Origin of the sequence: Micromonospora carbonacea, from assembly GCF_014205165.1 — a bacterium.
In the GTDB taxonomy this organism is placed as follows: Bacteria; Actinomycetota; Actinomycetes; order Mycobacteriales; family Micromonosporaceae; genus Micromonospora; species Micromonospora carbonacea.
Genome location: NZ_JACHMZ010000001.1, coordinates 1,834,186 through 2,187,500, shown reverse-complemented (window position 1 = coordinate 2,187,500; position 353,315 = coordinate 1,834,186). Strand labels below are relative to the sequence as shown.

The following is a 353,315-nucleotide window of genomic DNA, read 5'->3' as shown; positions in this document are numbered from 1 at the left end:
ACTGCGCGGTGGTGGAGACCGCCGCGAGCATCGGCGGCGCGCTGTGGCTGGGCGGGCAGGGCCGGGTGGTCGGGGTGTCGAACCAGACGGACTTCCTGCGTGCGGTCCGCGAGGGCGAGCTGACGGCCGTGGGCACTCCGGTGCACCGGGGCCGCAGCCAGCAGCTCTGGCAGGTGGAGATCTCCGACGACGCGGGGCGGCTGGTCTCCCGGGGTCAGGTGCGCCTGCAGAACCTCACGGGCGGCTGACCCCCGCCTCCCGCGCCGCCGCTGCCCGATTCGGGCCTGAGGTGCGGTTCGGGGCCTGAGGCGCGTTACGTCCCGATATCGTCGCGGCGATGGCACCTGTCGACCCGCGCCCGAGGTGAGGAAGCTCCTCGCCGCGACGCTCGGCGTGCTCTCCGCCGTCGGCGGGTTCGTGGACATCGGGGACCTGGTGGCGGCGAGCCAGGCGGGGGCGCGCTTCGGCATGGCGCACGCCTGGGTGCTGCTGCTCGGGGTGGTGGGCATCTGCGCGTACGCCGAGATGGCCGGCCGGGTCGCGGCCGTGAGTGGCCGGGCGGTGTTCGACCTGGTCCGGGAGCGGCTGGGGCCCCGGGTGGCGCTGCTGAACCTGGTGGCGTCCTACCTGGTGACCGTGCTGACCCTCGCCGCCGAGCTGGGTGGCGTCGGGCTGGCCCTGCAACTGGCCTCCGGGCTGAGCTACCTGCTCTGGGTGCCGGTGGCCGCGGCGGCGGTCTGGCTGGTGCTGTGGCGGATGCGCTTCCAGCTGATGGAACGGGTGTTCGGCCTGGCCGGGCTGGCCCTGGTGGGGTTCGCGGCGGCGCTGTTCCGGTTGCCGACCGACTGGGCGGAGCTCGGTCGGTCGGCGGTGCACGGCGGGGCGGCGGGGCAGGGCTGGGGGACGTACTGGTTCGTGGCGGTGGCGCTGTTCGCCTCCACGGTCAGCCCGTACGAGGTGTTCTTCTTCTCCTCCGGCGCGGTGGAGGAGCGGTGGAGCGCCGCCGACCTGGCCGACGCCCGGTCCAGCGTGCTGATCGGGTTCCCCGTCGGCGGGTTCCTCGCCCTGTCGCTGATGGCCACGGCGGCGGTGGTGTACCACCCGGGCGGGGCGTCGCCGGACTCGCTCGCCCAGGTGGCGCAGCCGGCGGTCCTCGCGTTCGGGGCGACGGGGCTGGTGGTGGCGGCGCTGGCGTTCTTCGCCGTGACGTTCGGGGCCGCGCTGGAGACGGGGCTGTCCGCCGCGTACGCCGCCGCGCAGTACTTCGGCTGGCAGTGGGGCAAGCGGGTGAGTCCCCGCGAGGCGGCCCGGTTCCACAGCGTGCTGCTGGTCAGCGTCCTGCTCGGGGTGCTGGTGCTGCTGACGACTGTCGACCCGGTGACGCTGACGGAGCACATGCTGGTGCTCAGCGCGGTGGTGCTGCCGCTGACGTACCTGCCGATCCTGATCGTGGCCAACGACCGGACGTACCTGGGCGACCGGGTCAACGGGCCGCTGGCGAACCTGCTGGGGATGGTGTTCCTGCTGGTCATCGTGGTCGCGGCGGTGGCGGCGGTCCCGCTGGCGGTGGCGACGGGGATGGGCCGGTGAGGATGCAGCTCGGCCGGCGGCTGCTCGACCGGCAGATCGTCGACCGCGACGGCCGGCTGGTCGGCAAGGTCGACGACGTGGAGTTCGCCGTCGACGCGGACGGGGTGCCGTACGTGGCCGCCCTGCTCACCGGGCAGGCGGCGCTCGGGCAGCGGATCGGGGGCCGGGTCGGCCGGCTCCTCGTCGCGGTGGCCGTCCGGTTCACCGAGGACCGGGCGGTGACGCCGCTGCGCATCCCGTACCGGCTGGTGGCGCGGGTGGACAGCGCGGTGCGGCTGCGCGTCTGCCTCGACGACCTGCCGTCCGCGCCGGTGGAGCGGTGGCTGCGCCGGCACCTGATCGACCGGATCCCGGGGGCCGACCGTGCGAGCGGGTGAGCTGCTCGGCCGCACCGCGTACGACCTGCACGGCCGGCGGCTGGGCCGGGTGGTGGACGTGGTGGTGCGCGGGGTGGTTCCCGACGGGCGGCTGCGGCTGACCGACCTGGTCGTCGCCGGGCGCTGGTACGCCCGGGTCAGCGGGCGGCTGATCGGCGCGGAGCGGCACCCGTCGGGGCCGTGGCTGGTCCGCCTGGTCGCGCGGGCGCTGCGCGGCAGCAGCCGCCAGGTGCCGGCCGACGCGGTCCGGTTGGTGCCGCCGGTGCCCGGCTTCCCGTTCGGCGCGGCGCACCCGCGCCGGCCGCCGGGACCCCAGGACCGGCCGCAGCAGCCGCAGGACCGGCCACCGGGACCGCAGGACCAGCCGCCGCAGCAGCAGCACCGGCCGCCGCCGGAGGATCCGCCCGGGCGGCCGGCGGGACCGGCGGGGCCCGGCTGAGGGTCAGCTCCGGGCCGGGTCGAGGGCTGGCTCGGCGTCGGGCTCCGCGTCGGCGTCGGGCTCGGTCGGGGCGGCGACGCGGCGCAGCCGTACGGACGTGATGGCCCGCTGGTCGATGTCGGCGACCTCCAGTGCCCAGCCGTCGATGGTGACGTCCTCCCCCGGCACGGTGGGGATGTGTCCCAGCAGGGTCAGGACCAGGCCGGCGACGGTCGTGTAGTCGCCGGCGGGGCGGCCGGGCAGCTCCACGCCGACGTCGACGAGGTCGTGCACGGGGAAGGTGCCGGGCAGCAGCATCGCGCCGTCGTCCTCGGTGCGCACGGCGCGCACGTCCCGGTCCGTCTCGTCGTAGATCTCGCCGACGATCTCCTCGAGGATGTCCTCCAGCGTGACGATGCCGTCGACGGCGCCGCGCTCGTCGACGACGAGGGCGATGTGCTGACGTTCCGCCTTGAACTGGCGCAACGCGTCGACCACGGGCAGCGAGTCGGGCAACAGCATGAGCGGGCGGGCGCACTCGTCGACGGGCCGGTCGTCGGGCACCCCGACCAGGTCGCGCAGGTGGATCACGCCGACCGCGTCGTCGAGGCCGCCGTGGCGCACCACCGGCGCCCGGGAGTGCCCGGTCGCGGCCAGGACCAGCCGCGCGGCCTCCGCGGTGGTGCCGCTGTCGAGCGTGAAGACCTGCAACCGGGGTACGAGCACCGCGCGCAGCCGCCGGTCGGCGATCTCGACCGCCCCGGCGATGATGGTCCGCTGTTCCTTGGTGAAGCCGTGGTTGCCGGCGACGATGTCGCGTAGCTCGTCGGGGCCGATCTCGTCCGGCTCGTGTCTGGGGTCGAGCCCGACGAGGCGGACCACCAGGTCGCTGGTCGCGCCGAGCGCCCAGACGGCGGGGCGGGTGAAGCTGGCGAGCAGGTCCAGCGGGCGGGCCACCAGCAGCGCCCAGCGCTCGGCGGCCTGCATGGCGATCCGCTTCGGGGCCAACTCGCCGAAGACGAGGGTGACGAACGTCAGCGCCAGGGTGACCGCGACGATGGCGACCGTCTCGGCGGCGGAGCCGAACACGCCGAGCAGCGGCACGAGGGGTTTGGCCAGGGAGACGGCCGCGGCGGCCGAGGCGAGGAAACCGGCGAGGGTGATGCCGATCTGGATGGTGGCGAGGAAGCGGTTCGGGTCCCGGGCGAGGCGGGCCAGCACCCGGCCGGCCCGGCCGCTGCGCTCCAACCGTTGGACCTGGCTGTCGCGCAGCGAGACCAGCGCCATCTCGCTGCCGGCGAAGATCGCGTTGAGGACGACCAGGACTCCGACCAGGGCCAGTTGGCTCCAGTAGCTCTGCACGCCCGGTTCTCTCCCTCGCTCCGACGGCCCCGGCCGCGACGGCCGGCGGCGCCGCCCGGCGGGCCCGGGACGACGTAGGCCCCTCTGTGCCCCGTCGGAGTCTCGGCGAATCCTCCGCCCGCCGACGGCCGGGTCGGTGCCGGCGTGTCGGCCGGTCGCCCGCCCCGTCGGGGCCGGTCAGGCCCGGCCGGCGGTGGGCAGGTCGAGCACGTACGCGTCGTCCTCGGCGCGGAAGCCGAGCCGGTGGTAGTAGGGGGCGACCATGCCCGGCGGGCTGACCACCCGGCGGAATCCCCGGTCGGTGAAGAGGCTGCTGCGCCGGTAGACGAACTCGCCGGGGGTGAAGTCGCGAAACGGCGGGGTGACGTAGTCGAGGTCGACCTGGGCGGTGTCGTCGCCCTCGGCGTGCGAGAGGACCACCCCGACCACCTCGTCGGCGCGGACGACCAGGAACGCGGAGCGGCGGGCGGTGTGCTCGCCCCAGTGGAAGCCGGGGTTGAACCGGGCGATGTCGGTGGCGTGCACGCGTAGGGTGTGTGCCAGGAACTGGTCGTCGACGCCCACCTCGACCACCTGGTACGTCTGCTCGTCGTGCCGGGTGGCGAGCATCCTGCGCAGGTACCACACGTTGATGACGGCGAGCACGACGTTCAGCCCGACCATCGGCCACACGGCGAGGGCGGCGTTGTAGCCGATCAGCACGACGCAGCCGACGAGGTTGAGGGCGCGCAGGCGGAGGATGCGCGCTTGTAGCAGGGACCAGACCAGCAGCGCGGAGCCGGTCCAGCCGATCAAGTCCAGCCAGTTCACCCCGCGAGACTAGTGCCCGCCCAGCTCAGGCCGGCTGTGGGGCGGTGCCGGCGGGTGCCGGCGCTCAGGCGGCCAGCTCGAGGACCCACTCCTCGACGACGGCGCGGCGGCCGTTGGCGTACCCCGAGTCCTCGCCGACCACGACGAAGCCGCACTTGCGCAGCACGGCGAGGGACGCGGCGTTGTCCTTGGCGGCGCGGGCGCGCACCGGGCGGCGCGGCAGCTCGGCCAGCAGGGCGGCGAGGGCCCCGGTGGCGTGGCCGCGGCCCCAGCGGGCCCGGTCGATCCAGTAGCTGACCTCGGTCTGGTCGTCGACGGGGAAGGCGGCCACGTGGCCGACGACCGCGTCGTCGACGGTGACGGTGCGGGTGACGATCGCCGGGTCGGCGCGGATGCGCCGCCAGTGCGTCTCGAACGCCGCCCGGTCGGCCGGGTCGACGGGGCCGAACGCCGCCACCCAGTTGGCCTGCGCGTCCTGCTCGAAGGCGAAGAAGTGGGGCAGGTCGTCGTCGCGCACCGGGCGCAGGCGCACGGCCTCGCCGGTCGCGGCGGGCGGGCGGAGATCCTCGGCGGTCACCCGGGCAGGGTACCGGCGGGCTCCGACAGGCCGGGACCTCCGGCCCGGCGGTGGTCCCATCCGGCCCTGTCGACGGCCCGCGGCGGCCCGCTACGAAGGAGGGGGACGACGTTCCCGCACGCCGGACGGGCCGCGGCGCACCCGGCCGGCGCGCCGTCCGACAGCCGCTGACCCGACAACCGAACGGAGGTCGCGCCATGACCGCGATCCTGAACGCCACCGGACCCGCCCCACTGTCCCCGCCCGCGCGCCCGCCCGCGCCCTCGCCGCAGCAACCGGCGGCGCAGGAACCGGCACCGCAGGCACAGCCGGCGCAGGCTCCGGCGGTGCTGCCGTCCTCGGCGCAGGCGTGCCCGGAGGCCGGGCACCGGTCCGCCGGGCAGGTCGGCCCCGTGCTCGTCCTGCCCGGCGCCGCGCCGGCCGCGGTGGTGCCGGTGGCCCGCGACGGCCGGCCGGTCGGGGCCTTCGTGCTCGCCGGTGGCCGGGTGCGCTACCGCACGCTGGCCGACCCGGACCGGGTGCTCGCCGCGGCGACCGGCGCGCTGGCCGTCGGGCTGGTCACCGCCGCGGTGGCGGTGGTCGCCAGCCGGCGTCGCCCGCCGGCCATCGGCACGGTGCGGATGGGGCCGGGCGGATGGGTGAGCCTGCGCGGCGTCCGCGCCCCGGCCCTGCGCTCGACCGGCCCCCGCCCCTGGTGGGCCCACGTCCTGCGCGCCCACCGCCTCCCCGACTCCCACCGTCGATGAGTTGACCAGGAGGTTTGCGTCAGGTTTCGCCCCGGCCGGGACGCAAACCTCTTGATCACCGGGCTGGATGGGGGTGGGGGGCGAAGGTCCCGGGTGGGGTGGTCCGGGGACTCTGCCTCCGGCGGGGTGGACGGAGCAGATTGAGGGTGGAAGCGACAACGGAGCTGGGAGGCCCCCGATGCGTGCGAGTGTCGTCACCGCGTTCGACCGTCCCTTGGAGATGTTCGACCTGCCCGTGCCGGAGCCGGGCCCGGGCGAGATCCTCGTCCGGATCGAGGCCAGCGGCCTGTGCCACACCGACATCCACGCCGCGCGCGGCGACTGGCCGGTCAAGCCGAACCCGCCGTTCGTCCCCGGGCACGAGGGCGTCGGCATCGTCGAGCGGATCGGCGCGGGGGTGACCGAGCACGCCGTCGGCGACCGGGTGGCCCTGCCCTGGCTCGGCTGGGCGTGCGGGACCTGCGGGTACTGCGTCACCGGGTGGGAGACGCTGTGCGAGGCGCAGCGCAACACCGGGTACACCCTCGACGGCGCGCACGCCGAGTACGCGGTCGCGTCCGCCCGCTACGCCGTCGCCGTCCCCGCCGGGGTGGACCCGGCCGAGGCCGCCCCGCTGACCTGCGCGGGCGTCACCACGTACAAGGCGGTGAAGGTCGCCGGGGTGCGGCCCGGCGACCGGGTGGCGGTCTTCGGCATCGGCGGCCTGGGCCACCTCGCCCAGCAGTACGCGCAGCTGTTCGGCGGCGAGACGGTCGCCGTCGACGTCACCGCCGAGAAGCTGGCCCTCGCCGCCTCGCTCGGCGCGACGCACACCGTCGACGCCACCGACGTCGACCCGGTCGAGGCGATCACCGCGCTCGGCGGGGTGGACGTGGCGATCGTGCTGGCCGCCGACCCGCGCGTCGTCGAGCAGGCGCACCGCTGCCTGCGCCGCGGCGGCCGGCTGGTGCTGGTGTCGCTGCCGAAGGACAACGAGATCACCCTGCCGGTCTTCGAGACCGTGCTCAAGGGCATCACCGTCGTCGGCTCGATCGTGGGCACCCGCGCCGACCTGGCCGAGGTGTTCCGGCTGCACGCCGCCGGCCGCACCCACGTCGCGTACGAGGTGCGCAAGCTCGACGAGATCAACGAGGCGATCGAGGACGTGCTGGCCGGCCGGGTCGCCGCCCGCCTCGTGCTGCGGCCGTGAGCCGCCCGCGGCCGGCCGGTACCCACCTGCCGGCCAGCCCGCGCCGGTCGGCCGGCCGCCGACCAGCCGCGCACCGCCACCCCACCGACCGGAAGGACACGACGATGACCGGCACCGAGCACGTCCGCGACCCGTGGCGGGGCTTCGCCGACGGGGCGTGGCGCACCACGATCGACGTGGCGGACTTCGTGCGCCGCAACCACGAGCCGTACACCGGCGACGCCGGGTTCCTCGCCGGCCCGACCGAGCGGACCCTGGCGGTCTGGGGACGGCTCACCGACATGTTCGGCGAGGAGCGCCGCCGCGGCGTGTACGACGTCGACGCGGCCACCCCGTCCACGATCACCGCCCACGCCCCCGGGTACGTCGACGCCGACCGGGAGCTGATCGTCGGGTTGCAGACCGACGCGCCGCTGCGCCGGGCGATCATGCCGGCCGGCGGGCTGCGGATGGTCGAGACCGCGCTGCGGGCGTACGGCTACGAGCCGGACCCGGCGGTGCACCGGATCTACACCCGCTACCGCAGGACGCACAACGACGCGGTGTTCGACGCGTACCCGGCGGACGTCCTCGCGGCGCGGCGCTCGCACGTCATCACCGGCCTGCCCGACGCGTACGGGCGGGGCCGGATCATCGGCGACTACCGGCGGGTGGCCCTGTACGGGGTGGACCGGCTCGTCGCCGAGCGCCGGGCGCTGAAGGCGGCCCTGGACGACCGGCCGTCGACCGACGACGTGATCCGCGAGCGGGAGGAGCTGGCCGAGCAGATCCGCGCCCTCGGCGAGCTGACCGAGATGGCCGCCGCCTACGGGTACGACGTCTCCGGCCCGGCCACGACCGGCCGTGAGGCGATCCAGTGGCTGTACTTCGCGTACCTGGCCGCCACGAAGGAGCAGAACGGGGCGGCGATGTCGCTCGGGCGGACCGCGAACTTCGTGGACGCCTACCTGCGGCGGGACCTCGCCGAGGGGCGGCTGGACGAGGCCGGCGCGCAGGAGCTGGTCGACGACTTCGTGATCAAGCTGCGGATCGTGCGGTTCCTGCGCACCCCCGAGTACGACCAGCTCTTCTCCGGCGACCCGACGTGGGTCACCGAGTCCCTCGGCGGGATCGGCGCCGACGGCCGGCCGCTGGTGACCCGCACCAGCTTCCGCTACCTGCAGACCCTCTACAACCTCGGGCCGGCGCCGGAGCCGAACCTGACCGTGCTGTGGTCGCCCCGGCTCCCCGAGGGGTTCAAGCGGTTCTGCGCCCAGGTGTCGCTGGACACCAGCGCCATCCAGTACGAGAACGACGAGCTGATCCGGCCCGCGTACGACGACGACACCGCGATCGCCTGCTGCGTGTCGGCGATGCGGGTCGGCAAGGACATGCAGTTCTTCGGGGCGCGGGCGAACCTGGCCAAGGCGCTGCTGTACGCCATCAACGGCGGCCGGGACGAGCTGACCGGCGACCAGGTCGCCCCGCCCGCCCCGCCGGTCGGCGGCGAGACGCTCGACTACGACGAGGTGCTCGCCGCGTACGACCGGACGCTGGACTGGCTGGCCGAGACGTACGTGGACGCGCTCAACGTCATCCACCACATGCACGACCGGTACGCCTACGAACGGCTGGAGATGGCGCTGCACGACCACCCGGTGCACCGGTTCATGGCCACCGGCGTCGCCGGGCTGTCGGTGGCGGTGGACAGCCTCGCCGCCATCCGGTACGGAAAGGTGAAGGTGCTGCGCGACGCCACCGGCCTGGCCGTCGACTACGCCGTGGAGGGCGAGCCGCCCACCTACGGCAACGACGACGACCGGGCCGACGAGATCGCGGTGTGGCTGGTCGAGACGTTCGCGGAGAAGCTGCGCCGGCAGCGCACCTACCGCGACGCGGAGCTGACCATGTCGGTGCTCACCATCACCTCGAACGTGGTGTACGGCAAGCACACCGGCAACACCCCCGACGGGCGGCGGGCCGGCGAGCCGTTCGCCCCGGGCGCGAACCCGATGAACGGGCGGGACACCCACGGCCTCGTCGCGGCGGCGCTGTCGGTGGCGAAGCTGCCGTACGCCGCGGCGCGCGACGGGATCTCGCTGACCGGCACGGTCACCCCCGACGGGCTGGGGCACACCCGCGACGAGCGGATCGCCAACCTGGCCGGGGTGCTCGACGGGTACGCCGACGCGGGCGGGTTCCACCTCAACGTCAACGTGCTGGACCGGGCCACCCTGCTCGACGCGATGGCCCACCCGGAGCGCTACCCGCAGCTCACCGTCCGGGTCTCCGGGTACGCGGTGAACTTCGTCCGGCTCACGCCGGAGCAGCAGCGCGACGTGGTGTCCCGCACCTTCCACGGTTCGCTGTGACCGGGCCGCTGGCGACCGGCCGGGCCGGCGGGGCAGACGCCCCGCCGGCCGGGGCCGCGCCGCTGCCGGCGCGGGTCGGGCGGGGGCCCGCCGCAGCCGGGCGGGAGCTGACCGGGGCCGTGCACTCGTGGGACCTGTCGATCGGGGTGGACGGCCCCGGCACCCGGTTCGTGGCGTTCCTGGCCGGCTGCCCGCTGCGCTGCCGGTTCTGCCACAGCCCGGACACCTGGTACCGGCGCAGCGGCCGGCACCGCACGATCGACGAGCTGATGGCCCAGGTCGAGCGGTACCGGCGGTTCATCTCGGTGGCCGGCGGCGGGGTGACGATCAGCGGCGGCGAGCCGCTGATGCAGCCACGGTTCACCGGCGAGGTGCTGCGCCGCTGTCACGCGCTGGGCCTGCACACGGCCCTGGACACCTCCGGCTTCCTCGGCGCACGCGCCGACGACGCCCTGCTCGACGCCACCGACCTGGTGCTGCTGGACGTCAAGTCGCGCGACCCGGCGACGTACCGGCGGGTGACCCGCACCGGGGAGATCGGGCCGACCCTGCGCTTCGGCCGCCGGCTCGCGGCCCGGGGCACCCCGATCTGGATCCGGTTCGTGCTGGTGCCCGGCCTCACCGACGCGCCCGACAACGTCGCCGGGGTCGCCGACTTCGCCGCCGAACTGCCCAGCCTGCAACGGGTGGAGGTGCTGCCGTTCCACCGGCTCGGCGCGCACAAGTACGCGGAGCTGGGCCTGACGTTCCCCCTCGCCGGCACCGAGCCGCCCACGCCGGAGCTGCTGGAGCGGGTACGCGGCCAGTTCGCCGCCCGGGGCCTGACGGTCACCTGAGCGCCCGGCAGTCCCGGGACGTCGGCCCGCCGGGTCGCGGGATCATGACAGGATCGGGTGCCATGAGGGAATCACGGACGTCTCATCGGGTCCTGGGCCGGCTGGCCCCGGCGCGGGCGACGGGCGCGGCGGCCACCGGCGCCCAGGCGACGGGGGCGCGGGCGGTGGGCGCGCTCTCCGCGGGGGCGATGGCCGTCGGGGCGCTGGCGGTGGGGGCGAGCGCCCTGGCCGTCGTCGCGATCGGGCGGCTGGTGGTCCGCCGGGCGGTGATCCGGGAGCTGCGCATCGGTCGGCTGGAGGTCGACGAGCTGATCGTGCACCGCCGCGTCGACGGCGACGCCGTCCGAGGCGCCACCGAAGCCGGGTGACGTCCGGTCGCGGGGATGGTCGGCCGGGGCCAGGGTCCGCAGCCGGGGCGAGGCCGTGGGACAGGGCCGGCGATGCCGCGAGACGGCGCATAGGGAGCTGAGTCATCCACGTCATCACCCGTGTGTGATGTCGTTTTCGACTCAGCTCCCTATGCGCCGGCAGGAGCCGCCCCCGCCGGACGGCGCGCCCGAGGGGCCAACCGGGCCAGAACCCGGCCCGAGGTCCGGGTCAGCCCGTCGGGGGCAGGGCCGTCGGGTAGCCGTAGAGGTCGAGCAGGCGGATGCGGGCCGACTGGAGCCGGTCCACCACCACGCTCATGAACCGGGTGGTGAGCTGCCGGCCGAACGCGTCGTCGAACTCCATCATCCGCCGCACCCCGGCGGCGGTGAACTCCACGGCCGGGGTGCGGCGCACGGCGACCGCGCCGAACTGCCACCGGTACGGCGGGAACAGCCAGGACCAGCCGAGCACCCCGCCCGGGCCGATCGTGTCGATGCCCACGTCGCCGCGCCCGGGGACCGGGAAGTCCAGGGCCACCTCACCGCCCCGGACCAGCCAGAACCGCTCGGCGGGCTGACCGGCCCGGAACAGCCGGTGCCCGGGGTGCCAGACGACGGGGCGGGCGTACCCGGTGAGCCGGGGCAGCCACTCCTCGGGCACGCCGGTGAGGAACGGGTGTTCGCGGAGCATGTCCAGCGGGGTCATCGGCGGGTCTCCTCGTCGTGGGAGGGGCCCGGCGCGCGGCCGGGCCCCGTGGTCACCTCAGTGGGCGCCGTGTTCGACGGTGATCGGGATCTCCCGGGCGGCCGGCTCCGGCTCGCCGACCGTGGCGGTGATCTCCAGGATCCCGTCGGCGTACGCGGCCCGGAGGGTCTCCTGCTTCAGCCCCGCCGGCAGCGGGACCAGCCGGGAGAAGGAGCCGTAGTGGAACTCGGTGCGGACCTTGTCGGCGTGGCTCTCCCGGCGCACCACGTCCAGCCGCAGGTTCTCCCCGGTCAGGGTGATCCGCACGTCCTTGGCCGGGTCGACGCCCGGCAGCTCGGCGCGCACCACGTACCGGTCGCCGTCGAGGTAGTCCTCGACCCTGATGGTCGGGGCCAGCATCGGCAGCCAGGACAGGTTGGTCCAGTCGAACGGCGCGAGCGTGCCGCCGCCCCTGAACTTCGTGACGGTGGACATCTTCGACCTCCTTGTCGATCGTCCTGCCTCCCATCCGACTCCTGTGCGGCCCGCGGCGTCAGGGCCGTTGGTCCCGGGCCACCTGGGAGAAACGCCTCTGCCGCCGCGCCGGGCGGCGGCGCGACGGTGGAGGGGGACGGCGTGCCCGGTGACGCGCCGCGCGGACAGGGAGGTCAGTGGTGGCAGTACCCGTCGGACGGGAGCGGAGCGGTGCTCGCTGACACCCGGCCCCGCGTGGCCACGCCGGACGTCCCCGCCGCGCCGACGGGCCTGGGGGCCGCCGAGGCCGCCGCGCGGCTGGCCGCCGAGGGACCCAACAGCGTCGCCCGGCCGCGGCGCCGGCACCTGGCGACCCGCGTGCTGCGGCAGCTCGCCGACCCGCTGGTGGCGCTCCTGCTGGCCGCGGCCGTGGTCACCGGCGTGCTCGGCGACTGGCCGGACACCGCCGTCATCGCGCTGGTGGTGCTGGTGAACACCGCGATCGGGGTGGTACAGGAGGTCCGCGCGGACCGCGCGATCGCCGCGCTGGACCAGCTCGCCGCGCCGACCGCCCGGGTCGTCCGCGACGGCGCGGACCTGATCGTGCCGGCCTCCGTCGTGGTCCGTGGCGATCTGGTACGCGTCGAGGCCGGCGACGTCGTCCCGGCCGACCTGCGGCTGGAGCGGGCCAGCCGGCTGCACCTGGACGAGTCGGCGCTGACCGGCGAGTCGGTGCCGGTGAGCCGGGACGTCGGCGAGGAGGTCGCCGCCGGCACGGTGGTGACCGTGGGCCGGGGCACCGGGACGGTGGTCCGCACCGGCCCGGCGAGCGCCCTGGGCCGGATCAGCGCGCTGGTGTCGGCCACCCGCCCCGGCGCCACCCCGATGCAGCGCCGGCTCGCCGGCCTGGGCCGGCTGCTGGGCCTGCTCGCGGTGGGGCTGTCCGCGCTGGTCTTCGGCATCGGCGTGCTCGGCGGCCGGCCCGTGGTGGACATGGCGATCACGGCGGTGAGCCTGGTCGTCGCGGCGGTGCCGGAGTCGCTGCCGGCCGTGGTGACCCTGGCCCTGGCGCTGGGGGCGCGGCGGATGGCCACGGCGCGCGCGATCCCCCGGCGGCTGCACGCGGTGGAGACGCTGGGCTCGGTGACCGTCATCGCGTCCGACAAGACGGGCACGCTCACCGAGGGCCGGATGGCGGTGCAGCGGGCGGTGACCGTCGACGGCGCGGGCTACGAGGTGACCGGCTCTGGCTACGAGCCGCGCGGGACGGTGCGCCGCGCGGGCGGGGCGGTGGGCGTACCCGACGAGCTGCGCCGCCTGGCGCGGGCCGGGCTGCTCTGCAACGACGCCGCGCTGGCCCCGCCCACCGACGAGCGGCCGGGGTGGGCGGCGGTCGGCGACCCGCTGGAGGCGGCGCTGGTGGCCTTCGCCGGCCGGTGCGGGCTGGACCCCGCGCTGACCCGGGCCGCGTGGCCCCGGGTCGCCGAGCACCCGTTCGACCAGGCGAACCGGCGGATGACGACGGTGCACCGGTCCTGCGACGGCCGCTGGCTGGTGGTGTGCAAGGGCGCGCCGGAGAACGTGCTCGCCGCGCCCCTGCTCGACGCGGACGACGGGGAGATCGCGGCGCTGACCGCGCGGGCGCACGAGCTGGCGGGGGCCGGGCTACGGGTGCTCGCGGTCGCGGCGGCGCTGGTGGACACGGTCCCCGACCCGGCCGCGCCGACCGGGCTGCGCCCGGTGGGGCTGGTCGCGGTCGGCGACCCGCTGCGCGCCGGGGCCGCCGAGATCGCGCGCCGGTTCGACGCCGCCGGCGTACGGCTGCTGCTGGTCACCGGCGACCACCCGGCGACGGCCGCCGCGATCGGCGGGCAGCTCGGGCTGTGGCGCGACGGCGACCCGGTGGTGCGGGGCGACGACGGCGACGTGACCGACGCACACCCGGCGGCCCGGGTGTACGCGCGGACCCAGCCGGAGCAGAAGCTCGACATCATCGCCGGGTTGCAGGCGCAGGGGCACGTGGTGGCGATGACCGGCGACGGCGTCAACGACGCGCCCGCGCTGCGCCGCGCGGACATCGGGGTGGCGATGGGCGGCGGCACGGAGGTGGCCCGCCAGGCCGCCGACCTGGTGCTGGTCGACGACGACCTGTCCACGGTCGCCGCCGCGATCGGCGAGGGGCGACGCAGCTACGACAACATCCGCCGGTTCCTGCGCTACGCCCTCTCCGGCGGGGTTGCCGAGATCGCGGTGATGCTGCTCGGCCCGCTGTGCGGGCTGGCCGTGCCGCTGCTGCCGGCGCAGATCCTCTGGATCAACCTGCTCACCCACGGGGTGCCGGGGGTGGCGCTCGGCGCGGAGCCGGCCGAGCCGGGCACCCTGCGCCGCGCGCCCCGCTCGCCGCAGGAGTCGGTGCTGGGCGCGGGCCTGGGACGCGACGTGCTGCTCACCGGGGCGCTGATCGCGGCCGTGGCGCTCGGCGCCGGGGTGCTCGCCGCCCACTGGGACCGGCCCTGGCAGTCGGTGGTCTTCGTGGTCCTGGGGCTGGCCCAGCTCGGGGTGGCGCTGGCGGTACGGTCCCCCCGGCCGGCGCGGCGCGACGCCGGCGCCGAGGCCGGGCGGGCGGGCAACCCGGCGCTGCTGGTCGCGGTGGCCGTCTCGGCGCTGTTGCAGGTGGCCGGCGTGCTGGTCGAGCCGCTGCGGGTGCTGCTCGGCACCGACCCGCTCGGCGCGACGGACCTGCTCGCCTGCGCGGCCGTGGCCGTCCTCCCCGGGCTGGTGCTGCGCCTGCTGCGGCCCCGCAGCGCCTCGGGCGGCCCGCCCGAGGCGACGCCCGACGGGCCGGGACGCCCGGACCGGGACCAACGGCCCGGCGACCGGGTCCGGCGGCCCTGACCGGCGCGGCCGGGTCGGGGCAGGCTGGAAGCGGAAGAAGGAGGACGTGATGACCATCAGATCCGGTGCCCCCGTCGTGGTGGGCGTGGACGGTTCCGACTCCGCGCTGCACGCGGTGCGGGTGGCGACCCGGGAGGCCGAGGCGCGGCACCGCCCGCTGCGGGTGGTGCACGCCTTCATCTGGCCGCTGCTCGGCACGCCGCTCGGGCCGGCCCCCGGCGGCCCGCCCGACGCCGGGCTGCGCAACTACGCGGAGCAGGTCGTCGCCGACGCCGTCGCCGAGGCGAAGAAGGTCTCCACCGAGGTGGACGTGACCGGCGAGCTCGTCGACGGCTCCCCCGTCCCGGTGCTGCTGCGGGAGTCCCGCGACGCGGCCCTGGTGGTGCTGGGCTCGCGGGGTCTGGGCGGCTTCGGCGAGCTGCTGGTCGGCTCGGCGGCGATCGGGGTGTCGGCGCGCGCCGACTGCCCGGTGCTCGTGATACGCGGCGAGGCCCGCGCCGACGGACCCGTGGTGGTGGGCGTCGACGGCTCGGCGCTGTCCGACGAGGCGATCGGGTTCGCCTTCGAGGAGGCGGCGCGCCGCGACACCGACCTGGTGGTCGTGCACGCGTGGCTCTTCCCCACCCCGGCCGCCCCCGGCGCGGTGCTGCCCCTGGCGTACGACCTCGACGCGATCGCCGAGGAGGAGGAACGGGTGCTCGCCGAGTCCGTCGCCGGCTGGTCGCAGCGGTACCCGGAGGTGACGGTGCACCGCCGCCTGGTCCGGGGCACGCCGGCCCGGGTGCTGGTCGAGGCGTCCCGGACGGCGCAGCTCACGGTCGTCGGCGCGCACGGCCGGGGCGCGTGGGGCGGGCTGCTGCTCGGCTCGGTCAGCCACGCCGTGCTGCACCACGCCGCCTCCCCCCTGGCGATCGTCCGCCACCACCGGTGAGGTGCAAGGAAGGGCCCCTTCCTAACGCATTCTGCATAGGAAGGGGCCCTTCCTAACGCCTGCACGCGCGGCGCGGCGCTGCACCCGCGGCGCTGCACCCGCGGCGCTGCACCCGCGGCGCTGCACCCCCGGGCCGCACACGCGGCGCGGCGTGTCCGGGCAAATGCTGGTGCCGGGCGGGGGCCGCGCCGACAATGACCTGTGATCGAGCACCGGGAGCGCTGATGAACCGACCTGTCGTGGTGGGGGTGGACGGATCCCCGTCGAGCCTGGTCGCCGCCGAGCACGCGGCGCAGCAGGCCGCCTGGCGGTCCCGGCCGCTGCTGCTGGTGCACGGCTACCTGCATCCGCTCGGCTACGGCGTGCCGCTCAACCCGTACGACATGGGGTTGCCCGCGCCCACCGAGGAGGCCCGGCGGATGCTGGACCGGACGGCGGAGGAGCTGCGCGGGCGCTGGCCCGGCGTCGCCGTCGAGACGCGGCAGGTGGCCGGGGGTCCGGCCGCGACCCTGGTGGCGGAGTCCCGGCGGGCGGAGCTGGTGGTGGTCGGCAGCCGGGGCCTGGGCGGCTTCGCCGGCCTGCTGCTCGGCTCGGTCGGCGCGCAGGTGGCCGGGCACGGGCACTGCCCGGTGCTCGTGGTGCGGCCCGAGGAGCAGCCGATCCCGGTCGGTGGGCCCGTGGTCGCCGGGGTGGACGGGTCGGAGCCGGGGCGGCTCGCCGCGGTGCTCGCCGCCGACGAGGCGGCCCGCCGGGGCGCCGGCCTGGTGCTGGTGCACGTGGCGACGGCCGACGACGCCGGCCCGGTGCCGGACGAGGTGGCGGAGTCCGGGACGGCGGCACGGGCGGAGTCGGCGGACCTGCTCGACGCCACCGCCGCCGAGGTGACGGCCGCCCACCCGGGCCTGGCCGTCGAGCGGCGGCCGGTGCGGGCGGCCAAGCCCGAGCGCGCCCTGATCGAGCTGAGCGGGGACGCGGCCCTGGTGGTGGTCGGCTCGCGCGGACGTGGCGGCTTCGTCGGCCTCGTGCTCGGCTCGGTCAGCCAGGCGCTCGTACAGCATGCGCACTGTCCGGTGCTGGTCGCCCGCCCGCAGCCGGCCGACGAGGCGTGACCCGGATGGCCGCCCGCCGACGCCGCGCCCCGGCCGGCCGCCGACGCCGCGCCGGCGGTCAGGCGGGGTCGCGGCCGGCGAGCAGCTCGTCGAAGCCGGCGGTGAGCGCGAACGGGTCGGGCGGCGCGGCCGGGGGCCGGCGCGCCACCTGGTCGGCCAGTTCGCCGGCCGCGCGCACGATGCGGGAGCGCAGGGCGCCCTCGGCCGCCGCGGCCGCCCAGTCCTCCGTGGCGGCGAAGACCGCGGTGGGCACGACCACCGCCTTGAGGTACGCGAACATCGGCCGCACGGCGTGCTCCAGGGCGAGGGAGTGCCGGGCGGTGCCGCCGGTGGCGGCGATCAGCACGGGCCGGTCCGCCAGCGTCGTGGCGTCGATCAGGTCGAAGAACGACTTGAACAGGCCGCTGTAGGACGCGTTGAAGATCGGCGTGACCGCCACGACGCCGTCGGCTGCGGCGAGCGTGTCCAGCGCGTCGCGCAGGGCGGGCGGCGGAAAGCCGGTGAGCAGGTGGTTGACCACGTCGTGCGCGTGATCGCGCAGGTCGATCGGGCGCAGCTCCACCTCGACGCCGTGCCGGGCCAGCCCGTCGCGGGTGGCCGCGGCGAGCTGGTCGGCGAGCAGCCGGGTCGACGAGGGCTGGGAGAGCCCGGCGGAGACCACGGCGAGGGTACGGCGGCTCATCGCCCCGCCTCCGCGCCGGCACCGACGGGGTCGGCGTGGTCGTCGGCGGCCGGGTCGGCTGTCCCGTCGGCGGCGGCGTCGGCCACCGCGGCGGCGTCCCGGGCGGCCTTCAGCGACGCGTGCGTCGGGGCGTCGGGCACGTGCGCGGGGCGCAGCGCGGCGAACTCCCGGCGCAGCACGGGGACCACCTCCTCGCCGAGGAGGTCGAGCTGCTCCAGCACGGTCTTCAGCGGCAGGCCGGCGTGGTCGATCAGGAAGAGCTGCCGCTGGTAGTCGCCGACGTAGTCGCGGAAGCCGAGGGTACGGTCGATCACCTGCTGCGGGCTGCCGACGGTCAGCGGGGTCTGCGCCATGAAGTCCTCCAGCGCCGGCCCGTGGCCGTAGACGGGGGCGTTGTCGAAGTACGGGCGGAACTCCCGCACCGCGTCCTGCGAGTTGCGCCGCATGAACACCTGGCCGCCGAGGCCGACGATCGCCTGGTCCGGCGAGCCGTGCCCGTAGTGGGCGAAGCGCTCCCGGTAGAGGCCGACCATCCGCTGGGTGTGCTCCTTGGGCCAGAAGATGTGGTTGGCGAAGAAACCGTCGCCGTAGTAGGCGGCCTGCTCGGCGATCTCGGGGCTGCGGATCGAGCCGTGCCACACGAACGGCGGCACCCCGTCCAGGGGGCGCGGCGTCGAGGTGAACGACTGCAACGGGGTGCGGTACTTGCCCGACCAGTCGACCACGTCCTCGCGCCAGAGCCGGCGCAGCAGGTCGTAGTTCTCGATGGTCAGCGGGATGCCGGCCCGGATGTCCTTGCCGAACCACGGGTAGACCGGGCCGGTGTTGCCCCGGCCGAGCATCAGGTCGACCCGGCCGTCGGCGAGATGCTGGAGCATCGCGTAGTCCTCGGCGATCTTCACCGGGTCGTTGGTGGTGATCAGGGTGGTGGCGGTGGAGAGCAGCAGCCGCTCGGTGCGGGCCGCGATCCAGCCCAGCATGGTGGTGGGCGACGACGGCACGAACGGCGGGTTGTGGTGCTCACCGGTGGCGAAGACGTCGAGGCCGACCTCCTCGACCTTGCGCGCGATGGTCACCATCGCCTTGATCCGCTCGTGCTCCGACGGCTCCCGCCCGGTGGTCGGGTCGACGGTGACGTCTCCGACGGTGAAGACCCCGAACTGCATGACGACTCCTCGTGTGGCTGCCGGACCGTTCCGGCCCCGGACGCAGCGCACAACATATTTGACGAGTCAACTATTCCGCCGGGCGGGGGGTCCCGGTCCCGCTGACCGGGCGCGACGGGGCCGGGCCGGTGGTGGAACCGGGGCGGCCGTGGGGCCTGGCCGACGGCGGACGCCGGGCCGGGCCGGCGGCCGTGGGCGGGGCCAGGTGGGGTAGGAACGGCCAGGTGGGGCGGGAACGTGGGTGTCAGCCCCCGGCCACCGACGGCAGCACCTGCACCTCCGCGCCCGGCGGGACCGGCGCGGCCAGCCCGCCCAGGTGGCGGCAGTCCTCGCCGTCGACGTAGACGTTGACGTGCCGGCGCACCTCGCCGCGCTCGTCGCGCAGCCGCCGGGCCAGCCGGGGCCACCGCTGCGCCAGCTCGTCGAGGACGTCGCGCAGCGTGCCCGCCGCCGTGACGGTGAGCCGCGTCGCGCCCCCGACCTCGCCGCGCAGCGGCCCCGGGACCAGGACGGTGACCACTCAGACCTCCGCGGCGCGGACGCAGAGCACGTCGGGCAGGTGGGCGGCGACCAGGGACCAGGAGTCGCCCTCGTCGCGGCTGGCGTAGACCTCGCCGGAGCGGGTGCCGAAGTAGACGCCGGTGGGGTCGGCGTCGTCGGCGCACATCGCGTCGCGCAGCACCGCCGGGTAGAACGGTCCGGCGGGCAGGCCCGCCGAGAGCGCCTCCCACGTCCCGCCCGCGTCGGTCGAGCGGTAGACCCGGCAGCGCTCGTCGACCGGGAAGCGCCGGGAGTCGGCCGCGAGCGGGAACGACCAGATCACCCCGGGGCGGCGGGGGTGGGCCACCATCGGGAAGCCGAAGTCGCTGGGCAGGCCGGCGGCGATCGACACCCAGGTGTGGCCCCCGTCGTCGGAACGGTAGACGCCGTGGTGGTTCTGCGCGTAGAGCCGCTCCGGGTCGCCGGCGTCCCGGGCGACCTTGTGCACGCACTGGCCGAACTCGGGCCACTCGTCGGGCAGGAAGTAGGCCCGGATGCCCGTGTTGCCCGGCGTCCAGCTCGCGCCCGCGTCGGCGGAGTGGTAGACCCCGCCGGTCGACATGGCCACCGCGAGCCGGGCCGGGTCGTGCGGGTGCGGCAGCACCGTGTGCACCGCCTGGCCGCCGAAGCCCGCGCCCCACTGCTCCCGGTGCGGGTGCTCCCACAGCGCACGGACCAGCTCGAAGGTGCGCCCCGCGTCGGTCGAGCGGAACAGCGCCGACGGCTCGGTGCCGGCCCAGACCACGTCCGGCTCCGCCGGCCCGGCGGGCGTGAGCTGCCAGACCCGGCCGAGGCTCGCCCCGGTGTCGGGCGGGAACGCGACCGGGGCCTGCTCGGGCTCCTGCCAGGACGCGCCCAGGTCGTCGCTGGTGGCCACGCTCGGCCCGAAGTGGGAGCTGGTCACCCCGGCGAGCACCCGGGGCACCTCGCGCCGGGTGTCGACCGCCACCGCGTAGACCCCGGTCATGGGGTGGTGGGGGCCGCTGAGCTCCCAGGTGCGGCGGCCGTCGGTGCTGGTGGCGAGGAAGAGGCCCTTGCCGGTGCCGATCGCGAGCAGGGTCGTCATGGCACGTCCTTCGCGGAGCCGGGAGCCGGATGGCGTGATTATCACCACCGGGTCCGACAGAAACCGGGCGACGCACCGGCAGCACCGGGGTCCAGCCGCAGGTCAGCGGCAGCAGACCGCTCGACCATGTCGATCTCCGCCCGAGCCCGGCCGGGGCGACCCCGAGGGCCGCCCCGGCCGGTGTTTCCGTCAGACGGGGTCGATCGCGAGCGCGGTGACGTGGTCGTCCTCGATGCCGAAAACGAACGCGAAGGACAGCGGCCCCCCGGGGAAGTCACCATCCCCGGAGGCCACCAACCGGTCACCCGCGAACGAGGTCGGCGTGATCACGACCTTGGGGTCGATCAGGTGCGACTGGATCCACGCGCGGATCTCGGCCCCGCCGGCCCAGGTTCTCCCGTCGTCACGCACGGTGGCACCGGCGCCGAAGACCGCGGCCAGCGCGGTCGCGTCGTGCGCGTTGTTGGCCGCGATGAAGTTCTCGACGGCCTTGGGCAGGGTGATGTCGTTCATGTCTGTTCTCCGGTTCTTTCAGGCGCCGGGGTGCGGACACGTCCCGGCGGATCTTTGCCGCGCCTGAGCAGCACGGTGACGATGCGGGCGGCGACCCCGCGGGTGGCAGACGGCAACGTCTGGCGACGGGCTCAGAAGTCCGCGCTGCGGGAGAGCTTCTCGTTCGCGCGCAACTCGGCGAGTGCGTTCTCGTGCATCGCGACGACGACGTCGTAGCCGGAGTTGCCGAGCACGATCCGGTGTGGCGGAACGGCTGCGTCCATCGCGGTGACCACGGCCTGCACCCCGCGTTCAGGGTCGCCCGCCTGCTTGCCGTCCTGGTCCACGAACGCCGCCTTGACGCCCTCGACCATCGGCACGTAGGCGTCGACGGTCTCGTCGACGGGCTCGTTCTGGAAGCCGGCGTAGGCCTTGGTGCGGAACGCTCCCGGCTCCACGACGAGCACGCGCACCCCGAACGGCTCCACTTCCTGGCGCAGCGTCTCCGACAGCCCTTCGAGCGCGAACTTCGCCGCCGAGTAGTAGCCGAAGCCCTGCGCGCCGACGAGGCCCGCCACCGACGACATGTTCACGATCCAGCCGTCGCCGCGCGCCCGCATGCCGGGCAGGACCGCGCGGACCACGTCGACCACGCCGAACAGGTTGAGGTCGAAGGTGCGGCGGATCGTCTCGTCCGGGGATCCCTCGACCGAGCCGAACCAGCCCCGGCCCGCGTTGTTGACGAGCACGTCGATCCCGCCGAACCGCTCCTCGGCCGCGTCGACCGCCGCTCGTACCTGCGCGGGGTCGGTGACGTCGAGCGGGAGAACCTGCACCCGGTCGCCGTGCTTCTCGGCCCATTCCTGCAGTTCAGACGGCCGGCGCGCGGTCACCACGACCTGATCGCCCCGTGCCAGCGCGGCCTCGGCGTAGGCCAGGCCGAACCCTCCGGGCGTCCCGCCCGTGATGAACCAAGTCCTCATGGACTTCCCCTCTCGCTATAGAGAGCACTATAGCGCTATGTAAGCTACTATAGCAACCATGCAGAACGCACGAGATCGACTCCTGCTCGCCGCAGCGGAACTGCTGCAGGGCGGCGGCACGGTGTCCACGCGGGCGGTGTGCGACCGCGCCGGGGTGCAGGCCCCGACGCTGTACCACCACTTCGGCAGCAAGCAGGGCCTGATCGACGCCGTGGCGAACCACGGATTCACCCAGTACACGGCGGTCGAGAGCTCCGGCGACCCGCTGGACGACCTGCGCGAGGGCTGGGACAGGCACGTGCGGTTCGGGCTGGAGCACCCGTCGTTCTACGGGCTGCTCTACGGCCGCGTCGAGCCGGGAAGGCCCTGCGCCATCACCGCTCCCGCACACGCCGCGTTGCGGGAGCGACTCACCGCCGCCGCCGCCCGGGGCATGCTCAGGGTGCCGGCGGACGACGCCGCCGAACAGGTGCTCGCCGCCAACGTCGGCGTCACGCTCACCCTGATCAGCCAGCCGGAGCCGGACTTCGGGCTGTCCGGACGCGTCCGCGAGGCCGCGCTGGCCGGCGTCCTGCACACTCCGTCCGCCGACACCCCCACCACCCGCGCAAGCGCGGCCTTGACGCTGCGCGCGCTGGCCGACGACGACCCGGGCGACCTCACCCCCGGCGAACGCGGACTGCTCGGCGAGCTGCTGGACCGCCTGGCCCGCTGAAGCACGCGAGGCCCCTCCGCGGGGCCACACGCCCTCGGCACCCCTGACGCGCAGCCCCGCCCGGGTGTGCCACCGCGCCACGTGGTCCGCCGGGGCTCGATGCCCGCAAACCAGGTGATCCCACCGTCTGCTTTCCTGGGAGCATGACCTACGCCTGGCTCGGTGCGCCCGCGGCTGCCGTCGCCGAAACGGCACGCACCCTCCTCGGCTGGCTGGCCGTCGCCAACGGCGTCACCATCCGGATCACCGAGACCGAGGCGTATCTGGGTTTGGGGCAGGACCCCGCCAGCCACGCCCACCGCGGCCGCACCACGCGTAACGCCGCCATGTTCGGCGCAGCGGGCCACCTCTATCTCTACCGCATCTACGGGCTGCACACCTGCGCGAACGTGACCTGCGGACCGGCCGGGGAGCCTGCGGCAGTTCTCCTGCGGGCCGGGCAGGTCGTGCACGGCGTCGACCTGGCCCGCTCCCGACGGCCGGCGACCAAGCGCGACGTCGACCTCGCTTCCGGGCCGGCCCGCTTCGTCGCGGCGCTCGACGTGCAGCTGACGGCCTACGGGACGTCGGTCGTCGACGGCACCGGCCCGCTGACCCTGCATCCTCCGGCTGAGCCGGTCCCGGACGAACGCGTCCTGGCTGGTCCCCGGGTCGGTGTAACCGCTGCGCACGATCTGGCCTGGCGATTCTGGATCGCCGACGACCCGACCGTCAGCGCCTACCGTCGGCACGTGCCCCGCAGCAGCCGGCGGGGTCTTGGCCGTACGCCCTGACCTGACCTGCGCGCCGCGGGTGGGCGTGCCCGGCCGGGCCGGACATGAGTGGGGTACGCCCGCGACGGGCGGGCGGGGCGGGGATGGGCGTCGCCAGGTCGGCGACGTGGGGGGCCTCCCCGAGCCGGGGCACCCCCATGCCGCCCGACCTGAAGTCGATCACCGCGCCGCCTATAAACAGACTGTTGACAACGGATCGTTTATGGTGCTGAGATCGGGGCATGACCGCCGAGCAGCAGGAACCGTTCGCCGCGCCCGATCCGGGGCGGGCGCGGGCGCACCGCACCCACGCCGCGTTGACCCGGATCGCCGGGCGGCACGCGGCCGACGACGCGCGCCGCCGCCGCTACGCCCACCCGCACGTGCTGGACCCCTACGAGGCGGTGGCCCTGGTGACCGCGCTCGCCGCCGGTGGCGCGGAGCTGGCCGCCGGCGAGGAGCCGGTCGACCAGGCCGACCTGGTCGCCGCGCTCACCCTCGTGCCGCACCTGCGCGCCGAGGTGGACGCGCTGGAGGCCGGCCTGCTGCGGCTCGCCCGCGACCGGGGGCTCACCTGGCAGGCGATCGGCCACGGGCTGGGACTCGGCTCGGCACAGGCCGCCCGGCAGCGCCACGAACGACTCACCGGCCGGGTCGGCGGCGACCCGCACACCGGCACCGACAACGACGGGGAGGCGTGATGGACCGCGCGGAGCTGATGGCGTACTGCCTGGGCAAGCCCGGCGCGTGGCTCGACCAGCCGTGGGACGCCGAGGTGGTGGTCAAGGTCGGGAACAAGATCTTCGCCTTTCTCGGCCCGGAGTCCGACGACCGGGTGGGCCTCAAGTGCGCCCCGACCCGGGAGCTGGCCGACGAGTGGCTGCACCGGTTCCCCGGCGACGCGGTTGCGTCCTCGCACGTCGGGCGGTTCGGCTGGAACAGCCTGCGGCTGGCCGGGGCGATCGACGACGACGAGCTGCGCGAGGCGGTGGACACCTCCTACGAGGCGGTGGTGGCGAAGCTGCCGCGCCGCGAGCGCCCGACTCCCCCGGCCGCCTGATCCCGACGACTGGGCCAGCGGGGACACTGCCTCGGCCACCGCCACGGGCACGTCTCCGGGCGAAGGGCCCAAGGCTGGCGCCCAAGATCGTGCTCAGTCCCGGAAAGAGTGGCATCGGCGTCGCACCGACGCCACTCTTCCCCTGACCGAGCGCGCTCCCCCGGGCACCCGCACCACACCCAGCCCTGCCGCACCCCTGGCCCATCCCCCACCGCGCGGCGATCTTGCACTTGCGGCCCCACGGACGGGCGTTTCACCCCTTTTACCCGGGCCCAAAGTGCAAGATCGCCGCGGGGAGGGGAGGGGAGGGGCAGGGCGGGGCGGGGCAGCGGGCGGGGCGGGCAGCAGGGGTGGGGTGGGGTGGGGTGAGGGGGGCGGTGGGCAGCATGCGGAAGGCCCTCCGGCAGCGCGCCGGAGGGCCTTCGGGGTGACGGGGAGGTCAGCGGGGCACGACGGTCTCGGCGGCCCACTCCCGCCAGCCCGTCAGCTTGTCGGCGGCGATGGCGAGCTGGTCGGCGACCGGCCCCGGGCCGGTGGAGCCGGGGGTGGTCCGGGCGGCCAGGGCCGACCGCACCGACAGCACGTCGCGCACCGACGGGTCGAGGTGCTCGCTGACCGCCGCCAGGTCGGCGTCGGAGACCTCGTCGAGGGCGCACTCGCGGACGGCGCAGAGCGCCACCAGCCTGCCGGTGATCTCGTGCGCGTCGCGGAACGGCACGTTGCGCCGGACCAGCCAGTCGGCGACCTCGGTGGCCAGGGAGAAGCCGACGGGGGCGGCGGCGGCGAGGCGGTCGACGCGTACCGTCATCGTGGAGATCATCCCCGCGAGGGCCGGCAGCAGCAGCTCCAGGGTGTCGACCGCGTCGAAGGCCGGCTCCTTGTCCTCCTGCATGTCCCGGTCGTAGGTCATGGGCAGGCCCTTGAGCATGGTGAGCACGGCCATCAGCCCGCCGACGAGCCGGCCGGACTTGCCCCGGGCCAGCTCGGCGATGTCGGCGTTCTTCTTCTGCGGCATGATCGACGACCCGGTGGCGAACGCGTCGTCCAGCTCGACCCAGCCGAACTCCTGCGACGTCCAGAGCACCACCTCCTCGCCGAGGCGGGACAGGTGCACCCCGATCAGCGCGGTGACGAAGAGGAACTCGGCGACGAAGTCGCGGTCGGCGACGGCGTCCATCGAGTTGGCGAAGGACGTGCGGAAGCCCAACTCCTTGGAGACGGCCACCGGGTCCAGCGGCAGACCGGAGCCGGCGAGCGCGCCCGCGCCGAGCGGGCTGACCGCCGTGCGGTGGTCCCAGTCGCGCATCCGCTCCAGGTCGCGCAGCAGCGGCTGCACGTGGGCCAGCAGCCAGTGCCCGAAGGTGACCGGCTGGGCGTGCTGGAGGTGGGTCATCCCCGGCGCGGCCGTGTCGACGTGCCGGGCGGCCTGCTCGACCAGGGCCTCGGCCAGCTCGACGAGGCGGGCCGCCACACCCCGGGCGTGGTCGCGCAGGTAGAGGCGCAGGTCGGTGGCGACCTGGTCGTTGCGGGACCGGCCGGCGCGCAGCTTGCCGCCGAGGCTGCCGAGGCGCTCCAGCAGCCCCCGCTCCAGGGCGGTGTGCACGTCCTCGTCGTCGACGGTGGGCCGGAACGCGCCGGAGGCGCAGGCGGCCTCCAGGTCGTCCAGGGCCGCCAGCATCCTGCCCAGCTCCTCCGGGTCGAGCAGGCCCGCGCCCGCGAGGACCCGGGCGTGCGCGCGGGACCCGGCGATGTCGTACGGGGCGAGGCGCCAGTCGAACTGCACGCTGACGGACAGCCGGGCCAGCGCCTCGGAGGGGCCGCCGGCGAAGCGGCCACCCCACAGGCTCGTACGGTTGGTCGCGGCGCTGTTCTCGGTGAGGCTCTTGTCGTCCACGCCGCCCATTGTCGTTGCCACGGTCAGCAGCCTCCCCACCGGGCGTCCCGCTCGGTCATGGTGTGGTGTTCCCTTCCGCGCTCTCCTCGCGGCGGGACCACGCGGCGAGCTTCTCGCCCAGCGCGGCCCCGCCGACGGCCTCGCGGGCCACCACGAGGATGGTGTCGTCGCCGGCGATGGTGCCGACGACCTCGGGCAGGCCCGCCCGGTCCAACGCGCTGGCCAGGTAGTGGGCCGCGCCCGGCGGGGTGCGCAGCACGGCGATGTTGCCGCTGGAGTCGACCTCGTTGAGCAGCTCCCGCAGCAGCCGGATCAGCCGTGCCGGGGCGGCCTCGGCGTCGCGCAGGGGCCGGTGGCCGTCCTCCGGGATGACGTACACGGGACGGCCGTCGCCGCCGCGGGCGGTGACCGCGCCGAGTTCCTTGAGGTCCCGCGACAGGGTGGCCTGGGTGACGGCGACGCCGTCGCCGGCGAGCAGGTCGGCCAGCTCGGTCTGCGAGCGGACCGCCTTGTCGCGGATCAGCTCGACGATGCGGGCGTGCCGGGCGGCGCGGGTCAACGGGGCGGTCATACCGACTGCTCCAGCAGGTAGGTCAGCACGGCCTTCTGCGCGTGCAGCCGGTTCTCCGCCTGGTCGAACACGGCGCTGGCCGGGCCGTCGAGCACCTCGTCGGTGATCTCCTCGCCCCGGTGCGCCGGCAGGCAGTGCAGCACGATCGCGCCCGGCGCGGCGTGCGCGAGCAGCTCCGCGTTGACCTGGTACGGCAGGAACGGGGTGATCCGGTCCAGCCCGTCGTCCTCCTGCCCCATCGAGGTCCACGTGTCGGTGGCCAGCACGTCGGCGTCGCGGACGGCGGCGACGGGGTCGCGCAGCACGCGCACCGACCCGCCCGTGCCGGCGGCGATCTTCTCCGCGCGGGCCACCACGTCGGGGTCGGGGTCGAACCCGTCGGGGCCGGCGATCCGCACGTGCATGCCGGCGGTCGCCCCGGCCAGCAGGTACGACTGGGCCATGTTGTTCGCCGCGTCCCCCACGTACGCCAGGGTCCGGCCGTGGGTGCCACCGCACCGCTCGCGGACGGTGAGCAGGTCGGCGAGGAGCTGGCAGGGGTGAAAGCCGTCGGTGAGCGCGTTGATCACCGGGACGCTGGCCCCGGCGGCGACCTCGGCGATCCGGTCGTCGCCGTGGGTGCGCAGCACGATCGCCGCCACGTAGCGGGACAGCACCCGGCCGGCGTCGGCGAGGGTCTCGCCCCGGCCGAAGTGGGTGACCTGGGTGTCCACCACGAGGGGGTGGCCGCCCAGCTCGGCGATGCCGGCGTCGAAGGAGATCCGGGTGCGCAGGCTCTGCTTGTCGAACAGCACGGCCACCGACCTCGGCCCGGCCAGCGGCTTGTGGGCGAACCGTTCGGCCTTCATCCGGGCGGCGAGGTCGAGCACGGTGGCCTGCTCGGCGGGCGAGAGGTCGTCGTCGCGCAGCAGGTGGCGGGTCATGGGGTGGCCTCCGGGGTGGCGGTGTCGAGGGCGGCGGGGAGGGCGGCCAGGAACGCGTCGGCCTGCTCGACGGTGAGGATCAGCGGCGGGGCGAGCCGGATCACGCCCGGCTGCACCGGGTTGACCAGGAACCCGGCGTCGCGCAGGGCCGCCGCGACCGGGCCGGCGGCGTCGGCGGTGAGCACGATGCCGAGCAGCAGGCCCGCGCCGCGCACCTGCGCGACGAGGGGGTGACCGAGGGCCTCGACGCCCCGGCGCAGCCGCTCGCCGACCCGCTTGACGTGGTCGAGCAGCCCTTCGCTGGCGATGGTGGACACCACCGCGAGGGCGGCCGCGCAGCTCACCGGGTTGCCGCCGAAGGTGGTGCCGTGGGAGCCGGGGCGCAGCAGGTCGGCGGCGGGGCCGAAGGCCAGGCAGGCGCTGATCGGCAGGCCGCCGCCGAGGCCCTTGGCGAGGGTGACGATGTCGGGTTCGACGCCCTCGGCCTGGTGGGCGAACCAGTGCCCGGTGCGGCCGACGCCGGTCTGCACCTCGTCGAGCACCAGCAGCGCGCCGTGCCGGGCGGTGATCCGCCGGGCCTCGGCCAGGTAGCCGGGGGGCGGTACGACGACGCCGTTCTCGCCCTGCACCGGCTCCAGGATGACCATGGCCGTCGCGTCGGTCACCGCGTCGGCGAGGGCGGCGGCGTCGCCGTACGGGACGTGGGTGACGTCGCCGGGCAGCGGGCGGAACGGGTCGGCCTTGGCGGGCTGCCCGGTGAGCGCGAGCGCGCCCATGGTGCGGCCGTGGAATCCGCCGACCGTGGCGACCACGTGCGAGCGGCCGGTGAGCCGGGACAGCTTGAACGCGGCCTCGTTGGCCTCCGCGCCGGAGTTGGCGAACAACACCCGGCCGGGGCGGCCGGCGAGGGCCAGCAGCAGCTCGGCGAGGGCCACCGGCGGCTCGGCGACGAACAGGTTGGACACGTGCCCGAGGGTGGCGACCTGCCTGGAGACGGCGGCCACCACGGCCGGGTGCGCGTGGCCGAGGGCGTTGACGGCGATGCCGCCGAGCAGGTCGACGTACTCGCGGCCGGCGTCGTCGACCACGACGGCGCCGGAGCCGGAGATCAGCGCCAGCGGCGGCGTGCCGTAGTTGTCCATCAGCGACTGCTGCCAGCGTTCCACCAGCGTGCTCACGAGTTGACCGCGCCTTCCCTGTTCACGACCGCGGGGCTCGCAGGCTCACTCCTCGCGCTCACGACCATCGTTCCGAATCCTTCCGAGGTGAAGACCTCAAGCAGTGTGGAGTGGGCGACCCGGCCGTCGACGACGTGCGCGGCGGGCACCCCGCCGCGCACCGCCCGCAGGCACGCCTCCATCTTGGGGACCATCCCCGACTGCAGGGACGGCAGCAGCTCCGCCAGCTCGTCGGCGGTGATCTCGCTGACCAGGCTGTCGGTGTCCGGCCAGTTGGCGTAGAGGCCCGGCACGTCGGTGAGGACGACCAGCTTGCGGGCCCCGAGGGCGATCGCCAGGGCGGCGGCGGCCGTGTCGGCGTTGAGGTTGTGCAGCACCCCGTCGGCGTCCGGCGCGACGGTCGAGATCACCGGGATCCGGCCGGCCGCGATCAGGTCGGTCACCGCCGACGTGTTCACCGACTCGACGTCGCCGACCTGCCCGACGTCGACGGGCTCCCCGTCCACGTACGCGGGGCGGCGCACGGCGGTGAACAGGCCGGCGTCCTCGCCGGAGAGGCCGACGGCGAACGGGCCGTGCGCGTTGATCAGCCCGACCAGTTCCCGGCCGACCTGGCCGACCAGCACCATCCGGACGACGTCCATCGCCTCCGGGGTGGTGACGCGCAGGCCGCCGCGGAACTCGCTGTCGATGCCGAGCCGGCCGAGCATGGCCGAGATCTGCGGGCCGCCGCCGTGCACGACGACCGGCTTGATGCCGACGTAGCGCAGGAAGACCATGTCGGCGGCGAAGGCCCGCTGGAGCTCGGGGTCGATCATGGCGTTGCCGCCGTACTTGACCACGAGGGTGGCCCCGGACAGGCGGGCCAGCCAGGGCAGCGCCTCGATCAGCGTCTCGGCCCTGGCCTGGGCCCGGGCGAGGTCGTCGACGGCGCTCACGTCGAGTACGCCGAGTTCTCGTGCACGTACGCGTGGGACAGGTCGTTGGTCCACACGGTGGCCTGGGCGTCCCCGGCGTGCAGGTCGATGCGGATGGCGACGTCGCGGCCGGTGAGGTCCACCTTGGACCGGTCCTCGGCGGCGGCGCCGGAGCGGCACACCCAGACGCCGTTGACGGCGACGTCGAGGGCGTCCGGCTCGAACGCGGCGGCGGTGGTGCCGACGGCGGCGAGGATGCGGCCCCAGTTCGGGTCGTTGCCGAACAGCGCCGTCTTGACCAGGTTGTTGCGGGCCACCGAGCGGCCCACCTCGACCGCGTCGTCCTCGTCGGCCGCGCCGACGACCTCGATGGCGATCTGCTTGGTCGCGCCCTCCGCGTCGGCGATCAACTGCTGGGCCAGGTCGTGACAGGCGGCGGTGACCGCCGCCGCCAGCTCGGCCTCGGTGGGCTCGACGCCGGACGCGCCGCTGGCCAGCAGCAGCACCGTGTCGTTGGTGGACATGCAGCCGTCGGAGTCGACCCGGTCGAAGGTGACCCGGCAGGCGGCGCGCAGCGCGGCGTCGAGCGCCGCCGGCCCGGCCACGGCGTCGGTGGTGAGCACGCACAGCATGGTCGCCATGGCCGGGGCCAGCATGCCGGCGCCCTTGGCCATCCCGCCGACGGTCCAGCCGCTGCCGGCCGCCACGGTGGTCTTCGGGCGGGTGTCGGTGGTCATGATCGCCTGGGCCGCCGCCGCGCCGCCGTCGCGGGACAGGGCGCGGATCGCCGCGCGTACGCCGGGCAGCAGCTTGTCCATCGGCAGCCGCTCGCCGATCAGGCCGGTGGAGCAGACCGCCACGTCGCCGGCCCCGAGCCGCAGCCGGGAGCTGGCCGAGGTGAGCGCGGCGGCGGTGTGCTCGGCGGTGGTGTGGGTGTCCTGGAAGCCGGCCGGGCCGGTGCACGCGTTCGCGCCGCCGGAGTTGAGGATCACCGCCCGGGCCACCCCGCCCCGGACGACCTGCCGGGTCCAGAGCACGGGGGCGGCCTTGACCCGGTTGGCGGTGAAGACGCCGGCGATCCCGGCGTCGGGGCCGTCGTTGACGACGAGGGCGACGTCGGCGGCGCCGCCGCTCTTGAGGCCGGCGGCCACGCCGGCCGCCCGGAACCCCCGGGGTGTGGTGACGGTCACTGGCCCTGCCTTTCGTTCGCGGCTGCCGGGCTCCGCCGCGCCGCGCTCCTCGCGCTCACGGGGCCTGCCTTTCGTTTCGCGACTGCGGGGCTCCGCTGCGCTGCGCTCCTCGCGCTCACGGGGCCTGCCTTTCGTTTCGCGACTGCGGGGCTCCGCTGCGCTGCGCTCCTCGCGCTCACGGGGCCTGCCTTTCGTTTCGCGACTGCGGGGCTCCGCTGCGCTGCGCTCCTCGCGCTCACGGGGTCACTCCGTAGGTGGACAGGCCCGTGGTCTCGGGGAGCCCGAGCATCAGGTTGGCGCACTGCACGGCCTGGCCGGCGGCGCCCTTGCCGAGGTTGTCGATGGCGCTGACCACGATCACCCGGCCGGAGTCGACGTCGACGGTGGCCTGGAGGTGGCAGGAGTTGGCGCCGAGGGTGGCGGCGGTGTGCGGCCACCTCCCCTCGGGCAGCACGTGCACGAACGCCGAGTCCGCGTACGCCTGCGCGAGGACCGCCCGGGGGTCGGCGTCGCCGGCCGGCACGGCGGTGACGGTGGCGAGGATGCCGCGCGGCATCGGCGCGAGCACGGGGGTGAGCGACAGGCCGGTCGCGCCGGTGGCCTGCTTGATCTCCGGCACGTGCTGGTGCGCGCCGACCTTGTACGGCGACAGGTCGCCCATCACCTCGCTGCCGAGCAGGTGCGCCTTGGCGGCCCGGCCCGCGCCGGAGGTGCCGGAGGCGGCGACCACGACCACGTCGGCGGGGGCCACCGCGCCGGCGGCGACCAGCGGGGCGAGCGCGAGCGTGATGGCCACCGCGTAGCAGCCGGTGTTGGCCACCCGGGTCGCGGCGGCGATGCGCGCGCGCTGGCCGGGCAGCTCGGGCAGGCCGTAGACCCAGGCCCCCGCGTGGTCGCCGCCGTAGTACCGTGACCAGGCGGCGGCGTCGCGCAGCCGGTGGTCCGCGCCCAGGTCGACCACCCGGACCGACTCCGGCAGGGCGGCGGCCAGGGCCGCCGACTCGCCGTGCGGCAGGGCCAGGAAGATCAGGTCCGCGTCGGCCAGGGCCGCCGGTTCGGTCGCCGCGAACACCAGGTCCAGCCCGGCGAGCTGCGGGTGTACGGCGGTGACCGGCGCGCCGGCCTGGCTGTGCGCGGTGGCGGTGACCAGGTCGAACTCGGGGTGGCCGGCGATCAGGCGCAGCAGCTCGCCCCCGGCGTAGCCGCTCGCCCCGGCGACCGCAACTCGGATACCCATTCTAACCTCCGCATGACTATGCAGAGAAGGTTACCGGCATGTCACGCCGGGCCGCAAGGTCATACCTCCCGCTGCATGGGCATGAGGAGGTGACCGGTGACACGGTCGGGATTCCCCTCCCGGCGGGGGAGCACCGGGAGGGGAACCGGTCAGTTGGCCCGCTGCTCGATGCCGTGCTGCCGCTGGTACGTACGCAGCGCGGCGTCCCACGCCTCGGTGTACTCCGACGGGCCCAGGCCGAGATCGTTGTGCCCGCGCACCGCCTCCCGCAGCAGGCCCAGCAGCTCCGGCACCGCCTCCCGGCGCTCGGTGACGTAGCGGCGGAAGACCTCGGCGAACTGCTCCCCCGCCAGGCGGGCGGCGTGCGCGGTGACCGGATCGTCCTCCAGCGCCTGTAGCACCTGGCACCACCGGCGGGTCAGCTCGTCGGTCTGGCGGGCCCGCATCTGCTGCAACTCGTGGTCGCACTCCAACCTGATCCGCTCCTCCCAGTACGGGCGCAGCCGCTCCCGCACCCGCTCGTCCGGGCTCACCCGCACCTGCACGGTGAAGTGCGGAAGGCTCTCGTCCCGGGGCCAGCGCTGGCCCAGCAGCAGGTTGTTCAGGGCACGCTCCAGCTCGTGCGAACGGTGCGGCTCGTGCGCCCGGGCCAGGTCGACGGCCCGCTCCCGGACGATCCCGTCGGCCCAGGCGAGACAGCTCTCCGCGCGTTGGCGCAACGCCCCGGGGCTCATGTGCTGCGCGCGCCAGCTGTAGACAGCGAACAGGCGGAAGTCGAACGCGTCCCCCCGGGCCGGCACCAGGATCGGCTGCGGCGCGTCCAGGCGGCAGGTGACCACCTGCGGGGGCGCCGGTGGCGGCAACGGCGGCAGGGGCGGCGCGGGCGGCGGACTCACGGGCGCCGGCCCGAACAGCGAGAGCAGGATCTGCCACCAGCGCCGACGCGCCGACGGACGGAAAACGTACCGGGTGGTCATGAGGGGTCCTCCTCGATCAGGCGTCGTACGTCGCTCAGCAGGGTGGTGTGGTCGCGCATCAGAGGGCCCCAGACATGCCGGAGCTGGTGGTCCAGCCGGTGCCGCAGCGGCTCCCGCCCCGCGACCACCAGGTCGATCAGGCGCAGGCAGAGATCGGCCATCTCGGGGTGTCCCTCGGCCCGGTTGAGCCAGAAGCCGAGCGTCCGCCACGCGCGGTACGCGGTCCCCGGCAGGCTGAGCGCCGTCGCCCAGCAGGTGGCCAGGTCCGCCATCCGCACCGTGCCGGCACGGGCCAGGTCGAGCAGCTCCGGCCAGCGTTCCCGGGGGGCGGGGGCCCACCGGTCGGCGAGCACCCGCAGCGCCCGCCCGGCGTGCAGCCGCACCTCCGGCTCGTCCTCGGCAACGGCCCACTGCGCCAGCGCCGGCAACACGGTCGCCGCGTGACCGGCGACGTACACCTCCACCAGGCCGCGTACCACCGAGTTGTTCCGCCGCTGCATGCGCGCCTCGGCCACCCGACGCAGCTGCACCAGGGCGGTCTCCGGCCAGAGCCGGGCCAGGCCCAGCGCGTACGCCCGCGCGACGGTGTCGCGCAGGTGCGCCGCCCCGCCGGCCGCCCACCGGTCAAGCTCGCCCCGAACATGTTGGCGCAGCTCCGGCTGCATGGCCATGCCGACCAGCGCGATGGCGGCGGCCTGCCGGACCCCGGCGCGGCGTTCCCGGGCAAGCTGGTCCACGGTGTGCAACGCGACGCGCACCCCGTGCACCGCCGACCAGCCGACCGCACCGGCGGCGGCCTGCCGGACTCCGGGGCTGCCCTCCCGCACAAGGTGGGCCAGCCAGCCGAGCAGCCGCTCCGGCAGCCACCAGTCCGCCCAGGCGACTTCGAGCAGACTGCGCCGCAGCGGGTCGTTGCCCGGCGCGAACTCGATGCGCTGCCGGCCCAGCACCCGGTCGTCGTCGACCACCAGCACCGCCTCCCGCAGGACCGGGCCGAGCAGCATGTCGAGCGCCGTGCCCACCCCACCAGCGGACGACGGCTCCGGCGGCATGCCGGGGTACAGGTGCCCTGGCACCGCGTCGGCAGCCGGGGACAGGTCGGGCCCGCCGTTGCCGGCGAATGCCGGTCCCAGCCCGGCACCGCCCAACCCTGGCGCGGCCAACGCTCCGGCTGCGGCGTGGATCTCGGCCACCGGCTGCCCCGCCAGCACCGCGCAGGCGAGCCGGAACGCGCGCCGCCGGTCGACGCCCCAGGTGGGCGTGTCGCCACCGTCGGCGGCGGCGAGGACGCGGGTCGCCCGGTCCCGGAGCTGGTGGGGAAGCAGGCGCTCCAGCCGTTCGGTGAGGTCCGCGCCCCGCGGCGCGGTGCGGGCCAGCAGCTCCGCCACGCGGACCACCTCGCCGGGCCGGGGAACGCCGGCCAGGTGAGCGGCCAGCAAGGGGTTGGCGACACACTCGTCCTCGACGTAGGCGTCGACACAGTCGCCGAGGCAGCCGGGGGCGCACCAGCCGACGCAGCGGCCTCTGAGCTGACGGCGCAGCTGGGCCCGGAACACGTCGACGGGAGCGGCGGGCCGGTGCTCCACCAGGTGACCGGCCAGCTCCTGGTCACCGCGGTCGAAGTCGCCGACCAGCACCAGGGTGGCCCCCTTCGCCTCGGCCCGAGCGGCCAGCCCGACGAGGGCCGTGCCGTCCAGGTCCCGCACGGCCGCCTCGGTGAGCCGCCACACGTAACCGTGCCCGTCGCGCCACGGGGCGTCGGGCAGCAGGAGGTCGGTCGGCCGCTCCGCCTGCAGCAGGGCGACCCGGTCGAAGCCGTGCCGGCGGGACGAGGAAAGGCACGCGGCGGCGTGCCGACCGGTGCCGGCGGGCCCCGACAGGCAGACCAGGTGACGCTGCTTGAGATGCCCGTCGAGCTGCGGGTCGCTCGGTGCCGGGGCGTACCCGTCGGCCAGCTGCCGCACCCTCGTGCCGGTGAGCGTCGTGGCCCAGGTTCGGCCACTGCCGTCCGACCGCGCCGCCATGAGGTTCAGCGTGCCGATGGCCGTCGCACCGGTGCCGATCGCGTTCTGCCCGTGCACCGACAGGTCTTCGACGTCGATCGTCGACGGGGACGGCCCGAGCAGGGACGCGAGCCGGGCGAGGACGTGCCCGGGATCCGGCGTCTCCTCCGGCTCTTCGGCCAGCACGTCCTCGGGCTCCCCAGCCTGTTCCCGTTCCACCGGCTCTGCCGGCTTCGGAGTTTCCGGGTCGGCACCGGAGCCTTCCCATCCCCCGTCGAGGTCCGGGAACGGCACGCCGCCGGGCGGCTCACCCGGGGCGTCGTCGGGACCCGCCAACGGGCCGCCCGAATCGTCGTCGTACCCGGACTGCCGGGGCCCGGACCACGGGGGCGACCCGGTCACCGGTCGCCCCCACCCCGGCCGAAGAGCGCGTCCCGGCCGACCGAGCCGATCGCCGTGGCCCCGGGGCCGATCGCGTTCTGCCCGTGCACCCGAACGTCCCTGACGCTGATTCCATCGGCCGGCGTCACACGGCCACCGGAGTCGGGACGCACCGGCCCCGGCGGCGGGACCGCCGGAACTCCTCCTCCGCCCTCGGCGGGGCCGCCCCGGGGATCGTCCGGCCCATCCCCGTCCCCGGTCAGCGCCGGCGCCGTCGACAGGTCCTCGTCCACCACACAGAGCCAGGCGAACTCGTCGAAGCCCTTGTCGGGCTTGCTGATCCGCACCTGGCGGAAGCGCTCGGGCCGCATCTCCTCCGGGTACTCCAACACCACGTCGCGGTAGATGTCGTTGGAGACCACCAGGGCGACGCCCGCGTCCCGGAACGCCGCCAGCGCCCGCCGGACGGGGTCGGCGTCGCACAGCCGGCTGACGAACACCACGGCGTTGCCGGGAAAGCCGTTCGCCCCGTCGAGGTGCACGAGTCCCTGGTGGACGGCGATCCGCAGCCGCACCCGCGCCGCCGGCAGCCGGCTGCTGTTGTACGCCCGCAGCCGCCGGTTCAGCTCGGGCACGAACCGGCCGATCACCCGCGATTCCGAGACGTCGCGCGGCAGGATCGCCAGCTCCCCGTCGCCGGCGCCCTGCGTGCTCCAGGCCGCCCGGTCCAGCCCGACCGACCCGGCGGCGGCGTGCAGCAGTTCGTGGAACGCCTGCTGCGCCTCGTACTGCAGGATGTTCCCGCGCCGGCTGTAACTCTCCATGTCCACGGAAATCAGCAGTCGCCGCTCGGGATGATGGTCCATCGCCATGCCGCCCTTCGTCACCGGGCCCGCCACCGTCAGGCGGGCCGCCCGGAACATCGAAACGGCGGCGGCCGGCCGGGACCCCGTAGAAGTACGGCTTTCGCGGAAACTGTCCGCCACCGGTCTTCCCCCTCGGATCCGGTATCCGGGCGGGGCGCAGCGGGTGTGCTGGACGCATGACGGACGACGTGACCGAACTCCTGCTGGCCGCCGGCTGGTCGCCGGTCGAGGCACTCGTGGCGCTGGCCCTCCAGACCGTGGCGGTCGCCCTGATCCGCTCGGGGGTCTCGCGCTACGCGCAGGGACGGCTACGCTTCGACGGTTTCCGTCGGACAAGGAGTGCGAGGCCGTCGATGCGACACCACGAGCCGTCCCGGGCCGAATGGCCGTACGGCACCTTTCTGCGGAGGCTGGAGCCGGCGGCCCGCGCCGCGCTGCTCGGTCTGGGCGTACGACGCCAGGTGCCGGCCGGACAGATCCTGATCCACGAGGGCGTCCGCGAGTCGCACCTGGTGCTGCTGGAGGAGGGGCTGACGAAGGTCACGGCCAGCGTGCCCGACGGACGGGCCGCGCTGCTGTCGCTGCGCGTCGGCGGGGACCTGATGGGCGAGATGTCGGCCCTCAACGACAAACCGCGCTCGGCGACGGTCACCACCTGCGGGCCCGCCGTCTACAGCGTCATCTCCCGGGACCGGTTCAACCAGTTCCTGCGGACACACCCGCAGGCCGCCCTCGAACTGGCGGCGATGGTGTCCGACCGGCTGCGCTGGTCCAACCGCCGCCGGATCGACTTCACCTCGTACGCGGTGAAGATCCGGGTGGCCCGGGTGATCGCCGAGCTGTCGCGCACGCACGGCCGGCGCAGCCGCGACGGGGTGGTCATCGACGTGCGGCTCACCCAGCCCGAGCTGGCCACGATCTGCGGGGCGGCCGAGACGTCCGTCCAGAAGACGCTGCGTGAGCTGCGGGCCGACGGCCTGGTGGACACCGACTACCGGCGCATCACCGTCCGCGACCTGCCCCGGCTGCGCGCCCTCGGCGAACTGGACGCCGGGGAGCACTGACGTCCACCGGCCGAGGCCGACCCGGCTGGCCGATACCGCCATGCGGCGGTTAGCAGGGGCCCCTTCCTATACAGAAAGCGTTAAGAGGGGGCCCCTGCTTACACCTCAGGCGCCGCGGAGGGTGGCGCCGAAGCGCTCCGCCGCGCGGGCCACCGCCGCGTCGCGGGCGGCCACCGCCTCCTCGACGGTCAGCGTGCGGTCGGGGGCGCGGAACGTCAGCTTGTACGCCAGCGACCGCCGCCCCGCCCCGAGCTGCTCGGAGGCGTAGACGTCGAACAGCCGCACGCCCTCCAGCAGTTCGCCCGCGCCCTCGACGAGGGCCTGCTGCACCTGCGCCGCCGGCACCCGCTCGTCGACCACGAGGGCGACGTCGATCAGGGCCGGCGGGAAGCCGGAGATCGTCGGGGCCGGGGCGACCGGGGCCGCCGGGAGCGCGTCGAGGTCCAGCTCCATGGCGCTGGTGCGCTTCGGCAGCTCCAGCGCGGCCAGCACCGCCGGGTGCAGCTCGCCGGCGTGCCCGACCACGACCCCGTCGACGAGCAGCTCGGCGCAGCGGCCGGGGTGCCACGGGGCGTGCTCGGCGGCGCGCACCTCGACCCGGTCGGCGGGCAGGTCGGCCGCGGCGAGCACGGCCCGGCCGGCCTCGATCGCGTCGGCCCAGCCGGCCGGGCGGCCCGCGCCCCACCAGCCGGCCGGGTCGACGTCCCCGGCCAGCACCACGGCGACGTGCCGGGGCTGGTCGGGCACGACCGCGTCGGCCGCGGCGAACTCGGCGTCGGTGGGCCGCCGGTCCACGCCCATGGCGGGCGGGGCGCCGACGCCGGGGCGCGGGTGGAAGACCGCCCCGATCTCGTAGAGGGCCAGGTCGCGGTGGCCCCGGCCGAGGTTGCGCCTGAGGATGCCGAGCAGCGGGCCGAGCAGCGTGGTGCGCAGCAGCGGCTCCTCCTCCGACAGCGGGTTGGCCACCCGCACCGCCGCCCGGCGCGGGTCGTCGGCGGGCAGGCCGAGCAGGTCGGCCAGCGAACCGGCGACGAACGGGTGGGCCAGCACCTCCACGTACCCGCGTTCGGCCAGCGAGCGGGCCACCGCCCGGCGGCGGCGCTGCTGCCAGGTCAGGCCGCGCCCGGGGGGCGCGGTGGGCAGCACCGACGGCACCCGGTCGTACCCGTCGAGGCGGACCACCTCCTCGACCAGGTCGGCCGGGTCGGTGAGGTCGGGCCGCCAGCTCGGCGGGACGACGGTGAGCACGTCCGCGCCGCCGCCGGCCGGCACGCCGGCGGTGCCCGGGTCCTCGCCGAGCCGGTCGACGCCCCGGGTGACGTGGCAGCCGACCTGCTCCAGCAGGGAGACCACCCGCTCCGGGGAGTAGGCGACGCCGACCCGCCGGCTCGGCAGGTCCACCGGCAGGGCGACCGGGGCGGGCGGCCGGACGTGGTCGAGGTCGAGGATCTCGGCCCCGGCGACGCCGCCCGCGTGGGCGGTGAGCAGCCCGACGGCCCGCTCGATGGCGACCAGCGGCAGGGCCGGGTCGACGCCCCGCTCCCAGCGCTTCGCCGCCTCGCTGAACAGCTTGTGCCGGCGGGCGGTGCGGCCCACCATCACCGGGTCCCAGTGGGCGGCCTCGAAGAGCACGTCGGTGGTGGACGCGACGACCTCGCTGGTCTCGCCGCCCATCACGGCGGCGAGCGAGACGGGGCCGGTGTCGTCGCAGATGACCATGTCCTCGGCGGTGAGGGTGCGGGCCACCCCGTCCAGGGTGGTGACCTTCTCCCCCGCCGCGGCGCGGCGCACCACGAGCGGGCCGGTGATCCGGTCGGCGTCGAAGGCGTGCATCGGCTGGCCCAGTTCGAGCATCACGTAGTTGGTGATGTCGACCGGCAGCGAGATGCTGCGCACCCCGGCGACGGTGAGCCGCTGCCGCATCCAGCCGGGGGTCTGCGCGGTCGGGTCGACGCCGCGTACCAGCCGGGCGGCGAACCGGTCGCAGCCGACGGTGTCGCGGACCTCCACCGGGTACGCCGGCTCGGCAGTCGCGCCGGGGGCGGGGGCCAGCCCCGGGTCGCGGAACGGCACGCCGAGGGCGTGGGCCAGCTCCCGGGCGATGCCCCGGACGCTGAGCGCGTACCCCCGGTCGGGGGTGATCTCCACCTCGACGACCACGTCGTCGAGGCCGACGACCGGGCGGGCGTCGTCGCCGGGCTTGGCGGGGGTGTCCTCGGGCAGCACGATGATGCCCGAGTGGTCGTCGCCCAGGCCCAGCTCCTTCGCGGAGCAGATCATGCCGTGGGAGTTGCGCCCGTACGTCTTGCGCGCGCCGATGGCGAAGCCGCCGGGGAGCACGCCGCCGGGGAGGATCACCACGACCCGGTCGCCGGGGGCGAAGTTGCGCGCCCCGCAGACGATCTCCTGCGGCTCGCCGGTGCCGTTGGCGGCGCCCACGTCGACCCGGCAGAACCGGATCGGCTTCTTGAAACCGGTCAGTTCCTCGATGTCGAGGACCTCGCCGACGACGAGCGCGCCGGAGACCGTGGCCCGCAGGTCCACGATCGACTCGACCTCGATGCCGAGGTCGACCAGCGCCTGCTCCAGGTCGGCGGCGGGCAGGTCGGCGGGGAGGTCGAGGTACTCCCGCAGCCAGCTGACAGAAACTCGCATGACTCTCTAGACCACCGTCTCGTTGTCTCGTACCCGCACCGTCTACGCCCCGGCCCCGAACGCGCGGGTGAACCGCACGTCGCCCTCGGCCATGTCCCGCATGTCGCTGACCCCGTGGCGGAACATCACGGTGCGGTCGATGCCCATGCCGAACGCGAATCCGGAGTAGACCTCCGGGTCGATCCCGCAGGCGCGCAGCACCCGGGGGTTGACCATGCCGCAGCCGCCCCACTCGACCCAGCGCGGCCCGTCGCGGTGCTCGGGGAACCACACGTCGAACTCGGCCGACGGCTCGGTGAACGGGAAGTAGTGCGGCCGCCACCGGGTCTTCGCGCCCTCGCCGAACATGGCGCGGGCGAAGTGGTCGAGGGTGCCGCGCAGGTGGGCCATGGTGATGCCCTTGTCGACCACGAGGCCCTCGACCTGGTGGAAGACGGGCGCGTGGGTGGCGTCGAGCTCGTCGGTGCGGTAGACCCGGCCGGGCACGACCACGTAGATCGGCGGCTTGCGGGCCAGCATGGTGCGCGCCTGCACCGGGGAGGTGTGGGTGCGCAGCACCAGCCCGGAGCTGTCCGCGCCGGCGGGCGGGGCGATGTGGAAGGTGTCCATCAGGCCCCGCGCCGGGTGGTCGGCGGGGATGTTGAGGGCGTCGAAGTTGGTCCACTCCAGCTCGACCTCGGGCCCCTCGGCCACCTCGTAGCCCATCCCGACGAACAGGTCGCTGATCTGCTCCATCAGGGTGCTCAGCGGGTGCCGGGCGCCGCGTGGGCGGCGGTCGTAGGGCAGGGTGACGTCGACCCGCTCGGTGGCCAGCACCCGCTGCGCCTGCTCGCGGTCCAGGATCTCGGCGCGGGCGGCGTAGGCGGCCTCGATCGCGCGGCGGGCCTCGTTGACCCGCTTGCCGGCGTCGGCCTTCGCGGCCGGCGGCAGCGCGCCGATCTCCCGGCGGGCCAGGGCGACCGGGGACCGGTCGCCGAGGTGCGCGGGGCGCAGCGCGGTCAGCGCGTCCGGGTCGGCGGCGGCGGCGAACGCCTGCTCGGCGTCGGCCACGGCGCCGGCCAGGGCGTCCGGGTCGAGCAGGGCGACCTGCTTCGGGTCGTACGGATCGTTGCGGTAGGTCATGGCGTACGGGCACTCCTCACGGCGGCGCCGGCCCTGCGCGGGCGGCGAGGCGAGTCTACGGACGCGCGGCTTCGCCGCAGCCCGCCGGTGGGGAGTTCGCGCAGGGGAAGGGTCAGGCCCGCCGCCCGCCGACACCGGCGGGCTGGCTAAACGAACGCCGTGGCGCGTTCATCATCTCGGGCGACTCCCTGCTGGCTGGCCGCGCCGCACCCGTCAGGGGCGGCGGCGCAGTGCTCTGGCTGAAGCGTACAGGCACACGGCGGCGGCCGCAGCCAGGTTGAGGCTCTCGGCGCGCCCGTGCAGGGGCACCCGGACCCGGGCGTCGGCGACGGCGGTCAGCCCGTCGGGCAGCCCGTGCGCCTCCGAGCCGAACAGCCAGGCGGTCGGCGTCGCGAGGGCGCCGGCGTCGGCGAGGTCGTCGAGGTCGCGGTCGCCGTACCCGGTGGTGGCGAGGACCGCCAGCCCGGCGGCGCGCAACGCGGCGACGACCGCGAGGGGGTCGCCGGCCCGGACCACGTCGACGTGGAAGAGGCTGCCGGCGGAGGCCCGCACGCACTTGCCGTTGTACGGGTCGACGGCGTCGCCGGCGAAGATCACCGCGCCGGCCCCGGCGGCGTCGGCGGTGCGCAGCACCGTACCGGCGTTGCCCGGGTCGCGGATCTCGGCAAGCACCGCCACGAGGCGCGGACCGGCGGCGAGGGCCTCGGACAGCGGCACGTCGAGGTGCCGGCAGACGGCGACGAGGCCCTGCGGGGCGACGGTCTCGGCGAGCGCGGCGAGGGCGTCGTCGGTGACGTCGGAGACCGGCACGTCGGCGGCGGCGGCGCGGGCGGCCAGGTCGGCGTGCCGGTCGAGGGCGGCCGGGGTGCCGAACAGCTCGGCGACCGTGCCGGGGCGGGCCAGGGCCTCCCGGACGGCCTGCGGGCCCTCGGCGAGGAACCGGCCGGTGGCGTCGCGGTCGCGGCGGCGGTGCAGCCGGCGGGCGGCGACGACCCGGGGCGTACGCGGGGTGAAGGGCATGGTGTGCGGCTCCGCAGCGCGACCGAGGCGCCCGCCGTGCGTCGGGGACGACACGGGGGGCGCCTCGGTCGGGTGCTGGCGGATCAGGCGGCCTGGGCCGCCGCGCCACCGGTGCCCTCGGCCGCCACGGCGGCGCGGGCGACCTCGACGATCGCGGCGAAGGCCGCCGCGTCGTTGACGGCCAGGTCGGCGAGGATCTTGCGGTCGACCTCGACGCCGGCCAGGCGCAGGCCCTGGATCAGCCGGTTGTAGGTCATCCCGTTGGCGCGGGCGCCCGCGTTGATCCGGGTGATCCACAGCTGCCGGAAGTCGCCCTTGCGGTCGCGACGGTCCCGGTAGGCGTACTGCATCGAGTGCAGCACCTGCTCCTTGGCCTTGCGGTAGAGGCGGGAGCGCTGACCGCGGTAGCCGCTCGCGGTCTCCAGCAGGGTACGACGCTTCTTCTGGGCGTTTACAGCCCGCTTGACGCGTGCCATCTCAACTCCTTCTTCGGTTCAGGTGGCGCGCGTCAGCGGCCGAGCAGCTTCTTGATGCGCTTGGTGTCGGCCTTGGCCAGCTCGACCGTGCCGGTCAGCCGACGGGTCTGGGTGGAGGGCTTCTTCTCCAGGTTGTGGCGCAGCCCGGCCTGCTGGGCAACGACCTTGCCCTTGCCGGTCAGCTTGACCCGCTTGCCCATACCCGTGTGGCTCTTCATCTTCGGCATGTGGAACGTCTCTCCCCTGTTACTGACCGCTGGTGTCGGCGGTCACGCCGGTCTCACCGGCTGCTGCGGTCTCGCCGGCCGCCGGGGTCCCGCTGGCCGCCGGGGCCGCGGACTCCTCCGCGGGCCGCTCCCGGCCGGCGCCGCGGGACGCCGTGGCGGCGACCGCGGAAGCCTTGACGGCCCGGTGCGGAGCGAGAACCATGATCATGTTTCGGCCGTCCTGCTTGGGGGCGGCCTCCACGTAGCCCAGCTCCGTGATCTCGGACTCGAGGCGACGCAGGAGCCGGTAACCCAGCTCCGGGCGGCTCTGCTCCCGACCGCGGAACATGATCGTTACCTTGACCTTGTCGCCGGCCTTGAGGAACCGCACCACGTGACCCTTCTTGGTCTCGTAGTCGTGCGGGTCGATCTTCGGCCGGAGCTTCATCTCCTTGATGACGGTCTGCTGCTGGTTACGCCGCGCTTCGCGCGCCTTGAGTGCGCTCTCGTACTTGAACTTGCCGAAGTCCATGAGCTTGCACACCGGCGGGCGCGCCATCGGCGCAACCTCGACCAGGTCCAGGTCGACGTCCGCGGCCAGCTGAAGGGCGCGCTCCAGTGGGACGATGCCCACCTGCTCACCCTCGGGACCGACCAGTCGGACCTCACGTGCCCGGATCTGCTCGTTCACGCGTGGTTCGACGCTGATGGGGCCTCCTCGAGTCGAATGCTCTGCGGTGGCCGACTCCCGCGGCCCCCGTGGTGGGGGCCGACCCGGAAAGCAGAAGGCCCCGGCGCATGCCAGGGCCCGCTCGACCGGTCGGCACGATCACAGGATCGCGCATCCGGGACCGGGGTGTGCCCGGAACCGGTGACCGGGACCCGGCCGCCGACTGGGGCGACTCGGGTGGGAGCAGGCGCTCCGCTTCAGGACCACCCGCACGTGGGACACGGGGGCAGTCTGGTCGACTCAGCAACACTACACCCTCGCCGGCCCGGCCCCCAAACCGGACACGCGAGGGTGAGCAGCAGCGCGGTGCCGGCGGGCACGGCACCGGCCCCGACGCGGCGGGTCAGCGCCCGGCCGCGTCCCCGGCCAGCGCCGCGAGGTGGGCCCGGTGCAGCCGGCGCAGGGCGCGCACGCCCTCGACCGCCAGTTCCTTGTCGGCCGCCTGGAGGGCCACCATCGGCACCAGGTCGTCGTCGTGCAGCTCCAGGCTCGCCCACGGCGCGCCCCGGTCGAAGCGCACCCCCCGCACGACCTCCCAGGGCAGCGCGTAGGAGCCGAACACGTTGCGCACCCGCACGCCCAGCGCGTCGGCCTCGACGCGGGGCCGGGTCAACAGCAGCAGGCCGAGCGCCCCGAGGACGCCCAGGCCGATCATGGCGAGCTGGTCGCCACGCTGGAAGGTGCCGTAGCCGTTGCCGGTGGGACCGGTCAGCGACGTGGCCACCAGGCTGAACACGACAAGCAGCGTGGCGGCCGACGCCCAGCAGACCAGCCGGATGCGGCGGGGACGCAGGGTCACCGGTGCGGTTTCGCTCACCCGCCCAGTCTGCCACCCACCGGTTCGGCCCCGGTGCGTGGTCCCGTCGTGTCGCCGGCCCGCCGGGCCGCGGGACCCCGGCCGGCGACCACCACCGCCAGCAGGGTCAGCAGCGCGCCGGCCAGCACCGGCCAGCGCAGCCCGGCCCCGCCGGGCAGCACGACGTCCAGCAGCAGGGCGCCGCCGAGCTGACCGGCGACCAGGGCCAGCCCGGTGCGCAGCACCCCCACGGCGCGCACGCCCAGCATCAGGGCGAGCACGATGCCGACGCCGTACAGGCCGCCGAGGTAGAGGAACCAGTCGTGCGGCCAGGTCGGCGTCGGGCCGGTGAGGGCCCCGACCAGCGCGGCCACCAGCACGACGACGGGGGTGCCGACGGCGAAGTTGACCGCGATCGCGGCGGTCGTGGTGCCCGCCGCCGACACCCGCCCGTTGAGGGCCGACTGCACCGCCACCCCCGCCCCGCCCGCGACGGCGATCAGGACCCCGCCGACCGCGACCCCGCCGACCGGCCGGCCGAGCTGGGCCAGGGCCACGGCGAGGACGCCGAGCAGCGCGCCGGCCACCCGGGGACCGGTCAGCCGCAGCCGGCCGAGCGGGGCCAGCCCCGCCCGGTCCGCCGCGAGCCCGCCGAGGCTGCCCCCGGCCACCTGGGCGATGGTGAAGACCGCGATCCCGAGCACCGGCACGACGTACGTGGCGACGGTGACGATCGCCGCCCCGCCGAGCCCGCCCAGGTACGACCACCACGGCAGCCGGGCCCGGCGCAGCGCGTCCAGCCCGGCCCGGGTCGACGGCAGGCCCAGCAGGCCGACGAGGACCACCAGGCAGCCGCCGAGGTTGTTCGCCAGCGCGCCGAGGATCGGGTCGCCCGCCCGCTCCCCCAGCACCGCGTTGCCCGCCGCCTGCGCCGCCGACGCCACCCCGCCCAGCACCACGGTGGCGAGGGCGGCGGCCGGCGGCAGCGGCCTCACAGCCGACAGGCGTGGATGTTGGTGACCAGAATGGCGCGGGCGCCCAGCTCGTACAGCTCGTCCATGATCCGGTGCACGTCGTCGCGCTGCACCATCGCCTGCACCGCCACCCAGCCCTCGCGGTGCAGGGGCGAGACGGTCGGCGACTCGATGCCGGGGGTCAGCGAGCTGGCCCGGTCCAGCAGCCCGGCCGGCACGTCGTAGGCGAGCATCACGTAGCGGCGGGCCACCAGCACCCCGTGCAGCCGGCGCAGCAGCTGCGCGGCCTGCGGGTGCTCGGGGGCGTCGACCCGGCGCACCAGCACCGCCGAGGAGCGCAGCAGCGGGTCGCCGAAGACGACCAGCCCGGCCTGGCGCAGCGTCGCGCCGGTCTCCACCACGTCGGCGACGACGTCGGCGACGCCGAGCCGGATGGCGTTCTCCACCGCGCCGTCGAGCCGGATCACGTCGGCCTTGACGCCGAGTTCGGCGAGGTACCGCTCGACGAGCCCCGGGTACGCGGTGGCGATCCGCCGCCCGCCCAGCTCCTGGACGCCCGTGACGTCCTGCGGCCGGGCGGCGAACCGGAAGGTGGCCCGGCCGAACGCCAGGTCGACCACCTCCTCGGCGGGCGCGCCGGAGTCGATCAGCAGGTCCCGGCCGGTGATGCCGACGTCGAGGTCACCCGAGCCGACGTAGGTGGCGATGTCCTTCGGCCGCAGGTAGAAGAACTCGATGTCGTTGGCCTCGTCCGGGCAGACCAGGTCCTTGGGGTCGGCGCGCTGGCGGTAGCCCGCCTCGCGCAGCATCTCGGCGGCCTTCTCGGCCAGGGCGCCCTTGTTGGGTACGGCGACACGCAGCATGACGGAGTGCTCCCTCGATCGGTGGAGATGATCAGCGGACGGCGCACTCACAGATGTCGGTAGACGTCCTTCAGCTCCAGCCCGGTGGCCAGCATCAGCACCTGCGCCTGGTAGAGCAGCTGGGAGATCTCCTCGGCCGCCCGCTCCGGGCCCTCGTGCTCGGCCGCCATCCACGACTCGGCCGCCTCCTCGACGACCTTCTTGCCGATGAAGTGCACCCCCTTCTCCAGCGCGGCCACCGTGCCCGAGCCGGGGGTGCCGGCAGCGGCCTTGGCCTGCAGCTCGGCGAACAACTCCTCGAACGTCTTCACGGGGTGCGATTCTTCCAGCACCCGCCCGGCCCGGCGCGCGGCGGGTCCGCCGGTCCCACCGGCCCGGATCCCCCGCCACGGCGGCGGGACACACCTGCGCGACGGCCGTCGATGGCTCTACGCTGTCCGCCATGCTCAGCTCCCGCACCGTCGCGCTCGCCGCCGCCGGCACCGTCCTCCTCGCGGTGGCCGCCTGCGCGCCCCAGGACGACGCCACCCCCGTCACCGCCCCCACCCCCGCCGCCACCGCCGGCCCGGACTGCCTGAAGGACAAGCTGCCCACCCGGACCCCGGGCAAGCTCACCATCGCCACCGACGAGCCGGCGTACGAGCCGTGGTTCGTCGGCAACAAGCCGGAGACCGGCGAGGGCTTCGAGGCCGCGGTGGCCTACGCGGTGGCCGAGAAGCTCGGGTACGACCGCGCCGACGTCACCTGGACCCGGGTGAAGTTCGACGTCGCCGTCGCCCCCGGCCCCAAGGAGTTCGACTTCGACATCAACCAGTTCTCCATCACCGAGGAGCGCAAGAAGGCGGTCGACTTCACCGGGCCCTACTACCTGGTCCGGCAGGCCGTGATCGCGCGGAAGTCCGCGAAGATCGCCGGCAAGACGACGCTGGCCGACCTGCGGGACGCCAGGCTGGGCGCGCAGGTCGGCACCACCAGCTACCAGGCGATCACCGACGTCATCAAGCCGAAGACCAAGCCACAGGTCTACAACAGCAACGACGACGCCAAGAAGGCGCTCCAGAACGGGCAGATCGACGGCCTCGTGGTGGACCTGCCGACCGCGTTCTACATCACCGGCGCGGAGATCACCGACGCGACGGTCGTCGGGCAGCTGCCGCAGGTCGGCACGCCCGAGGTGTTCGGGCTGCTGCTGGACCACAACTCGCCCCTCACCCCCTGCCTCAGCGGCGCGGTCGGCCAGCTCACCGCCGACGGCACGCTCAAGAAGCTGGAGCAGAAGTGGCTGACCCAGGTCGCGGGGGCGTACGAGCTGAAGTGATCCTCGCACCGCACGAACCCTCCGCGGCGCAGCGGCGGCGGCAGGCCCACCGCCGCCGCCAGACCGTCACCAGCGTGCTGGTCGCCGCCGCCTCCACGGCCGCGCTCGGCACGCTGCTCGTCGTCGCGGTCACCGGCGCGCCCGGCTGGGACCGGGTCCGCGCGTCCTTCGCCGACCCGGCGATCGCCCGGGACGCGCTGCCCGAGGTGCTCGACGGGCTCTGGCTCAACGTGCGGCTGCTGGTCTGCTGCGCGGCCGGGGCGCTGCTGCTCGGCCTGCTCGTGGCGATCCTGCGCACGCTGCGGGGCCCGGTCTTCTTCCCGGTCCGGGCCCTCGCGGCCGGCTACACGTACACGTTCCGGGGCCTGCCGCTGATCATCGTGCTGTACGTGCTCACCCTCGGCGTGCCCGGCCTGCGGTTGCAGGGCATGCCGCCGGTGCTGGTGCTCGGCGGGCTGGCGCTGGTGCTCACCTACGGCGGCTACCTGGCCGAGGTGTTCCGGGCCGGCATCGAGTCCGTGCACCCCAGCCAGCTCGCGGCGGCCCGCTCGCTCGGGCTGACCTACCGGCAGACGATGCGGCACGTGGTGCTGCCGCAGGCCGTCCGCCGGGTGGCCCCGCCCCTGCTCAACGACGTGGTCGCGTTGCAGAAGGACGTCGGGCTGGTCTCCCTCGCCGGGCCGATCGACGCGGTACGCGCCGCGCAGATCGCCACCGCCGAGACGTTCAACTACACCCCGTACATCGTGGCCGGGGCGCTGTTCGTGCTGCTCGCGATCCCGCTGATCGCCGTCACCGACTGGGTGACGCTGCGCGCGGCCCGCCGACAGGGAAGGGGCTGACGATGAGCCTGCTGCGGTGCCGGGGGCTGCGCAAGACCTTCGGCGGTCACGTGGTGCTCGACGGGCTCGACCTCAGCGTCGACGAGCACCGGGTGGTGGCGCTGATCGGCGCGTCCGGGTCGGGCAAGTCCACGCTGCTGCGCTGCGTCAACCTGCTCGAAGAGCTGGACGACGGCACCATCGAGCTGGACGGCCAGGACATCTCCGACCCCCGGGTCGACCCCGACCGGGTGCGCCGGCGCATCGGGATGGTCTTCCAGGCGTACAACCTGTTCCCGCACCTGAGCGTGCTGGACAACGTCACCCTCGCCCCGGTGCGGGTGCACCGGCGGCCCCGCCCAGAGGCGGAGGCGCAGGCCCGGGAGTTGCTCGACCGGGTCGGGCTGGGGGCCAAGGCGAACGCCTACCCCGACCGGCTCTCCGGCGGGCAGCAGCAGCGGGTGGCGATCGTCCGGGCGCTGGCCAACTCGCCCCGGCTCATGCTGCTCGACGAGGTCACCTCGGCGCTGGACCCGGAACTGGTCGGCGAGGTGCTGGCCCTGGTCCGCGAGCTGAAGGCCGACGGGATGACGATGGTGCTGGCCACCCACGAGATGGGCTTCGCCCGCGAGGTCGCCGACCAGGTGTGCTTCCTCGACGGCGGGCGGGTCGTCGAGTCCGGCCCGCCGGAACGGGTGCTCGGCGACCCCACCGAGCCCCGCACCCGCCAGTTCCTGCGCCGCATCATCGAGGCGGGCCGCCTCTGACGGTTGAGAGGCACGCTCTCCTATCGCGGCTTCGAGGCGTCCTCCTCGCTCCAGAGCGAGATGACGTGGCCCTCCCCGTGCTCCTCGACGACGCGAGCCCTCGCGTCCTCGGGAGATCGGGCACGAAGGCGCAGGCGAATGCCGGGCTGGTCTGCCATCCACACGAATCCCACATACACCCGCATGGACGGAGCCTCACCAAAGTTCACGTTCCATCCCCAAGACCCATGGGTTCGTCATGTGGGTGGCCGGCATCAAGCCAGGCTGGACGAGCTCGACACCGCGGCGGTCGCCAGATGGGCGGGGGTCAGCTACGCCGGCTTCGGGGGCGGTGTGAGCCAGGCCAAGGGTGAACCGGCGAGTGCGGTGTCGGCGAGGCGGTGGGCGGAGTTGGTCCGGAGCGCGGCGCGGCTGCTGTCGATCCAGCGCTGGACGTTGTCGATGCCCTGATGGCGGTACTCGACGGCTTGGACAAGGCACTCCAGTTTGTCCGCGTCGCGGGCGACGATGGCGTCGAGGGTTTCACCGGCTTCGTACTCGGTGACGGCGGCGGTGATGGTGTCGGTGACGGCGGGTGGGCAGCCGGCGACCTGGTCTGCGGTGATGGCGGTGTTGGGGGCGGCGGTGAGGTAGCGCTTGGCGATGTGGGGCAGGTCGGTGGTGCGGGTTTCCTGGGTGTCGTGCAGGACGCAGAGCATGGTGACGCGGGCGGGGTCGGCCCCTTCCATGGCGGCGAGGATCATGCCGATCAGGGCGGTGCGGTGGGAGTGCTCGGCGATGGTCTCGGGATGCTTGACCCCGGCGAACCACCAGCCGGTGCGGGCGGCGCGCTTGAGGACGCCGGCCTCGAAGATGAACCTCATCGCGGCGGCGTACTGATCCTCGCTCATCTGTCCCTCCCCGTGCCGGTGATGCCCTGCCTCTTCAGGGCATAGACGACAAAAAGAACTCGATGTGCTACGCCGGTGACGTGTTGTAGCGATCGAGGGTCGCCTTGGATGTCGAGGCGTCGCGGAAGACGAGTTCCCACGGGCCGGTGTTGACGTCCATGTCCTTGCCGAACCCGACCCACTTTCCGGCCATCCGTCGGCCGGTGGGCTCGGCCAGCAGTTGGATCGCGCCGTGGTATCGGGCTCCCCGGTAGTAGCCCGTCGGGTCGGTCTGCTCCACCCACGTGCCGGTGACGACAGCGCCGTCCACGGTGAGGTCCAGGGAGAGCGACGATGCCGCCGAGCCGGGCAGGCTGCGCGCGGTCAACCGGTCGCCGTGTTGAAGCAGCACCACGAAGTGCTGCCCGGCGAACGAGTCGCCGCGACCGCTGGAGTGGTACTGGTAGCGGCTGAGCCACACACCCTCGTACGACCTGTGGGCTGCGGCTGGGCTGGACCTCGGCGTCGGCGTGGCCAGGCTGGACATGGGTGAGGTCAGGTCGTGGCCGCCGTGCTGGTCCTGGGTGACATGTTCGCCCGGCACCGCCGCGAAGCCGAGCAGCGAGATGGGCAGGCCGGTGACCACCTCCAGCGCGCGGGCGTAGACGGGGCGCGGTGCGGCGATCGCGCCGGACTCCCAGCGTTGGACGAGTCGCTTGTTGGCGTCGTTGGGCTCGCCGACGCGGTGGCCGGCGGCCTGGAGCGCGCGGGCGAAGTCGTCCTGGCTCATGCGCATCCCGGTGCGAACGGCGCGCAGGGCGGTGTTCGGGGTGCTCATGCCCGCCACGATAGCGGCATGTCGCCGGAATGTCGCCCCCGATGTGTCTGGATTGTCGTGGCGTGCGCCGTCGCGTCCGGCGACCTTGCGACGTCATCGTTGGTGGCGCGCCGGCATGTTGCCGCCGCGCCGACGGAGGTAGCGATGCGCAGTCACGGCGACGGGCCGCCAGTGAGCCGAGGAGACAGGCGGAGGCCGCCGAGCGGGAGGCGGCGAGGCGGCGGATCCTCGCCCAGGCCGAGGCGGATCGGATACCGGTCGAGGAGACGACTCGGGCGGTGCCGGACCGGCGGTGGCGGCGTGGACGGTGATCGGCTGCCGGTCGGGCGGCGGGTGGCGTACTGGCGGGGGCGGCGCAGGCTGTCGCAGCAGGTGTTCGCCGACCGGTTGGGGAAGTCGAAGAGTTGAATGGACAAGGTCGAGCGGGGTGTCCGTGCTCTGGACCGGGTGTCGACGCTTCGGGAGGTTGCCGCAGTGCTGCGGATCGACGCGGCGGTGCTGCTGGGGCGGGGCGTCGAGCCCGCCGGGGTGATCGAGCGGGCCGCCGGGGTCGAGCGGATCCGGGCGGCGTTGTCCCGGTACGAGGTTCCCCTCGGTCGCGCGGCGGCCGGACGGCCGGTGTTGCCGGCTGTGCAGGTGGCCCGGCAGGTGGCGCACGCCTGGATCACGTTCCAGCATGCCCGCTACCCACGGGTCGCCGAGTTGTTGCCGGAGTTGCTGGCCGACGTGGAGCGCGCCCATGCTGCTGACCCGGTGGCGGGTCGGGTGCCGCTGGTGGGGGCGTACCGGATCACGGCGTCGCTGCTGGTGAAGTTGGGTGCCCCGGAGTTGTCGTTGTGCGGAACCCTGCTCGTCCAGGCGGCGCTGGCCGCAGCGTGCGACGGTGACGCCATGGCGGCGGCCGATCTGCTCGACGAGGCCGCCGCCATGGCGGACCGGGTCGGCGACGGGCACGACCATCACCGCACCGGGTTCGGGCCGACGGCGGTGGAGGTGGCCCGCGTCGCCGCCGCCGTGGAGTGGGGCGACAGCGCGGATGCCGTGGCCCGGCACGAGAAGGCGACCACCCAGGACGGCTGGCGGTGGCTGCCCACCGAACACCGCGCCGCGCATCTGCTCGACGCCGCCCGCGCGTACCTTCAGGCTGGCGATCCGATCGGCGCTGGCCGGGCCCTGATGGAGGCCGATCGGATCGCGCCGGCCGAGATCCGCCACCGACCCGCCGGCCGCGACGTCCTCGCCCAGGTCGCCCGCGACCCGGCCGCCCCGGCGATCATCATCCACCTCGCCGCCGCCATCGGGGTGGGCTGAGGATGACCGCGCCGTTCCTGTCCCTGGCCCAGATCCGCAACCGGCTCATCCTCACCGCCCGCTGGGTCCTGCGCCACCACCAACCCGCCCCCGACGGCCGCTGCCCGGCCTGCCGAACAGCGGACTGCCCGGTGGCCGCCGCCGCCCGCGACGTCCTGCGCGCCGCCATGGAAGTGCACCTGTGGAGCGCCACGGCCCGGCCCGACGAGCCCGGCCAGGACGGCCCCCGGGAGACCGGCTGATCCGGAGCCGCACACGCCCGACGCTCGCGTCATGTCGGCGACATGGCGGTATCCCGGGCCCGCTGATACCGCCATGTCGCCGACATGGCGACGCCCAAACGCCCGCCCCGCCCCGCCCGACGCCCAACGCCCGCCCAGCCCAGCCCAGCCCAGCCAGGCTGCCCCCGCCCAGCCCAGCAGACCGGGCGGGTCAGTGGCCGAAGCCGACCCGGTGGGCCGCCGCCGCGTCCAGGCCGCGTACCGCCAGCGCCGCGTCCAGCGCCGCCACCGTCGCCGACCAGCCCTTGTCCTCGGCGGAGCCGGGCAGCCCGGCCCGGTCCCGGGCCTGCTCGATCGTGTCGACCGTGAGCACGCCGTGCGCCACCGGCTTGCCCTCGTCGAGGGCGACCCGGGTCAGCCCCTCGGTGACCGACTTGCACACGTAGTCGAAGTGGGCGGTGGCCCCGCGCACCACCACGCCGAGGGCGACCACCACGTCGAAGCGGCGGGCCATCGCCTGCGCCACCACCGGCAGCTCCACCGAGCCGGCGACCCGGGCCACCACGGCCCGCGCCCCGCACGCCTGCGCGGCGGCCACCGCCCGGTCGAGCATGTGGTCGGTCAGCTCACCGTGCCAGCGGGCGGCGACGACGCCGACCGTCATCCCGGCGGCGTCGACCGCCGCCACCCCCGGCTCACCGAAACCCGCCATCGCCCTACGCTCCGATCTCGTCGCTCGCCACCGGGCGGCCCAGCGGCCCCTCGGTCGTCTCGTCCAACTCGCCCAGCAGGTGACCCATGCGGTCCCGCTTGGTGCGCAGGTAGCGCACGTTCTCCGGGTGCGGCCGGATCGGCAGCGACTCGCGGCCGGTGACGGTCAGGCCGTACCCCTCCAGCCCGGCCCGCTTGGCCGGGTTGTTCGTCAGCAGCCGCATCGACCGCACGCCCAGGTCGTGCAGGATCTGCGCGCCGGTGCCGTAGTCGCGGGCGTCGGCCGGCAGCCCCAGGTCGAGGTTCGCGTCGACGGTGTCGCGGCCCAGGTCCTGCAACTGGTACGCCCGCAGCTTGTGCAGCAGGCCGATCCCCCGCCCCTCGTGCCCGCGCACGTAGAGCACCACCCCGCGCCCTTCCGCGGCGACGCGGGCCAGCGCGGCCTGCAACTGCGGGCCGCAGTCGCAGCGCAGCGAGCCGAACGTGTCGCCGGTGAGGCACTCGGAGTGCACCCGCACCAGCACGTCCCGCCCGTCGCCGAGGTCGCCCATGACCAGGGCGACGTGCTCGGCCGGGTCGTGCTCGGCGCGGTAGCCGAAGGCCGTGAACACCCCGTGCGGGGTGGGCATCCGGGCCGCCGCGACCTGCTCGACCTGCTTCTCGGTGCGCCGCCGGTAGGTGATCAGGTCGGCGATGGTGACCAGGGTCAGGCCGTGCTCGGCGCAGAACTTCTCCAGGTCCGGCAGGCGCATCATGGTGCCGTCGTCGTTGACCAGCTCGCAGAGCACGCCGGCCGGGCGCAGGCCGGCCAGCCGGGTCAGGTCGACGGCCGCCTCGGTGTGCCCGGGGCGGCGCAGCACCCCGCCGGCGCGGGCGCGCAGCGGCACCACGTGCCCCGGCCGGGCCAGGTCGGTCGGTTCGGTGGAGGCGGCGGCGAGCAGCCGGATGGTGTGCGCCCGGTCGGCCGCGGAGATGCCGGTGTCGATGCCCTCCCGGGCGTCCACCGTCACCGTGTACGCGGTGCCCCGGCGGTCCTGGTTGGTGTGGTGCATGGGCGGCAGGTCCAGCCGGTCGCACTCGTCCTCGGTCAGCGGCACGCAGACGTAGCCGGAGGTGTAGCGGACCATGAACGCGACCAGCTCCGGGGTGGCCAGCTCGGCCGCGAAGATCAGGTCGCCCTCGTTCTCCCGGTCGGCGTCGTCGACCACGACGACGGGGCGGCCGGCGGCGATGTCCGCGACGGCCTGCTCGATGCTGGCGAAGGTGGTCATGCCACGACCTCCGAGTAGGTGGGTGACAGGGTGGCGGGGGCCGGGCGGGCGGCGCGCGAGGTGCGCCACCAGGAGACGAAGCCCCAGCCGCAGAGCGCCCCGTAGACGAGGTACATGGCCGCCGACGGGTAGAACCCGCCGCGCAGCAGCAGCGGCACGCCGACGGCGTCCACGGCGATCCAGACCAGCCAGAACTCGACCCAGCCGCGGGCCATGCCGTAGGTGGCGAGCAGGCTGCCGGTGAGGATCCACGCGTCGGGCAGCGGCCCCCAGGAGCCGAGCGCGGCCAGCACCGGGTACGCGGCGGCGGTGCCCGCCGCGGCGGCCAGCAGCAGGCCGAGGCGCTCCCGCCGGGTGGCCCAGCGCGGGGCGACCGCCCCGGCGTCCCCGCCGGGGCCCGAGCGGCGGTTGCCCGCCCAGCGCCACCAGCCGTAGCAGCTCACGGCGAAGAAGAAGACCTGCCGGCCCGCCTGGCCATAGAGGTCGTGGGCCTGCGGGGTGGCGAACGCCCCGCCGAGGAAGACGGTGAGCAGCAGCGCGTTGCCGACCATGCCGACGGGCCAGGCCCAGACCAGCCGGCGCAGCCCGAGCAGGGCGGAGACGAGGCCGAAGGCGTTGCCGACGATCTCGCGGACCAGCACGGGCGAGCCGCCGACGTGCACCTGGGCGTCGAGCAGCCAGCCGAGCGGGCCGCTCACCGTCCGCCCCCGCCGGGGGCCTGCCCCGCCCCGCCGGGGGGCTGCCCGATCCCGTCGGGCAGCCGGTCGCCCCCGCCGCCCGCGCGGTCGCCGAGGAGCCGCTCGACGTACTTGGCGAGCACGTCGACCTCCAGGTTGACCGGGTCGCCGACGGCGCGGTCGCCGAGGGTGGTCAGCTTGAGGGTGGTGGGGATCAGCCCGACGGTGAACCAGTCGGGCCCGACGTCGGCCACGGTGAGCGACACCCCGTCGACGGTGATCGAGCCCTTCTCCACCACGTACCGGGACAGGCCGGCGGGGAGCCGGAAGCGGACCGTCTCCCACTGCTGGGCCGGCTGGCGGGACAGCACCGCGCCGACGCCGTCGACGTGGCCCTGCACGAGGTGCCCGCCGAGACGGCTGTTCAGGGCGGCGGCGCGTTCCAGGTTGACGCCGACTCCGGGGCGCAGCGCGCCGAGCGCGGAGCGGCGCAGCGTCTCGCCCATCACGTCGGCGGTGAAGACGTCGCCGTCGACGTCGACCACGGTCAGGCAGACCCCGTTGACGGCGATGGAGTCGCCGTGCCGGGCGTCGCTGGTGACCAGCGGCCCCCGGATGGCGACCAGCGCGGAGTCGTCGCCGGTCTCGGTCGTGCGGACGACCTCGCCCAGCTCCTCGACGATGCCGGTGAACATGTCAGCCCTCCCTCTTCCGGGGCAGCGCGGTGATGCGCAGGTCCGGACCGACCTGCGTGACGTCGGTGATCTCCAGGTCGATGGCGTCGGCGATGGTGGTCACGCCGGCGTCGGCCAGCGCGGTCGGCCCGGCGCCGAGCAGCTTCGGCGCGACGTAGGCGACGACCCGGTCGACCAGGCCGGCGGCGAGGAACGCGCCGGCCAGCTTCGGGCCGCCCTCCAGCAGCGCGGCCCGTACCCCCCGGTGGTGCAGCTCCGCGAGCAGCGCCGGCAGGTCGACCCGGCCGTCCGGGCCGACGCCGACCTCGGCGGCGGTGGCGACCCATGTGCGGGCGGCGCCGTCGCGGACCCGGGCGTCGGCGGGGGTACGCCCGGAGGTGTCCACGACCACCCGCAGCGGCTGCCGGATGGCCAGGGTGCCGTCGCGCAGGTTGCGGGCGGTGAGCCGGGGGTCGTCGGCGAGCACGGTGCCGACCCCGGCGATGACCGCGTCGACGGTGCCGCGCAGGGCGTGCACGTCGGTCCGGGCGGCCTCCGAGGTGATCCACATGCTGGTGCCGTCGGCGGCGGCGGAGCGCCCGTCGAGGGTCGCGGCGCACTTCCAGACGACGTACGGCCAGCCCCGGCGCATCGAGGTCAGCCAGGCGACGTTGCCGGCCTCGGCCTCGGCGGCGCGCACCCCCACCTCGACGTCGACGCCGCCGGCGCGCAGGGTCGCGGCGCCGCCGGAGGCGACCGGGTTGGGGTCGGGCACGGCGATCACCACCCGGGCGACGCCGGCGGCGAGGAGGGCGTGGCTGCACGGGCCGGTGCGGCCGGTGTGGTCGCAGGGTTCCAGGGTGACGACGGCGGTCCCGCCCCGGGCCCGCGGCCCGGCCTGGGCGAGCGCGACGATCTCGGCGTGCGGTCCGCCCGCGTACGCGTGGAATCCCTCCCCGACGACCTCGCCGTCCGGGTCGAGCAGCACGCAGCCGACCACGGGGTTGGGGCTGGTGGTGCCGAGGCCACGGGCCGCGAGCGCGATCGCCCGACGCATCGCGTCGTCCACGGAGACGCTGGCCATCGCCCTGTCCTGCCCTCTCACTCGCCGGTCCGCGCGGGCGAACACGGGAGGCCGCGGGCAGGCGGCGGCGGCCGGGGACGGCAGAGCCGACCCCGGGGAGCCCACGCGGCGGCCGAGGACAGCCGTCGGCACAGGGCCCGCCCCGTCCCGCGCGCTGTCTCCCATCCGGACTGTCTGGGGGTGGGTTGGCCCGCCCCCAACCGTCGGCCCCGGAGTCTCACCAGGTCCACCGGGCGGCAGGGCCGTCCGGGTCGCGGGCTTACCACGGCCGCAGCCGTGGATCACCGCCGGTTCGGAATTACACCGAGTCCCGCCAGCGCGTGGTGGGTACTGCGAGAAGTGTGGCACGCCACCCGCCGCGCGTCTGCCCTCGGGGAGCTACCTCACACAGGTGGGCAAGATTCAAGAAAGGCTGCGCCGCCGGTCGACCGCCACGTACGAGCCGGGTTGGCTCTTGGCCACGGATTTCATCTCCGAGGCGACCGCGATCGCGTCCAGCGGGTTGGTCAGGCGCTTGCCGGCGTCGGAGACGGAGACCCCGATCGACAGGGTGACCAGGGCGGCCCGCCGGATGTTGCCCCGCCGGTCCTTCAGCTCGACGTAGCCGCGCGCGGCGTCGGACGGGTCGTAGAGCTTGTCGGCGGCGGTCTCGAAGTCGACCACGGCCCGGGAGGTCAGCGGCCGCACCTGGTCGGGGGCGCAGACGATGACGAAGTCGTCGCCGCCGACGTGGCCGAGGAAGGCCGGCGGCAGCCCGATCGCCACGACCGCCCGGTGCAGGCTGCGGGCCAGGGCGGAGATGAACTCGTCGCCCCGGACGAAGCCGTACCGGTCGTTGACGCTCTTGAACCGGTCGATGTCGACGTAGCCGACGGCGTAGTCGACGCCGCTGCGGACCCGGTCGCTGATCTCCCGCCGGATCCGGGAGTTGCCGGGCAGGCCGGTCAGCGGCGAGACCTCCCGGAACTCCTTGTTGCGGCGCAGCGTGGAGCTGACCCGGGCGACCAGCTCGGCGGTGTCGAAGGGCTTGACCAGGTAGTCGTCCGCGCCGGCGCTGAGCCCGTGGACCTTGTCCACGGTCATCCCCTTGGCGGTCAGCATGATCACCGGCAGGGCGGAGGTCATCGGGTCGGCGCGCAGCCGCCGGGTCAGCTCCAGCCCGTCGACGCGCGGCATCATCAGGTCGACCACCGCCAGATCGGGCCGCTGCCGCTCGATCACCTCCAGGGCCTCCTGGCCGTCGCCGGCGTGGATCACCTCGAAGCCGTGCAGCCGCAGGTTGAACTCGACGAACCGGGCGATGTCGGCGTCGTCGTCGACGACGAGGATGAGGTCGGGTCGCTCGTCGGCCGGGTCCACCTCAGGCCCCGGCGGTCGCGCGCTCCGCCAGGCCCCGCAGGCGGCGGACCGCCTCGGCGGGGTCCTCGGCGCCGTAGACGGCGGTGCCGGCCACGAACGCGTCCGCGCCCGCGGCGGCCGCCTGCTCGATGGTGTCGGCGGCGATCCCGCCGTCGACCTCGATGCGCAGCTCCAGGTGGCCGGCGTCGACGTGCCGGCGGGCCGCGCGCACCTTGTCGAGCAGCTCGGGGATGAACCGCTGCCCGCCGAAGCCGGCCTTGATCGTCATGATCAGCAGCGTGTCGAAGCTGGGCAGCAGCTCCAGGTAGGGCTCGATCGGGGTGTCCCGGTCGATCGCCAGCCCGGCCTTCGCCCCGGCCGCCCGCAGGTCCTTGGCCAGCGACACCGGGTCGTCGCATGCCTCGGCGTGGAAGGTGACGTTGTGCGCCCCGGCGTCGGCGTACCCCGGGGCCCACCGGCGCGGGTCGGTGATCATCAAGTGCACGTCGAACGGCAGCTCGGTCGCGGCGCGCAGGCTCTGCACGACGGGCAGCCCGATGGTCAGGTTCGGCACGAAGTGGTTGTCCATGACATCCACGTGCAACCAGTCCGCGGCGCCCTCGACGGCGCGGACCTCCTCGGCGAGGCGGGCGAAGTCGGCGGCGAGGATGCTGGGCGCGATGATCGACGGCGGTACGGTCACGAGGTCAGTGTACGAACGCGGCCATCAGCCGCCCGCATCGCGGCACCTTTCCGGACGCCCTGTGACCCAGCCGTGACCGATGGTGCAAGATCGGCCGGTCCGGACGGCAATCCCGGACGAAAAGTCAGCCGCGACTGGCCGATCGAGGGAAACGCAGCAAGACTCCATGCAGGACGGTCACGTAAGCTGCACGCCCGGTGGCGGAAACGCCCCCACGGGCCGTGGCGCCCGACCGTCAGCTCCCGGAAAGGGCGGACGATGCGACGGTGGCTTGTGGCGCTGGCGCTGGCCGGCACGGTGACGATGCTGCTGGGCGGCTGCGCCCGTCCGCACGGTGCCGACGGCGACCTCACCGACGACTGGCCGACGCTGCGGGAACCGCAGATGTTCATCCCGGCCACCGACGCCTGCCTGCCCCGGATCACCGCGGTCGTCCAGGCCGGCACGTACGAGACGGTGGACTGCGCCCGCAGCCACCTGGCCGAGACGATCCACGTCGGCATCTTCACCGACCCGGTCATCGACGCCGGCCCGCGGCCCGAGGCGGGCACGCCCGTCCTGCGCGTCGCCCGTGCCGAGTGCGACCAGCGGGCCCGGGAGGTGCTCGGCGGCGACTGGCACTCGGCCCGGCTGAGCCTCACCATCGCCCTGCCGTCGACCTCCGCCTGGGCGAGCGGGGCCCGCTGGTACCGCTGCGACCTCAGCGAGACCGACAGCATCGACAACACCCGGCCGGTCAACCGCGTCGGCAGCCTGCGCGGCGCGATGGTCGGCGACTCGCCGTTGACCCACCGCTGCTTCGACCCGAAGCTGATCGGCGCGAACCTGAACTACATGGCGCCCGTGCTGTGCACCGAGCCGCACCGCGCCGAGTTCGTCGGGGTCTACACCGAACGCGACATGACCTGGGCCGAGTTCATCCGGTCCAACCAGCGGGTGCACCGCCGCTGCATGGCGCTGATCGCCGACTTCGCCGAGGTGCCCAACAACAGCGACTTGCCGTACCGGGCGGGGTCGATCTTCTATCCCCCGTCGCAGCGGGAGTGGGACGAGGGCGACCGCGGGGTGCGGTGTTTCCTGTGGAGCGACGACCGCAAGCTCACCCGGTCGATGCGCGGCGCCGGGCCGAAGGGACTACCCGCGAGCTGAGCGCCGGTGCCGTAAAGTGCCGCTCCGTGGCGCGCCCGGCGACGGAGGCCGGTGCCCGCGACCACCGCGACGGGGAGGTCGGACTGATGCGGCGATGGTGGACGGCGGTCGCCGTGTCGGCGGGGGCGGCGCTGGCGCTGGGCGGCTGCGGCACGCCGGCCGGTCTGGACGGTGACCTCGCCGACGACTGGCGGGCGATGGCGGCGCCGACGCAGTTCGTGCCCGCCGCCGGGGCCTGCCACACCGTCTTCGCCGACGTCGGCTATCTCAGCGGCTACAACCCGGTGGACTGCGCGACGTCGCACCGGGTGGAGACCCTGCACGTCGGCACGCTCACCGGCGCCGCCGCCGAGCTGGGCGCGCCGCCCGCCGCCGGCTCGGCGGGGATGCGGGCCGTCCGCGCCGAGTGCGACCGGGAGATCGGCAAGGTCCTCGGGGCGGACTGGCGCGCGGGGCGGCTGTTCCTGTCCCCGGTCCTGCCGTCCCGGCAGGCCTGGTCCGGCGGGGCCCGCTGGTTCCGCTGCGACGTGAGCGAGGTGGAGAGCGTCGACGACCCCAGCGCCGTGTCCCGCACCGGCAGCCTCGCCGGCGCGCTGAAGGGTTCCTCGGCGCTGGCCCACCGCTGCTTCAACCCCAAGATCAAGAAGGACGACGTGCAGGAGATGACCGCCGTCGCCTGCACCAAGAAGCACCGGGTCGAGTTCGTGGGCGTCTACCAGGCCCCCGACATCCCCTTCGCCCAGGTCGACAAGAACCGGATGCGCCTGCACAAGGGCTGCCGGACGCTGATCGCCTCGTACGCGAAGGTGCCGGACAACGGCGACCTGGAATACCGGGCCGGCACCATCTTCTACCACCCCTTCGAGGAGGAGTGGAAGGACGGCAACCGGGGCGTGCAGTGCTTCCTGTGGGTCGACCGCGACCTCACCCGCTCGGTGAAGGGCATCGGCACCAAGGGCCTGCCGGTGCAGTGACCCACCCGGCGGACGACTGACGCGGCGGGGCGGCCCGGAAGGGCCGCCCCGCCGCGTCACGGCTCAGCCCCGGCGCAGGACCGCCAGGAACATGGCGTCGGTGCCGTGCCGGTGCGGCCACAGCTGCACCGACGGCCCGTCGCCCAGCCCCGGCATGCCGGCCGGCAGCAGCGGCCGGGCGTCGACGAAGTCCGCCGGCACCCCGGCCCGCCGCGCCGCCTCGGTCACCGTCACGTGCGTCTCCACCGTGTGCGGGGAGCAGGTCACATAGGCCACCAGACCACCCGGCCGGGCCGCCCGCAGCGCCGCCGAGAGCAGCTCCCGTTGCAGGCGGGTCAGCGGCGGCAGGTCCGACGGCTGCTTGCGCCAGCGGGCCTCCGGCCGGCGACGCAGCGCGCCCAGGCCCGTGCAGGGCGCGTCGACCAGGACCCGGTCGAAGTGCCCCTCCGGCAGCTCCGGGTCGGCGCCGACGGTGCGCCCGTCGGTGTGCAGCACGGTCACCGGCAGCCCCCGCGTGGCCTGGTCGACGAGCCGGGCCCGGTGCTCGGAGACCTCGACCGCGGTCAGCCGGGCCCCGCGCTCGGCGGCCAGCGCCCCGAGCAGGCCCGACTTGCCGCCTGGCCCGGCGCACAGGTCCAGCCAGTGGGCGTCCGACCCGTCGAGCGGGGCGACCGCGAGGGCGTGGGCCACGAGCTGGGAGCCCTCGTCCTGCACGTGCGCCCGCCCCTCGGCCAGCGCCGGCAGGTCGCCCGGCGCGCCGCCGGAGAGATAGACCGCGTAGGGGGAGAACGCCCCCGGCGCGCCGCCGACCTCGTCGGCCAGGGCGGCCGGATCGGCCAGGCCCGGCCGGGCGCACAGGTGCACCGGCGGGCGCTCGTTGTCCTCGATCAGCAGCCGGGTCGTCTCGCCCAGGTCGCCGCCGAGCGCCTCGGCGAAGGACCGCACGATCCACTGTGGATGGCTGTACGCCAGGGCGAGGTGCCCGATCGGGTCCGTCTCGTACGCCGGGGCGAGCTTCGCCACCCAGGCGTCGGCGTCGCGGCCGGCGACCTCGCGCAGCACGGCGTTGGCGAAGCCGGTCGCCCCGATGCCGACCGCGCGGACCAGGTCGACGGTCGAGGAGACCGCCGCGTGCGCCGGCACCCGCGTGTGCAGCAGCTGGTAGGCGCCCAGCCGCAGCGCGTCGCGCACCGGCGGGTCGATCCGGGCCACGTCGCGGCCGGCCGCGTCGGTGAGGATCGCGTCGAGGGTGCCGAGGTGCCGCAGCGTGCCGTAGGTCAGCTCGGTGGCGAAGGCGGCGTCCCGGCCGGACAGCCGCTCCTGCCGCAGCAACGCCGGCAGCACCAGGTTGGCGTACGCGTCGTCGCGGTGCACCGCCGCGACCGCCTGGTAGGCGACGTGCCGGGGCAGGTCGACGGCGGGCCGCGCCGGCCGCCGGGCGTCCCGGCGGTCGTCGCCCCGGCCGGCGCGGGCCGGGCGGTCGCCGTAGGCCGGGCGGTCACCCCGGGGGCCGCCGGCCGACCGGTCGGGCCGCCGGTCGGGGCGGGGGGCGGACTGCTCGTCGTACCGCTGCCGGGGGCGCTCCGCAGACCCGGTCACGCGAGCTCCTCCCCCGCGGTGACCCGGGCGCCGCGCGCCCAGTCGCTCGCCGGCATGGCCTTCTTGCCCGCGGCCCGCACCTCGCCGAGGGCGACCGGGACGGTGGCCGTGCCGGCCAGCACCCGGGACTTCTCGGCCAGCAGCTCGCCGGGCTTCAGCTCGGGGCCGTCGGGCACCGGGACGACCGGGCCGAGCTTGACCCGCTCGCCCCGGAACGTGGTCCACGGCCCGGGCGCGGGGGTGCACGCCCGGATCCGCCGGTCCACCGCGAACGCGGGGTCGCCCCAGCGCACCCGGGCGTCGTCGACGGTCAGCTTCGGCGCGAGCGACACCCCGTCGGCCGGCTGCGGCTCGGCCCGGGCGGTGCCCGCCTCGATCGCGTCGAGGACGGCCACCAGCAGCCCGGCCCCGGAGTCGGCGAGCCGCCCCAGCAGGTCGCCGGACGTGTCGGTGGGGCGGATCTCGTCGGTGACGGTGCCGTAGACCGGGCCGGTGTCCAGCCCCTCCTCCAGGGCGAAGACGCTCGCCCCGGTCAGCTCGTCGCCGTGCAGCACGGCCTGCTGGACGGGGGCCGCGCCCCGCCACGCGGGCAGCAGCGAGAAGTGCAGGTTGAGCCAGCCGTGCCGGGGGATCTCCAGGGCGACCGGGGGCACCAGCGCGCCGTAGGCGACCACCGGGACGCAGTCGGGGGCCAGCTCGCGCAGCCGGTCGAGGAACTCCGGCTCGCGCGGGCGGGCCGGGGTGAGCACCTCGACGCCGCGCTCGTCGGCCCAGGCCCCGACGGGCGAGCGGACCAGGCCCCGGCCCCGGCCGGCGGGGGCGTCGGGGCGGGTGACGACGGCGACGAGGTCGTGGCCGGAGGCCGCGATGGCGTCCAGGGCGGGCAGGGCGACGGCCGGCGTGCCGGCGAAGATCAGGCGCACCGGGTCACCGCCCCAGGCCGAAGGGGCTGCCGCCGTGCGGGTCGACCTTGACCGTCGGCGGGGCCGCCGCGTCGTACCACTCGGCCTGGCGGATCGCCTTCATCGCCTCCTTGCGGCCGGCCGGGTCCAGCCGGTCGACGAAGAGCACGCCGTCGAGGTGGTCGGTCTCGTGCTGCACGCAGCGGGCCATCAGGCCCGTGCCGACGATCTGGACCGGGTCGCCGTAGCTGTTGTAGCCCTTGGCGACGACGTTCTGCCGGCGCTTGGTGTCGAAGTAGAGGCCGGGGATGGACAGGCAGCCCTCGGGGCCGTCCTGCTCCTCGGCGTCGGGAAACTCCAGCACCGGGTTGACCAGGTGGCCGAGCACGTCGTCGACGTCGAAGGTGAACACCCGCAGGCCCACTCCGAGCTGGGGCGCGGCGAGACCCGCGCCGCTCTGCTCACGCATCGTGTCGGTGAGGTCGGCAACGAGCCTGCGCAGCTCGGCGTCGAAGTCGACCACCGGATCGGCCGGCGTGCGCAACACCGGATCCCCGAACAGACGGATGGGCTGGACGGTCACGCGGGACGACTCCTTCGGTCGGGCGGGTCGGGCCGTACCAGTCTACGGAGTGCCCGGGGGCCTCCCCCCGCCCGCGACCGGGACGGGTCAGGCGCCGGGGGCCGGCTCCCCGGCGAGCACGGCGTCGCCGGCCAGCAGGCAGTGCGCCGGCAGCGGCAGGGTGATGCCGTGGGCGGCCTCCCAGTCGTAGACGGTGCCGGGGCGGACCTGGGCGGTGAAGTAGTCCACCGCGCTCGTCCCGCCCACCACCGGCTCGTCGACCTCGGCGGCCAGCCGGGCGGGCACCAGCGGGAAGCCGCTGCGGATGGCCGCGCTGAGCCGCCGGTGGCCGTCAACGACGAAGAAGTACTCCCCGGTGAAGCCGATCGTCAGGGGCTCCAGGGCCTCGTCGCCGGCGGCGGCGACCTCGTCGACGAAGCCGTCGTCCCACAGCCCGCGCAGGGCGCCGACGTCCTCGGTCGGGTAGACCCGGGTCGGGTCGAGCAGCAGCAGCGGCGGGGCGTCGCGCAGCACGTCCGCGCCGAGCCGCCCCTCGTACACGTCGATGATGTGGCCGATCACCTGCTCCGGGTTGGCCCGGGTGGAGTCGCAGATCAGGTCGTAGTTGCGCAGCCGGGCCTTGTCGACGCCGTAGCGGACGATGAACCGGCCCCGCTCGCTCTCGCTGCGCTCGCGCAGCTTGGCCCGGGCCTCCTCCAGCGACGTGTAGCTCTCGGCCGGGCCGGAGGGGCGGGCCAGGACGCGGCGGGCCGCCTCGGTCGGCTCGGTGATCATGTGCACCTTGAGCGCGTCGGTGAAGAAGTGCCAGGCGAGCCGGGAGTCCATGACGAGGCTCTCGCCGGAGGCCGCGATGTCCTGCTGGAGCTGGTCGACGTAGCCGTCGACGGCCTGGTCCAGCTCGGCGTGCAGGTTGAGCTGGAGCGCGGTCATCTGCCGCTCCTGCGCCATCTGGCGGTAGAGGTCGCCGACGCTGACCCGGCGCAGCCCGAGCCGCTTGGCGATCTCGACGGACACGGTGCTCTTGCCGCTGCCGAGGTCACCGTTGAAGACGATCGATTGACGAACGGTCACGACTGGTCCACCCCTGATCACCGGCTGACTGGCGTCGTCGACGTGGCGTCGTACCGACACTCCGTCGTGCGCCCGGGCATGACGGGCGATGCTATCACGCACCGGCGACCACGGATCGTGACCGCCACACCGATCGCCTAGAACAGCAAAAGAGGGTCGATCTGGACGCGGACCGGATCGGCAGCCTTACGGAGAGTACGCGTCCCGGCGGCGGTGTGCAGCGCCTCGGCGAGGGCCGCCGCCCGGGCCCGGGGCACCCGGACCAGCATCCGCTCCTTCTCGCCGTCGGCGGGGACCGGGCCCAGCACCTCGGCCGCCTCGGGCAGCCGGGCCGCGGCCAGCAGGTCGGCCACCGCGTCGGCCGGGCCGGTGACGCTGGCCATCCGCACCGCCGGCGGGAACCCCAGCTCGCGGCGCTCGGCCAGCTCCCGGGCGGCGAACCAGGCGGCGTCCCAGCGCAGCAACGCCTGCACCGGCGCGAGCGCCCCGTCGGCGACCACCACCACCCGGCCCCCGGCCGTCGCCGGCCGGGCCAGCGCGGCGGCGGCCAGCCAGCGGCGCAGCGCCTCCTCGCCGGCCCGCAGGTCGGCCCGGGTGAGCAGGGCCCACGAGTCGAGCAGCAGCACCACGCCGTAGCCACCGTCGGCGATCGGCTCGGCCCCCGGGGTGGCCACCACGAGGCCGGCGCCGCCGGGCACGGTGCTGAGCACCTCCTCCCGCCCGGAGGTGCGCACCGGCACCCCGGGGAAGGCCCGGCCCAGCTCCTCGGCGGTGCGCCGGGCGCCGGTGACGGCCGCGCGCAGCCGCCGGCCGCCGCACTCCGGGCAGGCGTACGCGGCGGCGGTCCGGCCACACCAGCGGCAGGCCGGTGCCCCCCGCGCCGACGGCAGGGCGAGCGGGCCGGCGCAGTGCGGGCAGCGGGCCGGCGTGCGGCACTCCGCGCAGGAGATCGACGGCAGGTAGCCGCGCCGGGGCACCTGCACCAGCACCGGCGCGTCGCCGCCGAGCGCGTCCCGGGCGGCGGCCCAGGCCAGGCTGGGCAGCCGGGCCGTCGCCGCGCCGGGGTCGCGGGCCAGCTGCGGGTCGTCCCCGGTCGGCGCGACGGCGGGGGTACGCGCCCGCACGGTGGCCCGGTCGGCGACCACCTCCCGCGCCCAGCCGGTCTCCACCAGCAGCTGCGCCTCGGCGCTGCGGGCGTACCCGCCGACCAGGGCGGCCGCGTCGGCGAGCCGGGCGCGGGTGAGCAGCACCTCGCGGGCGTGCGGGTAGGGGGCGCGCGGCTCGGCGTGCAGGTCGTCGCCGTCGTCGACGATGGCGACCAGGCCGAGCCGGGCCACCGGGGCGAACATCGCCGCGCGGGTGCCGATCACGACCGGCACGTCCCCGCGCCGGGCGGCCAGGAACGCGCGGTAGCGGCGGGCGGGGCCGAGCGCGGCGGAGAGGCCGACGTGCCGCCCGGGGCCGAGGACGGCGGTCAGCGCCGCGTCGAGGCGGTCGAGGTCCCGGGCGTCGGGCACGACCACCACCGCGCCCCGCCCGCCGGCCACGGTGGCGGCGACCGCCTCGGCGTACCGGGCGGGCCAGTCCTCCCCCGGCAGCGCCGACCAGACCGCCCGGGCGGGGCGGCCCTCGGTCAGCGCCCGCAGGAACGCCGGCCCGGCCGGGTACGCCCGCCAGCCGGCCGCCTCCGGCGGGGCCGGGGGCGCGGGCGGCGTCGGCGGGACGTGCGGCTCCTTCTCCACCCGGGCGTGCCGGGGCGGCACGGCCAGCCGGAGCACGTCGGCGAGGCTGCCGGCGTACCGGTCGGCGACGGCCCGGGCCAGCCGGGCGACCTCGTCGGCCAGCACCGGCTCGGGCGAGACGAGCCGGTCGAGGTAGGCGAGCTTGCCGGTGTGCCCCGAGGCGTCGGCCCGCTCCAGCAGCCAGCCGTCGACGAGCTGGCCGGCGAAGCGCACCTTCACCCGGGTGCCGGGGACCGCCGCGTCGGCCAGCTCGGCGGGGACCAGGTAGTCGAAGGGGCGGTCGAGGTGGGCCAGGGGCACGTCGACGCAGACGCGAGCGACCGGCGACCCGTCAGCGGGTCGCCGGTCGCTGCGCGTGTCGCCGGTCAGGCTCCTGCGGCCGACTTGAGGTCGGCGGCCCGGTCGGTGCCCTCCCAGGTCAGCTCGGGCAGTTCCCGGCCGAAGTGGCCGTACGCCGCGGTCTGCCGGTAGATCGGGCGCAGCAGGTGCAGGTCCCGGATGATGGCGGCCGGGCGGAGGTCGAAGACCTCGTGCACGGCCTTCTCGATCGAGGCGACCGGCACGGTCTCGGTGCCGAACGTCTCGATGAACAGGCTCACCGGGTGCGCCTTGCCGATCGCGTAGGCGACCTGCGCCTCGCAGCGCTCGGCGAGGCCGGCGGCCACCACGTTCTTGGCCACCCAGCGCATCGCGTACGCCGCCGAGCGGTCCACCTTGGACGGGTCCTTGCCGGAGAACGCGCCGCCACCGTGCCGGGCGTACCCGCCGTAGGTGTCGACGATGATCTTCCGCCCGGTGAGGCCGGCGTCGCCCATCGGGCCGCCGATCTCGAACCGCCCGGTCGGGTTGACCAGCAGCCGGTAGCCGTCGGTGTCCAGGCCGAGGCTCTCCAGCTCCGGCGCGATGACGTGGTCGCGCACGTCCGGGGTGAGCAGCGAGTCCAGCGAGATGTCGGCCGCGTGCTGGCTGGACACGACGACCGTGTTCAGCCGGACCGGGCGCAGCCCCTCGTACTCGATGGTGACCTGGGTCTTGCCGTCCGGCCGCAGGTAGGGGATCGTGCCGTCCTTGCGGACCGCGGTGAGCCGGCGGGCGAGCCGGTGCGCCAGGGCGATCGGCAGCGGCATCAGCTCGGGCGTCTCGGAGCAGGCGAACCCGAACATCATGCCCTGGTCGCCGGCGCCCTGGGCGTCCAGCGCGCTCTCCGACGAGCCGGTGCGCAGCTCCATCGCGTTGTCGACGCCCTGCGCGATGTCAGGGGACTGGGCGCCGATGGAGACGCTGACGCCGCAGGACGCGCCGTCGAAGCCCTTCTTCGACGAGTCGTAGCCGATGTCGAGGATCGTCTCCCGCACGATGGTCGGGATGTCGGCGTACGCCTTGGTGGTCACCTCGCCGGCCACGTGCACCTGGCCGGTGGTGATCAGGGTCTCGACGGCGACGCGGCTGTGCGCGTCCTGAGCCAGCAGTGCGTCGAGAATGCCGTCGCTGATCTGGTCGGCGATCTTGTCCGGGTGGCCTTCCGTGACCGATTCGGACGTGAAGAGGCGGCGTGTCACGGCACTCCTAAGTTATGGAATAGTCGTTCCGCGGAAGTGTAGTCACCCGGGCTAAAGGCGCGCTGGAATGGTCGCTACCCCGTCACCCCTCGGGAAGACGACCAGCGCGCCACGACGAGGTCCCAGACGGCGTCGGCCAGTTCCTCCTTGGACTGCTCGGCCATCGGGTGCACCGCGCCGTCCGCGCCGATGACGGTCGCCGCGTTGGTCTCGGCGCCGAAGACCTTGTCCGGCCCGACCTCGTTGACGACGACGAGGTCGGCCCGCTTGCGGGCGAGCTTGGCCCGGCCGTTGGCCTCCGCGTCGTCCGTCTCCGCGGCGAACACCACCAGCACCTGCTCCGGTCGGCGTCGCCGGCCCAACTCGGCGGCGATGTCAGGGTTGGTGACGAGGTCGATCGTAGGTGCCCCCGCCTCCGTTTTCTTGATTTTGGCCGAGGCGTAGGTGGCGGGCCGGAAATCCGCGGGCGCGGCCGCCATCACCACGGCGTCCGCGTCGGCGGCCGCGCGGAGCGTGGCCTCGCGCAGCTCCTCGGTGGTGCCGACCCGCACCAGGTCCACGCCGGCCGGGTCGGCGAGCGCCACGTTGGCGGCGACGAGGGTGACCCGGGCGCCCCGGGCGACCGCCGACCGGGCGAAGGCGTAGCCCTGCTTGCCGGAGGAGCGGTTGCCGAGGAACCGGACCGGGTCGAGCGGCTCGCGGGTGCCGCCCGCGGTCACCACCACGTGCCGGCCGGCGAGGTCGGCCGGGGTGTGCGGGCCCCGGGCGAGGGTCCGCCGGGCGACGGCGAAGATCTCCGCCGGGTCGGGCAGCCGGCCCTTGCCGGTGTCCGCGCCGGTGAGCCGGCCGACGGCGGGCTCGATGACGCGGACGCCCCGGGAGCGCAGCGTGGCGACGTTGGCCACGGTGGCGGGGTGCTCCCACATCTCGGTGTGCATCGCCGGGGCGAGCAGCACCGGGCACCGGGCCGTGAGCAGGGTGTTGGTGAGCAGGTCGTCGGCGAGGCCGTGGGCCGCCCTGGCGAGCAGGTCGGCCGTCGCCGGGGCGACCACCACCAGGTCGGCCCGCTGGCCGAGCCGGACGTGCGGGACCTCGTGCACGTCGGCCCAGACGTCGTCGGCGACCGGCTGGCCGGACAGGGCCGCCCAGGTCGGCGCCCCGACGAAGCGGAGCGCCGACGCGGTGGGCACCACGCGGACCCGGTGGCCCGACTCGGTGAAGAGCCGCAGCAGCTCACACGCCTTGTAGGCGGCGATGCCGCCGCCGACCCCGAGGACGATCTCGGCGGACATCGGCGCGCGGCGCGGTTACGGCTGGTCGGTCGGCTCGGCGGTGAGCAGGCCCGCGTTGATCTCGCGCATGGCGATGGAGAGGGGCTTCTCCTGGGGGGTGGTCTCCACGAGCGGGCCCACGTACTCCAGCAGGCCCTCGCCGAGCTGGCTGTAGTAGGCGTTGACCTGGCGAGCGCGCTTGGCAGCGAAGATCACCAGGGCGTACTTCGACGTCGTCTTCTCGAGCAGCTCGTCGATCGGCGGGTTGGTGATGCCCTCGGGGTTGGCGATGGATCCCACGAAATAACCTCTGCGTCTGTCGGCACCGCGCGGACGCGGTTCGTCTGGCCAACCGCGCGGACGCGGTTGGTGGGGTCACTCAGCCGCTCCGCCGTGGTCGGGCCGGAGCCAGATAGGAAGAACCGAACAAGCCTACCAGCTCGTCCACCGCCCGCCCGGTGTGGTCGTGCGCCACGACGTGCGCGTCGCCGGCCGGGGCCACCGCCGCCGGCCGCCAGCCGGGCGGGGCGAGCAGGACCAGCCGGGCGTCGGGGCGCGCCGCGCGGACGGCGAGCGCGCCGGGCAGGTCGAGCGGGAGCAGCACCGGCCGGCCGACGGCGAGCCGCTCGGCCACCGGCGCGGCCGGGGTGCCGCGGGCGTACGGCCCGACGCGGGCCCACTCCAGCAGCCCGCCGGCGGCGATCAGGCGGTCGAACTCCGCCGGGGCGAGGAAGACCCGGTCGACGCCGTCCACCTCGCCCGCCCGGCGGGGCCGGGTGGTGGCCGGCACCGGGATCCAGACCGACGGAGAACGCGCCCGGAACGGCTCGACGACACTGCCCACGCCGGCCCCGGAGGGTCCGGTCAGGACGGTGAGCCGAGCCGCCGGGCGCGCCTCGTCATCCGTGCTCACGGCTCGTTTCTACACGGCGCCGTGTGCGGTCGGCGGCGAACCGCCGGGCTCAGTTGGCGGCGAACTCGCCGAGCAGGGCCTTGCGCTGCTGCTCGCCCAGGCCACGCAGGCGACGGCTGTCGGCGATCTTGAGCTTCTCCATGATCTGGGTCGCCCGGATCTTGCCGATGCCCGGCATCGCCTGCAGGACGGCCGAGACCTTCAGCTTGCCGACGACGTCGTCGCCCTCGGCCCGCTCCAGCACGGCGGCGAGGGTGGTCTTGCCCTGCTTGAGCTGCTCCTTCAGCTCAGCGCGGGCCTTGCGGATCTCCGCGGCCTTCTCGAGCGCAGCTGCGCGCTGCTCGGGGGTAAGTGACGGGAGGGGCACCAGTTCTCCTCAGGTCCTTGTCGCGACGGGCGGGACGCCACGCCGCAGATGTGAAACGTGGAGTCGCCGGAAACCAAAGGGGTCCGTGGTTCCCAGCGCGGGGAAAACTAGCGGTCGCGGACGCATTCGGCAACGTGGGCACGCCACGACCACGGCAAAATGACCGAGCCGTCACTCAGTCAGGAGCCGCCGAGAGCCGCCCGGCAGTCGGTCAGGGCCCGCTGCGCGGCGGCCCGCAGAGCACCCACGTCGGGCCCCGCGTGCAGCACCTCGCGGGAGTACGACGGCAGGACCCACGGCAGGCCCGCGCCGAACACGGTCCGTAGCGCGGCGGCCGTGCCGCCCTGCGCGCCGAGCCCCGGGGCGAGCAGCGGGCCGCGCACCGCCGACAGGTCGTGGCCGGTGTCGCCGATGGTCGCCCCGACCACGAGACCGAAGCTGCCCATCGTCTGCGCACCCCGGTTGAGCTGGGCAATCTCGTCGATCACCGCCTGCGCGACGGTGCGCCCGTCGGCGCCGCGGGCGTGCTGCACGGCGGCGCCCTCGGGGTTGGAGGTGAGCGCCAGGACGAACACCCCGCCGCCGTGCGTGGCGGCGAGCTCGAACATCGGGGCCAGCGACATTACTCCCAGGTAGGGGCTCGCGGTGACCGCGTCGACATACAGCGGGCTGGATGGATCGAGGTACGCGGAGGCGTACGCCGCGACCGTGGAGCCGATGTCCCCGCGCTTGACGTCGAGCAGAACGAGCGAGCCAGAATCCCGCAACTGTCGGATAGTTGACTCTAGCACCGCCACGCCCCGCGCTCCGAAGCGCTCGAAGAACGCGGACTGGGGCTTGACCACCGCGACCCGGTCGCCTAGGGCCTCCACCACGGTGCGGCAGAACCGCTCCAGACCGTCGACGTCGTCCGTCAGCCCCCAGCGGGTCAGCAGCCCCGGGTGCGGGTCGATGCCCACGCAGAGCGGGCCGCGCTGCGCCATCGCCCGGTGCAACCGGTCACCGAAGCTCTCCATCCGCGCCTCTTCCTCTCGACTCCTCCGGCGTCCGGCGTCCGCCGGCGCGCCACGCCTGTCCGATCACGCTCATGCCGCCACCCGCGCGGGACGCCGGTCAGCCGGCCGCCACGGCGGCGGCCATCCCGGTGGCGATCCGGGCGACGTCCGCATCGTCGGCGACGTACGGCGGCATGGCGTAGACCAGGTCGCGGAACGGCCGCAGCCACACCCCCCGGTCCACCGCCGCGGCCGTCGCCCGCGCCACGTCCACCTCGTGGTCGAGCTGGACCACGCCGATCGCGCCCAGCACCCGGACGTCCGCCACGCCCGGGGCGCCCCGCAGCGGCTCCAGGCCGGCCCGCAGGGCCGCGCCCACCCTCGACACCTCGGCCGCCCAGTCTCCGGCCCGCAGCAGGCCGATGGAGGCGTTCGCGACCGCACAGGCGAGCGGGTTGGCCATGAACGTGGGCCCGTGCGCGAGCACCCCGTCGCGGGAGATGCCCGCCGCCACCTCCGCCGTGCACAGGGCGGCGGCAAGCGTCAGGTAGCCGCCGGTGAGCGCCTTGCCGACGCAGAGGACGTCGGGGCTCACCCCGGCGTGCTCGGCGGCGAACATCGTGCCGGTGCGGCCGAAGCCGGTCGCGATCTCGTCGAAGACCAGCAGCACCCCGTGGGCGCGGGTCACCTCGCGCAGCACCCGCAGGTAGTGCGGGTGGTGGAAGCGCATCCCGCCCGCGCCCTGGACCACCGGCTCCACCACCACGGCAGCCAGCTCGTGCGCGTGCCGCGCCACCGCGTCGGCGAGCGCCGCGCAGTACGCCGGGTCGGGCGGGGTGTCGAAGCCGGCCGGCGGCACGGGCGCGAAGACCTGCCGGGGCAGCACGTCGCCCCACAGGTGGTGCATGCCGCCCTCGGGGTCGCAGACGCTCATCGGGTGGAAGGTGTCGCCGTGGTAGCCGCCCCGCCAGGTGCCCAGCCGCCGGCGCTCCGGCCGCCCGAGCGCCCGCTGGTACTGCAGGCACATCTTCACCGCCACCTCGACGCTCACCGAGCCCGAGTCGCACAGGAAGACCCGCTCCAGCCCCTCCGGGGCCAGCTCGACCAGCGTCTGCGCCAGGCGCACGGCCGGCTCGTGGGTGAGCCCGCCGAACATCACGTGGCTCATCCGGCCGAGCTGGTCGACGACCGCCGCGTCCAGCACCGGGTGCCGGTAGCCGTGGATCGCCGCCCACCACGACGACATCCCGTCGACCAGTTCCCGCCCGTCGGCCAGCCGCAGCCGCACCCCCCGCGCGCCCGCCACCACGTACGGGGGCGTCGCGGGGGGCAGCGGCGCGTACGGGTGCCACACGTGCGCCCGGTCGGCGGCGAGGATCTCCTCCGGCGTCACCCGCGCCCCCTGCGGGCCCCGGCGGGACCCGCTGTGGCCGGCTCCCCGGTCACGACCGGCCGCCCGAGGGCACCGGCGCGGGCAACGGCCCGGCGGCCCGGACGGCGGCCCGGACGAGGCCGGGGCCCCGGTAGATGAAGCCGGTGTAGAGCTGCACGAGGGCCGCACCGGCGTCGAACATGCGCGCGGCGTCGTCGGGGTCGACGATGCCGCCCACGCCGACCACAGGCAGCCGCCCGCCGGTCTCCCGGTGCACGAACGACACCACCGCGCGGGCGCGCGCCGCCAGCGGACGCCCCGACAGGCCGCCCGCCTCCCCGCCGCGCTCCCGGTCGGCGGGGGCGAGCCCGTCGCGGGCCAGGGTGGTGTTGGTGGCGATCACCCCGGCCGCGCCCCGGTCGAGGCAGACCTCCAGCAGCTCGGCGATCGCCGGCTCGGTGAGGTCCGGGGCGATCTTCACCAGCACCGGCTTCTCCCCCACCAGGGCCGCCAGCAGCGCGTCGAGGTGGGCGCGGTCCTGCAACGAGCGCAGGCCCGGGGTGTTGGGCGAGGAGACGTTGACCGCGAAGTAGTCGCCGTGGTCGCGCAGCGCCCGGTAGGAGGCGAGGTAGTCCTCCACGGCCTCGTCCAGCGGGGTCACCTTGGACTTGCCGAGCGAGATCCCCAGCGGCGCGCCGACCGGGCGGGGCAGCGCCGCCAGCCGGTCCGCCAGGGCCCGCGCCCCGGCGTTGTTGAAGCCCATCCGGTTGACCACGGCCTCGCTGTCACGCAGCCGGAACAGCCGGGGCCGGGGGTTGCCCGGCTGGGCGTGCGCGGTGACCGTGCCGACCTCGACGAAGCCGAAGCCCAGCGCCGGCCACGCCGGCAGCGCCGCGCCGTCCTTGTCCATCCCGGCGGCCAGCCCGACCGGGTTCGGGAAGTCCACCCCGAACACGGTCCGGGGCGCCCGCACGGCGTAGCGGGCCCGCAGCGCGGCGAGCGCCACCGGCGACCGCGACACGGCGGCCAGCCGGCGCAGCGTCCACTCGTGGGCGGCCTCGGCGTCGCCGCCGCCGAGCCGGAACAGCCCGGGCCGCACCACCCGCTCGAAGATCACCGGCCGCTCCCCGGTGTGCCGGCGGTCACTGGGCGGCCCGCAGGGTGGCGTGCAGGTCCTGGAGCGGACGCACGGTCATGTCGCCGCGGATGCGGGCCTCGATGCCCATCACCGCCGCCGCCGCGCCGGGCACCGTGGTGATGCACGGGATGTCCGCCGTCACGGCCGCGCTGCGGATCTCGTAGCCGTCGGAGCGGGCGCTCGCCCCGGAGCCCTGCGGCGTGTTCACCACCAGCGCCACGTCGCCGGCGAGGATCATCGACACCGCGTCGGCGCCCGCCCCGGCCTCGTAGTGCTTGCGGATCTGCTCGCAGGCGATGCCGTGCCGGCGCAGCACCTCCGCCGTGCCGGCGGTCGCCACGATCTCGAAGCCCAGGTCGGCGAGGCGCTTGATCGGGAAGATCATGCCGCGCTTGTCCCGGTTGGCCACCGAGACGAAGATCCGCCCGGACGTCGGCAGCGACCCGTACGCGGCGGACTGGCTCTTGGCGAAGGCGTGCCCGAACTTGGTGTCGATGCCCATCACCTCGCCGGTGGACTTCATCTCCGGGCCGAGCAGCGAGTCCACGCCCTTGCCGGTCGGGGTGCGGAACCGCTTGAACGGCAGCACCGCCTCCTTCACCGCGATCGGCGCGTCGGCCGGCAGGGTGCCGCCGTCGCCCGTCGGCGGGAGCAGCCCCTCGGCGCGCAGCTCGGCGACCGTCGCGCCGAGCGCGATCCGGGCCGCCGCCTTGGCCAGCGGCACCGCCGTGGCCTTCGACACGAACGGCACCGTCCGCGACGCGCGGGGGTTGGCCTCCAGCACGTAGAGCACGTCGTCCTTGAGGGCGTACTGGACGTTGAGCAGGCCGCGCACCCCCACTCCCCGGGCGATGGCCTCGGTGTAGCGGCGCACCTGCGCCAGGTGCGAGCCGGCCAGCGTCATCGGCGGCAGCACGCAGGACGAGTCGCCGGAGTGGATGCCGGCCTCCTCGATGTGCTCCATGACCCCGCCGAGGTAGACCTCGCCGTCGGCGTCGCAGAGGGCGTCCACGTCGATCTCGATGGCGTCGTCGAGGAACCGGTCCACCAGCACCGGGTGGTCCGGGGAGATGTCGGTGGCCCGCCCGATGTAGTCGCGCAGCGTCGGGTCGTCGTAGACGATCTCCATGCCCCGCCCGCCCAGCACGTAGGACGGGCGGACCAGCACCGGGTAGCCGATCTCGGCGGCGATCGCCTTCGCCTCCTCGTAGGAGGTGGCCATGCCGTGCGCCGGGGCGCGCAGCCCGGCCCGGGCCAGCACCGCGCCGAACGCGCCGCGCTCCTCGGCCAGGTGGATCGACTCCGGGGAGGTGCCCACGATCGGCACGCCGGCGTTCTTCAGCCGCTGCGCCAGGCCCAGCGGGGTCTGCCCGCCGAGCTGCACGACCACCCCGACCACGCCCGGCCCGCCGGCCGCCTTCCCGGACGAGTCCTCGGAGTGCCAGACCTCCAGGACGTCCTCGAAGGTCAGCGGCTCGAAGTAGAGCCGGTCGGCCGTGTCGTAGTCCGTCGACACGGTCTCCGGGTTGCAGTTGACCATGACGGTCTCGTAGCCGCCACCCGCGCCGGCGGCGGCCGGGCCGACGGGCGCGGCGCGCAGCGCCTGGACGGCGTGCACGCACGAGTAGTCGAACTCGATGCCCTGGCCGATCCGGTTCGGCCCCGAGCCCAGGATGATCACCTTGGGCCGGGCCGACGGCGCGACCTCGGTCTCCGAGTCGTACGTCGAGTAGTGGTAGGGCGTGGTCGCCTCGAACTCGGCGGCGCAGGTGTCCACGGTCTTGTAGACCGGGCGGACGCCGAGCCGGTGGCGCAGGGTGCGCACCCCGTCCTCGGCGGCCAGCTCGGGGCGCAGCGCGGCGAGCTGGCGGTCGGACAGGCCGGCCCGCTTGGCGCGGCGCAGCAGGTCCGCGTCGAGCACCGGGGCGTCGACGATCTCGGCGCGCAGCTCCACCAGAGCGGCGATCTGGTCCAGGAACCACGGGTCGATCCCGCCGGACGCGGCGGAGACCTCCGCGACCGACGCGCCGAGCCGCAGCGCCCGCTCCACGGTGTAGAGCCGGCCGTCGTGCGGCATGCCCAGCGCGGCGAGCGTGTTCTCCTTCGTCACGCCCTCCGGGTCCGGGGTGGTCCAGAAGCCCGACGCCTTGGTTTCCATCGAGCGCATCGCCTTGTTGAGCGCCTCGGTGAAGTTGCGCCCGAGGCTCATCGCCTCGCCCACCGACTTCATGGTGGTGGTCAGCTCCGGGTCCGCGCCGGGGAACTTCTCGAACGCGAACCGGGGGATCTTCACCACCACGTAGTCCAGGGTCGGCTCGAACGCCGCCGGGGTCTGCAACGTGATGTCGTTGGGGATCTCGTCGAGGGTGTAGCCGATGGCCAGCTTCGCGGCGATCTTCGCGATCGGGAAGCCGGTCGCCTTCGACGCCAGGGCCGACGAGCGCGACACCCGGGGGTTCATCTCGATCACCACGATCCGGCCGTCGGCCGGGTTCACCGCGAACTGGATGTTGCAGCCGCCGGTGTCCACCCCGACCTCGCGCAGCACCGCGATGCCGAGGTCGCGCAGCCGCTGGTACTCCCGGTCGGTCAGCGTCATCGCCGGGGCGACGGTCACGCTGTCGCCGGTGTGCACTCCCATCGGGTCGACGTTCTCGATCGAGCAGACGACCACCACGTTGTCGTGGCGGTCGCGCATCAGTTCGAGCTCGTACTCCTTCCAGCCGAGCACGCTCTCCTCGATGAGCACCTCGTGCACGGGGCTGGCGGCCAGGCCCGCCCCGGCGATGCGGCGCAGGTCGGCGTCGGTGTGCGCCATGCCGGAGCCGAGGCCGCCCATCGTGAACGACGGCCGGATCACCACCGGCAGGCCCAGCTCGGCGACCGTGGCCTCGACCTCGGCCATCGAGTGGCAGACCCGCGAGCGGGGCACCAGGCCCGCCGGGTCGGCCAGGCCCAGGCGTACGCCCGCCTTGGCGACGATGTCCTTGAACAGCTGCCGGTCCTCGCCCCGGTTGATCGCCTCGATGTTCGCGCCGATCAGCTCGACGCCGTACTTGTCGAGCACGCCCGCCGCGTGCAGGGCGACCGCCGTGTTCAGCGCGGTCTGCCCGCCGAGGGTGGGCAGCAGCGCGTCGGGGCGCTCCTTGGCGATGACCAGCTCGACGAACTCCGGGGTGATCGGCTCGACGTAGGTGGCGTCGGCGAACTCCGGGTCGGTCATGATCGTCGCCGGGTTCGAGTTGACCAGGCTGACCCGGATCCCCTCGCTGCGCAGCACCCGGCACGCCTGGGTGCCCGAGTAGTCGAACTCGCAGGCCTGCCCGATGACGATCGGCCCCGAGCCGATGACCATGATGTGCTTGAGATCGGTCCGCTTAGGCATGCGCGCGCCCCTCGCTGTTGCTCCGGCCCTCGCTGGGCCGCTGGTCGGGGGCACGGCCCTCGATCAGCTCGGCGAAGCGGTCGAACAGGTAGTCCGCGTCGTGCGGGCCGGCCGCCGCCTCCGGGTGGTACTGGACGGTGAAGGCGGGCACGTCGAGCGCCCGCAGCCCCTCGACCACGTTGTCGTTGAGGCAGACGTGCGACACCTCGACGCCGCCGAACTCGGTGTCGATCACCTGGTCGGGCACGACCGCGCCGGCCCGCGCACCCGGCACCTGCACCGCGCCCTGCTCCTGTTCGCGGCCCGGCCAGGCGACGGCGAAGCCGTGGTTGTGGCTGGTCACCTCGACCTTGCCGGTGGCCCGGTCGAGCACCGGCTGGTTGATGCCCCGGTGGCCGTAGCCGAGCTTGTAGGTGCCGAAGCCGAGCGCCCGGCCGAGGATCTGGCTGCCGAAGCAGATGCCGAACAGCGGGATCCGCCGGGCGAGCACCTCCCGGGCCAGCCCCACCGGGCCGTCGGCGGTCGCCGGGTCGCCGGGACCGGGCGAGAAGAAGACGGCGTCCGCGCCGGTGGCGAGCAGGTCGTCGATGCTCGACCCGGCGGGCAGCACGTGGGTGGTGACGCCGCGCGCGGCGAGCCGGCGCGGCACGTTGCGCTTGATGCCCAGGTCCAGGGCGGCCACCGTGAACCGGTGGGTGCCCTCGGCCGCGACGACGTACGGCTGCGCGGTGCTCACCTCGGCGGAGAGGTCCGCGCCGACCATCTGCGGCGCCTGGCGGACCCGGGCCAGCAGGGCGCGCGGGTCGTCGTCGACGCTGGAGACGCCGACCCGCATCGCGCCGCGCTCGCGCAGGTGCCGGGTCAGCGCCCGGGTGTCCACGCCGCTGATGCCGACCACGCCCTCGGCGGCGAGCCGGTCGGCCAGCGCGCCGGTGGACCGCCAGTTCGAGGCGACCCGGGCCGGGTCGCGCACCACGTAGCCGGCCACCCAGATGCGGGCGGACTCGTCGTCCTCGGCGTTGACGCCGGTGTTGCCGATGTGCGGGGCGGTCTGCACCACCACCTGCCGGTGGTAGGACGGGTCGGTCAGCGTCTCCTGGTAGCCGGTCATGCCGGTGTTGAAGACCGCCTCGCCGAAGGTTTCGCCGATGCTGCCGTACGCCTCGCCGTGGAACGTGCGCCCGTCCTCCAGCACCAGGATCGCGCTCCTGCGCTTCTCCATATTAGTTAACAGCCTTTCCGTCCAGGACCGTCGGCTCGCCGCGCAGGAAGGTCGCCACGATGCGACCCGGCAGCGTCATGCGGGCGTACGGGGTGTTGCGACTGCGGCTGGCCAGCTCCGCGGGCTCGATGACCCGGCGGGCGGCCGGGTCGACCAGGGTCAGGTTGGCCGGCACGCCGGGGGCCGGATCGACGCCGTGGCCGTCGAGCCCGGCGATGCGGGCCGGGGCGCGCGACATGCGCTCGGCGATCAGGTCCCACTGCGGGCCGAGCACGTCGAGCGCGATCGACAGCGCCGTCTCCAGACCGAGCATGCCCGGCCGGGCGTACGCCCACTCGCACTCCTTGTCCTCCACCGCGTGCGGGGCGTGGTCGGTGGCGATGACGTCGATCACGCCCTCGGCCAGGGCGGCGCGCAGCGCGGCGATGTCGGTGGCCGTGCGCAGCGGCGGGTTGACCTTGAACACCGGGTCGTAGGCTCCCGCCGGGCTCCAGTCGCTCGCGAGCGCGGGGCTGGCCAGCTCACCCCTCCCGCTCACGACCTCGTCCGTCAGCAGCAGGTGGTGCGGGGTCACCTCGGCGGTGACGCGTACCCCCCGGGCCTTGGCCTGGCGCAGCACCTCGACGCTGCCGGCGGTGGAGACGTGGCAGACGTGCAGGCGGCTGCCGACATGCTCGGCGAGCAGCACGTCCCGGGCGATGATCGCCTCCTCGGCGACCGCCGGCCAGCCGGTCAGCCCGAGCCGGGTGGACACCTCGCCCTCGTGCATCTGCGCGCCCTCGGTGAGCCGGGGCTCCTCGGCGTGCTGGGCGATGATCCCGTCGAACGCCTTGACGTACTCCAGCGCCCGGCGCATCAGCTTCGGGTCGGCGACGCAGTGCCCGTCGTCGGAGAAGATCCGCACCCGGGCCGCCGAGTCGGCCATCGCGCCCAGCTCGGCCAGGCGCTCGCCGGCCAGGCCGACGGTGACCGCGCCGATCGGCTGCACGTCGACCAGCCCGGCCTCCCGGCCGAGCCGCCAGACCTGCTCGACCACGCCGGCGGTGTCGGCGACCGGGGAGGTGTTGGCCATCGCGCAGACCGCCGTGTAGCCGCCGAGCGCCGCCGCCCGGGAGCCGGACTCCACGGTCTCGGCGTCCTCGCGGCCGGGCTCGCGCAGGTGGGTGTGCAGGTCGACCAGGCCGGGCAGGGCGACCAGCCCGGTGCCGTCGACCCGGGTGGCGTCGGACGCGGTGAGGCCGGTGCCGGTCTCGGCGACGACGCCGTCGCGGATCAGCAGGTCGGTCGGCGCGGCGCCGACGACGCTCACGTTGGTGATCAGGTACGCGGTCACAGGTTGTTCCCCCCGAGCAGCAGGTAGAGGACGGCCATCCGCACGGAGACCCCGTTGGCGACCTGTTCGACGATGGTGGAGCGGGGCGAGTCGGCGACCTCGGGCGTGATCTCCATGCCCCGGTTCATCGGCCCGGGGTGCATGACGATCGCGTGCTCCGGCAGCCGGCGCATCCGGGGCGCGTCGAGCCCGTAGCGGCGGGCGTACTCGCGGGCCGACGGGAAGTAGGAGTCGGTCATCCGCTCCCGCTGCACCCGCAGCATCATCACCACGTCCACGTTCGGCAGCACGGCGTCGAGGTCGTAGGAGACGTCGATGCCGGGCGCGAGGGCCTGCGCGATGTCGACGGGGATCAGCGTGGGCGGACCGACCAGGGTGACCTTCGCCCCGAGGGTGGACAGCAGCAGCACGTTGGAGCGGGCCACCCGGGAGTGCAGCACGTCCCCGACGACCGCGACGTGCAGGCCGGCGAGCCGGCCCAGCCGGGCCCGCATCGTGTACGCGTCCAGCAGCGCCTGGGTGGGGTGCTCGTGGGTGCCGTCGCCGGCGTTGACCACCGACCCGTCGACCCAGTCGGCCAGCCGGTGCGGGGCGCCCGAGGCGGGGTGCCGGACGACGACCGCGTCGGCCCCCATCGCCTGGAGGGTGAGCGCGGTGTCCTTCAGGCTCTCGCCCTTGGCGACGCTGGAGCCCTTGGCCGAGAAGTTGATCACGTCGGCGCTGAGCCGCTTCGCCGCCGCCTCGAACGAGATCCGGGTGCGGGTGGAGTCCTCGTAGAAGAGGTTCACCACGGTCCGCCCGCGCAGCGCGGGCAGCTTCTTGACCTCGCGGCCGGCGACCGTGGCCATCTCGGCGGCGGTGTCCAGGATCAGGGTGGCGGTGGCGGCGTCCAGGTCGGCGCCGGAGAGCAGGTGGCGGATCATGCGGCGGTCGCCTCCCCGTACAGCTTGACCTCGTCGACGCCGTCGGTCTCGGCGAGGGTGACCTTCACGTTCTCGGCCAGCGCGGTCGGGATGTTCTTGCCGACGTAGTCGGCGCGGATGGGCAGCTGCCGGTGGCCCCGGTCGACCAGGACGGCGAGCTGCACCGAGGCGGGGCGGCCCACGTCGCTGAGCGCGTCGAGCGCGGCCCGGACGGTGCGGCCGGAGAAGAGGACGTCGTCGACGAGGACGACCCGCTTGCCGTCGATCCCGCCGGCCGGCAGCTGGGTCGGGCCGACCGCGCGGGTGGCGTGCCGGCGCAGGTCGTCGCGGTAGAGGGTGATGTCGAGCACACCGGCCGGGATGGCGACGTCCTCGAAGGCGCCGATCCGGGCGGCGAGCCGCCGGGCGAGCGGCACGCCGCGGGTGGGAATCCCAAGCAGCACCGTGCCGGCGGCGCCCTGGGTCTTCTCGAGGATCTGGTGTGCGATGCGGTCGACCACGCGCGAGACGTCCGCTGCGGCGAGGATCACCTTCACCGAGGGTTGTCGCGGTGGCGACGGGTGGGCAGCCGACGGGTAGGCCACGGCGGACCTCCTTCCCCGCCTCACGGGACGGGTCGTTAAAGGACGTCTGACGCCTCCGGCGGGCCGCGGGCGGCCCAGGCGGGGGCTGCGTGCCACGTTACCAGCGGTCACGGGACCACCCGACGCCGGCACTGACCCCAGAATCAGGCTGGCGAATCGGTACAACTCCCCCCGCCCAGCCCAACGGTAGGGTCCTGACCACTTGACCAGTTGTCGCAATCCCCGTACCGTCACGCTCCGTAGCGATCGCGGGGTGAACCCCGAGCAGCACTGGGAGTGTCCGAATGCCCTCTGAATACGCCAAGTCGCTGGGCGCCCGCCTGCGCTCCATCCGCCAGCAGCAGGGCCTGTCCCTGCAGGGGGTGGAGGAGAAGTCCAACGGGCGGTGGAAGGCCGTGGTGGTCGGCTCGTACGAGCGCGGTGACCGCGCCGTCACGGTGTCCCGCCTGGCCGAGCTGGCCGACTTCTACCGGGTGCCCGTCTCCGAGCTGCTGCCCGACGGCAGCGGGGTGCGACACGAGCCCACCAGCAAGATCGTCCTGGACCTGGAGCGGCTCTACGACGACGCCTCCGAGGACCTGGCCTACGTCGCCCGGTACGCCCGCGCCATCCAGCAGCAGCGGGGCGACTACAACGGCCGGGTGCTCTCCATCCGCGCCGACGACCTGCGCGCCCTGGCGATCGTCTACGACGCCTCGCCGTCCGGGCTGATCGAGCGCCTCACCGAGCACGGGGTGCTCGTCGCCGACCCGCGGGCGTTCTTCGCGTCCTGACGTGTCGTGGGGCGTCCCGCACGCCCTGACCAGGCCACGCCGAAAGGGCCCGTGCCGCAGGCACGGGCCCTTTTCGACACCGCTTGCCCGCCGCCGCCCCCCGAGGGGCGGCGGTCAGCGGGTGGCGTACTCGGCGATCCGGCCGAGCACCCCGTTGAGGAAGCGCGGCGAATCGTCGGTCGACATCTGCCGGGCCAGCTCGACGGCCTCGCTGATCGCCACCGCGTCGTCGAGCTCGTCGACGTAGAGCAGCTCGTAGACGGCGATGCGGGCCAGGTTGCGGTCCACCGCCGGCATCCGGTCCAGCGTCCACCCCTCGGCGTAGCTGGCGATCAGCTCGTCGATCCGGTCCAGGTGCGCGGCCACCCCCTCGACGAGGCCGACCGCGTAACCCAGGTGCTCCGGGTGGGGCTTCTCGATCCGCTCGACGTAGCCGGCGAGCACCTCCACCGGCGGCCGGTTGCGCAGGTCGGCCTCGAAGAGCACGTCCAGCGCCCGCTTGCGCGCCTTGCGGCGCGCCGGCATCTGCTGCTTGGGCCCCTCGGCCATCAGGCGCGGCCGAGGTAACGGCCGTCGCGGGTGTCGACCTTGATCTTCTCGCCGGTGGTGATGAAGAGCGGCACCTGCACGGTCGCGCCGGTCTCGACCGTCGCCGGCTTGTTGCCGCCGGTGGACCGGTCGCCCTGCAGGCCCGGCTCCGTGTAGGTGATCTCCAGCACCACGGAGGTCGGCAGCTCGATGTAGAGCGGCACGCCCTCGTGGGTGGCGACGGTCGCCTCGGCCTCCGGCAGGAGGTAGTTGGCGGCCTCGCCGACGGTGCCCCCGGGCACGGTGATCTGGTCGAACGTCTCCAGATCCATGAAGACGTAGTCCTCGCCGTCGGCGTAGAGGTATTGCATCGTGCGCTTGTCCACGGTCGCGGTCTCGACCTTGGTGCCCGCGTTGAAGGTCTTGTCGACCACCTTGCCGGACAGCACGTTCTTCAGCGTGGTACGCACGAAGGCGCCACCCTTACCGGGCTTGACGTGCTGGAACTCTACGACGGCCCAGAGCTCCCCGTCGAGGTTGAGTACCAGGCCGTTCTTCAGGTCGTTGGTGGTGGCCATTTCCTGCCTTGATCATCAATTGGCGGACAGACCTGGCAAGTCTACTAGCTGCCCCCGCCGGCCGTACCCGCCGTCAGCCGCCGGTCGTTCCCGCGCCCGCGCGAGCCGCCCCCACCGACCACCCCTGCGCGGGCGGCGTCCCTAGCGGGCCGCGTCCGCGCGGCCCGCCAGGTGGTGCAGGGCCAGCCGGTAGCCGTCCACGCCCAACCCGCAGATCACCCCCGTCGCCACCGCCGAGACCACCGAGTGCGCGCGGAACTCCTCCCGGGCGTGGATGTTGGAGATGTGCACCTCCACCAGCGGGCCGCGCAGCAGGGCGCAGGCGTCCCGCACCGCGATGGAGTAGTGCGACCAGGCGGCCGGGTTGAGCACCACCGCCGCCCGCTCGTCGGCCGCGTCGTGCAGCCAGCCCACCAGCTCGTGCTCGGCGTCGGTCTGCCGCACCGTCACGTCCAGCCCCAGCTCCCGGCCGGTCGCCTCGCAGAGCCCCACCAGGTCGGCGTAGCTGGTCGCCCCGTAGACGTCGACCTGGCGGGTGCCCAGCCGGCCCAGGTTCGGCCCGTTCAACACGTAGACCCTCACGCGGTGCCTCTCTCGTTCGCGGCTGCGGGGCTCCGCTGCGCCGCGCTCCTCGCACTCACCGGCTGACCTCCCGGTAGGCGGCGTGCAGCAGCTCGTCGTCCGGGCCCTCCAGGATCGCCGGGCGGGCCAGCGCGTCGAGCACCACGAACCGCAACCGCGAGCCGCGGCTCTTCTTGTCCACCCGCATCGCGGCCAGCAGCTGCGGCCACGCGTCGGCCCGGTACGCCGTCGGCAGCCCCAGCGCCGTCAGCACCGCGCGGTGCCGCGCGGTGGTCTCCGGGTCCAACCGGCCCGCCAGCCGGGCCAGCTCCCCCGCGTAGACCAGCCCGACGGACACGGCGTGCCCGTGCCGCCAGCGGTAACCCTCCACCTTCTCGATCGCGTGGGCGAGGGTGTGGCCGTAGTTGAGCACCTCGCGCACCCCGGACTCGCGCAGGTCGCCGGAGACCACGTCGGCCTTCACCCGGATCGCCCGCTCGATCAGCTCCCGGACCACCGGCGACGTCGGGTCCGTCGCCGCCGCCCGGTCCCGCTCGACCAGGTCGAGGATCACCGGGTCGGCGATGAAGCCGCACTTGACCACCTCGGCCAGCCCCGCCGCCAGGTCGGCCGGCGGGAGGCTGTCGAGCACCGCGAGGTCGCACAGCACCCCGACCGGCGGGTGGAAGCCGCCCACCAGGTTCTTGCCGGCCGCCGTGTTGATCCCCGTCTTGCCGCCCACCGCCGCGTCGACCATGCCCAGCAGCGACGTCGCCACCGGCACCCAGCGCACCCCGCGCAGCCAGCAGGCCGCGACGAAGCCGGCCAGGTCGGTGACCGCGCCGCCGCCCACCCCGACCACCGCGTCCGTACGCGTGAAGCCCGCCTCGCCGAGCCGGTCCCAGCACGAAGCGGCCACCTCGATGGCCTTGCCCGCCTCGGCGTCCGGCACCTCCACGAGCAGCGGGGCTGCCCCGGCCGCCGCCAGGCGCGCGCCGATCGCGTCGGCCAGCCCCTTCAGCGGCGGCGCGTGCAGCACCGCCACCCGGGTCGCGCCGGGCAGCAACGTCGGGAGCGAACCGAGCAGGTCGCGTCCCACCAGCACGTCGTACGGCCGTTCGCCGCCGACCGGAATCCGGGTCACCTCGTCCATCGCCCGGCAGCCTAGTCCAGCCACGGCCCGCACGACGGAGCCTGTCCACTCCGTGGCGGGGTAGGTGCAAGGAAGGGCACCTTGTTAACGCTTTCTGTATAGGAAGGGCCCCTTCCTAACACCACGCACGGCGCGACTCCGCCGCATGAGGCGACGCCGGCGTATCACGGGTCGCCCCCGCCACGTCACCGGCGGCGGCCGGCGGCGTTTAGCCGGGCAGAGCGGGGGCAGCGTTTCCAGCACAGGCGACGGTCCGGACCCGGACGACGTTCTCAGCACGGGGCGTCTCCGGCACGGGCCGGCCGACGAGGCGGAGGTACCCCGCGATGAGCACACCCAGCACTGACAGCGCCGACATCCGGCTGCCCGCCACGATCCTCGGCGTCGGCCTCGGCGGCTTCGCCGACGGCATCGTGCTGCACCAGGTGCTCCAGTGGCACCACATGCTCAGCGGCACCGGCAGCGACAACGTCGGGGTCAGGGCCTACCCGGTGGACACCGTGCCCGGCCTGGAGATGAACACCCTCTGGGACGGGATCTTCCACGTGGTGACCTGGGTGGCGGTGCTGACCGGCCTGGCGCTGCTCTACGCCCGGGTCACCCGGTCGCGAGGTCGGCTGTGGCGCTCCCCCGTGCTGTGGGGCTGGGCGCTGGTCGGCTGGGGGCTGTTCAACCTCGTCGAGGGGATCGTCGACCACCACCTGCTCGGCATCCACCACGTGCGCGAGGGCGCGTACCGGACGTGGTGGGACCTCGGGTTCCTGGCGCTCGGGGCGGCGCTGGTCGCCGCCGGCTGGCTGGTGCAGCGCCGCGGCACGACCGTGGACCTCTGCGCCGACCGCCGGTGACCGGGGACCTGACGGCGGCGGGAACCCTGGCGGTGGCCGACGCACTGGCGACGACCGCAGGCCGGGTGGTCGGTGGGGACGGCCACGGCGGGCACGACGGGTACGCGCCGGGGCCGGCGCTGCTCGTACCCCTGGTGCTGTTCTGGGTCTATCTCGCCGCCGCGCTGCGGCAGCGCGGGCCCGACGGGGGCGGCTGGCCGCACCGGCGCACGACGGCCTTCGGCGCGGGGGCCGGCCTGCTCGCGGTGGGGCTGGCCCTGCCGGCCGGCGGCTTCGCCGCGCACGCGTGGCAGCACCTGCTGGTCGGCATGCTCGCGCCGCTCGGGCTGGTGCTCGGCGCGCCGGTCACCCTGGCGCTGCGCAGCATCGAGCGGCGGCGCGGCCGGGCCCTGGTCCGGCTGCTGCGCCGCCCCGCCCTCGCCGTGTTCGCCCACCCGGTGACCGGCCTCGTGCTCACCACCGGCGGGCTGTACGCGCTGTACCTGACGCCGCTGTACCGGGCGACGCTGGCGCACCCGGCCCTGCACCACCTGGCGCACCTGCACTTCCTGCTCTCGGGGCTGCTCTTCGCCTGGTCGGTCGCCGGGCCCGACCCCGGCCCGCACCGGCCCCGGGTCCCGGTGCGGCTCGTGGTGCTCGGGGTCGCCGTGGCCGCCCACGCCGCCCTGGCCCAACTGCTGTACGCGGGACTCGCCGTGGACGTCCCCGCCCCGCCGGAGCAGCTGCGCGCCGGCGCGACGGTCATGTACTACGGCGGCGACCTGGCCGAGATCGCCCTGGCCTTGGCCCTCCTCGCCACCTGGCGCCCGGCGGTAAGGAAGGGCCCCTTGTTAACGCATTCGGCATAGGAAGGGTCCCCTGCAAACACTGCGGCAGGCGCAGCGCAGCGCGACCGGCGGGGCCGGAGCGGGGCGCGTCAGGGCTTGAGCAGGGCGGCGACCTCGGCGGCGATCTCCTCCGGCGCACGCCCGTCGGTAACCACCGTCGCGGTCGCCACCTCGGCATAGAGGGGGCGGCGCTGGTCCATCAGGTGCTTCAGCGTCGCCCTCGGGTTGATCGCCAGCAGCGGACGGCCGGCGCCCAGCCCGACCCGCTTCACCGCGTCGGCCAGCTCGACGCTCAGGTGCACCACGGTGTGCCCGACCAGGGCGGCGCGGTTCTCCTCGGCGAGCACCGCACCGCCGCCGAGGGCGAGCACCCCGGCGCAGGAGGTCAGCGCCGCGGCGGTGGCGGCCCGCTCCAGGGCGCGGAAGTGGTCCTCGCCCTCGTCGACGAAGATCTCCGGGATCGGCTTGCCGGCCATCGCCTCGATGTCGGCGTCGGTGTCGCGGAACTCCACCCCGAGCAGCGCGGCGAGGGTCTCCCCGACGGTGGTCTTCCCGGAGCCGGGCGACCCGACGAGGACGACCACCGGCCGCGTCCGGCCGACCGGGTCACCGGGCAGCGCCGAGCCGCCAGGCAGCGCCGAGCCGTCGGGCGGCGTCGGGCTCACCGGATCACCAGGGAGTCGAGGTAGCCGGCCAGGTTGCGGCGCATCTCGGCCACCGAGTCACCGCCGAACTTCTCCACGGCGGCCTCGGCGAGCACCAGCGCCACCATCGCCTCGGCGACCACGGCGGCGGCCGGCACGGCGCACACGTCGGACCGCTGGTTGATGGCGGTCGCCGGCTCTCCCGTGGTCACGTCGACCGTGGCCAGGGCCCGGTTCAACGACGAGATCGGCTTCATCGCCGCCTTCACCCGCAGCGGCTCGCCGGTGGTGATGCCGCCCTCCAGGCCACCGGCCCGGTCGGTCACCCGGCGCACCCCGGTCGCGGTCGGCACGATCTCGTCGTGCGCCTCCGAGCCACGGGAGCGGGCCTGCAACCAGCCGTCGCCGATCTCCACGCCCTTGATCGCCTGGATCGACATCAGCGCGGTGGCGAGCCGGGCGTCGAGCTTGCGGTCCCACTGCACGTGGCTGCCCAGACCCGGCGGCACCCCGTACGCCAGCACCTCGACCACGCCGCCCAGCGTGTCGGCGGCCTTCTTCGCGGCGTCGACCTCGGCGACCATCCGGGCGCTCGCGTCGGAGTCGAGGCAGCGCAGCGGGTCGGCGTCGATCCGCTCGGCGTCCTCCGGCGTGGGGCGCAGCCCCGGCTTCGCGGCGACCGGACCCAGCTCCACGACGTGCGAGACGATCTCGATGCCGAGCGCCTGCTTCACCAGGGCCTTCGCCACGGTGCCGACGGCGACCCGAGCGGCGGTCTCCCGCGCGCTGGCCCGCTCCAGGATCGGCCGGGCGTCGGTGTGGCCGTACTTCTGCATGCCGGCGAGATCGGCGTGGCCCGGACGCGGGCGGGTCAGCGGCGCGTTGCGGGCCTGCTGGGCCAGCTCGTCGGGGTCCACCGGGTCGGCGGCCATCACCGTCTGCCACTTGGGCCACTCGGAGTTGCCGACCCGGATGGCGACGGGGCTGCCGAGGGTGACCCCGTGCCGGAGCCCGCCGATGATCTCGACGACGTCCTGCTCGAAGGCCATCCGGGCACCCCGGCCGTAGCCGAGCCGGCGACGGGCCAGCTCACCGGCGATCTCGCCGGTGGTCACCTCGATCCCGGCGGGCACGCCCTCCAGCATCGCGACGAGGGCGGGACCGTGCGATTCACCTGCAGTCAACCAGCGCAACACGTGGGCAAGTCTGTCACGACCGGGTCACGTCCCACCGGGCCGCCCACCGCGTCCCGCCCTACGGACGCGCCGCCCGCACGCCACGCCCCCGCAGCAGGCGAGATCCTGGACGCTTACTGTCCGCGGCTGGCGGTAGGTGTCTAAGGTCTGGCGCCTACTGCCGGGTCAGCCCGAGGACGGCGGCCAGGCGGGTGACGTCGGCCCAGGTGGGGCCCGTGCGAAGAATCGTGGTGAGGGTGGCCCTGGCGGCAGGGCGGGTGCGGGTCTCGGCGGGGGCGAGGCGGTCGGCGGTGAGGAGAGCACGGCCGGCAGCCGCCGGGTCACCGAGGTCGAGGTGGGCGCGGGCGATGTCGACGAGGTGGGCGGCGCGATGCTCGGCGGGAAGCCGGTGCCAGCCCTCGCCGTTGGCGGCGTGACGGTGGAGCGTGACGGCGTGGTGGTGGTCGCCGAGGTGGGTGGCGACCAGGGCGCGGGCGAGGGTGACAGCGACGGGGCCGAAGGCGACGCCGTCGCCGTCGTACTGCCAGTTGCCGTGGGCGGCAGCGAGGTCGACGGCGCGTTCGGTGAGGCCGTGGGCGGTGGCGGCGTCACCACAGGTGGCGGCGGCGAGGGCGGCCTCGATCAACAGGGTCCCGGTCAGTCCCGGCCCGTCCGGCAGAACGGCACGCGACGGCGTCAGGTCGATCTGGTGTACGGCGCTGAGCGCGGCAGCCTTCGCGAGGCGTCCCCGGCGCAGGGCGCGCAGGGCCTGGGCGAGGGAGACGGCGGCGAGGCCGGTGCGGTGTGGATCTCCAGTGGCGGCGATCATGGCGCGGTCGGCGGCCAGCAGGCCGAGGTGGGGTTCGCCGAGCTTGACCAGCGTCTGGGCGGCGAGCCGGTAGACGCGGACGAGCGGGTCGGCCGCCGTCCCGGTGTGGTTGGCCTGCCGGGTGGCGGTGAGCAGGTCGGGCAGCGCGCGCAGGACCTGCGGATGGTGGCCCTTGCGGTAGGCGGCCCAGGCGTATCCGGCCTGGTCGTCGAGCTGTCGCACGGGCGGGCCGTCGGCGTCGGGTGGGTCGTGGCGGGCCAGCGCCGCGCGGATGCGTTCCACGGCTGCTTCGGTGTCGGTGACGCCTTCCCGGCGCGGTTTGTCGGTGAGCAGGATGGTCGGGGCGACCCCCAGCGCCCCGGCGACGGTCTCGATGACGGAGAGCCGGTCGAGGGTGCGTACGCCTCGCTCGACCTTGTCGACCCAGCTCTTCGACCTGCCGATCCGGTCGGCGAAGACCTGCTGACTCATCCCCCGCCGCGCCCGCAGCTCCGCCATCCGCCGCCCGATCGGCACCTCGCCGCGACCCCTCATCTGTCCTGCTCCCCCGGCGGCACGGCCAGGGTGGACTCACCACAGCGCGGGCACCAACGGGACTTGACCCGGAACGCGAGCAACCCGAGCAGGAAGCCCGGCACCACCCCACCGAAAACGATCGACACGGCATCGGAGATCACTGAGAGCCGCCGCCTTCATGCGGGGCGAAGGATCGCCATGTCGGCCGTACCGGGGTTGCCATCCGTTCCATTCGCCCGGGCCAGTGTCGGGGGCGCGCCACCGGTGACGGGTGCGGAGCGAGCGGTATCAGGTGCACCGAATATGACATGCACTGAAAGCTGCCAGCGTGTCACGGACGGTGGAACCGCTCACGTGTGACCATGAGGGGACGTCTACGAAAGGTCCCTGTTCACGATGGCGCGGAACGATGCACTAAAGGCTGCGATCGTGGCAGCGGGTCTCTCCTTCGCCGACCTCGCCGAGAGGTGCGATGTGGACGCGAAGACCGTGCAGAGATGGGTCAGCCGGGGACGCGTCCCTCATCCTCGCTCCAGAGTGCGCGTAGCAGAGGTGCTGGGCGAGGATGTGGGGGTGCTGTGGCCTGAGATGATCCGACGTGCCGTGAAGGTTGGAAGCGACCGGGAACTGCTCGGCATCTATCCACGCCGCGCAGACCTGCCCCGGTCGGTGTTCCGTGACGCCATCGGGCGCGCCAGTTCCCGGCTGTGGTTCGGCGGATACACCAGCTACTTCCTCTGGCTGGAGATGCCCAGTGTCTCCGCCACGCTCGAAGCCAAGGCAAGCACTGGGGCCGACCTGCGGTTCCTGCTCGGGGATCCGGACAGTCCGGTCACAGCCGAGCGGGAGAGGATCGAAGCGACTCCGCTCACACTGTCGACTCGCATCTCGATGACGCGGGCAGAACTCAGCAAGGTCGGCACCGTGATTCCGGTCCGCTTCTCTGCTCGCCATCTCGCCATGTCCGTGTGGGTCTTCGACGAGGAGGCCATAGTCGCCACGCACATCGGGGCGGGGCTCGGGCAGGACTCCGTGACGCTGCACCTGCGACGGTGCCAGGACGGAGGAGCCTTCGACCGGTATGTCGAGCACTTCGAGTCCTTGTGGACCGACGGCAAGCCCGCCCCACAGCATTAAGCCCCAGCCGCCACCCCGGCCCCCGCCCCGGTGATCAAGAGGAAAGCGTCAAGGTTGATCCTCACGATGACGCGAACCTCTTGATCAACAGCCAGGGCGGGGCGGGGTCGGGTTAGCGGGTGGCCAGGGTGCGCGCGTCGGCGGCGATGACGCGTGCCTTCGCCGCCGGCAGGAAGCGGCCGGCGTGCTGGTCGGCGTACCGGGCCAGCTCCGCGTACCGGCCCTTGACCAGGTGGTTGGTGAGCACCGTGAGGGCGTGTTCCTTCGCCCCGGACGTGAGCACCAGGTGACCGAGGCCCGCCGGGGTCACCGCCACGGTGAAGGTCGCCTCGGCGGTGGCGGTGCCCTTCGGGCCGGTCGCCACGGCGCGCAGCTTGTGCGCGCCGGCCGCCAGCGCGGTCAGGTCGAGGGGCGTGCCCGCCGGCACCGCCGCCCCGTCGAGGGTGACGGTCACGGTGTCGGCGTCGGTGGCCGGCACGGTGAGCACCGGCCGCTGCGCCCGGTCCAGCTCGACGCCGTCGGCCGGGGCGGCGATCGACACGGTGGGGACGGCCGCGCCGAGCTGACCGGCGGCGTTCCAGCCGGCCAGCTCCGCCGGCCGGTTCGTGATGATCCCGTCGGTGCCGATCCGCTCCAGCTGCTGCCACTGGGCCGGCGAGTCGACCGTCCAGGCCATGACGGCGACACCGGCCGCGTGCAGGTCGGCGACCACCGACGGCCGGGCCAGCAGCGCCGTACCCGTCGGGTTGTACGCCGTGACGCCCAGCTCCCGCGCCACGGCGACCGGGTCGGCGTCCAGGCCGCTGCGCAGCAGGCCCGTCGGCAGCTCGGGGGCGAGTTCCCGGGTGTGACGCAGGGCGTCGACCTCGAAGCTCTGCACGAAGACGCGCGCCGTCATCTTCTCGGCGCGGATCACCTCGACGATGCGGGCGACCTCGTCGCGGGTGTGCGCGCCCTTGATCTCCAGCAGCAGGTTGCCGCCCCGGGACCGCAGGTCGGCGAGCTGCTCGGCGAGGGTGGGCAGCCGGGCCCCGGCGTACTGCGGGGCGAACCAGGAGCCGGCGTCGAGCCCCTTGAGCTGGGCGGCGGTGAGGGTACGGATCGCGCCCGAGCCGTCGGTGGTGCGGTCGACGGTGGCGTCGTGCAGCACGAACGGGACCCCGTCGCGGCTGGGCTGCACGTCGTTCTCGACGAAGTCCGCGCCGGAGCGGCGGGCGATCTCCTGCGCGACGAGGGTGTTCTCGGGGGCGGCGGCGGACGCGCCCCGGTGGGCGATGACGGTCAGCGGCGCGCCGGCCGGGCGCAGGTAGCCGTTCGGCGGCAGCTCGGTGACCAGCACGTCGTCGAAGGAGACGCTGCCGCCGTTGACGATCAGGGCCTGCCCGCCGTCGGTGGACCGGGTGAGGCTGCTGGTGCGCAGCAGCTGCCGGCCGTCGAGGAACCAGCGGGCCTGGTTGCCGTGCACTTCCACGGCGACCTTCATGTCCCGCCCCGTGCCGGCGGCGTACGGCGCGGAGCCGGTGTTGGTGACGTTCCAGGCGTTGGCGGTGGTGAGCTGGGCGAACTCCAGGCCGTTCGCGGCCGTGGTGCCGCTGCGCATGGTGGCGATCCACCACGGGGTACGCCCGTCGGCGGGCACGTCGAGGCCGAGCGCCGTCCACCGGGTCGGCTCGGCGACGGACTCGAAGCGGACGGTCGCGGAGAACCGGAAGTCGGTGAGGTGCCGCCCGAAGGTGATCTTCCTGGTGCCGCTGGTGGCGGTGCCGTGGAGCCGGCCGTCGCGCACCGTCCACTCGCCGTCGACGGCCCGCCAGCCGGTGGGCAGCGTGCCGGCGGAGAAGTCCTCGGCGACGACGACGTCACCGGGCTTCGCGGCGGCCGGGGCGGAGACGGGCACGGCGGCGAGCAGCCCGGCGGTCGTGGCGAGCGCCGCGAGCACGGCCACGGGCCGGCGCGGCCGCAGGTTCAAGGTCAACATGCCCCGCACGCTAGGAACCGCGCCCGAACGCCCGATGTCGCCACCGCTGCCACCGGCCGACCCCCGGATGCACACCGAGCGGACCATCGGTCCGCTCGGTGGACGGCGGATGTCGGCAAGATAGCGGTATCCGTAGGCGCTGATACCGCCATGTCGCCGACATGGCGGCGCTGAACCGGCCGCGCCGCCGCGCGGGGCGGCCGGGGCAGGGCGGCCCGGGGCAGGGCGGAGCGGAGCGGGCCGGGGCGCGGAGCAGGCCGGGGTGAGGGCTAGCGGGTCGGGCGGATCTCGATGCCCACCTCGGACGAGAGTGCGGCGGCCATCGCGGCGACCGGGGCGCGGACGCCGGTGAAGTGCTCGAACTGGCCGACCGCCTGGGCGACCAGCAGGTCCAGCCCGGACACCACCCGGCAGCCGGCCGCCTCGGCCGAGGCGGCGAGGGGCGTGGGCCACGGGTCGTACAACGCGTCGAAGTAGACCGCGCCGGGCCGCCACCGGGCCTGCGCCGCGATCGGGTCGGCGACGCCCTTCGGGACGGTGGAGACGACCACGTCGGCGTCGGTGTGCCCGGCCGCGTCGGCCCAGTCGGCACCGGCCAGCCGCAGGCCGAGCGCGTCGGCGGCCGGGCGCAGCTCGTCGATGGCCGACGCGCGGCGGGCCACCACGGTCACCGTGCCCGAGCCGAGGCGGGCGGCGGCGGCCAGGGCGGCCCGCGCGGTGCCGCCCGCGCCGAGCACGGTGAAGCTGGCCCCCGGCGGCACGCCGGCCGCGCCGAGCAGCTCGATCATGCCGGCGGCGTCGGTGTTGTCCGCGTACCAGGAGCCGTCGGGGCGGTGGACCAGCGTGTTCGCCGCGCCCATCGCGGCGGCGACGGGCGACACCTCGGCCGCGAGGGCGAGGGTGGCCTCCTTGCAGGGCATGGTCACCGACAGCCCGGCCCACTCGGGGCCGAGGCCGCCGACCATCGCCGCCAGCTCCGCCTCGGCACACTCGATCGTGGTGTACGACCATCCGGCGAGGCCGGCGGCAGCGTAGCCGGCGTTGTGGATCACCGGGGAGAGGGAGTGACTGATCGGCTTGCCGACCACCGCCGCCCGCCGTGGCGTCGTCATCAGATGATCCCGGCCTCCCTGGCCTTGTTCTCGTTGCGCTGGTGCTGCTCGTAGGTCTCGGCGAAGGCGGAGTGCCCCTCCTTGTCGATCGCCACGAAGTAGAGCCACTTGCCGGTGGGCGGGTCCATCGCCCCCTCCAGCGCCTGCTTCCCCGGGTTGTTGATCGGGGTGGGGATCATCCCCTTCAGCTTGCGGTTGTAGGGGTTCTTCGGGTTGTCCAGCTCGGCCGCGGTCATGTCCTTCGACTTCTTGCCCTCCTGGCCGATCGACTCGAAGTAGTAGTTGACCGTGACGTCCATCTCCAGGCAGTTGCACGGGAACTCGCCGTACACCCGGTTGTAGGCCACCCGGGCGACCTTGCCGAGGTCGTCCTTGTTGCCGGCCTCGGCCTGGGCGAGGGACGCGACGATCAGCGCCTCGTACGGGCTGATGCCGCCCCGCTCCTCCTGCACCCGGTCGGCGAACTTCATCTCGCCGGTGACGGTGAGGAAGTTCTGCACCATCGTCGTCAGCAGGATCTCGGCGGTGGCCTTCGGCGGGATCTCGTAGGTGTCCGGGTAGAGGAAGCCCTCGACCGACTTCTTCGCCGGCTTGCCGTCGGTGCGCTTGAACCACCAGTCCGGCACGCCGAGCCCCTCCGGGTCCTTCGCGGCGGCCTCGAACTCCTTGACCGGGATCTTGGTCTTCTCCGACAGCAGCTTGTAGACGCCCTTGGCGGTGCGCCCCTCGGGGATGGTGACCTGGTTGGTGATCTTGTTCTTCAGGTCCAGCAGCATGACCAGGGCCTGCTCGCCGCTCATCTGCTTGCGCACCTTGTAGGTGCCGGGCTGGATGTTCTTGCTGCGCGAGTTGGCCTCGGCGGCCTCGATGAACGCCTTGGCGCTCTTGACCACCCCGGCGTCGTAGAGCGCGACGGCCATGTCGGCGATCAGCGCGCCCTGCTTGATCTCGACGGTCACCTCGCCCGTGCCGGACCCGTCGTAGTCGGGGGTGACGAAGTAGCTCTGCACCCGGTCGAAGCCGTAGAAGGCCCCGCCGCCGATGACGCCGAGCAGCACGAAGGCCATCAGCAGGGCGAGGGCGGTCTTGCCCCGGCCACCGGAGGGCTCGCCCTTGCGCTTGCGCACGTAGCTGCGCCGGTGCTTGCCCTTGTCGCCACTCCGTTCCGACTCGTCGAAACCGAGGTCCAGATCGTCGATCATCGCGTCCGCCTCCGCTGCGCGTCCAGCCAGCTCTGCAGGATCTCGACCGCGGCGGCCTGGTCGACCACCGCGCGTTGGCGCTTTCCCCGGACGCCACGCTCGGCAAGCCTACGAGAAGCCACGACCGTCGACATCCTCTCGTCGGTGAGCGTTACCGGAACGGGCGCTATTACGTCAGCCAACCGGTCAGCATACGCCTTCACATTCCGGGCGGCCGGGCCGTGCTGGCCGGAGAGGTTGACCGGTAGGCCGACGACCACCTCGACGCACTCGTGCTCGGCGATCAGGGCGACGATTTCGGCCATGTCGCCGGGCACCGCGTCCTCGGCCGCTGTCAGGTCCCGGGCGAGTGTCACCAGCGGGGTGGCCAGCACCCCGTGCGGGTCGGAACGGGCGACCCCGACCCGCACCTGCCCCACGTCGACGCCCAGCCGGACCCCGCGCACCGCTTCGGCCATGTCCTGTTCATCCTGCCCTGAGAAGACCGTCGCCCGCCCCGGAACGGCGTGCGTCCTGCCCGAAAAGACCGTCGTCCGCCCTGGAGGGGCCTTCGTCCTGCCCTGGAACGGGTCAGGGCGGACCGTGACGGCCCGCCCTGACCCGACGTGCGGTGCGCTCACGCGTCGGCGATCGCCTGCTCGACCGTGGCCAGCAGCTTCGGCGCCTCGGCCGCCGGCAGGCCGCCGCCCTGGGCCAGGTCGTCGCTGCCGCCGCCCCGGCCGGAGAAGGCCGCCTTGACCAGGTCCTTCGCCGCCAGGCCCCGGCTGCGGGCCGCCGCGTTCACGGCCACCACCAGGGACGCCTTGCCATTCGACCGGGCCGCCACGGCCACCACGGCGGGCCGGGCCGGGTCGATCTTGCCGCGGATCTCCTGGGCCAGGGTCCGCACGTCGTTGCCGGCCGCGCCCTCGGGCGCCTCGGTGCCGACGTACGCCACCCCGCGCACGTCCTTCGCCTGCCCGGCGAGGGCCGCCGCGCCGCCGAGCACGAGCTGGGCGCGCAGCTTCTCCAGCTCCTTCTCGGCGTCGCGGAGCTGGGTGACGGTCTGCTCCACCCGGTCGGCGACCTGGTCGCCGGGCACCCGGAACAGCTCGGCGAGCCGGGAGACCAGCAGGTGCTCGCGGGCCAGGAAGCCGAACGCGTCCATGCCGACGAGGGCCTCGATGCGGCGTACGCCCGAACCGACCGACGCCTCCGAGAGGATCTTGACGAGGCCGAGCTGGGCCGAGCGGGCCACGTGGGTGCCACCGCACAGCTCCCGGGCGTAGTCGCCGACCTCGACGACCCGCACCCGCTCGCCGTACTTCTCGCCGAACAGCGCCATCGCGCCGATGCGGCGGGCCTCCTCCTGGCTGGTGACGAAGGCGTGCACCTCCAGGTCGGCCAGGAGCACCTCGTTGACCTGCTGCTCCACGTCGTGCAGGACGCTCGGCGACACCCCGGTCGGGGTGTTGAAGTCGAACCGCAGCCGGCCCGGCGCGTTCAGCGAACCCGCCTGGGTCGCCGACTCGCCGAGGAAGTTGCGCATCGTCTGGTGCACCAGGTGGGTGGCCGTGTGCGAGCGGGAGATGGCCCGCCGCCGGGTGGCGTCGATCTCGGCGTACCCGGTCTCGCCGGCGCGCACCTCGCCCCGGACGACGCGGGCGCGGTGCACGATCAGGCCCGGCACCGGCTGCTGCACGTCGAAGACCTCGACCTGGCCGCCGCCGACGGTGATCAGGCCCTGGTCGGGCTGCTGGCCGCCGCCCTCGGCGTAGAACGGGGTGGTGTCGAGCACCAGCTCGACCGTGTCGCCCTCGGCGGCCGCGCCGACCTGGTCGCCGCCGGAGAGCACGGCACGGACCCGCGACTCCCGGGTCAGCTCCGTGTAGCCGGTGAACTCCACCGGCCCGCCCGCGTCCAGCACCGACCGGTACGCCGACAGGTCGGTGTGCCCGGTCTTGCGCGCCCGTGCGTCGGCCTTCGCCCGCGCCCGCTGGTCGGCCATCAGCCGGCGGAACCCGTCGGCGTCGACCGCCAGGCCCTGCTCGGCCGCGATCTCCAGGGTCAGGTCGATCGGGAAGCCGTAGGTGTCGTGCAGCTGGAACGCCTTGTCGCCCGAGAGCGCCGGCTTCCCCGCCGACTTGGTCTCGGCGATCGCCGTGTCCAGGATCGTCGTCCCGGCGCGCAGCGTCGCCAGGAAGGCGTCCTCCTCGGCGTACGCGTACTGCGAGATCCGGTCGAACTCGGCCGCCAGCTCCGGGTACGACGGGGCCATGCAGTCCCGCGCCACCGGCAGCAGCTCGGGCAGCGCCCGGTCCTGCCAGCCGAGCAGCCGCACCGCCCGGATGGCGCGACGCATGATGCGGCGCAGCACGTAGCCGCGCCCCTCGTTGCTCGGGGTGACCCCGTCGCCGATCAGCATCAGCGCGGTGCGCACGTGGTCGGCGATCACCCGCAGCCGCACGTCGTCGGGGTGCGACTCGCTGGCCACGTGGCCGGAGTGCGCGCCGTACCGCTTGCCGGTCAGCTCGGCGGCGCGGGCCAGGATCGGCCGGACCTCGTCGATCTCGTAGAGGTTGTCGACGCCCTGGAGCAGCGACGCCATCCGCTCCAGGCCCATGCCGGTGTCGATGTTCTTCTTCGGCAGCTCGCCGACGATCTGGAAGACTTCCTTGCTCTGCACGTCGTCGATCTGGAACTGCATGAAGACGAGGTTCCAGAACTCCAGGTAGCGGTCCTCGTCGACCTCCGGGCCGCCCTCGCGCCCGTAGGCGGGGCCCCGGTCGTAGTACAGCTCGGAGCAGGGGCCGGCCGGGCCGGGGATGCCCATCGACCAGAAGTTGTCCTTCTTGCCCCGCCGGACGATCCGCTCGGCCGGCATGCCGACGGAACGCCAGATCTCCGCCGCCTCGTCGTCGTCGAGGTAGACCGTCGCCCAGATCCGCTCCGGGTCCAGCCCGAAACCGCCCTCGGCGACCGACTTGGTGACCAGGTCCCAGGCGAGCGGGATCGCCCCGGCCTTGAAGTAGTCACCGAAGGAGAAGTTGCCGTTCATCTGGAAGAACGTGCCGTGCCGGCTGGTCTTGCCGACCTCGTCGATGTCCGGGGTGCGGATGCACTTCTGCACGCTGACCGCCCGGGAGTAGGGCGGGGTGTGCTGCCCCAGGAAGTAGGGGACGAACTGCACCATGCCGGCGTTGACGAACAGCAGGTTCGGGTCGCTGATGGCGGGCAGCGGAGCGGACGGCACCACGGCATGACCGTTCGCCTCGAAGTGGGCGAGATACCGCCGCTTGATCTCCGCCGTCTTCATCGCTGGTGCTCCTCCGGAAAGATCTCTCGGTCGCCGATGCGCGGGTCCTCCCGCAGCTCGGCGAACTGGTCGTCGAACGCCTCGCCCCGGGCGAACGCCTCGTGGATCTCCTGCTCGCGCTCGGCCATCCCGATCCGGACGTCCTCCACGAAGCTACGCAGCGACTCGGCCAGGCCGCCAGCGGATTGCGACAGGCCACCGGCGATGCCGGCCGGCGTGTACGCGTGCGCGGCGCGGGTCGCCTTGCGCACCACCACCACGCCGACGGCCAGGCCGATGCCCAGCCAGAACAGGCGTCTCATGTTCTCTCGTCCCTCCGTCGCCGGCGGCTCAGGCGTTGCCGCGCTTGGCGGCGCGGCGCTGCTGCTTGATGGTGTCGCGCACCTCGCGCTCGGTCTCGGCGTGCCGGCGGGCGGCGGCGGCCCGGCGCACGCCGTAGCCGAAGGCGGCCACCTTCACCAGCGGGTTCGCGGCGGCGGCGGAGACCACGGTGGCCAGGTTCGCCACGTTGGCGGTGACGTTCTGGGCGTGGGTGGTCATGGTGTCCACCTTGGCCAGCTGGAGGTTGACCCCGTCCAGCGAGACCTGCACCTGCTCCAGGGCGGTGTTCACGTTCTTCACGGTGGTGTTGACGTCACCGAGCAGGGGCGCGGTGCGGTCGTTGAGGTCGTTGATCATGCGGGTGGCCGCGTCCACGGTGTGCCGCAGCCGCAGGATGGGCAGCGTCAGGATCAACACGAGCATCGCGAACGCGATCGCCGCGATCAGCGCCGCGACCTCTCCAAAACTCACGCCTGTCCTCCTCGAGCAGGGTTCCGGGGCCCGACGCCCCGGAACGCGCGACCGTCATGACCCACACCGTCGTACGGCGACCCACCCCGGTCAGCGGGGGCAGGCGGGCCTGCCAGCCCCAGACCCTACCGTCAGTGATGAAACCCGGCTCACGACGGTGAGGGTGTCGGCGTCGACTCGCCGAGCGGATCCTCGCTCAGGGTCGGGAAGGGATCCTCGCCGGTGAGCGACGGGTCGGTGCTCGGCTGGGGCCTGGTCCGCTCGTCGTCGATGGCGTTGCGGACCTTCACCGACACCAACGACCCATTGCACTCCCCCGCTGCGGGGGGCGTGGCCAGCGACGTCGGCGCGGGCTCCCCGTCGATCGGCGGCGGGACGCAGGTCGGCTCGCGCACCCACAGGTCGAGGGTCAGCTCGTCGCGACGCCAACAGGTGTAGTCGCCCTTCGCCGGCTGCTCCGGGCAGCGGGTCACCTTCCACGGCTGCCAGCCGGACTCGGTCAGGGCCCGCTCGTAGGCCTGCGCCGTCTCCTCCACTGGACGCTGGGACTCGACGGTGCGCTCGCGCAGCCGGCACTCCTCCACGCACCAGCGGCTGCCGCTGACGTTGTCGACGGTCTTCGTGGCCGCCCAGCCGGGCACGTTCAGCCCGTCGAGGGTGTCGAAGACGGGGTCGCGGCTGAGCGTACGGATGCCGAAGTAGAGCGGCAGGGCACCCAGCAGCACCACGCTGACCAGCGCGAGCACGCCCATCCGCAGCCGACGCCGCTGGCGCAGCTGCCGCCGGAGCTCCGACCGCGCGCCGGGCGGGCCGCCCGACGCCGCCTCGTCCGCCTCGTCCGGGTCGTCGGCGGTCGCGGCCCGACGCAACTGCGCCGTCCCGGCGGGCTCCGGGCCGGCGGGGCCGGACCCGTCGCCGCCCGCCCGGGGGGCGGGACCCGGGCCGAGCCGGTGCACCTCCAGGCCGGGCCGGCGCTCGTCCGGGCCGGAGCGGTCCGCGTCCGGGCCGGAGCGGGCCGGTGGCGCGTCGGCGGCCGGCACCACGGCGGCGGCCCGGGCCACCGCGGGCGGCTGGTCGGAACGGGCCGGCGACGCCGCGCCGGCGGCCGGCTCCGGCCGGCGGTGCGGGTGCGCCTCGCCGGACCCGCCCGGCGGGGGCGGCGACGAGGGGCCGGGGCCGCGCTGCGGCGGGGTCGCGCCGCCGGGGCCACGCTGCGGCACCACAGCGGTGCCGGCGTCGCGCTGCGGCGGGGTCGCACGGCCGTCGGCCTGGTCGCCCGGCCGCTCGCCGGGGCGACCGGGCGGGACCACCGCCCGTGCCACGCCGGGTTGGTGGGGACCGGCGGTCGGAGCGCCGGGCGGCACGGCCCGACCGGCGGGCCCCCCGGGCGGCGTCGCGCGGCCGGCGGGACCGGACGGGGGCACGTCCCGGCCGGTGGGCCCCACCGGCGGCGCGGCCCGGCCGGCAGGACCGGAGGGCGGGTCGACCGGGCCGGCGGCACCGGGCCCGGGGACGGCCCGGCCGGCGGCGGGACCGCCGGGCGGGGTGGCCCGGCCGGGCGCGGTGGGCGCCGCCGACGCCCGGGCGGTCGGCCCGGACTCGGGGGCGGACCCGGCGGGCCGAAGGCCGGGGGCGGACCCGGACCTGGGGTCCGGGCTGGACCGGGGTCCGGCACCGGGGCCGGGCCCGAACGGCGGGGCCTGCGGGCGGCGCTCCTCCGCCGGCCCGGGGCGCACCTCGCCGGTGCGCGGCTCCGCCATGGGCGGACGCAGCTCACCCGTGCGCGGGTCGACCACCGGGGGCCGCAGCTCGCCCGTGCGTGGATCCACCGCGGCGGGCCGCAGCTCGCCCGTGCGCGGGTCGGCCGGCGGACGGGGGCTTCCCGCACGGGGGTCGGCCGGCGGACGGGGCTCGCCGGGGCGTGGGCCCGCCACCTGCGGACGGGACGGCGCTGCCGCCCGGCCGGTGGGCAGTGGGACCGGCTCCTCCGCCGGGTCGACGGGCGCGGCGGGCCGCGCCCGGCCCACCGGGGCTGCCGGCCCGGCGCCGACGCCGTGTTGCGCCGCCGCACCCCGACCGCCGTCACCGGGCCGGTTGCCCGGCTCCCCGGCCGGCGGCGCGACGCCCGGCGGCGGCGACGGCACGGCCGCCCGGTTGACCATCGGCATCGCGGCGTCCGGGTTGACGCCACGACCGGCCTGGCGCAGCCACTCCGCCGGACGCTGCGGCCGGTCGCCCCGCCCCTGCGGGGGACCGCCCCGCTCGGCGGCGCCGGGGAACCCGGCGTCGACGGGACCGGCGGGGCGGCGCGACGTCGCCTCGCCCGGTTCCTCCTCGGACCGGGCCCGGCGGCGGCCACCGGTTTCCCGGCCCGTGGCCGCCGGCTCCTGGACGACGGCCGGATCCGACCCGGCGGGGCCGCCGGGCACGCCCGGCATCCCGGCGGGGCCGCTGGGCACCCCCGGCACCTCGGGGGCGTTGCCGCTGAGCGGGACGACCGGCTGCTCCTCGGCAGCCCGCCGACGACCGCCCTGGCCGGGCGCGATCGGCCCGGCGACGCCACGACCGGCCGGCTCGTCCGCACCGGGTGCGCCGGGACGCTCGCCCGTCGGCTCGCGCCGGGGCTCGTCGCCGGGCGGCGCCGACGCCGGGTAGGGCGGGCCGGCGGGAACGGGCGCGGCGCGGCGCGGCCCGGACTGGGGTGCGGCGGCCCGGCCGGCGGGAGGTGGGGAGACGACGGCCCGGCCGGCGGGGGGCGGCGGTGCGGCGGCCCGGCCGGCGGGGGGCGACCCGGCCGGGACGACCGGCCAGCCGCCGCTGGGGGGTTGGCCGCCACGCGCGGGCGGGGCCACCGGCGGGCCCGGCGGGCCGGGGCGCTGCCCGGGTGCGCCGGGACCCGAGGTCGCCGGCCCGCCGGACCGGTCGCCCGGCGGGCCCACCGGGGCCGCCGCCCGGGGCAGTTCGCCGGACGGTTCGCCGTCGTCGCGCGAGCGCCGGGGCGCGGCGTCCGTCGGGTACGGGGGCCGGGCGGGCTGCCCCGCCGGATACGGCGGCCCGGACGGTTGGCCGCCCGGATAGGGCGGCCCGGCGGGCTGGCCCTGCTGGCGGGGCGGGGCCGCCGGCTGGGCCGGTCCCGGCAGCGGCCCGGCCTGCGGCGTCGACGGCTGGGCCGGCGGCTGCGGGAGGCCCTGCGGTGGGCGGGCCGCCGGTGGCACGGCCCGGGGCGGCTCCGCCGCGCCCTGCGGCGGGCGGTGGGACTGGTGGGGCGGCTGCGGGGGGCCCTGCGGCAGGCGGTTCGCCGGCTCCGGCGGGACCTGCCCCGGGCGGGGCGGCTCGGCGGGCCCGGGGCGACGCCCCGGCTGCGGCGAGCCGGGCCACGGGCCGTCGACCGGTCGCGGACGCGCCGGACCCGGTTCGCCGCCGCGCGCCGGACCCTGCCGCGCCGGCGGGTCGGGCTGGCCGGGTGGCGGGGCCTGTCCCGGCTCGCCGCCGTCCGGCCCCAACTCGCCGCGCTGCCGCTTGGCGGAGCGCAGGTCGTCGATCCAGCCGAACTCCTCGCCGGCCACCGGCTCCTCGGGCTCGCTGTCGGGTCGGCCCCGGCCCCACCGGCGCCCCTTGGGGCGCGGCTCGCGCCGCTCCTCGGGGCCGTCCTCCGGTCGCTCCGAACCACGGGATCTCACTGCTGACCCTCCCCGACGGCGCCCGTGCCGTCCTCGTCCGCCGCGCTGGCGTGCCCGTTGCCCGACGGGTGGCGGCCGTTCCCCGGCGGGGCCGGCTCCGCCGGACGCGCCGGGGCTGGCAGCCCCCGGACGATCCGGCGCAGCAGGGGCAGCCGGGCGGCCACCGCCCGCTCCGCACCGTGCCCGCTGGGACGGTAGTAGTCGGCCCCGACAAGATCGTCGGGAGCGTACTGCTGGGTGACCACTCCACGGGGGTCGTCGTGCGGGTAGCGGTAGCCCGTGCCGTGGCCGAGCCCCCGCGCGCCGGAGTAGTGGGCGTCGCGCAGGCCGCGCGGCACCGGCCCGCCCCGGCCGGCGCGGACGTCGGCCGTGGCGGCCCCGATCGCGGCGGTCGCCGAGTTGGACTTCGGCGCGGTGGCCAGGTGGATCACGGCCTGGGCGAGGTTGAGCTGCGCCTCCGGCAGGCCGACGAACTCCACGGCCTGCGCGGCGGCGGTGGCCACGCCCAGCGCGCCCGGGTCGGCCATCCCGACGTCCTCGCTGGCGAAGATGACCAGCCGGCGCGCGATGAACCGGGCGTCCTCGCCGGCCACCAGCATCCGGGCCAGCCAGTGCAGCGCCGCGTCGACGTCGGAGCCCCGCATGCTCTTGATGAAGGCGCTGGTCACGTCGTAGTGCGCGTCACCGGCCCGGTCGTAGCGCACCGCCGCGACGTCCACCGCCTGCTCGGCGGTGGACAGGTCGATCCGGTCGACGCCCAGCGCCGCCGCCGAGGCCGCCGCGGCCTCCAGCGCGGTCAGGGCCTTGCGCACGTCGCCGCCGGCGAGGCGGACGAGGTGGTCCTCGGCGTCGGCCCGGAGGGTGAACGCGCCGGCGAGGCCGCGCGCGTCGCTGACCGCGCGGCGCAGCAGGCCACGCACGGCCGCGTCGTCCAGGGGCTGGAGGGTGAGCAGCACGCACCGCGACAACAACGGCGAGATGACCGAGAAGTACGGGTTCTCCGTGGTCGCCGCGAGCAGGGTGACCGTCCGGTCCTCCACCGCGGCGAGCAGCGAATCCTGCTGGGTCTTGCTGAACCGGTGCACCTCGTCGATGAACAGGACCGTCGGCGGTCCGCCGGAGCGGCGCTGCCGGCGGGCGGTGTCGATCACCGCGCGGACGTCCTTGACCCCGGCGGTGAGCGCCGACATGGCCACGAAGCGGCGATCGGTGGCGGTCGCCACGAGGTGCGCGATGGTGGTCTTCCCGCAGCCGGGCGGCCCCCAGAGGATCACCGACATCGGGGTGGCGCCGCCGACGAGTTGGCGCAGCGGCGCGCCGGGCGCGAGCAGGTGCCCCTGCCCCACCAGCTCGTCGATGCTGGCCGGGCGCATCCGGACGGGGAGCGGCGAGTCGGCGGCCACGGGGGTGAAGCCGTCGACGCCGACGGAACCCGTGGGGGCGCCGTGCGCCCCGGCGGGTGCGCCGAGGGAGAAGAGAGCGTCGGACTCCATCACGAAGACAGTACCGGGCCGGGTCCGCCGCGCCGGAACTGCGCCGCGGGCCCGGCCAGGTTAGATCATTTACGGTCAGCCACGGCCGGGGCGGCGGCCCCGGTACCAGCGGCCGCCGCCACCGCCGCGCGGGCCGCTGCCCACGCCGGCCAGGTAGAGGGAGAGCAGCAGCAGGCCCAGCATCAGCAGGGTGTGCACGTTGAACAGGTCCGGCGCGCCGAAGTTGGTGTCGAGCAGGTCGATCAACAGGGCGAAGCCGAAGACGACGGCCGCGAGAATGGCGAGCATGACGGTCCTCCGGTGGGGGTTCCCAGTAGGTCGCCGGGGGATGTACCCAAACGGTCCGATCGCCAATCTCCACGGTGGACCGGCCCCGCCCGGACGACGGTGGGTCACCGCCCGCTCGCCTGCGGTGCAAGGACGGGCCCGTCGTCGACGGTGGTGCGGGCGGCGGGGGTGCGGGCGGCGCGCCAGGCGGGCAGGTACAACGGGGCGGCGGCGGCGAGCACCACCGCGCCGACCAGCATCGCCGTGCTGACGCTGGCGCGCTCGGCCAGGGCGGTCAGCGCGACCGCGCCGAGCGCACCGGCCGGCTGGGCCATCATCGAGTTGAGCGAGAGCACGCTGGTGCGGTACGGGCCGTCGACCTGGCGGTGCAGCAGGCCCAGGTGCAGCGGGTTGGACGCGCCGTGCACCGTGTAGCAGGCCAGGTACGCCACGAGCACCCCGACCGGGCCGGCGAACAGCCCCATCGCCACCACGGTCGCGCCCTGCCCGACGCGCAGCAGCGCGGCGCCGGGCGCGGCCCCGGGCCAGCGCAGCAGCAACGGGGTGAGCGCGGCCCCGGCGGCCGAGGCGAGCCACGCGGCGGAGCTGGCGGGGCCGAGCAGCGCGGCGGCCCGCTCGGGGTCGCCGACGACCTCGGCGAGCCGGACCGGCAGCAGCGACTCGAAGGTGACCATGCCGAAGCCCCAGAACAGCTCGACCGCCACGAGGGCGAGCAGCACGCGGGAGCGGCGCAGCAGGCCGAACGCCTGCCGGACCATCCGGGGCGCCTCGGCCACCGACGCGCGCAGCGCACCGGCCCCCCGCCCCGGCCGGACCTCGACCAGCAGCGCCAGCAGGGCGGCCAGCGCCACCGCCTGCGCCACCACGGCGGCCAGCACCGGCACGGTCAGCGCGCTCACCGGGCCGAGCGGGCCGAGCGTGATCAGGCCGCCGCTGAGCAGCGCGCCGCCGGCGATGGCCACGCCCGCGACGGTGCCGCCGAGGCCGAGGCCACGCTCGTATTCGGCGGCGGGGTCGGCGGCGAGGGTGGCATCGACGTACCAGGACTCCAGGGGGCCGCTGTCCAGCGCCCGGTAGATGCCCTGTAGGGCGAAGACCAGGACGAACAGGGCGAGGGAGTCGGCCACCGCGAACAGCGCCAGCGACGCCAGGTTGAGCGCCGTGGCGGCGACCAGCACGGGCCTGCGGCCCAGGGCGTCGGCCATGCCGCCGGTCGGCAGCTCCAGCGCCAGCACCACGAGGCCCTGGGCGGTGAACGCGATGCCGATCTGCGACAGCGACAGGCCGCGCTCCTGCATCAGCAGGATCATGACCGGGATCAGCAGGCCGGTGGGCAGCCAGCGCAGCCCGTGCAGGACCAGATAGCGCGACCGCACCTGGCGGACGGACAGGGCGCTCACCGGGTCGGCTCGATCATCGGGTACGCGGCCAGGAAGACCTGCACCGGCCGGGCGTCGGCCTCGTCGGGGCGCGACTGGTCGCGGTAGCGCATGAGGACCTCCCACAGCTCCGCCTCCATCGCCTGGAGCCGCTCGGGCCCGAGGTGCAGCAGGGCGTCGCTCATTCCGGCGGCGTCGCGCCAGGCGGGTGGGAAGTCCTGTTGGACGGCGAACCACCGGTCGGAGTGCTCGACGACCAGGCGCACCTGCTCGGCCTGGATCCACTCGGCGGCGGCCCGGGCGTCCGGGTCGTCGTCGAAGTCGGACGGCTCCCAGCTGCTGATGTCGTGCGCCGCCCGCCACCAGCGCTGCCGCCCGCCGGCGAGGTCGTGGGCCTCGACGACGAGCCCCGCCTCGGCGAGCTGACGCAGGTGGTAGCTGGTGGCGCCGGTGTTGGTGCCGAGCCCTTCGGCGAGCCCGGTGGCGGTGGCGGGACCGTCGACCCGCAGCGCGCCGAGCAGCCGCAGCCGCAGCGGGTGCGCCAGCACCCGCACCTGTCTCGGGTCCAGCCGGACCTGGCGGGGGGCCTGCCGGCCCGTGCTCTCGTCGTTGCCCATGGCAGCACAATAACTGTGCATACCTTCTATGCACAATCTCTTTGCATAGAAGGTATGCAGGGCCGCCCGGCGGAGCCGGCACGGTCAGGGGGCGAGCAGCTCGGCGACCCCGCGCAGGCGGGTCCGCAGCAGGCCGGCGGCGCGGGAGCTGTCGAGGCGTACCTCGACGGGGCGGACCAGGCCCGACGCGGCGCTCGTGGCGGTCCGCAGGCCGCCCGGGTCGAGCCCGAACCGCCGGGCCACCAGCAGCCCCAGCTCGGCGCGGCTGACCGCGTCCGGCCCCGCCACGTTGAGCAGGCCGGCATGGTCGGACGCGGCCAGCTCCAGCACGGCGGCGGCCAGGTCGCCCACGTCGACCGGGCAGCGGACCTCGTCGATGAACAGGACCCCCCGGCCAGCGAGGGCGTCCAGGCAGAGCCGGACCTGCCTGCTCCGCTCGTCGCCCATGATCAACGAGGTACGCACCAGCGCCGCGCCCGGGTCGACCACCCGCACGGCGGTCTCCGCCGCCGCCTTCGCCGCCCCGTACGCGAACACCGGCGTCGGCACGTCGTCGTCGGCGTACGGCTCGGGCCGGCCGGCGTGCAGCGCGTCGCTGGACAGGTGCACCAGCCGCGCGCCCGCCTCCGCGGCGGCGTACGCCACGTTCGCCGCGCCGTCGGCGGTGACCGTCCAGTCGGCGTACCGGTAGGGGGTGCTCACCACGGCGGCCGGCCGCACCGCCGCGACCAGCGCGCGCACGGCGGCCCGGTCGGTCACGTCGAGCCGACGCGCCTCGACGCCGGCCGGCGCGCCGGGGTTGGCGTGGTACGTGCCGACCACGCGCTGCCCCGCCGCGACCGCCCGGCGGCACACCTCGCCCCCGAGGTGCCCGCTGGCACCCACCACGAGCAGCGTCACGAGTCGCCCCCTCCACGGCGGCGGGCGGCCCCACCGTGGGGCCGCCCGCCGGGATCGCTGGTCGCCCCCGGCCGCCTCAGCTCAGGCCGGGGTCGCAGGTCGGCTCAGACCGGGTCGGCCACCGGGGCGGCCGGGCCGGCGGTGCCGGCGTGCGCGCCCGTCGGGGCCTTCGGCTTGGCGTCGACGCCCGCCTCGGCGCGCTGCTGCACGGTGATCGGCGTCGGCGCGCCCGTCAGCGGGTCGAAGCCGCCCCGGGTCTTCGGGAACGCGATCACCTCGCGGATCGAGTCCGCGCCCGCCAGCAGCATGCAGACCCGGTCCCAGCCGAACGCGATGCCGCCGTGCGGCGGGGCGCCGTACTTGAACGCCTCCAGCAGGAAGCCGAACTTGTCCTGCGCCTCGGCGGGGGTGATGCCGAGCAGGTCGAACACCCGCTGCTGCACGTCGCCCCGGTGGATACGGATCGACCCGCCGCCGATCTCGTTGCCGTTGCAGACGATGTCGTACGCGTACGCCAGCGCCCGGTCCGGGGCCTCCTCGAACCGGTCCACCCACTCGGCGTTCGGCGAGGTGAACGGGTGGTGCACGGCCGTCCAGCCGCCCTCGTCGGTGCGCTCGAACATCGGGGCGTCGACCACCCAGCAGAACGCCCACGCCGACTCGTCGATCAGCTTCGCCCGCTTGGCGATCTCGATGCGGGCCGCGCCGAGCAGCTCCTGCGCCTCCCGGGCGTCGGCGCCGGCCGCGAAGAACACCGCGTCGCCCGGCTTCGCGCCGACCGCGTCGGCCAGCCCCGCCAGGTGCTCCTCGGAGAGGTTCTTCGCCACCGGGCCCCGCGGCGCGCCGGTCTCGGCGTCGAGCACCACGTACGCCAGGCCCTTCGCGCCGCGCGCCTTGGCCCAGTCCTGCCAGCCGTCCAGCTCCTTGCGGGTCTGGCCCGCGCCGCCCGGCATGACGACCGCGCCCACGTAGCCGCCCGCGTCGATCGCCCCGGCGAACACCCGGAACGCCGTGCCGCGCAGGTAGTCGGTCAGCTCGGTCAGCTCGACGCCGTAGCGCAGGTCCGGCTTGTCGGAGCCGTAGCGGGCCATCGCGTCGTGCCAGGTGATGCGCGGGATGGGCCGGGGGATCTCGTAGCCGGCCAGGTCGGACCAGAGCGCGGACACGATCGCCTCGCCGAGGTCGATCACGTCGTCCTCGGTGACGAACGACATCTCGATGTCGAGCTGGGTGAACTCCGGCTGCCGGTCGGCCCGGAAGTCCTCGTCGCGGTAGCAGCGGGCGATCTGGTAGTAGCGCTCCATGCCGCCGACCATCAGCAGCTGCTTGAACAGCTGCGGGGACTGGGGCAGCGCGTACCAGCTGCCCGGCTGGAGCCGGACCGGGACCAGGAAGTCGCGCGCGCCCTCCGGGGTGGACCGGGTCAGCGTCGGCGTCTCGATCTCCAGGAAGTCGCGCTCGTGCAGCACGCCCCGGGCGAGCTGGTTGGCCCGCGACCGCAGCCGCATCGCCCTCGCCGGGCCGCCCCGGCGCAGGTCCAGGTAGCGGTACTTGAGCCGGATGTCGTCGCCGGCCTCGACCTGGTCGTCGACGGGCAGCGGCAGCGGCGCGGCCTCCGAGAGCACCTCCAGCGCGCTCGCGGTCACCTCGATCTCGCCGGTCGGCAGCTCCGGGTTCTCGTTGCCCTCGGGACGGCGGGTCACCTCGCCGGTCACCTTCACGCAGAACTCGTTGCGCAGCGCGTGGGCGTCCTCCTCGCGGAAGACCACCTGCACGACGCCCGAGGCGTCGCGCAAATCGACGAAGATGACACCGCCGTGGTCGCGCCGGCGGGCGACCCACCCGGCGAGCGTCACCGTGGTGCCGGCGTCCGTCGCGCGCAGGCTGCCGGCGTCATGGGTACGGATCACGGCTTGTGTCTCCTCATCGTCTGCGTTCGGTCTGCCCTCGCATTCTGTCAGGGTGCCCCGCCCCCCGCCGTCACCGGGCGCGGTTGGGGGTAAGGAGGGGCCCCTTGTTAACGCTTTCTGTTGCACAGGGGGCCCCTGCTAACCCATGCCGCGCCGCGTACGGTGTGCCGGGTGCGTGTCGTACCCCCGTGGGCCCTGCTCTCCGCCGGCGCGGCGCCGGTCTTCCTGGTCGGCGGCTGGCTGCTCGGCGCGGCCCGGCAGCCCGGCGGGTTCGACCAGGTCTCCGGGACGATCAGCGCGCTCGCGGCCGTCGGCGCGACCGACCGGTGGATCATGACGCTCGGCCTCGTCGGGCTCGGCCTGTGCCACTGCGTGACCGCCGCCGGGCTGCGCCCGCTGGCGGCCGGCGGGCGGGCGCTGCTCGCCCTGGGCGGCGTCGCCACGCTCGCGGTGGCGGCGTTCCCGCTGCCGGCCGACGGCGGCTCGACGCCGCACGCGCTGGCCGCCGCCGTCGCGTTCGGCACGCTGGCCCTCTGGCCGGCGCTCGCCCCCGCCGGCCCGCCGCCGAGCAGGGTGCGCGGCGGCATCGGCGGTGCCGGGCCACGGCCCGGCCACCCCGGCGGCGACGCGCTGCGGCCGGCCCTCGGCGACGCGGGCCGCCGGGCCCGGTCCACCCCCGACGGGTACGCCGGCGGCGGGCGGGCCGCCTGGGCGGCGCTGGCGGCGGGGCTGCTGACGCCGGTGGCCTGGTTCGTGATCGAGCTGGCCACCGGGGGTGACCGGATCGGCCTGGCCGAGCGGGTGGCCGCCGGGGCGGAGGCGCTCTGCCCGCTGCTGGTCGCCGGGTGGCTGAGCCGGCGCTGACCCCGGCGCTGCGGGGCGCACCGCCCACGGCACCGCCCACGGCACCGCCGGGCGCACCGCGGCCCGAGGCGGCCCGACACGGCCCGTGGTGTTAACAGGGGGCCCCTGTACCACAGAAAGCGTTAACAAGGTGCCCTTCCTTGCACCCCCGCTACGGCTCGTCGGCGGGGAGGAGGTGGCTGACGTGGACCTCGCCCTCGGTCAGCGCCCTCGCCCGCTCCTCCGCCGCCCGGTCGGCGCCGGTCAGCCGCCCGCCGTGCTGGCGCAGGTGTTCCTCCCAGGACGGCACCTGGTAGACCTCGACGAAGCCGTGCGCCCGCTCCCCCGCCCGGAACAGTCCCCAGCGCATCGCCCCGGTGCGCCGCCGCGACCGGCCCACCGCCCGCATCGCCTCGACGAAGGCGTCCTGCCGCTCGGGCGGCACGGTGTAGGTGACGGTCACCAGCACCGGCCCGGTGCGCGGGTGCGCGTCCAGGGTCAGGTGCGGCTCGGGCCAGTAGACGGCCGGGTCCCGGTTGACCCCCCGGGTCTCGCGCAGCGGCCACAGCAGCACGGTGAGCGCGGCGACGGCCATGGCCGCCCCGGCCACGGCGAGCGCGGCGACCAGGCCGGCGAACTCGCCGAGCGCGCCCCAGGCGAGGGCGCCGAGCGCCTGCCCGCCTGCGAAGACCATCTGGTAGACCGAGAGCCCCCGGGCGCGTACCCAGCCGGGGAGGAAGAGCTGCATCGCGGCGTTCACGGTGGACAGCACCGTCATCCAGGCCAGCCCGGCGGGCACCAGGGCCACCGTCACCAGGGCCGGCACGGGCACGAGGGCGAGCACCAGCAGCACCCCGGCGTAGACGAGCCCGGCGACGAGGAGGAGCTGGCTGGCGGTGAGCGCCCGGCGTACCCGGGGCAGCACGAGCGCACCGGCGACCGCGCCGACGCCGAGCGCGGCCAGCAGCACGCCGTACCCGCCGGGGCCCAGGCCGAGGCGGTGGCTGGCCACCAGCGGCAGCAGCGCCCACAGCGCGCTGCCGGGCACCACGAACAGCGCGGCCCGCAGCAGGATGCGGCGGACGACCGGCGAGTGGCGCACGTACCGGCCGCCGGCGCGCAGGGCGGCGGTGAACCGTTCCGGCATGGCCGCGCCGTCGGGGCGGTCCGGCCGCCAGCGCAGCAGCGCGCCGGCGAAGATCGCGAAGGACGCGGTGTTCACCGCGAAGACCACGGCCACCCCGGCCTGGGCGACCAGCACGCCGGCCACCGCCGGGCCGACCGAGCGGGCCAGGTTGACGCTGATGGAGCCGAGCGCCGAGGCGCTGACGAGCTGCTCCCGGGGCACCAGCTCCGGGATCACCGCCTGCCAGGCGGGCAGGGTGAGCGCCTGGCCCACGCCGAGGGCGAAGGTGAGGGTGAGCAGCAGGGCGGGCGGCATCCGGTCGGCGGCGGTGAGCGCGGTCAGCAGCACCCCGACGGCGGCGAGGAAGCTCTGCACGCCGATGAGCAGCCGGCGTCGGTCGAGGGTGTCGGCGAGCGCGCCGGCCGGCAGGGCCAGCAGCAGCACGGGCAGCATGCTCGCGGTCTGCACGAGGGCGACCAGCGTCGGCGCGTTGGGTTGGTCGACCAGCAGCCACTGGGCGCCGACGGTCTGCATCCAGGTGCCGACGTTGCTGGCCAGCACGGCCAGCCAGAGGCTGCGGAACGCGGCGAGGCGCAGCGGGGCCCAGGCCGACGCGGGCGGGGCGGGGGTCGGTGTGGCGCTCACCGGCCGCAAGGTACCCCGGTTCGGCCCGCCCAGTCGATCCTCTCGCGGATCCCGCCCCACCGGCGGATCCCGCCCCACCGGGCCGCCGGTCCCCACCGGCCGTCGGTCGCGGCCTGCTCCGGCTGCGCCGGGTTCGGGTACGCCGGAAGCGGGCCGCCGGAGGCCGGCGACCCGCTTCGGGGGGAGGGCGAGGTGGATCAGATGATGCTGACGCCGTAGACGCTCAGCGGCTCGGTGACGGGCTGGAAGTAGGTGGTGCCGCCGCGGGTGCAGTTGCCGCTGCCGCCGGAGGTGAGGCCGATGGCGCTGCTGCCGCTGAACAGCGAGCCGCCGCTGTCGCCGGGCTCGGCGCAGACGTTGGTGCGGATCAGGCCGGAGACGGAGCCCTCGGCGTAGTTCACCGTGGCGTTGAGCGCCCCGACCGTGCCGCTGTGCACGCCGGTGGTGCTGCCGGAGCGCTGCACGCTCTGGCCGACGTACGCGTTGGCCGCGCCGGTGACGTCCCGGTAGCTGCCGTTGTAGAGGGAGACGTTGCCGGTCGCGTTGGCGGAGTTGCTGTGCCGGACGATGCCGTAGTCGTTGCCCGGGAAGCTGGTGCCGGCGCGGGTGCCCAGGGTGCTGGTCTGCGCCGAGTTCGAGTACCAGGTCGAGGCGATGTTGGTGCAGTGCCCGGCGGTCAGGAAGTAGGTGACGCCGGAGCTGCTGCGCACGTTGAAGCCCAGCGAGCAGCGGCCGCCGCCGGCGGCGTAGATCGCCTGGCCGCCGGAGATGCGGGTGCTCAGCACGCCGGCCTCGGCCTCGATGCGCACGGCGCCGCCGGTCCGGGCGGCGGCGGCCTTGACGCGCTCCAGCTTGGCGCCGGTGACGGTGCTGTCGACGGAGACGACGACCTGGTTGGTGGCCGGGTCGGTCCACCACGCGGTGCCGGGGATCTTCGCGGAGCGCTCCAGCTCGGCGGTGGCCCGGTCGAGCTCCGCGGCGCCCCGCTTGACGAGCTTCGCGATGGCGCCGGAGGCGCGGACCTGACGGGCGGCGGCCGCGTCGGTCACGGTGACGACCATCCTGCCGCTGGCGTCGGCGTAGGTGCCGGCGGAGCGGTCACCGAGCCGCTCGGCCAGGGTGGCGGCGGCGTCGGGCGAGGCGACGGGGGCGGCCTGGGCGGGTGCGCCGATCAACGCGGTGGCGACCAGGGTGCCGGCTGCGGCGACGGAAGCGGCGCGGAGGAGCGATGACCTCGTGGGTCGCATGTAACAACCTCCCGGAAGGGGGTGACGGGTCGCGCCGGGGGTGACGGACCCGAGGACCATCCGGCCGGAGCTGGGGTGAACCGGCCGAGTGAACTGAAGTATTCACATACTTAGATTCACTCGCAAGACCCAGCTTCGCCCTGTTTCGCCCGAGCTACCCGCGACACATGTTCGCAACATTGTGGCCCCTCAGGTGGATCAATATGATCGATGCACCCCGATTTCCCCCGTCGGCACCCGTGATCCGGAGGCCACCATGACCCCCATCCGACGCGCCCTGGCCGCCCTCGCCGCCACCGCCCTCGTCCCCCTCGGCGCCACGGCCGCCCACGCCGACGCCGGCCCGCCGCCCGGCTCCATGGCCAGCCTCGGCGACTCCATCACCCGCGGCTTCAACGCCTGCGGCTGGTACGTCGACTGCGCCTCCCGCTCGTTCAGCACCGGCGACAACTCCTCGGTGAACAGCCACTACCTACGCATCCGCGCGGTCAACCCGGCCATCGCCGGCAACGACCACAACGACGCCAGGACCGGCGCGAAGTCCGCCGACATGTCCGGCCAGGCCGGCACGGCGGTCAGCCAGGGCGTCGGGTACGTGACGATGCTGATCGGCGCCAACGACGCCTGCACCGGCTCGGAGTCGAGCATGACGCCGGTGAGCACCTACCGCGCCAACATCGACGCCGCGCTCGGCCGGATCAAGGCGGGCCTGCCGAACGCCCGGGTGGCGATCGTCAGCATCCCGGACATCCACCGGCTCTGGTCCGTCGGCAAGGACAGCGGCAGCGCCCGTACGGCGTGGGCGCTGTTCGGCATCTGCCAGTCCATGCTGGCCAACCCGACCTCCACCGCCCAGGCCGACGTCGACCGCCGGGCCCGGGTGCGCCAGCGGGTCGTCGACTACAACACCCAGCTCGCCCAGGCGTGCGCCGCGTACGGCCCGAACTGCGACTTCGACGACAACGCGGTGTTCGGCTACCCGTTCACCCTGAGCCAGCTCTCCACCTGGGACTACTTCCACCCGAACGCCGCCGGCCAGCAGGCACTAGCCACCGTGACATACACCGCCGGCTTCCACTGGTAACCACCCCCACCCCCACCCCCTGCCCCCACGCCCCTCCCCCACACCCCCTCCCCGGCGATCTTGCACTTTCGGCCCCGAGGATGGGCGTCATGTGCCTTTTGCCGGGGCCCCAACTGCAAGATCGCGCGGGGGCGGGGACCGGGGGGGCAGGGGGCAGAGGGGGGTGGGTCAGCGGGCGGCGGCCAGGCGGGCGGCGCGGGCGTCGCGCTTCTCCTCGAAGCGGGACGCGTGCGTCTCCAGGGCGTCCAGGTGGGCGGCGATCTGGTCGCGGGCGGCCTCGCCGTCGGCGTCCAGCCCGGTCACGTTGAAGATGTCCCACTGGCGCAGCACCGGGACGACCACCTCGTCGCGGTGCTGCCGCAGGTCGTAGATGCCGGCCAGGGCGATCGCCACCGACTTGCGGGCGAAGCCCTCGATGCCCACGCCGGGCATCTGGAAGTCGGCGAGGACCTCGGCGATGGCCCGCATCGCCTGGCTCGGGGCCACCTCCAGGGCGGCGGCGAGCAGGTTGCGGTAGAAGACCATGTGCAGGTTCTCGTCGGCGGCGACGCGGGCGAGCAGCGCCTCGCACACCGGGTCGCCGGCCACCCGGCCCGTGTTGCGGTGCGAGATCCGGGTCGCCAGCTCCTGGAACGACACGTACGCCAGCGAGCGCAGCATCGAGGCGTCGTGCGAGTTGGTGTAGCCGGCGGTCATGTGCACCATCCGGGCCCGCTCCAGCGCCACCGGGTCCACCGCCCGGGTCACCGTCAGGTAGTCGCGGATGGCGGTGCCGTGCCGGCCCTCCTCGGCGGTCCACCGGCCCACCCACGTCCCCCATGCCCCGTCCGGGCCGAAGAGGGTGGCGATCTGGTGATGGTACGAGGGGAGGTTGTCCTCGGTCAGCAGGTTCACGATCAGCGCGGTGCGGGCGATCTCGGGGATCGTCGAGTCCTGCGGCGACCACGCCTCGCCACCGAGCGGGCCGTCGAAGGTGCGCCCCTCGCTCCACGGCACGTACTCGTGCGGGAACCACTCCTTCGCCATCGCGAGGTGGCGGTCGAGGTTCTTCGCCACGACGGGTTCGAGCTCGACGAGCAGGGCGGTCTGGCTGAGTGCGGTCACGAAGTTCTCCCTACGGTGGCGTAACTTACGCCACCGTAGGTCTTCCGCGCCGTACGCGCCAGTAGCGCCCGCCCGCGCGGCGTCCCCTCAGCTCACCAGGGGCGACAGGTCGGCCCGCGGCGGGGTCCACTCGCCGGCCGCCGCGACCACCTGCTCACCGGAGCGGATGTCCTTCACCTCGTCGGGCGCCCCGTCGACGCCGGGGAACCAGACGTACGGGATGCCGCGCCGCTCCGCGTGCCGGATCTGCTTGCCGAACTTCGCCGCGCTCGGCGCGACCTCCGTGGGCACCCCCCGGCGGCGCAGCGCGTCGGCGACCGCGTTGCTCGCCGCCCGCCGCTCCTCGCTGGTCACCGCGACCAGCACGCACGTCGGCACGCTGCGGGACACGGTGAGCGCGCCCGCGCCGAAGAGCAGCCCGAGCAGCCGGCTCACCCCGATCGAGATGCCCACCCCGGGGAAGGACGCGCCACCGGCGCTGACCAGGTTGTCGTACCGGCCGCCGGAGCAGATCGAGCCGAAGCGCTCGTAGCCGGCCAGCGACGTCTCGTAGACGGTGCCGGTGTAGTAGTCGAGCCCACGGGCGATCCGCAGGTCGGCCACGCACAGCCCCGGCGAGTGCGCGGCGGCGGTCTCCACCACCGCCACCAGCTCGGCGACGCCCTCGTCGAGCAGCGGGTGGGTCACCCCGAGGCCGCGCACGGCGTCGGCGAACGAGGCGTCCGGTGCGGAGATCTCGGCCAGGGCCAGGCACGCCTTGGCCTGCGCCTCGCTCGCCCCGGCCGTCTCGGCGAGCAGCTCGGCCACCTTCGCCGGGCCGATCTTGTCGAGCTTGTCGACCGCGCGCAGGGCGGCCTCCGGGTCGGTCAGGCCGATGCCCCGGTAGAACCCCTCGCAGATCTTGCGGTTGTTGACCTGGATGGTCACCGGCGGGATCGGCAGCGACCGCAGCGCGTCGCCGATGACCAGCGGCATCTCCGCCTCGTAGTGGGCGGGCAGGGTGTCCCGGTCGACGATGTCGATGTCGGCCTGGAGGAACTCCCGGTAGCGCCCCTCCTGCGGGCGCTCGCCCCGCCACACCTTCTGGATCTGGTAGCGGCGGAACGGGAACTGGAGCCGGCCGGCGTTCTCCAGCACGTAGCGGGCGAACGGCACCGTCAGGTCGAAGTGCAGGCCGAGGGAGTCGTCGCCGGCCGGGCCGTCAACCTCGGCCTGGAGGCGACGCAGCACGTAGACCTCCTTGGAGGTCTCCCCCTTGCGCAGCAGCTGGTCCAGCGGCTCCACGGAGCGGGTCTCCAGCGGCGCGAAGCCGTACAGCTCGAAGGTGGCGCGGATCCGGTCCAGCACGAACTGCTCGATCATCCGCTGCGCCGGGGTCCACTCGGGGAAGCCGGAGATGGGCGTGGGCTTGCTCATGACGCTCCGTTCAGCACCCGCGCGGCGGCGCGGGAAAGGTCGAGGCGCGGCCTAGAGGCCGCGGGTGGGTGCGGCCGGGCGCGCGTCGCCCGACGCCGCCACCTCGATGAGGTACGGGTTGCTCGCGCGCTCGCGGCCGATGGTGGTCGCGGGGCCGTGGCCGGGCAGCACCACCGTGTCGTCGGCCAGCGGCAGGATCTTGTCGCGCAGGCTGGCGAGCATCCGGGGCATGCTGCCGCCCCACAGGTCGGTGCGGCCGATCGAGCCGGCGAAGAGCACGTCGCCGGAGAGGCAGACCTGCTCGGCCTCCCACTGCGAGCCCGTGCCGGGCAGCCGGAACAGCACCGACCCGCCGGTATGGCCCGGGGCGTGGTCGACGGTGATCTCCAACCCGGCCAGCGACAGGGTCGCGCCGTCGGTCAGCTCGGCGACGTCGTCGGGCTCGGAGTAGGGCAGCCGGCCGCCGAAGAGCCCCCGGAGGTCCATCGACAGCCCCTTGGCCGGGTCGGCCAGCAGCTCGCGGTCCTCCGGGTGGACGTACGCGGTGACGCCCCGCGCGCCGCAGACCGGCGCGACGGAGAACGTGTGGTCGAGGTGGCCGTGGGTGAGCAGCACGGCGGCGGGGTGCAGGCGATGCTCGGCGAGGACGGCGTCGAGCCGGTCGATCACCCCGATGCCCGGGTCGACCACCACGCACTGCTCCCCCGGCCCGGTCGCCACCACGTAGCAGTTGGTGCCGAAGGCGTCCGCGGGAAAGCTCGCCACGAGCACGGCGCTCCCCTTCCGTCGCTGTCTTAGCCTGCACCGGAAGCCTAGCCGCAGCGGCGGGCGGACCGCGCCGGCCCACCCGCCCCCGTGGCCACAGCGGCCCAGTGAGCAACTCCGATAAAGCCAGCCCGGACCTCGTACACCACTTTCCCAGCCGCTACCCGTACACTCTGGCGGGCGTGTGGCGTGGCGCACGTGGCACCCGACGGGGCGCGACGCCGACCGCCGGTGACCATCAGGGTAGAGGAAGGGGAGCACGGGTGGCTTCCAGCAGGGACCGGCAGCGCAAACTGGCGCGGGCCAAGCTCGACCGGCAGCTGGCGCGACGGGCCGCCCGGACCAGACGCCGGCGGCAGATCCAGGCCGGTGTCGGCGCCGCCGTGGTGCTCGTGCTGATCGTGGCCGGTTCGGCCTGGGCGCTGGGTGCCTTCGACAGCGACCCGAAGCAGGACACGGCCGCCGAGGACGTCTGCCTCTGGACGCCGCAGGACGCCACCGCGAACACCAACCTCAAGGACGTCGGCACCCCGGCCACCAAGGGCCTGCCGACCTCCGGCACCCGGGCGCTGACCGTCACCACCGACCAGGGCGCCCCGATCACCGCCGAGCTGGACCTCGCGTCGGCCCCGTGCGCCGGGGCGAGCATCGCCCACCTGGCTAGCAAGGGCTTCTACGACAACACGAAGTGCCACGAGATCACCTCCGAGGGCGCGCTGCGCTGCGGCGACCCGAGCGGCACCGGGCTGGGCGGCCCGGCCTACTCGTTCTACGACGAGAACGTCCCGGTCGCCCCCGAGGCCAGCCCGTCGGCGAGCCCGGCGCCCGACGAGCCCCCGGCGTACCCGAAGGGCACGGTGGCGATGATCGCCAACCCGCCGGGCGCGAACGGCAGCCAGTTCCTGATCTTCTTCAAGGACTTCGACCCGGACAAGCCGGCCTACCCGGTGATCGGGAAGGTCACCGGCGGCCTGGACGTGGTCACGAAGATCGGTGCCCTGCCGACCGTGGACAATGGGAGCGGAGCCAAGGTCAAGCCGAAGACCGACGTGGTGATCCAGAGCCTCACCGTCGGCGAGCCGTCGACCGCGCCGGCCCCGGCCCCCAGCGGCGCGTCGGCCAGCCCCAGCGCCGGCTGACCCGGCTCCCCCGCACCCCACAGCCTGCGGCACCGGCCGCGCCCGAGACAGTCCAGGAGGATCGACCGTGACGTCCACCAGAGAGCGGCAGCGCGCGGCGGCGCGCGCCCGGCTCGAGCGGGAGATGGCCGAGCGCGCGGCCCGGGCCCGCAAGCGCCGGCAGACGCAGGCGATCGTCGGGGCCGGGGCGGCCCTGCTGCTCGTGGTCGCCGGCTCCGTCTGGCTCGCCGCCAGCATCGGCGGCGACGACGACAAGAAGCAGGACACCGCCGCCGCCCCCGGCTTCGTGCAGTGCACCTGGACCGAGGTTCCCAAGGAGCAACGGACCAAGGAGATCAAGGACGTCGGGCTGCCGGCCGCCCAGCAACCGAACACCGGCACCCAGACGCTGACGTTCGACACCAACCTGGGCCCGATCACCGCCAAGGTCGACCGGTCCGTCGCGCCGTGCACCGCCGCCAGCTTCACCCACCTGGCGAGCAAGGGCTTCCTCGACAACACCAAGTGCCACCGCCTGGTCACCGAGGGCATCAAGGTGCTCCAGTGCGGCGACCCGAGCGCCACCGGCAAGGGCTGGCGGGACACCGACGGCACCGGCGGCCCAAGCTACCGGATGGCCGAGGAGAACCTGCCGACCGACAAGCGCCCGCCGTACCCGGAGGGCGTCATCGCGATGGCCAACTCGGGGCAGCCGGGCAGCACGGGCAGCCAGTTCTTCATCGTCTACGGCGACTCGCCGCTGGACGCGAACTACACGGTGCTCGGCACCATCACCGGCGGGATGGACATCGTCAACCAGGTGGCGAAGGCCGGCGACGACGGCGCGTACGCCAAGCAGGCCGGCGGCGGCCACCCCAAGAAGGAGATCGTCATCGAGAAGATGACGATGAGCGAGGCGCAGGGCTGACCGCCCGCCCCGCCCCCGCACGACGAAGCGCCCGCCGGTCACCGCCGGCGGGCGCTGTCGTGTGCGGGCTTTCCCGGGCGGCTCAGGAGCCCGAGGTGACCCGGTAGGCGTCGAACACCCCGTCGACCTTGCGGACGGCGGCCAGCAGGTGCCCCAGGTGCTTCGGGTCGGCCATCTCGAAGCTGAACCGGCTCACGGCCACCCGGTCGCGGGTGGTGGTGACGGTCGCGGAGAGGATGTTGACCCGCTCGTCGGAGAGCACCCGGGTGACGTCGGCGAGGAGCTTGTGCCGGTCGAGGGCCTCCACCTGGATGGCCACCAGGAACGTGGAGGCGGAGGTGAGCTTCCAGCTCACCTCGACCACCCGCTCGGCCTGGGCCCGCAGGTCCTCGGCGTTGGCGCAGTCGTCGCGGTGCACGCTGACCCCGCCGGAGCGGGTGACGAACCCGAAGACCGAGTCGGGCGGCACCGGCGTGCAGCAGCGGGCCAGCTTGATCCAGACGTCGCTGACGCCCCGCACCACCACGCCCGGGTCGGCGCTGCTCTGCCGACTGCGCGGCGGCCGGGTGGCCACGGCGGTCTCGGCGATGTCCTCCGCCGCGCCCTCCTCGCCCCCGTACGCGGCCATCAGCTTCTGCACGACCGACTGCGCGGAGACCTGGCTGTCGCCGACCGCCGCGTAGAGCGACGCCACGTCGGCCAGGTGCAGGTCCCGGGCGATCGCCATCAGCGCGTCGGAGGTGAGCATCCGCTGCAACGGCATGCCCTGCTTGCGCATCGCCTTGACGATCGAGTCCTTGCCGGCCTCGATCGCCTCCTCACGCCGCTCCTTGTTGAAGTACTGCCGGATCTTGGTGCGAGCCCGGGGGCTCTTCACGAAACCCAGCCAGTCCTGGGTCGGCCCGGCCGTGTCGGACTTCGACGTGAAGATCTCGATCACGTCGCCGTTGGACAGCGTCGACTCCAGGGGCACCAGCTTGCCGTTGACCCGCGCCCCGATGCACTTGTGCCCGACCTCGGTGTGCACCGCGTACGCGAAGTCCACCGGCGTCGACCCCGTCGGCAACGGGATCACGTCACCCTTGGGGGTGAAGACGTACACCTCCTGGCTCGACAGGTCGAACCGCAACGCGTCGAGGAACTCGCTCGGATCCGCCGCCTCCCGCTGCCAGTCCAGCAACTGGCGCAGCCACGTCATCTCGTCGATGTGCGCGGGCGGGCCGACGATCTGGGTGCCCTTGTGCTCCTTGTACTTCCAGTGCGCGGCGATGCCGAACTCGGCGGTGCGGTGCATCGCGTACGTGCGGATCTGCATCTCCACCGGCTTGCCGGTGGGCCCGATGACCGTCGTGTGCAGCGACTGGTACATGTTGAACTTGGGCATCGCGATGTAGTCCTTGAACCGGCCCGGCACCGGCTGCCAGTTCGCGTGGATCACGCCCAGCGCGGCATAGCAGTCGCGCACCGTGTCGACCAGGATCCGCACCCCGACCAGGTCGTAGATGTCGTTGAAGTCGCGGCCCCGCACGATCATCTTCTGGTAGATCGAGTAGAGGTGCTTCGGCCGGCCCGTCGTCTCCGCCTTGATCTTGGCGGCCTTCAGGTCGGTGCCCACCTTCTGCGTCACCTGACGCAGCAGCGACTCCCGCTGCGGCTGGTGCTCCCCGATCAGGCGCAGGATCTCCTCGTACCGCTTCGGGAACAGCGTGCCGAAGGCGAGGTCCTCCAGCTCCCACTTGATCGTGTTCATGCCCAGGCGGTGCGCCAGGGGCGCCAGGATCTCCAGCGTCTCCTTCGCCTTCTGCTCCCGCTTCGGCGCGGGCAGGAAGGACAGGGTGCGCATGTTGTGCAGCCGGTCGGCCAGCTTGATCACCAGGACCCGCGGGTCCTTCGCCATCGCCACGACCATCTTGCGGATCGTCTCCGCCTTCGCGGCGTCGCCGAGCTTGACCTTGTCGAGCTTGGTCACGCCGTCGACGAGCAGCGTCACCTCGGGACCGAAGTCGACCTTCATCTGGTCGAGCGTGTATTCGGTGTCCTCGATCGTGTCGTGCAGCAGCGCGGCAACCAGCGTCGTGGTGTCCATGCCCAGGTTGGCCAGGATGGTGGCCACCGCGAGGGGATGCGTGATGTACGGGTCGCCGGACTTGCGGTACTGACCGGAGTGCCAACGGTTGGCGGTGTCGAACGCGGTCTGGATCAACTTCGCGTCGGCCTTCGGGTGGTTCTCCCGGTGGCTGGAGATCAGCGGCTCCAGCACCTCGCTGACCTGCGAGGTCTGCCAGGGCGCGTTGAACCGGGCCAGCCTCGCCCGCACCCGCCGCCCGGTGGGCGCGTTGGAGAGGGCGAAGCCGCCGCTCGGCGAGGGATCACCGGTGAGCTGCGCCGGATCGTCGGCGGCGTCGGCCGGGAACAGCGACGCCCCGGCACCCGCCGTCGCGCCGTCGGCGGACCCGGGGCCCGCGCCGTCACCACCCGCCACGGCCAGGGCGTCAGCGCCCCGATCGGTCACCGAACCGTCAGCGTCGCCTGTCGGGTGCACCGTGCCCTCCACCGGAGGGACGACATCGTGGGACACCGGCCTCCTCACCGCTCGCCGGGGATGCGCCGACCGTCCGGCCGGCCTGGTCTTCGCGCCGCCCGGACGGTCACCCGCCCGGTCAGCAATGGGCAATGCTACCCGCACGCACGGTGCCCCGCCGCTCCGCCGGACGGTCCCCACCGGGTCCGCCCGGCGGCCGGGGCCACCAATCGGGCACCGGGGCACGAACAGGCGCTCCGCGCGCCACGCGGACGGGCACGGACGCCCTCCCCGGCCCGACGCCCCGGGTCGTCGACGCCGAGACGGGGGACGAGGCCCCGGCGGCTCACACGCTCAGCAGGGCGTGCACGGGGCGCGGGGCCAACCGCTCGCGCCCGCCGAGGAACCCCAGCTCCAGCAGCACCGTGAAGCCGGCCACCGTGCCGCCGGCCCGCTCCACCAGGTCGAGGGTGGCCTCGGCGGTGCCCCCGGTGGCGAGCACGTCGTCGACCACCAGCACCCGGTGCCCGGCGGTGAACGCGTCCTCGTGCACCTCCAGCGTCGCCTCGCCGTATTCCAGCGCGTAGGAGGCCGAGTAGGCGGGGCGGGGCAGCTTGCCCGCCTTGCGCACCGGCACCACGCCCACCCCCGCCGCGTACGCGATGGCCGCCGCGACGACGAAGCCCCGGGCCTCGATGCCCACCACGGCGTCGAACGCGTCCCGCCCGTGGTGGGCCACGATCCCGTCGACGACCTGCCGGAACACCTCGCCGTCGGCGAAGAGGGGCATCAGGTCCTTGAACATCACGCCCGGCTTCGGGAAGTCCGGCACGTCCAGCACACGGCTGGCGACCAGCTCGGCGACCCGTGGGCCGCTGTCTCCCCGTACCCCGGCGCTGTGCGTCTCCGTCACGGCGGCCCGTCTCCCTTCATGGCCGACGGCGTCCCGCGCGCTGCTCGCACAGCCCGCGGGACGCCGTCGGAACGTGTTTCCTGTCTCCTACCGGTGTGGCCGATCAGCGCCGCTTGGCGCCGCCCGGCCGGTTGCCGCCGCCACCGGCGGGGCGGCCACCCCGGGCGCCGGTCGACCGCTTGCCGGCGGGCCGGGCGCCCACCTTCGGGGCGGCCCCGGCCAGGGCCGCGTCGACGTCGACGGGCTCGTCGGCGTCCGCGGCCGGACGCGCCGCGCCCTTCGGGGTGATCTCACCCTTGGCGAGGGCGGTCCGCCGGGCCAGGACCCGCTTGTTGTGCGCCTGGATGCGCGGCTCGTAGTTCTTGAGCAGCACCAGCAGCGGGGTCGCCAGCAGGATCGAGGTCAGGAAGGCGACCGCCATGCCGACGAACAGCACCAGGCCGAGGTCCTTCAGCGTGCCCGCGCCCAGCAGGCCGGCGCCGATGAAGAGCAGGCCACCGACGGGCAGCAGCGCGACCACCGAGGTGTTCAGCGACCGCATGAGGCTCTGGTTGATGGCCAGGTTGGCCGCCTCGCCGTACGTCTGGTTGTTGTTCGCCGTGATGCCCCGGGTGTTCTCCTGCACCTTGTCGAAGACCACCACCACGTCGTAGAGCGCGAAGCCCAGGATCGTGAGGAAGCCGATGATCGTCGACGGGGTGACCTCGAAGCCGACCAGCGAGTAGATGCCGGCGGTGAGGATCAGGTTCATGAACAGGGAGGAGACGGCCGCGGCCGCCATCCGCCACTCGAACCGCAGGACCAGGTAGACCGTCACCAGCAGGACGAAGATCACCAGACCGAGCAGCGCCCGGGAGGTGACCTGGCTGCCCCACGCCTCGCTGACCTGGTTGCCGCTGATCTGGTCGGCCTGGATGCCGAACACGCGGGCCATCTCGGCCTTGGCCTCGTTGGCCTGCTCGGCGTCGAGCTGCGTGGTGCGCATCTCGTAGAAGTCGCCGCCGGTGCCGCCGACCTTCTGCGCGGTGACCACCTCGGCGCCCGCCGCGGTGCGCGCCAGCACCGTGTCGACCGTCTTCTCGGCGTCGTCGAGGGTGCCGACGCTGGCCGGCACCTGGAACGAGTTGCCGCCGGCGAACTCGATGCCCAGGCTGAAGCCGCGCAGGGCGAAGCTGAGCACGGCGACGAGGATCAGCGCCCCGGCCACGCCGAACCACAGCTTGCGCCGGCCGATGACGTCGAGGCCGGCCTCGCCCGCGTAGAGGCGGCTCGCCAAACCAGTCTTAGCCATCTCAGGCCTCCTTGACGCGCGAGGTGCGGGTGGCCTGCTCGCTCCGCGCGGGCGGAAGGATCCGGCCGAGACCGCTGACCCGCGGGGACAGGAACGCCCGGGTCCGGGCGAACATCGTCATGATCGGGTGACGGAAGAGGAAGACCACGACCAGGTCGAGCACCGTGGCCAGGCCGAGCGCGAAGGCGAAGCCCTTCACCGCGCCGACCGAGACGATGTAGAGCACCACGGCCGACATGATGGTGATCGCGTTGGCCGAGATGATCGTCCGCCGGGCCCGGATCCACGCCCGGGGCACCGCGCTGCGCGGGCTGCGGCCCTCCCGGATCTCGTCCTTGAGCCGCTCGAAGTAGATGACGAACGAGTCCGCCGCCACACCGAGTGAGACGATCATGCCGGCGATGCCGGCGAGCGTGAGGGTGAAGCCGATCTGCCGCCCCAGGAAGACCAGCGCGCCGAAGACCAGCAGACCCGACAGCACCAGGCTCAGGAAGATGACCGAGCCGAGCAGCCGGTAGTAGAAGAACGAGTAGATGATGACCAGCAGCATGCCGATGCCGGCGGCGAGCAGGCCCGCGCGCAGGTGGCTCGCGCCGAGGGTGGCGGTGACGTTCTGCTGCTCCTGCGGCTCGAAGGTCACCGGCAGCGCGCCGTAGCGCAGCTGACCGGCCAGGGCGCTGGCCGCCTTGTTGTCGAAGCTGCCGGTGATCTGCGAGTCACCGGTCAGCACGCCCTGGATCTCCGGCGAGGAGACGACCTTGTTGTCCAGCACCACGGCGACCCGGCACTTGCCGTCCTGGCCCAGCGCGGTCTGGTCGCAGGCCTGGCCCTCGTTGTTGAACGCCTCGCGGGTCAGGTTGGTCCACTTCTCCTGGCCCCCGCCCTTGAAGTCGAGGCTCACCACCCAGGAACTGGTCTGGTCGAGCACCGCGTTGGCGTCGCCGACGTCGGTGCCGAGCACCTTCGCCACGTCCAGCAGGTATTTCTGGACACCGTCCTCGCAGGCGACCGCCTTCTGCTTCTCGTCCTTGATCGACGCCGGGGGGCGCTGGTCGAGCTGCGCGCAGGTGATCGTCGGCACGTTGAACTGCATCTCCGCGGGCAGCACGGCGATCTCGCGCGGGCTGAGCGCGCCGAACGGCTTGAGCTTGTCGGCCAGCGACGGGTCGGCGGTCAGGTCGGCCGGGGCCTGCAGGCCGCTCGCCGCCTGCCAGGCAGCGGCGCCGACCTTCTGCTCGACGGCCTTGCGCTGCTCCTCGACGCCCGCCGGCACCGGCTCGGCGCTGGCGCTCGACGACGGCGCGGCGCTCGCCGAGGGCGACCCGGTGGCGCTGGCGCTCGGGGCCGGCGCCCCGCCGCCCTGGCCGCCCGCGCTCGGCGACGCGGTGGCCTTCGCGCCGGACGGCGACGCGCTGCCCGACGGCTTGGCGCTGCCGGACGGGGCCGGCGACGCGCTGCCGGACGGGGCCGGCGTCGGGGTGGGCGCCGGGGCCGCCGCCGCGCCGCTGCCGTCGGCGGCCTTGAGCACCTTGCGGAAGCGCAGCTCGGCCGCGCTGCCGACGTCGGTGAGGTCGCGGTTCTCGCCGGGCAGGGAGATGACGATGTTCCGGTTGCCCTCGGTGACCACCTCGGCCTCGGCCACGCCGTAGGCGTTGACCCGGTTCTCGATGATCTGGCGGGCCTCTTCGAGGTTCTCCGCCGTCGGGGGCCGGCCGTCGAGGCTGTTGGTCGCCTCCAGCGTCATCCGGGTGCCGCCGACCAGGTCCAGGCCGAGCCGGGGCTCCAGCCGGTCCTTGAAGCCACCACTGGCGCCGCCCGAGAAGAACACCAAGAGATAGAGGACGACGAAGATGAGCCCGAGCACGGCGAGCTGCCGTCCGGGCCGCATCTGTCCCTGAGGTGGTGGTGCCACGGCTGTCTGTCTCCCTGTTACGGTCGCACCGCCGTCTGGGGCGGCACGAGGGTCGGGCCGGGGGTCCCGGCGACGGGTGTCCGGGCCGGCGACCCGACGTCGACACGGCTGCCCACGGCCGTCGCGGGGGCGGCGGCCGGCAGCGCTCACGCGTCGGCGTCGGGCGTCGGGCCCAACTATCCAGTTTTATCGCTGTCTCCGCTGCCCCGTCCCCGGGACGACGGTCACTCCTTGACGGTCTCGGCGTCCTCGACGTCCTCGGTGGCCTCGGGCCGCTCGGCCTGGCTGACGACGCGGGCGATGGCCGGGCGGGCGTACCGGGTCTGCACGCCGGGGGCGACCTCGAGCAGGACGGTCTCGTCGTCCACGCCGGTGACCGTGCCGTAGAGACCGCCGATGGTGACCACCTCGTCGCCGGGACCGAGGGTGGACTGCATCCGCTCCGCCTCGCGGCGGCGCTTCTGCTGGGGGCGGATCATCATGAAGTACATGACGCCGAAGAGCAGGGCGATCATGAGGATCGGCGTGAGACCGCCGGCTCCCCCGCCACCCGCTGCTGCGTAAAGCACGGTTACAGACCTTCCGATTGGCCTCCGGCTCGGCACGAGGGGCACCGGAGCGGAGGCGGATTCTCACGTCCTGTACAGACCGCGGCGAGTCTAGTCCCTGCACCTGGGAACGCCGAATGCGGCACAGATCACGAACGGATCACGGCTCATCGGGCGCGGCGGAGAACAGATCGGGCGCGGGAGGGGCACCGGTGCCAAATGTACCATTCGGTGGGGTACGGCCCAGATGACGCCAGGCCGCCTCGGTGGCCACCCGCCCCCGGGGCGTACGCGCCAGCAACCCGGCCCGCACCAGGAACGGCTCGCACACCTCCTCGACGGTGTCCGGCTGCTCCCCCACCGCCACGGCCAACGTCGACAGGCCCACCGGGCCGCCCCGGAACGAGTCGACCAGCGCGGTGACCACCGCCCGGTCCAGCCGGTCCAGCCCGAGCGCGTCGACGTCGTACACCGTCAGGGCCGCCCGGGCCGTCTCCACCGTCACCGTGCCGTCGGCCCGGACCTCGGCGAAGTCGCGCACCCGGCGCAGCAGTCGGTTGGCGATCCGGGGGGTGCCCCGGGACCGGCCGGCGATCTCGGCGGCGCCGTCGTCGGTGATCGGCACCCCGAGGATGCGCGCCGACCGGCGCAGCAGCACCTCCAGGTCGGCCGGCGAGTAGAAGTCGAGGTGCGCGACGAAACCGAAGCGGTCCCGCATCGGCCCGGTCAGCAGGCCCGACCGGGTGGTCGCCCCGACCAGGGTGAACGGCTCGACGTCCAGCGGGATGGCGGTCGCCCCCGGCCCCTTGCCGACGATCACGTCGACCCGGAAGTCCTCCATCGCGCTGTAGAGCAGCTCCTCCGCCGGCTTGGCGATCCGGTGGATCTCGTCGATGAACAGCACGTCACCCTCAGTGAGGCTGGTCAGGATCGCCGCGAGGTCGCCGGAGCGCTCGATGGCGGGGCCGCTGGTCACCCGGATGCCGGAGCCCAGCTCGGCCGCCACGATGTTGGCCAGGGTCGTCTTACCCAAGCCAGGCGGGCCCGACAGGAGGATGTGGTCGGGCGGGGAGCCGCGCCGCATCGCGCTGCGCAGCAGCAGGTCGAGCTGCTCGCGGACCCGGTGCTGGGCGATGAACTCCTCCAGCCGCTTCGGCCGCACGCTGGCCTCGGCGTCGCGCTCCGCGTCGTTGACGTACGCCGAGACGAGGTTGCCGTCGGGCCCCGTCATCGGGTGCGGCCGAGCAGGCGGATGGCCTGCTTGAGCAGGACCGGCACGGGCGGCGGCGGGCCGTCGACGGTCTCCGCGACCGCGGCGACCGCCTGGTCGGCCTGGCCCGCCGTCCAGCCGAGGCCCACCAGGGCCTGACGGACCTGCTCGGGCCAGGCGCCCCCGGTCACCCCGGCCGCCCCGTCGGCGCCGACCGGCACCGGGCCGATCCGGTCCCGCAGCTCCAGCACCAGGCGCTCGGCGCCCTTCTTGCCGATGCCCGGCACCCGGGTCAGCGCGGCGGTGTCGGCGTTGGCGATCGCCTTGCGCACCGCGTCGGGGGTGTGCACGGCCAGCACCGCCTGGGCCAGCCGGGGCCCCACCCCGCTCGCGGTCTGGAGCAGCTCGAACAGTTGCTTGGCGTCGTCGTCGGCGAAGCCGTAGAGGGTGAGCGAGTCCTCCCGGACCACCAGGCTGGTGGCCAGCCAGGCCGGCTGGCCGACCCGCAGGTCGGCGAGCGTGCCGGGGGCGCAGTGCACCGCCAGGCCGACCCCGCCGACCTCCACCACCGCGTGGTCCGGGCCGGTCGCGGTGACCGTGCCGCGCACACTGGCGATCATCGTGCTCCTCCTCGTCGTGCCCGGTCGGCCGCGGCGGCCAGCTTCGAGCGGGTGCCGCCGCGCCAGACGTGGCAGATTGCCAGGGCCAGGGCGTCGGCGGCGTCGGCCGGCTTCGGCGGCTCGGGCAGCCGCAGCAGCCGGGTCACCATGGTCGTCATCTGCGCCTTGTCGGCCTGGCCGGAACCGGTGATGGCGGCCTTGACCTCGCTCGGGGTGTAGGTCTGCACGGGCAGTCCGGCGCGCGCGCCGGCCAGCACGGCGATCCCGCTGGCCTGGGCGGTGCCCATCACGGTGCGCACGTTGTGCTGGCTGAACACCCGCTCGACGGCGACGGCGTCCGGCCGGTGCTCGGCCACCAGGTCGGTCAGCGAGCGGTCCAGGTGCAGCAGGCGCAGCGGCAGGTCGTCGCCGGGGTCGGTGTAGACGACGTAGTAGGCGACCAGGGTGCAGGGCCGGCCCGGCACGCCCTCGACCACGCCGACCCCGCACCGGGTCAGCCCCGGGTCGACGCCGAGCACGCGCACGCCGCCTCCTCCCCACCACGTCGGCAGTACGTGTGTTCGACACCCTACTGGGCGGCCCCGACAGCCGGCTGCGGGGACACGCCGCCGAAGAGCAGGGAGCAGCCCGCCGACAGGCCGGGGGTCGGGCCGGGGGCAGCCCGCCGACGGGCCGGGGGTCGGGCCGCCGACGGGCCGGGGGTCGGGCCGCCGACGGGCCGGGGGCGCGGCAGCACACAGCCGGGGCGTCGAGTATGTGTCCCGCCCCCATGTGCCCCCGGCCACCCAGCTCGTAGCTTTGTGCGCCATGACGGCAGAACCCGTGGCGGGCCCCCACGTCGTACACGTCGACCTGGCCGGCCGGACCGCGCTGGTGACCGGCGGTGGCGGCGGCATCGGCCGGGCCTGCGCCCTGCGGCTCGCGGCGGCCGGGGCCCACGTGCTGGTGCTCGACCGGGACGCGGGCGCGGCCGAGGAGGTCGCGGCGCTGGCCGGCGGCCGGGCCGTGCGGGTCGACCTGGCCGACCCGGCGGCGGTGGACCGGCTCGACGCCGACGTGGACATCGTGGTCAACAACGCCGGGCTGCAACACGTCGCGCCGGTGCCGGACTTCCCGCCCGAGCGCTTCGCGTACATCCACCGGGTGATGGTGGAGGCCCCGTTCCGGATCGTGCGCCGGGCGCTGCCCCACATGTACGCCCGGGGTTGGGGGCGGATCGTCAACATCTCCTCCGTGCACGGGCTGCGGGCCTCGCCGTACAAGTCGGCGTACGTGTCGGCGAAGCACGCCCTGGAGGGGCTGTCGAAGGTGGTCGCGCTGGAGGGAGCGGCGCACGGGGTCACCGCCAACTGCATCAACCCCGCGTACGTGCGCACCGCGCTGGTGCAGGGGCAGATCGCCGACCAGGCCGCCACCCACGGCATCGGCGAGGCCGAGGTGGTGGAGAAGATCATGCTGGCCCGGGCGGCGATCAAGCGGCTGATCGAGCCGGAGGAGGTCGCGGAGCTGCTGGCGTACCTGTGCGCGCCACCGGCCGCGTTCATCACCGGCGCGTCCATCGCCCTCGACGGGGGCTGGACGGCGAACTAGTGGCCTCGCGCACAATGTCGGTCATGTCGTCGCCGGTGGAGTTCCTGGAACTGCTCGCCCGGGAGGCCGCCGCGGTGGAGTTCGAGGGCCCGCTGGTGGCGGCCCGCGCGGCCGGCGCGCCCCCCGACCGGCTCGCCGAGCTGGAGCAGGCGAAGGTGGTCGCGCTGCGGGTCCGCGCGCTGCTGGAGCGCCGACGCCGCCGGGAGAGCGAGCTGTCCGGCCTGTACGACACCGCGAGCGACCTGGCCGGGCTGCGCGACCTCGACGCCGTGCTGCGGGCGATCGTGCACCGGGCCCGGCACCTGCTCGGCGCGGACGTGGCGTACATGACGCTCGACGACGACGAGCGCGGCGACACGTACATGCGGGTCACCGACGGGTCGATCTCGGCGCGGTTCCAGCGGCTGCGGCTGCCGATGGGCGCGGGCCTGGGCGGCCTGGTGGCCCAGTCCGGCACCCCGTACGTCACCGCGAACTACCCCGAGGACGAACGCTTCCACCACACCGGGGAGATCGACGCCGGGGTGGGCGAGGAGGGCCTCGTGGCGATCCTCGGCGTCCCGCTGCGGCTCGGCTCCACCTCGATCGGCGTGCTGTACGCGGCCAACCGCTCCGCCCGGCCGTTCGCCCGGGAGGAGGTGTCGCTGCTGGTGTCCCTCGCGGCGCACGCCGCGGTGGCGATCGACACGGCGCGGCTGCTGGCCGAGACCCGGGCCGCGCTGGCGGAGCTGTCGGCGGCCAACACCACCATCCGGGCGCACAGCAGCTCCGTCGAGCGGGCGGCCGCGGCGCACGACCGGATGACGGCGCTGGTGCTGCGCGGCGGCGGGGTCGAGGACGTGGCGTCCGCCGTCACCGACGTGCTCGGCGGGGCGCTGCTGGCGCTGGACGCCCACGGGCGGCGGCTGGCCCGGGTCGGCCGGATCGACGAGCCGGACCGGGCGGACCTGGTGGAGGCCGTGGCGGCGTCGCGGACCGAGGGGCGCAGCGTCCGCCGGGGCCCCTTCTGGTACGCCGCCGTGGTCGCCGGCACGGAGAACCTGGGCGCGCTGGTGCTGCGCCCCGACGGCGAGCTGGTCGACGCCGACCAGCGCATCCTGGAGCGGGCGGCGCTGGTGACCGCGCTGCTGCTGCTGTTCCGCCGCACCGTGGCCGAAGCCGAGGGGCGGGTGCGGGGCGAGCTGCTCGACGACCTGATCGCCCGGCCGCTGGCCGACACCGACGCCCTGCGCAGCCGGGCCCGCCGCCTCGGTGTCGACCTGGACGCCCCGCACGTGCTGGTGGCGGTCGGCGACGACGCGATCGCCGCGACGGGTTCCGCCCGGCAGCGGGTGCTCTCCTGGGCCACCACGTACGCCTCGACGCGCGGCGGCCTGGCCGCGGCGCGCGACGGCCGGGTGGTGCTGATGCTGCCCGGTCGGGACGCGGGCGGTGCGGCCCGCGCGGTGTCCCGGGACCTGTCCCGGGTGACCGGCCGGCCGGTGACCGCCGGGGCGAGCGGCCCGTCGACGGACCCGGCCTCGCTGGCGGCGATCTTCCAGGAGGCGGACCGCTGCCTGACGGCGCTCGGCGCGCTGGGCCGGACCGGGCAGGGGGCCAGCACCGCCGAGCTGGGCTTCGTCGGGCTGCTGCTGGGGACGGTCGGCGACCGGGGCGACGGGGACGTGGCCCGGTTCATCGCCGGCACGGTCGGGCCGGTGGTGGACTACGACGCCCGGCGGGGCACCGCGCTGGTGAAGACCCTGGAGGCGTACTTCGGGGTGGGTGGCAGCCTGGCCCGGGCGGCGGAGCTGCTGCACGTGCACGTCAACACGGTGACCCAGCGGCTGGAACGGGTCGGCCAGCTGCTCGGCCCCGACTGGCAGAAGCCCGGCCGGGCCCTGGAGGTGCAGCTCGCGCTGCGCCTGCACCGGCTCCGCGAGCCGTCGCCCTGACGGGTCCGGGGCGACGGCTCGCGGACCTGCGCGGGGCGACGGCTCGCCGACCGGCGCGGGTGCGTCAGCGGGCCCGGATGCCGTCCAGGATGCCGTCGACGATCCGGTCCGGGAGCAGGACGTCGTCCAGCTCGGGGTGCCAGCGCAGCAACCGCTGCATCAGCATCGGCCCGGTGAGCAGCGCCATCGCCATCTCGATGTCGAGGTCGGCCCGCAGCTCGCCGAGGCGCACCCCCCGGCGGATCACCTCGCGCATCAGCTGCCGCCGGGGCGCGATGATGTTCTGGTAGAGCCGGAAGTGGTCGGGGCTGCGGTTCACCTCCGGCACGAGGCAGGGCAAGATCTTCGCGGCGCGCGGGTCGATGTTCTGCCCGACCGCGCCGACCAGCAGCACCAGGTCGTCCCGCACGGAGTGGCCCGCCGGGTTCGGCAGCACGCCCTTGAGCCGACGCAGCGCGTCCAGCAGCAGCGCGTCCTTGCCCGGCCAGCGGCGGTAGATGGTGGCCTTGCCGACGCCGGCGCGGGCCGCGATCGCCTCGATGGAGAGCGCCTCGATCGTGCTGCCCTCGGCCAGCAGGTCGAGGGTGGCCTCCACGATCGCCTCGTCCGCGCGGCTGCTCCGCGGTCGCCCGGGCGACCGCGGAGCCTCGGCGGCGGAAGTCATGTCCGACATTCTTCCCGGACCTATGCTGTTCCGGCCAACTCGGGTTCGCTCGCCGCCGGCGCGCCGGCGACCCGGTCGAGGGCCCGGCCGGGCATCCAGCGCAGCACGACCACGAAGCCGAGCACGGCCACCGCCGCGGAGAGCGCCGCGGCCCAGTGCATCGCCGAGACGAAGGCGTCGTTGGCGGCCGTCACCAGGGTCGGCCCGCCCGGACCGAGCTGCCCGGCCGCCGCGTACGCGCCGGAGATCGACTCGCTCGCCGCCTCGTGGGCCCCCGCCGGCAGGCCGCGCAGGGCCGGGGCGACGTCGTCCCGGTAGACCGCGGACAGCACCGAGCCGAGCACGGCCACGCCGAGGGCGCCGGCGACCTGGCGCACGGTGTTGCTGACCGCGGACCCGACGCCGGCCTTCTCCCGGGGCAGCGCCGACATGATCGACTCGGTGGCCGGCGGCATGATGTTGGCCATGCCGATGCCCTGGAGGAGGAAGACCACCAGGACCACCCAGATCGGGGTGCCCGCGTCGATGAACGCGAACGCCGCGAGGGCCACGCTGGTCAGCGCCAGCCCGACCGCCGCGACGGCCCGGCCCCCGTACCGGCGGACCATCGCCGCGCTGCGCGGGGCGAAGACGAGCTGGGCGGCGGCGAAGGGCAGAAAGAGCAGGCCGGTCTGCAACGGGGTGTAGCCGCGGACCAGTTGCAGATAGAACGAGCTGAAGAACATGACGCCCATGGCGGCGAAGAAGACCAGCCCGACCAGCGCCACCGGGGCGGCGAAGCGGGGCACCCGGAACAGCCGGACGTCCAGCGACGGGTGGTCGCTGCGCAGCTCCAGCAGCACGAACCAGGTCAGCACGGCCAGGCCGCCGAGGATCGACACCCAGACCAGGGGCCGGCCGAAGCCGTGCTCGCCGCCGTCGATGATGCCGTAGGTCAGGGCCACCAGGCCCACCACCGACAGCAGCACGCCGAGAACGTCGACGCGCCCCGGGTCGGGGTCGCGGGACTCGGGCACCAGCAGGGCGACCAGGACCACCCCGACAGCGACCACCGGCACGTTGATCAGGAAGACCGAGCCCCACCAGTAGTGCTCCAGCAACGCGCCGCCGAGGATCGGGCCGATCGCCACGGCGAGGCCGACCGCGCCGGCCCACACGCCGATCGCCCGGCCGCGCTCCCGGGGGTCGAAGACGTTGGAGATGATCGACAGGGTCACCGGCATGATCGCCGCCCCGCCGATGCCCATCAGCGCGCGGGCGCCGATGAGCTGGGCCGGGCTCTGCGCGTACGCCGACAGCAGCGACGACAGCCCGAACAGCACCAGCCCGACCAGCAGGAAGCGCTTGCGCCCGGCGCGGTCGCCGAGCACGCCGAAGGTGAAGAGCAGACCCGCGAAGACCAGGGTGTACGAGTTGATCGCCCACTCCAGCTCGCCCTGGCTCGCCCCGAGGCCGTGCACCGGGTCGGCGAGGGTACGCAGGGCGACGTTGAGGATGGTGTTGTCGAGGACGACGACGAGGAGGCTGATCACCAGCACCCCGAGGATCGCCCACCGCCTCGGATGTCCGGAGTTCTCGTGCGGTTGCATGGGCCGTTCCTCTCCCCCGGTTCGCCCGTCCCGAAATACGATACGGGGCAGGATCGTAACTCTGACGAGGCTAGGCGAACCGTTTACGATACGGAACCGGATCGTATCGTTTGTGCCCCACGTCACGCGTCAACCTGAAGCCCGCCCCTGTTGATCGACTCCCTGTCGGCGACATGGCGGCATCAACGCGCCGGGATACCCCCACCTGCCCGACATCGCGCCACCCGACGGCCCGGTTGGGCGGTTCGTCCGACCCGGCGCCGTGGTGTGGGGCCGGCATGACTGGGTTGATCGACTTCATGTCGGGCAGGCGGGGGTATCCCGCGCCGTTGATACCGCCACCTGCCCGACATCCCGTCACCCCTCCACCGGAACGGGCGGGGTGACCGGCCGCACCCCCGGCCCGGAATCCCGGCCGGGCCGGGGTCGTTACACCTGACGGACGACCGCAGCAGCATCCCGGGTCCCCGGGATCCGGCAGGCCCCGGATCCCGCAGGCAGGCCCCCGGGTCGCGGCCAGGCTGGCGCACCCCTGTGCCGGACCGCGTCCCCCGTGCGGGGCCGCCTCCCGCCCGCCACCGGGCCGAGGCAGTGCCCCCGAGGCCCTTCCCCCGAGGTCATCTCCCCGGAATGCGGGCCGGTCGCCGGTCGTTACACCTGGACCCGGCGCCGCAAGGCAGCCGCCCCCTCCTTCTTCTTCCCCCCTGTTCGTTGTTCGGGCGCCTCGACGTGGTGCTCACACCCGCCCACCCCAGGGCTGGTGTCGACCCCCGGATTGGAGTCACCCCCATGAACACGACCATCCTGCGCAAGAGCGTCCTCGGCATCGCCGGACTCGCGTTCGCCGGTGGCCTCGCCGCCGGCCCCATCCACCACGCCACCACCACCGACACCGGCACCGGTGACGCCCGGCCCGTCGCCGCCGTACAGGCCGACAAGACCGTGGACAGCGGCAAGCTGATCCCCCACGGCGTGCAGGGCGCGCAGTCGCGCATCGACCTCGACGCCGAGCAGACCGCCAACGCCAAGGCCATCATCGCCGCCACCAAGAAGACCGGCCTGGACGAGCGGGCCGCCGTCATCTCGATCGGCACCGCCCTGCAGGAGTCGAAGCTGGAGAACCTGGGCCACCTCGGCGACCGCAACGACCACGACTCCCTCGGCCTGTTCCAGCAGCGCCCCTCCAGCGGCTGGGGCACCCCGGAGCAGATCACCGACCCCCAGTACGCCACCACCGCATTCCTCAAGGGCCTCCGACAGGTCGACGGCTGGCAGGACATGCCGCTGACCGACGCCGCCCAGACCGTCCAGGTCTCCGCCTACCCCGACGCCTACGCCCAGTGGGAACAGCAGGCCGCCGACCTCGTCACCCAGCACTGGAACAACAGCTGACCCAGCGAACGCACACACGCCGCCGGCCAGGCCCCCACCACGGGGGGCCCGGCCGGCGGCGTCCGCACCCCCGGGCAGCCGAGTGTTAGGAAGGGGCCCCTCCTATACAGAAAGCGTTAACAAGGGGCCCTTCCTTGCAGGCAGGTGGCGGTGGCTGCCGCCAGGGTCGTCAGGCGGGTCGACGGGGGCGGCAGCGGTTCGATCCAGCCCGGCCCGGCCGCGTGCACGCGTACGCCCGGGGTGTCGCGGCCGAAGCGGACCAGCCGGTACGCGCGGCCGGTGACCGGCGTCTGCGACCAGACCACGACGGTGTGCGGACGCGCCCGGCGCACGGCGGAGGCCAGCGCCGTCCAGGGCAGCGCGGGCCCGAGCAGCAGCGCGCCCCGCCCGCGCTCCCGCAGGGAGGCGGCGAGCGCGTGCAGGCCGAGGCAGTGGGTCTCGTGCTCGGCCCCGGCGAGCAGTACGCCGCCGGTGGGCAGTTGCCGGGCGGGCTCGCGACGGAACACGTCCAGGCCGATGCGCACGCCCTCGGAGAGGGCGTGTTCGGTGGCGACCTCGGCCGCCGTGTGGCCCCGCAGCGCGGCGAGCAGCGGAACGCAGACCTGCTGCCAGGACGCCAGCACCCCGTGGTCGGCGGCCAGCGCCAGCAGCAGGGCGGCGACCTCGTTGGCGTCGAGGTCCTCGGCGGCTGCGGAGAGGCGCTTGCGCGCGGTCTCGACGACCTCGGCCGGCATCGAGTCGGTCAGCACGACGTACCCCCGGGTAGACGGTCACTACCAGGGGTTCGTCCGGGCGGCGCGATTCGGATGCGGCGCGGGCGCGGGCGCCGCCGCCGCGACCGGCGCCGGCCCACGGCCGGCGTCAGCCGGCAGTCGGGCCGGGCCGGCGGCGCGTCAGCAGGTCAGCCGGCCCGCGGGCGAGCAGGCCGGCAGGGCAACCACGTCAGCCGGCCAGCGCGTCGAGGGCCAGGTCGACGTCGGCGTCGGTGGTGTAGAGGTGGAACGACGCCCGGATCCGGCCGGCACGCACCGCCGCCCGGATGCCCGCCCGTTCGAGCTTCTCCTGCGCGCCGGGCACCTCGACGGCGACGATCGCGCTGTCGCCGGGCGGGCGGCCCAGCCCGGCGAGGAACCGGTTGGCCAGCGCCACGTCGTGCTCGCGCACGGCCGGCAGGCCGATCTCGGCGAGCAGTTCCAGGGCGGGGGCGGTGCCGATCCAGCTGAACCACGCCGGGGACTGGTCGAACCGCCGGGCGTCTGCGGCCAGCCGCAGCGGCGGGCCGTAGAAGGCGGAGAACGGGTCCTCGGCCGCGTACCAGCCGGCGCCGTCGGGGCGCAGCCGCTCGCGCAGCGCCGGCGCCAGGTAGGCCAGGGCCGATCCGCGCGGCCCCATCAGCCACTTGTACGCCCCGACGGCGACCACGTCGGCCAGGCCGGCGTCGAACGGCAGCCAGCCGCACGCCTGGGTCGCGTCGACGACGACCAGCGCGTCGTGGGCCCGGGCGGCGGCGACGATCCGGTCGTAGTCGGCGACGGTGCCGTCGGCGGACTGCACCAGGCTGAACGCGACCAGGTCGGTGTCGGCGTCGATCGCGTCGACGAGGCCGTCGAGCGGGACGGTGCGCACCCGCACCCCCCGCTCGGCCTGGGCCAGCCAGGGGAAGAGGTTGGAGGTGAACTCCACCTCGGGGGCCACGACGGTGGCGCCGGCCGGCAGGGCCGCCGCGACGGGGGCGAGGAGGCCGGCGACGGTGCTGCCGACCGTCACGTCGGTGGGCGCCACGCCGACCAGCCCGGCGAAGGCCGCCCGGGACCGCCGGGTGGCGTCGTCCCAGCCCTCCCAGGAGGTACGCCCCGTCCGCCAGTCGGCCAGGGCCTCCTGCACCGCCGCCCAGGCCGGCTCGGGCGGCAGCCCGTAGCTGGCGGTGTTCAGCCAGCCGGGCTGCGGCTGCCACAGCTTGCGTGCCTGCTCCAACTCCATGCCACCGACGGTAGCGAGCCCAGGCCGCCGTCGTGAGCGCCAATCCGGCGACGGTGGCCGCTGCGGGGACCCGTCAGGCTGTGGCGGCGAGCGCGCCGAGGGCGCGGCGCAGTTTGGGCACGGCCCGGTCGAGATCCCATCGGGCGATCTCCGGAAGTGGGTGGGCCTGCCGCAGTTCACGGACCACCCGCAGGCCGACCAGGTAACCGCAGCGCTTTGGCAGGTCGCCGCCGTCGGGCAGGTTCCGCATGAGGAAGTATGGTGCGTGCCGGTCGAGGGTGGTGGCGTCGAGGTCGGCGATGATCCGGTCGAGGATCTCCGCCCACCGACTCCGGCATTCGGCGAGCCACGGCTCGTATCCGGGGCGGTGGAACCACAGGTACGCCTCGTCGGGAAGGCCCGCAACAGTCTCCGTGGTGACCTCGGTGGCCAACCCTTCGGCCAGCAGCGAGGCGGCGACGCCGTGATCCGGCCAGTCCCTGATGGTCGCAAGCCGGTCGTGGACGACGTGCGCGGCCTCGTGGTGCACCAGCAGCCGCTCCTCGGCGGGATTGTCGAGTTGCTCGACGGCGAGGAAGAGGGCGTACCGGCCGTCGAGGCGGTCCGCCCAGCCGTTCGCCCGGTGCAGGCCGACGAGCGTCACGCACTCGAGGGGATCGCGGTCGTCGGCCCAGCCCAGTGCCCCGGCCACCGCACAAACCGCATCGGGCAACTCGGCCCGCAGCCGGACAGCTCTACTCGACAGGTCGGCGCGGGTCTCGGTCAGCCGGTCCAGCGCCGCGGGCAGGTCGTCGCCGCCGGACCACTCCCCCGCCCGGTCGAGGGCGGCGGCGAAGACGTCCGGGTGCCGGTCGAGGTAGCGGGACCGCCACAGCTCGGACCGGCGAGCCGGGGAGGCGTCGTCGGCCGCGCGGGCGTACTCGAGGTAGGTCGGGACCAAGTCGCGGACCCGCACGGACGGGTTCCCGGCAGCGATGCCGGGTGGGGTGCCGGTCACGGGTCAGCTCACGTTGGCCGGGCCGAGGACGCTCTTGAGGTCACCCATCAGGGCGGTGGTGGCGGCGACCCGGAAGGGGCCGAGGCGCAGGGTGGTGGTCTTGCCGCCGTTGAGGAGCTTGACGTGGACCTCGGTGTCGCCGGGGTGCAGGACGAGGGTCTCCTTGAGGCGTTCGACCAGGGGCGGGGTGCAGCGGTGCACGGGGATGGTGAGGGTGACGGGCTTGCTGCCCGGGTTGCTGGTGACGTCGGGCAGTTGCATGTCCATCGCCATGATGCGGGGGGTGTCGTCGCGGCGGTCGACCCGGCCCTTGACCACGACGATGGCGTCCTCGGCGATGTACTGGCCGATCACCTCGTAGGTGTTGGGGAAGAACAGGGCCTCCACGCCGCCGGCCAGGTCCTCCAGGGTGGCCGACGCCCACGCCCGGCCCTGCTTGGTGACGCGGCGCTGCACGCCGGAGAGGATGCCGGCGAGGGTGACCACCGCGCCGTCGGGGACGGTGCCCTCCTCGGAGAGGGCGGCGATGGTGCAGTCGGCCGCCGCGCCGAGGACGTGTTCGAGGCCGAACAGGGGGTGGTCGGAGACGTAGAGCCCGAGCATCTCGCGTTCGAAGGCGAGCTTGTCGCGCTTGTCCCACTCGGCCTCGCCGATGGTCGGCATGACGGTGGTGTTGCCGCCGGCGGTCTCGGCGTCGCCGAAGCCGGCGCCGAACAGGTCGTACTGGCCGACGGCCTCCTTGCGCTTGACGTCGGCGTACGCGTCGATGGCGTCGGCGTGCACGGCGAGCAGCCCCTTGCGGCTGTGCTGCATGACGTCGAACGCGCCGGCCTTGATCAGCGATTCGATGGTCTTCTTGTTGCAGACCACCGCGTCGACCTTGGCCAGGAAGTCGTAGAAGTCGGCGTACTCGCCCTTCTCCTGGCGGCACCGCATGATCGAGGTCACCACGTTCGCCCCGACGTTGCGGATGGCCGCGAGGCCGAACCGGATGTCCTTGCCGACCGGGGTGAACGGCCCGGCGGAGGTGTTCACGTCGGGCGGGAGGACCTGGATGCCCATCCGCCGGCACTCCGACAGGTACAGCGCCATCTTGTCCTTGTCGTCGCCGACGGAGGTCAGCAGCGCCGCCATGTACTCGGCCGGGTAGTGCGCCTTCAGGTACGCCGTCCAGTACGACACCAGCCCGTACGCCGCCGAGTGCGCCTTGTTGAACGCGTACCCGGCGAACGGCACGAGGACGTCCCACACGGCCTGGATCGCCTCGTCGGAGTAGCCGCGCTCGCGGCAGCCGTCCCGGAACGGCACGAACTCCTTGTCGAGGATCTCCTTCTTCTTCTTGCCCATCGCCCGCCGCAGCAGGTCGGCCTGGCCCAGGGTGTAGCCGGCGAGGATCTGCGCGGCCCGCTGCACCTGCTCCTGGTAGACGATCAGGCCGTGGGTGGGGGCGAGGATCTCCCGCAGCGGCTCCTCCAGCTCCGGGTGGATCGGCGTGATCTCCTGGAGGCCGTTCTTGCGCAGCGCGTAGTTGGTGTGCGAGTCCACGCCCATCGGGCCCGGCCGGTACAGCGCGAGGACGGCGGAGATGTCCTCGAAGTTGTCCGGCTTCATCAGCCGCAGCAGCGACCGCATCGGCCCGCCGTCGAGCTGGAACACCCCGAGCGTGTCGCCGCGCGCCAGCAGCTCGTAGGCGGCCTTGTCGTCCAGGTCCAGGCCCAGCAGGTCCAGGTCCTTGCCGTGGTTGAGCTGGATGTTCTTAACCGCGTCGTCGATGATCGTGAGGTTGCGCAGGCCGAGGAAGTCCATCTTCAACAGCCCGAGCGACTCGCACGTCGGGTAGTCGAACTGGGTGATGATCACCCCGTCGGAGTCGCGCCGCATCAGCGGGATGTGCTCGATGATCGGCTCCGCCGACATGATCACCCCGGCGGCGTGCACGCCGGTCTGCCGGATCAGCCCCTCGATGCCCTTCGCCGTGTCGATGACCTTCTTCACGTCCGGGTCCGACTCGTACAGGCCCCGGATCTCCCCCGCCTCCGCGTAGCGCGGGTGCTTCGGGTCGAAGATGCCCGACAGCGGGATGTCCTTGCCCATCACCGCCGGCGGCATCGCCTTGGTGATCCGGTCCCCCACCGCGTACGGGTAGCCCAGCACCCGCGCCGAGTCCTTGATCGCGGCCTTCGCCTTGATCGTGCCGAAGGTGGCGATCTGCGCGACCTTGTCCTCGCCCCACTTGTCGGTGACGTACTTGATGACCTCACCGCGCCGACGCTCGTCGAAGTCGATGTCGACATCCGGCATCGAGACCCGCTCGGGGTTGAGGAACCGCTCGAAGATCAGCCCGTGCGGGATCGGGTCCAGGTCCGTGATCCCCAACGCGTACGCCACCAGGGAGCCGGCGGCCGAGCCACGGCCCGGGCCCACCGCGATGCCCTGGCTCTTGGCCCACTGGATGAAGTCGGCGACCACGAGGAAGTACGACGGGAAGCCCATCTGGATGATGACGCCCAGCTCGTACTCCGCCTGCACCACGTGGCCCTCGGGGACCCCGCCCGGGAACCGCCGGGCCAGGCCCCTGAACGTCTCCTTGCGGAACCACGACTCCTCCGTCTCCCCGTCGGGGATCGGGAACCGCGGCATCAGGTTGTGGAACTCGAACATCCCCGCCGGGTCGACCTTCTCCGCCACCAGCAGCGTGTTGCGGCAGCCCTGGAGCCACAGGTCGGAGGAGTCGACGGCGCGCATCTGGTCGGCGGACTTGATGAAGTAGCCGCCGCCCTCGAAGCGGAACCGGTTGGGGTCGGCGATGTTGCTGCCGGTCTGCACGCACAGCAGGACGTCGTGCGCCTCGGCCTGTGCCTCGTGCGTGTAGTGCGAGTCGTTGGTCACCACCGGCGGGATGCCGAGCTTCTTGCCGATCTCGGTGAGCCCGTCGCGGACCCGGCGCTCGATGGAGAGGCCGTGGTCCATCAGCTCCAGGAAGTAGTTGTCCTTGCCGAAGATGTCCTGGTACGCGGAGGCGACCTTGATCGCCTCGTCGAACTGGCCCAGCCGCAGCCGGGTCTGCACCGCGCCCGAGGGGCACCCGGTGGTGGCCATGATCCCCTCGGCGTGCTCGGCGATCAGCTCCATGTCCATCCGGGGCCACTTGACGTAGTGGCCCTCCATGGAGGCGCGCGAGTTGAGGGTGAACAGGTTGTGCAGCCCGGTCTTGTTCGCCGCCCACATCGTCATGTGGGTGATCGCGCCGTTACCGGAGACGTCGTCGCTCTTCTGCTCCGGCCGGCCCCACTTCACCCGCGCCTTGTGGTAGCGCGACTCCGGCGCCACGTACGCCTCGACGCCCAGGATCGGGGTGATCCCGGCGGCCATGGCCTGCTTGTAGAAGTCGTTCGCGCCGTGCATGTTGCCGTGGTCGGTCATCGCGACCGCCGGCATGCCGAGCCGGTTGGCCTCGGCGAAGAGGTCCTTCAGCCGGGCCGCACCGTCGAGCATCGAGTACTCGGTGTGCACGTGCAGATGCGCGAACGAATCGCCCATGCGTGGCGCCCCCCCGGGTCGGATCATGGGTTGTCGAGATCGGTCGGCCCACCCTATCGCCGACGGCTCGGCGACCTCCAGCAGCCGCGCGGGGCGGAACCGCCCGGGTGGCGGGGATCTCTCCGGCCGGGGCGACGACGGCGCGACCGGCCGGGCGGCCCGCGCCCCGCGGCCGGCGTCCCGAGCCGTGACCCACCCACCTTCCCGAACCTGGTTTCCGAATCGAACCCCGCAGACACCGAAGCGAACTGCATTGCGCGTACGCCCGCTCGGGGGGGCGCTCTTGATGCCCCGGGATTCGATGGCGGAATGCCATCTTGAGGGTGATCCCGGGCGCCTGCCGGATCATTTGTGCGCCGCCGTCGTCCCGATTGACGGCGGCATGGCAAAAGCGCCGTTTCCGCAACGGCTGGGAGCATTTCGAGCCGCCGCTGTTCCGTCACGGCCGGTGGAGGCGGCGTCCCGGGGCGCGCCGGCCCGGGGCGGCGACGTCGGCCGCCGGGGTCCCCGTCGGGTCGCCGCCACCCACGGCGACCGGGGACGGTCCCCGGCCACGCGGGCCGCCGACGACGCCCTGGGCACGAGGGCCGCCGGCGCGTGACCGCGTCCGGCCCACCCGGTCGTCGGTCCCGCCGATGGCCGCGCCACCGGGGACAAGACCTCGGGTCCAATCCGGCCCCGAGAGCTCGGAGCCCGGCCGATGAGTTGCGGCCCACGGATTCACCGCGCCGACGGGTGCGTGCGGAACCGCGCCCCGAGTCGCAAACCTGTGCCCGACCACACGCAGGGCGTATTCTTGCCCGCAGATGTGTGCACCAGGGCGGCGCTAGCAGGGGCGAGGACTCGTCATGACCAGGTCGACGGCCAATCGGCGGGCTAAGACGAAACAACGACGAGACCATCGCGTCGGCCCGCTACGTTTCAACGACGACGAGTTGCGGCTGGTCCAATTGGCGGCCGACAAAGCCGGTCTTTCAGTCGGGGCATACGTCACCGCCGCGGCGGTGAGAGCCGCCTGCGGGGACCTGCACCCGGGCCCTCCCGAAGGCGAACTGCGCACCGAGCTCCACGACATCCGCACCATCCTGGCCCTCCTGCGCTGGCGGCTGGACATGGCCGGCAGGGACAAGCAGGCCGAGCTGGTCAACGAGTTGCTGACCGAAGCCATCAACGCGACCCTGCACCAGCAGGCTGGCGCGCCTGCCGGGCACCCCGCGCCGCCGCCCGGCCGCCGCGACATCGGGTGACGCCCACCTTCGACCGCCACCGCGGGAACAGGCTTCGTCACTGTGCGTGCATGACCTCCGGCCCGGCGGTCGCCGGGCGCGCCGACCCCCACCGCCACGCCGAGGCGAATGCGCCCCGCGCCGACGCCGCGCGACGCCGGAGCCGGTCCGCGACGCGGAGCCCCGGCCCACGGCAGGGCAAGGCCGAACGGTGCCACGACAGGGGGCCGCCCCGACGCGACCAACGACGTCGGATCCGCCACGCGCACAGAAATCCATCGACCATGATCATCGCTTGCGAATTGCGCCCAACATAACTCTGCGCAACTGCAAGAAGAGCGTTAACAGCATGTCTGACATACACTGCGGTAGTCCGACAAGCCACTTCTTGCGGCGCTAAAATCCCAATAAAATCCCAGGTGAATCGGCCCGCGGCCATGGTGTGTCGTAGATCACACAAGTTTTGCCGTTTGCTGCACAACAAGCCGCTTGTTAGAGTTCGTCCGGCTCGAATGAACAGCTGCCGGACGGGGGCGGCGATCTGCGCCTAAGCGCGAGAAGAAACTGTTTTCCGCCAGAATGGGGTCTGCTATCGTCGCGTCGCTCCGATTGGAGTACTTGGAGGCCACGGCTTGAGATACGAGATTCTTGGTCCCGTTCGCATCACGGCCGGCAAGGAAACGCCATCGGTGGGGACGCACAAGGTGGAGGTGCTGCTGCGGACGCTCCTGATCCGCAACGGACACATTCTGTCTCTCGATCAGCTAGCCACGGAACTGTGGGGTGACCGGCCTCCCATCCGAGCCCGGGCCTCCATCCACGTGTACGTGTCCCAGCTCCGCAAGGTGCTCAACAGGTTCTCGCGCAACAACTGCGTCATAACGACGCGGGCCCCCGGCTACATGCTGGAGCTCGGCGGCGACGAACTCGACCTCGAACTGTTCGTGGCCCTGGCCGAGAAGGCGCGCCTACAGCGCTCGGTCCACCGGCACGACCTGGCCGTCGAGACCCTGACCGAGGCGCTGCGGTACTGGCGGGAGCCGGTCCAGGCCTCCTCCTACAAAGGGCCGATCATCCGGGAGTTCGCCAACTGGGCCGAGGAACTGCGGGTCGAGTGCACCGAAATGCTGGCCCGCTCGCTGCTCGCCTCGGACCAGAGCAGCCAGGCCGTGCGGATACTGTACGGACTGATCGCCGAGTTCCCGCTCCGGGAGAAGCTCTACGCGTTCCTCATGGAGGCGCTCAGCCAGTCCGGTCGCCGCGCCGACGCCCTGGAGGTGTACCAGACGGCGCGACGGCAGATCCGCGAGGAGCTCGGCCTGGAACCGTGCCGATTTCTCCGGGAAACACAGGAGATCATCCTCAGGGGCAATCTCGACGAGCTGAGCTTCAGGCACGCTCGCCACGAGCAACGCGTTCAGCCCTACGCCGTCTGATCGCACGCGGCCCCGGCGGGGAGCAGACACCGGCGCCGAAGCCCTCGCGGAGCGTCCCCGCCTGCCGCCCGAGGCTCAGCACCCCTTGCCCCGCACCGGAAGTAGCCCTAGTTTGCATTGATGATCCTCAACGAGGAGCCTCGCCCCGACCCGCACGGTGTCAGCCCCGGCGAGCTGCGGCCGGAGGAGCTCGCCGGCGTCGCCTACCTGCGCGGGCTGTCCAGGCGGGGGTTCATCACCGGGGCCGCGTTGGCGGCGTCCGGGGTGTCGGCCGCCTTCGCCCTGCTGCCCGGCTCCGCCCGGGCCGCCGGCAGCTATCAGCGGCCGTGCGGGAACGTCCGCATCTCGAGCTCCTGGCAGGACCACCGCAACCGGACGCCGCCCTCGGGCGAGCCGGGCACCGACTACGCGGTCGGCACTGGCACGCCCGTCGTGGCTGCGGCGAACGGCACGATCCGTTACGTGAAGACCGACACCTCGACCGCGACCGGGCGTGTCGTGGGGATGGCCCACGACGACGGCAACTACACCCGGCACCTGCACCTGTCGGCGGTCGCCGTCTCGACCGGTCAACGCGTGTCGCGCGGGCAGACGATCGCCTACTCCGGCGCCTCGGCGAACGGCAGCGACCAGGGTGTCGGGCCGCACGTGCACACGAGCCTCTGGCTGAACACCGGAAGTCCGACGAACTTCGGCGCGACGGCGGACTTCGAGAGCTACGTCGGAGACGTCGCCACCCCCAACCCACCCGACCAGGAGGTAGACGAAGTGTTCATCGCCAACGTACGGGGCAGCTGGTATCTCGTGGTCCCCCAGGGCACCGGCAAGCCGCGCGCGGTGGTCCTCGGCGGCGACAGCAATGCCGCCGCATCCGGCCTGCCCGTCCTGAACTTCAGCTGGGACCCGTCGATCAATGCGCTCCGGGCGGCCGTCGACGGCATCGGTTGACGCATCGCGGCGCGTCCCTGGCCGGACGCCACCGTGGACAGCCGGGGCGGCCGCCCCGGCCAGGTCGCCGCGCGGTGGGGCCGCGCCGGGGCCCGCGCGCCGCACGCGGGGGCCGGCCGGGAAGTGGCGGGGGCGCACTACGCTGCGGCCGACCTGATCGAAAGGAAGAACATGCGCAGGACGCTGCTGCCGCTGGCCGCGCTCGCCCTGGTCCTCGTGGCGGGCGGTTGCACGATCGAGATCAACGATGGCACCACGCCGGACCCCGGCGGGAGCAGCACACCGTCGGAGTCACCGGTGACCGACGAGCCGTTCGGCGATGGCAGCAGCGAGAACGACAACGTCTCGCCGACCGCCGCCCCGCCGGCGAAGGCCGCCGCGCTGACCTGCGACCAGGTGGCCGAGTCGGAGCTGGGCAGCGCCAAGGTGCGGTACAACGACTACCCCGACCCGATCCCGCTGACCGAGGGGCGTTGGGCCGGTGAGGACGGCGTGGTGGTCGCCCTGCAACCCCCCTGCGCGATCGGCGACCTGACCGGCGACGGCGCCGCCGACGCGGTGCGCGCGGTGATGCTCGACGGCGGCGGGACGGGCAAGTTCTGGGGCATCGTGCTCTGGCGCAACGTCAAGGGCGTCCCGGCCTACGTCGGCACGGTCGACCTCGGCGACCGCACCCCGGTCGAGAAGGTCACCATCAGCGCCGGGCAGGCGCACGTGGTCTACCTGACCCGGCCCGACGACGCCTCGATGGTCGAGCTGGTGATCGAGCGGACGGCCACCTACCGGCTCATCGACGGCAAGCTGGAGGAGATCGGGTACGTCGACAAGCCGCACTCCTAGCCCGCGTCGACCTGCGGGCCGGGTGCCCGTACCCCGTGGTGAACGCTGCCCCACCTCCGCCGCCGTCGGTGGCGGAGGTGGGGTTCGCGCAGCGCAGGCCACTGATCCCCCGGCGGCGGACCACCGTCGCCGCGCCGCCCCGCCGGGCCGTGCCCGAGGCAGCGACCGGGGTTGATCCGACCGACCACAATGCTGGTGGTGGCAGTCCACCTCAGCTCCCACCAGCCCCGACTCCGGCTGATCGGTGGCGCGCTCTTCGTGGCCGCTGTCGTTGCCGCCGCCCTCGCCCTGGATGCCACGGTCGTCGCGACGGTCACGACAGTGCTGGGCGCGGTGGCCGGCGTGCTCGGTGTCTGGCTCCCGCTGCGCCAGCGGACGCCGCAGGCCGAAGGGGTCGCGGCGGGCCCGCCGCGCCGATCGGTGACCGCGCCGACCGGTGATGCGCCCCGGGTGCTGCACGGACGCGAGACCGAGCTGGCCCGGCTGCGGTCGGCGCTGGCCCGTCCGGGAGGACGGTTCCGGGTGCTGGCCGGCCTCGGCGGGGTCGGGAAGTCCGCCCTGGCGCTGGCCCTGCACGAGCACGCGGCCGCCCGGCGCGGCCGCAGCGCCTGGTGGATCTCGGCGCGCACGCCGGAGACGTTCGCCGACGGGATCGTCCACGTCGCGGAGACCCTCGGCGCCACCCCTGCCGACGCCGACGAACTCCGGGCGGGCACCGCGCGCGCCCGGGACCTCTGGTGGGAGCTGCTGTCCCGGGCGCGTCGCGGCTGGCTGCTGGTCATCGACGACGCCGACGAACTGCGGGTGCTCGGCGCACTGGACGGCACGGGCTGGCTCCGGCCGAGCGGACAGGGGCTGGTCCTGGTCACCAGCCGGGTCGGTAGCCCGCACCCGTGGGGACGCGCCGCCGAGGTGATCCGGCTCGGGCCGCTCGCCGAGGGACCGGCCGCGCAGATGCTGCTGGACCTGACCGGCGGCGGCAGCGAGGCGGCGGCGCGCCGCCTCGCGCGCCGCCTCGGCGGCCTGCCGCTGGCGCTCAAGGTCGCCGGCAGCGACATCGGCTGGGAGTTCTCCCGATGGGAGTCGCTCGCGGATTACGAGAGCGCGCTCGACGCAGGGGACGTGACCGGCCTGCTCCACGTGGACCGGGGCGTCGGCGGGCCCCCGGATCCGCGCCAGGTCCCGGCAACGACCTTCGAGATCTCCCTGGCCAGTCTCACCGGGGAGGGCCTGCCGCACGCGACGCCGCTGCTCCGGCTGCTGTCCTGCTACGCCCCGAACCTGCCGATCCCGGTCGACCTCCTCGCCTGCGAGGCGGTCGACGCGCTGCTCGGCGGCCCCGCCGACGAAGCCGGCCGCCAGCGGCACCTGCACACCGCGCTCCGCGGGCTGGCGCAGTTGAGCCTCGTCGCCGAAGGACACCTGGAGCGGCACGGGACGCGGATCCGGACGGCGTCGCTGCATCCGCTGGTCAGCGAGGCCAGCCGCAGCCGGGCCGCCGGCGCACCGCACCAGGCGGCCGTGGAAGCGGTCGTCGCGGCACTCGCTCCGCTGCGCTCCGACGACAGCCGCACCTGGCCACTGGCCGCCATCGTCAGCCCGCACGTCCGGCAGCTCCTCGACACGAGCCTGGCCTACCTCGACGACGAGCACCTCACCGCGCTGCTCGACGTCGCAGCCCGGCTGGTGGCCGCCGCGGCGTGGAGCGGCGCGGCCGACGCCAGCGGACAACTCGCCTCCCATGCGCTCGCCCGCACCACCCCCCTCGACGAGGACCACCCCGCGCGCCTGAACCTCCGCGCGGAGCTGGCCTGGGCGACCGGCCGCAACGGCGACTGGGACACCGCCCGCACCATGCTGGCCTCGGTGCTGCGGACCTGGGAGAGCCAGGCGGACCCGCCGCCGCTGCCCGTGCTGGACGTGCGCCACAAGCTCGCCTGGTCGATCGGCAGGACCGGGGACTGGGAGTCGACACGAGCCCGACTGACCGCGGTCGGCGAAGCACGTCGACGCCTGCTGGGGGCCGACCATCCGGACACGCTGCACACCCGGTGCTGCCTCGCCTGGGCGATGTGGCGCACCGGATCCCCCGCCGAGGCCGAGGCCGAGTACCGGAGCGTGATCGCGGACCGCCGGGCGGTGCTCGGCGACGACCACGTGGAGGTCCTCGACGCCTACCATTCACTCGCCGAGGGCTACGTGCTCGACAACCGCCACGAGGAGGCCGAGGCGGTGCTGCGCACGGTCGTCGCCGCTCGTGCCCGCCTGCTGGGCCCCGACCACCCGGAGACCCTCGACAACTGCCCCCGCTACTGGCTCGGCCGCGCCCTGCAGGGCCAGGGACGCCACGCCGAGGCCACCGACCTCCTCGAACGGCTGCTCAGGGAGCAGACCAGGTGGTTCGGCGTCGACCATCCGGCGACGGCGGCCACCCGGGCGTGTCTGACCGGCCGCCCCGGGACGACCGGCACGGACACCACCGACGCCCGGTGACCACGCGGCGGCGCGACCCAACGATACAGCCGTCCGTTAATTCATAGCACGATGTATCATTGCCGGGTGCAGACGTTGACTCAGGGGCAGGCCCTCGCCCGCTTCGGCCACGCCCTGTCCGACCCGGTCCGCGCCCGGCTCCTGCTCGCCCTGCGCGAAGGCCCCGGCTACCCGGCCGAACTCGCCGACGCCCTCGGCACCAGCCGGCAGAACCTGTCGAACCACCTGGCCTGCCTGCGCGGCTGCGGCCTCGTCGTCGCCGTGCCCGAGGGCCGCCGCAACCGCTACGAGCTCGCCGACCCCCGGCTCGCCCACGCCCTGAGCGACCTGCTCGGCCTCGTCGTCGCCGTGGACCCCGCCGTCTGCCCCGCCGCGGACCGGGACGGGTGCTGCTGATGGCCGCCACCGCCCTGCCCACCACCCCCCCGTCGACCGCCCGGCGGGCAGTCCTCACCCGCCGGATCCGGCTGTTCGTCGCCGCGACCGTCACCTACAACGTGGTCGAGGCGATCATCGCGATCACCGCCGGCGCCCGCGCGTCCTCCACCGCCCTGATCGGCTTCGGCCTCGACTCCGTCATCGAGGTGTCGTCGGCCGCCGCCGTGGCCTGGCAGTTCTCCGGCGTCGACCCCGAACGCCGCGAACGCGCCGCCCTGCGCGTCATCGCGGTCTCGTTCTACGCCCTCGCCGCCTACGTCACCGTCGAATCCGTCCACGCTCTGATCGACGGCGACCAAGCCGGGCACTCCACCGTCGGCCTCGCCCTCGCCGCGGTCTCCCTCGCGGTCATGCCGCTGCTCTCCGCCGCCCAACGACGCGCCGGCCGCGAACTCGGCTCCGCCTCCGCCGTCGCCGACTCCAGACAGACCCTGCTGTGCACCTACCTGTCCGCCGTCCTGCTGGCCGGGCTCGCGGTGAACTCGCTGTTCGGCTGGTGGTGGGCCGACCCCGCCGCCGCCCTCGTCATCGCCGCCGTGGCGGTCAAGGAAGGCAGGGACGCCTGGCGCGGCGACACCTGCTGCGCCCCGACCACCGCGCCGGCCACGTCACCCGCCACCGCCACCGACGACTGCTGCTGCGGCTGACACCCGCGCACTCTGGCGCCCGTTCCCGCGCTGGTCCGGGCCGGTGGCCCGGATGGGAGGATCGACGGGCGGTGGGATGGCAGGCTGTGGTGCATGGACAGGAAGCACGTCGGCGACTGGCTCGCCGCCTACGAGCAGGCGTGGCGCACACCGGGAACGGACACGCTGGTCACGATCTTCACGGAGGACGCGAGCTATCAGCAGGGGCCGTACTGGACGCCCGTCGTGGGTCTGCCCGCCATCGCCCGCATGTGGGAGGAACAGCGCACGGGGCCCGACGAGGTCTTCCAGATGACCTGGGAGATCGTCGCGGTCGACGGCGACACGGCGGTGTCACGTCACGAGGTCCGCTACGGCGATCCGGTCGAGCAGGAGTACCGCGACCTGTGGGTCGTGCGATTCGCCGACGACGGTCGGTGCCGGTCGTTCGAGGAGTGGCCGTTCTGGCCGGGGCAGCAGCCGGCCGACCCCCCGCAGGGATCGTGACCGGGCCTGCCGCCTCCTGAGCCGGCGGCCCGTGCCCCGCCCCGACGCCACCCCCGCATAGCCAGCCGGTGCTACGTTGGGGCCGTCCACTTGCGATGGTTGCGGGGGTGTGCATGGCGGAGACTGCCGGGCGGGTGCTGCCGGTCTATCTGGTGGCGGACGAGTCCGCCTCCATGACTCCGGTCGTGGACGAGCTGAACGCGGGGCTCCAATCGCTCCACGACGCACTGCTGCGCGAGCCCCTCGCGGCGGCCAAGGTCCGCTTCTCGATCGTCGGCTTCTCCGAGGACGTGATCGTCCATTCGGCGCTGTCCGACCTGCGCAACGAGACGGCGCTGCCGCAGCTGTCGGTGCGGGCCGGGACCGCCTACGGCGTCGCGTTCGGCCTGCTGATCGATCGGATCCCGGCCGATGTGCGGGCCCTCAAGCGGGAGGGCTTCGCGGTGCACCGGCCGGCGGTGTTCTTCCTCAGCGACGGGCAACCGACCGATCCGGGCGAGTGGGAGCCGGTCTATGCCGAGTTGGTCGACCGGGAACGCAACCCGACCGCGCCGAACATCATCGCGTGCGGCATCGGCGAGGCGCGCGCCGAGACGATCCTGCACGTGGCGACCCGGCCGGAGTTCGCGTTCGTGGCCACGCCGGGCGTGGAGGTGGGCTTCGCGATCGCCGAGTTCTGCACCGCCCTGACCCGCAGCGTCATCCGGTCGGGGCAGGCCGTCGGCGGTGACACGGCGGAGCTGGTCGTGGAGCGGCCGGACAGCTTCCGGATGGCCGTGGACGTGGTGTGACCTTCGACTGGGCGCCTCCGCAGATCGGGTCACCGGGCCCGGAGTCGCCGGCCCGCGCCCCGCAGACGCAGCCGTACCGGTCGGACACGGTGATCGACGGCTGGGCGACGGCCGGTTTCGAGGTGCGCGCGGCGTCGGTGCGCGGGCCCGGCCACCGGGCGTCCGGCGTGCCCCGGCAGGACGACTTCGCGCTGGCCACGGCGGCCGGCTCGGTGATCGCGGTGGTGGCCGACGGGGTCTCCAACGCCCCGCTGTCCCACCTGGGCGCCACCATGGTGTGCCGGACGGTCGTCGACTATCTGCTGCGCGCCGACGCCGCCGTCGACTGGCACGACCTGCTGCGGTGCGCGGGATGGGCGCTCGTGGAGTACGCCGGCCGGCAGCTGGGCGAACCCGATCCGCAGCGGGCCGAGGCGCTGCTGGCCAGCACCGTGGTCGTCGCCCTCGTCCGGCCGGACGACGCCGGTCGGGCCGTCGCCCAGCTGGTCCGGGTCGGCGACTCGGCCGCCTGGCGGTTGCGCGACGGCACGTGGGAGCCGCTGTTCGCCGCGCTGTCCGACCCGCAGGACGAGCTGCTCCCCGACGGCGTCGCCGCGCTGCCCCGGGTGCCCGCCGAGGTCCACCCGGTGCAGGTGACGATCGCCGAGGGCGACGTGCTGGTGCTGGCCACCGACGGCTTCGCCGAGCCGCTCGGCGACGGCACCGGGGACCTCGGGCGGCTGTTCGGCGACGGGCTGGCCACGCCACCTCCGATGACCCGGCTCGCCTGGATGCTCGACTTCGCCGGGGGGTCGTCGGACGACGATCGCACCGTGCTGGCCGTCTGGCCGGTGTCGCCCGGTCGGCCATGACCAGCCCGCTGCCGCCCGAGGTGAGCCTGTCCGCCCTCGGCCCGCGCACCCGGATCGGCGCCGGCGGCCAGGGCACGGTCTACGCCCTCGCCGAGGATCCGCGGTGGGTCTACAAGGAGTACGCGAGCCGGCTCGTCGACGACGTCGACGTCGCCACGTTGAACCGCTTCGTCCGGCTCGCCGCCGAGGCCGGACCGGACGCGGACGCGCTGCTCGGTCTCGCCGCCTGGCCCACCGCGGTCGTCCGCAAGGAGGGCACGGTCCGGGGGTTCCTGATGCCACGGGTGCCCGACCGGTTCCGGGTCCGGCTCCGGCTGCCGCGCGGGCCGGACACCGTCCTGGCGCAGGTGCAGTACCTCCTCAACAGCGACGACTACCTGTTCGACCGCGGGCTGCACGTCGACGACCGGATGCGCCTCGAGCTGCTGCGGGACACCGGCGAGGCGCTGACCCTGCTGCACCGGCTCGGCGTCTGCGTCGGCGACCTGTCGCCGAACAACCTGCTCTTCAGCCTCGACGGCCGGCCCCGGTGCTACTTCATCGACTGCGACGCGATGCGGCTGGCGGGCGACTCGGTGCTGGCGCAGGCCGAGACCCCGGAGTGGCACGTGCCGGACGCGGACGCCGAGGAGCTGGCCACGCCGGCCACCGACGCGTTCAAGTTCGGGCTTCTCGCGGTTCGCCTGTTCGCCGGTGACCAGCAGACACGTGACCCGGACGCGGCCCGGCGGCGGCTCGACCGGCCGCTGGTCGCCCTCGCCGGCAGGAGTCTCGACCCCGCCCCCGACCGCCGGCCGACGCCGGAGCAGTGGTTGGGCGCCCTGGACCGGAGCATCCGACGCACGCCGCCGACGCCACCGCCGGCGGAACCGGCCGCTCCCCCGCCGCGCCGGGGCCCGACGCGCCGCAACGCGCCCCGGTGGAGCCCCGTGCGCCGGGTCGTCCCGGGGCCCGGGGCGGCGAGCCCCCGACCGGCCACCCGGGGCTGGGGTCCGCTCGTCGTCGCGGCGTTCGCCGCCATCGCGGCGCTGGTCGGCCTGCTCACCGCCAACGGCGAGCCGTCGCCCACGACCCGGCAGAACCTGCCGACCGGACTGTGGCGGAACACCGCCCCGCCGTTCGCCTACCCCGGGTCGCCGACGGGGATTCCCGGTCTGGTCCTGCCCACCGGCAGCTCCGCGGGGCTGCCCGGATATCCCGACCTGTCCCTGCCGACCCATCCCGACCTCGGCGACCGGCTTCCCCTGATCGAGGTCTGTCTCCTCACCGACGTCAGGGTGGGAGCCGGCCTGAACCGGACGTCCGCCCGGACGAAGGCCGCCGTCCTCGCCGTCCGCAGCTTCCTCTGCTCGATCAACAACGAGACGCCGCCCCTGGACGACCCGAGCAGGACCCAGGCCGCCCGCGTCGCCGCGTTGACGAAGCGGGGCCCGTTCGCCGGCGCGAAGATCATCGGGCTGCGCACGGCGGCCGACGGGAACCCTCAGGTCAACGTGGTGTTCGAGCCGCGCGGCGCCGGCTCGTCAGCCGGCTGCCGGCGTTCCCGGCTGTCGCTCGCCAGGGACGGCGACGGATACCGCGTCAACTCGCTCGCCGCACCGGTGTGGGCCTCCTGCCCGTGACCGCTGGCACCCTTGTGCAGCAGGTCGTTGACGGCGTCGGCGGTGGACGGCGCGAGCGGACGGCCCTCCTCGACCGGGAAGCCCAACTCGGCGACCAGGCTGCGGTGCCGCAGGTCGACGGTCGCCTCCACGATGTCGGCGAACAGGCCCGCCGCAGACCGGGCCCGTCGCCAGGAGACGACACCGTGGACCGTGCCGAGCAGGGCCGCCGGCCACCACCAGGGCGTCAGCGTGAGGTAGAGCACCGCCCAACCGGCCGAGCCGACGGCCCGGTCGAGCCGGTCGCGCGCCTGTAGCACGTCGGTCCGCCCGTCGGGCCCGAGCAGCAGCCACAGCCGCGGCCAGATCAGGCCCAGGCGGAGCCCGTACTGCGCGGCCACCCGGTCGTCGAGAAGCCGGAGCCGGTCGCCGATCCACGTCGGACGCGCGGGCAGGTACACCGCCGGCACCACCCGGCGCTGCGCGGCGAGCCGCCGCAGGGCAGCGGCCCGCCGGCGGGCGGTCACCGCGGCCGCGATCCGGCTCGCCGGGCCGGCCCAGACGCCCAGCCAGACGCGGCGGACGACGCCGCCGGCCGCCTGCGCGCCGACCGCGGCCGCCGCCGCGACCGCGACGACGAGCGCCCCGACCACGACGGCCAGGCTGACCCGGCCCTTCAGGTGATCGAGCGCGTCGGCGGCGGCGCGCGCCGCGCCGGGTACGTCGAGGACGGAGCCGCGACCCGGCAGCACGGCGAAGGCGGCCACCGCGCACCACAGCAGGGCGGGGCCGAACGCCCGGGTCAGCCAGCGGTGTTCGATGCGCCGCCCGACCTCGCCCAGCAGCACTTCGATCATGGCTCGGACCGGTACGTCATCGGCGTCCCGGCCAGCGCGCAGTGCGGCACCCGGCCCTGGTCGTCGCGGTGCGCCCGGCGCGTGCACCGGTGACGCGGGCAGCGGTAGCCGCCGTCCAGCACCACCGGCGCGAGCCCCTCCAGCCGGGCGCCCCCGGCGTGGTCGGGAACCGACTCGCCGACGCCGCGTTCGGTCTCGGTCTCAGCCTCGGCCTCGACCGCCCAGCCGAGCTGCCGGCAGACCTCGGCCACCGGTCTGCCGGCGGCCAGGTCGTCGAGCGCCTCGTCGAGCAGGTCGGTCCACAGCCCCGCCTCCGCGTGCTCGCGCAGGATCGGCACGGCGGCGCACAGCTGGGCCAGCAGACGGCGTTGCTCCATCCACGACACTCCCGTCGGTTGACGCCCCGGCTCCTGTCGAATCTACTGAGTCGGTGCCATCCGCAGCGGGATCCGCCGATGCGGTGGACCCGCTCGTCGTCGCCTACAACGACAGCGGTGACGAGTCGCTGCTGGTCCGGGCCGAGGGCCTGGCGCGGGGCCTCCTCGCGGAGGATCCGTCCCGGGTGGACGTGCTCGCCGCGCTCTCCACCGTGCTGATGCTGCGCGGCCGGGCCTCGGACCCGGCGCGCCTCGACGCCGCCGTGGCCGTCGCCACGAAGGCAACGGCGCTGACCTCGCCCGACGACCCGTGGTGGCCGTACGTCAACGCCCAGCTCGCCTCGGTCGTCGGCTTCCGTTTCGAGCACCGGCGCGAGGTGTCGGACCTGTCGGTGGCGAGACGGCACGCGGACGTCGCGGTGGCCGCCGCCGGCGAGAGCGACCCCCTCCGCACGGACGTGCTGATCCGCTGTGTGAACGTGTACCGGCTCAGTTTCGAGCGGTTCGGCCGGCTGGCCGACATCGACACCGCGGTCCGCCTCAGCCGGGAGATCCACCGCTCCACCGACCCGGACCACGCGCTCACCGCCCGGCAGCTGCTGGCGCTCTGCCTGGTCATGCGCTTCGCCCGGACCGGCGGCCGACGCGACCTCGACGAGGCGATCGCGCACTGCCGGGACGGCCTGGCCGCCATGCCCGAACGGCACGTCGACCGGGCCGCCCTCAACGGCGTGCTGGTGATCGCGCTGGTGCAGCGCTGGGTGAGCGCCGACGGCGACGACGCCGACCTGCACGAGGCGGTCCGGGTCAGCCGGCGGGTGGTCGAGGACCTGCCGGCCGTCGGCGCGGTCCGCGCGCAACTGCTGGCCACCCACGGCGCCCTGCTGGTCATGCACGGCCTCAGCAGCAACTCGTCGCGGCACCTGGACGAGGCGATCCGCAGCACCCGGGAGGCCGTCGACTCGCCGACGGCCGACACGCAGCGGGCGGGCCACCTGGTCAACCTGGCCCACTCGCTGCTCGTCCGGGCCCGGATGAGCAGCGACCCGGCCGGGGTCAGTGACGCCGTGGAGACCGGCATGGCCGCCCTGGCCGGGTTCTCTCCCGGCCACCCGGACCGGGCGCGCGCCCTCAACGTGCTCGGCATGGCGTTGCGGACCCGCTACCTGATCGCGCACGACCCCGCCGACCTCGACGCCGCGGTCGGCATGTGGCGGTCGGCGGCGGCCTCCCGGGCGGGCGCGGTCGAGATCAGGATGACCGCGGCCCGCACCTGGGCGCGGACCGCCGCCGAGGCCGGCGACGCGGAGCTGGCCCTGGAGGCGTACGTCGCCGCCGTGGAACTGCTGCCGCTGCTGGCGTGGCGTGGCCTGGACCGCGCCGTGCAGGAGAAGCGGCTGACCACGGTGACCGGCCTGGCCGGCGACGCGGCCGCCTGGGTCGTCGCTGCCGGGCAGCCGGAGCGCGCGGTGGAGCTGCTGGAGCAGGGTCGTCAGGTGCTGTGGTCGCAGGCCCTGCAGACCCGCAGCGACCTGTCCGAGCTGGCCGCGGTCGCGCCCGTGCTCGCCGACGAGCTCGACCGGACGCGCCGGGAGCTGGACGGCGCCGAGGCCGCCCAGCTCGTCGAGCTGCCGGCCCACCCGGGCTGGGAGCTGGGCCGCGACCTGCTGACCAGCGCGCTGGGCGGACCGCACCGCGCCGAGACCGAGGACGCCGGTCACCGCCGCCGGCTGGCGGAGCGCTGGGAGCAGCTCGTGGCCGAGGCCCGCCGCCGGCCGGGCTTCGCGGGCTTCCTCCGTCCGCCGTCGTTCGCCGACCTGCAACCGGCGACCGCCGGCGGCGCGGCGGTGCTGGTCAACACCTCGCGGTGGCGCAGCGACGCGATCATCGTCACCGCCGACGGGGTACGCGCGGTGCCGCTGCCGTGGCTGTCCCACGACACGGCACAGCAGCGCGCCGTGGCGTTCCTCAAGGCCCAGCGGGCGGTGGAGGAGGGCGGCGGGCCGGCCGAGCGGGTCGCGCTGCGCCAGACGCTGGTGACGCTGCAACGGTGGCTCTGGGACACCGTCGGGGAGCCCGTCTGCGCGGCCCTCGACGACGTCCTCGGCAGCGCGCCGGATCGGCGGCACCGGGTGTGGTGGTGCCCGACCGGGCCGCTGACGATGCTGCCGCTGCACGCTGCCGGCCGGTTCGGGGCGAGCGCGCCGCTCGCCGCGAAACGCCGGATCTCGGTCGCCGCTCGGTGCGTGTCGTCGTACACCCCGAGCCTGACGGCGCTGCTGCGCGCCCGCGCCGCCTCGGCGTCGCCCGGACCACCGCGGGCGTTCGCGGTGGGACTCGGCGTGCTGCCCGGCCAGGCGCCGCTGCCGGCGGTCAGCGACGAGCTGCGCGCGGTCAGCTCGCACGTGCCCGGCCTACGGGTGCTGACCGGCCGCAACGCCACCGTCGAGGGGGTGCTGACCGCGCTCGGACAGCACGGGTGGGCGCACTTCGCCTGTCACGGCGACCAGGACTTCGAGCGACCCAGCGCGGCCGCCCTCCGCCTGGTCGACGGCAGGCTCAGCGTCCTGGACCTGGCCGGCCGTCTCGCCGCCCGCAGCCGGTCGGCCGGCGGCGCCGACCTCGCCTACCTCTCGGCGTGCCGCACCGCGGCGGGCGGCCGTGACCTGCCCGACGAGGCCATCCATCTCACCGCGGCGTTGCAGATGGCCGGCTTCCGGCACGTCATCGGCAGCCAGTGGGCGGTCTCCGACCGGGTGGCCGCGCAGGTCGCCGACGACGTCTACGCCGGCCTGAGGGCCGGGGAGCGCCTCGACGCGGACACCGCGGCCGTCGCGTTGGACCGGGCTGTCGACCGGGTGCGACGCGCGCACCCGGATCGCCCGGAACTGTGGGCGGCGCTGATCCACACCGGCCCCTAGCGCCCCGGCCCGAGGAAGCACGACAGCAGGTGCCGGAACTCGTGCGGATGCTCGACGGCCGGCACGTGCCCGCACCGGCCGAGCACGTGCAGCCGGACGTCGGCCAGGTGCCCGAGCAGGGGCAGGGTCGACGCCGCTAGCGGGGTGACCCGGTCCTCGGCGCCGTGCACGAGCAGCACCGGGGCGCGGACCGCCGCCAGCGTCCGCGCCGGGAGGGCGAGGTCGTCGGCCCAGCGCGCCCGGGGCGGCGGGAACAACGACGCGTACGCGGCCGCCCCCGCCCGCATCGCGGCGGCCCGGGCTTCGACGGCCGGGTCGGTCACGAGCGCCTGGTCGTGGACGAGGCGGCGCAGCATGTCGCGGGCCCCGAGCGGGCCGGCGGGGGCGGCCCAGATCGCGTCGAGATCGGCGGACAGCGGTGCCCCGGGGGCGCCCATCGTCGAGACCGCCACGACACGGGTGACCTGCTCAGGGCGCGCGGCCGCCAACGCCAGCGCCACCGCCCCGCCCATGGAGTGACCCACCACGGCGTAGCGCTCGACCCCGAGGGCGTCCATCAGGCCGGCGGCCTGCTCCGTCCACAGCTTGAGCCCGCCCCGGGCCCCCTCCGGGACGGGTGTGCGGCCGAACCCCGCCTGGTCGGGAGCCAGCACGCGCCAGGACGTGCCCAGCGCCTGCGCCGTCGTCGCCCAGGCTCCGGACCCGGTCGTGCCGGGTCCGGAGCCGTGCAGCATCAGCACCGTGGGCCCCGCGCCGCTGTCGAAGACGTGGACGGGACAGCCGTCGACGGTGACGGTGCGGAGTGCCGTCACCGGGACCGGCCGGGTGTGCTCATGCCGACGCGGGGTTGACGGACTTCGAGAAGACCTCCATCATCGCCCTGCCGAACTGCGGCATGTCGGGCCAGCCCCGGCACGAGACGAGGTTGCCGTCCACGACGTCGGGAGCGTCGATGACCGTCGCGCCCGCGTTCTCCATGTCACCGGTGATGGGCGGGAAGCAGGCCGTCTTCCGGCCCTTCAGCAGCCCGTACACCGCTGGCACCTGCGCGCCGTGGCAGACCAGGGCGATGGGAAGGTTGCGCGCGAAGAAGTGCTCGGTGATGCGCCTGACGTCGGCGTCGACCCGGATCCACTCGGGGGCGCGCCCCCCGGGGATGATGAGGGCGTCGTAACGCTCGACGTCGACCTCGGCCCAGGGCACGTCGACCGGGAGCTTCCGGCCGTTCTTCTCCACGTAGGCGTCGGAGTTGGGGTCGAACTCGTGGATGACCAGTTGCACGTCACGTCTCGTCCGCGACGAGACGTCGACGTCCCAGCCGCCCTCCTGCACGCGGTAGTAGGGGTACATGGTGTCGAGTTCCTCGGCGGCGTCGCCGGTCAGGAGCAGCGCTCTGGGCACCTGCTTCTCCTCGCATCTGGTGGCGGTGGGCGGTGAGGCGGACGCGATCAGATCCGATCTGATCCGGTGGGGCTAGCATTCCCCTGCCCCGCCCGCCCGTCAAGCCTCCACCGCCACTGCCGCCGCGTCCTCGACCTCGTCGAACAGTCGCCGGAACCGCTCGCCGGACCGCAGGATGTGTCGCCGCATCGCGTAGGCGGCGGCGTCGGGGTCGCGGGCGGCGATCGCGGCCACGACCTCCTCGTGCTCGGCCATGGCCAGGTGGGTGACCTGGGTGTCGTGGAGCAGCCGGAAGAGGTGCACGTGGCTGTGCAGGCGGGCGAGCGCCTCGCGGACGACCTGGTTGCCCGCGCTCAGGGCGACGAGATCGTGGAAGGCGGCGTCGCGCAGCCCGAAGGCGCCGTAGGCCATGGGCCCGCTGCCCCCCTCCAGCTCCGCCATCTCCTCCAGCATCCGGCGCAGGCCGGCCACCTGCTCCAGGGACGCGCGTTCGGCGGACCTGCGCGCCGCCGCCGGTTCGAGGAGCAGGCGGATCTCGAGCATGTCCTCGAACCGTTGCCGGGTGATCTGGGGCGGAATGCGGTAGCCGGCGTGGGGCACCCGCACGACCAGCCCCTCGGCCTCCATGCGGTTGAGCGCGTCCCGGATCGGCGTCTGCGAGACCCCCAGCTCCCGCGCCAGGACGTCGATCGTGACGCGGGAGCCGGGCTCGATCCGCAGCGACATCAGCTGTCCGAGCAGCGTGTCGTACACCTCGTCGGCGAGTCGGCCGCCGGCTCGCCCCGGCGACGTTCCGCCCGCCACGACCCTGCGGCCCCGCGCGGTCATCGCTTCGTCGTCCATCGTGACGTGAGGTCCTTTCCTGCATCTTCGGGAACCTGTTGACATCGGTAACGACGCTGCGACATGCTGACGCCCCGCTCGATCGTATAGGAAATCCGACGAGCGCCCGTCATCCCGCACCGCCAGAACCACCTGCCACCGCTCCACTCGATCACCTGACGCTCCCCTGAGCATGCTCGACGTCCCGCCCCGGCCGGCACCGGGCCGGACGGGCCGACGGGCCGCCCGACGGCGCGAGGACCCGGCGCGTCCCGGCGCGCCCGCGACGCCGGCCCCCGCGGGGTCGGCCCCGCGACAGCCCGGCAACCCGCCTGGACGATCCGGCACCCGCTCGGCGAAGCACCTAGCGAGGCTCCACACCCCCACCAGAAAGCAGGCCAGAAGATGCGGCATCCGAAGCTGACAGGACGATTGTCCGTTCCCGGGCGAAAGGCGCGGCTGGCGACGGCGGCCATGCTGCTGGTCGCCACCACCCTGGCGGCCTGCGGCGACAGCCAGGACGACGACGCGCAGGCGAGCGCCCCCAAGGCCCCGGCGACCATCCCGGAGCTCACCAAGGACCCGCTGACCCTCAGCTTCATCTGGTTCGACTGGCCCCCCGCACACGCGCTGGAGGAGTTCGCCAACGCGGAGTACAAGAAGGAACGGCCGAACGCGACCATCAAGGTCAACACCGTGCCGAACGCGAACTGGCACGACGCGATGTTCACCCAGTTCGCCGCGCGCAAGACCGACTTCGACATCGCGGTCCTGGACTCGCAGCACATCGGCGAGGCCGTGACGAACGGCAACATCCTCGACCTCACCGACTTCGTCAAGAACAACATCGACGTCAACGCCTACAACCCGTACCTGCTGGCGGCCTACGGCCAGTTCCCCCAGGCGGAGACCGGCAAGCGCGACGAGAACGCCAGCCTGTACGGACTGCCGCTGCTCGGCGACACCTGGACGATGATCTACCGCAAGGACCTGATCGGCGACAAGCCGCCGCAGACCTGGGACGAGATGATCTCGGTCGCCGGGAAGTGCCAGGCGGAGAACCCGGGCGTCAGCGGGCTGGCGTTCCACCAGGCCAACGGCTCCGACGCCGCGGCCGTCACCTACAACACGGTCAACGGCGTCTACGGCGGCAACCTCTGGGACCCGAAGACGCGCAAGATCGACGGCGTCCTCAACGACGCCGCGGGCCAGGAGGCGATGGACGTCCTGGTCAACAAGATGAAGCCGCTGACCGCCAAGGGCTCCGGCAACTGGTTCATCGACGAGGTCAACGCGGCGGTCGCCCAGGGCAAGGCGTGCATCGCGTTCAACTGGATCGCCGCGAGCGGCGGCCTGCTCGATCCGAAGCAGTCGACGCTCGGCACCACGCGGGAGCAGATCCTCGACAAGCTGGGCTTCGCCACCCTGCCGAGCCAGAAGACGAACCTCGTCCCCCTCGGCGGCATGGGGATGCACGTGTCGGCCTACTCCCCCGCGGCCAACCAGGCGGAGGCGCTGAACTTCATGAAGTGGTTCGAGCGGCCCGACATCCAGAAGAAGTGGGCCGCGGCCGGTGGCGTGCCGGCGCGCACGGACGCCCTGGAGTCGCCCGAGTTCCTCAACGCCGGGCCGTTCAACCGGGTGTACGCCGACTCGGTGCCCCGGATGCGGGACATGTGGAACGTGCCCGAGTACGCGCGCCTCGTCGACATCGAGAACACCAACGTGAACGCGGCCCTCAACGGCGCGAAGAAGCCGAAGGAGGCGCTCGACGACATCGCCCGGGAGCAGCAGAGCGTGCTCGACTCGAGCGGCCGCAAGGGCGGCGGCGGACTGTGAGTGACCCCGTCCCCCTGACGACCGACGACCCCGGGCAGGTGGCGTCCGCGACACCGCCTGCCCGGGGCCGGTCCCGCCGGCTGGGCGACCGCGGGCTCGCCGTGGCCTTCGTCTCCCCCGCGCTGCTGCTGTTGCTCGCGATGTCGGTGTTCCCGTTGCTGTGGGCGTTGTACCTGTCGTTCACCGACTACTCGGCCACCCGCGGCGGGCCCGCCAACTTCGTCGGGTTCGGCAACTACACGGCCATCCTGACGTCGGCGCAGGTCCACACCCGGGCCCTGACGACGTTGGTCTACGTGGTCGGCGCGGTCTCGCTGCAGACCGTGCTCGGCTTCGCCATCGCGTACCTGATCTCCCGGCGTACGCACGGGCGGGGACTGCTGACCACCCTGTTCCTGGTGCCGATGATGCTGTCGCCGGTCGTGGTCGGGCTGTTCTGGCGATTCATGCTCGACGCGCAGTTCGGCGTGATCAACAGCATGCTCGGCTCGGTCGGCCTCGGGCAGGTCGAGTGGCTCACCCGGCAGCGGACGGCACTGGTCTCCCTGATCGTGGTCGACACCTGGCAGTGGACGCCGTTCATCATGCTCATCGCGCTCGCGGGCCTCACCGCGGTGCCCAGGTACCTGTACGAGGCGGCCTCGATCGACCGGGCCTCCGAGTGGTTCCGGTTCCGCACCATCACGCTTCCGCTGGTGTGGCCGCTGCTCCTCATCGCCGTGCTGTTCCGGGCCATCGAGGCGTTCCGGCTGTTCGACCTCGTCTACATCCTCACCAGCGGCGGCCCGGGTGTCTCCACCGAGACGTTGTCGTTCCACGTCTACAAGGTCGCGTTCCTGGGCTTCAACACCGGGACCGCCTCGGCGTACGGGATTCTCATGGTCCTCGTCGTCGTCGTCCTCACGCAGCTCTACCTGCGCTACCTGAACAAGCTGAAGGAGGGCTGATGGCCGTCTCCGTCGACGAGGCCGTGTCCACGGGCCCGGCCCGGGACAATCCGCCTCCCGCGCGCCGCTTCGGCGGCCGGGGCCGCTCCGTCCTGGAGATCGCGCTGCTGACCGTGCTGGCCGTCGTGATGCTCTTCCCGGTGCTGTGGATGATCGAGACGTCCATCAAGGAGAACCGGGACGTCTACGCCATCCCGGCGAAGTTCTTCGACTTCGACGTCACCATGGCCCACTTCAGGGACGTGTTCGTCGCCCCCGACGGCGGCCGCTCGGCCCTGTCCGTCTCGTTCCTCAACTCGGTGGTGGTCGCCGGGGTCTCCACGGTGCTGGCCACCGTGCTGGGGGTCCCGGCGGCCTGGGCCTACTCGCGCTTCGGCATGAAGGCCAAGAAGGACCAGCTGTTCTTCATCCTGTCCACCCGCTTCATGCCCCCCGTGGTGGTGGTGATCCCGATCTTCCTCATGTACCGCCAGGTCGGGCTCATCGACAGCAAGCTCGGCCTGATCCTGATCTACGCCGCGTACAACGTCCCGTTCACGATCTGGATGATGAAGGGCTTCGTCGACGAGGTGCCCGCGGAGTACGAGGACGCCGCCATGCTCGACGGCTACACCCGCCTGCAGGCGTTCTGGAAGTTCACCCTCCCCCTGCTCGTGCCCGGCATCGCCGCGACGGCGGTCTTCGCCCTCATCTTCTCGTGGAACGAGTTCGTGTTCGCCATCTTCCTCACCTCCAGCGACGACGTCCGGACGGCCCCGCCCGCGATCGCCGGCCTCATCGGCGGCACCACCGTGGACTGGGGCCTGGTGGCCGCCGCCTCCGTGGTGTTCGCCCTGCCGGTGCTCATCTTCGCCTACCTGGTGCGCAAGCACCTCGTCGCCGGTGTGACGCTCGGGGCGGTGCGACGCTGATGGCCCGCATCGAGGTGACCGCCCTGCACAAGCGCTACCCGGACGGGACCGTCGCGGTCGAGCACGTGGATCTGTCCATCGGCGACGGCGAGCTGTTCGTGATGCTCGGCCCCTCGGGCTGCGGCAAGACGACCACGCTGCGGGCCATCGCCGGCCTGGAGCGGCAGACGACGGGCGACATCCGCATCGGCGACACGCTGGTCAACGACCTGCCACCCGCCGAGCGCGACATCGCCATGGTGTTCCAGTTCTACGCCCTCTACCCGCACCTGAGGACCCGCGACAACCTGGCGTTCCCGCTGCGGGCCGAGGGACTGCCCAAGCCGGAGGTGCAGGCGCGGGTCGCCGAGGCCGCCCGGCTGATGCGGCTCGGTCCGCTGCTGGACCGGCGACCCCGCCAGTTGTCCGGCGGGGAGCAGCAGCGCGTCGCGCTCGCCCGCGCCCTGGTGCGACGGCCGCGCGCGTTCCTCATGGACGAACCCCTCACCAACCTGGACGCGGAGCTGCGGGCCGACATGCGTACGGAGATCAAGCACCTGCAGGGCGAGCTGGGGGCGACCATGGTCTACGTCACCCACGACCAGGTGGAGGCGATGTCGCTCGGTCACCGGATCGCCATCCTCAACAAGGGCCGCGTCGAGCAGGTCGGCACGCCGCTGGAGGTCTACGACCGGCCGGCGAGCCTCTTCTGCGCCGCGTTCATCGGCTCCCCGCCGATCAACCTGATCGAGGTGGAGGTGGCCGACGGGACGCTGCGCGGCCAGGGCGGGCTGGTGCTCACGCCACCGCAGGGCCTGCCGCGCGACCGTCGCCTGGTCGCCGGCGTCCGGCCGGAGGCGCTGGAGGTCACCGCGCCGGGGGCCGAGGGCGCGATCCCGGCCCGCGTGGTCTCCGCCGAATGGCTGGGCGACGAGATCATCTACGTGGTCGACCACGGCGGCGAGCGCGACGTGCGGGTGCGGATGCCACCGACCGTCCGGTTCGCCGCCGACGCGACGGTCGGGCTGCGGCACACCGGCGGGACCCCGGCGGTCTACGACGTACGCACGGAAGAACTGGTGGCCTGATGGGAACCGTGGCGGTGCAGGGGCTGTGCAAGTCCTTCGGCAAGGTCCAGGCCCTGGACGGGGTGACCCTCGACGTGCCGGACGGCGCGTTCTTCGTCGTGCTCGGGCCCTCGGGGGCGGGCAAGACGACGACCCTGCGCGCGATCGCCGGCCTGGAGAAGCTCGACGCCGGCTCGGTGCACCTGGACGGCCGGGACGCGACCGGTGACACCCCGGCCGCACGCGACCTGGCCATGGTCTTCCAGAACTACGCCCTCTACCCGCGACGCACGGCCTTCGAGAACATCGCGTCGCCGTTGCGGGCACGCGGCGCGTCCTCGGGCGAGATCGCCGCGGCCGTCGAGCGGATGTCGAGCCTGCTGCACATCGAACGGCTGCTCCAGCGTCGTCCCGCGCAGTTGTCGGGCGGGGAGATGCAGCGGGTCGCCCTGGCCCGGGCGCTGGTCCGTCGCCCGCGCGCGTTCCTCATGGACGAGCCGCTGACGAACCTCGACCTCAAGCTCCGCGTCGAGATGCGCACCGAGCTCACCCGCATCCACCGCAACCTCGGCGCGACCTTCGTCTACGTGACCAACGACCAGGTCGAGGCCCTGTCCATGGCCGACCAGGTCGCGGTCCTCAAGGAGGGGAAGGTGCAACAGGTCGGCACGCCGACCGAGGTGTACGAGCGGCCGGCCAACCAGTGGGTCGCGGGGTTCGTCGGGAGCCCGCCGATCAGCCTGCTCGCCTGCCACGCCGAGGGGGACCGCCTGGTCGGCGCGGGGGGCTGGACGCTGCCGCGGCCCCGCTGGACCACGGCGGAGGAGGGCCGGGCGCTGCTGCTGGGCCTACGCGCGGAGGACCTCTCCGTCGAGCAGCGCGGGGACGCGTCGTTGGCGGGCGAACTCTACGGGCTCGAACCGCTCGGCGACCGGACGGTGGTCGACGTCCGGGTGGGGACCGAGATCCTCAAGGTCAAGGCACGACCCACCGCCACCGGCACGCCGGGCGAACGGGTGCAGGTCACGGTCGACCTGGACCGGGCGCACCTGTTCGACGCGGGCACCGGGCTGTCGCTGTCCGGGGCGGGGCGGTAGCCGCACCGCCGACGGTGCGGACGACTGCGGGCGACTGCGGCCGGCGACTGCGGCCGGCGCGCGCCGGACATGACCAAGAAGATCACAGGAGGCGACGCGATGAGCGACCCAACGAACGTCCTGGCCCCCGAGCACCGGCGGCTGCGGATCGGCGACGCCTGGCGCGCCGCCGCCAGCGGAGCCACCTTCGCCGTCGAGGATCCGGCCACCGGCAAGACCATCGCCGAGGTGGCGGACGCCGACGTCGTCGACGGCCTCGCCGCCCTGGACGCGGCGAGCGGCGCGATGGCGGGGTGGGCGGCGACCCCGCCGCGGAGGCGGTCGGAGTTGCTGACCGCGACGTACCGGGCCCTGACCGGGCGGTCCGAGGAGATCGCCCGGCTGATCACGCTGGAGATGGGCAAGCCGCTCGCCGAGGCGCGGGCGGAGGTCGCCTACGGCGCCGAGTTCTTCCGGTGGTTCGCCGAGGAGGCGGTACGCGTCGAGGGGCGCTACGGCACCGCTCCCGCAGGCGGATACCGCATCCTCACCGTGCCGAAGCCGGTCGGACCGTGTGTCTTCGTGACGCCCTGGAACTTTCCGTTGGCCATGGGCGCCCGCAAGATCGCTCCCGCGCTGGCCGCCGGCTGCACGACGATCACCAAACCGGCCGCGCAGACGCCGCTGACCATGCTGTTGCTGGCCCGCATCATGGAGGAGGTCGGCGTACCCCCGGGTGTCGTCAACGTGGTGACCACCAGGCGTTCCGGCAAGGTCGTCTCCGCGCTGCTGGCCGACAGCCGGACCCGCAAGCTCTCGTTCACCGGGTCGACCGAGGTCGGGCGCGTGCTGCTGCGGCAGGCCGCGGACAACGTGCTGCGCACCTCGATGGAGCTGGGCGGCAACGCGGCCCTGATCGTGTGTGCCGACGCCGACCTGGACGTCGCGCTCGACGGGGCCATGGTGGCCAAGATGCGCAACATCGGGGAGTCCTGCATCGCGGCCAACCGGATCTACGTCGAGGAGCCGGTGCGCGAGGAGTTCACGGCGCGCTTCGCCGAGCGGATGGGCGCGCTGTCGGTGGGCCACGGTCTCGACGACGGCGTGGACGTCGGGGCGCTGATCGACGAGGCGTCGGTCGCCCAGATCGACGAACTCGTCGCCGACGCGGTCGACCGCGGCGCGCGGGTCCTGGTCGGCGGCGGGCGTCCGGACGGGCCGGGCCACTTCTACCCGCCGACGGTCCTCGTCGACGTGCCCGAGGACGCCCGGCTGCTCCGGGCGGAGATCTTCGGCCCGGTGGCGCCGATCATCCCGTTCACGTCCGACGACGAGGTGCTGGCGAAGGCCAACGACACCGAGCACGGCCTGGTCGGCTACGTCTTCACCCGTGACCTGCAACGGGCGCTCCGGTTCGCCGAGGGGCTGGAGACCGGAATGGTCGGCATCAACCGTGGTCTGATCTCGGACCCGTCGGCCCCGTTCGGAGGCGTGAAGCAGTCCGGGATCGGCAAGGAGGGGTCGCACGAGGGCATCCTCGAATACCTCGACCTCACCTACGCGGCGATCGACCTGCCGTGACCGTCCCGCCGCCCCGCGCGCTCGCCGCGGATCACCGCGCCCCGCGCACCCATGACCTGACCGGCCTTCACCCGGGGGACGGCTGCGCCACCCGGGCGGCCGACCTCGCCGACGCCGTCCCGGTCACGCAGGTGACCTGGACGTCCGCCCAGCACACCGCCGCCGACGTTCCGGAGAGGCACCGACATGCTTGAGACCGTCCGCGGACCACGCCAGCTGATCGTGGGCGAAGGGGTCGCGCAGAACATCCCACGGGTGGTGGCCGAGAGCGGCTCGCGGGTCCTCGTCGTGACCGACCGGGTCCTGCTGGGGCAGCCGGGCGTCGCCGGGATCGTGGCCGCCGTGCGGGAGCAGACCGAGGCCGTCGAGGTGTTCTCCGACGCGACCCCGGACGTTCCCCTCACCGATGTCGCCCTGGCCGTCTCGGCCGCCGCCCGGGTGGACGCCGACGTGATCCTCGCCATCGGCGGCGGCACGGTGATCGACCTCGCCAAGATCGTCGGCGTCATCCGGCGACACGGCGGGACGCCGCGCGACTTCTACGGCGAGTCGAGGGTGCCGGGGCCGACCATTCCGCTCGTCGCGGTGCCGACGACGTCCGGCACCGGCTCCGAGCTCACCCCCGTCTCGGTGCTGACCGACCCGGAGCGCGCGCTGAAGGTGGGGGTCTCCAGCGTCCACATCGTGCCCGACTTCGCCATCGTCGACCCCGAGCTCACCTACACCTGCCCCGCGACCGTCACCGCCCACTCCGGCATCGACGCGTTCTGTCACGCGGTGGAGAGCTACACGGCGCGACCCCGGCCGCACGGGCCGCGCGACCCGGTGGAGCAGGTGTTCCTCGGCCGCAACCCGGTCACCGACCACTACGCGCTCCTGGCCGCGGAGCGGATCGCCCGCAGCCTGCGGCGCGCGGTCGCAGACGGGGGCGACACCGACGCGCGCGCGGACATGTCCTACGGGTCCATGCTCGCCGGGCTCGCCTTCTCCCACGCGGGCAACGGCGCCCCGCACGCCCTCCAGTACCCCATCGGCGCGGCCACCCACACGCCGCACGGCCTGGGCGTCGGGCTGCTGCTGCCCTACGCGCTGGACGCGGCCAGGGACGCCATCAGCGACCGGCTGGCCGACCTCGCCCGGGTGTGCGGGCTCGACGTGGCCGACGCCTCGGACGCCGAGGCCGCGGACGCGTTCCTCACCTGGCTCGACGGCCTCCTCGCCGACATCGGCATCCCGGCCAGCCTGGCGGACATCGGCGTGGCCCGCGCCGACCTCCCGCGCTTCGCGGAGCTGGCCGGTGGCGTCACCCGTCTGATCCAGAACCACCCGGGCCCGACCGACACCGCCAGCCTCACCGCGATCCTCGAAGCGGCCTGGGCCGGGGACCGGGCCCGGGACGTCCGGACTCCGCAGGGACGGTGACCGGCCTGTCACCTGACGCCGGGGCGCCTGCCCCGCCCTGGCTGCCGCAATGCCCGGCTACGCGGTGACGCCGGCCTCGCCCTCGGGCTCGTCGGCGACCGGCCAGCGCCGCATCAGGTGCAGCAGGACGGCCACGTCGGGGATGTTGCGCAGCCGCTCGGAGATGACCGGCCGGCGCTGCCCGGCCCAGATCTTCAGGCGGGTCTTGCCGCATTCCACGTTCGTGATGGCGGAACGGGTGACGAACTCGCTGCCTCGGCGCACCCCCGCGCCGGTCAGCGTGACCGGCCCGAAGGTCGCGGCGCCGGTGCGCAGCGCCTCGTCGACCTTGACCGGCAGCACGGCGGCGGCAGCGAACTTCTCCACGTGCGCGACCAGCTCGTGCTTGTCCCTGTAGTCGGGCTTGGCCAGGTCGACGACCGTGCCGTCCTTGAGCTCGACGCGGCCCTGCAGGACCTCCACGTACGCGCTGACCAGGTAGAGCACCCGGACCCAGACCCGCACGTGCGCCACGTCGTCCCAGGTGAACAACGAGGTGACGGCGCCGGTGTGGTCGACGGTCAGCGAGCCGTTGTCGTACAGGTAACGGCACCTGCCCGCCTTGCGTCGGGTCACCCACGCGGCGAGCGCGGCCAAGGCCAGCAGGCCGGCACCGAGCGCGACGACGGCCTGGGCGCCGCCGCTCACGAGGATCAGGACGACGCCCAGCACGGCGACGGCCACCGTGATGGAGATGTCGGCGCCGACGGAGGACCGGTAGCGGCCGACGGTCTCACCCAGCCCGAGCTCGGCGGCGACGTCCACGTAGGACTGTCCATTGACATTGCTCTGCATGGATGCATCTTCCGGCCGCCCACCACGGCCGGTCAACGGTGCGTGGGCGACCGGCTCACATGGCGAGTTCTGCGGACGCGCTACCGGGCCGGATCCGCCCGACGGACCGGCTCACCGACTGTCAGGCCGAGCAACCGCAGGTTCTCCTGTGACGGGCTGCCCGGGTCCGTGGTGTAGAGGAACAGGGTCTGGTCCTCGTCGCCGGGCAGCGTCAGGGCCTCGTACCGCAGGGTGATCGGCCCGACGGCGGGATGGATCATGTGTTTGACCCCGTGGGTGCGCTCGTGCACCTTGTGGCCGTTCCACCACGTACGGAACTCGGGGCTCTTGATCGTCAGCTCGCCGACCAGTTCGCTGAGCCTGGTGTCGTCCGGGTGGCGGCCGGCGTAGAGGCGCAGCGTGCCGACGACGTCCGCGGCCACGGACGGCCAGTCGAGGAAGGCGGCGCGGGCGTCGGGGTCGAGGAAGATCCACCGCGTGTAGTTGCGGTCCCGGGGCGGCAGCCGCGTCCAGTCGGTGAGCAGGGCCCGGGCGAGCAGGTTCGCGGCCAGCACGTCGGTGCGCCGGCCCAGGATCAGCGCCGGGTGCTCGGTCATCGAGGCGATCATCTGCTGCATGGCCGGGCGCACGCGTTGCGGCGGCGCCTGCCTGGCGCGTCGCCGGGCCGGTCGCGCGAGGTCGGCCAGGTGTGCGCGGGCGGCCGGCTCCAGCCGGAACACCCGCGCCAGGGCGTCGACGACCGCGTCCGACGGGGTGCTGTGGCGGCCCTGCTCCAGGCGGGTGTAGTAGTCGACGCTCACCCCGGCGAGCTGCGCCACCTCCTCCCGACGCAACCCGCGTACCCGCCGCCCGGCCGCCGCCTCCGGGGCGACGATCCCGGCCGTCTCGGGGGTCGTTCGCGCCCGGCACGTCCGCAGAAAGTCGCTCAGGTCCGTGTTCGCCGCCATGTCAGGAATTATGGCGCGGCCAGTCTTCCGGCGAGAAGACCGTGCGGGGGCATGGCGTTCCCAGGTAGCGCTGGGCCAGATCGGACCTGTCGACGCCGGTGACACAGCTCCCAGGATGGAACCCGTCGAGATCCGACACCACGAGGAGAGACCCATGTCGCACCCCACCACCTGGTTTGTCACCGGCACCTCGCGTGGCCTGGGACTGGAGCTGGTCACCCAGCTGCTGCGCCGCGGCGACGCCGTGGCCGCCACCACCCGCACGGCGCGGCGCCTCGACGAGGCACTCGGCGGAGCCGATCGGTCCCGACTGCTGATCCTCGAGCTCGACCTCACCGACGAGGCGGCCGTCGCGGCAGCCGTCGACCAGGCCACCCGGCACTTCGGCCAGATCGACGTGGTGGTCAACAACGCCGGTTACGGCTTCCTCGGCGCGGTCGAGGAGGTCTCCGACACCGAGGCCCGGCGGATGTTCGACGTACAGGTCTTCGGAGTCTGGAACGTGCTACGGGCCGTGCTGCCGGCCATGCGGGCCCGGCGTGGCGGCCGCATCATCAACATCTCGTCGATCCTCGGCATGACCGCGTTCCCCGGCTGGGGTCTCTACTGCGCCGGAAAGTACGCCCTGGAAGGCCTCACCGAGGCCCTGGCCGCCGAGGTCGCCGGGTTCGGCATCGACGTGAATCTCATCGAGCCCGGCTACACGCGCACCGACTTCCTGCGCACCACGTCTCTCGGCCTGCCGTCGGCGACGATCGCCGGTTACGAGGCGATCCGGGAGATGACCGAGGCGCACCTGGCGATGCCCGGCACCCAGCTCGGCGACCCGGTCAAGGCCGCCGCCGCGATCATCGACGTGGCCGCCGACGGCAGGGCCCCGTTGCACCAGCTGCTCGGCTCCGACTCGTACGGGCTGGCGAAGGCCCGCATCGAAGCGCTGGCCGCCGATGTCGAGAACGGCCGCGAGGTGGCCTTCTCCACCGACGGCACGCCGGACGCGTAACCCGGTGGCGGGTGCGGTAGCTGCGCGAGCTGGCGCTCCGTGTCCCTGGGCGGCCGGTCACCCGGCACGGGGCGCCGCCGCGTCCGTGTCCTCAGGTGTCGGGCAGGGGGTCGCCGGGCCGGACCAGGTGGTGCTGGTAGGCGAAGACCACCAGTTGGGCCCGGTCGCGCGCGCCCAGCTTCATCATCGTGCGGTTGATGTGCGTCTTGACCGTCAGCGGAGACAGGTGGAGCCGTTCGGCGATGGCGTCGTTGGACAGCCCGTGCGCGACCAGGAGCAGGATCTCCTTCTCCCGGCCGGTGACCAGGTCGAGCTCCGGGAGTTGCCGGGCCGGCGGCTGGAGGTGGTGGATCAGCCGGCTGATCAACCCGCTGGTGGCCCGGGGCGACAGCAGCGCCTCCCCGTCGGCGACCACCCGGATGGCGTTGACCAGGTCGCCGGGGGCCACGTTCTTGCCCAGGAAGCCGCTCGCCCCGGCCTGGAGGGCGTAGATCACGTTGTCGTCGTTGTCGAAGGTGGTGAGCACCAGCACCCGCACGCCGGCGAGGCGCTCGTCGGCGCCGATGCGGCGGGTCGCCTCGATGCCGTCCAGGACGGGCATGCGGATGTCCATCAGCACGACGTCGACCCGGCTGCGGTGGCACAGGTCGACGGCTTCCCGGCCGTCGGCGGCCTCGCCGACGACCTCCAGGCCCGGCTCCGCATCGATGATCATCTTGAAGCCGGCGCGGATGAGCGCCTGGTCGTCGGCCAGCAGCACGCGGATGCTCATGTCACCTGTCCCTCCGGGCGGCGGGCGGAAGCCCCGGGTGGCTGCGGGGCGTGGGGGTTGAGGCGGTTGACCGCCCGTTCGTCGGTGGGCAGCTCGGCGTGCACGCGGAACAGGCCGCCGTCGACCGGTCCGGCGACGATGGTGCCGTGCGCGGCCGCGGCCCGTTCCTGCATGCCGAGCAGCCCGAACCCGAAGCCGGTCCGGCGTCCGCCGGACCCGGCCGTCCGGTTGGTGACCTCGATGCGCACGGTGTCGGCGGTGTACTCCAGGTCCACGGTGGCGCCGCCGGCACCGTAGCGGTGGGCGTTGGTCAGCGCCTCCTGCACGATGCGGTACGCGGCCAGGCTCACCACCGCCGGCAGCGGCCGGGGCTCGCCGTGCTGCCGGTGCCGCACGGCGAACCCCGTGGCGCGCAGCGCGGCCAGCAGCTCCGGTAGGCGTTCCACGCCGGGTGCCGGTTCGGTGCTGCGGGCCTCCTCCGGATCACGGAGCACACTGATCACCGACTTGATCTCCTCCAGCACGGTGTCGGCAGCGGTGCGGATGTGCCCGAGCACGGGCCACACCTTGTCCGGCTCGTTGCGCAGCACGTGGTTGGCGGCGCCGGCGTGCACGCTGATCACCGTGATGTGGTGGGCGACGACGTCGTGCAGCTCCCGGGCGATGCGCAGCCGCTCGTCCATCACCCGGCGGCGGGCCTCCTCCTCGCGGTTGAGCTCCGCCTGCCGGGCCCGCTCGGTCACCTCCGCGACGTACGCCCGGCGCATCCGGACGGCGTCCCCCGCCGCCGCCCCGCCGAAGATGATCGCGAACGCGGTCAACTGGTCCGCGTTCCACCAGTCGGCGCGGTACACCACGAACCCGGTGAGCATGAGCGATCCCCACATGAGGGACGCGTAGACCCAGGGCCGACGACGCGGGCTGGCCAGCCCGGCGGAGTAGGTCAGCAGGCCCGCCACCAGGAACATCCCGTCCGGTGGGCGGCCCAGCGCGACGGTGAGCACGAAGACCGCGCTGGCGGCCAGCACGACCGGCACGGGATGCCGGCGGCGCGCCAGGATCAGCACGGCGCACACCGCCGCCAGCAGCACCGTGCCGCCGTGCACCGCGTTCGGGCCCAGGTACAGCACCAGCGCGCCCCCGGCCGCCGCGAGCAGCACGTCGCCCAGCGGGCCGCGGTAGCGGTCGAGGCGTCGGGGCCACCACTGCCTGATCGCCGCGTCCATGGTCACGACGGTAGTGCGGCAGGCCGGCCCCGATCGACCTGTTCCCGCGGTAGCGCCACGCCGCCTGCCTACTGCGCCCGCAGTACCCGGACGCCTGCGTCGGCGGGACGACGTGACCCGGCGCCGGCCGGGATCGTGGAACCGCTCTCGGAACCGGGGCCGTACGACCGACGGAGGAACATTCGTGGCGACCATCCTGTACCGCCTGGGGCGACTCTCCTTCCGGCGTCGCCGGCTGACGCTGGTCGTGTGGGCGCTCTTCCTCGGCCTGTTCGGCGTGGGGGCGGCCCAGCTGTCGGGGCCGACCAGCGACGAGTTGACCGTCCCCGGCACCGAGTCGCTACAGGCGCTGGACGTGGTGGCGGACAGGTTCGGCGACGGCGGGGACACCGCCACGGCGAAGGTGGTGTTCACCGTCTCCGGCGACGCCGCGCTGACCGACCGGGAGCCGCAGGACACCGTGCGGGCCACGATCGCCGCCCTGCGCACGGCGCCCCAGGTCACGGCGGTCACCGACCCGTACCGGGCCGGAACGATCGCACCGGACGGCAGGACCGGCTACGCCACCGTCGCCTACGCGGTGGACGCGACCGGGGTGGACGCCGCCTCCCGCGCGGCACTGCTCGCCGCCGGCGACGCCGCACGGCACGCCGGCCTCGGCGTCGAATACTCCGGAGAGGTCACCGAGCAGGCCGGAGCCGACGACGGCAGCGAGGCGCTCGGCATCCTCGTGGCAGCCGTCGTCCTGCTCGTCACCTTCGGCTCACTCGTCGCCGCGGGCCTGCCCGTGCTCACCGCGGTCGTCGGCGTCGCCATCGGCCTGCTCGGCATCGAGATCACCACCGGCTTCCTCGACCTGACCTCGAACACCGCCGACCTCGCCACCATGCTGGGCCTGGCCGTCGGCATCGACTACGCGCTGTTCATCCTGTCGCGCCACCGCCACGAGCTCGCCGCCGGCCACGACGGCGAGGAGGCCGCCGGCCGGGCTGCGGGCAGCGCCGGGTCCGCCGTGGTCTTCGCCGGCCTGACCGTCATCATCGCCCTCGCCGCGCTCGCGGTGATCGGGATCCCGTTCCTGGCCGCCATGGGCGTCGCGGCCGCCGCAGCCGTCGCCGTCGCCGTCGTGATCAACCTGACGCTGCTGCCGGCCCTGCTGGGCTTCGCCGGCCGCAGGGTCCTGCCCCGGGCCCAGCGCGACGGCAGGGGCGGCCGGCCCGCCGGCACCCCGTACGGCGAGCGCTGGGCGCGCGCCGTGCTCAGGCACCGCGTCCCGGCGCTGGTCCTGTCGGTCGTCGCCGTCGGTGTGGTCGCGGTCCCTGGGCTCGACTTGCGGCTGGCCCTGCCCGACGACAGCTCCTCCTCCCCCGCGTCCACCCAGCGCAAGGCGTACGACCAGCTCGCCGAGGGCTTCGGGGCGGGCGTCAACGGGCCCCTGCTCCTCGTGGTCGAGGCCCCCGCCGGCACGGTCGCCGCCGCAGGCGAGCAGGCGCGGCGGCTCGCCTCCGGCCTCGACGGCGTGGTGCTCGTCACCCCGGCGACGCCGAACCGGGCCGGCGACACCGCCACCCTCACCGTCGTTCCCCGCGGCGGCCCCACCAGCGAGGAGACCAGGCAGCTCGTGCACGACCTGCGGGCCCGGCAGGCGGACTTCACCGCGGCCACCGGCGGCGCGACCCTGGCCGTCAGCGGCCGGACCGCCGTCGACATCGACGTGTCGGAGAAGATCAACGACGCGCTGCTGCCGTACCTGTCCGTCGTGGTCGGCCTCGCGTTCATCCTGCTGATGGTGGTGTTCCGCAGCATCCTGGTGCCGATCAAGGCGACGGCGGGGTTCCTGTTGTCGGTGGCCGCCTCGTTCGGCGCCCTGGTCTTCATCTTCCAGCAGGGCAACCTGGCCGGCGTCCTCGGCGTCGCGTCGACCGGCCCGATCGTCAGCTTCATCCCGATCTTCCTGATCGGCATCCTGTTCGGCCTGGCCATGGACTACGAACTGTTCCTGATCATCCGGGCCCGGGAGGAGTTCGTGCGCGGGGCCGCCCCGGACGAGGCCGTCGTGTCCGGCCTGCGACACGGCGCGCGGGTCGTCACCGCCGCGGCACTGATCATGATGAGCGTCTTCGCGGGCTTCGTCCTCGTCGACGACATCGTCATCAAGTCGCTCGGGTTCGCCCTCGCATTCGGCGTCGCCGTCGACGCCCTGCTGGTCCGCATGACCATCGTCCCGGCCGTGCTGTCGCTGCTCGGCAGGTCCGCGTGGTCGCTGCCGCGCTGGCTGGACAGGGCCCTGCCGAACGTCGACGTCGAAGGCGGGCGGCTCGCCGAGCGACTCGCCAGGAACGAGCACTGACCAGATCCGAAGAAACGGGCGGCGGCCGGGCGACGGCCGCCGCCGTCCCCGACGCCGCGCTGGTGCTGATCGCCGGCCTGGGCCACGACCTGCCCGAGGGCGGGTGGGACCGGGTCGTCGACGCCGTCGCCACCAACGCCGCCCGGGCCTGACGCACCCACCCGAGCGTCGCCGGGGCTCCGTCGGGCGGATGCGTCAGGACACCGCCGACGCCACGTCCCGCTCCCCGTCCCCGGCGGTCAACAGCTCGGTCAGGTGGTCGGCGATGGCGGTGACGGTCGGTTGGTGCCACAGCAGCGTCGCCGGGAGCACGTGGCCGAACCGGCTCTCCAGGCTCCGCCGTACGACGATGGTCATCACCGAGTCCAGACCCTGCTCGGACAGGGAGCGGCGGGGGTCCAGACCCTCGCCGGACAGCCCCGTCTCGGCGACGATCCGTTCGGTGACCTCCGCCAGGAGGCGGCTGCGCAACTCCTCCGGGGTCAGGCCGCTGAGGTCGACGACCTCGGCCGGTCCGGCCTCCGCCGGGTCGGCCGCGCCGACGCCGGCCACCGTCTCGGCCAGCACGACGGGCCGGTCCATGCCGGGTTCCACGGGCAGGACCCGCAGCACGGTGCACTGCCCCGCGCCATGACGGTACGCCCAGTCCCACGCGTCGAACGCCTCCCGGACGGAGATCGCGCCCACCCCGCGGGCCCGCAGTTCGAGGTCGACGACCTCGTTGACCGACATGCCCTTGGACCGCCACGACGTCCAGCCGAGGCTGAGGGTGACGTCGCCGTCGGTGGCCTGCCGGAACGCCGCCAGCGCGTCCAGGAAGACGTTGGCCGGCCCGTAGGTGCTCTGGCCGGGCAGCCCGAGCAACTGCCCGCACGACGAGAAGAACACGAGGAAGTCGAGGGTGCCCGGCGGGAACAGCTCGTGCAGCGTCCACGCGCCCGCGGCCTTCGGCCGCAGGACCGTGCGCACCGACTCCTCGTCGACGTCGGCGAGCATCCGGTTGTCGAGCACACCGGCGGCGTGGACGACGCCACGGATCGGGGGGAGCCCCAGCCCGTCGGTGTCGAGCAGCGCGGCGGCCCGCTCGGCGTCGCCGATGTCCAGGGCGACCGAGTGGACGGTGACGCCGAGCGCCTCCAGGTCGCGCACCACCCTGATCTGCGCGCGCTGGCCGTCGTCGGCCGGGTCGTCCCAGGTGGCCCGTGGCGGCAGTGCGCGGCGACCGGTCAGCACCAGGCGTCGGGCGCCCCGCTCGACCAGCCACTGGGCGACCTCCAGCCCGAGCGCGCCCAGCCCACCGGTGACCAGATAGGTGCCGTCCGCCCGGCAGGTGAACGGCGCACGGGTCGGCGCGCCGTCCACGGCGGTGATCCGCGCGACCTCGAAGCCACCGTCGCGCACGGAGACCACGTCCTCGGCCGGGGCCGCCCCGAACAGGCGGAGCACGAGGTCGGCGGGCACGTCGTCCCCGCACGGGACGTCCAGGGTGCCGCCCCACAGCTGCGGAAGCTCGCTGCGCAGCACCCGCCCGAGCCCCCACAGCGGGGCCAGCGCGAGGCCGGCCCCGGTGCGGCCGTCCCGCACGCCCGTGGTCAGGCACCACAGCCGCGGCGCCTGCGCCGGCGGACCGCCGGCGAGGTGCTGTGCCACCGACGCCAGCAGCCAGGTGGCGCGGGTCGCCGCCTCGGCGGGCGGGTCGTCGGACACCGCCGGCAGCAGCAGCACGTCCGTCCACGCGCCCGGCGCCGGCACCAGCCGGGCGAGGGCGGCGGGGTCGGGCACCACGCGTACCGGCGCCCCGGCCGCCGACAGGCGCTCTCGCCAGTCGTCCGCCGCCCGCGCGTCGGCAGCGACCAGGACCACCTCGCGGCGGTACGGCTGCCCGTCCGCCTCCGCGAGCTCCAGCTTCCGCCACACGGTCCCGTGGACCAGGTGCTGCGGCGCCACGGAGTCGGCCGTGACGTCCGGCATGCCCGCGTACCGCAGGCCGGCCAGCGTGGCCAGGACGGCACCGTGTCCGTCGCTGATCGACACGTCCACGAGGTCCGGGCCGGCATCGCTCACGACGACGTCGATGACGGCCGTCTCCGGCGGCTCGCCGACGATGCGCACCTCCCGTACCCCGGCGACCATGCGCAGGGCGGGCACCGGATCCGCCACCGGGGCGACGGACAGGGCGGCGTCGAGCAGCGGCGCCCACGTCCCCGCCGGGTGCTCGGGCCGCTCGGCGCGGACCCGGGCGCGGAGCCCGCGGGGGCCGCGGCGCAGCTCCTCGACGGTCCAGTCGAAGGCCATGGTGGGTACGCCCACCGAGGCGAGGTGCCGCGCGACGGTAGCCGGGTCCTCGGCGGTGGTCTCCAGGCCGTCCGGCGGCGGCGACGGGGGCATCGCGGCAGGCGACGCCGGGACCAGTGCGCTGGTGTGCACGAGCCAGGGCCGCTCGGTGCCGGTGCCGTGGTCCTGGTCCTGGTCCTGGTCCTGACCCTGCGCCTGGGAGGCCAGCCGCAGCACGCCGTCGGCGTAGCTGACCTGGACCTCGCGGTGCTCGTCGGTGAGCGGCACCCGGAGGGAGACGTCCCTGAGCACGGGCCTGGCCCCGCCGTCCGCAGCGGCCCGCAGCAGCGTGTTGATCAGGACGGCGGCGGGGACGATCTCGACGCCGTTGATCGTGTGACTGCCCGGGTACGGCCGGCAGGACCCGTCCAGCAGGGTCCGCCACAGCCGCATGCCGTGTCCGCCGACGGGAACCTCGGTGCCGAGCAGGGTGTGCGAGTCGCCGTCGTGGCAGAGCCCGGGCCCGGCCCCCCGGGGCCGGGTCTCCCGCCAGAGCGGGCGGCGCTGCCAGGCGACGGTGGGCAGGGCGGCCAGCCCGCCCGCCGGCTGCAACGTCGCCCAGTCGAGCGCGACGCCGCGGCAGTACAGGGCCCCGGCGTTGGCCAGCAGCGTCGCCCGTTCGGGCTGGTTGCGTCGCAGCGACGCGCCGACGAAGGCGTCGCCGTGCGGGTCCGCCAGCGTCTCGCGGATCGAGTGGGCCACGACCGGATGGCTGGAGATCTCCACGAACGTGCGGTGTCCGTCCTCGGCCGCCGCCAGGACCGCCGCGGCGAGCCGTACCGGGTTCCGCAGGTTGGCGGCCCAGTAGGCACCGTCCACGAACGGCGTGGCGCACGGCTGCGGCATCGAGGTGCTGTACATCGGGATCCGCGGCGACGCGGGCGACAGGCCGGACGCCGCCTCGGCGAGCTCGGCGAGCAGCGGATCCATGTGCGGGCTGTGGAAGGCGACGTCGGAGGCGACGCGCCGGACGTCGACGTCCTCGGCGGCCCACCGCCCCATGACCTCCTCCACCGCGGTGGGGTCACCGGCGACCACTGTCGACACGGGCGAGGAGGCGATGGCGGCCACCACGTCGGCGCGTCCGGACAACCGGCGGGTCACCTCGTCGAAGCCCAGCCCGACCATCGCCATGGCGCCCTGCCCGGCGACCCGGCGCAGCAGCCGCGACCGCCGGCAGATCAGCACGCCGCCTTCCTCCAGCGTCAGCGCGCCGCTGACGACCGCCGCGGCGATCTCGCCGACGGAGTGCCCGATGACGGCGTCCGGCGTGACGCCGTAGGAGTTCCAGACCGCCGCGAGGCCGACCTGCAACACGAAGATCATCGTCTGGATCCGGTCGACCTCCACGAGGTCGCCCTCGGCGAGGACCGACCGCGGCGAGAAACCGATCTCGCGCGTGAAGACGGGGGCCAGCGTGTCGACGACGGTGGCGAAGGCCGGTTCGGTGGCGAGCAGTTCCCGGCCCATCCCGGTCCACTGGGAGCCGTGCCCCGAGAAGACCCAGACCACGCCCCTGCCCGGCCCGGGAGGCACGACGCCGGAGACGGTCCCCTCCCCCGGCCTGCCGTCGGCGACGTGGCGCAGCCGCGTGACGAGTTCCTCCCGGTCGGCCGCCACCACCGCCGCCCGACGGCCGAGGTGCGACCGCCGCAGCGCCAGGGTGTGCCCCACGTCGGCGAGCGTTCCCCCGGCGGCGGGGTCCGACAGCCACGCCGCCAGGTCACCCGCCTGCTCCCGCAGCGCGGCCTCCGACGCCGCGGACAGCGGGAACAGCAGCCCTGCGGCGGTCGCCCCCGTCGGCGCGGGCTCCGACCGGGCCGGCGGCGGGGCCTCTTCCAGCACGAGGTGGGCGACGGTTCCGCCGTACCCGAAAGCGGACACGCCGGCCCGGCGCGGATGGTCCGTCCGGGGCCAGGCGGTCGGTTCGGTGACCACGCGCAGACCGGCGTCGTCCCAGTCGATCGCGGGGTTGCCGGTGGTGTGGTGCAGCGTCGGCGGTATCTCGCCGTGGCCCAGCGCGAGAACCGCCTTGATGACCCCGGCCACGCCCGCGCCGGCCTCGAGGTGGCCGATGTTGGACTTGACCGAGCCGATCAGGCACGGCCGGCCGGGTTCCCGGCCCGCGCCGTACACGGCGCTCAGCGCGGAGGCTTCCAGCGGATCGCCGAGCCGGGTGCCCGTGCCGTGGGCCTCGACGTAGTCGACGGACCGCGGGTCCACCCCGGCCTGCGCGCAGGCGCGGGCCAGCACGTGCCGCTGCGCCTGCGCGTTGGGCGCCATGATGCCGTTGGTACGCCCGTCCTGGTTGACGGCGCTGCCCAGGATGGTCGCCAGCACCCGGTCGCCGTCCCGGCGCGCGTCGCCGAGGCGCTTGAGCACCAGGACGCCGGCGCCCTCGCCACGCCCGTACCCGTCCGCCGAGCTGTCGAACGACTTGCACCGCCCGTCCGGGGCGGTGGCCCCCGCGGCGTCCAGGGTGAGGGTGAGGCCCGGGGAGACGACGAGGTTGACGCCGGCGGCCAGCGCCACCGGGCTCTCGCCCGTCCGCACGCTCTGGCAGGCCAGGTGCAGGGCCACCAACGACGCCGAGCACGCCGTGTCGACGGCCAGGCTCGGCCCCCGCAGGTCCAGGGCGTACGAGATCCGGTTGGCCACCGCGCACATGGCGGAGCCGATGCCGGTCCACGCCTCGATGGTGGGCAGGTGCTCCAGGAGCCGCCGCCCGTAGTCGTCGGAGCCGACGCCCACGAAGACGCCGGCGTCGCTGGCCGCCAGGGAGTGCGGGGGGATGCCCGCGTGTTCGAGCGCCTCCCAGGCGACCTCCAGCAGCAGCCGTTGCTGGGGGTCCATCAGCTCGGCCTCGCGGGGGCTGAGCCCGAAGAACTCGGCGTCGAAGCCCTCGATGTCCGGCAGGAAGCCGCCCCAGCGGGTGGCCCGCCGCAGCGCGGCGGCAAAGTCGCCCCCCAGGTCGGCGTAGGGCTGCCACCGCCGTTCCGGCAGGAGGCCGATGCCGTCGCGGCCGGCGCGCAGCATCTCCCAGTAGCTCGCCGGGCTCGTGGCGCCGCCGGCGAACCGGCACCCGACGCCGATCACCGCCACCGGACCGGTGTCGGCCGGCGAGGATTCTCCGGGGCCTTCCGTAGCGACCATTGGCGTGTCTCACCTTCTGACGACGGGGCGTCGTTCCCCGCGCGCCGGACTGACCGACAGGGGCGGATGCCGGCTCAGCCGAGCCAGGACGGGCGGTGCAGGATCTTGACGACGGCGCTGCACGCGGTCATTCCGGGGCCGAGGCCGAACAGCAGCACGTGGTCCCCCGCGCCGATCTCCCCCGCGGTCAGCAGGTGGTCCAGGGAGACGACCTGGTCGCTGGCGCCGATGTGCCCGACGGTGCGGCCGAAGTCCCACGTCGACCGGGACAGGGGCAGCCCGAGCATCGCGAGGTAGCGGTTCTCGATGATCTCCCGGGAGAAGTTCATGACGGCGATACGGCTGACGTCGTCGATCGTGATGCCCGCCTCGGCGAGGTTCCGCCCGATGACGTCGGGGACCGTCTGGTACACCCGGTCCCACACCGCGGTGCTTCCCGTTTCGGCCATGGCCTTCGCGTTGAAGGACTCGCCCCGGCCGGCGAGGTCGAGGTCCCGGCCGACGAGGCAACCGGGCGGGAACAGCGCTTCGCCGCTGCGGTGCACCTCCTCCGCCTCGGGGACGGTCGTCGTGCACACCGAGAGCAGCTGGGCGAACCCGGGCTCCCTGCCCAGCAGCACCGCGCAGGCGGCGTCGCCGAGGATGAAGCCCGCGCCCGTGCGCCACCTGTCGATCAGCGGGGTGCCGAAGTTGTCGGACGCGACGAGCAGGGCCGACTCCCGTTCGGGAACGGCGCGCAGGTAGCTGGCGGCCAGCTCCAGCGCCCCGAACATGCCGTTGCAGCCCTGCCGGATCTCGATCCCGAGGGCCCGGTCGCAGCCGAGGTTGCGCTGGACGAAGAACTGCGGCTGCCAGCCGTCCGGGCCCTGGTGCCAGGAGTCCGCGTACAGGATGAGATCGGTGTCCTCCGGCCGCTGGCCGCAGCGCTTGAACGCCTCCTGGGCCGCCGCGAGCGCCATCTCCGGGGCCGAGATCATGCCCGCGACCGCGGCACCGCCCAGATCGTGCGCCTCGACCTCGTCGCGCGGGTACAGGCCCCGCCGCACGGCCTGCTCGACGCTCACCGTCTGCGGCAGGAACACTCCGAGCCCTTTGAGATACACATCGGACGTACGCACCGTGCCTCCTTCGATTCGACGATCATGAGCGGGCGGATCACCGGCGGGCCGGGAGCGCCGGGGGACGCGCCGCGCAGCGGATCACCAGGCGGCGCGGTCCGCGGCCACGGCACGGGCGCTGACCGTTGTCGAACGTGCGGTGCGGACTCGGGGAGGACGGGACGTCGGGGGCGTCCGGGGACCGGGCGGAGGGTCGGCGGGCGGCTCAGGCGGGTCGGCGCCACGGACGACCCCGCGGTGGCGACGTCGTCCTCCGGCCCGTCGGGAATTCTGTGGAGACAGGTCCGTTCGCGCCCGCCTCGACGTCCCGACCCCGTGCCGCGCAGCAGTTCATGTCAGCTCCAGTGCCAGACTCGGTCGTGACGAGGCCGGGAACCGGGCACCCACGGAAAGCACGTCGCCCGCCCCCTCGCCGATCCAGATCTCCGTGCACACTCCTCCGCACCGACCAGGGTAGGTCGGTCCGCTAAAGCCGATCTAATATCGATTTTTCGTGATGCGTGGGGCGGGGTGGCGTCAGGTCCTCGTCGGGCCGTTCCCGCGGCGGCCGGACGAACGGGCCACACACGATTCGCCACTCAGCGCAAGGCGTCGGGCACGCTTCGGAAGATCCGCTACTTTCCGAGACCTGATCGCCACGCCTGGATCGCCGTACCCCCGACCGAACGCGGCGCGACGCCGCAACCGGACGAGTTGGCCGAGCAGAACGGGGCGATCGGGAGAGCCGGCCCCGCCGTGCAGCTGGTCGACGGGGTCCGGCCTCAGTCGACGGCGACCGCGGCGGGTCGTGGCGCCGTGCCCAGGACGGTGGCCATGGCGACCGATGCCGCCGGCTGACCGAGGTAGGCGGTCAGCAGCACCATCAACTCGGCCAGGCCCTCTTCGGTGACACCGGCGGCGCGGGCGGCGTTCAGGTAGGTGATCAGCCGGGCATCGACGACGTGTTGGCCGACGAGGGCGGCGATGACGGCGACGCTGCGGTCGCGGTCGGTCAGTCCCGTTCCGGACCATCCGGGTCCGCCGGCCGCGAGGAAGGCCTCCCGGGCGTACTGTGCGCCGGCTCGCCCCGCGAGCATGCGCTCGGCTTCGTCCTCCGGGACGCCGAGGTTGCGGGCGTACACGGCGCGGCCGGCGGCGATGCGGTCGGCCACGTCGTCGGACGCGTTCATATGCACGATCCCGGGTCTTCGGCCGAGCCGATGATGAGGTAGAGGGCCCGTCGCAGCTGTGCGACCTCGGCCGCCGGGATGGGCCGGACCGCGTCGGCCTCGCGGGCTTCGGTGCCGGCAGCGACAGCCGCCCGCGCCGCGTCGCCCTTCGGGGTGATGGCGATGATGCGGGCCCGCCGGTCTCGCGGGTTGACGCGCCGCGAGACGAGTTCCATGCGCTCGAGCCGGTCGATCTCCGCGGCGAGAGTCGTCTTGTCCATGCCGAGGGCTTGCCCGAGTTCGACCTGGGTGAGATCGGCGGTCTTGTGCAGGGCGCTGAGGACGATGTGGTCGCGCAGCGACAGGCCGTGGCGTTCCGCTTCCGCGCCGACGAGTGCGTGCATCCGCTGGGCCGCCCGGTGGAGCAGCCACGTCAGCTCGGAGTCGGGCCCCGGTCCCAGAGTGGGGCGCTGCGGCGCCTCGTCGTCGGTCGTCGGATCGGGGCGGCTCGGGGCGGGTGAGGCAGGCATGGTCACAGTGTCACGCTCGGGAACCGGGGCGGCAGGAGCGGGATGCTGTCGTAGGCGGCGACATCGTGGGCCGGAACGACCTGCACCACGCGGCTGAGGGCGATGCTGCGCCGCAGGCCGACCCGGACGGCCCTGGCGTCGACATCGGCGACGCGGCGCATCAACCACGGGCGTTGCGCGCCACGGGAGATGCCGTCCAGCTGCCAGGTGAGGTCGCCGATGAACGCGTACCGCTGCCCGGAGGGCAGCGTGACGAATACGACGACGGAGCCCGGGGTGTGCCCCGCGGCGAGGGCCACGACCACCGAGCCGTCTCCGTAGAAGTCGAAGCTCGCCGGAAAGCCGAGATACTCCGGGCCGTCGAAGGCGTACTCCCGGATCTCCAGGCCCTGCGACACCGCGCGGAACACCCTGCCGTGCGAGTCGTCGGCGCCGTAGCGGTTCTCGGCCTCGTTGATCCACACCGGCACCCGCAGGGAGTCCAGGCCGCTGACGTGATCCCAGTGCACGTGCGTGACGAGCACGCCCAGAAGCCGGGAGCGGTCATAGCCGGCCGCATCGAGCTGCTGCGCCGCGGTCCGGCCGAGCCGGTGGGGAGCGCGCTCCATGCGCGCCAGCATCCTGATGTGCTCTGCCACGTGCTCGCCGAACCCGGCGTCGACGAGCAGGTCGCCCTTCGGGTGGGAGATGAGCACGGCGGTGGCCGCGAAATCCCGCTTGTCCCGTACGGACCCTCCGGTCACGGCGAACACCGCTCGCGTCCTGTACGTGCCGGTGGGCAGACGGTACAGCGCCATGTCCGCCGGCGGAGCCGCCTCGGGCAGCCGGCGTGTCCAGTACGAGGACGGTGAGATGACCATACGCGAAACCGTACGACCCAAGAACGTCCGAGTCAAGACTATCCGAGTCAAGAGCATTCAACCGCCAGGGTCCCCGTGCGGACGACCATCGGATGGCAGAGCGTGGACGGCACCGTCGCCTTGCAGCGGGCGACGTTCGAGCGGCGGGACCTGCGGGGCGACGACATCGCGGTCCGCGTCGACTACTGCGGCGTCTGCCACAGCGACCTGCACCTGCTCAACGGCATGATGCCGCACTACAAGAGCGCCGCCGGCGTCGTGCCCGGCCACGAGTTCACCGGCACGGTCACCGCCGCCGGGGCCGAGGTGACCCGCTTCGCTCCCGGCGACCGGGTCGCCGTCGGGACCCTCGTCGACTCCTGCGGGACCTGCCCCATGTGCCAGGTCGGCCAGGAGAACTTCTGCCTCGAACGCCCGACCAGCACGTACGGCAGCCCCGACCGGCTCGACGGCACCATCACGCAGGGGGCGTACAGCCGCGAGTACGTGCTGCGGGAGAAGTTCGCCTACCGGCTGCCCGCCGGCCTCGACCCGGCCGGTGCGGCTCCGCTGATGTGCGCCGGCATCACCATGTGGGAACCCCTGCGCGAGGCGGGAATCGGCTCCGGTAACCGGGTGGCGATCGCCGGCCTCGGGGGCCTCGGGCATCTGGGGGTCAAGCTCGCCGCCGCGCTCGGCGCCGAGGTGACCGTGCTGAGCCGCACCCCGGGCAAGGCCGACGACGCCCGCAAACTCGGCGCCGCCGATCTGCTCGTCACGACCGATGACGCCCAGCTCGCGCGGGCCGCCGGTCGCTTCGACCTCATCCTGGACACCATCTCCGGCCCGCACGACCTGTCGCCGTTGCTGCGGCTGCTGACCCTCGAGGGCACTCTCAGCGTGCTCGGCTTCCCCATGCAGACACCGGTGAACCTCATGGAACTGAGCTTCGGCCGCAAGAAGCTCAGCTCATCGGGGACCGGCGGCACCAGGCACACGGCCGAACTGTTGTCCTTCGCCGCCGAGCACGGCATCACCGCCGACATCGAGCTGCTGCCCTCCGCCCAGGTCCAGCAGGCCTTCGACTGTCTCGAACGCGGCGACGTCCGCTACCGCTTCGTGCTGGACCTCGCCGACCTCGACTGAGACACCCCCGCCACCGGCATCCGGGCCCGCATCGACCGGGTCGTCGCCGACCGAGCTGTCCTGCGGCCTGGTGTCGCACACCTGCGGCGCCGAGGTGAGGCGCGTGCCGCCTCACCTCGGCGCTCCTGCGACGGGTCAGGATCCCGACAGGGTGAAGTACGGCGACCCGGGAATGCTGCCGTACGTCCGGAACACGCTCTTCTTCAGGTCGTTGATGTTCCGGGTGCCGAGGTAGACCGTGACGCCGTTCTTGTAGCCGTAGACGTTCACCGGCTCGCTGGTGTACTTGCCGAAGTGGACCGAGGAGCAGCCGCCCGGCGGCGCAACGTACGTGGTCAGGCCGCCGCGATACGGAAATTCGAGGTACGAGCTGTAGTTGCCCTTGCTGCACACCCCCGTCGCGCCAGTGGCCGCGAGGGCCGGACTCGCGGACGCGAGCGTCCCCACCGTGGCAGCAACGGCGAGCAGGCCGACAATCTTTGCCCGTCGCCGATTCTGAACGTTCTTGGCCATGCTGTTCCACTCCCGCCTGGTTGCCAGTTGCCTGGCGCATCTGCGTACACCTCGTGCACGTGCACCGCTGGAGGATGGTTCACGCTTTCTCCAGCCCGGACGAAGTGCGAGCAGCGCTGGATCTACGGGCCGCTCGGCGATGCGGTTGTCCGTGCCTCGCCGCGACGAGACAGCCGGTCAGGCTCAGGCAGGGAACGGAGCAATGCCGGCAGGGCGCCGAACACGAGGGGAATGCCTCCCAGCTCGCTGATCCCGACCCATGCGACGTCGTCGTGCTCCTCAGGGGCACGGTTGGTGGGAGAGCCGACCCAGTCTCTGATGCGCCAGACGCCCACGTGGACGGCCTCCTGGCCGCTGCCGGCATACAGGTCGCCCAACCGCGACGAGGACTCCGCCACGATGTGAACCCCGAGCTCCTCGTGCATCTCGCGCGAGAGTGCCTGTAGTTCCGACTCACCCGCTTCGACGTGCCCCCCGGGCAGATCCCAGAGATCCGGGTATGCCCGGCGGGTCGGGCTGCGGTGCACCAACAGCACCGCGCCGTTCTCCACGAGTGCGCCGCAGACGACGACATGCATGACGGGATTAGAGCACAGGGGCAGGACAAGCTCATTCCAGCCAGAGGGCACGCGCAGGACGGAACGTCGTGAGGGCCGTCGACCTGGCGTGAAGGATGCCGATGGGCTTGTGCGGACCGACGACCAGCATGCCGCCCCCGTGATCGGCTCACCACCAGGCGGCACGAATGGACACCACTGGGTGCTGGCAGCTCGAAGCGCGTCTCGGGCCCAGCGGCGCGGAGCGGCAGTGGCTACGACGCGATCAGGGTCCAGGCGCTGATTCCGCCCAGCACGATCAGGGCGGGCACGACCAGGAACAGCTCGGCGGCCGAGCCGGTGCGGAAGCGCAACGGGGCCCGCATGCCCAGCGGCGCCCACCGGCAGCCCCGGATCCGGATCGGCCACAGCAGCGGCACCCGGCTGAAGGTCAACGCGTCACCGAGGGAGTGCACCAGGCAGCCCAGGCCCAGCGGCAGACCGACCCACCACCATCCGGCGACCGGGCCGGGCAGCGCGGCGGCCATCACCCCGACGAACAGCCCGGCCGCCGCCGCCCCGTACGCGCCGCGGGTGCGCCTGCGCAGGGCCCCACGCACGGCCAGCGCCGCGGCCAGCCCGGCGACCACCGCCGCGGCGACGTCCCCGCCGACCCAACACACCAGCGACACCAGCAGGCCGGCGGCAACCGCGAACAGCAGAGTGTGCGTGACCGCCCGGTGCCCGCCCCTGCCCACACAGCAACGGCAGGAGGCCCCGCGCAGCGCCGCCGCGCCCGCCGCCGCCCCCTGGGCGACCAGCCGGGTCACCGGACCCAGCGACCGGGCGACGACCGAACCGGGATGGTCGACGTCCGGCAGCAGCGCCCCACCAGCGGTGACGGCCGCGCCGACCACCACGGTGCCCACCGCCGGCCGCGCCCCCAGCCCGGCCACCACCGCGCAGCCGCCCAGCCACACCACCGCCCCGGACAGCGCGTGAGAACGCCCCATCACCGCCGCGCCACCACCCTCCACCATCGACACGAAACGCGAACGAAGCATCGCAGAGAGCACCGACACTTGAGGGCGGTCGGGTCGGGCCCCTGGGCGTCACCCGGTGCGACACCCAGGGGTTCCCGGGCCCCGTCGGCCCGTCATCGGCGTACCGGGACCGTCCTCGCCGGTCCGGTGCGCTGCCGGTGTGCGCGGATCAGGTCGGCGTACCGCAGCCCGCTCGCCTTGACCGTGCGCCGTTGGGTGGGGTAGTCGACGTGCACCAGGCCGAACCGCTTATCGTAGCCGTACGCCCACTCGAAGTTGTCGAGCAGCGACCAGACGAAGTAGCCGGCGAGGGGAACGCCCCGGCCGACGGCGGCCGCGCAGGCCGCCAGGTGCCGCTCCAAGTGGTCGGTGCGCTCCCGGTCCTCCACGGTGCCGTCGGCGGTGACGTGGTCCGGCCAGGCCGACCCGCTCTCGGTGACGACGATCCGGGACGGCGCGTACTCCTCGTGCACCGCGACCAGCAGCCGTTCCAGCCCGGCCGGATGGTTCTCCCAGCCCATCGCGGTCTCCGCCGCACCCGGCACCGGCACCTGCCGGGCGTACGGCGGGGGCCCCTCCGGGTCGTCGACGACGACCTGCCGGAAGTAGTAGTTGACCCCGAGGAAGTCGGTCGGCGTGGCGATCACGGCGAGGTCGTCGCCGCGTACCGGCGGTTCCACCCGGTAGGTGGCCAGCATGTCGGCGGGGTAGCCGCGGCCGTGCAGCGGGTCCAGCCACCAGCGGTTGACGTGGCCGTCCATCCGGCGGGCGGCGGCGATGTCCGCCGGATCGTCGGTGGCGGGCTCGCAGGGACTGAGGTTGAGCACCGCCCCGACGGAGGCCCGGCGGGCGGCGTTGGCGCGGACCGCCAGGGTGGCCAGGCCGTGGCCGAGCAGGGTGTGGTGGGAGGTACGCACCGCGCGGGCGAGATCCCGCTCGCCCGGTGCCATCCGGCCCTCCAGGTGCCCGATCCAGGACACGCAGAGCGGCTCGTTGACGGTGGTCCAGTCGGCGACCCGGTCGCCGAGGCGGGCGGCGACGACCGCGGCGTAGTCGGCGAACGCCTCGGCGGTGGCCCGTTCCGGCCAGCCGCCCCGGTCCTGGAGGGCCTGCGGCAGGTCCCAGTGGTAGAGCGTGACGAACGGCCGGATCCCGGCCGCCAGCAATGCGTCGACCAGCCGGTCGTAGAAGTCCAGCCCGCTGGGGTTGACCGGGCCGACGCCGGCGGGTAGCACCCGGGGCCAGGCCACCGAGAACCGGTACGCGTCGACGCCGAGGCCGCGTGCCAGCGACACGTCCTCCGGCCACCGGTGGTAGTGGTCGCAGGCGACGGTGCCGCTGTCGCCGTTGTCGATGGCCCCGGGCACCTGGCAGAAGGTGTCCCAGATCGACGGTGCCCGGCCGTCGGCGGCGACGGCGCCCTCGATCTGGTAGGCGGCGGTGGCGACACCCCAGATGAAGTCGGCTGGCAGCGTGGACAGGTCGGGCACGTCGGGGTTCTCCTCGCGGGACACGGTGGCGGGACTCACTTGACCGCGCCGGCGGTGAGGCCGGCGACGAAGTAGCGCTGCAACGCCAGGAAGCCGGCGACGACGGGGATGCTGACCACCAGCGAGGCGGCCATCACCTGGTTCCAGTAGACGTTGAACTGGGTCGAGTAGCCCTGGAGGCCGACGGCCAGGGTCCGACTGCCCTCGTTGGTCATCACCGAGGCGAACAGCACCTCGCCCCAGGCGGTCATGAACGCGTACACGGTCACCGCGACCACTCCGGGCACTGCCGCCGGCAGCACCACCTGGAACAGCGTGCGGAGCGGGCCGGCGCCGTCGACCTGGGCGGCCTCGTCGAGTCCGCGCGGGATGGAGTCGAAGTAGCCGACCAGCATCCAGATCGAGAACGGCAGCGAGAAGGTGAGGTAGGTGAGGATCAGGCCGGTGCGGCTGGCGTACAACTGGATGCCGGTGGCGTTGCCCAGGTTGACGTAGATCAGGAACAGCGGCAGCAGGAACAGGATGCCGGGGAACATCTGGGTGGACAGGACGGTCACCGAGAACAGGCCCCGGCCGCGGAACCGGTAGCGACTGACCGCGAACGCCGCGAAGATCGCCACGGCCACCGACAGGACCGCCGCCACCGAGGAGACGACCAGGCTGTTGACCAGATAGCGGCCCAGCGGCACGGTCGACCACATGTCCACGAACGCGTCGACCGTGGGCCGGCGGGGCCACCAGGTGAACGCGTTCTGCACGTCCTGGAGCGGTTTGACCGCCGAGCTGACCATCACGTAGAGCGGGACGAGGACAAACAGCGTGAGCAGGGTCAACACGGTCCGGCGGGCCCAGCGCTCGGCGGTGGTCTCACGCATCGTTCCTCCGGCGGTTGGTGAGCAGCAGGTACCCGGCGGTGACCAGGAGCAGGAACAGCAGCAGCGCCACCGACATCGCGGAGCCGGAGCCGAAGTCCCAGGTCTTGAAGGAGCTGCGGTAGATGTGGATGGAGACCAGGTCGGCCTGCTCCGGCGCGGAGCCGCCGAACAGCACGTACGGGGTGTTGAAGTCGTTGAAGGTCCACAGGAACAGCACCAGCAGCAGCACCAGGTTGACCGGACGCAGCATGGGCAGGGTCACCGAGCGCAACCGCCGCCAGAAGCCCGCGCCGTCCATCGCGGCGGCCTCGTACAGGTCGGCCGGGATGTTCTGGAGGCCGGCCATGACGCACAGGAAGGCGAACGGCCAGGACCGCCAGATCGACACGGTCAGCAACGCGACGAAGCTGTTGTCGCCGATCAGCCAGAACGGCCGGTCGCCGAGCAGGTGCAACTGGTCGACCAACACGTGGTTGACCAGGCCGTTGTCGCGCTGGAACAGGAAACTCCAGGTGATCACGGCGGTGTAGACCGGCAGGGCGTACGGGGTGAGGAAGAGCGCGCGCAGCAGGCCCCGGCCGCGGAACGGGCGTTGCAGCAGCACGGCGGCGGTGGTGCCGAGCACCCAGGAGAGGCCGACCGAGCAGACCGTGTAGAGCACGGTCACCTGGAAGGAGTGCAGCAGTTCGGCTCCGGCGGCGGAGTCGAAGTCGAGCACCATCCGGTAGTTCTCGGCGCCGACGAACGGGGCGGTGGACCAGTCGCGGATGTGGAACTGGGTCAGCTGGAGCAGGCTCATCCAGGCGCCGACGAGCATCGGCACGACGTGGATCGCCAGTTCCAGCACGACGGCCGGGGCGAGCAGCAGGTACGGCAGGAGTGACCGGCGGGGTCGGCGGGGGCGGTTCTCCGGCGTCCCGGCCCGGGGCGGCCCGTCCCGCCCGGTGGCGTCGTGGACGGTGGTGGTGGCCATCGTGGTCCTCTCGCTGGGTGGCCGTGGCGGGGTCGGCGTCCCTGCCACGGCCACCGGTCCGGCGCGTCAGCGCATCTGCTGCTGGGCCTGGCTCAGCTTGTGTCGGACGCTCTCCTCGGTGACCGGCTTGCCGCTGGCCGCGTCGGCGAAGAGTTCCTTGATGGCGGTGCCGACGAGCGTCTCGAAGGTGCTCTCGTCGGGCACCTGAGGCAGCGGGGCCGCGGTGGTGGCGAGGGTTTCCTGGAGCACCTTCTGCTCGGGGGCGGCGAACGCCGGATCGCCGGCGGCGGTCGTGACCGGCGGCAGCGATCCGTACGTCCTGTTGAGCGTCACCTGCTCGGCGTCGCTGGTCATGAACTTCACGAACTCCAGGGCGGCGTCGGGGTTCCTGGTGTGCTTGAACACGGCGATGTTGATCCCGGCGACCATGCTGTTGACCTTCCTGCCACCGGCCGGCGGGGCGGCCAGGAACGGCACGGGGGCCACGCCGTACGCGTCGGCGGCCATGTTCTGGGACTTGAGGTTCGCCCCGACGGCCTGCCAGAGCAGCATCGCCGCCTTGCCGTTGGCGAAGTCGGACACCGACTGGTTCTGCGCGTACTCGGCGTTGCTCGGGTTGATGATCTTGTCGGTGGCCATCAGGTCGACGTACCGCTTGACCGCGGCGACGTTCTGCGGGGTGTCGAAGGTCGGCTTGCCGGCGGAGTCGAACCACTCGCCGCCGTGCTGCTGGCTGAAGGTGAAGGCGTGGTGCGCGTTCTCCGAGGGGTTGGCGCCCTCGACGGCGAGGCCCCACCGGCCGCCGCCGGTCAGCTTCCGGCCGACCTCGGCCACCTGTTCCCAGGTGGCCGGCGGGGTGGTGATGCCGGCGTCGGCGAACGCCTTCTTGTTGTAGTAGAGGGCGTAGGCGAGGCTGTAGAGCGGCACCGCTGCGGGCGGTTCGCCCGGGGCCCCGGCGGCGGCGAGCGCGGCCGGAACGAACCGGTCCCTGCCGCCGACCTTTGCCAGGGTGGCGTCGTCGAACTCGACCATCGCCCCGGTCGCCTGCAACGACGCCGACCAGGTGTTGCCGATGTTCACCACGTCCGGGCCCTGTCCGGAGGCGGCGGCGGCGAGCAGCCGGTTGAGCAGGTCCGACCAGGGCACCACCTCCACGTTGACCTTGATGCCGGTCTGCTGTTCGAACCGGTCCAGTTCGGGCTGGAGGATCTGCTTGTCGGCTTCCAGGCTCGCCCCCTGGTTGCTGGCCCAGTAGGTGAGGGTCTTGGCGGATCCGCCGGACGGGTCGTCCGAGCCACCGCAGGCGGTGAGCGAGGCGGCAGCCAGGACGGCGGCGGTGAGTATCGCGAGGCGACGTCTCGACACGATCGGCCCTTCCGGTTCTGGTGGTGGGGGTGTGTCGGTGCGGTGGCGTGCGCGAGGGCCCGGCAGCCGGAGATCCGGGGCCGTCGATCCGAAGGTTCGCGCACCGTGTCGTGGAAGTTACATCACGGCTTAATTAATGTCGTCATTAAAGTGGTTGTCCGCAGGGCCGTCAACCCCCGGGTCGTACAGTCGCCCCGGACGGCCCGGGGATCGAGGTGGCGGGGTGGAGTTGGCGCGAGCGACGAATCGGAGCGTGCGGCTGCGGAATCGGTCGGCGCTGCTGTCCAGGCTCTTCCTCGACGGCCCGCTGACCCGGCAGGACCTGATGCGCAGCACCGGTCTCAGCCAGCCCGCGATCAGCAACGTGGTCAGCGACCTCATCGGCGAGGGGCTCGTCGTCGAGGCCGGCGCGGCCGAGTCCGACGGCGGCCGTCCCAGCATGATGCTGCGGGTCGCGCCCCGGTTCGCCTTCGTCATCGGGGTGGACGTCGGGGAGACCCTGATCCGGGTCGAACTGTTCGACTTCGCCATGACCCTGCTGGCCCGCGCCGGCTACCCGCTGGACCCGGCGCGCACCGAACCGGCGACGGTCGCCGGACACGTGCTGGCCGGCATCGACGCGGTCACCACCCAGGCCCGGGTGTCCCCCGCCGACGTGCTCGGCGTCGGGATCGGCGTGTCGGGCGTGGTGGAGCAGGGCGCCGAGGCGGTGGTGCACGCCCAGGCCCTCGGCTGGGACCGGGTGCCGCTGGAGCGGTTGATCCGGTCGGGCACCGACCTGCCGCTGCACATCGACAACGGCGCCAACACCCTCGGCCAGGCGGAGATGTGGTTCGGAGCCGGACGCGGCGCCCGGCACGCCGTGTTCGCCCTGGTCGGGTCCGGTGTCGGCGCAGCCCTGGTGACCAACGGGGCCTCCTACCGGGGAGCGTCCAGCAGCGCCGGCGAGTGGGGACACACCACCCTGGTGTACGGCGGCCGGACCTGCCGCTGCGGGGCCCGGGGCTGCCTGGAGGCGTACGTCGGCGCCGAGGCGATCATCGACCGCTACCAGGAGGCCCAGGGCGGCCGGGCGGTGCCCGGCGAGGACGAGGAGTCCCGGATCGCCGCCCTGGTCGAGGCGGGCGCCAGTTCGCCCACCGCCCGTCGGGTGCTGGACGAGACCGCCGGATACCTCGGCGCCGGGGTCGCCAATCTGATCAACCTGTTCAATCCCGAGCGGGTGGTGCTGGGCGGCTGGGTGGCGATGGCGCTCGGCGGCCTGCTGCCCGAGATCCGCGAGGCGGCCGGGCGGCAGGCGCTGCGCCAGCCGTACGAGCAGGCGTCGATCGAACTGTGCCGGCTCGGCGTGGACGCGGTCGCGCTCGGCGCCGCCACCCTGCCGATGGCCCGGCTGCTCGCCACCGGAGGACTGCGGCCGGCGGTCAATAACCACCATAAGTAGCAAACCGGGATAAATAACACTGCTATAGATCGATGTCTTGACGCCCGCGCAACACGGCCGCAACACTCGGGAGAGAGCGCTCTCCGGTCGCGGGGCCGGCCCGGCGGCACCATCCCGGCACCCGTGGCCGCTCTCCTCAGCCCCGTCGCGCCCGGCGTCCGCACCCCCTACCGACAGGCGAAGTCATGACATCTCGTGTCACCCCCGCACGCCCGAGAACGGGCCGACGGCCCTGGCGGCGTACCGTCGTCGGCATGGTCGTCGCGCTCGTCGCGGCCCTGACGCCGACCGCCCTGGCCCCGCCGGCGCACGCCGCGCCGGCGCTGTTGTCCCAGGGCCGCCCGGCGACCGCGTCGTCGACCGAGGGCGCCGGCTTCCCGGCGTCGGCGGCGGTCGACGGCAACACCGGCACCCGCTGGTCGAGTGCCTTCAGCGACCCCCAGTGGCTACAGGTCGACCTCGGGGTCCAGGCCACCCTCAGCCAGGTCACCCTGGTCTGGGAGGCCGCGCACGCGCGGGCGTTCCAGATCCAGACCTCCGACAACGGCACCACCTGGACCACCGTCTGGAGCACCACCACCGGCACCGGTGGCACCCAGACGGTGCCCGTCACCGGCAGCGGCCGGTACGTCCGGATGTACGGCACCACCCGGGCCACCGGCTACGGCTACTCGCTGTGGGAGTTCCAGGTCTACGGCGAGAGCGGCGGAGTCGTCGACCCGGTCGAGCCCACCGACCCGCGCAACCCGAACTTCGGCCCGAACACCTTCGTCTTCGACCCGTCGACGCCGACGGCCACCATCCAGAGCCGGCTGAACACCCTCTTCTCCCAGCAGGAGACCAACCAGTTCGGCCCGCAGCGGTACGCCGTGCTGTTCAAGCCCGGCACCTACACCGCCGACGTCAACCTCGGCTTCTTCACACAGGTCGCCGGGCTGGGCATGAGCCCCGACGACGTGAACCTGAACGGCCACGTCCGGGTCGAGGCGGGCTGGTTCGGCGGCAACGCGACACAGAACTTCTGGCGCGCCGCGGAGAACCTGTCGGTCACCCTGCCCGCCGGGGTGACCGTCGAACGCTGGGCGGTGTCGCAGGCCGCGCCGTATCGCCGGATGCACCTGCGCGGCGCGCAGAACCAGATTCAGCTCTGGAACGGCGGCGATGGTTGGTCCAGCGGCGGCCTGCTGGCCGACACCCGCATCGACGGGCTCGTCGTCTCCGGCTCCCAGCAGCAGTGGTACTCGCGCAACAGCGAGTTCGGCAACGGCTGGACCGGCTCGGTGTGGAACATGGTCTTCCAGGGCGTGACCGGCGCGCCCCCGCCGCACTTCCCGAACCCGTCGCACACCGTCATCGCGCAGACCCCGCAGATCCGCGAGAAGCCGTTCCTCTACGTCGACGGCACCGGCGAGTACCGGGTGTTCGTCCCGGCCCTGCGCACCAACTCCACCGGCACGAGCTGGTACGGCAAGACCCCGGCCGGCTCGTCCATCTCGCTGAGCCAGTTCTTCGTCGTCCGGCCGGGCACCAGCGCGGCCACCATCAACGCCGCGCTCGCCCAGGGCCGGCACCTGCTGTTCACCCCCGGCGTGCACCGCGTCACCGAGCCGATCCAGGTCAACCGCGCCGACACGGTGATCCTCGGGCTCGGCCTGGCCACCATCCAGACCGACAACGGCGCGGTCGGCATGCGGGTCGCCGACGTCGACGGGGTCAAGGTGGCCGGCATCATGTTCGAGGCCGGGCAGACCACCTCGCCGGTGCTCATGGAGGTCGGCCCGCCCGGGTCGTCGGCCGACCACTCGGCCAACCCGATCTCGCTGCACGACGTCTTCTTCCGCATCGGCGGGCCGGGCGTCGGCCGGGCCACCAACACCCTGACCGTCAACAGCGACGACGTCATCGGCGACCACATGTGGCTGTGGCGCGCCGACCACGGCGACGGCGTCGGCTGGACGGTGAACACCGCCGACACCGGGCTGACCGTCAACGGCGACGACGTCACCATGTACGGCCTGTTCGTCGAGCACTACCAGAAGTACCAGACCGTCTGGAACGGCAACGGCGGCCGGACGTACTTCTACCAGAACGAGATGCCGTACGACCCACCCAACCAGGCCGCCTGGACGAACGGGGCGACCCGGGGCTACGCCGCGTACAAGGTGGCCGACTCGGTCACCAGCCACCAGGCGTGGGGGCTGGGCAGCTACTGCTACTTCAACGTCAACCCGGCGGTGGTCGCCGACCGGGCCCTCGAGGCGCCGACGAACCCGAACGTCCGGTTCACCAACATGGTCACCGTCTCGCTCGGTGGGGTCGGCACCATCAACCGGGTCGTCAACAACAGCGGCGGCACCGCCAACACCGCCAACCAGGTGGTCTACCTGACCAACTACCCCTGACCGGCGCGGGGCGGGGGCCGGACGACGCCGGCCCCCGCCCCATGGGCCCACCCACCGCCCGCGCCGGCCCGCCCCCATCGGAGACGGCATGACACGACACGTCCGCGTCCGCAGCCTTCCCCTCCTGGCCGCCCTCGCCCTGTTGGCCGGATCGCTCGCGCCGGTGGCCACCGCGCACGCGGTGCCCGCCAAGACGCCCCCGCTGACCACCCCGTGGACCAGCCAGGCGCTCGCCGGCACCCCCCTGCCGGAGTACCCCCGACCGCAGATGACCCGCCCCGACTGGCTCAACCTCAACGGCGAGTGGCAGCTACGCCAGTCCGCCACCAACGACGCCCCGCAGTTCGGCGCCGACCTTCCCGAACGTGTCAACGTGCCGTTCCCGGTGGAGAGCGCCCTGTCCGGCGTGCAACGTGCCGCCGCCGACAACCGCCACTACCTGTTCTACCGGCGCACCTTCACCGTCCCGTCCCACTGGTCCGGCCGGCGGACGCTCCTGCACTTCGGCGCGGTCGACTGGCAGACCACCGTCTGGGTCAACGGCACCCGGGCCGGCCAGCACACCGGCGGCTACGACGGCTTCACCCTCGACGTCACGGCGCAGCTCAACGGCGGCACGAACGAGATCGTCGTCAAGGTGTGGGACCCCACCGACAGCCGACAGAACGGCAGCCTGCCCCCGATCGGCAAGCAGACCAAGACGCCGAGCGGGATCTTCTACACCCCGAGCTCCGGCATCTGGCAGACCGTCTGGCTCGAACCGGTGCCGACCGCGTCGATCAGCAGCGTGGACGTGTACCCGAACCTGGCCGACGACACCCTCCGGGTCCGGGTGTTCACCCGTGGCGACGTCACCGGGCACAGCGTCCTCGCCGAGGCGCTGACCGGGGCGACCGTGGTGGGGTCCGCCGTCGGTGGCTTCGCCGAGTTCAGCGTGCCCGTGCCGAACGCCCGCCGCTGGTCCCCCGACGACCCGTTCCTCTACGACCTGCGGGTCACCCTGCGCGGTCCCGGCGGCGGCCAGGTGGACCGGACGACGCACTACTTCGGGATGCGGGAGATCACCACCGGCCTGGTCGGCGGCGTGCTGCGGCCGAAGCTCAACGGCCAGTTCGTGTTCCAGGTCGGCACGCTCGACCAGGGTTACTGGCCCGACGGCCTCTACACCGCGCCGACCGACGCCGCGCTCGCCTTCGACCTGCAAAAACACAAGGACCTCGGGTTCAACATGGTGCGCAAGCACATCAAGGTCGAACCGCAGCGGTGGTTCTACCACGCCGACCGGCTCGGCCTGCTGGTGTGGCAGGACCTCCCGTCGATGACCGCGCAGGACGTCAACGCCGACAACGCCCAGCAGGCCCAGTTCGAGGCCGAGGCACGGGAGATCGTCGACGAGCACCGGAGCAGCCCCGCGGTGGTCGCCTACACGGTCTACAACGAGGGGTGGGGCGAGCGTGCCCTGGCCGACACCCGGCGCGTCGGGCAGAACGTGAAGAACCAGGACCCGACCCGGTTGGTGAACGTGCACAGCGGCCACAACTGCTGCCAGTCCCTGGGCGACCCCGGCAACGGCGACATCGACGACTGGCACGTCTATCTCGGCCCCGCCTCGCCGGCCCCGTCAGCCTCCCGGATCGCGGTGCTCGGTGAGTTCGGCGGCCTGGGGCTGCGGACACCGGGGCACGAGCACAGCCCGAGCGGCGGCTTCTTCGCGTACGAGTGGCTGCCGAACTCCACAGCGCTCACCGACCGGTACGTCGGCCTCGTGCAGGGCACCCAGAACCTGATGCTCGGCACCGGCCTCAGCGCCTCGGTGTACACCGAGATCACCGATGTCGAAGGCGAGCTGAACGGGTTCCTCACCTACGACCGTCGGGTCGTCAAGATGGACGAGGGCCGGGTCCGTGCGGCGAACCGGGGGCTGATCGACGCGTCCCGGTCGCTCGGGAGCAGCCAGCCGGCCGCCCTACCGGTCAACACCCGGCGGTCGTTGCAGGTGACGACCCCGGGCTACACCGACCGGTACCTCCGGCACCGGGACAGCCTCGCCTACACCGAGATCGTCACCGCGGACAGCCCCGCGCTGCTCAAGAACGACGCCACGTACACGATCCGGCCTGGCCTGGCCGACCCGAGCTGCTACTCGTTCGAGTCCGTCAACTTCCCGGGTCAGTACCTGCGGCACGTCGAGTCCCGGGTCCGCAACTCCCCCGACGACGGCTCCGCCCTGCTCCGCGCCGACGCGACCTGGTGCGCCCGGACCGGGCTCACCGGCAGCGGCGTGTCGCTGGAGTCGTACAACTTCCGGGGATCGTTCCTGCGCCACTACGCCTCGGAGGTCTGGCTGAGCAACGGCGCCGGCGGGGCGGCGTACAACTCACCCGGGCTGTGGGCGGCGGACAGCACCTGGAACGTCGCCGGCCCCTGGGCTCCCTGACGGCCCCGCCCCGGGCCGGCCGCCCGCCGGCCCGGGGCGGCGCCCTGGCCAACGGCGCCGGCTCGGGGCCAGTTCCTGCGCCGCCGGGGTGGGCGGGTCACCGATCAGCATCGCGGGTTGCCCGCTGGTCGGGTTGCCGAAGACCAACGGCACGTCCAGGCCGCAACGGCGGGGCTTTTCGTGGTTCAAGCGAAAGTTCGCCGCGGCTGGGCAGAAGGTATGGACAGCGAGATCGAAGCGGCTTAATGTCTTCGCCAACACGAAAGTGTTTCGGCGAGGTGAACCGGCGGCGCGGTGATCCATCGACCCCCCTCCCCCGCTACGGCATCCGGCGCGACGGCGCGCGCCCCGCCCTGGCATTCGAACGTCAGGAAGGGACGGACAGACAGTGTCCACACACGACGGCGCGTTCAGCCGGCAAATGGCGTCGGTCAGCTCCGCACTACTACTGGTCGCCGCCGCCGGGCTGGTTGCCCTCGGCAGCCCGGCCCCCGCCCAGGCCCACACCATCACCCCCACCGACTTCCAGCAGGTCACCCTGGCCAAGGGGGTAGCCGAGGTCGGCGAGCCCATGACCATCGCGGTGCTGCCCGACCGGTCGGTGTTGCACACCGCCCGCAACGGCACGCTGCGTCGAACCGACGCGGCCGGCACCACCACCGTGGTCGGCACGATCCCCGTCTACACCCACGACGAGGAGGGCCTCCAGGGCGTCGGCGTGGACCCGAACTTCACCACCAACCGGCACGTCTACCTGTACTACGCCCCGCCGCTGTCCACCCCCGCCGGGGACGCCCCGGCCACCGGCACGGACTTCTCCGCCTGGCAGGGCGTCAACCGGTTGTCCCGGTTCACCCTCAACGCCAACTGGACGCTGAACACGTCCAGCCAGGTCAACGTCCTGGACGTGCCAGCCGACCGGGGCATGTGCTGCCACGTCGGCGGGGACATCGACTTCGACGCGGCCGGGAACCTGTACCTGTCGACCGGCGACGACACTAACCCGTTCGACTCCGCCGGATACGCGCCGATCGACGAGCGGACCAACCGCAACCCCGCGTACGACGCGCAGCGCAGCGCGGCCAACAGCAACGACCTGCGCGGCAAGATCCTGCGGATCAAGGTGAACGCGGACGGAAGCTACTCCATCCCGGCCGGGAACATGTTCGCCCCGGGCACCGCGCGGACCCGTCCGGAGATCTACGCGATGGGGTTCCGTAACCCGTTCCGGATGAGCGTGGACAAGGCCACCGGGGTCGTCTACGTCGGCGACTACGGCCCGGACGCCGGCACCACCGGCACGCGCGGCCCCAGTGGGCAGGTCGAGTTCAACCGGGTGACCGGGCCGGGCAACTACGGCTGGCCGTACTGCACCGGCACCAACACCGCCACCGAGACGTACGCGGAGTGGGACTTCGCCGCCGGCACCGCGGGCGCCAAGTACAACTGCGCCGGTGGACCGACCAACAACTCGTTCCGCAACACCGGCCTGCCCACCCTGCCCGGGGCGCAACCGGCCTGGATCCGGTACGCCGGTGACGCCGGCAGCCCGCCGGAGTTCGGTGGCGGATCCGAGTCGCCGATGGCCGGGCCGGTCTACCGCTACAGCGCGTCGAACCCGTCCACCACGAAGTTCCCGCAGTCCTTCGACGGCCAGTTCTTCGCCGCCGAGCTGGGCCGGGGCTGGATCAAGCCCATCCACGTCAACGCCGACGGCTCCCGGGGCGCCATCGACACGTCGTTCCCCTGGAACGGCAGGCAGGTCATGGACTCCGCCTTCGGCCCGGACGGCGCGTTGTACGTCCTCGACTACGGCACCGGCTACTTCAACGGTGACGCCAACTCGGCGCTGTACCGGTACGACTACGTCGCCGGTGGCAACCGCGCGCCGACCGCCGTCGCCGCCGCCGACAGGACCTCCGGGGCGGCCCCGCTGACGGTGAACTTCTCGTCGGCCGGGTCGTCGGACCCGGAGGGCGGGGCGCTCACCTACTCGTGGGCCTTCGGTGACGGCACCACCTCCACGGCGGCCAACCCCAGCAAGACGTTCACCGCCAACGGCACCTACAACGTCACCCTGACCGTCCGGGACCCGCAGGGCGCGACCGGTACCGCCAGCGTGCAGATCGGCGTCGGCAACACCGCCCCGAGCGTCACCATCACCGGTCCGGCCAACGGCTCGCTCTTCTCCTACGGCGACACGGTGCCGTTCAGCATCACCGTCACCGACCCCGAGGACGGCACCATCGACTGCGCCAAGGTCAAGATGACCTACGTGCTCGGCCACGACCAGCACGGCCACCAGATCACCTCGAAGAACGGCTGCTCCGGCTCGATCACCATCCCGGTCGACGGCGAGCACGACGACGCGGCGAACATCTTCGCGGTCTTCGACGCCGAGTACACCGACGCCGGCGGGCTGACCACCCACCAGCAGCACACCCTCCAGCCGCGCAAGCGCCAGGCCGAACACCTCAAGACCTCCTCGGGGGTGACCCTCTACGACAAGGCCCCGGCCGAGGGCGGCCGGACCGTCGGCAGCATCGACAACGGCGACTGGATCGCGTTCGAGCCGTACCGGCTCGACAGGGCCACCTCGTTCAGCGCCCGGGTCTCCTCCAACGGCGTCGGCGGCACCCTCCAGGTGCGGATGGGTTCGCCCACCGGCACGGTGCTGGGCCAGGCGGCCGTCCCGGTCACCGGCGGCTGGGAGACCTTCACCACCGTCACCGGCGCCATCTCCGGCGCGCCGGCCAGCACCGGCACGCTCTACCTCACCTTCGCCGGGGGCACCGGGGCGCTGTTCGACCTCGACACGTTCGCGTTCGTCACCAGCAGCACCACCCCGGGCACCGGGCCGATCGTCGGGCTCGGCGGCAAGTGCCTGGACGTGCGCAACGCGGCCACCGCCGACGGCACCCAGATCCAGATCTACACCTGCAACGGCACCGCCGCCCAGACCTGGACGGTCACCCCGAACAGCACGGTCAAGGCGCTGGGCAAATGCCTGGACGTCTCGGGCGGGGGCTCCGCCGACGGCACGAAGATCCAACTCTGGACGTGCAACGGCAGCGCCGCCCAGAACTGGTCCGCCCAGGCCGACGGCACCCTCCGCAACCCGCAGTCGGGCAAGTGCCTGGACGTGTCGGACAACAGCGCCACCGACGGCCAGGCCGTCCACCTCTGGACCTGCCTGGCCGCCGCCAACCAGAAGTGGACCCTGCCGTAACCCGCCTGCCGGGGCACCCGCGGGGTGCCCCGGCACCACCCTCCACCCCGTTCGGGAGAGTGACATGCGCAGACTCCTTCGACCCGTCCTCGGCGCGGTGACCGCCGCTGCCACGGTTCTTGCCTGCACGACGGCGGCGGCTCCGGCCAGTGCGGCCGATGCTCCGTACGACGTGCTGGTGTTCTCCAAGACCGCCGGGTTCCGGCACGATTCGATCGCCGTCGGCACCCAGGCGATCCGGGAACTCGGTGCGGCGAACGGTTTCACCGTGACCGCGACCGAGGACGCGTCCCGGTTCACCACCGCGAACCTGGCCCAGTACGAGGCGGTGGTCTTCCTCAACACCACCGGAGACGTCCTGGACGCCGCACAGCAGACGGCCTTCGAGTCGTACGTCAACGGCGGCGGCGGGTACGTCGGCGTCCACTCCGCCGCCGACACCGAGTACGGCTGGTCGTACTACGGCAGCCTGGTGGGTGGCTACTTCGCCTCGCACCCGGCCATCCAGCAGGCGAACGTCCGCATCGAGAACCGGGCGCACCCGGCCACCGGGCACCTGCCGCAGACCTGGACCCGCACCGACGAGTGGTACAACTACCAGGCCAACCCGCGCGCGGGCGCCCGGGTCCTCGCCACCCTGGACGAATCGTCGTACTCGGGCGGCTCGATGGGCGGCGACCATCCGATCTCCTGGTGCAAGACGGTCAACTCCGGTCGGTCGTTCTACACCGGCCTCGGGCACACCCAGGGGTCGTACTCGGAGGCGGCGTTCCGCAGCCACCTGCTCGGCGGCATCCGGTACGCGGCGGGTCGGGCGAAGGCCGACTGCCGTCCGGAGACCGGCTACACCAACCTCTACAACGGGTCCACCACCGGCTGGTCGCAGGCCGGTCCGGGCAGCTTCAGCAACTCCGACGCCACCCTCACCTCCGTCGGCGGCATGGGCCTGTACTGGTACAGCGCCAAGCAGTTCACCAACTACTCCCTGAAGCTGGACTGGCGGATGTCCGGCGACGACAACTCGGGCGTCTTCATCGGCTTCCCGCCGTCGACCGACCCCTGGTCGGCGGTGGACAACGGGTACGAGATCCAGATCGACGCCACCGACGCGGCCGACCGCACCACCGGCGCGGTCTACACCTTCCAGTCCGCCGACCTGGCCGCCCGGGACGCCGCCCTGAACCCGCCGGGGGAGTGGAACACCTACGAGCTGCTGGTCGAGGGGGAGCGCCTCCAGGTCTTCCTCAACGGGCGGAAGATCAACGACTTCACCAACACCGACCCGGCCCGCTCGCTCGCCGGCCACGTCGGGCTCCAGAACCACGGTACGGGCGACGACGTGTCGTTCCGCAACGTCCGGATCAAGGAGTTGGGCGGCACCCCGCCACCGGACGGCGACACCACCGTGCAGGCCGAGGCGTTCAGCTCGGCCAACGGGGTCACCCCGTTCACCAAGGCCGGGGCCAACGGCGGACAGACCCTCGGCTACGTCGACCCGGGCGACTGGGCCGCGTACCCGGGTCTCGACCTGACCGGGGTCACCTCGTTGCGGGCCCGGGTGGTCTCCGGGGGATCGGGCGGCACCATCGGCATCCGGACCGGCTCGGCCACCGGCCCGCTGCTCGGCCAGGTGGCGGTGCCCAACACCGGAAGCTGGACCACGTACGCCGACGTCAGCACCACCCTGGCCGGGGTGCCCGCCGGTACGCAGACCGTGTACCTGACCTTCACCGGCTCCGGGACCGGCCTGTTCGACGTGGACGACTTCACCCTGGTCCGGGGCGGCGGCACCCCCGGCACCCCGGGCACCGGGCCGATCGTCGGGCTCGGCGGCAAGTGCCTGGACGTGCGCAACGCGGCCACCGCCGACGGCACCCAGATCCAGATCTACACCTGCAACGGCACCGCCGCCCAGACCTGGACGGTCACCCCGAACAGCACGGTCAAGGCACTGGGCAAATGCCTCGACGTCTCGGGCGGGGGCTCCGCCGACGGCACGAAGATCCAACTCTGGACGTGCAACGGCAGCGCCGCCCAGAACTGGTCCGCCCAGGCCGACGGCACGCTGCGCAACCCACAGTCGGGCAAGTGCCTCGACGTCTCCAACAACAGCGCCACCGACGGCCAGGCCGTCCACCTCTGGACCTGCCTGGCCGCCGCCAACCAGAAGTGGACCCTGCCGTGACCCGGTAGGCGGGCAGCCCGTGCCCCCGCCGCCGTCAGACCGGCAGCGGGGGCACGTCCGGGCTATCCGGCCGTCGTCGACGAGCTCGGAGAGCTCGTGCGCGCACTGCGCAACTCCGAATCGGAACGCAGAAGCTCGATAACTTGCGTCAGCCGCGGTGGCCGGGTGTTTCGGACGGGCTCAAGTCCACCTCTATGCGGACCTGGCCGCCGTCCCGGACGGCCACCGCGTGGCCAGACCGCTCGACGCCGTCGAGCATGACGGTCAGCGGCGCCCCGGATCCGGTGAAGTTACGCCACCACGCCTTCTTGTCCGGGAGCGCGACGTCGATGATGAGGCGCTCATGCTCGGCCCGGTAGGCCACCGGCAGCGCGACGGCGCGCCCGGATCGCCGCCCGGTGTAGCGGACGACGGTCATCCGACCGGCCGACATGCGGTTGAGGCGAGGGGACGACACGATGGGCAGGACCGCAAGGTTGACGATCCTGGTCACGCGCTGCAAAAGAGTCATGTCTCTACCCCGTTCAGGTCCGTTGCCCGCGCTGGATGCTATCGGCCACCACTTCGGGTTCGCGAGCCAGGCACTGGACGCCGTCCACGATCGTTGGACCGCGTGCGGACGATCCCTCGGCGCCCAGTACGCGCATCGCCCGCTCGATCGCCCCGAGATACTGAAGGTGCGCTGACGCGCCACCGGCCGAGTACGACTCGGCCCACGTTGAGTACGGCTCTACTCACGACGGCGTCGGTGCCGCAAACGTAGTGTAACAACACCCCGCGACCGCTCGGGCGACCAGTAGGCACGACAAGGAAGGAAGGCACAGGACAACCACCGCGGCCAACACGTCGGCGGTGAGCCGCGACGTCGGTGAGTGGCAGCGGGTGGATGGTGGCCCTTGTCGCGGGAGTCGCGACGTCGCGACGCTGTACCACCACTTCGGCAGCAAGCAGGGCCTGCTCGACGCGGTGATCAACCACGGCTTCAGCCAGTACTGCGGGACCTGCTGGGCGCCGCCGCGCGCCAGGGGCTGCTGCGGGTACCGGTCGACGACGCGGCCGAGCAGCTCCTCGCCGCCAACGTCGGCGTCACCCTCAGTCTGATCACGCAGCCCGAGGAGACGCGCGGAGACCTCGCCTGATCGGTCGCTCGTGGCGGTGCGCCGCCGGGGAGCTGTCCCCGACGGCACACCGGACGTCGCGTCAGCTCCGGTTGATGGTGAAGGTGGACGTGGTGTTCTTGATGTCCTGGTGGTTGCCGCTCAGCCGGAGGTTGACGAAGGTGGCCGTGCCGACCGCCGGGCCCTGCCCCGGCTCGGGCATCTCGTTGACCCAGATGCCGAAGCCGGACTTGGCGTCGAAGGCATCGCCGCTCTTGCGGGCCCCGGAGATCGACACGTTGGTGAAGACCGTGTCGGTGACCGGGTTCTCCGGCTGCCCGGCACCGTTGTACTTGGTCTGGAACATGATGCCCGAGTACGTCGGGTCGACGATGTCGACGTCGCTGACCCGGATGCCCCGGAACTCCTTGGAGGCGGAGAACACCCAGATCGCCGGGAAGGTCTGCGCGCCCCAGAAGTGGCCGCCGGCCCGGACCAGCGAGATGTTCTCGAACCTGGTCGGTGGGCTGGCCCCGAACCCGATGAACGGGTACCCGAAGTCCAGCGAACTGATGGTGATGCCGGAGTACGTCAGCATGTCCGCGACGTACATGTTGCGGAACACGTTGTCGTAGCCGCCGTACACCGCCACGCCGGCCGCCCGCCAGGTCAGCGTGGCGGTCAGGTTTTCGAACACGTTGCCGTGGTTGCCGGTCGAGGCGCCCTGGTCGGTGGCGGAGAACAACGCGAAGGCGTCGTCCCCGTTGGACCGGCCCTCCGAGTTGGTGACCAGGTTGTCGGTGCTGCCGTTGGTGAGGTTGACCGCGTCGGCGAAGGTGTTACGGAAGCGGCTGTTGCGGATCTGCAACCCACTCACGCTGACCCCCCAGTACGCGCAGACGGTGTGCTCGACCCAGACGCTGTCCAGGGTCAGGTTGTCGACGTCCTTCAGCTCGCCCCACACCTTGCCCGGACCGTCGATCCGGTTGGTGTAGTTGCCGAAGAACGCCAGGTGCGCGAAGGTCGACCCGCTGGCCGAGGACTCCAGCCGGAAGCCGGCGTCGGTGTTCTCCTGGCTCTGCGGGGTCTGGAAGCGGGTGTACCACATCCCCGCGCCGACCACCTGGACCGCTTTGCCGTACACCTGGAACTTCTGCGCGGTCTCGTAGGTGCCGGCGGGCAGGTACACCCCGACCAGGGTGCCGGTGGTGTCCATCCGGACCGCGTCCAGGGCGGCCTGCACGTCGGCGTGGCTGAACCCGTTGGGCACCCGGTACCGGGCCGGGTCCGGGTTGGCCCGGGGCGCGACCAGTTCCAGGTTCACGAAGTCGATCGCGTACGTGGTGCTGTTCGCCGGGTCCTTCTGGAGCCGGATCCGGCTGCCCGCCGGGATCGTCGAGTTCAACATGACGTTGGCCTCGTCGTAGATGTGCCGGGGACCGCCCGCGCCGGGCGAGTTGCCCGGGCTGGCCTCCGCGCCGTACAGCCAGATGTGCTTCGAGGTGAGGTTGATCGGCTTGTGCAGGGTGCCGTCGACGTAGATGTTCAGCGTCGAGTTGATGCCCCCGCCCCCGGCCGCGTCCGGGATGGAGAACCGGGTGACCAGGGTGTTCGTCGGGGCCTTGGTGGTCCACTCGACGTACGCGCCGGTGGTGTTCAAGGTGACCGCGCTGCGACCGGACGCCTCGCCGGCCAGGTTGCCGATCTCCCGGTTCGGGGCGAGCACCTGGGCTCCGCCGCCGACCGTGCCCTCCTCGGCCTCGTACGTGTCGTAGCCGAGGTTGGCGCCACGGCCGACGAACAGCGGCCGGTCGCTGGTGTTGTTCTGCCGCTTGACCGGCAGTTCGTTGGCGTCGTCGGCGAGCACCACCCGGACGGTGTACCGGCCGTTCGCCGCCGTCCAGGTGCCCAGGTTCAGCGGGCCGGCGGTCGCCCCGGCGGCGATGGTGCCGCTGTACGAGCCGGTCAGCGTCCGGACCACGGCGCCGGCGTCGTCGACCACGGTGAGCGTGACGCCGTGCGCGCCGCCGGCCGAGGCGACCGTGCCCTGGTTGCGAATGGTGACCGCGAAGCTGACCGTGTTGCCGGCGCTCGGGGTGCCCGGCGACCAGGTGACCGCCGAGGCCACCAGGTCAGAGCTGTCCACCGGGCGCACCGTCAGCGCGGTCGGGCTGGTGAAGCTGTTGTTCGCCTCGTTCTGCTCGATGACCGTGTTGGCCTCGTCGACCTTGGCGATGAGCTCGTAGGTCCCGGCGTTGCGGGCACCGATGGCGGCCGAGACGGTGCTCGACGCTCCGGCGGCGAGCGCCCCGACGGTGGCGGTGCCGACCTTCGTCGTACCCAGGTAGAGGCCCACGGCGGTGGCGGCGGAGGCGGTGGTGCCGGCGTTGCGGACGGTGGCCGACAGGGTGATCGTGTCGGTCTCGACCGGCGCGGACGGCGCGGCGGTCAGGCCGGTGACCGTCAGGTCCGGGTTCGGGGCCGGGGTGCCGATCACCTGGAGTTCGGCGACCTGCCCGTTGGAGGAGCCGGAGTTCGCGGTGAACTGGAGGCGGACGTCGGCGGCGGTCGCGGCCACCGGGATGGTGACGGTGTTGCTGCCGGCCGGGCTGAACGAGTACGTCGCCGAACCGACCAGGGTGCTGAACCCCGAGGCGGACTGCTCCCGCCCGAGCACCTGGAAGGTCTGGGTGCGCGGCCCCCACGCCGGGTCGGGGTTGAGCTTGACCACGACCGAGCTGATGCTGGCGTTCGCGCCGAGGGCCACGGTCAGGGTGCTCGGGTACGCCCCCGGCGCGCCCTCCCAGTAGGTCGTCACGTCGTTGTCGACCGCGTTGGCGGCCTGGAAGGTGTGCACCACCGACGAGGCGGTGGCCGGCTTGCCGGCGGCCAGGTTGCTGCCGCCGCCCGGGGTGTCCCCGGGGCGGGTGACCGTGTTGCTGGTCGCCGAGACGTTGCCTGCCGCGTCCCTCGCCCGCACGTGGTACGAGACGGTCGCGGTGTCCGGCTGACTGTCGGTGTAGCTGAGCGTCGAGCCGTTCACGCTGCCCCGCAGCGTGCCGTTGGCGTACACGTCGTAGCCGGTGACGCCGACGTTGTCCGTCGACGCGCTCCACGTCAGCCGGATCTGCCCGGCGGCCGGCCGGGTGTACGCCAGGCTGGTCGGGGCGGTCGGCGCGACGGTGTCCCCGGTGTCACCGGTGCGGGTCACCTGGTTGCTGTTGGCCGACTGGTTGCCGGCGGCGTCCTTCGCCCGGACGTGGTACGTCACCGTGGCGTTGGCCGGCTGGGTGTCGGTGTAGGTCAGCGTCGTCCCGCTCACGCTGGTGCGCAGCGTGCCGTTGGCGTACACGTCGTAGCCGGTGACGCCGACGTTGTCCGTCGACGCGGTCCAGGTCAGCCGGATCTGTCCGGGGGCCGGCTCGGTGTACGCGAGGTTGCCCGGCGCGGTCGGCGCGACCGTGTCGCCGGTCGACGGGCCGTACACCTCCAGTTCGGACAGCTGCGCGGCGGGCCAGCCGGTGTTGGCGGTGACGTTCAGCCGCAGGTACCGGGTGGTGGCGGTGCCGAAGGTGATGGTGACGGTGTTGCCGCTGGCCGGGTTGAAGGCGTACCCGGCCGAGGCGACGAGCGTCGAGAAGGTGGAGCCGTCGGTGCTGCCCTGCACGGTCAGCGTCTGGGTGCGGGCCTCCCAGCCGGACGGCAGCTTCAGCACCACCCGGTTCACGCCGACCGCGCTGCCCAGGTCCACCCGGAGCCACTGCGGAAAGGCGTTGTTCGGGCTCTCCCAGTAGCTGCCCGGGTTGCCGTCGGTGGCGTTGCCGGCGGCGTACACGTCGGAGTGCCCGCTGGCCGTCGTGCTCCGGCCCAGGGCGAGGTTGGTCGACGAGGTGGAGGCCCCGTACACCTCGAGTTCGGCGAGCTGGGCGGCCGACCAGCCCGTGTTCGCGGTGATCACGACTCGGACGTACCGGACCGTGGCGGCCGGCAGGGCGACCGTGACGGTGTTGCCGTTGGCCGGGCCGAACGCGTGCCCGGCCGAGGTGACGAGCGTGCTGAAGCCGCCGCCGTCGGCGCTGCCCTGAACCGACAGGGTCTGGGTACGCCCCTCCCAGCCGGCCGGCAGCTTCAGTTTGACCTGGTCGACGGCGACGGCGGAGCCCAGGTCGACCTGGGCCCACTGCGGGAGGGTGCCGCTGCTCTCCCAGTAGCTGGCCTGGTTGCCGTCGGTCAGGTTGCCGGCGACGTACGGGCCGTTGACGCTGCTGGCCGAGGCCGGTCGACCGGCGGCGAGGTTGGGACCGCCGGCCGCGGCGGCGGGTGCGGCGGAGATCGCCGGTGCCACGGTGACGGCCAGGCCGAGCGCGGCGAGCGCCGCGACCAGTCTGGTACGGAGTCTGGACATGGTGGGGGAACACCTCTCTCCGGGGGTGGGTGCGGGGGTGCGGAGGTGCGGGGTGGTGCCCGGGGTGACGTGGGGGGGCGGGGACCGTTCCGGTGCACGGGCCCCGCCCCGGCACGGCTAGCTGGCGTACGCCTCGAACTCGGCGAGCTGCCCGGCGGGCCAGCCGGTGTTGCCGGTGAAGGTGAGCCGGACGAAGCGGCGGTCACCGGCCGGCAGGCCGATGGTGACGAAGTTGCCGGTGGTGGGGTTGAAGGTGTAGCCGGCGGAGGCCCGGAGCGTGCCGTACGTCGCGCCGTCGGTGGAGCCGAGCACGGCGAACGTCTGGGTGCGGGTCTGCCAGGCCGCCTGCTGGGGCAGCCGCAGCACCAGCCGGGACACCGGCCGGGCCGTGCCGAGGTCCACGGTCAGCGACTGGGGGAAGGCGTTGTTGGCGCTCTCCCAGTAGGTGTTCGGGTTGCCGTCGGTGGTGTTGCCGGCGACGTACACGTCGGCGTGGCTGGTGGCGGTGGCCGGACGGCCGGCGGCGAGGTTCCCGGTGGGTGGGGCCGTGGTCGGGGGCGGCGTGGTCGGCGGCGGGGTGGTCGGCGGGGTGCCGCCGTAGACCTCGAACTCCGACAGCTGGGCCGCCGGCCAGCCGGTGTTGGCGCTGACCGTCAGCCGGACGAAACGACGGTCACCGGCCGGCAGGCCGATGGTGACGGCGTTGCCGGCCGCCGGGTCGAAGGTCCGTCCGGCCGCCGCCGCGAGGGTGGTGAACGCGCCGCCGTCGGTGGAGCCGGCCACCGCGATCGTCTGGGTACGGCGCTCCCAGCCGGCGGGCAGTCTCAGCACCACCCGGTCGACCGACCGGACCGCGCCGAGGTCCACGGTCAGCGTCTGCGGAAACGTGTTGTTGGCGCTCTCCCAGTAACTGGCCGGGTTGCCGTCGACCGCGTTCGTCGGCGCGTACGTCTGGTTGCTGCTGGACGCGGTGACCGGGCGGCCCGCGGCCAGGTTGCCGCCGGACGGGGGCGGCGTGGTGGGCGGCGACGTGGTGGTGGGCGGCGGGGTGGTGGGCGGCGGGGTGGTCGGGTTGCTGGTGGTCGGCGGGGTGGTCGGACCGGTCCCCCACTGCGGCTCCGGCCACGGCCCGCAGTACGGGGTGGCGGTGTACCAGCCGGAGTTGCCGGCCCCCTGGGTGATCTGGAACCCGCTGCCCACGCAGTTGTGGATCGGGTTGGGCTGGGCGATCCGGGTGGCCCGCACGTTGGTGAACGAGACCTGGCTGGCCGCCTGCACCTGGAGGGCGTACGTCCCCGCGCCGTCGATGCGGACGTTGTTCAGGTTGATCCCGTTCGTCTGGCCCTCGATCCAGTGCAGCGCCGCGTAGGAGCTGTCCAGGATGTCGGTGTCGGTGATGTTGATGGTGGGATTCTGGAACGCCTCGTTGAGCGCGGAGAACCAGATCGCGCCGACCCCGAAGCGCCAGTTGTAGTCGGAGTTGCCGTTGCGGATCAGGGTGTTGCGGGCGATCGTCCAGGTGCCCAGGACGGCGGTCTGACCCTGCACCCCGGGATACCGGTTGGCGACGTGGATGCCGCCGCCGTTGGTGACCGAGTCCGCGGTCACGTTGTCGGTGATCTTGATGTCCCGGCCGCCGTAGCTGACCAGGTGGTTGGCGAGAATGGTCACGCCGATGGTGTTGAAGGTGAATGAGTTGTTCACGTTCGGCACGTTCTGCGCCCACATGGCGAGGGCGTCGTCACCGGTGTTGCGGACGAAGGTGTTGGTGACCGTGGAGTTGGTGACGCCGGTGTGGAAGTTCACCCCGTCGGCTGTCTGGTCCAGGATCCGGCTGTTGCGGATCGTGAAGTTGTTCATCGGGCCGTCCATCCAGGCCCCGACCTTGGTGTGCTGCATCCAGACGTTGTCCACCACCGAGTCGGTCATCGCCCCGCCGATGGCGTTGACCTGGTCCTCGTCCACCCGTTCCCGGATGTCGCCGATGATGGCGAAGTCCCGCAGGGTGACGTTGCGGCTCGGTCCGTTCGCCTCGTGCGCGCGGATCTCGCCGGTGTAGCCGCCGCCCGGCACGTACTTGCCGTAGATGCCGGCGGCCCGCTTGCGGTCGGTGGGGTGCCGGCCACCGAGGACGGAGTACCAGGGGCCGGCGCCGCGCAGGGTCACCCCGTCGACCACCACGTGGTCCCAGAGGGTGAAGGTGCCGGTGGGGATCCAGACCGCCCGGCCCTGCGCCTGCCCGGCGTCCACCGCCGCCTGGAACTTCGCGGTCGAGTCGGTGGCCCCGGTCGGGTCGGCGCCGAAGTCGGTCACCACGTCCAGCACGCCGGCGGGCTTGGTGATCGGCGCCCCGACCAGCTCGAAGTCGGCCAGGTCGATGGTGAAGGTCGGCGACTGCGCGGTCGAGGAGACCTGGAGGCGGATCTTCGTACCGGCCGGGTAGGTGGTGCCGAACAGGGTGCGGGTCTCGTCGTAGAAGTGGTGCGGGTTGCTGTCGCCCGGGTTGTTGTTGAACGGGTAACCGCCGTAGTACCAGCCGTACCGGGAGGTGACCGGCACCGCCTTGACCAGGATGCCGTTGGCGCGCAGGTCGATGCTGGCGTCCCGGCCGGTGCCGGCGGCGTTGTCCGGCAGGCTGTACCGGAAGGTCACCGCGTTGGCCGGCGCGGTGAGGGTGAACTCGACGTACTCGCCGACCGCGTCGAGGGTGACCGCCTCCCGGCCGGACGCCTCCGAGGGGAGCGTGCCGTAGCGGCGGTCCGGGCCGATCCGGGCGCCGGTGTGGGTGACATCCTCGGCCTCGTGCTCGACGAAGGGAACGGTCGCGCCCCGGCCGGGGATGTCGAACGGGGACAGGCCGGCGGCCCGCGCCGGGGTCGCGGTGGAGGTCAGCGCGACCACGGTGACCGAGGCCGCGGCCAGCGCGGTCGCGGCGAGGGCGGCCAGCCCGGCGCGGGCCCGGGGTCGGGGTGGACGGTGATGGGGGGTGGTGTGGTCGGCCATGAGGGGTGCTCTCCCTTTCGTCAGGTGGCCAGGTTCCCCGTGTGCGGTGCGGCGGAGCGTGTCCTGCGGGTTCGTCCTTCGATGCCCCGACCCTGCGGCCGTGCCGACGGCGGGGCGCCGGCGGCCGGGACGGGCCGCCGGGCGATCAGTGCGACGCGTCCGCCGGGTCGACGGAACGCAGCCAGACGGCGGTGTCCGGGGGCAGCAGGCCGTCGTCGAGCGGCCCGCTGGCCAGCAGCGGTTCCCCGTCGGCGGGGAGCGGGACCGGCGCGTCGGCGAGGTTGACCACGCAGCGGAAGCCCGCGCCCCGCCGGAAGGCGAGCACCCTGTCCGGGGCGGGCAGCCAGCCGAACTCGCCGTCACCGAGGGCCGGGTCGGCCCGCCGGACCCGGATCGCCGACCGGTACAGCTCCAGCATCGAGTTCGGGTCGCCGGTCTGCGCCTGGGCCGTCCGGTCCTTCCAGTCGGCCGGCTGCGGCAGCCAGGGTGCGGCCACCGCGCCGTCCGGGCTGAACCCGAAGGGTGGCTCGTCACCGGCCCAGGGCAGCGGCACCCGGCAGCCGTCCCGACCGGGGTCGACCCGGCCGGAGCGTTCCCACATCGGGTCCTGGCGCAGCGCGTACGGGATGTCCTCGACCTCGTACAGGCCCAGCTCCTCGCCCTGGTAGACGTAGACGGCACCGGGCAGCGACAGCGACAGCAGGGCGGCGGCGCGGGCCCGCCGGGTGCCCAGCTCCAGGTCGGTGGGGATGCCCTCGCGCTTGGCAGCGAAGCTGAACGTGGTGTCCGCCCGGCCGTACCGGGTGACGTGCCGGGTGACGTCGTGGTTGGACAGCACCCAGGTGGCCGGCGCGGCGACCGGCGCGTGCGCGCTGAGCGTCCCGTCGATGCACTCGCGTAGCGCCGAGGCGTCCCAGGCACAGCCGAGGAAGTCGAAGTTGAACGCCGCGTGCAGCTCGTCCGGGCGCAGGTAGTTGGCGAACCGCTGCCGGTCGGGCATCCACACCTCGCCGATCAGGGCCCGGTCGCCGGGGTACCCGTCGGCGAGCCGCCGCCAGGCGCGGTAGATCTCGTGGACCCCGTCCAGGTCCCGGAACGGGTGCGGCCGGTCGGGCAGTGTCTCGGGCAGCGTGCCGTCCTTGACCAGCAGCCCGGCGGAGTCGATCCGGATGCCGTCCACGCCCCGGTCGAACCAGAACCGCAGCACGTCCTCGAACTCGGCCCGCACCCGGGGGTGGTCCCAGTTGAAGTCGGGCTGCTGGGCGGTGAACAGGTGCAGGTACCAGTCGCCGGGGGAACCGTCCGGGTCGGTGGTCCGGGTCCAGGTCGGGCCGCCGAACTCGCCGACCCAGTCGGTGGGCGGCCGGTCGCCGTTCGGACCCCGGCCGGGGCGGAACCAGAACAGGTCCCGCTCGGGCGCCCCCGGCCCGCCGGCGAGGGCCGCCTGGAACCAGGGGTGCGCGTCGGAGCAGTGGTTGGGCACGATGTCGACGATGATCCGGATGCCGAGCGCATGGGCCTCCGCGATCAGCGCCTCCGCCTCCCCGAGGGTGCCGAAGACCGGATCGATGTCGCGGTAGTCGGCCACGTCGTAGCCGGCGTCGGCCATCGGGGACGGATACCAGGGGCTGAACCAGATCGCGTCGACGCCGAGCGCCGCCAGGTGGTCCAGCCGGGCCCGGATGCCGGCTATGTCGCCGATACCGTCGCCATTGCCGTCGGCGAAGCTACGCGGGTAGACCTGGTAGATCACCGCACCACGCCACCACGGACTACCGTCTGCTGTGGTCACGAGCACCCTGCTTTCTGCGTCGGCACGTCGGCGGATTCGCCGGACCTGGATGAGAGTTTCGGGCGAACGGTCGTTGTTCGCCGTGCGGGAAGGTTGCGCGGATGGTCGCGCTGGTGGTGCGGCGGTGCGGTCGGCCGGGGTCGCGCCCGGCGTCCGTCCCGGCCGGGGTCAACCCTTGAGGCTGCCCGTGGTCAGGCCGGACATGATGTTGCGCTGGAAGATCAGGAAGATGAGCACGGTCGGGATCGCGGCGATGACCGAGGCGGCGATGACCACGTTCATCGGGGTGCCGCCGGAGAAGGCGTAGATGCCGACGCTGATCGTCCGGGTCTCGGGCGAGGGCATGACCAGCTTCGGCCAGAGGAAGTCCTTCCAGACCGCCGTCACCGCGAAGATCGAGACCACGCCCAGGATGGGGCGCGACATCGGCAAAATGATCGACCAGAGCGTGCGCAGCGGACTCGCCCCGTCGACCAGGGCGGCGGCCATCAACTCCTCCGGAATGGAGTCGAAGAACCGTTTCAGCAGGAAGATGTTGAACGCGTTGGCGACCGCCGGCAGCCAGATGGCGAACGGCGAGTCGAGCAGGCTCACGTGCAGGATCGGCAGGTCGATCACGGTCACGTACTGCGGGACGACGAGCACCATCGCCGGAATCATCAGCGTCGCCAGCATCAGCCCGAGGATCAGATTGCCGAGCACCGGCCGCAGCTTCGACAGCGCGTACGCCGCGGCGGTGTCCAGGACGAGCTGGAAGACCAGGGCTCCGGCCGCGTAGTAGAACGTGTTGAACAGCAGCTTGGCGAGGTCGAGGTGGCGCCACGCGTCCACGTAGTTCTGAGGCTGCGGGTCCCTCGGGAACAGCGAGGGCGGGGTCTGCGCGATCTCCTGACCGGACTTGAGCGCGCCGGTGACCATCCAGTACAGCGGCCCGACGAAGACCAGGGTGAAGCCCACCACGACGACGGTGAGCAGCGTCCAGTAGACGATCCGGCCCCGGCCCCGGCGCAGTTGGGCGGAGGAGATGAGGGTCCTGGTCGCGGTGTCCTGTGCCATGGCTCCCCTGCCCTAGTCCTGTTTCGCGCTCAGCCGCACGTACGCGGCGGAGAAACCGGCCAGCACCACGAGCATGATCACGCCGAGTGCCGCGGCGCCGTTCAGGTCGTTCTGGAAGAACCCGTGCTGGTAGATGAGGTACGCCACCGACGTCGCGGAGTCCTGCGTGCCGGTGCCGTTGGCGAGGATCAGCGGCTCGACGAAGAACTGCATCGTGGCGACGATCTGCAACATCGCCAGGAGGGCGAGAATCAGGCGGGTCTGCGGGATCGTCACGTGCCGGATCCGCCGCCAGATCCCGGCGCCGTCGAGTTCGGCCGCCTCGTAGAGTTCGCCGGGTATGCCCTGCAGGGCCGCCAGGTAGATCAGCACCGCGCCGCCCATGTTCATCCAGGTCGACGCGATCACCATCGCCGGCATCGTCATCTCGGCGCTCTGCATCCACTGCGAGGTGGGCAGGTGCAGCGCCGTGAGGATCGAGTTGAACAGCCCGGCGTCGCTGGGGTCGTAGGCGTAGAACTTGAACAGGAACAGCGCCGAGGCCGGCGGCAGCATCACCGGCAGGTAGACCAGGATCCGCAGGTACCCCTTGGCGTGACGGAGCTCGTTGAGCAGGACCGCCACGAAGAACGGCACCGCGTACCCGAGGACCAGCGCGAGGAAGGTGAAGTAGAGGGTGTTCTTCCAGGCCGCCCAGAAGCTCGGGTCGGCGAGGATGCGTTCGTAGTTGTCCCAGCCCACCCAGGTGGTGACCCCGCGCCGGGTGCGCTGGAAGCTCATCACCACGCCACGGACCATCGGGTACCAGGAGAAGAACGCGAAGCAGGTCACCGCGCCGATCAGGAAGGCGTGCCCGGTGAGGTTGTCCCGTACCCTGCGGCCGAGGCTGGCCCGCCGGGGCCCGGGCGGGTACGGCGGCGCGGGGCGACCCGGCTTTCTCGTGATCCCCGGGGCGGTGGTGATCGCCAAGGCAACTCCTGGTGGGTTTCGGTGACCGGACGGTGCGGCGCGGACGGGGTGGGGGCCGGGGCGCCGGCCCCCACCGGACGGGTCAGCTCTGGGTGGCGAGCAACTGGTTGACCTTGTCCTCGGCCGTCTTGAGCAGCGCGTCGATGTTCGCGTTCGGGTTCGTCAGGACCCCGGACATGGCGGCGTCGAGCACCGCGTAGATCGCCTGCGCGTTGCGCGGCTCACCCTTGATCGGGACCGGGTTGGTTTCGAAGGCCGCGAAGTTCGCGGTGTCCACGTTGGCGTTCGCCTTGCGCAGCGCGAGTTCCTGCTTCTGCGCGTCGCTCCCGTTGCTGAACAGCAGCGGCTGGGGCAGACCGACCGGGTAGTTCTGCGGCTTGGCCCGGACGTAGTCGAACTGGCCCTTGCCGGGTGTCAGCTTCTGGTACGCGATCCACTTCAGACCGGCCTCGACCTGCTCGGGAGTGAGGCCCTTCTTGAAGAAGTAGCCCTCGCCGCCGCCGAGGGTCCCCAACGCCTGCCCGTCCTGGCCGGGCAGCGGGCCCATCGCCCAGTCCTGGAACCTGCCCTGGAACTGGCTGACGATCGCCTGGGTGGCGTCCGGCGCGCCGACGAACATGCCGACCTTGCCGGCTCCGGCGTTGGTCAACAGGTCGCCCCACTGGAGCAGTTGGCGGGCGCCCATGCTGTTGTCGCCGTACCGCATGTCCTTGAGGTTCTGGAGAACCTGCTTGCCCAGCGCGTTGTTGAAGTCGGCCTTCTTGCCGTCGGGAGTGAGGATCTGGCCGCCCTGGGAGTAGAGCAGGGAGGTGAAGTGCCAGCCGCCGGTGTTGCCGGCGCTGTACTCGGCGTAGCCGGCGATGCCGTTGCCGAGCGCGGCGATCTTCTTGGCGGCGGCCCGCACCTCGGGCCAGGTCCTGGGCGGGTTGTTCACGTCGAGGCCCGCCTGCTGGAACAGGACCTTGTTGTAGACCAGGCCCATCGAGTAGTTCTTCACCGGGACGGCGTAGAGCTTGCCGCCGTCGCTGAACGCCTCCTTCAGCGCCGGGTCGACGCTGTCCCAGGTCGGGACGGTTTCCTTGGTGACGAGCTCGGTGACGTCCATCGCCTGACCGGAGTCGAGCACCTGCTGGAGATCGGTCATGTACCCGTAGAAGACATCGGTGACGGTGCCGCCGGCGAGGCGGGCGGTGAAGTCCGGCGGGTTGTTGCACTGCTCGCCGACGCTGACGCTCTTGACGACGATGTCCGGGTTCTGCCGCTGGAACTCGGCGACGTCGTCGTTCCAGTTCGCCAGCAGCTCCTTCTGCGAGCCGACCGGCTGGCAGTCGACGGTGATGGTGACCTTGCCGGCTGCGGTCGTGCCGCCGTCGTCGCTCTTGGTGGAACAGGCCGTCAGGCCGAGCCCGAGGCCAGCCGCGAGCGCCATCGCCGCGACCCTCCGGTACTGCGGTACGGACATCCGTCCATCCCTTCGGGAACGTGAGACTCCATGGCCACCGCCGATCCGCGGGATCGTCACGTGGTGGTGCCGTGCCGGCGATCCCCGTGCGCAGGTGACCGGGCCGTGGAGCTGCGTGGTGTCAGGTGTGAGTGGGGACACTGTAACGAGACGGACCGATGGCGGCAAGGTTTCGACCACGCCCTGAAAGGACACGACTTCTGCTCAACAGATGGCGACATGATCTTGCCGGACGTCCGGGGAACAGGGCTCTGCGGGCCACCGGGCAGGGGATCAGCGGCCGGGGCACCCGCACGGGCACGGGTCGGCGACCCGGGACCGTCCAGAGTGAGCGGACGGTCCGGGTGAGCGGGTGGGGCGGGTCAGCGGGTGGGGCGGGTGGGGCGGGTCAGCGCCCCGGGGCGGGGGCGGTGGAGCCGCGCACCACCAGCTCGGGCTCGAAGAGCAGCTCGTCGTGGAGCACTCCGGCTCCCTCGATCTGGGTGACCAGCAGGTCCACCGCGGCCTGCCCCATCGTCTCGATCGGCTGCCGCACCGTGGTCAACGGCGGGTCGGTGCAGGTCATGAACGCGGAGTCGTCGAAACCCACCACCGACACGTCGGTCGGCACCGCCCGGCCCAGTCGCCGGGCGGCCCGGATCGCGCCCAGGGCCAGCACGTCGCTGGCGCAGACGATGCCGGTCACGCCACGCTCGATCAGCCGGGCCGCGGCGACCCGCGCCCCCTCCATGGAGAAACTGGAGCGCTCGACGCAGTCCGTGTCGTCCGCCCAGCCCGCCGCCCGGACCATCGCGTCCAACTTGCGCCGGGACGGCACGTGCCCCTCGGGGCCCAGCACCATGCCGATCCGACCGTGCCCGAGCGACCGCAGGTGCCCGTACGCCTGCTCCACCGCGACCGCGTCGTCGGTGGAGACCCGGGGGAAGTCGAGCGTGTCCACCCCGGCGTTGACCAGCACCACCGGCAGCCCCCGGTCGGTCAGCCGCCGGTAGTGGTCGTGCGACGCGTCGGCCAGCGCGTACGAACCGCCGGCGAAGACGACGCCGGAGACCTGGTGGTCGAGGAGCATCTCGACGTAGTCCGCCTCGGAGATGCCGCCGATCGTCCGGGCGCAGAGCGCGGGGGTGTAGCCGCGTTGGGCCAGCGAACCGGTGACCACCTCGGCCAGCGCCGGGAAGATCGGATTCTGCAACTCCGGGAGCACCAGCCCGACCAGGCGGGCCCGTTCCCCGCGCAGCTTGGTCGGCCGCTCGTAGCCCAGCACGTCCAGTGCCGTGAGCACCGCGGTGCGGGTTGCCTCGGAGACGCCGCCGCGACTGTTGAGCACCCGGCTGACGGTGGCCTCGCTGACGCCGGCCTTCTTCGCCACCTCGGTCAGTCGCTTCGTCACGCCGTGATGGTACTGCACCCTTCCTGCAAGAAAGAGCTGCCCGCTGACGTCTCACGTCAACGCCCGGCCGACCGCCGCCGACCGCCGGAGCCGCCCCGCAGCCCGCGCGGACCACGGGCCGCACGACCTCGACCATTGACGAATCCGTATTCGGTCTGAAACATTGAGACCCATCGTGCTGAAAGAAGTCGACGGAAGGGCGCAATCTCTGCGCCAACCGTCGTAATAAGCGTGAGTCACACCGTCGCGGAACGGGCCTCACCGCCGACGCAGCCCGCCCAGCTCCCACGCAGCGCAGCGTACGGTGCGCCGCCCGGTGCCCGGGCCCGCTTGTCGCCGCTGGCCCGGACCTCTGTCGTGCTCCAGGAAGGACGTCATGACACGTACCCGACTCCGCAGACTGCTGGTCGGCGGCTTCCTCGCGGTCGCGCTGCTCGGCGGCGCGGCCCTCGCGCCCACCCCGGCGCTCGCGGCCGGCGGGCCCAACCTGGCCGCCGGCCGACCGGCCGCGGCGAGCGGGGCCAACGGCCCCTACGTCGCGGCCAACGTCAACGACGGCAACCAACACACCTACTGGGAGAGCCCGTCCCACGCGTTCCCGCAGTGGATCCAGATCGACCTGGGCGGCAGCGTCAGCGTCGACCAGGTGAAGCTGAAGCTGCCCCCGACCGACTGGGGCACCCGGACGCAGACCCTCTCCGTCCAGGGCAGCACCGACGGCAGCAGCTTCGGCACGCTCTCCGCGTCGGCCGGTCGGGTGTTCGACCCGGCCTCCACCAACACCGTCACCGTCGACTTCGCCGCGGCCAGCGTGCGGTACGTACGGGTGCACGTCACCGGCAACACCGGCTGGCCCGCCGCCCAGGTCGCCGAGTTCGAGATCTACGGGGCGGGCGGCGGCCCCGGCGATCCGGGTGATCCCGGTGGCACGAACCTGGCCGCCGGCAAGCCGATCGAGGCGTCGTCGTCGACGTTCTCCTTCGTCGCGGCCAACGCCAACGACAGCAGCCCCACTTCGTACTGGGAGTCCGCCGGGTTCCCGGCCACCCTCACCGTGAAGCTGGGCGCGGGCGCCGACCTCACGGCGGTCGTGATCAAGCTCAACCCGGATCCGGCCTGGGGCCCCCGTACGCAGAACCTCGAGGTCCTGGGCCGCACCGACACGGCCGGCGGCTTCACCTCGCTGAAGGCCGCCGCCGCCTACTCCTTCAGCCCGTCGGGCAACCAGAACACGGTGACGATCCCGGTCACCGGCCGGGTGGCCGACCTGCAACTGAGGTTCCTCGGCAACACCGGCGCGCCGGGCGGGCAGGTCGCCGACCTCCAGGTGCGGGGCACCTGGGCACCGAACCCCGACCTGGTGGTCACCACGGCGAGCTGGACCCCGGCCACGCCGAGCGAGGCCACTCCGGTCACGCTGTCGGCCACGGTCCGCAACGCGGGCACCGCCGTCGCGGGCGCGACGAAGGTGGACTTCAGGCTGGGCGGCACGGTGGTGGGCAGCGCTCCGGTGGGTGCGCTCGCCGCCGGCGCCTCGGCCACCGTCACGGCGACCATCGGGACGCAGCCGATGGGCAGCTACCGCGTCTCGGCGGTGGTCGACCCGGCCAACACGGTCGCCGAGCAGAACAACGACAACAACACCTTCACCGCGTCCACCGACCTGGTGGTCACCCAGGCGCCCGGCCCCGACCTCCAGGTCGTGGACATCAGCTCCACCCCGTCGAACCCGCCGGTCGGGGCGGCGGTCACGTTCACCGTGGCGGTCCGCAACCGCGGGATCACCGGCACCACCGCCTCGTCGGTCACCCGGCTCGTGGTGGGCGGCACCACGCTGACCGGCACCACCGCCACCGTGGCCGCCGGTGCCACCGTCACCGTGGCGATCAGCGGCACGTGGACCGCCACGGCCGGGGGAGCCATCCTCACCGCCACCGCCGACGCCACCAACGTCGTCGCCGAGACCAACGAGTCCAACAACTCGTTCACCCGGTCGATCGTGGTGGGGCGCGGCGCGGCGACGCCGTGGGTCGAATACGAGGCCGAGGCCGCCCGTTACCAGGGCACCCTGATCGAGGCCGACCCGCTGCGCACGTTCGGGCACACCAACTTCGGCACCGAGTCCTCCGGGCGCAAGTCGGTGCGGCTGACCAGCACCGGGCAGTTCGTGGAGTTCACCTCGACCAACCCGGCCAACTCGATCGTGGTGCGCAACTCCATCCCGGACGCCCCGAACGGCGGCGGCATCACCGCCAGCCTCAGCCTCTACGTCAACGACACGTTCGTGCAGAAGGTGACCCTCTCGTCGAGGCACAGCTGGCTCTACGGCACCACCGACGACACCGAGTCGTTGACCAACACCCCGCAGGCCGACGCGCGGCGGTTGTTCGACGAGTCGCACGCGCTGCTGGCCCAGTCCTACCCGGCCGGCACCCGGTTCCGGCTCCAGCGGGACGCCGCCGACACGGCGGCGTTCTACATCATCGATCTCATCGACCTGGAGCAGGTGGCTCCCCCGGCCAGCAAGCCGGCCGAGTGCACCTCGATCACGTCCTACGGGGCGGTGCCCAACGACGGGCTCGACGACACCGCCGCCATCCAGCGGGCCGTGACCGACGACCAGAACGGCGTCATCGGCTGCGTCTGGATCCCGGCCGGTCAGTGGCGGCAGGAGCAGAAGATCCTCTCGCCGGACCCGACCCGTGGGCAGTACAACCAGCAGGGCATCCGCAACGTCACCATCCGGGGTGCCGGCATGTGGCACTCCCAGCTCTACACCCTGACCGAGCCACAGAACGTGGTGGGCAACATCAACCACCCGCACGAGGGCAACGTCGGCTTCGACATCGACGACAACACCCAGATCTCGGACCTCGCCATCTTCGGCATGACGACCAACCGGGCCCACCGCGGCCACGGGATCAACGGACGGCTCGGCCGGAACACGAAGATCAGCAACGTCTGGATCGAACACGTCAACGTCGGCGCCTGGGTCGGCCGGGACTACTCGGACACCCCGGCGTACTGGAACCCCGGGGACGGCCTCGAGTTCAGCGGCATGCGGATCCGCAACACCTACGCCGACGGCATCAACTTCTCCAACGGCACCCGCAACTCGCGCGTGTTCAACTCGTCGTTCCGTACCACCGGTGACGACGCCCTGGCCGTCTGGGCCAACCCCCGCGTCAAGGACCCGTCGGTGGACGTCGCGCACGACAACCACTTCGTCAACAACACCGTCCAGTTGCCCTGGCGGGCGAACGGCATCGCGATCTACGGCGGCTACGGCAACACCATCGAGAACAACCTGATCTACGACACGATGAACTACCCGGGCATCATGCTGGCGACGGACCACAGCCCGCTGCCCTTCTCGGGCACGACGCTGATCGCCAACAACGCGCTCCACCGGTGCGGCGGCGTCTTCTGGAACGAGGACCAGGAGTTCGGCGCGATCACCCTGTTCCCGGCCGGTTCCGACATCACCGGCGTCACCATCCGCGACACCGAGATCCACGACTCGACCTACGACGGCATCCAGTTCAAGACCGGCGGCGGCAACATGCCGAACGTCGCGATCACCAACGTGAAGATCGACAAGTCGAACCACGGTGCCGGCATCCTGGCGATGGCCGGTGCCCGCGGCAACGCCCGGCTGACCAACGTCACCATCACCAACTCGGCCGACGGCCACATCGTCACGCAACCCGGATCGAGCTTCTCCATCACCGGCGGCTGAGCCCGCCGATCCCCGACGTGGGATGTCGCCACTCGCCGACGGTGACATCCCACGTCGAGCCCCACCCGCCCGCACCACCGACCGTCCGCTCCTCCCAGCCCTCAAGAGGAGGCATCGCCATGGGACTCACCCGCCGTACGCTCATCGGAGCCGTGGCGGCCGGCACCGCGCTGGCCGCCGTCCCGCCCCGCGACCTGCTGCCGGGCGGTACCGCGTCGGCCGCCGCAGCCAGCCCGCCGGGCGACGTGGTCGGCAAGATCACCGTCGGCTACCAGGGTTGGTTCAGCTGCCCGGGCGACAGCGCGCCGATCGGCGGCTGGTGGCACTGGGGCCGGGACCGGTTCCAGCCACCGTCACCGAACAACACGACCATCGTGTCCTGGCCCGACATGCGGGAGTACCCGCACGGCTACGCCACCGCCTACCCGGCGCTCGGCAACGGCCAGCCGGCACAGCTCTTCTCCTCCTACGACCAGCAGACCGTCGACACCCACTTCCGGTGGATGCGCGACCACGGCTGCGACACCGCCGCGTTACAGCGGTTCAACCCGGTCGGCGACGAGGGGCCGACCCGCGACGCGATGACGGTCAAGGTCCGCGACGCCGCCGAACGGCACGGCCGCAGGTTCTACATCATGTACGACGTCACCGGTTGGACGTCCATGCAGTCCCAGATCAAGGAGGACTGGACGACGAAGATGTCCGCGCACACCGCCTCCCCGGCGTACGCGCGGCAGAACGGCAAGCCGGCGGTGTGCATCTGGGGGTTCGGCTTCAACGACGACGGCCGCCCGTTCGCCCCGGCACCCTGCCTGGACGTGGTGCAGTGGTTCAAGGCCCAGGGCTGTTACGTCATCGGCGGCGTGCCGACGTACTGGCGGCAGGGCATCAACGACTCCCGGCCCGGGTTCTCCGAGGTCTACCACGCCTTCCACATGCTCTCGCCGTGGATGGTCGGGCGGACCGGCACGCTGGACGGGCTGGACTGGTTCCACACGAACGTCAACGTCCCCGACCTGGCCGACTGCGCCGCCCACGGCATCGACTACCAACCCTGCGTGATGCCGGGCGACCTCTCCTCCGGGCACCGCCGCCACGGCGACTTCTACTGGCGGCACCTCTACAACATGGTCCGGCTGGGCGCGCAGGGTCTCTACGTGTCGATGTTCGACGAGTACAACGAGGGCAACCAGATCGCCAAGACCAGCGAGACGCAGGCGACCACGCCGGCCGGCGTCGGCATCCGGTCCCTCGACGAGGACGGCACCTTCTGCTCCGCCGACTACTACCTGCGGATCACCGCCGACGGTGGCCGGATGCTCAAGGGCCAGCTCGCCCTCACCGCGGTCCGGCCGACCCCACCGGTGGTGGGCACGCCGCCACCACCCGGGGGCAACCTCGCCGCCGGCCGCCCGACCAGCGCCAGCAGCCAGAACGGCCCGTTCACCGCCGGCAACGCGGTCGACGGCGACCGGTCCAGCTACTGGGAGTCCACCAACGGCGTCTTCCCCCAGTGGTGGCAGGTCGACCTCGGCGCGGCCCATCCGGTGTCCCGGCTCGTCCTCGCCCTGCCGGACGGCTGGGGGGCCCGGATCCAGACCCTGTCGGTGCAGGGCAGCACCGACGGCGCGACCTTCACCACGCTCGTCGCGGCGACCGCGGTCCGCTTCGACCCGGGCACCGGCAACACCGCGACCGTCACCGTGCCGACCACCACCGCCCGGCACGTCCGGGTGACGGTCACCGGCAACACCGGCTGGCCGTCGGCGCAGCTCGCCCAGGTCGAGGTGTACGCGACCACCGCCCCGCCGCCTCCCGCGACCGACCTGGCCCGGGGCCGACCGACCGCGACGAGCAGCCACACCCAGGGGTACGTTGGCGGAAACGTGGTCGACGGTGACGCCCACAGCTACTGGGAGAGCGTCGGTGGCACGTTCCCGCAGTGGGTGCAGGTGGATCTCGGCTCGGCCAGCCCGGTCGGCCGGGTGGTGCTCGGGCTGCCACCGTCGGCCGCCTGGGCGACGCGTACCCAGACTCTCTCGATCCAAGGCAGCACCGACGGCACCACCTGGCAGACGATCGTCGCCCCGGCCGGTCGGGTCTTCGACCCGGCCACCGGCAACCAGGTGACCGTCTCCTTCGCCGCCACCTCGCGGCGGTACGTCCGGGTCCACATCACCGGCAACACCGGCTGGCCCGCGGGCCAGCTCTCCCGGCTGGAGGTGTATGCCGCCTGAACGGTCGGCACCGACCCGGCCGACGAGGCAACCAGGTGCTCCGCCGCGCTTCGCCCCTGGCGCGCATTCCGCCGAGCCACCACGGGCGTTCGGCAGCCCGGGGACGACGGGCGACGGTCGCCTCGTGCGCCGTAGTCGTGCCCGCCGGGCCCGTCGAGGGGGTGCCAGAGGTTGTTCGGCCGGTCGCGGTCAGCGGGCCGGCACAACCCGGCGTCCACATCCCGCACGGACCCCAGGTCACCCTGGCCGCACGGCCCTCAGGTTGCCCCGGCCGCACGGCCGGGGCAACCACGATCAGCTACGCGACCACGAGACAGGTTCGCGCAGTCGGCACGTCCGACCTCCACGGCAGGCGCAGACCTGCCTTGTCCGGCGAGCCCGCGTCCGGCGCGGATCGTCGAGGCCAGGAGGAAGAGCGACCTTTGCCGAGTTCAGGGACGTGGCTCACGGACCCGCTCGAGGCCTAGCTGCGGGCTGGTGACGAGGCGGTAGTCAGCCGACTCCGCATCGGAGAGAGGGTTGCCGCGAACCGGGGTGAAGTCGGGCCCAGTGGAGTCCGGTGCGCGTACGGCCCGCATCTGCACCCGCACCGCCTCCTCCCGCAGTTGATCGGTGATGACACGGGTGGACGAGTTGGCTGCCTCACGCAGGTCAGAAAGGCCACCGATGATCTCCGCGAAGGAACGGGACGAAACGCCTTCCTCCGCCTGTGCGGGTTGCTCGTCTCCGATCAACCGGTCGGACGTGAGGAAGAAGCCGTCCTTACCGAGATAGCGCTCGTACATGATGCTCACCAGCGCAAAGAGACGCATGTACGCACGACGGTAGGCAAACTCGAAGAATCTGAGGGCCTCGGTTTCGCTGACCTCGCCACGGTCCACCGAAGCGAGGCACGCGGCCGCAGTCAAAGCACTGTAGAGCGCGAGATGCACGCCGGTGGACAAGAGCGGATCCAGGAAACACGCCGCGTCACCCACGATCGCGTAACCTGGCCCGCAGAACTGATCCGCGATGTACGAGTAGTCGGTCTCGACCCTCGTACTACCGATGAACGCCGCCCCTGCGGTCAGGCCCGCCACGGTCGGCGATGCCGCGATCAGGTGCCGGTACAGTTCATCCGACGACGGGTGCTCGTGACGATCACGGGCGAAGGCGTCCTTGGTGGTGACGTAACCGATACTCATCCGCCCGCCGGCCAGCGGAATCACCCAGTACCAACCCTCTGGCGAGGAAATGATATTGATTCCTCCGGTCGGCGTGTCGGGCAGTAGGCTGGCACCGGTCCAGTAGCCCCAGATGCCGACATTCCGTAGGTTGCTCAGCGACTCACGGTTGCCGAAGTGACGGGCGCTGAGCAGCCCGTTACGCCCGGTGGCGTCAATCAGAAAGTCGAAATCATCTATGGTGAAGGACTCACCGTCCTCCGGGGAGCACTCCACGGCCACTGGTCGGCCGTCGGCAAACCGCACCGACCGACCGGTGACGCCGGTGGTGACGGCAACCCCGTTCTGGCGGGCGTGCTCCAGCAGCAGCGTGTCGAACTCGCTTCGATCCACCTGCCACGACTGCACCCCGGACTGCTCGTGCCAGTCGAACGCCCACTGGTCGTCATCCCAGTGGATGACGCCTCCGTTCTTCTTCACGAAACCGTAGTCATCGACAATCTTCGACAAGCCGATCGCATCCAGCACCACCCGGCACGACGGCGTGAGCGACTCACCCACATGGTATCGCGGAAAGTGGGCGCTCTCGATGAGCCGCACGTCGAGTCCGGCCTGGGCCATTGCCGTCGCCGCAGTGCTCCCAGCCGGACCACCACCGATTACGAGAACCTTCATGTGACCGCCACCTTCCCGTTCTGGCCGTGGATCGGGGCGTCGACGAGGCGCGGGCCGTCAGCCCCGGCGGCAAACCCACACCGACGGCCGCACGCGGGCGGCGACGAAGTCGATGGCGAACCAAGCAGCACAGGCGTTCCCCATCCTCGCACGACAACGATAGACGCTCGCACATGAGCATGACATCGACGACCGCCAAGGTCCACAAAGGAGCGGAGAACCAGATTAATTCTTATGTTTCCATGCTGTGAACGGGCTGCCAGGTGCCGTGGCCGACGTGGACGCACCGGTCCGGCAGGACGCGATCCCGCCCGGACCGACCATGACTCGAACGCATCCGTATCCGCCATATCCGTCGCCGGTCCCGGATGCTGGCGGTGAACCCGTCGTTCCAGGAGTTCATCGTGTAGCCCACCTCGCAGGCACCGGACTGGCTCGGCGGCGCCGTAGTCGGGGGCGGCGTGGAGAAGGTGACGCTCGAGACGTAAGCGTTGATGTTCCAGCTCGCATCCGAATCGGTCTGGCTGGTGACCGCTTTGCCCTGGACCGTGAAGTTGGTGAAGTGCACGCCTGAGGTTTCCCCGGTTCGCCGGAGGGTTGGTTACCTGGGTGGCGGCCAGGTCCCCGGCCGGCTCACCGGTCGAGTGCAGCCGTGTCACCGCTTGGTTTGAGGTTGGCCGCCGCGCCCTGCACCTGCCGGTGCACGCCCATCAACTCGACCAGCAACGGGCCCGTCTCCCCGCCCCCACCTTGACCGGGCGGGGCGGGTACGAGCGGTACCAAACCGGCCTCCGCCAGGTACGCCGAGGTGGCCATCCGGGCCGCCGCCGCGTTCGCCTCGACCGCCGTCCGTTCCGCCTCGGACAGCCGCACGGTCACCCGGGCACCCGCGGATCATCATCGATGTGGGCACGCCGCCGGCGCTCACTGGCACCGAACCGGACCACACCGACCTGCGGCGGCTCAGCCACGTCGACCACCCTTCCCGCGGGCCGACGCCGCCCTGATCTGCCCGGCCGCCACGCGGCCCGTCTGACCAATAGTCAGACTTCTACTCCAACTTGCTCCGACGACGTCGGGCGCTCGTCGGGTTAGGGCACGCTGCCGCTAACGCCCCCGTTGGCGGCGAGATCCGGTAACAGGATCCACAACTTGCTGCGCTACGCTTGCAAGTTGTCGTGTCCACCCGAACCTTACGGAATCCGGGTCTACCTTGCGGATGATCTTGCGAGCCGTCCGGAACAGGCTGCGAGTCACCCGTACTGACTTCGTCTGGCTCTCCCAGGCCATCGGCGCACTCATCCGCACCAGCCGACCCCGGAGGACACCGTGACCTACGACAGCCGCCCCGGCACCCTAATCCACAGCCTCCGCGTTGGCACCCTCATGGGCGCCCCGATCAAGGAACTGATCGCCCGGTCCACCCAGCACGACCTGTCCAAGCTTGAGCCGCCCGAGGTGGAGACGTACGACGAGTACGTGCCGAAGCTCCAGGCGGCCGAGTACGGCAGCGACGAGTACCGAGCCTGGCTTGCGGCGATGGGCGACGGCCTCGCTCACCACTACGCGCACAACGCGCATCACCCGGAACACCACGACCGTGGCATTAACGGGATGACCCTCGTGGACCTGATCGAGATGCTGGCCGACTGGCGAGCCGCGTCCGAACGGCGCGGCAGCGACCTCGCCGACAGCATGCCGAAGAGCTTCGAGCGGTTCGGCATCGACGCGCAACTCGCCGAGATCCTGACCAACACGGCCCGGCACCTCGGCTGGATCGCCGACGAGACCACCCGCACCGACCGATAGGACCGCCGGGGCTCACCCGCTGCACCTGCACGCCGCCCGTTGCGAACTCGGAGACCTCGTGCGCGCCCTGCGCGACGCCGAGCCGGAACGCAAACTGGAGGTCTACCGCAGCCTCGGGCTGCACCTGGCGTACGACCCGGAAACACAAACGGTGCGGGCAAGTGTTGACCTTGCCGCGCACCGTTGGGATTCGGTTGGTGTCCGAGGGGGGACTTGAACCCCCACGCCCTATACGGGCACTAGCACCTCAAGCTAGCGCGTCTGCCATTCCGCCACCCGGACCTACTCGCTCAGCCTACCGTGTCGCCTGAAGGGGTTTTCGCGGCCCTCCGGTCGACCCGGCGGGCCGCACGGGGGCTTACTTTACACAACCCTCGTGGATCATGCACATCACCCTTGGGCCGCGCCGTCCGCCCAGCTCAGCGGCGACGACGGCCGGCCCGGAGACGCCGCCGGGCGATCACGGCCCGACCCTGCGGGTGGCGTCGGGCCGCCCTCTGCGGGCAGCATGGCTGACGTGTCACAGCCCTCTCCCCTGGCCGCACTTCAGCACCGGGCGCTCGCGCTGCGCGCCGCCGGCGACGTCGCGGGCGCGTGCCGGCTGTTGGCCGACGCGATCGACCCGCTGCGGGCCAGCTTCGGCGAGGACCATCCGGAGGTCCTGGGCACCGCCCACCTGCTCGCCCGGCTGCACCGGGAGGCCGACGACCCGGCCGCCGCGCGGCGCGTGCTGGAGGGGGCCCTCGCGGCCGGCGAGCGCCGGTGGCATCCCGCCGACCCGCTGATGCTCGCGTTCTCCTTCGACCTCGCCTCGGTCGCCGAGGAGCTGGGCAACCGGCACGAGGCCCGCCGCCACTACTCCCGGGTGGCCGACGCCGGCCCCGCCGTGCTCGGTGCCGACCACCCGGCGGTACAGGCGGCCCGGCACTATCTCGGGGGCGCGGGGCCGGGCACGACGCCGCCTGTTCCTCCCGCCCCGCCCGCCCCGCGCGCGGCCGCGCCACCCGGACCGCCGACGCCGCGCGATTCGACCACGTCCCCGCCGCCGTTCCCGCGCCAGCCGCCGCTACCGCCGCCGGTGTCCGGCCCGCCGCGGCAACCGCCGCCGCCCCCGCCCCGGATCCCGGCGCCGTCCCGGTCGCCGGAGTTCGTCGCCCCCGCCCCGCACGCACTGGGGCCGCCGCACCCGGCGACCGCGCCGGGCGCACCGCCGGCTTCGCCGGTGTCCGCGACCCCGGCGGCTGCGACGAGGCCCGTTTCCGGTGCCGACGCGCCGCCGCAGCCGGTCTCGCCGTGGGCTCCGCAGGCGGCGCCACCGGCGCCACGGATCCCGGCTCCACCGCGCCCCGGGCCCGGCAGGCAGGGCGGGCCGGTGCCGCACCCGCCTGCGCCGAGCGCCACGCCGAACCCGCCGGGCCCGCGCGCGCCCGCCGAGCCGGGGCCGCAGCCGTCGCCGCCGCCCGCGCCGCCGCGCGGTTGGGACGAGCCGACCATCCAGGTACGGCAGCTCGATCCCCTGCTGCGGGAGGAGGCCGCCCGGCAGGAGGGCCTCCGGGCCGCGACCGAACCGGGCGGTGACGCCTCGTCGGCCCCGACGACCGGAGCCCCTCCCGTGGGCGCTCCGCCGACCAGCAGGCCCGTGAGCGGAGCGCCCGTCAGCCGCACGCCGGTCAGCGGCGTGCCCGTGAGCGGCACCCCTGTCAGCGGCACCCCCGTCAGTGGCACGCCGGTCAGCGGGTCGCCGGTCAGTGGCACGCCGGTCAGCGGGACGCCCGTGCCGCCGTGGGGCATGACCGCGCCGCCCTGGGGCCGGGTCTCGCCCTCGCCGTCGCCGGCCGAGCCCGTCGACGACGGACTCTCCGCACCGGGCGGCGCGGGCCACCCGACGGCCGGGGGCACGGCCCTGCCGCCCCTCGGGCCCGCTCCCGGGCGTCTGGCGGCCCCGGTCGGGCCCGGACCGGACGCCGCACCGGTACCGCTGACGGTGCCGGCACCCGCACCGCAGCCGCAGGCGCAGGCGCAGGCGCAGGCGCAGGCGCAGGCGTTCCATGACCCGGCGAGGGCGCTCGGCCCGGGCCACGGGGCGGCGCACCCGGACGCGTCCCCGCCGCCGCCCGCACCCGACCCCCGACCGGCGGCCCGGCCCCACCGGCCGCCGTGGCCCGGGCGGGAAGCGGTCGAGGCGGGACCGGTCGGCCCCGGGAGCGCACCGGCCCCGCCCGCACCGGCGGCAGCGGACTGGGACGGGCAACCGGGGCGGGACGGGCAGCCGGGGCGGGACGGGCCGGCGTGGCCCGAGCGGGGTGGCGGGGGGCCCGACGACGATTACCCGTCCCCGCGCGAGGCGTGGCAGACGACGTACCCCGAGGAGAAGCAGGCCGGGCGCGGACGGGTGCTGATCGTCGTGGCCGTGGTGGCGGCCCTGGTCGTGCTCGCGGTCGTGGTCGGCGTCGCGGCGCTGGCGCTCGGTCGCGCCGCGGGGCCGCCCCCGCCGACGCCGCCGTCGGCGGCGGCCGGGCCGACGGTGGACGGTCCGCCGCCGGGTGACCTGGAGCTGCGTGACGACAGCAGCACGATCACCCTGACCTGGACGGACCCGTCGGCCGGCGCGGTGCCGTTCATGGTGGCCGGTGGCCGGGCCGGGCAGAAGCTGGGGGTGATGGCCACGGTGGACCCGGGGCAGACCAGCTACACGGTGAACGGGCTGAACGCCCGGGTGGACTACTGCTTCACGGTGCTCGCCGTGTACTCGACCGACGCGTTCGCCACCTCCGGGCAGGTGTGTACGCAGCGGGAGCGGACCGCCACGCCGCGCTGAACGACCGTCCACAAGGCGTGCACGCTGGGTGCGCGCGGGCCGACGGTGCGGGTTTCCCCTGTCTCAGGGTGGTCATATGATGGCACCCGGCTCACGGGAGGGTCGCCAGTGGACGGCGCTCACCTGCCATGACGACACGGGGAGGCAGCCGCTTGTGGCCACCATCGACGACGCCGTGAGCACGGGGCCGGGTGCCGCCCGCCGCCGGCGCTGGCGCGGTGGCCTCGTCACCGTCGGCACGGTGTCCGCGCTGCTGGCCGCGATGGGCCTCACCGTCCTCGGGTTGGGCGCCGCCGACAACGCGGTGGCCAACTACGACGCCAGCAGTTGGCTGTGGAGCGCGGCGCGCAGCGAGCTGGCGCGGGTCAACGGCGTGACGGCGCGGGTGGACACCCGGGTGGAGGTCCCCGACGCGCGACGGCACCCGGTGCAGGTCGTCCAGACCGACCGGCTGCTGATCCTGCGCGACCTGAACACCGGGCAGGTCAGCTCGCTGGACCTGGCCACCCTCCAGATCACCGCCAGCACCCGGACCACCCCGGGGCTGGGCGTCAACGTGGCGCTGCACTCCGATGCCGCGTTCGTGGTGGACGCCGTGCAGGGCGTCGTCCGGCAGCTCGACCCGCGTTCGCTGGCCCCGGTGGGCGAGCCGGTGCGCTACCCGCCGGGGATCACCGGCGGGGCGTTCGACGGCGAGGGCCGGCTGTGGGTCGCCGTGCCGGCCGAGGGCACCGTCTCGGCGGTCACGGCGGCGGAGCTGCCGTCCGAGCCGGGCCCGGCCGCGCCGCCGGGCGGCGGCATCTCGCCGAAGCGGGTCGAGACGTACGAGGTCGCCGAGCCCAGCCACGAGCTGATGGTCTCCACGCTGGACGACGGCGTCGCGGTGCTCGACCGCACGGCCGGCACGCTGGTGCGGGTGCAACGCGGCGAGGTGGTCCGCACCCCGCTGACGATCGCCGGGCCGGGGGCGCTGCCGGCGCGCACGAGCGGGCCGAAGGTGCCGGTGACCGTCGCCGGCGAGCGGAAGGTGCACGTGATCGGCGCGGGCGGCGAGGAGCGGCAGTTCACGGTGCCGGGCCGGGGCGACGAGCTCAGCCCGGCCGTGGCGTGGGCGGACCGCTTCTACTGTGCCGACGAGTCGACGGGCACCGTCTACTCCTTCGACGCCTCCGGCCAGCTCGTCGACACGATCGGCGGCAAGGGCTCCACCGGCCCGCTGGAGCTGGAGGTGCGGGAGAACCGGCTGTTCATCAACGCGCCGGACTCGTCGACCGCCCGGGTGGTCGACGACAAGCACCGGGTGCGCGAGGTCAACAAGTACGCCAACGACGTGCTCGGCGGCGACCCGCCGCCGGTGCCCCCGCCGCCGCCCCCGCCGAAGAAGCCGAAGGTGGGCAAGCCGAGCGCGCCGCGCAGCGTCACCGCGTCGGCCGGCAACGCGCGGGCCCGGGTGAGCTGGCGGCCGGCGGCCGCGAACGGCGCGGAGATCATCCGGTACGTGGTGGAGGGTGCCGGGGAGCGCCGCGAGGTGGGGGCCAACCAGCGGTCGGTGGAGGTCACGGGCCTGACCAACGGCGAGACGTACCGGTTCTCGGTGCACGCGGTCAACGCCAAGGGCGACGGCCCGGCGCGGTCCAGCAATCCGGTGACGCCGACCGCGGCGGTGCCGGACCCGCCGTCGGGCGTGACGGCCGAGGCCCGGCCCGACGGCACGGTGCTGGTGAAGTGGCCGGCGGCGAACGGCCAGGGCAACACCATCGCGAAGTACGCGGTGACGGCGACCTCGGCGGGCGCCAACGCGCCGGCCGGCGAGTCGACGAAGACCGAGCTGGTGGTGCCGGCCGGCGAGCTGGACTACGGCACGCAGTACGCGTTCACGGTCGTGTCGGTCAACGACCGGGGCGCGGGGTCGGCGGCGTCCCCGGTGAGCAACAGCGTGGTGCCGTTCGCCGCGCCCGGCGCGCCGGTCGACCTGCGGGCGACGACGGTGGCGAACCGGCCGGGCACCGTGGCGGTGCAGTGGTCGCCGGCCGCCGCCAACGGCCGCCCGGTAACGAAGTACCTGGTGGCGGCGGGCGGCCGCAGCAGCGAGGTGACCGACACCCGGGCCACCGTGGACGGCCTGGGCGACGGGCAGAGCGTCACGGTGACGGTGCAGGCGGTCAACGAGGCGGGTCCGGGCGAGACGGCGACGGGCACCGCCCGCACGGTGGCGCCGCCCCGGGTCACGGTCACCGGTTCGTCGGCGACGGCCACGGCGGTCACGGTGAACTTCACGGTGGACGCCGGTGGCGGGCAGGCCACCTGCACGGTCAGCGTCCCGGGCGAGAAGCCGGTCACGGCCGGCAACTGCGCCAGCGCGACCGTGCCGGGGCTGACGCCGGGCACGGCGTACACGGCGACGGTGACGGCGAGCAACGCCGCCGGGGAGGGCACGGCGAGGCGGGCGCAGAGCACCGACCCGCTGTACGGGGTCGCGACGTGCAACAACGGCCCCGACGGCGACCAGCGGACGTACTGCAACAAGGACGTGGATGGCCGCAACGGCAACGAGATCTTCTCCGTTCCCCGGCAGGACAACGACAAGCAGGTCGGCTGGGCCCGACCGGGCACCCGGTTGAAGGCGTACTGCAAGCGGCAGGGCGAGAGCGTCGACTCCTGGATCTACAACGACCAGAAGCAGAGCAGCTGGTGGGTGCGGGTCGAGTTCGAGGGGAAGAACTACATCCCGTGGGCCTGGCTCAACCTCGAAGGCGGCGACAACATCAACGTCCTGCCGACCTGCTGACCGGCCCACCAGGCAAGGAGCACCGCCGTGAACACGCACGAACCGCTCACCCAGCCGGAGGTGCAGGGCTTCGCGGCCCTCGCCGCCCGGCTGGCGGAGAACGTCAACTCGGTGGTGCTGGGCAAGCCGCAGGTGGTCCGGCTGGCGTTGACGGCGTTGTTCGCGCAGGGGCACGTGCTGCTGGAGGACGTGCCGGGGGTCGGCAAGACCACCCTCGCGCGGGCGATCGCCGCGACGGTGAAGGGGCGGTGGCGGCGCATCCAGTTCACCCCGGACCTGCTGCCCTCGGACGTGTCGGGGGTGACCATCTTCAACCAGGCCACCCGGGGCTTCGAGTTCCACCCGGGGCCGGTGTTCGCCAACATCGTCATCGCCGACGAGATCAACCGGGCGTCGCCGAAGACCCAGTCGGCGCTGCTGGAGGTGATGGAGGAGCGCACGGTCACGGTGGACGGGGTCCGGCACCCGGTGCCGCAGCCGTTCCTGGTGGTGGCCACGCAGAACCCGGTGGAGATGGACGGCACCTACCGGCTGCCGGAGGCGCAGCTCGACCGGTTCCTGGTGAAGCTGTCCGTCGGGTATCCCGACGAGGCGGTCGAGGTGGAGGTGCTGCGCGGGGCGACGGTCCGCTCCCCCGAGGCGCTGCCGGCGATCACGGACACCGACACGGTCGGTGAGATGGTGCGGATGGCCCTACGGGTGCACATCGCCGAGCCGCTGTACGCGTACGCGGTCCGGCTGGCCGCCGCGACGCGGGGTCACCCGCAGGTGCGGGTGGGGGTGAGTCCCCGGGGGGTGATCGCGCTGACCCGCGCGGCGTGCGCGTACGCGTTGATCGACGGGCGGGGCTGGATCATGCCGGAGGACCTGAAGGCCCTCGCCGAGCCGGTGTTCGCGCACCGGCTGCTGCTCACCTCCGACGCGCAGGTGCGCGGGGTGAGCGCCGCCGAGGTGCTGCGCCAGGCGGTCGCCTCGGTGCCGGTGCCGCTGCCGTCGGGCCAGGTCGCCCCGGCCCCGTCCGTGGTGCAGGGCTGAGGCGGCTGCGGGGCGTGGGGATCACCGCCCGGGGCGTCGGGCTGCTCGTGGCCGCGTCGGTGCTGCTCGGTGCCGGTTTCCGGTTCGCCTACCCGGAGTTGGCGCTGCTGGGCGTGGCGGCGGCGGGGGCGGTGGGGTATGCGCTGCTGGTGGCGTTGTGGCGGCCCCGGCTGGAGGTGACCCGGCGGGCGGACCCGGACCGGGTGTCGCGGGGCGATCCGGCGCGGATGGTGCTGACGGTGCGCAACACGGGGCGGCTGCGGGCGGCCAACCTGCTGGCGGAGGACCGGTGCGGCGACCGGACGGTGCCGGTGCCGGTGCTGCGGCTGCGGCCGGGGCGGGACACCACGGTCGACTACGACGTGCCGACGGACCGTCGGGGGGTGGTGCCGGTCGGTCCGCTGCGGGTGACCCGGCGCGACCCGTTGGGGCTGGTGGCGTTGGCGCGGTCGTACTCGTCGGTGGTGCCGGTGTGGGTGCATCCGCGGATCCACCCGCTGACGGCGGTGCCGACGGGGGTGGGGCGCAGCCTCGACGGCCGGGTGGACGGGGTGCCGCAGGGCTCGATCACCTTCGACTCGCTGCGGGAGTACGTGGTGGGTGACGAGCTGCGCCGGGTGCACTGGCGCACCAGCGCCCGGGTGGGCGAGCTGATGGTGCGGGAGAACGTCGACACCAGCCTGCCCCGGATCGTGGTGCTGCTGGACAACCGGGCGAGCGCCCACCCGGGCCGGGATCCGGAGTCGTTCGAGGCGGCGTGCGAGGCGGCGGCGTCGGTGGTCGCGGCGGCGCTGCGCGCCGACCTGCCGGTGTCGCTGCTGCTTGTCGCGCCTGAGGGGCCGGCGGGGGAGGCCGCCGGTGCGGGGATCGGGCCGCTGGACCGGCTCGCCGCCGCCCGGCTGGACACCGGGGACGCCACCGCGGCGTTGCGGGCGGCGGCGACCCGGCTGCGCCGGGACCGGCTCGGCGACACGTTGGTCTTCCTGACCGGGCCGGGTGGCCGGGGCGAGCTGGGGCACCTCGGCGCGCTGCGCGGGGCGTACCCGTCGGTGGTGGTGGGGGTGTTCGGGGCGACGGAGCCGGCGCCGCCCGGCGCGACGGGGATCGTGGTCGTCGACGCCGCCGACGGGGCGGCGTTCGCGGCCGAGTGGGACGGGGTCCGCCGGTGGTGAGGGTGTGGCGGGCGCTGCGGGCCGCGCCGCTGCCGCTGGCGCTGGTCGCGCTGGTCGCGCTGACCGGGGTGGCGCTCGGCCGGGTGTACGCGGGCGGGCTGCTGACCCGGCTGGTGGTCGGCGCCGCGGTCGGTTCGGTGCTGGTCAGCGTGGCCGCCCGGCGGCTGCCGTCCTGGCTGGTCGCCCCGCTGTCGGTGGCCGGCCTGGCCGGTTTCACGGCGTGGTCGCTGCGGGTGTCGGCCGACGCGGCGGGGCTGCCGGGCTCGCTGGCCGAGGTGGCGGCGGACGCGGCCCGCAACGGCATCCCCCGGCTGCTGACCGCGATGATCCCGGTCGAGCCGACGCCGGACACGGTGCTGGTGCCGCTGGTCGCGGCGTGGCTGGCCGGGCTGGCCGCGGCGGAGGTGGCGCTGCGGGCGGGCCGGGTGCTGCTGGGCTACCTTCCGCCAGCGCTGCTCTACGCCGGGGCGGTGTACGTGGTGGGGCCGAACGCGGACCCGGCGGTGTGGCCCACGGTGGCGTTCGCGGCGGTCGCCGCGCTGGGGCTGGCGGTGCCGTCCGGGCGACCGGGCCCGGCCGGTCCGGGCCCCACGGCCGGCTTGCCGCCCGGGGTGCGGGCGGCCGTCCGGGCCCGCCTCGCCGCCACCGCGACCGCCGGCCTCGTCGTGGTGGTGGGGCTGGCGGCCGCGGTCGGGCCGGTGGTGGCGGGCCGGGTCGACGAGCGCCCGGTGGACCCCCGCCGGTACGTGGAGCCGCCGCAGGTGGAGTCGCTGGACGAGAACCCGCTGATCCGGATCTCCGGCTGGGCGTTGAATCCGCAGCAGAAGCTGCTGGACGTGGCCACCGAGCGCCCCGACGCGCCGACGGGGGCACCGGGTCCGGCCGGCTCCCCCGCCGGGCCGCCCGGCGACGCCGGGAACGCTGCCGGCAGCCGGTCGGTGCGGATCCGACTCGCGGTGCTCAGCGACTACGACGGGGTGACCTGGCGGGTCGGGGCGACCTACCGCAACGCCGGCCGGATCCTGCCGGCGGCGCAGCCCGCGCCGGGGGCGACGGTGGAGACGGTCCGGCAGGAGATCACCGTGGCGGACCTCAGCGGTCGGTTGCTGCCGGCCGTGGCCACCCCCCGTGAGGTCGGCGGGGCCCGGGTGGCGTACGACCCGCTGACGGGGACGCTGATCCGGCCGGAGGGGCTGACGCCGGGGCTGCGGTACACGGTCACGTCGGCGGCGGAGCGGCCCGACAACAACCTGCTCGCCACGGCGGACGTGCCCGCCGGGGAGGAGGTGGCCCGGGTACTGCGGGTGGCCGACGGGGTGCCCGACCCGATGCGCCGGCTCGCCGCCCAGCTCGCCGAGGACAACGGGGCCCCGTACGCGCGGGCGGCGGCGATCGAGCAGTTCCTCGCCGAGCACTACCGGGTGGTGGCGGACGCGCCGAGCGGGCACGCGTACCCGAATCTCGGCTTCTTTCTCTTCGGCCCACGCAACGGCGGCGGGCAGCGCGGCACGTCGGAGCAGTTCGCGGCGGCGTTCGCGGTGCTGGGCCGGCTGTCGGGGTTGCCGACCCGGGTGGTGGTGGGCTTCTCCTCCAGCGGCACCGGGCCGGTGCGGGCGGCCGACGCGTTCGCCTGGCCGGAGGTGCTCTTCTCCGGGCTCGGGTGGGTGGCGTTCGACCCGCTGCCCCGGCCGGACGACGAGCCGCGTCCGGTGGAGGAGGACTTCCGGCCGGCGCCGGAGGACCCGCCGCCGTCGGAGGTGCCCGAACCGACCGTGGAGCCGACGCAGACGCCGCCGCCGCAGGCGGGGCCGGCGCGCCCGGTCGACTCGGGTGGGTTGTCGACGCCGGTGCTGGTCGGTGGCGGCGCGGGTGGCCTGCTGCTGCTGGTGGGGGCGGTGCTGGTGGCGCTGGCCGGGCTGCGCCGGGCGCGGTCGCGGGCCCGGCTGTCCACGGGCGGCCCCGGCCAGCGGATCGCCGGCGCCTGGCGGGAGGTCACCGACGCGCTGCGGCTGGCGGGCCGGCCGGTGGGCGGGGACCTCGCCGCCACGGAGGTCGCGGAGCAGGCCCGCGCCGCCCTGGCCGACGCCCGCGCCACCCGCACCGCCGGGGCCACCCGCACCGCCGGGGCCGACCGCGAAGCCGGGGTCGACGGCACCGCCGGGGCCGTCACGCGCACGGCTCAGACCACCGCCGGTGCCGCCGACCCCGCCGCCGGTGCCGTGCCGCCCGACCTGGCGGAGCTGGCCGGGCTGCTCAACCAGCTCGCCTTCGCGCCGGGCGCTGCCGCCGCCGAGCAGGCGGACCGGGCCGCCGCCCTGGCCGGCGAGTACGTCACCGCCCTGCGCGCCGCCCGCCCCTGGTGGCGCCGACTGCTCTGGTCGGTCCACCCGGGCCCCCTACGCTGGCGTCCCTGACCCACCCACGCACCACGCACCACGCACCACGCACCACGCACCACGCACCACGCACCACGCACCACGCACCACGCACCACGCACCACGCACCACGCACCACGCACCACGCACCGGCGATCTTGCACTTGCGGCCCCCGGAAAGTCCATTTCGCCCCGTAACGCCCGGGCCGCAAGTGCAAGATCGCGGAGGCAGAGGGACAACGACGGGCGGTGCGGGCCGGGCCCGGGCACCGAACCCGCGCGGAGCCGGCCCGCCCCGCCCGCGACAGGATCGCGCTGCTGCACGGATCGAGTGGCATCGGCGTCGTGTGGAGGCCACTCGATCCCGGATCGAGCGCGATCAAGACCGGGCACTGCGGGCCACGGCGAAGACGCGGAGCCAGGCGAAGACGCGGCGGCACGCGGAGATGCGGCGGCACGCGGAGACAGGCGAAGACGCGGAGACACGGACGCACGCGGAGACACGGCGGCACGCCGAGCCGCGGCGGTCCTCAGGTCAGGCGCGGAGGCGGCGGACCAGTTTGCGGAGGCCGGCCTGCCAGCCGTCCGGGTCCTCGGCGCGGCGGAGGGCGTGCTGCGCGACCTCGGGGTGGGGCAGGATCAGGAACCGCTCCTCGGCCAGGCCGGCGATCACCGCGTCGGCCACCCGGTCGGGGTGCAGCACCGCGCCGGAGGCGGCGATCACCCGCGCCCCGAGGTGCCCGGTGGCCAGCCCTTCGGCGAGCATCGGCGTGTCCACCCCCTGCGGACAGAGCGCGCTGACCCGGATGCCCTGGTCGCGGTAGGTGACGGCGAGCCACTCGGCCAGGCCCACCGCCGCGTGCTTGGTCGCGCTGTACGGGGCGTCGCCGACGGCGGTGAGCAGCCCGGCGGCCGAGCAGGTGTGCAGCAGGTAGCCCTGGCCCCGGGCCAGCATCCCGGGCAGCACCGCCCGCGTGGAGTGGACGTGGGCGAGCACGTTGACCCGCCAGGCCCGGTCCCAGTCGGCGTCGGCGGCGTCCAGCCCCGCGGCCGTGGCGATCCCGGCGTTGGCGCAGAACAGGTCGATGCGGCCGTACCGTCGCTCGGTGTCGGCCACCAGCGCGCGGACCTGGTCCTCGGCGGTGACGTCGAGGCCGGCGGCGTGGGCCACCGGGCCGACGGCCCCGGCGACGGCGCGGGCGGCGTCGACGTCGAGGTCGGCCACGACGACGGCCGCCGCGCCCTCGGCGGCGAACCGGTGCGCGAGGGCCGCGCCGATGCCGCCGGCGCCGCCGGTGATCACGGCCACCCGGTCGGTGAGGTTCACGCCGGGCCCTCTCCCCCGGCGGGCCCGAGCCGGGCGATCAGGTCGGTCAGGGCCGCCGGGCCGCCGGCGGCCAGCTCGGGCGTGGGCAGCAGGGCCAGCACGGGTACGTCCACTCCGGCGTCGGCGTAGCGGCGCACCTGGTCGCGGCACTGCTCGGGGGAGCCGTGCAGCACGAGCGCGTCGACGACCTCGTCGGGCACGGCGGCGGCCGCGCCCCGCCGGTCCCCGGCCGCCCAGGCCCGCCACACCGGGTCGAGGATCTCCGCCCGGCCCAGCCAGCGGTGGAACGCCGCGTACGCGGGCACGGTCAGGTAGGTGGTGATGAGCCGGCGGCCGAGGGCGCGGGCGTGGCCGGCGTCGGAGGTGGGGCAGACGAAGATGCGGGCGACCACCTCGAACCCGTCGGGTCGCCCGCCCAGCTCGGCGACGGCGGTGGGCACGTCGTCGGCGGCCAGCCAGTTGAGGATCACCCCGTCGGCCTCGGCGGCGGCCAGCCGCAGCATGCCCGGGCGCAGGGCGGCCAGCAGCAGGGGTGGGGGCACGGCCGGCGGCCGTTCCAGGGTGAACCGGCGCACGGCGAAGGTGTCGTACGCGCCGTCGACGGTCTGCCCGGCCAGCGCGGCGCGCAGGAAGCGCAGCACGTCCCGGGTGCGCTTGAACGGCTCGTCGAAGGCGACGGCGTTCCAGTCGCCCACCACCACGGGGGAGGACGCGCCGATGCCGAGGGCGAAGCGGCCGGGGGCCGCCTCGGCCAGCGCGGCGGCGCTCATCGCGAGCAGCCCGGGGCCCCGGGTGAAGGCGGGGGCGATGGCGGTGCCGAGGCGCAGCCCCGGCTGCCAGGCGGCGGCCAGCGCCAGCGGGGTGAACGCGTCGGCGCCGTTGACCTCGGACGACCACACGTCGGTGAAGCCGGCCCGGCGCAGGGCGGCGTAGGCGGCGGCGTGGTCGGCGAGCGGGAGGCCGCCCAGCGGCACGGTCATGCCCCATCGGTTCGTCACCGGTCGATCCTGCCCGCTGACCGCGGTCCCGGCAAGGGCGGCGGATCATGGCGGATGCGACGGAACCGGGTCGGGGCGGCGGGCCGGGGTGCTACGACTGCCAGGTGGAGCGGAACGACGACGGGACCCGCTGAGCATGGCCGCCGGGGCGCAGCGGCCCCGCCGGTGGTGGCGGCGCGCGTCGGCGCCGGGCTGGGTGAGCGGCCTGCAACTGGCGAGCGCGGGAACGACCCGGGCCACGTTCCTGGAGCTGTTCTTCGACCTGGTGTACGTCTTCGCGCTGACCCGGGTGTCGGCGCGGGCGTTCGAGGACCTGGCGGTGGAGGCGGGCGGCACGGGCGGCTGGTCGCCGTTCACCGGCACGGGGAAGACCCTGCTGCTCCTGCTGGCGCTCTGGTCGGTGTGGCAGGGCACCGCGTGGACCACCAGCCGGTACGACCCGTACCACTTCGGGTTGCAGGCGGTGGTGGTGACGGCGCTGGTGGCGAGCATGGTGATGGGGGTGGCGATCCCCCGCGCGTTCACGGTGAGCGGGTTGGCGTTCGCCGCCGCGTACGTGGTGGCGCAGGTGAGCCGGCCGTTGCTGCTGCTGGTGGCGCTCGGTCGGCACGAGTACCGGCCGCTGAAGCTGCGCATGTTGATCACCTACCTGTTCCTCGGGGTGTTCTGGCTGGCCGGCGCCTTCCTGCCCACGACCCCCCGGGTCGTGCTGTGGGCGGCGGCGCTGGCCGGCGAGTACCTCGCCTCGCGGTTCGGCTGGCCGGTGCCGGGGCTCGGCCGTTCCGTGCTCAACCGGTGGCAGGTGATCGGCGAGCACCTCGCCGAGCGCTACCAGCAGTTCTTCCTGGTCGCGTTGGGCGAGACGGTCCTGGTGGCCGGGCTGGCGTACAGCGGTGACCCCTCGGGTCTGGCGCGCACGGCCGCCTTCGGCACGACCATCGTGGTCTCGGTGCTGGTGTGGCGGATCTACTTCCAACGGGCCGGGCAGGTCCTGCCCGAGGCGGTGGCGCGGGCGGTCCAGCCGGCGCTCATCGGCCGCTCCGCCGCCGACACCCACCTGGTGATGGTGATCGGCCTGACCGCCATGGCGCTCGGCTACGAGCTGACCATCGAGCACCCGTCCGGCCATCCGGCGGCGGCCTGGATCGCCATGGTGGTGGGCGGTCCGGTGCTCTTCCTGGCCGGTCGGGCCCGCTTCGAGTACGAGGTCTTCGGCCGGGTGTCGCCGTCGCGGTGGATCGCGGCGCTGGCACTGCTGGCGGCCGTGCCGGTCCTGCTGCACCTGGCGACGCTGGTGTCGGCCGGCGCGGTGGCCGCGGCGCTGCTGGCGGTGGCGGTGGCCGACGCCCGGCGGGCCTGGGGCCGCCCGCCGGAGCAGCCCGCGCCGCCGTTCTGACTCCCGGCCGGGTTCCCGGGGGCAGGCGCGCGGCCCTGTCGGCCCTGCCGGCCCGGCGACGGGTCAGCCGGCCCGTGACGGCCCTGCCGGCCCCGTGACGGTCAGCCGCCGAAGGCGAGCAGGCGCAGCCCGGCGGCGCTGAGCGCGGCCCGCTCGCCGTCGGTCAGCGGGTCCCGGCCGGTGGCCTTGCGGACCGTCGTCAGCCGGTCCCAGCCCAGGCCGGGCGGCACGGCCCGGCCGCCGGTCAGCAGCGCCGTGACGACCCGGGCCGCGGTCGGGGTCAGCCACGGCTCGCGGCCCAGGGCGGCGGCCAGGTCCAGGCCGTGCACGCCGACCTCGACCACCCGGGTCACCAGGAACTCCGTCAGGGCCATCGGGTCGCCGTGCCGGGTGCGGACCACCCGGTCGGCGGGCTGGCGGGCCACCGCCGCGTCGGCCGCGCGCCAGTCCCGGTCGAACGCGGCGGCGACCGCCGCCGGGCCGGTCGTCCCGCGGGCCTGTCGGCGGGCGCTGTCGACCCGGTCCCGGTCGACCTGCGGGGTGAACTTGGCCGCGCCGAAGTAGCCGGCGGCGTCCACCTCGGCCCGGGGCGGGGCCGGAGCGGCGAGCATGCCGGCGAGCCGGCCGGCGCCGGTGTGCACGTGGGCGACCAGGTCGCGCACCGCCCAGGGCGGGCAGCCGGTGGGCCGGTCCAGGTCGGCGGGGGCGAGGCCGCGCAGGACGTCGGCCAGCGCCGTGCACTCGTCGCGGAACGCCGCCCGCGCCGCGTCGTGGGTCGTCCGCACCGGTCCCCTCCCCCGCCGTCAGCCCTTGACGCGGGGCACCAGGCGGTGCACGACGGCGAGCAGCAGCGCCGCCACCACGGCCATCGTCCCGGCGATGCCGGCGGCGCTGCCGGCGTAGGCGACGAACAGCGACCGCCGGCCCATCTCGTCCGGGTCGAGCTGGGGCAGGTCGACCAGCCAGGACAGGGCCAGCGCCGAGGCGACCACGGCGATCGCCCCGCCCAGCCCCAGCACGACGGCGGCGACCCGGTGCGCGTCGGCGGGCTCCACCTGGGCCTGTTCCCGCTGGGTGACCAGGAGCAGCAGCCCGGCCAGCGCCGCCCAGACGCCGACGACGAGGAACGCCGCGACGGCGTCGCTGGGGCGGTGCCAGCCCGCGGAGAGCGTGGCCACGCCGGCCACGGCCGCGTACGCGGTGCCGAGGTACGCGCCGAGCACCCGGACCGTGGTCGGGAGGACCAGGATCAGCGCGAGGGCCACCGACGCGGCCACGGTGGTGTGCCCGCTGGGCAGGCTGTTGCCGGCGGCGGCCCGCTCGGGGTCGATGCCGACGTCGGGCCGGACCAGGAAGTGCTTGAGCAGTTGGGTGGTCACGTTCGCCCCGGCGATGAGCAGGGTCGCCGTGATGGCCAGGGCGACCCGCCGCCGGATGAGCGCGATGAAGCCGATCACCGCCGTCGCGGCCAGCAGCGACAGCGCCGACATGGTGTTGAGGATGCGGTTCACCGGCTCGGCGATGTGGTCCTGGCCGATCCGGTTGCCGGTGAGGGCGACCGTGTCGAGCCACTGGCCGAGCTCGGTGTGCAGGGCGGCGCGCCACACCACGAGGAAGGCGGCTGTCTGGGCCAGGGCCAGCACGACCAACCAGACCGCCGTCCAACCCCTCGCCGTCGCGCGCACCCGCACACCGTAGCGGCACCCGCCGTAGCGGCACCCGGTGGCCCGCCGGGGCCCTACGGTTAGTTTGGGGTGGACGTACAGGAGGTTGCCGGTGACCGCCGCACCCGGGCCCGGAGGCCCTTCGCACCCCGTTCCGTCGCCGCCGCAAGACCGGCCCGAGTCCCTCGCCGACCTGCTCGGCGGGCGGCGCGGGGCGGTGGACGCCACCGCGCCGCCGGTGGCGTTCGCGCTCGGCTGGCTGGCCACCGGCCGTTCGTTGGTCGGCGGGGTGGCCGCCGCCGTGCTGGTCGGCACGGCGGTGGCGGCCTGGCGGCTGCGCCGGGGGGACCGGCCGCGGTCGGTGCTGATCGGGCTGCTCGCGGTCTGCGTGGCCGCGTTGATCGCGTTGCGCACCGGGCGGGCCACCGACTTCTTCCTCGTCCAGGTGCTGTCGAACGTGGCCAGCGCGCTCGCCTGGGTGGTGAGCATCGTGATCCGCTGGCCGCTGCTGGGCGTCCTCGTGGGGGTGGCGCTGCGGCAGCGGGGCCGGTGGCGGCGCGACCCGGCGCTGCTGCGGGCGTACGGGCGGGGCAGCTGGGTGTGGGCGGCGACGTACGCGGTGCGGGTGGCGGTGTTCGTGCCGCTCTACCTGGGCGGGCAGGTCGTGGCGCTGGTGGTGGCGCGGGTGGCGCTGACCTGGCCGCTGGTGGCGTCCGCGCTGGCGGTGAGCTGGCTGGTGATCCGCCGGTCGCTGCCGGCCGGGCATCCGGGGCTGCGGCACCCGGTGACCGTGCCCGGCTCCGGCGCCGCGCCGGAACCCGGGACGGAACCCGGGACGAATCCGGGGACGGAACCGGGCGTGGGAACGAAAAGGGAGAGGCCGCCACGGGGGGAGCGGCCTCTCCGGTGACGTACGTTACTCCGTCGGCGACCGTCACGTGATCCCTGGACGGTCACTTTTTCCGGGGCTTTTTCGCGGCAAGTTCAGCTTCGGGCGGTGGGGCGGGCCGGCCGGTCCGCTGCGTTGACCGGACGGCCGGCCCGCCCCGGCCTGACCGTGGGAGTCAGGCCGTCCGCCGACCGGGCTCATAGTTCCCCCGGGCCCGGTCGGGCTCCGGGTGGGCGGGCCGCGCCGCCCACCCGGAGGGGTCGGGTCACCCGTTCGGGAAGAGCATCCCGTAGTCCGCGTACGCCATGGCGATGTCGGACTGGGCCCAGAACCGGTGGTAGTTGAACGTCGGCTCGGGGCCGCCGTCGAGGTACGCCTGCACCTTCGGCCAGTCCGGGTCGTTCTTGTAGAACGACCGGATGTCCAGGAAGCTCTTGCCGGCGGCGATGGCGTCGCCGTTGGGCATCTTCCCGGTCCAGCCCGGGGGCACGTAGAGGCCCTGGCCGTCGGCGGCGTTGTAGACGTCGTCGAAGCGCTTGTAGTCGCCGCGCTTCTCCGTCGTCGAGACACCCTTGCTGTCGGCGGACGCGGACAGGGCGTCGAGCAGGCCCTTACCGGTGGTCTTGGCCGCCGTGTTGCCGGACTTGGCCGCGTACGCGATCAGGGTCCGGGCGAGGGAGCCGGTGACGCCGACGTCCTGGCCCGTGGAGGAGACCTCGACGTGCAGGTTGGTGTTGGCCGCCGGGCTGCTCGGGTTCCAGTTGGCGGGCTGGCCCGTCCACTTCAGCTCGGACGGGACCGACCAGTTGGTGCCCAGCGTGGTGTTCGCGATCGCCCACGGCACCCACTTGTCGAGCAGCGCCTTGGCCTTGGTGTTGCCGGTCTCCAGGTACAGCTCGGCGATGCGCTGCATCGACCAGACCTGCATGCCGAACCACTGGTTCGACGGCGGGTCGTTGTAGACCGGGTCGACGTCGTAGAACATGCCGTAGAAGGTGGCGGTGCCGGCCGGCGGGGTGCCGTAGTTGCCGTCCCAGCTGTTGGTGGCGCCACCGGCGATGCCGCCCTCGGCGGACTGGAGCCAGGTGTAGAACTCCAGCTGCCGGTCGAGGCTCTTCTGCCAGTCGCCGACCGCGGTCGGGGACTTCGGCTTCAGCTCGTTGACGTTGGTCATCGCCCAGGCCGCGAACGGGTTCTGGTAGCCGAAGTGGCTGTGGCTGGAGCCGATCCGCCACGACCAGTTCTGGCTGGTGTCGTACGCGCCGCCCCAGGCGTAGTACCAGGACAGCAGGTAGTGCGCCGAGTCCTTGCCGCTGCCGGCGGGGCAGGTGCTGGCCCCGACGCAGTTGCCGATCTTCTTGAAGTACTTGTCGTACATCGCGTACCGCAGGTAGTCGCCCATCTTGGCGGCCTTGGCCACGGTGGCGGCGACGTCGGCCTGCTTGCCCTGCGCCTTGGCCCAGGTCAGCGCCCAGTACGCGGCCTGCACGGCGCGGGCGTCGGCGTCCGGGGCGTTGGTGTACTTCCACTGCTTGGCGGGGGCGCCGGTGTCCTTGACGAACAGGTCGAGGTAGCCGTACTGCCCGCCGTGCTTGAAGGTGTCGCAGGACGGCTGCGGGATGGTCTCCCACACCGACTCCTGCGTGCCCCGCTGGAAGGTGTTGATGTACGCCGGCTTGGTGGTGCCGTCACCGCAGCGGCCGAAGCCGTAGGTGTTGTCGACGTCCATCAGCCAGTGCATGCCGTAGATGTCGCCGGTGCCGTAGGTGCTCTGCAGCTCCGAGCGCAGCGGGTCCTGGCCGACCGCGATGTTCGGGTTCAGCGCCGAGGGGTACTGGCTGGGCAGGTTGTACTCCGCGGCGTACTGCGGGGTGCCGGCGGAGCCCGCGGTGGGCTGGTCGGCGTGCGTGGGGATGATGTACTTCTCCATCACCGTCCACGCGTTGTTGAACGGGGCCCAGTTCTGGGTCACCCGGCCGTAGTAGGCCTCCAGCCACAGCCAGTAGCTGAACGCCTCGGAGGTGGTCTCGTGGCCGTGGTCGGGCGCCTCGACGATCAGGGTCTCGATCGAGTGGTACGGCACGCCCTCGGGGCTGAAGTAGCCCGAGTTCTTGATCTTGCCGTACTGGTCGAGGAACTTCTTGACGTAGGCGTTGTCCCCGCCCGGCACGTCGTTGTCGACCTCGGTGACGGTGATCGCCAGCGGGGCCAGGCCGGTGCCGGAGGCGGTGACGGTGGCGGTGCCGCCGACGGTGTCGGAGTCCTCCGCCGCCGCCACGGTCACGGTGACGCCGGTGTTCCAGTTCGCCGTGGTGAGGGTCGCCGAGGCCGGCGTGACGGTGATGTCGGTGTCACCGGTGCGGGTCAGCGTCACCGGGACGCTGGCCGACGGGGCCGCGCTGAGCTTCAGGTTGAACGTGGCGGTGCCGCCCTCGCTCACGCTGACCGCGGACGGGGTGGCCACCAGGCGGGGGCCGGAGGCCGCGCTGACGGTGAACGCCTTCTCGTCGACGCCGATGCCGTTGGCGTTGTCGTAGGCCTTGGCCTGGACGGTGTAGCTGCCGGCCGGCAGGTCCTCCAGCGTGTAGCCGTACGGGGCGGTGGTGTCGGTGTTGACCAGCAGGCCGTTGCGGTAGAACTCGACCTTGCTGATCGTCCCGTCCGGGTCGCTGGCCGTGGCGGTCAGCGGCACGTCCGCCGGCGCCTCGAACGGCCCGCTCGGCACGCCGAGGGAGACCGTCGGCGGCTGGTTGGCGGCGGTGCCGTTGCAGGGGGTGCCGTTGAGGGTGAACGCCGTGGGCTTCGGGTTGCTGCCGGAGTAGCTGCCGTTGAAGCCGATGGTGGTCGACGCCCCGGTGCCGAGGCTGCCGTTGTACGACTCGTTGGTCGCGGTCACCTCGCTGCCGGTCTGGCTCCACTTGGCCGACCAGCCCTGGACCACCCGCTGACTGCTGTTGGGGAAGGTCCACTTGAGCGTCCAGCTGCTGACCGCGTCGCCCAGGTTCTTGATGGTGACGTTGCCGGTGAAGCCGCTGCCCCAGTCGTTGGTGGCGTAGACCACGTCGCAGGCCGGGGCGGCCTGCGCTGCGCCGGCCGGCAGGGCGATGCCGCCGACGACCAGCGTGGTGGCGGCGAGCATCGCCGTCCGGCGACGTCTTGCCATGAGTCTCATGTGCGCGGTGTCTCCTCGGACCAGGCCGGGGCCGCGGGGCCCCGGCGGGGCGCCTCCACGCGCGCGGGGCACGGGGGGACGGAGGCGCTCGGGAATGGTGGTCGATCCGGCCCGGTCGGGGTGTGTGTGGCTGCGGTGCGTCGACGCTGGTCGACGACGCCGCGACCCTCCTTGGGGTGCCGTCCGGATGACCGGATGCCCTCGGCGACCCGCACTCACGCGAGCTGGCTCCTCGTCGCAGTGTTCGACAGTCTTGCATGGAAGCGCTCCCACGACAAGAAGAGTCCACGAACGAGCAGCTACTTGTTTCGATCTCGTTTTGGGGCTTTCACAAACCGGTGACGGGCGTTACAGTCGCTGCATCGCCGATGGGAGCGCTTCCATCGACGGAGGTCACAGAAGGTGTTGACCGGGAGCGTCGTGCCCGCGACGTCCCCGGCACATTGCCCGAAGGCTGACGGCGGGCCAGCCCGGACGCCGCCGCCAGCCACCACCCACCGGCAATGGAGGGAGGTGGAACCAGAGCCACTCGCGTGGCCCGGCTCCCGCGCGACACGCACGACAGGACGCCAATTCCACTCGTGCGTGTGTGCAAACAAAGGTGGGGACGGGGGTTGCCCTCCCCCGTCCCCACACTAAACCCCCCGACACCATGGGAAAAGAGGCCGACGGGTCAGGCGTGTCACGCCACCCGGCCGGCCTCGCTCGCTATGGGCGTAGCCGGCGGGCGTCTCGCAGCCACGACCGACGCCCCGACATCGCCTCCCACCAGCGCATTCGCGCAACCGGCCACGCGCCGGACCAGCCCGCACAACAGAGCCGACCCGCCACAGGCGGGCTCGGCCGCCCCCGCCTGCCTTATGCTGGGAGCGCTCCCGGCCGTGCGGCGGTGGGCACCCATCACGAGGAGAAGGCCCCATGTCGATGCTCACCCGGCGGCGGCTACTCAGCCGCGCCGCACTCTCCGCCACCGCCGGGGCCACCGGCGCCGGCCTGCGCGTGGGCGGCACGGCCGCCACCGCCGCCGTCTCCGGCGGCCTGGCCACCGGATGCGACGCCGGCACCGACCCCGACACCGACCCCACCGACGGGCCCCGGGGCGACCTGCGCTTCCCGACCGGTTTCCGCTGGGGCGCGGCCACCTCGGCATACCAGGTGGAGGGCGCCACCAAGGAGGACGGCCGGGGCGAGTCGGTCTGGGACACCTTCAGCCGCACCCCCGGCCGGACCCGCAACGGCGACACCGGCGACATCGCCGCCGACCACTACCACCGCTACGCCGACGACCTCGACCTGATGCGCGACCTGGGGCTGCGCAGCTACCGGTTCTCCATCTCCTGGCCGCGCATCCAGCCCGACGGCACCGGCACGCCCAACCAGCGGGGTCTCGACTTCTACCGTCGCCTCGTCGACGGGCTGCACGAACGCGGCATCTCGCCGATGGCCACCCTGTTCCACTGGGACCTGCCGCAGACGTTGCAGGACGCCGGCGGCTGGGAGAACCGCGACACCGCCTACCGGTTCGCCGAGTACGCCGAGCTGCTCTACCGCGGCCTCGGCGACCAGATCCCGGTCTGGCTGACCATCAACGAGCCGAAGACCGTGGTGCAGAACGGCTACCTCCACGGCCACCACGCCCCCGGCTTCCAGGACCCGCAGGCGGCCTACCTGGTCGCCCACCACCTCCAGCTCGGGCACGGCCTGGCCGTGGAGGCGCTGCGGGCCACCGGCAGCGACGCCCGGATCGGCCCCGCCCTCAACCTGCACCCCTGCTACCCGGCCGACGACAGCGCCGAGGCCGACCGCGCCAGCCGGCTCTACGACGGGTACGAGAACCGCCTCTACCTCGACTCGATCCTCAAGGGCAGCTACCCGGCGGACGTGCTGGCCGACCTGGGGCCCGACAGCCGGATGGCGCGCGGCATCCGCGACGGCGACCTGAAGATCATCTCCGCGCCGATCGACCTGCTCGCCGTGCAGTACTACACCCCGTACTACGTGACGGCCACCGGCGACACCGTCACCCGCTGGCCCACCTCCCAGGCGGACTGGCAGCAGATCTACCCCGACGGCATGTACGACATCCTGACCCGGGTGACCCGCGACTACGGCCCGGTCCCGCTGACCGTCACGGAGAACGGCCTGCCGCAGGCCGACACCCTCTCCCCCGACGGGACCGTCGACGACTCGGGCCGGATCAGCTTCCTGCGCGACCACATGGCGGCCGCGCACCGGGCCGTCACCGACGGGGTGCCGCTGGAGAGCTACCACGTCTGGTCGCTGCTGGACAACTTCGAGTGGGCGGAGGGCTACGACCAGCGCTGGGGCCTGATCTACGTGGACTACCCCACCCAGCGCCGGGTGCCCAAGCGCAGCGCGCTGTGGTACCGCGAGGTGATCCGGGCCAACGGCCTGTAGTCGGGAACTCCCCCGCCGGGCGGACACGGTCGCTCCGCACCGCCCGGCGGGCGTCCAGCCGGGCCGGCGGACCGTCCGGCGGGCCCTCCCGGGCGCGCTCAGCCCAGCGGGGGCAGCGCCTGCTGGAGCTCGGCGCGCAGCGCCGGGGTGAGCATCTCGCCGGCCTGCTTGGCCAGCCGCGCCATCTCGTAGCCGACCACGCCGATGTCGGCGTCCCCGGCGGCCAGCGTGGCCAGGATCGAGCCGTCGCGCACCTGCATCACCAGGAAGTAGCCGCGGCCCATCTCCACGACGGTCTGCTTGACGATGTCGCCGTCGAACATCTGCGCCGCGCCGGCGGTGATGCTCATCACCCCCGAGGTCACGGCGGCGAGCTTGTCGGCGTGGTCGCGCGGCAGGTGGTCGGAGACGGCGACCAGCAGCCCGTCCGAGGAGACCACGATGGCGTGCGCCACCCCGGGCACCCGTTGCGCGAACGCGCTGACCAGCCAGCTCACGTCCCGCGCCTCCTGGCTCAACGTCATCACTGATGTCCCCCTTCGGTGCGCCCGCCGGCCGGCGGCAGGAAAATCTCGGTGGTCTCCTCGGCCTCGGCCCGCCGTACGCCGCTGTAGAGCCGCGTCAGCATGCCGCCCACGGCCTCCGGGTCCGGGTCGTGCCGCGGGGCCGGCGTCTGCGGCCGCGCCGGCTGCGTGACGGTGGCGAGCTGGGCCATCGGCACCCGGACGGGGAGTCCGTGCTCGTTGACGCCCCCGGTCACCGGCACCGCGGGCGGCACGGGATCGGGGGTCGCCGTGCCGGCCGCCGGGCCCTGCCGTGACCACCAGCCGCCCCCGCCGGGGGCGGCCGGGCCGGCGGCCGGGGTCAGCACGTCCTCGGCCCGCACCGGCACCGACCGCCCCGGCCTGGGCACGGTGACGCTGCGCGGCCGGCGACCCGCCACCGGCTGCTCCGCCGGCTCCGGGGGCACGGCGACGCCTGGCGGCCGGGCCGGGCCCCGGGCCGCGGCGCCGCCCACCGGGCGACCGCCCGCCACCGGGGCGGGGTCGTCGGCCAGGGGCGCGGTCACCCGGGGCAGGTTGGTCAGCGTGGTGGTCAGCATCCGTGGGGACACGGGCGGGTCCAGCTCCACCATCGGCGGGGCGGCGGTGAGCAGCGGGGCCGGGATGTGCACCCGGGCCACCAGGCCGTCGGGGGCGGAGTGCAGGCGCACGACGACCGCGTGCCGGGCCGCGAGGTGGCTGACCACGAACAGGCCCATCCGCTCGGACGCGGCGACGTCGGCCGCCGGCGGGGTCGCCAGCACCTCGTTCGCCTCGGCGAGCGCCGCCGGGGTCATGCCCAGCCCCCGGTCGACGATCTCCACCACCGCGCCGGGCCCCTCGGGGCCGGCGGTGACCAGCACGGCGGTGTCCGGCCGGGAGAACGTGGTGGCGTTCTCCAGCAGCTCGGCGAACAGGTGGACCAGGTCACCGATGACGTGCCCGACGACGTGCAGGTCGGCCACCTGCTGGTGGCGCACCCGCTGGTACTGCTCGATCTCGGCGCTGGCGGCCAGCAGCACCGCGCCCAGCGCCACCGGCCGGTTCCACCGCCGGGTCGACTCGCTGCCGGCGAGCACCAGCAGGCTCTCGTCGTTGCGACGCATGCGGGCGGCGAGGTGGTCGAGCTTGAACAGGTTCTCCAGCTGGTCGGGGTCGCTCTCCTCCCGTTCCAGGCTGTCGAGCAGCTCCAGCTGCCGCTCCACCAGGACCTGACTGCGCCGGGCGAGGTTGACGAACATCAGGTTGACGTTGCGGCGCATGGTCGCCTGTTCCACCGCGACGCTGACGGCGCTGCGGTGCACCGCGACGAACGCCTCGGCCAGCTCGCCGACCTCGTCGAGGGAGCGGACGACCGCCGCCGGCACCTCGATGTCGGGCACCCCGCCGCTGACCTGGCGGAGCCGGTCGAGGGCGTCCGGGAGCTCGACCTGGGCGATCCGCAGCGCCTGGCCGCGCAGCAGCCGCATCGACCGGGCGATCGTCCGACCGACCAGCACCGAGATCAGCAGGGCCACCAGCAGCACCGCGACGATCCCGCCGGCCACCAGCAGGGTGGTGCGCAGCTGGCCGGCGCTGGCCTCGTCGGCCCGGCGCACCGCGTCGTCGACGACGCTGGCCTCCAACTGCCGCAGCAGCTCCTGGCGCTGCTCGCTGGCCGCCCACCACTGCGGGGCGGGCAGCACCCGGGGCTCCGCGCCGCCGCTAGGCAGGCTCTGCTCCTCCAGCTTCGCGGCGGCGGTGAACGCCGGGTCGACGGAGACCGCGTCGTAGCGGCGGATCTGCTCGTTGGTGGCGGCGACCCGGAACGCCCCGAGGGCGGTGAGCTGCTGCGCCCGCAGGTCGGTCAGCTCGACCTGGTCCTCCACCCCGTAGCGGCCGGCGCGGGCGGCGGCGTACAGCTCCGCGCGGACGCGGGAGGAGAGCTCCTTGACCCGGGCGAGCTGGACGTAGCGCAGCACGGCCTCGTTGAGCGCCCGCCGGCCCTCCCCCGGCGAGGGCTGGGCGAGCAGGTTCAGCAGGGCGGAGACCGCCCGGTGGTAGTTGCTGAGGATCGTGTCGCTGGCCAGCACCGCCGGGGGCACCGCCGCGCGGATGTAGACGACCTGGTCGTACGCCTCCAGCGCCGCCGAGTAGGCCACCTGCCAGGCGGCGTCGGCGTCGGCCAGCGGGCCGGCCGCCCGCCGCAGCTCCCGCACGGCGGCGTCGGTGCCGGACTGCAACGGCTTCAGCGCGGCGATCGCGGCGTCCCGGGCGACGCCGCCGCCCCCGCTGCGGCGCAGCTCGGCCAGCTCGCCGGCGGTGCGGTCGCGTTCCTGCTGGAGCTGGTGCACGGCGTCGGTGATCTGCCGCCCGATGCCCACCTGACGCGCGAAGTCGCTCAGTTCGGTGGTGCGCCCGACCAGGCCCTGCGTCTGCACGCCGGCCAGCACCAGGAACGCCACGGACGGGATGACCAGGACGGTGGCGAGCTTGGTCCCCAGCCGCCAGTCCCGCAGCCGCAGCGGCGAGCGGCGGCGGTGCGGCACGACACGGACGTCGAACCGACGCCTGCGGTGGTTCGACACCCCGCTCCGCGCCGGGTCGGGACCTGCGCCCACACCTGCCTCCTAGGTCCCTCGCGTCCGCCGCACACCGGAGCGCGGGTCCATCCAACCAGGCCCGACGGCGGTGTCAACGGGCCGACCTGAGGGCGGGCTCAGGAAGGATACCGAGGGTGGCGCTGTCCTGACGGGGTCGGTGAGGGCGGCTCATCCGTCCGGCCGATGGCCACGAGCGGTACCGCCGCGTCCAGCCGACCCAGCGCCACCCGGGCCGCGCCCGTCGCGCCGACCTCCGGGTCGGGGTGGTGGTAGACGCGGCGGGGCGCGAGGACGTCGGCGAACGACTCCCGCCACCACGCGGAGGCCTCCACGGCCCCGCCGCCCAGCACCACCTCGACCGGCCCGCCCACGGTGGACTCCAGCTCGACGAGGTCGGCCGCGACCAGCCGGCAGACCCCGGACATCAGGCCGGCGAGGATGTCGACCGCGCCGGTGCCGAAGCTCAGCCCGCCCAGCGCGCCGGAGCCGGCCGGCGCGTGGCCGGGCGGCCGGTCGCCCCCGAAGTGCGGGTCCGCCGCGACGCCGCCGCCCCGGGGGATCCGGGCCAGCGCGGCGTCCAGGGCGGCGCCCCGGGGCAGCCGCAGCTCGCGGTCCGCCCAGGCGAACAGGTTCCCCCCGGAGGAGTACGCCGCCCCGGTGACCACGTGGTCGTGGTCGACCCGGTAACGCCACAGCCGGTCCGGCAGCGGCGGCAGCTCCGCGCCGGCCGGCACCGCCTGGACCAGCCGGACGGCCGACGAGGTGCCGACCGTCACCGCCGCCCGGCCCGGGTCCACCGCGCCCGAGCCGACGTTCGAGGCGGCCCCGTCGCCCACCGGCGCCGCCCAGGCCGCGTCGGCGAGCTGCGGCCAGCGGCGGGCGTGCTCGGGGCGCAGCCGCCCCCGCCAGCCGTCGCCGGCCAGCTCGGGGAGCTGCCCCGGGCCGGTGGCGGCCAGCTCGCACGCCTCGGCGTCCCAGGTGAGGGTGCGCAGGTCGAGCAGGCCGGTGCCGGAGGCCTGGGAGACCGACATCGGCGCGGCGTCGAGCAGGCCGCCCAGCACGTACTCGGCGAGGCCGACGAACCGGGCGGGCGGGGCCGAGGCGCGCTCACGCAGCCACGGCAGCCGCACCGACCAGTAGCAGCGGTGCCACCAGGTGCCGGTGCGGCGGTGGAATGCGGCCTCGTCGGCCGGGCCGGTCGCGCCCGCCGGGGGCTCGGGGCGGGTGTCGAGCCAGGTGAGCACCGGCCCCAGCGGCTCGCCGGCCCGGTCGACCGGCAGCACCGAGTGCCACTGGGCGCTGGTGGCGACCAGGCCGACGTCGCGCAGGTGCCCGCCGGCGGCCAGCTCGTCGAGGCACTCGGCGAGGCAGGCCAGGTAGGTCGGGGCGTCCAGGGTGCCCGCGCCGTCGTCGTCGACGGCGACGCGCACCTTGCGGCGGGCGAGGGCGCCGGGGCGCGGCACGGCGTCCGGGTCCAGCACGAGGCCACGCACCGAGGAGGTGCCCAGGTCGAGGGCGAGGATGTTCATCGTGGCTCACCGTACCGGGCGGCCGCCGGGCCGGCCCGCCGGTCGACGTCGCCGCAGGTGGCCCGGCGGCCGGTCCCGCACCCCGGGACCGGGTTCCCCGGCGGTGGGCGCGCGCGTAGGGTGACGGCATGCCCGCGCACCTGACCTGCTGGTGGCCCGCCGACCCGGCGGCCCACCCCCGCGCGTAGCTTCCCCACGCGGCCGCCCCACGAGGCGGTCGCCGGTTCTCTCCCCGGCCCGGGGCCGCCACCGACGGCGCCGCCCGGCCACCACCAGGAGAACCCGATGATCCGCCCGCACGACCTGCTCGCCGCCGTCGCCGACGGCGTCGACCCCGGCCCCTTCGCGCTCGTCCGCCGCGAGGGCGCCGACCACCTGGAGCTGTTCACCGGCACCGTACGCGCCGTCGACCGGCTCGCCGACGTCCCGCTGCCCGACGGCCCGGCCGGGCCACGCACGCTGGCGCTGGTGCCGTACCGGCAGGTCACCGAGCGGGGGTTCGCCTGCGTCGACGACGGGACCCCGCTGGAGTGCCTCCAGATCGCCGGGCACGCCCGGTTGCCCCTGGCCGACGTCGTCGCCGCCCTGCCCGACACGCCGGTGGCGACCGCCGACGCCGGGTTCGACATCGCCGACGCCGAGTACGCCGACACGGTCGCCCGGGTGCTCGCCGAGGAGATCGGCCGGGGCGAGGGGGCGAACTTCGTCGTCCACCGCACCATGCGCGCCACCGTGCAGGGCTCCCCGCTGGTCGCCGCCCTGGCCGCGCTGCGCCGGCTGCTGCTGCGCGAGCGCGGCGCGTACTGGACGTTCGTGGTGCACACCGGCACCCGGATCCTGGTCGGGGCGAGCCCCGAGCGGCACGTCAGCGTCGACGACGGACTGGTCATGATGAACCCGATCAGCGGCACCTTCCGGCACGGCGGCACCGCCGACACCGCCTCGCTGCTGCGCTTCCTCACCGACCCGAAGGAGGTCGACGAGCTCTACATGGTGCTCGACGAGGAGCTGAAGATGATGGCCACCGTCGCCGAGCGCGGCGGGCAGGTCGTCGGCCCCTACCTCAAGGAGATGTCGCACCTGGCGCACACCGAGTACCTGCTCGCCGGGCAGAGCTGCCTGGACGTGCGGGACGTGCTGCGGGAGACGATGTTCGCCCCGACCGTCACCGGCAGCCCGATGGAGAACGCCTGCCGGGTCATCGCCCGGCACGAGCGCACGGGGCGGCGCTACTACGCCGGGGTGCTGGCCCTGCTGGGCCGCGACGACGCCGGCCGGCAGACCCTGGACGCGCCGATCCTGATCCGCACGGCGGAGATCTCCCCCGGCGGGGAGCTGCGGGTGCCGGTCGGGGCGACGCTGGTGCGCCACTCGACGCCCGAGGGCGAGGTGGCCGAGACGCACGCCAAGGCGGCCGGGGTGCTGGCCGCGCTCGGGCTGCGCCCCGACGCCCCCGACCCGGGGCCGGGCCCGGTGCCCCGGCTGGCCGACGACCCGCAGGTCCGTGCCGCGCTGGCCGCCCGCAACGCCCCGCTGGCCCGGTTCTGGCTGGACCAGCGCCCGCCGGGGGCGGTGGCCCTGCCCGGGCTGGCCGGCCGCCGGGCGCTGATCGTCGACGGGGAGGACACCTTCACCGGCATGCTCGCCCACCAGCTGCGCGCCCTCGGGCTCGCCGTCGAGGTGGCCCCGTGGCACCGCCCGGCCGGCGACGACGCGTACGACCTGGTGGTCGCCGGCCCCGGCCCGGGCGACCCGAGGGCGGTGGACCAGCCGAAGATGGCGGCCCTGCGCGGGCTGCTCGCCCGGCGGCTCGCGGCCGGCGCGCCGACCCTCGCGGTGTGCCTGGGCCACCAGTTGCTGGCCGGGCTGCTCGGGTTGCGGCTGCACCGGCGCGACGCGCCGTACCAGGGGTTGCAGCGCGACGTCGGCGTGTTCGGCACGAGCCGCCGGGTGGGGTTCTACTCCACGTTCACGGCCGTCGCCGACGCCGACCGGGTGGCCAGCGCGTACGGGCCGGTGGAGCTGGCCCGCGACCCGGTCGACCACGCGGTGCACGCGCTGCGCGGGCCCGGCTTCGCCGGGGTGCAGTTCCACCCCGAGTCGGTGCTCAGCCGCGACGGCCTGGCGGTCCTGGCCGACCTGCTGGGCCACCTGCTGTCGGTGCCGCCGGGCCGGTCGCCGGCCGTGGCCCGCGCCCGGGGATGAGGGCCGCCGGCCGCCGGCGGTCAGCCGGCGGCCAGGCCCCGCTTCAGCGCCGCGCCGATCTGCACCGCCCGCTTCGCGGTCAGCGCGGTGGCGGCAAGCGCCACGTGGTCCGGCGGGACCTCGCCGTTGTTGCTGGTGTGCGAGGCGCCGTACGGGTTGCCGGCGACGAACTGGCTCGGGTCGGTGTAACCGGGGGTGACGACGACGCCGCCCCAGTGGTAGAAGACGGTGAGCAGCGACAGCAGGGTCGACTCCTGGCCGCCGTGCGAGGTCGCCGTCGAGGTGAACGCGGAGTAGACCTTGTCCGCCAGCGCGCCGCGCGCCCACAGCGGGCCGGTGGTGTCGATGAACTGCTTGAGCTGGGCGGCGACCATGCCGTAACGGGTGGGCGACCCGAGGATCACCACGTCGGCCCAGGACAGGTCGTCCGGCTCGGCCTCCATCACGTCCTGGGTTTCGAGGCGGTGCGCCTGCCAGCCCGAGTTGGAGCGGATCGCCTCGTCCGGTGCGAGCTCACGCACCTTGCGCAGCCGGACCTCCGCGCCGGCCTCGCCGGCGGCCTCGCACGCGGACTGCGCCATCTGATACGTGATGCCGGTCGCGCTGTAGTAGATCACGGCGACCTTGATCCGGCCCTCCATCGGGTCCTCCTCGCTCTCCGGTCAGCCCTGGCGACTACCCGTCGCCTGCGGCGTCAAACGTCGGCCGGCGGGCGTGCCGGACGGCCCGGGTCCGCCGGGCGATAGCCTGGTGCGGTGATCCTGCCCCTGCCCGACGGCGAGTTCCGGGCGTACCTGTTCGACTGCGACGGCACCATCGTCGACTCGATGCCCCAGCACCACACGGCCTGGCGGCGGGCCCTCGGCGAGTGGGGCTGCGACCTGCCCGAGGACCTCTTCTACGCCTGGGCCGGGCGGCCGGTGGCCGACATCGTCACCGACCTCAACGCCCGGCACGGCCTGACGATGCCGGTGGAGGCCGTCGCCGCCCGCCGGGAGACGCTCTACCAGGAGCTCCTGCCGACGGCGACCGGCGTGCCCGGGGTGCTGCGGCACATCGACGACGCCCACGGGCGGGTGCCCTTCGCCGTGGTCTCCGGCAGCACCCGGGAGTCGGTCACCGCGTCCCTCGGCGCGCTCGGCATCCTCGACCGGTTCGACACCCTGGTCTGCGCCGGCGACTACGCCCGGCCCAAGCCCGACCCGGAGGCGTTCCTGCTCGCCGCCCGGCTGCTGGGCGTGCCACCGGCGGCCTGCCTGGTCTTCGAGGACGCCGACCTGGGCATCCAGGCCGCCACCGCCGCCGGCATGGCCTCGGTGCGCGTCCCGCAGCCCCGGCGGGGCTGACCGGCCGCGGCGACGCGGGGCGGCGGATGGCCGGCCCGGCTGGCTGGCTGGCTGGCTGGCTGGCTGGCTGGCTCAAGTTTTGCGCAAGTTCCACGGATCGCGGGTCCCCACCGGGCCGTCGCGCGCCATCCTGATCGCACCGGCGCCGGCCGCCCGGGCCGTCCGCCGGCGCGCCGGTCGACCTGAACGGGGGATCGCGCTCCGTCGGCGACGAGGCCGGCGTAGCGCGATCAGGGGGCGGCGGCCGGGGTGTTCAGCGGACCAGGGCGTCGAGCAGCCGGTCGAGTTCGGCCGCCGGGTCGGCGGTCAGCCCGGTGTGCACCGGCCCGGTCTGGATCATCGTGCTGCGCGGGGCCGCCAGCCAGCGGAACCGCTCGCCCCGCCGCATCCGCCCCGACGGGCCCTCCCCGGCGCACGTGCGGTCCCAGGAGCCCAGCGCCGCCGCCACCTCGGCGAGGTCCACGTCCGGCGCGAGCGCCCGGACCCGGTCGGCGTCGAGGTGGGTACGCGCCGCGAGGAAGTCCCGGCCCTGGCAGTAGAGCACGACCCCGACGTTGATCCGTTCGCCGCGCTCGACCCGGGGCACCAGCCGGATAACCGCGTACTCGAAGGGTTCTCTCACGCGACGCTCCCCTGCGGCAGCCAGTCGGCGGTGCGCGCCACCCGGCGGGCGAGGTGGTCGGTGTACGCGGCGCGGGCCGCGTCGGCGGAGCCGAAGTCGGGCCCGGCCAGCCAGGCGTCCGGCACCAGCGCCAGCACCTCGGCGAGCAGGGCGGGGGTGACCCGGCGCGCCAGGTCGGCGTCGGCCTCGGCCAGCCGGCTCGCGTAGGGCGCGAGCACGTGGTCGTCGGCGCGGTACGCCCGGTGCACGGCCGCCTCGGCGCGCGGCCAGTTGTGCTGGAAGTAGAGGCAGGCGCCGTGGTCGATCAGCCACAGCTCGCGGTGCCAGATCAGCAGGTTGGGGTTGCGCCAGCTGCGGTCGACGTTCTCGGTGAACGCGTCGAACCAGAGCACCCGGGAGGCCAGCGCGGGGTCGACCGGGTGCGCCACCGGGTCGTAGCCGAGCGCGCCGGGCAGGAAGTCCATCCCGAGGTTCGGCCCGCCGCTGCCGCGCAGCAGCTCCTGCACCTCCGGGTCGGGCTCGGCCCGGCCGATGACGGGGTCGATGTCCAGCACCACCAGCCGGGGCACCGACAGCCCGAGCCGGCGGGCCAGCTCGCCGCAGATCACCTCGGCGACCAGCGCCTTCGGCCCCTGCCCCGCGCCCCGGAACTTCGCCACGTACGTGCCGAGGTCGTCGGCCTCGACCACACCGGGCAGCGAGCCGCCCTCGCGCAGCGGGGTGACGTAGCGGATTCCGGTGACCTGGCGGAGCACGAGGCCCACCCTAGCCGCAACCCCTGCGCGCCCGCGCGGACCGCCGCCGGCGCTGCTATCCACGACCGCGCCCCGGAATGCTCCCGGAGCGGCCCGGGTAGCCACGTCGTGACCCACGAGAGGAAGGACGAGCCAATGCGACTGACCGAGCAGCAGATCCGCTCGCTGTACGGGCAGGACGTCCAGGACCGCTCGGGTGCGAAGATCGGCAGCGTGGGCCAGGTGTGGGCCGACGCCGCCGGCGAGCCGACCTGGGTCAGCGTGAAGACCGGCGTGATGGGCCACCACGAGTCGATGGCCCCGCTCCAGTCGGCCCGGATGCAGCAGGACAGGCTGGGCCTGCCGTACGACAAGGCGACCGTGCGCGGCGCGCCCAGCGTCGAGACGGGCACCGACGAGCCGCTGGACGCCCGGCAGCTCACCCAGCTCTACGCGCACTACCAGCTCCCGCCGCCCACCCCGCCGGCACCGTCGCGCCAGCAGGCCGCCGGCTACCCGCGGGGGCCGGAGCTGACCCGCTCCGAGGAGCGGCTGCTGGTGGGCACCGAGAGCGAGCCGGCCGGCACCGCGCGGCTGCGCAAGCACGTCGTCGACGAGGACGTGCACACCACCGTCCCCGTCGAGCACGACGAGGTGCGCGTCGAGCGCGAGCCGATCGCGCCGGGCGACCGGCGGGCGCGGGCCGAGATCGGCGACGAGCAGCAGGAGCTGCGGCTGCGCGCCGAGCACCCGGTGGTCAGCAAGGAACAGGTCCCCGTCGAGCGGGTCCGGCTGACCAGGGACGAGGTCGTCGAGGACCAGCCCGTCGACGAACGGCTGCGCCGCGAGCGGGTGGAGGCGGACGTCCCGCAGTCGGCCCGGCCCCGCCGCTGACGCGACGCCCCGGCGGTGACCTGCCGCGCGACGGTACGACCCCGGGCGGGCGGATCCCTGGTGATCCGCCCGCCCGGTCGCGGGTCCGGCGGGTGTCGGTGACCGGCCCTATGCTGACCGTCGAGGTGGCGGAAGGCGGCGGAGACGTGGCGACGAGCGGAGCGCGTGGGCGGGCGGGCGGCGCGGGAACGGCGGCGGCGCTGACCGGCCGGGCGGAGCTCACCGGCGCGGAGGCGCTCGCGCTGCGGATGACCGCCCTGCTGCTGCGCCCCCATCCCACGGCCCGCCCCGAGAGCGTGGCCGGGGTCGTCGAGTGGTTCGGCGCGATGCAGGCGCAGGACGCGGCGAGCGGCCTGTGGTCGCTCGGGCTGCGGCTGCCCGGCTGGACGCAGGCCGACGTGCAGGCGGCCCTGGAGCGGCGGGAGGCGCTGCGCACCTGGCCGATGCGGGGCACCGTGCACCTGGTGCCGTCCCGGGACGCCCGGTGGATGCTGGACGTCACCGGCGTGCGCACCCTGGCCGCCGCCGGGCCCCGCCGGGCATTCCTCGGGCTCAGCCTGGCGGAGGCCGACCGGGCCGCCGACGTGCTCGGCGCGGCGCTGGCCGGCCGGGCGCGGCTGACCCGGTCGCAGTGCCAGGCCACCCTCGACGCGGCCGGCATCGACACCACCGGCCCGCGCGGCTACCACCTGTTGTGGTATGCGGCGCAGAAGGGCGTCACCTGCATCGCCCCGCACGTCGGCACGGAGCAGACGTTCGCGCTGCTCGACCAGTGGGTGCCCGACCCGCACCGCCCCGACCGCGACGAGGCCCTCGGCCTGCTGGCGGTGCGCTACTTCCGCAGCCACGGCCCCACCACCCGGCAGGACTTCGCCGGCTGGACGGGCCTGACCGCCACCGACGCGAAGCGGGGCATCGCCGCCGCCGGCGACGCGCTCACCACCGTGACGGTCGACGGCGCGGAGGCGGTGGCCGACCCGGCCCTGCTCGACGCGCCCCGCGCCCCGGTCGACGACGTGCACGCCCTGCCCGGCTTCGACGAATACCTGCTGGGTTTCAAGGACCGGTCGCTGATGGTCGCCCCGGAGCACAAGCAGGCGATCGTCCCCGGCGGCAACGGGGTGTTCCAGTCGACGGTGGTACGCGACGGCCGGGTGGCCGGCACGTGGAAGCGGACGCTGGGCAGGACGAGGGTGAAGGTGGCGGTGCGCCCGCTGGTCGACCTCGACGCCGCCACCCGGGCGCGGGTCGACGCGGCGCTGGCGGCGTACGCGGCGTTCGTCGGGCTCCCGCCGGCGGTGGAGTGGCCCGGTCCGGCCTGACCGTCCGCCGACGCCGACGCCGACGGTGCGGTGAATGGCCCGTGTTCGACCTGACCTGCACCCGTGGCCCCGGATTGGCCCGAGACCGGCCGATCGCCCGCTCTGTCGCGCAGGAAACGCGCCAGAAACACCACGCGGGCACCAGGCGAGTCGGAGAATCGAACGGACCACTCGCACTTACATTGAGAAAGATCTCTTGGTAAAGTCTCGTCCGACACCCCGTCAGCCTGGTCTTCCACGTTTCGGGAAGCGCCGGAGGCATCACCGCAACCAACGCAGCCACAACTGAGTTGAATCATGCCATAACCGGAAGGTCGAGGTCGGTTGTGCGTACGTTGCTGCTCTTCGACGGCATTGGCAGCACCAACGAGAATCTGCTCCCCGCGCTCCGCGGACTGCATTCCGCCCCCGAGAACTCCGCATTCTTCCAGGCCGCATTCGACGCATTCGACGAGGTGGCCGCCTACCTCGACCCGCCGGCCCGGGCCCGGCTGTCCCCCGACGGCTCGGCGCTGCGGCAGTGGCTCGGCGCGCCCGGCGGCGTGCCGGCGGGCTCGGTGGCCGCGGGGATCTGCGTCCACCTCTACCAGGCCTGTCACCTCCAGCCCGCCCGGGGCCACCCGGACGGGGCGGTCGGCGCGCTGGGCCACAGCATCGGGCTGCCCGCCGCCATCCTCGCCGGCCTGCGCCTGCGGCGGACGGACGAGTTCCTGGGCGTCGCGACCGCGCTGCTGCGGCTGGTGGCGGTCAGCCTGGTGCGCGCCCACGAGCTCGACGGCGGGCCGGTGCCCGACGCGGACGCGGTGGCCCGGTACCTGACCCGGGGCCACCGTGGCGACGGCCCCGGACCGATGGCCGCGCTGTCCGGCGTCCCCCGCGCCGAGCTGCACGCGATGGTGGCCGCGTTCAACGGCAGCGGCAGCGCGCTCACCGTGGGCCTGACCAACTCTCCCGGCTCGCACGTGCTCAGCGGGCTGCCCGTCGAGCTTCTCGCGTTCTACTTCGCCCACGAACCCCGCCTCGGGCGGGTGGGCGTGAGCTGGGCCTTCCTGCCCAGCACCATCCCCTTCCACAGCCCCCGCCTGGCCCCGGCGGCGCGCCGGGTCGACGACGACCGCCGCTTCATCGGCCCGCTGCCGGCCGGCGACCAGCTACGACTGCCGGTGTACGCCACCGACGGCCCGCGCAACCTCCAGGGCTCGCCGGACCTGGTGGCGGAGTTCCTCGCCCAGGTGCTGCTGCGCCCGATCGAGTGGGAGCTCGCGGCACGCCACGCCGTCTCCGACGCCGCGGTCGACCGCGTCGTGGACTTCGGCCCGGGGCCGTCCGCGCGCCGTTTCACCAGGGAATGCCTCGACGGCGTGGGCCGACGCCTGCGCTTCGAGCCGGTCCGACAGTTTTCGCGCCCCGGGCGCTAGGAGGAAAGCATGCGATGTCTACTGTTTCCCGGCCAGGGCGTGCAGCGCAGGGGAATGGGAGCAGGCCTTTTCGAGCAGTTCCCGGACATCACCGCGCTGGCGGACGACATCCTCGGATACTCGATCGAAGAACTGTGCGTCCGAGATCCCGGACGTAGGCTGCGGGACACCCGACACGCCCAGCCAGCGGTGTTCGTCGTCAATGCGCTGCTCGGTTTCCGTCAGGTCGCCGAGGAATCCGACGGATACCCGTTCTTCGCCGGGCACAGCCTCGGCGAATACAACGCGCTGGTCGCCGCCGGCGTGCTCGAATTCGAAACGGCGCTGCGGCTGGTGAATCGGCGCGGCGCGCTGATGGCGGGGGTCACCGGCGGGGGGATGTCGGCGGTGCAGGGCGTCCCGGCGGCCTTCGTCCAACGCGCCCTGCGGGAGACGGGCCTGGCCAACGTGCACGTGGCCAACTTCAACGCCGACACCCAGACGACGATCGCCGGCGACCGGGTGGAGGTCGCCGTGGCCGCCAAGGCCATCGGTGCCCTGCCCGGCGCGCGCGTGGTCCCGCTCAACGTCAGCGGCCCGTTCCACACCCCGCTGATGGCGCCGGTCGAGGCGCAGCTTCGCGCGGAGCTGCGCGACTGCGTGTTCGCCACCGGCCACGGCACCGTGGTCTCCAGCGTGACCGGGGAGGTCTTCGCGCCCGCGCGGGGGCCCGACCTGCTGGCCCGCCAGGTGACCGCGCCGGTGCAGTGGGTACGCGCCGTCGCCACGCTGCGCGCGGCGGGGGTCACCCGGTTCGACGAGGTCAACGGCAGCACCCTCAACGCTCTCGTGAGCCGGATCCACTGAAGGGACGCACCATGAGCATCGCGATCGTCGGCACCTCGGTGGATCTGCCGGGGGTGGCCGGCCTGGACGCCCTGTGGCGCGTCGTCAGCGCCGGCGTCAGCCTCACCCGGCCGTTCCCCCAGCACCGCCGGGACACGTTGGGCGAGTACATCCACTACCTGCGGGCCACGTCCGTCGAGCCGGTGGAGGACACCGACATCGACTACCACAACGGGTGCTTCCTCGACGCCGTCGACAGCTTCGACTACGCCGTGTTCGGCATGACGCCCCGGCAGGCGGCCCTGACCGATCCGCATCACCGGATGGCGCTGCGCGCCATGTTCCTCGCGCTGGAGGACGCCGGATACTCCGCCGACCGGCTGCGCGGCAGCCGGACCGGCGTCTTCGTGGGCTTCGCGACGAACCCGGGCTCGACCTACCTGGACTACCTCTCCCGGGTCGACCCGTCGGCCAACCAGCAGGCGATCACCGGGAACATCCCGGCCATGCTGGCCAACCGGCTGTCCCACCTGCTCGACCTGCGCGGCCCGAGCCTCGTCGTGGACACCGCCTGCTCGGCCACGCTGGTCGCGGTGCACCAGGCGAGGAACGCCCTGCTGGCCGGCGACTGCGAGATGGCCGTGGTCGGCGGGGCGCGGATCGTCTTCGCGCCGGTCAAGCACCCACACTCGGCCATCGGCATCGAGTCGTCCGACGGCGTGACCCGCACCTTCGACGAGGCGGCCGACGGCACCGGCTTCGGCGAGGGCTCCGGGGCCGTGGTCCTCAAGCGGACCGAGCAGGCCCTGGCCGACGGCGACCAGATCTACGCGGTGATCCGGGGCAGCGCGGTCAACCACGACGGCCACACCGACGGCATCACCAGCCCGAGCGCCCAGGCCCAGGCGGACCTGCTGCTGCGGGCCTGGGAGAACGCGGGGATCGACCCCCGCACGCTGGGCTACTTCGAGGCGCACGGCACGGCCACCCGGGTGGGCGACCCGATCGAGCACGAGGGCATGAAGCTGGCCTTCGCCCGGCACACGTCGGACAAGGGCTTCTGCGCGGTGGGGACGGTCAAGGCGAACGTGGGGCACCTGTTCGAGGGCTCCGGCGTGGTCGGCCTGCTCAAGGCCGTGGCCGTGCTGCGCAACCGGATGCTGCCGCCGCAGGCCAACTTCGTCAACCCCAACCCCGCCCTCGACTTCGCCTCGGGGCCGCTGTTCGTCCCCACCGCCCTGCGGCCGTGGCCGGCGGACGGGGGCCCGCGGCGCTGCGGCGTGAGCGCCTTCGGCCTCGGCGGCACCAACGCGCACGTCGTCGTCGAGGAGCACGAGGCCGCACCGGTGCCGCCGGCGGAGCCGGGCGAGCACCTGTTCACGTTGAGCGCGGCCACGCTGCGCTCGCTGACCGGGCTGATCCGCAGCTACCTGCGGTTCATCGACGACGGCGGGCTCGACGGCCTCGACATCGCCGACGTCTGCCACACCGCCCGGGCGTCGCGCTCGGCCCACCGGCACCGGATCGCGCTGGCCGTCGCCGACGCCGACGGCCTGCGGCGCGGGCTGGAGCGGATCCTCGCCGACGACCCGCCGCCCGTGACCGGCCCGCTGGCCGAGGCGGCGCGGGCGTACCTGCGGGGCGGCCCGGCCGACTGGCGGGCGCCGGCGACGGGCCGGGCCCCGCGGATCGTGCGGCTCCCCTCGTACGTCTTCGACGAGACGACCGCCTGGGTTCCGTTCCCCGACGACTGGCGGCAGACGATGTCGCTGCAACGCGCCACCGAGCGGCACCCCGTGACCCACGACGTCGAGCTGCGGCCGGCACCGCCGCCCGGGGCGGCCACGACGCGGGCGGGTTCCGTGCTCGCCCTGGTCGACCCGGCGACCGACGCCGAGGCGACGCTGGCCCCGGCGCTGCCCGCCGGGAGCGCCATCCTCCGCCTCGGTGAGCCGGTGACCCCCGGCGGCGAGGTGTTCGCCGCCGACAGCGGCGCGTCGTTCGACGCCGTCGTCCGGCTCGTCGAGGACCGCGACGTCACCCACCTGGTATACGCCCTGGCGTTCGAGGACACCCCGGCGGGCGACGTCGAGGAGGTCGAGCGCCGGTCGGCGAAGAACCTGTACGGCCTGTTCCACCTGGCCAGGGCGCTGATGTCGGCCGGCGCGAAGCTCGACCTGGTCGTGCTGACCCGCAGCGCCGTCAGCGCGCACGAGGGGGACACCGCCGCGGTGACGGAGAACGCCGCGCTCGTCGGCTTCGGCAAGGTGCTGGTCCGCGAGTACCCGTACGTGAAGGTCAAGAACATCGACGTCGACCCGGCCGTCCCCCCGGCGGCCCTGGCCGCCGAGATCCTCGCCGACGAGCACGGCCTGTCGGTGCTGCGGGGCGGGCAGCGGCTGCGGGAGGTCTTCGTCGAGGTGCCCGACGTCGAGCTCGCCACCGGCGCGCGGGAGCCCCGGCCGTACCTGCGCGCGGGCGGCACCTACCTGATCACGGGCGGCACCGGGGCGCTCGGCCTCGCCGTCGCCCGGGACTTCGCCACCGCCCGGCCCGACATCACGCTGGTGCTGCTCAGCCGCTCCGGGCTGCCGCCGCGCGAGGAGTGGGACGAGCTGGAGGCCACGTCCGACGGCCGGCTGGCGGAGCGGCTGCGCGCGGTGCGGGACCTGGAATCGCGGGGGGTCACGGTGGTCGGCGTGTCGGCCGACGCCGGCGACAGCAAGGCGTTCGCCGAGGCGGTCGCCCAGGTACGCCACCGGTTCGGCCGCATCGACGGCGTGGTGCACGCCGCCGGGCTGCCCGGGGGCAGCACCCTGATGTTCCGCCGGCTCGACGAGTTCGACGCCGTGGTGCGGGCGAAGCTGCACTCGGCCTTCGTCCTGGAGGAGGTGACGCGGGAGGACCCGCCGGACTTCGTGGCCCACTTCTCCTCGGTCGCGTCGGTCTTCCCGGCCCCCGGGCAGGCCGACTACGCCGCCGCCAACTACTACCTGGACAACCTCGCCCGCTCCCGGGCGGGCGGGCGGTGCCACGTGCTCGCCCTGGACTGGGTGGCCTGGAAGGAGATCGGCATGGCCGTCGACTTCGGCACCAACGGCGACACCATGTTCAAGGCGCTGCCGACCGCCGTGGGCCTGGCCGTCCTCGACGCGGGGCTGCGCTCGCGCCGGTCGCGGCTGTTCGCCGGGGAGCTGAACTACGCCGGGGAGCTGATCCACCTGCTGCGCTCGTACGACGTCGGGCTGAGCCCCGACATCGAGGCCACCGTCGGGCGGCACATGCAGGCGCTGGAGGAACGGCTGTCGAAGGCCACCGAGAAGATCCGGTCGACGGTCGCGGCGGTCGCGGTGGAGCTGGACGGCCGGCCGGGCGGGGAGTACACCGACACCGAGCTGTCGGTGGCGCGCTGCCTCGCGCTCGCGTTCGGCTACGACCGGCTCGACGTCGAGGCCGACTTCTTCGACCTGGGCGGCGACTCGCTCATGGCGACCACGGTGGCCAACAACATCGCGGTCTGCCACGGGGTGCCGTACGACGTCGCGGACCTGCTCGCCGACCGCACCGCCGCCGAGATCGCCTACCACGTCGACGAGTTGCGCGAGTTCGGCACGGACGCCGGGTGAGCCACCGACCACGATGGGGGACGTCGTGACCGACATGACCACGGGGCCGCCGCTACGCCGGATCGTCGGTTTCGCCCTGCCGCTGGCGGTGGCCAGCCTGTTCCAGCAGGTCTACCTGCTGGTCGACAGCATCGTCGTCGGGCGCTACGTCGGCGTCGACGGGCTCGCCGCCGTCGGGGCCAGCGGCCCGCTGTTCTACCTGCTGAACGCGATGTTCATCGGACTGGGCACGGCGTTCACCATCCGGCTGGCGCACCTGCGCGGGGCCGGGCAGGACCGGCAGCGCCGCGACGTCGTGGTGGCGCTGGCCGCGGTGACGGTGTGCTGGACGCTCGGCTGCGTGCTCCTGGTCACGGTGCTCGCCGAGCCGGTCCTGGCGCTGATGGGGATCACCGGGGCCCTGGCCGAGCAGTGCGCCCGCTTCATCGGGGTGCTGTCGCTGGGCTTCCCCGGCATCTTCGGCTCGGCGGCGGTCAGCGCCTACCTGCGCGGGCTGGGCGACTCGCGGGCGGCGATGTGGGTGCAGGCGTGCGGGAACCTGCTCAACATCGGGCTGGCCCTGCTGTTCGTCGGGGGCCTGGGGCTCGGCATCGCCGGCGCCGCCCTGGCCACGGCGGTCGCCGCCAGCGTGGCCACGGTGGTGGGGGTCGCCGCGTCGGCCCGGGCGTACCCGCTGCCGCGCGGGCGGCCGACCCGGCGCGCGGTGCGCGGCGAGTTCGTCGACGCGGTCCGCCTCGGCGCCCCGCTGGCCACGCAGCATGTCATCCTCGCCGTCGGCATCATGGTGCTGGTCTGGATCATCGAGCCGTACGGCGAGGTGGTGCTGGCCGCGTTCACGGTGGTGTCCCGGGTCGAGGCGTTCAGCGCCATCCTGTTCCTGTCGTTCTCCGGCGCGGTCACCGCCTTCGCGGCGCAGAACCTCGGCGCCGGGCACGTCGAGCGGGCACGGCAGGGGCTGCTGCGGGCCCTCGGTCTGACGGTCGGGCTGACGGTGCTGGTCTCCGCCCTGGTCCTGCTGGCGCGGGGGCCGGTGGCCGCCCTGTTCACCGACGACCCGACGACCCGGCGGGTCACCGGGCAGTACCTGCTGATCATCTTCCCCTTCCTGTCGCTCTACACCGTCATGGTCGTGCTGCACGGCTACCTCAACGGCGCGCGCCGCACCACGGTGCCGCTGGTCTGCACGATCGTGGCCTTCGCGCTGGTGCAGGTGCCCTTCGCGTACGTGCTCAGCAGGCCGTTCGGCATCGAGGCGGTCATGTGGGCCGTGGTCGTGAGCTGGACCACCGGCCTGGCGTACTCGGTCTTCTGCCTGCGGCACGTCCTGACGCCGCGCCGGACCCCGGCCCGCGGCCATCCGCCCACGCCCGTGGAGGTGCGAAGCTCCCCATGATCACCATCCGCACGACCGACGTGGAGTTCCACGGCGGACGACCACGAACGGCGCCCCTGACCTGGGGCCAGGAGGTCATCTGGGACCTCGTGCGCGACTGGGACGACGCGCGCTCCTACGCCGTGCTCACCCGGTGGCTGCCCATCCCGCTGCTGTTGAGCGTCGGCGACGTGCTGGAGTGCGTGGCCGAGCTGCTGCGGCGGCACGAGGCGCTGCGCACGATGTACCGCCCCACGACCAGCGGCGACGCCACCCAGGAGGTGCTCGGGTCGGGCACGCTCCCGGTCGAGCTGTGCGACCGGCCGACCGACGACGACACCGACTGGACCACCATCGTCACCGACTGCCTCGTCCGGGCCGCGCAGGTGGGGTTCGACCACGACAAGGAGCTGCCGATCCGGTTCTCGGTGATCATGAAGGACGGCATCCCGATCCTGCTCTCGTTCGCCGTGTCGCACCTGTCCGCCGACTTCGTCGCCGCCGACCTGCTCGTGGCCGACCTCACCGCCCTGCTGCGGGCCCGGGTCGACGGCCGGCCCGCCCCCGGCGCGCGGACGGCCCTGCAACCGGCGGACCTGGCGGCGCTGGAGAACCGGCCCGAGGGCCAACTGCTCACCATCGAGGCGGCGCGGTTCATCCGGCGGCAGCTCGACCGCGCCCACCCCGGGATGCTGCCCACGCGGGCGCAGCCGGCCACGCCCCGGTTCTTCCGGGGCCAGTTGGAGTCCGACGCGGTGGCCCTGGCGGTGGGCCCGGCGGCGCGCCGCCACCGCAGCTCCCCATCGGCGCTGCTGCTCGCCGTCACCTCGGCGCTGATGCGCTGCGTCTGCCCCGGCGACGCCTTCCCGGTCGACATCATGCAGGGCAACCGCACGCTGCCCGAGCTGGCCGGCACGGTGTGCACGCTCAGCCAGAGCATCCCCACCGTGGTCGACCTGACGGCCGGCACCTTCGCCGCACTGACCGAGCACTGCGCGGCCGTCCTCGCCCAGGCCCGCAGCCACGGGCGGCACCGCCACCGCGTCGTCGCCGCGCTCGCCGACGAGGCGGGGGTCGGCTCGGCCGCCCACTTCAACGACATCTGGTCGCACCTGCCCGGCCGACCCACCAGGCCGCCGGCCACGCTGGAGGAGCTGACGGCCCGCACCGCGGACAGCGCCTTCTCCTGGCCGGAACGGGTCGACCTGAAGAACAAGGCGCTGTTCATGGGCGTCCGGGGCACCGCCGAACGGGTCCACCTCTCCCTGTTCGCCGACACGGCGTTGCTCCCGCCGGGCGACATCCGGGCGTTCCTGGACACGTTCGAGCGCACGACGGTGACGCTCGCCTACCAGGACGTGCCGCTGGCGCAGGTCGCCGCCTGGTACGCGGAGAGCCGCACCCGGTACGCGGACGTCGACCACGGGTGAGCCCGGCCGGGCCGGCGCGCTCCGGCGCGGCGGGCCCACGCGCGTCGTCGTGGGCCCGCCGCGCGGATCAGGAGCCGCCGAGCGCGCCGGACGACCGCCCCTCGTGCAGGGTCAGGTTGCGTCCGGTGGCGGGGTCGAACAGGTGGATCTTCTCCAGGTTGAACCAGACCCGCCGGTCCCCGCCCTCGCGTACTGTCGACTCGGCCGACAGCCGGGTGACGAGGCTGGCCCCGCCGCCGCTGAAGTCGGCCCCGGCGTCGGCGGCCAGCTCCTCCAGCTCGGCGGCGCTGGCCCGCTCCCCCTCCAGGGTGAAGTAGACGTACTTGTCGGAGCCCATCGACTCGACGATGTCGACCGGCGCGGTGAACTCGGCGCCCCGGCGGCGGGTGTCGTCGTCGACCAGCTCGGCGTCCTCGAAGTGCTCGGGGCGGATGCCGAGGATCAGCTCGCGCGGGGCGTCGCCGGCCTCCAGCTCGCGGCGGATCCGGTCGCCGATCGGCACGTCACCGATGGCGGTGCGCAGCTTCCCGTCGTCGACGGCGGCGTGCAGGAAGTTCATCGACGGGGAGCCGATGAAGCCGGCGACGAAGAGGTTGCGCGGGTGGTCGTAGAGCTCCTGCGGCGGGCCGACCTGCTGGATCGCGCCGCCCCGCATGATCACCACCCGGTCGCCGAGGGTCATCGCCTCGGTCTGGTCGTGGGTGACGTAGACGGTGGTGGTGCCGAGCTGCTTCTGCAACCGGGACACGACCGTGCGCATCTGCACCCGCAGCTTCGCGTCGAGGTTGGACAGCGGCTCGTCCATCAGGAACGCCTTCGGCTGGCGGACGATCGCCCGGCCCATCGCCACCCGCTGCCGCTGGCCGCCGGAGAGGTTGGCCGGCCTGCGGTCCAGCAGCGGGGTCAGCTCCAGCACCTTGGCCGCCTCGTCGACCTTGGCGTCGATGGTCTGCCTGTCGAGCTTCGCGAGCTTCAGCGGGAACGCCATGTTCTCCCGGACGGTCATGTTCGGGTAGAGCGCGTACGACTGGAACACCATCGCGATGTCCCGGTCCCGGGGGGCCTTGTCGTTGACCCGCTGGCCGCCGATGCGCAGCTCGCCGGAGCTGATGTCCTCCAGCCCGGCGATCATGTTGAGGGTGGTGGACTTCCCGCAGCCCGACGGGCCGACCAGGATGACGAACTCGCCGTCGGCGATCTCCAGGTCGACGTCCCGCACCGCGACGGTCCCGTCGGGGAACGACTTGCTCACCTTGTCCAGCACGATGTCAGCCATGACTACACCACCTATCCCTTGACTGCGCCGGAGGTCAGGCCGGAGACGATGCGGCGCTGGAAGAAGAGCACGAACAGGACGATCGGCACGGTGATCACCACGGCGGCGGCGCAGATGGCCCCGGTGGGGTCCTCGAACTGCGACTCGCCGGTGAAGAACGACAGCGCCACCGGCACCGTGCGGGCCCGCTCGGTGGAGGTGAGCGTGATGGCGAACAGGAAGTCGTTCCAGCAGAAGATGAAGACCAGGATCGCCGTGGTGAACAGCCCCGGCGCGGCCAGCGGGGCGATGACCCGCCGGAACGCCTGGCCCTGGGTCGCGCCGTCCATCTTCGCCGCCTTCTCCAGGTCCCACGGGATCTGCTTGAAGAACGCCGACAGCGTGTAGATCGCCAGCGGCAGCGCGAAGGTGATGTACGGCAGGATCAGCCCCGGCCAGGTGTCGAAGAGCCCGAGCTGCCGCTCGATCTCGAACAGCGGCGACACCAGCGACACCTGCGGGAACATCGCGATCAGCAGGGAGACGCCGACGAGCAGCTTCTTGCCGGGGAAGTCCAGCCGGGAGATCGCGTACGCGGCCATCGCGCCGAGCACCACGGCGATCAGCGTGGCGATCAGGGCGATGCCGATCGAGTTGACCAGGGCCCGGACGAACTGGTCGGTGTCGAAGATCGACCGGTAGTTGTCCAGCGTCCACTCCCGGGGCCAGAACCTGCCGTCGGTGAGGGTGGCCGGGGTCTTGAACGACAGCGAGGCGATCCAGAGCACCGGGACCAGCGCGAAGACGACGACGATGACGTCCAGCAGGCCCCAGCGCAGCTTCGCCCGCGTGGTGGTGTCGGCCATGTCAGCGCCTCTCCCCGTCGTCGCTGCCGGGGGCAGCGGTGCCGAACAGCTTCACGAAGACGAACGCGATGACCGCCACGGTGAGGAAGATCAGCACGGACATCGTGGACCCGATGCCGAGGTTGAGGCCCCGGATCAGGTTGTTGTAGGCGAGCATCGACACCGAGGAGGTCTCGTTGCCGCCGGCGGTGAGCACGTAGATGTTGTCGAAGACCCGGAACGCGTCGAGGGTGCGGAACAGCAGGGCGACCAGGATCGCCGGCTTCATCACCGGCAGCATGACCTTGGTGAACCGCTGCCACGCGGTCGCCCCGTCGGTGGACGCCGCCTTGAGCAGGTCCTCCGGCACCAGGGCCAGGCCCGCCATCAGCAGCAGCGCCATGAACGGGGTGGTCTTCCAGATCTCCGCCAGCATGATGATCGCCAGGGAGCTGGCCCGCTCGGTCAGCGGCGCGCCGTCGCCGAACAGGTTGGCCAGGTAGCCGGTGCCCGGCGTCCATGCGTACCGCCAGGAGAACGCGGCGACGACCGTGACGATCCCGTACGGGATGAGCGCGGCGGTGCGCACGATGCCCCGGCCGACCAGCGTCCGGTGCATGATCAGCGCCAGGCCCATGCCGAGGACCAGCTCGACCGCGACGGTGACGACGGTGATCAGCATGGTGACCCCGAACGCCGTCCACCAGAACTCGTTGGTCAGCACGGTCGCGTAGTTCTCCAGCCCGATGAACTCGCGCTCGGCGGGGAAGCGCAGGTCGTAGCGCTGCAACGACAGCCAGATCGAGTAGCCGATCGGGTAGGCGGTGACCAGCACCATGACCAGCGCGGCGGGGGCGCAGAGCAGCCAGCCGAGCCTCCGTTCGGCCTTCTTGTTCTCGCTCAGCGGGGCGCGCCGGCTCACGGCAGCACCCCCTTCGACTCCAGGGCGTCGGCGATGGCGTCGCGCAGCTCGTCGGCCGTCCGCTCGGGGCGGATCGCCGACGGCGGCGACAGGATCGCCGACATCACCGTGGAGATGCTCTGGTAGGCCGGGGTCAGCGGGCGCGTCGCCGGCTCCTTCAGCTCCTCCAGGATGGTCTCCTTCATCGGGTACGCCTCGGTCATCTCCGGGTCGTCGTAGACCCGCTCGATGGTCGGCGGCACGCCGTCGTTGACGGCGGAGAACTTCTGGTTCCTGGCGTTGCGCAGGCACTTGGCGGCCTCGAAGGACTCCGCCGGGTGCCGCGAGTAGGCGCTGACGGCCAGGTTGACGCCGCCGATGGTGACCTTGCTGGGGGTGTCGGCGTCGATCCCCGGGATCCGCGCCCACTTCACCTTCTTCGCCAGCTCCGGGTCGGCCTCCTGCAACGCCGGGTAGACGAAGGGCCAGTTGACCTGGAACGCGCCGTTGCCGGACTGGAACTCCAGCCGGACCGGGTCCTCGGTGGCGTTGCTGAACGACGGCGACGTCACGCCGGACGTGGCGAAGCGCCGGAGCTGGTCGAGCGCGGTGACCGTGCCGGCGTCCATGACCGCCTGCTTGCCGTCGTCGCTGAGGATCCTGCCGCCCGCGCTCTCGGCGAGGGTGTTGTAGAGGACGACGAGCCCCTCGTACTGCGCGCCCATGGTGAGCACCTGGTACGGCTTGCCCTGCGCCTTCAGGTCCTGGGCCTGCCTGATCATGTCGTCCCAGGTCTTCGGGGCCTCCGGCACCAGGTCGGTGCGGTACCACAGGAGCTGGACGTTGGTGTTCTTCGGCGCACCGTACAGCTTGTCCTGGTAGCGGGCGGTGTCCAGCGGCCCGGCGAGGGTGCCCTCCTCCACCTCGGCGCGGTCCGGCCCGGTCCACTCCCGGATCCAGTCGGCGCTGGCGAACTCCTGCGTCCAGGTGACGTCGAGGCCGAGCACGTCCATCCCGGTGTCCCCGGCGGCGAGCCGGCGGACCAGCTGCACCCGCTGGTCGTCGGCCTGGCGCGGCAGCACCCGGTAGGCGATGCGGTAGCGCCCCTGCGCCTGGGTGTTGCAGTCGTCGACGACCTTCTGCAGGTTCTGCTCGGGCGGGTAGTACAGGTTGATCGTGGGCGTGCCGCCGTCGCCGCCGGAGCCGCACGCGGCCAGCGGCGCGACCAGCGTGAGCGCGGCGGCGGCCGCTGCCGCGCGGGCCGCGGGTCGACGCCGACGTCGGGCCGGATCTGTCATCGCCCTCCCCCTCTCTTCGGCGAAGAACCGGGGAGGTCACCCGTGCCCCGGCGCACGGCGAGACGGTCGGGAGCGGACCGGACACCGACCCGCCCCGGGCGTGTCGTGCGGGCAACACTGCCCGACCTGCCCAGGCGCGAAACCTGCCCGCAACGCGGGCGACCCGTAACCGCCGTTCGTCCGGTTCGTCTCGCCGCCGACGCCCCCGCCTCGGCGGATGCCCGGGTGACCCGGGTGGCACGGCCCGTCCGGCGGGTCGGACACGTGCGCGGGGAGGCTTCCGGGTGTCCGTCGGTTCGACTAGCGTTTGCCGGGAGTTCCCCCGGACTCAGCTGCCAGCGCGTCGCCGCCGAAGTCGATACGCCTCCGGCCCATCCCCCTCCTGCCCGAACGGTGGGTAATCGAGCGAACCCCCCGCTGCCGGTCCACCGGTTGGGCAGGATCGTTGACGACGAGGAGGTGCCGTCGTGCAGGACACCCGCGCTCTCGCCCTGACGTTCGAGGTGAGCGGCCTGCCCCCGGTGAAGACCGAAGCCCTGTCCATCTTCGCCGCCGGCCACCGGCAGGCGACGAGGGTCCGGGCCCTGCTCCTGGCGGCCTGCTCGGCGGCCCAGCGCACCGGCTGGACCCCGCTGGGCGGGCCGGTGGAGGTGGAGCTGACCCTGCGGTGTCCGCCGGGGCACCGCACCTCCGACGCCAGCACCCTGCTCGGCGGGATCTGCGCGGTGCTGCAGGACAAGAAGAGGGTCGCCACCATCGGCCTGACCCACCTCGGGGTCCTCGCCGACGTCGCCCTCTACACCGACGACCGGCAGATCCGCCGGCTGTCGTACCTGGAGGAACCGGCGGAGGAGTTCTCCTACCGGGTGCGGGTGGCCGCCCTGCCGGCCGTGGTTTGACCGACGTCCGCGGTGGGGTACCGCGGACGCCGACGAAGGGAGCGCCGATGTCGGAGCCACATGTCACGCTCGATCCCAGCGGGCTCGACCCCGTGCAGCGGAAGCTGCGGGGCCCGCTGGAGGATCAGCTGACCTCGGCCCTGCAGGCGGCCACGGGACGGGTCCGGTCGAGCTACGCGGGCGAGCCGGTCGAGCAGGTCTGCCAGCGGCTGCTGGACGAGACCCGGTCCGGTCTGCACCCGGACATCGCGGCCGGCTTCCAGCCGGACATGGACGAGTTCTGCCGGGTGGCGGTGGCGATCGTGCGGGGCGAGGTCGCCTGACCGGCGCCCGCTGCGGGCACGGTCAGGACCGGGTCCGCAACTCCCCGGTCCTGACCCACCAGCCGTCCGGTGTGGCAGCGGATCGCCGCCGGTGGGCGCGCGGGCGGGACACGCCGCCCACGCCGGGGCCCACCGGTGGCGACGCGGCCCGCCTGCACTCAGCTCCACGGTGCGCCACCGCCGGACTTCGGCGCGTTCCCGACTCACCCCGAGGAGCCGCGAACGCCGGGCCAGGTTAGGCAGGGAGGCACGGGCGGAACAAGCCGCCGGGACCGCCCACGGCGGCGTTTGTCGACCATGTCGAAAACCGGCAGGAGGGCGTAACACGGGCAGCCGCGCGGGCGCTGTTCCCCGTCGGGGGCGGGTGCGTCCGGCGGGCCCGTGGCCGCGCCGGGCGCGGGCGGCCCGGGGCCCCGGTCGGGCCGACGCGGGGCCGGGCCCGCGGCCCCGGCCGGGCGGCCGGGCGGCTCAGAAGTGCCGCAGCAGGTCGCCGAACGCGGCCAGCCGCAGCACGCCCGGGTCGGTCGGGTCGAGGTCGTCGTGCTCCAGCACCCAGGTGTTCTCGTTGGGGATGAACACCGCCCACATGCCGGCGGCCCGCGCCGGCAGGATGTCCGACTTCGGGGAGTTGCCGATCATCCAGGCGGACCCCGGGTCGAAGCCGTGCTCCCCGGCGAGCCACCGGTAGGTGTCGACGTTCTTCTCCCGCACGATGTGCGCGGTGTGGAAGTGGTGCAGCAGCCCGGACGCGTCGAGCTTGCGCTGCTGCTCCTCCCGGTCGCCCTTGGTGAGCAGCAGCAGCCGGTGCCGCTCCGCGAGCGCGTCGAGCGTCTCGGCCACCCCGGGCATCAGCTCGACCTGGTGGTTGACCAGCGCCTCGGCCAGGGCGTCGATCTCCCGGCGCTCCGCGACGGAGGCGGGCCGCTGGCGCAGCCGCTCCAGGCACTCGCCGAGGCTGCGCAGGAAGACCTTGCTGCCGTAGCCGTGGACGGCCGCGTTGGCCCGCTCGATGTCGTCGAGGATGGCCCGGATCTGCGCCCGGTCCAGCGTCGGATGGTCCAGCCAGCCGAGGAAGTCGTCGATGACCCGCTCGAAGACGACGTTGTTCTCCCACAGCGTGTCGTCGGCGTCGAAGACCAGCACCTGCGCGTCCCGCCGACCCGGCGTGCCCTGTCGCATGCCTCTCCCCTCCCGTGTGGCCCGGGACACCGTACTGCCGACGGCGCGGCACGGGCACGCCCTTTCACGCCGGGTCGACCCCCCGCCGGTGACGCAGCGTGAGGATCAGGTCGGCGACCAGGGCGGTCCAGCCCGTCTGGTGCCACGCGCCCAGGCCCGCGCCGTTGTCGCCGTGGAAGTACTCCGGGAAGCTGATCAGGTCCCGCCAGTCGGGGTGGGTCTGGAAGAGCTGGGCGGCGCCGTAGATGGGCCGCCGCCCCCAGCCGTCCCGGGTGAACAGCGAGATCAGCCGGACGGAGAGGTCGTCGGCGATCTCGTCGAGGGTCCGCTTCACCCCCGAGCGGGTCGGGTACTCCACCTGGAGGTCGTCGCCGAAGAACGCCGCGTAGTCGCGCAGGGCGCTGATCAGCAGGAAGTTGGTCGGCATCCAGATCGGGCCGCGCCAGTTGGAGTTGCCGCCGAACAGGCCGCTGGTCGACTCGGCCGGCTCGTAGCCGACGCTGAACTCCTGGCCGCCGAGGGTGACGGCGAACGGCTTGTCCAGGTGGGCGCGGCTGAGCGTACGCAGGCCGTACTCGGAGAGGAACTCCTCGGCGTCGAGCATCCGGGCCAGCAGCCGGACGATCTTCTCCGGGCCGACCATGGTCAGCAGCCGCTGCTGGCGGCCGTCCGGGCCGATGCGGCGGGCGCCGATCACGTCGGCGTACTCGGGGCGGTGGGTGAGGAACCAGCGCAGCCGGGCCCCCAGCTCGGGCAGCCGGCGCAGCGTACGCGCGCTGAGCCGGGTGGTCGCCGCCAGCGGCAGCAGCCCCACCACCGAGCGGACCTTCAGCGGCACCTTGCTGCCGTCGGCCAGCCGCAGCACGTCGTAGAAGAACGCGTCCTCGTCGTCCCAGAGCCCCTGGTCGTACGCGGCGGCGGCGATGTAGGCGAAGTGCTCGAAGAACTTGGTGGCCGTGTCGACCCAGGTGCGGTCGTGTTCGGCGAGCACGACGGCGATGTCGAGCAGGTTGAGCGCGTACATGGCCATCCAGCCCGTGCCGTCGGACTGCTCCAGCGTGCCGGCCACCGGCAGCGCCGCCGAGCGGTCGAACGGGCCGACGTTGTCCAGCCCGAGGAAGCCGCCCTCGAAGACGTTGTTGCCGCCGGTGTCCTTGCGGTTGACCCACCAGGTGAAGTTGAGCAGCAGCTTGTGCATGACGCGGGCCAGGAACTCGTGGTCGCGGGAGCCGTCGATCTCGAAGACCTTCAGCGCGGCCCAGGCGTGCACGGGCGGGTTCACGTCGCCGAACGCCCACTCGTACGCCGGGATCTGCCCGTTGGGGTGCAGGTACCACTCGCGCAGCAGGAGCAGCACCTGGGACTTGGCGAACCCGGGGTCGACGCGGGCGATGCTGACGCAGTGGAAGGCCAGGTCCCAGGCCGCGTACCAGGGGTATTCCCACGGGTCGGGCATGGAGATCACGTCGAAGCTGGTCATGTGCCACCAGTGGCTGTTGCGCCCGTGCCGGCGGCCGGCCGGGGGCGCGGAGCCGGGGTCGCCCTCCAGCCACCGCTTCACGTCGAAGTGGTAGAACTGCTTGCCCCACATCAGCCCGGCGATGGCCTGCCGGGCGACGAGGGCCTCGTCGGCGGTGGCCGCGGCCGGGATGACGCCGTCGAAGAACCGGTTCGCCTCGGCCCGCCGCGCCCACACCACCGCGTCGAAGCCGGCGGCCAGGTCGGCGGCCGGCGGGACCGTCCCGCCGGGCGGCGGCGCGGTGCGGGTCAGCCGCAGCCGGATCTGCCGGTGCCCGCCGGCCGGCACGTCCAGGACGTAGTGCAGCGCCCCCTTGGTGCCCTCCCGGTCGGGGTTGACCGTGGCCGCGCCGCCGACCACGTGGTCGTTGATCCCGTCCTTCGGGTACGGCGAGCGGCCGGGCAGTCCCCAGAGCCGCTCGGCGTTGGTGTCGTTGTCGCACAGCAGCGGCACCGGGTCGCCGTCGCCCTCCAGCAGGATCTGGCCGAGCACCCAGTGCTCGCCGACGAGCCGGGCGCCGCCGCCGGCCCCGGCGGCGGAGCCGACGAGCCGGGGCACCCGGTCCCCGCCGGGCAGGCCCCACGCCCACGTGTTGCGGAACCACAGCGACGGCAGCACGTGCAGCCGCTCGTCGGTGTCGCCCCGGTTGGCGACGGTCACCACGATGCACATGTCCGTCGGGGACGCCTTGGCGTAGTCGACGGTGACCGCCCAGTACCGGTCGTCGTCGAAGATCCCCGTGTCGACCAGCTCGTACTCGGTGTCGTCGCGGCCGCGCAGCGCGTTGACGGCGACCAGCTCGTCGTAGGGGAAGGCGGCCTGCGGGTAGTGGTAGCGCCAGCGCATCCACGAGTGGGTGGGCGTGGAGTCCAGGTACCACCAGTATTCCTTGGCGTCCTCGCCGTGGTTGCCGCCGTCGCCGCCGAGGCCGAACATCCGTTCCTTGAGGATCGGGTCGCGGCCGTTCCACAGGGCGAGGGCGAAGCAGAACGTCTGCCGGTCGTCGCAGACGCCCGCCATGCCGTCCTCGCTCCAGCGGTAGGCTCTGGACCGCGCGTGGTCGTGGGGGAAGTAGTCCCACGCCGTGCCGTGCTCGCTGTAGTCCTCCCGTACCGTCCCCCACGCCCGCTCGGACAGATAGGGACCCCATGCGCGCCAGTCCTGCTCCCCCGAGTCGGCCTGGGCGAGCCGGAGCCGTTCGGCGTCGGGTGCGGGCGCATGGGAGGGAGGCACGTCGGTGATCACGTGCCTATCTTCGGTGCCGCCGGGGTACTTCACCACAGCGGCCATTCTCGTCGTGGCGTGTTACACCTCGCCGCCGCTGGAGGAAAGTTGATCGACATTCGTTTCGGTCCGCAGGTGTGCGGGGAGCTGACGGGCGGGGCCACCAGGGAGTGGTTGGTCCCGGACGGCCTGGGTGGGTACGCCATGGGGACCGTGAGCGGACTGCGCACGCGCCGCTACCACGGGTTGCTGGTGGTCGCCGGACAGACGCCGGCGTCCCGGAACGTGGGACTGGTGAGTCTCGATCCGGCGGTCGTCCTCCCCTCCGGGGCGCGGCTGCGCCTCGGGGCGCACGAGTGGTCCTCCGGCGACGTGGACCCGCGCGGCTTCGAGCTGTTGGAGCGCTTCGACCTGACCGACGGGCTGCCGCGCTGGCGGTGGCGGATCGGCGACGTGGTGATCGAGCGCGAGCTGGCCATGGCGTACGGGCGCTCGTGCGTGGCGGTGGTGCACCGGCTGGTGTCCGGCGGCCCGGTCCGGCTCGACCTGTCGGCGGCCTGCACCTGGCGCGACGCGCACGGCGAGCGGCGCGCCGACGGCCCCGCCCCCCGGGTCGAGCCGGTGGACGGCGGCGCGGTGGTGGAGGGCGCGTTCCGCCTCGCCGGGCCGGACTGGACCCCGGAGGGGCAGTGGTGGCTCGGGGTGCACCACCGCGAGGAGGCGACCCGGGGCCTGCACCCGGACGACGACGTCTGGCACGCCGGGCGGTTCTCGGGCGCGCTGGAGCGCCCCGGCGACACGGTGTCGGTGCTCGCCTGGGCGGGCGACCTGGCCGCCCCGCCGCCCCCGGCGGAGGAGATCGTCGCGGCGGCCCGGCGGCGCAACCGGCAGGTGGTGGCGCGGGCCGAGCCCGCGGACGCGGTCGAGGCCACCCTCGCGCTGGCCGCCGACGCGTTCGTCGTGCGCACCGCCGCCGGCCCGGACGTGGTCGCCGGCTACCCGTGGTTCGGCGCGTGGTCGCGGGACACCATGACCTCGTACGAGGGCTTGTTCCTGTGCGCGAACCGGGCCGACGAGGGCCGGGACCTGCTGCGGGCCTACGCGGCGACGCTGTCGGAGGGGATGCTCGCCAACACGGCCGACACCGGGCGGGTGGAATACAACACGGTCGACGCCGCCCTGTGGTTCCTGCACGCGGTGAGCCGGCACGTCACCGTCACCGGCGACACCGACCTCGGCGACGAGCTGCTGCCGGCGCTGCGCGGGATCGTCGACGCGTACCTGGCCGGCACCCGGTACGGCATCGCCGTCGACCCCGCCGACGGCCTGGTCGCCCAGGGCGGCACCCCGGGCACGGCGCTGACCTGGATGGACGCCCGGGTGTACGGGGTGCCGGTCACCCCGCGCACCGGCAAGCCCGTGGAGATCAACGCGCTGTGGGTCAACGGGCTCGCGGGGCTGGCCGAGCTGACGGAGCTGGCCGGCGGCGACGCCGCCGAGCTGTGGCGGCTGCACGGCCGGGCCACCGCGTCGTTCGCCGCGCGGTTCCCGTCCCCGGTCGGCTGGCTGCACGACGTGGTGGACGCGCCCGCGCCGGCGTACCCGCTGGGCGGCGCGCCGTTCCACGACGACGACCTGCTGCGCCCCAACCAGCTCCTGGCCTGGTCGCTGCCGTACGCGCCGCTGGAGCCGGACGAGCCGACGCTGCGCCGGGTCGGCGCCGGGCTGCTCACCCCGCTGGGCCCGCGCAGCCTCGCCCCCGACCAGCCCGGCTACACCGGCCGGCACCGGGGTGGGCCGGCCGAGCGCGACGGCGGCTACCACCAGGGCACGGTGTGGCCGTGGCTGCTCGGGCCGTACGTCGACGCGGCCCGCCGGGCGAAGCTGCCGGTGGACGACCTGTTCGTCGGCGTGGAGGCGCACCTGACCGAGCACGGGCTGGGGTCGGTCAGCGAGACGGCCGACGGCGCGGCCCCGCACGCGGCGACGGGCTGCCCGTTCCAGGCGTGGTCGGTGGCGGAGGTGCTGCGCGCCCGCCGGGTGCGCCGGTAGCGCTCTCGGGTGTGCCGGTAGCGCTTTACATCCCGGCAACGGCGACGTCTCCGCCGGTTTTCCGGCCCAGGGCAGGATGGGCCCGAGATCCAGGCGCGTCGGCGGCATCCGTCCCACGGGTGCGGCCGACGCGCGCGCCGGAGACAATTCCAAGGGGGCCGCATGTCACCTGACGCCGAAGTGATCGACATCAACCCGGCCCGGCACCAGCGCGTGCTCATCCTCTCCTGGGAATATCCGCCGGTGCTCGTCGGCGGCCTCGGCCGCCACGTGCACGCCCTCTCCGTCGCCCTCGCCGCCGCCGGCCACGAGGTCACCGTCGTCACCCGCCACGCCGACGGCGCGCCCCTGGAGGAGTACGCCGACGGCGTCCGCGTCCTGCGCGCCGCCGAGGACCCGGTCGCCTTCCCCCTGGCCACCGGCAGCCTCCTCGCCTGGACCATGGCCTTCAACCACACCCTCACCCGCGCCGCCCTGCGCGCCACCGAATCCGGCAGCTACGACGTCGTCCACGCCCACGACTGGCTCGTCGCGCACACCGCGATCACCCTCGCCGAGCACCTGGACCTGCCGCTGGTGACCACGATCCACGCCACGGAGGCGGGCCGGCACCAGGGCTGGCTGCCGCAGGAGATGAACCGCACCATCCACGGCGTCGAGCACTGGATCAGCGGCGAGTCGACCCGGGTGATCGCCTGCTCCGGCTACATGCGCGACCAGATCAGCCGCCTGTTCGACGTGCCGGCCGCCCGGGTCGACGTGGTGGCCAACGGGGTGGACGACCGGCTCTGGCGGGCCCGGCCCCGGGCGGTCGCCTCGGCCCGGGCCCGGTTCGCCGGCGACGGCCCCCTGGTCGGGTACGCGGGCCGGCTGGTCTACGAGAAGGGCGTGCAGCACCTGATGCACGCCGTGCCCCACCTGCGCGAGCGGCACCCGGGGCTGCGGGTGGTGATCGCCGGCGACGGCCCGTACCGGCAGGAGCTGGTGGAGCAGGCGCAGCGGCTGCACCTGGGCGACACGGTGCGCTTCGCCGGCTTCCTCGACTCCAGCCAGCTCCCGGCCATGCTGGCCGCCACCGACGCGACCGTGGTGCCGAGCCTCTACGAGCCGTTCGGCATGGTCGCCCTGGAGGCCGCGGCGGCCGGCGCGCCCCTGGCGGTCGCCTCGACGGGCGGGCTCGCCGAGATCGTCGAGCCCGGGGTCACCGGGGTGACGTTCCCGCACAGCGACCCGGACGCGCTGGCGGGCGCGGTCGACCGGCTCATCGGCGACGAGGTGTTCGCCCGCCGGGTGGCCCGCCGGGCCCGGACGATGGTCAGCGAGCGGTACGGCTGGGCGACCATCGCCGCCCACACCGCGAGCAGCTACGCCGCCGCCCGCCGCGAGCACGGCTCGTTCCAGGCCCGCCGGGCGGCGAGCCGGCTGGGCGCGGGGCGGCCCCGGATCGCCATCCCGGAGGGGAACCTGCTAGCGGCCGGGCACGCGGCCTGCTGAGGGCTTGCCGACCTGTCGTCCGATTGGTCCCTGCCGATCCGCTGGCTATGGTGTACGTCCGCCAGCGGTGAGGAGAACGGTGCAGCAGGTAGTGATCGGCGGCCGGTACCGCCTGCTCGACCTCGTGGGTCGCGGCGGCATGGGCAAGGTGTGGCGCGCCAGGGACGAGATGCTGCACCGCGACGTCGCGGTCAAGCAGGTCGTCCCGCCGGCCGTGCTGTCCGGCGACGAGCTCGACGAGTTGCGCCTGCGCACCCTGCGGGAGGCGCGCACCACGGCGCGGCTCAACCATCCCAACGTGGTCCGGGTCTACGACGTGGTGCCGGTCGACGGCGACCCGTGGTTGATCATGGAGTACGTGCCGTCCCGGTCGTTGCAGCACATCCTGGACACCTCCGGGCCGCTGCCGCCGCGGCGGGCCGCGGCGGTCGGGCTGGCGCTGCTGGCCGCGCTGCGCGCCGCGCACCAGGCCGGGGTGCTGCACCGCGACGTCAAGCCCGCCAACGTGCTCGTCGCCCACGACGGGCGGGTGATGCTCACCGACTTCGGGCTCGCGGTCTTCGACGGCGGCGACGGGGTGATGACCCGGCCGGGGCTGGTGCTCGGCTCCCCGCAGTTCGTCGCACCGGAGCGGGCCGCCGAGGGGATCTCCAGCGTGGAGGCCGACCTGTGGTCGCTCGGCGCGACCCTGCACGCGGCCGTCGAGGGCAAGTCCCCGTACGCCCGCAGCACCGCGATGGCGACGCTGAGCGCACTGGCCACCCAGCCGCCGGACCCGGCGCCGCACGCCGGGCCGCTGCGGCCGGTCCTGGTCGGCCTGCTGCGCCGGGATCCACGGCGGCGCATCGACCACGAGGAGACCCGACGCCGGCTGGCCCAGGCCGCCGCGCCGGGCGCCGATCCCTCGCCGGTCACGATCGCCCCGCAGGCCACGGTGGTGCCGCCGGACGCGGCCCCGCCGGACGGCCCGGCCGGGCCCGCCGACGCGGACCGGCTGGTCGTGCCGGGCTGGTCGACCGGGCCGCCGGGGCGCGACGCGCCGGCGGGGCGGAAGCCGGCGGGGACGGGCCCGGCGCGGGACGGGCCGGGGCCGGCCGCGCCGACGGGCCCCGCCGCCCCCGCGTCGGCCGACGTCCCGTTCGTCATCGCGCCGGCCGGTCCGGCGGACGCCGTCGCGCCGGCCGGGCGGCGCTGGCCGCTGGCCGTGTCCGGCGTGGTGATCGTGCTGTTGGTCGCGCACACCGTCGTCTTCGCGTTGTTCCGCCCCCACACCGGCCGCGAAGCGTCGCCCCCGGCCACGCCCGGGGCCGGGCCGGGTCCGTCGGCGGCCGGGCCGATGCTGCCGCCGCTCGTGACGGGCGTGCCGCCCCCGCCCTTCCCCTGCCTGCGGCCCTACCCGTTCGGCGTGCCACCCCCGACCGTCGCACCGGCCCCGGACGACCCGCTGCGCCCGCCGTCGGGCTGGTCCTGGTACGCCGACCCGGCCGGGTTCCGGCTCGCCGTGCCGCCCGGCTGGCGGCAGTACCGGGACGGGAGCGCGGTCTGCTTCCAGGACCCGTCCGCCCGACGGATCCTGACCGTCGCGCCGGCCGACGACCGGGCCGCCGCCCCGCTGGATCAGTTGCGCGCGAACGAGCGCCGGGCGCAGGAGGCGGGGGCCCTCCCCCGGTACGAGAGGATCCGGCTGGCGGAGGCGGCGGGCCGGGGGGCGGAGTGGGAGTGCGCCTGGGACGCGCCGCTGGGTGCGCGCCTGCGCGGGGCGCAGCTGATCCCGTTCGGCGCCCGCTCGTGGTCGCTGGCCTGGAGCGGCCCCGAGGAGGAGTGGGACGCCGGTGCGGCCGAGCGGGAGACGATGCGGTCCAGCTTCCGGGTCGCCGGCACGGCCTGAGCCGGCGGGGCCGCCCCGCGCGTCCGGGCCGCGACACCGTCCGGTGTGGACCATCCAGGTGATTGCTCCCCGGCGGGGACTCTGCCACAGTGGCGTAGTTTGTGGATCAAGACCCTGGGGAGGGCGAGGCGTCATGATGGGACCGTCCCACGCGCTGTCGGGCGCGGCGGTGTGGCTGACCGGCTCCTGGGCGCTCGACCAGTTCGCCGACTACCACCAGTCGCCGCTGGCCCTCGCCGTCGGCACCGCGGTCTGCGCCGGTGGGGCGCTCTTCCCCGACCTCGACCTGTCGGGCAAGGTGACCCGCAACCAGGGCGGGGCCACGGTGGCCCGCACGTTCGGGGTGGTCAGCCTGTTCGTCGCCGAGGTGATGGAGAAGATCTCCCTCGGCGTCTACTACGCGACCAAGCTGAGCAAGGACCCGCGCCGCAACAACGGTCACCGCACCCTGACCCACACGATCCCGTTCACCGTGCTGGTCGGCTGGGGCACCACCGCGCTCTGCGCCGCGTACGGCAAGTGGGCCGTGGTCGGCATCCTGTTCTTCATGTTCGGGCTGGCCCTGCGCGGGCTGTTCGACCGGTGGGCGGAGCGCGCGGGCTGGGTGATCGTGACCCTGGCCTCGGCCGCCGCCGCCTGGTACACGTTCGCCAACCTGCCCGGCGACCGGGGGTACCCGCTGATCGGGCTGGCCGTCGGGGTGGGCTGCTTCGTGCACATCCTCGGCGACATGATCACCCGGGCCGGGGTGCCGATCCTGTGGCCGATCCCGATCAAGCGCCGGATGTGGACGATGGTCGGCCTGCCGAACAGCATCGCCCTGCGCACCGGCAGCAAGACCGAGGTGGTCGTGCTGCGGGGCGTGCTGACCGCGATCTCCGTGCTCGCGGCGGTGGGGCTGGTCGCCCCGTCGGTGCTGCGCAAGTTCAACATCGAGATCTGAGGCCGCGCCCGGCGCCGGGCCGACCCGCGCCCGGGGCGCGGGTCGGCCCGGCGACCCGTTTTCGTCATCGGCTATTGACGCCCTCGTAACACGTGCCCTACGGTCTGTCGAAACGCTTCGACTAGGCGTTTCGACTAGGCGTTTCGACGCCGGTCGGGACCCCGTCCGCCGGGCCGCCGAGGGAGGTGCGCGATGGCCACGATGCACGACGTCGCCCGGCTCGCGCGGGTCTCCGTCAGCACGGTGTCGTACGTGCTGACCGGCGCGCGGCCCATCTCCCAGGCCACCCGCGACAAGGTGCGCGCCGCGATGGCGGAGCTGGACTACCAGCCGCACGCGATGGCCCGGGGGCTGGCCAGCCGGCGCAGCCGCATCCTCGGGCTGCTCCTGCCGATCGACGACCGCGGCCTGGGCGCCACCGAGACGGCCTTCTTCACCGGCGCCGCCGCGGCGGCCAGCGCGGCGGGCTACCACCTGGTGCTCTCCCCCGTCGACGCCGACGACCTCGACGGCCTGCGGCGGCTGGCCAGCCAACGCATGCTCGACGGCGCGCTGCTGATGGAGGTGCAGCTCGACGACGACCGGGTGGCCGTGCTGCGGGAGGCGGGCGTGCCGCTGGTGCTCATCGGCCGCACCGGCGACACCACCGGCCTGTCGTACGTCGACATCGACTTCGACCGCACCGTCCGCGACGCCGTCGCCCACCTCGTCGGCCTCGGCCACCGGCGGATCGTCTACGTCAACCACTCCGCCGCGACCATCGCCGAGGGCTACGGCCCGGCGCTGCGCACCCGCGACGCGTTCGCCGCGGCGATGGCCGAGCACGGCGTCGAGCCGCTGATGATCCCCGCCGAGGACAGCGCGGCGGGCGGGCGGGCGGCCCTGGCGACGGCGTTCGACCGGGCCCCCGACCTGACCGCCGTCCTCGCCATGAACGAGCGGGCCGTGTTCGGCATCCTCGGCGGGCTGGCCGGGCGGGGCCTCACCGTGCCCGACGACGTCTCGGTCGTCTCCATGGTCACCTCGCCGCAGGTCGCCGAGCTGGCCACCCCCGCGCTGACCGCGATGACGTCGCCCGGCTCGGCGCTGGGACGCATCGCGGTCGAGGCGCTGCTGCGCCACCTGGAGCTCGACAGCGCCCCGATCCACCAGGAGCTGCTGCCGTGCACGTTGGAGGTCCGCGGATCCAGCGGCCCTCCCGGTCGCCCGACGGGGGACACCACCGGAACGGTCGACGCGGCCGATCCGGAGGCGTCGGGAACGACGAGCAGGAACACAGCCCGTCGCCGCGCTGCCACGCGACGACGGGCCTAGAGGAGTACCGGCTCGATACTCACGAGGAGAATGGTAATGCAACGATTCCGCACAGTCGTCGCGGCGGTGACCCTCGCCGTCGCCGCGGCGGCGTCCCTGACCGCCTGCGGTGACGACGCCGACGAGGGCGCCAGCGGCGCGAAGGTGCTCAAGCTCTGGCACTACGAGGGCGAGACCAGCGCCATGGGCGTGGCGTGGGACAAGGCGATCGAGGTCTTCAAGCAGGAGCACCCGGGCGTCGAGGTGCGCTTCGAGCGCAAGGCGTTCGAGCAGATCCAGCAGAACGCCGGGATGATCATCAACTCGTCCGAGGGCCCGGACGTGATGGAGTACAACAAGGGCAACGCCACCGCCGGCCTGCTGTCCAAGCAGGGCCTGCTCACCGACCTCACGGCCGAGGCGACCAAGCGCGGCTGGGACAAGACGCTCAGCCCGAGCCTCCAGACCACCGCCAGGTACGACGACAAGGGCGTGATGGGCTCCGGCAACTGGTACGGCGTGCCCAACTACGGCGAGTACGTGATGGTCTACTACAACAAGGACCTGTTCGACAAGAACGGGGTCAAGGTCCCGACGACGTTCGACGAGCTGACCGCCGCGATGGACACGTTCGTCGCCAAGGGCGTCACCCCGCTGGGCACCGCCGGCGCCGAGTACCCGGCCGGGCAGCTGTTCTACCAGCTCGCGCTCGCCAGGGCCGACCGGGCGTTCGTCGACAACTACCAGCTCTACAAGAACCCGGTCGACTTCAAGGCCGACCCGCTCAAGTACGGTGCGGACACGTTCGCCGAGTGGGTGAAGAAGGGCTACGTCGGCAAGGGCACCGCCAGCGCCAAGGCCGAGGACATGGGCACCGCGTTCATCGCCGGCAAGACCCCGATGATCGTCTCCGGGAGCTGGTGGTACGGCCGGTTCAAGGCCGAGATGAAGGCCAACTGGGACAGCTTCCTGTTCCCCGGCAACAAGCTGCACGCCGGCTCGTCCGGCAACATCTGGGTGGTCCCGGCGACCAGCAAGGCCAAGGACCTGGCGTACGACTTCATCGACATCACCATGCGCCCGGAGATCCAGGCCCTGATCGGCAACAACGGCGGCGTTCCGGTGTCCGCCGACCCGTCGAAGATCACCGACCCGAAGGACAAGAAGCTGATCGAGAACTTCAACGCGATCAGCTCCACCGACGGGCTGGCCTTCTACCCGGACTGGCCGGTCCCCGGCTACTACGACGTGCTGGTCTCCGGCTTCCAGGGCCTGATCAACCAGTCGAAGTCCCCCGACCAGGTGCTCGACGCGATCGCCAAGCCGTACGACGAGGGCGTCGCGGAGATCAAGCGCGGCTGACGAGGACGCCCGGCGGGCGCGCCCTGCGCGACGCGCCCGCCGGCGCACCGGAGGGACCATCATGGCTGCAACCGACGCCCTCGTCACCCGGGGCGACACCGACCCGAAGGGCCGCCGGGGCCCGCGCCGCCGTCGCGGCGACGCCGGATACTGGCTCTACCTGCTGCCCGGCGCGGTGCTCTTCGCGCTGGTCATCGGCGGGCCGCTGCTGTTCACCGGCTATCTCTCGCTCACCCGCTGGTCCGGCATCGGCGACCCGACGTTCGTCGGCCTGGAGAACTACCAGCGCCTGCTCGACGACACCGTCTTCTGGCAGTCGTTCCGCAACACCCTCGCCATGATCGTGGCGATGGTCGTGGTGCCCACCGTCGTCGGCCTGGTGCTCGCGGCGGTGCTGTTCGACACCATCGGTCGGCGCTTCAAGCCGCGCACCGCCAACGCGCTGCGGGCCGCGTTCTACCTGCCGCAGGTGCTGCCGGTCGTGGTGGCCGGCATCGTGTGGGGCTGGATCCTGCGCCCCGACGGGGCCCTCAACGGGCTGCTCGACGCCGTCGGGCTCGGCGCGCTGACGCACGACTGGCTCGGCGACCCCGACACCGCCCTGCCGGCGGTGATGGGCGTGATGATCTGGGTGCAGATCGGCTACCCGGTGGTCGTGTTCATGGCCGCGTTGCAGCGGGTCGACCCCGAGCTGTACGAGGCGGCGGAGATCGACGGCGCGGGCTGGGCCCGCCGGTTCCGGGCGATCACCCTGCCGCAGATCCGGCCGGAGACGTTCGTCGTCGCCCTCACCTGCACCATCGCCGCGATGAAGGTGTTCGGCCCGATCTACGCGCTGACCCGGGGCGGCCCGGAGAACGCCACCAACGTGCCGTCGTACTTCGCGTACTACACGTTCTTCAAGAAACTCCAGGTCGGGTACGGGTCGGCGATCTCGACCGTGCTGACGCTGATCATCGTGGTGGTGGCGCTGCTGTTCATCCGCGCGCAGCACCGCGCCGAGCGACGGGACGGGAGCGCCTGATGTCCGTCACCCTCACCCCCGCCGAGGCCCCCGCGAAGACCGGCCGGGCCGCCCGGGTGCCCGACCGGCACCACCGGGGCGTCGGCCGCTGGATCGTGCTGGCCGTGGTCACCGCCGGCGCGGTGCTCATGCTGGTGCCGTTCGTGTTCATGCTGCTCAACGCGTTCAAGACGCCCGGGCAATACTCCACGGACGGGCCGCTGAGCTGGCCGTCGGAGTTCTACACCCAGGGCCTGCGCACCTACTGGACGCAGGTCGACTTCCCGCAGAAGCTGTGGAACTCCGCGCTCATCGCCGGCTCGGTCGCGGTGCTCGCGGTCGTCGTGTCGCTGCTCAACGCGTACGCGCTGGGCATCGGCCGGGTCCGGGGCCGGCTCTGGATCGTCGGGGCGTTCCTGCTGGCCAACATGCTGCCGCAGGAGTCCCTCGTCTACCCGCTCTACTACTTCGCCAAGGAGGTGGGCCTCTACAACACCCGGCTCGTCGTGATCATCATCTTCACGGTCATCCAGAGCGCGTTCGGCACGTACCTGCTGGCCTCGGTGCTCGGCACGTTCCCCAAGAGCCTGCTGGAGGCGGCGGCGTTGGACGGGTCCGGCAAGTGGACGATCCTGTGGCGGGTCGTCCTGCCCAACGTCCGGCCCACCCTCGCCGTGCTGCTGGTCTTCTTCTTCATCTGGACCTGGAACGAGTTCCTGATCCCGCTGGTGATGCTCATCGACAACCAGACCCAGACCATCCCGGTGGCCCTCGCGTCGTTGCAGGGCGACCGGCTGATGGACGCCCCCACCACCAACGCCGGGGCGCTGATCAGCCTCGTCCCGGCGATCGTGTTCTTCCTCATCTTCCAGCGCACGCTGAGCCGCGGCATCACGGTAGGAGCCGAGAAGTGAAGTTCACCGACGGGTACTGGCAACTGCGTCCGGGGGTCACCGTGCTGCGCCCCGGCACAGTCGAATCGGTGGAGCCGGACGAACGCGGCTTCACCGTCTTCGCGCCGACCGGTCAGATCACCGGGCGGGGCGACACCCTCAACCGCCCGGTCGTCACCGTGCAGTTCTTCTCCCCCGCCCCCGGCGTCATCGGCGTGACCGTCGGGCACCACAGCGGCGGGCTGCCGAAGCAGCCGCGCTTCGCCCTCGCGGCCGGCGACGACCACCCCGTCACCGTCGAGGTCACCGGCATCAGCGCCGCCCTGACCACCGGCGAGCTGACCGCCCGCGTCACGCTCGTCGACCGGTGGCGGGTCGACTTCCTGCGCGGCGACCGCCTGGTCACCTCGTCCACCGAGCGCAGCGTCGGCGTCGTCACCGACGGTGAGGGCCGGCACTTCGTCCACGACCGGCTGGCGCTGGGCGTCGGGGAGACGATCTACGGCCTCGGCGAGCGGTTCGGCCCGTTCGTCAAGAACGGCCAGACCGTCGACATCTGGAACGCCGACGGCGGCACCGCCAGCGAGCAGGCGTACAAGAACGTGCCGTTCTATCTCAGCAGCGCCGGCTACGGCCTCTTCGTCGACCACCCCGAGCACGTGTCGTTCGAGGTCGGCTCGGAGGTCGTCTCGCAGGCCCAGTTCAGCGTCGAGGGGCAGTCGCTGACCTACTACCTGATCGACGGGCCCACCCCGAAGGACGTGCTGCGCCGCTACACCGCGCTCACCGGCCGCCCGGCCCGCGTCCCGGCCTGGTCGTACGGGCTGTGGCTGTCGACGTCGTTCACCACGTCGTACGACGAGAAGACCGTCACCGAGTTCATCGACGGGATGGCCGAGCGGGACCTGCCGCTGTCGGTGTTCCACTTCGACTGCTTCTGGATGCGGCAGTTCCACTGGGTCGACTTCGTGTGGGACCCGGCGACCTTCCCCGACCCCGAGGGGATGCTGCGCCGGCTGCACGAGCGCGGCCTGAAGGTGTGCGTGTGGATCAACCCGTACATCGCCCAGCGGTCGTACCTGTTCGAGGAGGGCCGGCAGGCCGGCTACCTGGTGCGCAACCCCGACGGGTCGGTCTGGCAGTGGGACAAGTGGCAGGCCGGCATGGCGCTTGTCGACTTCACCAACCCCGACGCGGTGGCCTGGTTCAACAGCAAGCTCAAGGTGCTGCTCGACATGGGCGTCGACTGCTTCAAGACCGACTTCGGCGAGCGCATCCCCACCGAGGTGGTCTGGCACGACGGGTCCGACCCGCAGCGGATGCACAACTACTACGCCTACCTCTACAACAAGGCCGTCTTCGAGCTGCTGGAGGCCGAGCGCGGCGTCGGCGAGGCGGTCGTGTTCGCCCGCTCGGCCACGGCCGGCGGGCAGCAGTTCCCGGTGCACTGGGGCGGCGACTGCGAGTCGACGTTCGTGGCGATGGCCGAGTCGCTGCGCGGCGGGCTGTCGCTGTCGGCGTCCGGGTTCGGCTACTGGAGCCACGACATCGGCGGCTTCGAGGGCACCCCCGACCCGGCCGTGTTCAAGCGGTGGATCGCGTTCGGGCTGCTCTCCTCGCACTCGCGGCTGCACGGCTCCGGCTCGTACCGGGTGCCGTGGGCGTACGACGACGAGGCCGTGGCGGTGCTGCGCCACTTCACCCGGCTCAAGCTGAGCCTCATGCCGTACCTGGCGGCGGCTGCCGAGGAGGCGCACCGCGACGGGGTGCCGGTGATGCGGCCGATGATCGTGGAGTTCCCGGACGACCCGATGGCCGCGTACCTCGACCGGCAGTACATGCTCGGCCCCGACGTGCTGGTCGCGCCCGTGATGAGCGCCGACGGGGAGGTCACCTACTACGTGCCCGCCGGCACCTGGACCAACCTGGTCAGCGGCGCGCAGCTCACCGGGCCGGCGTGGGTGACCGAGAAGCACGGCTACGACAGCCTGCCGGTGCTCGCCCGCCCCGGTGCGGTGATCCCGTTCGGCGCGACGCACGACCGGCCCGACTACGAGTGGGCCGACGGCGTGCGGCTGCGGCTGTTCGCGCCCGTCGAGGGCCAGCGGACCCTGGTGCGGATCCCGTCGCCCGGCGGCGGGCCGGGGGCCGAGTTCGAGGTGCGGTACGACGGCGGGGCCGCCGCCGTGGACGTGGTGGCCGGCGCGTCGTCCGGCTACGACTGTGATGTGGTGGGATCGGGGTCGCCGGGCGGCGACGTGCTGGGGACGGAGGCGAACCGGTGACGCGAGTGTTTCCCGAGGGCTTCGTGTGGGGCTCGGCGACGGCGTCGTACCAGATCGAGGGCGCGGCCACCGAGGACGGGCGGGGCCCGTCGATCTGGGACACCTACAGCCACACCCCCGGCCGCACCCTCAACGGCGACACCGGCGACGTGGCCGCCGACCACTACCACCGGTGGGCCGAGGACCTGGGGCACATCGCCGAGCTGGGGCTGGCGGCCTACCGGTTCTCGATCTCCTGGCCCCGGGTGCAGCCCGGCGGCTCCGGTGCGTTCAACCGGGCCGGGCTGGACTTCTACTCCCGGCTCGTCGACGGGCTGCTGGAGCGGGGCGTGCGGCCGGTGGCCACCATGTACCACTGGGACCTCCCGCAGGAGCTGGAGGACGCCGGCGGCTGGCCGGCGCGGGACACCGCGCTGCGGTTCAGGGACTACGCGGCCGGCATCGTCGAGGCGCTCGGCGACCGGGTGCACACCTGGACGACGTTCAACGAGCCGTGGTGCTCGGCGTACCTCGGCTACGGCTCCGGGGTGCACGCGCCGGGCCGCACGGAGCCGGCCGGGGCGCTGGCCGCCGTGCACCATCTCAACCTCGCCCACGGCCTCGCCGGCCGGGTGGTGCGCGAGCTGGCGCCGGCGGCGGAGCTGTCGGTGACGCTCAACCTGCACGTGGTGCGGCCGGCGTCGGGCTCGGCGGCCGACGCCGACGCGGTGCGCCGCATCGACGCGCTGGCCAACCGGGCGTTCCTCGGGCCGCTGCTCGACGGGGCGTACCCGGCGGACCTGCTCGCCGACACCGCGAAGGTGACCGACTGGTCGTTCGTGCGCGACGGCGACGAGCGGACGATCGCGGTGCCGCTGGACGTGCTCGGCGTCAACTACTACTCGACCACCCTGGTTCGGGCCTGGGACGGCGTGTCGGCCCGCTCGGACAACGACGGGCACGGCAGCTCGGCGCACACCCCGTGGATCGGCGCGGACGACGTGGACTTCCTGCCGCAGCCGGGCCCGTACACGGCGATGGGCTGGAACATCGAGCCCGCCGGCCTGACCGAGCTGCTGCTGCGGCTGCACCGGGAGCACCCCGGGCTGCCGCTGATGATCACCGAGAACGGCGCGGCGTTCGACGACGTGGTCACCCCCGACGGCCGGGTCCACGACGACCGACGGCTGGACTACCTGCACCGGCACGTCGACGCGGTCGGCGCGGCCATGGACGCGGGCGCGGACGTGCGCGGCTACTTCGTCTGGTCGCTGCTGGACAACTTCGAGTGGGCGTGGGGCTACGACCGGCGCTTCGGCATCATCCGCGTCGACTACGACACGCAGGAGCGGATCTGGAAGGACAGCGCCCACTGGTACCGGGGCCTGGCCACCACGGGCCGGCTGGAGCCGCCGGCCCCCGCCTGACCGGCCCGCGCGCCGGAGCCGTTCGTCCGCCCGGCGGCGAGCGGCTCCGGCGCGCGTTCCGTCAGCCGGGGCCGGCCATCGCCGCCAGGCGGCGGGCGAGCCGGGCGAGGGCCTGCCGCAGCTCCGCCGGCTCCAGCACCTCCGCCTCGAAGCCGAGCCGGGCCACGTGCAGGGCGAGCCAGTCGAGGTCGTCCCCGCCGACGACGAGCACGCACCAGCCGTCGCGGTCGTCCTCGACCCGCCCCACCTGCGGCGGCACCAGCTCCCGCAGCACGTCGGGCGGGGCGTGCACCCGCACCCGGGCGAGATGCCGGTACGGCGCCTCGGCCACGGCCCGCCGCACGTGGGCGACCGGGTCAGGGTGCTCCCGCGCCCGGAAGCGCCACGTCGTCGCCACCGCCTCGCGCATCCGGTCCAGCCGGAACGTGCGCCAGTCGCCGCGGTCGACGTCCCACGCCATCAGATACCAGCGGCGGCCGGTGGTGACCATCCGCACCGGCTCGACGGTGCGGTCGCGTTCCCCGCCGTCGCGGCCGGCGTAGCGGAACCGGACCCGCAGGGCGTCGCGGCAGGCCCGGGCGAGGGTCACCAGCAGCTCCGCGTCGATCTCGACGCCGGGGCCGAGCAGGGTGTCGGTGGCAGCGTGCACCGCCCGCACCTCGGCGCGCAGCCGGGCGGGCAGCACCTGGTCGAGCTTGGCCAGCGCCCGCAGCGCCGCCTCCTGCGCCCCGGCGACCGTGCCGCCCGAGGCCAGCCGCAGGGACACCGCCGTCGCGATCGCCTCCTCGTCGTCGAGCAGCAGCGGCGGCAGCCGGGTGCCGGCGCCGAGCCGGTAGCCGCCACCGACGCCCGCCGCCGCGTGCACCGGGTAGCCGAGCGCGCGCAGCCGCTGGACGTCGCGGCGCACCGAGCGGTCGGTGACCCGCAGCTCGGCGGCGATCTCGGCGGCGGTCCAGGACGGTCGCCGCTGCAACAGCGCCAGCAGCCGCAGCACCCGCTCGGTCGTCGCCTCGACGGTCACCCGTCGATCGTTGCACAGATCTAGGAACGTACCTGTCCGCGATATGCCGGAGGCTGACGCCATGACCGACGTTCAGATCACGTTCGACTGCGCCGACCCGGCCGCGCTGGCGGCCTTCTGGGCCGCGGCCCTCGGCCATCAGGTGCAGGCCCCGCCGCCCGGCTTCGAGTCGTGGGAGCAGGCGCTGGAGGCGATGGGCGTGCCGCCCGAGCGCCGCGACTCCGCCTCGGCGGTGGTCGACCCCGCCGGCACCGCGCCGCGGCTGTTCTTCCAGCGGGTGCCGGAGCCCAAGCGGGTCAAGAACCGGGTGCACCTCGACGTGCGGGCGGCCCCGGGGCTGGTCGGCGACGCGCGGATGGCGGCCCTGGAGGTGGCGGCCGAGCGGCTCGTCCGCCTCGGCGCGACCCGGTTGCGCCGGCACGAGCCCGCCGCACCGCTCGACGCGGGGCACCTCGTCATGGCCGACCCCGAGGGCAACGAGTTCTGCCTCGACTGATCGCCCCGACCGGGCGGGCCGCGTCACTCGCCGCTCGACCACGCTGCGTGCGATCGCGGGAACGCGCTACGCGCCGACGCGCTGGGGCGGAACGGTCAAGCCGTACAGGGCCATCAGCTCCGGGGTGTCGACGCGGCTGCCGTCGGCCACCGAGTCGCAGGAGATGTCGACGATCTGGTCCTTGTGCGCCAGCAGGTAGGGCCGGGCCCCGACGTCGGCGCTGGCCAGGGTGGCGATGCCGGACCAGTGCCGGCGGCCGAACAGCATCGGGTAGCCACGCAGCCCGTCGTAGGTGGCGCAGACCAGCACGTCGGGGTACGGCAGCGCGGCGACCCGCCGCACGGCCGCCGGGGTGAGCCCCGGCATGTCCACCGGGACCACGACCACCGCCTCGATCCGCTGGTCGGTCAGCGCCGCGAGGCCGGCCCGGATCGACGAGCCGACGCCGGTGCCCCAGGCGCGGTTGACCACCACCGTGGCCCGGGTCAGGTCGGCGGCCTGGCGCACCTGGTCCGCCGCCGCGCCCAGCACCACCACGATCTGCGCGCAGCCCGCCTCGGTCATCGTGTCGATCATGCGGTCCACCAGGGGCTGGTCGCCCTGGTGGAGCAACGCCTCGGGGCCGCCGAGGCGGCGTCCGCCGCCCGCCGCGATGATCATTCCTGCGATACGCACACCGGGTGCAACGAGCACCCCCGGGATGAGTGTCGGGGCGAAACGGATATTTGCCGCACTCGGGGTGCCGTGCCGGGCGGCCCGGGCCGGCCCGCCCCGGGCCGCCGGGCTGCCGCCTGCGGGCAGGTCAGGCGTCCGCGTAGCAGGCCACCACCGACAGGTCCAGCGGGAAGCGGACCGGGGTGTCGCCGAACAGCAGCGCGGTGGCCCGCTCGCCGCTGGCGCGGACCGCCTCGGCCACCGCGTCGGCCTGCCCGGCCGGGCAGTGCACGATCACCTCGTCGTGCTGGAAGAAGACCAGCTCGGCGTCGCTGCCGGCGAGCGCCGTGCGCAGCGTGGCCAGCAGCGTGGAGGCCCACTCGGCGGCGGTGGCCTGGATGACGAAGTTGCGGGTGAACCGGCCCCGGGAGCGGGCCGCCCGCGCCCGGGGCCCCTGCGGGTCGGCCGCCGCCTCCGGGTCGACGCCCGCGTCGTCGCCGTCGGCGAAGCCCGCCGCGCCGGGCGGGCAGGTGCGCCCCAGCCAGGAGCGCACCAGGCCGCCGGCCTCGCCGGTGCGGGCCGCCGCCTCCACGTACGCGAAGGCCGTCGGATAGTTGCGGCGCAGCACCGCGAGGGCGGGGACCGCCATCCCGCCGGTCTGCCCGTACATGGCACCGAGCAGGGCCACCTTGGCCCGGGGCCGGTCGCCGCCGAAGGAGTCCCGGGCCAGGGCGGCGTAGAGGTCGCCCGCCCCGCCGGCCGCGGCCAGCCGGGCGTCGCCGGAGACCGCCGCGAGCACCCTCGGCTCCAGCTGGCCGGCGTCGGCGACGACGAGCCGCCAGCCCGGGTCGGCCACCACCGCCCGCCGGATCACCTTGGGGATCTGCAAGGCCCCGCCGCCCCGGGTGGCCCACCGCCCGGAGACGACGCCGCCGGGGACGTACTCCGGGTGGAACCGGCCGTCGCGCACCCAGGCGTCGCGCCAGGCCCAGCCGTGCGCCGTCCAGATCCGGTAGAGCTCCTTGTGCTCCAGCACCAGCGGCACCGCCGGATGGTCGACCCCGCGCAGCGCCCAGGCCCGGGTGTTGGGCAGCTCCACCCCGGCGCGGGCAAACGCCCGCAGCAGCTCGGCCGGGGAGTCGGCGTGCACCTGGCGCAGGCCGAACGCCTCGGCGATGCGGGCGGCCAGCTCGGCCAGCCGGCGGGGCGGGCCGCCGACCGGGGACGGCTCGCCGAGCAGCCCGGTGAGGAGCTCGTCGTGCACCTCGGCCCGCCAGGGCAGGCCGGCCGCCCCCATCTCCGCCGCGACCAGCGCGCCGGCCGACTCGGCGGCCACCAGCAGCCGGAACCGGCCCGGGTGGGCGGTGGCGGCGATCCGGTCGAGCTGGTCGGCGTACACCCGGGCCAGGGCCTCGACGGCGGGGCCCGGCGGGCCGGGCAGGGTGTCGAAGAGCGCGCCCTGGCCGTGGCCGGGCGGCTCGGCCGCGCGGGGCGGCGGGTCCGGCGGCACGGGCGCGCCGGTCAGCCGGGCCCACGCGGCGGCCGGCGAGCGGGGCTCGCCCCAGCGGCCGGCGTGCCCGAGCAGCAGCGACTCGGTCAGCTCGACGTCGTGGCAGCGGTCGAGCCGGACCCCGGCGCGCAGCAGCGCCGGGTAGACCGTGACGCCGCTGCCCCAGACCCAACGGGGGCGCGCGGCGGCCTCCCGGGCGGCGACGGCGGCGGCGAGGTCGGCGACCCGCTCGGCCGGGCCGGTGGGGCGGCCGGCGGGGTCGAGGGGCAGCAGCGCTCCCCCACCCCGGTCGTCCGCCTCCACCGCCACCAGCACGGACGCGATTCTGCCTCGACCGTACGACGCTCCCGCGCGGCGGTTACTTGCTCACCCCGGCGGTCAGGCCGGACTGCACCTGGCGCTGGAACACGATGTAGACGATGAGCACCGGCAGCATCGCCATGGTCACCCCGGCGAAGAGGCCCGACCAGTCGGACTTGTAGCCCTGGTTGACGGACAGCTCGATGAGCCCCTGGGCGATCACCTGGTTCTTCGGCTCCCCGGCGACCGACTGCATCAGCAGCGTCGGAAGGTACCACTGGTTCCACTGGCCGAGGACGTTGAAGATGCCGATGCTGATCAGGCCCGGCTTGGCCATCGGCAGCATGATGCTGAAGAACAGCCGGCTGTGCGAGGCCCCGTCGACCATCGCGGCCTCGGCGATCGAGTCGGGCAGCGTGCGGAAGAACGAGTGCATGAAGAAGACCGTGAACGACAGCGACCAGGCGACGTAGACGAGGATCAGCATGAGGTGCCGGTTCGGGCCCAGCAGCGGCAGGACGATCCCCATGTTGTAGACGCCCTTGAACAGCGGCACGGCGGCGAGGTAGATGGGCAGGGTCAGGCCGGACAGGAACATGTAGTAGATCAGCCGGTTGCCGGGGAACTCGTAGCGCGCCAGCACGTACGCGGCCATCGAGCCGAGCAGCATGGTCAGGAACACGCTGCCGACCAGGACCAGCAGCGTGTTGAGGAAGAACGCGCCGAGGTGCCCCTCGCCCCAGGCGCGGGTGAAGTTGTCCCAGTGCAGCTTGTCGGGGATCAGCGACAGCGGCTCGCGGATGACCTCCGAGTCGTCCTTGAACGCCGACATCACCACCCACAGCAGCGGGTAGATCACCATCACGGCCCAGACCACCAGGAACAGGTGCGAGAAGCCGTTGAAGAAGCGCCCGCCCAGCTCCCGGCCGCGGCTGACGAGGCCCCGGCTCGGCGCGGGGCGGGGGGCCGGACGCCCGGGGCGGGCCCGCTCGCCGGACGGGTGGGTCACCGTGCTCATCGTCGGGTCTCCTCAGTACTCGATCCGCTCACGGCGGGTGATCCGGAGCTGGAGAGCGGCCAGCAGGATCGTGAAGATGGCCAGCGCCACGCCCATCGCGCAGGCGTAGCCGAACTGCCCCTTCTGGAACGCGGTGAAGTTGAGCACCGACGCGAAGATCTCGCTGGCGTGGTTCGGCCCGCCCTGGCTCGGGGTCATGACGAAGACCAGGGCGTACATGTCCAGCGCGATGAAGCCCAGGTAGACCCAGGCCACCGAGATGGTGTCCCGCAGCAGCGGCAGGGTGATCCGGAAGAACGTGTCGAACCGGCCGGCGCCGTCGAGGAGGGCCGCCTCGTAGATGTCCTTCGGGATCGACTGCATCGCCGCCGAGAAGAGCACCATGTAGAAGCCGGCGCCGCTCCACACGGCGATGAACAGCAGCCACCACAGCACGGCGGGCACGCCGAGGAACGGCTCGGGGTCGGCGGTGAACCCGATCGGGTTGTCGGCGTCGACCAGCCCGATCTTCATCAGCAGGCCGTTGATCAGGCCCTGGTTGTCCGACCGGTAGATCTGCTGCCACATCACGGCGATCACCACGAGCGACAGGACCTGCGGGAAGAAGAAGATGACCTTGTAGAGCCCGGAGCCGAACACCCCCCGGATGCCGGCCCTGTCCTCGCGTCCGCCCACGTTGAGCAGGAACGCGAGGAACAGGGCCAGCGCGATCGTGAACAGCGGCACGGTGACCAGGAAGAACACGTTGTGCCAGAACGCCTTCCGGATCAGCTCGTCGGAGAACAGCCGGACGTAGTTGTCCAGCCCGACGAACTCCTGCTTGTCGGAGTAGCCGCCCCAGTTGGTCAGCGAGTATCCGGCCGCCTGGGCGAAGGGCCACACCACGTAGAAGAGGTACAGCGCGACGGGGAGGGCGAGGAAGCCCGTGACGAAGCGCGCGACACCGTGCCGCATTCCACTCACTCTCTCGAACGGATCAGTGGGCCGCCACCGGGATCAGGCGCGGGTCTGCTTCTTGACCGACGAGTCCTTGGCGACCTTGTCGGCGGCCGCCTGCATCTTGTCGACGAACTGCTGCGCGGTGAGCCGGCCGGCCATCAGCTCCTCGGAGAGGTTCTGGCTCTCCTTGTCCAGGTCGGCGTAGAAGTCGAAGAGCTTGGTCTTGATCAGGTCCTTCGGCGCGTTGCGCATCAGCTCGTTGGCGCTGGCCAGCGCCGTGTCCTGCACGCCGTCGCCGGAGCCCTTGGTGGAGGCGAGCGACTTGGTCAGCTCGGCGAACTTGGCGGAGCCGGACTTCGACAGCACGGCCCGCAGGAACTCCTTCGCCGCCGCCTTGTTCGGGGCCTTGCTCGGCACCACGAGGCCCTCGCCCGCGCCGGCGAAGACGTCCTTGGGCGCCTTGTCGGTGGCCCCGAGGCCCCAGTAGTCCGACAGCTTCATCTCGAAGCCCGGCGGGATCGTCGCCGCCATCTCGTTCTTCAGCCAGGTGCCGACCTGGATGAACGCCGCCTTGCCGTCGAGCCACGCCTGCTGGGACTGGGTGTGGTTGAGGTTGCCCGGCAGCAGCAGCCGGTCCTTGACCAGCTTCTCCCACGCCTGGAGGGCGGGCAGCACCCCGTCGGCCTTCCAGGCGTTCTCCTTCAGGTTGTCGATGTCGACGACCGCCTGCCGGCCGGCGGACTTCCAGATCGTCGCCATCAGCGCCCAGCGCGGGTAGTAGCCGTGCACGGCGTCGTGCACGTACGGGGCGATGCCCTTGGCCTTGATCTTCGGCGCGAGGGCGAAGAACTCGTCGAACGTCGTCGGCGGCTGCCAGCCCTCCTTGGCGAACAGCGCCCCGTTGTACCAGTTGCCCCACACGGTGAAGGCCACGTTGACGACGTAGAACTTGCCCTGGAAGGTGCCGTCCTCGACGGTGCCGGGCAGCAGCGTGTCGGCGACGGTGCCCTCGCTGTCCCACGCCGGGGCGGTGAGCAGGTCGTCCAGGGGCTCGATCGCGCCCTCGTTGACCAGGGTGCTGATGTCCATCATGTCGGCGCCCGAGTTCATGACGAGGTCGCTCGGCTGCGTCGCCATCTTCGGCTGCTCTTCGGTCTTGATCTTCTGGGTGGAGCTCATGTTGACCGTCACGCCCGCGTGCTTGGCGGCGAAGACGGCCTTGTCCTCGTTGGCCCACTGGTCGCCGAGGCCCCCGTTGAAGATGACGACCTTGACGGCGCTGCCGTCCTTGACGCCGAACGGGTTGTCCTTGCTCTTGGCGACGCCGGTGTCGTCGGACTTGCTCGGCTCGCTGCCGGCGCAGGCGCTGAGCAGGCCCACGGCGGGGGTGACGAGCAGGCCCGCCGCGGCGGCACGGCGCAGCAGGGTCCGACGGCTCAGATCGGCCGGGTGCTCGGGGGTAACCGACATCGTTGTCTCTCCTTGAGGTGTCGAATCAGGCGGTGCGCCGGAGACGCCCGGCGTACCGCGACTCGAGGGCGAGGTTGTGCTCGTCCCCACCGGGGACGTTGGCGGAGAGGTAGATAGGGGGTACCTCCCCGGCCTGGTGGAACCGTCGTACGACCTCCGCGGTCACCAACTGCGCCAGCAGCGCGGCGGTGACCGAGGAGACCGCACAGACCGCGCCGCCGCCGGAGAGCGGCAGCAGTGCGTCACCGTACGGCGCGCCGTTGTCCAGCACGACGTCGGCGAGGTCGACGAGCCGGCGCCCCGACGGGTGCCGGGGGGCGACCCGCGAGGTGTGCTCGACCGAGGTGACCGCGATCAGCGGGTGGCCGTGCCCGGTGACCAGCGTCGCCAGCTCGACCACCGAGCCGTTGATGCCGGACTGGGACGCGATCAGGAAGACGTCGCCCGGCTGCGGGGCGGCGAGGGCGTAGAGCTGGTGGGCGACGGCCGGGTCGCGTTCCAGCTTGGGGTCGGCGAGCACGGCGCGGGGCGCGTCGCCGTGCAGCACGAGGTCGTGCAGGGAGATCCGGTTGGTGGGGACCAGCCCGCCGGCCCGGGCGACCAGTTCGGCGGCGAACGCCTCGGAGTGGCCGGCGCCGAACGCCTGGAGCACCCCGCCGGCGCGCAGGCCGGCGGCGATCAGGTCGGCGGCGCGGCCGACCGCCCCGGCCTGCGAGTCGACGACCCGGTCGAGGACGGGCCGGACGGCCTCGGCGTACCCCTGTGCGCTGATCATGCGGTGGCCCCCTTCGCGGCCTTGTGCCCGTCGACGGCCTGGGCGGTGCGCCGGAAGGCCGCGTGGGCGCGGTCGTGGGTGCGCTGGGCGACGGCGATGTAGAGCAGGTCGAGCACGACGAGCTGCGGGTGCCGGGCCGACAGCGCGTCGGGGCGGAACGTGGTGGCCTGACTGGCGGTGAGCAGCACCAGGTCGGCCAGCTCGGCCAGCGGCGAGCGGGGGAAGCCGGTGAGCGCGACGGTGGTCGCGCCCCGGCTGCCGGCCTCGGCGAGCAGCTCGATGGTCTCCCGGGTCTGCCCGCTGTGCGAGATGCCGAGCGCCACGTCGCCGGGGCCGAGCAGCGCGGCGCTGGCCAGCCCCTCGTGCACGTCGCTCCAGGCCCAGGCGGCCACCCCGATGCGGTGCAGGCTGAACTGCATCTCCTCGCCGACCAGCGCGCTGCCGGACGCGCCGAAGATGTTGACCCGGCTGGCCCCGGCGATCGCCACCGCCGCCCGTTCCACCTGGGCGAGGTCGAGCAGCGCGGCGGTGTCGTGCATGGCCCGGGTGTCGGCGGCCATGATCTGACCGAGCACCCGCTCCAGGGGGTCGCCGGGCTGGATCTCCCGGCCGATGTCGACGGTCCAGCCGGCGGAGCGGGCCCGGCCGGTCTCGGCGGCGATGCCGAGGCGCAGGTCGGCGTAGCCCTCGAAGCCCATCGCGCGGCAGAACCGGGTGATGGTGGCCGGGGAGGTGCCGCTGCGCTCGGCCAGCTCGACGATGGTGGCCCGCGCGGCGGCCTCCGGGTCACTGAGCACGTGCTCGGCGACGCGGCGTAGCGCGCCGGTGAGCTCGCCCGCGCCGGCCCGGACGCGGGCGAGCACGCCGTCGGTGGGCAGACCGGCCCGCCGGTCGGCCGCGTCGGCGTCGACCACGGCGGCGCCCCGGGGGGTGTCGACCTCGTGATCCACCATGCGACGCCTTTCGGAAAAGAGTGTTAACTGTTAGTGGTAAAAGTTCTTACTGAAGGGCCCTCCGTGTCAAGACCGTGGTCGAAGTTTTCAAACTGTTACCTGACGCGACGCCGCCGGCGCGCCCGGGGACCTTGCCCCGCGCGGCCGGGCCGACCAGCATGAATCCGCCCGCACCGCCGACCCGGGAGGCGCACCGGATGTCCGACACCGTCGTGGTCGGCCTCGACGTCGGGGGTACGTCCACCCGGGCGCTCGCCGTGACGCTGGCCGGGGAACGCCTCGGCACCGGCCGGGCCGGCGGCGGCAACCCGACCAGCCATGGCGCCGAGCGGGCCGCCGCAGAACTCCTGACCGCCCTGCGCGCCGCCCTGTCCGGCGTGGACCCGGCCCGGGTGCGGGCCGGCACGATCGGGCTCGCCGGGGCGGGACGGCTGCTCGCCGACCCCGCCGGACGGGCGGCGTTCGACGGGGCGTGGCGCGACGCGGGCCTGCGCTGCCCGTACGCGGTGCACGGCGACGCCCTCGTGGCGTACGCCTCCGGCACGCCCCACGCGCACGGCACGGTGCTGATCGCCGGCACCGGCGCGATCGCCGCGCAGGTCCGCGACCTGCGGCTGGACCGGGTCGCCGACGGCCACGGCTGGCTGCTCGGCGACGCCGGCTCCGGATTCTGGCTGGGCCGGGAGGCCGTCCGCCGGCTCCTCGCCGACCTGGACGCGGGGCGCGCCCCGGGGCCGCTGGGCCGCCGGGTGCTCGCCGAGCTGCTCGGCGTCGACCGGGTCGCCGACCGGCCCCGCGACACCGTCGACGCCGTCGTGCAGGCCGTCACCCGCCGGCCGCCGGTCGAGCTGTCCCGGCTCGCGCCGCTGGTGGTCGCCGCCGCCGTCGCGGCCGAACCGGTCGCCGCGGGGCTGATCGGGGCGGCCGCCGGCCACCTCGCCGACAGCGCCGCGCGGATCCGCCCGGCCGGCTCGACCGACCCGGTGGTCCTCGGCGGCGGGCTGCTCACCGGCGACACCCCGCTGGCCGCCGCCGTCGGGGCGGAGCTGGCCCGGCGGTGGCCGGACGCGCCGCTGACCCCCGCCGGCGACGGGGCCGCCGGGGCGGCCTGGCTCGCCGCCCGCGACCTGCCCGAGGTCGCCGACCCGGCCGCCCTGCACCTGCTGCTGGTGCCCGCGGCGGCCTGACTGGACGTTTCCTTCACCTTCGCGCCAGTGTGACCGATTGGCACCTCGGCCCCAGCAGGGGCAACATGGCCCACTCAGGCCAGAATGGCCCCATCCCACCCGGCTCAACTCTGACCGGAAACGCAGCATTTCATCCCGGGATCATGTCCGGTTCCCTGCCGGGCGTTGTGCCTGGCGAGGAGGGTGCGTGCGGGTTTGACGGGTCGGCCGGCGATGCGGCGACGTGGGTGCTGATCAGCGGGCCAACGCCTCCGGAAGAGGGCCGGCGTGCAGGACGTCCAGCCGGGAGACGGCTCGGGTGAGAACCACGTAGAGGCGGTGCCGGCCTCGCGGTTCGGCGCGGACGACCTCGTCCGGTTCCACCACCACGACGTGGTCGAACTCCAGACCTTTCGCCAGGATGGCGGGCAGGACGGTGACCCGATGCTCGTCGTCCTGCTCAGCCGTGTCGACGGCGATGTCCGCCCGCAGCAGGGCCTCGGTGATCTCGCCGACCCTTGCGTCGGTCGCGATGACCGCGATGGAACCTTGTTGATCAAGGGCCGCCCGGACACGATCGACCGTGGCGGCTAGCAGGTCTTGTTCGTGGCGTACGGTGAGTTCCCCATCGGCGCGGACGGAGTGCGTGGCCGGTGCGGTGACGTGCAGCTCGGGCAGGAGCTTGTTGGCGAACGCAAGCACCACGGCAGGAACGCGGAAACCGGTGGTCAGCGCGGTCACCGGCGCATCGGGTTTGCCGAGATGCGCCATCTGCTCGTGCCAGTCGGCGGCTGCCCATGCGGTGGTGCCCTGGGCCAGGTCACCCAACACAGTCAGCGAGCCGTGCCGGCTGCGGCGCGCCAGTGCGCGGCACTGCATGGCAGACAGATCCTGCGCCTCGTCGACGACGAGGTGGCCGAACCCTTCCGGGTGATCGATCAACCCGGCGATCTCGTCCAGCAGTACCACGTCGGCGGTCGACCAGGCCGCGCTCTTGAAGCTGCGAGGCGGCTTGCGCCAGAGCAGGGCTGCCTGTTCCTGGTCGGTCAGGATGCCGTCAGCAGCCCAGGCCAGCATCGCCTTGTCGCTGAACAAGTTCGTGAGCAGTTCTTCCGGGCGGATCTTGGGCCAGGCCTGGTCGAGGACGGCGACCACCGGCCGGGCGCGTCCGGTCTTCTCCAGCCATTTGTGGCCGGGCGTCTCGGCGCGGTACTCCAGCTGCCGCTGCAGCAGTGCGACGATGCGTGCGCGCAGACGCTCCCGGCCGACGCCGTAGGGCATGTCCTCGCTTCGGACGGTCTCCACCTCCCGGATCAGGACGTTGAGCGGAATCCGTAACCGGTAGGAGCCGTCCGGCAGCGCGATCGGCTCGGTGGGTGTGCGGATCAGTCCGGTCAGGGCGCGGTGCAACACCTGGGCCATCCGCGCGTCGTGCTTGACGAGCGCGGCCTCCGGGCTGTCCTGCGCACGAATGCTCTGCCGGCCGAGCACCTCTTCCAGGGTTCGCTGCTGGACATCCACCTCCCCGAGCGCCGGTAGCACCGCGGAGATGTAGTGCAGGAATGCCGGGTTGGGACCGACGACCAGGACACCTGTGCGCTTGAGCTGGAGCCGATGGGCGTAGAGCAGGTAGGCCGCGCGGTGCAGCCCGACCGCGGTCTTGCCGGTGCCCGGACCGCCCTGCACGCACAGTGACCGGTCCAGGTCGGTACGCACCAGTTCGTCCTGGTCGGGCTGGATGGTGGCGACGATGTCGCGCATGGGGCCGACGCGGGGCCGTTCGATCTCCCTGGTCAGCAGTTCGCTGGTGGTGCCGAGTTCCTCACCCCGGTCGAGTCGCTCGTCCTCGAAGCCGGTCAGTTCCACCGGATGCCGGGTGGTCCAGCCGAAGCGCCTGCGTGCGGCGACACCGAGCGGGTTGCGGGCGCTCGCTCGGTAGAAGATCGAGGAGACGGGCGCGCGCCAGTCGATGACGAGCGGTTCGCCGTGCTCCTCGTTGATGCGCCGCCGGCCGATGTAGTAGTTCTGGCCCAGGTGTTCGCCCGCGCCCTCGTCGGTACCGAACTGCAGCCGGCCGAAGTAGAGCGGGCTGTCGGGTTCCTCGGCCAGTTCCTTGGCATAGCTCTTCAGGAACCTGCCGAGAGTCTCCGAGGTGTAGCGGTCACCGGCTACTTGCTCTCCGGTGGCGACCCGCATCCGTGCGTGGTCCAGCATCCAGGACAGCGCCTTGCGGGCGCGCTCGAGGAATGCCAGCTCTGTCAGGAACTCGTGATCAAGTTCGTGTTCCTGATCAAGATGGCCATGGGGGGACGCGGAGGCCATGGTCTGCCTTTCGATGCTCGCGTGCCGGACGCCGTGTCGGCCCGGAAGACATCTTAACCGAGTAACAATTTTTACTCGGTCACCAACCTGCCTGGTGGCTCGCTTGCTGCAGTGGCGCCAGGGGAGCCGAGGTGGGTGGGCCACACAGGCTGAAGGGCCGGGCCCCCTGACGATGGGAAGCCCGACCCCGCTGGCCCGATCTTCTCGACGGGCGCGTCCGCGCGTCGCGCCCGCGATCAGGCCCGCGTGCTGATGATCGACGTCCAGCACTGCCGATCCGCGTCAGGACTGTCGCAGATCCGCAGCTTGATCAGGCTGTTCTCGTGCATGTCCTTGTTGCAGTAACCCCACCCGGCCGACGTGAAGGTGCAGGTGCCCTGCCGGTAGAGCGTGCTGTCGCTGGGGTAGTAATTCCACCACACCGCCGTGGGCGTGTCGCCGAGCGAACTGTTGTTGGAAACCCACAGCACGTCCCCGTACGGCTGCCAACAGGCGACGGAGTTGCTGAACGGGTCCGCCGCCGTGCAGTCCTTGGCGTAGCCGTTGTCAACGGTTCCCCGGGTGGCCTGGTTCCGCTCCCAGCTGACCGCCAGGGCCGGGCTCGACCACGACACGGCGGCGAACAGACCAATCGTCAGCGCGACCACACCCGCAGCCGCCCGCCTTGCCAGATCCATCAATCTTCTCCTCTCGACAGACACGCTTTGGACATCCCTTGGTGCTCCGAACGCTCGGCCCGGTGCCGCCCGTTGCCGGGCGGCACCCCCCCGTCGGGCCGAAACGACCGGCGCGCGGCGGTCGCCATTCGCACAGGCTGGGCACCCCCGACGCCCCTTACCTCGACCAGGATGGCGACCCGGCACGCCCCCGCCCTCGATCCTGGACGTCCATGGACGATGTCGGACGCCGATGGAAGGATGCGTCCGTGACCAATGGCTCGGCTGATCCGTCCGCGATCGATCCACTCAGGACGGAAGGCGAGCTGCTGGCGGAGCTCAACCGGCTGCGGGTCCGCGCCGCCCGATCCCGGGGAAAGGCCCGGCTCTCCCTCCAGGACCTGGCGGCGGCCACCGGCGTGCCCAGGAGCAGCCTGGCCAACTACCTCAACGGGCGCAGCGCGATGCCGATGGACGTGCTCGACCGGCTCCTGCTCGCCCTCGGGGTGACGCCGGCCGAGGCGGGCGCGTGGGCCACCCGGTGGGAACGGATCGCCAGCGAGCGCCTCACGCCGGGCGGCTCCCACGGCACGGCCACGAGTCCCGCCGCGCCAGCCCCGGACCTTTCGGCAGCCGACCGGACGCCCGGGGCCGGGCCGCCGGAGCAGTCGGCGGCGGCCCGGCCGGGACCCGCCCTGCCGGTGCCCGCGCAGCTCCCGCCCGCCCTTGGCGCCTTCACCGGTCGGCAGGACGCGCTGACGCAACTCGACGGGCTGCTCGGGCCCCCGGAAGCCAACCCCGCCGCCCCGGTCATCGCCGTCGTCACCGGCACCGCCGGGGTCGGCAAGACCACGCTGGCGACGTACTGGGCGCAGCGGGTCCGCGACCGCTTCCCCGACGGGCAGCTACACGTCGACCTGCGCGGCTTCGACCCGCGCAAGCCGCCGGTGCCGCCCGCCGAGGCGGTCCGGGGCTTCCTGGACGCCTTCGAGGTGCCCCGGCACCGCGTGCCGACCGGCGCGGACGCGCAGGCCGCCCTCCTGCGCAGCCTGCTGACGGGCCGGCGCGTGCTCATGATGCTGGACAACGCCCGGGACGCCGACCAGGTCCGCCCGCTGCTGCCCGGCGCGTCCGGCTGCCTGGTGCTGGTGACCAGCCGCAGCCACCTGCCCGGCCTGGTCGCGGTGGAGGGGGCCCGGCCGGTGCCGGTGGAGCTGCTCGGCCCGGCCGAGTCGCGGACGCTGCTCGCCGCCCGGCTGGGCCCCGGGCGGGTGGCCGCCGAACCGGGGGCGGTCGACGAGATCGCCGGGCGGTGCGCGGGCCTGCCGCTGGCGCTCGCCGTCGTCGCCGCCCGCGCCGCCGCCCACCCGAGCTTCCCGCTGGCCACGATCGCCGCCGAGCTGCGGGAGGCCCCGCGCCGCCTCGACCCGCTCGCCGGCACCGACCCGGGCATCGACGTGCGGGCCGTGCTGTCCTGGTCGTACGCGCTCCTCGGCACACCGGCCGCCCGGCTGTTCCGGCTGCTCGGGCTGGCCCCCGGGCCGGACCTCGGCACGGCCGCCGTGGCCAGCCTCGCCGGGACGTCCGTCGCCGAGGTCCGGCCGCCACTGGCCGAGCTGGTCGGGGCGCACCTGGTCACCGAGCGCCGGCCCGGCCGGTTCACCTGCCACGACCTGCTGCGCGCGTACGCCCGGGAGCTGGCCGACGCGGAACCGGCGGCCGACCGGGCGGCGGCGACCTGCCGGCTGCTCGACCACCACCTGCACACCGCGCACGCGGCCGAAAGGTTCCTGGTCCCGCCGCGGGGCCCGATCGCGCTCGCCGACCCCGCGCCCGGGGTGACCCCCGAGCGCGTCGACGGCCGGGCCGCCGCGCTGGCCTGGTTCGCCGCGGAGCACCGCTGCCTCGTCGCCGCCGTCGAGCACGCCGCCGGCACCGGCCACCACACGCACGCCTGGCAGCTCGCCGCCGCCTGCGTCAGCTTCTTCGACCTGCGTGGGCACTGGTCGGATTGGACGTCGACGCAGCAGATCGCGCTGCGCGCCGCCCGCCGGCTCGGCGACCGCGGCGCCGAGGCCCACGCGCACCGCTTCCTCGGCGGAGCGGCCACCCGGCTCGGCCGGCTCCTCGACGCCCGCGCCCACCAGTCGCGGGCGCTGGTGCTGTTCGACGCGCTGAACGACCGGCTCAACCAGGCGTTCACACACCGCAGCCTCGGCTGGATCGCCGAGCGGTCGGGCGACCACCGCACCGCGCTGGGTCACGACCTGCGGGCCCTGGAGCTGTTCCGGCGCGCCGGCCACCGCGGCGGCGAGGCGGCGGCGCTCAACTCGGTCGGCTGGTGCCACGCCCAGCTCGGCGACCACCGGCGGGCGATCGCGGACTGCGAGCAGGCCCTGGCCCTCCTCGACGAGCTGGGCGACCTGGACGGGGTCGCCATGACGCTCGACAGCCTCGGCTACGTCCACCGCCTCCTCGGCGAGCACGCGCGCGCCGCCGAGCTGTACCGGCGGGCCCGGGGACTCTTCGCGGCGCTCGGTGACCGGCACGGCAAGGCCGAGGCCGGGGCGAACCTCGGTGACACCCTGTGCGAGGCCGGCGACCACGAGGGGGCCGCCGCCGCGTGGCGGCAGGCGCTGGCCGTCCTCGACGACCTCGGCGACCCGAAGGCCGACCGCGTCCGGGCCAGCCTCGACGCGGTGGTCTGCGCCGAGCTGGACCCGGATCCCCCGGGTACGACCCGGCGCTGACCGATCCGGCCACCGGGCGGCCCGGCCTGGCCTAGCCTAGGCCCATGCGCCGCCTGCGGCAGCTCGCCGAGCGCACCCCGGCCGGGCGGGAACGCTACGTCGACCTGCTGCGGGCCGTCGCCATCTGCATGGTCGTCGCCGGGCACTGGGGCGTGACCGTCATCGGCCGCGACGCCGCCGGCCGGCCCACCGGCCACTCCGCGCTCGGCGACCTGCCGTGGGCGTACCCGCTGACCTGGGTGGGGCAGGTGCTGCCGGTGTTCTTCCTCGTCGGCGGGTTCGCCAACGCCGCATCGCTGACCGCGAACCGGGCCCGGGGCGGCGACGCCACCGGCTGGCTGCTGGCGCGCAGCGCCCGGCTGGTGCCGCCGACCACCGTCCTGCTGCTGGTGCTGGCGGCCGGCGCGGGCGGGGCGTACCTGTGGGGCGCCGGGGAGGCGCGGATCCGCACGGTCGTGTGGTTCGCCACCATCCCGCTGTGGTTCCTCGTGCCCTACCTGGCCGCCGTCGCGCTCACCCCGCCGATGCACGCCCTGCACCGCCGGTTCGGGCTCGCCGTGCCGGTGGCCCTGGTCGGCGTGGTCGCCCTCGGCGACGTGGGGCGGCTGGCCGGGCCTGCGCCGCTGGCGTACGGCAGCTACCTGACCGGCTGGCTCGCCGTGCACCAGGCCGGCTTCGCCTGGTACGACGCACACGCCGCAGCCGACGGTCTGCGGGGCGGCGGCGCAGCCGACGGCCGGCACCCGCTGCCGACGTCCCGCCCGGCGGCGGTCGCGCTGCTCGCCGGGGGCCTCGGCGCGCTGCTGCTGCTCACCGCCGTCGGGCCGTACCCGGTGGCGATGCTGCACGTGCCCGGCGAGCGGCTGGACAACGCCAGCCCGCCGAGCCTGGCACTGCTCGCCCTGGCCACCGCCCAGCTCGGGCTGATCCTGCTGCTGCGCGGACCCGCCGAGTGGTGGCTGCGCCGGCCCGGCCCGTGGCAGGCGGTGATCGCGGTCAACTCGGTGGTGCTGACCGCGTTCCTCTGGCACCTCACCGCGGCCCTGCTGCTGGTCGGCGCGCTGGACGCGCTCGGCCGGCTGCCCACCCCGGCGGCGGGGACCGCCGCGTGGCTGGCCTGGCGGGTGCCCTGGCTGCTGCTGCTCGCCGTGGTGCTGGCCGGGCTCGTGGCCGTCTTCGGGCCCGTCGAGGCGCGGGCCGGCCGGCGGCGGCGCGCCGGGGAGGGTGCGCGCCACCGCCCGGCCCGCGCCGGCCTGGTGGTCGCCGGCTACGCCGCCGTGATCGCGGGGCTGCTGGTCAACACCGTCGCCCCGAAGACCGCGCCCGAGCCGCTGGGGCTGCCCGCCCCGGCGCTGGTGGCGTACCTGGCCGGGGCGGGGCTGCTGCGGGGGCTCAGGTCTGGGTGGGGAAGCCGAGGTTGACCCCGCCGTGGCGCGGGTCCAGCCACCGGCTGGTCACCACCTTGCCCCGGGTGAAGAACGCCACCCCGTCGGCGCCGTGGGCGTGCAGGTCGCCGAAGAGGGACGCCTTCCAGCCGCCGAACGAGTAGTACGCCATCGGCACCGGGATCGGCACGTTGATGCCGACCATGCCGGCCTCCACCTCGTGCTGGTAGCGCCGGGCCGCCCCGCCGTCGTTGGTGAAGATCGCCGTGCCGTTGCCGTACGGGTTGGCGTTCACGAGGTCCACCGCCTCGTCGTACGAGCCGACCCGCAGCACGCCGAGCACCGGCCCGAAGATCTCGTCGGTGTAGATCGACATGTCCGGGGTGACCCGGTCGAACAGGGTCGGGCCCAGCCAGAAGCCGTCCGGGTCCCCGTCCGGGACGACGTCGCGCCCGTCGACCACGGGCACCGCCCCGGCGGCCACCCCGGCGTCGACGTACGCGCGGACCCGGGCGGCGTGCGCGGCGGTGACCAGGGGACCCATGTCGCAGCCCCGCCGGCCGTCGCCGGTGCGCAGCCGGCCCATCCGCTCGGCGATCCGGGCGACCAGGGCGTCGGCGACCGGCTCCACCGCGACCAGCGCGGAGATCGCCATGCACCGCTCCCCCGCCGAGCCGAAGCCGGCGTTGACCGCCGCGTCGGCGGCCAGGTCCAGATCGGCGTCGGGGAGCACCACCATGTGGTTCTTCGCCCCACCGAGGGCCTGCACCCGCTTGCCGGCGGCGGTGCCGCGCTGGTGCACGTGCCGGGCGACGGGGGTGGAGCCGACGAACGACACCGCCTGCACCCCCGGGTGGTCGAGCAGCGCGTCGACCGCCTCGGCGTCGCCGTTGACCACGTTGAGCACCCCGTCGGGCAGGCCGGCCTCGGCGAACCACTCGGCCAACAGCAGCGCCGCGCTCGGGTCCTTCTCGCTGGGCTTGAGCACCACCGCGTTGCCGCAGGCCACCGCGACCGGGACGAACCACAGCGGCACCATCACCGGGAAGTTGAACGGGGAGATCACCGCCACCACCCCGAGCGGCTGGCGCAGGCTGTACGAGTCGACCTCGGTGGACACGTTCTCGCTGAACCCGCCGCGCAGGGCCGAGGGGATGCCGCAGGCGTACTCGATGACCTCCAGGCCGCGCTGCACCTCCCCGGCGGCGTCGGCGGGCACCTTGCCGTGCTCGGCGGTGATCACCTCGGCGAGCCGGTCGCGGCGGGCGTTGACCAGCTCGCGGAACGCGAACAGCACGGCCGTGCGCTTCGCCAGGGAGGCGTCGCGCCAGGCCCGCGCGGCGCGGCCGGCGGCGGCGACCGCGTCCGCCACGTCCGCGGCGGAGGCCAGCGCCACCTGCCCGGTACGTCGCCCCGTGGCCGGGTCGAACACGTCCCCGCGCCGGCCGGACGTGCCGTCGACCCGCAAGCCGGCGACGAAGTGCCCGATGAGGTCTCCGCCCCCCGCCCCGGACGTCACGCCGCCACCCCATCGTCGGCGCAGGAGCGGACGGCGTCGACCAGGATGGCCAGCCCCTCGCGGGCCTCGTCCTCGGTGAGGGTCAGCGGCGGGCCCATCCGCAGCACGTTGCCGTAGAGGCCGCCCTTGCCGACGAGCAGCCCGCCGGCCCGGCACGCCTCGAAGACGCGGGTGGTCAGGGCCGGGTCGGGCTCGACGGTGCCCGGGTGGACGAACTCGACGCCGAGCATCAGCCCCTTGCCGCGTACCTCGGCGACGCAGTCGAGGTCGGCCACGGCGGCCCGCAGCCCGTCGACGAGGATCGCGCCGACGCGGGCGGCGTTGGCCTGGAGGTCGTGGTCGAGCAGGTAGTCCAGGACGGCGTTGCCGGCGGCCGTGGCGAGCGGGTTGCCGCCGAAGGTGGAGAAGCTGATCGCCGGCACCGACTCCATGACCTCGGCCCGGCCGACGACCCCGGCGAGGGCGAAGCCGTTGCCGATGCCCTTGGCGAAGGTGAGCAGGTCCGGGGTGACGCCGTGCGCCTGGTAGCCCCAGAAGTGCTCGCCGGTGCGCCCCCAGCCGGTCTGCACCTCGTCGGAGATCAGCAGGATGCCGTGCTCGTCGAGGACCTTCTGCCAGGCGGCGAGGAGCCCGTCGGGGCCGTGCACGAAGCCGCCGACGCCCTGGACCGGCTCGGCGATCAGGCAGGCAACGTCGCCGGCGGTCTGGGTGGCGAGGACCTCGCGCAGGTCCTCGACCGCCGCGTCGAGGCGGTCGGCGGGGTCGAGGCGGGACAGCAGGCCGCGCAGCCGCTCGCCCGAGTGCAGCCAGGCCACCTGGAGCGGGTTGAGGGCGCTGGCCGACCAGCCCCGGTTGCCGGTGACGCCCATCGTCGCGTAGGTGCGCCCGTGGTAGCTGTTGCGCACGGCGAGGATCTGGTGGGAACGGCGGTGGTTGGTGGCGGCCAGCAGGGCGGCCTCGTTGGCCTCGGTGCCGGAGTTGGTGAAGAAGACCCGGGCGTCGGGGATGCCGGAGTGCCGGACGATCTTCTCGGCCAGCTCGACCTGCTGGCGGATCAGGTAGAGCGTCGAGGTGTGCACGAGGCCCGTGGCGAGCTGCCGCTGCACCGCCTCGCGGATCTCGGGGATGTCGTAGCCGATCATGTTGGTCAGCACGCCGCCGAAGAAGTCCAGGTAGGTGCGGCCCTGCGCGTCGGTGACCCGGCGACCGGAGCCGGAGACCAGCTCGATCGGCTCGGCGTAGTAGAGCGGCATCCAGGACGGCAGCACGGCCCGATGCCGGGCCAGCAGGTCGTCGGTCATTCGTCGCACCCTCCAGCGCGTTGGCGGTCACCGCACGCTCCCACCCACCGGCGGCGGGGACAACTGCCACTGTGTAGCGGACCGGCGGCCTTCGGCTGACAGCACGTCAACCGATCGGCTGCGGTTTCCGGGGCGTCGGGCGCGGCCGACGCGCGTTTCCCGTCGTGCCGGGCTCCGGAGGCGACGCGATCCGCACGGTACGATCCGCAGCGTGCGGATCATGCGGGACGTGCCGCTGCCCGACGGGGCGGCGGGTGCTCCCCCGGCCCGGATCGTCGCCGGGCTGCGCGCCTGGGTGACCTCGCCGCCGCTGCGCGGCCTCGTCGCGCGGTTCGGCGGCGACGGGCCCCCGGGCGGCCCGTCCTGCGGCGACCCGCTCTCCGGCGACCCCCTCTCCGGCGATCTGGCGGCGGCGCTGGCCTGGCTGGACGACTTCTCCGCCCGGCACTGGGACTTCCGGGGCGGCCGGGAACGCCCCGAGGCCGCCGAGCCCGCGTTCGATCCCCGCACGGCGGGGCAGGTGCTCGCCGCGGCGTCCGCGCTGGGCCTGGTCCGCCCGGTCCCGCCGGCCCGCCGGGCGTACGCGCACCTGGTCGTCCTCGGCGGGCTCGCGCACGCCTGCCTGCGCCGGGTGGCGTACGCCGCGCACCTGGTGCGCTCGGGCACGGCGGTGGCCGGCGAGGTGGCCGTGCTGGGCAGTTTCCGCCCGCTGTCGGCGGCCGAGCGGCAGACGCTGGCCGACGCGGGCGTCGCGGCCGGCGACACCGAGGTGGACGCCCTCGACGCGGCGGTCCGGCTCGCCTTCGGGATGGCCGGGCCGGCCGAGGCGGACGGCGTGGACGCCGGCCACCCGCACCGCTCCTGGTCCTCGCGCACCTGGCGGCCGGCGGGGTCGCCCCCGGTGCGGGTGCTCGCCGCCCCGTCCGGCGAGCCCGGGCGGCGGCGCGCGCACACCGCCGACACGCAGCGGTTCTGGGCCGGGCACGTCCGGCTCGCGCCGGGCGATCCGGTGCTGATGGTCACCGCGCCGATCTACGTGCCGTTCCAGCACTGCGACGCGTTACGCACGCTCGCCGTGCCGTACGGGTGCGGGATCGAGACCGTCGGCGTCGACCCGGCCCTGCCCGACCTGGTGCGGCTGCCCGAGCCGGCCCTGACGCCGGGGCGCTACCTCCAGGAGATCCGCTCGGCGGTCCGGTCGATGCGCGCCCTGCACGCCGCCGTCACGACCGGTCGAGCGGCCCGCTGAGCGGCCGGCGACCGAGGGCCCGGCCGGCGTCCGACGGGGAGATCGGCCGCCGGCCGGGCCTGCGCGGGGTCAGTTCACGTAGACCGTCGCGCCGCCCTGGGTGGTGTCCCGGACCGGGGCGTACGTGGCGCTGAAGTACGCCGAGGAGAAGCAGGTGCCCGGCCCGGCGGACTTGGTGAACGGCTGGTTGACGAAGGCGATGGAGGTGGTGGCGTTGGACGCCGTCCCCCGCACGACGCCGCCGTTGGCCTTGTAGACGCAGGTGACGTTGCCCAGCAGGGTGCGCAGTGAGACGGTGCTCTGGATCGACCCGGTGAGGGTGACCGCGCCGGCGCTGGTGACGGAGACGGCGTAGGGCAGGTTGTCGACCGTCACGCTGTTGACCCCGAGGGTGCCGACCACGTTGCTGGTGCAGCTGGTGAAGGTCTGCCCGGTGAGGCTCTCGGTGGCGGTGCCCGGGGCGACCGGGTTGGTGACCGCCTTGGCGGTGAAGGTGGACGCGGCGCACTTGACGCCGGTCGTGCCGGTGGCCGACGAGTAGAAGTTGGCGGTGGTCCCGGTCTGGAGGCTGGCCTGGAGGGTGTCGCCCACCGCGACGGCGGTCCCGCCGGCGCTGCCGGTGGTGAGCACCGTGTTGGCGAGGGCGGCCGGGCCGGCGGCGGAGGCGGGGGCCGCCGCGACGAGGGAGCCGAGCAGCGCGCCGGCGGCGAGGCCGACGGCGGCGCGTCCGTACCTGGGCATGGTGGGTCCTTTCGACGGGTGGTGGTGCGACGGCGGCGGCCGGACCGGCGGGTCGCCGCGCCCGGCGGGCCGGGCGCGGCCGGGCGGCCGCGGAGGTGGCCACGGAGACACGCCGTGACCGTGGGCCCGCCGCCGGTGGACGGTCGGCGGCGGAGGGGGACGGGTGCCGCCGGGCGGCGGCGGGGCGGGGTGTGCGGGTCGGTCACCGGTGGCCCGGCGGGGCGACCCTCGGGGTCCGGCCGGTCAGCGGCCGGCGCCGGGTGGGGCACTGCGGCGCAGCCGCGTCACCCGCACCCTTCCGGCCTTGGGGGCGCCCGCGCGGTCGGCGATAATGGCGACCATCGAGCCCTCCTTCGGCGCTGCTCGGTGCGGCCATCCGGCGAAGATGACCATCAGTGACCCGACCGGAACCCAACGTGGTGAAGTTATAAACCCCGGAGGGTCGCAAAGTCAATCGTTGATTCAGGGAGGTCGATGTCAATGTCGCCGGCGCCCCACCCGGCAACCGGGTCCGCACCCCCGTTGGCCGAGCCCGCCGCCCCGCCCCTGCCGGGGGCCCGGCCCGGGCGCGACCCCGAGCGGGCGATCAAGCGCGGCCCGCGCCGCCAGTCGGCCGAGGAGGTCGCGGCGACCCAGCGCGACCGGCTCTTCGACGGGCTCGTGCACGAGGTGGCGGCCAAGGGCTACGACAACGCCCGGGTCACCGACATCTGCGGCGCGGCCGGCGTGACCCGGCCCGCCTTCTACGCCCTCTTCGCCGGCAAGGAGGACGCCTTCCTGGCCACCTACCGGCACGGCACGGCCGTCCTGCTGCGCCTGATGGACGACGCGTACGCCGGGGCGGGGCCGGACTGGACCGCCGCCGCCCGGGCCACCCTGCGGACGCTGCTGGAGGTGCTGGCGAGCGTGCCCGCGTTCGCCCGGATGGCGCTCGTGGAGATCGACGCCGCCGGCCCGGCGGCCCGCGCCGAGCGGGACCTGCTGCTGTCGCGGTTCCACCGGTTCTTCCAGCCCGCCCGACCTCGGTCCCCACTGTCGACCGAGGAGGACGACCTGCTGGTGACCACGGTGGTCGCCGGCATCTACGGCACCCTGCGGCTGCGGGTGAGCCAGGGCCGCACGGCCGAGCTGCCCCGGCTGCTGCCGGTCCTGACGTACGCGATGACCGCCCCGTTCCTCGGCCCCACGGCCGGCGGCCGGGCGGCGCGGGCGACCGACGCGGGCGTCCCGGGCGTCACGGCCCCCTGCGCGGTCGACCCGGCGCGACCCGCCCGGGGGGACGACTGAGCGCGCCGACGACCCCCGCGCGGTCAGAAACCGTCGCGGTTTCTCACTATCGGCAATTTTTCGCAGATCGACCGACTCCATTGGGCATCAATCTTGACCGGCCCTTTACTCGGCGGTAACTTCGCCCTGCGACGGACTCGACACGCCGTACGCGAACCAATTCAGATCATCGCCCCGCTCCGCGCCACGGCCCCCGCACCGGCGCGGACGAATCGATCTCGAAGAGGAGCCGTCATGTCGGACGACACCGTATCCACCGAGCCGGTCCCGCCCTCCGGCGGCGTGCGCTGGCGGCGGTTCGCGGCCAGCCTGGCCGTCGCCGGGGCAGGCGCCGCCGGAATGGTGCTGCTCACCGCGCAGGGGGTGCTCGGCGCGCAGTTCGCGATCTCCGGAATGCCCTTCGTCGTCACCGCCGACAAGCTCGACGGGACCGGGTTCGAGCAGTTCGCCACGCTCGACCAGATGATCGAGGACAGCCCCAACCAGGGCGACACCGGCGGCCAGGTGGTCGTGCTCGTCTCGGCGATCGACAGGGCCGAGCTGACCAATCTGTGCCAGAGCATCAACCTCGGCGGCATGTACATGAAGCTCACCGCCGGCACCGGCAGCAAGCCGGTGACCGCCCGCACCATGGTCGTCGACTCCGACGAGATCTCCGGCAACGCGTCGTTCCAGTCGATCGACATCGGCCAGGACGCCAGCACGCTGGACAAGGTCCCCGGGGTGCGCGGCAACCCGGGCGTCTTCGGCCAGCAGGCCGACAAGGTGACCATCACGGGGCTGCGGCAGAACAACTACGCCACCACGGCCGCGGTGTTCACCCTGCCGAACCTGCGGATGAGCTTCTCCTCCGAAGGCTGCTGAGATGGCCGAGGGTGACGCGACGCCCATGGCTGACGGTGACGCGACGCCCCGGGCCGCCGGGGGGTCGGCCTCCGGCGGGGCCGGCCGGTGGCGGGCCTGGCGGCGCAGCCGTCCCTTCTGGGGCGGCCTGCTCGTCGCCCTCGGCGGCGTCGAGATCCTCGCGACGCTGCGCGCGCCGCTGCCGGTGATCCTGCACGTCGGGCCGCAGGGACTGGCCGGCTACCTGGTGCCGGTCATCCTGCTGCTGTGCGGCGTGCTGCTGCTGGCCCACCCGCCGCAGCGGCTCTTCTACGCGCTGGTCTCCCTGGTGCTCGCCCTGGTCTCCTGGCTCACGTCCAACCTGGGCGGCTTCTTCGTCGGGATGCTGCTCGCGCTGGTCGGCGGCTGCCTCGCGTTCGCCTGGACGCCGGCCGGGGCGGGCCGCCGCCCGGCCGAGCCCGCCCGCAGCGGCTAGCGGACGGGGTGGGTGGCGGTGTCGCGGACCGCCTCGGCGAAGACCTCGGACCGGTGCTCGAAGTTGCGGAACCGGCCGTAGCTGGGCGCGGCCGGCGAGAGCAGCACCACCCCGCCGGCCGGGGTCACCTCCCGGGCCCGGCCCACAGCGGCCACCAGGTCGTCCACCACCTCGGCCCGCACCTTCGGCAGCCCGGCCAGCGCGGCCACGATCCGCTCCCCGCTGTCGGGGATGCCGAGCACGGTGATCTCCCGCTCGGCCAGGTGCTCGCGCAGCGGGGCGTAGTCCAGCCCCCGGTCGGTGCCGCCGACGATCACCGTCAACGGCCGCCCCTCGTACGCGTCGATGGCGTGCATCGCCGCGTACGGGCTGGTGGCCAGGGTGTCGTCGACGAAGGTGAGCCCGGACGGGTCGGCGATCTCGGTGAGCCGGTGGGCGAGGCCCTGGAAGCCGGCGACCGCCACCGCGAGGGTGTCGGCGCGGGCCGCCACGTCCACGCCGAGCGCGTCGAGCACGGCGAGGGCGACGCAGAGGTTGCCCTCGTTGTGCCGGCCGACCAAAGGCAGCACCGCGCGCGCGAACAGCGGCCGGTCGCCGAGGTGGAACCAGGGCGTGCCGTCCGGGCCCGGGGCCACGTGCGTGGTGTCCGGGGCGCCGGCGCGCACGGCCGGCCGGTCGCCCAGCTCGGCGGCGAGCCTCGGGTCGGCCCCGTTGACCACGATCGTCTGCGGCCCGTGCGCCAGCAGGTTGAGCTTGTCCCGGTAATATTCCCGCTCGCCGCCGTGCGCGTCCAGGTGCTCGGGGAAGAGCGCGGTGACCACCGCGACGCGCGGCGAGTCGGTCAGGTCGGCGCACTGGTAGCTGGACAGCTCCAGCACGTACAGGTCGGCGTCGGGCAGGTCGAGCAGCGGCACCCCGATGTTGCCGCCGAAGACGTTCGGCCGGTCGACCGCGGTGAGCAGGTGGCTGATCAGGCTGGACGTGGTCGACTTGCCCTTGCTGCCGGTCACCCCGACGGTCCGCCGGGCGTGGTCGGCCATCCACAGCGCGCTGCCCTGGGTGACGGTGACCCCCCGGCGGCGCAGCTCCACCAGCCACGGGTGGGTGTTCGGCACCCCGGGCGAGCGGACCACCACCTCGGCCGCGGCCAGCCGGGCGAAGCCGTCCTCGCCGGTGACCAGCGGGGCCGCCTCGGCCAGCGGCCCCTCCCACGGCAGGGCCAGGAAGTTGGCGCTGTCGTCGACCGCGACCAGGCCCGCCGGGCCGTGCGCGGCGATCGCGATCACCGCAGCCCGGCCCTCCCGGCCGGTGCCCCAGACGGCGACGGTACGTCCGCGCAGGTCAGACAGGCGCACGGGTGATCTCCTCCACGGTGGGGCACGTCGGCGGGCCGGTCGCCCGCAGCCGGGCACGGCCGGACGAACCAGGGCCTAGTATGGCGTGTGCCCAACGAGCAGCTCCGGCGGATGGACGCCTTCACCTTCCCGTCCTACTCGATCGACCTCGCCACCGGCGAGGCGTTGTTCGACTACGCCCTCACCGGCCCCGGCGGCGAGCAGCGGTTCACCGAGGCGATCACCCTCCCGCTGCCCGCGCAGCCGCCCTCCGACGCCACGGTGGCCACCCTCGGCCGGGTCCTGGAGCTGCTGCACGTGGTCGCCGGCGTCAGCTACTACAAGACCGCCGCGCCCCGCCGGCTGGTGCTGCCGACGCCGCTGGGCGGGGCCGCCGCCGCGCTGGTCACGGCCGTCTACACCAAGGGCCTCGCCGAGTACGCCTACCGCAACCAGCTCCCGCACGTGCTGGAGCTGGTCCCCGAGGTCCCGGCGGGCTCGGTGCCGCCCGCGCGCGCGTACGACAACTCCGACCTGCGCCCCCTGTCGGCCGTCGGCGGCGGCAAGGACTCCATCGTCAGCCTGGAGGCGCTGCGCCGCGCCGGCCTCGACCCGGTGCCGTTCTCGGTCAACCCGAACCACGTCATCGTCGCGGTCAACGAGGCGTCCGGGCTGGCCGCCCTCGCGGCCCGGCGGCGCATCGACCCGGTGCTGTTCGACCTCAACGCCGCCGGGGCCCGCAACGGGCACATCCCGGTCACCGCCATCAACTCGCTGATCGCGGTCGCCACGGCCGTGCTGGGCGGGCTCGGCCCGGTGGTGATGTCCAACGAGCGGTCCGCGTCCGACCCGAACCTGGTCTGGAACGGCCACGAGATCAACCACCAGTGGTCCAAGGGCGTGGAGGCCGAGGGGCTGCTGCGGGCGGCGCTGGCCGAGCACGCCGGGCTCACCGAGCCGTACTTCTCGCTGCTGCGCCCGCTGTCCGAGCTGCACATCGCCCGGCTCTTCGCCGAGATCGACAGGTACGACGACGTGGTGACGAGCTGCAACGCCGCGTTCAAGCTGCGCGACGCGAGCGAGCGCTGGTGCCGCGACTGCCCGAAGTGCCGGTTCGTCTTCCTGGCCATGGCCCCGTTCATGCCGCGCGAGCGGGTCGTGCGGATCTTCGGCGGCGACCTGCTGGCCGACGGGTCCCAGCTCCCCGGCTACCGGGAGCTGCTCGGCGTGGACGGGCACAAGCCGTTCGAGTGCGTCGGCGAGGTCGAGGAGTCGGTGGTGGCGTTGAGCATCCTCGCCGAGCAGGAGCAGTGGCGCGACGCGCCGGTCGTGCGCGCCCTGGTCGACGCGGTGCCGGAGACGGCCTGGTCGGCGGCGGCCGCCTCGGACGTCTTCACCCCCGGCGGCCCGCACTTCGTCCCGCCCGCCTACGCGAAGGCCCTCTCGCCCGGCTGAGCCGGGCGGCGGCTCAGGGGGTGCGGACGGCGTCCAGGGCCAGCAGGGCCACGTGCAGCGACAGGCACGCCTCCACCGAGTCGAGGTCGGCGTCGAGGATCCGGGCGATGCGGGCCAGCCGCTCGTAGAACGCCGGCCGGGACAGGTGCGCGGCGGCGGCCGCCGCCGACTTGTTGCGCCCCTGCTCCAGGTAGGCCCGCAGGGTGCCCAGCAGCTGCTCGCGGGGGTGCCGGGCGTCGTACGCCAGCAGGGCGCCCAGCTCGCGCTCGACGAACGTCTGGAGGCGCGGCTCGTCGCGCAGCAGGTGCAGCAGGCCGGCCAGCCCGACGTGCGGCAGCCGGAAGACCGGCAGGTCCCGGCGGTCCCGGCGGGCCGCGTCGGCGACCTGCCGCGCCTCCACCAGCGAACGGCGCGCCTCCCGGAGGCTGCCCACCCCGGAGCCGGCGGCGACGATCACCGTGCCCGCCCCGGTGGCCCGCGCCGGGGCGGGCTCGGCGGCCCTCGACCCGGCGGCGTCGACCCGGTTGCGGCGCAGCGCGGCGGCGAACGCGGCCAGCGCCCGGTCCTCGGCCGCCGGGTCGGACAGGGCGAGCAGCACCCCGACGGCCTGGTCGTCGACGGCGCTGCTCAGCCCCGTCAGCTTCGCCTCGCGCAGGGCCTGCCCGACCGCCTCGGACAGGTCGCGCAGCCGGGCCGGCCCCGCCTCCGGGTCCGCCGGGCCGGGCTCCTCCGGCGGGGCCCCGTCGGCGGCCGGGTCGTCGGTGCGCCAGCGCACCACCACGCCGACCAGGTGCCGGCGGTCCAGCACCACCCCCAGGGCCCGGGCGCGCAGGGCCACCTCGTCCACCGGGCGGGAGTGGTCCAGCAGGGCGGTGAGCAGCGTACGGTGGATCTGCCGCTCCAGCCCCTCGGCGTCGCGCCGGATCAGCCGCCCCAGCGCGAGCGTGGAGGCGGCCCGCTCGACGAGGATCGTCAGCCGCGTCGGCGGGGTGACCATCCGTGGCGCGACGTCGGCGGGCTCCGCCGCCGGGTCGGGCAGCGGCGCGGGGGCGGCCAGCTCGCCGCCGCCCGGCCAGCGCAGCAGCAGCCGGCCCCAGTCCTGCCCCCGGGCCCCGACGGTGGTGACCAGCCAGCCCCGGTCGGTGTCGTACGCGGTCCGCCCCGGCGGGCTGATCCGCCGGGAGTGCTGCTCCCAGCCGTCCAGCAGCAGCTCGGCGCTCTGCCCCGCCGGGTCGTAGGCGAGCACCTGCCGCGACAGGTTCTCCAGCACCACCGGGCAGCCGGACAGCTCGGCGGCCTGCCGGACCACCTCGGCCGGGCCGGCGCCCTCGACCGACAGCTCGGTGAACCGCTGGTGGATCTCCTCGGTCGCCCGCAGCTCGGTGAGCTGGGCGTCGACGATCAGCGCGTGCACGGCCTCGGTGACCCGCACGAACGGGGTGGCCCGGCGCAGCTCGACCAGGGGCAGCCCGCGCCGGGCCGCGGCGGCGGCCATCACCCGGGGCACGCCGCTGACATACCGGCGGCCCAGCTCGACCACGAGGCCGGAGACGCCGACGTCGGCCAGCTCGCCGATGAACGCGCGCAGCCCGGCGTCCTCGCCGGGCAGCCCGATGCCGGTGGTGAGCACGAGCTCGCCGCCGCGCAGCAGGGACGCGATGTCGGGCACCTCCGCCACGTGCACCCAGCGCACCGGCCGGTCCAGCCCGGCCTCCCCGGCCACCAGGCGGGGCGCGCCGTGGCGGATGGGGTCGAGCGCGAGGATCTCACGGACGGTAGGGAACACGCGCGACACGCTACCGTCCGTGACTCCGATCCTGAACAGGCCGCCGCCCTCGCGGGTGGCTCGGGCGCCGGGCCGCCGTGGCCCGTCAGTCGACGCCGAGCTCCATCGCGGCGCGGTCGAGCGCCGCGTCGTCGGCGGAGGAGACGCCCCGGGAGGCGATGGCCTCCGCGCCGCCCTGCGGCATCGCGCCGATCAGCCCCGTCGAGGCCGCCTGCGCCGCGCCGATCATCCGCTGGGGTGCCGCGCCGCCGACCAGGCCGAGGGAGGCGTACTGCTCCAGCTTCGCCCGCGAGTCGGCGATGTCCAGGTTGCGCATGGTGAGCTGGCCGATGCGGTCCGACGGGCCGAAGGCCGAGTCCTCGGTGCGCTCCATCGACAGCTTGTCGGGGTGGTAGCTGAACGCCGGGCCGGTCGTGTCGAGGATCGAGTAGTCCTCGCCCCGGCGCAGCCGCAGGGTCACCTCGCCGGTGACCGCCGCGCCGACCCAGCGCTGCAACGACTCGCGCAGCATCAGCGCCTGCGGGTCCAGCCAGCGCCCCTCGTACATGAGCCGGCCGAGGCGGCGGCCCTCGTTGTGGTAGTTGGCCAGGGTGTCCTCGTTGTGGATGGCGTTGACCAACCGCTCGTACGCGGCGTGCAGCAGCGCCATGCCGGGGGCCTCGTAGATGCCCCGGCTCTTGGCCTCGATGATCCGGTTCTCGATCTGGTCGGACATGCCCAGGCCGTGCCGGCCGCCGATGGCGTTGGCCTCCAGCACCAGGTCGACGGGGCTGCCGAACTCCTTGCCGTTGATGGTCACCGGGCGGCCCTGGTCGAAGCCGATCGTGACGTCCTCGGCGGGGATCTCCACGGACGGGTCCCAGAACTTCACGCCCATGATCGGCTCGACCGTCTCGATGCCGGTGTCGAGGTGTTCGAGGGTCTTGGCCTCGTGGGTGGCACCCCAGATGTTGGCGTCGGTGGAGTAGGCCTTCTCGGTGCTGTCCCGATACGGCAGGCCGCGCTCCAGCAGCCACTCCGACATCTCCTTGCGCCCGCCCAGCTCGGTGACGAAGTCGGTGTCGAGCCACGGCTTGTAGATGCGCAGCTGCGGGTTGGCCAGCAGGCCGTAGCGGTAGAAGCGCTCGATGTCGTTGCCCTTGAACGTCGAGCCGTCGCCCCAGATCTGCACGTCGTCGGAGATCATGGCCCGCACCAGCAGGGTCCCGGTCACGGCCCGGCCCAGCGGCGTGGTGTTGAAGTAGGCCCGCCCGCCCGAGCGGATGTGGAACGCGCCGCAGGTCAGCGCCGCCAGGCCCTCCTCGACGAGGGCGGCGCGGCAGTCGACCAGCCGGGCGACCTCGGCGCCGTAGCTGAGCGCGCGGCCGGGCACCGAGGCGATGTCGGGCTCGTCGTACTGGCCGATGTCGGCCGTGTAGGCGCAGGGGACGGCGCCCTTGTCGCGCATCCACGCGACCGCGACCGAGGTGTCGAGGCCGCCGGAGAAGGCGATGCCGACACGTTCGCCGATGGGCAGGGAGGTGAGAACCTTGGACACGGGGAAGATTATTCATCATGCCGCATGGTCATGCAAGCGGACGCGCCCGACGCGACGGGCGTCACTCCCCCGCCCGCGGCTACCCGCGCAACGGCGGGTCGTCGCGGCCCAGCTCCCAGAACGCCACCGCCGCCGCGGCGGCCACGTTCAACGAGTCCACCCCGCGCCGCATCGGGACGACCACCCGCACGTCGCTGGCGGCCTGGGCCGCCGCCGTCAGGCCGGGCCCCTCCGCACCCAGCAGCAGCGCCGCCCGCGCGCGCTGCGCCGGGGTCACCCGCTGGATCGGCACCGCGTCCACCGCCGGCGTCAGGGCCAGCACCGTGAAGCCCGCCTGGCGCACCTGGTCCAGGCCGTCCGGCCAGCTCCCGAACTTCGCGTACGGCACCGCGAAGACCTCGCCCATGCTGACCCGCACGCTGCGCCGGTAGAGCGGATCGGCGCAGGTGGGCGACAGCAGCACCGCGTCGACGCCGAGCGCGGCGGCCCCCCGGAAGATCGCGCCGAGGTTGGTGTGGTTGTTGACGTCCTCCAGGATCGCCACCCGCCGCGCGGCGGCGAGCACCCCGGCGACGTCCGGCAGCGGCCTGCGGTGGAACGAGGCGAGCACCCCCCGGTGCACGTGGAAGCCGGTCGCCTTCTCCAGCACGTCCGGGGTGGCCGCGTAGACCGGGGCGTCGCCGGTGTCGAGGTCGGCGAGCTGGTCGACCCGCTTGGCGTCCACCAGGAACGACCGGGCCGGATAGCCGGCCCGCAGCGCCCGGCGCAGCACCAGCTCCCCCTCGGCGATGAACAGGCCGTGCGGCGGCTCCCACCGGGTGCGCAGCTCCACGTCGGTGAGGGCGCGGTAGTCGGCGATCCGCTCGTCGTCGGGGTCGGTGATCTGCAGCACGGGCATCCGGCGATTCTGCCGGACCGGGCCGCCGGCCCCGAGCGCCGGTCGCCCGGTCGGCGTTTTCCCGGCGTACGACGGGGAACGGTGCTCCGGGACAGCGGACGCGACCGGAGGGACCCACGGATGGGTGCGAACCAGGCCGGCGAGCCGGCACCGGACGGGCACGGCGGGCTGCCCAGGAACGCCACCGTCGCCGACCACATCGTGGCCCGGCTGGCCCAGTGGGGCGTGCGCCGCTACTTCGGCTACCCCGGCGACGGCGTCAACGGCATGACCTCGGCGCTGCAACGCGCCGGCGACCGGGCGGAGTTCGTCCAGGTGCGCCACGAGGAGACCGCCGGCTTCGCCGCGTCGGCGCACGTCAAGTACGGCGGCGGGCCGCTCGGCTGCGCCCTGGCCACCAGCGGGCCCGGCGCGATCCACCTGCTCAACGGCCTGTACGACGCGAAGCTCGACCATCAGCCGGTGGTGGCCCTGGTGGGGCACACCGCGCTGACCGCCGAGGGCGGCGGCTACTACCAGGAGGTCGACCTGCTCGCCCTCTACAAGGACGTCGCCTCGGCGTTCCTGGCCCAGCTCGACGACCCGTCCCAGGTGCGGCACCTGGTGGACCGGGCCTGCCGGACGGCGCTGGCCCGGCGCACGGTCACCGCGCTGGTGCTCCCCTCCGACGTGCAGGACGAGCCGGCCGTGCCGGACCCGCCGCACGCGCACGGCTACTACCACACCTCCGCCGTGCCGAGCAGCGCCACGACCGTGCCGCCGGAGACGGACGTGCGCCGGGCGGCGGAGGTGCTGCGCGGCGGCGAGCGGGTGGCGATGCTGGTCGGTCAGGGCGCCCTGGGCGCGGAGGCCGAGGTGCGGCAGGTCGCCGACCGACTCGGCGCGGGGGTGGCCACCGCCCTGCTCGGCTTCACCGCCGTGGACCACCGCGAGCCGTGGGTCACCGGCGCGATCGGGCTGCTCGGCACCCGGCCGAGCTGGCAGCTCATGCGCGACTGCGACCGGCTGCTGATCGTCGGCAGCAACATGCCGTACTCGGAGTTCTACCCGCCGCAGGGGCAGGCCCGGGGCGTGCAGATCGACGTCGACGGCAGCCGGCTCGGGCTGCGCTACCCCACCGAGGTCAACCTCACCGGCGACGCCGGCCCCACCCTGCGGGCGCTGCTGCGCGAGCTGGGCCCCGGCGCCGCCCCGACCGCCTGGCGGCAGCGCATCGCCGACGCCACCGCCGGCTGGCACCGCGCCCAGCGGGAGATCGCCGGCCAGGCCGCCGACCCGGTGAACCCGCAGGCGCTGTTCGCGGCGCTGGACGACCAGCTCCCCGGTGACGTCATGCTCGCGGTGGACTGCGGCACCTGCACCGCCTGGTACGCCCGGCACCTGCGGCTGCGCCCCGGGATGCTGGCCAGCCTCTCGGGCACCCTGCTGTCGATGGGCGGGGCCATGCCGTACGGGATCGCCGCGAAGCTCGCCCACCCGGACCGGCCGCTGGTCGCCCTGCTCGGCGACGGGGCGATGCAGATGAACGGCGTCAACGAGCTGATCACCGTGGCGAAGCACTGGCGGGGCTGGCCGGACCCCCGGTTCGTGGTGCTGGTGCTCAACAACCGGGACCTCGCGTTCGTGAGCTGGGAGCAGCGCTCCGGCGAGGGCACCCCGATGTTCCCGGCCAGCCAGGACCTGCCCGACGTGGCGTACCACCGGTGGGCGGAGGTGCTCGGCCTGCACGGCATCCTGGTCGACTCCCCCGACCAGGTGCCGGACGCCTGGCGGCGCGCCCTGGCCGCCGACCGCCCGACGGTGATCAACGCGATGGTGGACCCGGCCGAGCTGATGCTGCCGCCGCACTTCACCGCCGCGCAGGCGCGCAAGACGGCGGCGGCGGTGCTGCGCGACCCCGACCGGGCGGGCATCGTCCGGCGCGGCCTGCCCGCCGCCGTCTCCACCTGGCGCCCCCGCCTGCGGTGAAAGGAAGGGCCCCTGCTTAACGCATCCGGTAGAGAAGGGTCCCCTTCTTGCACGCCCGGGCGGCCGGGGCCGCCGGGCGGGGCGGGGGGCGGGTGGCGGGCCGTGGGTAGGGTGGCGGGGCATGGGACGCCCGGTGCTGATCGCGCTCGTCGGCGTCGACGGCTCGGGCAAGACCACCCAGGCGCGGGCGCTGGCGCGACGGCTGACCGCGCGGGGGGTCCCGGCCACGTACTTCGAGAACGCCGGCGGCCGGCCGCTGTGGAACAGGCTGGCCCGCTCGGTCGGGCGGCCGGACGGGGTGGCGCTGTTCGGCCGTACCCTCTACCCGGTCGTCGAGGCGACGGTGCGCGCGGCCGCCATGACCCGCGCCCTGCTCCGGTCGTGGGCGACCGGGCGCACGGCGGTGCTGGACCGGTGGACGTACTGCCAGCATGTGATCATGCGGGCCCGGGGCGACCGGGGCCGGCGGGCGGTGCGCGCGGCCTACCGGGTGTTCCCCGCGCCGACGGTGGTCTGCTTCCTGGCCGTCGCGCCGGAGGTCGCGCAGCGGCGGGTGCTGGCGCGGGGCATCGACACCGAGGAGCTGACGCACCTGCGCGCGCTGGACGCCGCCTACCGGGCGCTGCCGGAGTTCGGCGGGTTCGTCGTGGTGCCCGGCGACGGCGACCCCGACGAGGTGGCCGCCGCGCTGGACCGGGCCGTCACGCCGCTGGTCGGCGGACAGGCCGCGCCGGGCTGACACAGCCACCGGCTCCGGCGCCACGGCGACTGTTAAGAAGGGGCCCCTGCTCTACCGAATGCGTTAAGCAGGGGCCCTTCCTTGCGCCTCAGCCGCGGCCGCGGTTGAGCCAGCGCAGCACGTCCGGCGACGGGGTCTCCGGCCGGCTGGGCGTGGGCGTCGGCTGCGGGGCGGGGCGGCGCACCTCGCCGGCCAGCTCGCGGCTGGGCGGGGTGAAGTCGCGCACCGGCTGGCCGTCCACGGCGGCGCGGATCGTCCGGGCCACCGCGGCGATGACCTTCGCCTGCACGGCCGAGCCGACCGCGTCGCCCGGGTCGTCGGGGTTGGCGGCGATGCCGGCGACGGCGACCTGCGGGGTGAAGCCGACGAACGTCTCGGTGGCGGCCTGCTCCGAGCTGCCGGTCTTGCCGGCGACGGGACGCCCGACGATCGTGTCCACGGCGGTGGCGGTGCCGCCGTCGCACTGGCCGTAGGTGCTCTGCTGGCCGACGGGGCAGCGGGCCGCGTCGGTGGCCGCGCGGGCCACGTCGGCGTCGAGCACCCGGCGGCAGGACGGCTCGCCGACGTCGACCCGGTCGCCGTCGGCGGCGGTCACCGACACCACGGGCAACGGCGTGCAGTACGTCCCCTCGGCGGCCACGGTGGCGTAGGCGTTGGCGAGGTCGAGGGGGGTGGTGGCGGCCACGCCGAGGGTGAACGACCCCCAGTCGGCGGCGTCGTCGCGGGCGAACGCGGCGTCGGCCTCGGCGCGGAAGGTGATGCCGAGGCGCTGGGCCATCTCCACCACCTTCGCGGGGCCGACCTGCTCCGACAGCCACACGAAGTACGTGTTCACCGAGCGGCCGAAGCCGTCCCACATGGTGCGGTAGCCGTCCATCCACTGCGGGTTGGCGTTGGCGGGGCACCACTTCCCGCCGCAGCTGGCCTCCCCCTCGGCGGCGTACCGGGTGGGCAGCCGGCTGGGCGCGTCGAAGCCGGTGGCGAGCTGCCTGCCGTTCTCCAGCGCGGCGAGCATGGTGAACAGCTTGAACGTCGACCCCGCCTGGTACCCGTCGACGCTGCCGCCGCCGGAGATCAGCGGGTTGACGGTGTTGGGGTGGTTGGTCTGCCCGTCGGGGTTGGCGTCGAGGCTGTAGTGCCGGTTGACGGCCATGGCGAGCACCCGGCCGGTGCCGGGCTGCACGGCCGCGATGGGCAGGGCCCGCTTGTCGTCGTACCCGTAGACGGCCGTGGCCTGCTGCTGCGCGGTCTGCTGGAGTTTCGGGTCCAGGGAGGTGACGACGGTGTAGCCGCCCCGGCGCAGCGCCTGCTCCCGCTCGGCGACGGTCTCGCCGAACGCGGGCTGGGTGAGCCACCACTGGCGCAGGTAGTCGCAGAAGAAGCCCCAGTCGTCGTGGCCCTCGGCGACGGCGGTGCAGCCGTTGGGCTGCTGGGTGGGGCGCAGGGTCAACTCCTCGGCCTGCGCGGCGGCGGCCTGCCCGGCGGTGATCTTGCCGGTCGCGGCCATCGCGTCGAGCACGTACGCCCGCCGGGACAGGGCCGCGTCGGCGTCGCCGTCGATCGGGCTGTACGCGTCGGGCGACTGCACCAGGCCGGCGAGCAGGGCCGCCTCGGGCAGGGTCAGCTCGGCCGGGGACTTGGCGAAGTAGCGCTGGCTGGCCGCCGCGATGCCGTACGCGCCGGAGCCGAAGTAGGCGATGTTGAGGTAGCGGTTGAGGATCTCGTCCTTGCTGAGCCGCTGCTCCAGCGCCGTGGCGTACCGGATCTCCTGGAGCTTGCGCCCGACGGTCTGCTCGGTGGCCGCGGCCCGCTCCTCGGCGGTGCGGTCCGGGTCGGTCTTGAGCACGTTGCGCACGTACTGCATGGTCAGCGTGGAGCCGCCCTGCTCGGTGCCGCCGCCGGTGACGTTGGCGACCAGGGCGCGGGCGATGCCGCGCAGGTCGGTGCCGCCGTGGGAGTAGAAGCGCCGGTCCTCGGCGGCGACGATGGCCTCGCGCATCACCGGGGCGATCTCGGCCAGCGGCACGTCGGTGCGGTTGACGTCGTAGAACGTGGTGATCAGCGTCTTGCCGTCGTTGGCGTACAGGTACGACCGCTGCGGGGTGGTCGGGGTGCGCAGCGCCTCGGGCAGTGCCGCGTAGGACCCGACGGCCGACGTGGCGGCGTAGCCGAGCAGCAGGTTGGCCGGCAGCGCGGCGGCGGCCAGCGCGAGGCCGGCGAGCAGTCCGGCGAGCAGCACGGTGAACAGCCGCGACAGCGGCGACCGGGGTGGCGGCATGCAGCCAAGGGTTGCCACGAAAGCCGCGATCCGACCACCCCCGGCGGCGGGTTGTCGGCTATTTCACCGGCGGACGCCGGCGTTCTGGGCGCGCATCGCCCCTGCTCGACGCCCCTGTCCGACTCCGGCCCGAGCGGCTCGACAGATTGACTTCCGACAATGTTAGCGCTAACAATGAATCGGGTTGCCGGCAGGTGAGCGCAGCAACCTCCCCGAAACGGAAGGGAAGGCCAGATGAGAGCAGCTCCAGGGCCGGCCGGCACGGCACCGGTCAGGCGCGGCGCGACGGCCGTGGCCCTCGCGTTGGTCGCGGCGCTCGCGGGCGCGGCCGGGGCGGGCGCGCCCGCCACCGCAGCCCCGGCGGAGGTCGCCGCGGCGGGCACGACGTCGGCGGAGGCCGCGGACGAGACGCCGACGGCGACCGCCGCGAACCAGGTGGTCACCAAGCCGCCGATGGGCTGGGCGTCGTGGAACACCTTCGCCGCGAAGATCGACTACAACGTGATCAAGACGCAGGTCGACAGCCTCGTCTCCAGCGGCCTCAAGGACGCCGGCTACGAGTACGTCAACATCGACGAGGGCTGGTGGCAGGGCACCCGGGACGCCGCCGGCAACATCACCGTCGACACCACCGAGTGGCCCGGCGGGATGAAGGCCATCGCCGACTACATCCACAGCAAGGGCCTGAAGGCGGGCATCTACACCGACGCCGGCCGCGACGGCTGCGGCTACTACTACCCGACCGGCCGACCGGCCGCCCCCGGCTCCGGCAGCGAGGGGCACTACGACCAGGACTTCCTCGCGTTCTCCCAGTGGGGCTTCGACTTCGTCAAGGTCGACTGGTGCGGCGGCTCCGCCGAGGGGCTCAACCCCCGGACCACCTACCAGGCCATCAGCGACTCCATCGCCCGCGCCACCGCGCAGACCGGCCGCCCGATGGTGCTGTCGGTCTGCAACTGGGGCGTGCAGAGCCCCTGGGACTGGGCGCCCGGCATGTCCACCATGTGGCGCACCAGCGGGGACATCATCTACTACGGGCAGCAGGCGTCCATGGACCGCGTGCTGGCCAACTTCGACTCCGCCCAGCACCCCGCCGCCCAGAGCGTCGGCCACTACAACGACCCGGACATGCTGATCGCCGGGATGCCGGGGTTCAACGCGGCCCAGAACCGCACCCACCTCGGCCTGTGGGCGATCTCCGGCGCCCCGCTGCTCGCCGGCAACAACCTGGCCACCATGTCCGCCGAGACCCGGGCCATCCTCGGCAACCGCGAGGTCATCGCCATCGACCAGGACCCGCTGAGCCGGCAGGGCGTCAAGGTCGCCGAGGACTCCGCCGGGCTCCAGGTCTACAGCAAGGTGCTCGCGACCAGCGGCCGGCGGGCGGTCCTGCTGCTCAACCGCACCGGGTCGGCCGCCACCGTCACGGCCCGCTTCGCCGACCTCGGGCTGGGCGGCACCGCGAGCGTACGCAACGTGTGGACCGCCACCGACCTGGGCTCCCGGACGACCAGCTACGCCACGAGCGTCCCCGCCCGCGAGGCCGTCCTGCTCGTCGTCAGCGGCACCGAGGACACCGGCGGCGGTACCCGCACCGGGGGGCTGGTCGGCCGGCAGTCCGGCCGCTGCCTGGACGTCAACAACTTCGCCACCACCAACGGCACCCAGGCCCAGCTGTGGGACTGCACCGGCGCGAGCAACCAGACCTGGACGTACACCTCCGCCCGGCAGCTCAGGGTCTACGGCAACAAGTGCCTGGACGCGTACAACGCGGGCACCGCCAACGGCACGCGGGTGGTGATCTGGGACTGCAACGGCCAGGCCAACCAGCAGTGGACCGTCAACGCCGACGGGACGATCCGGGGCGCGCAGTCCGGCCTGTGCGTCGACGCGTCGGGAGCCGCCACGGCCAACGGCACGAAGATCGTCCTGTGGACCTGCGGCTCCGCCGACAACCAGCGGTGGAGCTGGCGCTAGCCCGGCAGCCGACGACCGGTCAGCCGGCGGCGAGCGGGCCGCCGGCCGACCCGGCGCCGGGGGCCGGGCCGCCGGCCGGGCCGGTGGCGGTCGCGACGCTGGCGCTGGCCGCGTCCCGGGCGATGGCGGCGGGCACGAGGCGGCCGGACCGGTAGCCGATCCCGATCCCCGCGACCAGCACGAAGACCGCCCCGAAGGTCTGCACCGAGCCGACCAGCGCGCCGCCGATGCCCAGCAGCGGGGCGGCGATCATCATCATCGTGCCGTCGCCGAGGCTGAACATGCCCGAGCGGGCCACCGCCCACCCGGTGAGGAACCACCCGACCGTGTAGCAGGTGGCCCCGACCAGGACCAGGGTGCGGGCGGTGGTGCCGAAGACGGGGGCCTGCTCGGCCAGCCCGGCGAAGGGCAGCATGAGCACGATGCCGGCGATGCTGGCCAGCAGGCCCACGGCGGCCACCCGGCGGCTGCGGGTGGCGGCGAGCAGCCCGGTCAGGGCCAGCAGGGCCAGCAGGCCGAGCCAGACGGCGGCGACCCAGCCGACGAGGTAGAGCTGCCCCCCGTCGGCCGGGTACGGGTCGTTGCCGACGCCGCCGTCGCTGGCCAGCGCGACGGCGCCGTAGAGCAGCGCGTACGCCGGCAGGAGCCAGACCGACGCGCGACCGAAGCGGCGCAGCGACCAGGCCCAGGTGGCGTTGGTGGCGGGGGCGGCCGGTCCCGGCTCGGTGACGAACGGCAGCACGCCGAACCCGCCGCCGGTGCGGCGGGTGCCGAGCGGGCCGGCGGGATCGTGCGCGCCGGGCACCGGCGGCGGGGAGAGGAACTTGTCCAGCGGATCCTTCATGCGACACCTCGCTGCGCTCGTCGGCGGGGCGGGACGCGCCGCGGCGCCCCGGTCCTGGTCACGACCCGTCCTGTCGGACCGATCGTGTCAGGCACCGGAGCGCCGCATGAGGATTATTCGCTTTTCGCCCGCCGGGTGGGCGCGGCGACCGCCGGAGGTCAGCCCCGCTCGCGCTGGTCGGCCGGGTCGGTCAGCAGGCTGGCCGGGGAGACCGGCTCCGGGGCCGGCAGGCCCTGCGGGGCGGTGCCGCCGGTGGCCTGCGCCTCGGCGACGCGTACCTCGTCGTGGATCTGCCGGGCGGCGGCGGCCGCCGCCTGCGCGGCCTCGGCGGCCTCGCGCTCCACGGCGCTCGCCCCGTCGGCGGCCTCCGGTGACGGCGCGTCGCCGACCATCTGGCTCAGCCCGCCCAGCGCGCCGCCCATCCCCTCCAGGGCCTTGGTCAGCTCGGCCGGGACGATCCAGACCTTGTTCGCCGTGCCGTTGGCGATCTGCGGGAGGGCCTGGAGGTATTGGTAGGCGAGCACCTTCTGGCTCGGGTTGGCCTGGTGGATCGCGTCGAAGACCGTGCGGATCGCCTTCGCCTGGCCCTCCGCCTGGAGGATGCGGGCCTGCCGGTCACCGTCGGCGCGCAGGACCGCCGCCTGCTTCTCGCCCTCGGCCGTGAGGATCTGCGACTGCTTGTGCCCCTCGGCGTTCAGGATCGCCGCCCGGCGGTCCCGCTCGGCGCGCATCTGCTTCTCCATCGAGTCGCGGATGCTCGGCGGCGGCTCGATCGCCTTGATCTCCACCCGGGTGACCTTGATGCCCCACCGGCCGGTCGTCTCGTCCAGCACGCCCGACAGGTGCCGGTTGATCTCCTCCCGGCTGGTCAGCGCCCGCTCCAGGTCCAGCGAGCCGATCACGTTACGCAGCGTGGTGACGGTGAGCTGCTCGATGGCCTGGAGGAAGTTCGAGATCTCGTACGTGGCCCGGACCGAGTCGACGACCTTGAAGTAGAGCACCGTGTCGATCGAGACCACCAGGTTGTCGGAGGTGATCACCGGCTGCGGCGGGAAGCTGACCACCTGCTCCCGCATGTCGACCTTGGTGCGCACGGCGTCGATGAACGGCACCAGCAGGTTCAGACCCGGGTTGAGGGTGCGCTTGTACCTGCCGAGCCGCTCCACCACGTCCTGGCGCTGCTGCGGCACGATCCGCACCGCCTTGATCAGGGTCACCATGGCGATCAACGCCACGGCGATCAACAGCACCGACACAAACTCCATACCCTTCACCCTCTCGCTTCGGGCAGCTCGCCCGAGGTGGAAACGTCGTCATCCCACACCAGGGCCGTCGCGCCCTGGACCTTGATCACCCGTACCCGCCGGCCGGGGGCGAAGCTCTGCGTCGCGTCGTACGACCGGGCGCTCCACAGCTCGCCGTCGATCTTGACGAGGCCCTGCTCGGTGTCGACCTGTTCGAGCACCAGCGCGGTGGAGCCCTCGATCGCCGCCAGGCCGATCGGCTCGACGCCGTCGGACGTGGAGCGGGCGTGCCGGCGGATCGCCGGCCGCGCCACGGCCACCGTGAGCGCGGACACCACCGCGAAGACCACAGCCTGCACGGCGGTCGGGGCGCCCAGGGCCGCCGCGCCCGCGGCGGCGAACGCGCCGACCGCGAACATGATCAGAAACAGCGTCGTCGTGAAGATCTCGGCGACCGCCAACACCACGCCCAGTACGACCCAGAACACCGCGTCCACCCCCCAAGGGTGACACGTCAAAGCACGCGCGGCCCCTCGGCAAGATCAGTAGGCTCGGCGGGACCACCCCCGCGAGGCCCCGGCGGAACCACCCCGAGAGCTGGAGGAACACGTGTCGCTGCCACCGGAGACCGCCCGCCGCGTCGACGCCCGGGTCGCCCGCGCCCAGTCCGAGGGGCGCGCCCCCTCGCTCGTGCTCGGCGTGGTGCGCGACGGCGAACTGGCCCACCTCGCCGCCGCCGGGGAGCGGCCCCGCCCCGACGCCGACCGGCAGTACCGGCTCGGCTCGATCACCAAGACCATGACCGCCGTGCTGATCATGCAGCAGCGCGACGCCGGCGCGCTCGCCCTCGACGACCCCCTGGAGCGGCACCTGCCGGGCACCGGCGTCGGCCGGCTCACCCTGCGCCAGCTCCTCGGCCACGCCAGCGGCCTGCAACGCGAGCCCGACGGGGCATGGTGGGAACGGGTCGACGTCGGCGACCTGGCGGCCGTGCTGGCCGGGGTGGACGGGCACAAGATCGCGTACCCGCCGCACCGGGTCTACCACTACTCCAACCTGGCGTACGGGCTGCTCGGCGGCGCGCTGGAGGCGGTCACCGGCACGCCCTGGCGCGACCTGCTGCGGCAGCGGCTGCTGGAGCCGCTGGGCATGACCCGCACCACCTACGACCCCGTCGAGCCGTTCGCCCGGGGGTACGTGGTGCACCCGTGGCACGACACGCTGCGCGAGGAGCCGCGCACCGACACCGGGGCGATGGCGCCGGCCGGGCAGCTCTGGTCCACCGTCACCGACCTCGGCCGCTGGGCGGCGTTCCTGGCCGACCCCGACCCGACGCTGCTGCACCCGGACACGCTGACCGAGATGTGCGCGACGGTGACGATGAGCGACCCGCAGGGCTGGACCAGCGGGCACGGCCTCGGGCTGGAGCTGTACCGGGTGGGCGAGCGGGTGCACGTCGGGCACGGCGGCTCCATGCCCGGCTACGTCGCCACGCTCGCCGTGCACCGGCCCGCCCGCACCGCCGTGGTCGGCTTCGCCAACTCGTACGGGCTGCGCGTCGGCCACCTCGGCGCGCTCGCCCGGGAGGTGCTCGGCACCGTGCTGGACGCGCTGCCCGAGCCCGTCGCGCCGTGGCTGCCGGCCGACGCCCCGCCCCCGGCCGACGTGGCGGAGCTGACCGGCCGCTGGTGGTGGATGGGCGGGGAGTTCGAGTTCCGCGCCGACCCGGCCACCGGTGACCTGTGGGCCAGCCCGCCGGAGAACGAGCCGGTGCTGCGGTTCACTCCGGACGGGCCGGACCGCTGGCGGGGCCGCTCGGGGGAGCAGGACGGCGAGCTGCTCACCGTGGTCCGCGACGACGCGGGCCGGCCGGTCGCCCTCGACGTGGCCACGTTCCTGCTCACCCGCACCCCCGACGAGGAGCCCTGACCCGGCGCACCGGCCCGGGCCCGCCCCGGCCGACGGGCGGGCTCAGGCCGAGGGGCCGGTGGCCCGGCCTCAGGCCGACGGTTCGGTGACGAAGTCGATCAGGCGTTCCATCGCGTTGATCAGCGGGGTCTCCACGTCGGCGAAGCTGTCCACCCGGGACAGGACGCGCCGCCACATCTCGGCCGGCGACGCCACCCCGAGGGCGGCGCAGACGCCCTCCTTCCACGGCCGCCCCGGCGGCACCACCGGCCACGCCGCGATGCCCAGCGCGGCCGGCTTCACCGCCTGCCACACGTCGACGTAGGGGTGCCCGGTGACCAGCACGTGCGCGGACGTCACCCGGGCCACGATCCGGCTCTCCTTGGAGCCGGGCACCAGGTGGTCGACGAGCACCCCGAGCCGCCGGGTGGGCCCCGGCCCGAAGTCGCGGACCCGCGACCCCAGGTCGTCGATGCCGTCCAGCGGCTCCACCACCACGCCCTCGATCCGCAGGTCGTCGCCCCAGATCCGCTCCACCAGGGCGGCGTCGTGCACGCCCTCGACCCAGATCCGGCTGGCCTTGGCGACCTGCGCCCGCACGCCGTCGACGGCGACCGAGCCCGACGCGGTGCGCCGCCGGGCGGCCGGCACCGGCGACCGGGCCGGGCGGCGCAGCGTCACCGGCTGCCCGTCGAGCAGGAACGCGGCCGGCAGCAGCGGGAAGTTGCGCCGCCGGCCGTGCCGGTCCTCCAGCACCACCGCGCCGGACTCGAAGCCGACCACCGCGCCGCAGAACCCGGAGTCCGCGTCCTCGACCACGAGGTCGGCCTCCGCGTCCACCTCGGGGACGACCCTGCGCCGCCGCCAGTCGCCCGCCAACACGTCCTCGCCGTAGCGCCCCACCATGCCCGCCACGCTAGCCCCCGCCGCGCCCGGCGGCGCGGCAGCCGCGCCGATCATGCAGCGGGGCGCGCCGACCATGGCGGTGGGCAGCGGAACCGGACGGACCCGACGGCGGCAGGACGGGTCGGGCGGTAGGGGGTAGGCGGGGCCAGCCGACGCCGGGCGAGCGGCAGTCGAGACACGGACGGTGCGCACCACGTACCCTCTCTTGCATGTCCTCCCCCGCAACGGGCGCGGTCAAGGTCGCGCCGCGCCGGTCGAGCCGGTTCGTTGCCTGGATACGCGCGTGGCGCGCCGGGCTCGTGCCGTACGACGAGGTCGCCGAGGAGATCGCCGGCGACGAGGAGCACCTCGTCGCCGACGCCCCCGGCACCTGGACCGACGTCCCGCTGCGCGACGCGCTGCCCACCCTGGCGAAGCTCTCGCCGGACGAGATCCGGCTGGTGCTGCCCGTGCCGGGCGACCCCCGGGGGCTGCCCGGGCCGGGCGAGTTCAGCGGCGCCGCGCTGCTCGCCGGCGAGGCGGTCGTCGCCGGGCCGATCGGGGTGATCCCGGAGGTCCGCACGCACACCTCCGGCTCGGGGATGACGTGGGAGACGGTGCTGTGGCGGTGCTATCCGCTGCCCGCCGACGCCCCCGCCGCCTCGCTCGGCTCGCCCGGCGCCGCCGAGGCCGAGGCCGAGCTGGCCACCGCGCTCGCCGAGACCACCGCCGCGCTGACCCGGCTCGACGTCGCCCAGTGGCGGCCCGAGCTGGCCGGGGCGCTGGAGGCGCTGCGCCGCCCCGACGGCACCACCGACCTGCCGCCGGGCTTCGACCCGCGGGCGCGCCGGCTGTTCGCCCGCGCCGCCGTGCTCGACCGGGTGCTGGCGCTGGCCGGGCACAGCGCGCCCGGCGGCGCGGTCAACAACCACGAGGCCCAGCAGCGCGACGCGGCGCTGCGCCCGCTCACCACCGCCTGCCGGCAGGCCCTCGTCGCCGCCTGCAACGCCCCGCTGCGCCCCTGACCGCCGGGCCCCCGGGTGGGGTCAGATCTCGTCCATCAGGTCCGCCACCGAGCCGACGATCCGCGACGGCCGGTACGGGTACCGCTCGGCCTCCGTGCGGGTGCTGATCCCGGTCAGCACGAGGATCGTCTCCAGCCCCGCCTCCAGGCCGCACAGGACGTCGGTGTCCATCCGGTCGCCGATCATCGCGGTCGACTCGGAGTGGGCGTTGATGGTGTTCAGCGCCGACCGCATCATCATCGGGTTCGGCTTGCCGACGAAGTACGGCTCGACCCCGGTCGCCTTCGAGATCATCGCCGCGACCGAGCCGGCCGCCGGCAGCGCCCCCTCCACCGACGGGCCGGTCACGTCCGGGTTGGTGCAGATGAACCGGGCCCCGTCGTTGATCAGGCGGACCGCCTTGGTGATCGCCTCGAAGCTGTACGTGCGGGTCTCGCCCAGCACCACGTAGTCCGGGGCGAAGTCGGTCAGCACGTACCCGACGGCGTGCAGGGCGGTGGTCAGCCCGGCCTCCCCGATCGCGTACGCGGTGCCGCCCGGCCGCTGGTCGGCGAGGAACTGGGCGGTGGCCAGCGCCGCCGTCCACAGCGCGTGCTCGGGCACCTCGAAGCCCATCCGGGTCAGCCGGGCCTGGAGGTCGCGCGGCGTGTAGATCGAGTTGTTGGTCAGGATCAGGAACGGCTTGCCGGAGGAGCGCAGCTTGTTGATGAACTCCGGCGCGCCGGGCACCGGCTGGCCCTCGTGCACCAGCACGCCGTCCATGTCTGTCAGCCAGCTCTGCACCGGCTTGCGTTCGTGCATCTCGTCGTCCCAGGGGGTGTGTCGGGTGGCGGGGCAGGACCGGGCGGACCCGGGGTCAGGGGCGGCGCGCCGGCACGCAGCACACCGTGGGGCAGGTGTCCCACAGCGGCAGCGCGCCGAGGCGGCGGCGCAGCCGCTCGCCGCCGGGCTCCGTGCGCTCGGCGACCAGCTCGCGCACCATCGCCACGAAGCGCGGGTCGGTGCCCGGGGTGCCGGCCCGGGCGAACTCCAGCCCGAGCCGCTTGGCGGTCTCCAGCGCCTCGGTGTCGAGGTCCCAGACCACCTCCAGGTGGTCCGAGACGAACCCGACCGGGCTCACCACCACGCCGGTCGTCCCGGCCTCGGCGAGGGCGGCGAGGTGGTCGTTGACGTCCGGCTCCAGCCACGGCACGTGCGGCGGGCCCGACCGGCTCTGCCACACCAGGTCGTACGGCAGGTCGGGCGCGGCGGACGCGTGCACCAGGCGGGCGGTCTCGGCGAGTTGCGCCTCGTACCGGCCGCCGTGCGGGCCGGCGTTCGCGGCCGCCGCGGTGGGGATCGAGTGGGCGGTGAACACCAGCCGGGTGGTGGCCCGCTTCGCCGGGTCGAGCTGGCCCAGCGCCGCGCGCACCGCGTCGGCGTGCGGCTCGACGAAGCCGGGATGGTCCCAGAACTGGCGCAGCTTCTCGATCACCGGGGCGTCGGGGCCGACGGCGGCCCGGGCGGCGGCGATGTCCTCCTGGTATTGCCGGCAGGACGAGTAGCCGCCGTACGCGCTGGTCACGAACGCCAGGGCCCGGGTGACGCCGTCGTCGCGCATCCGCGCCACGGTGTCGGCGAGCATCGGATCCCAGTTGCGGTTGCCCCAGTAGACGGGCAGGTCGACGCCGTGCGCGGCGAAGTCCGCCCGGATCGCCGCGAGCAGGTCCCGGCACTGCTGGTTGATCGGGGATACCCCGCCGAAGTGCAGGTAGTGCTCGGCGACCTCCGCCAGCCGCTCCGGGGGCACGCCCCGGCCCCGCGTCACGTTCTGGAGGAAGGGCAGCACGTCCTCGGGCCGCTCGGGGCCACCGAAGGAGACCAGCACCAACGCGTCGTACGCCATGGGCCCATTCTTCCCCGCGCCCGGCGACGGCCCGGCGACGGCCCCTGGTCCCGGCCCGGTCTCCGGCGTTAAGAAGGGACCCCTGCTATACCGAATGCGTTAACAGGGGGCCCTTCCTTGCGCCTCAGGCGGCGCCGAGGGCGTGGTAGCCGCCGTCGACGTGGACGATCTCGCCGGTGGTCGCCGGGAACCAGTCCGACAGCAGCGCCAGGCAGGCGCGCGCCGCCGGCGCCTGGTCGGTGAGGTCCCAGCCCAGCGGCGCCCGCTCGGACCAGGCGTCCTCGAACTGGACGAAGCCGGGGATCGACTTCGCGGCCATGGTGCGCAGCGGCCCGGCGGCGACCAGGTTGCTGCGGATGCCCTGCTTGCCCAGGTGCAGCGCCAGGTAGCGCGACGCCGACTCCAGCCCGGCCTTGGCCACGCCCATCCAGTCGTAGACCGGCCACGCCTTGGTGGCGTCGAAGGTGAGCCCGACCACCGCGCCGCCCGGGGACATCAGCGGCAGCGCCGCCATGGCCAGCGACTTGTAGGAGTACGTCGAGACGTGCAGGGCGGTGGCCACGTCCTCCCACGGCGCGTCGAGGAAGCCGCCGCCGAGGCAGCTCTGCGGCGCGAACCCGATCGAGTGCACCACCCCGTCGAGGCCGTCGACGTGCTCCCGGACCTTGTCGGCGAGGCCGGCGAGGTGCTCGGGGTTGGTCACGTCCAGCTCGATCACCGGGGCCGGCTCGGGCAGGCGCCGGGCGATCCGCTCGACCAGGGAGAGCCGGCCGAAGCCGGTGAGCACGACCTGCGCGCCGTTCTCCTGGGCGATCTTCGCCACGGAGAAGGCGATCGAGGCGTCGGTGATGACGCCGGTGACCAGCAGCCGCTTACCGGCCAGCAGTCCGGACATGTGCAAGTTCCTCCGTTGGGATTCGTGCGGTGGGCGCGGTGGCGGCGTCGCCGACCCGGGCGGGACCGGTCAGTGGCCCATCCCGAGGCCGCCGTCGACCGGGATCACGGCGCCGGTGACGTAGCCGGCGGCGTCCGAGGCCAGCCAGGTGACCACCGCGGCCACCTCGTCGGGCGCGGCGAGGCGGCCGGCCGGGATGGCCTTCACGTACTCCGCCCGGCGCTCCTCGGGCAGGGCGGCGGTCATGTCGGTGTCGATGAAGCCGGGCGCGACGACGTTGGCGGTGATGTTGCGCCCGCCCAGCTCCCGGGTGATCGAGCGGGCCACGCCGACCAGGCCGGCCTTGCTCGCCGCGTAGTTGACCTGCCCGGGGCCGCCGTAGAGGCCGACGACCGAGGAGATGAAGATCATGCGGCCCCACCGGGCGCGGAGCATCTTCTTGGACGCCCGGCTGGCGCAGCGGAACGCGCCGGTGAGGTTGGTGTCGAGGACCCGGGTGAACTGCTCCTCCGACATCCGCATGATCAGCGTGTCGTCGGTGATGCCGGCGTTGGCGACCAGCACCTCCACCGGGCCCAGCTCGGCCTCGACGGCGGTGAAGGCCGCGTCGACGGAGGCGGAGTCGGTCACGTCGCAGACGACGCCGAACAGCCCCTCGGGCGCGTCGCCGCTACGGTGGGTCACCGCCACCCGGTCACCCTGCTTGGCGAACGCCTGCGCGATGGCCAGGCCGATCCCCCGGTTGCCGCCGGTCACCAGCACGGTACGGGCCACGGGTCCCCCTCTTGCTCAGCTGATCCACGTCGGTCCGGAGCCTAGGCGTTACCGGCAGGTAAGCGCTAACGCACCCCCGCGCCACGCGGACCTGACGCAAGGAAGGGCCCCCTGTTAACGCTTTTCGAGGTAAAAGGTGCCCCGCTTAACAGCGGCGGGCCGGCGAGCGGCCGCAGCCCTTGCGGGGGAACGGATTAGGGGCCCCGCCGGCCGTACGGCCGAGTGCGGGCCGTGCCGTGGCCGGATGTACGATGATTCGCGTTCCCGGCCAGGCCGACCGCAGGAGGTGATCGCTGTGCGAGATAGCGATCCTCCCAGTCGTGGCCGGGCCGAACGTCAGCCCCGCTGAGCCACGACTCAGCAGGTGAGCTGACCCAGCTCCGCTCCTTCCGCACCGCCCGCCCCTCGGCCCTCGGCCGAAGGTGGCGACCGGGCAGCGCCGTCCGCCCAGGACGGGGAGGGGGCACCCCGGTCACGACTTCGTGTGCGCGCCCAGTCCTCCCTCACGGTCCACCACGCAACATGGACCGTCCAGTCGCCACCGGAGCCTTCCCATGAGCCGTTACGTCGCCCCGCTGGGCTTCACCCTCGCCGCCGTCTGGGTGGCCGTCGTCTTCGTGCTGGCCAGCGCCGGCCACTGACCGCGCCGGCACGGAGACCCCGCCCGGCGGCGGTGACCGCGCACGCAGGTCGCCGTCGAACCGGGCAGCCGCGCACCAGGCCACCGCGCACCAGGCCACCGCGTTCAGGGCCGCCCAGCACCGGCCGGCGGCCCCGGCGCGGCGGTCGCGTCAGGGCCGCCCGTGCGGACCGCCACGCCCGGCCTCAGATCAGCCGGGACGTCCAGAGCAGGCTGGTGGCGCCCGCGCACAGCGCCAGCAGCAGGGCCAGGCCCGCATACCACTGGGTGATCTCGCGCGGCTCGGTGCGGAACCCGATCGAGCTGCCCATGTCCTGATAGACCTGCTTCAGCTCGCTGACCGAGGCGGCCTCGTAGAAGTAGCCCTCGGTCGTCTCGGCGAGCTCGGCCAACGCCATCCGGTCCACCGGGACCCGCTGCAACTGGCCGCCGATGTCGACCTGCCCGTCGTCGGTGCCGAACGCGATGGTGGAGACCGGCACGTTGGCCGCCTGCGCGGCCGCGGCCGCCTCCTCCACCGACCGCCCCGAGGTGCGGAACCCGTCGGAGAGCAGCACGATCCGGGCCGGCGGGATGCCCGCCGCGCCGTCGGCCGGCACCGACCGGATCGCCTCCAGGCAGGTGAAGACCGCCTCGCCGGTGGCGGTCGCCTCGGCCAGCACCAGCCCGTCGATCGCGGCGGTCACCGCGTCCCGGTCCTTCGTGGGCGGCACCAGCACGTTCGCCGCCTTCGCGAACGAGACGAGACCCAGGTTGTAGGTCTGCGGCAGCTCGCCGACGAACTGCTTGGCCGCCTCCTGGGCGGCCTCCAGCCGGTTCGGCGCGACGTCGTCGGCCTGCATGGACAGCGACACGTCGATCGCCAGCATGACGGTGGCCCGCTCCAGCGGCTCCCGGGTGTCGATCGCCGGCCGGGCCAGCGCCGTGGCGAGCACCAGCAGGCAGAGCAGGAACGCCACCGCCGGCACGTGCCGCCGCCAGCCCAGCCCCTTCGGCGCGAGGGTGCGCAGCAGGTCCACGTTGGTGAACCGCATCGCGTACGCCCGGCGGCGGCGCTGCCGCCACACGTACAGCGCGGCGAGGGCGAGCGCCGGCAGCACGGCCAGCAGCCACCACGGTTGCAGAAAACGGATCATCGTGTCGTCCCCCGGGTGCGGGCGTGCCGCTGCGCGGCGACGAAGCGCACCATGTCGAGCAGCCAGTCGGTGTCGGTGCGGAGTCGCAGGTGGGCCGCGCCGGCCCCGCGCAGCTGCGCGGAGATCTCCGCCCGCTGGGCGGTCGCGGCGTCGGCGTACCGGCGGCGCAGCCGGGGGTCGGCGGTCTGCACCTCGTGCAGCTCGCCGGTCTCCGGGTCGACCACCGGCAGCACCCCCACGTCGGGCAGTTCCAGCTCGCGCGGGTCGACCACCTCGATCGCCAGCACGTCGTGCCGGACCCGCAGCTTACGCAGCGGACGCGCCCACTGCTGCGGCGGCGCGAGGAAGTCGGAGATCACCACTGCGACGCCGCGACGGCGGGGCGGCCGGTTCAGGGCGTCGACAAGCGCGCCCAGGTCGCTGCGCCCGGGGCTGATCTCGGTGCCGGCGATCGCCCGCAGCAGTCCCTGCGTCTCCCGACGCCCGCCCCGGGCCGGCAGCCGCACCAGCCGCCCCGGGCCGGGCGGGGGCGTCGCGCCGCGCCGGCGGCCGGCCGGGGCCTGCGGGTCGCCACCGCTGCCGACGACCGCCCCGATCCGGTTGCCGCCGCGCACGGTCAGGTGGGCCAGCGCGGCGGCGGCGGCCACCACGACGTCCCGCTTGAGCCACCGACCGGTGCCGAAGTCGAGGCTCGCCGAGAGGTCCACGGCGAGCCACGTCTCCAGCTCCCGGTCGGCCACCGTGCGCCGCACGTGCGGCATCGTCGTGCGGGCGGTCACCGGCCAGTCCATCCGGCGCACGTCGTCGCCGGGGCGGTACTCGCGCGACTCCCCCGCCTCGCTGCCGGGGCCGGGCAGCAGGCCGGCGTAGTCGCCCTGGAGCAGGCCGTCGAGCTTGCGGGTGACCAGCAGCTGGAGCCGGGACAGCACCGCCTCGCTGCGGGGCGCGGCGGCGGGCGAGATCGGGCTTCGCGTGCCCGGTGAGGGGTGGGGGTCGGCTGGGGTCACGGCCGCTGCCCGGGCCACCCGGCGGTGGCCGGCGGCGCGCCGCCCGGGGTGGCCTGCTGGCGCGGGGCCACCGACGGCAGCGGGATCGTCGACATCACCCGGTGCACGACGTGGTCGGCCGGCACGTCGTCGGCGAGCGCGTCGTAGCTGAGCACCAGCCGGTGCCGCAGGATGTCCGGCGCGATGTCCTGCACGTCCTGCGGCAGGGCGTAGTCGCGGCCGCGCAGCAGCGCCAGTGCCCGGGTCGCCCGGACCAGGCCGAGCGAGGCGCGGGGGCTGGCGCCGTACTGGATCAGTTGCGCGACGTCGGGCATGCCGTGCTCCGCGGGGGTACGCGTGGCCAGCACCAGCCGCACCGCGTAGTCGACAAGCGCGTTGTGCACGAAGACCTGGTCGGCCTTGCGTTGCAGGGCGATCAGGTCGGCGGTGTCGAAGACCCGCGCCGGCTCGGGCGGGGCCACGCCCATCCGGTAGACGATCTCCCGCTCCTCGGCGTCGGTCGGATAGCCGACGACGATCTTCATGAGGAAGCGGTCCCGCTGCGCCTCGGGCAGCGGGTAGACGCCCTCCTGCTCGATCGGGTTCTGCGTGGCCATCACGAGGAACGGGTCGGGCACCGGGTGGGTCTGGCCGCCGATCGACACCTGCCGCTCGCTCATGACCTCCAGCAGGGCGGACTGCACCTTCGCCGGGGCGCGGTTGATCTCGTCGGCGAGCAGGAAGTTGACGAAGACCGGCCCCAGCTCGACGTCGAACTTCTCGCTGGACTGCCGGTAGATCCGGGTGCCCATGATGTCGGCGGGGACCAGGTCCGGGGTGAACTGCACCCGGGCGAAGGACCCGCCGACCACCCGGGCGAGGGTCTCCACGGCCAGGGTCTTCGCCACCCCGGGGACCCCCTCCAGCAGGCAGTGCCCCCGGGCGAGCAGCGCGACGAACATCCGCTCGACCATCCGGTCCTGCCCGACGATCACCCGCTTGATCTCGAACAGCGCCTTCTCCAGCAGCGTCGCGTCCTGCGCGGGGGTGCTCGTCGGCGGCGCGGCGGACGGGGGCGGGGGCGGCGCGCTGCCGTTCGGCGTCGGGGCGTCGGGCGTGGTCGGCTGGGCCACCGGTCCTCCACAGCATTGTCGATCGTCGCGGCGTGGTGCGTGGTGCGTATCAAGACTCGCATGCCCGGCTGAGTGCCGAGGCGGGGAGAAGCCGATTTTCGCCACGCCGTCCCGGGGTTGGAGAATCGCCGGTCACGGGTTTACAGCAGGGGGTCCGGCGTGTGTACCATTCACCCCGTCGCCGGGCGGCTCCCCCCGTGGCCGCCCGGCGCTCAATCTCCCGCCCGGCGCTCCTAGACTGGCCCGGATGAGCCTCCCCCCTTCCACCGGCGACGCGCCGATCTGTTCGGCGCGCGGTTGCCGTGCCCCGGCGGAGTGGGCGTTGCGCTGGAACAATCCCCGCCTGCACACCGCCGACCGGCGCAAGACCTGGCTCGCCTGCGCCGACCACCGGGCCTCGCTCGGCGACTTCCTCGATGCGCGGGGCTTCCTCCGGGAGGTCGCGCCACTGGCCGGATCGCCTACGCTCGACGGGTGAGCGCGCGCAGCGGACGTCCCCGGTGACCGGCGAGCCCCCAGGCGGCCCCCCGCCGCACCCCTCCGGGCCCCCGCCCGGCCCGCCCCCGGCCGCGTACCCGGTCGGGCCACCCCCCACCGAGCCCTCGCCCGGCCCGCCCGCCGCGGCGGGTCACCCGGCCTTCGGGCCGCAGGCGGCACACCCGCCCGGGCCCCTGGAGCCGTGGCCGGCGACGGTGCGCTGGCAGTCGGTCTCCACCGACCTGATCTGGGTCGAGCTGCTGCGCCTGGCGGCGCTGCTCGGGGTGGCGCTGCTGGCGCTGGCGGTCGGCTGGGCGGTGAGCGGGCTCTGGCTGTTCGGGGCGGGGATCGGCGCGGTCGTGCTGGCCGGGGCGTGGCGGGTCGTCACGATCGTCCGGGCGGTGCACGCCTGGGGCTACGCCGAGCGGGAGAACGACCTGCTCGTCCGGCACGGGCTGCTGGTCCGCCGGTTGTCCATCGTGCCGTACTCGCGGATGCAGTTCGTCGACGTCAGCGCGGGGCCCCTGGAGCGGGCGTTCGACCTGGCGACGGTGCAGCTGCACACGGCCGCGGCGGCCAGCGACGCCCGCGTGCCGGGCCTGCGCCCGGCGGAGGCGGCCCGGCTGCGCGACCGGCTCACCGCCCTCGGCGAGGACCGCGCGGAGGGCCTGTGACCCGCCCCGGCCCCGAGCTGCCCCGCCCGGCCACCGACACGCCGCCGGCGCCCCACCCCGACGGCCCGGCCGCCGAGGTGCCGCCGGCGCCCCGCCCCGACCATCCGGCCGCCGGCCCGCCGCACGACCACCAGCCGACGCCCCCCGCGCCGCCGACGCCGCACGGCCACCCCGACGGCGGCGGCGCGGAGCCCCGGCGGCGGCTGCACCCGCTGAGCCCGGCCCTGCACGGGGCCAAGTCGCTGGTCGTGGTCATCGCGGGCCTGTCCTGGTCGACGCTGTCGCGGGTCGGCTTCGGCTGGTTCGCGGCGATGGCGACCGTGCTCGCCCTCGGCGCGACGGTGCTGGCGGTGGTGAGCTGGTACAACACCGGCTACCACGTGGTCGGCCGGGAGCTGCGCGTCTACGAGGGGCTGCTGTGGCGGCGCACCCGGGCCATTCCGCTGGAGCGGCTCCAGGCCGTCGAGGTGGTCCGCCCGCTGCTCGCCCAGCTCACCGGCCTCGCCGAGCTGCGGCTGGAGGTGGTCGGCGGCGGCAAGACCGAGGCGCCGCTGGCCTACCTGGGGGTGGCCGAGGCCGCCGCCCTGCGGCAGCGGCTGCTCGCGCTCGCCGGCCCCGCGCCGCACCCGGGGGCGGCCGCGCCGCAGCCGTCCGCCCCGGCCGGGCCGGCGGTCACGCCCGTGCCGCCGGGGCGCGCCCTGCACGCCGTGGCCAACCGGGACCTGCTGGTCAGCCAACTACTCACCCCGCAGGCGTTCCTGCTCCCCTTCGGCGTGGCCTTCGTCGTGGCGCAGTTCCTCTCCGAGGGCTCGTGGTCGTTCATCGCGGTGGCGAGCACGGTCACCGCGATGGCCGGCGTGCTGCTGCAACCGATCCGCCGGGTGCTCGACGACTGGAACTTCCGGCTGGCCCGCGACGAGGGCACCCTGCGGGTCCGCAACGGCCTGCTGGAGACCCGGGCGCAGACGGTGCCGCTCAACCGGGTGCAGACCGTCGGGGTGACCTGGCCGCTGCTCTGGCGGGCCAAGGGCTGGCTGCGGCTGCGCCTGGAGGTCGCCGGCTACTCCGGCGGCGAGGCCGACGACCGCAACCGGCCGGACCGGCTGCTGCCGGTGGGCGACCAGGACACGGGCGAACGGATCGTCGCGGAGGTGCTGCCGGGGGTGCGGCTGGGCGGGCTGGCGACCGGCCTCCCGCCGGCCCGGGCGCGGTGGCTGCGCCCGCTGGGCTGGCGCGCGGTCGGCGCGGGGCTCGACGAGCGGGTCTTCGCCGCCCGGTCCGGCCTGCTCACCCGGCAGCTCACCGTCGTGCCGTACGCCCGGATCCAGAGCGTGCGGGTGACCCAGGGCCCGGCGCAGCGGCGGCTGCGGTTGGCCACCGTGCACGCGGACACGGCCGGCGGCGCGGGCGCCGCCGCCCTCGACCGCGACCTCGACGAGGCGTGGTGGCTGGCGGCGGAGCTGACGGCCCGGGCGCACGCCGCCCACCGCGCCCGCTGAGCCGCAACGCGGCCGGGTCGGGTGCGGGGACGCGGCTCAGCGGGTCGCCGGCACCGCCGACGGGTCGGCGACCGGGTCGGCCGGCTCCGCGCCGCCCGGCCCGCCGTCGGCCGGCCCCGAGCCGGGGGTACGGCGGGACCGGCGCGCCGCCCACCAGCGCTCCCCCAGGCCGACGGCCAGGAAGGTCAGCCCCACGTACGCCCAGCCGACGAGCACGTCGATGACGTAGTGCTCGCCGGAGTAGACCAGGGTGAACGTCATCGCCAGCGGGTACGCCAGCAGCAGCGGCCACCAGCGGCGGCGGGCCGAGCGGAGGAAGAACACCACCACGAAGAGGGCGAACGCGGTGTGCAGCGACGGCATCGCGGCCACCGGGTTGGACGCGATCTGCCCGGCGTTGAGCAGGTTGCCGGCCCCGTGCATGCCGAACGCCTTCCAGCCCCGGGTGGAGATCCGGGCCACCTCGGTGAGCAGGCCGTTCTGCGCCGCCCACCAGGGCGGGGCCGCCGGGTAGAGGAAGTAGGTGACCAGCCCCGACGCGCACAGGAACCCCCAGCGGCGCATGAACGCCGCCCAGCGGTGCCGGTCGCGCATCCAGAGCACGGCGGCGGCGGCGAGCGCCACCACGAAGTGCGAGAAGTACACCCAGCTCGCCAGCACGTCCCACCAGCGCACCTCGGGACGGTAGAGGTGCTCCTGCAACCAGATCGTCGGCACCTGGCCGCCGGTGGCCCAGCCGAACATGAACCGGTCGGCGACGATCAGCTCCATCGCGTGCGGGGTGGCCCCGTTGTCGGCGAACCCCCGGGACAGGTTGTAGACGGCGAGCAGCAGCACCACGGGCACCCAGTCGCGGGCGAAGCGCAGGTGGCTGCGCCACGGGCGGCGGGAGTTCCAGGCGATGGTGGCCGCCCAGATCCACAGGAACGCGTACGCCGGGTCGGTGGGCAGGCCGATGACGAGCCAGCCGGCCACGAAGGCGACCGCCCAGGCCGCCATGGCGACCACGCGGCGACGACCGCCGTCGGAGGGCTCCGGTGGTCCGGTGGGGGCGGGGGGCTGGGGGTCAGTCACGACGGCCATCGCCGTCCAGGTTAGCGGCGGCGGCCTTCCCGCCGACGGCGGCCTCGCCGGTCGACGGCGGACCTCGCCCGATGCGCGGACGGCGGCCCCGCCCGCCGCCGAGACGACGCCCCCGACGGCTCGT

General features: G+C 73.9%; 289 protein-coding genes, 1 tRNA gene and 1 riboswitch (1 of these 291 running past the window's edge). Of the genes, 112 read left to right on the top strand and 178 right to left on the bottom strand.

Features of this window, described 5'->3' with window-relative positions; genetic code table 11:
• The 4 genes from HDA31_RS09715 to HDA31_RS32085 form a co-directional block, all read left to right on the top strand.
• On the top strand, nucleotides 1–248 hold the 3' portion of the coding sequence (locus HDA31_RS09715) for a PaaI family thioesterase (protein ID WP_178065510.1). 142 nt of this gene lie to the left of the window's left edge; the window shows 248 of its 390 coding nt (coding positions 143–390); the start codon falls outside the window, past its left edge; its stop codon occupies nucleotides 246–248.
• Nucleotides 249–363: 115 nt separating this feature from the next.
• The gene (locus tag HDA31_RS09710; protein ID WP_178065511.1) at nucleotides 364–1,590 is read left to right on the top strand and encodes an NRAMP family divalent metal transporter; all 1,227 of its coding nucleotides are present in this window, start codon (nucleotides 364–366) and stop codon (nucleotides 1,588–1,590) included.
• Between the two features lie 2 nt (nucleotides 1,591–1,592).
• Nucleotides 1,593–1,967, top strand: a complete 375-nt coding sequence (locus HDA31_RS09705; RefSeq protein ID WP_221487175.1) for a hypothetical protein — start codon at nucleotides 1,593–1,595, stop codon at nucleotides 1,965–1,967.
• Entirely contained in the window at nucleotides 1,954–2,406 is a 453-nt protein-coding gene (locus tag HDA31_RS32085; RefSeq protein WP_246383982.1) for a PRC-barrel domain containing protein, read from the top strand. The genes HDA31_RS09705 and HDA31_RS32085 overlap by 14 nt, the downstream gene beginning before the upstream one ends.
• A 3-nt stretch (nucleotides 2,407–2,409) precedes the next feature.
• Here the strand turns inward: HDA31_RS32085 and HDA31_RS09695 are convergent, their stop codons facing one another.
• From HDA31_RS09695 to HDA31_RS09685, 3 genes are all read right to left on the bottom strand, one after another.
• On the bottom strand, nucleotides 2,410–3,747 hold the full coding sequence (locus tag HDA31_RS09695) for a hemolysin family protein (protein ID WP_178065513.1): 1,338 nt from the start codon (nucleotides 3,745–3,747) through the stop codon (nucleotides 2,410–2,412).
• A gap of 177 nt (nucleotides 3,748–3,924) precedes the next feature.
• Nucleotides 3,925–4,557 carry a hypothetical protein gene (locus tag HDA31_RS09690; protein ID WP_178065514.1) on the bottom strand — a complete coding sequence of 211 codons (633 nt, stop codon included), beginning with the start codon at nucleotides 4,555–4,557 and terminating at the stop codon, nucleotides 3,925–3,927.
• Between the two features lie 64 nt (nucleotides 4,558–4,621).
• Nucleotides 4,622–5,194, bottom strand: coding sequence for a GNAT family N-acetyltransferase (locus tag HDA31_RS09685; protein WP_178065515.1), 573 nt, complete (start codon nucleotides 5,192–5,194; stop codon nucleotides 4,622–4,624).
• Between the two features lie 137 nt (nucleotides 5,195–5,331).
• On the opposite strand from HDA31_RS09685, the gene HDA31_RS09680 reads away from it, so the two are divergent.
• From HDA31_RS09680 to HDA31_RS09660, 5 genes are all read left to right on the top strand, one after another.
• Nucleotides 5,332–5,880: a hypothetical protein gene (locus tag HDA31_RS09680; protein ID WP_246383984.1), complete on the top strand. Its 549-nt coding sequence runs from the start codon at nucleotides 5,332–5,334 to the stop codon at nucleotides 5,878–5,880.
• Nucleotides 5,881–6,058: 178 nt separating this feature from the next.
• On the top strand, nucleotides 6,059–7,069 hold the full coding sequence (locus HDA31_RS09675) for an alcohol dehydrogenase catalytic domain-containing protein (protein WP_178065516.1): 1,011 nt from the start codon (nucleotides 6,059–6,061) through the stop codon (nucleotides 7,067–7,069).
• Between the two features lie 104 nt (nucleotides 7,070–7,173).
• Nucleotides 7,174–9,420 carry a formate C-acetyltransferase gene (pflB, locus tag HDA31_RS09670; RefSeq protein ID WP_178065517.1) on the top strand — a complete coding sequence of 749 codons (2,247 nt, stop codon included), beginning with the start codon at nucleotides 7,174–7,176 and terminating at the stop codon, nucleotides 9,418–9,420.
• A complete protein-coding gene (pflA, locus tag HDA31_RS09665) occupies nucleotides 9,417–10,256 on the top strand; it encodes a pyruvate formate-lyase-activating protein (protein ID WP_376701372.1) in 840 nt (279 codons plus the stop codon). Before pflB ends, pflA begins: the two co-directional genes overlap by 4 nt.
• Nucleotides 10,257–10,318: 62 nt before the next feature.
• Nucleotides 10,319–10,624, top strand: a complete 306-nt coding sequence (locus HDA31_RS09660) for a hypothetical protein (RefSeq protein WP_178065518.1) — start codon at nucleotides 10,319–10,321, stop codon at nucleotides 10,622–10,624.
• Between the two features lie 229 nt (nucleotides 10,625–10,853).
• Here the strand turns inward: HDA31_RS09660 and HDA31_RS09655 are convergent, their stop codons facing one another.
• The gene (locus tag HDA31_RS09655; RefSeq protein WP_178065519.1) at nucleotides 10,854–11,330 is read right to left on the bottom strand and encodes a cyclic nucleotide-binding domain-containing protein; all 477 of its coding nucleotides are present in this window, start codon (nucleotides 11,328–11,330) and stop codon (nucleotides 10,854–10,856) included.
• Between the two features lie 57 nt (nucleotides 11,331–11,387).
• Nucleotides 11,388–11,804, bottom strand: coding sequence for an Hsp20/alpha crystallin family protein (locus tag HDA31_RS09650; protein ID WP_178065520.1), 417 nt, complete (start codon nucleotides 11,802–11,804; stop codon nucleotides 11,388–11,390).
• A 210-nt stretch (nucleotides 11,805–12,014) separates the two neighbouring features.
• Here HDA31_RS09650 and HDA31_RS09645 point away from each other — a divergent pair, with 210 nt between their 5' ends.
• The 3 genes from HDA31_RS09645 to HDA31_RS09635 all read left to right on the top strand — a co-directional run bounded on the left by HDA31_RS09645 (nucleotide 12,015) and on the right by HDA31_RS09635 (nucleotide 16,718).
• Nucleotides 12,015–14,678 carry a cation-translocating P-type ATPase gene (locus HDA31_RS09645; protein ID WP_219824928.1) on the top strand — a complete coding sequence of 888 codons (2,664 nt, stop codon included), beginning with the start codon at nucleotides 12,015–12,017 and terminating at the stop codon, nucleotides 14,676–14,678.
• Nucleotides 14,679–14,727: 49 nt separating this feature from the next.
• Nucleotides 14,728–15,609 carry a universal stress protein gene (locus tag HDA31_RS09640; protein ID WP_178065521.1) on the top strand — a complete coding sequence of 294 codons (882 nt, stop codon included), beginning with the start codon at nucleotides 14,728–14,730 and terminating at the stop codon, nucleotides 15,607–15,609.
• 224 nt (nucleotides 15,610–15,833) lie between these two features.
• Nucleotides 15,834–16,718 (top strand): universal stress protein, encoded by an 885-nt coding sequence (locus HDA31_RS09635; protein WP_178065522.1) that lies wholly within the window; start codon nucleotides 15,834–15,836, stop codon nucleotides 16,716–16,718.
• A gap of 58 nt (nucleotides 16,719–16,776) precedes the next feature.
• Here HDA31_RS09635 and HDA31_RS09630 read toward each other — a convergent pair whose 3' ends face one another.
• From HDA31_RS09630 to HDA31_RS09605, 6 genes are all read right to left on the bottom strand, one after another.
• The gene (locus tag HDA31_RS09630; RefSeq protein WP_178065523.1) at nucleotides 16,777–17,400 is read right to left on the bottom strand and encodes a CE1759 family FMN reductase; all 624 of its coding nucleotides are present in this window, start codon (nucleotides 17,398–17,400) and stop codon (nucleotides 16,777–16,779) included.
• On the bottom strand, nucleotides 17,397–18,566 hold the full coding sequence (locus HDA31_RS09625) for an LLM class flavin-dependent oxidoreductase (protein WP_178065524.1): 1,170 nt from the start codon (nucleotides 18,564–18,566) through the stop codon (nucleotides 17,397–17,399). Before HDA31_RS09625 ends, HDA31_RS09630 begins: the two co-directional genes overlap by 4 nt.
• A gap of 244 nt (nucleotides 18,567–18,810) precedes the next feature.
• Nucleotides 18,811–19,086 (bottom strand): ubiquitin-like small modifier protein 1, encoded by a 276-nt coding sequence (locus HDA31_RS09620; protein WP_178065525.1) that lies wholly within the window; start codon nucleotides 19,084–19,086, stop codon nucleotides 18,811–18,813.
• Nucleotides 19,087–20,172: a WD40/YVTN/BNR-like repeat-containing protein gene (locus HDA31_RS09615; RefSeq protein ID WP_178065526.1), complete on the bottom strand. Its 1,086-nt coding sequence runs from the start codon at nucleotides 20,170–20,172 to the stop codon at nucleotides 19,087–19,089.
• Nucleotides 20,173–20,361: 189 nt separating this feature from the next.
• A complete protein-coding gene (locus tag HDA31_RS09610) occupies nucleotides 20,362–20,685 on the bottom strand; it encodes a nuclear transport factor 2 family protein (protein WP_178065527.1) in 324 nt (107 codons plus the stop codon).
• A gap of 131 nt (nucleotides 20,686–20,816) precedes the next feature.
• Nucleotides 20,817–21,647 carry an oxidoreductase gene (locus HDA31_RS09605; protein ID WP_178065528.1) on the bottom strand — a complete coding sequence of 277 codons (831 nt, stop codon included), beginning with the start codon at nucleotides 21,645–21,647 and terminating at the stop codon, nucleotides 20,817–20,819.
• 58 nt (nucleotides 21,648–21,705) lie between these two features.
• Here HDA31_RS09605 and HDA31_RS09600 point away from each other — a divergent pair, with 58 nt between their 5' ends.
• The 4 genes from HDA31_RS09600 (at nucleotide 21,706) to HDA31_RS09585 (ending at nucleotide 24,174) form a co-directional block, all read left to right on the top strand.
• Nucleotides 21,706–22,362: a TetR/AcrR family transcriptional regulator gene (locus HDA31_RS09600; RefSeq protein ID WP_178065529.1), complete on the top strand. Its 657-nt coding sequence runs from the start codon at nucleotides 21,706–21,708 to the stop codon at nucleotides 22,360–22,362.
• Between the two features lie 143 nt (nucleotides 22,363–22,505).
• Nucleotides 22,506–23,135, top strand: coding sequence for a DNA-3-methyladenine glycosylase (locus tag HDA31_RS09595; RefSeq protein ID WP_178065530.1), 630 nt, complete (start codon nucleotides 22,506–22,508; stop codon nucleotides 23,133–23,135).
• Between the two features lie 221 nt (nucleotides 23,136–23,356).
• Nucleotides 23,357–23,815 (top strand): DNA-binding protein, encoded by a 459-nt coding sequence (locus HDA31_RS09590; protein ID WP_178065531.1) that lies wholly within the window; start codon nucleotides 23,357–23,359, stop codon nucleotides 23,813–23,815.
• Nucleotides 23,815–24,174, top strand: a complete 360-nt coding sequence (locus HDA31_RS09585; protein ID WP_074478595.1) for an MmcQ/YjbR family DNA-binding protein — start codon at nucleotides 23,815–23,817, stop codon at nucleotides 24,172–24,174. Before HDA31_RS09590 ends, HDA31_RS09585 begins: the two co-directional genes overlap by 1 nt.
• A gap of 439 nt (nucleotides 24,175–24,613) precedes the next feature.
• On the opposite strand, the gene argH is transcribed toward HDA31_RS09585, so the two are convergent.
• The 10 genes from argH to HDA31_RS09535 form a co-directional block, all read right to left on the bottom strand.
• Nucleotides 24,614–26,077: an argininosuccinate lyase gene (gene argH, locus HDA31_RS09580; protein ID WP_074478597.1), complete on the bottom strand. Its 1,464-nt coding sequence runs from the start codon at nucleotides 26,075–26,077 to the stop codon at nucleotides 24,614–24,616.
• Nucleotides 26,078–26,123: 46 nt separating this feature from the next.
• Nucleotides 26,124–26,639, bottom strand: a complete 516-nt coding sequence (locus HDA31_RS09575; RefSeq protein ID WP_178065532.1) for an arginine repressor — start codon at nucleotides 26,637–26,639, stop codon at nucleotides 26,124–26,126.
• Nucleotides 26,636–27,562, bottom strand: a complete 927-nt coding sequence (argF, locus tag HDA31_RS09570; RefSeq protein ID WP_178065533.1) for an ornithine carbamoyltransferase — start codon at nucleotides 27,560–27,562, stop codon at nucleotides 26,636–26,638. Before argF ends, HDA31_RS09575 begins: the two co-directional genes overlap by 4 nt.
• Nucleotides 27,559–28,740 carry an acetylornithine transaminase gene (locus HDA31_RS09565; RefSeq protein ID WP_178065534.1) on the bottom strand — a complete coding sequence of 394 codons (1,182 nt, stop codon included), beginning with the start codon at nucleotides 28,738–28,740 and terminating at the stop codon, nucleotides 27,559–27,561. Before HDA31_RS09565 ends, argF begins: the two co-directional genes overlap by 4 nt.
• Nucleotides 28,737–29,678 (bottom strand): acetylglutamate kinase, encoded by a 942-nt coding sequence (gene argB / locus HDA31_RS09560; RefSeq protein ID WP_178065535.1) that lies wholly within the window; start codon nucleotides 29,676–29,678, stop codon nucleotides 28,737–28,739. Before argB ends, HDA31_RS09565 begins: the two co-directional genes overlap by 4 nt.
• On the bottom strand, nucleotides 29,675–30,847 hold the full coding sequence (argJ, locus tag HDA31_RS09555) for a bifunctional glutamate N-acetyltransferase/amino-acid acetyltransferase ArgJ (RefSeq protein ID WP_178065536.1): 1,173 nt from the start codon (nucleotides 30,845–30,847) through the stop codon (nucleotides 29,675–29,677). Before argJ ends, argB begins: the two co-directional genes overlap by 4 nt.
• Nucleotides 30,848–31,082: 235 nt before the next feature.
• Nucleotides 31,083–32,084, bottom strand: a complete 1,002-nt coding sequence (argC, locus tag HDA31_RS09550) for an N-acetyl-gamma-glutamyl-phosphate reductase (RefSeq protein ID WP_178065537.1) — start codon at nucleotides 32,082–32,084, stop codon at nucleotides 31,083–31,085.
• 149 nt (nucleotides 32,085–32,233) lie between these two features.
• Complete coding sequence (locus HDA31_RS09545) at nucleotides 32,234–33,061, bottom strand: hypothetical protein (RefSeq protein WP_178065538.1); 828 nt, start codon at nucleotides 33,059–33,061, stop codon at nucleotides 32,234–32,236.
• The gene (locus tag HDA31_RS09540) at nucleotides 33,058–35,283 is read right to left on the bottom strand and encodes a hypothetical protein (protein ID WP_178065539.1); all 2,226 of its coding nucleotides are present in this window, start codon (nucleotides 35,281–35,283) and stop codon (nucleotides 33,058–33,060) included. Before HDA31_RS09540 ends, HDA31_RS09545 begins: the two co-directional genes overlap by 4 nt.
• A 179-nt stretch (nucleotides 35,284–35,462) precedes the next feature.
• Nucleotides 35,463–36,317: a hypothetical protein gene (locus HDA31_RS09535; protein ID WP_246383985.1), complete on the bottom strand. Its 855-nt coding sequence runs from the start codon at nucleotides 36,315–36,317 to the stop codon at nucleotides 35,463–35,465.
• Nucleotides 36,318–36,487: 170 nt separating this feature from the next.
• Between HDA31_RS09535 and HDA31_RS09530 the strand changes: the two genes are divergently transcribed.
• Nucleotides 36,488–37,375 carry a Crp/Fnr family transcriptional regulator gene (locus tag HDA31_RS09530; RefSeq protein WP_246383987.1) on the top strand — a complete coding sequence of 296 codons (888 nt, stop codon included), beginning with the start codon at nucleotides 36,488–36,490 and terminating at the stop codon, nucleotides 37,373–37,375.
• A gap of 105 nt (nucleotides 37,376–37,480) precedes the next feature.
• Here HDA31_RS09530 and pheT read toward each other — a convergent pair whose 3' ends face one another.
• From pheT to HDA31_RS09480, 10 genes are all read right to left on the bottom strand, one after another.
• On the bottom strand, nucleotides 37,481–40,030 hold the full coding sequence (gene pheT, locus HDA31_RS09525) for a phenylalanine--tRNA ligase subunit beta (RefSeq protein ID WP_178065540.1): 2,550 nt from the start codon (nucleotides 40,028–40,030) through the stop codon (nucleotides 37,481–37,483).
• 42 nt (nucleotides 40,031–40,072) lie between these two features.
• On the bottom strand, nucleotides 40,073–41,152 hold the full coding sequence (gene pheS / locus HDA31_RS09520; RefSeq protein WP_178065541.1) for a phenylalanine--tRNA ligase subunit alpha: 1,080 nt from the start codon (nucleotides 41,150–41,152) through the stop codon (nucleotides 40,073–40,075).
• Nucleotides 41,153–41,365: 213 nt separating this feature from the next.
• Nucleotides 41,366–42,226 (bottom strand): TrmH family RNA methyltransferase, encoded by an 861-nt coding sequence (locus HDA31_RS09515; protein ID WP_376701371.1) that lies wholly within the window; start codon nucleotides 42,224–42,226, stop codon nucleotides 41,366–41,368.
• 29 nt (nucleotides 42,227–42,255) lie between these two features.
• Complete coding sequence (rplT, locus tag HDA31_RS09510) at nucleotides 42,256–42,648, bottom strand: 50S ribosomal protein L20 (RefSeq protein ID WP_007075852.1); 393 nt, start codon at nucleotides 42,646–42,648, stop codon at nucleotides 42,256–42,258.
• Nucleotides 42,649–42,680: 32 nt separating this feature from the next.
• Nucleotides 42,681–42,875 (bottom strand): 50S ribosomal protein L35, encoded by a 195-nt coding sequence (gene rpmI, locus HDA31_RS09505; protein WP_074478619.1) that lies wholly within the window; start codon nucleotides 42,873–42,875, stop codon nucleotides 42,681–42,683.
• A 19-nt stretch (nucleotides 42,876–42,894) separates the two neighbouring features.
• The gene (gene infC, locus HDA31_RS09500; RefSeq protein ID WP_178065543.1) at nucleotides 42,895–43,545 is read right to left on the bottom strand and encodes a translation initiation factor IF-3; all 651 of its coding nucleotides are present in this window, start codon (nucleotides 43,543–43,545) and stop codon (nucleotides 42,895–42,897) included.
• Nucleotides 43,546–43,927: 382 nt separating this feature from the next.
• On the bottom strand, nucleotides 43,928–44,401 hold the full coding sequence (locus tag HDA31_RS09495; protein WP_178065544.1) for a PH domain-containing protein: 474 nt from the start codon (nucleotides 44,399–44,401) through the stop codon (nucleotides 43,928–43,930).
• Nucleotides 44,398–45,375 carry a DMT family transporter gene (locus HDA31_RS09490; protein WP_178065545.1) on the bottom strand — a complete coding sequence of 326 codons (978 nt, stop codon included), beginning with the start codon at nucleotides 45,373–45,375 and terminating at the stop codon, nucleotides 44,398–44,400. The genes HDA31_RS09495 and HDA31_RS09490 overlap by 4 nt, the downstream gene beginning before the upstream one ends.
• Nucleotides 45,372–46,217 (bottom strand): ATP phosphoribosyltransferase, encoded by an 846-nt coding sequence (gene hisG, locus HDA31_RS09485; protein ID WP_178065546.1) that lies wholly within the window; start codon nucleotides 46,215–46,217, stop codon nucleotides 45,372–45,374. The genes HDA31_RS09490 and hisG overlap by 4 nt, the downstream gene beginning before the upstream one ends.
• Nucleotides 46,218–46,264: 47 nt before the next feature.
• Nucleotides 46,265–46,528, bottom strand: coding sequence for a phosphoribosyl-ATP diphosphatase (locus HDA31_RS09480; RefSeq protein ID WP_036375234.1), 264 nt, complete (start codon nucleotides 46,526–46,528; stop codon nucleotides 46,265–46,267).
• Between the two features lie 131 nt (nucleotides 46,529–46,659).
• Between HDA31_RS09480 and HDA31_RS09475 the strand changes: the two genes are divergently transcribed.
• The 3 genes from HDA31_RS09475 to HDA31_RS09465 are packed head-to-tail and all read left to right on the top strand — an operon-like array spanning nucleotide 46,660 to nucleotide 49,123.
• A complete protein-coding gene (locus HDA31_RS09475) occupies nucleotides 46,660–47,535 on the top strand; it encodes an ABC transporter substrate-binding protein (RefSeq protein ID WP_178065547.1) in 876 nt (291 codons plus the stop codon).
• Nucleotides 47,532–48,377 (top strand): amino acid ABC transporter permease, encoded by an 846-nt coding sequence (locus tag HDA31_RS09470; protein WP_178065548.1) that lies wholly within the window; start codon nucleotides 47,532–47,534, stop codon nucleotides 48,375–48,377. The genes HDA31_RS09475 and HDA31_RS09470 overlap by 4 nt, the downstream gene beginning before the upstream one ends.
• Before the next feature lie 2 nt (nucleotides 48,378–48,379).
• A complete protein-coding gene (locus tag HDA31_RS09465) occupies nucleotides 48,380–49,123 on the top strand; it encodes an amino acid ABC transporter ATP-binding protein (protein WP_281370186.1) in 744 nt (247 codons plus the stop codon).
• A gap of 311 nt (nucleotides 49,124–49,434) precedes the next feature.
• Here the strand turns inward: HDA31_RS09465 and HDA31_RS09460 are convergent, their stop codons facing one another.
• Together HDA31_RS09460 and HDA31_RS09455 are read right to left on the bottom strand one after the other, a co-directional pair.
• Nucleotides 49,435–50,013: an HD domain-containing protein gene (locus tag HDA31_RS09460; RefSeq protein WP_178065549.1), complete on the bottom strand. Its 579-nt coding sequence runs from the start codon at nucleotides 50,011–50,013 to the stop codon at nucleotides 49,435–49,437.
• Nucleotides 50,014–50,080: 67 nt separating this feature from the next.
• Entirely contained in the window at nucleotides 50,081–50,830 is a 750-nt protein-coding gene (locus tag HDA31_RS09455) for a helix-turn-helix domain-containing protein (RefSeq protein ID WP_221486596.1), read from the bottom strand.
• A 408-nt stretch (nucleotides 50,831–51,238) separates the two neighbouring features.
• Here HDA31_RS09455 and HDA31_RS09450 point away from each other — a divergent pair, with 408 nt between their 5' ends.
• Both HDA31_RS09450 and HDA31_RS09445 read left to right on the top strand, forming a co-directional pair.
• Nucleotides 51,239–52,141 (top strand): XRE family transcriptional regulator, encoded by a 903-nt coding sequence (locus HDA31_RS09450; protein ID WP_260422027.1) that lies wholly within the window; start codon nucleotides 51,239–51,241, stop codon nucleotides 52,139–52,141.
• A gap of 2 nt (nucleotides 52,142–52,143) precedes the next feature.
• Nucleotides 52,144–52,383, top strand: coding sequence for a hypothetical protein (locus tag HDA31_RS09445; RefSeq protein WP_178065551.1), 240 nt, complete (start codon nucleotides 52,144–52,146; stop codon nucleotides 52,381–52,383).
• Nucleotides 52,384–52,573: 190 nt separating this feature from the next.
• Here the strand turns inward: HDA31_RS09445 and ribH are convergent, their stop codons facing one another.
• From ribH to rpe, 7 genes are all read right to left on the bottom strand, one after another.
• Nucleotides 52,574–53,074: a 6,7-dimethyl-8-ribityllumazine synthase gene (gene ribH / locus HDA31_RS09440; protein WP_074478643.1), complete on the bottom strand. Its 501-nt coding sequence runs from the start codon at nucleotides 53,072–53,074 to the stop codon at nucleotides 52,574–52,576.
• 4 nt (nucleotides 53,075–53,078) lie between these two features.
• Entirely contained in the window at nucleotides 53,079–54,344 is a 1,266-nt protein-coding gene (locus HDA31_RS09435; RefSeq protein ID WP_178065552.1) for a bifunctional 3,4-dihydroxy-2-butanone-4-phosphate synthase/GTP cyclohydrolase II, read from the bottom strand.
• Nucleotides 54,341–55,042 carry a nicotinamide mononucleotide transporter family protein gene (locus HDA31_RS09430; RefSeq protein WP_178065553.1) on the bottom strand — a complete coding sequence of 234 codons (702 nt, stop codon included), beginning with the start codon at nucleotides 55,040–55,042 and terminating at the stop codon, nucleotides 54,341–54,343. The genes HDA31_RS09435 and HDA31_RS09430 overlap by 4 nt, the downstream gene beginning before the upstream one ends.
• Entirely contained in the window at nucleotides 55,039–55,716 is a 678-nt protein-coding gene (locus HDA31_RS09425; protein ID WP_178065554.1) for a riboflavin synthase, read from the bottom strand. The genes HDA31_RS09430 and HDA31_RS09425 overlap by 4 nt, the downstream gene beginning before the upstream one ends.
• A gap of 1 nt (nucleotide 55,717) precedes the next feature.
• Complete coding sequence (gene ribD / locus HDA31_RS09420; RefSeq protein ID WP_178065555.1) at nucleotides 55,718–56,779, bottom strand: bifunctional diaminohydroxyphosphoribosylaminopyrimidine deaminase/5-amino-6-(5-phosphoribosylamino)uracil reductase RibD; 1,062 nt, start codon at nucleotides 56,777–56,779, stop codon at nucleotides 55,718–55,720.
• Nucleotides 56,780–56,928: 149 nt separating this feature from the next.
• A riboswitch (FMN riboswitch) is annotated at nucleotides 56,929–57,101 on the bottom strand.
• 80 nt (nucleotides 57,102–57,181) lie between these two features.
• A complete protein-coding gene (locus tag HDA31_RS09415) occupies nucleotides 57,182–58,138 on the bottom strand; it encodes a GGDEF domain-containing response regulator (RefSeq protein ID WP_043967997.1) in 957 nt (318 codons plus the stop codon).
• A gap of 1 nt (nucleotide 58,139) precedes the next feature.
• Entirely contained in the window at nucleotides 58,140–58,820 is a 681-nt protein-coding gene (gene rpe, locus HDA31_RS09410) for a ribulose-phosphate 3-epimerase (RefSeq protein WP_178065556.1), read from the bottom strand.
• Between the two features lie 258 nt (nucleotides 58,821–59,078).
• On the opposite strand from rpe, the gene HDA31_RS09405 reads away from it, so the two are divergent.
• Nucleotides 59,079–59,969, top strand: coding sequence for a septum formation family protein (locus HDA31_RS09405; protein WP_178065557.1), 891 nt, complete (start codon nucleotides 59,079–59,081; stop codon nucleotides 59,967–59,969).
• A gap of 86 nt (nucleotides 59,970–60,055) precedes the next feature.
• On the top strand, nucleotides 60,056–60,943 hold the full coding sequence (locus tag HDA31_RS09400) for a septum formation family protein (RefSeq protein ID WP_178067599.1): 888 nt from the start codon (nucleotides 60,056–60,058) through the stop codon (nucleotides 60,941–60,943).
• Between the two features lie 63 nt (nucleotides 60,944–61,006).
• Here HDA31_RS09400 and HDA31_RS09395 read toward each other — a convergent pair whose 3' ends face one another.
• From HDA31_RS09395 to pyrR, 18 genes are all read right to left on the bottom strand, one after another.
• Nucleotides 61,007–62,542 carry an RsmB/NOP family class I SAM-dependent RNA methyltransferase gene (locus HDA31_RS09395; RefSeq protein ID WP_178065558.1) on the bottom strand — a complete coding sequence of 512 codons (1,536 nt, stop codon included), beginning with the start codon at nucleotides 62,540–62,542 and terminating at the stop codon, nucleotides 61,007–61,009.
• Nucleotides 62,539–63,465, bottom strand: coding sequence for a methionyl-tRNA formyltransferase (gene fmt, locus HDA31_RS09390; protein ID WP_074478658.1), 927 nt, complete (start codon nucleotides 63,463–63,465; stop codon nucleotides 62,539–62,541). The genes HDA31_RS09395 and fmt overlap by 4 nt, the downstream gene beginning before the upstream one ends.
• 4 nt (nucleotides 63,466–63,469) lie before the next feature.
• The gene (def, locus tag HDA31_RS09385) at nucleotides 63,470–64,027 is read right to left on the bottom strand and encodes a peptide deformylase (RefSeq protein ID WP_074478660.1); all 558 of its coding nucleotides are present in this window, start codon (nucleotides 64,025–64,027) and stop codon (nucleotides 63,470–63,472) included.
• A gap of 87 nt (nucleotides 64,028–64,114) precedes the next feature.
• Nucleotides 64,115–65,098 (bottom strand): AAA family ATPase, encoded by a 984-nt coding sequence (locus tag HDA31_RS09380; protein WP_178065559.1) that lies wholly within the window; start codon nucleotides 65,096–65,098, stop codon nucleotides 64,115–64,117.
• 137 nt (nucleotides 65,099–65,235) lie between these two features.
• Nucleotides 65,236–67,140, bottom strand: a complete 1,905-nt coding sequence (locus tag HDA31_RS09375; RefSeq protein ID WP_246383991.1) for a primosomal protein N' — start codon at nucleotides 67,138–67,140, stop codon at nucleotides 65,236–65,238.
• Nucleotides 67,141–67,205: 65 nt separating this feature from the next.
• Nucleotides 67,206–68,399: a methionine adenosyltransferase gene (metK, locus tag HDA31_RS09370; RefSeq protein WP_074478666.1), complete on the bottom strand. Its 1,194-nt coding sequence runs from the start codon at nucleotides 68,397–68,399 to the stop codon at nucleotides 67,206–67,208.
• Between the two features lie 74 nt (nucleotides 68,400–68,473).
• The gene (gene coaBC / locus HDA31_RS09365; protein WP_178065560.1) at nucleotides 68,474–69,691 is read right to left on the bottom strand and encodes a bifunctional phosphopantothenoylcysteine decarboxylase/phosphopantothenate--cysteine ligase CoaBC; all 1,218 of its coding nucleotides are present in this window, start codon (nucleotides 69,689–69,691) and stop codon (nucleotides 68,474–68,476) included.
• Nucleotides 69,692–69,706: 15 nt separating this feature from the next.
• On the bottom strand, nucleotides 69,707–69,970 hold the full coding sequence (gene rpoZ / locus HDA31_RS09360; RefSeq protein ID WP_007075826.1) for a DNA-directed RNA polymerase subunit omega: 264 nt from the start codon (nucleotides 69,968–69,970) through the stop codon (nucleotides 69,707–69,709).
• Nucleotides 69,971–70,049: 79 nt separating this feature from the next.
• The gene (locus HDA31_RS09355; RefSeq protein ID WP_178065561.1) at nucleotides 70,050–70,583 is read right to left on the bottom strand and encodes a nucleoside/nucleotide kinase family protein; all 534 of its coding nucleotides are present in this window, start codon (nucleotides 70,581–70,583) and stop codon (nucleotides 70,050–70,052) included.
• Between the two features lie 49 nt (nucleotides 70,584–70,632).
• A complete protein-coding gene (mihF, locus tag HDA31_RS09350) occupies nucleotides 70,633–70,950 on the bottom strand; it encodes an integration host factor, actinobacterial type (RefSeq protein ID WP_007075824.1) in 318 nt (105 codons plus the stop codon).
• Nucleotides 70,951–71,129: 179 nt separating this feature from the next.
• Nucleotides 71,130–71,966: an orotidine-5'-phosphate decarboxylase gene (gene pyrF, locus HDA31_RS09345; RefSeq protein ID WP_074478672.1), complete on the bottom strand. Its 837-nt coding sequence runs from the start codon at nucleotides 71,964–71,966 to the stop codon at nucleotides 71,130–71,132.
• Nucleotides 71,967–72,063: 97 nt separating this feature from the next.
• Nucleotides 72,064–73,338 carry an adenosylmethionine--8-amino-7-oxononanoate transaminase gene (locus HDA31_RS09340; protein ID WP_178065562.1) on the bottom strand — a complete coding sequence of 425 codons (1,275 nt, stop codon included), beginning with the start codon at nucleotides 73,336–73,338 and terminating at the stop codon, nucleotides 72,064–72,066.
• A gap of 49 nt (nucleotides 73,339–73,387) precedes the next feature.
• Complete coding sequence (locus HDA31_RS09335) at nucleotides 73,388–74,434, bottom strand: quinone-dependent dihydroorotate dehydrogenase (protein ID WP_074478676.1); 1,047 nt, start codon at nucleotides 74,432–74,434, stop codon at nucleotides 73,388–73,390.
• Nucleotides 74,435–74,459: 25 nt separating this feature from the next.
• Nucleotides 74,460–77,840 (bottom strand): carbamoyl-phosphate synthase large subunit, encoded by a 3,381-nt coding sequence (gene carB, locus HDA31_RS09330; protein ID WP_178065563.1) that lies wholly within the window; start codon nucleotides 77,838–77,840, stop codon nucleotides 74,460–74,462.
• Nucleotides 77,833–79,062 carry a glutamine-hydrolyzing carbamoyl-phosphate synthase small subunit gene (gene carA, locus HDA31_RS09325; protein ID WP_178065564.1) on the bottom strand — a complete coding sequence of 410 codons (1,230 nt, stop codon included), beginning with the start codon at nucleotides 79,060–79,062 and terminating at the stop codon, nucleotides 77,833–77,835. Before carA ends, carB begins: the two co-directional genes overlap by 8 nt.
• Before the next feature lies 1 nt (nucleotide 79,063).
• Nucleotides 79,064–80,395: a dihydroorotase gene (locus HDA31_RS09320; protein ID WP_178065565.1), complete on the bottom strand. Its 1,332-nt coding sequence runs from the start codon at nucleotides 80,393–80,395 to the stop codon at nucleotides 79,064–79,066.
• A complete protein-coding gene (locus HDA31_RS09315) occupies nucleotides 80,392–81,318 on the bottom strand; it encodes an aspartate carbamoyltransferase catalytic subunit (protein WP_178065566.1) in 927 nt (308 codons plus the stop codon). Before HDA31_RS09315 ends, HDA31_RS09320 begins: the two co-directional genes overlap by 4 nt.
• The gene (gene pyrR, locus HDA31_RS09310) at nucleotides 81,315–81,902 is read right to left on the bottom strand and encodes a bifunctional pyr operon transcriptional regulator/uracil phosphoribosyltransferase PyrR (RefSeq protein ID WP_178065567.1); all 588 of its coding nucleotides are present in this window, start codon (nucleotides 81,900–81,902) and stop codon (nucleotides 81,315–81,317) included. Before pyrR ends, HDA31_RS09315 begins: the two co-directional genes overlap by 4 nt.
• Before the next feature lie 284 nt (nucleotides 81,903–82,186).
• Here pyrR and bldD point away from each other — a divergent pair, with 284 nt between their 5' ends.
• Entirely contained in the window at nucleotides 82,187–82,675 is a 489-nt protein-coding gene (gene bldD / locus HDA31_RS09305; RefSeq protein ID WP_007075816.1) for a transcriptional regulator BldD, read from the top strand.
• Between the two features lie 114 nt (nucleotides 82,676–82,789).
• Here bldD and nusB read toward each other — a convergent pair whose 3' ends face one another.
• From nusB to aroB, 4 genes are all read right to left on the bottom strand, one after another.
• Nucleotides 82,790–83,200, bottom strand: coding sequence for a transcription antitermination factor NusB (gene nusB, locus HDA31_RS09300; protein WP_176735041.1), 411 nt, complete (start codon nucleotides 83,198–83,200; stop codon nucleotides 82,790–82,792).
• Nucleotides 83,201–83,223: 23 nt separating this feature from the next.
• Nucleotides 83,224–83,781, bottom strand: coding sequence for an elongation factor P (efp, locus tag HDA31_RS09295; RefSeq protein WP_007075814.1), 558 nt, complete (start codon nucleotides 83,779–83,781; stop codon nucleotides 83,224–83,226).
• Nucleotides 83,782–83,922: 141 nt separating this feature from the next.
• Nucleotides 83,923–84,363, bottom strand: a complete 441-nt coding sequence (aroQ, locus tag HDA31_RS09290; protein WP_178065568.1) for a type II 3-dehydroquinate dehydratase — start codon at nucleotides 84,361–84,363, stop codon at nucleotides 83,923–83,925.
• A 55-nt stretch (nucleotides 84,364–84,418) separates the two neighbouring features.
• Entirely contained in the window at nucleotides 84,419–85,495 is a 1,077-nt protein-coding gene (gene aroB / locus HDA31_RS09285; protein ID WP_178065569.1) for a 3-dehydroquinate synthase, read from the bottom strand.
• A 326-nt stretch (nucleotides 85,496–85,821) separates the two neighbouring features.
• On the opposite strand from aroB, the gene HDA31_RS09280 reads away from it, so the two are divergent.
• Entirely contained in the window at nucleotides 85,822–86,343 is a 522-nt protein-coding gene (locus HDA31_RS09280; protein WP_178065570.1) for a DUF2243 domain-containing protein, read from the top strand.
• Entirely contained in the window at nucleotides 86,340–87,191 is an 852-nt protein-coding gene (locus HDA31_RS09275; protein ID WP_311774351.1) for a cytochrome c oxidase assembly protein, read from the top strand. Before HDA31_RS09280 ends, HDA31_RS09275 begins: the two co-directional genes overlap by 4 nt.
• Before the next feature lie 68 nt (nucleotides 87,192–87,259).
• Here the strand turns inward: HDA31_RS09275 and HDA31_RS09270 are convergent, their stop codons facing one another.
• From HDA31_RS09270 to HDA31_RS32080, 4 genes are all read right to left on the bottom strand, one after another.
• Nucleotides 87,260–87,787 carry a shikimate kinase gene (locus tag HDA31_RS09270; RefSeq protein ID WP_178067604.1) on the bottom strand — a complete coding sequence of 176 codons (528 nt, stop codon included), beginning with the start codon at nucleotides 87,785–87,787 and terminating at the stop codon, nucleotides 87,260–87,262.
• Between the two features lie 44 nt (nucleotides 87,788–87,831).
• Entirely contained in the window at nucleotides 87,832–89,010 is a 1,179-nt protein-coding gene (aroC, locus tag HDA31_RS09265) for a chorismate synthase (RefSeq protein WP_178065571.1), read from the bottom strand.
• Nucleotides 89,011–89,164: 154 nt separating this feature from the next.
• Entirely contained in the window at nucleotides 89,165–90,352 is a 1,188-nt protein-coding gene (locus HDA31_RS09260) for a helix-turn-helix domain-containing protein (protein ID WP_178065572.1), read from the bottom strand.
• Entirely contained in the window at nucleotides 90,349–90,480 is a 132-nt protein-coding gene (locus HDA31_RS32080; protein WP_260422026.1) for a hypothetical protein, read from the bottom strand. The genes HDA31_RS09260 and HDA31_RS32080 overlap by 4 nt, the downstream gene beginning before the upstream one ends.
• 283 nt (nucleotides 90,481–90,763) lie before the next feature.
• Between HDA31_RS32080 and HDA31_RS09255 the strand changes: the two genes are divergently transcribed.
• Nucleotides 90,764–91,471, top strand: a complete 708-nt coding sequence (locus tag HDA31_RS09255; protein ID WP_246383994.1) for a helix-turn-helix domain-containing protein — start codon at nucleotides 90,764–90,766, stop codon at nucleotides 91,469–91,471.
• 112 nt (nucleotides 91,472–91,583) lie between these two features.
• Here HDA31_RS09255 and HDA31_RS09250 read toward each other — a convergent pair whose 3' ends face one another.
• The 14 genes from HDA31_RS09250 to aspS form a co-directional block, all read right to left on the bottom strand.
• Nucleotides 91,584–93,449: a glycerophosphodiester phosphodiesterase family protein gene (locus tag HDA31_RS09250; RefSeq protein WP_178065574.1), complete on the bottom strand. Its 1,866-nt coding sequence runs from the start codon at nucleotides 93,447–93,449 to the stop codon at nucleotides 91,584–91,586.
• A 269-nt stretch (nucleotides 93,450–93,718) separates the two neighbouring features.
• On the bottom strand, nucleotides 93,719–94,561 hold the full coding sequence (locus HDA31_RS09245; protein ID WP_178065575.1) for a shikimate dehydrogenase: 843 nt from the start codon (nucleotides 94,559–94,561) through the stop codon (nucleotides 93,719–93,721).
• Nucleotides 94,561–95,763: an endolytic transglycosylase MltG gene (gene mltG / locus HDA31_RS09240; RefSeq protein WP_178065576.1), complete on the bottom strand. Its 1,203-nt coding sequence runs from the start codon at nucleotides 95,761–95,763 to the stop codon at nucleotides 94,561–94,563. Before mltG ends, HDA31_RS09245 begins: the two co-directional genes overlap by 1 nt.
• Nucleotides 95,760–96,221: a Holliday junction resolvase RuvX gene (gene ruvX / locus HDA31_RS09235; RefSeq protein WP_178065577.1), complete on the bottom strand. Its 462-nt coding sequence runs from the start codon at nucleotides 96,219–96,221 to the stop codon at nucleotides 95,760–95,762. Before ruvX ends, mltG begins: the two co-directional genes overlap by 4 nt.
• A gap of 158 nt (nucleotides 96,222–96,379) precedes the next feature.
• Nucleotides 96,380–99,058, bottom strand: coding sequence for an alanine--tRNA ligase (gene alaS / locus HDA31_RS09230; RefSeq protein ID WP_178065578.1), 2,679 nt, complete (start codon nucleotides 99,056–99,058; stop codon nucleotides 96,380–96,382).
• Nucleotides 99,055–99,360, bottom strand: coding sequence for a hypothetical protein (locus tag HDA31_RS09225; RefSeq protein WP_074478694.1), 306 nt, complete (start codon nucleotides 99,358–99,360; stop codon nucleotides 99,055–99,057). Before HDA31_RS09225 ends, alaS begins: the two co-directional genes overlap by 4 nt.
• A 28-nt stretch (nucleotides 99,361–99,388) precedes the next feature.
• Entirely contained in the window at nucleotides 99,389–99,850 is a 462-nt protein-coding gene (locus HDA31_RS09220) for a DUF948 domain-containing protein (protein ID WP_043967924.1), read from the bottom strand.
• Nucleotides 99,851–99,999: 149 nt separating this feature from the next.
• A complete protein-coding gene (locus HDA31_RS09215) occupies nucleotides 100,000–100,626 on the bottom strand; it encodes a hypothetical protein (RefSeq protein WP_178067606.1) in 627 nt (208 codons plus the stop codon).
• A 2,900-nt stretch (nucleotides 100,627–103,526) separates the two neighbouring features.
• The gene (locus HDA31_RS09210; RefSeq protein ID WP_178065580.1) at nucleotides 103,527–105,023 is read right to left on the bottom strand and encodes a replication-associated recombination protein A; all 1,497 of its coding nucleotides are present in this window, start codon (nucleotides 105,021–105,023) and stop codon (nucleotides 103,527–103,529) included.
• A gap of 75 nt (nucleotides 105,024–105,098) precedes the next feature.
• The gene (locus HDA31_RS09205; RefSeq protein WP_074478696.1) at nucleotides 105,099–105,311 is read right to left on the bottom strand and encodes a hypothetical protein; all 213 of its coding nucleotides are present in this window, start codon (nucleotides 105,309–105,311) and stop codon (nucleotides 105,099–105,101) included.
• Between the two features lie 104 nt (nucleotides 105,312–105,415).
• Nucleotides 105,416–106,711, bottom strand: a complete 1,296-nt coding sequence (locus HDA31_RS09200; protein ID WP_178065581.1) for an MFS transporter — start codon at nucleotides 106,709–106,711, stop codon at nucleotides 105,416–105,418.
• Nucleotides 106,708–107,307: a winged helix-turn-helix domain-containing protein gene (locus HDA31_RS09195; protein ID WP_178065582.1), complete on the bottom strand. Its 600-nt coding sequence runs from the start codon at nucleotides 107,305–107,307 to the stop codon at nucleotides 106,708–106,710. Before HDA31_RS09195 ends, HDA31_RS09200 begins: the two co-directional genes overlap by 4 nt.
• A gap of 84 nt (nucleotides 107,308–107,391) precedes the next feature.
• Entirely contained in the window at nucleotides 107,392–108,207 is an 816-nt protein-coding gene (locus HDA31_RS09190; RefSeq protein WP_178065583.1) for a sugar nucleotide-binding protein, read from the bottom strand.
• A 104-nt stretch (nucleotides 108,208–108,311) separates the two neighbouring features.
• Nucleotides 108,312–110,117, bottom strand: coding sequence for an aspartate--tRNA ligase (aspS, locus tag HDA31_RS09185; protein ID WP_178065584.1), 1,806 nt, complete (start codon nucleotides 110,115–110,117; stop codon nucleotides 108,312–108,314).
• Between the two features lie 171 nt (nucleotides 110,118–110,288).
• On the opposite strand from aspS, the gene HDA31_RS09180 reads away from it, so the two are divergent.
• Nucleotides 110,289–110,981 carry a DUF998 domain-containing protein gene (locus HDA31_RS09180; RefSeq protein ID WP_178065585.1) on the top strand — a complete coding sequence of 231 codons (693 nt, stop codon included), beginning with the start codon at nucleotides 110,289–110,291 and terminating at the stop codon, nucleotides 110,979–110,981.
• 151 nt (nucleotides 110,982–111,132) lie between these two features.
• Here HDA31_RS09180 and HDA31_RS09175 read toward each other — a convergent pair whose 3' ends face one another.
• Nucleotides 111,133–112,731: an MFS transporter gene (locus tag HDA31_RS09175; RefSeq protein WP_178065586.1), complete on the bottom strand. Its 1,599-nt coding sequence runs from the start codon at nucleotides 112,729–112,731 to the stop codon at nucleotides 111,133–111,135.
• Nucleotides 112,732–112,928: 197 nt separating this feature from the next.
• Complete coding sequence (locus HDA31_RS09170; protein ID WP_178065587.1) at nucleotides 112,929–113,978, bottom strand: S1 family peptidase; 1,050 nt, start codon at nucleotides 113,976–113,978, stop codon at nucleotides 112,929–112,931.
• A 256-nt stretch (nucleotides 113,979–114,234) separates the two neighbouring features.
• Here HDA31_RS09170 and HDA31_RS09165 point away from each other — a divergent pair, with 256 nt between their 5' ends.
• The gene (locus tag HDA31_RS09165) at nucleotides 114,235–115,062 is read left to right on the top strand and encodes a GDSL-type esterase/lipase family protein (RefSeq protein ID WP_178065588.1); all 828 of its coding nucleotides are present in this window, start codon (nucleotides 114,235–114,237) and stop codon (nucleotides 115,060–115,062) included.
• Between the two features lie 168 nt (nucleotides 115,063–115,230).
• Here the strand turns inward: HDA31_RS09165 and HDA31_RS09160 are convergent, their stop codons facing one another.
• From HDA31_RS09160 to HDA31_RS09150, 3 genes are all read right to left on the bottom strand, one after another.
• Nucleotides 115,231–116,166 (bottom strand): acyl-ACP desaturase, encoded by a 936-nt coding sequence (locus HDA31_RS09160; RefSeq protein ID WP_178065589.1) that lies wholly within the window; start codon nucleotides 116,164–116,166, stop codon nucleotides 115,231–115,233.
• A gap of 87 nt (nucleotides 116,167–116,253) precedes the next feature.
• Entirely contained in the window at nucleotides 116,254–117,582 is a 1,329-nt protein-coding gene (gene hisS / locus HDA31_RS09155) for a histidine--tRNA ligase (protein WP_178065590.1), read from the bottom strand.
• 51 nt (nucleotides 117,583–117,633) lie between these two features.
• Entirely contained in the window at nucleotides 117,634–118,353 is a 720-nt protein-coding gene (locus tag HDA31_RS09150) for an MBL fold metallo-hydrolase (protein WP_178065591.1), read from the bottom strand.
• Nucleotides 118,354–118,610: 257 nt separating this feature from the next.
• Between HDA31_RS09150 and HDA31_RS09145 the strand changes: the two genes are divergently transcribed.
• Together HDA31_RS09145 and HDA31_RS09140 are read left to right on the top strand one after the other, a co-directional pair.
• Nucleotides 118,611–119,486: a peptidylprolyl isomerase gene (locus HDA31_RS09145; RefSeq protein WP_178065592.1), complete on the top strand. Its 876-nt coding sequence runs from the start codon at nucleotides 118,611–118,613 to the stop codon at nucleotides 119,484–119,486.
• A 67-nt stretch (nucleotides 119,487–119,553) separates the two neighbouring features.
• Nucleotides 119,554–120,393, top strand: a complete 840-nt coding sequence (locus HDA31_RS09140; protein WP_178065593.1) for a peptidylprolyl isomerase — start codon at nucleotides 119,554–119,556, stop codon at nucleotides 120,391–120,393.
• 82 nt (nucleotides 120,394–120,475) lie between these two features.
• On the opposite strand, the gene HDA31_RS09135 is transcribed toward HDA31_RS09140, so the two are convergent.
• The 8 genes from HDA31_RS09135 to ruvC form a co-directional block, all read right to left on the bottom strand.
• Complete coding sequence (locus HDA31_RS09135; protein ID WP_074478710.1) at nucleotides 120,476–122,971, bottom strand: RelA/SpoT family protein; 2,496 nt, start codon at nucleotides 122,969–122,971, stop codon at nucleotides 120,476–120,478.
• Nucleotides 122,972–123,260: 289 nt separating this feature from the next.
• Nucleotides 123,261–123,827 carry an adenine phosphoribosyltransferase gene (locus HDA31_RS09130; RefSeq protein ID WP_178065594.1) on the bottom strand — a complete coding sequence of 189 codons (567 nt, stop codon included), beginning with the start codon at nucleotides 123,825–123,827 and terminating at the stop codon, nucleotides 123,261–123,263.
• A gap of 103 nt (nucleotides 123,828–123,930) precedes the next feature.
• Nucleotides 123,931–125,118 (bottom strand): protein translocase subunit SecF, encoded by a 1,188-nt coding sequence (secF, locus tag HDA31_RS09125; RefSeq protein WP_178065595.1) that lies wholly within the window; start codon nucleotides 125,116–125,118, stop codon nucleotides 123,931–123,933.
• A 1-nt stretch (nucleotide 125,119) separates the two neighbouring features.
• Nucleotides 125,120–127,006, bottom strand: a complete 1,887-nt coding sequence (gene secD / locus HDA31_RS09120) for a protein translocase subunit SecD (RefSeq protein WP_178067608.1) — start codon at nucleotides 127,004–127,006, stop codon at nucleotides 125,120–125,122.
• 248 nt (nucleotides 127,007–127,254) lie between these two features.
• Nucleotides 127,255–127,599 carry a preprotein translocase subunit YajC gene (yajC, locus tag HDA31_RS09115; RefSeq protein ID WP_074478714.1) on the bottom strand — a complete coding sequence of 115 codons (345 nt, stop codon included), beginning with the start codon at nucleotides 127,597–127,599 and terminating at the stop codon, nucleotides 127,255–127,257.
• 139 nt (nucleotides 127,600–127,738) lie between these two features.
• On the bottom strand, nucleotides 127,739–128,809 hold the full coding sequence (gene ruvB, locus HDA31_RS09110; protein ID WP_043967887.1) for a Holliday junction branch migration DNA helicase RuvB: 1,071 nt from the start codon (nucleotides 128,807–128,809) through the stop codon (nucleotides 127,739–127,741).
• Entirely contained in the window at nucleotides 128,806–129,408 is a 603-nt protein-coding gene (ruvA, locus tag HDA31_RS09105) for a Holliday junction branch migration protein RuvA (protein WP_178065596.1), read from the bottom strand. Before ruvA ends, ruvB begins: the two co-directional genes overlap by 4 nt.
• On the bottom strand, nucleotides 129,405–129,932 hold the full coding sequence (ruvC, locus tag HDA31_RS09100; protein WP_074478717.1) for a crossover junction endodeoxyribonuclease RuvC: 528 nt from the start codon (nucleotides 129,930–129,932) through the stop codon (nucleotides 129,405–129,407). The genes ruvA and ruvC overlap by 4 nt, the downstream gene beginning before the upstream one ends.
• A gap of 283 nt (nucleotides 129,933–130,215) precedes the next feature.
• On the opposite strand from ruvC, the gene HDA31_RS09095 reads away from it, so the two are divergent.
• Together HDA31_RS09095 and HDA31_RS09090 are read left to right on the top strand one after the other, a co-directional pair.
• A complete protein-coding gene (locus tag HDA31_RS09095) occupies nucleotides 130,216–130,998 on the top strand; it encodes a 3-hydroxybutyrate dehydrogenase (protein ID WP_074478718.1) in 783 nt (260 codons plus the stop codon).
• 14 nt (nucleotides 130,999–131,012) lie between these two features.
• Nucleotides 131,013–132,932 (top strand): helix-turn-helix domain-containing protein, encoded by a 1,920-nt coding sequence (locus HDA31_RS09090; RefSeq protein ID WP_178065597.1) that lies wholly within the window; start codon nucleotides 131,013–131,015, stop codon nucleotides 132,930–132,932.
• Between the two features lie 64 nt (nucleotides 132,933–132,996).
• On the opposite strand, the gene HDA31_RS09085 is transcribed toward HDA31_RS09090, so the two are convergent.
• Entirely contained in the window at nucleotides 132,997–133,605 is a 609-nt protein-coding gene (locus tag HDA31_RS09085; protein ID WP_178065598.1) for a TetR/AcrR family transcriptional regulator, read from the bottom strand.
• Between the two features lie 11 nt (nucleotides 133,606–133,616).
• Nucleotides 133,617–135,185 (bottom strand): MFS transporter, encoded by a 1,569-nt coding sequence (locus HDA31_RS09080; protein WP_178065599.1) that lies wholly within the window; start codon nucleotides 135,183–135,185, stop codon nucleotides 133,617–133,619.
• 789 nt (nucleotides 135,186–135,974) lie between these two features.
• Here HDA31_RS09080 and HDA31_RS09075 point away from each other — a divergent pair.
• The gene (locus HDA31_RS09075) at nucleotides 135,975–136,577 is read left to right on the top strand and encodes a hypothetical protein (protein WP_178065600.1); all 603 of its coding nucleotides are present in this window, start codon (nucleotides 135,975–135,977) and stop codon (nucleotides 136,575–136,577) included.
• Nucleotides 136,578–136,693: 116 nt separating this feature from the next.
• Here HDA31_RS09075 and HDA31_RS09070 read toward each other — a convergent pair whose 3' ends face one another.
• The 4 genes from HDA31_RS09070 to dnaE form a co-directional block, all read right to left on the bottom strand.
• Nucleotides 136,694–137,326 carry a transcriptional regulator gene (locus HDA31_RS09070; RefSeq protein ID WP_246383995.1) on the bottom strand — a complete coding sequence of 211 codons (633 nt, stop codon included), beginning with the start codon at nucleotides 137,324–137,326 and terminating at the stop codon, nucleotides 136,694–136,696.
• 193 nt (nucleotides 137,327–137,519) lie between these two features.
• Nucleotides 137,520–138,557: an aminotransferase class V-fold PLP-dependent enzyme gene (locus HDA31_RS09065; RefSeq protein ID WP_178065601.1), complete on the bottom strand. Its 1,038-nt coding sequence runs from the start codon at nucleotides 138,555–138,557 to the stop codon at nucleotides 137,520–137,522.
• A 73-nt stretch (nucleotides 138,558–138,630) separates the two neighbouring features.
• Complete coding sequence (locus tag HDA31_RS09060; RefSeq protein ID WP_246383996.1) at nucleotides 138,631–139,554, bottom strand: DUF2268 domain-containing putative Zn-dependent protease; 924 nt, start codon at nucleotides 139,552–139,554, stop codon at nucleotides 138,631–138,633.
• A gap of 3 nt (nucleotides 139,555–139,557) precedes the next feature.
• Complete coding sequence (gene dnaE / locus HDA31_RS09055) at nucleotides 139,558–143,094, bottom strand: DNA polymerase III subunit alpha (RefSeq protein ID WP_178065602.1); 3,537 nt, start codon at nucleotides 143,092–143,094, stop codon at nucleotides 139,558–139,560.
• Between the two features lie 448 nt (nucleotides 143,095–143,542).
• On the opposite strand from dnaE, the gene HDA31_RS09050 reads away from it, so the two are divergent.
• From HDA31_RS09050 to HDA31_RS08995, 12 genes are all read left to right on the top strand, one after another.
• Nucleotides 143,543–143,695: a hypothetical protein gene (locus HDA31_RS09050; RefSeq protein ID WP_178065603.1), complete on the top strand. Its 153-nt coding sequence runs from the start codon at nucleotides 143,543–143,545 to the stop codon at nucleotides 143,693–143,695.
• Between the two features lie 247 nt (nucleotides 143,696–143,942).
• Nucleotides 143,943–144,341, top strand: coding sequence for a hypothetical protein (locus tag HDA31_RS09045; RefSeq protein ID WP_178065604.1), 399 nt, complete (start codon nucleotides 143,943–143,945; stop codon nucleotides 144,339–144,341).
• 611 nt (nucleotides 144,342–144,952) lie between these two features.
• Nucleotides 144,953–145,756, top strand: a complete 804-nt coding sequence (locus tag HDA31_RS09040; protein WP_178065605.1) for an AfsR/SARP family transcriptional regulator — start codon at nucleotides 144,953–144,955, stop codon at nucleotides 145,754–145,756.
• 120 nt (nucleotides 145,757–145,876) lie between these two features.
• Nucleotides 145,877–146,704 carry a M23 family metallopeptidase gene (locus tag HDA31_RS09035; protein ID WP_178065606.1) on the top strand — a complete coding sequence of 276 codons (828 nt, stop codon included), beginning with the start codon at nucleotides 145,877–145,879 and terminating at the stop codon, nucleotides 146,702–146,704.
• A 33-nt stretch (nucleotides 146,705–146,737) separates the two neighbouring features.
• A complete protein-coding gene (locus tag HDA31_RS09030; protein WP_178065607.1) occupies nucleotides 146,738–147,544 on the top strand; it encodes a hypothetical protein in 807 nt (268 codons plus the stop codon).
• Between the two features lie 198 nt (nucleotides 147,545–147,742).
• A complete protein-coding gene (locus HDA31_RS09025) occupies nucleotides 147,743–150,037 on the top strand; it encodes a tetratricopeptide repeat protein (RefSeq protein WP_178065608.1) in 2,295 nt (764 codons plus the stop codon).
• A 66-nt stretch (nucleotides 150,038–150,103) separates the two neighbouring features.
• A complete protein-coding gene (locus HDA31_RS09020) occupies nucleotides 150,104–150,433 on the top strand; it encodes an ArsR/SmtB family transcription factor (protein ID WP_311774350.1) in 330 nt (109 codons plus the stop codon).
• Nucleotides 150,433–151,122, top strand: coding sequence for a cation efflux transmembrane domain-containing protein (locus HDA31_RS09015; protein ID WP_178065610.1), 690 nt, complete (start codon nucleotides 150,433–150,435; stop codon nucleotides 151,120–151,122). The genes HDA31_RS09020 and HDA31_RS09015 overlap by 1 nt, the downstream gene beginning before the upstream one ends.
• A gap of 93 nt (nucleotides 151,123–151,215) precedes the next feature.
• Complete coding sequence (locus tag HDA31_RS09010) at nucleotides 151,216–151,608, top strand: nuclear transport factor 2 family protein (RefSeq protein ID WP_178065611.1); 393 nt, start codon at nucleotides 151,216–151,218, stop codon at nucleotides 151,606–151,608.
• Nucleotides 151,609–151,721: 113 nt separating this feature from the next.
• Nucleotides 151,722–152,399, top strand: coding sequence for a vWA domain-containing protein (locus HDA31_RS09005; protein WP_178065612.1), 678 nt, complete (start codon nucleotides 151,722–151,724; stop codon nucleotides 152,397–152,399).
• A complete protein-coding gene (locus HDA31_RS09000) occupies nucleotides 152,396–153,250 on the top strand; it encodes a protein phosphatase 2C domain-containing protein (RefSeq protein ID WP_178065613.1) in 855 nt (284 codons plus the stop codon). Before HDA31_RS09005 ends, HDA31_RS09000 begins: the two co-directional genes overlap by 4 nt.
• Complete coding sequence (locus HDA31_RS08995; RefSeq protein ID WP_178065614.1) at nucleotides 153,247–154,872, top strand: protein kinase family protein; 1,626 nt, start codon at nucleotides 153,247–153,249, stop codon at nucleotides 154,870–154,872. The genes HDA31_RS09000 and HDA31_RS08995 overlap by 4 nt, the downstream gene beginning before the upstream one ends.
• An 832-nt stretch (nucleotides 154,873–155,704) precedes the next feature.
• Here the strand turns inward: HDA31_RS08995 and HDA31_RS08990 are convergent.
• Nucleotides 155,705–156,085, bottom strand: coding sequence for a hypothetical protein (locus HDA31_RS08990; protein ID WP_178065615.1), 381 nt, complete (start codon nucleotides 156,083–156,085; stop codon nucleotides 155,705–155,707).
• A 53-nt stretch (nucleotides 156,086–156,138) separates the two neighbouring features.
• On the opposite strand from HDA31_RS08990, the gene HDA31_RS32905 reads away from it, so the two are divergent.
• On the top strand, nucleotides 156,139–159,006 hold the full coding sequence (locus HDA31_RS32905; RefSeq protein WP_178065616.1) for a CHAT domain-containing protein: 2,868 nt from the start codon (nucleotides 156,139–156,141) through the stop codon (nucleotides 159,004–159,006).
• Here the strand turns inward: HDA31_RS32905 and HDA31_RS08980 are convergent.
• From HDA31_RS08980 to HDA31_RS08970, 3 genes are all read right to left on the bottom strand, one after another.
• Complete coding sequence (locus HDA31_RS08980) at nucleotides 159,003–159,818, bottom strand: alpha/beta fold hydrolase (protein WP_178065617.1); 816 nt, start codon at nucleotides 159,816–159,818, stop codon at nucleotides 159,003–159,005. The two genes, HDA31_RS32905 and HDA31_RS08980, sit on opposite strands and share 4 nt — an antisense overlap.
• 19 nt (nucleotides 159,819–159,837) lie before the next feature.
• The gene (locus HDA31_RS08975; RefSeq protein ID WP_178065618.1) at nucleotides 159,838–160,407 is read right to left on the bottom strand and encodes a DJ-1/PfpI family protein; all 570 of its coding nucleotides are present in this window, start codon (nucleotides 160,405–160,407) and stop codon (nucleotides 159,838–159,840) included.
• Nucleotides 160,408–160,506: 99 nt separating this feature from the next.
• Nucleotides 160,507–161,250 (bottom strand): GntR family transcriptional regulator, encoded by a 744-nt coding sequence (locus HDA31_RS08970; protein WP_178065619.1) that lies wholly within the window; start codon nucleotides 161,248–161,250, stop codon nucleotides 160,507–160,509.
• 384 nt (nucleotides 161,251–161,634) lie between these two features.
• On the opposite strand from HDA31_RS08970, the gene HDA31_RS08965 reads away from it, so the two are divergent.
• From HDA31_RS08965 to HDA31_RS08935, 7 genes are all read left to right on the top strand, one after another.
• Nucleotides 161,635–163,068: a sugar ABC transporter substrate-binding protein gene (locus tag HDA31_RS08965; RefSeq protein WP_178065620.1), complete on the top strand. Its 1,434-nt coding sequence runs from the start codon at nucleotides 161,635–161,637 to the stop codon at nucleotides 163,066–163,068.
• Nucleotides 163,065–164,015: a carbohydrate ABC transporter permease gene (locus HDA31_RS08960; RefSeq protein ID WP_178065621.1), complete on the top strand. Its 951-nt coding sequence runs from the start codon at nucleotides 163,065–163,067 to the stop codon at nucleotides 164,013–164,015. The genes HDA31_RS08965 and HDA31_RS08960 overlap by 4 nt, the downstream gene beginning before the upstream one ends.
• Entirely contained in the window at nucleotides 164,015–164,926 is a 912-nt protein-coding gene (locus HDA31_RS08955; RefSeq protein WP_178065622.1) for a carbohydrate ABC transporter permease, read from the top strand. The genes HDA31_RS08960 and HDA31_RS08955 overlap by 1 nt, the downstream gene beginning before the upstream one ends.
• Nucleotides 164,926–165,993 carry an ABC transporter ATP-binding protein gene (locus HDA31_RS08950; RefSeq protein WP_178065623.1) on the top strand — a complete coding sequence of 356 codons (1,068 nt, stop codon included), beginning with the start codon at nucleotides 164,926–164,928 and terminating at the stop codon, nucleotides 165,991–165,993. Before HDA31_RS08955 ends, HDA31_RS08950 begins: the two co-directional genes overlap by 1 nt.
• Nucleotides 165,993–167,069 carry an ABC transporter ATP-binding protein gene (locus HDA31_RS08945; RefSeq protein WP_178065624.1) on the top strand — a complete coding sequence of 359 codons (1,077 nt, stop codon included), beginning with the start codon at nucleotides 165,993–165,995 and terminating at the stop codon, nucleotides 167,067–167,069. Before HDA31_RS08950 ends, HDA31_RS08945 begins: the two co-directional genes overlap by 1 nt.
• Before the next feature lie 99 nt (nucleotides 167,070–167,168).
• A complete protein-coding gene (locus HDA31_RS08940; RefSeq protein WP_178065625.1) occupies nucleotides 167,169–168,629 on the top strand; it encodes an NAD-dependent succinate-semialdehyde dehydrogenase in 1,461 nt (486 codons plus the stop codon).
• 186 nt (nucleotides 168,630–168,815) lie between these two features.
• Nucleotides 168,816–170,051, top strand: coding sequence for an iron-containing alcohol dehydrogenase (locus HDA31_RS08935; protein ID WP_178065626.1), 1,236 nt, complete (start codon nucleotides 168,816–168,818; stop codon nucleotides 170,049–170,051).
• A 57-nt stretch (nucleotides 170,052–170,108) separates the two neighbouring features.
• Here the strand turns inward: HDA31_RS08935 and HDA31_RS08930 are convergent, their stop codons facing one another.
• Nucleotides 170,109–170,885 (bottom strand): DUF6585 family protein, encoded by a 777-nt coding sequence (locus tag HDA31_RS08930; RefSeq protein ID WP_178065627.1) that lies wholly within the window; start codon nucleotides 170,883–170,885, stop codon nucleotides 170,109–170,111.
• 80 nt (nucleotides 170,886–170,965) lie between these two features.
• Entirely contained in the window at nucleotides 170,966–171,832 is an 867-nt protein-coding gene (locus HDA31_RS08925) for a helix-turn-helix transcriptional regulator (protein WP_178065628.1), read from the bottom strand.
• 154 nt (nucleotides 171,833–171,986) lie between these two features.
• On the opposite strand from HDA31_RS08925, the gene HDA31_RS08920 reads away from it, so the two are divergent.
• The gene (locus HDA31_RS08920) at nucleotides 171,987–172,835 is read left to right on the top strand and encodes an SDR family NAD(P)-dependent oxidoreductase (RefSeq protein WP_178065629.1); all 849 of its coding nucleotides are present in this window, start codon (nucleotides 171,987–171,989) and stop codon (nucleotides 172,833–172,835) included.
• A 91-nt stretch (nucleotides 172,836–172,926) separates the two neighbouring features.
• Here HDA31_RS08920 and HDA31_RS08915 read toward each other — a convergent pair whose 3' ends face one another.
• Nucleotides 172,927–173,607 (bottom strand): response regulator, encoded by a 681-nt coding sequence (locus HDA31_RS08915; protein WP_178065630.1) that lies wholly within the window; start codon nucleotides 173,605–173,607, stop codon nucleotides 172,927–172,929.
• Nucleotides 173,604–174,833, bottom strand: coding sequence for a sensor histidine kinase (locus HDA31_RS08910; protein WP_178065631.1), 1,230 nt, complete (start codon nucleotides 174,831–174,833; stop codon nucleotides 173,604–173,606). The genes HDA31_RS08915 and HDA31_RS08910 overlap by 4 nt, the downstream gene beginning before the upstream one ends.
• Before the next feature lie 184 nt (nucleotides 174,834–175,017).
• Between HDA31_RS08910 and HDA31_RS08905 the strand changes: the two genes are divergently transcribed.
• The gene (locus HDA31_RS08905) at nucleotides 175,018–177,183 is read left to right on the top strand and encodes an MMPL family transporter (protein WP_178065632.1); all 2,166 of its coding nucleotides are present in this window, start codon (nucleotides 175,018–175,020) and stop codon (nucleotides 177,181–177,183) included.
• 195 nt (nucleotides 177,184–177,378) lie between these two features.
• On the opposite strand, the gene HDA31_RS08900 is transcribed toward HDA31_RS08905, so the two are convergent.
• The 5 genes from HDA31_RS08900 to HDA31_RS08880 all read right to left on the bottom strand — a co-directional run bounded on the left by HDA31_RS08900 (nucleotide 177,379) and on the right by HDA31_RS08880 (nucleotide 186,218).
• On the bottom strand, nucleotides 177,379–182,670 hold the full coding sequence (locus tag HDA31_RS08900; RefSeq protein WP_178065633.1) for a type I polyketide synthase: 5,292 nt from the start codon (nucleotides 182,668–182,670) through the stop codon (nucleotides 177,379–177,381).
• Between the two features lie 74 nt (nucleotides 182,671–182,744).
• On the bottom strand, nucleotides 182,745–183,788 hold the full coding sequence (locus tag HDA31_RS08895; protein WP_178065634.1) for a ketoacyl-ACP synthase III family protein: 1,044 nt from the start codon (nucleotides 183,786–183,788) through the stop codon (nucleotides 182,745–182,747).
• 761 nt (nucleotides 183,789–184,549) lie between these two features.
• On the bottom strand, nucleotides 184,550–184,957 hold the full coding sequence (locus HDA31_RS08890) for a carboxymuconolactone decarboxylase family protein (RefSeq protein ID WP_178065635.1): 408 nt from the start codon (nucleotides 184,955–184,957) through the stop codon (nucleotides 184,550–184,552).
• The gene (locus HDA31_RS08885; RefSeq protein ID WP_246384700.1) at nucleotides 184,954–185,466 is read right to left on the bottom strand and encodes a MarR family winged helix-turn-helix transcriptional regulator; all 513 of its coding nucleotides are present in this window, start codon (nucleotides 185,464–185,466) and stop codon (nucleotides 184,954–184,956) included. Before HDA31_RS08885 ends, HDA31_RS08890 begins: the two co-directional genes overlap by 4 nt.
• A 2-nt stretch (nucleotides 185,467–185,468) precedes the next feature.
• Nucleotides 185,469–186,218, bottom strand: coding sequence for an MBL fold metallo-hydrolase (locus HDA31_RS08880; RefSeq protein ID WP_246383997.1), 750 nt, complete (start codon nucleotides 186,216–186,218; stop codon nucleotides 185,469–185,471).
• A gap of 183 nt (nucleotides 186,219–186,401) precedes the next feature.
• Between HDA31_RS08880 and HDA31_RS08875 the strand changes: the two genes are divergently transcribed.
• The gene (locus tag HDA31_RS08875) at nucleotides 186,402–187,451 is read left to right on the top strand and encodes an NAD(P)-dependent alcohol dehydrogenase (RefSeq protein WP_178065637.1); all 1,050 of its coding nucleotides are present in this window, start codon (nucleotides 186,402–186,404) and stop codon (nucleotides 187,449–187,451) included.
• 135 nt (nucleotides 187,452–187,586) lie between these two features.
• Here HDA31_RS08875 and HDA31_RS08870 read toward each other — a convergent pair whose 3' ends face one another.
• The 7 genes from HDA31_RS08870 to HDA31_RS08840 all read right to left on the bottom strand — a co-directional run bounded on the left by HDA31_RS08870 (nucleotide 187,587) and on the right by HDA31_RS08840 (nucleotide 194,246).
• A complete protein-coding gene (locus HDA31_RS08870) occupies nucleotides 187,587–187,964 on the bottom strand; it encodes a hypothetical protein (protein WP_141723719.1) in 378 nt (125 codons plus the stop codon).
• Between the two features lie 122 nt (nucleotides 187,965–188,086).
• Nucleotides 188,087–188,542: an NUDIX domain-containing protein gene (locus HDA31_RS08865; RefSeq protein ID WP_178065638.1), complete on the bottom strand. Its 456-nt coding sequence runs from the start codon at nucleotides 188,540–188,542 to the stop codon at nucleotides 188,087–188,089.
• Between the two features lie 233 nt (nucleotides 188,543–188,775).
• Nucleotides 188,776–189,564: a metal-dependent hydrolase gene (locus tag HDA31_RS08860; RefSeq protein ID WP_178065639.1), complete on the bottom strand. Its 789-nt coding sequence runs from the start codon at nucleotides 189,562–189,564 to the stop codon at nucleotides 188,776–188,778.
• Between the two features lie 92 nt (nucleotides 189,565–189,656).
• Nucleotides 189,657–191,072 carry a GH1 family beta-glucosidase gene (locus HDA31_RS08855; RefSeq protein WP_246383998.1) on the bottom strand — a complete coding sequence of 472 codons (1,416 nt, stop codon included), beginning with the start codon at nucleotides 191,070–191,072 and terminating at the stop codon, nucleotides 189,657–189,659.
• A complete protein-coding gene (locus tag HDA31_RS08850) occupies nucleotides 191,069–191,908 on the bottom strand; it encodes a carbohydrate ABC transporter permease (RefSeq protein WP_178065640.1) in 840 nt (279 codons plus the stop codon). The genes HDA31_RS08855 and HDA31_RS08850 overlap by 4 nt, the downstream gene beginning before the upstream one ends.
• Nucleotides 191,901–192,881, bottom strand: a complete 981-nt coding sequence (locus HDA31_RS08845; RefSeq protein ID WP_178065641.1) for a carbohydrate ABC transporter permease — start codon at nucleotides 192,879–192,881, stop codon at nucleotides 191,901–191,903. Before HDA31_RS08845 ends, HDA31_RS08850 begins: the two co-directional genes overlap by 8 nt.
• A gap of 66 nt (nucleotides 192,882–192,947) precedes the next feature.
• Nucleotides 192,948–194,246 (bottom strand): ABC transporter substrate-binding protein, encoded by a 1,299-nt coding sequence (locus HDA31_RS08840; RefSeq protein WP_178065642.1) that lies wholly within the window; start codon nucleotides 194,244–194,246, stop codon nucleotides 192,948–192,950.
• Between the two features lie 253 nt (nucleotides 194,247–194,499).
• Between HDA31_RS08840 and HDA31_RS08835 the strand changes: the two genes are divergently transcribed.
• The 5 genes from HDA31_RS08835 (at nucleotide 194,500) to HDA31_RS08815 (ending at nucleotide 205,943) form a co-directional block, all read left to right on the top strand.
• Entirely contained in the window at nucleotides 194,500–195,690 is a 1,191-nt protein-coding gene (locus HDA31_RS08835; RefSeq protein ID WP_246384000.1) for an ROK family transcriptional regulator, read from the top strand.
• Nucleotides 195,691–195,944: 254 nt separating this feature from the next.
• Nucleotides 195,945–198,092, top strand: a complete 2,148-nt coding sequence (locus HDA31_RS08830) for a pectate lyase-like domain-containing protein (RefSeq protein ID WP_376701370.1) — start codon at nucleotides 195,945–195,947, stop codon at nucleotides 198,090–198,092.
• Between the two features lie 88 nt (nucleotides 198,093–198,180).
• Nucleotides 198,181–200,529, top strand: a complete 2,349-nt coding sequence (locus tag HDA31_RS08825; protein ID WP_178065645.1) for an AbfB domain-containing protein — start codon at nucleotides 198,181–198,183, stop codon at nucleotides 200,527–200,529.
• A 421-nt stretch (nucleotides 200,530–200,950) separates the two neighbouring features.
• Complete coding sequence (locus HDA31_RS08820; RefSeq protein WP_178067615.1) at nucleotides 200,951–203,758, top strand: PQQ-dependent sugar dehydrogenase; 2,808 nt, start codon at nucleotides 200,951–200,953, stop codon at nucleotides 203,756–203,758.
• A gap of 64 nt (nucleotides 203,759–203,822) precedes the next feature.
• On the top strand, nucleotides 203,823–205,943 hold the full coding sequence (locus HDA31_RS08815) for a ThuA domain-containing protein (protein WP_178065646.1): 2,121 nt from the start codon (nucleotides 203,823–203,825) through the stop codon (nucleotides 205,941–205,943).
• 148 nt (nucleotides 205,944–206,091) lie between these two features.
• Here the strand turns inward: HDA31_RS08815 and HDA31_RS08810 are convergent, their stop codons facing one another.
• The 8 genes from HDA31_RS08810 to HDA31_RS08770 form a co-directional block, all read right to left on the bottom strand.
• Nucleotides 206,092–206,454, bottom strand: coding sequence for a hypothetical protein (locus HDA31_RS08810; RefSeq protein WP_178065647.1), 363 nt, complete (start codon nucleotides 206,452–206,454; stop codon nucleotides 206,092–206,094).
• Between the two features lie 689 nt (nucleotides 206,455–207,143).
• Nucleotides 207,144–211,445, bottom strand: coding sequence for a discoidin domain-containing protein (locus HDA31_RS08800; protein WP_178065648.1), 4,302 nt, complete (start codon nucleotides 211,443–211,445; stop codon nucleotides 207,144–207,146).
• A gap of 117 nt (nucleotides 211,446–211,562) precedes the next feature.
• Complete coding sequence (locus tag HDA31_RS08795) at nucleotides 211,563–214,448, bottom strand: discoidin domain-containing protein (RefSeq protein ID WP_178065649.1); 2,886 nt, start codon at nucleotides 214,446–214,448, stop codon at nucleotides 211,563–211,565.
• Nucleotides 214,449–214,593: 145 nt separating this feature from the next.
• Entirely contained in the window at nucleotides 214,594–216,240 is a 1,647-nt protein-coding gene (locus HDA31_RS08790; protein WP_246384002.1) for a glycoside hydrolase family 13 protein, read from the bottom strand.
• 168 nt (nucleotides 216,241–216,408) lie between these two features.
• The gene (locus HDA31_RS08785) at nucleotides 216,409–217,296 is read right to left on the bottom strand and encodes a carbohydrate ABC transporter permease (protein ID WP_074474131.1); all 888 of its coding nucleotides are present in this window, start codon (nucleotides 217,294–217,296) and stop codon (nucleotides 216,409–216,411) included.
• A gap of 12 nt (nucleotides 217,297–217,308) precedes the next feature.
• Nucleotides 217,309–218,265 (bottom strand): carbohydrate ABC transporter permease, encoded by a 957-nt coding sequence (locus HDA31_RS08780; protein ID WP_178065650.1) that lies wholly within the window; start codon nucleotides 218,263–218,265, stop codon nucleotides 217,309–217,311.
• A gap of 82 nt (nucleotides 218,266–218,347) precedes the next feature.
• The gene (locus HDA31_RS08775; protein ID WP_178065651.1) at nucleotides 218,348–219,727 is read right to left on the bottom strand and encodes an ABC transporter substrate-binding protein; all 1,380 of its coding nucleotides are present in this window, start codon (nucleotides 219,725–219,727) and stop codon (nucleotides 218,348–218,350) included.
• A gap of 388 nt (nucleotides 219,728–220,115) precedes the next feature.
• The gene (locus HDA31_RS08770; RefSeq protein ID WP_074474493.1) at nucleotides 220,116–221,117 is read right to left on the bottom strand and encodes a LacI family DNA-binding transcriptional regulator; all 1,002 of its coding nucleotides are present in this window, start codon (nucleotides 221,115–221,117) and stop codon (nucleotides 220,116–220,118) included.
• Between the two features lie 376 nt (nucleotides 221,118–221,493).
• Here HDA31_RS08770 and HDA31_RS08765 point away from each other — a divergent pair, with 376 nt between their 5' ends.
• Nucleotides 221,494–224,856, top strand: coding sequence for a CARDB domain-containing protein (locus HDA31_RS08765; protein ID WP_178065652.1), 3,363 nt, complete (start codon nucleotides 221,494–221,496; stop codon nucleotides 224,854–224,856).
• Between the two features lie 119 nt (nucleotides 224,857–224,975).
• On the top strand, nucleotides 224,976–227,093 hold the full coding sequence (locus tag HDA31_RS08760; RefSeq protein WP_178065653.1) for a glycoside hydrolase family 99 protein: 2,118 nt from the start codon (nucleotides 224,976–224,978) through the stop codon (nucleotides 227,091–227,093).
• Between the two features lie 431 nt (nucleotides 227,094–227,524).
• Here the strand turns inward: HDA31_RS08760 and HDA31_RS08755 are convergent, their stop codons facing one another.
• From HDA31_RS08755 to HDA31_RS32060, 3 genes are all read right to left on the bottom strand, one after another.
• Nucleotides 227,525–228,931 carry an NAD(P)/FAD-dependent oxidoreductase gene (locus tag HDA31_RS08755; protein ID WP_178065654.1) on the bottom strand — a complete coding sequence of 469 codons (1,407 nt, stop codon included), beginning with the start codon at nucleotides 228,929–228,931 and terminating at the stop codon, nucleotides 227,525–227,527.
• A 232-nt stretch (nucleotides 228,932–229,163) separates the two neighbouring features.
• Nucleotides 229,164–229,499 (bottom strand): hypothetical protein, encoded by a 336-nt coding sequence (locus HDA31_RS08750; RefSeq protein ID WP_178062718.1) that lies wholly within the window; start codon nucleotides 229,497–229,499, stop codon nucleotides 229,164–229,166.
• Between the two features lie 65 nt (nucleotides 229,500–229,564).
• Entirely contained in the window at nucleotides 229,565–229,810 is a 246-nt protein-coding gene (locus HDA31_RS32060) for a hypothetical protein (protein ID WP_246384004.1), read from the bottom strand.
• A 450-nt stretch (nucleotides 229,811–230,260) separates the two neighbouring features.
• Here HDA31_RS32060 and HDA31_RS08740 point away from each other — a divergent pair, with 450 nt between their 5' ends.
• Nucleotides 230,261–230,740, top strand: coding sequence for a DUF5662 family protein (locus HDA31_RS08740; RefSeq protein ID WP_219824933.1), 480 nt, complete (start codon nucleotides 230,261–230,263; stop codon nucleotides 230,738–230,740).
• Nucleotides 230,741–230,935: 195 nt separating this feature from the next.
• Here HDA31_RS08740 and HDA31_RS08735 read toward each other — a convergent pair.
• Nucleotides 230,936–231,022 (bottom strand) — tRNA-Leu (locus HDA31_RS08735).
• A 235-nt stretch (nucleotides 231,023–231,257) separates the two neighbouring features.
• Here HDA31_RS08735 and HDA31_RS32900 point away from each other — a divergent pair.
• The 5 genes from HDA31_RS32900 to HDA31_RS08705 all read left to right on the top strand — a co-directional run bounded on the left by HDA31_RS32900 (nucleotide 231,258) and on the right by HDA31_RS08705 (nucleotide 240,967).
• Nucleotides 231,258–233,558: a fibronectin type III domain-containing protein gene (locus HDA31_RS32900; RefSeq protein ID WP_281370187.1), complete on the top strand. Its 2,301-nt coding sequence runs from the start codon at nucleotides 231,258–231,260 to the stop codon at nucleotides 233,556–233,558.
• A 154-nt stretch (nucleotides 233,559–233,712) separates the two neighbouring features.
• The gene (locus HDA31_RS08720) at nucleotides 233,713–236,346 is read left to right on the top strand and encodes a fibronectin type III domain-containing protein (RefSeq protein WP_178065655.1); all 2,634 of its coding nucleotides are present in this window, start codon (nucleotides 233,713–233,715) and stop codon (nucleotides 236,344–236,346) included.
• Between the two features lie 27 nt (nucleotides 236,347–236,373).
• A complete protein-coding gene (locus HDA31_RS08715; RefSeq protein WP_178065656.1) occupies nucleotides 236,374–237,381 on the top strand; it encodes an AAA family ATPase in 1,008 nt (335 codons plus the stop codon).
• A gap of 14 nt (nucleotides 237,382–237,395) precedes the next feature.
• Nucleotides 237,396–238,553 (top strand): DUF58 domain-containing protein, encoded by a 1,158-nt coding sequence (locus tag HDA31_RS08710; protein WP_178065657.1) that lies wholly within the window; start codon nucleotides 237,396–237,398, stop codon nucleotides 238,551–238,553.
• Nucleotides 238,547–240,967: a transglutaminase TgpA family protein gene (locus HDA31_RS08705; RefSeq protein ID WP_246384008.1), complete on the top strand. Its 2,421-nt coding sequence runs from the start codon at nucleotides 238,547–238,549 to the stop codon at nucleotides 240,965–240,967. Before HDA31_RS08710 ends, HDA31_RS08705 begins: the two co-directional genes overlap by 7 nt.
• 496 nt (nucleotides 240,968–241,463) lie before the next feature.
• On the opposite strand, the gene HDA31_RS08700 is transcribed toward HDA31_RS08705, so the two are convergent.
• Together HDA31_RS08700 and HDA31_RS08695 are read right to left on the bottom strand one after the other, a co-directional pair.
• Entirely contained in the window at nucleotides 241,464–242,255 is a 792-nt protein-coding gene (locus HDA31_RS08700; protein ID WP_178065659.1) for an SDR family oxidoreductase, read from the bottom strand.
• Entirely contained in the window at nucleotides 242,252–243,235 is a 984-nt protein-coding gene (locus HDA31_RS08695; RefSeq protein ID WP_178067621.1) for an LLM class F420-dependent oxidoreductase, read from the bottom strand. The genes HDA31_RS08700 and HDA31_RS08695 overlap by 4 nt, the downstream gene beginning before the upstream one ends.
• Before the next feature lie 154 nt (nucleotides 243,236–243,389).
• On the opposite strand from HDA31_RS08695, the gene HDA31_RS08690 reads away from it, so the two are divergent.
• The gene (locus HDA31_RS08690) at nucleotides 243,390–244,649 is read left to right on the top strand and encodes a low temperature requirement protein A (protein WP_178065660.1); all 1,260 of its coding nucleotides are present in this window, start codon (nucleotides 243,390–243,392) and stop codon (nucleotides 244,647–244,649) included.
• Between the two features lie 101 nt (nucleotides 244,650–244,750).
• Here the strand turns inward: HDA31_RS08690 and HDA31_RS08685 are convergent, their stop codons facing one another.
• The gene (locus tag HDA31_RS08685) at nucleotides 244,751–245,434 is read right to left on the bottom strand and encodes a maleylpyruvate isomerase N-terminal domain-containing protein (RefSeq protein ID WP_178065661.1); all 684 of its coding nucleotides are present in this window, start codon (nucleotides 245,432–245,434) and stop codon (nucleotides 244,751–244,753) included.
• Between the two features lie 18 nt (nucleotides 245,435–245,452).
• Nucleotides 245,453–246,340: a phosphatase PAP2 family protein gene (locus tag HDA31_RS08680; RefSeq protein WP_178065662.1), complete on the bottom strand. Its 888-nt coding sequence runs from the start codon at nucleotides 246,338–246,340 to the stop codon at nucleotides 245,453–245,455.
• Between the two features lie 166 nt (nucleotides 246,341–246,506).
• On the opposite strand from HDA31_RS08680, the gene HDA31_RS08675 reads away from it, so the two are divergent.
• Nucleotides 246,507–247,223, top strand: coding sequence for a DUF3159 domain-containing protein (locus HDA31_RS08675; protein WP_260422189.1), 717 nt, complete (start codon nucleotides 246,507–246,509; stop codon nucleotides 247,221–247,223).
• 244 nt (nucleotides 247,224–247,467) lie between these two features.
• Here HDA31_RS08675 and HDA31_RS08670 read toward each other — a convergent pair whose 3' ends face one another.
• Nucleotides 247,468–250,365, bottom strand: a complete 2,898-nt coding sequence (locus HDA31_RS08670; protein WP_178067623.1) for a glycoside hydrolase family 48 protein — start codon at nucleotides 250,363–250,365, stop codon at nucleotides 247,468–247,470.
• A gap of 927 nt (nucleotides 250,366–251,292) precedes the next feature.
• Here HDA31_RS08670 and HDA31_RS08665 point away from each other — a divergent pair.
• The gene (locus HDA31_RS08665) at nucleotides 251,293–252,792 is read left to right on the top strand and encodes a GH1 family beta-glucosidase (protein ID WP_178065663.1); all 1,500 of its coding nucleotides are present in this window, start codon (nucleotides 251,293–251,295) and stop codon (nucleotides 252,790–252,792) included.
• Nucleotides 252,793–252,890: 98 nt separating this feature from the next.
• On the opposite strand, the gene HDA31_RS08660 is transcribed toward HDA31_RS08665, so the two are convergent.
• The 3 genes from HDA31_RS08660 to HDA31_RS08650 form a co-directional block, all read right to left on the bottom strand.
• The gene (locus tag HDA31_RS08660; protein ID WP_043967724.1) at nucleotides 252,891–253,316 is read right to left on the bottom strand and encodes a roadblock/LC7 domain-containing protein; all 426 of its coding nucleotides are present in this window, start codon (nucleotides 253,314–253,316) and stop codon (nucleotides 252,891–252,893) included.
• Entirely contained in the window at nucleotides 253,316–255,934 is a 2,619-nt protein-coding gene (locus tag HDA31_RS08655; RefSeq protein ID WP_178065664.1) for a sensor histidine kinase, read from the bottom strand. Before HDA31_RS08655 ends, HDA31_RS08660 begins: the two co-directional genes overlap by 1 nt.
• 98 nt (nucleotides 255,935–256,032) lie before the next feature.
• Entirely contained in the window at nucleotides 256,033–257,445 is a 1,413-nt protein-coding gene (locus tag HDA31_RS08650) for an FGGY family carbohydrate kinase (RefSeq protein WP_178065665.1), read from the bottom strand.
• Between the two features lie 285 nt (nucleotides 257,446–257,730).
• On the opposite strand from HDA31_RS08650, the gene HDA31_RS08645 reads away from it, so the two are divergent.
• The gene (locus tag HDA31_RS08645) at nucleotides 257,731–259,650 is read left to right on the top strand and encodes a chorismate-binding protein (RefSeq protein ID WP_178065666.1); all 1,920 of its coding nucleotides are present in this window, start codon (nucleotides 257,731–257,733) and stop codon (nucleotides 259,648–259,650) included.
• A 20-nt stretch (nucleotides 259,651–259,670) separates the two neighbouring features.
• On the opposite strand, the gene wrbA is transcribed toward HDA31_RS08645, so the two are convergent.
• On the bottom strand, nucleotides 259,671–260,291 hold the full coding sequence (gene wrbA / locus HDA31_RS08640; RefSeq protein WP_178065667.1) for an NAD(P)H:quinone oxidoreductase: 621 nt from the start codon (nucleotides 260,289–260,291) through the stop codon (nucleotides 259,671–259,673).
• A gap of 114 nt (nucleotides 260,292–260,405) precedes the next feature.
• Between wrbA and HDA31_RS08635 the strand changes: the two genes are divergently transcribed.
• Nucleotides 260,406–260,996 carry an HAD family hydrolase gene (locus tag HDA31_RS08635; protein ID WP_178065668.1) on the top strand — a complete coding sequence of 197 codons (591 nt, stop codon included), beginning with the start codon at nucleotides 260,406–260,408 and terminating at the stop codon, nucleotides 260,994–260,996.
• Nucleotides 260,997–261,249: 253 nt separating this feature from the next.
• On the opposite strand, the gene HDA31_RS08630 is transcribed toward HDA31_RS08635, so the two are convergent.
• Together HDA31_RS08630 and HDA31_RS08625 are read right to left on the bottom strand one after the other, a co-directional pair.
• On the bottom strand, nucleotides 261,250–261,618 hold the full coding sequence (locus HDA31_RS08630) for a DUF3037 domain-containing protein (protein ID WP_083302593.1): 369 nt from the start codon (nucleotides 261,616–261,618) through the stop codon (nucleotides 261,250–261,252).
• Nucleotides 261,615–262,373, bottom strand: coding sequence for a HipA family kinase (locus HDA31_RS08625; protein WP_178065669.1), 759 nt, complete (start codon nucleotides 262,371–262,373; stop codon nucleotides 261,615–261,617). The genes HDA31_RS08630 and HDA31_RS08625 overlap by 4 nt, the downstream gene beginning before the upstream one ends.
• Before the next feature lie 135 nt (nucleotides 262,374–262,508).
• Here HDA31_RS08625 and HDA31_RS08620 point away from each other — a divergent pair, with 135 nt between their 5' ends.
• The 7 genes from HDA31_RS08620 (at nucleotide 262,509) to HDA31_RS08590 (ending at nucleotide 273,239) form a co-directional block, all read left to right on the top strand.
• Nucleotides 262,509–263,246 (top strand): PRC and DUF2382 domain-containing protein, encoded by a 738-nt coding sequence (locus HDA31_RS08620; RefSeq protein WP_178065670.1) that lies wholly within the window; start codon nucleotides 262,509–262,511, stop codon nucleotides 263,244–263,246.
• 146 nt (nucleotides 263,247–263,392) lie between these two features.
• Nucleotides 263,393–264,568, top strand: a complete 1,176-nt coding sequence (locus HDA31_RS08615; protein WP_246384011.1) for a winged helix DNA-binding domain-containing protein — start codon at nucleotides 263,393–263,395, stop codon at nucleotides 264,566–264,568.
• A gap of 326 nt (nucleotides 264,569–264,894) precedes the next feature.
• Nucleotides 264,895–265,986, top strand: a complete 1,092-nt coding sequence (locus tag HDA31_RS08610; RefSeq protein WP_178065671.1) for an ACP S-malonyltransferase — start codon at nucleotides 264,895–264,897, stop codon at nucleotides 265,984–265,986.
• A 9-nt stretch (nucleotides 265,987–265,995) separates the two neighbouring features.
• A complete protein-coding gene (locus tag HDA31_RS08605; RefSeq protein WP_219824934.1) occupies nucleotides 265,996–266,832 on the top strand; it encodes an ACP S-malonyltransferase in 837 nt (278 codons plus the stop codon).
• An 11-nt stretch (nucleotides 266,833–266,843) separates the two neighbouring features.
• On the top strand, nucleotides 266,844–270,437 hold the full coding sequence (locus HDA31_RS08600) for a type I polyketide synthase (protein ID WP_178065673.1): 3,594 nt from the start codon (nucleotides 266,844–266,846) through the stop codon (nucleotides 270,435–270,437).
• Nucleotides 270,438–270,471: 34 nt separating this feature from the next.
• Entirely contained in the window at nucleotides 270,472–271,830 is a 1,359-nt protein-coding gene (locus tag HDA31_RS08595) for an MATE family efflux transporter (RefSeq protein WP_246384701.1), read from the top strand.
• Nucleotides 271,827–273,239 (top strand): condensation domain-containing protein, encoded by a 1,413-nt coding sequence (locus HDA31_RS08590; protein WP_178065675.1) that lies wholly within the window; start codon nucleotides 271,827–271,829, stop codon nucleotides 273,237–273,239. The genes HDA31_RS08595 and HDA31_RS08590 overlap by 4 nt, the downstream gene beginning before the upstream one ends.
• Nucleotides 273,240–273,306: 67 nt before the next feature.
• On the opposite strand, the gene HDA31_RS08585 is transcribed toward HDA31_RS08590, so the two are convergent.
• From HDA31_RS08585 to HDA31_RS08570, 4 genes are read right to left on the bottom strand one after another with little or no spacing between them, the layout of a single operon-like run.
• On the bottom strand, nucleotides 273,307–274,515 hold the full coding sequence (locus HDA31_RS08585; protein ID WP_074474242.1) for an ABC transporter ATP-binding protein: 1,209 nt from the start codon (nucleotides 274,513–274,515) through the stop codon (nucleotides 273,307–273,309).
• An 11-nt stretch (nucleotides 274,516–274,526) separates the two neighbouring features.
• A complete protein-coding gene (locus HDA31_RS08580; protein ID WP_074474243.1) occupies nucleotides 274,527–275,360 on the bottom strand; it encodes a carbohydrate ABC transporter permease in 834 nt (277 codons plus the stop codon).
• A gap of 1 nt (nucleotide 275,361) precedes the next feature.
• Nucleotides 275,362–276,261, bottom strand: coding sequence for a carbohydrate ABC transporter permease (locus tag HDA31_RS08575; RefSeq protein WP_178065676.1), 900 nt, complete (start codon nucleotides 276,259–276,261; stop codon nucleotides 275,362–275,364).
• Nucleotides 276,258–277,538 carry an ABC transporter substrate-binding protein gene (locus tag HDA31_RS08570; protein ID WP_178065677.1) on the bottom strand — a complete coding sequence of 427 codons (1,281 nt, stop codon included), beginning with the start codon at nucleotides 277,536–277,538 and terminating at the stop codon, nucleotides 276,258–276,260. The genes HDA31_RS08575 and HDA31_RS08570 overlap by 4 nt, the downstream gene beginning before the upstream one ends.
• A gap of 467 nt (nucleotides 277,539–278,005) precedes the next feature.
• Here HDA31_RS08570 and HDA31_RS08565 point away from each other — a divergent pair, with 467 nt between their 5' ends.
• A complete protein-coding gene (locus HDA31_RS08565; RefSeq protein ID WP_074474245.1) occupies nucleotides 278,006–278,437 on the top strand; it encodes a RusA family crossover junction endodeoxyribonuclease in 432 nt (143 codons plus the stop codon).
• A 47-nt stretch (nucleotides 278,438–278,484) separates the two neighbouring features.
• Nucleotides 278,485–278,760 carry a hypothetical protein gene (locus HDA31_RS08560; protein ID WP_074474246.1) on the top strand — a complete coding sequence of 92 codons (276 nt, stop codon included), beginning with the start codon at nucleotides 278,485–278,487 and terminating at the stop codon, nucleotides 278,758–278,760.
• Between the two features lie 468 nt (nucleotides 278,761–279,228).
• On the opposite strand, the gene HDA31_RS08555 is transcribed toward HDA31_RS08560, so the two are convergent.
• Both HDA31_RS08555 and HDA31_RS08550 read right to left on the bottom strand, forming a co-directional pair.
• A complete protein-coding gene (locus HDA31_RS08555) occupies nucleotides 279,229–279,939 on the bottom strand; it encodes an HAD family hydrolase (protein ID WP_178065678.1) in 711 nt (236 codons plus the stop codon).
• 64 nt (nucleotides 279,940–280,003) lie between these two features.
• Nucleotides 280,004–282,748, bottom strand: a complete 2,745-nt coding sequence (locus HDA31_RS08550) for an MGH1-like glycoside hydrolase domain-containing protein (protein ID WP_178065679.1) — start codon at nucleotides 282,746–282,748, stop codon at nucleotides 280,004–280,006.
• A gap of 42 nt (nucleotides 282,749–282,790) precedes the next feature.
• Here HDA31_RS08550 and HDA31_RS08545 point away from each other — a divergent pair, with 42 nt between their 5' ends.
• From HDA31_RS08545 to HDA31_RS08500, 10 genes are all read left to right on the top strand, one after another.
• Nucleotides 282,791–284,734: an amylo-alpha-1,6-glucosidase gene (locus HDA31_RS08545; RefSeq protein WP_178065680.1), complete on the top strand. Its 1,944-nt coding sequence runs from the start codon at nucleotides 282,791–282,793 to the stop codon at nucleotides 284,732–284,734.
• A 162-nt stretch (nucleotides 284,735–284,896) separates the two neighbouring features.
• Nucleotides 284,897–286,228 carry a glycosyltransferase family 4 protein gene (locus HDA31_RS08540; protein WP_178065681.1) on the top strand — a complete coding sequence of 444 codons (1,332 nt, stop codon included), beginning with the start codon at nucleotides 284,897–284,899 and terminating at the stop codon, nucleotides 286,226–286,228.
• Between the two features lie 79 nt (nucleotides 286,229–286,307).
• Nucleotides 286,308–288,116: a serine/threonine-protein kinase gene (locus tag HDA31_RS08535; protein WP_178065682.1), complete on the top strand. Its 1,809-nt coding sequence runs from the start codon at nucleotides 286,308–286,310 to the stop codon at nucleotides 288,114–288,116.
• 133 nt (nucleotides 288,117–288,249) lie between these two features.
• Nucleotides 288,250–289,059: a metal-dependent hydrolase gene (locus HDA31_RS08530; protein WP_043967692.1), complete on the top strand. Its 810-nt coding sequence runs from the start codon at nucleotides 288,250–288,252 to the stop codon at nucleotides 289,057–289,059.
• 192 nt (nucleotides 289,060–289,251) lie between these two features.
• Nucleotides 289,252–290,373, top strand: coding sequence for a LacI family DNA-binding transcriptional regulator (locus tag HDA31_RS08525; protein ID WP_178065683.1), 1,122 nt, complete (start codon nucleotides 289,252–289,254; stop codon nucleotides 290,371–290,373).
• A gap of 36 nt (nucleotides 290,374–290,409) precedes the next feature.
• A complete protein-coding gene (locus tag HDA31_RS08520; RefSeq protein ID WP_178065684.1) occupies nucleotides 290,410–291,714 on the top strand; it encodes an ABC transporter substrate-binding protein in 1,305 nt (434 codons plus the stop codon).
• Nucleotides 291,715–291,775: 61 nt separating this feature from the next.
• Nucleotides 291,776–292,738, top strand: a complete 963-nt coding sequence (locus HDA31_RS08515; RefSeq protein ID WP_074474254.1) for a carbohydrate ABC transporter permease — start codon at nucleotides 291,776–291,778, stop codon at nucleotides 292,736–292,738.
• Nucleotides 292,738–293,631 carry a carbohydrate ABC transporter permease gene (locus HDA31_RS08510; RefSeq protein ID WP_074474255.1) on the top strand — a complete coding sequence of 298 codons (894 nt, stop codon included), beginning with the start codon at nucleotides 292,738–292,740 and terminating at the stop codon, nucleotides 293,629–293,631. The genes HDA31_RS08515 and HDA31_RS08510 overlap by 1 nt, the downstream gene beginning before the upstream one ends.
• Entirely contained in the window at nucleotides 293,628–295,895 is a 2,268-nt protein-coding gene (yicI, locus tag HDA31_RS08505) for an alpha-xylosidase (RefSeq protein WP_178065685.1), read from the top strand. Before HDA31_RS08510 ends, yicI begins: the two co-directional genes overlap by 4 nt.
• On the top strand, nucleotides 295,892–297,301 hold the full coding sequence (locus tag HDA31_RS08500) for a GH1 family beta-glucosidase (protein WP_178065686.1): 1,410 nt from the start codon (nucleotides 295,892–295,894) through the stop codon (nucleotides 297,299–297,301). Before yicI ends, HDA31_RS08500 begins: the two co-directional genes overlap by 4 nt.
• Nucleotides 297,302–297,362: 61 nt before the next feature.
• Here HDA31_RS08500 and HDA31_RS08495 read toward each other — a convergent pair whose 3' ends face one another.
• Nucleotides 297,363–298,322 carry a helix-turn-helix transcriptional regulator gene (locus HDA31_RS08495; RefSeq protein WP_178065687.1) on the bottom strand — a complete coding sequence of 320 codons (960 nt, stop codon included), beginning with the start codon at nucleotides 298,320–298,322 and terminating at the stop codon, nucleotides 297,363–297,365.
• Between the two features lie 61 nt (nucleotides 298,323–298,383).
• Between HDA31_RS08495 and HDA31_RS08490 the strand changes: the two genes are divergently transcribed.
• A complete protein-coding gene (locus HDA31_RS08490) occupies nucleotides 298,384–298,818 on the top strand; it encodes a VOC family protein (RefSeq protein ID WP_178065688.1) in 435 nt (144 codons plus the stop codon).
• A 66-nt stretch (nucleotides 298,819–298,884) separates the two neighbouring features.
• On the opposite strand, the gene HDA31_RS08485 is transcribed toward HDA31_RS08490, so the two are convergent.
• The 7 genes from HDA31_RS08485 to HDA31_RS08455 form a co-directional block, all read right to left on the bottom strand.
• Entirely contained in the window at nucleotides 298,885–299,478 is a 594-nt protein-coding gene (locus HDA31_RS08485) for a nucleotidyltransferase family protein (protein ID WP_178067627.1), read from the bottom strand.
• Between the two features lie 142 nt (nucleotides 299,479–299,620).
• Complete coding sequence (locus HDA31_RS08480) at nucleotides 299,621–301,306, bottom strand: bifunctional 3'-5' exonuclease/DNA polymerase (protein WP_376701443.1); 1,686 nt, start codon at nucleotides 301,304–301,306, stop codon at nucleotides 299,621–299,623.
• Between the two features lie 34 nt (nucleotides 301,307–301,340).
• Entirely contained in the window at nucleotides 301,341–302,300 is a 960-nt protein-coding gene (locus HDA31_RS08475; protein WP_074474261.1) for a carbohydrate ABC transporter permease, read from the bottom strand.
• A 12-nt stretch (nucleotides 302,301–302,312) separates the two neighbouring features.
• Nucleotides 302,313–303,254, bottom strand: coding sequence for a carbohydrate ABC transporter permease (locus tag HDA31_RS08470; RefSeq protein WP_074474262.1), 942 nt, complete (start codon nucleotides 303,252–303,254; stop codon nucleotides 302,313–302,315).
• A gap of 42 nt (nucleotides 303,255–303,296) precedes the next feature.
• Nucleotides 303,297–304,709 carry an N-acetylglucosamine/diacetylchitobiose ABC transporter substrate-binding protein gene (gene ngcE / locus HDA31_RS08465; protein ID WP_178065690.1) on the bottom strand — a complete coding sequence of 471 codons (1,413 nt, stop codon included), beginning with the start codon at nucleotides 304,707–304,709 and terminating at the stop codon, nucleotides 303,297–303,299.
• A 25-nt stretch (nucleotides 304,710–304,734) separates the two neighbouring features.
• On the bottom strand, nucleotides 304,735–305,484 hold the full coding sequence (locus HDA31_RS08460; RefSeq protein ID WP_178065691.1) for a sugar isomerase domain-containing protein: 750 nt from the start codon (nucleotides 305,482–305,484) through the stop codon (nucleotides 304,735–304,737).
• Nucleotides 305,481–306,437 (bottom strand): MurR/RpiR family transcriptional regulator, encoded by a 957-nt coding sequence (locus HDA31_RS08455; protein WP_178065692.1) that lies wholly within the window; start codon nucleotides 306,435–306,437, stop codon nucleotides 305,481–305,483. The genes HDA31_RS08460 and HDA31_RS08455 overlap by 4 nt, the downstream gene beginning before the upstream one ends.
• A gap of 197 nt (nucleotides 306,438–306,634) precedes the next feature.
• Between HDA31_RS08455 and HDA31_RS08450 the strand changes: the two genes are divergently transcribed.
• On the top strand, nucleotides 306,635–307,624 hold the full coding sequence (locus HDA31_RS08450) for an N-acetylglucosamine kinase (protein WP_178065693.1): 990 nt from the start codon (nucleotides 306,635–306,637) through the stop codon (nucleotides 307,622–307,624).
• A 234-nt stretch (nucleotides 307,625–307,858) separates the two neighbouring features.
• Here HDA31_RS08450 and HDA31_RS08445 read toward each other — a convergent pair whose 3' ends face one another.
• Nucleotides 307,859–309,925, bottom strand: coding sequence for a HelD family protein (locus tag HDA31_RS08445; RefSeq protein WP_178065694.1), 2,067 nt, complete (start codon nucleotides 309,923–309,925; stop codon nucleotides 307,859–307,861).
• 236 nt (nucleotides 309,926–310,161) lie between these two features.
• Nucleotides 310,162–310,602 carry a hypothetical protein gene (locus HDA31_RS08440; protein WP_178065695.1) on the bottom strand — a complete coding sequence of 147 codons (441 nt, stop codon included), beginning with the start codon at nucleotides 310,600–310,602 and terminating at the stop codon, nucleotides 310,162–310,164.
• Between the two features lie 248 nt (nucleotides 310,603–310,850).
• Between HDA31_RS08440 and HDA31_RS08435 the strand changes: the two genes are divergently transcribed.
• Nucleotides 310,851–313,331, top strand: a complete 2,481-nt coding sequence (locus HDA31_RS08435; RefSeq protein ID WP_178065696.1) for an ATP-binding protein — start codon at nucleotides 310,851–310,853, stop codon at nucleotides 313,329–313,331.
• 44 nt (nucleotides 313,332–313,375) lie between these two features.
• On the top strand, nucleotides 313,376–314,752 hold the full coding sequence (locus tag HDA31_RS08430; RefSeq protein WP_178065697.1) for an acyltransferase family protein: 1,377 nt from the start codon (nucleotides 313,376–313,378) through the stop codon (nucleotides 314,750–314,752).
• On the opposite strand, the gene HDA31_RS08425 is transcribed toward HDA31_RS08430, so the two are convergent.
• Complete coding sequence (locus HDA31_RS08425) at nucleotides 314,724–316,235, bottom strand: CoA-acylating methylmalonate-semialdehyde dehydrogenase (protein WP_178065698.1); 1,512 nt, start codon at nucleotides 316,233–316,235, stop codon at nucleotides 314,724–314,726. The genes HDA31_RS08430 and HDA31_RS08425 overlap by 29 nt on opposite strands.
• Nucleotides 316,232–317,536: an aspartate aminotransferase family protein gene (locus HDA31_RS08420; RefSeq protein ID WP_178065699.1), complete on the bottom strand. Its 1,305-nt coding sequence runs from the start codon at nucleotides 317,534–317,536 to the stop codon at nucleotides 316,232–316,234. The genes HDA31_RS08425 and HDA31_RS08420 overlap by 4 nt, the downstream gene beginning before the upstream one ends.
• 220 nt (nucleotides 317,537–317,756) lie before the next feature.
• Here HDA31_RS08420 and HDA31_RS08415 point away from each other — a divergent pair, with 220 nt between their 5' ends.
• Nucleotides 317,757–318,785 (top strand): hypothetical protein, encoded by a 1,029-nt coding sequence (locus tag HDA31_RS08415; protein ID WP_221487121.1) that lies wholly within the window; start codon nucleotides 317,757–317,759, stop codon nucleotides 318,783–318,785.
• Nucleotides 318,786–318,854: 69 nt separating this feature from the next.
• On the opposite strand, the gene HDA31_RS08410 is transcribed toward HDA31_RS08415, so the two are convergent.
• Nucleotides 318,855–319,526 carry a Tat pathway signal sequence domain protein gene (locus HDA31_RS08410; protein WP_178065700.1) on the bottom strand — a complete coding sequence of 224 codons (672 nt, stop codon included), beginning with the start codon at nucleotides 319,524–319,526 and terminating at the stop codon, nucleotides 318,855–318,857.
• Nucleotides 319,527–320,048: 522 nt separating this feature from the next.
• Between HDA31_RS08410 and HDA31_RS08405 the strand changes: the two genes are divergently transcribed.
• The 3 genes from HDA31_RS08405 (at nucleotide 320,049) to HDA31_RS08395 (ending at nucleotide 322,131) form a co-directional block, all read left to right on the top strand.
• Nucleotides 320,049–320,813, top strand: a complete 765-nt coding sequence (locus tag HDA31_RS08405; RefSeq protein WP_246384013.1) for a TetR/AcrR family transcriptional regulator — start codon at nucleotides 320,049–320,051, stop codon at nucleotides 320,811–320,813.
• A gap of 234 nt (nucleotides 320,814–321,047) precedes the next feature.
• On the top strand, nucleotides 321,048–321,677 hold the full coding sequence (locus HDA31_RS08400; RefSeq protein WP_074474272.1) for a DUF6230 family protein: 630 nt from the start codon (nucleotides 321,048–321,050) through the stop codon (nucleotides 321,675–321,677).
• A gap of 25 nt (nucleotides 321,678–321,702) precedes the next feature.
• Nucleotides 321,703–322,131 (top strand): DUF6114 domain-containing protein, encoded by a 429-nt coding sequence (locus HDA31_RS08395; RefSeq protein WP_178065701.1) that lies wholly within the window; start codon nucleotides 321,703–321,705, stop codon nucleotides 322,129–322,131.
• On the opposite strand, the gene murD is transcribed toward HDA31_RS08395, so the two are convergent.
• On the bottom strand, nucleotides 322,128–323,486 hold the full coding sequence (murD, locus tag HDA31_RS08390; protein WP_074474273.1) for a UDP-N-acetylmuramoyl-L-alanine--D-glutamate ligase: 1,359 nt from the start codon (nucleotides 323,484–323,486) through the stop codon (nucleotides 322,128–322,130). The two genes, HDA31_RS08395 and murD, sit on opposite strands and share 4 nt — an antisense overlap.
• An 87-nt stretch (nucleotides 323,487–323,573) precedes the next feature.
• On the opposite strand from murD, the gene HDA31_RS08385 reads away from it, so the two are divergent.
• Nucleotides 323,574–324,920 (top strand): MurL-like N-terminal domain-containing, encoded by a 1,347-nt coding sequence (locus HDA31_RS08385; protein WP_178065702.1) that lies wholly within the window; start codon nucleotides 323,574–323,576, stop codon nucleotides 324,918–324,920.
• A gap of 13 nt (nucleotides 324,921–324,933) precedes the next feature.
• On the opposite strand, the gene HDA31_RS08380 is transcribed toward HDA31_RS08385, so the two are convergent.
• The 3 genes from HDA31_RS08380 to HDA31_RS08370 all read right to left on the bottom strand — a co-directional run bounded on the left by HDA31_RS08380 (nucleotide 324,934) and on the right by HDA31_RS08370 (nucleotide 329,141).
• Nucleotides 324,934–326,706, bottom strand: a complete 1,773-nt coding sequence (locus HDA31_RS08380) for a PucR family transcriptional regulator (protein WP_501039824.1) — start codon at nucleotides 326,704–326,706, stop codon at nucleotides 324,934–324,936.
• Between the two features lie 85 nt (nucleotides 326,707–326,791).
• The gene (argG, locus tag HDA31_RS08375) at nucleotides 326,792–328,243 is read right to left on the bottom strand and encodes an argininosuccinate synthase (protein ID WP_178065704.1); all 1,452 of its coding nucleotides are present in this window, start codon (nucleotides 328,241–328,243) and stop codon (nucleotides 326,792–326,794) included.
• 79 nt (nucleotides 328,244–328,322) lie between these two features.
• A complete protein-coding gene (locus HDA31_RS08370; RefSeq protein WP_178065705.1) occupies nucleotides 328,323–329,141 on the bottom strand; it encodes a TrmH family RNA methyltransferase in 819 nt (272 codons plus the stop codon).
• A gap of 120 nt (nucleotides 329,142–329,261) precedes the next feature.
• Between HDA31_RS08370 and HDA31_RS08365 the strand changes: the two genes are divergently transcribed.
• Entirely contained in the window at nucleotides 329,262–331,109 is a 1,848-nt protein-coding gene (locus tag HDA31_RS08365; RefSeq protein WP_178065706.1) for a thiamine pyrophosphate-requiring protein, read from the top strand.
• A 121-nt stretch (nucleotides 331,110–331,230) separates the two neighbouring features.
• Nucleotides 331,231–331,848: a dTMP kinase gene (locus tag HDA31_RS08360; RefSeq protein ID WP_178065707.1), complete on the top strand. Its 618-nt coding sequence runs from the start codon at nucleotides 331,231–331,233 to the stop codon at nucleotides 331,846–331,848.
• An 88-nt stretch (nucleotides 331,849–331,936) separates the two neighbouring features.
• On the opposite strand, the gene HDA31_RS08355 is transcribed toward HDA31_RS08360, so the two are convergent.
• Entirely contained in the window at nucleotides 331,937–334,126 is a 2,190-nt protein-coding gene (locus HDA31_RS08355; protein ID WP_221486588.1) for a transglycosylase domain-containing protein, read from the bottom strand.
• Between the two features lie 234 nt (nucleotides 334,127–334,360).
• On the opposite strand from HDA31_RS08355, the gene HDA31_RS08350 reads away from it, so the two are divergent.
• Complete coding sequence (locus HDA31_RS08350) at nucleotides 334,361–336,103, top strand: glycoside hydrolase family 27 protein (protein WP_178065709.1); 1,743 nt, start codon at nucleotides 334,361–334,363, stop codon at nucleotides 336,101–336,103.
• Between the two features lie 19 nt (nucleotides 336,104–336,122).
• Here the strand turns inward: HDA31_RS08350 and HDA31_RS08345 are convergent, their stop codons facing one another.
• From HDA31_RS08345 to HDA31_RS08335, 3 genes are all read right to left on the bottom strand, one after another.
• Nucleotides 336,123–336,947 (bottom strand): hypothetical protein, encoded by an 825-nt coding sequence (locus HDA31_RS08345; RefSeq protein WP_178065710.1) that lies wholly within the window; start codon nucleotides 336,945–336,947, stop codon nucleotides 336,123–336,125.
• Nucleotides 336,948–337,105: 158 nt separating this feature from the next.
• Nucleotides 337,106–338,212 carry an SPFH domain-containing protein gene (locus HDA31_RS08340; protein ID WP_074474282.1) on the bottom strand — a complete coding sequence of 369 codons (1,107 nt, stop codon included), beginning with the start codon at nucleotides 338,210–338,212 and terminating at the stop codon, nucleotides 337,106–337,108.
• A gap of 5 nt (nucleotides 338,213–338,217) precedes the next feature.
• Nucleotides 338,218–338,688 (bottom strand): NfeD family protein, encoded by a 471-nt coding sequence (locus HDA31_RS08335; protein WP_178065711.1) that lies wholly within the window; start codon nucleotides 338,686–338,688, stop codon nucleotides 338,218–338,220.
• 112 nt (nucleotides 338,689–338,800) lie between these two features.
• On the opposite strand from HDA31_RS08335, the gene HDA31_RS08330 reads away from it, so the two are divergent.
• On the top strand, nucleotides 338,801–340,120 hold the full coding sequence (locus HDA31_RS08330) for a serine hydrolase domain-containing protein (protein WP_178065712.1): 1,320 nt from the start codon (nucleotides 338,801–338,803) through the stop codon (nucleotides 340,118–340,120).
• A 69-nt stretch (nucleotides 340,121–340,189) separates the two neighbouring features.
• On the opposite strand, the gene HDA31_RS08325 is transcribed toward HDA31_RS08330, so the two are convergent.
• The gene (locus HDA31_RS08325) at nucleotides 340,190–341,005 is read right to left on the bottom strand and encodes a DUF3097 domain-containing protein (protein WP_178065713.1); all 816 of its coding nucleotides are present in this window, start codon (nucleotides 341,003–341,005) and stop codon (nucleotides 340,190–340,192) included.
• Between the two features lie 209 nt (nucleotides 341,006–341,214).
• On the opposite strand from HDA31_RS08325, the gene HDA31_RS08320 reads away from it, so the two are divergent.
• Nucleotides 341,215–342,009, top strand: coding sequence for an Rv1486c family protein (locus tag HDA31_RS08320; RefSeq protein ID WP_178065714.1), 795 nt, complete (start codon nucleotides 341,215–341,217; stop codon nucleotides 342,007–342,009).
• A 21-nt stretch (nucleotides 342,010–342,030) separates the two neighbouring features.
• On the opposite strand, the gene HDA31_RS08315 is transcribed toward HDA31_RS08320, so the two are convergent.
• The 7 genes from HDA31_RS08315 to HDA31_RS08285 all read right to left on the bottom strand — a co-directional run bounded on the left by HDA31_RS08315 (nucleotide 342,031) and on the right by HDA31_RS08285 (nucleotide 349,458).
• Nucleotides 342,031–342,810, bottom strand: coding sequence for an HAD-IIA family hydrolase (locus HDA31_RS08315; RefSeq protein WP_074474286.1), 780 nt, complete (start codon nucleotides 342,808–342,810; stop codon nucleotides 342,031–342,033).
• 55 nt (nucleotides 342,811–342,865) lie between these two features.
• Nucleotides 342,866–343,894, bottom strand: a complete 1,029-nt coding sequence (locus HDA31_RS08310; protein WP_178065715.1) for a ferrochelatase — start codon at nucleotides 343,892–343,894, stop codon at nucleotides 342,866–342,868.
• A gap of 124 nt (nucleotides 343,895–344,018) precedes the next feature.
• A complete protein-coding gene (fabI, locus tag HDA31_RS08305; RefSeq protein WP_074474288.1) occupies nucleotides 344,019–344,789 on the bottom strand; it encodes an enoyl-ACP reductase FabI in 771 nt (256 codons plus the stop codon).
• A 69-nt stretch (nucleotides 344,790–344,858) separates the two neighbouring features.
• Nucleotides 344,859–345,563, bottom strand: coding sequence for a beta-ketoacyl-ACP reductase (gene fabG / locus HDA31_RS08300; RefSeq protein ID WP_178065716.1), 705 nt, complete (start codon nucleotides 345,561–345,563; stop codon nucleotides 344,859–344,861).
• 825 nt (nucleotides 345,564–346,388) lie between these two features.
• Nucleotides 346,389–347,339: a VWA domain-containing protein gene (locus HDA31_RS08295; protein WP_043967613.1), complete on the bottom strand. Its 951-nt coding sequence runs from the start codon at nucleotides 347,337–347,339 to the stop codon at nucleotides 346,389–346,391.
• Nucleotides 347,336–348,364: a DUF58 domain-containing protein gene (locus HDA31_RS08290; RefSeq protein WP_376701369.1), complete on the bottom strand. Its 1,029-nt coding sequence runs from the start codon at nucleotides 348,362–348,364 to the stop codon at nucleotides 347,336–347,338. Before HDA31_RS08290 ends, HDA31_RS08295 begins: the two co-directional genes overlap by 4 nt.
• Entirely contained in the window at nucleotides 348,343–349,458 is a 1,116-nt protein-coding gene (locus HDA31_RS08285) for an AAA family ATPase (protein WP_178065718.1), read from the bottom strand. Before HDA31_RS08285 ends, HDA31_RS08290 begins: the two co-directional genes overlap by 22 nt.
• A gap of 247 nt (nucleotides 349,459–349,705) precedes the next feature.
• On the opposite strand from HDA31_RS08285, the gene HDA31_RS08280 reads away from it, so the two are divergent.
• From HDA31_RS08280 to HDA31_RS08270, 3 genes are read left to right on the top strand one after another with little or no spacing between them, the layout of a single operon-like run.
• The gene (locus tag HDA31_RS08280) at nucleotides 349,706–349,936 is read left to right on the top strand and encodes a hypothetical protein (RefSeq protein WP_074474292.1); all 231 of its coding nucleotides are present in this window, start codon (nucleotides 349,706–349,708) and stop codon (nucleotides 349,934–349,936) included.
• 22 nt (nucleotides 349,937–349,958) lie between these two features.
• Nucleotides 349,959–350,609: a PH domain-containing protein gene (locus HDA31_RS08275; protein WP_178065719.1), complete on the top strand. Its 651-nt coding sequence runs from the start codon at nucleotides 349,959–349,961 to the stop codon at nucleotides 350,607–350,609.
• Nucleotides 350,606–352,108 (top strand): PH domain-containing protein, encoded by a 1,503-nt coding sequence (locus HDA31_RS08270; protein ID WP_311774347.1) that lies wholly within the window; start codon nucleotides 350,606–350,608, stop codon nucleotides 352,106–352,108. Before HDA31_RS08275 ends, HDA31_RS08270 begins: the two co-directional genes overlap by 4 nt.
• 36 nt (nucleotides 352,109–352,144) lie before the next feature.
• Here the strand turns inward: HDA31_RS08270 and HDA31_RS08265 are convergent, their stop codons facing one another.
• Complete coding sequence (locus HDA31_RS08265) at nucleotides 352,145–353,191, bottom strand: phosphatase PAP2 family protein (protein WP_178065721.1); 1,047 nt, start codon at nucleotides 353,189–353,191, stop codon at nucleotides 352,145–352,147.
• Between the last annotated feature and the right edge of the window lie 124 nt (nucleotides 353,192–353,315).

Bases quoted from the DNA above. Each gene is read 5' to 3' on its own strand.
- HDA31_RS09705 (WP_221487175.1), top strand. From the start codon at position 1,593: ATGCAGCTCGGCCGGCGGCTGCTCGACCGGCAGATCGTCGACCGCGAC.
- HDA31_RS09685 (WP_178065515.1), bottom strand. From the start codon at position 5,194: ATGGGACCACCGCCGGGCCGGAGGTCCCGGCCTGTCGGAGCCCGCCGG.
- HDA31_RS09680 (WP_246383984.1), top strand. From the start codon at position 5,332: ATGACCGCGATCCTGAACGCCACCGGACCCGCCCCACTGTCCCCGCCC.
- HDA31_RS09675 (WP_178065516.1), top strand. From the start codon at position 6,059: ATGCGTGCGAGTGTCGTCACCGCGTTCGACCGTCCCTTGGAGATGTTC.
- pflB (WP_178065517.1), top strand. From the start codon at position 7,174: ATGACCGGCACCGAGCACGTCCGCGACCCGTGGCGGGGCTTCGCCGAC.
- HDA31_RS09660 (WP_178065518.1), top strand. From the start codon at position 10,319: ATGAGGGAATCACGGACGTCTCATCGGGTCCTGGGCCGGCTGGCCCCG.
- HDA31_RS09655 (WP_178065519.1), bottom strand. From the start codon at position 11,330: ATGACCCCGCTGGACATGCTCCGCGAACACCCGTTCCTCACCGGCGTG.
- HDA31_RS09650 (WP_178065520.1), bottom strand. From the start codon at position 11,804: ATGTCCACCGTCACGAAGTTCAGGGGCGGCGGCACGCTCGCGCCGTTC.
- HDA31_RS09640 (WP_178065521.1), top strand. From the start codon at position 14,728: ATGACCATCAGATCCGGTGCCCCCGTCGTGGTGGGCGTGGACGGTTCC.
- HDA31_RS09635 (WP_178065522.1), top strand. From the start codon at position 15,834: ATGAACCGACCTGTCGTGGTGGGGGTGGACGGATCCCCGTCGAGCCTG.
- HDA31_RS09630 (WP_178065523.1), bottom strand. From the start codon at position 17,400: ATGAGCCGCCGTACCCTCGCCGTGGTCTCCGCCGGGCTCTCCCAGCCC.
- HDA31_RS09625 (WP_178065524.1), bottom strand. From the start codon at position 18,566: ATGCAGTTCGGGGTCTTCACCGTCGGAGACGTCACCGTCGACCCGACC.
- HDA31_RS09615 (WP_178065526.1), bottom strand. From the start codon at position 20,172: ATGACGACCCTGCTCGCGATCGGCACCGGCAAGGGCCTCTTCCTCGCC.
- HDA31_RS09610 (WP_178065527.1), bottom strand. From the start codon at position 20,685: ATGAACGACATCACCCTGCCCAAGGCCGTCGAGAACTTCATCGCGGCC.
- HDA31_RS09605 (WP_178065528.1), bottom strand. From the start codon at position 21,647: ATGAGGACTTGGTTCATCACGGGCGGGACGCCCGGAGGGTTCGGCCTG.
- HDA31_RS09600 (WP_178065529.1), top strand. From the start codon at position 21,706: ATGCAGAACGCACGAGATCGACTCCTGCTCGCCGCAGCGGAACTGCTG.
- HDA31_RS09595 (WP_178065530.1), top strand. From the start codon at position 22,506: ATGACCTACGCCTGGCTCGGTGCGCCCGCGGCTGCCGTCGCCGAAACG.
- HDA31_RS09590 (WP_178065531.1), top strand. From the start codon at position 23,357: ATGACCGCCGAGCAGCAGGAACCGTTCGCCGCGCCCGATCCGGGGCGG.
- HDA31_RS09585 (WP_074478595.1), top strand. From the start codon at position 23,815: ATGGACCGCGCGGAGCTGATGGCGTACTGCCTGGGCAAGCCCGGCGCG.
- argH (WP_074478597.1), bottom strand. From the start codon at position 26,077: ATGGGCGGCGTGGACGACAAGAGCCTCACCGAGAACAGCGCCGCGACC.
- HDA31_RS09575 (WP_178065532.1), bottom strand. From the start codon at position 26,639: ATGACCGCCCCGTTGACCCGCGCCGCCCGGCACGCCCGCATCGTCGAG.
- argF (WP_178065533.1), bottom strand. From the start codon at position 27,562: ATGACCCGCCACCTGCTGCGCGACGACGACCTCTCGCCCGCCGAGCAG.
- argC (WP_178065537.1), bottom strand. From the start codon at position 32,084: ATGGGTATCCGAGTTGCGGTCGCCGGGGCGAGCGGCTACGCCGGGGGC.
- HDA31_RS09545 (WP_178065538.1), bottom strand. From the start codon at position 33,061: ATGACCACCCGGTACGTTTTCCGTCCGTCGGCGCGTCGGCGCTGGTGG.
- HDA31_RS09535 (WP_246383985.1), bottom strand. From the start codon at position 36,317: ATGGCGATGGACCATCATCCCGAGCGGCGACTGCTGATTTCCGTGGAC.
- HDA31_RS09530 (WP_246383987.1), top strand. From the start codon at position 36,488: ATGACGGACGACGTGACCGAACTCCTGCTGGCCGCCGGCTGGTCGCCG.
- pheT (WP_178065540.1), bottom strand. From the start codon at position 40,030: ATGCGAGTTTCTGTCAGCTGGCTGCGGGAGTACCTCGACCTCCCCGCC.
- pheS (WP_178065541.1), bottom strand. From the start codon at position 41,152: ATGACCTACCGCAACGATCCGTACGACCCGAAGCAGGTCGCCCTGCTC.
- rplT (WP_007075852.1), bottom strand. From the start codon at position 42,648: ATGGCACGCGTCAAGCGGGCTGTAAACGCCCAGAAGAAGCGTCGTACC.
- rpmI (WP_074478619.1), bottom strand. From the start codon at position 42,875: ATGCCGAAGATGAAGAGCCACACGGGTATGGGCAAGCGGGTCAAGCTG.
- hisG (WP_178065546.1), bottom strand. From the start codon at position 46,217: ATGCTGCGTGTCGCCGTACCCAACAAGGGCGCCCTGGCCGAGAAGGCC.
- HDA31_RS09475 (WP_178065547.1), top strand. From the start codon at position 46,660: ATGCTCAGCTCCCGCACCGTCGCGCTCGCCGCCGCCGGCACCGTCCTC.
- HDA31_RS09465 (WP_281370186.1), top strand. From the start codon at position 48,380: ATGAGCCTGCTGCGGTGCCGGGGGCTGCGCAAGACCTTCGGCGGTCAC.
- HDA31_RS09460 (WP_178065549.1), bottom strand. From the start codon at position 50,013: ATGAGCGAGGATCAGTACGCCGCCGCGATGAGGTTCATCTTCGAGGCC.
- HDA31_RS09455 (WP_221486596.1), bottom strand. From the start codon at position 50,830: ATGAGCACCCCGAACACCGCCCTGCGCGCCGTTCGCACCGGGATGCGC.
- HDA31_RS09450 (WP_260422027.1), top strand. From the start codon at position 51,239: ATGGACAAGGTCGAGCGGGGTGTCCGTGCTCTGGACCGGGTGTCGACG.
- HDA31_RS09445 (WP_178065551.1), top strand. From the start codon at position 52,144: ATGACCGCGCCGTTCCTGTCCCTGGCCCAGATCCGCAACCGGCTCATC.
- ribH (WP_074478643.1), bottom strand. From the start codon at position 53,074: ATGGCGGGTTTCGGTGAGCCGGGGGTGGCGGCGGTCGACGCCGCCGGG.
- HDA31_RS09435 (WP_178065552.1), bottom strand. From the start codon at position 54,344: ATGACCACCTTCGCCAGCATCGAGCAGGCCGTCGCGGACATCGCCGCC.
- HDA31_RS09425 (WP_178065554.1), bottom strand. From the start codon at position 55,716: ATGTTCACCGGCATCGTCGAGGAGCTGGGCGAGGTCGTCCGCACGACC.
- ribD (WP_178065555.1), bottom strand. From the start codon at position 56,779: ATGGCCAGCGTCTCCGTGGACGACGCGATGCGTCGGGCGATCGCGCTC.
- HDA31_RS09405 (WP_178065557.1), top strand. From the start codon at position 59,079: ATGCGACGGTGGCTTGTGGCGCTGGCGCTGGCCGGCACGGTGACGATG.
- HDA31_RS09400 (WP_178067599.1), top strand. From the start codon at position 60,056: ATGCGGCGATGGTGGACGGCGGTCGCCGTGTCGGCGGGGGCGGCGCTG.
- coaBC (WP_178065560.1), bottom strand. From the start codon at position 69,691: ATGTCCGCCGAGATCGTCCTCGGGGTCGGCGGCGGCATCGCCGCCTAC.
- pyrF (WP_074478672.1), bottom strand. From the start codon at position 71,966: ATGGAGAGCTTCGGTGACCGGTTGCACCGGGCGATGGCGCAGCGCGGC.
- carB (WP_178065563.1), bottom strand. From the start codon at position 77,840: ATGCCTAAGCGGACCGATCTCAAGCACATCATGGTCATCGGCTCGGGG.
- carA (WP_178065564.1), bottom strand. From the start codon at position 79,062: ATGGAGAAGCGCAGGAGCGCGATCCTGGTGCTGGAGGACGGGCGCACG.
- HDA31_RS09315 (WP_178065566.1), bottom strand. From the start codon at position 81,318: ATGATCCGCCACCTGCTCTCCGGCGCCGACCTGGACGCCGCCACCGCC.
- bldD (WP_007075816.1), top strand. From the start codon at position 82,187: ATGCCCTCTGAATACGCCAAGTCGCTGGGCGCCCGCCTGCGCTCCATC.
- nusB (WP_176735041.1), bottom strand. From the start codon at position 83,200: ATGCCGGCGCGCCGCAAGGCGCGCAAGCGGGCGCTGGACGTGCTCTTC.
- efp (WP_007075814.1), bottom strand. From the start codon at position 83,781: ATGGCCACCACCAACGACCTGAAGAACGGCCTGGTACTCAACCTCGAC.
- aroB (WP_178065569.1), bottom strand. From the start codon at position 85,495: ATGGACGAGGTGACCCGGATTCCGGTCGGCGGCGAACGGCCGTACGAC.
- HDA31_RS09280 (WP_178065570.1), top strand. From the start codon at position 85,822: ATGAGCACACCCAGCACTGACAGCGCCGACATCCGGCTGCCCGCCACG.
- HDA31_RS09260 (WP_178065572.1), bottom strand. From the start codon at position 90,352: ATGAGGGGTCGCGGCGAGGTGCCGATCGGGCGGCGGATGGCGGAGCTG.
- HDA31_RS09250 (WP_178065574.1), bottom strand. From the start codon at position 93,449: ATGTTGACCTTGAACCTGCGGCCGCGCCGGCCCGTGGCCGTGCTCGCG.
- HDA31_RS09245 (WP_178065575.1), bottom strand. From the start codon at position 94,561: ATGACGACGCCACGGCGGGCGGCGGTGGTCGGCAAGCCGATCAGTCAC.
- mltG (WP_178065576.1), bottom strand. From the start codon at position 95,763: ATGATCGACGATCTGGACCTCGGTTTCGACGAGTCGGAACGGAGTGGC.
- ruvX (WP_178065577.1), bottom strand. From the start codon at position 96,221: ATGGCCGAAGCGGTGCGCGGGGTCCGGCTGGGCGTCGACGTGGGGCAG.
- alaS (WP_178065578.1), bottom strand. From the start codon at position 99,058: ATGAAGACGGCGGAGATCAAGCGGCGGTATCTCGCCCACTTCGAGGCG.
- HDA31_RS09225 (WP_074478694.1), bottom strand. From the start codon at position 99,360: ATGAGACGCCTGTTCTGGCTGGGCATCGGCCTGGCCGTCGGCGTGGTG.
- HDA31_RS09210 (WP_178065580.1), bottom strand. From the start codon at position 105,023: ATGGAGTCCGACGCTCTCTTCTCCCTCGGCGCACCCGCCGGGGCGCAC.
- HDA31_RS09205 (WP_074478696.1), bottom strand. From the start codon at position 105,311: ATGCTCGCCATTCTCGCGGCCGTCGTCTTCGGCTTCGCCCTGTTGATC.
- HDA31_RS09195 (WP_178065582.1), bottom strand. From the start codon at position 107,307: ATGGGCAACGACGAGAGCACGGGCCGGCAGGCCCCCCGCCAGGTCCGG.
- HDA31_RS09170 (WP_178065587.1), bottom strand. From the start codon at position 113,978: ATGCGACCCACGAGGTCATCGCTCCTCCGCGCCGCTTCCGTCGCCGCA.
- HDA31_RS09165 (WP_178065588.1), top strand. From the start codon at position 114,235: ATGACCCCCATCCGACGCGCCCTGGCCGCCCTCGCCGCCACCGCCCTC.
- hisS (WP_178065590.1), bottom strand. From the start codon at position 117,582: ATGAGCAAGCCCACGCCCATCTCCGGCTTCCCCGAGTGGACCCCGGCG.
- secF (WP_178065595.1), bottom strand. From the start codon at position 125,118: ATGGCTAAGACTGGTTTGGCGAGCCGCCTCTACGCGGGCGAGGCCGGC.
- secD (WP_178067608.1), bottom strand. From the start codon at position 127,006: ATGCGGCCCGGACGGCAGCTCGCCGTGCTCGGGCTCATCTTCGTCGTC.
- ruvB (WP_043967887.1), bottom strand. From the start codon at position 128,809: ATGACGGGGCCCGACGGCAACCTCGTCTCGGCGTACGTCAACGACGCG.
- ruvA (WP_178065596.1), bottom strand. From the start codon at position 129,408: ATGATCGCCAGTGTGCGCGGCACGGTCACCGCGACCGGCCCGGACCAC.
- HDA31_RS09095 (WP_074478718.1), top strand. From the start codon at position 130,216: ATGACGGCAGAACCCGTGGCGGGCCCCCACGTCGTACACGTCGACCTG.
- HDA31_RS09090 (WP_178065597.1), top strand. From the start codon at position 131,013: ATGTCGGTCATGTCGTCGCCGGTGGAGTTCCTGGAACTGCTCGCCCGG.
- HDA31_RS09085 (WP_178065598.1), bottom strand. From the start codon at position 133,605: ATGTCGGACATGACTTCCGCCGCCGAGGCTCCGCGGTCGCCCGGGCGA.
- HDA31_RS09080 (WP_178065599.1), bottom strand. From the start codon at position 135,185: ATGCAACCGCACGAGAACTCCGGACATCCGAGGCGGTGGGCGATCCTC.
- HDA31_RS09075 (WP_178065600.1), top strand. From the start codon at position 135,975: ATGAACACGACCATCCTGCGCAAGAGCGTCCTCGGCATCGCCGGACTC.
- HDA31_RS09065 (WP_178065601.1), bottom strand. From the start codon at position 138,557: ATGGAGTTGGAGCAGGCACGCAAGCTGTGGCAGCCGCAGCCCGGCTGG.
- dnaE (WP_178065602.1), bottom strand. From the start codon at position 143,094: ATGGGCGATTCGTTCGCGCATCTGCACGTGCACACCGAGTACTCGATG.
- HDA31_RS09045 (WP_178065604.1), top strand. From the start codon at position 143,943: ATGACCAGGTCGACGGCCAATCGGCGGGCTAAGACGAAACAACGACGA.
- HDA31_RS09035 (WP_178065606.1), top strand. From the start codon at position 145,877: ATGATCCTCAACGAGGAGCCTCGCCCCGACCCGCACGGTGTCAGCCCC.
- HDA31_RS09015 (WP_178065610.1), top strand. From the start codon at position 150,433: ATGGCCGCCACCGCCCTGCCCACCACCCCCCCGTCGACCGCCCGGCGG.
- HDA31_RS09010 (WP_178065611.1), top strand. From the start codon at position 151,216: ATGGACAGGAAGCACGTCGGCGACTGGCTCGCCGCCTACGAGCAGGCG.
- HDA31_RS09005 (WP_178065612.1), top strand. From the start codon at position 151,722: ATGGCGGAGACTGCCGGGCGGGTGCTGCCGGTCTATCTGGTGGCGGAC.
- HDA31_RS08995 (WP_178065614.1), top strand. From the start codon at position 153,247: ATGACCAGCCCGCTGCCGCCCGAGGTGAGCCTGTCCGCCCTCGGCCCG.
- HDA31_RS08990 (WP_178065615.1), bottom strand. From the start codon at position 156,085: ATGGAGCAACGCCGTCTGCTGGCCCAGCTGTGCGCCGCCGTGCCGATC.
- HDA31_RS08970 (WP_178065619.1), bottom strand. From the start codon at position 161,250: ATGGACGACGAAGCGATGACCGCGCGGGGCCGCAGGGTCGTGGCGGGC.
- HDA31_RS08965 (WP_178065620.1), top strand. From the start codon at position 161,635: ATGCGGCATCCGAAGCTGACAGGACGATTGTCCGTTCCCGGGCGAAAG.
- HDA31_RS08955 (WP_178065622.1), top strand. From the start codon at position 164,015: ATGGCCGTCTCCGTCGACGAGGCCGTGTCCACGGGCCCGGCCCGGGAC.
- HDA31_RS08950 (WP_178065623.1), top strand. From the start codon at position 164,926: ATGGCCCGCATCGAGGTGACCGCCCTGCACAAGCGCTACCCGGACGGG.
- HDA31_RS08945 (WP_178065624.1), top strand. From the start codon at position 165,993: ATGGGAACCGTGGCGGTGCAGGGGCTGTGCAAGTCCTTCGGCAAGGTC.
- HDA31_RS08940 (WP_178065625.1), top strand. From the start codon at position 167,169: ATGAGCGACCCAACGAACGTCCTGGCCCCCGAGCACCGGCGGCTGCGG.
- HDA31_RS08935 (WP_178065626.1), top strand. From the start codon at position 168,816: ATGCTTGAGACCGTCCGCGGACCACGCCAGCTGATCGTGGGCGAAGGG.
- HDA31_RS08930 (WP_178065627.1), bottom strand. From the start codon at position 170,885: ATGCAGAGCAATGTCAATGGACAGTCCTACGTGGACGTCGCCGCCGAG.
- HDA31_RS08925 (WP_178065628.1), bottom strand. From the start codon at position 171,832: ATGGCGGCGAACACGGACCTGAGCGACTTTCTGCGGACGTGCCGGGCG.
- HDA31_RS08920 (WP_178065629.1), top strand. From the start codon at position 171,987: ATGTCGCACCCCACCACCTGGTTTGTCACCGGCACCTCGCGTGGCCTG.
- HDA31_RS08915 (WP_178065630.1), bottom strand. From the start codon at position 173,607: ATGAGCATCCGCGTGCTGCTGGCCGACGACCAGGCGCTCATCCGCGCC.
- HDA31_RS08910 (WP_178065631.1), bottom strand. From the start codon at position 174,833: ATGGACGCGGCGATCAGGCAGTGGTGGCCCCGACGCCTCGACCGCTAC.
- HDA31_RS08900 (WP_178065633.1), bottom strand. From the start codon at position 182,670: ATGGTCGCTACGGAAGGCCCCGGAGAATCCTCGCCGGCCGACACCGGT.
- HDA31_RS08890 (WP_178065635.1), bottom strand. From the start codon at position 184,957: ATGAACGCGTCCGACGACGTGGCCGACCGCATCGCCGCCGGCCGCGCC.
- HDA31_RS08885 (WP_246384700.1), bottom strand. From the start codon at position 185,466: ATGCCTGCCTCACCCGCCCCGAGCCGCCCCGATCCGACGACCGACGAC.
- HDA31_RS08870 (WP_141723719.1), bottom strand. From the start codon at position 187,964: ATGGCCAAGAACGTTCAGAATCGGCGACGGGCAAAGATTGTCGGCCTG.
- HDA31_RS08865 (WP_178065638.1), bottom strand. From the start codon at position 188,542: ATGCATGTCGTCGTCTGCGGCGCACTCGTGGAGAACGGCGCGGTGCTG.
- HDA31_RS08860 (WP_178065639.1), bottom strand. From the start codon at position 189,564: ATGCTTCGTTCGCGTTTCGTGTCGATGGTGGAGGGTGGTGGCGCGGCG.
- HDA31_RS08850 (WP_178065640.1), bottom strand. From the start codon at position 191,908: ATGCGTGAGACCACCGCCGAGCGCTGGGCCCGCCGGACCGTGTTGACC.
- HDA31_RS08845 (WP_178065641.1), bottom strand. From the start codon at position 192,881: ATGGCCACCACCACCGTCCACGACGCCACCGGGCGGGACGGGCCGCCC.
- HDA31_RS08830 (WP_376701370.1), top strand. From the start codon at position 195,945: ATGGTCGTCGCGCTCGTCGCGGCCCTGACGCCGACCGCCCTGGCCCCG.
- HDA31_RS08825 (WP_178065645.1), top strand. From the start codon at position 198,181: ATGACACGACACGTCCGCGTCCGCAGCCTTCCCCTCCTGGCCGCCCTC.
- HDA31_RS08820 (WP_178067615.1), top strand. From the start codon at position 200,951: ATGGCGTCGGTCAGCTCCGCACTACTACTGGTCGCCGCCGCCGGGCTG.
- HDA31_RS08815 (WP_178065646.1), top strand. From the start codon at position 203,823: ATGCGCAGACTCCTTCGACCCGTCCTCGGCGCGGTGACCGCCGCTGCC.
- HDA31_RS08810 (WP_178065647.1), bottom strand. From the start codon at position 206,454: ATGACTCTTTTGCAGCGCGTGACCAGGATCGTCAACCTTGCGGTCCTG.
- HDA31_RS08800 (WP_178065648.1), bottom strand. From the start codon at position 211,445: ATGTCCAGACTCCGTACCAGACTGGTCGCGGCGCTCGCCGCGCTCGGC.
- HDA31_RS08795 (WP_178065649.1), bottom strand. From the start codon at position 214,448: ATGGCCGACCACACCACCCCCCATCACCGTCCACCCCGACCCCGGGCC.
- HDA31_RS08785 (WP_074474131.1), bottom strand. From the start codon at position 217,296: ATGGCACAGGACACCGCGACCAGGACCCTCATCTCCTCCGCCCAACTG.
- HDA31_RS08775 (WP_178065651.1), bottom strand. From the start codon at position 219,727: ATGTCCGTACCGCAGTACCGGAGGGTCGCGGCGATGGCGCTCGCGGCT.
- HDA31_RS08765 (WP_178065652.1), top strand. From the start codon at position 221,494: ATGACACGTACCCGACTCCGCAGACTGCTGGTCGGCGGCTTCCTCGCG.
- HDA31_RS08760 (WP_178065653.1), top strand. From the start codon at position 224,976: ATGGGACTCACCCGCCGTACGCTCATCGGAGCCGTGGCGGCCGGCACC.
- HDA31_RS08755 (WP_178065654.1), bottom strand. From the start codon at position 228,931: ATGAAGGTTCTCGTAATCGGTGGTGGTCCGGCTGGGAGCACTGCGGCG.
- HDA31_RS08695 (WP_178067621.1), bottom strand. From the start codon at position 243,235: ATGACCGTGCCGCTGGGCGGCCTCCCGCTCGCCGACCACGCCGCCGCC.
- HDA31_RS08690 (WP_178065660.1), top strand. From the start codon at position 243,390: ATGGCCGCCGGGGCGCAGCGGCCCCGCCGGTGGTGGCGGCGCGCGTCG.
- HDA31_RS08670 (WP_178067623.1), bottom strand. From the start codon at position 250,365: ATGGCAAGACGTCGCCGGACGGCGATGCTCGCCGCCACCACGCTGGTC.
- HDA31_RS08665 (WP_178065663.1), top strand. From the start codon at position 251,293: ATGTCGATGCTCACCCGGCGGCGGCTACTCAGCCGCGCCGCACTCTCC.
- HDA31_RS08660 (WP_043967724.1), bottom strand. From the start codon at position 253,316: ATGACGTTGAGCCAGGAGGCGCGGGACGTGAGCTGGCTGGTCAGCGCG.
- HDA31_RS08650 (WP_178065665.1), bottom strand. From the start codon at position 257,445: ATGAACATCCTCGCCCTCGACCTGGGCACCTCCTCGGTGCGTGGCCTC.
- HDA31_RS08645 (WP_178065666.1), top strand. From the start codon at position 257,731: ATGATCCGCCCGCACGACCTGCTCGCCGCCGTCGCCGACGGCGTCGAC.
- wrbA (WP_178065667.1), bottom strand. From the start codon at position 260,291: ATGGAGGGCCGGATCAAGGTCGCCGTGATCTACTACAGCGCGACCGGC.
- HDA31_RS08620 (WP_178065670.1), top strand. From the start codon at position 262,509: ATGCGACTGACCGAGCAGCAGATCCGCTCGCTGTACGGGCAGGACGTC.
- HDA31_RS08605 (WP_219824934.1), top strand. From the start codon at position 265,996: ATGCGATGTCTACTGTTTCCCGGCCAGGGCGTGCAGCGCAGGGGAATG.
- HDA31_RS08600 (WP_178065673.1), top strand. From the start codon at position 266,844: ATGAGCATCGCGATCGTCGGCACCTCGGTGGATCTGCCGGGGGTGGCC.
- HDA31_RS08595 (WP_246384701.1), top strand. From the start codon at position 270,472: ATGACCACGGGGCCGCCGCTACGCCGGATCGTCGGTTTCGCCCTGCCG.
- HDA31_RS08590 (WP_178065675.1), top strand. From the start codon at position 271,827: ATGATCACCATCCGCACGACCGACGTGGAGTTCCACGGCGGACGACCA.
- HDA31_RS08585 (WP_074474242.1), bottom strand. From the start codon at position 274,515: ATGGCTGACATCGTGCTGGACAAGGTGAGCAAGTCGTTCCCCGACGGG.
- HDA31_RS08580 (WP_074474243.1), bottom strand. From the start codon at position 275,360: ATGGCCGACACCACCACGCGGGCGAAGCTGCGCTGGGGCCTGCTGGAC.
- HDA31_RS08570 (WP_178065677.1), bottom strand. From the start codon at position 277,538: ATGACAGATCCGGCCCGACGTCGGCGTCGACCCGCGGCCCGCGCGGCA.
- HDA31_RS08560 (WP_074474246.1), top strand. From the start codon at position 278,485: ATGTCGGAGCCACATGTCACGCTCGATCCCAGCGGGCTCGACCCCGTG.
- HDA31_RS08555 (WP_178065678.1), bottom strand. From the start codon at position 279,939: ATGCGACAGGGCACGCCGGGTCGGCGGGACGCGCAGGTGCTGGTCTTC.
- HDA31_RS08550 (WP_178065679.1), bottom strand. From the start codon at position 282,748: ATGGCCGCTGTGGTGAAGTACCCCGGCGGCACCGAAGATAGGCACGTG.
- HDA31_RS08540 (WP_178065681.1), top strand. From the start codon at position 284,897: ATGTCACCTGACGCCGAAGTGATCGACATCAACCCGGCCCGGCACCAG.
- HDA31_RS08530 (WP_043967692.1), top strand. From the start codon at position 288,250: ATGATGGGACCGTCCCACGCGCTGTCGGGCGCGGCGGTGTGGCTGACC.
- HDA31_RS08525 (WP_178065683.1), top strand. From the start codon at position 289,252: ATGGCCACGATGCACGACGTCGCCCGGCTCGCGCGGGTCTCCGTCAGC.
- HDA31_RS08520 (WP_178065684.1), top strand. From the start codon at position 290,410: ATGCAACGATTCCGCACAGTCGTCGCGGCGGTGACCCTCGCCGTCGCC.
- HDA31_RS08515 (WP_074474254.1), top strand. From the start codon at position 291,776: ATGGCTGCAACCGACGCCCTCGTCACCCGGGGCGACACCGACCCGAAG.
- HDA31_RS08510 (WP_074474255.1), top strand. From the start codon at position 292,738: ATGTCCGTCACCCTCACCCCCGCCGAGGCCCCCGCGAAGACCGGCCGG.
- HDA31_RS08490 (WP_178065688.1), top strand. From the start codon at position 298,384: ATGACCGACGTTCAGATCACGTTCGACTGCGCCGACCCGGCCGCGCTG.
- HDA31_RS08485 (WP_178067627.1), bottom strand. From the start codon at position 299,478: ATGATCATCGCGGCGGGCGGCGGACGCCGCCTCGGCGGCCCCGAGGCG.
- HDA31_RS08475 (WP_074474261.1), bottom strand. From the start codon at position 302,300: ATGAGCACGGTGACCCACCCGTCCGGCGAGCGGGCCCGCCCCGGGCGT.
- HDA31_RS08470 (WP_074474262.1), bottom strand. From the start codon at position 303,254: ATGCGGCACGGTGTCGCGCGCTTCGTCACGGGCTTCCTCGCCCTCCCC.
- ngcE (WP_178065690.1), bottom strand. From the start codon at position 304,709: ATGTCGGTTACCCCCGAGCACCCGGCCGATCTGAGCCGTCGGACCCTG.
- HDA31_RS08460 (WP_178065691.1), bottom strand. From the start codon at position 305,484: ATGATCAGCGCACAGGGGTACGCCGAGGCCGTCCGGCCCGTCCTCGAC.
- HDA31_RS08455 (WP_178065692.1), bottom strand. From the start codon at position 306,437: ATGGTGGATCACGAGGTCGACACCCCCCGGGGCGCCGCCGTGGTCGAC.
- HDA31_RS08450 (WP_178065693.1), top strand. From the start codon at position 306,635: ATGTCCGACACCGTCGTGGTCGGCCTCGACGTCGGGGGTACGTCCACC.
- HDA31_RS08445 (WP_178065694.1), bottom strand. From the start codon at position 309,925: ATGGCCTCCGCGTCCCCCCATGGCCATCTTGATCAGGAACACGAACTT.
- HDA31_RS08440 (WP_178065695.1), bottom strand. From the start codon at position 310,602: ATGGATCTGGCAAGGCGGGCGGCTGCGGGTGTGGTCGCGCTGACGATT.
- HDA31_RS08430 (WP_178065697.1), top strand. From the start codon at position 313,376: ATGCGCCGCCTGCGGCAGCTCGCCGAGCGCACCCCGGCCGGGCGGGAA.
- HDA31_RS08420 (WP_178065699.1), bottom strand. From the start codon at position 317,536: ATGACCGACGACCTGCTGGCCCGGCATCGGGCCGTGCTGCCGTCCTGG.
- HDA31_RS08415 (WP_221487121.1), top strand. From the start codon at position 317,757: ATGCGGGACGTGCCGCTGCCCGACGGGGCGGCGGGTGCTCCCCCGGCC.
- HDA31_RS08410 (WP_178065700.1), bottom strand. From the start codon at position 319,526: ATGCCCAGGTACGGACGCGCCGCCGTCGGCCTCGCCGCCGGCGCGCTG.
- HDA31_RS08400 (WP_074474272.1), top strand. From the start codon at position 321,048: ATGTCGGACGACACCGTATCCACCGAGCCGGTCCCGCCCTCCGGCGGC.
- HDA31_RS08395 (WP_178065701.1), top strand. From the start codon at position 321,703: ATGGCTGACGGTGACGCGACGCCCCGGGCCGCCGGGGGGTCGGCCTCC.
- HDA31_RS08370 (WP_178065705.1), bottom strand. From the start codon at position 329,141: ATGCCCGTGCTGCAGATCACCGACCCCGACGACGAGCGGATCGCCGAC.
- HDA31_RS08365 (WP_178065706.1), top strand. From the start codon at position 329,262: ATGGGTGCGAACCAGGCCGGCGAGCCGGCACCGGACGGGCACGGCGGG.
- HDA31_RS08360 (WP_178065707.1), top strand. From the start codon at position 331,231: ATGGGACGCCCGGTGCTGATCGCGCTCGTCGGCGTCGACGGCTCGGGC.
- HDA31_RS08355 (WP_221486588.1), bottom strand. From the start codon at position 334,126: ATGCCGCCACCCCGGTCGCCGCTGTCGCGGCTGTTCACCGTGCTGCTC.
- HDA31_RS08350 (WP_178065709.1), top strand. From the start codon at position 334,361: ATGAGAGCAGCTCCAGGGCCGGCCGGCACGGCACCGGTCAGGCGCGGC.
- HDA31_RS08345 (WP_178065710.1), bottom strand. From the start codon at position 336,947: ATGAAGGATCCGCTGGACAAGTTCCTCTCCCCGCCGCCGGTGCCCGGC.
- HDA31_RS08340 (WP_074474282.1), bottom strand. From the start codon at position 338,212: ATGGAGTTTGTGTCGGTGCTGTTGATCGCCGTGGCGTTGATCGCCATG.
- HDA31_RS08325 (WP_178065713.1), bottom strand. From the start codon at position 341,005: ATGGTGGGGCGCTACGGCGAGGACGTGTTGGCGGGCGACTGGCGGCGG.
- HDA31_RS08320 (WP_178065714.1), top strand. From the start codon at position 341,215: ATGTCCTCCCCCGCAACGGGCGCGGTCAAGGTCGCGCCGCGCCGGTCG.
- HDA31_RS08315 (WP_074474286.1), bottom strand. From the start codon at position 342,810: ATGCACGAACGCAAGCCGGTGCAGAGCTGGCTGACAGACATGGACGGC.
- HDA31_RS08310 (WP_178065715.1), bottom strand. From the start codon at position 343,894: ATGGCGTACGACGCGTTGGTGCTGGTCTCCTTCGGTGGCCCCGAGCGG.
- fabI (WP_074474288.1), bottom strand. From the start codon at position 344,789: ATGTCCGGACTGCTGGCCGGTAAGCGGCTGCTGGTCACCGGCGTCATC.
- HDA31_RS08295 (WP_043967613.1), bottom strand. From the start codon at position 347,339: ATGATCCGTTTTCTGCAACCGTGGTGGCTGCTGGCCGTGCTGCCGGCG.
- HDA31_RS08280 (WP_074474292.1), top strand. From the start codon at position 349,706: ATGAGCCTCCCCCCTTCCACCGGCGACGCGCCGATCTGTTCGGCGCGC.
- HDA31_RS08265 (WP_178065721.1), bottom strand. From the start codon at position 353,191: ATGGCCGTCGTGACTGACCCCCAGCCCCCCGCCCCCACCGGACCACCG.